General features: G+C 61.6%; 420 protein-coding genes, 13 tRNA genes, 6 pseudogenes and 2 riboswitches (2 of these 441 running past the window's edge). Of the genes and pseudogenes, 227 read left to right on the forward strand and 212 right to left on the reverse strand.

The features are described from left to right. A protein-coding gene (locus tag M1D34_RS05830; protein ID WP_153313342.1) for an adenosylcobinamide-GDP ribazoletransferase crosses the window boundary here: on the reverse strand, positions 1-440 show its 5' portion. It extends 349 nt beyond the left edge of the window; the window shows 440 of its 789 coding nt (coding positions 1-440); its start codon is at positions 438-440; its stop codon lies beyond the left edge, outside the window. Between the two features lie 139 nt (positions 441-579). Between M1D34_RS05830 and cobT the strand changes: the two genes are divergently transcribed. Together cobT and M1D34_RS05840 are read left to right on the forward strand one after the other, a co-directional pair. Then, on the forward strand, positions 580-1,596 hold the full coding sequence (cobT, locus tag M1D34_RS05835) for a nicotinate-nucleotide--dimethylbenzimidazole phosphoribosyltransferase (RefSeq protein ID WP_003535313.1): 1,017 nt from the start codon (positions 580-582) through the stop codon (positions 1,594-1,596). A 204-nt stretch (positions 1,597-1,800) separates the two neighbouring features. After that, a complete protein-coding gene (locus M1D34_RS05840; RefSeq protein ID WP_010969538.1) occupies positions 1,801-2,214 on the forward strand; it encodes a diacylglycerol kinase in 414 nt (137 codons plus the stop codon). A 28-nt stretch (positions 2,215-2,242) separates the two neighbouring features. On the opposite strand, the gene M1D34_RS05845 is transcribed toward M1D34_RS05840, so the two are convergent. Next, complete coding sequence (locus M1D34_RS05845) at positions 2,243-3,778, reverse strand: sensor histidine kinase (protein WP_127540129.1); 1,536 nt, start codon at positions 3,776-3,778, stop codon at positions 2,243-2,245. A gap of 149 nt (positions 3,779-3,927) precedes the next feature. Between M1D34_RS05845 and M1D34_RS05850 the strand changes: the two genes are divergently transcribed. From M1D34_RS05850 to M1D34_RS05860, 3 genes and pseudogenes are all read left to right on the forward strand, one after another. Beyond that, entirely contained in the window at positions 3,928-4,647 is a 720-nt protein-coding gene (locus M1D34_RS05850; protein ID WP_013844517.1) for a thermonuclease family protein, read from the forward strand. Then, positions 4,640-5,268 (forward strand): annotated as a pseudogene (locus M1D34_RS05855) (uracil-DNA glycosylase family protein). Before M1D34_RS05850 ends, M1D34_RS05855 begins: the two are co-directional and overlap by 8 nt. A gap of 64 nt (positions 5,269-5,332) precedes the next feature. Then, a complete protein-coding gene (locus M1D34_RS05860; protein ID WP_003535303.1) occupies positions 5,333-5,821 on the forward strand; it encodes an Lrp/AsnC family transcriptional regulator in 489 nt (162 codons plus the stop codon). Between the two features lie 44 nt (positions 5,822-5,865). Here the strand turns inward: M1D34_RS05860 and M1D34_RS05865 are convergent, their stop codons facing one another. From M1D34_RS05865 to M1D34_RS05875, 3 genes are all read right to left on the reverse strand, one after another. Next, entirely contained in the window at positions 5,866-6,564 is a 699-nt protein-coding gene (locus M1D34_RS05865; protein ID WP_153320639.1) for a DNA alkylation repair protein, read from the reverse strand. Next, positions 6,561-7,430 (reverse strand): NAD(P)-dependent oxidoreductase, encoded by an 870-nt coding sequence (locus M1D34_RS05870; RefSeq protein ID WP_153313340.1) that lies wholly within the window; start codon positions 7,428-7,430, stop codon positions 6,561-6,563. Before M1D34_RS05870 ends, M1D34_RS05865 begins: the two co-directional genes overlap by 4 nt. A 67-nt stretch (positions 7,431-7,497) precedes the next feature. Then, positions 7,498-8,325: a class I SAM-dependent DNA methyltransferase gene (locus tag M1D34_RS05875; RefSeq protein WP_003535118.1), complete on the reverse strand. Its 828-nt coding sequence runs from the start codon at positions 8,323-8,325 to the stop codon at positions 7,498-7,500. A gap of 244 nt (positions 8,326-8,569) precedes the next feature. On the opposite strand from M1D34_RS05875, the gene M1D34_RS05880 reads away from it, so the two are divergent. Both M1D34_RS05880 and M1D34_RS05885 read left to right on the forward strand, forming a co-directional pair. Next, on the forward strand, positions 8,570-9,295 hold the full coding sequence (locus M1D34_RS05880) for a DUF2270 domain-containing protein (protein ID WP_003535111.1): 726 nt from the start codon (positions 8,570-8,572) through the stop codon (positions 9,293-9,295). Between the two features lie 119 nt (positions 9,296-9,414). Beyond that, positions 9,415-10,119 carry an SDR family oxidoreductase gene (locus M1D34_RS05885; protein WP_498781143.1) on the forward strand — a complete coding sequence of 235 codons (705 nt, stop codon included), beginning with the start codon at positions 9,415-9,417 and terminating at the stop codon, positions 10,117-10,119. Positions 10,120-10,259: 140 nt separating this feature from the next. Here the strand turns inward: M1D34_RS05885 and M1D34_RS05890 are convergent, their stop codons facing one another. From M1D34_RS05890 to M1D34_RS05905, 4 genes are all read right to left on the reverse strand, one after another. Next, positions 10,260-10,526, reverse strand: a complete 267-nt coding sequence (locus M1D34_RS05890; protein ID WP_003535108.1) for an usg protein — start codon at positions 10,524-10,526, stop codon at positions 10,260-10,262. A gap of 171 nt (positions 10,527-10,697) precedes the next feature. Next, the gene (locus M1D34_RS05895) at positions 10,698-11,528 is read right to left on the reverse strand and encodes an ABC transporter permease (RefSeq protein ID WP_153313338.1); all 831 of its coding nucleotides are present in this window, start codon (positions 11,526-11,528) and stop codon (positions 10,698-10,700) included. Then, the gene (locus M1D34_RS05900; protein WP_003535103.1) at positions 11,525-12,328 is read right to left on the reverse strand and encodes an ABC transporter permease; all 804 of its coding nucleotides are present in this window, start codon (positions 12,326-12,328) and stop codon (positions 11,525-11,527) included. Before M1D34_RS05900 ends, M1D34_RS05895 begins: the two co-directional genes overlap by 4 nt. A 262-nt stretch (positions 12,329-12,590) precedes the next feature. Next, on the reverse strand, positions 12,591-13,373 hold the full coding sequence (locus tag M1D34_RS05905) for an ABC transporter substrate-binding protein (RefSeq protein ID WP_003535100.1): 783 nt from the start codon (positions 13,371-13,373) through the stop codon (positions 12,591-12,593). A 405-nt stretch (positions 13,374-13,778) separates the two neighbouring features. Here M1D34_RS05905 and M1D34_RS05910 point away from each other — a divergent pair, with 405 nt between their 5' ends. After that, positions 13,779-16,028 (forward strand): OmpA family protein, encoded by a 2,250-nt coding sequence (locus tag M1D34_RS05910; protein WP_498781147.1) that lies wholly within the window; start codon positions 13,779-13,781, stop codon positions 16,026-16,028. A gap of 114 nt (positions 16,029-16,142) precedes the next feature. On the opposite strand, the gene mobB is transcribed toward M1D34_RS05910, so the two are convergent. The 4 genes from mobB to moaA all read right to left on the reverse strand — a co-directional run bounded on the left by mobB (position 16,143) and on the right by moaA (position 19,532). Further along, complete coding sequence (gene mobB / locus M1D34_RS05915) at positions 16,143-16,667, reverse strand: molybdopterin-guanine dinucleotide biosynthesis protein B (protein WP_003535097.1); 525 nt, start codon at positions 16,665-16,667, stop codon at positions 16,143-16,145. Then, positions 16,664-17,320, reverse strand: coding sequence for a molybdenum cofactor guanylyltransferase MobA (gene mobA / locus M1D34_RS05920; protein ID WP_498781149.1), 657 nt, complete (start codon positions 17,318-17,320; stop codon positions 16,664-16,666). Before mobA ends, mobB begins: the two co-directional genes overlap by 4 nt. A 15-nt stretch (positions 17,321-17,335) precedes the next feature. Further along, complete coding sequence (locus M1D34_RS05925; protein WP_498781151.1) at positions 17,336-18,244, reverse strand: DMT family transporter; 909 nt, start codon at positions 18,242-18,244, stop codon at positions 17,336-17,338. 238 nt (positions 18,245-18,482) lie between these two features. Further along, positions 18,483-19,532: a GTP 3',8-cyclase MoaA gene (moaA, locus tag M1D34_RS05930; protein WP_003535091.1), complete on the reverse strand. Its 1,050-nt coding sequence runs from the start codon at positions 19,530-19,532 to the stop codon at positions 18,483-18,485. A gap of 159 nt (positions 19,533-19,691) precedes the next feature. Here moaA and M1D34_RS05935 point away from each other — a divergent pair, with 159 nt between their 5' ends. Next, positions 19,692-20,066 carry a gamma-butyrobetaine hydroxylase family protein gene (locus M1D34_RS05935; protein ID WP_013844515.1) on the forward strand — a complete coding sequence of 125 codons (375 nt, stop codon included), beginning with the start codon at positions 19,692-19,694 and terminating at the stop codon, positions 20,064-20,066. A gap of 42 nt (positions 20,067-20,108) precedes the next feature. Here M1D34_RS05935 and M1D34_RS05940 read toward each other — a convergent pair whose 3' ends face one another. Then, entirely contained in the window at positions 20,109-20,600 is a 492-nt protein-coding gene (locus M1D34_RS05940; RefSeq protein WP_498781154.1) for a MarR family winged helix-turn-helix transcriptional regulator, read from the reverse strand. A 44-nt stretch (positions 20,601-20,644) separates the two neighbouring features. On the opposite strand from M1D34_RS05940, the gene M1D34_RS05945 reads away from it, so the two are divergent. Both M1D34_RS05945 and M1D34_RS05950 read left to right on the forward strand, forming a co-directional pair. Beyond that, the gene (locus M1D34_RS05945) at positions 20,645-21,562 is read left to right on the forward strand and encodes an alpha/beta fold hydrolase (RefSeq protein ID WP_498781156.1); all 918 of its coding nucleotides are present in this window, start codon (positions 20,645-20,647) and stop codon (positions 21,560-21,562) included. 96 nt (positions 21,563-21,658) lie between these two features. Then, positions 21,659-22,267 carry a pyridoxamine 5'-phosphate oxidase family protein gene (locus M1D34_RS05950; protein ID WP_498781158.1) on the forward strand — a complete coding sequence of 203 codons (609 nt, stop codon included), beginning with the start codon at positions 21,659-21,661 and terminating at the stop codon, positions 22,265-22,267. A 46-nt stretch (positions 22,268-22,313) separates the two neighbouring features. On the opposite strand, the gene fumC is transcribed toward M1D34_RS05950, so the two are convergent. After that, entirely contained in the window at positions 22,314-23,705 is a 1,392-nt protein-coding gene (gene fumC, locus M1D34_RS05955) for a class II fumarate hydratase (protein ID WP_498781160.1), read from the reverse strand. A gap of 498 nt (positions 23,706-24,203) precedes the next feature. Between fumC and M1D34_RS05960 the strand changes: the two genes are divergently transcribed. Then, complete coding sequence (locus M1D34_RS05960) at positions 24,204-26,099, forward strand: L,D-transpeptidase family protein (protein ID WP_498781162.1); 1,896 nt, start codon at positions 24,204-24,206, stop codon at positions 26,097-26,099. 32 nt (positions 26,100-26,131) lie between these two features. Here the strand turns inward: M1D34_RS05960 and M1D34_RS05965 are convergent, their stop codons facing one another. Further along, a complete protein-coding gene (locus tag M1D34_RS05965; RefSeq protein WP_010969520.1) occupies positions 26,132-26,815 on the reverse strand; it encodes an HAD family hydrolase in 684 nt (227 codons plus the stop codon). A gap of 219 nt (positions 26,816-27,034) precedes the next feature. Here M1D34_RS05965 and rpiA point away from each other — a divergent pair, with 219 nt between their 5' ends. The 5 genes from rpiA (at position 27,035) to M1D34_RS05990 (ending at position 32,116) form a co-directional block, all read left to right on the forward strand. Then, complete coding sequence (gene rpiA / locus M1D34_RS05970) at positions 27,035-27,730, forward strand: ribose-5-phosphate isomerase RpiA (RefSeq protein ID WP_003535076.1); 696 nt, start codon at positions 27,035-27,037, stop codon at positions 27,728-27,730. Positions 27,731-27,841: 111 nt separating this feature from the next. Next, a complete protein-coding gene (locus M1D34_RS05975; RefSeq protein WP_153313521.1) occupies positions 27,842-28,384 on the forward strand; it encodes a DUF2059 domain-containing protein in 543 nt (180 codons plus the stop codon). Between the two features lie 204 nt (positions 28,385-28,588). Further along, positions 28,589-29,980: a glutathione-disulfide reductase gene (gor, locus tag M1D34_RS05980; protein WP_027989268.1), complete on the forward strand. Its 1,392-nt coding sequence runs from the start codon at positions 28,589-28,591 to the stop codon at positions 29,978-29,980. A gap of 232 nt (positions 29,981-30,212) precedes the next feature. Continuing rightward, positions 30,213-31,586, forward strand: a complete 1,374-nt coding sequence (locus M1D34_RS05985) for a class II 3-deoxy-7-phosphoheptulonate synthase (RefSeq protein WP_498781166.1) — start codon at positions 30,213-30,215, stop codon at positions 31,584-31,586. Between the two features lie 134 nt (positions 31,587-31,720). Then, positions 31,721-32,116, forward strand: coding sequence for a GFA family protein (locus M1D34_RS05990; RefSeq protein ID WP_153313522.1), 396 nt, complete (start codon positions 31,721-31,723; stop codon positions 32,114-32,116). Positions 32,117-32,137: 21 nt separating this feature from the next. On the opposite strand, the gene M1D34_RS05995 is transcribed toward M1D34_RS05990, so the two are convergent. The 4 genes from M1D34_RS05995 to M1D34_RS06010 all read right to left on the reverse strand — a co-directional run bounded on the left by M1D34_RS05995 (position 32,138) and on the right by M1D34_RS06010 (position 38,027). Beyond that, positions 32,138-33,076 (reverse strand): hypothetical protein, encoded by a 939-nt coding sequence (locus M1D34_RS05995; RefSeq protein WP_318853612.1) that lies wholly within the window; start codon positions 33,074-33,076, stop codon positions 32,138-32,140. A gap of 105 nt (positions 33,077-33,181) precedes the next feature. Beyond that, positions 33,182-34,915: a TadG family pilus assembly protein gene (locus tag M1D34_RS06000; protein ID WP_153313523.1), complete on the reverse strand. Its 1,734-nt coding sequence runs from the start codon at positions 34,913-34,915 to the stop codon at positions 33,182-33,184. A 1-nt stretch (position 34,916) separates the two neighbouring features. After that, complete coding sequence (locus M1D34_RS06005) at positions 34,917-35,339, reverse strand: TadE/TadG family type IV pilus assembly protein (protein ID WP_003535062.1); 423 nt, start codon at positions 35,337-35,339, stop codon at positions 34,917-34,919. Positions 35,340-36,107: 768 nt separating this feature from the next. Continuing rightward, positions 36,108-38,027: an LTA synthase family protein gene (locus tag M1D34_RS06010; RefSeq protein ID WP_498781169.1), complete on the reverse strand. Its 1,920-nt coding sequence runs from the start codon at positions 38,025-38,027 to the stop codon at positions 36,108-36,110. Positions 38,028-38,295: 268 nt separating this feature from the next. Here M1D34_RS06010 and M1D34_RS06015 point away from each other — a divergent pair, with 268 nt between their 5' ends. Further along, a complete protein-coding gene (locus M1D34_RS06015; protein ID WP_498781171.1) occupies positions 38,296-39,978 on the forward strand; it encodes an NAD+ synthase in 1,683 nt (560 codons plus the stop codon). Positions 39,979-39,980: 2 nt separating this feature from the next. Continuing rightward, a complete protein-coding gene (locus M1D34_RS06020; RefSeq protein WP_010969512.1) occupies positions 39,981-40,808 on the forward strand; it encodes a TolB family protein in 828 nt (275 codons plus the stop codon). Positions 40,809-40,818: 10 nt separating this feature from the next. Here the strand turns inward: M1D34_RS06020 and M1D34_RS06025 are convergent, their stop codons facing one another. Further along, positions 40,819-41,841: a LacI family DNA-binding transcriptional regulator gene (locus M1D34_RS06025; RefSeq protein WP_498781173.1), complete on the reverse strand. Its 1,023-nt coding sequence runs from the start codon at positions 41,839-41,841 to the stop codon at positions 40,819-40,821. Between the two features lie 97 nt (positions 41,842-41,938). Between M1D34_RS06025 and M1D34_RS06030 the strand changes: the two genes are divergently transcribed. The 3 genes from M1D34_RS06030 (at position 41,939) to bluB (ending at position 45,309) form a co-directional block, all read left to right on the forward strand. Further along, a complete protein-coding gene (locus M1D34_RS06030) occupies positions 41,939-43,132 on the forward strand; it encodes a phytanoyl-CoA dioxygenase family protein (protein ID WP_498781175.1) in 1,194 nt (397 codons plus the stop codon). A 370-nt stretch (positions 43,133-43,502) separates the two neighbouring features. After that, complete coding sequence (locus tag M1D34_RS06035; protein WP_127540103.1) at positions 43,503-44,324, forward strand: SDR family oxidoreductase; 822 nt, start codon at positions 43,503-43,505, stop codon at positions 44,322-44,324. A gap of 39 nt (positions 44,325-44,363) precedes the next feature. Beyond that, positions 44,364-44,577: riboswitch (cobalamin riboswitch) on the forward strand. A 45-nt stretch (positions 44,578-44,622) separates the two neighbouring features. Beyond that, positions 44,623-45,309: a 5,6-dimethylbenzimidazole synthase gene (gene bluB / locus M1D34_RS06040; protein ID WP_498781178.1), complete on the forward strand. Its 687-nt coding sequence runs from the start codon at positions 44,623-44,625 to the stop codon at positions 45,307-45,309. Between the two features lie 453 nt (positions 45,310-45,762). Here bluB and M1D34_RS06045 read toward each other — a convergent pair whose 3' ends face one another. From M1D34_RS06045 to M1D34_RS06060, 4 genes are all read right to left on the reverse strand, one after another. After that, complete coding sequence (locus tag M1D34_RS06045) at positions 45,763-46,890, reverse strand: DUF2865 domain-containing protein (protein ID WP_498781180.1); 1,128 nt, start codon at positions 46,888-46,890, stop codon at positions 45,763-45,765. Between the two features lie 167 nt (positions 46,891-47,057). Beyond that, entirely contained in the window at positions 47,058-47,702 is a 645-nt protein-coding gene (locus tag M1D34_RS06050; protein ID WP_498781182.1) for an acyl-homoserine-lactone synthase, read from the reverse strand. A 156-nt stretch (positions 47,703-47,858) separates the two neighbouring features. After that, the gene (locus M1D34_RS06055; protein WP_003534108.1) at positions 47,859-48,596 is read right to left on the reverse strand and encodes a helix-turn-helix transcriptional regulator; all 738 of its coding nucleotides are present in this window, start codon (positions 48,594-48,596) and stop codon (positions 47,859-47,861) included. Positions 48,597-48,800: 204 nt separating this feature from the next. Then, positions 48,801-51,113 (reverse strand): NADP-dependent malic enzyme, encoded by a 2,313-nt coding sequence (locus tag M1D34_RS06060; protein WP_498781185.1) that lies wholly within the window; start codon positions 51,111-51,113, stop codon positions 48,801-48,803. Between the two features lie 243 nt (positions 51,114-51,356). Between M1D34_RS06060 and M1D34_RS06065 the strand changes: the two genes are divergently transcribed. Together M1D34_RS06065 and M1D34_RS06070 are read left to right on the forward strand one after the other, a co-directional pair. Beyond that, positions 51,357-52,199, forward strand: coding sequence for a UDP-2,3-diacylglucosamine diphosphatase (locus tag M1D34_RS06065; protein ID WP_127540095.1), 843 nt, complete (start codon positions 51,357-51,359; stop codon positions 52,197-52,199). Between the two features lie 248 nt (positions 52,200-52,447). After that, on the forward strand, positions 52,448-53,671 hold the full coding sequence (locus M1D34_RS06070) for an MFS transporter (RefSeq protein ID WP_027989258.1): 1,224 nt from the start codon (positions 52,448-52,450) through the stop codon (positions 53,669-53,671). Here the strand turns inward: M1D34_RS06070 and dgcA are convergent. Further along, positions 53,623-54,606 (reverse strand): N-acetyl-D-Glu racemase DgcA, encoded by a 984-nt coding sequence (gene dgcA / locus M1D34_RS06075; protein WP_498781187.1) that lies wholly within the window; start codon positions 54,604-54,606, stop codon positions 53,623-53,625. The two genes, M1D34_RS06070 and dgcA, sit on opposite strands and share 49 nt — an antisense overlap. Before the next feature lie 185 nt (positions 54,607-54,791). Between dgcA and M1D34_RS06080 the strand changes: the two genes are divergently transcribed. The 6 genes and pseudogenes from M1D34_RS06080 (at position 54,792) to M1D34_RS06105 (ending at position 59,439) form a co-directional block, all read left to right on the forward strand. Then, positions 54,792-55,931 (forward strand): ABC transporter permease, encoded by a 1,140-nt coding sequence (locus tag M1D34_RS06080; protein ID WP_498781189.1) that lies wholly within the window; start codon positions 54,792-54,794, stop codon positions 55,929-55,931. Positions 55,932-55,942: 11 nt separating this feature from the next. Beyond that, positions 55,943-56,752, forward strand: coding sequence for an ABC transporter ATP-binding protein (locus tag M1D34_RS06085; protein WP_027989255.1), 810 nt, complete (start codon positions 55,943-55,945; stop codon positions 56,750-56,752). A 90-nt stretch (positions 56,753-56,842) separates the two neighbouring features. Further along, positions 56,843-58,213 carry an MlaD family protein gene (locus tag M1D34_RS06090; protein ID WP_498781191.1) on the forward strand — a complete coding sequence of 457 codons (1,371 nt, stop codon included), beginning with the start codon at positions 56,843-56,845 and terminating at the stop codon, positions 58,211-58,213. An 81-nt stretch (positions 58,214-58,294) separates the two neighbouring features. Beyond that, positions 58,295-58,909, forward strand: coding sequence for an ABC-type transport auxiliary lipoprotein family protein (locus tag M1D34_RS06095; protein ID WP_010969501.1), 615 nt, complete (start codon positions 58,295-58,297; stop codon positions 58,907-58,909). Between the two features lie 26 nt (positions 58,910-58,935). Next, positions 58,936-59,153 (forward strand): annotated as a pseudogene (locus M1D34_RS06100) (type II toxin-antitoxin system RelE/ParE family toxin); the annotation flags it as partial. Beyond that, entirely contained in the window at positions 59,146-59,439 is a 294-nt protein-coding gene (locus tag M1D34_RS06105; protein WP_498781194.1) for an addiction module antidote protein, read from the forward strand. The pseudogene M1D34_RS06100 and the gene M1D34_RS06105, both read left to right, overlap by 8 nt. Before the next feature lie 75 nt (positions 59,440-59,514). Here the strand turns inward: M1D34_RS06105 and M1D34_RS06110 are convergent, their stop codons facing one another. Both M1D34_RS06110 and hemF read right to left on the reverse strand, forming a co-directional pair. Then, positions 59,515-59,793, reverse strand: a complete 279-nt coding sequence (locus M1D34_RS06110; RefSeq protein WP_010969499.1) for a BON domain-containing protein — start codon at positions 59,791-59,793, stop codon at positions 59,515-59,517. 84 nt (positions 59,794-59,877) lie between these two features. Next, a complete protein-coding gene (hemF, locus tag M1D34_RS06115; protein WP_028011984.1) occupies positions 59,878-60,789 on the reverse strand; it encodes an oxygen-dependent coproporphyrinogen oxidase in 912 nt (303 codons plus the stop codon). A gap of 202 nt (positions 60,790-60,991) precedes the next feature. Here hemF and M1D34_RS06120 point away from each other — a divergent pair, with 202 nt between their 5' ends. Then, positions 60,992-61,252: a hypothetical protein gene (locus M1D34_RS06120; RefSeq protein ID WP_003534130.1), complete on the forward strand. Its 261-nt coding sequence runs from the start codon at positions 60,992-60,994 to the stop codon at positions 61,250-61,252. A gap of 140 nt (positions 61,253-61,392) precedes the next feature. Continuing rightward, positions 61,393-62,580, forward strand: coding sequence for an MFS transporter (locus M1D34_RS06125; protein ID WP_498781196.1), 1,188 nt, complete (start codon positions 61,393-61,395; stop codon positions 62,578-62,580). Here the strand turns inward: M1D34_RS06125 and soxR are convergent. Beyond that, on the reverse strand, positions 62,577-63,062 hold the full coding sequence (gene soxR, locus M1D34_RS06130) for a redox-sensitive transcriptional activator SoxR (protein ID WP_003534134.1): 486 nt from the start codon (positions 63,060-63,062) through the stop codon (positions 62,577-62,579). The two genes, M1D34_RS06125 and soxR, sit on opposite strands and share 4 nt — an antisense overlap. Positions 63,063-63,139: 77 nt before the next feature. Here soxR and M1D34_RS06135 point away from each other — a divergent pair, with 77 nt between their 5' ends. After that, a complete protein-coding gene (locus tag M1D34_RS06135) occupies positions 63,140-63,712 on the forward strand; it encodes an NADPH-dependent FMN reductase (RefSeq protein WP_498781198.1) in 573 nt (190 codons plus the stop codon). A 52-nt stretch (positions 63,713-63,764) separates the two neighbouring features. Here the strand turns inward: M1D34_RS06135 and M1D34_RS06140 are convergent, their stop codons facing one another. After that, complete coding sequence (locus M1D34_RS06140) at positions 63,765-64,226, reverse strand: tRNA (cytidine(34)-2'-O)-methyltransferase (protein WP_003534138.1); 462 nt, start codon at positions 64,224-64,226, stop codon at positions 63,765-63,767. A 475-nt stretch (positions 64,227-64,701) separates the two neighbouring features. Here M1D34_RS06140 and M1D34_RS06145 point away from each other — a divergent pair, with 475 nt between their 5' ends. The 5 genes from M1D34_RS06145 (at position 64,702) to M1D34_RS06165 (ending at position 71,633) form a co-directional block, all read left to right on the forward strand. Further along, a complete protein-coding gene (locus tag M1D34_RS06145) occupies positions 64,702-66,555 on the forward strand; it encodes an ABC transporter ATP-binding protein (RefSeq protein ID WP_318881293.1) in 1,854 nt (617 codons plus the stop codon). Between the two features lie 116 nt (positions 66,556-66,671). Next, positions 66,672-68,537, forward strand: coding sequence for an ABC transporter ATP-binding protein (locus tag M1D34_RS06150; protein ID WP_498781701.1), 1,866 nt, complete (start codon positions 66,672-66,674; stop codon positions 68,535-68,537). A gap of 314 nt (positions 68,538-68,851) precedes the next feature. Beyond that, positions 68,852-69,430, forward strand: coding sequence for a ubiquinol-cytochrome c reductase iron-sulfur subunit (petA, locus tag M1D34_RS06155; protein ID WP_003534144.1), 579 nt, complete (start codon positions 68,852-68,854; stop codon positions 69,428-69,430). Between the two features lie 14 nt (positions 69,431-69,444). Then, the gene (locus M1D34_RS06160; protein WP_003534151.1) at positions 69,445-70,725 is read left to right on the forward strand and encodes a cytochrome b; all 1,281 of its coding nucleotides are present in this window, start codon (positions 69,445-69,447) and stop codon (positions 70,723-70,725) included. Between the two features lie 32 nt (positions 70,726-70,757). Next, the gene (locus M1D34_RS06165) at positions 70,758-71,633 is read left to right on the forward strand and encodes a cytochrome c1 (RefSeq protein ID WP_003534153.1); all 876 of its coding nucleotides are present in this window, start codon (positions 70,758-70,760) and stop codon (positions 71,631-71,633) included. An 835-nt stretch (positions 71,634-72,468) separates the two neighbouring features. On the opposite strand, the gene M1D34_RS06170 is transcribed toward M1D34_RS06165, so the two are convergent. Next, positions 72,469-78,738 carry an apolipoprotein A-IV repeat region-like domain-containing protein gene (locus M1D34_RS06170; RefSeq protein WP_498781201.1) on the reverse strand — a complete coding sequence of 2,090 codons (6,270 nt, stop codon included), beginning with the start codon at positions 78,736-78,738 and terminating at the stop codon, positions 72,469-72,471. A gap of 616 nt (positions 78,739-79,354) precedes the next feature. On the opposite strand from M1D34_RS06170, the gene M1D34_RS06175 reads away from it, so the two are divergent. From M1D34_RS06175 to M1D34_RS06185, 3 genes are all read left to right on the forward strand, one after another. Next, positions 79,355-79,723, forward strand: a complete 369-nt coding sequence (locus M1D34_RS06175) for an Hpt domain-containing protein (RefSeq protein ID WP_003532977.1) — start codon at positions 79,355-79,357, stop codon at positions 79,721-79,723. A 406-nt stretch (positions 79,724-80,129) separates the two neighbouring features. Further along, positions 80,130-80,450 (forward strand): 2Fe-2S iron-sulfur cluster-binding protein, encoded by a 321-nt coding sequence (locus tag M1D34_RS06180; RefSeq protein ID WP_003532979.1) that lies wholly within the window; start codon positions 80,130-80,132, stop codon positions 80,448-80,450. Between the two features lie 127 nt (positions 80,451-80,577). Next, complete coding sequence (locus M1D34_RS06185; RefSeq protein ID WP_010969489.1) at positions 80,578-80,745, forward strand: hypothetical protein; 168 nt, start codon at positions 80,578-80,580, stop codon at positions 80,743-80,745. A 189-nt stretch (positions 80,746-80,934) separates the two neighbouring features. On the opposite strand, the gene M1D34_RS06190 is transcribed toward M1D34_RS06185, so the two are convergent. After that, positions 80,935-81,570, reverse strand: coding sequence for a DUF922 domain-containing Zn-dependent protease (locus M1D34_RS06190; protein ID WP_003532981.1), 636 nt, complete (start codon positions 81,568-81,570; stop codon positions 80,935-80,937). A gap of 196 nt (positions 81,571-81,766) precedes the next feature. Here M1D34_RS06190 and folP point away from each other — a divergent pair, with 196 nt between their 5' ends. From folP to folK, 3 genes are read left to right on the forward strand one after another with little or no spacing between them, the layout of a single operon-like run. After that, complete coding sequence (gene folP / locus M1D34_RS06195; protein ID WP_153315070.1) at positions 81,767-82,618, forward strand: dihydropteroate synthase; 852 nt, start codon at positions 81,767-81,769, stop codon at positions 82,616-82,618. A 14-nt stretch (positions 82,619-82,632) separates the two neighbouring features. Further along, positions 82,633-83,004 carry a dihydroneopterin aldolase gene (folB, locus tag M1D34_RS06200; protein WP_003532985.1) on the forward strand — a complete coding sequence of 124 codons (372 nt, stop codon included), beginning with the start codon at positions 82,633-82,635 and terminating at the stop codon, positions 83,002-83,004. Beyond that, on the forward strand, positions 82,991-83,515 hold the full coding sequence (gene folK, locus M1D34_RS06205) for a 2-amino-4-hydroxy-6-hydroxymethyldihydropteridine diphosphokinase (RefSeq protein WP_153315064.1): 525 nt from the start codon (positions 82,991-82,993) through the stop codon (positions 83,513-83,515). Before folB ends, folK begins: the two co-directional genes overlap by 14 nt. A 39-nt stretch (positions 83,516-83,554) precedes the next feature. On the opposite strand, the gene M1D34_RS06210 is transcribed toward folK, so the two are convergent. The 4 genes from M1D34_RS06210 to M1D34_RS06225 form a co-directional block, all read right to left on the reverse strand. Beyond that, positions 83,555-84,106 (reverse strand): hypothetical protein, encoded by a 552-nt coding sequence (locus M1D34_RS06210; RefSeq protein WP_498781205.1) that lies wholly within the window; start codon positions 84,104-84,106, stop codon positions 83,555-83,557. A gap of 134 nt (positions 84,107-84,240) precedes the next feature. Next, the gene (locus tag M1D34_RS06215) at positions 84,241-85,320 is read right to left on the reverse strand and encodes a YcjF family protein (RefSeq protein WP_498781207.1); all 1,080 of its coding nucleotides are present in this window, start codon (positions 85,318-85,320) and stop codon (positions 84,241-84,243) included. Continuing rightward, positions 85,317-86,816 (reverse strand): YcjX family GTP-binding protein, encoded by a 1,500-nt coding sequence (locus M1D34_RS06220; protein ID WP_498781209.1) that lies wholly within the window; start codon positions 86,814-86,816, stop codon positions 85,317-85,319. The genes M1D34_RS06215 and M1D34_RS06220 overlap by 4 nt, the downstream gene beginning before the upstream one ends. A gap of 168 nt (positions 86,817-86,984) precedes the next feature. Further along, the gene (locus M1D34_RS06225) at positions 86,985-87,521 is read right to left on the reverse strand and encodes a SixA phosphatase family protein (RefSeq protein WP_498781211.1); all 537 of its coding nucleotides are present in this window, start codon (positions 87,519-87,521) and stop codon (positions 86,985-86,987) included. Positions 87,522-87,927: 406 nt separating this feature from the next. Here M1D34_RS06225 and dksA point away from each other — a divergent pair, with 406 nt between their 5' ends. Then, positions 87,928-88,347 (forward strand): RNA polymerase-binding protein DksA, encoded by a 420-nt coding sequence (gene dksA / locus M1D34_RS06230; RefSeq protein WP_003532995.1) that lies wholly within the window; start codon positions 87,928-87,930, stop codon positions 88,345-88,347. 92 nt (positions 88,348-88,439) lie between these two features. Here the strand turns inward: dksA and M1D34_RS06235 are convergent, their stop codons facing one another. Then, positions 88,440-89,405, reverse strand: coding sequence for a flagellar biosynthetic protein FliO (locus M1D34_RS06235; RefSeq protein WP_027990910.1), 966 nt, complete (start codon positions 89,403-89,405; stop codon positions 88,440-88,442). A gap of 367 nt (positions 89,406-89,772) precedes the next feature. Here M1D34_RS06235 and cckA point away from each other — a divergent pair, with 367 nt between their 5' ends. Together cckA and M1D34_RS06245 are read left to right on the forward strand one after the other, a co-directional pair. Continuing rightward, positions 89,773-92,382: a cell cycle histidine kinase CckA gene (cckA, locus tag M1D34_RS06240; RefSeq protein WP_003532998.1), complete on the forward strand. Its 2,610-nt coding sequence runs from the start codon at positions 89,773-89,775 to the stop codon at positions 92,380-92,382. A 187-nt stretch (positions 92,383-92,569) separates the two neighbouring features. Then, on the forward strand, positions 92,570-93,733 hold the full coding sequence (locus tag M1D34_RS06245) for an IS4-like element ISRm16 family transposase (RefSeq protein ID WP_498779691.1): 1,164 nt from the start codon (positions 92,570-92,572) through the stop codon (positions 93,731-93,733). Positions 93,734-94,112: 379 nt separating this feature from the next. On the opposite strand, the gene M1D34_RS06250 is transcribed toward M1D34_RS06245, so the two are convergent. Continuing rightward, a complete protein-coding gene (locus M1D34_RS06250) occupies positions 94,113-95,045 on the reverse strand; it encodes a pseudouridine-5'-phosphate glycosidase (RefSeq protein WP_015007623.1) in 933 nt (310 codons plus the stop codon). Positions 95,046-95,183: 138 nt separating this feature from the next. Continuing rightward, complete coding sequence (locus M1D34_RS06255; protein ID WP_498781214.1) at positions 95,184-96,143, reverse strand: carbohydrate kinase family protein; 960 nt, start codon at positions 96,141-96,143, stop codon at positions 95,184-95,186. A 333-nt stretch (positions 96,144-96,476) separates the two neighbouring features. Between M1D34_RS06255 and recA the strand changes: the two genes are divergently transcribed. Then, on the forward strand, positions 96,477-97,562 hold the full coding sequence (gene recA, locus M1D34_RS06260; protein WP_003533002.1) for a recombinase RecA: 1,086 nt from the start codon (positions 96,477-96,479) through the stop codon (positions 97,560-97,562). A gap of 239 nt (positions 97,563-97,801) precedes the next feature. Then, positions 97,802-100,465, forward strand: a complete 2,664-nt coding sequence (gene alaS, locus M1D34_RS06265; RefSeq protein WP_027993273.1) for an alanine--tRNA ligase — start codon at positions 97,802-97,804, stop codon at positions 100,463-100,465. A 144-nt stretch (positions 100,466-100,609) separates the two neighbouring features. On the opposite strand, the gene M1D34_RS06270 is transcribed toward alaS, so the two are convergent. From M1D34_RS06270 to M1D34_RS06280, 3 genes are all read right to left on the reverse strand, one after another. Continuing rightward, positions 100,610-102,073, reverse strand: a complete 1,464-nt coding sequence (locus tag M1D34_RS06270) for a DUF1254 domain-containing protein (protein ID WP_318881603.1) — start codon at positions 102,071-102,073, stop codon at positions 100,610-100,612. A 55-nt stretch (positions 102,074-102,128) separates the two neighbouring features. Continuing rightward, complete coding sequence (locus tag M1D34_RS06275) at positions 102,129-103,652, reverse strand: DUF1254 domain-containing protein (RefSeq protein WP_498781217.1); 1,524 nt, start codon at positions 103,650-103,652, stop codon at positions 102,129-102,131. An 89-nt stretch (positions 103,653-103,741) separates the two neighbouring features. After that, positions 103,742-104,308, reverse strand: coding sequence for an SMI1/KNR4 family protein (locus tag M1D34_RS06280; RefSeq protein WP_498781219.1), 567 nt, complete (start codon positions 104,306-104,308; stop codon positions 103,742-103,744). 153 nt (positions 104,309-104,461) lie between these two features. On the opposite strand from M1D34_RS06280, the gene M1D34_RS06285 reads away from it, so the two are divergent. After that, positions 104,462-105,478 carry a helix-turn-helix domain-containing protein gene (locus tag M1D34_RS06285; protein WP_127517734.1) on the forward strand — a complete coding sequence of 339 codons (1,017 nt, stop codon included), beginning with the start codon at positions 104,462-104,464 and terminating at the stop codon, positions 105,476-105,478. Between the two features lie 107 nt (positions 105,479-105,585). On the opposite strand, the gene M1D34_RS06290 is transcribed toward M1D34_RS06285, so the two are convergent. Further along, a complete protein-coding gene (locus M1D34_RS06290; protein WP_010969471.1) occupies positions 105,586-106,800 on the reverse strand; it encodes an NADP-dependent isocitrate dehydrogenase in 1,215 nt (404 codons plus the stop codon). Positions 106,801-107,106: 306 nt separating this feature from the next. Between M1D34_RS06290 and M1D34_RS06295 the strand changes: the two genes are divergently transcribed. From M1D34_RS06295 to M1D34_RS06330, 8 genes are all read left to right on the forward strand, one after another. Then, the gene (locus tag M1D34_RS06295; RefSeq protein ID WP_498781222.1) at positions 107,107-109,122 is read left to right on the forward strand and encodes an FUSC family protein; all 2,016 of its coding nucleotides are present in this window, start codon (positions 107,107-107,109) and stop codon (positions 109,120-109,122) included. A gap of 50 nt (positions 109,123-109,172) precedes the next feature. Then, positions 109,173-110,003: an RNA methyltransferase gene (locus M1D34_RS06300; protein ID WP_010969469.1), complete on the forward strand. Its 831-nt coding sequence runs from the start codon at positions 109,173-109,175 to the stop codon at positions 110,001-110,003. Beyond that, positions 109,990-110,823: a glutamate racemase gene (gene murI, locus M1D34_RS06305; protein WP_498781224.1), complete on the forward strand. Its 834-nt coding sequence runs from the start codon at positions 109,990-109,992 to the stop codon at positions 110,821-110,823. Before M1D34_RS06300 ends, murI begins: the two co-directional genes overlap by 14 nt. Before the next feature lie 137 nt (positions 110,824-110,960). Beyond that, the gene (locus M1D34_RS06310; protein ID WP_498781226.1) at positions 110,961-112,475 is read left to right on the forward strand and encodes a helicase HerA domain-containing protein; all 1,515 of its coding nucleotides are present in this window, start codon (positions 110,961-110,963) and stop codon (positions 112,473-112,475) included. 250 nt (positions 112,476-112,725) lie between these two features. Beyond that, complete coding sequence (gene rpsD / locus M1D34_RS06315; RefSeq protein ID WP_003533017.1) at positions 112,726-113,343, forward strand: 30S ribosomal protein S4; 618 nt, start codon at positions 112,726-112,728, stop codon at positions 113,341-113,343. A 144-nt stretch (positions 113,344-113,487) separates the two neighbouring features. Further along, positions 113,488-114,435, forward strand: a complete 948-nt coding sequence (locus M1D34_RS06320) for a glutaminase (protein WP_498781228.1) — start codon at positions 113,488-113,490, stop codon at positions 114,433-114,435. A 663-nt stretch (positions 114,436-115,098) separates the two neighbouring features. After that, a complete protein-coding gene (gene ttcA / locus M1D34_RS06325; protein ID WP_027990653.1) occupies positions 115,099-115,983 on the forward strand; it encodes a tRNA 2-thiocytidine(32) synthetase TtcA in 885 nt (294 codons plus the stop codon). Continuing rightward, the gene (locus M1D34_RS06330; protein WP_027990654.1) at positions 115,980-116,804 is read left to right on the forward strand and encodes an inositol monophosphatase family protein; all 825 of its coding nucleotides are present in this window, start codon (positions 115,980-115,982) and stop codon (positions 116,802-116,804) included. Before ttcA ends, M1D34_RS06330 begins: the two co-directional genes overlap by 4 nt. A gap of 115 nt (positions 116,805-116,919) precedes the next feature. Here the strand turns inward: M1D34_RS06330 and M1D34_RS06335 are convergent, their stop codons facing one another. The 8 genes from M1D34_RS06335 to M1D34_RS06370 all read right to left on the reverse strand — a co-directional run bounded on the left by M1D34_RS06335 (position 116,920) and on the right by M1D34_RS06370 (position 125,737). Beyond that, positions 116,920-118,233, reverse strand: a complete 1,314-nt coding sequence (locus tag M1D34_RS06335) for a multidrug effflux MFS transporter (protein ID WP_013844494.1) — start codon at positions 118,231-118,233, stop codon at positions 116,920-116,922. A gap of 57 nt (positions 118,234-118,290) precedes the next feature. Then, complete coding sequence (locus M1D34_RS06340) at positions 118,291-119,538, reverse strand: multidrug effflux MFS transporter (RefSeq protein ID WP_498781231.1); 1,248 nt, start codon at positions 119,536-119,538, stop codon at positions 118,291-118,293. A 341-nt stretch (positions 119,539-119,879) separates the two neighbouring features. Further along, on the reverse strand, positions 119,880-120,215 hold the full coding sequence (gene grxD / locus M1D34_RS06345; protein WP_003531377.1) for a Grx4 family monothiol glutaredoxin: 336 nt from the start codon (positions 120,213-120,215) through the stop codon (positions 119,880-119,882). Between the two features lie 164 nt (positions 120,216-120,379). Beyond that, the gene (locus tag M1D34_RS06350) at positions 120,380-120,622 is read right to left on the reverse strand and encodes a hypothetical protein (protein ID WP_013844493.1); all 243 of its coding nucleotides are present in this window, start codon (positions 120,620-120,622) and stop codon (positions 120,380-120,382) included. 7 nt (positions 120,623-120,629) lie between these two features. Further along, on the reverse strand, positions 120,630-120,863 hold the full coding sequence (locus M1D34_RS06355) for a BolA/IbaG family iron-sulfur metabolism protein (RefSeq protein ID WP_003531391.1): 234 nt from the start codon (positions 120,861-120,863) through the stop codon (positions 120,630-120,632). Positions 120,864-120,988: 125 nt separating this feature from the next. Next, a complete protein-coding gene (gene purL / locus M1D34_RS06360) occupies positions 120,989-123,220 on the reverse strand; it encodes a phosphoribosylformylglycinamidine synthase subunit PurL (RefSeq protein WP_010969461.1) in 2,232 nt (743 codons plus the stop codon). A gap of 416 nt (positions 123,221-123,636) precedes the next feature. Then, on the reverse strand, positions 123,637-124,227 hold the full coding sequence (locus M1D34_RS06365; protein ID WP_127541526.1) for an acyloxyacyl hydrolase: 591 nt from the start codon (positions 124,225-124,227) through the stop codon (positions 123,637-123,639). Positions 124,228-124,318: 91 nt separating this feature from the next. Continuing rightward, positions 124,319-125,737 (reverse strand): aminotransferase-like domain-containing protein, encoded by a 1,419-nt coding sequence (locus M1D34_RS06370; RefSeq protein WP_127541525.1) that lies wholly within the window; start codon positions 125,735-125,737, stop codon positions 124,319-124,321. Between the two features lie 175 nt (positions 125,738-125,912). Here M1D34_RS06370 and M1D34_RS06375 point away from each other — a divergent pair, with 175 nt between their 5' ends. After that, complete coding sequence (locus M1D34_RS06375; RefSeq protein WP_017263638.1) at positions 125,913-126,062, forward strand: DUF1127 domain-containing protein; 150 nt, start codon at positions 125,913-125,915, stop codon at positions 126,060-126,062. Between the two features lie 101 nt (positions 126,063-126,163). Here the strand turns inward: M1D34_RS06375 and M1D34_RS06380 are convergent, their stop codons facing one another. The 4 genes from M1D34_RS06380 to purC all read right to left on the reverse strand — a co-directional run bounded on the left by M1D34_RS06380 (position 126,164) and on the right by purC (position 128,455). Next, a complete protein-coding gene (locus M1D34_RS06380) occupies positions 126,164-126,571 on the reverse strand; it encodes a hypothetical protein (protein WP_028010898.1) in 408 nt (135 codons plus the stop codon). Between the two features lie 105 nt (positions 126,572-126,676). Continuing rightward, positions 126,677-127,348, reverse strand: coding sequence for a phosphoribosylformylglycinamidine synthase subunit PurQ (gene purQ, locus M1D34_RS06385; protein WP_013844491.1), 672 nt, complete (start codon positions 127,346-127,348; stop codon positions 126,677-126,679). Positions 127,349-127,429: 81 nt separating this feature from the next. Continuing rightward, complete coding sequence (gene purS / locus M1D34_RS06390) at positions 127,430-127,672, reverse strand: phosphoribosylformylglycinamidine synthase subunit PurS (RefSeq protein ID WP_003531405.1); 243 nt, start codon at positions 127,670-127,672, stop codon at positions 127,430-127,432. Between the two features lie 18 nt (positions 127,673-127,690). Then, entirely contained in the window at positions 127,691-128,455 is a 765-nt protein-coding gene (gene purC, locus M1D34_RS06395) for a phosphoribosylaminoimidazolesuccinocarboxamide synthase (RefSeq protein WP_003531407.1), read from the reverse strand. Between the two features lie 228 nt (positions 128,456-128,683). On the opposite strand from purC, the gene M1D34_RS06400 reads away from it, so the two are divergent. Next, a complete protein-coding gene (locus tag M1D34_RS06400) occupies positions 128,684-128,998 on the forward strand; it encodes a DUF1476 domain-containing protein (protein ID WP_003531408.1) in 315 nt (104 codons plus the stop codon). A gap of 195 nt (positions 128,999-129,193) precedes the next feature. Here M1D34_RS06400 and M1D34_RS06405 read toward each other — a convergent pair whose 3' ends face one another. Further along, positions 129,194-129,748, reverse strand: a complete 555-nt coding sequence (locus M1D34_RS06405; protein ID WP_003531424.1) for an RBBP9/YdeN family alpha/beta hydrolase — start codon at positions 129,746-129,748, stop codon at positions 129,194-129,196. Positions 129,749-129,909: 161 nt separating this feature from the next. On the opposite strand from M1D34_RS06405, the gene M1D34_RS06410 reads away from it, so the two are divergent. After that, positions 129,910-130,719 carry a DUF2189 domain-containing protein gene (locus M1D34_RS06410; protein WP_498781238.1) on the forward strand — a complete coding sequence of 270 codons (810 nt, stop codon included), beginning with the start codon at positions 129,910-129,912 and terminating at the stop codon, positions 130,717-130,719. Between the two features lie 73 nt (positions 130,720-130,792). On the opposite strand, the gene M1D34_RS06415 is transcribed toward M1D34_RS06410, so the two are convergent. From M1D34_RS06415 to M1D34_RS06445, 7 genes are all read right to left on the reverse strand, one after another. After that, a complete protein-coding gene (locus M1D34_RS06415) occupies positions 130,793-131,098 on the reverse strand; it encodes a PilZ domain-containing protein (RefSeq protein ID WP_003531426.1) in 306 nt (101 codons plus the stop codon). A gap of 254 nt (positions 131,099-131,352) precedes the next feature. Continuing rightward, positions 131,353-132,660, reverse strand: coding sequence for an adenylosuccinate lyase (gene purB, locus M1D34_RS06420; protein WP_003531428.1), 1,308 nt, complete (start codon positions 132,658-132,660; stop codon positions 131,353-131,355). A 63-nt stretch (positions 132,661-132,723) separates the two neighbouring features. Continuing rightward, positions 132,724-133,281, reverse strand: a complete 558-nt coding sequence (locus M1D34_RS06425; protein ID WP_010969446.1) for a hypothetical protein — start codon at positions 133,279-133,281, stop codon at positions 132,724-132,726. After that, a complete protein-coding gene (locus tag M1D34_RS06430) occupies positions 133,281-134,018 on the reverse strand; it encodes a DUF2259 domain-containing protein (protein WP_498781241.1) in 738 nt (245 codons plus the stop codon). The genes M1D34_RS06425 and M1D34_RS06430 overlap by 1 nt, the downstream gene beginning before the upstream one ends. After that, entirely contained in the window at positions 134,015-134,695 is a 681-nt protein-coding gene (rpe, locus tag M1D34_RS06435) for a ribulose-phosphate 3-epimerase (RefSeq protein ID WP_127615068.1), read from the reverse strand. Before rpe ends, M1D34_RS06430 begins: the two co-directional genes overlap by 4 nt. A gap of 62 nt (positions 134,696-134,757) precedes the next feature. Next, the gene (locus M1D34_RS06440) at positions 134,758-135,765 is read right to left on the reverse strand and encodes a P1 family peptidase (RefSeq protein WP_498781244.1); all 1,008 of its coding nucleotides are present in this window, start codon (positions 135,763-135,765) and stop codon (positions 134,758-134,760) included. Further along, complete coding sequence (locus M1D34_RS06445) at positions 135,762-136,850, reverse strand: branched-chain amino acid ABC transporter substrate-binding protein (protein WP_498781246.1); 1,089 nt, start codon at positions 136,848-136,850, stop codon at positions 135,762-135,764. Before M1D34_RS06445 ends, M1D34_RS06440 begins: the two co-directional genes overlap by 4 nt. 159 nt (positions 136,851-137,009) lie before the next feature. Here M1D34_RS06445 and M1D34_RS06450 point away from each other — a divergent pair, with 159 nt between their 5' ends. Genes M1D34_RS06450 through M1D34_RS06480 form a run of 7 tightly spaced genes read left to right on the forward strand, consistent with a single transcriptional unit; the run spans position 137,010 to position 142,792 of the window. Then, positions 137,010-137,537 carry a flavin reductase family protein gene (locus tag M1D34_RS06450; RefSeq protein ID WP_498781248.1) on the forward strand — a complete coding sequence of 176 codons (528 nt, stop codon included), beginning with the start codon at positions 137,010-137,012 and terminating at the stop codon, positions 137,535-137,537. A gap of 24 nt (positions 137,538-137,561) precedes the next feature. Next, positions 137,562-138,491, forward strand: a complete 930-nt coding sequence (locus tag M1D34_RS06455; protein WP_003531441.1) for an AAA family ATPase — start codon at positions 137,562-137,564, stop codon at positions 138,489-138,491. Positions 138,492-138,496: 5 nt separating this feature from the next. After that, a complete protein-coding gene (locus M1D34_RS06460) occupies positions 138,497-139,759 on the forward strand; it encodes a vWA domain-containing protein (RefSeq protein WP_498781251.1) in 1,263 nt (420 codons plus the stop codon). A gap of 55 nt (positions 139,760-139,814) precedes the next feature. After that, positions 139,815-140,147 carry an XdhC family protein gene (locus M1D34_RS06465; protein ID WP_003531447.1) on the forward strand — a complete coding sequence of 111 codons (333 nt, stop codon included), beginning with the start codon at positions 139,815-139,817 and terminating at the stop codon, positions 140,145-140,147. 3 nt (positions 140,148-140,150) lie between these two features. Continuing rightward, positions 140,151-140,858 (forward strand): XdhC family protein, encoded by a 708-nt coding sequence (locus tag M1D34_RS06470; RefSeq protein ID WP_010969440.1) that lies wholly within the window; start codon positions 140,151-140,153, stop codon positions 140,856-140,858. Next, the gene (locus M1D34_RS06475) at positions 140,855-142,471 is read left to right on the forward strand and encodes an NTP transferase domain-containing protein (RefSeq protein WP_027990672.1); all 1,617 of its coding nucleotides are present in this window, start codon (positions 140,855-140,857) and stop codon (positions 142,469-142,471) included. The genes M1D34_RS06470 and M1D34_RS06475 overlap by 4 nt, the downstream gene beginning before the upstream one ends. Before the next feature lie 3 nt (positions 142,472-142,474). Beyond that, positions 142,475-142,792 (forward strand): TfoX/Sxy family protein, encoded by a 318-nt coding sequence (locus tag M1D34_RS06480; RefSeq protein ID WP_010969438.1) that lies wholly within the window; start codon positions 142,475-142,477, stop codon positions 142,790-142,792. 18 nt (positions 142,793-142,810) lie between these two features. On the opposite strand, the gene M1D34_RS06485 is transcribed toward M1D34_RS06480, so the two are convergent. The 5 genes from M1D34_RS06485 to M1D34_RS06505 all read right to left on the reverse strand — a co-directional run bounded on the left by M1D34_RS06485 (position 142,811) and on the right by M1D34_RS06505 (position 147,689). Continuing rightward, a complete protein-coding gene (locus M1D34_RS06485) occupies positions 142,811-143,218 on the reverse strand; it encodes an NUDIX hydrolase (protein ID WP_003531455.1) in 408 nt (135 codons plus the stop codon). Between the two features lie 9 nt (positions 143,219-143,227). After that, on the reverse strand, positions 143,228-144,727 hold the full coding sequence (locus M1D34_RS06490; protein WP_010969437.1) for a DEAD/DEAH box helicase: 1,500 nt from the start codon (positions 144,725-144,727) through the stop codon (positions 143,228-143,230). A 200-nt stretch (positions 144,728-144,927) separates the two neighbouring features. Beyond that, positions 144,928-146,331 (reverse strand): M23 family metallopeptidase, encoded by a 1,404-nt coding sequence (locus M1D34_RS06495; RefSeq protein WP_498781255.1) that lies wholly within the window; start codon positions 146,329-146,331, stop codon positions 144,928-144,930. Between the two features lie 45 nt (positions 146,332-146,376). Next, positions 146,377-147,204, reverse strand: coding sequence for a ferritin-like domain-containing protein (locus tag M1D34_RS06500; RefSeq protein WP_498781256.1), 828 nt, complete (start codon positions 147,202-147,204; stop codon positions 146,377-146,379). Between the two features lie 17 nt (positions 147,205-147,221). Continuing rightward, positions 147,222-147,689 carry a peroxiredoxin gene (locus tag M1D34_RS06505; protein WP_248448798.1) on the reverse strand — a complete coding sequence of 156 codons (468 nt, stop codon included), beginning with the start codon at positions 147,687-147,689 and terminating at the stop codon, positions 147,222-147,224. Positions 147,690-148,075: 386 nt separating this feature from the next. On the opposite strand from M1D34_RS06505, the gene M1D34_RS06510 reads away from it, so the two are divergent. Next, a complete protein-coding gene (locus tag M1D34_RS06510; protein WP_498781259.1) occupies positions 148,076-151,492 on the forward strand; it encodes a YhdP family protein in 3,417 nt (1,138 codons plus the stop codon). Positions 151,493-151,540: 48 nt separating this feature from the next. Here M1D34_RS06510 and tyrS read toward each other — a convergent pair whose 3' ends face one another. Next, entirely contained in the window at positions 151,541-152,794 is a 1,254-nt protein-coding gene (tyrS, locus tag M1D34_RS06515; RefSeq protein ID WP_498781261.1) for a tyrosine--tRNA ligase, read from the reverse strand. Positions 152,795-152,938: 144 nt separating this feature from the next. Here tyrS and M1D34_RS06520 point away from each other — a divergent pair, with 144 nt between their 5' ends. Both M1D34_RS06520 and M1D34_RS06525 read left to right on the forward strand, forming a co-directional pair. Next, positions 152,939-154,087, forward strand: a complete 1,149-nt coding sequence (locus M1D34_RS06520) for an anhydro-N-acetylmuramic acid kinase (protein WP_498781263.1) — start codon at positions 152,939-152,941, stop codon at positions 154,085-154,087. Between the two features lie 87 nt (positions 154,088-154,174). Next, positions 154,175-155,371 (forward strand): GGDEF domain-containing protein, encoded by a 1,197-nt coding sequence (locus M1D34_RS06525; RefSeq protein WP_498781265.1) that lies wholly within the window; start codon positions 154,175-154,177, stop codon positions 155,369-155,371. A 799-nt stretch (positions 155,372-156,170) separates the two neighbouring features. On the opposite strand, the gene M1D34_RS06530 is transcribed toward M1D34_RS06525, so the two are convergent. Next, positions 156,171-156,848 (reverse strand): alpha/beta hydrolase, encoded by a 678-nt coding sequence (locus M1D34_RS06530; RefSeq protein WP_003531477.1) that lies wholly within the window; start codon positions 156,846-156,848, stop codon positions 156,171-156,173. A gap of 218 nt (positions 156,849-157,066) precedes the next feature. On the opposite strand from M1D34_RS06530, the gene M1D34_RS06535 reads away from it, so the two are divergent. The 7 genes from M1D34_RS06535 to sufA all read left to right on the forward strand — a co-directional run bounded on the left by M1D34_RS06535 (position 157,067) and on the right by sufA (position 164,125). Next, on the forward strand, positions 157,067-158,233 hold the full coding sequence (locus tag M1D34_RS06535; RefSeq protein WP_498781267.1) for a cysteine desulfurase family protein: 1,167 nt from the start codon (positions 157,067-157,069) through the stop codon (positions 158,231-158,233). Between the two features lie 153 nt (positions 158,234-158,386). Continuing rightward, the gene (gene sufB, locus M1D34_RS06540) at positions 158,387-159,856 is read left to right on the forward strand and encodes a Fe-S cluster assembly protein SufB (protein WP_003531481.1); all 1,470 of its coding nucleotides are present in this window, start codon (positions 158,387-158,389) and stop codon (positions 159,854-159,856) included. Positions 159,857-159,933: 77 nt separating this feature from the next. After that, on the forward strand, positions 159,934-160,689 hold the full coding sequence (sufC, locus tag M1D34_RS06545) for a Fe-S cluster assembly ATPase SufC (protein WP_003531483.1): 756 nt from the start codon (positions 159,934-159,936) through the stop codon (positions 160,687-160,689). A 22-nt stretch (positions 160,690-160,711) separates the two neighbouring features. Then, complete coding sequence (gene sufD, locus M1D34_RS06550) at positions 160,712-161,989, forward strand: Fe-S cluster assembly protein SufD (RefSeq protein ID WP_127541508.1); 1,278 nt, start codon at positions 160,712-160,714, stop codon at positions 161,987-161,989. A gap of 12 nt (positions 161,990-162,001) precedes the next feature. Continuing rightward, on the forward strand, positions 162,002-163,246 hold the full coding sequence (locus M1D34_RS06555; RefSeq protein WP_498781270.1) for a cysteine desulfurase: 1,245 nt from the start codon (positions 162,002-162,004) through the stop codon (positions 163,244-163,246). A gap of 10 nt (positions 163,247-163,256) precedes the next feature. Then, positions 163,257-163,637 carry an SUF system Fe-S cluster assembly protein gene (locus M1D34_RS06560; protein ID WP_003531488.1) on the forward strand — a complete coding sequence of 127 codons (381 nt, stop codon included), beginning with the start codon at positions 163,257-163,259 and terminating at the stop codon, positions 163,635-163,637. 95 nt (positions 163,638-163,732) lie between these two features. Then, on the forward strand, positions 163,733-164,125 hold the full coding sequence (sufA, locus tag M1D34_RS06565; protein ID WP_003531489.1) for a Fe-S cluster assembly scaffold SufA: 393 nt from the start codon (positions 163,733-163,735) through the stop codon (positions 164,123-164,125). 213 nt (positions 164,126-164,338) lie between these two features. On the opposite strand, the gene sthA is transcribed toward sufA, so the two are convergent. The 5 genes from sthA to phaC all read right to left on the reverse strand — a co-directional run bounded on the left by sthA (position 164,339) and on the right by phaC (position 170,125). Continuing rightward, positions 164,339-165,742 carry a Si-specific NAD(P)(+) transhydrogenase gene (sthA, locus tag M1D34_RS06570; protein WP_003537057.1) on the reverse strand — a complete coding sequence of 468 codons (1,404 nt, stop codon included), beginning with the start codon at positions 165,740-165,742 and terminating at the stop codon, positions 164,339-164,341. A 141-nt stretch (positions 165,743-165,883) separates the two neighbouring features. Continuing rightward, entirely contained in the window at positions 165,884-166,672 is a 789-nt protein-coding gene (radC, locus tag M1D34_RS06575; RefSeq protein WP_010969427.1) for a RadC family protein, read from the reverse strand. Beyond that, entirely contained in the window at positions 166,669-167,508 is an 840-nt protein-coding gene (gene map, locus M1D34_RS06580) for a type I methionyl aminopeptidase (protein WP_498781273.1), read from the reverse strand. The genes radC and map overlap by 4 nt, the downstream gene beginning before the upstream one ends. A 28-nt stretch (positions 167,509-167,536) precedes the next feature. Further along, complete coding sequence (gene sfsA, locus M1D34_RS06585; RefSeq protein ID WP_027993260.1) at positions 167,537-168,256, reverse strand: DNA/RNA nuclease SfsA; 720 nt, start codon at positions 168,254-168,256, stop codon at positions 167,537-167,539. 33 nt (positions 168,257-168,289) lie between these two features. Beyond that, positions 168,290-170,125 carry a poly(3-hydroxyalkanoate) polymerase subunit PhaC gene (gene phaC / locus M1D34_RS06590; protein ID WP_498781276.1) on the reverse strand — a complete coding sequence of 612 codons (1,836 nt, stop codon included), beginning with the start codon at positions 170,123-170,125 and terminating at the stop codon, positions 168,290-168,292. Positions 170,126-170,336: 211 nt separating this feature from the next. Here phaC and M1D34_RS06595 point away from each other — a divergent pair, with 211 nt between their 5' ends. The 4 genes from M1D34_RS06595 (at position 170,337) to recJ (ending at position 175,319) form a co-directional block, all read left to right on the forward strand. Beyond that, positions 170,337-170,642, forward strand: a complete 306-nt coding sequence (locus M1D34_RS06595) for a hypothetical protein (RefSeq protein ID WP_003537044.1) — start codon at positions 170,337-170,339, stop codon at positions 170,640-170,642. Between the two features lie 124 nt (positions 170,643-170,766). Next, positions 170,767-171,984 (forward strand): LL-diaminopimelate aminotransferase, encoded by a 1,218-nt coding sequence (locus tag M1D34_RS06600; protein ID WP_010969423.1) that lies wholly within the window; start codon positions 170,767-170,769, stop codon positions 171,982-171,984. Positions 171,985-172,064: 80 nt separating this feature from the next. Continuing rightward, positions 172,065-173,387, forward strand: a complete 1,323-nt coding sequence (locus tag M1D34_RS06605) for a homoserine dehydrogenase (protein ID WP_013844484.1) — start codon at positions 172,065-172,067, stop codon at positions 173,385-173,387. Positions 173,388-173,516: 129 nt separating this feature from the next. Continuing rightward, positions 173,517-175,319 (forward strand): single-stranded-DNA-specific exonuclease RecJ, encoded by a 1,803-nt coding sequence (recJ, locus tag M1D34_RS06610; protein WP_498781279.1) that lies wholly within the window; start codon positions 173,517-173,519, stop codon positions 175,317-175,319. 73 nt (positions 175,320-175,392) lie between these two features. Here the strand turns inward: recJ and M1D34_RS06615 are convergent. From M1D34_RS06615 to M1D34_RS06640, 6 genes are all read right to left on the reverse strand, one after another. Beyond that, positions 175,393-175,468: transfer RNA gene (locus M1D34_RS06615), tRNA-Glu, on the reverse strand. 181 nt (positions 175,469-175,649) lie between these two features. After that, positions 175,650-175,724 (reverse strand) — tRNA-Glu (locus M1D34_RS06620). Between the two features lie 57 nt (positions 175,725-175,781). After that, positions 175,782-175,857: transfer RNA gene (locus M1D34_RS06625), tRNA-Glu, on the reverse strand. A 218-nt stretch (positions 175,858-176,075) separates the two neighbouring features. Continuing rightward, a tRNA-Glu gene (locus M1D34_RS06630) sits at positions 176,076-176,151 on the reverse strand. 160 nt (positions 176,152-176,311) lie between these two features. After that, complete coding sequence (locus M1D34_RS06635; RefSeq protein WP_498781281.1) at positions 176,312-177,631, reverse strand: D-Ala-D-Ala carboxypeptidase family metallohydrolase; 1,320 nt, start codon at positions 177,629-177,631, stop codon at positions 176,312-176,314. Positions 177,632-178,022: 391 nt separating this feature from the next. Then, the gene (locus tag M1D34_RS06640; RefSeq protein ID WP_015007580.1) at positions 178,023-178,463 is read right to left on the reverse strand and encodes a VOC family protein; all 441 of its coding nucleotides are present in this window, start codon (positions 178,461-178,463) and stop codon (positions 178,023-178,025) included. Positions 178,464-178,659: 196 nt separating this feature from the next. Between M1D34_RS06640 and M1D34_RS06645 the strand changes: the two genes are divergently transcribed. The 5 genes from M1D34_RS06645 to M1D34_RS06665 all read left to right on the forward strand — a co-directional run bounded on the left by M1D34_RS06645 (position 178,660) and on the right by M1D34_RS06665 (position 180,338). Beyond that, positions 178,660-179,238 (forward strand): cold-shock protein, encoded by a 579-nt coding sequence (locus M1D34_RS06645; RefSeq protein ID WP_003530922.1) that lies wholly within the window; start codon positions 178,660-178,662, stop codon positions 179,236-179,238. Beyond that, on the forward strand, positions 179,238-179,729 hold the full coding sequence (locus tag M1D34_RS06650; protein WP_003530923.1) for a DUF192 domain-containing protein: 492 nt from the start codon (positions 179,238-179,240) through the stop codon (positions 179,727-179,729). The genes M1D34_RS06645 and M1D34_RS06650 overlap by 1 nt, the downstream gene beginning before the upstream one ends. An 80-nt stretch (positions 179,730-179,809) precedes the next feature. Beyond that, a tRNA-Pro gene (locus M1D34_RS06655) sits at positions 179,810-179,886 on the forward strand. Positions 179,887-179,938: 52 nt separating this feature from the next. Next, a complete protein-coding gene (locus M1D34_RS06660; protein ID WP_003530925.1) occupies positions 179,939-180,244 on the forward strand; it encodes an ETC complex I subunit in 306 nt (101 codons plus the stop codon). 17 nt (positions 180,245-180,261) lie between these two features. Beyond that, positions 180,262-180,338: transfer RNA gene (locus M1D34_RS06665), tRNA-Arg, on the forward strand. Between the two features lie 328 nt (positions 180,339-180,666). Here the strand turns inward: M1D34_RS06665 and M1D34_RS06670 are convergent. From M1D34_RS06670 to M1D34_RS06690, 5 genes are all read right to left on the reverse strand, one after another. Next, positions 180,667-181,704, reverse strand: coding sequence for a calcium-binding protein (locus M1D34_RS06670; RefSeq protein WP_498781284.1), 1,038 nt, complete (start codon positions 181,702-181,704; stop codon positions 180,667-180,669). Between the two features lie 359 nt (positions 181,705-182,063). Continuing rightward, positions 182,064-182,324, reverse strand: coding sequence for a hypothetical protein (locus M1D34_RS06675; RefSeq protein ID WP_498781286.1), 261 nt, complete (start codon positions 182,322-182,324; stop codon positions 182,064-182,066). Between the two features lie 556 nt (positions 182,325-182,880). Beyond that, entirely contained in the window at positions 182,881-183,066 is a 186-nt protein-coding gene (locus M1D34_RS06680; RefSeq protein ID WP_498781288.1) for a hypothetical protein, read from the reverse strand. Between the two features lie 361 nt (positions 183,067-183,427). Then, positions 183,428-183,616 (reverse strand): hypothetical protein, encoded by a 189-nt coding sequence (locus M1D34_RS06685; protein ID WP_015445609.1) that lies wholly within the window; start codon positions 183,614-183,616, stop codon positions 183,428-183,430. A gap of 14 nt (positions 183,617-183,630) precedes the next feature. Next, entirely contained in the window at positions 183,631-184,533 is a 903-nt protein-coding gene (locus M1D34_RS06690; protein WP_003530936.1) for a LysR family transcriptional regulator, read from the reverse strand. A gap of 94 nt (positions 184,534-184,627) precedes the next feature. Between M1D34_RS06690 and M1D34_RS06695 the strand changes: the two genes are divergently transcribed. Together M1D34_RS06695 and M1D34_RS06700 are read left to right on the forward strand one after the other, a co-directional pair. After that, the gene (locus tag M1D34_RS06695) at positions 184,628-185,293 is read left to right on the forward strand and encodes a DUF924 family protein (RefSeq protein ID WP_003530938.1); all 666 of its coding nucleotides are present in this window, start codon (positions 184,628-184,630) and stop codon (positions 185,291-185,293) included. A 307-nt stretch (positions 185,294-185,600) separates the two neighbouring features. Beyond that, on the forward strand, positions 185,601-186,041 hold the full coding sequence (locus M1D34_RS06700; protein WP_010969413.1) for a YybH family protein: 441 nt from the start codon (positions 185,601-185,603) through the stop codon (positions 186,039-186,041). A 422-nt stretch (positions 186,042-186,463) separates the two neighbouring features. Here M1D34_RS06700 and M1D34_RS06705 read toward each other — a convergent pair whose 3' ends face one another. The 3 genes from M1D34_RS06705 to M1D34_RS06715 form a co-directional block, all read right to left on the reverse strand. Beyond that, positions 186,464-186,670: a hypothetical protein gene (locus M1D34_RS06705; protein WP_003530942.1), complete on the reverse strand. Its 207-nt coding sequence runs from the start codon at positions 186,668-186,670 to the stop codon at positions 186,464-186,466. A 273-nt stretch (positions 186,671-186,943) separates the two neighbouring features. After that, complete coding sequence (locus M1D34_RS06710) at positions 186,944-188,110, reverse strand: BCCT family transporter (RefSeq protein WP_127542123.1); 1,167 nt, start codon at positions 188,108-188,110, stop codon at positions 186,944-186,946. Positions 188,111-188,292: 182 nt separating this feature from the next. Continuing rightward, positions 188,293-188,775: an Lrp/AsnC family transcriptional regulator gene (locus M1D34_RS06715; protein WP_003530948.1), complete on the reverse strand. Its 483-nt coding sequence runs from the start codon at positions 188,773-188,775 to the stop codon at positions 188,293-188,295. A gap of 35 nt (positions 188,776-188,810) precedes the next feature. Here M1D34_RS06715 and M1D34_RS06720 point away from each other — a divergent pair, with 35 nt between their 5' ends. Together M1D34_RS06720 and M1D34_RS06725 are read left to right on the forward strand one after the other, a co-directional pair. Further along, the gene (locus M1D34_RS06720; protein WP_498781293.1) at positions 188,811-190,373 is read left to right on the forward strand and encodes an aminotransferase class V-fold PLP-dependent enzyme; all 1,563 of its coding nucleotides are present in this window, start codon (positions 188,811-188,813) and stop codon (positions 190,371-190,373) included. Beyond that, positions 190,360-191,235, forward strand: coding sequence for an MBL fold metallo-hydrolase (locus M1D34_RS06725; protein ID WP_498781295.1), 876 nt, complete (start codon positions 190,360-190,362; stop codon positions 191,233-191,235). Before M1D34_RS06720 ends, M1D34_RS06725 begins: the two co-directional genes overlap by 14 nt. 424 nt (positions 191,236-191,659) lie before the next feature. Here M1D34_RS06725 and M1D34_RS06730 read toward each other — a convergent pair whose 3' ends face one another. From M1D34_RS06730 to M1D34_RS06750, 5 genes are all read right to left on the reverse strand, one after another. Continuing rightward, the gene (locus M1D34_RS06730; RefSeq protein ID WP_010969408.1) at positions 191,660-192,634 is read right to left on the reverse strand and encodes a LysR substrate-binding domain-containing protein; all 975 of its coding nucleotides are present in this window, start codon (positions 192,632-192,634) and stop codon (positions 191,660-191,662) included. 85 nt (positions 192,635-192,719) lie between these two features. Further along, positions 192,720-193,607 carry an NAD(P)-dependent oxidoreductase gene (locus M1D34_RS06735; RefSeq protein ID WP_498781298.1) on the reverse strand — a complete coding sequence of 296 codons (888 nt, stop codon included), beginning with the start codon at positions 193,605-193,607 and terminating at the stop codon, positions 192,720-192,722. Positions 193,608-193,616: 9 nt separating this feature from the next. Continuing rightward, on the reverse strand, positions 193,617-194,876 hold the full coding sequence (locus M1D34_RS06740; protein WP_010969406.1) for a TRAP transporter large permease: 1,260 nt from the start codon (positions 194,874-194,876) through the stop codon (positions 193,617-193,619). After that, the gene (locus M1D34_RS06745; RefSeq protein ID WP_010969405.1) at positions 194,873-195,439 is read right to left on the reverse strand and encodes a TRAP transporter small permease; all 567 of its coding nucleotides are present in this window, start codon (positions 195,437-195,439) and stop codon (positions 194,873-194,875) included. The genes M1D34_RS06740 and M1D34_RS06745 overlap by 4 nt, the downstream gene beginning before the upstream one ends. Next, a complete protein-coding gene (locus M1D34_RS06750; RefSeq protein ID WP_027990720.1) occupies positions 195,439-196,416 on the reverse strand; it encodes a TRAP transporter substrate-binding protein in 978 nt (325 codons plus the stop codon). The genes M1D34_RS06745 and M1D34_RS06750 overlap by 1 nt, the downstream gene beginning before the upstream one ends. 305 nt (positions 196,417-196,721) lie before the next feature. On the opposite strand from M1D34_RS06750, the gene M1D34_RS06755 reads away from it, so the two are divergent. The 12 genes from M1D34_RS06755 (at position 196,722) to M1D34_RS06810 (ending at position 209,752) form a co-directional block, all read left to right on the forward strand. Next, positions 196,722-197,576: a transketolase gene (locus tag M1D34_RS06755; protein ID WP_010969403.1), complete on the forward strand. Its 855-nt coding sequence runs from the start codon at positions 196,722-196,724 to the stop codon at positions 197,574-197,576. A gap of 12 nt (positions 197,577-197,588) precedes the next feature. After that, entirely contained in the window at positions 197,589-198,635 is a 1,047-nt protein-coding gene (locus tag M1D34_RS06760; protein WP_027990719.1) for a transketolase family protein, read from the forward strand. A gap of 74 nt (positions 198,636-198,709) precedes the next feature. Beyond that, positions 198,710-199,468, forward strand: a complete 759-nt coding sequence (locus M1D34_RS06765; RefSeq protein WP_010969401.1) for an SDR family NAD(P)-dependent oxidoreductase — start codon at positions 198,710-198,712, stop codon at positions 199,466-199,468. 48 nt (positions 199,469-199,516) lie between these two features. Beyond that, positions 199,517-200,341 (forward strand): sugar phosphate isomerase/epimerase family protein, encoded by an 825-nt coding sequence (locus M1D34_RS06770; RefSeq protein ID WP_498781302.1) that lies wholly within the window; start codon positions 199,517-199,519, stop codon positions 200,339-200,341. Between the two features lie 299 nt (positions 200,342-200,640). Further along, a complete protein-coding gene (locus M1D34_RS06775) occupies positions 200,641-202,509 on the forward strand; it encodes a TRAP transporter large permease subunit (protein ID WP_498781304.1) in 1,869 nt (622 codons plus the stop codon). A gap of 47 nt (positions 202,510-202,556) precedes the next feature. Then, entirely contained in the window at positions 202,557-203,567 is a 1,011-nt protein-coding gene (locus M1D34_RS06780) for a TRAP transporter substrate-binding protein (RefSeq protein WP_010969398.1), read from the forward strand. A gap of 102 nt (positions 203,568-203,669) precedes the next feature. Continuing rightward, a complete protein-coding gene (locus tag M1D34_RS06785) occupies positions 203,670-204,473 on the forward strand; it encodes an SDR family NAD(P)-dependent oxidoreductase (protein WP_010969397.1) in 804 nt (267 codons plus the stop codon). Positions 204,474-204,476: 3 nt separating this feature from the next. Then, entirely contained in the window at positions 204,477-205,325 is an 849-nt protein-coding gene (locus M1D34_RS06790; RefSeq protein WP_003530962.1) for an IclR family transcriptional regulator, read from the forward strand. Beyond that, on the forward strand, positions 205,322-206,491 hold the full coding sequence (locus tag M1D34_RS06795; protein WP_127541777.1) for an acetyl-CoA acetyltransferase: 1,170 nt from the start codon (positions 205,322-205,324) through the stop codon (positions 206,489-206,491). Before M1D34_RS06790 ends, M1D34_RS06795 begins: the two co-directional genes overlap by 4 nt. After that, positions 206,488-208,137: an acyl-CoA synthetase gene (locus tag M1D34_RS06800; RefSeq protein WP_498781307.1), complete on the forward strand. Its 1,650-nt coding sequence runs from the start codon at positions 206,488-206,490 to the stop codon at positions 208,135-208,137. Before M1D34_RS06795 ends, M1D34_RS06800 begins: the two co-directional genes overlap by 4 nt. A gap of 8 nt (positions 208,138-208,145) precedes the next feature. After that, positions 208,146-208,898, forward strand: coding sequence for an SDR family NAD(P)-dependent oxidoreductase (locus M1D34_RS06805; RefSeq protein WP_027990713.1), 753 nt, complete (start codon positions 208,146-208,148; stop codon positions 208,896-208,898). After that, positions 208,895-209,752 (forward strand): PCC domain-containing protein, encoded by an 858-nt coding sequence (locus M1D34_RS06810; protein ID WP_027990712.1) that lies wholly within the window; start codon positions 208,895-208,897, stop codon positions 209,750-209,752. The genes M1D34_RS06805 and M1D34_RS06810 overlap by 4 nt, the downstream gene beginning before the upstream one ends. Positions 209,753-209,768: 16 nt before the next feature. Here M1D34_RS06810 and M1D34_RS06815 read toward each other — a convergent pair whose 3' ends face one another. Continuing rightward, complete coding sequence (locus M1D34_RS06815; protein ID WP_003530972.1) at positions 209,769-210,032, reverse strand: hypothetical protein; 264 nt, start codon at positions 210,030-210,032, stop codon at positions 209,769-209,771. Between the two features lie 157 nt (positions 210,033-210,189). Beyond that, positions 210,190-210,837: an outer membrane protein gene (locus M1D34_RS06820; RefSeq protein WP_003530975.1), complete on the reverse strand. Its 648-nt coding sequence runs from the start codon at positions 210,835-210,837 to the stop codon at positions 210,190-210,192. Positions 210,838-211,098: 261 nt separating this feature from the next. On the opposite strand from M1D34_RS06820, the gene M1D34_RS06825 reads away from it, so the two are divergent. Beyond that, complete coding sequence (locus M1D34_RS06825; protein WP_498781311.1) at positions 211,099-212,106, forward strand: GlxA family transcriptional regulator; 1,008 nt, start codon at positions 211,099-211,101, stop codon at positions 212,104-212,106. A gap of 69 nt (positions 212,107-212,175) precedes the next feature. On the opposite strand, the gene M1D34_RS06830 is transcribed toward M1D34_RS06825, so the two are convergent. The 3 genes from M1D34_RS06830 to M1D34_RS06840 all read right to left on the reverse strand — a co-directional run bounded on the left by M1D34_RS06830 (position 212,176) and on the right by M1D34_RS06840 (position 214,525). Further along, positions 212,176-212,481: a hypothetical protein gene (locus M1D34_RS06830; protein WP_003530979.1), complete on the reverse strand. Its 306-nt coding sequence runs from the start codon at positions 212,479-212,481 to the stop codon at positions 212,176-212,178. A 329-nt stretch (positions 212,482-212,810) separates the two neighbouring features. Then, a complete protein-coding gene (locus tag M1D34_RS06835; RefSeq protein ID WP_003530981.1) occupies positions 212,811-213,218 on the reverse strand; it encodes a DUF1236 domain-containing protein in 408 nt (135 codons plus the stop codon). Positions 213,219-214,123: 905 nt separating this feature from the next. Next, on the reverse strand, positions 214,124-214,525 hold the full coding sequence (locus M1D34_RS06840; protein ID WP_003530983.1) for a DUF1236 domain-containing protein: 402 nt from the start codon (positions 214,523-214,525) through the stop codon (positions 214,124-214,126). Between the two features lie 237 nt (positions 214,526-214,762). Between M1D34_RS06840 and M1D34_RS06845 the strand changes: the two genes are divergently transcribed. Next, positions 214,763-215,062, forward strand: a complete 300-nt coding sequence (locus M1D34_RS06845) for a hypothetical protein (protein ID WP_003530985.1) — start codon at positions 214,763-214,765, stop codon at positions 215,060-215,062. A 75-nt stretch (positions 215,063-215,137) separates the two neighbouring features. On the opposite strand, the gene M1D34_RS06850 is transcribed toward M1D34_RS06845, so the two are convergent. From M1D34_RS06850 to M1D34_RS06875, 6 genes are all read right to left on the reverse strand, one after another. Then, positions 215,138-215,377 carry a hypothetical protein gene (locus M1D34_RS06850; RefSeq protein WP_003530986.1) on the reverse strand — a complete coding sequence of 80 codons (240 nt, stop codon included), beginning with the start codon at positions 215,375-215,377 and terminating at the stop codon, positions 215,138-215,140. A gap of 470 nt (positions 215,378-215,847) precedes the next feature. Beyond that, a complete protein-coding gene (locus M1D34_RS06855) occupies positions 215,848-216,111 on the reverse strand; it encodes a hypothetical protein (protein WP_003530987.1) in 264 nt (87 codons plus the stop codon). A gap of 39 nt (positions 216,112-216,150) precedes the next feature. After that, positions 216,151-216,303, reverse strand: coding sequence for a hypothetical protein (locus tag M1D34_RS06860; RefSeq protein ID WP_498781747.1), 153 nt, complete (start codon positions 216,301-216,303; stop codon positions 216,151-216,153). A 369-nt stretch (positions 216,304-216,672) separates the two neighbouring features. Then, complete coding sequence (locus M1D34_RS06865) at positions 216,673-216,852, reverse strand: hypothetical protein (RefSeq protein ID WP_027990710.1); 180 nt, start codon at positions 216,850-216,852, stop codon at positions 216,673-216,675. 20 nt (positions 216,853-216,872) lie between these two features. Further along, entirely contained in the window at positions 216,873-217,178 is a 306-nt protein-coding gene (locus M1D34_RS06870; protein WP_498781316.1) for a hypothetical protein, read from the reverse strand. Between the two features lie 152 nt (positions 217,179-217,330). Further along, positions 217,331-217,406 (reverse strand) — tRNA-Lys (locus tag M1D34_RS06875). A 556-nt stretch (positions 217,407-217,962) separates the two neighbouring features. Between M1D34_RS06875 and M1D34_RS06880 the strand changes: the two genes are divergently transcribed. Continuing rightward, positions 217,963-218,706 carry a cytochrome c biogenesis CcdA family protein gene (locus M1D34_RS06880; RefSeq protein WP_003533210.1) on the forward strand — a complete coding sequence of 248 codons (744 nt, stop codon included), beginning with the start codon at positions 217,963-217,965 and terminating at the stop codon, positions 218,704-218,706. A 138-nt stretch (positions 218,707-218,844) separates the two neighbouring features. Next, the gene (locus tag M1D34_RS06885) at positions 218,845-219,807 is read left to right on the forward strand and encodes an AEC family transporter (RefSeq protein ID WP_003533213.1); all 963 of its coding nucleotides are present in this window, start codon (positions 218,845-218,847) and stop codon (positions 219,805-219,807) included. Here the strand turns inward: M1D34_RS06885 and M1D34_RS06890 are convergent. Then, positions 219,775-220,986: a UbiH/UbiF family hydroxylase gene (locus M1D34_RS06890; RefSeq protein ID WP_013844473.1), complete on the reverse strand. Its 1,212-nt coding sequence runs from the start codon at positions 220,984-220,986 to the stop codon at positions 219,775-219,777. The two genes, M1D34_RS06885 and M1D34_RS06890, sit on opposite strands and share 33 nt — an antisense overlap. Positions 220,987-221,329: 343 nt before the next feature. Between M1D34_RS06890 and pcsA the strand changes: the two genes are divergently transcribed. From pcsA to M1D34_RS06935, 9 genes are all read left to right on the forward strand, one after another. Further along, the gene (pcsA, locus tag M1D34_RS06895; RefSeq protein ID WP_003533217.1) at positions 221,330-222,055 is read left to right on the forward strand and encodes a phosphatidylcholine synthase; all 726 of its coding nucleotides are present in this window, start codon (positions 221,330-221,332) and stop codon (positions 222,053-222,055) included. A 52-nt stretch (positions 222,056-222,107) separates the two neighbouring features. Next, positions 222,108-223,085, forward strand: coding sequence for a quinone oxidoreductase family protein (locus M1D34_RS06900; protein WP_013844472.1), 978 nt, complete (start codon positions 222,108-222,110; stop codon positions 223,083-223,085). 146 nt (positions 223,086-223,231) lie between these two features. Next, positions 223,232-224,818 carry an ABC transporter ATP-binding protein gene (locus tag M1D34_RS06905; RefSeq protein WP_127541943.1) on the forward strand — a complete coding sequence of 529 codons (1,587 nt, stop codon included), beginning with the start codon at positions 223,232-223,234 and terminating at the stop codon, positions 224,816-224,818. Then, positions 224,808-225,902 carry an ABC transporter permease gene (locus M1D34_RS06910; RefSeq protein WP_498781321.1) on the forward strand — a complete coding sequence of 365 codons (1,095 nt, stop codon included), beginning with the start codon at positions 224,808-224,810 and terminating at the stop codon, positions 225,900-225,902. The genes M1D34_RS06905 and M1D34_RS06910 overlap by 11 nt, the downstream gene beginning before the upstream one ends. After that, positions 225,902-226,822 carry an ABC transporter permease gene (locus tag M1D34_RS06915; RefSeq protein WP_028011603.1) on the forward strand — a complete coding sequence of 307 codons (921 nt, stop codon included), beginning with the start codon at positions 225,902-225,904 and terminating at the stop codon, positions 226,820-226,822. The genes M1D34_RS06910 and M1D34_RS06915 overlap by 1 nt, the downstream gene beginning before the upstream one ends. A gap of 46 nt (positions 226,823-226,868) precedes the next feature. After that, positions 226,869-227,939, forward strand: coding sequence for a BMP family ABC transporter substrate-binding protein (locus M1D34_RS06920; RefSeq protein ID WP_003533231.1), 1,071 nt, complete (start codon positions 226,869-226,871; stop codon positions 227,937-227,939). Positions 227,940-228,111: 172 nt separating this feature from the next. Further along, positions 228,112-228,861: a FadR/GntR family transcriptional regulator gene (locus tag M1D34_RS06925; protein ID WP_498781324.1), complete on the forward strand. Its 750-nt coding sequence runs from the start codon at positions 228,112-228,114 to the stop codon at positions 228,859-228,861. Between the two features lie 132 nt (positions 228,862-228,993). Beyond that, a complete protein-coding gene (locus M1D34_RS06930) occupies positions 228,994-230,286 on the forward strand; it encodes a hemolysin family protein (protein ID WP_003533234.1) in 1,293 nt (430 codons plus the stop codon). 126 nt (positions 230,287-230,412) lie between these two features. Then, positions 230,413-230,985, forward strand: a complete 573-nt coding sequence (locus M1D34_RS06935; protein ID WP_028011606.1) for a hypothetical protein — start codon at positions 230,413-230,415, stop codon at positions 230,983-230,985. Between the two features lie 29 nt (positions 230,986-231,014). On the opposite strand, the gene M1D34_RS06940 is transcribed toward M1D34_RS06935, so the two are convergent. The 5 genes from M1D34_RS06940 to M1D34_RS06960 are packed head-to-tail and all read right to left on the reverse strand — an operon-like array spanning position 231,015 to position 236,478. Beyond that, positions 231,015-232,235, reverse strand: a complete 1,221-nt coding sequence (locus tag M1D34_RS06940) for a molybdopterin molybdotransferase MoeA (protein ID WP_498781327.1) — start codon at positions 232,233-232,235, stop codon at positions 231,015-231,017. Further along, on the reverse strand, positions 232,235-232,729 hold the full coding sequence (gene moaC, locus M1D34_RS06945) for a cyclic pyranopterin monophosphate synthase MoaC (protein WP_010969379.1): 495 nt from the start codon (positions 232,727-232,729) through the stop codon (positions 232,235-232,237). The genes M1D34_RS06940 and moaC overlap by 1 nt, the downstream gene beginning before the upstream one ends. Next, the gene (gene trpC, locus M1D34_RS06950; protein WP_127541939.1) at positions 232,729-233,544 is read right to left on the reverse strand and encodes an indole-3-glycerol phosphate synthase TrpC; all 816 of its coding nucleotides are present in this window, start codon (positions 233,542-233,544) and stop codon (positions 232,729-232,731) included. The genes moaC and trpC overlap by 1 nt, the downstream gene beginning before the upstream one ends. 9 nt (positions 233,545-233,553) lie before the next feature. Next, the gene (trpD, locus tag M1D34_RS06955) at positions 233,554-234,567 is read right to left on the reverse strand and encodes an anthranilate phosphoribosyltransferase (RefSeq protein WP_003533254.1); all 1,014 of its coding nucleotides are present in this window, start codon (positions 234,565-234,567) and stop codon (positions 233,554-233,556) included. A gap of 18 nt (positions 234,568-234,585) precedes the next feature. Beyond that, positions 234,586-236,478 (reverse strand): peptidylprolyl isomerase, encoded by a 1,893-nt coding sequence (locus M1D34_RS06960; RefSeq protein WP_127541938.1) that lies wholly within the window; start codon positions 236,476-236,478, stop codon positions 234,586-234,588. 352 nt (positions 236,479-236,830) lie between these two features. Here M1D34_RS06960 and M1D34_RS06965 point away from each other — a divergent pair, with 352 nt between their 5' ends. The 5 genes from M1D34_RS06965 to M1D34_RS06985 all read left to right on the forward strand — a co-directional run bounded on the left by M1D34_RS06965 (position 236,831) and on the right by M1D34_RS06985 (position 243,277). After that, positions 236,831-238,477 carry a Na/Pi cotransporter family protein gene (locus M1D34_RS06965; RefSeq protein ID WP_028011612.1) on the forward strand — a complete coding sequence of 549 codons (1,647 nt, stop codon included), beginning with the start codon at positions 236,831-236,833 and terminating at the stop codon, positions 238,475-238,477. Between the two features lie 154 nt (positions 238,478-238,631). Continuing rightward, positions 238,632-240,002: a bifunctional UDP-N-acetylglucosamine diphosphorylase/glucosamine-1-phosphate N-acetyltransferase GlmU gene (gene glmU, locus M1D34_RS06970; RefSeq protein WP_127541937.1), complete on the forward strand. Its 1,371-nt coding sequence runs from the start codon at positions 238,632-238,634 to the stop codon at positions 240,000-240,002. Positions 240,003-240,245: 243 nt separating this feature from the next. Beyond that, positions 240,246-242,072 (forward strand): glutamine--fructose-6-phosphate transaminase (isomerizing), encoded by a 1,827-nt coding sequence (glmS, locus tag M1D34_RS06975; RefSeq protein WP_498781331.1) that lies wholly within the window; start codon positions 240,246-240,248, stop codon positions 242,070-242,072. Beyond that, positions 242,069-242,566, forward strand: coding sequence for a GNAT family N-acetyltransferase (locus M1D34_RS06980; protein ID WP_498781333.1), 498 nt, complete (start codon positions 242,069-242,071; stop codon positions 242,564-242,566). The genes glmS and M1D34_RS06980 overlap by 4 nt, the downstream gene beginning before the upstream one ends. 18 nt (positions 242,567-242,584) lie before the next feature. Continuing rightward, the gene (locus tag M1D34_RS06985; RefSeq protein WP_003537698.1) at positions 242,585-243,277 is read left to right on the forward strand and encodes a DUF502 domain-containing protein; all 693 of its coding nucleotides are present in this window, start codon (positions 242,585-242,587) and stop codon (positions 243,275-243,277) included. A 14-nt stretch (positions 243,278-243,291) separates the two neighbouring features. Here M1D34_RS06985 and recG read toward each other — a convergent pair whose 3' ends face one another. Beyond that, positions 243,292-245,397: an ATP-dependent DNA helicase RecG gene (gene recG, locus M1D34_RS06990; RefSeq protein WP_498781335.1), complete on the reverse strand. Its 2,106-nt coding sequence runs from the start codon at positions 245,395-245,397 to the stop codon at positions 243,292-243,294. A gap of 116 nt (positions 245,398-245,513) precedes the next feature. Here recG and M1D34_RS06995 point away from each other — a divergent pair, with 116 nt between their 5' ends. Beyond that, on the forward strand, positions 245,514-245,819 hold the full coding sequence (locus M1D34_RS06995) for an FAD assembly factor SdhE (protein WP_015007549.1): 306 nt from the start codon (positions 245,514-245,516) through the stop codon (positions 245,817-245,819). 2 nt (positions 245,820-245,821) lie between these two features. After that, positions 245,822-249,337 (forward strand): transcription-repair coupling factor, encoded by a 3,516-nt coding sequence (mfd, locus tag M1D34_RS07000; RefSeq protein ID WP_498781337.1) that lies wholly within the window; start codon positions 245,822-245,824, stop codon positions 249,335-249,337. 3 nt (positions 249,338-249,340) lie between these two features. Here mfd and M1D34_RS07005 read toward each other — a convergent pair whose 3' ends face one another. From M1D34_RS07005 to M1D34_RS07020, 4 genes are all read right to left on the reverse strand, one after another. Further along, a complete protein-coding gene (locus M1D34_RS07005) occupies positions 249,341-249,607 on the reverse strand; it encodes a hypothetical protein (protein WP_498781339.1) in 267 nt (88 codons plus the stop codon). A gap of 123 nt (positions 249,608-249,730) precedes the next feature. Then, the gene (locus M1D34_RS07010; protein WP_498781340.1) at positions 249,731-249,955 is read right to left on the reverse strand and encodes a hypothetical protein; all 225 of its coding nucleotides are present in this window, start codon (positions 249,953-249,955) and stop codon (positions 249,731-249,733) included. 95 nt (positions 249,956-250,050) lie between these two features. Continuing rightward, the gene (locus M1D34_RS07015; protein WP_498781342.1) at positions 250,051-250,215 is read right to left on the reverse strand and encodes a hypothetical protein; all 165 of its coding nucleotides are present in this window, start codon (positions 250,213-250,215) and stop codon (positions 250,051-250,053) included. A gap of 72 nt (positions 250,216-250,287) precedes the next feature. Next, positions 250,288-251,217, reverse strand: a complete 930-nt coding sequence (locus tag M1D34_RS07020; RefSeq protein ID WP_153314143.1) for a LysR family transcriptional regulator — start codon at positions 251,215-251,217, stop codon at positions 250,288-250,290. 113 nt (positions 251,218-251,330) lie between these two features. On the opposite strand from M1D34_RS07020, the gene M1D34_RS07025 reads away from it, so the two are divergent. The 4 genes from M1D34_RS07025 (at position 251,331) to M1D34_RS07040 (ending at position 255,648) form a co-directional block, all read left to right on the forward strand. Further along, on the forward strand, positions 251,331-252,083 hold the full coding sequence (locus M1D34_RS07025) for a 3-oxoacyl-ACP reductase family protein (protein ID WP_498781344.1): 753 nt from the start codon (positions 251,331-251,333) through the stop codon (positions 252,081-252,083). A gap of 26 nt (positions 252,084-252,109) precedes the next feature. Further along, positions 252,110-252,709: an NADPH-dependent F420 reductase gene (locus tag M1D34_RS07030; RefSeq protein WP_498781346.1), complete on the forward strand. Its 600-nt coding sequence runs from the start codon at positions 252,110-252,112 to the stop codon at positions 252,707-252,709. Between the two features lie 300 nt (positions 252,710-253,009). Beyond that, a complete protein-coding gene (locus tag M1D34_RS07035; protein WP_046066888.1) occupies positions 253,010-254,992 on the forward strand; it encodes an alkyl/aryl-sulfatase in 1,983 nt (660 codons plus the stop codon). A gap of 92 nt (positions 254,993-255,084) precedes the next feature. Beyond that, positions 255,085-255,648, forward strand: a complete 564-nt coding sequence (locus M1D34_RS07040; RefSeq protein ID WP_041169313.1) for a hypothetical protein — start codon at positions 255,085-255,087, stop codon at positions 255,646-255,648. A 168-nt stretch (positions 255,649-255,816) separates the two neighbouring features. On the opposite strand, the gene M1D34_RS07045 is transcribed toward M1D34_RS07040, so the two are convergent. Then, positions 255,817-257,073 (reverse strand): alpha/beta hydrolase, encoded by a 1,257-nt coding sequence (locus M1D34_RS07045; RefSeq protein WP_498781349.1) that lies wholly within the window; start codon positions 257,071-257,073, stop codon positions 255,817-255,819. A gap of 98 nt (positions 257,074-257,171) precedes the next feature. Then, on the reverse strand, positions 257,172-259,550 hold the full coding sequence (locus tag M1D34_RS07050; RefSeq protein ID WP_498781351.1) for an arylsulfatase: 2,379 nt from the start codon (positions 259,548-259,550) through the stop codon (positions 257,172-257,174). 359 nt (positions 259,551-259,909) lie between these two features. On the opposite strand from M1D34_RS07050, the pseudogene M1D34_RS07055 reads away from it, so the two are divergent. Beyond that, positions 259,910-260,838, forward strand: a pseudogene (locus tag M1D34_RS07055) (AraC family transcriptional regulator). Positions 260,839-260,928: 90 nt separating this feature from the next. Here the strand turns inward: M1D34_RS07055 and M1D34_RS07060 are convergent. Beyond that, positions 260,929-261,594 (reverse strand): DsbA family oxidoreductase, encoded by a 666-nt coding sequence (locus M1D34_RS07060; protein ID WP_010969365.1) that lies wholly within the window; start codon positions 261,592-261,594, stop codon positions 260,929-260,931. 82 nt (positions 261,595-261,676) lie between these two features. Further along, positions 261,677-263,491 carry an extracellular solute-binding protein gene (locus M1D34_RS07065; protein WP_010969364.1) on the reverse strand — a complete coding sequence of 605 codons (1,815 nt, stop codon included), beginning with the start codon at positions 263,489-263,491 and terminating at the stop codon, positions 261,677-261,679. Positions 263,492-263,810: 319 nt separating this feature from the next. Between M1D34_RS07065 and M1D34_RS07070 the strand changes: the two genes are divergently transcribed. Next, on the forward strand, positions 263,811-264,440 hold the full coding sequence (locus M1D34_RS07070) for an invasion associated locus B family protein (RefSeq protein ID WP_003528049.1): 630 nt from the start codon (positions 263,811-263,813) through the stop codon (positions 264,438-264,440). 156 nt (positions 264,441-264,596) lie between these two features. Here M1D34_RS07070 and hspQ read toward each other — a convergent pair whose 3' ends face one another. The 3 genes from hspQ to M1D34_RS07085 form a co-directional block, all read right to left on the reverse strand. Beyond that, entirely contained in the window at positions 264,597-264,926 is a 330-nt protein-coding gene (gene hspQ, locus M1D34_RS07075) for a heat shock protein HspQ (RefSeq protein WP_003528052.1), read from the reverse strand. A 180-nt stretch (positions 264,927-265,106) separates the two neighbouring features. Then, a complete protein-coding gene (gene glnA, locus M1D34_RS07080; RefSeq protein ID WP_003528053.1) occupies positions 265,107-266,516 on the reverse strand; it encodes a type I glutamate--ammonia ligase in 1,410 nt (469 codons plus the stop codon). 82 nt (positions 266,517-266,598) lie between these two features. Then, on the reverse strand, positions 266,599-266,937 hold the full coding sequence (locus M1D34_RS07085; protein WP_003528058.1) for a P-II family nitrogen regulator: 339 nt from the start codon (positions 266,935-266,937) through the stop codon (positions 266,599-266,601). Positions 266,938-267,283: 346 nt separating this feature from the next. Here M1D34_RS07085 and M1D34_RS07090 point away from each other — a divergent pair, with 346 nt between their 5' ends. Continuing rightward, positions 267,284-268,768 (forward strand): NAD(P)H-hydrate dehydratase, encoded by a 1,485-nt coding sequence (locus M1D34_RS07090; RefSeq protein ID WP_498781357.1) that lies wholly within the window; start codon positions 267,284-267,286, stop codon positions 268,766-268,768. Positions 268,769-268,848: 80 nt separating this feature from the next. Here the strand turns inward: M1D34_RS07090 and gpt are convergent, their stop codons facing one another. Continuing rightward, positions 268,849-269,346 (reverse strand): xanthine phosphoribosyltransferase, encoded by a 498-nt coding sequence (gene gpt / locus M1D34_RS07095; RefSeq protein WP_015007526.1) that lies wholly within the window; start codon positions 269,344-269,346, stop codon positions 268,849-268,851. A 169-nt stretch (positions 269,347-269,515) separates the two neighbouring features. After that, positions 269,516-270,277 carry a competence/damage-inducible protein A gene (locus tag M1D34_RS07100; RefSeq protein ID WP_003528065.1) on the reverse strand — a complete coding sequence of 254 codons (762 nt, stop codon included), beginning with the start codon at positions 270,275-270,277 and terminating at the stop codon, positions 269,516-269,518. Positions 270,278-270,438: 161 nt separating this feature from the next. Between M1D34_RS07100 and wrbA the strand changes: the two genes are divergently transcribed. From wrbA to M1D34_RS07115, 3 genes are all read left to right on the forward strand, one after another. Further along, entirely contained in the window at positions 270,439-271,038 is a 600-nt protein-coding gene (wrbA, locus tag M1D34_RS07105) for an NAD(P)H:quinone oxidoreductase type IV (RefSeq protein ID WP_003528068.1), read from the forward strand. 353 nt (positions 271,039-271,391) lie between these two features. Then, positions 271,392-271,634 (forward strand): DUF2188 domain-containing protein, encoded by a 243-nt coding sequence (locus M1D34_RS07110; RefSeq protein WP_003528075.1) that lies wholly within the window; start codon positions 271,392-271,394, stop codon positions 271,632-271,634. 88 nt (positions 271,635-271,722) lie between these two features. Further along, positions 271,723-271,941 (forward strand): hypothetical protein, encoded by a 219-nt coding sequence (locus tag M1D34_RS07115; protein WP_003528078.1) that lies wholly within the window; start codon positions 271,723-271,725, stop codon positions 271,939-271,941. 43 nt (positions 271,942-271,984) lie between these two features. Here the strand turns inward: M1D34_RS07115 and M1D34_RS07120 are convergent, their stop codons facing one another. Further along, a complete protein-coding gene (locus M1D34_RS07120; protein ID WP_013844464.1) occupies positions 271,985-272,224 on the reverse strand; it encodes a hypothetical protein in 240 nt (79 codons plus the stop codon). Positions 272,225-272,432: 208 nt separating this feature from the next. Here M1D34_RS07120 and M1D34_RS07125 point away from each other — a divergent pair, with 208 nt between their 5' ends. From M1D34_RS07125 to M1D34_RS07135, 3 genes are all read left to right on the forward strand, one after another. Beyond that, entirely contained in the window at positions 272,433-272,684 is a 252-nt protein-coding gene (locus M1D34_RS07125) for a hypothetical protein (protein ID WP_010969360.1), read from the forward strand. Positions 272,685-272,889: 205 nt separating this feature from the next. Continuing rightward, the gene (locus M1D34_RS07130) at positions 272,890-273,279 is read left to right on the forward strand and encodes a YciI family protein (RefSeq protein WP_003528086.1); all 390 of its coding nucleotides are present in this window, start codon (positions 272,890-272,892) and stop codon (positions 273,277-273,279) included. A 67-nt stretch (positions 273,280-273,346) separates the two neighbouring features. Beyond that, positions 273,347-273,429, forward strand: a tRNA-Leu gene (locus tag M1D34_RS07135). A gap of 22 nt (positions 273,430-273,451) precedes the next feature. On the opposite strand, the gene M1D34_RS07140 is transcribed toward M1D34_RS07135, so the two are convergent. Together M1D34_RS07140 and M1D34_RS07145 are read right to left on the reverse strand one after the other, a co-directional pair. Beyond that, entirely contained in the window at positions 273,452-274,042 is a 591-nt protein-coding gene (locus M1D34_RS07140) for a hypothetical protein (RefSeq protein WP_003528236.1), read from the reverse strand. An 84-nt stretch (positions 274,043-274,126) separates the two neighbouring features. Beyond that, positions 274,127-275,581, reverse strand: a complete 1,455-nt coding sequence (locus M1D34_RS07145) for a TrkH family potassium uptake protein (protein ID WP_010969358.1) — start codon at positions 275,579-275,581, stop codon at positions 274,127-274,129. 160 nt (positions 275,582-275,741) lie between these two features. Here M1D34_RS07145 and ilvA point away from each other — a divergent pair, with 160 nt between their 5' ends. Both ilvA and M1D34_RS07155 read left to right on the forward strand, forming a co-directional pair. Then, the gene (ilvA, locus tag M1D34_RS07150; protein WP_015007524.1) at positions 275,742-276,989 is read left to right on the forward strand and encodes a threonine ammonia-lyase; all 1,248 of its coding nucleotides are present in this window, start codon (positions 275,742-275,744) and stop codon (positions 276,987-276,989) included. 78 nt (positions 276,990-277,067) lie between these two features. Further along, positions 277,068-277,388, forward strand: a complete 321-nt coding sequence (locus M1D34_RS07155; protein WP_003528242.1) for an HlyU family transcriptional regulator — start codon at positions 277,068-277,070, stop codon at positions 277,386-277,388. Positions 277,389-277,700: 312 nt separating this feature from the next. On the opposite strand, the gene M1D34_RS07160 is transcribed toward M1D34_RS07155, so the two are convergent. Beyond that, complete coding sequence (locus M1D34_RS07160; protein WP_498781364.1) at positions 277,701-279,674, reverse strand: bifunctional 2',3'-cyclic-nucleotide 2'-phosphodiesterase/3'-nucleotidase; 1,974 nt, start codon at positions 279,672-279,674, stop codon at positions 277,701-277,703. Positions 279,675-279,802: 128 nt separating this feature from the next. Then, positions 279,803-280,264 carry an Lrp/AsnC family transcriptional regulator gene (locus M1D34_RS07165; RefSeq protein ID WP_003528246.1) on the reverse strand — a complete coding sequence of 154 codons (462 nt, stop codon included), beginning with the start codon at positions 280,262-280,264 and terminating at the stop codon, positions 279,803-279,805. A gap of 157 nt (positions 280,265-280,421) precedes the next feature. Between M1D34_RS07165 and ald the strand changes: the two genes are divergently transcribed. Then, entirely contained in the window at positions 280,422-281,540 is a 1,119-nt protein-coding gene (gene ald, locus M1D34_RS07170; protein WP_003528258.1) for an alanine dehydrogenase, read from the forward strand. 41 nt (positions 281,541-281,581) lie between these two features. On the opposite strand, the gene M1D34_RS07175 is transcribed toward ald, so the two are convergent. The 5 genes from M1D34_RS07175 to M1D34_RS07195 form a co-directional block, all read right to left on the reverse strand. After that, entirely contained in the window at positions 281,582-282,049 is a 468-nt protein-coding gene (locus M1D34_RS07175; RefSeq protein ID WP_015007521.1) for a DUF1203 domain-containing protein, read from the reverse strand. A gap of 101 nt (positions 282,050-282,150) precedes the next feature. Next, on the reverse strand, positions 282,151-282,714 hold the full coding sequence (locus M1D34_RS07180; protein ID WP_015007520.1) for a GNAT family N-acetyltransferase: 564 nt from the start codon (positions 282,712-282,714) through the stop codon (positions 282,151-282,153). 5 nt (positions 282,715-282,719) lie between these two features. After that, a complete protein-coding gene (gene sseA, locus M1D34_RS07185; RefSeq protein ID WP_498781368.1) occupies positions 282,720-283,583 on the reverse strand; it encodes a 3-mercaptopyruvate sulfurtransferase in 864 nt (287 codons plus the stop codon). A 197-nt stretch (positions 283,584-283,780) separates the two neighbouring features. Next, a complete protein-coding gene (locus tag M1D34_RS07190) occupies positions 283,781-284,530 on the reverse strand; it encodes an alanyl-tRNA editing protein (protein ID WP_010969351.1) in 750 nt (249 codons plus the stop codon). A gap of 7 nt (positions 284,531-284,537) precedes the next feature. Next, positions 284,538-285,578: a cysteine synthase A gene (locus M1D34_RS07195; RefSeq protein ID WP_498781370.1), complete on the reverse strand. Its 1,041-nt coding sequence runs from the start codon at positions 285,576-285,578 to the stop codon at positions 284,538-284,540. Between the two features lie 314 nt (positions 285,579-285,892). Between M1D34_RS07195 and M1D34_RS07200 the strand changes: the two genes are divergently transcribed. Next, complete coding sequence (locus M1D34_RS07200) at positions 285,893-286,741, forward strand: SDR family NAD(P)-dependent oxidoreductase (RefSeq protein WP_027990290.1); 849 nt, start codon at positions 285,893-285,895, stop codon at positions 286,739-286,741. Here M1D34_RS07200 and M1D34_RS07205 read toward each other — a convergent pair. The 3 genes from M1D34_RS07205 to M1D34_RS07215 all read right to left on the reverse strand — a co-directional run bounded on the left by M1D34_RS07205 (position 286,729) and on the right by M1D34_RS07215 (position 287,548). Next, on the reverse strand, positions 286,729-287,055 hold the full coding sequence (locus tag M1D34_RS07205; RefSeq protein WP_003528293.1) for an SMR family transporter: 327 nt from the start codon (positions 287,053-287,055) through the stop codon (positions 286,729-286,731). The two genes, M1D34_RS07200 and M1D34_RS07205, sit on opposite strands and share 13 nt — an antisense overlap. Further along, complete coding sequence (locus M1D34_RS07210; RefSeq protein WP_010969347.1) at positions 287,052-287,396, reverse strand: SMR family transporter; 345 nt, start codon at positions 287,394-287,396, stop codon at positions 287,052-287,054. The genes M1D34_RS07205 and M1D34_RS07210 overlap by 4 nt, the downstream gene beginning before the upstream one ends. 77 nt (positions 287,397-287,473) lie before the next feature. After that, a tRNA-Asn gene (locus M1D34_RS07215) sits at positions 287,474-287,548 on the reverse strand. Between the two features lie 142 nt (positions 287,549-287,690). On the opposite strand from M1D34_RS07215, the gene M1D34_RS07220 reads away from it, so the two are divergent. Then, a complete protein-coding gene (locus M1D34_RS07220; protein WP_003528297.1) occupies positions 287,691-287,984 on the forward strand; it encodes a membrane protein in 294 nt (97 codons plus the stop codon). Positions 287,985-288,031: 47 nt separating this feature from the next. Here the strand turns inward: M1D34_RS07220 and M1D34_RS07225 are convergent, their stop codons facing one another. Next, entirely contained in the window at positions 288,032-288,379 is a 348-nt protein-coding gene (locus M1D34_RS07225; RefSeq protein ID WP_027993600.1) for a hypothetical protein, read from the reverse strand. Positions 288,380-288,779: 400 nt separating this feature from the next. Here M1D34_RS07225 and M1D34_RS07230 point away from each other — a divergent pair, with 400 nt between their 5' ends. Beyond that, a complete protein-coding gene (locus M1D34_RS07230; RefSeq protein WP_014526762.1) occupies positions 288,780-289,859 on the forward strand; it encodes a calcium-binding protein in 1,080 nt (359 codons plus the stop codon). Positions 289,860-289,903: 44 nt separating this feature from the next. Here the strand turns inward: M1D34_RS07230 and M1D34_RS07235 are convergent. The 7 genes and pseudogenes from M1D34_RS07235 to M1D34_RS07265 form a co-directional block, all read right to left on the reverse strand. Next, a tRNA-Cys gene (locus M1D34_RS07235) sits at positions 289,904-289,977 on the reverse strand. A gap of 220 nt (positions 289,978-290,197) precedes the next feature. Beyond that, positions 290,198-290,914: a transcriptional repressor LexA gene (lexA, locus tag M1D34_RS07240; protein ID WP_003528303.1), complete on the reverse strand. Its 717-nt coding sequence runs from the start codon at positions 290,912-290,914 to the stop codon at positions 290,198-290,200. Between the two features lie 224 nt (positions 290,915-291,138). Beyond that, positions 291,139-291,303 carry a hypothetical protein gene (locus M1D34_RS07245; protein WP_498781375.1) on the reverse strand — a complete coding sequence of 55 codons (165 nt, stop codon included), beginning with the start codon at positions 291,301-291,303 and terminating at the stop codon, positions 291,139-291,141. Positions 291,304-291,412: 109 nt separating this feature from the next. Continuing rightward, positions 291,413-291,488 (reverse strand) — tRNA-Ala (locus M1D34_RS07250). 181 nt (positions 291,489-291,669) lie between these two features. Further along, complete coding sequence (locus M1D34_RS07255; protein ID WP_498781377.1) at positions 291,670-293,202, reverse strand: DUF1254 domain-containing protein; 1,533 nt, start codon at positions 293,200-293,202, stop codon at positions 291,670-291,672. A gap of 75 nt (positions 293,203-293,277) precedes the next feature. Then, positions 293,278-294,761: pseudogene (locus M1D34_RS07260) on the reverse strand (DUF1254 domain-containing protein). 54 nt (positions 294,762-294,815) lie between these two features. After that, a complete protein-coding gene (locus M1D34_RS07265) occupies positions 294,816-295,271 on the reverse strand; it encodes a hypothetical protein (protein ID WP_498781379.1) in 456 nt (151 codons plus the stop codon). Positions 295,272-295,368: 97 nt separating this feature from the next. Between M1D34_RS07265 and M1D34_RS07270 the strand changes: the two genes are divergently transcribed. The 23 genes from M1D34_RS07270 to M1D34_RS07380 all read left to right on the forward strand — a co-directional run bounded on the left by M1D34_RS07270 (position 295,369) and on the right by M1D34_RS07380 (position 312,787). After that, positions 295,369-296,526 carry a tyrosine-type recombinase/integrase gene (locus M1D34_RS07270; protein WP_498781381.1) on the forward strand — a complete coding sequence of 386 codons (1,158 nt, stop codon included), beginning with the start codon at positions 295,369-295,371 and terminating at the stop codon, positions 296,524-296,526. A 341-nt stretch (positions 296,527-296,867) separates the two neighbouring features. Further along, positions 296,868-297,068 (forward strand): helix-turn-helix transcriptional regulator, encoded by a 201-nt coding sequence (locus tag M1D34_RS07275; RefSeq protein WP_498781383.1) that lies wholly within the window; start codon positions 296,868-296,870, stop codon positions 297,066-297,068. A gap of 525 nt (positions 297,069-297,593) precedes the next feature. Further along, complete coding sequence (locus tag M1D34_RS07280; RefSeq protein WP_318898239.1) at positions 297,594-297,875, forward strand: hypothetical protein; 282 nt, start codon at positions 297,594-297,596, stop codon at positions 297,873-297,875. Then, positions 297,847-299,805, forward strand: coding sequence for an AAA family ATPase (locus M1D34_RS07285; protein WP_498781385.1), 1,959 nt, complete (start codon positions 297,847-297,849; stop codon positions 299,803-299,805). Before M1D34_RS07280 ends, M1D34_RS07285 begins: the two co-directional genes overlap by 29 nt. 143 nt (positions 299,806-299,948) lie before the next feature. Further along, a complete protein-coding gene (locus tag M1D34_RS07290; RefSeq protein ID WP_498781387.1) occupies positions 299,949-300,254 on the forward strand; it encodes a hypothetical protein in 306 nt (101 codons plus the stop codon). Next, positions 300,251-300,706, forward strand: coding sequence for a hypothetical protein (locus M1D34_RS07295; RefSeq protein ID WP_498781389.1), 456 nt, complete (start codon positions 300,251-300,253; stop codon positions 300,704-300,706). The genes M1D34_RS07290 and M1D34_RS07295 overlap by 4 nt, the downstream gene beginning before the upstream one ends. Positions 300,707-300,709: 3 nt before the next feature. Next, complete coding sequence (locus M1D34_RS07300) at positions 300,710-301,705, forward strand: DUF6456 domain-containing protein (protein ID WP_498781391.1); 996 nt, start codon at positions 300,710-300,712, stop codon at positions 301,703-301,705. An 885-nt stretch (positions 301,706-302,590) separates the two neighbouring features. Then, entirely contained in the window at positions 302,591-302,902 is a 312-nt protein-coding gene (locus tag M1D34_RS07305) for an HNH endonuclease (RefSeq protein WP_498781393.1), read from the forward strand. A gap of 108 nt (positions 302,903-303,010) precedes the next feature. Further along, on the forward strand, positions 303,011-303,397 hold the full coding sequence (locus tag M1D34_RS07310) for a hypothetical protein (protein WP_127623822.1): 387 nt from the start codon (positions 303,011-303,013) through the stop codon (positions 303,395-303,397). 10 nt (positions 303,398-303,407) lie between these two features. Then, positions 303,408-305,285, forward strand: a complete 1,878-nt coding sequence (locus M1D34_RS07315; RefSeq protein WP_498781395.1) for a terminase large subunit — start codon at positions 303,408-303,410, stop codon at positions 305,283-305,285. A 13-nt stretch (positions 305,286-305,298) separates the two neighbouring features. Further along, on the forward strand, positions 305,299-306,546 hold the full coding sequence (locus M1D34_RS07320; protein ID WP_498781397.1) for a phage portal protein: 1,248 nt from the start codon (positions 305,299-305,301) through the stop codon (positions 306,544-306,546). Positions 306,547-306,586: 40 nt separating this feature from the next. After that, the gene (locus M1D34_RS07325) at positions 306,587-307,678 is read left to right on the forward strand and encodes a S49 family peptidase (protein WP_498781399.1); all 1,092 of its coding nucleotides are present in this window, start codon (positions 306,587-306,589) and stop codon (positions 307,676-307,678) included. Positions 307,679-307,702: 24 nt separating this feature from the next. Next, positions 307,703-308,914: a phage major capsid protein gene (locus M1D34_RS07330; protein WP_127535307.1), complete on the forward strand. Its 1,212-nt coding sequence runs from the start codon at positions 307,703-307,705 to the stop codon at positions 308,912-308,914. 52 nt (positions 308,915-308,966) lie between these two features. After that, entirely contained in the window at positions 308,967-309,137 is a 171-nt protein-coding gene (locus M1D34_RS07335; protein WP_153320779.1) for a hypothetical protein, read from the forward strand. Then, positions 309,130-309,471, forward strand: a complete 342-nt coding sequence (locus M1D34_RS07340) for a hypothetical protein (protein ID WP_127535306.1) — start codon at positions 309,130-309,132, stop codon at positions 309,469-309,471. The genes M1D34_RS07335 and M1D34_RS07340 overlap by 8 nt, the downstream gene beginning before the upstream one ends. A 3-nt stretch (positions 309,472-309,474) precedes the next feature. Beyond that, positions 309,475-309,819 carry a head-tail connector protein gene (locus tag M1D34_RS07345; protein ID WP_127623827.1) on the forward strand — a complete coding sequence of 115 codons (345 nt, stop codon included), beginning with the start codon at positions 309,475-309,477 and terminating at the stop codon, positions 309,817-309,819. A gap of 46 nt (positions 309,820-309,865) precedes the next feature. Further along, positions 309,866-310,273: a hypothetical protein gene (locus M1D34_RS07350; RefSeq protein WP_498781402.1), complete on the forward strand. Its 408-nt coding sequence runs from the start codon at positions 309,866-309,868 to the stop codon at positions 310,271-310,273. A gap of 162 nt (positions 310,274-310,435) precedes the next feature. Next, on the forward strand, positions 310,436-310,792 hold the full coding sequence (locus M1D34_RS07355; RefSeq protein ID WP_498781404.1) for a head-tail adaptor protein: 357 nt from the start codon (positions 310,436-310,438) through the stop codon (positions 310,790-310,792). Further along, entirely contained in the window at positions 310,792-311,271 is a 480-nt protein-coding gene (locus tag M1D34_RS07360; RefSeq protein ID WP_498781406.1) for an HK97 gp10 family phage protein, read from the forward strand. The genes M1D34_RS07355 and M1D34_RS07360 overlap by 1 nt, the downstream gene beginning before the upstream one ends. Continuing rightward, positions 311,271-311,684 (forward strand): DUF3168 domain-containing protein, encoded by a 414-nt coding sequence (locus tag M1D34_RS07365; protein ID WP_127644825.1) that lies wholly within the window; start codon positions 311,271-311,273, stop codon positions 311,682-311,684. The genes M1D34_RS07360 and M1D34_RS07365 overlap by 1 nt, the downstream gene beginning before the upstream one ends. A gap of 93 nt (positions 311,685-311,777) precedes the next feature. Next, positions 311,778-312,209 carry a phage tail tube protein gene (locus tag M1D34_RS07370; protein ID WP_088197099.1) on the forward strand — a complete coding sequence of 144 codons (432 nt, stop codon included), beginning with the start codon at positions 311,778-311,780 and terminating at the stop codon, positions 312,207-312,209. A 27-nt stretch (positions 312,210-312,236) separates the two neighbouring features. Beyond that, positions 312,237-312,584, forward strand: a complete 348-nt coding sequence (locus M1D34_RS07375) for a hypothetical protein (RefSeq protein ID WP_498781408.1) — start codon at positions 312,237-312,239, stop codon at positions 312,582-312,584. A 32-nt stretch (positions 312,585-312,616) separates the two neighbouring features. Then, a complete protein-coding gene (locus M1D34_RS07380) occupies positions 312,617-312,787 on the forward strand; it encodes a phage tail assembly chaperone (RefSeq protein ID WP_498781410.1) in 171 nt (56 codons plus the stop codon). Here the strand turns inward: M1D34_RS07380 and M1D34_RS07385 are convergent. Then, a complete protein-coding gene (locus M1D34_RS07385; protein WP_153503252.1) occupies positions 312,784-313,071 on the reverse strand; it encodes a hypothetical protein in 288 nt (95 codons plus the stop codon). The two genes, M1D34_RS07380 and M1D34_RS07385, sit on opposite strands and share 4 nt — an antisense overlap. Positions 313,072-313,129: 58 nt before the next feature. Between M1D34_RS07385 and M1D34_RS07390 the strand changes: the two genes are divergently transcribed. From M1D34_RS07390 to M1D34_RS07445, 12 genes are all read left to right on the forward strand, one after another. Continuing rightward, entirely contained in the window at positions 313,130-316,141 is a 3,012-nt protein-coding gene (locus M1D34_RS07390) for a phage tail length tape measure family protein (protein ID WP_498781412.1), read from the forward strand. Between the two features lie 3 nt (positions 316,142-316,144). Continuing rightward, entirely contained in the window at positions 316,145-316,873 is a 729-nt protein-coding gene (locus tag M1D34_RS07395; protein ID WP_498781414.1) for a hypothetical protein, read from the forward strand. After that, positions 316,873-317,472 carry a hypothetical protein gene (locus tag M1D34_RS07400; RefSeq protein ID WP_498781416.1) on the forward strand — a complete coding sequence of 200 codons (600 nt, stop codon included), beginning with the start codon at positions 316,873-316,875 and terminating at the stop codon, positions 317,470-317,472. The genes M1D34_RS07395 and M1D34_RS07400 overlap by 1 nt, the downstream gene beginning before the upstream one ends. Positions 317,473-317,493: 21 nt before the next feature. Continuing rightward, positions 317,494-317,916 carry a DUF6950 family protein gene (locus M1D34_RS07405; protein ID WP_498781418.1) on the forward strand — a complete coding sequence of 141 codons (423 nt, stop codon included), beginning with the start codon at positions 317,494-317,496 and terminating at the stop codon, positions 317,914-317,916. Next, a complete protein-coding gene (locus tag M1D34_RS07410) occupies positions 317,913-320,111 on the forward strand; it encodes a phage tail protein (RefSeq protein ID WP_498781420.1) in 2,199 nt (732 codons plus the stop codon). The genes M1D34_RS07405 and M1D34_RS07410 overlap by 4 nt, the downstream gene beginning before the upstream one ends. Positions 320,112-320,207: 96 nt before the next feature. After that, on the forward strand, positions 320,208-322,880 hold the full coding sequence (locus M1D34_RS07415) for a hypothetical protein (protein ID WP_498781422.1): 2,673 nt from the start codon (positions 320,208-320,210) through the stop codon (positions 322,878-322,880). A gap of 33 nt (positions 322,881-322,913) precedes the next feature. Further along, positions 322,914-323,363: a hypothetical protein gene (locus M1D34_RS07420; protein ID WP_498781424.1), complete on the forward strand. Its 450-nt coding sequence runs from the start codon at positions 322,914-322,916 to the stop codon at positions 323,361-323,363. 25 nt (positions 323,364-323,388) lie between these two features. Further along, positions 323,389-324,066 (forward strand): hypothetical protein, encoded by a 678-nt coding sequence (locus M1D34_RS07425; protein WP_498781425.1) that lies wholly within the window; start codon positions 323,389-323,391, stop codon positions 324,064-324,066. A 134-nt stretch (positions 324,067-324,200) separates the two neighbouring features. Continuing rightward, positions 324,201-325,883, forward strand: a complete 1,683-nt coding sequence (locus tag M1D34_RS07430) for a calcium-binding protein (protein WP_498781427.1) — start codon at positions 324,201-324,203, stop codon at positions 325,881-325,883. 122 nt (positions 325,884-326,005) lie between these two features. Further along, positions 326,006-326,932: a glycoside hydrolase family protein gene (locus tag M1D34_RS07435; protein ID WP_498781429.1), complete on the forward strand. Its 927-nt coding sequence runs from the start codon at positions 326,006-326,008 to the stop codon at positions 326,930-326,932. Then, positions 326,929-327,333: a hypothetical protein gene (locus M1D34_RS07440; protein WP_498781431.1), complete on the forward strand. Its 405-nt coding sequence runs from the start codon at positions 326,929-326,931 to the stop codon at positions 327,331-327,333. Before M1D34_RS07435 ends, M1D34_RS07440 begins: the two co-directional genes overlap by 4 nt. Then, positions 327,330-327,620 carry a hypothetical protein gene (locus M1D34_RS07445; RefSeq protein ID WP_498781433.1) on the forward strand — a complete coding sequence of 97 codons (291 nt, stop codon included), beginning with the start codon at positions 327,330-327,332 and terminating at the stop codon, positions 327,618-327,620. The genes M1D34_RS07440 and M1D34_RS07445 overlap by 4 nt, the downstream gene beginning before the upstream one ends. Positions 327,621-327,799: 179 nt before the next feature. Here M1D34_RS07445 and M1D34_RS07450 read toward each other — a convergent pair whose 3' ends face one another. The 6 genes from M1D34_RS07450 to M1D34_RS07475 form a co-directional block, all read right to left on the reverse strand. Continuing rightward, positions 327,800-328,207: a hypothetical protein gene (locus M1D34_RS07450; protein WP_498781435.1), complete on the reverse strand. Its 408-nt coding sequence runs from the start codon at positions 328,205-328,207 to the stop codon at positions 327,800-327,802. Between the two features lie 47 nt (positions 328,208-328,254). Next, positions 328,255-328,416: a hypothetical protein gene (locus M1D34_RS07455; protein ID WP_498781437.1), complete on the reverse strand. Its 162-nt coding sequence runs from the start codon at positions 328,414-328,416 to the stop codon at positions 328,255-328,257. A 259-nt stretch (positions 328,417-328,675) separates the two neighbouring features. Beyond that, positions 328,676-329,146, reverse strand: coding sequence for a hypothetical protein (locus M1D34_RS07460; RefSeq protein WP_498781439.1), 471 nt, complete (start codon positions 329,144-329,146; stop codon positions 328,676-328,678). Positions 329,147-330,186: 1,040 nt separating this feature from the next. Further along, the gene (locus M1D34_RS07465) at positions 330,187-330,819 is read right to left on the reverse strand and encodes an HNH endonuclease (protein ID WP_498781441.1); all 633 of its coding nucleotides are present in this window, start codon (positions 330,817-330,819) and stop codon (positions 330,187-330,189) included. Further along, complete coding sequence (locus tag M1D34_RS07470) at positions 330,820-332,037, reverse strand: AAA family ATPase (protein ID WP_498781443.1); 1,218 nt, start codon at positions 332,035-332,037, stop codon at positions 330,820-330,822. It lies immediately after the preceding gene. Positions 332,038-332,145: 108 nt separating this feature from the next. After that, the gene (locus M1D34_RS07475) at positions 332,146-332,478 is read right to left on the reverse strand and encodes a hypothetical protein (RefSeq protein WP_498781445.1); all 333 of its coding nucleotides are present in this window, start codon (positions 332,476-332,478) and stop codon (positions 332,146-332,148) included. Positions 332,479-332,650: 172 nt separating this feature from the next. Between M1D34_RS07475 and M1D34_RS07480 the strand changes: the two genes are divergently transcribed. After that, entirely contained in the window at positions 332,651-333,373 is a 723-nt protein-coding gene (locus M1D34_RS07480) for a hypothetical protein (RefSeq protein ID WP_498781447.1), read from the forward strand. 159 nt (positions 333,374-333,532) lie between these two features. Here the strand turns inward: M1D34_RS07480 and M1D34_RS07485 are convergent, their stop codons facing one another. The 3 genes from M1D34_RS07485 to M1D34_RS07495 all read right to left on the reverse strand — a co-directional run bounded on the left by M1D34_RS07485 (position 333,533) and on the right by M1D34_RS07495 (position 336,363). Then, complete coding sequence (locus M1D34_RS07485; RefSeq protein ID WP_498781703.1) at positions 333,533-333,847, reverse strand: hypothetical protein; 315 nt, start codon at positions 333,845-333,847, stop codon at positions 333,533-333,535. Continuing rightward, positions 333,847-335,853 carry a hypothetical protein gene (locus M1D34_RS07490; RefSeq protein ID WP_498781449.1) on the reverse strand — a complete coding sequence of 669 codons (2,007 nt, stop codon included), beginning with the start codon at positions 335,851-335,853 and terminating at the stop codon, positions 333,847-333,849. Before M1D34_RS07490 ends, M1D34_RS07485 begins: the two co-directional genes overlap by 1 nt. A 249-nt stretch (positions 335,854-336,102) precedes the next feature. Beyond that, positions 336,103-336,363 carry a helix-turn-helix domain-containing protein gene (locus M1D34_RS07495; protein ID WP_498781451.1) on the reverse strand — a complete coding sequence of 87 codons (261 nt, stop codon included), beginning with the start codon at positions 336,361-336,363 and terminating at the stop codon, positions 336,103-336,105. Between the two features lie 82 nt (positions 336,364-336,445). Here M1D34_RS07495 and M1D34_RS07500 point away from each other — a divergent pair, with 82 nt between their 5' ends. From M1D34_RS07500 to M1D34_RS07510, 3 genes are all read left to right on the forward strand, one after another. Then, a complete protein-coding gene (locus M1D34_RS07500) occupies positions 336,446-336,778 on the forward strand; it encodes a hypothetical protein (RefSeq protein WP_498781453.1) in 333 nt (110 codons plus the stop codon). Positions 336,779-336,862: 84 nt separating this feature from the next. After that, positions 336,863-337,132 (forward strand): HNH endonuclease, encoded by a 270-nt coding sequence (locus tag M1D34_RS07505; protein WP_498781455.1) that lies wholly within the window; start codon positions 336,863-336,865, stop codon positions 337,130-337,132. A 203-nt stretch (positions 337,133-337,335) separates the two neighbouring features. Beyond that, positions 337,336-337,632 carry a hypothetical protein gene (locus M1D34_RS07510; RefSeq protein ID WP_498781457.1) on the forward strand — a complete coding sequence of 99 codons (297 nt, stop codon included), beginning with the start codon at positions 337,336-337,338 and terminating at the stop codon, positions 337,630-337,632. A 44-nt stretch (positions 337,633-337,676) separates the two neighbouring features. Here M1D34_RS07510 and M1D34_RS07515 read toward each other — a convergent pair whose 3' ends face one another. From M1D34_RS07515 to M1D34_RS07530, 4 genes are all read right to left on the reverse strand, one after another. After that, complete coding sequence (locus M1D34_RS07515) at positions 337,677-337,865, reverse strand: hypothetical protein (RefSeq protein ID WP_498781459.1); 189 nt, start codon at positions 337,863-337,865, stop codon at positions 337,677-337,679. Positions 337,866-337,948: 83 nt separating this feature from the next. Continuing rightward, positions 337,949-338,038, reverse strand: a tRNA-Ser gene (locus tag M1D34_RS07520). A gap of 253 nt (positions 338,039-338,291) precedes the next feature. Beyond that, on the reverse strand, positions 338,292-338,552 hold the full coding sequence (locus M1D34_RS07525; RefSeq protein ID WP_003528309.1) for a hypothetical protein: 261 nt from the start codon (positions 338,550-338,552) through the stop codon (positions 338,292-338,294). Positions 338,553-338,612: 60 nt separating this feature from the next. Beyond that, a complete protein-coding gene (locus M1D34_RS07530; protein ID WP_498781462.1) occupies positions 338,613-338,828 on the reverse strand; it encodes a hypothetical protein in 216 nt (71 codons plus the stop codon). A gap of 450 nt (positions 338,829-339,278) precedes the next feature. Here M1D34_RS07530 and M1D34_RS07535 point away from each other — a divergent pair, with 450 nt between their 5' ends. From M1D34_RS07535 to M1D34_RS07550, 4 genes are read left to right on the forward strand one after another with little or no spacing between them, the layout of a single operon-like run. Then, positions 339,279-340,319, forward strand: coding sequence for a septal ring lytic transglycosylase RlpA family protein (locus tag M1D34_RS07535; protein ID WP_003528312.1), 1,041 nt, complete (start codon positions 339,279-339,281; stop codon positions 340,317-340,319). 56 nt (positions 340,320-340,375) lie between these two features. After that, complete coding sequence (locus M1D34_RS07540; RefSeq protein ID WP_010969340.1) at positions 340,376-341,530, forward strand: D-alanyl-D-alanine carboxypeptidase family protein; 1,155 nt, start codon at positions 340,376-340,378, stop codon at positions 341,528-341,530. A gap of 57 nt (positions 341,531-341,587) precedes the next feature. Continuing rightward, positions 341,588-342,292 (forward strand): dTMP kinase, encoded by a 705-nt coding sequence (gene tmk, locus M1D34_RS07545; RefSeq protein WP_003528315.1) that lies wholly within the window; start codon positions 341,588-341,590, stop codon positions 342,290-342,292. Then, positions 342,289-343,320 carry a DNA polymerase III subunit delta' gene (locus M1D34_RS07550; protein ID WP_015007511.1) on the forward strand — a complete coding sequence of 344 codons (1,032 nt, stop codon included), beginning with the start codon at positions 342,289-342,291 and terminating at the stop codon, positions 343,318-343,320. The genes tmk and M1D34_RS07550 overlap by 4 nt, the downstream gene beginning before the upstream one ends. A gap of 73 nt (positions 343,321-343,393) precedes the next feature. On the opposite strand, the gene M1D34_RS07555 is transcribed toward M1D34_RS07550, so the two are convergent. Then, positions 343,394-343,729 carry a pyrophosphohydrolase domain-containing protein gene (locus M1D34_RS07555; protein ID WP_318853737.1) on the reverse strand — a complete coding sequence of 112 codons (336 nt, stop codon included), beginning with the start codon at positions 343,727-343,729 and terminating at the stop codon, positions 343,394-343,396. A gap of 230 nt (positions 343,730-343,959) precedes the next feature. On the opposite strand from M1D34_RS07555, the gene metG reads away from it, so the two are divergent. The 4 genes from metG (at position 343,960) to M1D34_RS07575 (ending at position 348,919) form a co-directional block, all read left to right on the forward strand. Continuing rightward, on the forward strand, positions 343,960-345,510 hold the full coding sequence (gene metG, locus M1D34_RS07560; protein ID WP_498781466.1) for a methionine--tRNA ligase: 1,551 nt from the start codon (positions 343,960-343,962) through the stop codon (positions 345,508-345,510). Positions 345,511-345,524: 14 nt separating this feature from the next. Continuing rightward, positions 345,525-346,304 carry a TatD family hydrolase gene (locus tag M1D34_RS07565; RefSeq protein WP_498781468.1) on the forward strand — a complete coding sequence of 260 codons (780 nt, stop codon included), beginning with the start codon at positions 345,525-345,527 and terminating at the stop codon, positions 346,302-346,304. Position 346,305: 1 nt separating this feature from the next. Continuing rightward, entirely contained in the window at positions 346,306-347,142 is an 837-nt protein-coding gene (locus M1D34_RS07570; RefSeq protein ID WP_498781470.1) for an MBL fold metallo-hydrolase, read from the forward strand. Positions 347,143-347,545: 403 nt separating this feature from the next. After that, positions 347,546-348,919, forward strand: coding sequence for an ISNCY family transposase (locus M1D34_RS07575; protein ID WP_498781472.1), 1,374 nt, complete (start codon positions 347,546-347,548; stop codon positions 348,917-348,919). Between the two features lie 291 nt (positions 348,920-349,210). On the opposite strand, the gene M1D34_RS07580 is transcribed toward M1D34_RS07575, so the two are convergent. Beyond that, positions 349,211-349,933 carry a hypothetical protein gene (locus M1D34_RS07580; protein WP_498781474.1) on the reverse strand — a complete coding sequence of 241 codons (723 nt, stop codon included), beginning with the start codon at positions 349,931-349,933 and terminating at the stop codon, positions 349,211-349,213. 237 nt (positions 349,934-350,170) lie between these two features. On the opposite strand from M1D34_RS07580, the gene M1D34_RS07585 reads away from it, so the two are divergent. Beyond that, positions 350,171-350,563 carry a GFA family protein gene (locus M1D34_RS07585; protein ID WP_013844456.1) on the forward strand — a complete coding sequence of 131 codons (393 nt, stop codon included), beginning with the start codon at positions 350,171-350,173 and terminating at the stop codon, positions 350,561-350,563. 27 nt (positions 350,564-350,590) lie between these two features. On the opposite strand, the gene M1D34_RS07590 is transcribed toward M1D34_RS07585, so the two are convergent. Continuing rightward, complete coding sequence (locus tag M1D34_RS07590; protein WP_192925697.1) at positions 350,591-352,108, reverse strand: winged helix-turn-helix domain-containing tetratricopeptide repeat protein; 1,518 nt, start codon at positions 352,106-352,108, stop codon at positions 350,591-350,593. 126 nt (positions 352,109-352,234) lie between these two features. On the opposite strand from M1D34_RS07590, the gene M1D34_RS07595 reads away from it, so the two are divergent. Then, entirely contained in the window at positions 352,235-352,447 is a 213-nt protein-coding gene (locus tag M1D34_RS07595; RefSeq protein WP_003529627.1) for a DUF1127 domain-containing protein, read from the forward strand. An 11-nt stretch (positions 352,448-352,458) separates the two neighbouring features. Then, on the forward strand, positions 352,459-353,625 hold the full coding sequence (locus M1D34_RS07600) for an MFS transporter (RefSeq protein ID WP_013844453.1): 1,167 nt from the start codon (positions 352,459-352,461) through the stop codon (positions 353,623-353,625). On the opposite strand, the gene M1D34_RS07605 is transcribed toward M1D34_RS07600, so the two are convergent. After that, complete coding sequence (locus tag M1D34_RS07605) at positions 353,622-354,377, reverse strand: SDR family NAD(P)-dependent oxidoreductase (RefSeq protein ID WP_010969328.1); 756 nt, start codon at positions 354,375-354,377, stop codon at positions 353,622-353,624. The genes M1D34_RS07600 and M1D34_RS07605 overlap by 4 nt on opposite strands. A 168-nt stretch (positions 354,378-354,545) precedes the next feature. Between M1D34_RS07605 and M1D34_RS07610 the strand changes: the two genes are divergently transcribed. The 6 genes from M1D34_RS07610 (at position 354,546) to M1D34_RS07635 (ending at position 358,600) form a co-directional block, all read left to right on the forward strand. Then, a complete protein-coding gene (locus M1D34_RS07610; RefSeq protein ID WP_153313696.1) occupies positions 354,546-355,127 on the forward strand; it encodes a L,D-transpeptidase in 582 nt (193 codons plus the stop codon). A gap of 189 nt (positions 355,128-355,316) precedes the next feature. Beyond that, positions 355,317-355,457: a hypothetical protein gene (locus M1D34_RS07615; RefSeq protein WP_003529619.1), complete on the forward strand. Its 141-nt coding sequence runs from the start codon at positions 355,317-355,319 to the stop codon at positions 355,455-355,457. Positions 355,458-355,618: 161 nt separating this feature from the next. Then, a complete protein-coding gene (locus tag M1D34_RS07620) occupies positions 355,619-356,203 on the forward strand; it encodes a hypothetical protein (RefSeq protein ID WP_127638373.1) in 585 nt (194 codons plus the stop codon). Positions 356,204-356,336: 133 nt separating this feature from the next. Beyond that, positions 356,337-356,924: a protein-S-isoprenylcysteine O-methyltransferase gene (locus M1D34_RS07625; protein ID WP_010969325.1), complete on the forward strand. Its 588-nt coding sequence runs from the start codon at positions 356,337-356,339 to the stop codon at positions 356,922-356,924. Positions 356,925-356,933: 9 nt separating this feature from the next. Continuing rightward, entirely contained in the window at positions 356,934-357,719 is a 786-nt protein-coding gene (locus tag M1D34_RS07630) for a hypothetical protein (RefSeq protein WP_127638372.1), read from the forward strand. After that, complete coding sequence (locus M1D34_RS07635) at positions 357,716-358,600, forward strand: SDR family NAD(P)-dependent oxidoreductase (RefSeq protein ID WP_127638371.1); 885 nt, start codon at positions 357,716-357,718, stop codon at positions 358,598-358,600. Before M1D34_RS07630 ends, M1D34_RS07635 begins: the two co-directional genes overlap by 4 nt. 340 nt (positions 358,601-358,940) lie before the next feature. Here the strand turns inward: M1D34_RS07635 and M1D34_RS07640 are convergent. The 6 genes and pseudogenes from M1D34_RS07640 to coaD form a co-directional block, all read right to left on the reverse strand. After that, positions 358,941-359,763, reverse strand: a pseudogene (locus M1D34_RS07640) (transporter substrate-binding domain-containing protein). Between the two features lie 449 nt (positions 359,764-360,212). Beyond that, a complete protein-coding gene (tgt, locus tag M1D34_RS07645; protein ID WP_003529609.1) occupies positions 360,213-361,343 on the reverse strand; it encodes a tRNA guanosine(34) transglycosylase Tgt in 1,131 nt (376 codons plus the stop codon). Beyond that, positions 361,344-362,426 (reverse strand): tRNA preQ1(34) S-adenosylmethionine ribosyltransferase-isomerase QueA, encoded by a 1,083-nt coding sequence (gene queA, locus M1D34_RS07650; RefSeq protein ID WP_003529606.1) that lies wholly within the window; start codon positions 362,424-362,426, stop codon positions 361,344-361,346. 176 nt (positions 362,427-362,602) lie between these two features. Further along, positions 362,603-363,112, reverse strand: a complete 510-nt coding sequence (locus tag M1D34_RS07655) for a peptidylprolyl isomerase (protein WP_003529604.1) — start codon at positions 363,110-363,112, stop codon at positions 362,603-362,605. A gap of 25 nt (positions 363,113-363,137) precedes the next feature. Further along, positions 363,138-363,710 (reverse strand): peptidylprolyl isomerase, encoded by a 573-nt coding sequence (locus M1D34_RS07660; protein ID WP_010969321.1) that lies wholly within the window; start codon positions 363,708-363,710, stop codon positions 363,138-363,140. A gap of 25 nt (positions 363,711-363,735) precedes the next feature. Beyond that, entirely contained in the window at positions 363,736-364,227 is a 492-nt protein-coding gene (gene coaD, locus M1D34_RS07665) for a pantetheine-phosphate adenylyltransferase (protein WP_003529599.1), read from the reverse strand. 225 nt (positions 364,228-364,452) lie between these two features. On the opposite strand from coaD, the gene M1D34_RS07670 reads away from it, so the two are divergent. Beyond that, a complete protein-coding gene (locus tag M1D34_RS07670; RefSeq protein WP_498781481.1) occupies positions 364,453-364,584 on the forward strand; it encodes a hypothetical protein in 132 nt (43 codons plus the stop codon). A gap of 208 nt (positions 364,585-364,792) precedes the next feature. Continuing rightward, positions 364,793-364,915: pseudogene (locus M1D34_RS07675) on the forward strand (DNA polymerase III subunit beta); the annotation flags it as partial. Positions 364,916-364,954: 39 nt separating this feature from the next. On the opposite strand, the gene M1D34_RS07680 reads toward M1D34_RS07675, so the two are convergent. The 4 genes from M1D34_RS07680 to ypfJ form a co-directional block, all read right to left on the reverse strand. Then, positions 364,955-366,625, reverse strand: a complete 1,671-nt coding sequence (locus tag M1D34_RS07680; protein ID WP_498781482.1) for an ABC transporter ATP-binding protein — start codon at positions 366,623-366,625, stop codon at positions 364,955-364,957. 211 nt (positions 366,626-366,836) lie between these two features. Continuing rightward, positions 366,837-368,237: an MATE family efflux transporter gene (locus M1D34_RS07685; protein WP_028011730.1), complete on the reverse strand. Its 1,401-nt coding sequence runs from the start codon at positions 368,235-368,237 to the stop codon at positions 366,837-366,839. Between the two features lie 177 nt (positions 368,238-368,414). Next, entirely contained in the window at positions 368,415-369,659 is a 1,245-nt protein-coding gene (locus tag M1D34_RS07690; RefSeq protein WP_498781484.1) for a TCR/Tet family MFS transporter, read from the reverse strand. Between the two features lie 353 nt (positions 369,660-370,012). Continuing rightward, a complete protein-coding gene (gene ypfJ / locus M1D34_RS07695) occupies positions 370,013-370,948 on the reverse strand; it encodes a KPN_02809 family neutral zinc metallopeptidase (protein WP_015007502.1) in 936 nt (311 codons plus the stop codon). Between the two features lie 213 nt (positions 370,949-371,161). Here ypfJ and M1D34_RS07700 point away from each other — a divergent pair, with 213 nt between their 5' ends. From M1D34_RS07700 to M1D34_RS07710, 3 genes are all read left to right on the forward strand, one after another. Continuing rightward, on the forward strand, positions 371,162-372,205 hold the full coding sequence (locus M1D34_RS07700; protein ID WP_498781486.1) for a zinc-dependent alcohol dehydrogenase family protein: 1,044 nt from the start codon (positions 371,162-371,164) through the stop codon (positions 372,203-372,205). Positions 372,206-372,407: 202 nt separating this feature from the next. Continuing rightward, positions 372,408-375,899 carry a carbamoyl-phosphate synthase large subunit gene (gene carB, locus M1D34_RS07705; protein ID WP_498781488.1) on the forward strand — a complete coding sequence of 1,164 codons (3,492 nt, stop codon included), beginning with the start codon at positions 372,408-372,410 and terminating at the stop codon, positions 375,897-375,899. Between the two features lie 128 nt (positions 375,900-376,027). Continuing rightward, on the forward strand, positions 376,028-376,330 hold the full coding sequence (locus tag M1D34_RS07710) for a DUF6894 family protein (RefSeq protein WP_498781705.1): 303 nt from the start codon (positions 376,028-376,030) through the stop codon (positions 376,328-376,330). A gap of 3 nt (positions 376,331-376,333) precedes the next feature. Here the strand turns inward: M1D34_RS07710 and M1D34_RS07715 are convergent, their stop codons facing one another. After that, positions 376,334-377,776, reverse strand: a complete 1,443-nt coding sequence (locus tag M1D34_RS07715; protein ID WP_498781707.1) for an MFS transporter — start codon at positions 377,774-377,776, stop codon at positions 376,334-376,336. 319 nt (positions 377,777-378,095) lie between these two features. On the opposite strand from M1D34_RS07715, the gene greA reads away from it, so the two are divergent. Continuing rightward, positions 378,096-378,572: a transcription elongation factor GreA gene (gene greA / locus M1D34_RS07720; RefSeq protein WP_003529568.1), complete on the forward strand. Its 477-nt coding sequence runs from the start codon at positions 378,096-378,098 to the stop codon at positions 378,570-378,572. An 83-nt stretch (positions 378,573-378,655) separates the two neighbouring features. After that, entirely contained in the window at positions 378,656-379,711 is a 1,056-nt protein-coding gene (locus M1D34_RS07725; RefSeq protein WP_498781492.1) for a glycosyltransferase family 4 protein, read from the forward strand. 6 nt (positions 379,712-379,717) lie between these two features. Here M1D34_RS07725 and M1D34_RS07730 read toward each other — a convergent pair whose 3' ends face one another. The 4 genes from M1D34_RS07730 to M1D34_RS07745 form a co-directional block, all read right to left on the reverse strand. After that, the gene (locus tag M1D34_RS07730) at positions 379,718-380,740 is read right to left on the reverse strand and encodes a glycosyltransferase (RefSeq protein WP_003529562.1); all 1,023 of its coding nucleotides are present in this window, start codon (positions 380,738-380,740) and stop codon (positions 379,718-379,720) included. Next, positions 380,737-381,768 carry a glycosyltransferase gene (locus M1D34_RS07735; RefSeq protein ID WP_003529560.1) on the reverse strand — a complete coding sequence of 344 codons (1,032 nt, stop codon included), beginning with the start codon at positions 381,766-381,768 and terminating at the stop codon, positions 380,737-380,739. The genes M1D34_RS07730 and M1D34_RS07735 overlap by 4 nt, the downstream gene beginning before the upstream one ends. 18 nt (positions 381,769-381,786) lie before the next feature. Next, a complete protein-coding gene (locus M1D34_RS07740; RefSeq protein WP_010969309.1) occupies positions 381,787-382,599 on the reverse strand; it encodes a glycosyltransferase family 2 protein in 813 nt (270 codons plus the stop codon). A 121-nt stretch (positions 382,600-382,720) separates the two neighbouring features. Next, positions 382,721-383,191, reverse strand: coding sequence for an Lrp/AsnC family transcriptional regulator (locus tag M1D34_RS07745; RefSeq protein WP_498781495.1), 471 nt, complete (start codon positions 383,189-383,191; stop codon positions 382,721-382,723). Between the two features lie 433 nt (positions 383,192-383,624). Between M1D34_RS07745 and trxB the strand changes: the two genes are divergently transcribed. From trxB to M1D34_RS07780, 7 genes are all read left to right on the forward strand, one after another. Next, complete coding sequence (gene trxB, locus M1D34_RS07750; protein ID WP_003529556.1) at positions 383,625-384,599, forward strand: thioredoxin-disulfide reductase; 975 nt, start codon at positions 383,625-383,627, stop codon at positions 384,597-384,599. A 118-nt stretch (positions 384,600-384,717) separates the two neighbouring features. Beyond that, positions 384,718-385,614 (forward strand): LysR family transcriptional regulator VtlR, encoded by an 897-nt coding sequence (locus M1D34_RS07755; RefSeq protein WP_003529555.1) that lies wholly within the window; start codon positions 384,718-384,720, stop codon positions 385,612-385,614. A 651-nt stretch (positions 385,615-386,265) separates the two neighbouring features. Beyond that, entirely contained in the window at positions 386,266-386,556 is a 291-nt protein-coding gene (locus M1D34_RS07760; RefSeq protein WP_498781497.1) for an ArsR/SmtB family transcription factor, read from the forward strand. Between the two features lie 48 nt (positions 386,557-386,604). Continuing rightward, on the forward strand, positions 386,605-387,726 hold the full coding sequence (locus M1D34_RS07765) for an alkene reductase (RefSeq protein WP_498781499.1): 1,122 nt from the start codon (positions 386,605-386,607) through the stop codon (positions 387,724-387,726). A 72-nt stretch (positions 387,727-387,798) separates the two neighbouring features. Continuing rightward, a complete protein-coding gene (locus M1D34_RS07770; RefSeq protein WP_027993485.1) occupies positions 387,799-388,593 on the forward strand; it encodes an aminoglycoside phosphotransferase family protein in 795 nt (264 codons plus the stop codon). Between the two features lie 171 nt (positions 388,594-388,764). Next, complete coding sequence (locus tag M1D34_RS07775; protein ID WP_010969303.1) at positions 388,765-389,274, forward strand: GNAT family N-acetyltransferase; 510 nt, start codon at positions 388,765-388,767, stop codon at positions 389,272-389,274. Between the two features lie 46 nt (positions 389,275-389,320). Beyond that, the gene (locus M1D34_RS07780; RefSeq protein ID WP_498781502.1) at positions 389,321-390,334 is read left to right on the forward strand and encodes a transglycosylase SLT domain-containing protein; all 1,014 of its coding nucleotides are present in this window, start codon (positions 389,321-389,323) and stop codon (positions 390,332-390,334) included. Positions 390,335-390,679: 345 nt separating this feature from the next. Here the strand turns inward: M1D34_RS07780 and gyrA are convergent, their stop codons facing one another. Continuing rightward, entirely contained in the window at positions 390,680-393,475 is a 2,796-nt protein-coding gene (gyrA, locus tag M1D34_RS07785) for a DNA gyrase subunit A (RefSeq protein WP_027993484.1), read from the reverse strand. A gap of 285 nt (positions 393,476-393,760) precedes the next feature. On the opposite strand from gyrA, the gene M1D34_RS07790 reads away from it, so the two are divergent. Beyond that, positions 393,761-394,390: a MarC family protein gene (locus tag M1D34_RS07790; protein ID WP_010969300.1), complete on the forward strand. Its 630-nt coding sequence runs from the start codon at positions 393,761-393,763 to the stop codon at positions 394,388-394,390. A gap of 65 nt (positions 394,391-394,455) precedes the next feature. Here M1D34_RS07790 and M1D34_RS07795 read toward each other — a convergent pair whose 3' ends face one another. Next, on the reverse strand, positions 394,456-394,980 hold the full coding sequence (locus M1D34_RS07795) for a single-stranded DNA-binding protein (RefSeq protein ID WP_003529546.1): 525 nt from the start codon (positions 394,978-394,980) through the stop codon (positions 394,456-394,458). 286 nt (positions 394,981-395,266) lie between these two features. On the opposite strand from M1D34_RS07795, the gene uvrA reads away from it, so the two are divergent. The 3 genes from uvrA (at position 395,267) to M1D34_RS07810 (ending at position 403,789) form a co-directional block, all read left to right on the forward strand. Continuing rightward, the gene (gene uvrA / locus M1D34_RS07800; protein ID WP_003529545.1) at positions 395,267-398,188 is read left to right on the forward strand and encodes an excinuclease ABC subunit UvrA; all 2,922 of its coding nucleotides are present in this window, start codon (positions 395,267-395,269) and stop codon (positions 398,186-398,188) included. Positions 398,189-398,276: 88 nt separating this feature from the next. Next, complete coding sequence (locus tag M1D34_RS07805; protein WP_127541421.1) at positions 398,277-399,080, forward strand: DUF72 domain-containing protein; 804 nt, start codon at positions 398,277-398,279, stop codon at positions 399,078-399,080. Positions 399,081-399,997: 917 nt separating this feature from the next. Further along, positions 399,998-403,789, forward strand: coding sequence for a vitamin B12-dependent ribonucleotide reductase (locus M1D34_RS07810; protein ID WP_003529536.1), 3,792 nt, complete (start codon positions 399,998-400,000; stop codon positions 403,787-403,789). A gap of 151 nt (positions 403,790-403,940) precedes the next feature. Here M1D34_RS07810 and M1D34_RS07815 read toward each other — a convergent pair whose 3' ends face one another. Beyond that, a complete protein-coding gene (locus M1D34_RS07815; protein WP_498781506.1) occupies positions 403,941-404,579 on the reverse strand; it encodes a glutathione S-transferase family protein in 639 nt (212 codons plus the stop codon). Positions 404,580-404,769: 190 nt separating this feature from the next. On the opposite strand from M1D34_RS07815, the gene M1D34_RS07820 reads away from it, so the two are divergent. Both M1D34_RS07820 and M1D34_RS07825 read left to right on the forward strand, forming a co-directional pair. Beyond that, on the forward strand, positions 404,770-404,928 hold the full coding sequence (locus M1D34_RS07820; protein ID WP_010969297.1) for a hypothetical protein: 159 nt from the start codon (positions 404,770-404,772) through the stop codon (positions 404,926-404,928). A 1,498-nt stretch (positions 404,929-406,426) separates the two neighbouring features. Continuing rightward, the gene (locus M1D34_RS07825; RefSeq protein WP_003529533.1) at positions 406,427-406,798 is read left to right on the forward strand and encodes a hypothetical protein; all 372 of its coding nucleotides are present in this window, start codon (positions 406,427-406,429) and stop codon (positions 406,796-406,798) included. 29 nt (positions 406,799-406,827) lie between these two features. On the opposite strand, the gene M1D34_RS07830 is transcribed toward M1D34_RS07825, so the two are convergent. Together M1D34_RS07830 and M1D34_RS07835 are read right to left on the reverse strand one after the other, a co-directional pair. Then, complete coding sequence (locus tag M1D34_RS07830) at positions 406,828-407,808, reverse strand: DUF1775 domain-containing protein (RefSeq protein WP_010969295.1); 981 nt, start codon at positions 407,806-407,808, stop codon at positions 406,828-406,830. 92 nt (positions 407,809-407,900) lie between these two features. Beyond that, complete coding sequence (locus M1D34_RS07835; RefSeq protein WP_014526714.1) at positions 407,901-408,296, reverse strand: hypothetical protein; 396 nt, start codon at positions 408,294-408,296, stop codon at positions 407,901-407,903. Between the two features lie 156 nt (positions 408,297-408,452). Beyond that, positions 408,453-408,540, forward strand: a riboswitch (glycine riboswitch). 142 nt (positions 408,541-408,682) lie between these two features. On the opposite strand from M1D34_RS07835, the gene gcvT reads away from it, so the two are divergent. From gcvT to gcvP, 3 genes are read left to right on the forward strand one after another with little or no spacing between them, the layout of a single operon-like run. Next, a complete protein-coding gene (gene gcvT, locus M1D34_RS07840; RefSeq protein ID WP_010969294.1) occupies positions 408,683-409,822 on the forward strand; it encodes a glycine cleavage system aminomethyltransferase GcvT in 1,140 nt (379 codons plus the stop codon). Positions 409,823-409,838: 16 nt separating this feature from the next. Further along, positions 409,839-410,201 (forward strand): glycine cleavage system protein GcvH, encoded by a 363-nt coding sequence (gene gcvH / locus M1D34_RS07845; protein WP_003529528.1) that lies wholly within the window; start codon positions 409,839-409,841, stop codon positions 410,199-410,201. Next, positions 410,201-413,065, forward strand: coding sequence for an aminomethyl-transferring glycine dehydrogenase (gene gcvP, locus M1D34_RS07850; protein ID WP_028010815.1), 2,865 nt, complete (start codon positions 410,201-410,203; stop codon positions 413,063-413,065). Before gcvH ends, gcvP begins: the two co-directional genes overlap by 1 nt. A 288-nt stretch (positions 413,066-413,353) precedes the next feature. On the opposite strand, the gene tig is transcribed toward gcvP, so the two are convergent. Next, positions 413,354-414,829, reverse strand: coding sequence for a trigger factor (gene tig / locus M1D34_RS07855; protein WP_028010816.1), 1,476 nt, complete (start codon positions 414,827-414,829; stop codon positions 413,354-413,356). Positions 414,830-415,004: 175 nt separating this feature from the next. Further along, positions 415,005-415,089 (reverse strand) — tRNA-Leu (locus tag M1D34_RS07860). Positions 415,090-416,569: 1,480 nt separating this feature from the next. Here M1D34_RS07860 and M1D34_RS07865 point away from each other — a divergent pair. The 3 genes from M1D34_RS07865 to trmFO all read left to right on the forward strand — a co-directional run bounded on the left by M1D34_RS07865 (position 416,570) and on the right by trmFO (position 418,674). Continuing rightward, positions 416,570-416,713, forward strand: a complete 144-nt coding sequence (locus tag M1D34_RS07865) for a DUF1127 domain-containing protein (protein ID WP_003529522.1) — start codon at positions 416,570-416,572, stop codon at positions 416,711-416,713. Between the two features lie 306 nt (positions 416,714-417,019). After that, positions 417,020-417,163, forward strand: a complete 144-nt coding sequence (locus M1D34_RS07870) for a DUF1127 domain-containing protein (protein ID WP_003529520.1) — start codon at positions 417,020-417,022, stop codon at positions 417,161-417,163. A gap of 92 nt (positions 417,164-417,255) precedes the next feature. Beyond that, positions 417,256-418,674, forward strand: coding sequence for a methylenetetrahydrofolate--tRNA-(uracil(54)-C(5))-methyltransferase (FADH(2)-oxidizing) TrmFO (trmFO, locus tag M1D34_RS07875; protein ID WP_498781512.1), 1,419 nt, complete (start codon positions 417,256-417,258; stop codon positions 418,672-418,674). 29 nt (positions 418,675-418,703) lie between these two features. Here the strand turns inward: trmFO and M1D34_RS07880 are convergent, their stop codons facing one another. From M1D34_RS07880 to yajC, 5 genes are all read right to left on the reverse strand, one after another. Then, complete coding sequence (locus tag M1D34_RS07880; RefSeq protein ID WP_027990066.1) at positions 418,704-419,159, reverse strand: hypothetical protein; 456 nt, start codon at positions 419,157-419,159, stop codon at positions 418,704-418,706. 94 nt (positions 419,160-419,253) lie between these two features. Next, positions 419,254-420,096 carry a phytoene/squalene synthase family protein gene (locus tag M1D34_RS07885; RefSeq protein WP_127541437.1) on the reverse strand — a complete coding sequence of 281 codons (843 nt, stop codon included), beginning with the start codon at positions 420,094-420,096 and terminating at the stop codon, positions 419,254-419,256. 21 nt (positions 420,097-420,117) lie between these two features. Further along, positions 420,118-420,504, reverse strand: coding sequence for an Mth938-like domain-containing protein (locus tag M1D34_RS07890; RefSeq protein WP_003529512.1), 387 nt, complete (start codon positions 420,502-420,504; stop codon positions 420,118-420,120). A 2-nt stretch (positions 420,505-420,506) separates the two neighbouring features. After that, complete coding sequence (gene secDF / locus M1D34_RS07895; RefSeq protein ID WP_498781515.1) at positions 420,507-423,083, reverse strand: protein translocase subunit SecDF; 2,577 nt, start codon at positions 423,081-423,083, stop codon at positions 420,507-420,509. Positions 423,084-423,248: 165 nt separating this feature from the next. Further along, a complete protein-coding gene (gene yajC / locus M1D34_RS07900) occupies positions 423,249-423,581 on the reverse strand; it encodes a preprotein translocase subunit YajC (RefSeq protein ID WP_003534584.1) in 333 nt (110 codons plus the stop codon). Positions 423,582-423,920: 339 nt separating this feature from the next. Between yajC and M1D34_RS07905 the strand changes: the two genes are divergently transcribed. Then, positions 423,921-424,796, forward strand: a complete 876-nt coding sequence (locus tag M1D34_RS07905; protein ID WP_028010820.1) for an ATP-binding protein — start codon at positions 423,921-423,923, stop codon at positions 424,794-424,796. A gap of 104 nt (positions 424,797-424,900) precedes the next feature. Here M1D34_RS07905 and M1D34_RS07910 read toward each other — a convergent pair whose 3' ends face one another. From M1D34_RS07910 to M1D34_RS07980, 15 genes are all read right to left on the reverse strand, one after another. Then, positions 424,901-426,439, reverse strand: coding sequence for a LysM peptidoglycan-binding domain-containing protein (locus tag M1D34_RS07910; RefSeq protein WP_010969286.1), 1,539 nt, complete (start codon positions 426,437-426,439; stop codon positions 424,901-424,903). A gap of 164 nt (positions 426,440-426,603) precedes the next feature. Further along, positions 426,604-427,257, reverse strand: coding sequence for a biotin biosynthesis protein BioC (locus M1D34_RS07915; protein WP_498781518.1), 654 nt, complete (start codon positions 427,255-427,257; stop codon positions 426,604-426,606). Between the two features lie 171 nt (positions 427,258-427,428). Then, a complete protein-coding gene (locus tag M1D34_RS07920; RefSeq protein ID WP_014526709.1) occupies positions 427,429-428,082 on the reverse strand; it encodes a protein-L-isoaspartate(D-aspartate) O-methyltransferase in 654 nt (217 codons plus the stop codon). After that, on the reverse strand, positions 428,079-428,849 hold the full coding sequence (gene surE / locus M1D34_RS07925; protein ID WP_010969283.1) for a 5'/3'-nucleotidase SurE: 771 nt from the start codon (positions 428,847-428,849) through the stop codon (positions 428,079-428,081). The genes M1D34_RS07920 and surE overlap by 4 nt, the downstream gene beginning before the upstream one ends. 27 nt (positions 428,850-428,876) lie before the next feature. Beyond that, entirely contained in the window at positions 428,877-430,160 is a 1,284-nt protein-coding gene (gene serS, locus M1D34_RS07930) for a serine--tRNA ligase (RefSeq protein ID WP_003534571.1), read from the reverse strand. A 136-nt stretch (positions 430,161-430,296) separates the two neighbouring features. Next, on the reverse strand, positions 430,297-431,139 hold the full coding sequence (tatC, locus tag M1D34_RS07935; RefSeq protein WP_003534569.1) for a twin-arginine translocase subunit TatC: 843 nt from the start codon (positions 431,137-431,139) through the stop codon (positions 430,297-430,299). After that, positions 431,136-431,783 (reverse strand): Sec-independent protein translocase protein TatB, encoded by a 648-nt coding sequence (tatB, locus tag M1D34_RS07940; protein WP_013844334.1) that lies wholly within the window; start codon positions 431,781-431,783, stop codon positions 431,136-431,138. The genes tatC and tatB overlap by 4 nt, the downstream gene beginning before the upstream one ends. Positions 431,784-431,856: 73 nt before the next feature. Beyond that, a complete protein-coding gene (locus M1D34_RS07945) occupies positions 431,857-432,063 on the reverse strand; it encodes a twin-arginine translocase TatA/TatE family subunit (RefSeq protein WP_003534564.1) in 207 nt (68 codons plus the stop codon). 94 nt (positions 432,064-432,157) lie between these two features. Continuing rightward, on the reverse strand, positions 432,158-433,267 hold the full coding sequence (locus tag M1D34_RS07950; protein ID WP_003534562.1) for an ABC transporter ATP-binding protein: 1,110 nt from the start codon (positions 433,265-433,267) through the stop codon (positions 432,158-432,160). A gap of 64 nt (positions 433,268-433,331) precedes the next feature. Continuing rightward, complete coding sequence (gene scpB, locus M1D34_RS07955) at positions 433,332-434,051, reverse strand: SMC-Scp complex subunit ScpB (protein WP_003534560.1); 720 nt, start codon at positions 434,049-434,051, stop codon at positions 433,332-433,334. Beyond that, a complete protein-coding gene (locus M1D34_RS07960; RefSeq protein WP_014526708.1) occupies positions 434,044-434,883 on the reverse strand; it encodes a segregation and condensation protein A in 840 nt (279 codons plus the stop codon). The genes scpB and M1D34_RS07960 overlap by 8 nt, the downstream gene beginning before the upstream one ends. 72 nt (positions 434,884-434,955) lie before the next feature. Beyond that, complete coding sequence (nagZ, locus tag M1D34_RS07965; protein WP_498781523.1) at positions 434,956-435,990, reverse strand: beta-N-acetylhexosaminidase; 1,035 nt, start codon at positions 435,988-435,990, stop codon at positions 434,956-434,958. Positions 435,991-436,109: 119 nt separating this feature from the next. After that, on the reverse strand, positions 436,110-438,947 hold the full coding sequence (locus tag M1D34_RS07970; protein ID WP_498781525.1) for an SPOR domain-containing protein: 2,838 nt from the start codon (positions 438,945-438,947) through the stop codon (positions 436,110-436,112). Positions 438,948-439,010: 63 nt separating this feature from the next. Next, a complete protein-coding gene (gene argS / locus M1D34_RS07975; protein WP_010969275.1) occupies positions 439,011-440,768 on the reverse strand; it encodes an arginine--tRNA ligase in 1,758 nt (585 codons plus the stop codon). A gap of 97 nt (positions 440,769-440,865) precedes the next feature. Beyond that, positions 440,866-442,083 (reverse strand): deoxyguanosinetriphosphate triphosphohydrolase, encoded by a 1,218-nt coding sequence (locus M1D34_RS07980; protein ID WP_003534550.1) that lies wholly within the window; start codon positions 442,081-442,083, stop codon positions 440,866-440,868. A gap of 216 nt (positions 442,084-442,299) precedes the next feature. On the opposite strand from M1D34_RS07980, the gene erpA reads away from it, so the two are divergent. Further along, on the forward strand, positions 442,300-442,629 hold the full coding sequence (erpA, locus tag M1D34_RS07985; protein ID WP_003534548.1) for an iron-sulfur cluster insertion protein ErpA: 330 nt from the start codon (positions 442,300-442,302) through the stop codon (positions 442,627-442,629). Positions 442,630-442,654: 25 nt separating this feature from the next. Here the strand turns inward: erpA and M1D34_RS07990 are convergent, their stop codons facing one another. Then, positions 442,655-444,118, reverse strand: coding sequence for a phospholipase D-like domain-containing protein (locus tag M1D34_RS07990; protein ID WP_010969274.1), 1,464 nt, complete (start codon positions 444,116-444,118; stop codon positions 442,655-442,657). A 207-nt stretch (positions 444,119-444,325) separates the two neighbouring features. Here M1D34_RS07990 and xth point away from each other — a divergent pair, with 207 nt between their 5' ends. Then, the gene (gene xth, locus M1D34_RS07995; protein WP_003534544.1) at positions 444,326-445,117 is read left to right on the forward strand and encodes an exodeoxyribonuclease III; all 792 of its coding nucleotides are present in this window, start codon (positions 444,326-444,328) and stop codon (positions 445,115-445,117) included. A 60-nt stretch (positions 445,118-445,177) separates the two neighbouring features. Here xth and exoR read toward each other — a convergent pair whose 3' ends face one another. From exoR to tolC, 5 genes are all read right to left on the reverse strand, one after another. Next, positions 445,178-445,984, reverse strand: coding sequence for a two-component system ChvIG regulator ExoR (gene exoR, locus M1D34_RS08000; protein WP_003534542.1), 807 nt, complete (start codon positions 445,982-445,984; stop codon positions 445,178-445,180). 370 nt (positions 445,985-446,354) lie between these two features. After that, positions 446,355-447,590: an OmpP1/FadL family transporter gene (locus M1D34_RS08005; RefSeq protein ID WP_015241180.1), complete on the reverse strand. Its 1,236-nt coding sequence runs from the start codon at positions 447,588-447,590 to the stop codon at positions 446,355-446,357. 471 nt (positions 447,591-448,061) lie between these two features. Next, entirely contained in the window at positions 448,062-450,905 is a 2,844-nt protein-coding gene (locus tag M1D34_RS08010) for a valine--tRNA ligase (RefSeq protein ID WP_498781530.1), read from the reverse strand. Positions 450,906-451,219: 314 nt separating this feature from the next. After that, complete coding sequence (locus M1D34_RS08015; protein WP_498781532.1) at positions 451,220-451,975, reverse strand: PopZ family protein; 756 nt, start codon at positions 451,973-451,975, stop codon at positions 451,220-451,222. Positions 451,976-452,197: 222 nt separating this feature from the next. Continuing rightward, positions 452,198-452,567 carry the 3' portion of an outer membrane channel protein TolC gene (gene tolC / locus M1D34_RS08020; RefSeq protein WP_013844327.1) on the reverse strand. It continues 1,001 nt past the right edge of the window, so 370 of the gene's 1,371 nt are visible here — the last part of the coding sequence; its start codon lies beyond the right edge, outside the window; it ends in the stop codon at positions 452,198-452,200.

The raw sequence follows: 452,567 nt of genomic DNA on the forward strand, positions 1-452,567 counted from the left end.
CCACCGCCTGTCGGCGTCAGCAGCGGCAGGAAGGCGGCAAGGGCGGAGACGCGAAGGCCGAAGGAAAGGATGAGGGCAACCGCGCCATAGGTACCGATCCGACTGTCCTTCATGATCTCCAGCGCGCTTTCCCGATCGCGCCCGCCGCCGAAACCATCGGCCGTATCCCCAAGGCCGTCCTCATGCAGGGCGCCGGTGACCATCGCCTGCACCGCGACGACGAGGAAGGCGCTGAAGAGCGAGCTCGCGTGAAGCGCGCCCAGAATGAACGCTATCGCGGCGGCAGGAAGGGTGATCAGGATACCCGCAAGCGGGAAGGCGCGCACGGCGCGGCCGAGCCCGCCGTCATAGCCGCGGAAATATCGATCCGGCACGGGAATGCGGCTCAAGAAGGCAACCGACCGTGCGACGTCGTCCCAGAGCTCGCGAACATCTGCCATCTCGTCTCCCGCATCCCGAATCGCCCGGCGTTCCGCGGGATCATGCGAGACGACGGCAATTGGCGCAAATGCCGTTGCCGCGCGCGGCCTCACACTCTATGACGTGCCCCGAACGAGTTTCACATTGCAAGGATGATCCATGAGCGCCAGCGGCCTGCCGTTTGATGATTTCCGCGAACTACTGCGCAATCTGCCTGGGCCGGACACGGCGGCACTCGTTGCGGCGCGCGAGCGTGACGGGCAATTGACGAAGCCGCCCGGCGCTCTCGGGCGCCTCGAGGAAATCGCCTTCTGGCTTGCCGCCTGGACGGGACGTCCGCCGGCGGTCAACCGGCCGCTTGTCGCGATCTTCGCCGGCAATCACGGGGTGACCCGTCAGGGAGTGACGCCCTTTCCCGCTTCGGTGACGGCGCAGATGGTCGAGAACTTCGCCGCCGGCGGTGCTGCCATCAACCAGATCTGCGTAGCACACGACCTCGGCCTCAAGGTCTTCGATCTGGCGCTCGATTATCCGACCGGCGATATCACCGAGGAACCGGCTCTCTCGGAGCGTGACTGCGCCGCCACCATGGCTTTCGGCATGGAAGCGATCGCCGGAGGCACGGATCTGCTGTGCATCGGCGAGATGGGCATCGGCAACACCACGATCGCAGCCGCCATCAATCTCGGCCTCTATGGCGGCACGGCAGAGGAATGGGTCGGCCCCGGCACCGGTTCGGAAGGCGAGGTGCTCATGCGCAAGATCGCTGCTGTCGAAAAGGCCGTTGCGCTGCACCGCGACCACTTGTCCGATCCGCTCGAAGTCATGCGGCGGCTTGGCGGCCGCGAGATCGCGGCGATGGCGGGCGCAATTCTCGCCGCGCGGATGCAGAAGGTGCCCGTCATCATCGACGGCTACGTCGCGACCGCGGCCGCGGCGATCCTCAAGGCCGCCAACCCGGCGGCGCTCGACCATTGCCTGATCGGCCATGTTTCAAGCGAGCCCGGTCACATGCGGGCGATCGAGAAACTCGGCAAGACACCGCTCCTGGCTCTCGGCATGCGGCTTGGCGAAGGCACGGGTGCGGCTCTTGCAGCAGGCATCGTCAAGGCGGCGGCTGCCTGCCACAGCGGCATGGCGACCTTTGCGCAGGCCGGCGTAAGCAACAAGGAGTAGGGCACGCTCCGGCGCTTGCTGTCGATTGGCCGTCATGCGTGCTATGCTCGTGCCGTGCAGCTATTGATGCGCGGCGGCTTCTCGCATATCCGGGAAGCGCCGGGTCATCGGTTCGGGTGGCCTCGCAATGCGGCATTGGTGCCGCCTTTGATTCGCCTCAATAGGAACGTCGAAGCTGTGCCCTCTCCCAACCCGCGAGACGAAATGGACGCCAAGAACACTACCTCCCGCAACGGCACCGCCGCGCCGGTCCACAAGCATCGTGGTATCCGGCATCTTTTCGCGGCGGCCAGCTATTCCTTCGGCGGTGCGAAACGCCTGATCGGCGAGGCGGCATTCAGGCACGAACTCATCGCCTTCGCGGTCGCGATGGTCGCGTTCATGATCGTCGGCGCGAACCTGTTCCAGTACGTCGCGATGGCAATCCTGTTTCTGCTGATGATGGCCTTCGAGGCGATCAACACCGCGATCGAGGAGATCGTCGACCGCGTCTCGCCGGAGATCTCCGAAATGGGCAGGAACGCAAAGGATCTCGGCTCCTTCGCGTGCCTTTGCCTCATTCTCGCCAATGCGGCCTATGCGCTGTACGTGATATTTCTCGCTCGCTTCCTGGGCTGACCAGCAACGCGGCGGCGCATGCAGATGATCAGGCAAAGCTCCTTCGCCGTCGGGTGAGGGAAGGGACGTCCTCGACCGGGGGCAAGCTCTGCAGTACGCGACGCGGCGGCAGGATGGCGATCGCCTCGGTGCCTTCCCGGAGTTTCGAGCGCAGGATGAACTGGCCGCCATGCTTGGCGAGGATCGCCTGGACGATCGGCAGTCCGAGGCCGGTACCCTGTTCGGCGCTCTTGATGGCGATCGAACCCTGGCCGAAGGCGGAAAGGACGATCGGGATTTCCTCTTCCGGAATGCCGGGGCCGTTGTCCCTGATCGAAAGATATTGTCCGCCGCCGGCGGTCCAGCCGACCTTCACGCTGACCTCACCGCCCGACGGGGTGAACTTGACGGCATTCGAAAGAAGGTTGAGCGTCACCTGGCGCATGGCCTTCTCGTCCGCCCAGACAGACGGCATCGCCTGTTCGAACTGATGGCCGATGGTTATGTTCTTGCCGCGAGCGCGGAGCTGAACCATGCCGATGCAATCCTCGACGATCTCTGCCAGGTTTACCGCATCCTCGCTGAGCTCGTACTTGCCGGCTTCGATACGCGAAAGATCGAGAATTTCGTTGATGAGATTCAAGAGGTGCTCGCCGGAGCGATGGATGTCCAGCGTGTATTCCTTGTAGGTCGGGTTGCTGAGCGGCCCGAGTACCTCTGTCGACATGACCTCTGAGAAGCCGAGGATGGCATTGAGCGGTGTGCGCAGCTCATGCGACATCGAGGCTAGGAAACGGGACTTGGCGAGGTTCGCTTCTTCCGCGCGGCGGCGAGCCTCGTCCGACATGGACTTCGCCACCTCGAGTTCGGCGATGAGATCGTCCTTTTCGGACTGTACCGAGAGAATATGGACGTTGGCGCGGTTCATCCTGTCGGTCATGAACGCCAGGAAGACGAGCGAGAGCGCCAGAATGCCCGTGAGGCCGATATCGATCGCGTCACCGGTCCTGAGTGAGGAGAAGCCGAGCGCGGCCAGGACCGGCAGAAACGTGTAGTAGAGGGCGTTGCGCAACAGGAAAGTGCCCATGGCGGTGACCGCAAGGGCAATGAAGAGCACCGTTCCCTCGAAGAGTCCGGAAGCGATCTCGCCGCAGGACGCACAGTCCGGGAGCGTGAAGATCGCCCAGCACAGGCCGGTCAGCATCTGGCTTGCGAGGAAGCGGCGGCGCCAGACGGACACTTTTTCGGTGACGACATCCTCGCGCTTGGCCTTTCGCGCGAGAAAGATGGTGACCGCATGCGCCGAAAGCGCCAACAAGGCCCAGGCGAGAATATGCGGGTCGCCAGAGAGGTAGATGCCGCTGGCGGCGATCAGGATCACGAGGAGAGGCAGGGCCATCGCGCCGTGGAGCACGGACTCGATGTGGAGCAGGAGCATTTCCCGTTCGAAGCCGGACGGTGCCGATGTGCCGGTCTGCAGCCGCTGACGCGTCGCGCGAACGGTCTTCGAAACAGCCTTGTTTCGATGGCTCCGCGACTTGTCCACGATGATCTTGTCGGTCGATGTGCTGGCGGCGATGCTCATGCTTCTGGTCAGGATTGGGTTCAGCTTGCACTCTAGGATGCAATCCTTAAGAAGTTGCTGCCCCCATGAAGGATTCGACAACCATTGTGGCGCGATTGCGGTTTTCGAGGTCGGAACGCGGGCAGGAACAACACGAGGAGGCGCTGGGCGTGAAGTCGCAGAACCGCAGATTTCGGATTGTCGGCGGCAGCGGCGCAGGCCCGGGCTCTGCTGGAAGGCGCTTTGGCTTCGGTCGCTCCGGAGTTCCCGCGCGGCGAAAAAGGCCGTCCGGCAGCGGCGGCATGGCCGGCGGGTGGATCTTCCTGGTCCTGCTCGGTATCGGCGCCTATATAGCCGCGCAGCTGCCCGCGCCGGAACGCCCCGTGACCGGCGAGTTGAGCGGCCCGGCGTCGGCGAGCGATGGCGACAGCCTGCGGCTCGACGGGCGCCGCATACGCATCGAAGGCATCGATGCCCCGGAGATCGGTCAGATGTGCCGACGCGGGGAAACCGCGTGGGACTGCGGCGCGCAGGCGCGGCGACGGTTGGTTGCTCTCGTCGCGGGAACAACAACCGTCTGCCGGCTCCATGGCCGCGATCGCTATGGCCGGGAACTGGGTGTCTGCGCGGCTGGCGGGGCCGACCTCGGAAGAGAGATGGTCCTCTCCGGTCATGCGGTCAGCTATGGGCTCTACCGTGACGAAGAGGAAACGGCGCGAACCGGCCGGCTGGGTCTCTGGGGAGGCGATTTCGTGAGGCCGCAGGAATGGCGGCGTTCGAACGGCGGTGCGGAGGAGGCCCCGCACCGGGCGGGTGACTGGCTGGAGATCATTATCCAATGGCTTCAGGAGCATTCGAGCGCGATCATGGCGAGGATCGGCGGTGACTGAGGAGCAGCTGCAGGCGTTGCGGGCGGCGATCTCGGTCTGTCGCCGGTGCCGTGACGAGCCGGCGCGCGGCGAAGGCCACCGGCTGCCGCACGAGCCGAGGCCGGTGGCGGTGCTTTCCGCGTCGGCTCGGATTCTGATCGCCGGGCAGGCGCCCGGCCTGCGGGTCCATGAAAGCGGTCTTCCCTTCAACGATGCTTCGGGCGATCGGCTGCGGCAATGGCTGTCGGTGGACCGGGCGGCATTCTACGATCAGCGAAACTTCGCGATCGTGCCGATGGGTTTCTGTTTTCCGGGCTACGACAGACACGGCAGCGACCTGCCGCCGAGAAGCGAATGTGCGCCGCTGTGGCGGCAGAGGGCGATGGACGCGATGCCGCAGATCGAGCTGGTGCTGGCGGTCGGCCATTAGCGCAGCGCTGGCATCTCGGAACGGACTGTCCGAAATCCATGACGGAGACCGTGCGCAACTGGCAACGCTACGCGAAACGCAATTCCGGCATCTCCGTATTGCCGCTGCCGCATCCGAGCTGGCGCAATACCGGCTGGCTCCGGCGTCATCCCTGGTTCGAGGCCGAGCTGCTGCCCTTCCTGCGTGAACGGGTGCAGGCGCTGACGATCTGAAACAATTTTCTTTATTTTCATAAATCCCGCGCTATAGAGGGAAAAATATTCGAGAGGACTTTCCATGGATCGCCTAGACCGCAAGATCCTGCGGCTTTTGCAGGAAGACTCGACCTTGGCCGTAGCCGACCTCGCAAAGAAGGTCGGGCTTTCCACCACGCCTTGCTGGCGGCGCATCCAGAAGATGGAAGAGGAGGGCGTGATCCGCCGCCGTGTCGCGCTTCTCGATCCGGTGAAGGTCAACACCAAGGTCACCGTATTCGTGTCGGTGCGCACCAATTCGCATTCCATGGAGTGGCTGCGGCGGTTTTCCGAAGTCGTGGCGGATTTTCCGGAAGTGGTGGAATTCTACCGTATGAGCGGCGACGTGGATTATCTCCTGCGCGTGGTCGTTCCGGATATCGCGGCCTATGATGCCTTCTACAAGCGTCTGATCGCCAAGATCGAGATCCGCGACGTTTCCTCGGCCTTCGCCATGGAGCAGATCAAATATACGACGCAGCTGCCGCTCGATTACATGGTCATCGACCAGGCAAAATCGAGCGAGGATTAGAAGGCCGGGTGGTTATCCCCCGGTCAAGCCCGGGTAGGCGACCTTCATGCGGGAAGCCCCAGTCGCTGGCGGACCTTGCCGTTCGTCAATTCGCGCAGCGCGTCCTTGCCCGTCCATCGCGCCGTGCGGTCCGTGCTGGCCGCGAGCTTTTGCGCGAGCGCCAGGGCCGGGCCGTGGCAGGCGGGGTTGCGCTTGCCGATCTGCCTGAGTGCCCAGTTGACCGACTTCTTCACGAAGTTGCGCTCGTCGGCCGCATGAGTCTCGATCAGCGGCAGCCAGGCAAGCAGCGTCGAATCCGGCTCCTTCTTGAGATGCACGGCGGCTGTTGCGATCATCGCGAAGGCCAGGCGGCGGACGAATTCCCGCTCATCGGCGGCGAATTCAGGAATGATGACTTGCTCGAGGCGCGCTGCGACGAAGAGGTCGGCAACGGTATCGACCACTTCCCAGGAGTTGCAGGCATTCGCCCATTGCCGCGCTTCAGCGAGCGTCAGCGCCTTCGGGTCCGCGGTGAACGCTGCCAGCAGGCGTGCTTCGCGGATGCCGGAGGTCCAGAGGTCGAGGGCGCGGGCGTGGTCGGTCTTTACCAGGCGGGCGACGCGGCGAAGCTGGACGTTCGAAAGCCCCAGGGCGGTTTCGGTCGCAATGCCGAAGCGCGCCATGCCGGCGATGTTCTCGTCCGAGCCGAGGGCGCGGAGGTGTTCGATGATCTCTTCCGCCGTCGACGCCGGACCAGGCGTCATTTTTCGAGGCGGGCCAGCAGGGAAGACGTATCCCAGCGATTGCCGCCGAGCGCCTGGATGTCGCCGTAGAACTGGTCGACGAGGGCGGTCACCGGAAGCTTGGCGCCGTTGTGCCGGGCCTCGGCGAGGACGATATCCAGATCCTTGCGCATCCAGTCGACCGCGAAGCCGAAGTCATACTTGCCTTCGTTCATGGTCTTGTGGCGATTTTCCATCTGCCAGGAACCGGCCGCTCCCTTGGAGATGACCTCGATCACCTTCTCGATGTCGAGCCCTGCTTTCTTGCCGAAATGGATTCCCTCTGCGAGCCCCTGGACGAGCCCTGCGATACAGATCTGATTGATCATCTTGGTGAGTTGGCCGGCGCCGGCGGGGCCCATCAAACCGACCATCCGGGCATAGGCTTCGATGACGGGCTTGGCCTTGTCGAAGGCTCCCGCATCGCCCCCGCACATGACGGTGAGCACGCCGTTTTCCGCTCCGGCCTGTCCGCCGGAGACCGGCGCGTCGATGAAATGCGCCCCCTTCGCCGCCGCCGCCGCATAGAGCTCGCGCGCAACCGCGGCCGATGCCGTCGTGTTGTCGATGAAGACCGACCCGGGTGCCATCGTTTCGAAGGCGCCGTTCTCTCCCGTGGTTACGGAGCGGAGGTCGTCGTCGTTGCCGACGCAGGCGAAGACGAAATCCTGGTCCTTGGCCGCCTCGGCCGGCGTTGCCGCGGTCCGGCCGCCGAATGCCGCTGCCCATTGCTCCGCCTTGGCGGCGGTCCGGTTATAGACCGTGACATCGTGCCCGCCGCGGGCCTTGAGATGACCGGCCATCGGGTATCCCATTACGCCGAGACCGATGAATGCGACTTTGGCCATTTCCTTGAGACTCCGTTTGCGATGGCATGTTCCGCCCGACGATAGCCGCGGTCGCAGCAGCCTTCAATCAGGGTTTGAAGCGGGCGATCACCAATTGGCCGGCAATCGGCTCGCCTTCCTCCATGCGCACCGTGATGTCGGTGATGTCAACGATCTCGAACCCGGTCGCCGCCAGGCGTTCGCGCAGGTAGGTTTCCGAGTGGGCGAAGCGCTGGTGCGGTCCGACGGCGAAGCCTTGCCCCGCCGGAGTCTCGTCCGGCAGGCTCTCGCTCGAGAAGATCAGGAGCCCGCCCGGCACCATGTTGTCAACCGCGCCGAAGAACAGCGGCTCCAATGCGCCGATATAGGGCAGGACGTCGGTTGCGGCGATCAGGTCGAACGGTTCGTCGTCATTGTCGTCGAGAAAATCGACCGCCTCTGCAACATAGAGCGTCTCGTAGAGGTCCTTCTCATGGGCGATCTCCACCATGTTTTCCGAAAGGTCCACGCCGGTTATGTCTTCCGCCATGTCGCGCAGCGCACCTCCGGTCAGCCCGGTGCCGCAGCCAAGATCGAGGACGCGCTTGAACGGTCCGAGCCCGAGCGCCTGAATCCGCTGGCGCACGAGCAGTGGCACGCAATAGTGGAGCTGGTCGACGAGAACATTGTCGAAGACGTCGGCGTGCTGATCGAAGAGCGTTGCCACATAGGCGTCCGAAGCCTTGAGCGGCGTCTCGCCGCGGCCCATCGATGCCAGCCGAACGGCGGCACCGCCGTGGTCCTCCGGGTCGATTTCCAGAACTTCCCGATAGGCGGCGGCGGCCGCGTCGAAATGCCCGGACTTCTCCAAGGCAAGCGCGCGGTTATAGGCCTCTGCGAGGGCTTCCTCGTCGATCTTCTTGATTTTCTGCGTCATGGGCGCTTCTTACGACCCCCGGCGGCCTTTGACAATCGCCGGTCGCGGCCGTTCCTGTAAGTGGCCCCCGATTCCTGCGGAGTCATAAGATCTCGCGGCGCGAGGGAGGGTCTCCCGAGTGAGCAGAATAATGGGAACAATCGCCTGCGGCAAAGATTTTGACCAGGTCGGGGCGCGCGGCATTTAACCTTGATCGAAAAGGAGTCATCATTCCTAAAAGAATGAAAAATCCGGAGGAATGCCGATGTCTGCCGAATTGAGCCCGTTGACATTGGAAACGGAGATACCGGAGCGGCAAACGCCGCCTCTGCCGCAGACACCGCAGGAGACGATCAACGCGATCATCCACTATTATCGCGGCGAAATCGGGCGGATGGCCGGTTGGCGGGACCGCATAGACCGAACATCGAACTGGGCGATCACCGTGGTCGCAGCGATGCTTTCGGTTTCGCTCTCGACGCCGTCGTCCCATCACGGTGTCCTTCTCTTCGCCATGCTGCTCATCAGCCTGTTGCTGCTGATCGAAGCGCGGCGTTACCGTTTCTTCGACGTTTATCGTGCCCGCGTGCGCCAGATGGAACGCGGCTACTTCGCGCAGATCTTGTGCCCTGAAGGCACGCCGAGCTTCAGATGGTCGGTGTCGGTCGCCAAGAGCCTGCGCCAGCCGGCTTTCCTGATGGGCTACAGGGAGGCCCTCTGCCGGCGGTTGCAGCGCAATTATTGCTGGATGTACCTGATCCTGCTCCTGGCATGGGCACTGAAGATTTCCTCCCCGAAGATTTCGAGCACGGGAGAGCCCTTCGGCCATGTCCGTTCCTGGGCCGATGTTGCCGAGAACGCCGCTCTCGGTCCGGTGCCGGGCGTTGCCGTGGCGATTGGCGTCGCGCTCTTCTATGCGGTCGTGCTCTACGGTTCCCTCCACAGGGCGACAGGCGCCGGCGAATTGGCTCATGGCGAGGTTCATGTCTGAGACGCTGCGTGCGCCGCTGCGCCGCATTGCTGATGCCGCCTTCAGAAATTCTCATTTGATGCCGGCGCGCAGGCCTGCTTCAACTGCGCTTCTCTCGGTCATGCCAAAAGGAGCACAAGATGAGCGAACAGAAGGTGGCGATCGTCACGGCCGGCGGTTCCGGCATGGGGGCCGGGGCGGCACGGCGGATGGCGGCAGAGGGCTACAGGGTTGCAATCCTTTCTTCGTCCGGCAAGGGCGAGGCGCTCGCAAAGGAACTCGGCGGTATCGGCGTCACCGGATCGAATCAGTCGAGCGACGATCTGAAGCGGCTCGTCGATACGGCCTATGACGCCTGGGGGCGCGTGGACGCGCTGATCAATTCGGCAGGCCATGGCCCGCGGGCTCCGGTGCTCGAACTCACCGACGAGGAATGGCACCGGGGGATGGATGTCTATTTCCTCAATGTCGTGCGGCCGACCCGGCTGGTGACGCCGATCATGGTGGAGCAGAAATCCGGCAGCATCGTCAATATTTCCACCTACGCTGCCTTTGAACCCGACCCATTGTTTCCAACGTCGGGGGTCTTCCGTTCCGGGCTTGCGGCTTTCACCAAACTCTTTGCCGACCGGTATGCCGCCGACAATATCCGCATGAACAATGTTCTGCCCGGCTTTATCGACAGTCTGCCTGAAACGGAGGAACGCCGTCGGCGGATTCCGATGGGACGCTACGGCGCATCGGAGGAGGTGGCCGAGTTGATCGCGCTGCTCGCAAGCGACCGCGGAGGCTATATCACCGGCCAGAACATCCGTATCGACGGCGGCATCACCCGATCCGTCTGACCCATCCGACAACGACGTGCACCGGAACCTGGAGCAGGATGAGGAAAAGTGTGTGCGGTTTTCCGCCCGCATCCCGCTCCAATTTCTTGAATCGATCACGTTCATGTTTTTAGGTCGACCCGACCTGAAAACATCGTGATCTAGTGGACGATAAACTCTCCCTTGAGAGCCCGCCATTCGGACGCCGAGATCAACTTCCGGTGCACATAGCGTACCGAATGCAGCGGGCCGTCCAGCTTCTCCTGCCAGAATTTGAGGAAGCTGTGCATTTCCGGAAAGTCCGGCGCGATGTCGTAGTGTTGCCAGATGTATGTCTGCAGGAAAGCCGGGTGGTCGGGCATCCGATAAAGTATCTGAGCCGTCGTCAGCCCGTAACCCTTGAGCTGCAGTTCCATGTCGTTCGTCATGCGGACCTCACTTTTCACAAAGGTTGGTCTCTATGATGGAGCGCTTGATTGCTTAATCAAGCCTTAATGTAGGTGAATAAAGCGAGAAATCGCTTACAAAAACAATCGCTTGGCAGCATATGACGGCGAGTGCTGCCAAGCTACAGGAATACGGCCTGCGGCCAAACGCGTTTAGCGCTTCAGATGGCGGGTCAGGCGGGCTTCCAGCCAGCCCCAGATGTTGCGCAGCAATTCCACCATCAGCAGATAGAGGATCGCCGCCCAGATATACATCTGGTAGTCGAAGGTCCGGGAGAAAGCGCGCCGCGTCTCACCCATGAGATCGAAGACCGTGACGATCGCCACGATTGCCGAGCCCTTGATCATCAGGATGATTTCGTTGCCGTAGGGGCGCAGCGCTACGATCATCGCCTGGGGCAGAATGACCTTGAAGAAGGCTACGCGCTCCGGCAGGCCGAGCGCGGCCGCCCCCTCGCGCTGGCCGCGCGGCACGCTTTCGATGGCGCCGCGCAGGATTTCCGCCTGATAGGCGGCGGTGTTCAGAGTGAAGGTGAAGAGCGCGCAGTTCCAGGCATCGCGGAAGAACCACCACAGTCCAACGGTTTCGAGCTGCGGACGGAAGCTGCCGAGCCCGTAATAGATGAGGAAGAGCTGGGTGATGAGCGGCGTGCCGCGGAAGAAATAGACATAGGCATAGGCGACCCAGCCCCAGAGCCTGTTTTTCGACATGCGCCCGAGCGCCACGGGCAGCGAAAGGACGGCGCCCATGAGAATCGACGAGATGACGAGTGTCAGCGTTACTCCGAGGCCGGAGAGGAAACTCGGTCCGTAGCGGGAGAATTTTTCCGGGTCCCAGCCATTGACGACCGTCAGGAAGATGCCGACGCCGAGCGCCAGCCAGATGCCGAGCGCAACGCTGCCGAAAAAGCGCGAGAAGGTGTAGGGCTTCGGCGGGGAGGGCGGCGGCGCCTGCGGCGGGATCATGGTCTCGGCAATGCTCATCGGCCCGCCTCCGCGCGTTTGGTCGAGCGCTCGAGCGCCGAGAATACGACGGAGGAAATCATCGCCAGGACGAGGAAGAGAACGCAGGCGATGCCGAAGAACTCGAAGGCATGCTTGGTGACGCGCGCCGCGATCCCGGTTTGCCGGAGAATGTCCGGAAGGCCGATGACCGAGACAAGGGCGGTATCCTTGAGCAGCGCCATCCAGAGATTGCCGAGGCCGGGCAGCGCGATTCGGATGAGCTGCGGCAGGATGATGAGGCGCATCGTCTTGCCCCGGTGCAGCCCGAGCGCGTCACCGGCTTCGTACTGCCCGTGAGGAATGGCCTTGAAGGCCGAAAGCAGCACCTCGGAGCAATAGGCCGAAAAGACCACTCCGAGTGCGATCATTCCCGCTACGAAGGCATTGATCTCGACCGCTCCCTCATAGCCGACCGTCGCGAGGAACTGTTGAACCAGGATCTGCAGGCCGTAATAGACGATGAAAAGCGTGAGGAGTTCCGGCAGGCCCCGAAAAATCGTCGTATAGATGTTGCCCGCCAGTCGCAGGGACTTTTCCTCCGATTGCTTGGCGAGCGCGACGAAGAAGCCGATGACCAAGCCCACCGGAAGCGTTGCGACCGCGAGACTGGCGGTGACCAGGAAGCCATAGGCGATTTCATCGCCCCAACCCGCGTCTCCGCATGCAAGTAGCGTTCCCGAGCCGAACCAGCGAAAGATCCCCGCGGGACCGCATAGCGGATCGATGATCGCACCGATCCAGGCGAGACCGGCGGAAAGGGCGGCAAACAGTCCGCTCATGCCAATAATTCCCCGTACCGTTTTTGGCGTCTACTGCATGTTTGCTGTAATCGTAAATAACCAAACGACAAACCATGCAGCAACTTAAAGGGTTACAGCCGCCTTTGCGCACCTATAGGACGCGAGACGCTGTAGACGCTTATTTTCGAGATTCCTTGTCAAACAAAAACGGCGGAAGGGCAAGCCCGTCCGCCGTTGCATTTTTCTCATCAACCGAGATTTTCCCGGCATTAACGCCGGATACTCGCAGGAAACGCTGCGATTAGCTGCCGTAGACGTCGAAGGGGAAGTACTTTTCGTTGATTTGCTTGTACTTGCCGTTCGCGCGGATGGCCTCTATCGCCTTGTTGAGCTTTTCGCGCAGCGCATCGTCGCCCTTACGGATTGCGATGCCGGCGCCCTCGCCATTGATGACGGGATCGATGGGCAGGGTGCCGAGCAGCTTGCAGCAGGCGCCGTCTTCGGTCTTCAGCCATTCGGAGAGCACGACGACGTCGTCGATGGCTGCGTCGATGCGGCCGTTTGCGAGGTCGAGCTTGTATTCATCCGCGGTCGGATAGAGCTTCACCTCCGACTCCTTCATATGCGCTTCCGCGTAGTTGGAGTGAGTGGTCGAGCCCTGCGCGCCCAGCGCCTTGCCGGAAAGGGCCGCCGCGGTTGCCTCGGTTATCGGTGAATCCTTCGGCACCACGATTGCCGGTGGCGTGTTGTAGTATTTGTTGGTGAAATCGACCTGCTGCTTACGCTCTTCGGTAATCGACATCGACGCGACGATAGCATCGAACTTCTTGGCGATCAGCGCCGGGATGATGCCGTCCCAATCCTGCGTCACGAAGGTACATTCGGCCTTCATCTCTTCGCAAAGCGCCTTCGCGATGTCGATGTCGAAGCCGGTCAGCGTGCCGTCCGACTCGAGATTGTTGAAGGGCGGGTAGGCGCCTTCGGTACCGATCACGACCTTCTCGCCCTCTGCCATGGCAACGCCGGCCATAAGCACGAAAACGGCAGCCGATGCGGTGGCTGCAAGCCGTCTGGAAATACGCATGATGTCCTCTCTGTTGGCTCGGCATCCGGTTCTTCTTGTTTCGCGGATGCCAATTGGCGCCGGGGCTTCAAGCCGCCGGTTGCGGCGATATTCGTACGGTTTTCCTGCAAAAATCAACTGGAAAGCTTTGCTTCCCACTGTTCGACGCGAATCATGTCCTTCGATCGTCGCAGAAGTTGCGCGCGAAGATGAACGGGCCGTTCAGGACCGGTTAATGTCGGCTTCTATAGGCCTTGCAGCGGAACCGATCCGCGGCTGCAGCGTTGCGGCTACGGCATTTCGGCCGAGGCAAAAAAGGCCGGGACCGCGGATCATGGCCCTGTGACGAGGGCGTCATGGTGGGCGAGGCGATTGGAGTCGCGGTTGCACACCAGCGTCAGGACCTCCGAACAAGAGGAAGAAACAATGTCGATACGATCCAGACTTTTCGCAACAGTGGCCTTGCCCGTTCTTTCGGCGTCCCTGATGATCCAGCCGGCCTTCGCTGACAGCCTGACCGCTCCGTTCGAAGTCGCCCAGGAAGGAGAGGGCCAACCGTCGCCCGAGGAGCTGTTGCTGAAGCGGAAGCAGCGCCAGGCCGAGGAGGAATCACAGGGGCAGGCGGAAGAGCAACAGCCGCAGGCCGAGGAGCAGCAAACACCGCGCAAGAAGCGCCAGCAGCAGGCTGAAGAGCAGCCGGCAGCCGAAGAGAGTGCTCCTCAGCAGGCCGAAGAAGAGGCTCCCCGGCGCAAGAAGCGCCAGCAGCAGGCTGAAGAGCAGCCGGCAGCCGAAGAGAGCGCTCCGCAGCAGGCCGAAGAAGAGGCTCCCCGGCGCAAGAAGCGCCAGCAGCAGGCTGAAGAGCAGCCGGCAGCCGAAGAGAGCGCTCCGCAGCAGGCCGAAGAAGAGGCCCCCCGGCGCAAGAAGCGCCAGCAGCAGGCTGAAGAGCAGCCGGCAGCCGAAGAGAGCGCTCCGCAGCAGGCCGAAGAAGAGGCTCCCCGGCGCAAGAAGCGCCAGCAGCAGGCCGAAGAGCAGCAGCCCGCAGCCGAGGAGGGCGCGCCGCAGCAGGCCGAGGAACAGGAGCCTACGCGCAAGAGACGCCAGCAACAGGCGGAGGAGCAGCAGCCCGCAGCCGAGGAGGGCGCGCCGCAGCAGGCCGAGGAACAGGAGCCTACGCGTAAGAGACGCCAGCAACAGGCCGAGGAGCAGCAGCAGACGGACGAGCAGAAAGCCGCCGAGCAGCCGGGTGCCGAACCTGAGGGCGGCACGACCGCTGAGCAGCCCGCTACGGAGGCGCCGGCCGAACAGACGGGCGAGGGCGAGCAGCAGCCGGTGCCTGGCGCGGAACCACCCGCAACTGCAGAACGGCAGGGTGAGCAGCCCGCCGGCCAACCGGCTCCCGAAGTCGTCGATGAGCGCTCGACGGAAGAAAGGCAGAAGATCGCAGAGGATCCCGCAGCCTCGGATGATACCGTCGTGCTTCCCGTCGAGAGGGGCGCAGCCGTCCTCGACAGCGACAAGGACGCCGACATCGCAGGCGGCAACCAGTCGCGCGAGACCCGACGCAAGCAGCGCGAGGAACTGCGTGCCAAGCAGGAGAGCGTAGAAGTACCGACCGACGATGCGTCGGCACAGGCGGCGATCCCGGCCGAAGCCAGGGAAGAAATTCCGCAGAAGATCGAGGCTGTGCTCAGCGAAGAGGGCGAGCGCGTCGAAGAGGCTCCGACCTTTACAGTGCCGCAGACGACCAACATCATCAACAACACCGTCATAAACAACACGGTGAACAACACGACCGTCAATAACACCACCGAGAACAATGTGACGGAGGTGAGGGTTGTCGAAGAGGTCGACGATCGTGTCATCCTCGGCGTCGGCGATCGCATCTTCGTGCGCGGTGACGACCGGCCGCGTCTGCGCAGGAATTCGGAAGAGAGTTTCTACGAGACTCTTCCGCGGGGCCGCGTCCGCGAGACGATCGTCCGCCCCGGCGGCTATCGGATCGTCACCATCTACAACGAGTACGGAGACATCCTGACGCGCACGCGCGTCGATCGCGGCGGCGAGGAATATGTCATGATGTACGCGCCGGAATATGAAGAAGACCGGCCTACTATCGTCGACGTGGGTTACGATCTGCCGCCGATGCGCCTGTCGATACCGGTGGACGAATATATCGTCGACGTCGCCGAGGATCCGGACCGGGATTACTACGAGTTCCTGTCCGAACCCCCGGTCGAGCCGGTCGAACGCGTCTACACCATCGATGAGGTGCGTCACTCCGCCCGCCTGCGCGACAAGGTTCGCCGTATCGATCTCGACACCATCACCTTCGCGACGGGAAGCGCCGAGGTATCGATGTCGCAGGCGAAGACCATGCGCAGCGTCGCGGAGGCAATGAACAAGGTCCTTGAGAAGGATCCGGGTGAAACCTTCTTCATCGAGGGTCACACGGATGCCGTTGGCGCCGACCAGTCCAACCTGGTCCTCTCCGACGAGCGTGCCGAGTCCGTCGCAGTGCTCCTGACCGAGGTCTATGGCATCCCGGCCGAAAACCTCGTCACCCAGGGCTATGGCGAGCGGTTCCTCAAGATCCGCACGGATGGGCCGGAACAGGAGAACCGCCGCGTCACCATTCGCCGCGTGACACCGCTGGTGCGCCCTGTAGCGCAGCGGTAGGGGCAACGAAGCATGCGAACTGACATCGGGGCCGGGAAACCGGCCCCGATTATTTGTGCGTTCTACAGCCCGCCTGTGTGCGCTTGTCTTGGATGGATGCCGTCCACTCGACCGTCAGTCACGCAGTCCCGTGACCTTCTCGACGAAATCGGCGATCGCCTGCGTGTCGTCCAGGTCGAATACGGGGAGCCCGGTGTCCGCGACCGGGTGATCGGCAGCGATGGCCATGATATGCGGATCGCTCGGAGCGAGCGGTTCGCGATGGGCCGATTCCTCGCGGCGCGCCTCGATTTTCGGGACAGGCTCGCGCTTGTAGCCTTCGATTAGTACCAGGTCGCAGGGGGCAAGACGCGACAAGATCTCTTCGAATGTGGGCTCCGGCGCCCCACGCAATTCATGCATGATTGCGAAGCGCGTCGATGAAACGATCGTTACCTCATGCGCGCCGGCCTCGCGGTGGCGGTAGCTGTCGGCGCCGACCTTGTCGATGTCGAAGTCGTGATGCGCGTGCTTGATCGTAGAGACCATATAGCCGCGCCGGGTCATTTCGCTGACAAGACGGACCATCAGGCCGGTCTTCCCGGAATTCTTCCAGCCGGCGATTCCGAAAATCTTCGGTGGGCGCAAGGGGTCGTTCATGGTTCGCGATCCTCCAGATAGGGCAACCAGGCCTCAGCCTGCCGAAGCTCTTCGGGGGTGTTGATGTTGAAGAAAGGGTCCAGCGGTCCGGCCGCCGTCGGGATCAGGGGAAACTCTACCGCTGCCGATTCGTGCCGCGCAATGAAGGCACGGACGCGCCGCTTTTCGTCCGCATGAATCCACGCCTCAAGATCATCGGCGAGCGCGACGGGCCAGAGCGCGAAAAGCGGATGCATCTCACCGGCCGAGAAAGCGACGGCGATTTCACCCCCGGACGTGATGGCGGTCTTCAGCCGGGCGGCAAGGCTCTTGGGAAAGAGGGGCGTATCGACCGGCACGGTGAGCACATGGCTAGCCCCCGGTGACTTGCGCACAGTATGGCGCATGGCGGCCAGAATGCCGGCCAGCGGCCCGACGAATCCGGGTATCGTGTCCGGCACGACCTCGAGACCAAACGCAGAAGCAGGATCCGGATCGGCATTCAGATTGATGGCGACGCCGGCGACCTGTGGCCGGAGGCGCTCGATCACGCGCGTAAGCATGCTCCTGCCCCCGAGCAAGAGTCCTGCCTTCGGGCGCCCCATGCGCGAAGAAAGTCCGCCGGCGAGGATGACTGCCGGAGGGAATGTGGCATGGGAGGGGGCGCCTGTCATCGAGAACGTCCTCAGCTATTCCAGGGGGCCGCCGAGTGCGCGCTGCGCGACCGCCTGCCGGCCGCGCTTGCTCTCGCGATAGCAAGTATAAAGGCCGGAACCGATGATGATGGCGACGCCCGCCAGCATCCAGCGGTCCGGCGTCTCTGCGAAAAAGACGACCCCGAGGGTGACCGACCAGAGAAGGCTCATGTAGCGGAATGGCGCAATGACGGAGATCTCGCCCTCGCGCATCGCGAGTACGATCGTCTGATAGCCGAGCATCAGAAGCACGCTGGCGCCGGCGATGTGGCTGAGAGACGTCGCAGACATCGGTTGCCAGCCCCCGAGCGGGACGATGAGAGCCGCACCGACCAGCGTCGTCACGAGTGAGGTCGTCACGGTGATGTACAGCGACGGCACGTCGGTGCCGATGCGGCGGGTGCAGAGGTCGCGGGTCGCGGTGCAGAAGACGCAAGCGACGACGGTGAGGGCCGCCGCGGTGAAGCCCTCGGGACCAGGGCGCAATACGATGAGGACGCCGGCGAAGCCTACGACGATCGCCGCCCACCGCCGCCAGCCGACGGGCTCGCCGAGAAACAGCGCGGCGCCGAGCGTGACCGCCAGCGGAAGTGCCTGCATGATCGCCGAAGCGTTGGCGAGCGGGATCTGGCCGAGCGCGGAGATATAGGTCACCGATGCAAGCGCCTCCATGGCGATGCGCAGCAGTATGGCCGGCCTGAAGATCGTCCGAACCGGCCGGAAGGCGCCGAAGCGGTATGCGACTACGACCACCATCAGCGTCGTCAGCAATCCGCGCATGAACATGATCTGGCCTGTATTCATGACGCCGGTGACCGATTTTACCAGCGCATCGTTGCAGGCGAACCCGATCATTGCGAGGCACATGAAGACGATGCCGCGGAAATTGGCTGACGAGCGCATTCTCATTCCTGATAGCTTGTGGCCGAACGGCGCGAGCCTTCCCGGCGTGGCGAATCCCTACTGCATGTTCCTTAAATCCTATCCGATTAAAGGACAAAAACATCCAGCAGATCAAAGATCTGAGCGCTTCAAAACCGGTGCGATAGGAGATGTGACATAGAGCCGAGCAAGGCATTGCCGCTTGTTCCTTCGCCCCGCTTGCGGGGAGAAGGTGCCGGCAGGCGGATGAGGGGCAGGCTCACCCCCCGGTGACGCTCATGTGGCGGGCGACGGCGGGGCGGTTGTGCTCGCGGTCGATGATGAAGTCGTGGCCCTTCGGCTTGCGGCCGATCGCCTCGTCGATGACCTGCGCGAGATAGGCGTCGTCGTCGGTGGCGCGCAATGCGGCGCGCAGATCGGCGGCGTCGTTCTGGCCGAGGCACATATAGAGCGTGCCGGTGCAGGTCAGCCGGACGCGATTGCAGCTTTCGCAGAAATTGTGCGTGAGCGGCGTGATCAGGCCGAGGCGGCCGCCGGTCTCCGCGACCTCGACGTAGCGCGCCGGGCCGCCGGTGCGGTAGGGGATGTCGCTGAGCGTGAAGTCGGCCTCGAGCCGCCTGCGCATCTCCGAGAGCGGCAGGTAATGGTCGGTCCTGTCCTCGTCCACTTCGCCCATAGGCATGGTCTCGATCAGCGTCAGATCCATGCCGCGGCCATGCGCCCAGCGCATCAGTTCCGGTATCTCGGCGTCGTTGAAGTCCTTGAGGGCGACCGCATTGATCTTCACCTTCAATCCGGCTGCCAACGCCGCATCGATGCCTTCGAGCACCCTTGCCAATTCGCCCCAGCGGGTGATCTGGCGGAACTTGTCGGGGTCGAGCGTGTCGAGCGAGACATTGATCCGCCGCACGCCGCAATCGACGAGTTCGGCGGCAAATTTCGAAAGCTGCGATCCGTTGGTGGTGAGTGTCAGTTCATCCAGCCGTCCCGCTTCGATCTCCTTGCCGAGTTCGCGAATGAGGAACATGATGTTCTTACGCACCAGCGGCTCCCCGCCGGTGAGCCTCAGCTTGCGCACGCCCTTGGCAATGAAGGCGGAACAGAGGCGCTGGAGTTCCTCCAGCGTCAACAGGTCCTTCTTCGGCAGGAAGGTCATGTGTTCCGCCATGCAATAGGTGCAGCGGAAGTCGCAGCGGTCGGTGACCGAGACGCGCAGATAGGTGACCGCGCGGCCGAATGGATCGACCATCGGGGCAGTCGTGGTGTCGAGCGGTCTGGCGTCGGTCTGGTCTATAGCGGCCGTGTTCAAGTCTTTTCTCCCTGCGCATTCAATGTCGTGGTCAAAAAGGGTCGCGTCAAGGCGCATCCTGTCGCAAACTGTTTCAAATATCTGGAAAGCCGTCTGCGGACGATTTCCGACCGTTCAATTCTGCTTTACTTGAACGGGGACGAACACGGAGCAATGACGATGAGCGTATTCTGGCCCACCGAACTGCGGATATCTAGGGATCGCCACCGCCTGTCCGTTACCTTCGACGACGGCGCGGCCTTCGACCTTTCCGCGGAACTCCTGCGGGTCCTCTCGCCCTCGGCAGAGGTGCAAGGACACGGCCCCGGCCAGCGGGTGACGGTCCCGGGCAAGCGCAACGTCCAGATCATCTCGGTCCAGCCGACGGGAAATTACGCGGTGCGAATCGGTTTCGACGATTCGCACGACACCGGCATCTACACCTGGACCTATCTGCGAGAGCTCGGCGAGAAAGGCGAAGAGTTGTTCAAGGCCTATGAGCAGGAACTCGCCGACAAGGGTATGTCGCGCGACAAGCCCGAAAAGCCGCGCTGACGTCTGGCTGCGTCCGGTAACCGCCGACCGGGGAAGCCTCGTTCAGCCTCCCGCCGCCAACTCATCGTCCTTGAGCAAGGTGGCGATGATCCGCTCCATCGACTCGGCGACCTTGACGCAGTCCTCGATCGGCTCCCCGCCGTGCGAACTCTCGATGAGCGCCGTCTGAATTTCCATTGCCTCCTCGGTCAAGGTCCTTCCTGCTGAGGTCAGCGACAGACGCAACACGCGTTTGTCTCTTGCGTCGCCCCGCCTTTCGATGAGGCCGCGCTTTTCGAGCTGCGGCAGCAGCATGCTCATGTTTGAGCGGCCGACGAGCAGCTTGCGTGCAAGCTCCTGCTGGGTGATGCCGTCGAAACGGTAGAGATTGACCAGGATGTCCAGGTGCGGCGGCTTCACATCGAGATGGGTCAGCCGCCGCGTCAATGTCTGCTGCATCAGCTGACAGGCGCGGGCAACGGCGATCCAACTTCGAAAACGAGGATGATCCCAGGGAAAGTGGTGGCTTTCGATCTGTGCTTGCTGTTTGTTCATCGTTGTACAATTATGTTCATGGTTGAACATTAGAAAGCGCCACTATGCCATCCTTTGCGATCAAGGTCATCCGTCTATCGCTGAAGGCCGTTTCCGCGTTTTCGGCCGACAAGGCGGGCAAGTCCGCATTCTGGATATTCTGCCGCACCCCGAGCCGGAAGCCAAAAAACGGCAAGGAGGCGGCGCTGCTCAAAGCGGCAGTCCCGATCATGCAACGATCGCGGAAGGTCACGTTGTCCTTTGCGGGCGGCTGGGCTGCCGCTCGGCATTTCGAACGGCGGATGGGCGGCCGCGGGCCGCGGGTACTGGTCGCGCACGGCTGGGGATCTCGCAGCGACTATCTGGCAACGCTGATCGACGGGCTGCTCTCCTCGGGCGCTGAGGTGGTGGCGCTCGACTTGCCGGGACATGGAGCGTCGCCCGGGCGGACGCTGACCATGCCGCAAGCGGTGAGGGCGATCGATGTGGCGTGGCGCCATTTCGACGGATTCGATGTCGGTATAGGCCATTCCTTCGGCGGCGCGAGCCTTGCTTGCGCGGCCGGGGCAGTGCTCTGCGACGTACCGGCGCGCGTTCCCGGGAAACTGGTCCTGATCGGTGCGCCAAGCGAAATGACATGGCTCTTCAGGGGCTTCGGCCGGACGTTGGGGCTCGCGCCGAAGGCGCAGGCAGCTTTCGAGGGCATGGTGGAGCGGCTCTCCGGGCGTCGCATTGAGGGTTTCGATGCCACCCGCATCCTGGCGGCACTCCGCAAGCCGGTTCTGGTCATCCATGCCGAGGACGACAAGGAGGTCCCTGCCGATCACGCGCGCCGCTACGGCGCAGTCGGACCAAATGTAGAATTGCACTGGGCGAACGGTCTCGGGCATCGCCGCATCGTTTCCGCCGCTCCGGTCATCGAGAGGATCACGGAATTCCTCTGGGAGCGCAGGAAAGAGGCTCCCATGTCAAAAATCGCCTGATGGCGTCATCAGGCCGTCATGCTATTCCTCGAAACGGGCGCGCAGAGATCGCGATTTTCGGCGTGACAGCCGTAGCACCGTTGCAGGAGGGATGAGATGACGATTATCGGAACGGTCGAGGAGTTGCAGGCGCTCTATGGCGGAACGAGCGAGGCATCGATCGTCAAGGTAACCAGTGCACTGACGGCCGAGTATAGGGAAATGATCGAAGCGTCGCCCTTCGCAGCGCTCGCCACCGTTGGTCCTGAGGGACTCGACTGTTCGCCGCGGGGCGACGATCGATGCGTCGTCCGCATCGCGGACGACAAGACCGTGCTGATGCCCGACTGGCGCGGTAACAACCGGGTGGACTCGCTTGCCAATATCGTGCGCGATCCGAGAGTGGCGCTGCTCTTCCTCGTGCCCGGATCGAATACGACCATCCGCATCAACGGCACCGCCGTCGTCAGCGTCGACCCTGCCTTGACCGGTTCCTTCGAGGTCGATGGGAAGCATCCGCGCAGCGTCATCGTGGTCACGATCGGCGAGGTCTATTTCCAATGCGCCCGGGCCCTGATCCGTTCGCAGCTCTGGAATGCGGAGCGCTTCGCCGATGCGGCCTCGCTGCCGACGCCGGGCGCGTTGCTGAAAGCTGCCAAGGCCGATTTCGACAAGGAAAGCTACGACCGGGAATGGCCCGGCCGCGCCGCGAAGACGATGTGGTAGGCGGCCGCGGCGGCACCATGTCGAGCGGCGGCCGCATGAAGTGCGATCAGGCCGGTCCGATCATGGTTTCGGGGCGGACGACGGCGTCGAACTCCTCGTCCGTGACGTAACCGCCGCCGACGGCCTCCTCGCGAAGCGTGGTACCGTTCTTGTGGGCGGTCTTGGCGATCTTGGCCGCGTTGTCGTAGCCGATCTTCGGCGCAAGCGCAGTCACCAGCATGAGCGAACGGTCGAGCGCCGCCTTGATGTTGCCCTCCCGCGCCTCGATCCCGACGACGCAATTGTCGGTGAAGGAGATAGCCGCATCGGCGAGCAGTTGCACCGACTGCAGGAAGTTGTACGCCATCAGCGGATTGTAGACGTTGAGCTCGAAATGGCCCTGGCTGCCGGCAAAGGTCAGCGCCGCATGATTGCCGAAGACCTGGACGCAGACCTGGGTGAGCGCCTCGCACTGAGTCGGGTTGACCTTGCCCGGCATGATGGACGAGCCCGGCTCGTTTTCCGGCAGTGAAAGCTCGCCGAGGCCGGAGCGGGGGCCGGAGCCGAGGAAGCGGATGTCGTTGGCGATCTTGAAGAGCGCGGCGGCGGTGGCGTTGATTGCCCCGTGGCTGAAGACCATCGAGTCGTGGGCGGCCAGCGCTTCGAACTTGTTCGGCGCGGAAGTGAAGCCGATGCCGGTGATGGCAGCGATTTCCTCGGCGACCTTCTCGGCAAATCCGACCGGCGCATTGAGCCCGGTGCCGACCGCGGTCCCGCCCTGGGCGAGCTCGCAAAGGCCGGGGAGCGTCATCTCGATCCGTTTGATCGAGGAGGCGACCTGCGCCGCATAGCCGGAAAACTCCTGTCCCAGCGTCAGGGGCGTTGCGTCCTGCGTGTGGGTGCGGCCGATCTTGATGATGTGATCGAAAGCCTTCACCTTCTCTTCGAGCGCCTTGTGCAGGTGCTTGAGCGCCGGCAGCAGATCGTGGATCACGCGCTCCGCACAGGCGATGTGCATGGCGGTGGGATAGGTGTCGTTCGACGACTGGCTCATATTGACGTGATCGTTCGGGTGAACCGGCTTCTTCGAACCCATGACGCCGCCGAGCAGCTCGATCGCACGGTTGGAAACGACCTCGTTCGCATTCATGTTCGACTGGGTTCCGGAGCCCGTCTGCCACACGACGAGAGGGAAGTGCTCGTCAAGCTTGCCGTCGATCACCTCCTGTGCGGCCTTGACGATGGCGTCGCCGATCGCCGGGTCGAGGCGGCCGAGCGCCATGTTGGCGCGGGCAGCCGCCTGTTTGACGATGCCGAGTGCGCGCACGATTGCCAGAGGCTGCTTTTCCCAGCCGATTTTGAAATTGCCCAGCGATCGCTGCGCCTGGGCGCCCCAATAGCGGTCGCTCGCCACTTCGATGGGGCCGAACGTATCTGTTTCCGTGCGGGTCGATGTCATCGTGATACCTGCTTTCGTCATGCGGTTCATGAAGCCGAGGCGGGGAACCGGGTCCAAGGCCGATCTTACTCCCCGCTGCCGGGCATTTCTCTGCCTTGGCCATGCTGCCTTGTAAAGGGGCCGCGGGGGATCGGAACACCTACAATCGTTTGAATTGCCGCCGAGCGGCAAGCTCCGACCGGGCATCGCCGACATGGGTTTCCGGCCGGCAGCGATGTGTCCTTTCCGTCACATCCGCAATCTTCCGTTGCGCGTCTTCCTTGTGTCGCAGGGAACATCGGCACCGCGCCCGGCCGGGCAAAGTAGATGCAAATCAGATTTTTAGGCGAAGGGGCATGGCTGAAAACGGATCGCGGCGAGACGCGGGCCGCGGATTCGGGAGGCTTCGTTTCCTTTTCATTCACCATCCTTTTCTATAACTCTCGGAGCACGAGGGCGTGGCGAGAATCTGGCGGCGGCTGCATTCGGCGGCGACGCAATACGGGGACGTTTGTATCTATGAGAATCATCAAGTCGGCAGCGATTGTCACGCTCATGAGTGGCTGTGTGGTTGCAACCATGGATGTGCAGCCGGCGTCTGCAATCACCTTCATGGACTTCATCCGCGGAGGCAAGAAGCGCGACGTGCAGGAGCAGGTGCAGCCTCGGCGGCAGCTTCCGGGCGTGGACATGTTCGCGCCGCAGCGGCTTGATCAGAAGGCGGCGAAGCCACCGCGCATCACCGGCCCGCGCTATTATACCTACAAGGCGGAGCCGCTGCGCCGGATCGCGACGGATCGTCTGGTCGATCCCGTCGTCACCGGCTCGGTGCTGAACGGGGCCCTGCCGCCCATGCTGCGCTCGCCGCTTGCCGACGCGCGCCAGTTTCTTCCGGAAGTCGATGTGCGCGCCCCCGCCGAGGTCGCAAAAGCCGTCGAGAATTTCTACGGCACGCGGACGGATTTCCTGTGGATCGAGGGGACGGGCGTCAGCGGCCGTGCCAAGGCGGCGCTTGGCGTCTTGTCCGACGCTGCGAAGGTCGGTCTCGACCCGCTCGACTACGCCGTCATCGTTCCTCCGGAAGATTTCGACCGCGGCGACATGATCGCCCGCGAGAAGGATCTGGTGCGTTTCGAAATCGCGATGTCCGCGGCCGTGCTCACCTATGTCCAGGATACCGTGCGCGGCCGTATCGATCCGAACAGGATCTCCGGCTATCACGACTTCAAGCGGAAAAACGTCGATCTTCTCGGCTTTCTGGAGAAGATCGAGACAAGCAGTGATGTCGCGGCGCTTGTCGAAAGTCAGAATCCGAAAAGCGCACAATTTACCGCATTGAGGCAGGAACTCGAACGGCTTCGGACGCAGGTGGAAGCCGCGCCACGGGTGGAGATCGCACCGGGGACGTTGTTGAAGCCCGGCGAAAGCAATCCGGAACTCGCGAATGTTATCGCCGGAATCAAGTTGAAAGCTTCGGAAGCGTTGAAGACGGAGCATGCGGTCGTGCTCGCGGCCTATGAGGGGACGCCGGACTACACGCCCGAGCTGGTGCCGCTCGTCGAGGCCTTCCAGAAGGAATATGGCCTGAAGGCGGATGGCATTGTCGGGCAGGCGTCGATACGCGCCCTCACCGGCGGCGATACGACCGAAGGGAAGATAGACAAGGTCGAAATCGCGATGGAGCAGGCGCGCTGGTTGCCGGATGGGCTTGGCGACCGCTATGTCTTCATCAACCAGCCGGCCTTCACCGCGTCCTATACGGAACAGGGCACGGAGCAGTTCTCCATGCGCGTGGTCGTCGGTTCCAAGGCCAACCAGACATATTTCTTCCAGGACGAAATCCAGACGGTCGAAGTAAATCCCTATTGGGGCGTGCCGCAGTCGATCATCGTCAACGAAATGCTGCCGAAGCTTAGAAACGACCCGGGTTACCTGGACCGCATGGGTTATCAGGTGGAAGTCGGCGGCCGCGTCGTTCCTTCCACCGCGGTGAACTGGTACGGATCGACGAACTCGATCGCCGTGCGCCAGCCGCCGAGCAGCGACAATGCGCTCGGCGAACTCAAGATCCTCTTCCCCAACGCGCACGCGATCTATATGCACGACACGCCGTCGAAGAGCTTCTTCAAGCGCGACCAGCGGGCGCTAAGCCATGGCTGCGTGCGTCTTGCCGATCCCCGGCGGATGGCGGCGGCGGTTCTGGGCGTAAGTGTCGACGAGGTCGGCATGGAAATATCGGGCGGCCGCAACAAGGCGCTGCCGGTATCCGCCAAGGTCCCGGTCTATGTTTCCTACTTTACCGCCTGGCCGAACAAGGACGGAACCGTCGAGTATTTCGACGACGTCTACGAGCGCGATATGTATATGAATCGCGCTTTCGAGGCCACGCGCAAGGCGCGGAGTCTGGAAGGATGAGGAGGTGGGCCGCGTTACACGAGCGGCCCCTTTCACTTCGGCTTGCGGGAGAGCACAGTCTCGACCAGATCCGGTGTCAATTCGTCGAAGTGCCCGATGATACGATCGGGCAGCAGGCTTTCGATCGGCACGTCCGAATAGCCGAAGGGCACGACGATCGACGGAACAGAGGCATTTCGGGCGACGAGAACGTCGTTGAGACTGTCGCCGACCATGACCGCCCGTTCGGCCATCCCCCCGGCATTCGAGACCGTCGACAGCAGGTGGTCGGCATGCGGTTTGCGGACGGTGAAGGTATCGCCACCGGAGATCGCCGCAAAGCGGCCAAGTAGTCCCAACCCTTCCAAAAGACGCTTTGCCAGCATTTCCGGCTTGTTGGTGCAGACTGCGAGTTTCAGCCCCGCATCCTGCAGGCGATCGAGCGCTTCGATCAGCCCCGGATAGGGAAGGGATTCACCCGGCATCGATCCGTGATAAAAATCGACGAACTCTTTCATCTGCCAGGTCAGTTCTTCTTCGGCGATCGTTCTGCCGCGAAGCGCGAAAGTCCTCTCGATCATGGCCCGTGCGCCGTGGCCGACCAGATGCGTGAGATCCGCATAGGTCACCGGCTCGATACCGGCTTGCGTCACCGCATGGTTCAAGCTGGCGACAAGATCGGGCGCTGTGTCGACGAGCGTACCGTCGAGATCGAAGACGACTAGGGGCAGGGACACCGGCAACCTCGTTCTGCAAAACCTTGTCCGTCCGGGTAGGCGAAGTCGGCGCGGAATGCAATGGCGACCTAGGTCGTAGCGCTGCCGGAATCCGGTTCGGGCCGTGCATTTTGACTTTTGTTTGCCGCGGCGGGCGTGTAAGTGTCTCAGCGGAATTGGAGGGTGGCGGCCGAGGGCGACGCCCCCGCCTGACGTGGATCGAGAGGGAGCGAGTGGCGCATGGACGCCCGCCAGATGAAGATCAAGGCCGCCGAAGCGGCACTTGAACATGTCGAAAGCGGCATGCGGCTTGGAATAGGCACAGGCTCGACGGCTGAAGAATTCGTCCGATTGCTGGCCGAGAAAGTGGCATCCGGCTTTCAGATCTCCGGCGTTCCGACGTCCGAGCGGACTGCGCGCCTCTGCCTCGAGCTCGGTGTGCCGCTAAAGTCGCTCGACGAACTGCCGGAACTGGACCTGACGATCGACGGGGCGGACGAGGTCGACGGAAAGCTGCGCCTGATCAAGGGCGGCGGCGGCGCGTTGCTGCGCGAGAAGATCGTTGCGAGCGCCTCGACGCGGATGATCGTCATCGCCGACGAATCGAAGGTCGTGGACGTGCTAGGCGCTTTCAAGCTGCCGATCGAGATCAATCCTTTCGGCCAGGTCGCCACGAGGCTCGCGATCGAGAAGACCGCTTCGCGGCTGGGTCTGGCAGGGGAAATCGTCGTACGATCCTCCGGCGACGGAGTCTTCATGACCGATGGCGGACACCTCATTCTCGATGCATCTTTTGGCCGTATTCCTGATGCAGATGCGCTCGCGGTGGAGCTGAACGCGATCCCGGGGGTCGTTGAGCACGGGCTTTTCATAGATGTGGCGTCGATGGCGATCATTGCCGGTCCTGAGGGAGCGCGCACGCTTACGGCGTCTTGAGCCGCTTCGGCTGAGTGGCGCGGGGCGTATCGAGAGACAGATTTTGCACAGGTCAGCCAGGCGGCGGCTATCGGCCGGGCGGCACGTGCCAACACAGGAGCATGGATAAATATGAACAAATTCGCAGGTCTTGCCCGCACTTTCGCTACTGCTGCGATCCTCGTTTCGGTTTCGGTTCCGGCGGTACGGGCACAGGAGGTGACGGAAGATCAGATCAAGGCTGCGCGTGCGACGATCGCGGCGCTCGGCGTGACCAACAGCTTCGACAACATTCTGCCGAACCTCGCCGAACGCCTGAAGAACACGCTCATTCAGGCGTCGCCGAACCATCAGGAACTGATCACCGCGACCGTGGACGAGAAGGCGCTCAGCCTCGCCGGGCGGCGTTCGGATCTGGAGCGCGAAGCCGCGACCATCTACGCGAAGACCTTTACCGTCGAAGAGCTGAACGCCATCGCCGACTTCTACAACTCGACCGCGGGCAAGAAGCTTTTGAACGACGGCCCGATCGCCTCGCGTGAGATGCTGAAGGCTGCCGACATCTGGGCGGCAGGCGTTTCGCGCGACCTGACCAGCGAAGCGACGAAGTCGCTCGATGAGAAGATAGGCAATGCGCCGGCGGCAAATGCAGGCGCTGCGGCGCCCGCCCAATAAGCCCTCGGGCGAACCGGCGGTCTGGCCACCCGAAGCTGACCGCACGAGGTCGGCCGCAAGACAGGAGCCCGGAGTGATCCGGGCTTTTCTTTTTTTGCGTCGCAATACTATATCAGGGGCGAAAGGCGACTCCGTTCGCGCTTTCCAGCCCGACGTCTTCCGGCCGACGGCGTATTCGACATTTCATTTCCTGCAGGAGTTCCCATGAGCGCTTTCGACTATGACCTCTTCGTGATCGGCGGCGGTTCGGGCGGTGTGAGAAGCGGGCGGCTGGCTGCGGCGCTCGGCAAGAAGGTGGCGATCGCCGAGGAGTTCCGGTATGGCGGGACGTGCGTCATTCGCGGCTGTGTACCGAAGAAGCTCTATGTTTATGCCTCGCAGTTTGCGGAACATTTCGAAGATGCGGCGGGCTTCGGCTGGACCGTCGGCGAGAGCCGTTTCGATTGGGCCAAGCTCGTTGCCGCGAAGGAACAGGAAATCGCCCGGCTGGAGGGTCTTTACCGTAAGGGCCTGGCGAATGCCGGCGCCGAGATCCTGGATACGCGCGCCGAGCTCGCCGGTCCGAACACGGTGAAGCTGCTTGCCAGCGGCAAGACCGTCACGGCGGAGCGCATCGTTATCGCGGTCGGCGGACATCCGAGCCCGCATGACGCGCTGCCGGGCCACGAACTGTGCATCACCTCCAACGAAGCCTTCGATCTTCCGGCGCTGCCGGAATCGATCCTCATTGCCGGCGGCGGCTACATCGCCGTGGAATTCGCCAATATCTTCCACGGGCTGGGCGTGAAAACGACGCTGATCTATCGCGGAAAGGAAATTCTATCCCGCTTCGATCAGGACATGCGGCGCGGCCTGCACGCAGCCATGGAGGAAAAGGGAATCCGCATCCTCTGCGAGGACATCATCCAGTCGGTGTCGGCGGATGCGGACGGACGGCGTGTGGCGACGACGATGAAACATGGTGAGATCGTCGCCGACCAGGTGATGCTGGCGCTCGGTCGCATGCCGAACACGAATGGTCTCGGGCTTGAGGCCGCCGGCGTCAGGACCAATGAGCTCGGCGCAATCATCGTCGACGCTTTTTCGCGCACCAGCACGCCGGGGATCTACGCGCTCGGCGATGTGACCGATCGCGTGCAGCTAACCCCCGTGGCGATCCACGAGGCCATGTGCTTCATCGAGACGGAATACAAGAACAATCCGACTTCGCCGGACCACGACCTGATCGCGACCGCCGTGTTCTCGCAGCCCGAGATCGGCACGGTCGGGATCACGGAAGAGGAAGCGGCCCGGAAATTCCAGGAGATCGAGGTCTATCGCGCCGAGTTCCGGCCGATGAAAGCGACGCTCTCCGGCCGTAAGGAAAAGACGATCATGAAGCTCGTCGTCAATGCCGCTGACCGCAAGGTCGTCGGGGCGCATATTCTCGGCCATGATGCCGGCGAGATGGCGCAGCTGTTGGGGATTTCGCTGAAGGCCGGCTGCACGAAGGACGATTTCGACCGGACGATGGCGGTTCACCCGACGGCGGCGGAGGAGCTCGTCACGATGTATCAGCCGAGCTACCGCGTGAGGAACGGAGAGAGGGTCGGCTGAGCCTCTCCCGTCGGCGTCGTGGCGGTCCACGTTTTCTGGTAGGATGGCTTTCCAAGCCCCCTGTTAACGTTTATAAGCCCGCATCCGCGAAAGTAGTCCGCCCGGGCGTTGTGGCAGATCGCAGGTATCGGCAGGGCTGCCGACGCGGGCGCATGCAAATCCGGATGCCGGGCCGCATGACGGCCGCAGGGCGCGACGCGGGCCGATCCGCGTCAGACAACAGGTGATGGAAATGGCACAGACTTGGACTCCGAACAGCTGGCGGCAAAAACTCATTCAGCAGGTGCCGGACTATCCGGACCTCGCAGTGCTCGATAGCGTGGAAGCGCGTCTTGCCAAGTATCCGCCACTTGTCTTCGCCGGAGAGGCGCGCCGTCTCAAGAGCGCGCTTGCCAACGTTGCCGAGGGGCGCGGCTTCCTGTTGCAAGGGGGCGACTGCGCCGAGAGCTTCGCCGAGCATGGCGCCGATACGATCCGAGATTTCTTCCGCGCCTTCCTGCAGATGGCCGTCGTCCTGACCTTCGGTGCGCAGCAGCCGGTCGTCAAGGTGGGCCGCATTGCCGGCCAGTTCGCCAAGCCGCGCTCGTCGGGCGTCGAGAAGCAGGGCGATGTGACGCTGCCGAGCTACCGCGGCGACATCATCAACGGCATAGAGTTCACGGAGGAGGCACGCGTGCCCAATCCGGAACGTCAGGTCATGGCCTATCGCCAGTCCGCGGCCACGCTCAACCTGCTGCGCGCCTTTGCCATGGGCGGTTACGCCAATCTCGAGAACGTCCATCAGTGGATGCTCGGTTTCGTCAAGGACAGCCCTCAGGCAGAGCGCTACCGCAAGCTCGCCGACCGGATCTCCGAGACGATGGATTTCATGAAGGCGATCGGCATCACCGCTGAAAACCATCCGAGCCTGCGTGAAACGGATTTCTTCACGAGCCACGAAGCTCTGCTGCTCGGTTACGAGCAGGCGCTCACGCGCGTCGATTCCACCTCGGGCGACTGGTACGCGACGTCCGGCCACATGATCTGGATCGGCGACCGTACGCGCCAGCCCGATCACGCGCATATCGAATATTGCCGCGGCATCAAGAATCCGCTTGGCCTGAAGTGCGGCCCGTCGCTGACGGCGGACGGCCTTCTCGAACTGATCGACATCCTCAATCCCGCCAACGAGGCGGGACGTCTCACGCTGATCTGCCGCTTCGGGCACGACAAGGTCGCCGAGCATCTGCCGCGCCTCATCCGAGCCGTCGAACGGGAGGGCAAGAAGGTGGTGTGGTCCTGCGATCCGATGCATGGCAACACGATCACGCTCAACAATTACAAGACCCGGCCGTTCGAGCGGATTCTGTCCGAAGTCGAAAGCTTCTTCCAGATTCATCGCGCCGAAGGTTCGCATCCGGGCGGCATCCATATCGAGATGACCGGCAACGACGTCACGGAGTGCACCGGCGGCGCGCGTGCGCTTTCAGGTGACGACCTTGCCGATCGCTACCACACCCATTGCGATCCGCGCCTCAATGCCGACCAGGCGCTTGAGCTGGCCTTCCTGCTCGCCGAGCGAATGAAGGGCGGTCGCGACGAGAAGAAGATGGTCGTCAACGGCTGATCGGTTCGATAAAGCCATCAGTTCAATATTTCTGAACCTGCGGCGCATTCTCTGAATTTGACTTTGGCCGGGCCAGCTTGAAAGCTTGTCCGGCCTTTATGTGTTGAAGTGCATAGGTTCGAAGGGGGCAGACGATGGAGATAAACGAGGGCGGTTGCCTTTGCGGCGCTGTTCGTTTCAAGACGCGCGGAAAGCTTCGCGAACTGATCTTCTGCCATTGCTCTCAATGCCGAAAGCAAACCGGGCTCTACTACGCGGCCACCAATGTGCCCGACCGTGAAATGGAAGTGGAAGGCGTCGAGAACGTGACCTGGTACCGTTCCAGCGATGAGGCGCGACGCGGTTTCTGCCGGCATTGCGGATCGGCCCTGTTCTGGAAGGCGGATGGACTGGACTACACGTCCATTCTCGCCGGTACATTCGACGGGTCGGTGGCGCTCGAGCCCGGCTATCACATCTTTTGCGCGGACAAGGGGCACTATTACGATATCGGCGACGACCTGCCGCGCTTTGCAGGATCGCGGCCGTAGCGGGCAGAGAATGCTCGGCAGTCAAGCAGCCCAATCGGAGGCTTGATCATAGGCACTGGCCAACGCCTCGACCTTGACCGCCTGCCAGGAGACATATTCCTCGATCAGCCGTGCGCTCAGCCAGAACCGTCCGCGTCGTCCATCCTCGGATTTTCCAAGGAACCCGGCTGCGTCGGCTCTGGCGAATATCCGGCGGACGTGGGTATTCGATATCAGGTAGTGCTCGGCCAGTTTCGCCAGGCTGACCTCGACCCATACCTTGCCGTCCATTGGCGCGAATTCGGAGACGCGCGTCATGAGATCGTCGAGGATCACACCGCCCGATTCGGACCAGACAAAGATGGCGACACCCTTCGGCGGCGTCGTCCATCTGCTGTCGGAGAGGAGGCGCCGTGCCGCGAGCGGCTGGGCGCGCTCGAAAATCGATTTGTCCGCTTCGACGCGTTCGATCCTGGTGCCGCCGTCAAGGAGATCGATCGTGCTCATCTGACTTTTGAACCAGAGTCGCATCGCGGTTTCGCTGACCTCGGTCGGCTCGAGGGGACGCGCTCTCTTGGTACGTCCGCCGGATGCCGGCTGAAGCATCTTGTAAGCGACCAGTTCCGCGAGGAAAGCGGCGGCCGTGTTGCGGCTGGCGCCCCCGGTATCGCGCATGAATTTGAGCAACCGTGCGGCGGTGATGCCCGATTCCGGGTTGTTGACGTCCCGTTCGAGATGGAGCGAATAGGCCGCTTGCGTCAGCATCCACTTCTGGTGTGACGCCACCAGGCGCGCCACGCGCGGAAAGAGGTCATTGAGGGCGATCAGCGTTCGCGCGCCTGCCTGCAATATCTGCGGGAAATTAGGATTTCGCACCAAGTCGCTAACCGTCAAGCCGGTTGGCACCTGCTGCTCAGAGCTGCCCTTCTCCGCGACCCGCTGCATCTGCTGCGCGTGCCCCCACTCCTGCGCTGGGGGCACTGCATGGTCCCTTCGCCCCACATTTACCATTCACGCGTTATGCTCAATGCGCAAGGCCTGCGTTTTGTTTCACACGAAATTGAAATCTGCACGTGTGCGAGCGCTTTACTGAACAAGAACGGGCCGTTGGCATTTGACGCCGGTGACGCGCACGTCGGCCTCGCCGACGCGCACGCCGACCAGGAGCAGGAGATTGTAGAGCAATTGATCGACGGGTGCGGTCACGGCGCCGAGTGTTTGCGCCAGAGCCTGCTGCAACAAAGTCGGGCTTCCGATCGAGAGGAGACGGCCCACATTGATCTGCGCGTCGAGATTGCCGAGCAGGGTCTTGGTCGTCGATGAGAGGATATCCCTGGTCGAGACGGTCTTGATCGTCCGCGAGGAAACCTCGGCAGGGCTGAATGCCAGGCGAGAGGGTTGCAGGTTCTTGGACTCGACATGGGCGATGCCGTCGATCTTGATGAGACCGTCGAGGAGCCGCGCCCGCGTCACCCGGGCATCGGACGAAAAGCTCGACAGGACGGTGGGATCGACATCGCCGAGGGCGATCTCCGCCACGCCCGGGACCGCATCTATGATCACCGCCGCATTCTCCGGCGTTCCGCCGTAGCAGCGGATATCCGAGAGCTTTGCTTCCGCATGGGCGAGTTCGACATAGATCGGTAGCCGTATGCGGGTCCCGGCGAGAGCCGCGAGACCGTCGATGACGACTTCGACAGCGAGGCGCGTTTGTGCCGTTCTTACGGCCGCGCCGGGTGAACCCAGGCGATGGCTCGGCGTTTCCACGGGCGGTTCGCCGATCGCGAGCCTGACTTTTACCGAGGCGATGCCCGGCAAACCCGCAACGGCGTCGAGTGCGATCTGATGCTCGCCGTTGGCGATCACCGCAGCGGCGGAGACGATCTGCAATGCACTGACTTTCATCGCCCAGTCCGAGCCGGCATCGACGCTGAGGCTCTTCTTCGGGTCGATGTTGAGGATCTGCGCCAGAGTGAGTGTCTGCTTGTTCCCGACTGTCGCGAGTTCGACGGCCTTGAGCGCTGAAGTCACCGTTCCGGAGAGGCCCTGCACAAGCCGAAGCGACCCGAGCAATTGCGGCATCGTCAGCTCCGCCGTCAGCACGTCTTCGTAGGAAGCGGCCGTGAGACTGAGGCGGGTGGCGATGATCTTGAGGAATGGCTGGATATCGATGTCGGCGTCGATCAATGCCTCGTAATCCATGACCTTCAGCGCAATATTGGTGCCGAGCATCTGGCCGAGGATCGCGTTCAAGAGACCGCCGTTGAGGCTGGCAAGGCGGGAGCCGACGGAGAAGGCAGCGATCTTTGAACTCGCCGCGGTACCGATGACGCTCAAATCCGGCGGCTCGCTGAACAGCGCCGCGAGATAGATGTCGCCCTTCTTCTCAAGCGTAACCTGGACGGCGTCGGCGGGCAGGGCCCCCCTGATGAACCTTTGGCCGGCATCGATCGCCGGGTCGGGGACGTAGCGCCCGCGCACGATCGTCGCCACCCCCTTGGCGGCGGTTTCGACGTCGTTCGGCAGCAGCTTGCCGTCGACCGTCATCAGGCCCGAGGGAGTCGAGACGGCGAAGCCGAGATCGTTGCTCCGGAAGTGGGCGAGGACGGTCTCTTCGGCGGAGCTTACATTGGCGGCCGCCGCAATGGAGGCGAGGTCCGCGACAGACTGCAGCTCGCGCCGCTGAAGGGTAAGATAGCCGTAATCGATGCCGAGCCCCATCGACGCGACCACCAGCGGCATGACGAGCGCCGCCGAGACCCCAATATTGCCGGTGCGGGACTTCAGGCATCGGCGGAAGGCGGTTGTCGCTCCATGCATCTCAGATACCTCCCACGCGTATCGTCGCGTAACGCTCGATCTGCTCGCCCGGCAGGGCAAAGGTGAAAAGCTTCCAGATCGGAAGATCGCTTGCGTCGTAGGAAATGGTGACGGTGAACTGGTTGGTATTGTTGGCGTCATCGCGGACGGTGACGTTCATACGGGAGGAGTCGATGAAGGTCTGGTTCATCGTCGTGCGCCGGATGTAATCGGTGGCAAGGCGCTCCCGTTCTTCCTGCGAAAGGCCCGCAATCGCAGTCCGCGCCGCATCCGCGGCGACCTGCTGGATGGAATGTGCGGCGCTCAGATAGATCCCGTAGGCTATCAGCGTCAGCACGCACATGAAGAAAAGCGGCGCAATGATCGCGAATTCAATGGCGGCAGCACCCTTCCGACTGGCGAGCAGGCGGTTGAAAACGGACATGCAGCATCTCCGAGTATTCTGAGTATTTGTTTCCAATTGTCCCTGCAGCTTCAGGGTGCGCCACAATCGTTAATTTTCTTATACTTTTTCAACCCATTGTTTTTTCTTGTGTAATATTGCCTTTTAGGAAATCTTTATTCGCGTTTTAATTGATTCACAGGAGGTCTTGCCACATTTCATGTGGTTGAAAGCAGTCGCCGCAAGGACTTGGCCTGGCTGGATTCCTGTGACGAGCACAGGAATGAGGGAGGCGGGGAAGCACGGCCTACGAGAAGTATTCCGAAGGACCGTACCCTCTCTACCTCATCCCTGTGCTCGCCACAGGGATCCAGCAGCGCCGCGTCTGCGGCGCGGGAGAGTCTTTTCAGCCCAATGACTTGGCCTGGCTGGATTCCTGTGACGAGCACAGGAATGAGGGAGGCGGGGATGCACGGGCGTTACGGCAACCTTCGCTCGAAGGACATGCGCGCCATCTCCTTCCGCACGGCCTATGAGAAGTATTCCGAAGGACCGTATCCTCTCCACCTCATCCCTGTGCTCGTCACAGGGATCCAGCAGCGCCGCGTCTGCGGCGCGGGAGAGTCTTTCCAGCCCAATGACTTGGTCTGGCTGGATTCCTGTAACAGGCACAGGAATGAGGGGGGCGGCGGGGAAGCATGACCAATGAGAAGTATTCCGAAGGACCGCACCCTCTCTACCCCTCATCCCTGTGCTCGTCACAGGTATCCAGCGCGGAGCGCTTGTGCTTCGCCCTCCGACCGAGTCCGTTCACAAACCGGCGCTGTAAAGCTCGGCATGGGACTTGAAGAAGCGCTCGGTGCTGTAGCGCTTGCCGAACATCATATCGTGCTGCAGGAAGCGGTAGTCACGCAGCGATGCGGGGACCTTCGGCTGGCGCAGCCAGTCGGCGACGTCCTTGCCGTTCTTGCGGATCAGCATGTAACGGTCGAGGACACGGTAGTGGTCGTAGACCTTGCCCAGGAACCCCGTGTAGTAGGGATGCTCGTAGCCGGCCTGTTTCAGGATCTGGTAGGAAAGGAAGGCCGGGCTGATCGTGCCGATGTTCTTCTTCGGACCCGTCTTGTTCGACCAGACGACGAGCGGCGTTTCATGTTCGGCCTTCATCTGATCCTTCGGTCCCTTGCGCTCCGCCGTAATGCCCTTCATGTAACCGGTGCTGGAATAGACCGTGTTCAGCGGCGGGAGGTGGTCGCCGAAGAGAACGATGATCGTCTCCCGGTCGCGTTGTTTCGCCCAGTCCATCAGCATCTTGAGGCTGTCGTCGGCCTCCTTCACGCCTTGCGCATAGGTGGCGAGCACCTGGCGATCGGCTTCGGGAAGGTCGCCCTCAACCTTGATCGTGTTCTTCGCATAGCGGTTGGCCTCATACGGACCATGGCCCTGCAGGGTCACCGCGAAAAAGAAGAAGGGGTCCTCCACTTCGTCCGCCTGGCGGATGATTTCCTTCGTCAGGGACTCGTCCGACGCGAAGATGCCGCGCTTCTGCATGGCCGGCATGTTCTCTTCCGACCGGAACATGTCGAAACCGAAGGCCTTGTAGACGGCTGTGCGGTTCCAGAACCATCCCTGGAAAGGGTGAATGGCGCGCGAAACATAACCCTCGCCGCGGAAGAACGTGGCGAGCGAGGGAATCGGATTGCGGATATATTGCTGGTAGGGGATGCTGCCATAGGGCAGGAACGCGTTGGAAAAACCGGTCAGCGCTTCGAATTCGACATTGGCGGTCATGCCGCCGAACTCCGGAGAAAAGACGTTGCCGCCCTGCAGTTCACGGATGGTCGGCATGGGATCGGGCGTCAGCTTCACCTTGGGAAGACGGGTCGGATCCCAAAAGGATTCGCTCATCAGCACGATCACGTCCGGTTTGCCGCGATGGGTCGTGCCGGCGGGAAGCGGCTTTACCGGAATCCGGTCGATCGCGTCCGCCATATAGCCGGCCGGCGCGTTTACATTGGCCATCGGGAGGTTGATGGCAAAGGCAAGCGCGAAGCCGTTATGGCGGTAGTTCTCGGTCTGGTCCCACATGATCGGGATGACCCGAAGCCGGTCACGTATCCACGAGAACTGGTTGTAGTCCATGATGTTCCAGAATGCGACCAGCAGCGGCAGGGCGAATGCGATCCGCATCAGCCGCTCCCGACGTGTCAGCTTGGGAAAGTTCTGCCAGGCGAACCGCAACAGGAGAGCGCCAACGACGATGGCCGCGATCAACCCGGCGACGACGCCGACCGCGGTCCACGGCCTGTCCTTCACGAGTACGGGCATCAGTTCCATGATCTGCCGGCCGAAAAGAAAATCGGTCGGATAGAGCGGATCGGACAGGAAGACCTGCTTCTGCTGACTGATGAATGCCGGCACGACGGCGAGCGGCGCGATGAGCAGCGCGGCTTTGTGTTCGCGACCGAACAGGGCATCGACGCCAAGCATGGCGAGGAAGAACACGGCGACCGTGGTCCATGCCGGACGCATGGGATCGGCGAAATAGGCGACGGTGTCGGGCCAGGACCAGCGCACGATCACTTCGACGGTGAAGACGAGCGCTATCGCAATGAGAAGCGTGAAGAGCGCACTACGGGCGCCCGACAGGGTTCTCGTGTATCTTGCGGAAGAGCTTTCCCCGTCGGCGTAGACTTGAGAGCTGCTCACGGCGGAATCGATACGGGCCAACGGGCGTCTCCAGTTTCACAAATATTTCACTCCACCGTCATACGACTGTCATCTTGAACAGGGGATGAATGGCGGAAACGGCGCCGCCGCCGCCTGGTTCCTGTGGCCGCGCAAGAATTTCTGCACTTCGTGTAACGGTCCGAAAACACGGAGCTTTTCGGATTTTTTCCGCCGGATCTCGATTGAGTGTGGGTTTTTTCCCGCCGGATGCGGTAAGAACAACGCGAACGAAACATGCATTCGCTGACGAGAGACGACGGGCCCGCTCATGACTGCACAGAAAGCCGCTCCCTCAACGCTACGGATCGCCGTGGCACAGCTCAATCCGACGGTCGGAGACATTGCCGGCAACGTTGCAAAGGCACGCGAGGCACGGACGGCGGCGGCGCGCGAAGGCGCCGATCTGCTGCTTCTGACCGAACTCTTCATCTCCGGCTATCCGCCGGAGGACCTCGTCTTGAAGCCCGCTTTCCTGAAGGCCTGCGAACAGGCGGTGGAGAAGCTTGCGGCGGAGACGGCAGATGGCGGGCCGGGCGTCGTCATCGGCTTTCCGCGGCAGGCCGCCGGCCTCCGGCACAATTCCGTTGCGGTTCTCGACGGTGGCAGGGTCATCGCCATCCGCGACAAGGTCGACTTGCCGAACTACGGCGAGTTTGACGAAAAGCGCGTCTTCGACGCGGGTGAGATGCCGGGCCCGGTGAATTTTCGCGGCGTGCGGATCGGCATTCCGGTATGCGAGGACATATGGGGCGATCTCGGCGTCTGCGAGACCCTCGCGGAGAGTGGCGCCGAAATCCTCCTGTCGCCGAACGGCTCGCCATACTATCGCGGCAAGGTCGACGTGCGCCATCAGGTGGTGCTGCGGCAGGTGATCGAGACCGGCCTCCCGATGATCTACGCCAACCAGCTCGGCGGCCAGGACGAGCTGGTTTTCGACGGCGCGAGTTTCGCCTTCAACGCGGACAAGTCGCTGGCATTCCAGATGAGCCAGTTCGAAGAGGCGGTCGCCGTCTCCGAATGGAAAAGGGGCGCGGGCGGCTGGATCTCGGCCAACGGGCTCAAGTCGCGCATACCGGAAGGCGAAGAGGCGGATTACCGCGCCTGCATGCTGGGCTTTCGTGATTACGTCAACAAGAACGGTTTCAGGAACGTCGTTCTTGGCCTGTCCGGCGGCATCGATTCGGCGATCTGCACGGCGCTTGCGGTGGATGCGTTGGGCGAGGAGCGGGTTCGCACGGTCATGCTGCCCTACCGCTACACCTCGCGCGAATCGTTGCGGGATGCCGAGGCATGCGCCAAGGCGCTCGGCTGCCGCTACGACATCGTAGCGATCGAAGAACCGGTCGAGGGCTTCCTCAGCGCGCTCGCCGACACGTTCGAGGGAACCGAAGCGGGCATTACCGAGGAAAACCTGCAGAGCCGCACGCGCGGGACGATCCTGATGGCGATCTCCAACAAGTTCGGCTCCATGGTGGTGACGACGGGCAACAAATCCGAAATGTCGGTCGGTTACGCCACGCTTTACGGCGACATGAACGGCGGTTTCAATCCGATCAAGGATCTCTACAAGATGCAGGTTTACGCGCTGGCAAGCTGGCGAAACGGCACCGTTCCGCCGGGAGCGCTAGGCCCGTCAGGCGAAGTCATTCCGCAGAACATCATCGACAAGGCGCCGTCGGCCGAACTCCGCCCCGACCAGACGGATCAGGATTCGCTGCCGCCCTATCCCGTGCTCGACGACATTCTCGAATGCCTGGTCGAGAAGGAGATGAGCACGGAGGAGATCGTCGCCCGCGGACATGAGGAGGCAACCGTTCACCGGATCGAGCACTTGCTCTACATCGCTGAATACAAGCGCCGCCAGTCGGCGCCGGGCGTGAAGATCACCAGGAAGAATTTCGGCCGCGACCGGCGTTATCCCATCACCAACCGCTTCCGCGACAGGGGGTAATCATGCGCAGTTCGGTGGAGATCTTCGACATTGCGACCGGCGAGACGCGCGTCGTCTGGCAGACGGAGCGGCTGGTCGAGGCACCGAACTGGTCACCCGACGGAAAATTCCTCATCATCAACGGCGACGGCAGGCTTTACCGGCTTGGCTTCGACGGTTCCGATCCCACGGAGATCGACACCGGCTTTGCCCGGCACTGCAACAACGATCACGGAATCTCGCCCGACGGCAGCACGCTCGTGATCAGCGACAAGACGGAATTCGGCAGTTCGGCAATCTATCTCCTGCCGGCAGAGGGCGGCACGCCGCGGCTCGTCACACGCAACCTGCCGTCCTACTGGCACGGCTGGTCGCCCGACGGGCGCATGCTTGCCTATTGCGGGATCCGCGATCAGGTCTTCGACATCTACACGATACCGGTCGATGGCGGGGAGGAACGCCGCCTGACGCAGGGGCAGGGCCGCAATGACGGGCCGGACTGGTCTGCGGACGGGGAGTGGATCTATTTCAATTCGAGCCGTACCGGCCGCATGCAGATCTGGCGGGTTAGGCCGGACGGCAAGGATGTCCAGCGCATCACCGACAGTCCTTATGGCGACTGGTTTCCGCATCCTTCTCCGGACGGCAGACACCTGCTCGTGCTCTCCTATGACGGCGATGTCTTCGACCACCCGCGCGATCTCGACGTGCGTCTCCGCCTGATGGATCCGGACGGCGGCAATGCGCGCGTACTGCTCGAACTCTTCGGCGGGCAGGGGACGGTGAATGTCCCGAACTGGTCGCCCTCGGGCACCGCCTTTGCCTTCGTACGCTACGAACCGGAGGAATAGCCAGCGGGGGTCAGATACGCGGCAGGTTGTAAGGGGTGATTACTTCGACCGCGGAAAGATGCCGCTTTTCGGAGGCGCGCAGTGCGCCCCGGCGCTCCAGGACCGCGTGGAAAGCCATGCGGACGTCCGTTTTCAGGTCGTGGTGAAGAACGAACTGGACCAAGCCCCGACGCAGGAGATCCAGATTGTCCTCATCGAGGTCGTGAGCGACGAAGAGAACGCAGCCGCGCTGCAACTGTCCGAAGGCGTCGAGCACAGCGCGATTGCCTCCGCCGATCGAATAGGCAGCATTGATCTCCGGATGGCTGGTGATTGCCTTAAGGGCAAGAGCGCCTGTCTCCTCGTTCCTGCCATGGCCCTCGCTGATCTCGACCACGCCGATATGCGGATATTTTTCCCGCAGCACGCGGCGAAAACCGATCTCGCGTTCCTCTTCGCCGCGAAAGCGACTGCTCGATATGGTGACCAGCACAGTCGCAGGCCGGTCCGCGAAGCGCTCGCCGATCAGGTAGGCTGCGGTTTCACCGGCGGCGCGGTTGTCAGCCCCGGCATAGGCCGTTCGCGATGAATGCGGCAGATCGGTAACGAGCGTGACGACCGCAACTCCGGCATTTTCGAGCCGCGCCACGGCGGCGGCAATCTCCGGCACGTCGGGCGCCTTGAGGACTACTCCGTCGGTTCCCCGAAGCCGAATACGGTCGAGCAACTGGCTGATGTCCTGCGGCCGCATGGTCTCGGCGAAATGGAAGCGGGACCGGAAAACCGTAGGCATGAAGGTCGCGGCTTCGCTTTCGAATGCCTTGCGCACCGCTTCGGTGAAGCGTTCCGGCGCCTCCATCACCACGTCGACGGCATATCTGCGTCCCTGTACCTCAAGGCCCGCCTGCTGTCTCTCGAGTTCACGAATGGCTGCATTGACGCGCATCACCGTTTGCTGGCGCACGCCCCGCCGGCCGTTGAGGACGCGATCGACGGTCGCCGTACTGAGTCCCGCCTGGAAGGCGATGTCCTTGACAAGAAACGGATGTGCCACCGGTCCCTCCTGATGGCTTTTTGATGGATTCCTGCTCTATATCAGAAGCGGGCAAGCCGTATAGTCGCATCATCGTCATCCTTGAGGAGGAGAGCTGATGAAGACGGACAATCCCGCGGGGGCGCGTCTGGAACGCGTGTGGCTCAGTGAGGCGGCCTGCGATATCGAGGAATTTCGTGCGGCGGTCGAGCACCGTGTCAGCCTGGCGGACTATCCGTACGCGGCGGACTGCCAGAAGAACGTCCTGATTTATGACAGCGCCCGTCTTGCCGGCGATTGCGCCACGCAGGACGGCAGGCGGTCGGTGCTTGCGGAGATCTGCGAGGCGCTTGCGACCGGGCCGGGCGTGGCGGTCTTCAAGCGCGCCTTCACCGATACGCGGGTGATCGACGAAGCGAGCCGCATCTTCGACGAGATCATCGAGGAACAACACCGCACCAACAGCGGCGGCGGCGATCATTTCGCCAAGCCCGGCGCTAACGACAGAATCTGGAATTCACTCGAAAAGCACTGCCTGAAGAACCCCGAGAATTTCGCGGCCTATTACGGCAACGCCATCATCGCGCTCGTCAGCGAAGCCTGGCTCGGTCCGAACTACCAGATGACGGCGCAGGTCAACCGCGTCAATCCCGGCGGCGCGTCTCAATCGCCGCATCGCGACTATCATCTCGGCTTTCAGACCTCGGCCGTTATAGAGCAGTATCCGGCGCATGTGCACAGGCTCTCGCCGGTCCTGACGCTCCAGGGCGCGGTCGCCCATTGCGACATGCCGGTCGAAAGCGGGCCAACCCTGTTCCTGCCCTATAGCCAGACGTATCTGCCCGGATATCTCGCTTTGAAACGGCCGGAGTTCCGCACCTATTTCGAAGAGAACCACGTGCAATTGCCGCTGGAGAAGGGCGACGTCGTGTTCTTCAACCCGGCGCTTTTCCACGCCGCGGGCAGCAACCGGTCTGCCGGAATCAAGCGTGTGGCCAATCTTCTGCAGGTATCCTCCGCCTTCGGCCGGGCGATGGAAACGGTGGATCGCGAACACATGTGCGCCGTGCTCTTTCCGGCTCTGAAAGTTCTTGCGGCCGGAGGCAAGCTCACGCAGGACGAAATTGCCAATGCGGTTGCCGCGTGCGCCGAGGGGTATTCGTTCCCGACCAATCTCGATCGTGATCCGCCGGTTGGGGGGCTGGCGCCCAGGACGCAGGCACAGCTGATGCACGAAGCGCTCGCCGGCGAATGGAGTGTTGAGGCGTTTGCCGAAGCGCTGGCCGATCAGGCGGCGAAAAAGCTAAGCTAGCCGTCTTGGCTAAGGCCTTTTGAGACCTTGAGTTTGTCACGGCTACTGCGAGATGGATGATGGCGCTGGTGCTCTGGTGGGTTTGTCGGCGCGTAGGGCGGTGCGGACAAGGTTGCCGAGCACGTCGGTCAGCGTGGGGAGGACTGCAATCTCTCCTCCTCATCTCTGTGCTTGTCACAGAGATCCAGCAGCGCCGCGTCAGCGGCGCGGGAGGAGTTCTTTCAGCCCAAGGACTTGGTCTGGCTGGATCCCTGTGACGAGCACAGGGATGAGGAGATCAGACAAGTAGCGGCGGGTATCCCAAATCTCAACAGGCATTAATGCACGCTCACCAAGGCATATTCACCAACATCTCAAAGGGAGGATCAGGATGAGCACGGACCACGCCCGACTGGACGGGAAGATCGCCATTGTGACCGGGGGCACGCAGGGGCTCGGTGCCACGATTGCCGCACTCTTCGCGGAGCGCGGCGCCGCCGGCGTCGTCATTTGCGGGCGCAACGCGGCGAAGGGCGAGGCGAAAGCTGCCGAGATCGCCGCGGCGACGGGTTCGAAGGTCGTCTACGTACCGGCGGATCTCGAGCGGGTGGAGGATGCCCGTGCCGTCGTGGCGGCTTGCGACCGCGCCTTCGGCCGCGTCGATGCGCTGGTCAACGCCGCAGCGATCACCGACAGGGGTACGATCCTCGACACCAGCCCGGAACTCTTCGACCGGATGTTCGCGGTCAATGTGCGGGCGCCATTCTTCCTGATGCAGGAGGTGATAAAGGTGATGCGGCGCGAGAAGACGGAGGGCACGATCGTCAATATCGGCTCCATGTCGGCGAAGGCGGGTCAGCCCTTCATCGCAGCCTATTGTGCGTCGAAGGGGGCGCTGGAGACGCTGACCAAGAATACCGCCTATGCCGTCCTTCGCAACCGGATACGGGTCAACGGCCTCAACATCGGCTGGATGGCCTCGGAAGGCGAAGACCGGATCCAGCGCGAATATCACGATGCGCCGGCGAACTGGCTCGAAAAGGCGGCAGCGAGCCAGCCCTTCGGCAGGCTCGTCGACCCGGCCGAGGTCGCGCGTGCCTGCGCCTATCTCTCATCGGCAGAATCCGGCCTCATGACGGGTTCCGTCATCTGCTTCGATCAGTCGATCTGGGGTGCCTATGACGCCTCGCCTCATCCGGAGGCGCCGCTCTGAAGCTCCCGCTTGCTTGCCTTGCCTTTCGTGGGGACCTGTGGCCATATGCCGCCGTCAGGTGCCCGCGAAATGCGGGAGAATCGGGAAGCCGGTGCAGTTCCGGCACGTGCCCAGCGCTGTGAAGGGGACGTTCTCGCCAAAAAAAGGCTCTGAATCTTTTCAGAGCTTTGCCACTGAATATTGAAGCTATTCGGGAAGGCGGTGCGAACGGATGATCCGAAGTCAGAAGACCGGCCTGGCGAGATAGACCGGCCCCGCGCGGACGGCGGGAGGTTTCCGCATTGTTGGGGATCGAACGATGCTGCCTGACCCGAACGGCTGCCTTACGGCCGCCGGAGCTTTTTCGTCGGACGAGCGCGCCGCCGTCTATCGTGCCATTGAGACGCGTCGCGACGTGCGCGACGAGTTCCTGCCCGAACCATTGTCCGAGGAACTGATCGCCCGCCTGCTCGGTGCGGCGCACCAGGCGCCGTCAGTCGGCTTCATGCAACCCTGGAACTTCGTGCTCGTGCGCCAGGACGAGACGCGGGAGAAAGTCTGGCGGGCTTTCCAGCGCGCCAATGACGAGGCCGCAGAGATGTTTTCCGGCGAAAGGCAAGCGAAGTACCGGTCGCTGAAGCTCGAAGGCATTCGCAAGGCGCCGCTCAGCATTTGCGTGACCTGCGACCGGACGCGCGGCGGAGCGGTCGTCCTGGGCCGCACCCATAATCCGCAGATGGATCTGTACTCGACCGTTTGCGCCGTCCAGAACCTCTGGCTCGCCGCGCGGGCGGAGGGCGTGGGCGTCGGCTGGGTCAGCATTTTCCACGAGAGCGAGATCAAGGCTATCCTCGGAATCCCGGATCATGTCGAAATCGTCGCCTGGCTGTGCCTCGGTTTCGTCGACAAGCTGTATCAAGAGCCGGAACTCGCCGCGAAGGGCTGGCGACAGCGCTTGCCGCTCGAAGATCTCGTTTTCGAGGAAGGCTGGGGCTCCGTTAGATGACGATGTTATTAGGTCGGTCGACCAAAAAACTTGAACGCGATCGATTCCAAGAGGTTAGAGCGGGATGCGGCGGAAAACCGCACACACTTTTCCTCACCCCGCCCCAAGGCCTGTTGAGTTTCGGGATACCCGCCGCGGCTTGTTGATCTCCTCATCCCTGTGCTTGTCACAGGGATCCAGCCAGACCAAGTCCTTGGGCTGAAAGGACTCTTCCCGCGCCGCAGACGCGGCGCTGCTGGATCCCTGTGACAAGCACAGGGATGAGGAAGAGGAGAGATTGCAGTCCTTCGATACGTACAGCGCCGCGCGTCTTATCAGACGCGCTTTGATCTTCTGCATGTTTTTGTCCTTTGATCGGCAACGGTCAAAGGACAAGTCCAGTAGGCCGCGCAGTCGGTACTCAAGGAATTCAAGAGCATCGCCATTCTTGCAAAATGCTCGCAACGGCGTATGTCAGTTTTCCTGCAGCGGCTGGTAACGGGGCCCAAGCGGATGCTTGAGGTCGATCGCGCTCTCTTCCTGCGGAAGGAAGGTCGGACCGACGACGCGGACCTTGTTTTTGGCCGGGTCGTAGGGCCGTTCTGCTATCGGCTTGGCCGGCGCCTTCTTCTCGCTGCCAATGGTTATGACCGACGGGCTGACGACGGTGAGCTTGCCGGCGGAGCCTGCCTTTTGCCCGTTGGCATCCGTTGCGGGGTCCGGGATTCCGCAGCCACAGATGCCGGGTGAGCCGACACTGCGCGCCCGGTAGGCGAAGGCCGTTGGGAGATCGGTGTAGGGCAGGCCGGTCGTCGCCGAAACCATCTGGTCGGCTTCTTCCGTCGCGAGCACATGATAGTAGAGCTCCGTCTCCGCACCCGGGCATCGCGCGCGGCAGAGATCGGCGTCACGACCGAAGTCTGCCGGCGTGGCATGCGAGGAGATGGGAAAGAAGGCGCCATCGCATGTCCTTACGCACATGGTTCTGAGGCTGCCGGCGAAATCGTGCTCCGTGAGCGGTAGCTCGGCCCGGGGGGCGTCGAGCAGAAGCGGATAGGCATCGCTGTCCGGCGGCAGGTCGCGCAGGATGTTCCGGTGAACCTCCGTTCCCTCGGCGGCGCTCGCAAACTGGCCTTCGGCGCTTCCGGCATCCCAGCCCTCTCGGGGCGCTCCCGAGCAGCCGTTGAGTTCCATGGCAGCGAGGATGCGCCGACGAACGTCGTCGTCACCACCGCCGATCAGATGCCTACGCTGCGCCTTGAGTTGCCGTAGATTCGCCTCCATGCGCGCGATCGTGTCGTCGAGTTCGGCGCAAGCGGCCTCGTCATCGCCGCCGATGACGACGACGCTGTCGCTGCTGCATTCCATTCGGCGGCGATCGTTCTTGGCGCGGCGCAACTCGATGTTCTGGCGGGAGACCGCACCTGTGAAATCGCGCAGGCTGGCATTCGTCGTGAAACCTGTGGGAAGGCCGGCGAGGCGTGCGCCCAGCCGTTCGCAAACGCCGGACGCTGCGGCCGGGCCGGCTGCGGCCAGCGCCAGCGGTACGAGAACCGCCGCGATGCGCCGGATCTTGGATGCCACCTTCGGGGACGCGGACACGTGCTTCTTCCTGCATTGCAGCGGACCGTTGCCGATGTGTCCGCCTTACCGTCTCATCATAGGACCTTGTCGAGATGGCGCAACGGGAAGAGGGCATCTGCGTTAATTCGCAATGCCCGTGGATGGAAGCTGCGGGCCGTGCGATCTGCACGGCCCGGATTATCGGGTCAGGCGGCGCGTGCCGTTTCAAGCGACATCGGGCGATCGAGAACGGTGCCCTCGATGGAGGCCACCGCCTTCATCGTTTCGAGCAGGTTCCTGCTCACCTCCCACGCGATGGCGACCGCATGGACGGAGCCGATCCTGTGCGGATCGGCGATGCGCTCCCCAGGGCAACCCATGCGGCGGAACATTCGCTCCAGGAACACATCGGTGACCGTGACGATATGGCTGATGCCCGAGGCAAGGCTCATTTCGCCCACACCGCACATCAGTTCGGCCGCGGCGATGGTGACCTGGTTCGATGCGCGATCCTGGGAGATTTCGGGATCGATGCAGAAGCGGCTCGATTCCCACACCGACGCACTACGGATTTCCGGATTGCCCCCGAGCAGGATCGGGAACGTATCGTCCAGCATATTCGGCCCGAGCGTCGGAAGGAGCCTGAGGGAGCCACGAATCTTGCCGGTGTCCGGCGAGTACGACATGACATAGAGCGGATTGGCCTTGTCGTAGTGGTCGATTTCCCAGTCCCCTTCGGTCTTGACGTCCCATTTCAAGAAGTCGTGGAACACGCGCTTACGCAGCCGGAACATCTCGTCGATGGCCTGGGGGTGCTGGCTGCGACCGTTTCCGTTCACTATCCTGATCATTTTTTCGCTCCATGCGTGATTACGCGATGTAGCGATGCTGTCAGGCTCGGATGACACATGTAACTGTCTATAGTGACAGTTTATTTCCTCATTTTTTCCCAATAGATTTGTGGGGGAATCTGCGAGTGGCCGGTCCTGTCCCGGGCCGGCAACCCGTCAGATGGTGGGGATCAGAGCATGTCGAACAGCGTGCGCTACAGCTTGCGTGTTGGACACTACATTGAGTTTGCGGCGGGCATTGGTCATGAAGAAACGCACCGTTCGCTCGGATATGCCGAGAATCGTTGCGATCTCCCAGTAGCTCTTGCCGGCCGCCGACCACGTGAGCACCTCCGTTTCCCGCCCGGTCAGGCGGAGATCGCGCTCGTCGAGCGCCCCGGCCATCGCCGAATGTTCGAGCATGGAGGCGTGGAAGAGGTTGGCAGCCAGCTGGAAATCGCGCAGATGGCAGCGGCGGTAGGCGGACCACTCAACCGGCGACATGTTTGCACCGATTGCGAGGAGCGCCATGCGGCCCGCAGGCGAGGGGAGCGGTAAGGCCACGCCTTCGGTGGAAAGCCCGATTTCTTCGGCCGCCTCGAAGAGGGGCTCGCATTCCGGAAAGCGGCGCCGCGCTGTCGCCCATTCCACCGGCCTGACACCGCCGAGCGCAAGCTTGAGGATCGGGTCGATCCTGTAAAGCCCCCTGGCGGCGTAGATTTCGGCGGCGTAGGCGCCGAAAGTGTGATGCAGGCGGCAGATTCTCAAACCATCCGGAAGAGACTCCGCCTCCAGATACAGGAGATGCGAGATGTTGAAGGTTCGACGCATCAGGGCGAAGAAGCGCTCGGGGTCTGCGCAACCTCCATATTCCACGATATCCAGCAAATTGAGGACAGCCTGTTGATTAGCCATGCCGTAACACCGAAACTTGCCCCTATAATAAACATGGTTTACGGCGGCCGGTTTTGTCTAGTGCAATATTTCATAAACGGTGCAGTAATCCCGCTTATGCAATCATAAGTTGACTTTTTAGCCAAATATCGCTGACGCGGCTGCGTCGGTCCCGTGGAAGCGGCGTTTTTCCGCCCTCCAGTGAATGAGGAGGCGCGCCACCCCTCAGACGGGATGGCTTGATTCGACGACGGCCAGCGCTGCCATGTTAACGACGCCGCGCGAGGTGACGGACGGCGACAAAATATGCGCCGGCAGCGCCGAGCCCAGAAGGATCGGGCCGACATGCAGGCTGTCCGTCATGGTTTTGACCACGCCGAGCGTGATATTGGCCGCGTCGAGATTGGGGAAGACGAGCAGGTTCGCTTCGCCGTTCAGCGTGCTGTCCGGCATCACGCGTTGGCGCAGGACCTCGGAGATGGCGGAATCGCCGTGCATCTCTCCGTCCACCTCGAGATCGGGGGCGAGCTCGCGCACGAGCTGCAGTGCGGTGCGCATCTTGAAAGCGCTCTCGGAATCGCGCGAGCCGAAGTTCGAGTGGGAGACGAGGGCAGCACGCGGCGTGATGCCGAAGCGGCGGATTTCGTTTGCCGCCATCACTGTCGTCTGAGCGATCTCCTCCGCGCTCGGGCTGAAGCTCACATAGGTATCGGTGAAGAAGGTCGCGCCGCGTTGTGAGATCAGGAGGCTGAGCGCCGAGAAGTCGAGTACGCCCGAACGCTTGCCGATGATCTGCGATACATCGCGCAGATGCCTGCTGTAGCGTCCCTCGACCCCGCAGATCAGCGCGTCCGCCTCGCCGCGCTTGACGGCGAGCGCGCCGATGACCGTCGTATTCGTGCGCACGATCGTGCGGGCCGCCTCGGGAATGACGCCGAGCCGCCCGACCAGGGCGAAATAATCATCGACATAGTCGCGATAGCGGGGGTCGCCCTCGGGATTGACGACCTCGAAATCGACATCGGGGCGGATTCTGAGGCCGTAGCGCCGCAGGCGGGTCTCGATGATTTGCGGGCGGCCGATCAGGATCGGCTTGGCCGTGCCTTCTTCCAGCAGCACCTGGGCGGCGCGCAGCACCCGCTCATCCTCGCCCTCGGCGAAGATGACGCGGTTCTTCGCCGCGTTCTTCGCTGCAGCAAAGACCGGCTTCATGATGAAGCCGGAGCGGAAGACGAAACGGTTGAGCTTGTCGAGATAGGCGTCGAAGTCCTGGATCGGACGCGTGGCGACGCCGCTTTCGGCCGCGGCCTTTGCAACGGCCGGCGCAATGCGCAGGATCAGCCGCTGATCGAAAGGCGAAGGGATCAGATAGTCGGGGCCGAAGACCGGCGTTTCGCCGGAATAGGCGCGCGCGGCGACATCCGACGGTTCCTCGCGGGCAAGGCCGGCGATCGCGCGGACCGCCGCCATCTTCATTTCTTCGTCGATGGTGCGTGCGCCGCAATCGAGCGCGCCACGGAAGATATGCGGGAAACAGAGGACATTGTTGACCTGGTTCGGGAAGTCCGAGCGTCCGGTGCAGATCATGGCATCGGGCCGCGCGGCGCGGGCCACCTCTGGCATGATCTCCGGCGTAGGATTGGCCAGCGCCATGATCAGCGGCTTTTCGGCCATCCGGGCCAACAGTTCAGGCTTGAGGACGCCGGCGGCCGAGAGCCCCAGAAACACGTCCGCCCCACCGATGCTGTCGGCGAGCACGCGATTGTCGCTCTCCTGTGCGTAGACGGCTTTCCACTCGTCCATCAGGGCCTCGCGCCCCTTGTAGACGAGACCTTCGATGTCGTGGACCCAGATGTTTTCGCGCCTGGCGCCCAGCGTGACGAGGAGGTTGAGGCAGGCAAGCGCCGCCGCCCCGGCACCGGAGGCCACGATCTTGGCCTCGGCAATGTCCTTGCCGGCGAGTTCCAGGCCGTTCAGGACGGCGGCCGCGACGATGATCGCGGTCCCGTGCTGGTCGTCGTGGAAGACCGGTATTTCCATTTTCTCGCGCAGACGCCGCTCCACCTCGAAACATTCGGGAGCTTTGATGTCCTCGAGATTGATGCCGCCGAAGGTCGGCTCCAGCGCCGAGATGACGTCGACCATCCGATCGACCGTCGGTGCGTCGATCTCGATGTCGAAGACGTCGATCCCTGCGAACTTCTTGAAGAGAACAGCCTTACCTTCCATCACGGGTTTGGAGGCGAGGGGACCGATATTGCCGAGGCCGAGAACGGCGGTGCCGTTCGATACCACGGCGACGAGATTGGCGCGGGCGGTGAAATCGGCAGCGGTCTCGGGGTTGTCCTTGATGGCGAGGCAAGGTGCGGCGACCCCGGGCGAATAGGCGAGCGCCAGATCGCGCTGGTTCCCGAGCGGCTTGGTCGGCTGAATCTCGAGCTTGCCGGGGCGGGGATAGCGATGGAAGAAGAGTGCCTGCTGATCGATGTCTCCGCTGGCGGGAACGGCCTGGGATTTCGCTTTATCGCCCGTGTTCATGCCTTTGCATTCCTTGAATTCTTGCGTGGACCCGAGAGCGCGGTTGTGAAATCGCGTTCACGTCCGGTGCTGATAGATGTCGTGCCTTTTGGCATGAATCGCCCGGCACGTACAGTTTCGACGCGGTTCTTTCCAGCCATGGCTACTCGGCGCTCGCTGTGTGCTCCGCGTCCCATGTCATCTTCCTGAAACACGAGTCTGATTTTGACGGTCGTGAAACGGCTAAACCAGGATGAGGCTGGCATGGCGGCATCGGCACCCCAACAGGATTCCGTTCGGAAACTGCGGACGCTTTTCATTTCCGATGTTCATCTGGGCTCGAAAGCGGCCAAGACGGACTTTCTCCTGGATTTCCTGCGGCACCACGAGGCGGAGACGATCATTCTCGTCGGCGATATCGTGGACGGCTGGCGTCTCAAACGCAGCTGGTATTGGCCGCAATCCTGCAACGACGTGGTCCAGAAGCTTCTGCGCAAGGCACGAAAAGGCACGCGCATCATCTACATCCCCGGCAATCACGACGAGTTCCTCCGGGACTTTCCGGGCGTTCACTTCGGCGGTATCGAAGTGGCGCAGCGCTATCTCCACAAGGGCGCGGACGGGCGGACCTATCTCGTGCTGCACGGGGACGAGTTCGACGTGGTCGTGCGCAACGCACGCGTTCTCGCCTATCTCGGCGACTGGGCCTACGACATGGCGATCGCCATCAATATAGGCCTTGCGGCGATACGTCGTCGTCTCGACATGCCTTACTGGTCGTTTTCCTCCTGGGCCAAGCTGCAGGTCAAACATGCGGTGAACTTCATCGGCGAGTTCCAGAAAGTCGTGACCGAGGAAGCCCGTCGTCACGACGCGCAAGGCGTGATCTGCGGCCACATCCATCATGCGGTCATCGAGGACATAGACGGCATTCGGTACATAAACACGGGCGACTGGGTGGAGAGTTGCACGGCGATCGCCGAGCATCACGACGGCACGATGGAGCTCATCACCTGGCACCAGATGCGCGGCGACACCGCCGCTGGGCAGCGAGCCGGGGAGGCCGAGACGATGCCCGTCAGGCGGTTCGCACCGCAGGCCGCCTAAGTGATTCTGCGGGGTAAGGGAAAACTCCCGGAGGGGGCCGACTATCGTTCCGGTGGACAAGCACCCGCAGTGACGAGCGGGATGAGGAAAAGTGTGCGCGGTTTTCCGCCCGCATCCCGCGTCTCAACTTTTTGGAATCGATCACGTTCATGTTTTTAGGTCGACTCGACCTAAAACATCATGATCTAGCCGATGGCAAACACACGCGCGGTTGTGCTAATGGTGGCCCACAGCCATCAGGTCCTTCCATGATTCCGTCATCTGCTCCCGCATTCGTCGCGGGGCCCCCGCCGCGCCATTTCGCACTCCGCATCGCGCTTCTCTTCTCAGCGCCGCTGATCGTCAACGGTTTCGCCATGCCGTACTTTCCGGTCTGGCTGAGCAGCCTGTCGCTCAGCGACTTCGAAATCGGCATAGTGCTTGCAGTTCCGATGTTCGTCCGGGTAATCACCGCACCGCTGGCGGGCGTTCTCGCAGACCGCATCGGCGAGCGGACGATCGTCCTGATCTGGTCGGGCATCCTATCCTTCGCCGCGGCCATCGTTCTTTTCTATGCGCAGAGCTTCTGGCCGGTGCTCGTCATCTACACGCTGCAATCGGCGGTTTATTCGCCATATGTGCCGATCGTCGAGGCGATCGCCCTTTCGGGCGTGCGGCGCTGGGGCTTCGACTATGCGCAGATGCGTGTCTGGGGTTCGGTCGCCTTTATCGGGGCGACGATGCTGGGTGGCTGGCTGATCGGGATCGTCGGCGGGCAGATGGTCCTGCCCGCCATGGCGGCGGGCTTCGCGCTCACCATCCTTTTGGCGGTGGCCGCGCCGCGTGTCGGCCGTCCGCGCAGGCCATCACCGATTACCGCAATCACCGAGCCGCCGCCGCAATCGCTGCGCCAGGCGGATCTGCAACTGCTGCTGGTCGGCGTGACACTGGTCAACAGCAGCCATGCGATGCTCTTCGCCTTCTCCGCCATCTATTGGCAGCATATCGGCTACAGCGGCACCCAGATCGGCATTCTCTGGAGTGCCGGCGTCGCGGCGGAAGTGCTGATGTTCTTCCTCGCCAGGGCGATCGTCCGCCGTTTCAGCGTCTGGACGATGATCTTCTCCGGATGCCTGCTCGCGGTCGTACGCTGGCTGATCTTCCCGATGGATCTCGGCTTCTCGGGCTATTTCGTTCTGCAGTGCTTTCACGCCTTCACCTATGCGATCATGCATACGGGCATGCAGCACAAGCTGGTCGAGCGTGTCGCGGAGGAGCAGGAGGCGTCGGCGCAGGGGCTCTACTTTTTCTACACCGGCATCTTCACGGCGATCTTCACCTTTCTGTCGGGCTATTTCTATGCCTGGTTCGGCGTCGACGGCTTCTACTCCATGTCGGTGGTCGCGCTTTCGGGCTGCCTTTTCACCTTCCTCGGCTGGTATCTTCAGCCCCAGAGGCTGGCCTCCGGCGGAAAGACGAGCGAGGCCTCGTAGCGAAGGCCCGGCGAGCGGTCTTTCGAGAGCAGCAGCGGTCCGTCGAGATCCACGAAATCCGCGCCCTGCGCGACGAGCACCGCCGGCGCCATGGCGAGCGAACTGCCGACCATGCAGCCGACCATGATCTTCAGGCCGAGAGCTTCGGCCGCAGCGCGCATGCGCAGGGCCTCCGTCAGCCCGCCGGTCTTGTCGAGCTTGATGTTGACCGCATCGTAGCGGCCGACGAGCCTTTCGAGGTCCTCCGTGGCATGCACGCTTTCGTCGGCGCAGACGGGTACCGGGCGGGGCAGGGAGGCGAGTATCTCGTCGCGGCCGGCGGGCAGCGGCTGTTCGATGAGGCTGATGCCGTTCTCGGCGCAGGCGGCGAAGTGGGCGGCAATGTTGGCTTCCGTCCATCCCTCATTGGCGTCGAGAATGATGCGGCTCGCCGGCGCGCCGCTCCTGACGGCGCGAATGCGCGCCGTGTCGTCTGACGTTCCGACTTTCACCTTGAGAAGCGCCCGATGGGCGTGTTTCCCGGCCTGGGCCCTCATCTCCTCCGGCTCGGCGAGCGACAAGGTGTAGGCGGTGGTCAGAGGCGTCGGGCCAGCGATTCCGGCGAGCGCGGCAGCGGAGCTTCCGCTGCGCTTTGCCTCGAGATCCCACAGGGCGCAGTCGACCGCGTTTCGCGCGGCGCCGGCCTTCATCGCCGTCTGCAGGTCGGTGCGGGTCATGTCCTCTTCGATGAGGGGCCGCACGGTCTCGATGGCGCTCAGCACCGACTCGACCGATTCGCCGTAGCGGGCATAGGGCACGCACTCGCCCCAACCCGATAGCTCGCCGTCGGTGATGCGGCAGGTGACGACGCTTGCCGTGGTTTTCGAGCCGCGCGAAATGGTGAAAGCGCCTGCGATCGGGAAATGTTCGACGGTGGCTGTAAGAGTAATCGGCATAGGGACCCCTTGACTTCATCCGCTCCGGACCGCGAATGGCGGAGTTTCGCGAAGCTTGCGGCCCATTGTGTCATTTCTGTCGCACCAAGGGCACTGTACGACTTTGAATTCCCGCATGATTTTGTCATCAAATCGATTCTGGTTTAAGAGACTATGCGGAGAACGAACTGAAAGACCGATATCACGTGACGCGTGCCCAAACAGAGACCGCTGCCGACGTCGTCGTCGATGAGGGCGCCGCCGGAAACGGTCGGCGCTATGTGTTCAGCGGCGACTGGCGGCACGAGACGGCGGAGGCGATGGCCGCCAAGCTGAAGCGGCTTGAAAAGCCCGCGGGCGGCCAGAGCGAATTCGACTTCTCCGGCATCACCCGGATGGATACGGCGGGTGCGTGGATCATTCGCCGCTTCATGAATGGGACAGCCGACGAAGTTCGTTTCACGGGCGGCGAGCGCTACGCCGAATTGGTCCGCGCACTGCCGAAGCAACTGCGTCGGCCGGAAGAGAGTGCGACGAGAATGCCGCTTTTCCAGCGGCTGTTTACGCCCGTGGGTGAGCTGACGGTCTCCATCTGGACCGACACGGTGGCTGCCATGTTCATCCTGGGCTCTGCGGTACGCGGCGCGCAGATGAAGCTCGGGCGTCACGCCGGCGTTTCGCCTGCTGCGATCGTCCACCAGATCGACCGTATGGGCGTCATGGCGACGCCGATCATCACCCTGATGTCGTTCCTGATCGGCGCCATCATAGCGCAGCAGGGAGCGTTCCAGCTCCGCTCATTCGGCGCGGAGATTTTCGTGGTCGATCTCGTCGGCATCCTGCAATTGCGCGAGATCGGCGTGTTGCTTACCGCGATCATGATCGCCGGTCGGTCGGGCAGCGCGATTACTGCCGAGATCGGCTCCATGAAGATGCGCGAAGAGGTCGATGCGCTCAAGGTCATGGGCTTGAGTCCGGTCGGCGTTCTTGTCTTTCCGCGTCTCGTGGCGCTGACGATCGTCCTGCCGCTCCTGACGATCATCGCAAACTTCGCCGCGCTTGCCGGCGCCGCCATGGTGGCATGGGCCTATTCCGACATCACGATACCGACCTTTTTGGCGCGGTTGCAGGAAGCGGTCGATTTCTCCTCGGTCGCGGCCGGCATGATCAAGGCGCCCTTCATGGCCCTCATCATCGGCGTCGTTGCCGCAGTCGAGGGACTGAAGGTCGGAGGCAGCGCCGAGTCGCTCGGGCGGCGCGTGACCTCCTCCGTCGTCAAATCCATATTCGTCGTGATTCTGATCGACGGATTGTTCGCCATGTTCTACGCGGCAATCGATTTCTGAGGTAGGCGAACATGGTTCAGGCGGTCATCGAAAAGCAAGCGGATGCGGGGGGCAAGCGAGAGGCGGTGCTCTCCGTTCGCGATCTGACCGTCGGCTTCGGCGACCATGTCGTTCTCGACAATCTCAATCTCGAAGTGCTGCGGGGTGAAATTCTCGGCTTCGTCGGCGCCTCCGGTACCGGCAAGTCCGTACTGATGCGCACGGTCCTTCGGCTTCTGCCGAAGCGTTCCGGCACGATCGAGATTCTTGGCGCCGACTACGACAGTATGGGCGAGGCCGAGCGCATCGCACTCGATATGCGCCTCGGCGTGCTGTTCCAGCATGGCGCGCTTTTCTCCGCCCTTACGGTGCGTGAGAACATCCAGGTGCCGATGCGCGAATATCTCGATCTGCCGCAAGACCTGATGGACGAGCTCGCGCGCCTGAAAATCGAACTGGTCGGCCTCGCACCGGAGGCCGCGGAGAAATATCCGTCGGAGCTTTCCGGCGGCATGATCAAGCGCGCGGCGCTTGCACGCGCGCTTGCGCTCGATCCGGACCTCGTCTTTCTCGATGAGCCGACGTCCGGCCTCGATCCGATCGGTGCTGCGGAGTTCGACGAGTTGATCGCCAAGCTGCGGGACACGCTTGGATTGACCGTGTATATGGTGACGCACGATCTGGACAGCCTGTTCTCGGTCTGTGACCGGATCGCGGTGCTCGGCAAGAAGCGCGTTCTCGTCGAAGGCACCATCGAGGATATGCTCGCCTGCGACGAGCCCTGGGTGAAGTCGTATTTCCGGGGCAAGCGCGCAAGGGCAATCGTGCGCGAGCAGGATTGAGCCGGGAATGCGCAGGCGGGGGAGCTACGGCAAGCCTGCTCGCAGAAGTACATGAACAGGCGGCAAGGGCCGCAAAGGTAGGTAATGCCGATGGAAACTAAAGCGAATTATGCCATTGTCGGCTTCTTCACCGTCCTGGTCATCGCCGCGGCCTTCGGCTTCGTCTACTGGATGTCGCAATATGGCCGGACCGGCCAGATGGTCGAACTCGTCGTCAACATTCCCGGATCGGCCAATGGTCTGTCGGTGGGCTCACCGGTACGCTTCAACGGGATCAACGTCGGCAGCGTGCGTAATCTTGCGATCGACGCCAATGATCCTCGCTATTCGATTGCGATCACCGAAGTCTCGGCCGATGCCCCGGTCATGAAATCCACGACGGCGACGCTCGAGGTTCAGGGGCTGACGGGAGCGGCCTATATCGAGCTCAGCGGCGGGCGCAAGGGGGACGAAAATATCCTCAAGACCGCGCTGGAAAAGGGCACCCAGGCGCATATCCTTGCCGATCAGTCGAGCGTCACCAGCCTGCTGGCGACCGCGGACCAGATCCTCGACCGAGCGAATTCGGCGATCACGGATATCCAAAGCTTCGTCACCGACGTCCGTGGCCCGCTGACGTCAACCATCGGCAACGCGGAGCGCTTTTCCAAGGCGCTCGCGGACAATTCCGGTGCGATCGACCAGTTCCTGAAAAGCGTCGAACAACTGTCGGGCTCCGTCAATGCAGCATCGAAGAAGCTCGACGATACGCTTGCGAGCGCTGACAGGCTGATCAAGTCGGTCGACCCGAAGAAGATAGACAACATCGTCAGCAATGCCGAGCAGGTGAGCAACAATCTGAAGGATGCTTCGGGCGGGGTATCGGAAGCGATCGCCGGATTCCGGCGTACGGTGGAAACTTACGATCAGTTCGGCAAGAGCGCGCAGGAGACGTTGAAGCGGGTCGATACGCTGGTAGCCGCCGTCGACGCGCAGAAGGTCGGGCTGGTCGTCAACGACATCACGGCCGCGAGTGCGGACGCCCGCAAGGTCGCCGCACAGGTTTCGGACTTTGCCGAAAAGATTTCCGCCCGGCAGGATGATATCGATCAGACGATCACCGATTTCACGCAAATGTCCAACAAGCTGAATGCGGCATCGAACCGGGTCGACAGCATCCTGGTGAAGATCGACGGCTTCCTCGGCGACGCGGACGCTCCGTCGCTTTCTGCGCAGGCACGCGAAACGCTCGAGTCCTTCCGGCGGGTGGCGGAAAACCTGAATGCGCAACTGGGCCCGATCGCGGAAAATCTCAAGCGTTTCTCCAATTCGGGACTGCGGGACGTGGAGGCGCTCGTCGGCGACACGCGCCGCACGGTTCAAAGCCTGCAGAATACGATTTCCGATTTCGATAAAAATCCGCAGCGCCTTTTGTTCGGCGGCGAAACGGTTAAGCAATATGATGGCCGCGCGCGGCGGTGATTCGTTTATCGAGGGTCGCGGGCAGGTTGCGTTGAGGGCGGGGAGCTGAACGGCGCCGCGTTGTTAGGGGATATTTGGCGTATGGGTTTTCCGGGTCTGGTAGGTTTTCGTGGCGCGGCGGCGTCCCGGTCTGCGGTGGTCCTTGCATTAGCGGCGATACTGGCAGGGTGCGGCTCGCGCCAGGCGGCGAACGACACGTTCAGCCTGGCGTCCGTTCCTGCCGTGGAGCGTCCGGGGGCTACAAACCGCCAGCTTCTCGTTCCGGAACCGACGGCGCTGAAGACCCTGGGCAGCGACCAGATCGTGGTTCGCCTTTCGAGATCGGAACTGCAATATCTCGCCAGGGCCCAATGGGGAGACAGTCTGCCGCGCATGGTGCAGGACAGGCTCGTCCAGACCTTCGACAATACAGGCAGGATTCGCGTCGGCAAGCCCGGCCAAGGGCTCGCCATCGATTATCAATTGATAACCGAGCTCAGAGCCTTCGAAATATCTACCGATGGAGCGGCAACGGCGGTCGTCGAGATATTCGCCAAGATATTGGATGACCGGAACGGCACCGTCCGCAAACAGCAGGCCTTCCGCGCCGTCGTGCCCGTGCGAGGCGCCGGCAATCCCGCTTTCGTCGCCGCGCTCGATGCCGCGTTCGCCCGGGTCGCGGCCGATATCGTGGGCTGGACGCTCAGCTCCATCTGAAGGAAGTCCTCCAGGAGCTATCGCCCCTGTGCCGGCTGGCGCAAGTAAATCCCGGCGACGTCTCGCCGGTGGGAGAAGGTGTCAGTGAACTGCGCATTCATCACGGCCCTGGGTATCGGGTTTATTTCCAGAAGCGCGGGGAACTGATCATGCTGCTCTTGTGTGCTGGGGACAGGGCACACAGGATAGAGACATCGGAACGGCGAAAGAGATCGCCGCCCAATGGAGTGATATCGATGTCTGAAAAGTTTACTGAGTTTGACGTGTCAGATCTGCTCACCAGCGAAGGCGCCATTGAGGCTTTTCTGACCGAGGCAATGGAAACGGGGGATGCGCAACATATCGCTTCCGCCCTCGGTGCGGTTGCTCGCGTCAAAGGGATGACCAAGATCGCCCGCGAGACTGGCCTTGCTCGTGAACACCTGTATCGCTCGCTTAGCGAGAACGGGAATCCGACGCTCGAGACAACGCTTGCCGTGCTCAAAACCTTCGGTTTTCACCTGATGCCGAAACACGATGCGGCCGTCTGACGCTGGATGAAAGCCTGAACTGGATTTATTGTTCCTGATCTGAGATCAGCCGCTTTTCTGCAGGTGAAAGGCTGTTCAACCCCTCCCGACCTTCGCGAGTTCGATGCGATTGACCACCTCGGCGACCCCTTCGACCGATCGGGCCGCCTCTTCCGCGCGGGCGATCTCCTCTTCGGTCGCCACCGTACCTGCGAGCAGGATCGTACTGCCCGAGCCGGTCACCGTGACCTCTATGGCGTCGAGGCCGGGCGCGACCGCAAGACAATGAGCGACTCGGCGCTCGAGTTCGGCCGGATCTTCGGCAGGCAGCCTCTCGGGGTCACCGCCGAAGAATGTCCGTTTCTTGAAGACCATGCGTCGCTCCTTCTCTCCTGGAGAGGGAAACGCCGAGGCGGCGCATTTGTTCGCCGTCTCAAGGGAGGCCGAATAAGCTGCGATTCACGGCCAGCGTACGAGTGGGGGCAGGGAGGAGAGAATCGACTCCACATTGCCACCGGTCTTGAGACCGAAGATCGTGCCACGGTCGTAAAGAAGGTTGAACTCGACGTACCGGCCACGGCGCACGAGCTGCTCGTTTCGATCCTGCTCGGTCCAGGGCTTGTTGAAATTTGTCCGGACGATTCTCGGATAGACGAGTGCGAAGGCCTTGCCGACATCGCGCGTGAAGGCGAAATCCGCATCCCAGCCGCCGAGCTCCTCCGCAGAACGCAGCCAATCGTAGAAAATCCCGCCGGTGCCGCGCGGCTCGTTCCGGTGCTTCAGATAGAAATACTCGTCGCACCACTGCTTGAATTTTGCATGATCGGCGACGGGGTGCCGATTGCAGGCGATCTCCATGGCACGATGAAAGAGCACGGTATCCGGATCGGTCATGATGCGCCGGCGGTCAAGGACCGGCGTGAGGTCCGCACCGCCGCCGAACCAGTTGCTGGTGGTCACGACCATGCGCGTGTTCATGTGCACGGCGGGGACATTGGGATTGACCGGGTGGGCGATCAGCGAAATGCCCGATGCCCAGAAGCGCGGATCGTCGCTCGCGCCGGGTATCTGTTCGCGGAACTCCGGCGAGAACTCGCCGAAGACGGTGGAGGTGTGAACCCCCACTTTCTCGAAGACGCGTCCTTCCATCATGGACATGCGACCGCCGCCGCCGGCGCCTTCCTCGCGCAGCCAGTCCTTGGCGACGAACCGGCCTGCGGGACGATCCGACAGCGGACCCGTCAATTCGTCCTCTATCGCCTCGAAGGCGGCGCAGATCGTGTCGCGAAGGCTTTCGAACCAAGCCTTTGCCGCTGCCTTCTTGTCTTCGATGTCGGCCGGCAGGCCCTGTGGCAGTTGCGGTCTTTCCATGGGGATGCACTTCCGTTCGCGGATTTCCCTACTGAAAACCGCCGATTCGATGTCGCCGCCACAGTCCATATTTTCAGCTGCTTGGCAACGGTGCCACGGCGACAGCGACAGTCTACCGCAATCAAGGCCTCAGCGGAGGATCGGGACAAATGACTGGCAATAATGCGGCGCTCATCCTATCTTTTCGCCAGAGGTATGGCCCATGGCGAAGATACCCCCAGGACCGCCGCTGGACGGCTTGCGGCGCCAGATCGCCCGGCATCGCCGGGAGCATCCCACACGAAGAGACGGGCTTTTCGTGCGCGAGACGTTTCGGCTCGAGCGCGACGCCGCGCGGGCCAAGGCGCGGGAGTGGTTCGATACCTGGCCAAAGGCTGCCTATTGGACCGAAGTCGAGAGCTGGCGCCAGCTCGAAGGCGGCGAGATCGAGTTCACGATGCGCCGTCTCCCGAGCGCAGACTGATTGCGCCCAATCCCACCGCTGGCACCGACAGGCAGGAAAAATCTTCGGCGATCGATAATAGCGTGGCCAAGGTCATGGCGGCGCGCTAAACCATTTGGTGTTTCCCTCTCGCCATTGCGCGTACTCCCGAACCTGCCCCGATGCCCGTTCTCCGTTCCATCATCGTGCTCTCCATCACTCAGATCATCGCTTGGGGAGCGATGTTCATGTTCGTCTCGGTGACGGCGGCCGGAATGGCGGACGATCTTCTCCTGAGGCCCTCGGCAATCTATCTCGGCCCGACCGTCATGCTGGTCGCGATGGCCTTCTGCTCACCATTGCTTGCGCCGGTCTACGCGCGCCACGGGGCGCGGCTCGTGCTCGCTTTCGGTTCTGCAGCCGCGGCTCCGGGGCTGTGGTTGCTGGCCGGCGCCGGAGGTCCGGTTTCCTATTTTGCGGCCTGGGGCATTCTTGGTCTGGCCGGGGCCGCAGCACTCACGACTTCGGCTCAGGTGTTCCTGACAGAGATCGCGGGCGAGGGCGCGCGTCGTGCCATCGGGGCGCAGATGCTCGCCATGGCGCTCGCGCCCACGATCGCCTGGCCGGTCACGACTTTCTGCGAGGCGGCTCTCGGTTGGCGCGGCACATTCGTCCTCTATGGCGCGGTCATGCTCCTCGTCTGCGCGCCCTTGCATTTTTTCGCCTTGCCCAGACGCGAGCCGCCGAAACGCAATCCCCGGGTCCCCAATTCGAATCGATCTGCGTCGCCGGCTGCTGTTCGTCGCCAGTGGCGCGTCGTTGCCCTGATCACGGCGGCGGTCGCGCTCAACGGCTTTGTTACCTGGGGCTTTCAGCTCGTGGTGATCGATCTTTTCCGCAGCTTTGCCGTGCCCGGCTACCTGGCGGTCGGCTTCGGATCGGCCATCGGTTTCATCCAGCTCTCGGCGCGGCTTTTCGATTTCCTCGGCGGCAATCGCTGGGACGGGTTGACGACGGGCTTGGTAGCCGCGGCGATCATGCCGCCGGCACTGCTGGCGCTCGCGCTTGGCGAAGGGGCGGAATGGTCGATCATTCTCTTCCTCGTGCTCTATGGCCTTTCAAGCGGCGCCATGTCCGTCAGCCGGGCGACGATGCCGCTCGTCTTCTTTTCCTCTACGGAATATGGGGCGGTGGTGGCGCGCCTCGGCCTGCCGCTCAACCTCGCTTTCGCGGCGGCCCCGCCGTTCTTCTCCTTCCTGCTTGGCGAGGCGGGCAACAGGTGGACGCTGGCGTTCGCGCTTCTCTGCTCCCTCGGTGCATTGACCAGCATGGCTCTGCTCTCCCGTATGAGGCCTGCGAAGCCGGGTTAGCTCGCCTCATGCTCCGTCCCGTCGGCGGGATCGATGAGGCGCGGCCCCGTTCCTTCGGAGGCAAGAACGTCCCATGGATTGCGCAAGGGACAGTCGCGCATCGACAGGCAACCGCAGCCGATGCAGCCTGTGAGCTGATCGCGCAGCGCGGTCAGGTTGGCGATCCGCTCATCGAGCTGCTGCCGCCAGGTCTTCGAGAGCCGTCCCCAGTCTTCGACCGTCAGCGGCCGGTCGTCGGGGAGCACCGACAGGGCCGACTGGATCTCGGCAAGCGGGATACCCGTACGCTGGGCAACCTTGATCACGGCCACCCGCCTCAGCACGGAACGCGGGTAGCGCCGCTGATTGCCCCGGCTGCGATTGCTGCGGATGAGGCCCTTGGTCTCGTAGAAATGAAGCGTCGACACCGCGAGGCCGCTGCGTTCGGCCACTTCGCCGACCGTCAGCTCGCGCTTGATATCATTGGGCTTGTCTTTTTTCACGGTTGCTATTGACCTCAACTATAGTTGAGGTTCTATAGCATGAGCTCCCTGCAACCGACAACATGGAGCCGACACGCATGACTGAGAAGATGACCCTTGCCTTGATCTACGGCAGCGCACGGCAGGGCCGTTTCTGCGATACGGTCGCCAGCTGGCTCATTCGTGAGCTCGAGACATCCGACGTGTTCAGCCTGACGATCATCGATCCCGTCAGAATGAAAAACGTTCGCGGCGACAAATCCGCCGGTCCAGCCGAGTGGATGGAACGCAAGGTCGCCGAAGCGGACGCATTCATCGTCATCACTCCGGAATACAACCACGGCTACCCGGCGGCGCTGAAGGAGATGATCGATGCGGTCTATGAGCCCTGGCACGCAAAACCGGTCGCCTTCGTTTCCTATGGCGGCGCATCGGGCGGCATAAGGGCCGTCGAGCAATTGCGGCAAGTCTTCGGCGAACTGCATGCCGTCACCCTGCGCGACGGCATCTCCTTCGCCAAGGCCTGGTCGAAGTTCGATGCGGCGGGAAATCTCTACAAACCGGAAGAGATGCGAGCGCCGCTGTTCCTGATGATCGACCGGCTGACCTGGTGGGCGCGCACGCTGAAATACGCGCGCAAGGCGACCCCTTATAACGAGATCGCCGCATGAGCGCCGTCAGGATCGCCGGACTCCATTGCCGTTGATGGCCGCCCGTTTCGGCTCAGAAAGCACCGGTCTGCCGCAGCGCTTCCCCGGCGATCATGGCGGCTGCCATGGCGATGTTGAGCGAACGCTGGCCGGGCGCCATCGGTATGAGGATGCGCGCATCGGCCCGCTCGTGGACGTGATCGGGAACCCCGGCGCTTTCCCTGCCGAAGAGAAGGACGTCGTCCGGCCGGAAGCTGAAGCGCGTGTAGGGAGCGGCCGCCTTGGTGGAGGCGAGCACGAGGCGTCTGCCGGTGCTCGACCGCCATGTTTCGAAACGCTCCCAGCTGACGTGCCGCGTCATGGTTACCGCCGCGATATAGTCCATTCCCGCACGCTTGAGATTGCGGTCCGAAAGATCGAAACCGGCCGGCTCGATGATGTCGACCGAAAGACCGAGGCAGGCGGCGAGCCGCAGGATCGTTCCGGTATTGCCTGGAATGTCAGGCTGGTAAAGGGCGATGCGGAGGTCGTTCATGCGCTTGCCGAAAGATTGGATCGTGGGAGTGATTGTGATGACCGTCTATGCCACCGATCGGCCTCACGATCCATCGTCGGGTGTGCTCCGACGCGGTTCATTCGGGGGCGCTGCTTTTGCCGCCGCTAATTTGTGCCGTATTGGCAACAGACCACCGGCCGGTGAAAAAATGGGCAAGAAAATGCCTGCGACAATCTGGCATGGCGGCGCGAATGAGGATAAAGCTCAGTCCTCTTCAACGCGAACCGAAGGAGGCATGCATGACTGTTCTGATGTTGACGCGCCTCCCACGAGTAACACGGCCTTTCCTGGCCTGACCGGTTCCGCGCCTCTGCTTCTTTCGATCGAGCGATGCGCGCTCCGGTTTATCCGGAGGTCATGGTCCGCTCGCGGGCGTCATTTCCGGGTTGCATTTTTCAAGATAAAGAATGCGGGGCGACCCGCTTTCCTTCAAGATATCTGAAGGGGCTAGACAATGTTCGGCTGGTTTGAATCCCGCCTCGATCCTTATCCGACGGAGGAGCCGACGCTTCCGCCGAAGGGTCTCTTTGCTTTCTGCTGGCACTATACCAAGCCCGCGGCTCCGTGGCTCTTGATCATGTCGATCTGCACCATGCTGATCGCGATCGGAGAAGTGGCCCTGTTCCAGTTCCTGGGCAATGTGGTCGATTGGCTTTCCACCGCCGATCGCGAAACCTTTCTTGCGACCGAGGGCGGCAGGCTCGCCTGGATGGCAGCGCTGATCCTCATCGGCCTGCCGGGGCTGGTGGCGCTCGACTCCTTCGTCATGCATCAGGTGTTGCTCGGCAACTATCCGATGATCGCGCGTTGGCAGATGCATCGCTATCTGCTGAGGCAGAGCATGACGTTCTTCGCCAACGAATTTGCCGGGCGGGTGGCGACGAAGGTCATGCAGACGTCGCTTGCCGTCCGTGAAACGGTGATGAAGATCCTCGACGTCTTCGTCTATGTGGTGAGTTATTTTGCGACGATGTTGATTGTCGTGGCGGCCGCTGATTGGCGCCTCGTGATGCCGCTCGGGTTGTGGCTCGTCATCTATATCGTGATCGTCACCTATTTCGTTCCGCGGCTGCAGAGGATCTCCAAGGAACAGGCCGACGCGCGCTCGATGATGACCGGGCGCATCGTCGACAGCTACACCAACATAGGCACGGTCAAGCTCTTCTCCCATGCAGGGCGGGAGGAGACATACGCCCGCGCGGGCATGGACGAATTCCTGGGCACTGTTTACCGGCAGATGCGGAAGGTTACGCTCTTCCACATATTCGTCTACGCAAACAACTGTATCGCCCTTTTCTCCGTCGGCGCTCTCGGAATCTATCTGTGGCTGACGAGCGGAATCTCCATCGGCGCGATCGCCGTCGCGATCGGTCTTGCCATGCGTGTCAACGGCATGTCGCAATGGATCATGTGGGAAGTTTCGGCGCTGTTCGAGAATATCGGCACGGTCTATGACGGCATGGGCATGATGACCAAGGCGCATGACATCGTCGACAAGCCGACTGCCGTGACGCTCAAAGCCGACCAGGGTGCGATCAGCTTCGAGGACATCCGCTTTCACTACGGTAAGTCCAAGGGAGTCATAGACCGGCTGTCGCTGGATATCCGGCCCGGGGAGAAGATCGGTCTGGTCGGCCGCTCCGGCGCCGGCAAGACGACCTTGATGAACCTGCTTCTGCGCTTCTACGATCTGGAATCCGGCGCGATCCGGATCGACGGCGTGGACATCTCGACGGTCACGCAGGACAGCCTGCGTTCACAGATCGGCGTCGTGACGCAGGACACGTCGCTCCTGCATCGCTCCATTCGCGACAACATCGCCTATGGGCATCCGCAGGCAAGCGACGACGACATCATTGCCGCCGCGAAGAAAGCGAATGCCTGGGACTTCATCCAGGCGCTCGAAGACAATCTGGGCAGGCGAGGGCTCGACGCTCAGGTCGGCGAACGCGGTGTCAAGCTTTCGGGCGGCCAGCGGCAGAGGATTGCGATCGCCCGCGTTTTCCTGAAGGACGCACCGATCCTCATCCTCGACGAAGCGACCTCTGCGCTCGACTCGGAGGTAGAGGCCGCGATTCAGGAAAATCTCTTCGCGCTGATGTCCGGCAAGACGGTGATTGCCATCGCCCACCGCCTGTCCACGCTGACGGAGATGGATCGCCTGGTCATCCTCGAAGCCGGCCGGATCGTCGAGACCGGTTCTCACAGCGAACTCGTCGCCAGGCGCGGCATCTATGCCGATCTCTGGTCTCGCCAGTCCGGCGGCTTCATCGCCGACGAGGTCGAAAAGGAGGAGGCGGCGGAGTAATCCGCCGCCTCCCGCGCCTCAGCGGGCCGAGTCCAGCGGTCCGGAGTTACGCAATTGTAATGGGCGCGACAGCGAAAACGGATTGCCCGGATTTCAGAACCGCCTATATCGGAACAATGCTGCGCGCCATCGTCAAGATTTTCGAGAACTGGATTGACCCCTTTGCGCCGCGCGAGCGGTTGCAGCCGCCGCGATCGCTCTGGGGTTTTGCCTGGTTTTACGCCAGCCAGGCGAAAGGTGCTTTTTTCGCCATGGCCGTTCTCGGCGGGCTGGTGGCGATGCTGGAAGCCGGCCTGTTCTATTTCGTCGGCCGGCTTGTCGATGTGCTCGATACGATCCGGCCGGAGGACGGCTGGCACGGATTGATTTCGACCAACGGGCCGGAACTGCTCTTCATGCTGCTGACGGTCCTGGTGTTCCGCTTCGTTGCGGTGACGCTTGCCGCACTCGTGGAGGAGCAGTCGATCATCACGGGCTTCCTCAACCTGGTGCGCTGGCAATCCTATGTCCATGTCGCGCGGCAGTCGCTCGCCTTTTTTCAGAACGACTTTTCCGGGCGGATCGTTACCAAGGTCTGGACCGGCGCACAGGCGACGAGCGACCTGATCGTCTCGCTGCTGCAGGTGGTCTGGTTCATCGTCATATACACGGCTTCGACCATGGCGCTGATCGCCCAGTTGGACTGGCGGTTGGCGGCGATGGTCGCCTTCTGGATCGTGATCTTCCTGGTGCTCGCCCGCTATTTCGTCCCGCGTGTACGAAAGCATGCCCGCGATACGGCGGAGATGGCGTCGATGCTGAACGGCCGCATGGTCGATGCCTATGCGAACATCCAGACGCTGAAGCTCTTCGGCAGTGACGAGGAGAACGATCGTTACATTCGGGGGGGCTTCCACCGCTTCCAGGGAGCAGTCATCCCTTTCACACGTCTGCTCACCGGGGTGAGGGCGTCGCTCGCGCTTTTGTCCGGCATGATGATCGCGGCGATCGCGGTCTACTCGGTTCACTTGTGGCTGGCGGGCGCGGTCAGTTCCGGCGCCGTCGCGTTCACCCTTGCGCTGGTCTTGCGCCTCAACATGCTGCTCGGGCGGATGATGTCGCAATTCAATGCGATCATGCGCAATATCGGCACGATCCAGAATTCGGCCGAGCTGGTATCGCAGCCGATCGGGCTGACCGACCGGCCGGGCGCACCGGAACTGCAGGTCACCCGTCCGGAAATCCGCTTCGAACATGTGACGTTTCACTACGGCAGGGGCGGCGGGGTCATCGACGACTTTTCCCTCACCATCCGCCCGGGCGAGAAAGTCGGCATCGTCGGCCGTTCGGGTGCCGGCAAGTCGACCCTCGTCAATCTGCTGTTGCGCTTCTACGACCTCGAAGGAGGGCGAATCCTCATCGACGGACAGGACATCGCTGCCGTCCGGCAGGAATCGCTGCGCAGCCAGATCGGCATGGTCAGCCAGGACACGTCGCTCCTGCACCGATCGATCCGCGACAATATCCTCTTCGGGCGACCGGGGGCGGGCGAGGGGCAGTTGATCGAGGCGGCGCGCAAGGCGGAAGCCTATGACTTCATCGTCGATCTGCAGGATCAGCGCGGCCGTAGAGGCTTCGATGCACATGTGGGCGAGCGCGGAGTCAAGCTTTCCGGCGGCCAGCGCCAGCGTATCGCGATCGCCCGGGTCATGCTCAAGGATGCGCCGATTCTCGTGCTGGACGAGGCGACTTCGGCGCTCGATTCGGAAGTGGAAGCGGCGATCCAGTCCAATCTGGAGCGGCTGATGCAGGGCAAGACGGTGCTGGCCATCGCGCATCGGTTATCGACGATCGCGGCGCTCGACCGGCTCGTCGTCATGGACAGGGGCCGTATCGTCGAGGACGGCACGCATGCCGAACTGATCGCCAATGGTGGTCTCTACGCCGATCTCTGGTCGCGCCAGTCGGGCGGTTTCATCGCGCGCGAAGAGGCCGCGGAATAGGGCGCTCCGCGGTGCGGCTATAACCCGTCAAGTCCTTGTGCCAATTGGTCGCGCCTTTCCCCGCGACAATCTGCCCGCGGCCCCTTGTCAAGGCTGGACATAATCTGCGATCAGGCATAGAACGCGCCGGATTGATGGGGAATCTGCGTGCAGAATTTTTCCCGGATTCTGACATCCGATCCGTGGCTTGCCTCAAGGGGCCGGATGGGGTGCCAGCGTTTGACGGGGCGTGATTCCAGGCTCGGGACGGGGCAGGAAGCGCGCCGGGGGCGGATGCGGTTTCCGCAACATTTGCGTGAGAGGATGTTTTAGCCGTGAGCGAACACGAGACTTCAAGCGAGACCATGGGCGAGCCCACTCGCCGCGATTTCCTATACCTGGCTACCGGTATGGCCGGCGTCGTCGGCGCCGGCGCGGCGGCATGGCCGTTCATCGACCAAATGCGTCCGGACGCATCCACGCTGGCGCTTGCTTCGATCGAAGTCGACGTTTCGAGCTTGCAGCCGGGCATGTCGCTGACGGCGAAGTGGCGCGGCAGACCGGTCTTCATCCGCAACCGAACCGATAAGGAAGTGGAAGAGGCCAAGGCCGTCGCACTCGAAGAATTGAAGGATCCGGTGGCCCGCAACGCCAACCTTCCGGCCGATGCCGAGGCAAGCGATCTCGATCGTTCCGCCGGCGAAGGCAAGGAAAACTGGATCATCATGGTGGGTGTCTGCACCCATCTCGGTTGCGTGCCGCTCGGTCAGGCGGGCGACTTCGGCGGCTGGTTCTGTCCCTGCCACGGCTCGCACTACGACACGGCCGGCCGTATCCGCAAAGGCCCGGCACCGGAAAACCTCGCCGTGCCCACCTTCTCGTTCGTTTCCGACACAGTCATCAAGATCGGTTGAGGGGACTACTGATAATGAGTGCTGATCATTCAACCTACACGCCAACGACGGGCATCGAGAAGTGGGTTGACTCCCGTCTTCCTCTGCCCCGGCTCGTTCACGACTCGTTCGTCTCCTATCCGGTTCCGCGCAACCTGAACTATGCTTACACCTTCGGTGCGATGCTCTCGGTGATGCTGATCGTGCAGATCCTCACCGGCATCGTCCTGGCCATGCATTATGCCGCAGAAACGAGCGTCGCCTTCAATTCGGTCGAGAAGATCATGCGCGACGTCAATCACGGTTGGCTGCTGCGTTACCTGCACGCCAATGGCGCGTCGTTCTTCTTCATCGCGGTCTACCTGCATATCGCCCGCGGCCTCTATTACGGCTCCTACAAGGCGCCGCGAGAGATCCTCTGGATCCTCGGCGTAGTCATCTATCTCCTGATGATGGCGACCGGCTTCATGGGCTACGTGCTGCCCTGGGGACAGATGTCCTTCTGGGGTGCAACCGTCATCACCGGCTTCTTCTCGGCCTTCCCGCTGGTAGGCGAGTGGATCCAGCAGTTCCTGCTCGGCGGCTTCGCCGTCGACCAGCCGACGCTGAACCGCTTCTTCTCGCTGCACTACCTTCTGCCCTTCATGATCGCCGGCGTCGTCGTCCTGCACATCTGGGCGCTGCACGTTACCGGCCAGACCAACCCGACCGGGGTGGAGGTCAAGTCCAAGTCCGACACCGTGCCCTTCACGCCCTATGCGACGCTGAAGGATGCGCTCGGCGTATCGGTCTTCCTGATCGTCTATGCCTGGTTCGTCTTCTACATGCCGAACTTCCTCGGACACCCGGACAACTATATTCCGGCGGACGCGCTGAAGACCCCTGCTCATATCGTTCCGGAATGGTACTACCTGCCGTTCTACGCGATGCTGCGCGCGATCACCTTCAACGTCGGCCCGATCGACTCCAAGCTCGGCGGCGTTCTGGTGATGTTCGGCTCGATCCTGATCCTGTTCTTCCTGCCCTGGCTCGATACGTCGAAGGTCCGGTCGGCCGTCTACCGCCCGTGGTACAAGCTGTTCTTCTGGATCTTCGTTGCTGACTGCATCCTGCTCGGCTGGCTGGGTTCGCGCCCGGCGGAAGGCCTCTATGTCGTGATGTCGCAGCTCGGCACGTTGTACTACTTCGCCTTCTTCCTCGTCATCATGCCGATCCTCGGTCTGATCGAGACGCCGAAGCGCATTCCGAACTCCATCACCGAAGCGGTGCTGGAAAAACAGAATGCCAAGGCGCAGTTGAAGCCCGCACGCGCCTGACCGGAACAGCGATCGATAAGGAATCCACAACAATGAAAAAGCTTGTTACAGGCATTCTGTCACTCGCTGTCGTCGCCGGTCTCGGTTTGGGGGCGGCGTTGGCCCAGGGAGAGGAAGAGGGCGGCGAAGAGCACGCTGCCGGCGCCACGCCTCACTATCCGATCCACAAACCGGAACAGCAGGACTGGACCTTTGCCGGCCTCTTCGGCCACTACGACAAGGGGCAGCTGCAGCGCGGCCTGAAGGTCTACACCGAGGTCTGTTCGGCCTGCCACTCGATGGAGCTCGTCTCCTTCCGCACGCTCGAGGACCTCGGTTACTCCGAAGCACAGGTGAAGGCCTTCGCAGCGAACTATGAAGTCGAGGACGGTCCGAACGCGGATGGCGAGATGTTCACGCGCAAAGCCGTTCCGTCCGATCACTTCCCGCCACCCTTCCCGAACAAGGAAGCGGCGGCTGCATCGAACAACGGCGCGGCACCGCCGGACTTCTCGCTGATCGCGAAGGCACGCGGCATCGAACGCGGCTTCCCGCAATTCGTCTTCGACATGTTCTGGCCCTACCAGGAAGGCGGTCCCGACTACATCCATGCGCTTCTGACCGGCTACCAGGATCCGCCGGCGGGCGTGGAAGTGGCCGAGGGCACGCACTACAACCCGTATTTCGCCAGCGCCGCGGCACTGGCGATGGCACCGCCGATCTCCGACGACCAGGTCACCTATGACGACGGCGCCCCCCAGACCGTCGACCAGTACGCCAAGGACGTCTCCGCGTTCCTGATGTGGGCTGCCGAGCCGCACCTGGAAGATCGCAAGCGCACCGGCTTCATGGTCATGGTGTTCCTGCTCATCTTCACCGGCCTCATCTACCTGACGAAGAAGTCGGTCTACGCGAACAAGGAACATTGATCCGTTTGCTGGTCAGCAGGCGCGATTGACAGGAAGCCTCGGTTTTTACCGGGGCTTTTTTGTTGCGGGGCAGCCGATCGCTCGAGCAGTGCGTTCGCCGCCGCCCCTCATCCGCCTGCCGGCACCTTCTCCTCATTTCATGGCTACGGCATGCACATATCTCTTGCGGTCCGGTGCGGCGGATACTGCTCATGAAAGGATCCCTCGGGAACCCAACCGCCTCAACCCCGCTCGGTCGGGGTTGCCCCTCAACCGGCTGCCGCCACCTTCTCCCCGCAGGCGGGGAGAAGGGATATGCCGCGCCCGCTCGCTCCCTCGGGCGGACGGTGAATGCGGGGTTCGGTTGGCGCCGCTTGTCCCTTCTCCCCGCCTGCGGGGAGAAGGTGCCGGCAGGCGGATGAGGGGCGGGTGACCGATAATGCCAATGTCAGCGCATACGAGTTTGATCCCGAGGACCCATCCGCAAGCCTCGCCACTGCTGGAAATACAGATGCCGCCACTCCGGAGTAAGTCCGCGAGGGGCTGGACAACAAGAGATATGTGCATGCCGTAGCATCGAAATGGGGAGAAGGGACAAGCGGGGCGCCCTTCGCCCTGACCTGAATATGTGCGGAGCCTTGCCGCGAGTCCCCTTCGCCCCGCTTGCGGGGAGAAGGTGCCGGCAGGCGGATGAGGGGCTGGAGCAGTCCACCTCATCCTCTTTAGATCACGATGATTTTAGGTTGCAGGATGCGGGTCAAAGACCGCACACACCTTTCCTCATCCGCGCTAACCCAATAAAAAACGGCCCCGTCTTGCGACGAGGCCGTTCCCGAGAGACCGATTGCGGTCCGTGTCAGCTGAAGCGCCCTGCCGCGTGGGCAAGCATGGTGTAGACCTTGCCGGTATCGGACGTCAGATAGGTCTGCGTGATGCGCTTATCCGGATCGTTGCGCGCCACATCGGCGAGCAGCTTCTCGAAATCGGCGATATAGCGGTCGACGGCGGTGCGGAACTCCGGCTCGCGATCGTATTTGCGCTTGATCTCGTCGAAGGTCTGCTGCCCCTTCAGCGTATAGAGCCGGCGGGTGAAGACGTCCCGTTCGCCGCGCTGATAGCGCCGCCAAAGCTCGACGGAAGCGTCGTGGTCGATCGCGCGCGCAATGTCCACCGAGAGCGAATTCAGCGACTCGACCACATGGCGGGGGTTGCGGCTGTCCCCGGCCTTTGCGACCGGCTGGCTTTCCGCCGACCGCGGCCGTGCTGCTGCGGGCTCTTCCTCGCGGGACGCGGCGCGCAGGAGATCGCGCATCCAGCCGCCGCCTTCTTCGGCGCGTTCCTCCGTTGCCGGCGGCCGGGCAGGCTGCAGCGGACGGGTGGCCTGCTCTATGCCCAGGCTTCCGCGCAGAGCGGCATTCGGGGCCGGCTGAGGTGCGGCAGGCTGCGGCGCGACGACTTGCGGTGCGGCGGCTTGTGGTGCGACGACGCGGGCGACCGGGGCAGCGGGGGCTTCCTGCTGGCGAACCGGCTGGGCGACTTCGAGCTGCGAGGACGACTTGCCGATGATCTCGGACAATTCCTGCAGCGCCTTGATCTGCTCGCCGACGGCGCGCCGCATCAGCGCGGCATTTTCCTTGGCCTCTTCCGGAAGGTCGAAAGCACCGCGCTTCAATTCTTCGCGGGTCATGTCGAGTTCCTTGCGGATTTCGCCGGCGGAACGACGGATGTCGTCGGTTGCGCCGTTGAAACGGCCGATCGCATCTTCGATCGCCTGGCGGACTGCTTCGCGCAGCTGCGCCGCGACGCCGTCGGACTTCTTGCCGCTCTCCGCCAGCATGCGCTCGACGTCGGAAACCGAGGCACCGATAGTGCCGCGCAGCCGCGACGCCGCGTCCTTGGCACGCTCTTCCACGGAGGCGAACGCTCCTTCGAGCGCCTGGCCGGCTTCCTCGCCGGTCTTTGCCATGACCTGACGCAGGGCCTCGGACGCGCTGAGTGCACGTCCCTCCACCTGCGAAAGCGTCTTGTTTGCGTCGGCGAAGGACGATTCGACGCCGGAGCGCAGCCTGTCGGCGATCTGGCGTGAGCGTTCTTCGGCCTGCGAGAAGACCCCTTCGACCGAAGCGGCAGCTTCATCGCTCGCCTTCACAAGCGTATCGCGCAGGGCTTCGGCAGCCTCGGTTGCCCGCTGTTCGGTGTTCGACAGCAGTCGGCCCACATCGGAGAAGGAGGATTGGATGCCACTGCGCAGATTGCCGGCAACCTGGCCGGAGCGTTCCTCGGCGCGCTGGAACGCGCCGTCGACGAAGCCCTCGAGTGCCCGCATGGTCCGCTCGATCTCCTCCGAACGCTGGACGAGGCCGACAGACAGCGTCCGGAGAGCGTCCTGGCGCTCTTCGAGCGTGCTGACCAGGTTCGACTGGGCGGCGGCGAGGAGGTCGGAAGCCTGTCCGAGAACCTTCGAATGGTCCTCGAAGCGGCCGACGATGCCGCCGATCTGCGACAATGTCGAGGAGGAAATGTCCGACAGCTTGTCGACTTTGCCTTCGATCAGGCGGGTCGAGGTGGAAAGCATGTCGGAGGCTTGCCGCGCGGTCTCCGAGACCTTTGCGGCGGTCGCCTCGAGCCGCTGGTCCATATCTCCGAGATTGCCGCTCGCCTGGTCGATGACCGTGGCGATCGCCGAATTGCTTGACGCAAGCTGGTCGATCAGGCCCATGGCCGTCGATTGCAGCCGGTTCTCGACCATCTTCATCGCCTTGGCGGTCTCTTCCGCACGCAACGAGATGGCGTCGAGCGTCTCGCCGGTCCGTTCGGTGATGGCGTTGATGAGCGCGGCGTTTTCGGCACGCAGGCGGTCGGCGCTTTCCTGGGTGAGGGAAGCGATGCGCTCGGCCGCCTCCTTGCCGGTAGCGGCATATTGTTCGATAACCGGGCGAGCCTGCTCGTCGAGAAGACGCGACAATTCCATCGAGCGCCCGGCGAGCATCGAGTTGAGTTCGCGGGTGCTTTCGTCGAGCGTGCTGCGGATGGACTGACCGCGCGCATCGAGCGCTTTCTCCGCCTCGGTCAGGCTCTGCTGAATGCTCTTGGCATGGGTCGCGATCTGGCTGTTGGTCGAGGCCAGTCGGGCGGTCGCCGTGTCCGCGGCCTCCGCGACCGAGCGGGCGAGATCGGCGTGGCGTGCGGCCGTGGCCGATGCGGTTTGTTCGATCGACGATGCAAATTCGGCGTTGCTCGCCGCGAGCGCGCCGGCGAAATCCGCGCCCGCCTTGGACAGGAGCCCGGCCGAGCGGGCGGCTTCCGCGTCGATCTCCTGGGTGGCGTCGCTGACGGCACCACGCAGGCTGGTGACGAGCGCGGCGGCTTTCCCCTCGATCGTGCGGTTTACGTTGTCGAGGCCGATATTGAGGGCCCGATCCATCGTGCCGAGCCGCTCCTCGATCCGGCCGGTGCCGGCTTCGATGGCAGTCGATATGCGCGTTGCCGCTGCCTCGCTGATCCGGTCGATCTCGCCTGCGCGCTCACCGAGACTGTCGGCGATCCGCTGGCCGGCATTGTCGACGATGGCATTGACGCTGCCGACGCTGTCGCGGATGCGCTCTTCGAGGGAGCCGAGGCTCGTTTCGATACGGGTGCCGGTATCACCGAGAATGGCGTCGACGTCACCGACGCTGCCGCGGATGCGCTCTTCGAGCGAACCGAGGCTCGTTTCGATGCGGGAGCCGGTTTCGCCGAGAATGGCGTCGACGTCGCCGACGCTGCCGCGGATGCGTTCTTCGAGCGAACCGAGGCTTGTCTCGATGCGAGCGCCGGTTTCGTCGAGGCGGCTATTGACGCCGCTGATCGAAATGTCGACGCGGTTGGTGAGCGTGTCGGCCGCCAGACTGATCTGATCGGCTGTTTCGGCCAGGCGTTCGGCAATCTCGCCCGTCGTCGAGCGCATGCGGGAGTCGAGCGCCTCGGCGCTGCGATCGATCGCTCCGGCGATCGATGCCTGGCGCTCCTCGAGCGACATTTCGAGCATGCTGGCGCTGGTCGCCAGAGTGGTGGCCATCGCTATCGACTGGTCGGACAGCAACTCTTCGAGCCGCTCGCGTCCCTGGCCAACCGACAGGTTGATGGTGTTGATCCGATCGTCAAGTGTCGTGCGCAATTGCTCATGGGTCGTCGCCAGCGTGTCGCGCAGTTGCGCGGCCTTGCCGGAGAGCGTCCGATCGATCTCGGTCGCCTTGTCGGCAAGCGACGCGGTTGCTTCCGACGTGCGGGCGGCGAGCGCCTCGGTGCTGCGCTCGATCGCTCCGGCAATCGAGGCCTGGCGCTCTTCCAACGACATTTCAAGCATGCTGGCGCTGGTCGCCAGCGTCGTCGCCATCGCCATCGACTGATCCGAGAGCAGCTCTTCCAGCTGCTCGCGGCCCTGGCCGACGGCAAGGTTGATCGCGGTGATCCGGTCGTCGAGCGTCGAGCGGATCTGGTCGTGCGTCGTCGTCAGCGTATCGCGCAGGTGTGAGGCCCTGCCGGTGAGCGTCTGTTCGATCTCGGCCGCTTTTCCTGCAAGCGAAGCCGTTGCTTCCGACGTGCGGGCGGTAAGCGCCTCCGCAATCTCGGCGCTGGTGCCGGCCAGCGTCTCGGAAATCTTTCCGACGCGGCTGCTCAGGTCCTCGGCGATGCGGGCGCTGGTATCGGTGAGCGTATCGGCGATCAGGCTGACGCGACCGCCCAGGTTTTCGGCGACTTCGGAGACGCTCTGCGAAAGCTTGTTCTCGATCTCGCCGACGCGGTCGGTCATGGTCTCGGCGACCGCCATAGCGCGGAAAGTCAGGCTGTCTGCGACGTCCTCTGCATGACGGCTGAGCGAGTCAGCCATTTCGCTGGCGCGGGCCGACATGGTGGAGTTGATCTGCGTCGCGCGTTCGGCGAGCACGCCGTCGAGCGCTGCGGTCTGGGTGGACAGCGCGTCGGTAATCGTCTGGCCGCGCTCTGAGAGGACGCGCTCCAGCCGGTCTGCGGTGCCGCCGACGGCGCTTTCAATGACGCTTGCTCCGGAGGTGAGGGCGGTCGACAGTGCAGCCGTACGCTCCGAAAGCGTGTTGTCGAGGCGATGCTGGCTCGCGGCGATCGCGCTCGTGATCTCGTCGGTGGAGCCGGTAAGGGTCTGCTCGATGCGGGCATGAGCAGACTGCAGGCCCTCGATGAAGGCGGACGTACGGGAGTCGAGTCCGTCCGTCAGGCTTCGTTCGCTCGTCGTCAGCGCGTTGGCAAGCGCATCGGCGCGCTGGCCGAAGCCGTTTTCGATGCGCTCCTGCGCTTCGGTCAGGGCGCCCATCAGCGAACCGGTCTTGTCCGAAAGTACGCTCTCGATGCGGTTGTGCGCGTTGCCGATAAGGCTGCTGAGCTCGGAGGTGCGGCTGCCGATCGTCTCCTCGATGAAGTCCTGCGTCGCGCCGAGCGCCGTTGCCAGGGTGAGCGACTGATCGGAAAGCGCCGAATTGATCTTGTCCACACTGCTGTCAAGGGCGCCGCCGATGGCCTCCGAGCCGCCGGAAACGGTCTCGTTGATCCGGTGGAGGCTTTCCATGAGCTTTGTGTCGAGCTGGCTCGCCCGCTTGTCGAAGGCGCTTGCAAATTCGTGGAAGCGTTCGTCGAAGGCGCTTGCCAATTGGCCGACCGTCGTCTGCAGCTTTTCCTCGAAAAAGCCGCCGCGCAGATCGAGATCCATGATGGCGTCGTCGGCGCTCGACTTGAGGCTCTGGCGGAAGCTCGCTCCCTTTTCGTCAAGGGCCGAGTTGAGCGAGGAAAGCACGTCGTCGAGGCCGCCGGAAATCGCCTGCTGGCCTATCCTGAGGCTCTCATTGAGATCGCGCGTCCGGGCGATCAGCGTCTCGTTGAGCTGACGGGCGCGTTCGTTCAGGGCGGCGTTGAGCTTCTCGGTATTGGCGTCGAGCGTCGAGGCACGGGTTTCGAATTGGCTGAGCAACTGCTCGCCACGCTGCGTCAGGTTATCGCTGAGTGCATCGAGACGCGCGTCGAATTCGTTGCTGAGCGCCACTCCGGCGGTCGTCAGGCCCGAAAGCAACGCGTCGGTCCGGGTGGTCAGCATGGTGCTCAGATTTTCGAGCGCATGGTCCGATTTGTCGGTAAGTGCCGCGGCCCGGGTATCGATGAGCGAAGCGAAGGCCTCGCCGGAGACGGCGATGCGCGACGCAATGTCCTCGCTTGCCGTTTCGAGGTCGTCCTTCAGCTTGGTATGCGCGCCAGCGATCGCCGTGCGGATCCGATCCGAATGGCCGATGATCGCTTCGCGTTCGAGACCAAGCTCCTGGACGAGCGTGCGGACACGCAGTTCGTTTTCGCTGTAGCTGCGCTCGAGTGCGCTGACTTCCGAATGCACGAGCGCTTCGAGCTCGGTTGCCCGGGCGATGGTGCGCTCTATGCCCTCGTTCATCGCCGAGACTTCGCGGCGCACGGCCTGGCCGACCGTCATGACGCGGTCGGCGGCATTGGTTTCCGGCTCGGCGAGGCGCATCGCAACCTCGGCCATCGAACGCGCGGCGCTGCGCAGTTCCTGAGCACGCGCGATCATGATCGCGAAGGAGAAGAAGAGCATGACGGGCAGGGCGATGCCGAGCAGGATGCCGATTGCTCCAGGCATGGCCGCGAGATCGCCGAGAGAGCGGATCTGCCAGATCCCGGGCGCATAAAGAAGGTGAGCGACGCCAAGCCCGGCAACCGTCCAGACCAGTGAAATGATTGCAGCGACCCGGATTGCCGCGCGGCTCGAGCGAACCTCCAGCGAACGCAGCATGGCGGCTGGAGATTTGCGCGTGTCGTCGTTGGCGGGCGCCAGGGGAGGCTGCTTCGGCGCCATCTCGCTCGCAAAACTGCGCGGTGCTTCCGCGCCGCGCGCGGACTTCGGAGCTTCCTGTTGCGCTCGTGCGGCGCGGGCCTCACCGGATCCGGCGGCCTGCCGGGCGGTCTCGGACACATTTTCCGGCACCGGCTCGTCCAGGGAAGTCTCGTCGTTCAAGGCCGACTTCAGGTCGTCAAAGTCGATCTTCAGGGCAGCTTCCAGCGCCTGGAATGCCTTTTCGTCGATCGACTCGTTGGTCTTCTTCGTCGCCATACGGATACGCCTCACTACTATTGCCCGATGATGGCCGTCTTCCTGTGCCGCCAGGTGCCCAGCAGAACATCCGAACCAGGGCGGTGACCGCAAGGTCCAAGCTTCGCAATGAAGCCATAGATCGACTGATCACCCATTACATCGCCTCGATGGATAGCCGCAGCCTATGCCCTGCGACACCTTGTGACGCAGCTTATCCACCGGAACAGTTGCCATTTTCATATACGGACCCGTTCCTAATCGTATCGTAGTGACACATTAGCCGGGCTCTTACAATTATGAGCGTTCCCCATTCATTAAAATCCTAATGATTTCTTAACGGAAACACGGTCTCCGGACCCGAAAAGCCAAGGGAATCAGCCGGTTTAATGGCCGTTAACCATTTCCTCAATTTTTCTGCCTCCATTGCGCCGCGTTTTAGGTCAATGGCAGTGCCGCGCACCGATAATCCTGTTTGAAAACGGTGCGATTGTTTAGAGCGTTATGAGGAAAAGTGTGTGCGGTTTTCCGCCCGCGTCCCGCTCTAATTTCTTGGTGACGATCACGTTCATGTTTTTAGGTCGACCCGACCCAAAACATCGTGATCTAGGCGAAATCGATTGTAGGAAACGAGCCCATGGCGGCACTCAAGATAGCCTTCGAGGTACCGGACACCCCCGCAAATTCCATTCCCTCCAGCAAGAATCCCATCGACCTTGCGCATCTCTACAAGCAGACGATGGGGGATACGGCGCTCGAGATCGAGGTTTTGAAGCTCTTCGCCCGTCAGGCACGCCAGGCGATGGCCGAGATGGCGGAGCGTGACGCAGAGGCCTGCAGCCAGGAGGCCCACCGTCTGAAGGGGGCGGCTCTCGCGGTCGGTGCGGTCGCAGTCGCCGAGGCTGCAGCCGCCATCGAGAAATGTCCAGCCGACGCTGCACTGCAGAGTGCTCTCGGCGCTGCCGTTCTCGAGGCAGAGCTCTTCGTCCTGAAACTCTGCCGTTGACCCTGAAGCGCGTCCTGATCGGGCGCAGAGGGGATGAGGAAAAGTGTGGGCGGTTTCCGCCCGCATCCCGCGCCTCAACTTCTTGGAATCGATCACGTTCATGTCTTCAGGTCGACCCGACCTGAAAACATCGTGATCTGGTCGCTGCTGCGGCTTGTCGCTATTGTGCATGTCGTTGTCCCAAAACCGCTGCGCACTTTTGGGCCGGATGCCTTAAAACCTATCATCAAACGCGATCTGCCCAACCGCCGCGGCAATTTGAGGCTGTGCGGATGGGCCGCATCGTGTTGACTGGCCGGTTGATTTGTTGGAAGAACGTGCCCTGAATTCAAAGCCGGGGCACCGCCTAGTCCTGACAAGCCCTGTGCCAGCCGGCCGGCCCCTTCAATTCGTTCCGGAAAGAGAAATGACAAAACTTACGATCGTAGCCTTTGACGGCGCGCGCCACGAACTCGATGTCGAGAACGGCTCCACGGTCATGGAGAATGCGGTTCGCAATTCGGTCCCAGGGATCGAAGCGGAATGCGGCGGGGCCTGCGCCTGCGCGACCTGTCATGTCTATGTCGACGACGCCTGGGCGGCCCAGGTCGGCACGCCCGAAGCGATGGAAGAGGATATGCTGGACTTCGCCTACGACGTGCGTCCGACCTCGCGTCTCTCCTGTCAGATCAAGATGAGCGAAGCTCTGGATGGGCTCGTCGTTCATGTTCCCGAGCGCCAGGCCTGACCGGCTCGAAGGGCCATCGTCGCAAAAAAAAGCCTCGCCGGTCAATCGACAAGCGAGGCTAGGAGGGCGCATCGCATGCAGATGAGGGAGGGAACATCTGCCGCACCAGGACACGCCAGGAGAACCTGTGCTGCCTCATCGCCCGGATAATGCTGCATTAGCCGAAGACGACGAAGCCAAACTCACGCCGGTTGCCACTAAAACGCGAGATCTCGGTATCGATCCGCAATCCAATGTCAACTTCATCGAGCAGTTGAACTTCGGTTCCTCCGCCCGTTGCATGATTTTAATATAGCTGAGTCGGCTGCTGCTCGCTATCGTTAGATTCCGCCAGTAAAATACTGTGGGTTTCTGGCGTTTTCTTCTGAAGCTGAATTTATATCCTACCGTTTCTTTGGGGTATTCCGATCCAAAGAGCAAACACGGTCCCGCGTATCGCGCGGCGGCGATGCACGGCCTGCCTCACGTCATCAGCAGGTCTTGATCAGCGGGTCTTGGCGTTCTTCTTCAGGCTTTCGAGGCGGTATTGCAGCAACCGGATCATCCGCCGGTCGAAATTCGCCGCCTCGGTGCGGTCGAAGCGCGCCTGGTCCTTGTCGTGCCGCTCGACTTCCTCGGCGCTCACTTCCGCTACCCGGGCCTGCATGCGCTCGCAACTGTCCTCGGCTTTCAATGAAAGCAGCGCCTTTTCCATCTGGCGCGCGTGAATGCGCGCGATCTCTGCATGGCGTTCCTCGTGGCGCTTGATGTCGCTCGCCAGCGTGTCCCAGACCAAGGCCAGATCGCGACCCGCCTGTCGACGATACTTCCAGCGCGGCAGAATGATGCGCGTGTTGAGCGTGACTTTGGCCGAGCCCACCGCGCAGCGGTCGTCGCGACTGACATAGGTGACCGTGCCGCCGAACTTGATCCGGGTGGCGCCAGGATGCCGCGTTCCGGTGCTCTTCATCATGGGGCCGGACGCCGAAAGCGCCTTGTCAAGTTCTGCGGCCGTGCGCCCGCCGATCGAGAAGTAGGAGATTCTCTTGCTGATCAGTGTTTCGCCCGAGGCATTGCCAAACGGGACGCCGACGAGCAATGCGACCAGGGCTGCACGCAGCGGGATATGTAGTCGGGACATGGAAGCGCGTTCTCGCCGGTTGAACTTCATTGAAGCTTGGGGCATAGCCAAAGCCAGCGCAACACAAATCGGCCCCAACCGACGTCGACAAGCTTGCATGGTATGTGAGGAAGACGTCATAACGTGTTGCTTTCGAAAAATATATTTGCACCATGACGGGCGGTTAATTCGAGCCGTTCAGCTGCGGACCGGAACAATGACATACGATCCATTTCAGCCTTCTCGCTGGCATTTGGCGCATGGACGCGATCTCGAACTGGGCCCGCGTGGCGTTTTGATGGCGATCATCAATGTTACACCGGATTCATTTTCCGACGGCGGGCGCTTCGCTGATCCTGACGCTGCTGTCAGAGCCGCGCTGCGCGCACTGGAGGCGGGCGCGGAAATCCTGGATATTGGCGGCGAATCCACGCGCCCGGACGCCAAACCGGTCAGCGCCGACGAGGAACAGGCCCGCATCCTGCCCGTTATCACGGCGATCGCGCGGCAGTCCCAGGCCGTCATTTCGGTCGATACTTACCGCGCGGAAACCGCCCGTTTGGCGGTTGACGCCGGCGCCCACATCGTCAACGACGTGCACGGGCTCCAGCGCGAGCGGGCGATCGCGACCGTGGCGGCCGAGACGGGGGCCGGGCTCTGCATCATGCATACCGGACGCGACCGGGAGAAACTGAGCGATGTGATCGAGGATCAGTTCCATTTCCTGGAGCGATCCCTGCAGATCGCCGCCGCCGCCGGCGTAGCGCGGGAACGGATCGTGCTCGATCCGGGCTTCGGATTCGCGAAGGACACGAACGAGAACCTCGAACTGATGGCGCGCTTCCGGGCGTTGCATGAGTTTCGACGTCCGCTTCTCGTCGGAACGTCGCGCAAGCGCTTCGTCGGCGCGGTGACCGGCCGGGAGGCGGGAGGCCGCGACGTCGGTACCGCCGCGACGACGGCGCTCCTCAGAACTGCCGGCGCTGCGATTTTTCGGGTACATGATGTCGCAATCAACAGGGATGCGTTAGCGGTGGCCGATGCTATGCTGGCCGCAAAGAACAGCTGACGGGACATGAAGCCATGACTGCGACCTACACGATCACACTGAAGAACTGCGCGTTCTTTGCCCGCCATGGCGTGCTCGACGAAGAGGAGTTCCTCGGGCAGCGTTTCTTCGTCGATGCGGAACTCGTGGTCGATCAGGGGACGGCGCTTGCCGAGGACTGCATCGACGACACCGTGCATTACGGCATCGCCTTCGCCGAGATCGAGAGGATCGTCACTGGACGCCGGCGTTACCTGATCGAAGCGCTGGCGCTTGAGGTCGCCAAGACGCTTTGCGCCCGTTTTCGCCAGATTCGCAAAGCGAAAGTCTCCATCCGCAAGCCGAACGCGCCGGTTCCGGGCATTCTGGACTACGTGGAAGTCACGGTCGAGCATGTCGCCGAATAGGAGCTGGCGGCACGCGATACTCGGTCTCGGCGGCAATCTCGGCGATCCGCGCCGGTCGATGGCAGAAGCCCTGCGGGCGCTCGACGCGCGGTCCGATTGCCGGGTCGTCGCGGTGTCGCGGCTCTACCGCACGCCGCCATGGGGCAAGACGGATCAGGATTGGTTCTTCAACGCCTGTGCGGAAGTCGAAACGACGCTGGATCCGGAGGCATTGCTTGCGGCCTGTCTCGATATCGAACGGGCCATGAAGCGCGTGAGAATGGAGCGCTGGGGTCCCCGAACCATCGACATCGATCTCCTGACCTTCGGTGACCTCAACAGGGCGAGCGCGACGCTCACGCTGCCTCATCCGCGCATGACCGAACGGGGCTTCGTGCTGAAGCCGCTCGCCGACTTCGCGGCAGACCTTGCCGTCGAAGGACGGACAGTCATTGAATGGCTGGGCCGGGCGGATGTGACGGGCATCGAAGTGGCCGACGAAAACGTCGAATGGTGGCGCGCGGAGGAATAGGCAGAGAGGCCGTGATCGCGTATCTGTCGGGAAGGGTGGCTACTCGATCGAACCGACGGCGATATCGTCCATCTGCCGGTTGAGGCTCACGCCGATGACCGGGACCATGGTGTCCTCGACCTTCACCGAGATCGTGATGTTCATGGTTTCTTCGCCCTGCAGGCGCGCGATCATCGCACCATTAAGCTTTTTGCGGTTGATCCCGACGACCACCTTGTCCTTGGCAACGCTGCCGGACACGACATCGAGACCCTTGCCCTCGGCTCCGTCCAGGAACTTTCCAGTGTAGCTGTTGCCCTTCCGAACGATCGTCGCCGACATCGGCTGCTTGAACACCCCGACGCGGCAGAAACCGTCCAGTTTCAGGCCGGCTTCATTTCCGGGGGCCGCTTCACCGGTGAGATCGCAGGTAAACTTCGTGCCCTTGTACTTGCCGGCAACGAGTTCGCCCGGGCCTTTCCATTGCCCGGCAATCCTGTCGAAGAACGCCTTGTCGCGGGCGCCGGAGAACGCGGGTGTCGCAAGGCCCGCGGCGGCGACAAGCGCGATAACGGCAACGCCGCGAACAATCGGAGAAGGGCGCGAGAGCATGAGCAGTCCTTGATGGATCAAGCTGGAAACTGACGCCTACATTGCCGTGAAAATGGTTAACGGATGGTTTCATTCCGGCTTCCATGCCGCCTTATCTTGCGAAGAGAGCAGGGCGCCGGCGATGTGATCGACGATCAGCCGGCTGAGCCCTCGGACCGTGCGGTGCCCGGCGCCAGGTCGCCCAGAAAGTCGCCGATGCTGGGGCGCTTCAGCGCGCGAAACGGCATCGGCCTGCAGAGATCCATCGCCGCGATCCCGATGCGCGCCGTCATCAGCCCGTTGATCACGCCCTCGCCGAGGCGCGCGGACAGCTTGGATGCCAGGCCGTGGCCGAGGATCTGCTGGATCAGGCTGTCGCCGACGGCGATCGAGCCGGTGACGGCGAGATGTGCGATGACGTCGCGCATCAGGCGCAGCAGGCCGAGCGTACCCGGGCGGCCGCCATAGAGTTCGGCCATGGCGCGGATCATCCGCGCGGATTCGTAGATCACGTAGCCGAGGTCCACGAGAGCGCGGGGACTGACGGCAGTCACGATCGACACCCGCTTCGCGGCGCCAAGAATGATCCGCCGCGCCTCGCGGTCGAGAGGCGCCAGCAATTCACGTTCCGTCAGTTCGATGAGATGGGGTGCATCGATGATGTCGCCCTCGGTCTCCGCCAAGCGGGCGCGGCCCTTGGCCGTCCGGGGATTGCCGGCGAGCAGGTGAACGAGCCTTGCGGTCGCAGCGCGCGCGGCTTGCGTCTTTCCGGATGCGGCGGCCGCGGCGAGATCGGCCTTCAGCGTCTGGACGGCGGTCAGCTGCATCATGCCGAAGACTTCGCGCGCGACCACGATCAGGAAAGCGATGACGCCGATCGCCACGACTGCGACGGCTCCATAGCCAAGCCAGTCGGCGCGCGAAAAGAGATCGCGCACGAGCCGGTCGATCCAAAGCCCGAGCGCAAGCGAAACGAGGATGCCGAACGCCCCCGCGGCGATCTTGCCGAAGGAGAGCCGGCGCCGACGCGGCATTGCTTCCGGCAGGTTGAGCGATTCGACAGCCGCGGTGGTCCCGATGAACGGGTCCTCGGCATCGGGCGTCATGACGACCTTTTCGCTAAAACTTCCCGGTGCGCGCCGCGGCCTCTGTTCCATCCCGCGTTCGGTGGCCTCCTCGGCTTCCACGGAAAAGGCGGCCGGCCTGCGTCGACGGTCGTTGAAATCATCACTCATGCCAGGCGATCTCCGAGCAGGAACTGCATGGCCCTGTCGAGCCGGATATGCGGCACGGAGAGTTTCAATCCGCCGCGCGTCTGTTCGAGGTGCGGCGGTCGGAAGCGGACGAAATTCAGTTCCGGCATCGCTTGCTCTGGAGCGGAGGCGGATAGGGCGGATGCGGAGACGCGGTCGACGGCTTCAAAAAGAAGTTCAGGATCTTCCGGTAAGTCTCCTGGAAATATCGCTGTTTTCTTTTCGCCGTCGAATATCTCGCCATTGATCTTCTCACCGGCGATCGGCGTTCCGACGATCACGGGCAAACGATGGCCATCGTGGTCCACGGTTGCCTCGCGCGTTGCTCTGACAGATGCGAGCGCCATGACCTCAAGGCCCGCGCCGCTCATTCCTATTCGCTCGGTCGCCCGGCCGACGAGGCGAGCCGTGATGCGTTCGAGCCGGTCGTGACTTTCGTGGTGCAGGTGATCGGCCTTGGTGGCGGCGATCAGTACGCGGTCGATCTTGCGCGTAACGAACGAGGTCAGCCAGGAATTGACGCCGGGCCGGAAGCAGGCAAGCACGTCTGCCAGAGCCTGTTCCAGATCCTTCAGCGCCTCCGTGCCGCGGTTGACCGCCTGGAGCGCGTCGACAAGCACGATCTGGCGGTCGAGGCGGGCGAAATGTTCGCGGAAGAACGGTTTTACGACATGCGTCTTGTAGGCTTCGTAGCGTCGCTCCATCATCGCCCAGAGCGAACCCTTTGGGGCGCGGCCGGGCGGCAGGTCGGGGAGCGGCGAGAAGGTCAGCGCCGGCGAGCCTTCCAGATCGCCCGGCATGAGGAACCGGCCAGGCGGCAGGGTCGAGAGGGACCGGTCGTCCTCCTTGCAGGCCTTGAGATAGGCGGTGAAACTCTCGGCAAGCCGGCGGGCGCTGCCTTCGTCGGCCGGCGTCGAAGCTCCGAGCGCGGCGGCAAGTCCCAACCATTCGCTCGACAGTTCGGCGCGCATGCCGGTGCGCGCGCGTTGAACCGTTGCGTCGCTGAACTGCCGGAAGTCCTGGCTGAGCAGCGGCAGATCGAGCAGCCATTCGCCGGGGTAATCGACGATGTCGATCGACAGCCGCCCGGGAGAGAGCAGGCGGCTCCAGCCGCTGGCGCTTTCGTAATCGAGCGTGATCCGCAGCTGCGATATGGCCCTGGTTGAATCCGGCCAGGACCGATCCCGAACCAGCGCCGCAATGTGATCCTCATATTGAAAGCGCGGCACCGCGTCGTCGGGCTGCGGTTCGAGCCGGATCTTGGACACACGGCCCGAGCGGACCGGTTCGAAAACCGGCAGCCGCCCTCCGTTCAGCAGGTTGTGGACGAGCGACGAGATGAATACGGTTTTGCCGGCCCGCGAAAGGCCGGTGACGCCGAGCCTGACGGACGGGGTGACGAGACCCGCTGCGCGGTCGGCGAGATTGTCCAGGGCGATCAGCGCGTCGTCTTTGAAGCTGGTGAGAATGGGCGCCAAATTCTTTCGTCCCTTCGGGAATGATGAGCGGTACGGTTGATTTGCCGATATCCCAACCGGGGCGCGGGCATCCGCGTAGCGTCTGGAGCGATATAGGAAATGTTTCCGTCAGCGCAACAACGCGAAGCGAATTCGCCGTTTCCGCAGGCGGAAGCGGCTGGCAAGGCCTCATCCTTTCTCGGCTTCTTCAGGGGCGGGAACGAGGAACTTCGAAAGTGTCGCGGTCCATGCTGTTCCGGCTTTCGGCCGCGCCGCAAAATCGATCACCGCCATTCCGGCCGGCGGATATCCGTCAGCGAGTGCCGCAGCTGCCCGTTCTTCACCCAGAGTTCGTCGAAAGAGCTCCTCCATCATCGGATTGTGCCCGATGATCATCAGCGAGGGTCGGCTCGCATGTGCCTCGACAAGGTCGGCATAGACGGTTGTGGGTCCGGTAAAGAGTGTGTCGAGGTAACGAATGTCGATATCTTCGCCAAATGCGCGGTATAGCGGTTCGGCCGTCTGCCGGCAGCGGACGGCTGTCGAGCAAAGGATCAGGTCCGGCCTGATGCGATGGTCGGCTGCGGATTGTGCCGTCAGTTCCGCCTCCGCAAAGCCGACATCGTCGAGTGCGCGATCGAAGTCGCTCTGGCCGGGCAGAGCCCAGCCCGATCGGGCATGGCGAAGAAGCAGAAGCTGGAAGGCCGGGACGACGCTGTCTTGCATGTATTCACCCGGTGTTGGAAATCCCCAGGATGGAGGCGTCCGTCGTGCCGACGGCTCGAAACGCCTTGCGGATGCTCCGTTGTCCCGCCGGTCGGCGTAAAGATCAAGCCGCGCTTCGCGGTTTTTTGATCCGGCGGGCCCATTGAACCGACGCCCGTCGCGCACCAAATGTCGCAATCCGAAACGCCGCCTTGCTCGCCCATGGAACGTCAAACGGCTGGCGCCGTCAGCGGTGAGCGGTGTTTCGGCGTTTAAGACTATGCGTGTAATTGTGATGAAATATTAGCCGGTTAGCCTGCGATGCGGGCAGTGTTAAAATGCAGTTAAGCACTGATTACAAGGCTTGAATCAGAGCTTCCATAGGTCTATACACCGCCGCAATGAGATGTTCTTCAGGAGAATCGCGTTGAGTGAGAAGATCGATCTTAGTACCTATGTCCTGTCGGAGGACGAGGATTTTATGAATGCGAACCACCGGGCATACTTTCGTGCGAAGCTGAATGCCTGGAGAAACGACATCCTTCGCGAGGCCCGCGAGACACTGGATCACCTGGCGGAGGAGAGCGCCAATCATCCTGATCTTGCGGACCGCGCATCATCCGAAACGGACCGGGCGATCGAATTGCGTGCTCGGGACCGTCAGCGGAAGTTGATTGCCAAGATCGATGCCGCGTTGCAGCGGCTCGATGAAGGTACCTACGGATACTGCGAGGAAACCGGGGAGCCGATCGGACTGAAGCGCCTGGACGCCCGACCGATCGCAACTCTCTCGATCGAGGCGCAGGAACGTCACGAGCGTCGCGAGAAGGTCTACCGGGACGAATAAGTCCGGGGACATCGTTGGGACTATCGAAAACGGCGCGGTTCGACCGCGCCGTTTTCATTTGTGCATCGATGCGTTGTTCCGGGATGTACGAATTACAGTTTGCGGCTCACGGAGATATCGGCGAGCATCCTTTCCATCTCCTCTTCGATCGTCGGCTCCTTGCGGGTGTCCTGCGAGGGCGATCCGAGTACCGGTTCCTGGCGACCGGCGGGCCTGATCTCCGGACGCGGCGGCCCCGAAGGTGTGAAGCGTTGGAGATCGCCGCTGATTTCCGCATCGAGCATGCGCTCGAATTCTGCGGCTGCTTCCGGCGCGGCGGGCCGAGGCGGGAGAGATTGGCCCGGCATGCCCTTTACCGGTTCGATCGCCGTAAGCGGGACGGGGCGCTCGTCGCGAGCCGCGGGCTCCACCGGAAGCGGGCGGTCACGCACCGCGCCGAAATCGGTATGCGACGGCTCGATGGCGGATACGGGCGGAATGTGAGGTGCAGGTAGAGGCCTGGAGACCTGCTGCGGCTGCGACGAGCCGAGTGCGGGGGCCTGCTGCTGATCCGGGACCACGCGCACTGGAGGCTCCGGGCGCGCGGCGACCCGCGGCGGCTCGCTCGGGCGCGCCGGTTGCCGCACGGGTTCGGCCGCAGCTTCCGTCGGGAGAGGGGGCTCGGGCGGGACAGGGGAAGGAACAGGCCGGGGCCGGACTTCCGCAATCGGGGCGCGGGTCGTCTTTTCTTCCGGCTCCGCCTGAAGCGTGGCCGGAACCGGGTTTTCTCCCTCGGGCGCGATGCGGCTTTCGATCACGATGTCCGTCGGGCCGCCGATCATGATCAGGTGTTCGACGTCGTCGCGGCGGACGAGCACCAGGCGCCGACGCGTGTCGACTGCGGCGGCATCGAGCACCGCAAGCCGCGGCTGTCTGTTCTTGCCGCCGCGGACGAAGGGAGAGGAGGGCTTGTTGCGCATGAGCCGAAGCACGGCCACGAGGCACAAGAGACCGATCGCAACCGCTCCGGCCGCGATCATGAACCGGCTGGCGTTGTCCCCGAGGATTGTTTCCATCATAGGCTGAACTCCTTACTGCCGCTTCGCATGGCAACATTTGACGGCTTTTTTCGGGCTTGGACAAGCTTCGGCCCGACATTCCCTGTGAATTGACCGCAGCGCTTCCGCAGAGACGCTTTTTGCTGTTATCTCTGATTGTTAAAGATGATTCCAGGTCGATGCGCGAAAGCGCGGAGGGCGGCCATCGATTTCGCGACGATGCCTTCGGACCCGGCCACCGCATGGTTCCTCAAACCGGAAACGGATTGGGGATAAATCATGCGGCAATTCAAAGTATTGCAGCGGCCCTTGTGCATCCACGGGGATGTACGGCACTGCAAGCGCTCGGGATCGCGTTCGATGCGACCCGGCAGCAGGTGAGGACCCGATGACGAAATTGCGGCAGGCAGGTGACTACCAGATGCCGGTCGTTGACCGGGGCGTTCGTCCGGGAACCATCCTCAGGATCATCCTGCTTGCGATCGTCCTCACCGCGTCGGCCGCCGCTTTCGTCGTCTTCAAGGACCAGCTCGAAAACGAGATCGTGCTCGGCATTCTCGGCGTGCTGGCCATGGTGGGCATATTCTTCCTCGTTTCTTCCGTCATCGGCTTTATCGAGGTGATGCCGCAATCGCGGCCGGACGAACTGGCGCGCGCCTTCCTCGACGCGCATGAAGACGGGACGATCGTGACCGACCGCAAGGGGCGCATCATCTATGCCAACGCCGCCTATGGTGCCCTGACCGGCACCAAGAGCGCGGCAGGCATTCAGTCGCTCGAAACGATCCTGTCGCGCAACCGCGAGGCGACGGAAGCGATCTATCGCCTGACCAACGGTCTGCATGAGGGCAAGCAGGGTCACGAGGAGTTCCGGCTGCTGAAACCTCTGGCAAACGGCAAGGTGGCTGGCTCCGGCGCCCATTGGTATCGGCTGAAGGCGCGGGTGTTGCCGCTCGAGGATGCGGGCAGCAATCCGCTCTACCTGTGGCAGATCGCGGATATTACCGCCGAGCGCGACGAGCAGGAGCGCTTCTTCAAGGAGCTGCAGAACGCGATCGACTATCTCGACCACGCACCCGCGGGCTTCTTCTCCGCCGGGCGAAAGGGCGAGATCTTCTATATCAACGCGACGCTCGCCGACTGGCTCGGAATCGACCTGACCAAGTTCCAGCCCGGCTCCGTCAGCATTGCCGATCTGGTCGCGGGCGAGGGGCTGGCGCTCGTACAATCGGTACAGGCAGAGCCCGGCCTCAAGAAGACCAAGATCCTGGACCTCGATCTCAGAAAGGCCAACGGCCAGAGCCTGCCGGTACGCTTGATTCATCGCGTTTCCTCGGCGCGGGACGGTGCGCCAGGCGAAAGCCGGACGATCGTGATGTCCCGGGAAGGCGACGATGGCGATCAGTCGGCGTCGAATGCCGCGATGCGGTTCACCCGCTTCTTCAACAACACGCCCATGGCAATCGCCTCGGTGGATGGAAACGGCCGCATTCTCAGAACCAACGCTCCGTTCATGAAGCTCTTCGCCGGGCTCGTTTCGCAGGACGAGGTCGAGCGCGGGGCGCTGATCGACGCTGTCGTGCATCAGTCCGAAAGAGGGCGTCTGCAGGAGTCGCTGGCTGCCGCGAAGGACCGGCAGAGCGATATCGCACCGATCGACGCGCTTCATCCCAAGGATGAGGGGCGTCACTTCCGCTTCTATGTCAATGCAGTCATCGACCAGAGCGATCAGGCGCCCGAGGAGGCTGCGATCATCTACGCCCTGGAGATCACCGAGCAGAAGGCGCTCGAAAACCAGATGGCGCAGACGCAGAAGATGAATGCCGTCGGAACGCTCGCCGGCGGCATCGCCCATGATTTCAACAATGTCCTGACGGCCATCCTGCTTTCCGCCGACCATCTCCTGCTGTCGGCGCGGCCGGCGGATGCGACCTTTGCGGATCTGATGGAGATCAAGCGTAACGCCAACCGGGCAGCCGTGCTCGTGCGGCAACTGCTCGCCTTCTCGCGCAAGCAGACGATGCGTCCGACGGTGCTCAATCTCACCGACGTCATCGGCGATCTCAGGATGCTCGTCGACCGGATGACCGGCACCAACGTCAAGGTCGAGGTGGACTACGGCCGCGATCTCTGGCCGGTCAAGACGGACCTCGGCCAGTTCGAACAGGTGCTCCTGAACCTCGCCGTCAATGCCCGCGACGCCATGCCTGCCGGCGGGATCATCACGCTTAGGACACGCAATCTGCCGGCGAGCGAAGTGGCGGCGCTTGGACGGCGCGAACTGCCCGAGGAAGACTTCGTCATGGTCGAGGTGTCCGACCAGGGTACCGGCATTCCGCCGGAAATCATGGACAAGATTTTCGAGCCCTTCTTCACCACGAAGGATGTCGGCAAGGGCACCGGGCTCGGACTGTCGATGGTTTACGGCATCGTGAAGCAGTCCGGTGGCTATATCTATCCCGAGTCGGAGATCGGCAGCGGGACGACCTTCCGCATCCTGCTGCCGCGCCATGTCGACATTCCCGAAACGCAGGATGAGGACGCGTCCGCAGCGCAATCCGCGGCGCCGGCGAGGAGCGAACCGGTTGCGGTGCCCATGCCTCGGGCCGAGCCTGCCGATCTTACCGGAGATTCCGCGGTCGTGCTGCTGGTCGAGGACGAGGAAGCGGTCAGGCGCGGCGGCAAGCGCATGCTGGAGACGCGCGGCTATACGGTTCACGAAGCGGGATCGGGTATCGAAGCGCTGGAGATCATGGACGAACTCGACGGCGCCGTGGATATCGTCGTGTCCGACGTCGTGATGCCGGAAATGGACGGGCCGACGCTGCTGCGCGAGCTGCGCAAGACGTATCCGGACCTGAAGTTCATCTTCGTATCCGGCTATGCCGAAGATGCTTTTGCGCGAAATCTGCCGGCCGACGCGAAGTTCGGCTTCCTGCCGAAGCCCTTCTCGCTGAAGCAACTTGCGGTCGCCGTGCGCGAGATGCTCGACAGCTGACGAGGCTTCTCCTCTGAACTATGCGGCGCGAATGCCCCTCATCCGCCTGCCGGTCCCTTCTCCCCGCAGGCGCAGGGCTGTCCGGGGAAAGTTCCGGGTGAATCGAAATGTCGCAGGCGCATGCCCCGTCAGACGGCGTTTTTCCGTCTATTTTCTGGTTGTCGAGACTCAGAAAAGGAGACGGAGCATGCGGTTCACCCCTAGCATTTTCGCCCAGCTGCTGAAAGCGATTGATCGCCGCAGCTTTCAGGCGATTGTGGATCGTCATGCCGGGGATGCCTACGACAAGTGCTTTACCAGCTGGGATCATCTGGTGGCACTGATCTATGCCCAGTTGAGCGCCACGACCAGCCTGCGCGGGTTGGAGGCGAGCTTCAACGCCAACAGTCAGCATCATTACCATCTCGGCAGTGGCCGGCTGATGCGCTCGACGCTGTCGGACGCCAACCGCCGCCGCCCGGTCGCCGTCTTCGCCGAGACCTTCGCGCTTCTGGCCGGTCAGCTCGACCGGCAGACGCGCCGGGAGGGCACCAAGATGCTGCGGCTGATCGATTCGACCCCGATCCCGCTGGGTAAGCTGTACGATTGGGCCAAGTCGAACGGCCGCATCCGCGGCATGAAGCTGCATGTCGTCTATGATCCCAAGGCCGATTGTCCAGGCATCCTCGACATCACCGACGCCAACGTCAACGACGCCCAGATCGGCCGCACGATCACCATCGAAAAGGGCGCAACCTATGTCTTCGACAAGGGCTACTGCCATTACGGCTGGTGGACGGCGATCGCCGAAGCCGGCGCCAGTTTCGTCACCCGGCCGAAGACCAACATGGGACTGGCTTTGGTCGCTGAACGCCCCGTTGAGCAACCTCAAGGCGATGGCTTCCTGGTCCTCGAAGACAGCCAGGTCAGCCTCGCCAGCAAGGGCGATTCCAAGCTGCCGATCGGCTTGCGCCGGGTAATCGTCAAGCGCCAGGACGGCGATACGATCACGCTTCTGACCAACGACCTCGAGCGCTCCGCCGTCGAGATCGGCCAGCTCTATAAGGATCGCTGGCAGATCGAGCTTCTGTTCCGCTGGATCAAACAGCACCTCAAGATCCGCAAGTTCCTCGGCAACAACGACAACGCCATCCGCCTGCAGATCTTCGCGGCGATGATCGCCTATGCACTGTTGCGCATCGCCGCCCGCCTCGCCCGCGTCCCTCTACCGATCCTGCGCTTCACCGACCTCGTCACCCAGTGCCTGTTCCAGCGCAAAAGCATCGCCGAAATCCACAAGCCGCCGCAGGTCAATCCAAGCCGACCAAAACCCCGGACCATCCCAAACCAAATGGTCTTCCACTATGCATGAATTTTCCCCGGACAGCCCTGCCGCAGGCGGGGAGAAGGGACAAGCGGCGCCAACCGAACCCCGCATTCACCGCCCGCCGAGGGAGCGAAGCGGGCGCGGCATATCCCTTCTCCCCGCCTGCGGGGAGAAGGTGGCGGCAGCCGGTTGAGGGGCAATCCCGACCGAGCGGGGTTGAGCCGGTTGGGTTCGCGAGGGATCCCTTTCATGAGCAGTATCCGCCGCACCGGCGCGCAAGAGATATGTGCATGCCGTAGATTTTCGATGGGGAGAAGGGGACAAGCGGCGGCGCAGCGGATCCCCTTCGCCCCGCCTGCGGGGAGAAGGTGCCGGCAGGCGGATGAGGGGTGGGCCGAAAGGCCCAATTTGCCTTACCGTTGCGTCAATCGTTAGCAGCGAGAGCGACGGCGATCCCGGCGGCAAGGCGTGCATTGTTCTCGACCAGCGCGATATTGGTTTCGAGGCTGCGCCCGTCCGTCAAACGGAAGAGGTTGTCGAGCAGATACGGGGTGACCGCCTTGCCGGAAATCCCCTCGCTCGCCGCATTGTCCAGCGCGCGGGTGATGTAGATCTCCATCTCCTCGCGCGGGATTTCGCTTTCTTCCGGCACCGGATTGGCGACAAGCATTCCGCCGTCGATTCCGAGCAGCTCGCGCGTCCGCTGGAAACTGGCGATCGCCGCCGGGCTGTTCAGCATCAGCGGGCTCTTGAGGCCGGATTCACGCGACCAGAAGGCGGGGAAGTTCTCGCTGTCATAGGTCACGACAGGGACACCGCGCGTTTCGAGCACTTCGAGCGTCTTGGGAATGTCCAGAATGGCCTTGGCGCCGGCGCAGACGACGATGACGCCGGTACGTGCGAGTTCGTCGAGATCCGCCGATATGTCGAAGCTCTGTTCCGCCCCGCGGTGAACGCCGCCGATGCCGCCGGTCGCGAAAACCCGGATGCCGGCGCGGGCGGCGGCGATCATCGTTGCGGCAACGGTCGTGGCGCCGGTGCGGCGTTCGGCGATCGCAAAGGCCAGATCGGCGCGCGACAGTTTCATGGCGCCCTGCGTCTTCGACAAAGCCTCCAGTTTGGCATCGTCCAGACCGATATGCAGGACCCCGTGGATCACGGCGATGGTTGCGGGCACGGCACCCTGTTCACGGATGATCGCCTCGACGCTGCGGGCCATGTCGAGGTTGCCGGGATAGGGCATGCCATGCGTGATGATCGTGGATTCCAGCGCGACGATCGGCGCACCTCGTTGCTTGGCGGCTGCGACTTCATCTGAATATTCCATCGGCAGGGACGGGGAGGAGGGTTTGGTCATGATCGTTTCCTTGATTGATGACATCCTCGACGGCAAAATTGCTCGGGGATGCCTGATCGATTCCGGTGCCTGGAGCAGAGGATGCGGAAGTACCGCTCGCATTCCGTGCCGCGCGGCTCCCAATTCAGCCGCCAAATCTCATGACAGCATTTCCGTTTCCGGCACAAGCTGCAGAACCTGCTCCAGCATGTCCTGCGACATCTCGTCGGAAGCCGCGAATGGCGAATGCAGCGTTATGACGGCGGCCGCCATGCCGAAGCGAAGGCAGGCGGAAAGGTCCGCACCTGCAAGCCGGGCGGCGAGAAAGCCCGAGGCGAGCGCGTCGCCGGCGCCGGTGACGTCGGCAAGTGCTGAAAGAGCCGGCGGCGTAGCGAGGCAGGCCCCCTCAAGATCAAAGGCGACCGCGGCCCGGCCTCCGCGCGTCACGACACCGCCGGAAAGACCGGCGGAGCGCAGCAGCAACGGCCATTCCTCGGCGGTCGCGGCCTCGGTTCCGGTAAGCGCGCGCGCTTCCGCCTCGTTCATGAACAGGAAATCGAGCCCGTCGAGGCAGTCGCGGTAGCGGACCACCTTTGCAGGCGAAACGGCGATACCGGCACGTAGCGGGCAGAACTTCGCAGCGGTGCCGATGAGGGCCGCCAAGGTCTCCTGCGGCAGATTGGCGTCCATCAGCACGAGTTCGCTCGCAGCCAAGATCTCGCGCGTCGCCCGCTGCTGCAGCCGGCGCGGCGTAAACAGAGTATAGAGGTCCATGTCCGCGAGCGCGATGACGAGGTTGCCGTCGTTTTCGAGGATTGCCGTATAGCTCGGCGTCTTGCGATCGAGAAAGGTGAAGGGGCGATCGATCACACCGGCAGCTTCCGCAGCGGCCGCCACCGTGTCGCCGGCGGGATCGCCGCCCCGCGGGCTGATCATCGTCACGCGGTGGCCGAGGCGCGCGAGATTTCTCGCGGCATTGAAGCCGCCGCCCCCGGCTTCCTCGAACCAAGCGCCCGGATTGCTCGCGCCCGGTGCCGTCGCGCCGCTGATCCGGCCGCGCCTGTCGATATGAGCGCCGCCGAAAACGGCAATGTTCTGCGACTTCACCTGTGCTTGCATCTGGTCCTCGATGAAGGGCGGAGAAAAGGTGGCGAAGTCTCTCTTCCGCCGGCATTCCGATCTATCGTTTCGGACTACCTTTTAGGGCTTTGTCCGGATTTGATCCATCGTGAATCACGAGCGAATCGGGGCGGCGCGTGAAAGCCGGCATGCGTTGACGCGCTGCCTGTGGATACAGTGGATGAAAGGCGTGAACAAGAATCGAACGTGATGAAATATGGCAAGCGTTTTCAATCACTTGACGTGCCATTGCCAAGTTGGAACAAAACATGTACAAAAAGGCTTGCGGCGGCTTCATTGCCTCGATAGCTCCAATAACCTAAAGGTGGACCAATGGCACAAAATTCTTTGCGGCTCGTAGAGGACAAATCGGTGGACAAAAGCAAGGCACTTGAAGCGGCTCTTTCCCAGATCGAACGTTCGTTCGGCAAGGGATCGATCATGAAGCTCGGAGCGAAGGACAGCGTAGTTGAGATCGAAACCGTCTCCACCGGTTCGCTCGGCCTCGATATCGCGCTCGGCATCGGCGGCCTGCCGAAGGGCCGCATCGTCGAGATCTATGGTCCGGAAAGCTCGGGCAAGACGACGCTGGCGCTGCAGACCATTGCCGAGGCACAGAAGAAGGGCGGCATCTGCGGCTTCGTCGATGCCGAGCATGCACTCGATCCGGTCTATGCACGAAAGCTCGGGGTCGATCTCGAAAATCTCCTGATTTCGCAGCCTGATACGGGCGAGCAGGCGCTGGAAATCACCGATACGCTGGTCCGTTCGGGTGCGATCGACATTCTCGTCATCGATTCGGTGGCCGCACTCGTGCCGCGCGCCGAAATCGAGGGCGAGATGGGCGACAGTCTGCCGGGCATGCAGGCGCGCCTCATGAGCCAGGCGCTGCGCAAGCTTACGGCATCGATCTCCAAGTCGAACTGCATGGTGATCTTCATCAACCAGATCCGCATGAAGATCGGCGTGATGTTCGGCTCGCCGGAAACGACGACGGGCGGCAATGCGCTCAAGTTCTACGCTTCGGTGCGCCTCGACATTCGCCGCATCGGTTCGGTCAAGGAGCGCGAGGAAGTGGTCGGCAACCAGACCCGCGTCAAGGTCGTCAAGAACAAGATGGCACCGCCCTTCAAGCAGGTCGAGTTCGACATCATGTATGGCGAAGGCGTTTCGAAGACGGGCGAATTGATCGATCTCGGCGTCAAGGCGGGCATCGTCGAGAAATCGGGCGCCTGGTTCTCCTATAACAGCCAGCGGCTCGGCCAGGGACGGGAAAACGCCAAGCTCTTCCTGCGGGAGAATCCCGAACTGTTGCGCGAAATCGAAACGGCTCTGCGGCAGAATGCCGGTCTCATCGCCGACCGGTTCCTAGAGAATGGCGGGCCGGAAAGCGACGGCGACGAAGCCGCCGATATGTAATCGGCTGCAGCCGTCTCGTTGAAGCATGCAAAACCGGCCGTCGCCACCCGCGGCCGGTTTTTTGCTGCCCGCTGGACAGCATGATATGCGGACGATAAAAGCCTGTGGTTCCGACGGCTCGGCCGGCGGAAAGCGTGACTTGATTGAACGCGACGCGCTTTATGCGCGGGGGTGAAGAGTGCGGCTGGCAGCCTGGAGAGATCGGGCTGCCGCCGGAGTGTACACAGATAGGACGCAAGATGAGCGGCGTGAATGAAATCCGGTCGATGTTCCTCGACTATTTCCGCAAGAACGGTCACGAGATCGTGTCGTCCAGCCCCCTCGTGCCGCGCAATGACCCGACATTGATGTTCACCAATGCGGGCATGGTGCAGTTCAAGAATGTGTTCACCGGCCTCGAGCAGCGACCCTATTCGACCGCGGCGACGGCGCAGAAATGCGTGCGCGCCGGCGGCAAGCATAACGACCTCGACAATGTCGGCTACACCGCCCGGCACCACACCTTCTTCGAGATGCTCGGCAATTTCTCCTTCGGCGACTATTTCAAGGAGCGCGCGATCGAGCTTGCCTGGAACCTGATCACGAAGGAATACGGGCTCGATGCCAAGCGTCTGCTCGTCACGGTGTACCATACCGACGACGAAGCCTTCGGCCTCTGGAAGAAGATCGCCGGCCTGAGCGACGACCGCATCATCCGCATTGCGACGAGCGACAACTTCTGGGCCATGGGAGATACCGGTCCATGCGGTCCGTGCTCGGAAATATTCTACGATCACGGCGACCATATCTGGGGCGGACCTCCCGGCTCGGCCGAGGAAGACGGCGATCGCTTCATCGAGATCTGGAACCTCGTCTTCATGCAGTACGAGCAGATCACCAAGGAAGAGCGCGTCGACCTGCCGCGGCCCTCGATCGACACGGGCATGGGGCTGGAGCGCGTCGCCGCCGTGCTCCAGGGCCAGCACGACAATTATGACATCGACCTTTTCCGCGCCTTGATCGCTGCTTCCGAAGAGGCGACCGGCGTCAAGGCAGAAGGGGACCGGCGCGCGAGCCATCGCGTGATCGCCGACCATCTGCGTTCCTCGGCCTTCCTGATCGCCGACGGGGTTCTACCGTCGAACGAAGGCCGCGGTTACGTGCTGCGCCGAATCATGCGCCGCGCCATGCGCCACGCACAGCTGCTCGGCGCGCGGGATCCGCTGATGTGGAAGCTCCTGCCGGCGCTCGTGGGCCAGATGGGCCGGGCCTATCCGGAACTCGTCCGCGCCGAAGCGCTGATCTCGGAAACGCTGAAGCTGGAGGAAACGCGCTTCCGCAAGACCCTGGAGCGCGGCCTCAACCTTCTGGCGGAGGCTTCGGCCGATCTTTCCGAAGGCGACCAGTTCAACGGCGAGACGGCCTTCAAGCTCTACGACACCTATGGTTTCCCGCTCGACCTCACCCAGGACGCGCTGCGCGCCAAGGGCATTGGGGTCGATACGGACGCATTTACGGCGGCCATGCAACGGCAGAAGGCCGAGGCCCGCGCCAATTGGGCCGGTTCCGGCGAAGCCGCGACCGAGACCATCTGGTTCGAGCTCAGGGATAAACACGGCGCGACCGACTTCCTCGGCTACGACACCGAGTCGGCCGAAGGGGTCATCCTGGCAATCGTCAAGGACGGTGCCGTCGTCGAGTCCGCTGCCAAGGGCGAGAACGTACAACTGGTTTTGAACCAGACGCCCTTCTACGGCGAATCCGGCGGCCAGGTGGGCGACACCGGCGTTATCACCACCGAGACCGGCAAGCTTACGGTGACCGACACGCAGAAGCGTGGCGAAGGGCTCTTCGTCCACTACTGCACCGTGGAAGAAGGCAGCCTGAAGGCCGGCGAAGCGGCCGCCTTGACGGTCGACCATGCACGCCGTGCGCGCCTGCGCGCCAACCATTCCGCGACGCACCTGCTGCACGAGGCGCTGCGCGAGGTCCTCGGCACCCATGTTGCCCAGAAGGGCTCGCTCGTGGCGCCTGAGCGCTTGCGCTTCGACGTCTCGCATCCGAAGCCGATGACGGCCGAGGAGCTGAAGATCGTCGAGGAAATGGCAAACGAGATCATCGTCCAGAATACGCCGGTCGTCACACGGCTGATGAGCGTCGACGATGCGATCGCCGAGGGCGCCATGGCGCTCTTCGGCGAGAAGTACGGCGACGAGGTGCGGGTCGTGTCCATGGGGCAGGGCCTTCGCGGCTCCAAGGCCGGCAAGCCCTATTCGGTCGAGCTCTGCGGCGGCACGCATGTGTCCGCCACGGGCGATATCGGCCTCGTCCGCGTTGTCTCGGAGAGCGCGGTCGGAGCGGGTGTCCGCCGGGTGGAAGCGCTGACCGGTGAGGCGGCGCGCGCCTATCTCGGCGAACAGGACGAACGGGTGAAGACACTCGCCGCCGCACTCAAGGTCCAGCCTGCGGATGTTTTAGGTCGGGTCGAGGCTCTCCTGGACGAGCGGCGCAAACTGGAGCGGGAGCTTACAGAGGCGAAGAAGAAGCTCGCGCTTGCGGGCGATGGCCAGAACGGTTCCGGGGATGCCGCCCGCGACATCGGCGGCGTCCGTTTCCTCGGCAGGGTGGTATCCGGGGTCGAGCCGAAGGATCTGAAGAGCCTTGCGGACGACGGCAAGAAGTCGCTCGGTTCGGGCGTCGTCGCCTTCGTCGGCGTCAGCGGCGACGGCAAGGCAAGCGCCGTCGTGGCCGTCACCGACGACCTCACCTCGAAGGTCAGCGCCGTCGATCTGGTGCGCGTCGCTTCGGCGGCACTTGGCGGCAAGGGCGGTGGCGGACGCCCCGACATGGCCCAGGCGGGCGGCCCGGACGGCGGACGTGCAGCAGAAGCGATCGAGGCTGTTGCGGGCGCGCTCGCCGGTTAAGCCGGGGGCGCGCTGAACTTCCGGAGGGCGCTGCGGCGCCCTTTTTCATGGCACCCGTTCGGTCCGGATGGTGTCCAGCGCCTGCCGCGCTGGACCTGGGTGGTCACCGAGCCAGAGTCGCCGACCACTCAGGTCACCATCGAACTATTTGACCTTCTCGATATCCGGCAACGACCAGGATTTATCGAAGAAGGGCTCGGTCGGTCCGTAGAACCGGAAATACGCGAACCATCCCTTGTCGGCATTTGTCTGCACCCAGTTCGCCTCGTGACCTTTCGGTGCAGTGGGACCGAAATATACGTCAATCGATCCATCTTCGTTTTTCACTATGTCTTCTTTTCGCGACGAGATGTCCGGCCGTCCCTGTTCGGTGACTGGCATCTGCCGGGTCGACTCGTCGTAGGCCGTCACAGACCAGAAGCCCTTGGCCGGCGGATCGGCAGGGACATGAAGCCGATAGTTGTTCTCGCCCGAGAGCCATGCGCCGTCTGCATCCTTGTAGGAGGCTATGTACCGCTGGCCGACGCCCGGAGTTTGGGTGAGCATTGCCTTGGAGATCACGACCGCTTCGTAGAACCAGGCAGCACGCTCATCGAGCTGGTCATAGGTGTTGGCCTTCTGGTCGGTCGCAACCACAAGCGCATGTTTCCAGTTCGTGCCCTCCCAGAAGGGCGGTTCGACGCGCTTGTCTGTCGTATTTGCCTTGGCCATGGCTTCGCCGACGATCGCGCCGTCCTGAAGAATCTTCTTCTGGCGTTCGTCGGGTTGATAGGGTTTCCCTTTTTCAATGCCGAGGAACTTCAACTGCGCCATCATGAAGCGATCACGCTCTTCGACGGGTTCTCGTTGAATGACCTCGTTCAGGCTGTCCCAATAGGCCATTCCATGGGGCGGCATTTGGGTCCACTTGACGTCTCCCGCAGCGCGCACGGGCATCGGCTCGCCAGTTCCGTCAAGCGTCCAAGTGTAGGTCTTGATCTGCGGGATGAGTTCGGCAATTGCCTTTTCCTTGTCGGCATCGAGCAGGCGGAACCCCGCCAGCACGTCCCGGCTCGTGGATTGGATGACAAAGTATCCCTCGGCCTCCACCGGGCCGTATCCGGGCGGGAGGATCAGATACTTTCCGCCCTTGCCCATATCCGGGCCGACCACGCCTAGATCGGCCATGACGCGCTGCCACTGGTCAAGCACCATGCCTGCAATCAGCCCCGGCGGTACAACCACGACCATCGGCCCGGATTCTTTGAGATCGATGAACGTCGCGATGTAAGGCGTGGTGTAGTTCGGCGTCAAAATGCCAAGCTTCTCGGCAAAATCGAGATAGGAAAGCATTTCACCGTTCTTGGCCTTGAAGACGTTGAAATGGGCCTTTCGCCATTCGTTGAGGCCGACGGCAGGAATGCCCCACAGGTAAGCTTGCGACGCTCGCTGGAAATCCATTTCGTCGTAAAGCTTGGCCACGGTTTCCTTCGAGGGGTAGCCGCTCTCGAATGTCAGTTTGCCGATGCGGGTATCGAGTTCGTCGGGCGTTTCCTGAGCATGAGCGCCAATGCCTGCCACGCTATAAAGCAGGGCGGCAGTCAGGGTCGTGCGGGCAAATCTTCTCATTGCAGCCTCCATCGAGGGTTCGGGATTCACGGGTGCGCTTGTCGGGGTCGATGACCTATTCAACCTTTTCCACGTCCCCGGGCTTCCAGGTGCCATCGATCGCCGCTTCGGCCGGAGCATAGAGGCGAAGGATCGCGAAGAAGCCTCGCCCCGGCACCGTTGCCAGCCAGTTGCCCTCCTTGCCCGCCGGTGCTTTCGGACCAATGTAGATGTCGGTACTGCCATCTTCGTTCTGCGCCGGCTTGTTGAGTTTGCCGAGCGAGGGGAAAGGCTGGCCGTTATCGAGGCCGGATGCGTTTTCCGCCTCGTAAAGCGTCACGGACCAGAAGAGTTCTGCCGGAATGTCCTTCGGCAGATTGACCTTGTAGCTGTGCTCGCCATCGAGCGGATCGCCGTCAGCGTCCTCGAAAGCGATCATGTAGAACGCGCCCTTGCCGGGTGTCATCGACACCATGCCGGGGCTGATCGAGTAGTAGTCGGTAAAGAACCAGGCGCGGGCGTCCAGTTCCCTGTAGTTTCCGTTGCTTACAAGGAAGCTCAGGTCGATTCCTGCATTCGGCCAGCGCCCGCTCAGATTGTTGATGGGATTGAGCCAGCGCCGATCCTCGTAAACCCGGAAATCCGCGCCGCCGATACCCTTTTCAAAGCCGGTCACGCGGCTCATCTTGTAGCCGGTCTTGGCGGCAGCATCGAGGATCGCGCGCGTTTTCTCGTCCGGCGAGAATGGCTGGTTGGCGGCAATGCCGATACTTTTCAGCATGCCCAGCCAGTCGGGATCCGCCAGAACAGCCCCCTCTGCATCCAGGAGATTCTTGATGTGTTCGAAGGCGCTCACATCGGCGCGGGGAAGCATATTGAGTGAACGGCCCGATGCGTCCGGAAACTCCATCGGTTTCGCCGTCTGCTCTTGCCCGAGCGGATAGATTTTCGATTTTTTCATCACCTCGACGGCCGGCTCGATATTGTCCAGCGACTGGTAGAACGATCGAAGGAAAATGAAGACGCTGTTCGTCCCCGAGCGGTAGACATAATAGCCTTCGGGCACGTCGCCCTTGTATCCTGGCGGAAGCAGCAGGAACTTGCCGCCTTTGCCGCCATCGGGCCCCGGCAGACCGACGTCGCCTGCAAATTTGCCGCTGTCTTCCGGGATGGGTCGTTGCCAGAAATCGAGCAGAATTCCCTGCAGTTTCTCCGGCGATTCAAAAACCAGCGGCCCGGTTTTCGACAGGTCCGCAAAGGCCATGCCGTAGATGAGGTCCGAGTTCGGCGTGGTGACGTGGGTCTTTGCGTCCAGACGTTTGGTCCAGATCGGCATGACGTTGTAGCCGGTGCCGAAAGCCTCCTCCGCGCCGACCTTCATGCCGAGCGTGTTGATGAGCGGCAATGCCCAAAGATAGGTCTGCGTGGCCCGCTGAAACAACAACTCGTCTTTCAGCGTCTGAGCCGTTTCCGAAGTGGGCCGATTTTTTTCGAACGGCAGATTGGCGATACTGTCGAAACGCGACTGATCTGCGAAGGCGGCGCTCAACGGCGCAAGCGACAGGCCGATGGCAGTGGTCAAAGCAAATAGGTGTTTCATCTCGATGGCTCCTTACTTGGTCTTCACGATGCCTCCTCCGGGCTGGAACCCCGGATACGGGAAACATCGACGTCGCGGCTGCACTCGTTTCAATCACTTAACCCGTCGTACCCGTCGTCCAACGCCCATCGCCCGGTGCTGACCCCATTCGCAATCCGCGAAAGGAGCTCGGCGATGCTTTGAGCAACCACAGGGCGATCGGCTTCGTCATAAAGAAACCAGATGATCTGGCCGTATCCGTTGGTAAGTTCGGGACGAAGATCGATACAGTAGTGATCGCCGCGCGGGCTGCCGAAGAGCGGAAGCCAGTTTGGAGACCAAACCACGGTACCTAGAAATTGCCGGCGGTCGCCGCAGGCGGGATAAACCCCGCCCCCGTATCGCAGGCAAAGGTCTTCCCAGGCAATGAGGACAAGATCGAGCGGCAACCACCGTTGATTGAGGTATAGGGCGGGGCTGCCTGCGGGCTGTCCATCATGGGCGGCGTACAAGCGTCGGATATCCGGAGGTAACCTTCTCCCGAATTTGGCCTCGACCCGCTGGATGGTCCCGCAATCCGCGCCGGGTCTCACGAAGGGCAAGCGATCGGGGTGGTGGCGGGCAACCCAGGTATCGATGCGTTTCAGTGCAAGCACGGGTTCAAGCTGGTTCGGCATGGGGTCTCCATGGAGGCGCTAAACTCTAGGTCTTGCCCATCCATTGAATTTCGCGTCGAAGGATATGCGCGCTCCCACTATCCTCAAGACCACGTCCGTGCCAAAAATTGGCTGAGCGTGCCAATCTTGAAGAAACTGTAGGACGAATTTCCTATGAGTGGTTCGGCTATCGAGAGCACCCATTTCTCCTGCCGGGATTTCGATGTCTGGCGGGAGAGCATCAATGTCGTCTTCGACGTCGAGCGGCGTTCGCAAGACGGCAACAGGCCGTTCACGGCGAGCGTCGAGGCTTTCCAGTTGGGCGACATGGTCGTAACTGATGCGGTTCTCGGTGCGCAACGCTACGTGAGATCGTCCGCACGCGTGCGGCGGGACGGCATGGATCACTTTGTCCTCAATCTTTATAGGACGGGTGGCTGGAGAGCTGAAACGGCAAGAGGCGAGTTTGAAGGAAGAGCGGGTCAGGTGTCCGTGCTCGACCTTTCCTGTGAACTGATCAGCGATGAACCGGACTGTCACCTCGTTGCAATGTTCCTGCCGAGGTCGCTGATAGAAGACCGGCTTCCCAATCTGGGAGGCCTCCACGGTTCGGCTCCAACTGGCCCCTACGCCATGCTCCTGGCCGAATATCTGGACATGCTGGCACGGCGATTGCCGTTCTTGCACTCTGGAGACGAGACGGCTCTGGCAGGAGCCGCATGCCAAATGCTTGCGGCCTGCCTGGCTCCGTCACTTGCCAATGTCGAAGCGGCGCGCCCCGGTCTTGAACTGGTGCTGCTACGTCGCGCGAAGCGCTATATCGAAGGTCATCTAAATTCCAGCGCGCTGAACATCGATGCGATCTGCAATATCGTCGGCGTGTCCCGCAGAACGCTTTTCAGATTGTTCGAACAGGAAGGAGGCGTGCTTCACTACATCCAGGGCCGTCGGCTGGAGCGAATCAGAGCCGTTCTGTCGGACCCCAACGAAACGCGTCGCATTTCCGACATTGCTGCGGAGTTTGGATTTTTGCGTGGCGATCACTTTGCACGGGCATTCAAGCACCAGTATGGGGAGACCGCGCGGGAGATAAGAGAGCACCAGAATTTGGACGATCGTCGCGACACCTCGCCGGTGCAGCAGAGCCGACGTCAAGGGTTTGACGACTGGATACGGCGGCTTCCGTCGTAGCGCGCAAGGTGAGAACGACGGTTACGATGGAACGCCGCCGGCTCCCACGACAAAAAGAAACCCGGCGCCAGGCCGGGTTTCCAAAATCTGGCGATAGATCACGCTGATTACGCCGCCATTGCCTTCCTGAGGTTCTCGTCGATCTTGTCGAGGAAACCGGTGGTCGACAGCCAGGGCTGGTCGGGACCGATGAGAAGTGCCAGATCCTTGGTCATGAAGCCGGACTCGACCGTATCCACGCAGACGCGCTCCAGGGTCTCGGAGAACTTCGCGAGTTCGGCGTTGCCGTCGAGCTTGGCGCGGTGGGCGAGGCCGCGGGTCCAGGCGAAGATCGATGCGATCGAGTTGGTCGAGGTTTCCTCGCCCTTCTGATGCTGGCGGTAGTGGCGCGTCACCGTGCCGTGGGCGGCTTCCGCCTCGACCGTCTTGCCGTCCGGCGTCATCAGCACCGAGGTCATCAGGCCGAGCGAGCCGAAGCCCTGCGCGACGATGTCGGACTGCACGTCGCCGTCGTAGTTCTTGCAGGCCCAGACATAGCCGCCGGACCACTTCAGCGCCGAGGCGACCATGTCGTCGATAAGGCGGTGTTCGTACCAGAGCTTCTCGGCCTTGAACTGGGCGGCGAATTCCTCGTCGAACACCTTCTGGAAGATGTCTTTGAAGCGGCCGTCATAGGCCTTCAGGATCGTGTTCTTGGTCGAGAGATAGACCGGAACCTTGCGCTGCAGGCCGTAGTTGAACGAGGCGCGCGCGAATTCGGTGATCGATTCGTCCAGGTTGTACATGGCGAGTGCCACGCCGGCGCCCGGCGCGTCGTAAACGTCATGCTCGATCGTCTGGCCGTCTTCGCCGACGAATTTGATCGAGAGCTTGCCCTTGCCCGGGAACTTGAAATCGGTCGCGCGGTACTGGTCGCCGAAGGCGTGGCGGCCGACGATGATCGGCTTGGTCCAGCCGGGGACTAGGCGCGGCACGTTCTTGCAGATGATCGGCTCGCGGAAGATGACGCCGCCGAGGATGTTGCGGATCGTGCCGTTCGGCGACTTCCACATCTTCTTCAGCTTGAACTCCTCGACGCGACCCTCGTCCGGCGTGATCGTGGCGCATTTTACGCCGACGCCGTGCTTCTTGATGGCGTTTGCGGCGTCGATCGTCACCTGGTCGTCAGTTGCATCACGGTTTTCGACGCCCAGGTCGTAATATTCGAGATCGAGGTCGAGATAAGGGTGGATCAGCTTGTCCTTGATGAACTGCCAGATGATGCGGGTCATCTCGTCGCCGTCGAGTTCGACGACCGGATTGGCGACCTTGATCTTTGCCATTGATATGCCTCGTAGCTTGCGGAACACCGCGCGCGGCATTCCGACGGTGGGAGAAATCCAGAGCCCTATAGCACTGTGAGCCAGCAAGGCAAAGCATGCTTGGCCGAAACTTTGGGCCAAGGCGGCGGGCTCGGAATCGGCTCGTTGCGCCCGGTCTGCAGACCGGGAGCCGCTCACCTCACAGCTTTGAAAAGACCGCGGGAAAGGCTATTCAGAGATCGAGCGGCGGCATGCTTCAACTGTTTTGTGCGTGTCGTCATCCCGGAAACGCTGCACGCTGCGGGCGTGGGGACAGGCGGAGGCGCCATGACGTTCAGGCTTCGCTTGCGGGACTGGCTGCTGGCCAATGATCCGGCCTTTTCCCGGCTGCGGCAGGCGTCCCGCATAACGGCGACCGTGGTGATCTCGGTCGCTCTGCTGATCGCCTTCCATTTCATCGCCACCCCGCTGCCGCCGGCCGCCTACGGACTTGCGATTACCCTTTCGATCGAAGGCGGTCTGGCGGTTCGCGACCGGACGGCATCGGAACAACTGGTCACGCGCATTCTGGCGGTCGTCACCGGCGTTGCGATGGTCACGCTCGCCTCGGCGCTGGAGGGTTACCGGCACGTTTCCGATCTCGTTTTTCTCGTAGTCATCTTCGTGGCAGTCTATGGCCGCGTCTTCGGCCAGCGCTGGTTCGCCATCGGCATGTTCGCCTTCATGTCCTATTTCACCGGAGCCTATCTGCGCCCCTCGCTGGAACAGTTGCCGGCGCTCGTTCTCGGCGCCGGGATTTCAGCGGCTATCGCGCATCTGGTGCGGACCGTCCTTCTCCCGGACGACCGCTACCGCGATCTCCTGCGGGCGATCGCGAGCGTCCAGCAGAGGGTGGATGAAATCCTTCATGGGATAGCGGCGGCTGCGCGCAGGCCCATTCTCAGGGCTGCCGATCGCGGCAAGCTGCATGCGCTGGAAGAGAGATTGAAGGAAGCCGTGTTGATGGCGGAGAGCTTCATTGCGACGGACACCCGCCGCCCGGCGCCGGAACCCGGGGACGTGTCTGCGGACCTCGCCATCGGGCTCTTCGACATTCATCTTGCGGCCGAGAGTGTGATCGTGCTCAGCCTTCAAGCAATGCCACCTGCGGCTGTTGTCGACGCGGTGCTGGCGCATGATGCGGACGAGATGGAACGGGGAATGCAGTCGCTGGGCGAGGCGAACGTCAAACAGCTCGAAGCTGCCAGGGCTCTGTTTTGGCTTCATACGGTTCGAGATCGCCTCAACCGCAGTCTGGCCGACCTGGAGGCGGCGGACCTCGATGAACCGCCTCCGGCGCCATCTCCAGAGCCACCGGCGGCAACGGCTCGCTTTTCCCTCGCCGATCCGGCTTTACGAAGCGCGATCCAGATTACCCTCGCCTCGGGCATCGCAATGGTGTTCGGCCTGATGCTTTCACGCGAGCGCTGGTTCTGGGCGGTTCTCGCTGCCTTCCTCGTCTTCACCAATACGCGCTCCCGCGGCGACACCGCAGTGAAGGCCCTGCAACGGTCGGCCGGCACACTGGCGGGCATCGTCGTCGGACTTGCGGCGGCAAGCGCGATCGGCGGGACCGTCTATATAGTCCTGCCACTGGGTGCGGCCTGCATCTTTCTTGCCTTCTATTTCCTTCCGGTCTCCTACGCGACCATGACTTTCTTCGTCTCGGTCGTCCTCTCTCTCGCCTACAGCCTCCTCGGCGTTTTGACGCCGCAGCTTCTGGAACTGCGTCTCGAGGAGACGCTCGTCGGCTCCGTCGCCGGCGCGGCGGTGGCTTTCGTCGTGTTTCCGACGAAGACCCGCACGACGCTCGATGCGGCGATCAGAAACTGGTGCGACAAGCTCTCCGAGTTGCTGGAGGAGGCAAGGAGGGGGACGTCCGGCCTTGATCTCGTCAGCCGGTCGCAGGCGCTCGACCGCGCCTACAGGGAACTGGCCGCTGCCGCCAAACCGCTCGGCGTTTCCTGGCAGCTCGTCACCCGCCCGGGGCACGTGCGCCAGACGCTGGCGGTGTTCATGGGCTGTACCTATTGGGCGCGCATAGTCGCGCGTAAGATGTCGCAAGACCCGGAAAGCCCGAACGACTTCGCGGCGCAGATCGAGGAAAATCTGAAGCTCGCAAGCAAGGTGCGCGAAACCGGAGCGGACTATTTCTATCGGTCCCGCAGCGTCGCTGCGCCGGTCGAGCGTCATCTGCCGGTATCGCGCGACGATGCCGGCCTTGGACTGGAGATGGTTGCCGTTTCGCTCGAGCGCCTTCATTCGCCGCGCGTTCGGCCCGCCGGGGAGGAGCGCGGGCTTTAAATCCGCGTCCATATATGCGAGGGAAGCGCCGAACAGAAGGCACACAGGCGATGGCAGGCACCAACAGCGAGCGCGAACTTTTGACGGAAGGTCCGGCGATCATTCTCGCCTTTCCCCAGCTCGGCGAGAATATCGGCATGGTGGCGCGCGCCATGGCGAATTTTGGCCTGTCCGAACTGCGCCTCGTCAGCCCCCGCGACGGCTGGCCGAGCGAGAAGGCACGCTCCGCCGCCAGCCGTGCCGATCACGTCATCGACGGCGCCAAGCTTTACGAAACGCTCGAAGAGGCGCTCGCCGATCTCAATTTCGTCTACGCGACCACCGCGCGCGACCGCGACGGCTTCAAACCCGTGCGCTCGCCGATCGTCGCCGCCCGGGAACTCCGCCACCGGTTCAAGGAGGGTGAGAAGGTCGGCATCATTTTCGGCCGCGAGCGTACCGGACTGACCAATGCCGAGGTCGCGCTTGCCGACGAGATCGTGACGTTCCCGGTCAATCCCGCCTTCGCTTCGCTGAACCTCGCCCAGGCAGTGCTGCTCATGTCCTATGAGTGGCTGAAGACCGGCATGACCTCCGAGGACGAGACGTCTTTCCAGGCGAGCCAGCAGCGTCCGGCGACGAAGGAGCAGTTGCATGGGCTCTGCGAGCATCTGGAAGAGGCGCTCGACGCGCGCAACTATTTCCGTTCCGCCGACAAAAAGCCGAAATTGGTCGAGAATCTGCGCGCGGTTCTGACCAGGCCATCCTTTACCGAATCGGAAATCCAGGTGCTGCGCGGCGTCATTTCATCGCTCGACCGTTTCACGCGGGAAAATCCGCGTGGCTCCGCCGCACCGCCCGGGCACAGCAGAAAAGAACAGGGCGGCGGTGACAAAGACTGAGCTGAAGCCCATCCTGGTCTTCGACAGCGGGATCGGTGGCCTGACGGTGCTGCGCGAGGCGCGCGTGCTGATGCCGGAGCGGCATTTCATCTATGTCGCAGACGATGCCGGTTTTCCCTATGGCGGCTGGGAGGAGGGCGCTCTGAAGGAGCGGGTGATCGCTCTTTTCGGTCGGCTGCTTGCCGAGCTTGATCCGGAAATCTGCATCATCGCCTGCAACACGGCCTTTACGCTCGTCGGCGCGGATCTGCGCGCCGCCTATCCGCAGATGACCTTCGTCGGCACTGTCCCGGCCATCAAGCCTGCGGCCGAGCGCACCCGTTCGGGTCTCGTTTCGGTGCTTGCGACGCCGGGTACCGTGAAGCGCGCCTACACCCGCGATCTCATCCAGTCCTTCGCCTCGCAATGTCACGTCAGGCTCGTCGGCTCGGAGAACCTCGCGCGCATGGCGGAAGCCTATATTCGCGGCGACGCATTGGCCGATGAGGCGGTCCTCGCCGAGATTGCGCCTTGCTTCGTGGAGGCGGAGGGAAAGAGAACCGATATCGTCGTGCTGGCCTGCACGCACTATCCTTTCATGGCCAATGTTTTCCGCCGGCTGGCGCCCTGGCCGGTGGACTGGCTGGATCCGGCCGAAGCGATCGCAAGGAGGGCGCGCTCCCTGGTGCCGCTGCCGAACGGGTTCGAACCATTGAACGGCGAGGATCCGGCGATCTTCACGTCAGGCGGGCCCGATTTCGCGACTCGCCGGCTGATGCAGGGCTTCGGGCTGAGAGACATGGCGGATGCCGCATCTGCGGACCGGCGCGAACGGATCTAGATCGGCTGCCGGGCCGCCCGATTATTCCCTGTGGGTTTCGATATTCGGCGGCGCTTGGGGGCACGATCCATGCTAGGTGTTGCCCGTTTTGGCGGTCCAGGCGTGGCTGCGAATCAATCCGCGAAGATGAGGTAATGATGAAAGTCGGCATCGACATGGGAACGACGTCCGAAGGGACTTCGGCCTCGCTCGATATCGAAGAGCTTCTGGCGACACGTCTTCTGGTGCAGGGCAATTCCGGCTCCGGCAAGTCGCATCTGCTCCGCCGTCTGCTGGAACAGTCCGCACCCTGGGTGCAGCAGTGCATCATCGATCCGGAAGGCGATTTCGTCACGCTCGCCGACAAGTTCGGCCATGTGGTGATCGAGGGGGAGCGTACCGATGCGGAGCTCATCGGCATCGCCACCCGCATCCGTCAGCACCGCGTTTCCTGCGTGCTTTCTCTCGAAGGGCTGGATGTCGAGCAGCAGATGCGCAGCGCCGGCGTGTTTCTGAACGCGATGTTCGATGCGGACCGGGAATATTGGTATCCCGTTCTGGTGGTCGTCGACGAGGCGCAGATGTTCGCGCCGTCGGTCGGCGGCGACGTTTCGGAGGAAATACGCAAGGTTTCGCTCGGCGCAATGACCAATCTCATGTGCCGCGGCCGCAAGCGCGGCCTTGCCGGCGTCATCGCCACGCAGCGCCTCGCCAAGCTCGCCAAGAACGTGGCGGCAGAGGCCTCGAACTTCCTGATGGGACGCACCTTCCTCGACATCGACATGCTGCGCGCCGCCGATCTGCTCGGCATGGACCGGCGCACGGCCGAGATGTTTCGCGACCTCAAGCGCGGCTCCTTCGTGGCGCTCGGTCCCGCGCTTTCCCGTCGCCCGTTGAGGGTGACGATCGGTTCGGTCGAGACCTCGGCACGGTCGATGAGCCCGAAGCTGATGCCGCTGCCCGAAGCGCCGCAGGACGTGGCAGATCTGATCTTCACGCCCGACCCGGAGGAATTCACCCGCCCGGTCGTCCGCCGAACCGCGCCGCAGCCGCGCCCCGCGAGCGATATTCTCGCGGAGCTGTCGCGGCCAAGGCCCGAGCCCGCAGCGCCCGCGGAGGCCAAGCCGGCGCAACCGGAAATCTCGGCGGAGGAGAGGGAGGCGCTGATCGGCAGCCTCTTTGCCGAAATCGTCGCAAATCCGGAAGCCGCGTTCAGGCCCGATGCGGAGCTCTACCAGGATTTTCTCGTTCGCTGCCGCATTCGCCGCGTCCCCGGACCGGCACTCTCCTTGAGCGCATTCCGCCGCAAGATGGCCGTCGCCCGGTCGGGAATCGATGCCGAGACGGCGGCAAGCGAGGATTGGGCCTCGGCGCTTGGATTGGCCGACCGGGTGACGGAAGACCTGCAGGCGGTTTTCCTGATGCTGGCACAGGCGGCCCTGCGCGGGCTGCCGTGCCCATCGGACGCCATGATCGCCCGTGCCTACGGAACGCATTCGGCCCGTCGCGCACGGCGATTGCTCGGTTATTTCGAAGAGCAGGGGCTCGTCGTGGTGCATGCGGATTTCTCCGGCAAGCGCATCGTCGCTTTCCCCGATCTCGGCAAGGAAACGGCGCCCGGCGACGCCAATGCTCCGGACACGGGAGATTCAGCGCGCGCGGCCGCCGAGTGAGATTGCATTCGGAAGTAGGCTGAATTTGCCATTGTTCCTGTCATATTCCGTTGACAATTCGCCGCCCAGTGCTTAAAGACCCGCTCAACGCCGGGCAGTGATGCCCGGTGTTTCATTTGACATGTCCCGTGGTTTCTCCGGCAGCGATCGTGAGAGGCCTGTCAGAACCCCTAAAATGGGTTCAGAGGAGGGCGTGTTTCCTTGATCCGGTTTGGCGACAAGCCGGTGTAACACCTTGAAAGGAAATACGATGAGCAAGCGCGAATCGTCCAAGTACAAAATTGACCGCCGTATGGGCGAAAACATCTGGGGTCGCCCGAAGTCCCCGGTGAACCGTCGCGAATATGGCCCGGGCCAGCACGGTCAGCGCCGCAAGTCCAAGCTTTCCGACTTCGGCGTGCAGCTGCGCGCCAAGCAGAAGCTGAAGGGCTACTACGGCGATATCCGTGAAAAGCAGTTCCGTGCGATCTTCGCCGAAGCATCGCGCCGCAAGGGCGACACCCCGGAGAACCTGGTCGGCCTGCTCGAGTCGCGCCTCGACGCGATCGTCTACCGCGCCAAGTTCGTCCCGACCGTTTTCGCCGCGCGCCAGTTCGTCAACCATGGCCACGTCAAGGTCAACGGCGTTCGCGTCAACATCGGTTCCTACCGCTGCAAGCCGGGCGACGTCATCGAAGTCAAGGAAAAGTCCAAGCAGCTCGTTACGGTTCTCGAAGCCGTACAGCTCGCCGAGCGCGACGTTCCTGATTACATCGAAGCCGATCACAACAAGATGGTCGCGACCTTCGTTCGCGTTCCCGCTCTCTCCGACGTGCCGTACCCGGTCGTCATGGAGCCGCACCTGGTCGTCGAATTCTATTCGCGTTAATCGGGCTTCGCCTGAAAGAAATTGGAAAACCGCCCGGAAACGGGCGGTTTTTTTGTACGAAGTTGCCGGACGAATCCCATAAGCTGGAGGGGGCGCAGGAATGACTGTCCTGGCCGAGACCGCTTCCGAAGTGAGAAGTGCCGTATGCGCGAGCCGAAACCGCAAGAAGACCTCCAGGCGATCATCGACGACATCTATCGGGAACTGACGCCGCGCCTCGGCGAAGGGAAGGTCGCGGACTATATCCCTCAGCTCGCACGCGTCGATGCCCGTCACTTCGGCATGGCGATCGTCACGACGGGTGGCGAGGTCTATCGCGTCGGCGATGCGGAGATGCCGTTCTCCGTTCAGAGCATCTCCAAGGTGTTCACGCTCACGCTGGCGCTGGGCAAGCACGGCGAAAACATATGGAACCGGGTGGGGCGAGAGCCTTCGGGCTCGGCCTTCAATTCGATCGTCCAGCTCGAGCATGAGGGTGGCAAGCCGCGCAACCCCTTCATCAATGCCGGCGCGATCAGGATAAGCGACCTCATTCTCGCCGGCCACACGCCGAAGGAACTGATCGGCGAGATCGTTCGCTTCGTCCGTTACCTCGCGGATGACGAGAACATCGTGATCGACCACGAAGTCGCACGCTCGGAGACAGCGACCGGATACCGCAACATCGCGCTTGCGAATTTCATGCGGTCCTTCGGCCGGCTCGATCATCCGGTCGAGCACGTGCTTGGCGTCTATTTCCATCATTGCGCGCTCGCCATGACCTGCAGCCAGCTCGCCAAGGCCGGACTGTTTCTAGCCGCCGGCGGCACCAACCCGCTGACCGGACATTCGGTCGTGTCGCGCCAGCGCGCGCGGCGCATCAATGCGCTTATGCTTACCTGCGGCCATTATGACGGCTCCGGCGATTTTGCCTACCGCGTCGGTCTGCCGGGGAAGAGCGGCGTCGGCGGCGGCATCATGGCGGTGGCGCCGGGCAAGGCATCCATTGCCGTCTGGTCGCCGGGACTCAACGACTACGGCAATTCGCTGCTGGGGTCGCTGGCGCTGGAGATGCTGGCTGCGCGTACGGGATGGTCGGTGTTCGGGCCGTAAGCACGCGGAATGCAGCCGCCCCTCATCCCGCTGCCGCGACCTTCTCCCCGCAGGCGGGGAGAAGGGGACTCGCGGCACCACCTTCGCCACCATGACCATGACCGCCTGCGAACCATCGGGCACGTTCCCTCTCCCCGGCGCGCGCTACGGCATGCACATATCTCTTGTTGTCCAGCCCTTCGCGGACTTACTCCGGAGTGGCGGCATCTGTATTTCCAGCAGTGGCGAGGCTTGCGGATGGGTCCTTGGGATCAAACCCGTAGGCGCTAACATTGGCATTAGCGGTCACCCGCCCCTCATCCGCCTGCCGGCACCTTCTCCCCGCAGGCGGGGAGAAGGGACAAGCGGGCGCGGCATATCCTTTCTCCCCGCCTGCGGGGAGAAGGTGGCGGCAGCCGGTTGAGGGGCAATCCCGACCGAGCGGGGTTGAGGCGGTTGGGTTCCCGAGGGATCCCCTTCATGAGCAGTATCCGCCGCACCGGCGCGCAAGAGATATGTGCATGCCGTAGCCGGCGCGCGGGGAGAGGGTTAGGGTGAGGGGCAAACTGGTTGAGGCCAAGGCTCGCACGCCCGTTTTTTCTTGATCTTCCCGGCCGGACGGGGCAAGTGCTGCTTCAGAAAACAGAGCGCAACCTGCGCTCTGCACAATCCGAGATTGCCGCCATGGAACTCGCACAATCCTCCCCGGACGAGACAGACAGCGTCATTGTCGATGACGCCGCCTTCGAAGGTGCGGCCCATCCGCTTTTTTCGCGCATGCCGTCCTCCGTCTCCTTCAACAAGCTGCGCAAGCGCCTGCTCAGACAGGTGCGCCAGGCGCTCGATGATTTCGGCATGCTCAAGGGCTCCAGGCGCTGGCTTGTCGGGGTGTCGGGTGGAAAGGACAGCTACAGCCTGCTGGCGCTGCTCATGGATCTGCAGTGGCGGGGTCTGCTTCCCGTCGAACTCGTCGCCTGCAATCTGGATCAGGGGCAGCCGAACTTTCCGAAGCATGTCCTGCCCGACTATCTCCGGTCGATCGGCGTCAAGCACCGCATCGAATACCGCGACACCTATTCGATCGTGAAGGAGAAGGTGCCGGCGGGCGCGACCTATTGTTCGCTCTGTTCGCGGCTTCGGCGCGGCAATCTTTATCGCATCGCCCGGGAGGAGGGCTGCGACGCATTGGTGCTTGGCCACCATCGGGAGGACATCCTCGAGACCTTCTTCATGAACTTTTTCCATGGCGGGCGCCTGGCGTCGATGCCGGCGAAGCTTCTCAACGATGAGGGCGATCTGACGGTCTTGCGGCCGCTTGCCTATGCTGCGGAAGACGATCTTGCGAAATTCGCCGCGGCCATGGAGTTCCCGATCATTCCCTGCGACCTCTGTGGTTCGCAGGACGGGCTCGAGCGCAACGCGATGAAGGCGATGCTTGCGGATATCGAGCGGCGCATGCCGGGCCGCAAGGACACGATGCTGCGCGCGCTCGGACACGTGAACGCCTCGCATCTGCTCGACCCGAAGCTTTTCGACTTTCAATCCCTCTCTCCGGAGCCCAAAGAATGAGCCATTCCGTCGACATCGCCGCACTTGCCAATCTGCTGCAGGAAGCGGCGGTAAAGGAAATCCTTCCGCGCTTTCGCAATCTCGGCTCCGGCGATGTGCGGATGAAGTCGGAAGCGATCGACCTGGTGACGGAAGGCGACGAGGCCGCCGAGAGGCTGATCAAGGCGAAGATCGACGCGATTGCGCCGGGGGCCGTGTTCATCGGCGAGGAATCCGTCGCCGCCGATCCGGCGCTCCTCGACAAGCTCGCCGGTGCCGATCTCGCGATCGTCGTCGATCCGATCGACGGCACCTTCAATTTCGCGGCCGGCCTGCCGCTCTTCGGTGTGATGGCGAGCGTCGTCGCCGGGGGAGAGACCGTCGCCGGGATCATCTACGATCCGCTCGGCAACGACTGGGTCATCGCCGAGCGGGGCTCCGGCGCGTGGATGTGCCGGCCCGACGGCACGCAGGAGAGACTGTCGGTCACTGCCGGGGTCACCGTCGAAAACATGGTGGGCGTCGCATCGGCCGGGTTCTACGCGCAGGCCGAGCGCCGCATCGTCATGGGCAATATGGCGAAGGTCCGCATGGCCACGAGCTATCGCTGCGCGGCGCATGAATACCGCATCTTCGCCGGCGGTCATCTGCACTTCCTGATGTATCAGAAGCTCATGCCGTGGGACCACCTTGCCGGCACCCTGATCGCCGAGGAAGCCGGCGCCTATGCGGCCCGTTTCGACGGCTCACGTTATCTGCCCGCGCATACGAATGGCGGGCTGCTTCTGGCGACCGACAGGGATAGCTGGGAGGAGTTGCGGCGGGAGGTCTTCACCGTCTGATCGGAAAAGACCACCCTTTACATGACAGAGGCCGCCCGGTCTTTCCGGGCGGCCTCTGTCATTAGACCCAATGCAATCCGGACGGAAAACCGTTCACATTTTTCCTGGAAGCGCTCTAAAGGTGTCCGCCGCCGTGTTCGTGCGTCGCATCGCTGTCGCCCGGATGGGTGAACAGCTTTCCATTCTCCGCCCAGAGCGTCGCCAGGATGGTCAGCAGGCCGAATAAGGCGTAGCCGCCGAAGAGCGGCTGCAGCGTGCCGTCGAAGAGCTGGCCGACGGCACCGCCGATCAGCGCACCGCCGGTGGTGGAGACGAAACCCGTGACGGCGGTTGCCGTACCCGCCAGATGTCCCATCGGCTCGAGGCTGATGGCGGTGAAGTTGGTGGCGATAACGGCGAAGAACATCAGCAATAGCGAAAACAGGAGATAGCTGATGGCGAAGGCCGGAGTGCCTGCGAGCGACAGGACGTAACCGATCGCAGCAAAGAGGGTGAAGAGGATCATGGCGGCATGCGAGATGCGGCGCATGCCGAAACTGCGTACGAAATAGCCGTTGGCGAAGTTCGCGACCGCTATCCCGCCGGCAGTGCCCGCAAAGGCGATCGGCATCCAGTCGCTGAGGTTGTAGACCTCGCCGAAGACCTGCTGAACGCTGACCACATAGGCGCAAATGACGGCGGTAAACAGGGTCATTCCGATCATGTAGCCGCAGGTGATGCGGTTCGTGAGCACCGTGCGGAATCCGGAAAGGACCGCGCCCACCGATAGCGGCAGACGTTCCTCCTTCGGCAGGGACTCCTTCATCCGTGTCAGCGCCCAGACAAACAGGGCGGCGCCGACGACGCCGATCAGGATGAAGATCCAGTGCCAGTCGGCATAGGCGATCACCACCTGGCCAAGTGTCGGCGCGACGATCGGCACGATCATGAAGACGATCATGACGTAGGACATGACGCGCGCCATGTCGCGGCCGCCGAAACAGTCGCGGACGATCGCCATGGTCGTGATGCGCACTGCGGCACCGCCGATCCCCTGGATGAAGCGGAGCAGGAGCAGCGTCTCGATGCTTTCGACCCAGGAGGCGGCGAACATCGACAGGCTGAAGAGCGCAAGGCCGCCAAGGAGAACGGACCGGCGCCCGAAGGCGTCCGAGAGGCTCCCGAAGAATATCTGGGAGAGGCCGAAGCCCAGGAAGAAGACGCCGATCACGAGTTGCGTATCGTTGGCGTTGGCGACGTCGAGCGTCTGGCCGATGCTTGGCAGAGCCGGCAGCATGCTGTCGATCGCGAGCGCAATGCTCGCGGTCATGACCGCAATGGTGACGATGAATTCGACAAGGCCCATTCCGAGGCGCGCGGCGCCCGAGGCCTGATCGGCGTGGCCCGATGATTGTTCACCGAGCGAAGATTGTTGGGAAACGGAAGTCATGTTGAAAATATCCAAAATGGACTGGGAGGAAAAATCGGTGTGCTGGAGCCAATCCGGTTAGCCGGCCGGATTGTGCGGTTTGAAGAGCTTGCCGCCCTCTGCGATCAGCACGCAGACAAGCGCGACGACGGCGACCGTGAAGAAGCCGACAGCAAGGGGCGTGACGCTGTTATTGAAGGCCTGGCCGATGAAGGCGCCGATGATTCCGCCGCCGATCGTCTGCGTGAAGCCGAGAACGGAAGAGGCGGTGCCGGCCACGTGGCCGAGCGGCTCCATCGCCATGGCGTTGAAGTTGGCGGCGATCAGCCCGAACTGGAACATGGTGGCGGCATGAAGGAGCATGAAAAGCGGCAAAGGCAGCGGCCCGATCAATGAAGCCGACATCCAGATGAAACTCGCCAGCGTGAAGCCGAGAAGTGCTGCATACGACAATGCCCGCATCCCGAACGTCCGGACGAGTCGCGAATTGGTGAAGGAGGCGACCGCCATCATGCCGGCGAAAGCGGCGAAGACGGCCGGAAACCAGACGCCAAGACCATAGATGCCGACGAGAATCTGTTGCGCCGAGTTGATGAAACCGAAGAGAGCGCCGAGGAGGGCCGACGTCGCGAGCGTATAGAACAGCGCCAGCCGGTTCGTCAGCACGATGCGGAAGCCCGCAAGTATGGACGAGGCCGTGAAGGGGCGCCGGTTGGCGGGAGCCAAAGTCTCCCGAAGGCGCAGGGCGACCGGAAGCGCTACGGCAACCGCGAACAGAGCGATCACGACGAAGATCATGTGCCACTCGGAAAAGAGCATGATCAATTGTCCGATGCTCGGTGCGATGACCGGGACGATCATGAACACCATCATCACCAGCGACATGATCTCGGCCATCTGCCGCCCGCCATAGACATCGCGCACGATGGAAACGGTGATGACACGGGTTGCAGCCGCGCCTATGCCCTGCACAAGCCGAAGGAACAGGAGTGCCCCGAAGGTCGGTACGAACACGATCGCAAGAGCGCTGACGCCGTAAAGTGCCAGCCCGCCCAACAACGGTGCCCTTCGCCCGAAGCGATCGGACAGCGGGCCGAAGAAGAGCTGCGCGAACCCCATGCCGAGCAGGTAGGCGGTTATGACGTATTGCCGATGGTTCTCATCCGCCACGCCGAGGCTCGCGCCGATTTCCTGCAGCCCCGGCAGCATGATGTCGATCGAGATCGCGTTGATGGACATCAGCATGGCCATCAATGCAATGAACTGGACTTTCGTCAGTCCGGAGATGGTGGCGGCTTGGTCTATGGGCCTTGTCATTTCATACATCCTGCCGGCTGCAGCTTTCCTGCAGCCGGTTCTTCGCCACGCCGAGCCAGTGCGTGGCACGTTTCGCAATGATTTGGATCTGCTGAATAAACTCAGTCTTTTGTTGTGTCGGATCGAAAAGGACGCAGTACTTGCCGGTGGAAATCGGAGCAGGCCGCACGCCGGACAGGGCTGCATGCGAGACCGCGCGCCCGCTCGTCCATGGCGATTCATGATTGGCGTGAATTTCGCCGCCCGCTCATGAAGCGTATTGAAAATTAGATGCGCGGCATATTGCTTCGGAATCAAAAAAGGCGGTTACCCGCCTTTTCCGATCATCGCGAAGATGCGGTTCGGAAGTGTCAGGCGGCGCCCTTGACGGAGATACCCTGTCCCTGAAGAAGCGACTGCAACTCGCCAGCCTGGAACATTTCCCGCACGATGTCGCAACCGCCGACGAATTCGCCCTTCACATAAAGCTGCGGAATGGTCGGCCAGTTGGAATAATCCTTGATGCCCTGGCGCAGATCGGCATCGGCGAGCACGTTGATGCCCTTATAGTCGACGCCGACGTAATCCAGGATCTGCACCACCTGGCCGGAGAAACCACACTGCGGAAACTGCGGCGTTCCCTTCATGAAAAGAACGACGTCGTTGCTCTTGACCTCGTTATCGATGAAATCGTTGATTCCGCTCATCTCGTCTTCCTTCCTGCGCCGGTTTCAAGGACCGGATATCGATTGGGGTCTAGATAGCACGCATGGACGTGGTTTTCACCACCCAATCGCAAAATTATTGATGGTCCCTCAAAGTTCGGCTTCCGCACCACTCTCGGGGCGGGATGAGGCTTAGAACACGTGATCTAGGCCGAGCGGCGGCGCAGTTTGCTTCGGGAAGCCGCGGTCCGGCGACGGCTCACCTGCTTCTTTGCCGGTTTACGGAAGGCCGCCTCGACGATGTCAGCCAGTATGCCGCCTGACTTGGCTTTCCTGCTTCGCCGTTTCGCCCGCTTGGCCGCGGTTCCGGTCGCTCTGGTTTTCTTGAGGATCTCTTTCAACGCGCTGTCAACGACCCCGCTTACGAGCTCCTTGATCAGGTCGGCCATTTCCGTCTTACTCCGGCGCGCTGGTTTGAAGGGCAAGTGCATGGAGTATGCCGCCCATGTTGCCCTTCAAGGCATTGTAGACCATCTGGTGCTGCTGCACGCGCGTCTTGCCACGAAACGCTTCGGCCACGACTTCGGCGGCATAGTGGTCGCCGTCACCGGCCAGATCACGAATCGTGACCTTTGCGCCGGGAATCCCGGCCTTGATCATGTCTTCGATATCGCCTGGTGCCATGGGCATGATACGCCAACTCCCTTGTTATTCTTGCGGCGCGGCCGCATTGCCGCCGCCCGCTATGAGCTCAAGGGAAACACGATTCAGGGGCCGAAGGCAAATGCTGTTTCGGCCGCCTGCCGGCCGGCGGGTCAATTGTCCGGTGCGAGATCGCCGCCCATGTAATTGGGGAACCACGCTTCATGTGCGGAACGCAATTCATCGACGGATACGGGCCTGGCGTCTCCGAGCTGCACCGCATTCCCGCCTGTCCTGCCGATCACCGGCAGCGCAACGCCGGCGGCTTTTGCACGTGCGGCCACCGTCTCGGCCGAACCCTCGGCCACGGTTACGACATAGCGGCCCTGGTCTTCGCCGTAGAAGACCGGGATCGGGTCGTGTTCCGCAGGTGCATCGATCGTCGCGCCGATGCCGGAAGCGATGGCCATCTCGGCGACGGCGAGCGCAAGTCCGCCCGAGGAACAATCGTGCACGGCCGTAACCAGGCCGTCCTCGATCAAGCCGCGAACGAAATCGCCGACCTTGCGTTCATGGCCGAGGTCGACATGCGGCGCCGGACCGTCGGTGCGGCCGTGTATATCGCGCATGTAGACCGACTGGCCGATATGCGTTCCCCAGCTCTCCGGAGCGCCGGCGAGCAGGATGGTTTCGTTCGCCGCCGCAAAGCGAATCCGCGCCATCTTCGACCAGTCGCGGACGAGGCCGACGCCTCCGATGGTGGGGGTCGGCAGGATCGCCTGGCCGTTGGTCTCATTGTAGAGCGAGACGTTGCCGGAGACGATCGGGAAGTCGAGTGCCTGGCAGGCTTCGCCGATGCCTTTGATCGCATGGACGAGCTGGCTCATGATCTCCGGCCGTTCGGGATTGCCGAAGTTCAAATTATCGGTCGCGGCGAGCGGCAGCGCGCCGGTCGCAGTCAGGTTTCGCCAGCACTCGGCGACCGCCTGCTTGCCGCCCTCGAACGGATCGGCTTCGACATAGCGCGGCGTAACGTCCGAAGAAAAGGCAAGTGCCTTCGTCTCATGGCCCTCGACGCGGATCACGCCGGCGTCGCCGCCCGGCAGCTGCAGCGAATTGCCCTGGATCAGCGTGTCATATTGCTCATAGACCCAGCGGCGCGAGGAATTGTTGGCGGAGCCGACGAGCTTCAGAAGCGCATCGGAAACATCAGCCTGCGGGACGTCGTTGGTGGCGAGCGGCGAGGGTGCCCTTGCCGGCGTCCAGGGGCGGTCGTATTCCGGCGCCTCGTCGCCGAGCTCCTTGATCGGCAGGTTCGCCACTTCTTCGCCCTGGTGCAGGATGCGGAAACGCAGATCGTCGGTGGTCTTGCCCACGATCGCGAAATCGAGGCCCCATTTGACGAAGATCGCCTTGGCTTCCTCTTCCTTTTCCGGGCGCAGCACCATCAGCATGCGCTCCTGGCTTTCGGAAAGCATCATCTCGTAAGCCGTCATGCGCTCTTCGCGCACCGGCACCTTGTCGAGATCGAGTTCGATGCCGAGATCGCCCTTGGCGCCCATTTCGACGGCCGAGCAGGTGAGGCCGGCAGCGCCCATGTCCTGGATCGCAATGACCGCGCCGGTCTGCATCAGCTCCAGGCAGGCTTCGAGCAGGCATTTCTCGGTGAAGGGGTCGCCGACCTGAACGGTCGGGCGCTTCTCCTCGATCGACTCGTCGAACTCGGCCGATGCCATCGTCGCACCGCCCACACCGTCGCGTCCGGTCTTGGCGCCGAGATACACGACCGGGAGGCCGACGCCTTCCGCCTTCGAGTAGAAGATCGCGTCGGTCTTGGCGAGCCCCGCCGCGAAGGCATTGACGAGGATGTTGCCATTGTAGCGCGCGTCGAACTCGACTTCGCCGCCGACCGTCGGCACGCCGAAGGAATTGCCGTAGCCGCCGACGCCTGCAACGACGCCCGAGACGAGGTGGCGGGTCTTCGGGTGATCCGGCGAACCGAACCGCAGCGCGTTCATCGCCGCTACCGGACGCGCACCCATCGTGAAGACATCACGCAGAATGCCGCCGACGCCCGTTGCCGCTCCCTGGTAGGGTTCGATGTAGGAGGGATGGTTGTGGCTCTCCATCTTGAAGACGACGCAGTCACCGTCGTCGATGTCGACAACGCCGGCGTTCTCGCCAGGGCCCTGGATGACGCGCGGCCCCTTGGTCGGAAGCGTGCGCAGCCATTTCTTCGAGGATTTGTAGGAGCAATGCTCGTTCCACATCGCCGAGAAGATGCCAAGCTCCGTAAAGGTCGGCTCGCGCCCGATCAGGTTCAGGATGCGTTCGTATTCGTCGGGCTTGAGCCCGTGCGAGGCGATCAGGTCCGGGGTGATTGGGCGGGTGTTGGAAATCGTCATCGTCGACCGTCAAATCCTTCGGGCGGCGCGCAGCCCTCGCTTCAAGGGAAGGCGCGTGCGTACCGCAACGTAACAGGGGCGCTTTGCGGCTTCTTTAGCCTATGCTGCGGCGCGGCGCGACAGAAAAATACGGCCGATCAACAGGGCGGCAGCCCGGATTTCAGCCAGGCGGACCGGGGATCTAGATCACGATGTTTTCAGGTCGGGTCGACCTGAGTTTATGACGGCTGCTGCGAGATGGATGATGGCGTTGGTGCTCTGGTGGGTTTATCGGCGCGTAGGGCGGTGCGGACAAGGTTGCCGAGCGCGTCGGTCAGCGCGGGGAGGACTGCAATCTCTCCTCCTCATCTCTGTGACGAGCACAGGGATGAGGAAATCAAACAAGTAGCGGCGGGTATCCCAAATCTCAACAGGCCTTAGAACGTGTAGCCCAGCATCAGCCCCGCACGCGTGAGCCCGTCGTTCGGGCCGTCGCAGAGGTTGGCATTGGACGCATGCTCGACCGTGGCCGAGAGATTCCAGTGGTCGTCGAACCGGTAGCCCGCGGCCGCATATTCGCGAAACAGCAGCCGGCAGCCGAGTTTCGGTCCGTCCGATCCATCGTCATTGAGATCGCCGTCATGCACCGTGGCACCGGCGCCCAGCTCGATGAAGAAACGCTCGGTGATGTCGGCATCCCAACTCAAGCCGGCGTAGATCTCGCTCGCGCCGCTCGACGAGGTCGCGACGGAGGCGCCGGCATGGATCCGCGGCCGCAGGATTTTTTCGGCAAGACCGTTTGCGCTGCCGGCGCCGAGTGGATCGAAGAACACTGTAACGGAAGGGAAGACCCCGTCTTCCTGATTTGAGCCGTCGCCGATCGAGGTCGTGGCGCCGAACCGCAATTCATCGAAGACACTTTCTGCTGCACCGGCCTGGGAATTACCGATGAGTGCGCTCGAAAGTGTCAGGGCTGCTGCAATGAATATAAACGGTCCCCGACCTGCAAACGAGCGGAAATCTCTCATGCTCAAACCTTCCAGTGCGAATCAATCTGTGCGGGATCAGAAGCAAGAGTAGATTGCCGAGGCTTGCGCGAAAGTCACCTTTAAAAACTAATCAATCGAAACTGTCGTATCCGGCCCGCCCGCTGTCGAGAAGCCGGCGCAGTATTTCGAAGCCTCTTCGCACCTCGGATCGTTCGGTGGGCGAGGAGAAACCGACGCGGATACGGTGAAAAACCCGGTCGGAGCGTCCGGCCTTGAATTCATCCTCATCGTCGATGAGCACGCCCTCCTGCAGGGCGGCCTGCTTGAAGGTTCCGGAAAGCCAGGGCTCGGGCAGCTTCAGCCAGAAAAACGGGATTTTCGGATGCGAGTTGAAATCGAAGCCCGTAAAGATCTCGCGCGCCAGAGCTTCGCGTGCGCCGATTTCCTCGACGCCACGATTGCGCAATACCGACGCCGATCCGGAGAGGACCAGACGGGCGCAAAGTTCCGCGAGAATGAAAGGCAGGCCGCCGCTCACCATCTTGTGGGCGACGCGGATGCGCTGGCTGAAATGCGGCGGGCAGGCGACCCAGCCGCCGCGTACGCCGGCAGCAACGGACTTCGAAAGACCGCCGACGAGGAAGGTCCGCTCGGGCGCCAGTTCCATCAGCAACGGGAGCGGGTCTCCGGTCATGGAACCGTAGAGATTGTCCTCGACCAGCCAGACGCCGTATTTGCGCGCGATCTCTGCGATTGCCTGGCGCCGGTCGAGCGGCATGACCGCGACCGTGGGGTTCTGCGCGCCCGGCATCAGAAAGGCGAGTTTCGGGTGCTGCTGGGCACAGACACGCTCGAAATCTTCCGGCCGCATCCCGAACTCGTCACTTTCCACCAGCGCGATCCGCCGGCCAATGAGGCCGGCGCTGCGGCTGATCTGGGAATAGGTCAACGTCTCGAAGGCGATGCGGTCGCCAGGGGAGGTGACGGCCGAGATCACCGCGACGACGGCGGCATGAGCCCCAAGCGTCGGAACGACCGTTTCCGGTCCCGGCCGGAAATTGCCGCGTGCCAGCCATTGAGACCCGGCCTCGAACCAATGATCCGGAAAGTTGCGGGCATAGCTCGCAATGTCCCCGTGATGCTCGCGGCTGATATCTCCAAGCAATTGCGCCAGAATGTCGCCCTGTCCGATATCAGGAGCGGCGGTGCTGTCGAAGCGGAGCTTGCCGGCCGGGGCTATGAGCGGGCGTGTCCCTGAAAGCGACGTCGTCAGCGGATCCGACTGCTCCGGCGGCCGGCTTTCCGGATGATCGAGAACGTAGGTGCCGCGGCCGACCTCGCCGCTGACGAGACCACGTTCGCGGACAATGCCGTAGGCACGCCCGATCGTGCCGATCGTCACGCCGACATCGAAAGCGAGATTGCGCTGGGGCGGCAGCTTCGTACCCGCGGGCAGGGTGCCGTTGCCGATCGCCTCTTCGATCTGGTCGGCAATGCGCGCGTAAAGCGGCCCGTGACCTTGTTCAATGTCGGGAAGCCAAGTTGTCATAGTGACAATTCTCTATATTGCGCGACATTCTGTGTCAATTATCTCTAAGGCAGCAGATGCAATGCGAGCAATGGTGATGACAATGGGTGCAATTGATGCAATTCGGCCCTCGGAGCGAAATCCGCGGCCACCGGCCCGCTTCGGCATTGATTCACGATGTGGCGCGGGAAACGTGTTGTCGCGGCTTTGGCAGCTTTATTGCGCGCTCGCGTCCAAAAGGCGCAGCCGGCTGGCGCTCGACGAACTGAGCACGCATCTGCTCGACGATATAGGCGTGAGCGAAAAGGAGGCGCGGCGCGAGTCGGCCGTCCCTTTCTGGCGGTAGGGTGTCCGGCAAATGTTTCCTCCCTCACCCCTGAGAGACACGGGAATGAGGGCAATGAGAGCGTCGCCACGCGGAAGGTGGCGTTGCCGAAGATGGTCGGATCAGCTGCAGCCTTTGCCGCCGGCGGCCCAGCGGCGCACATCCGCGGCGATGCGCGTCCCTACGGGCTCGCTCATCAACGGGCCGAAGGCCTGCAGGCGGGCGGGTTGACCCTCGGCCTCGACCACGGCAAGCGGGCGCGATTCCGGTGATTTGCGCGGGACAATCAGGATGCGCGGGCGTCCGGAGAAGGAGTTGAGTTCGGGGGCGAGGCGATAGGCTTTGAACGCCGCATCACCCGACTTGAACCAGCAGCCGCTCGCGCCGAGAGCGACGCGCTCCATCGTCGGCAGCGCCGCGGAATTTGCGGCCGGTGCGGCGGGACGCCCCGACTGGCAAGCGGCGACAAGCGTCAGGCTTGACGCAACGCAGGCGAGCGCAAGGGAACGTCCGTTAAAAATGGATGACATAGGAGGTCTCGCGGAACTGGTGGGGAATGCCGCCTTCCAGCGGCGACCGGAGCAATTTCAGAAAGTACGAAGCGGTTTTCCACCCGTATTGCTACATGACAAAGCTTAAGCAGCAATTACGTCCAGCGCGGAGGCGAAGAGTCCTCGGCCGTCCGCGCCGCCGTGAGCGGACTCGATCAGGTTTTCCGGGTGCGGCATCATGCCGAGCACATTGCCCTTCGCGTTCAGGACGCCGGCAATGTCGTTGACGGAGCCGTTCGGATTGGTTCCTTCGGCATAGCGGAACACGACCTGGCCATTGCCTTCGATTGCCTTCAACGTTTCAGCATCGGCGAAATAGTTGCCGTCATGGTGGGCGACGGGGCTGCGGATCACCTGACCCTTGGCGTAGGCGCGGGTGAAAGCGGTGTCGGCGTTGACGACTTCGAGCTTCACCTCGCGGCAGACGAACTTCAGCGAGGCGTTGCGCATCAGCGCGCCTGGCAGGAGGCCCGCCTCGACGAGGATCTGGAAACCGTTGCAGACGCCGAGTACGCGCACGCCTTGCTCTGCCTTGGCCTTGATCGCCTGCATCACCGGCATGCGTGCAGCGATCGCGCCGCAGCGCAGGTAGTCGCCATAGGAGAAGCCGCCGGGAATGACGATCAGGTCCACATCCGGGATTTCGGTCTCCGTCTGCCAGACGGTGACCGGCGCCTTGCCGGAAATCTTCGTCAGCGCCGCGATCATGTCGCGGTCGCGATTGAGACCAGGAAGCTGAACGACGGCGGACTTCATGACGTACCTATCTTGCCTTTGCCCCCGGCATATAAGGATTTCCGGGGCTGTTTCAACGCAGTGCAATGGCCGCCCCCGCCGTCAGGCGAGGGAGATGCTGTAGTTTTCGATAACGGTGTTGGCGAGCAGCTTTTCGCACATGGCCTTGAGGTCGGCTTCCGCCTTGGCCTTGTCGGCGGTTTCGAGCTGAAGATCGAAGACCTTGCCCTGCCGCACCTGGCCGATGCCGTCAAAGCCGAGGGCGCCGAGCGCGCCTTCGATCGCTTTGCCCTGCGGGTCGAGAACACCGTTCTTCAGCGTCACGGTTACGCGTGCCTTGATCACTTTTGCTTATCCCCGAGATTACTTGACCAGCACCGGACCCGAACCGCGCGGCGGCTCGTTTTCATTGATGATGCCGAGGCGGCGGGCCACTTCCTGATAGGCTTCGACAAGTCCGCCCATATCGCGGCGGAACCGGTCCTTGTCCATCTTTTCCTTCGTCTCGATGTCCCAGAGACGGCAGCTGTCGGGGGAAATCTCGTCGGCCAGGACGATGCGCATCATGTCGCCCTCATAGAGGCGGCCGCATTCGACCTTGAAGTCGACGAGCTGGATGCCGACGCCGAGGAAGAGGCCGGAAAGGAAATCGTTGATGCGGATGGCGAGCGCCATGATGTCGTCGAGTTCCTGCGGGCTCGCCCAGCCGAAAGCCGTGATGTGCTCTTCGGAGACCATCGGGTCGTCGAGGGCGTCGGCCTTGTAATAGAATTCGATGATCGAGCGCGGCAGTACGGTGCCTTCCTCGATGCCGAGGCGCTTGGCAAGAGATCCGGCAGCAACATTGCGCACGACGATCTCGAGCGGAATGATTTCCACTTCCTTGATCAACTGCTCGCGCATGTTGAGGCGGCGGATGAAATGGGTCGGAATGCCGATCTTGTTCAGATGGGTGAAGATGTACTCGGAAATCCGGTTGTTGAGCACGCCCTTGCCGTCGATGACGTCATGTTTCTTCTTGTTGAAGGCGGTGGCGTCGTCCTTGAAGAACTGGATCAGCGTGCCCGGTTCCGGACCCTCGTAAAGGATCTTGGCCTTGCCCTCGTAGATACGGCGGCGACGATTCATGGATCTGTCTCTGTGGTTGTTGGCGCTCTTGGGAGGCGCATTGGGAATTTTCTCAGCGGGTCCATATCCGAAAAGAAGACAATTAACAATCGGCGTGTCTTTCCATCCCCGGATTAGATTAGGCTATCATGAAAGTCGCCGAAGGCGAAAAGGCGCATTGCACTTTCGAGAGCCTTTTGGTTTATGCGATGGTGCTTCGGGCAGTATGTTTTTGAGGGAGATCGATTGATGACCACGATGCAGGATCGCGAGAAGGCTTTCGAGGCGAAGTTCGCACTGGACGAGGAGTTGAGGTTCAAGGCGACCGCACGCCGCAACAAACTGCTTGGCCTTTGGGCCGCCGGTCTGCTCGCCAAGTCGGACCCGGAAGCCTATGCGAGCGAAATCGTCGCCGCGGACTTCGAAGAGGCCGGGCACGAGGACGTCGTGCGCAAGATCAAGACCGATTTCGATGCGGCCGGCGTTGCCATATCCGAAGACGACATTCGCGTCCGCATGATTGAGTTGCTCTCGGAAGCGGTCGCACAGCTACAGAAAAACTGAACCGATACCGTGAGGCCGTAGCCCTTCATCTCCCCATTTTTGATGAGAGAAGGGGCAAGCGGCCCGCCTTTCGAGTCAAATGGCAAAGGAGCGCCGAGCCTGCCGCGAGTCCCCCTTCGCCCCGCTTGCGGGGAGAAGGTGCCGGCAGGCGGATGAGGGGCATTTTGGAGGACCGGCGTCCAGTCTGGAAGCGCCTTACGCCCGCAGGCGGCTCAGGAACTGGGCGAAGACCATCGAGCCTTCCGGCCAGGGGCCGTGGCCGGACTCCGTGTTGATGTGGCCGGCGTCGCCGGCATCGACGAGCAGCGATCCCCAGGCGTTGGCGATGTCGCCGGCGTGCTCGTAAGAGCCGAAGGAATCGTTGCGGCTGGCCACCATGACCGACGGGAAGGGCAGGGGATCGCGCGGATAGGGGCCGAAGGTCATCAGGTGTTTCGGCCGGATCTTCGGATTGGCGACGTCCGGCGGAGCAACCAGGAATGCGCCGGCAATCTGCCGCGTGCAGTGAGGCAGTGCGTGGATCGCCGTGGCAACGCCGAGCGAATGCGCGACGATGACGACAGGCTTCTCAGCGGCGTTGACCTCCTCGATCATGCGCGCCACCCAATCCTCCCGCACCGGCTTCGACCATTCTGCCTGCTCGACGCGGCGCGCGGTCGACAGTTTGCGCTCCCATCGGGTCTGCCAATGGTTCGGGCCCGAGTTGGTGTAGCCGGGAACGATGAGGATGTGCGTTTCGGAAACCTTCATGATCGTCGCGATTTGAAGTCGAAAAAGGCCGAAGTCAAGGCGGAGGCGACAGAGGCCGCATTTTCTGTATAATCGCACTCACAGCCGCGGTTCGACAGCGGCCCATCTTTTACCGCTGTCGCGGGGCCGTGGCTGCTCTGGTTCGTTGAGGAGTGTGAGCCATGACAACCTTCCATGTTCTGTCGGGGGCAGATCCGACCGTCACGCATCCCGGCATACGAAAGATTGGCATTGCGGATGTGTTCGACGCGTTGCGTCTCGGGCTGGATGACTTCCGGGAAAAGCCGTCGCATTATGTTTTTCTGTGCCTCATATATCCAATCGCCGGCGTCGTGCTGATGACGTGGAGTGCGGGAGCGAACATGCTGCCGCTGCTCTATCCGCTCGCTTCCGGCTTTGCCCTCATCGGGCCTGTTGCCGCCATCGCCCTCTACGAGGTCAGCAGGCGTCGCGAACTCGGCATGGACGCGCGATGGCCGCATGCAATGCGGCTGCATCGCCATCCGGCAATCCCGTCGATCCTCGCGGTTGCCGCTGTCCTCTTCGTGATCTTCGTCGTCTGGCTGCTCGTCGCCCAGGGTCTTTATGTAACCATGTTCGGTCCGACGCCTCCGGCTTCTATCTCGGAGTTCTGGACCAGTGTGACGACCACCGAGCAGGGGTGGAACCTCATCCTCGTCGGCAATCTCGTCGGATTCGTCTTTGCCGTCGTCGTGCTGTCGATCAGCGTCGTGACCTTCCCGCTGCTGCTCGATCGCGACGTCGGTGCGCTGACGGCGATGGAAACCTCCGTCAGAGCGACGCTCGCCAACCCGGTGCCGGTGGCCCTGTGGGGTTTGATCATCGCAGCCGGACTGGTGATCGGCTCCATCCCGATCTTCGTCGGTCTTGCCGTCATCATGCCGATCTTCGGCCACTCCACGTGGCATCTCTACCGCAAGCTGGTGGAACCTGTCGGGGCGGCGCGATAGCGTCTCTCGAGCGGGGCGTTGGACGGCAGCAGCCCTCAACGCCCCGTGCCTCGATCCGGTCCTCCACTCAAGGTCAGCGAAAGAACTTGTAATAGGACGAGATCTGGGCCGCCGTGTTCGAGGACAGGTTCAGCTTGATGCCGATCCTGTCACCGCGAGCCCAGCGCACCATGCCGGAGAGAAAGCCGAGCTCCTCGCTCCGGATCGTCACCTCCTGGCCTGTCCGTGCGCCGATATCGAAGAGCAGCCTGAAGCAGATGCCTTCGTCGGAAAGATCCACCACAATCCCGTTGGTCGAACCCGTCTTGCAGGTGACGGTTCCGGTTATCTTGGTCTCTTCGCGCGAAGAGGCACGCTGAACACTGTCCTTGTAAACCATGGTTTCCTCGAAACCTGATTGAGACAGCTGCAATCTTCACATGGAGCACCTAAAGGAACGCTAAAGACTTCGCCCGCATTTGAGCGAAGGACGTCAAATGCGGGCCATGGAAGGACGCGCGCCAACCAGGGATCGGCGGTTTCTGTTCTACAGCGCCACGCGTCTTATCAGACGCGCAAAGGTCGCTGTAGCACTTTGATCTGCTGCATGTTTTTGTCCTTTAATCGTATACGATTAAAGGAAACATGCAGTAGCTAGACGGAACCGAAAACCCGCCGGAAGATCGTGTCGACATGCTTGGTATGGTAGCCGAGGTCGAATTTCTCCCGAATGTCCTCTTCGGAAAGAGCCGCACGGACTTCCGTGTCGGCGAGCAGTTCTTCGAGGAAGTCCTTGCCCTGTTCCCAGACCTTCATGGCGTTGCGTTGTACGAGGCGGTAGGCGTCCTCGCGCGACACTCCGGCCTGGGTGAGGGCGAGAAGGACACGCTGCGAATGAACAAGCCCGCGGAACTTGTTCATATTCTTCAGCATGTTGTCCGGGTAGACGAGAAGCTTGTCGATGACGCCGGTCAGGCGGGCGAGCGCGAAATCGAGCGTAACCGTCGCATCCGGACCGATCATCCGCTCGACCGACGAGTGCGAGATATCGCGTTCGTGCCACAGCGCGACGTTTTCCATGGCCGGAACGACGAAGGCGCGGACCATTCGGGAGAGGCCGGTCAGGTTTTCCGTCAGGACCGGATTGCGCTTGTGCGGCATGGCGGAAGAGCCCTTCTGGCCCGGAGAGAAATATTCCTCCGCTTCCAGAACCTCGGTGCGCTGCAAATGCCGGATCTCGGTCGCAAGGCGCTCGATCGAGGAGGCGACGACGCCGAGTGTGGCGAAATACATCGCGTGGCGATCGCGCGGGATCACTTGGGTCGAGACGGGTTCAGGCTTGAGGCCGAGCGCCTTTGCCACGTGTTCCTCGACGCGCGGATCGATGTTGGCGAAGGTGCCGACCGCTCCGGAAATGGCACAGGTCGCAATCTCCTCGCGGGCAGCGAGAAGGCGTTGCTTGCAGCGGTCGAACTCCGCATAGGCGAGCGCGAGCTTGACGCCGAAGGTCGTCGGCTCGGCGTGGATGCCGTGCGAACGACCGATGGTCACCGTGTCCTTGTGCTCGAAGGCACGCCGCTTCAGCGCTTCGAGCAGCTTATCGAGATCGGCAAGCAGGAGATCGGTGGCGCGGACGAGCTGAATGTTGAAGCAGGTGTCCAGCACGTCGGAAGAGGTCATGCCCTGATGGATGAAGCGGCTGTCGGGGCCGACGAATTCCGCAAGATGGGTGAGGAAGGCGATGACATCGTGCTTGGTGACGGCTTCGATCTCATCGATGCGGGCGACGTCGAAGGTTGCCGCGCCGCCCTTTTCCCATATGGTCTTTGCAGCTTCCTTGGGGATCACGCCGATCTCGGCCAAGGCGTCGCAGGCATGCGCCTCGATCTCGAACCAGATGCGGAACTTGGTTTCCGGCGACCAGATGGCCACCATTTCCGGCCGGGAGTAACGGGAGATCATGGGCTTCAAGCTTTCGTCGAGAGTGGAGGATGGCTGTGCCTCTATCAAAGATGGCGGTGAAGCTCAACGCCGTTGCCGCGCGTCCGATCGCGCGAGCAGCAGACTCGTTGCTACGAGCGCGACTGCACCGAGGGGTAGGTAAAGGCGAACGCCGAGGACCAGAAACTGGTAGAAGGCGGCAAGCGACGTGAACGCGAACTGGAACAGCCAGGTGCGTGTTCCGGTCATCGCATGCCACTGCGCATAGAAAGTGCGGTAGTCGAGCGCGAACAGGAATGCTGTCGTTCCGATCGTGCCTGCGGCGAGGCACAGGAAAAAGGCCGAAAACCGTGTCTCGGCCGGTCGGTTCTGCGACAAGCAGCGGGCGGCAAACAGAGAAAGCGGCCATGCGACGATGCCGCCCCATGCGTAAAGCCCGAGAATGCTTTTCAGGTGGAACGTGACGTTATTTTCGCGGAACCAAAGTGCAAGCCACGCCGAGAGAGCCATCGCGAAGCCCCAGCAGAGCGCGCCGAGGATCGCTTCCCGCAGGCTCGGAACCGAATGCGCGAGACGGTAGCGCTTCGGCCGGTCCGGGTCTGCGATGAGCACCTTTGCCCGGACCGCGGCCTTCCCCTCCATCAACCGGGAATCCGCACCGGTACCGCGATCCAGCGGCCGTCGGTGGTGCCCTCGAAGCCGAGCGACTCGACCAGGATCATCACTGCATGGACCTCGGAGCCGTCGGCCTTGACATGGGTCACGACGCCGCCGATGCGGTAGCCTGTCGGGCAACGGCGGCTCAAGGGAATGCGCTGATCGTCTTCGAGTATGTCCGATGCGGGCTTCCCGGCCTTTTCGGTCATCGTCAGACGGAAGCCTTTGACCTCTTTCAGAAAGCCCTCGCAGATCCCTTCCGGTTCGAAGACCTTCTCTTCGAGCTTCAGCGCATAGACCTTGCGGAAGGATGCATCGGCGGGAAATGAGGAATAGGTCAGTGTGCGCGGCTCTGCATCGAGCTCGGTCACGGGATTATAGGCGGCGAGCACTCCCGGCGTGTCGTGGAGACGATAGGCATCGATGAGCGGCGCAGAGCGCCTGTGGGCTTCACCGCGCGCCCTGTGCAGATCGGCTCCGTCCTCCTCCGCAACGGCGCGCACGGGAGCGCCGGGCAGGAAGCCGTCGGTATTCGTGTCGAGAACGTAGATCGTCGAATAGGGAAAGCCGGAGCCGTCCTGGATACCATATTCCTCGAAGGCGAAGACATCGCCGTCCGACGAAAAGCCGATCGGTTGGAAGGCGGCGTAGTCGCCGGCCGCAGCACCCGATGCGGCAAGCATCGCCAGAATGATGCCCGCAGTCGCTGCGCGCGCCGTCATCCGCGTGCCTTTTGCGCCTGCGTGCGGAGCACTTCGATGGCGCTGCGATACGCATCGACGGAATCGCCCTTGAAGATGGCGGATCCGGCGACCAGCACATTGGCGCCCGCTTTCGCCGCGACGCCGGCCGTATCGGGCGCGATACCGCCATCCACCTCGATCTCGATCGGGCGGCTGCCGATCATTGCCTTGATCCGCCGGATCTTCTCCTCAGTCGCGCCGATGAACTTCTGGCCGCCGAAGCCGGGATTGACCGTCATCACGAGAATGAGATCGACGGTGTCGAGGACATATTCGATTGCGCTTTCCGGCGTCGCCGGATTGATCGAGACGCCGGCCTTTTTTCCGAGCGACTTCACCGTCTGCAGCGACCGGTGCAGATGCGGGCCTGCTTCGGCATGGACGGTTATGATGTCGCATCCGGCCTTCGCAAAGGCTTCGAGGAAGGGATCGGCCGGCGCGATCATCAGGTGGCAGTCGAAGGTCGCCCGGGTGTGCGGGCGCAGCGACTTGATCACGTCGGGTCCGAAGGTGATGTTCGGTACGAAATGTCCGTCCATGACATCGAGATGGATCCAGTCGGCGCCGGCCTCGGCGACGTCGCGAACCTCCTGGCCGAGTTTGGAGAAGTCGGCCGCCAGGATCGACGGGGCAATGCGAATGGGGTGGGTCATCATCGTGCTCCGGCTCTTTCCCGCGCCATAGCATTCTCGGGCCTCCCGAACAACCGGCGCGAAGATCAGGAGCGTGAGGACCAGGCAGGCATCAGATCGTCTCCGGCATCTCGTGCGTCGTATACGCCGCGCGCGATCGCACGGGCCATGGTGGCGGCTGCCGCGGCGCTGAGATCGATGAAATCCTGAAGCAGTGGCGCCTTTCCGCTCGTGCCCGTCGAAAGCGCAAAGACCAGATCGCCGTCAAGCGGCGTATGAGAGGGCCACAGGGCACGCGAAAAGCCGTCATGGGCCGCTATCGCCAGACGCTTAGCCTCCGCCTTGGTGAGCAGCGCATCGGTGGCGATGACCGCGATGGTCGTGTTCGTCGCCGACGCTTGCCGCTCCCGAAACTTGAAGCGAGGGGTAGCGGCGTCCTGCGGCCAGGGCGTGGGCTGGCCCAGCCCGCCGAACTCATCGTCCATCTCGAAGGGTGCTGCCCAGAAATGACGTGTGTCGCCGACGGTCGCCGAGCCGACGGCATTCACTGCCACGAGCGCGCCGACGGTGATCCCGTTGGACAGCACCGTCGACGCGGAGCCGAGACCGCCCTTGAAGGTCGCAGTAAGCGCGCCCGTGCCTGCGCCGGCGCTGCCGGTCCCGAAATCTGCCGATACCGCACGCGCCGCTTGGTAGCCGAGATCGCGATACGGAGCGTAGCGTCCCCAATCCTTGTCGCCGCCATTTGCCAGATCGAAGAGGATCGCCGCGGGCACGATCGGCACACGATGCGGGCCGACGGCGAACCCGCGCCCCATCTCGCGCAGCGCCGCCTGAACGCCCGACGCGGCATCGAGGCCGAAGGCCGAGCCACCGGAGAGCACGATCGCGTCGACCGCCTGGACCGTATTGTGGGGAGCGAGCAGGTCGGTCTCGCGCGTGCCGGGAGCGCCGCCCAGAACCTGGACGGCAGCCGTCGCCGGCGGATCGCAGAGCACGGCCGTAACCCCGGATTTCAGCCTGATATCCTCGGCATTGCCGACCAGCAATCCGGGCACGTCCGTGATGAGATTTCTGGCCCCTTTCCGCATCATTCCGTACTGCCCGTAGCGGCTGCATCGACGAAACGCCCGTCCTGCCATCGCATCAGCCTGTAAGGGGTTTCGGCCAGCTCGTGCGCACTATTGAACCCGATCGGGCCGAGCACTGTGGGATAGGGTCCTTTCGTCAGGGCGTCGGCAAGCGAGCTGCCGTCTTTTGCCGCCTGGTCCTTTGCCTGCTCGAGGAGCGACACTGCGGCAAAGGCGGGGAGAACATATCCCTCGGGCTCGACCTTGGCGGCGCGCATGGCCTTTGCCACCGCCGCAGCCTCCGACGATCGTGCGGGGTCGGGGATCGTCATGGCAAGGACGCCGTTCTCAAGCGGGACGTCGAGATCGGCAGCGTTCAGCGTGTCGCCGCCAAAAAGGGTTATCGGCACGTTTTCCGCTGTCGCGTCACGCGCGATGACCGCCGTATCGTTGCGGTCGCCTCCGGTGAAGACATGCGTTGCACCGCTCTTCGCCAGTCGCCGCACGAGGCTCACCTGCTGTTCCTGCGAGGGGCGGTAGGTGTCGGTGAAAACCGGTGTTATGCCGATCTCGGCCAACCCGTTGCGCACGCTCTCGACAAGCTCGCGGCTGTGGATCGTCCCGTCGTCGATCAGAGCGAGCGGCCGGCCTTTCCAGTTCGCGACGATGGCATCGGTGATCGCCGCCGCTTCGGCCTTGCCGCTTGGGGCCAGGCGATAGAACGGCCACTCTTTCTTGAGTGCGTCCTCCATGAGGATGTCGGAACGGACGCTGACTGTGATCGCCGGAATGCCGGCTTCGGCGAGCGCCGGCAGTGCGGCTTCAAGGCTCTCGGTGCACAGAAAACCGATTGCCGCTTCCGCGCCGCTTGCAAGCAGGGCTTTCGTCAGCGCCTGGCCGCCGGCAGGATCGCAGTTTTCGTTGATCGGGATCACCTGGCTTCCGCGGTCGCCGGCCTGGAATGCTGCCCCGGCAGAAATCTGCCTTCCGAGAGAGGCGAAAGCCCCTTCCTCTGGAGCCACGACCGCGACCTTCACGCCGGCAGCGAAAGCAGGACCGGTCAGCGCAAGCGCAGCGACGAAGAGGCTGGTGACGAGTGATTTAGGCATGTTTTTTCCCGCTATCGACCGCCATGTTTTAAGGATGTGGCCGCGCCCGTCAAAGGAAAAGATCGAGGCATAACGAGGCTTTGTCGCCGCATCGATTGCAAGCGCCGCTGATCCGCAAGATTCTCGCGCCGCCGGGTTTCATATTTTCCGCGAGAGTCTATGTATGTGCGAGATATCGTTCCGGAGCGAGATGTGTTGGAGAAGACCCGGCTGGACCCGATAACCTACCGTGATGCGATGAGCCGCATGTCGTCGCATGTGCAGCTGATCACGGCGGCCGATGGCAAGGATCGGCGCGGCGTGACGATCACCGCGTCCTGCTCGGTATCCGACGATCCGCCGACCGTGCTCGCTTGCCTCAACGCAGCCAACCGGCGCAACGACATCTTTTCGCGTGGCGGCAGCTTCGCGCTCAACCTGCTTGGCGCCCAGCATCACGCCCTGGCTCACGCCTTTTCGGGCCGCGACCAGCTCGACATGGAACGGCGTTTTGCCCTGGGCCGGTGGACGCAGCGCACGACCGGTGCGCCCATCCTCGTCGAGGCGATCGCTGCCTTCGATTGCCGCCTGATCGAAGTCAAGGAAGTGGCCACACATCTCATCCTTATCGGCGAAGTCGTGGACGTACAGCTCGGCCCGAAGCAGCCACCGCTCATTTATGTGGACCGCGGATATCACACGCTATAGGTTTTCGTCCACGCGGGAGGAAGCATGGCGAGACAGGTGACAGGAAAGCTGCCCCAGTCCATCGACGAGACGAGGGCGATGCTGGAGGCGCAGGATTATCTCGCCGGAACCGCGCTTGCGACCGTTCTCTTCCTGGCCCTCAGGATGAAGCGCCCGCTATTCCTCGAAGGCGAGGCCGGGGTCGGCAAGACCGAGATCGCCAAGGTACTGGCGCGCGCCCTCGACCGCCCCCTTATCCGGCTTCAGTGCTACGAGGGTCTTGATGTCGCCTCGGCCGTCTATGAATGGAACTATCCGGCTCAAATGCTGGAAATCCGCCTGTCGGAAGCGGCGGGCACCGTCGACCGCCAGAGAGTGGAAAGCGACATCTTCTCCGAGCGGTTCCTCATAAGACGGCCGGTGCTGCAGGCGATATCGACGACTGCCGGGAGGGCGCCGGTGTTCCTGATCGACGAGCTCGACCGCACCGACGAAGCCTTCGAAGCCTTTCTCCTGGAGGTGCTTTCCGATTTCCAGGTCACAATCCCCGAACTCGGGACGATCAAGGCCGACGAGCCGCCGATCGTCATCATCACCACCAACCGGACCCGCGAAATCCACGATGCCTTGAAGAGACGCTGTCTCTATCACTGGGTCGACTACCCCAAGGCGGCGCAGGAACTGGAGATCATCCGCCGCAAGGTTCCGGGCTGCAACGCGGCGCTTTCACGCGAGATCGTTGCCTATGTTCAGAGGTTGAGGGCGCTCGACCTCTTCAAGAATCCCGGCGTCGCGGAAACGATCGACTGGGCCACGGCGCTCACCGAGCTCGACGCGCTGGCGCTCGATCCCGAAACGGTGGCCGACACGCTCGGTACGCTTCTCAAATATCAGGACGACATCGCCCGGATCGAAGGTGCCGAAGGCCGCCGCCTGCTTGCCGAGGTGAAAGCCGAATTGCTGGCGCAGGACTGAGCAGGATGACCGGCGGAGCCCATTCGGATGAAGGAAGGCTTGCCGACAACATCGTCTTCTTCGCCCGTGCCCTGAGGCGGGCGGGACTGCGGATCGGTCCGGCCGCCATCGCCGATGCCATCGGTGCCGTAAAGCTGATCGGCATCGGCTCCCGTGGCGAATTCTATGCAGCGCTCCAATGCATCTTCGTCAAGCGTCATGAAGACCAGGCCGTATTCGACGAGGCGTTCCGGCTCTTCTGGCGTTCGCCGGATCTGGTGAACAAGATGATCGCGCTCATGTCGCCCATTGCCATGCCCCGCTCCGGGGAGGATCGGCGTCGGCGCGCCGGCGAAGAACGCGTTCGTGATGCGCTTCTTGCCGGCCGGGACGGCGCGCAGCAGCCGAGCGAAGCGCCGGAGGTGGAGGTCGATGCACGCTACACCGTCTCGGGCCGGGGACTCTTCCGCAAGGCGGATTTCGGCCAGATGACGACCGCGGAGATCGCCGAGGCACGAAAGGCATTGTCCGCGATCCTGCTGCCGCTCGACCGGGTACGAACGCGCCGCTATCGACGGTCCCATCGCCCGGTGCGGATCGATCCGCGCTCCACCATGCGCGATGCCATGCGGTTTGGCGGGGACTTCATCCTGCCGCGCTTTCGCGAGCCGCGGCTCGTCCATCCGCCATTGGTCGTGCTTGCGGACATTTCCGGATCGATGAGCAAGTATACCCGGATATTCCTGCATTTTCTGCACGCGCTGACCGAACAGCGCCATCGCGTCCATACTTTCCTTTTCGGGACGCGGTTGACGAATGTCACGAGGCAGATGCGCAACCGTGACCCCGACGAGGCGCTGGATGACTGCATCGCGGCGGTCAAGGACTGGTCGGGCGGCACGCGTATCGGAGAGACGCTGCACGATTTCAACCGCCGCTGGTCGCGGCGGGTGCTCGGGCAGGGGGCCGTCGTCCTCTTGATGACCGATGGGCTCGAGCGCGACGATACGGCCGAACTGGAGACCGAGATCGATCGTCTGCATCGTTCCTGCCGGCGTCTCGTCTGGCTCAACCCGTTGCTGCGTTTCGACGGTTTCGAGGCCCGCGCCCGAGGAGTGAGGGCCATGCTTCCGCATGTCGACGAGTTCCGCCCGATCCACAATCTCGAATCCGTCGCCGATCTGGTGAAATCGCTGTCCGGCCGCGGAGCTCGCGGTGCCGATCCGCGGCGTTTCCTGAACCATGGACCGCTTGCCGTTGACCGTGCGCCGGCGAATGCGTCACAGTGATGTGACTTGATCCGAAGCAGGATCATTGCCTGAGTGCAGTTTTCGGAGTTGCAGCATGCAGAACGAGCCGAACGTCCTCGATCCTTTGGCTGTCGCCCAGACCTGGCATGGGCAAGGGCGTTCCGTGGCCCTTGCGACCGTGATCGAAACCTGGGGCTCGGCGCCACGCCCCGTCGGCAGCCACCTGGTGATCGACGGGGAAGGTAACTTCCAGGGCTCCGTTTCCGGCGGCTGCGTCGAGGGCGCGGTCATCGCGGAGGCTGCCGACGTGATTGCGTCCGGTACCCCGCGGGTTCTCGAATTCGGCGTCGCCGACGAGACTGCGTGGCGCGTCGGGCTTTCCTGCGGTGGCCGGATCCGCGTCTATGTCGAACGAATTGACGGCTGAACGATGGAACTGAGCACACTGCAGATACTCAATGACGCCCGCGCGTCACGCCGCGCCGCCGTCGTCGTCAGCGATCTTTCGGACGGCAGCAGTCAGGCTTTTGTCGAAGGCGATCGCATTCCCCCTGAATGGGCCGCGCCCGTCTCCGAAGTGCTGCACTCGGGCCGGCCCCGCCTTCTGAACCTCGAGGAAAGAGCGCTTTTCTTCAACGTTCATCTGCCGCCCCCTCGTATCGTCGCGATCGGAGCGGTTCACATTTCGCAGGCATTGGCGCGTCTGGCGCCGGTCGCAGGTTTCGACATGGCGGTCATCGACCCGCGCACCGCCTTTGCAACGGCCGAGCGTTTCCATGGCGTCGAGCTTATTGCCGACTGGCCGGAAGACGTTCTGCCCGCTCGACCGCTCGATCGCTATACGGCACTCGCCGCCCTCACGCACGATCCGAAGATCGATGACTATCCGATCAGCGCGGCACTGGAGGCGGGATGCTTCTATGTCGGCGCGCTTGGCAGCCGCAAGACCCATGCGGCTCGGACCGAACGCCTGCAGACGCAAGGAGTGCCGGGAGAGGCGATCACGCGTATCAAGGCCCCGATCGGCCTCGATATAGGTGCCGCGAGCCCGGCGGAGATTGCGGTTGCCGTGTTGGCAGAGATCATCGGGGCGCTGCGGCGTCGCGACGTGAACCTGCCGGCGGAGGGGGCCAAGTGAGGTTCGGGCCCGTACCGCTTGCCGAGGCCGAAGGCGCTCTCCTGGGCCATTCGGTAAAGATCGGCACGATGAAGCTGTCAAAGGGGGATCGCCTGAGCGCCGACGATGTCGCGGCGCTTGCCGAAGCGGATGTCACGGAGGTCATTGTCGCGCGGCTCGAGCCGGACGACCTGCCGGAGGACGAAGCCGCAGCGCGCATAGCTGCGGCGATCGCTCCGGATCACCTGCGGTTCTCGCGGGCCACGACCGGCCGGGTCAACGTCTATGCTACCGCTGCCGGCCTTTTCGTTGCCAATCGCGCCGTCGTCGATCGGCTGAACCGTATAGATCCGGCGATCACGCTCGCCTGCCTTGCCGATCATGTTGCCGTCGACGCCGGCGACATGGTGGCGACGATCAAGATCATCCCTCTTGCCGTGCCGCAAGCGCTCGTGGAGCGAGCGCAGGCACTGCTTCGGGCGGATCGGGCCTTCGAGGTCAAGCCGTTCACGCCGCGGCGCGCGGCCCTGGTGGCGACTGAGCTGCCTTCGTTGAAGAGCCAGGTTATGGACAAGACGCGCGCCGTCCTCACCGCAAGGCTCCTGCAATCGGGCAGCCGCCTCGATAGCGAGCAACGCGTGGCTCATACTACCGAAGCGGTCGCCGCCGCGATCTCGGACGCTGCCGATTCGCACGACCTGATCATCGTCTTCGGCGCTTCGGCCGTGGCCGATCCGGACGATGTGATCCCTGCCGCCATCCGGCGCGCGGGCGGCGTCGTAGAACACGTCGGAATGCCGGTCGATCCGGGCAACCTGCTCGTCCTCGGGCGATTAGGGGAAATCCCGGTCCTCGGTGCTCCCGGATGTGCACGAAGCCCGAGGGAAAACGGTTTCGACTGGATTCTCGACCGGTTGATCGCGGGCGAGTGGCCGAGCAAAGCCGACATTACCGGGCTCGGCGTCGGCGGGTTGCTCAAGGAAATACCGACGCGTCCGCAGCCGCGGGAAGGGAGCGCCGGCAAGCGGCCGGGTCCCGTCGGGATCGTGGTGCTCGCAGCCGGCCAGGCGAGCCGGATGGGGCCGGATGGCCGTCACAAGCTGCTTGCGGAGTTCGAAGGCATGCCGCTCGTGCGCCGGTCGGTGGAGACCGCCATCGCGGCGGCTCCGGGCAGAGTGATCGTGGTAACCGGCCACCGTGAAGCGGAGATCCGGGCGGCACTCGCGGGGCTGCAGACCACATTCGTCTCGAACCCCGATTACCGGAGCGGCATGGCCTCTTCGCTGGTTGCCGGTCTCTCCGCCCTGGATGCCGGCGCCGGCGGGATGCTCGTCATGCTTGCCGACATGCCGGGCATTACTTCGGCACACCTGGCAAAGTTGATCGCTGCCTTCGAAGCCGAATCCGGCCGTGCTGTGGTGCGTGCCGTCGCTGGCGGTCAGCGCGGCAATCCGGTCATTCTGCCGAAGGAGACTTTCCATGCCGTCCGGCAGCTCGTCGGCGACGTCGGGGCGAGACACATTGTCGAGCGCTGCGGCTTGCCGGTGATCGACGTCGAACTCGGTGCTGCGGCGCGTCTTGATCTCGACACGCCGGAGGCGATAGTGGCTGCCGGCGGGCTATTGAGGGATTGAGCGATGGACAATGCGGCAATCGAGGAGATCTTCGAAACACTCGGCCCGATCAAGATTCGCCGCATGTTCGGCGGCAAGGGCATCTATTTCGACGGCATCATTCTTGCGTTGGAAGTGAACGGCGAAATTCTTCTGAAGGGGGATGCCGAATCGGCGCCGGCGCTCGAGGAAGCAGGCGCCCGGCAGTGGGCCTATGAAGGCAAGGGCAAGCCGGTGAAAATGCCCTATTGGAGCATCCCTGAGCCGGCCTGGGACGATCCGGATGAAATGGCGCGCTGGGTTAGACTTGCCTACGAGGCCGCGCTCAGGTCCAAAAAGTAGAGATGATCGTCCCGGGTTTCAGGCGAGCGCCCGCACCGCATCTGCCGCAAAGCGGGATAGAGGCTGGGGCAGGGCGGTCAGGTCGAACCAGCGGATGTCGGAGAGCTTGTCCGGCTCGGTGAGACGCGGCTCGCCGGAAAAATTCTCCGTCACATAGATCAGCGAGATCCAATGTTGCCGATCGGCTTCGATCATCTGCTCGCTGACGCATAAAAAGCGGGTCGAATGGATGGAAAGGCCGCTTTCCTCCTCCGCCTCGCGTCGGGCCGCATCCTGCGCGAGTTCCATATGATCGACTTTGCCGCCGACGATGCTCCAGTGGCCGGCTTCCGGCGCCTTCAGGCGTCGGCAAAGGAGGATCTTTCCATCCCGCAGGATTGCCAGACCGCAGCCGAGACCGGGGAAATCGATACCGGGCAGTGCCATGAGCGAGAATCAGGCCTTGCCGACGATCAGCATGAAGGCCGGAATGTCGTCGCCGAAACCAACCGGCGTCGGGCCGTCGTCATGATCGCGGCGGTTGCGCTGGCGACGGTCGCGATTGTCGTCATTGGCTGCATTTTGCGCGCGGCCGGGACGGTCGCTGCGGCCGTTATGACGATCCTTGCTGTCGGCATTGCGTTCGATCTTCACCGCGTCGACCCTTTCCGGGACTGTTTCGAGTTCTTCTGTATTATTGCCTGAGGCTGTGACAGGTTTGCGATCGGCGTGAACCTTGCCGGGACGCTCCCTCTTCCGGTCCTTGCGCCCGTCGCTGCCGCGGTCGCGACGGCTGTCGTGGCTCTCCATCGGCTCGGGAAGCTCCGAAAGGTCGCCGTTGAACCATTCGACCTTCTGGCCGATCAGCTTCTCGATGGCATCGGAAAACTTCGTCTCGCGCTTTGTGACGATCGTGAAAGCGGCGCCGGAACGCCCAGCACGGCCGGTTCGGCCGATGCGGTGGACATAGTCTTCAGCGTGGATCGGCACGTCGAAATTGAAGACATGGCTGACGTCGGGAATGTCGAGTCCTCGCGCCGCGACGTCGGAGGCGACCAGCAGCTTGATGTTGCCGTCCTTGAAGTTGGCAAGCATGGCCATGCGTGAACGCTGATCCATGTCGCCGTGCAGCGCGCCGACCGAAAAGCCATGGCGATCGAGCGAGCGGAAGAGCTCGGCGACATCCTTCTTGCGATTGCAGAAGATGATCGCGTTCTTCAGGTCCTCCTGGGACCGAATGAGTTCACGAAGCACGGCGCGCTTCTCGTAATCCTTGCCGTGTGCGGCGACAAAACGCTGCGTAACGGTTATAGCCGTCGAGGACCGGCGTGCCACCTCGAGCCGCTCCGGATTCTGCAGGAAGCGATCCGCAAGCTTCTGGATTTCGGGCGGCATCGTCGCGGAGAAGAACAAGGTCTGCCGCGTGAAGGGAATGAGCTTCGCGATGCGCTCGATGTCGGGAATGAAGCCCATGTCGAGCATGCGGTCGGCCTCGTCGATAACGAGGATCTCGACCCCCGTCATCAGGAGCTTGCCGCGCTCGCAATGGTCGAGCAGGCGGCCGGGCGTGCAGATCAGCACATCGGCGCCGCGCTCGAGCTTGCGGTCCTGCTCGTCGAAGGAAACGCCACCGATCAGAAGCGCGATGTTGAGCTTATGATTCTTGCCGTATTTGTCGAAGTTCTCGGCAACCTGCGCAGCGAGTTCGCGCGTCGGCTCGAGGATCAGCGTACGCGGCATGCGTGCGCGTGCGCGTCCCTTTTCCAGAAGGGTCAGCATCGGCAACACGAAGGATGCGGTCTTGCCGGTTCCGGTCTGGGCGATGCCGAGAATGTCGCGGCGCTGAAGCGCCGGCGGGATGGCACCAACCTGGATCGGTGTCGGTATCGTGTAGCCCGCATCGGTAACTGCGGAGAGAACTTTCTGGCTCAGGCCAAGGTCAGCGAAATTGGTCAAAGGGGAAACTGTTTCCGTTCCGGTTCTGATGAACTCTGATCGATCGTTGGAAAATGCAGCAGCATGTGGCGGCGCTCATACGACCAAAGGCGCCGAAAGTCAAGAAATCCAGCACGTTGAAACACTGGAAGTTGAATCCGCCCGATTCTCATGCTTTTCGCGTCAGGCGCGGGGAGAGGTAGCTGCCCGCAGGCCCATTGTCAATCGAGATAGCCGGCGAGCTCCGTTCCGGCCCTCAGGAAGCGCGCCGGATCGACGGCGTGCCCGTTCAGGCGAACCTCGTAATGAAGATGCGGACCCGTCGACCGTCCGGTGCTTCCCGACTTGGCAATGACCGCGTCTGCCTTCACCACATCGCCGACATTGACCAGGATGGCGGACAGATGTGCATAGCGGGTCGAGACGCCGTTGCCGTGATCGATCTCGATCATGTTTCCATAGCCGCCCGCAGGACCCGCGGCCGTGACGGTGCCACCCGCGGTCGCGCGGACTCGCGTGCCGGTCGGTGCGCGAAAGTCCGTTCCGGCGTGCAGCGCCGGACGGCCGAGAAATGGATCCAGCCGATTTCCGAAGCCGCTGGAGACATCGGCTGCCGGCGCCGGGCTGGCGAGAGGAAGTCTTTTTGCTGCGTCACGGGTCTGCTCGAGCTCCAGGAGAGCGCTGTCGAGTCCGACCAGCGATCGATCGAACACGTCTCCGTCCTGCGGTTCGACGAAGGGGCCGCCGATTCCGGCTTCCGCGGCCGTATCCGCGTCGAGCGCTTCCCCGGCTTCCGGGAGCGTGAAGCCGGTATCTTCCACGATCGCCCTGATCGTCGCGGACGTCCTTAGTGCGCTGTCCGTCATCTGCCGGAGATGCGCCATCTGTTCGCGCTCCACGCCCTTGAGCGAAAGCGTGACGTTGGAAAAAACCCGGTCGGCCCGGTCGGAAGCGCTTTCGCCACCCACATTCGCGGAGGAGACGGGTGCATAGCCGAGTACGGCGGGGCGGGGAGGCCGGTCGTCATCCTTGCCGGCAATGCCCATGATCGTCTCGATGGCCTTGACGCCGCCCCGAGCTTCTGCGCGCCCGTCATAGGCCAGCGGTTCCGTCGCAGGAAAAGTGTCTTGCTGCCCGGTATGATTCAAGTCCGCACCGTCTTCCGGGAGTGCGCCGAACCGGCCGCTTCTCGAGGTCAGTGCCAGCTGCCGCTGCAGAAGCTTCTCGACCTTCTGCTCGACAACCTGCTGATCCAGCAATTGCCGGCTCGTGACACGGTCCACCTGCGCTCGCAGTGCAGTGATCCGGTCCTCGTATTCATGCTGCATGCGCGCCTGCCGTGCGATCGTTCCGCCGATCAGGTCGTCGCGAAGCACCAGATATGTGGTTGCGGCAAGATATCCTGTGCCGAACATGCCGACGAAACAGATGGCCAGGGTCGCCATCCATGGGCGGACCGTCATGTGCCGGACCCTGTCGCCGCTCGCCAGGATCAGGACGTGACTTTGCCTGCGCTTCCCGAAGGCGTTTACCGAACCAACAGACACCACACCACCCCCGCCGATGCGCCCCAGTTTGCGCGTCCGGAGGCGCGCTGCGCTGTAGTTCGCGTTGCTCGACGGCAATTACACTTTGTTAGGGTTAATAAAGCGTGTGCGCGAGGCGTTTTCTCAGATGTTGGTGGAGGCGGTCATCGATCGGTAGAAAGAGGGGGTCAATCCCGCCTCCGCCCGGGCAATGTCGTTGAACGGAGGTTTCAGCGGTCCGCGGAAATTCGCCCGCACGAGCGTTTGAAAGGTTGCGGCGGGGTCCTTCTTCTGCCGGGCGCAGAGAAAGCGGAACCATTTCGCTCCGACCGCGACGTGGCCCTTCTCGTCCTCGTAGATGACGTCGAGGACGGCAGCGCTCTCATCGTCGCCGGTCTCCCGCATCTTTGCGCGCAATGCCGGAGTCACATCAAGTCCACGGGCCTCGAGAATCAGCGGAACCACGGCCAGGCGGGCGGTCAGGTCGTTGCGCGTGTCGTGCGCCGCCTGCCAGAGGCCGTCATGGGCGGGAAGATCGCCATAGTCGGCGCCGAGGTCGTTCAGCCTTTGCCGTACCATGCGAAAATGCTTGGCCTCTTCGAAGGCAACCTGCATCCAACCGTCAAAGAAGGAATTCGGCACCGGCTCGGATGCAAAGCGTGCGACGATGTCGAGGGCCAGATCTACGGCGTTCAGTTCGATGTGGGCGATAGCGTGCAGCAGAGCGATCCGCCCTTTCAGCGAGCCGAGCGAGCGCCGCTTGACCTGCGTCGGTGGCGTCAGAACGGGCTTGGCCGGCCGGCCGGGCCGCTCGGGCACGGTGCGGTCCAAAGGCGAGCGCAAGGACAGCGTTCGCGCCTGCCAGCGCCGCGCCGCCTTCTGCGCGACCTCTGTCTTGACGGCAAGATCGGCGGCACGGATCGCTTCGACGGCCGCCCCGCGCAGGCTATGGAATTGCAGAAGTCGCGTCATGGTCTTGCCGTATCTGCTCAAAGCGTCTTTGCGGCGGCCAGAACCTCGTCGGCGTGGCCGGGGACTTTGACCTTTTCCCAGACGCGGCTGATCACGCCCTGCCGGTCGATCAGGAAGGTGGTCCGCTCGACCCCCATGTATTTACGGCCGTACATGCTCTTCTCGACCCAGACACCGTAGGCGTTTGCCGCGGCCTTGTCCTCGTCCGCGCCAAGGGTGACCGTGAGGCCGTGTTTTTTTGTGAAACGATCGTGGCTCTTGGCCGAATCGGGCGATATGCCGACGAGCGCAATCCCGGCTTCCTGGAATTCCTTCGCCAGAGCCGAGAAGGAAATAGCCTCCTCGGTGCAGGCTTTCGTATCGTCCTTCGGGTAGAAGAACAGAACTATCGGCTTTCCGCGCAGCGCAGCGAGCGAGATCGAACCGCCGCCATCACGAGGAAGTTCGAACTCCGGGGCGACATCGCCTTGTCCCAATCCTGCCATGATCAAACCTTTCTTACGTCACGTTTTGTGGGCATTCCGCGGTTAATGCATGTCCCCAAAATCGTGCATCGTCTTCGGGATCGAATGCAACGCGCTTGAGGGCATATCGGAGATCGCCGAAGCCCGTCCAGCAGAGTTGTGATAGATTTGACAGGTGCCGGACGGCTTCGTAGCTACTGTATGATCCTTTAACTCGGATTCGAGCGGAGGTGAAATCGTGCAGGCTCAATGCCATAAGCAATCTTGCGCAAAGGGGAAATGGCGAGTCTTCTCGCTCCCGCGAGAGGCGAAGCATGGTGATTTGGTGAGACGAGTATCGATCTAAATGGGGCGAATGAAAGATCCGGCCATCGCTTGCGTCGCGGCGGCCCGATGGGAAACATGCAATGGGGCAATCAGGTCGGACGCTCGTGCCGATGACTGAAATCCGCGGCGAAAAAGTCGACTTTCGCAGGGAAGACATCGTCGCGCTGCATGCGTTGCCCTCGGCTCAAGCGCATGATCCGGTCATTGTGCACACGCCGCGTCCGGGCGGTGCTTGGCGCTTATGCGCACGGCTTTTCCTGTGCTGCTCGCTCCTCGTCTTCATCGCCGTTGCTTCGCTCGTCGCCATCATAGAAAGCGGGATCGTCGACGGACCGTTGAACGCCCGGGCACGTACGGCACTCAATGCGGCGCTGGGTCAGGGATACAGCGCCGATGTGGAAAGCACGGTCATCCGCTTGACAGGCGGCGGCGCTCTTGCGCTCAAGGCGCGCGGCGTCACGCTGAAGGAGAGTGGCTCGGGCCGGCACCTCGCCAGGCTGGGTGCGATCTCGATCGCGCTCGATCCGTTCGCCCTGGCGACCGGCCGCATCGACGTCTCGAGGCTCGAAGCGGAAGGCGGCGAACTCGACACCGGCCTATTGCCGCGCGGCGAGCCGATCGATCTCACCGCCATCCGCATCGCCGATGTGGGCAACGCGCTTGAAGAGCTGTTCGCGCAGGGCGACCGGATGTCACGGTTGACCGCCGGGCGAGCGACGCAGACCGTCGTGCTCTCGAATTTCAGCCTGAAAGTCAGCGGCGTCCGGGGGCGCGTTGTTCCCGTCGAAATCAAGACGCTGGAGTTCAGCCACGATCCGGACAGTTCGATGCGCGTTGACGGCACGATCGCAGTCGATGGGACAGAATCGCTGCTGACGGCAAAGGCCCTCGGCAACAATGGGCGCATTGCCGCCTTCGAGGCTCGCCTCGACGCGCTCTCGCTCTCGCCGTTCCTCTATCACGGCAAATCGGCCAAGGAGGAGGCCTTCGGCATCGAGGCCGCCGCCGATGTGACGCTCAACGCGGCTCGCGCGACGGACGGCAAGAAGCCGGCACTCACGGCAACCGTCAAGACTTCCAAGGGCGCCTTCCACGCCGGCGGACTCGTCTCGACTCTCAATTCCTCTGACCTCAACCTCTCTTACGATTTCGAGCGGGCCTCTGTCGAAATTTTGTCGTCGATGGTCAGGATCGGCCGTTCGAGCTTCCCCTTTACCGGTGCCCTGATCGACCTCGACAAGGTCGCCGGCGCGGACCGGAAGGGCTTTGCGGTCGACCTCCTGCTCAAGAACGCCAGTTCCGATCCCGAGGACCTGCAGGAGCGCCCGCTTGCCTTCGATGCCAAGGCGAGCGGCCGTTTCGAGTCGGACAGCCACCGGCTGATTTTCGATCAGCTGGCAATATCGAGCCCGCTCGGTTCCATGGCGGGGTCCCTCTCGGTCGCTTTCGGCAAGACATCGCCGCGAATCAGTTTCGCCGCACTCAGCGACAGGATGCATTCCAGGGTGGTCAAGCAGTTGTGGCCGTGGTGGCTTGCGAAGGGTGCTCGCCGTTGGGCCCTCGCCAACCTCTACGGCGGCACGGTCACCGATGCCCGCATAGAGGTCTCCATCCCTGAAGGGCGCATCGCCAGCAGCGGCGGTGAGTTGCGGCTGAACGAGCGGGAACTAAACATCAATTTCGCCATCGACGATACGCGCATCAACATCGCGGGAGAGATTCCGCCGTTGCGCGACACGGCCGGGCATTTCAGCCTCAGCGGCGAACGGATGTCCGTCGCGGTCAAGAAGGGTGCCGCGTTTTTCCCCTCCGGCCACTCCGTCGCCTTGAACGGCGGCGATTTCGTCATTGCCGACGTCTATAGCAAGCCGCTCATGGCGGAGATGAAGATCGAGGTCGCGGGCCAGGCGGATGCGATAGCGGAGCTCGTCCGCTACAAGCCGATCCAGGCGCTTCAGAAGACGCCCTTCACTCCGGAGGATTTCACCGGCCCGATGAAGGCGCTGGTCGGTGCGCGATTTGGGCTCATAGCCGACCAGAAGCCGCCACCACCGCTGTGGCAGGTGGAAATGCAGCTCGAGAACGTCACGATAAAGCGGCCGATCGCCGGACGTTCGATCGCCAATCTCGACGGTACGATGCGGATCGACAATGAACGTGCCGTACTTCAGGCGAACGCCCTGATCGACGGCGCGAAGATGCGCATCGCGCTCACCGAGCCGGTGGATGCCTCCGCCGATGTTAAGAGAACGCGGGAAATCTCCGGAACGCTCGATGAGGCGGCGCGTGCGAAAATCGCTCCGGCCCTATCCGGTATGGTCAGCGGGCCCGTCGGCATCGACGTATCGCTTGCGGAAGATGGCAGCCAGTCGGTGAAGGCCGATCTCGGCAAAGCCGTCCTCTCGCTGCCCTGGATCGGCTGGAGCAAGGGATCCGGCATCGCCGCAGAGGCGCATTTCACCATTCGGGCTACCGGCGGCATTACGGAAATAAACGACTTTCATCTCACCGGCGAAGGCTTTGGCGGCAATGGCGAATTGCGCGTCGATGAGTCCGGCCTCGTATCGGCCCGCCTGAGGGGCGTGCGCCTGGCCAGCGGCGACGACTTCGCCGTTACGGTGGATCGCAGCAGGGGCGGCTATTCGATAGACCTCACAGGCACGGCAGCGGATATCCGACCGGCGCTCGCCCGGGTGAAGGGTGGGGCCGCTGCTAAGGATGGCGGCAATGTGAAGATCAATGCGCGGCTCGATCGGGTCACCGGTTTCAACGGTGAGGTTCTCTCGAATGTGAACCTCGCCTATACGAGCCGTGGTCAGCAGATCGACGATGTCGACCTTTCTGCGGTAACGGCAAGCGGTCAGGCCGTCGTCGCCAGATTGGTGAAGGCCGGAGCGGATAATACGCTGGAACTGACAACGAGCGATGCCGGGGCCTTTGCACGCTTCATCGACATCTACCGCAATATGCGCGGCGGTCTCCTCAATCTGCGTCTGCGTGATCGGGGCGCCAATTCCTGGCGCGGAACCGTGGACATCCGCAAGTTCTCGCTCGTCGGCGAACAAAGGCTGCAATCGATGGTCTCGACGCCGGCGGGGCAGGACGGGCGTAGCCTCAATCAGGCGGTTCGGCGCGATATCGATGTGAGTACGGCTCAGTTCGAGCGTGGTTTCGCGCAACTCCTGCTGGATCAGGGCGCGATCCGCGTCGGCAGCGGGGTCGTCCGCGGCGTCGACGTCGGCGCGACGTTCCAGGGTACCGTCCGCGACTCCAATGGCCGCATGGACATGACGGGAACGTTCATGCCGGCCTATGGACTGAACCGCCTCTTCGGCGAGCTGCCGCTGATCGGCGTCCTGCTCGGAAACGGCCGCGACCGCGGTCTGCTCGGCATCACGTTCAAACTCACCGGTCCGTTCAGCCAGCCGAATCTGACGATCAACCCGCTGTCGATCATAGCGCCGGGCGTCTTCCGCAACATTTTCGAGTTTCAATGAAAAGGCCGGCGCTGCGGCCGGCCTCTGGTTACCGAATGTCTCGCCCGCTCATACTGGCCGAACGAGCAGGTGCTTCTTCTTGCCGAGCGAGAGCTTGATGACGCCGTCGCCGGTCACGTCGCCGTTTCCAATGACGCGTCGTTCGTCGCTGACCTGATCGTCATTGATCCGGACCGCGCCGCCCTGAACATGGCGGCGCGCCTCGCCGTTCGAAGCGGCAAGGCCGGCGCGGACCAGAAGCGTCAGCAGGCCAAGCCCCGATTCGAGTTCGGGAGCCGGGACCTCGACCGAGGGCAGGTTCTCGGCAAGCGCACCTTCCTCGAAGGTCTTGCGCGCCGTTTCGGCGGCCTGTTCCGCCGCCGCCCGCCCGTGCAGCATGGCGGTGACCTCGGTTGCCAGAACCTTCTTGACCTCGTTGATCTCGGAACCGCCGAGCTTCGACAGCCGGTCGATTTCAGCCATCGGCAGGGTGGTGTAGAGCTTGAGGAAGCGTGCGACGTCGGCGTCCTCGGTGTTTCGCCAGTACTGCCAGAACTCGTAGGGACCGAGCATATCCGGATTGAGCCAGACGGCGCCGCTCAAGGATTTGCCCATCTTCGCGCCGGAGGCGGTGGTCAGCAGCGGCGAGGTGAGGGCGTAGAGCTGCGGCGTTCCCATCCGGTGGCCGAGATCGATGCCATTGACGATGTTGCCCCACTGATCCGAACCGCCCATCTGGAGCCGGCATCCGGTACGCTCGTAGAGCTCGACGAAATCGTAGGCCTGCAGGATCATGTAGTTGAATTCGAGGAAGGACAGCGACTGCTCGCGCTCGAGCCGCATCTTCACGCTGTCGAACGACAGCATGCGGTTCACCGAGAAGTGGCGGCCGACGTCGCGGAGGAATTCGAGATAGTTGATGCCGAGCAGCCAGTCGGCATTGTTGATCATCAGCGCGTCCTTGGGGCCGTCGCCGTATCTCAGGTAGTTCGAAAAGACCGTCTTGATGCTCGCTATGTTGGCGGCGATCGTTTCGGGCGTCATCAGTTGCCGCGCCTCGTCCTTGAATGACGGATCGCCGACCATGCCCGTGCCGCCGCCCATCAGCGAAATGGGTCGGTGTCCGGTCGCCTGCAGCCAGTGCAGCATCATGATCTGAATGAGCCCGCCGGCGTGCAGGCTCGCAGCCGTGGGGTCGAAGCCGATATAGGCAGTCACGGTTTCCGTACGGAACAGCTGGTCGAGGCCGGCATCATCCGATGTCTGATGGATGAAACCGCGTTCGCTGAGAGTATGAAGGAAATCGGACTTGAACTCGGACATAACCTGTCTCTTTCGGCTGGGTAGAACGTGTGCGCCGGGCCTTTATCATTGTTTCTTCGAAAGTGCACGTTTTTGCTTGCCGGGTGTTTTGCTATGAACGCAGATGCGGGTCGGAGGCGGCGCGCGTTCGGCGGAGGATAATGCATGGGCAGAGTATTGACGGCGATCGGACTGATGAGCGGCACGAGCATGGACGGCATAGATATCGCAGTCGTGCGAACGGACGGCGACAGCATCGTCGATCGCGGCCCGTCTGCCGGATATGCCTATGATCCGCAGTTCCGGAAGCGTCTGAAACAGGGCCTCGAAGACGCCCGGTCGATTCTCAAACGAGAAGAGCGGCCGGGTACCCTCGCAGACATCGAGCGCGACCTGACGCTGCGGCACGCACTCGCGGTTCGGATGTTTCTCCAGGAAAACAATATTTTGCCGGATAATGTTGATGTAATAGGTTTTCACGGACAAACCGTCCTGCATCGCCCTGATCAAGCGTTGACGGTACAGCTTGGCGATGGCGAGCTGCTGGCGCGGGAAACCGGAATCGACGTGGTCTACGATATGCGGGCCAATGACATGGCCCATGGAGGCCAGGGCGCACCCCTCATTCCCGCCTATCACGCCGCCCTGGCGCGCGGTCTTTCCAAAGTCGGGGAGATCGCCACCCCCGTCGTCTTCGTCAATATCGGCGGCATTTCCAATCTCACCTACATAGGCGCAGGCGAAGAAATCGTCGCCTATGACAGCGGACCCGGCAATACGCTGATCGATCAATGGGTGGAGGCTCACGCCGGTATTCCCTACGACCAGGGCGGCATGATCGCGAGCGAGGGCGGCGTCCTGCGGGAACTCGCCGACCGTTATCTTTCTCACCCGTTCTTCAGCGCCGAGAAACGCCGCTCGCTCGACCGTAACGATTTCGCGCCGCCGGCGGCAGGCGATGCCAGCCTCGAGGATGGGGCGCGTACCCTCGCTCATGTAACGGCCGCCGGCATCGTCCGGTCCGCGCGCCATCTTCCGGCAAATCCGGCAGCCTACATTGTCTGCGGCGGCGGCCGCCTGAATTCCGTAATCATGAGCGACCTTCGCACGCTTGCGGAAGCGGAGGGCGCGCGCGTGCTTGCCGCAGAAGCGCTGGATCTGAACGGCGATTCGATGGAGGCCGAGGCCTGGGCCTATCTCGCCGTGAGATCGCGATACGGCCTGCCTTTGACCTATCCTGGAACGACGGGCGTCAGCTGTCCGGTAAGCGGGGGTAGGCTCGCGGCAAAACACGCACAAGCCGAGTCGGCTTAATGAATTCTTCGCGCGCCTTCGCTAACCTAAGCCACGACAGCGGAGAGCCGTGGGCTCGTTGACCGCGGAAGGACTTTCGGAACTTCGATGGGTGGTGCACTTTCACTTCTGGCGGTGAATTTCGTCATTGCCCAGATATTCGCGGCGGCTTTTCTCGTCATCGCCGCGAAACGCCGTCCGGGGCGGCCGGCAGCCTGGTGCGCCGCTGGATTTGCCATAGCTTCTCTGGCTGCGATTTGTGAAGCCGTTCTGCCGTTTACGCCTGTACCCAAGTTGTTCGCCGTCGGGGCTTTCGCAAGTGTCCTTGCCGGCTTTTGTCTTCTGCGTTTCGGCCTCGGGCTCTTTTATGGCGTACCGTCAAAGCCGGGGGCGCTTGCCGTTTTCTTCGCCGCTTCGGTAATCCTCGATCTGTTTATCTACTATCTTCCGCGCGGAACGTTGCAGCACGCCTTCTTCTACCAGGCGCCGTTCTTCCTCATCCAGGCCTGGACCGCAGCCGCGGTTATCCGTTCCCGGCGCCGCTCCTACGCGGACTGGATCCTAATTGGCTTCCTCGCGATGAATGCGCTCCATTTCCTCGTCAAGATCTATGCGGCCGTCGCCGCGGGGGCGGGCACCACGGCTTCGGACTATCTTCAGAGCCCCTTCGCCTTGATTTCGCAGGCGTTCGGCGCCGCGCTGATCGTCGGGACCGGCGTCGCGATGTTGGGCGTCATGGTCAAGGACATCGTCGACAAGGCACGCGCCAGCTCCGAGACCGACGCCCTTTCGGGTCTCCTGAACCGGCGCGGCTTCATCGAGCGCGTCGCCCCTTTGCTGCCGACCCGCAACGCCGAGGGTCCGGGCGCGCTGATCCTTACGGATCTCGACCGGTTCAAGGGCGTCAACGACACCTATGGCCACCACACGGGCGACGAGGTAATCCGCCAGTTCGCGCGTGTGCTTCTCGAACTCATGCCCAGCCGTGCTGCGGCGGCACGCCTCGGCGGCGAGGAGTTTGCGGTGTTTCTTCCTGGCGTGGGCCTGAGCGATGCGCGTGTCGTTGCTCAGGGAATGCGTGCCGCCACCGCCTCAACGCCTATCCCCGGGCTCCCGGAGACGGCGACGATCACCGCAAGCTTCGGTGTGGCGGCGATCGAACCGGGAGAGCCGCTGGAAACGGCGCTACAGAGGGCGGATAAGGCGCTGTACGCTGCCAAAGCCGCGGGGCGCAATCGTGTCGAATCCGCAGAGCCGTCCGCGCTTGTCGTGACCCCCGCTGTTTCCCAGTGGATCAGGCATTAGATCGCCACTGCTTACGACGAAGCTTCGCCTAGGGGAAAACGAAAGACTAAGGCCTGTTCTTGTCACAGGAATCCAGCCAGACCAAGTCCTTGGGCTGAAAGAACGCTTCCCGCGCCGCAGACGCGGGCGCTGCTGGATCCCTGTGACGAGCACAGGGATGAGGGTAGAGAGGGTGCGGCCCCTTGGCGTGTTTCCCTCAACCGTGAAAATAGCGAGGCGACACGGCAGGTCCCGGTCACGCCCGTGTACAGCGTCCCGCTTCGCTTCGATGCGAGAATGTAGACGTGACCTTTCATTGCGTGACAGGTTGACCATTCCCTCGCATATTAGCAAGCTTAAGTTGTGATAGCCGCACATCCCCGATCCTTCATTCCTGTGCTTGTCACAGGAATCCAGCCAGCCCAAGTCCTTGGGCTGAAAGAACGCTCCCCGCGCCGCAGACGCGGCGCTGCTGGATCCCTGTGACGAGCACAGGGATGAGGATGAGAGAGATTGTATGCCGCCGAAAAATTTCCTACAGCGCCGCGCGTCTTATGAGACGCGCAAAGGTCGCTGCAGCACTTTGAGTTGCTGCATGTTTTTGCCATTGATCGGCTACGATCAACGGAAACAGCACGCTCGGTACTCAAGGAATTCAAGCGCATTGCCATGCGTGCCGACAAAACCGACCCGAGCTTCAACGCCATTATCCATCTCGCAGCCTAAACTCAAAATGAATCTCAACAGGCACTAGACGCACGGCAAGCGACAGCCCGGGAAACGTGCAGGATTCCCGGGCTGCCTCATGGAATGGCGCCGTTCAGCGAATGCGCTTCGCTGCCGGCTCAGGTACCAGTTCGCCGTTGAGCCGGCGGTCGAGATAGTCTTCGCATTCGGCCATGAGGGTTTCGACCTGGCCATTGAAGAAGTGGTTGGCACCCGGTACCGTCTTATGAGTGATCAGTATGCCCTTTTGCGCCTTGAGCTTCTCGACGAGCCCATTGACGTCCTTCTCCGGCGCGACCTTGTCGGAATCGCCGTTGATGATCAGGCCGGAGGAGGGGCAGGGTGCCAGGAAGGAGAAGTCGTAGATGTTCGGCTGCGGTGCCACTGCCATGAAGCCCTCGATTTCCGGACGCCGCATCAGCAGCTGCATGCCGATCCAGGCGCCGAACGAGTAGCCGGCGACCCAGCAGCTCTTGGAATCCGGGTGCAGGCTCTGCACCCAGTCGAGCGCGGACGCCGCGTCGGAAAGCTCGCCGGCACCATGGTCGAATTCGCCCTGGCTGCGCCCGATGCCCCGGAAATTGAAACGCAAGGTGGTAAAGCCGCGCTTCTGAAACATGTAGAAGAGCTGGTATACGATCTGGTTGTTCATCGTGCCGCCGAACTGCGGGTGCGGATGCAGGATGATCGCAATCGGTGCGCTCTTCTGCTTCGAAGGCTGGTAGCGGCCCTCGAGGCGACCGGCCGGTCCGTTGAAGATGATTTCGGGCATTGGCTCTCCGGGAGTGCTTTGGTTCAATTCCGTCGTTCTTGGTGCCGATCTGTCTTGACTAAACCAGTCAGCTTTTCTAGAACCTACTTTAGAACCGTTCAAAACTTTGGTGCGGGCGTCCGCATGAGCTTCGTCTCTTAAGGCAAGCGGCGCGGAAAATTCAAGGAAAATGCAACGGGCCGCTCGAAGCGGTCGCAGCAGGCCTAGCGAAGGAATCGATGTCGGGATCGCGCATCTACATGGACTGGAATGCCACGGCGCCGCTTCTGCCGGAAGCGCGCGAGGCGCTCCTGTTCGCGCTCGATCAACTCGGCAATCCCTCTTCGGTCCACGGCGAAGGGCGTGCAGTGCGCGCCCTTGTCGAGAGCGCTCGACGCGATGTTGCCACTCTCTGCGGCGCGCCACCCGCAGCGGTCGTCTTTACCAGCGGCGCGACGGAAGCGGCGAACCTGGTGCTCACGTCCGAGTTCCGCATGGGGCGCACGCCGCTGAAGGCAGGCAAGCTCTATGTTTCGGCCATCGAGCATCCGGCAGTGCGCGAGGGCGGGCGTTTCGCGCGCGAGGATGTTTGCGAGATAGCGGTGACAAACGCCGGGATCGTCGACTGCGCAGCGCTCGAAGATCTGCTTCGGGCCCATGACCGTGAGACCGGTCTGCCGATGGTGGCCGTGATGCTTGCCAATAATGAAACGGGCATCATTCAGCCGGTCGCCGAGGTTGCGGCGATCGTGCGGGCACATGGCGGCATCCTGGTCGTCGATGCGGTTCAGGCTGCCGGCCGGCTGCCGCTTTCGATCTCATCGCTAGGTGCGGACTTTCTGATCCTGTCGTCGCACAAGATCGGCGGCCCGAAGGGAGCGGGCGCACTCGTCGCCCGCGGCGAGATCATGATGCCTTCTCCGCTGATCCGCGGCGGCGGACAGGAAAAGGGACACCGTTCGGGGACCGAGAATGCGACGGCGCTTGCGGGCTTTGCGGCTGCGGCCCGAGCCGCGGCCGGGGATATCGACGGGCGCATGGCCGCCATAGCCGCGCTGCGCGACGGCCTCGAGGCGGAAATGCAGTCCTGCGCCCCCGATGTGGTGATCCACGGGCGCGACCAGTCCCGCCTGGCAAATACATGCTTCTTCACGCTTCCGGGGCTGAAGGCCGAGACCGGACAGATCGCTTTCGATCTCGAGGGCGTCGCCTTGTCGGCAGGCTCGGCCTGCTCGTCCGGGAAGGTCGGGCAAAGCCATGTTCTGACCGCCATGGGCTATGATCCGCGCCAGGGTGCGCTGAGGATTTCGATCGGTGAGGCGACCACGCAAGCGGAAATCGAGCGTTGCGCGGCGGTATTCGCGAAAGTGGCGGCGCGGCGACGCGCGGCCGGACAGGCGGCGTGAGCGGAGAGCATTGAATGAAATTGCGGAAAAGCAATTTTCCGCTTGGCAAATGGGGTGAAAAACGCCTTTTAGCCATTACATAAGCGGTGCGCGAATACTTGCATCGTATTGACAAGCTGCCGGACCTTGGATCCGGCGAGATTGGAGAACGACATGCCTGCCGTGCAGGAAACCATTGATCAGGTCCGCCAGATCGACGTGGACCAGTATAAATACGGCTTCGAGACGACGATCGAGATGGACCTTGCTCCGAAGGGGCTGTCCGAGGATATTATCCGCCTGATCTCGTCCAAGAAGAACGAACCGGAATGGATGCTCGAATGGCGCCTCGAGGCTTATCGCCGCTGGCAGACCATGGAGGAGCCGACCTGGGCGCGCGTCCGCTATCCGAAGATCGACTTCAACGACATCCATTATTACGCGGCGCCGAAGGGCACGACCGGGCCGAAATCGCTCGACGAGGTCGACCCGGAGCTGCTCAAGGTCTATGAGAAGCTCGGCATTCCGCTGAAGGAACAGGAGATTCTCGCCGGCGTCGAGAAGTCGAAGATCGCCGTCGATGCGGTGTTCGATTCGGTCTCCGTCGTCACCACCTTCAAGGAAGAGCTGAAGAAGGCCGGTGTCATCTTCATGTCGATCTCCGAGGCGATGCGGGAGCATCCGGACCTCGTGCGGAAGTATCTCGGTACGGTCGTACCGCAGTCGGACAACTTCTATGCGACGCTGAACTCCGCGGTCTTCACCGACGGCTCCTTCGTCTATGTGCCGAAGGGCGTTCGGTGCCCGATGGAGCTTTCGACCTATTTCCGCATCAACGAGAAGAACACGGGCCAGTTCGAGCGTACGCTCATCATCGCCGACGAAGGCGCCTATGTCTCCTATCTCGAAGGCTGCACGGCGCCGCAACGCGACGAGAACCAGCTTCATGCGGCAGTGGTCGAACTGATTGCGCTCGACGATGCCGAGATCAAGTATTCGACGGTGCAGAACTGGTATCCGGGCGACAAGCAGGGCAAGGGCGGCATCTATAACTTCGTGACCAAGCGTGGCGATTGCCGCGGCAAGAACTCGAAGATCTCCTGGACCCAGGTCGAGACCGGATCGGCCATCACCTGGAAGTATCCGTCCTGCATCCTGCGCGGCGACGGTTCGCGCGGCGAATTCTACTCGATCGCCGTTTCCAATGGTCACCAGCAGATCGACTCGGGCACGAAGATGATCCACCTCGGCAAGAACACGTCGAGCCGCATCATCTCCAAGGGCATTGCGGCCGGTGTTTCGGAAAACACCTATCGCGGTCAGGTCTCGGCGCACCGCAAGGCCGAGAACGCCCGCAACTTCACGCAGTGCGATTCGCTTCTGATCGGCGACCGGTGCGGTGCGCACACGGTGCCCTATATCGAGGCGAAGAATTCGACTGCGCAGTTCGAGCACGAGGCGACGACGTCCAAGATTTCCGAGGACCAGCTTTTCTACTGCCTGCAGCGCGGCATTCCGGAAGAGGCGGCGATCGCTCTGATCGTCAACGGCTTCGTCAAGGAAGTCATCCAGGAACTGCCGATGGAATTCGCCGTCGAGGCGCAGAAGCTGATCGGCATCTCGCTCGAAGGCTCCGTGGGCTAGGGCCCGTCCGAATACCGAACCGGCGCACGGAATTCGTGCGCGATAGAAGATTTCGTTTCCCAAGAGGACGAACAAACATGCTTGAAATCAAGAACCTGCACGCACGCATCGCCGAGGACGGCACCGAGATCATCCGCGGCCTGAACCTGACGGTGAAGGCTGGCGAAGTCGCGGCCATCATGGGGCCGAACGGCTCCGGCAAATCGACGCTCTCCTACATCCTGTCCGGGCGCGAAGATTATGAAGTGACCGAGGGCGACATTCTTTACAACGGCGAAAGCATCCTGGAGCTCGACGCATCGGAGCGAGCTGCGAAGGGCATCTTCCTCGCCTTCCAGTATCCGGTCGAAATTCCGGGCGTCGCCACCATGCAGTTCCTGAAGGTGGCGATGAACGAACAGCGCAAGTACCGCGGCGAAGAGGAATTGACGACGCCGGAATTCATGCGCCGCGTCAAGGAAGCTGCCGCCGAACTGAAGATCGCGCCCGAAATGCTGCGTCGTCCGCTCAATGTCGGCTTCTCGGGCGGCGAGAAGAAGCGCGCGGAAATCCTGCAGATGGCTCTGCTCGAGCCGAAGCTCTGCGTTCTCGACGAAACCGACTCGGGCCTCGACATCGACGCGCTGAAGATCGTTGCCGATGGCGTCAACGCGCTGCGCTCGCCCGATCGCGCGGTCGTCGTCATCACGCACTACCAGCGCCTGCTCAACTACATCGTTCCGGACACTGTCCACGTCCTCTACAAGGGCCAGGTCATCAAGTCCGGCGACAAGACGCTGGCGCACGAACTCGAGGCCAACGGCTACGCGGATATCATCGAGGCGGCAGCCTGACGCCTGTCGAAGGAGTGTTCGAATGAATATGCAACAGGCCATCAAGATGACGGCGGCCGAAACGGCGCTCGTCGATGCCTATACGGCGCAGATCGGTGATCTGCCGGGCGACGGGGCCGTGCTGTCGCTTCGCGACACGCTGGTTCACGAGTTGAAGACGGCCGGTCTGCCGACGCGCCGCGTCGAAGCCTGGCACTATACCGACCTGCGCACGCTGCTGCGAGCGGTGCCGGCGGCCGATCCGACCGCCTTCGCCGATCGCGTAGAGCCGGTCGTTCCGGGCTCGTCTGTTCTGTCCGTGCGCAACGGCCAGGCGGATATCAAGAGCGTTCCCGAGCATTTGACGGCGCGCTCCTATACCGAGAGCCTGCTCGATGGTTCGGCGGTAGCCGGGCTCTCCGTCCTCGGCTCGGACGATGCGATCGGCCGGATCAATGGCGGCCTCGTGCGCGGCGGACTGGAAATCACCGTCGCCGCCGGCGCTGAGATCGAAGCTCCGATCGAAATCCAGGTGGTTCAGAGTCATGGTCAGGCGCATACGCGCTTTCCGGTTTCCTTCGGCGCCGGCGCGAAAGCGACCGTGATCGAGCGCCATCTGTCGACGAATGCCGAGCCGAGCTTCGTTTCCTCGGTAAGCGACGTGACGCTCGCCGACGGCGCCGACGTGATCTGGATCATCCTGCAGCAGCAGGGTCCGGCCGATACGCATCTCGGCCAGATCCGCTTCGATCTCGGCAAGGACGCGAAACTGCACCTCTTCGTCATCAATGCCGGCGGTAAGCTGGTCCGTCAGGAGCTGCATGGCCGTGCGAGCGGCGAGGGCTCCGACCTCACCCTGCGCGGGATCAACCTGCTCGGCGGCGACAGCCACACGGATCTGACGTTCACGCTGAGCCATGACGTGCCGCACACGACATCGAGCGAGATCATCCGCAACGTCGTCTTCGATCGGGCGAAGGGCGTGTTCCAGGGTAAGATCCTGGTCGCGCAGGACGCACAGAAGACCGACGCGAAAATGTCGTGCAACACGCTGCTCCTGTCCGACGACGCCGACTTCTCCGCGAAGCCGGAACTCGAAATCTTTGCAGATGACGTGCAGTGCGGTCACGGTGCAACGGTCATCGATATCGATCACACGCAGCTCTTCTACCTTCTCGCTCGCGGCATTCCGGAAAACAAGGCGCGTGCGATGCTCGTCAATGCCTTCGTCGCCGAGATCGTCGAGGAATTGGAAGACGACGAGGCGCTGGTCGAGGCGCTGGAAGATATAGTCGCGGCCTGGCTCGAAAAGCACGCCTGATTGGATAAAGACATGGAACATCCTGCGCCGCCGGTAGCGGCATACGACGTCGAAGCGGTCAGGAAGGATTTCCCGATCCTATCACGGACGGTCTATGGCAAGCCGCTCGTCTATCTGGACAACGGCGCGTCGGCGCAGAAGCCGCAACTCGTCATAGACGCCGTTGCCCATGCCTATTCCAACGAATACGCCAACGTCCATCGCGGCCTGCATTTCCTGTCGAATGCCGCGACGGAGGCCTATGAACAGGCGCGCGAAAAGGTTCGCCGTTTCCTGAATGCCCCGTCGGTCGACAACATCATCTTCACCAAGTCCTCGACCGAGGCGATCAACACGGTCGCCTACGGCTATGGAATGCCGAAACTCGGCGAGGGGGACGAGATCGTCATCTCGATCATGGAGCATCACTCCAACATCGTTCCCTGGCACTTTATTCGTGAGCGGCAGGGCGCGAAGCTGGTCTGGGCGCCGGTCGACGACGACGGCGCATTCCACATCGAGGACTTCGTCAAGTGCCTGACGGAGCGGACGAAGCTGATCGCCATCACGCACATGTCGAACGCGCTGGGCACGGTGGTTCCGGTCAAGGAGATCTGCCGCATTGCCCGCGAGCGCGGCATTCCGGTGCTTGTCGACGGCAGCCAGGGTGCGGTGCATATGCCCGTCGACGTCCAGGACATCGATTGCGACTGGTATGTGATGACCGGTCACAAGCTCTACGGTCCTTCCGGCATCGGCGTGCTCTATGGCAAGACCGAACGGCTGAAGGAAATGCGCCCCTTCATGGGTGGCGGCGAGATGATCGAGGAAGTGACCGAGGACCGCGTCACCTACAACGATCCTCCGCATCGCTTCGAGGCCGGCACGCCGCCGATCGTCCAGGCGATCGGGCTCGGCTATGCGCTCGACTACATGGAGAAGGTCGGCCGCGAGGCGATCAGGGCACACGAGGCGAGCCTGACGGCCTATGCCCGCGAACGCCTGTCTTCGGTCAATTCGCTGAGGGTCTTCGGCGACGCGCCCGGCAAGGGGAGTATCTTTTCCTTCGAGATCGCCGGCATACACGCCCATGACGTATCGATGGTCATCGACCGTGCCGGCATTGCGGTGCGCGCCGGAACGCATTGTGCGCAGCCGCTCTTGAAACGGTTCGGCGTCACCTCCACATGCCGGGCGTCCTTCGGTCTTTACAATACCCGGGCCGAGGTCGATGCGTTGGCGGACGCGCTGGAACACGCACGCAAGTTTTTCGCTTAGGGAGACGGACATGGGTCTCGAGCAAACACAAGAAAAAGTCGACGTCCGCGAAGGCATCGTTCATTCGGCCATTCCGCCGGAGGAACTGGCGCGCCTCAGCGACGACATCATCGCGGCGCTCAAAACCGTCTATGACCCGGAAATACCGGCGGACATCTTCGAACTCGGTCTCATCTACAAGATCGATATCGAAGACGACCGGATGGTGAAGATCGACATGACGCTGACCGCACCTGGCTGCCCCGTGGCCGGTGAGATGCCGGGCTGGGTCGAAAATGCCGTCGGCACCGTCGAGGGCGTTTCGGGCGTCGAAGTGTCGATGACCTTCGATCCGCCGTGGACGCCTGACCGGATGTCGGAAGAGGCGCAGGTTGCGCTCGGCTGGTATTGAGCACCTGCCGATATTGATCCGTTGGCAAGCGGGCATTACATTCAGTCTGGAAAGCGCCGGGCCTTTAACCCGGCGATACGAAGGAGATGGAGCCTATGGGCTTTGCCGTAATGAGCCTGACCGATGCCGCCGCCAGCCGGGTCCGGTCGATCGTGGAAAATGCCGGAGGCGAGGCCAAGGGCATCCGTATCAGCATCAAGAAGGGCGGTTGCGCCGGCATGGAATATGCCGTCGATCTCGTGAGCGAACCCAATTCGAAGGACGACCTGATCGAGCACCAGGGTGCGAAGGTCTGGGTGGCCCCCGAGGCCGTGCTTTACCTTCTGGGCACGCAGATGGATTTCGAGACCACCACGCTACGCTCGGGCTTCACCTTCAACAACCCTAATCAAACTTCGGCCTGCGGCTGCGGCGAGTCGGTGGAACTGAAGCCGGCGGATCTCGCAGCACTTGCCGAGCGCGGCGACGCGGTGGTCCGCGCCAGCTGATTTCGTAGCCGCTGCGTTTCGAATCGCCCCTCATCCGGCCTGCCGGCCACCTTCTCCCCGTTTTGACGGGGAGAAGGGACAAGCCGCGAGCGCTCGCCCCACATCAAATCGGAGCAAGACAGCAGCCGCGATTCCCCTTCGCCCCGCTTGCGGGGAGAAGGTGCCGGCAGGCGGATGAGGGGCGAGTCTTCGTCTAGGTGTCTAGTCCCGCCGTCACTCCGCCTTGATCTCTCCCATGCGGTTCCAAGCGTCCAAGCCGGCAATCTTGTATGCCTCGGCGAGGGTCGGGTAGTTGAAGGTGTTCTCGACGAAATATTCGACGGTGCCCTTCAGGTTCAGGACGGCCTGGCCGATATGGACGAGTTCGGTCGCACCTTCGCCGATGATATGGACGCCGAGCAGCCGCCGCGTCCTGAGCGAGAAGATCATCTTCAAGAGTCCCGAATCCAGGCCCATGATGTGCCCGCGCGAAGTCTCGCGGAATCGGGCGATGCCGCATTCGTAGGGAATCCCGCGCTCTTTGACCTCTTCCTCGGACAGGCCGCAGGTGGATATTTCCGGCACGGCATAGATGCCGTAGGGGAAATATTTCTGCGGCTCCTTGGCGATTGCGCCGACCGCAACGCGGGCTGCGACGCGGCCCTGTTCCATCGAGGTCGAGGCGAGGCTCGGAAAGCCGACGACATCGCCGGCGGCGTAGATATTCGGAACCGTCGTCTGGAACGTTTCCGGATTGACCTTCAGCCGACCGCGGGCATCGGCCTCGAGACCTGCCGCGGGAAGGTTGAGCGCATCCGTCGCGCCCATCCGGCCGGCGGCGAAAAGCACCATTTCCGTCGTGATCTTGCGGCCGTTGTCGAGGGTAAGCAGCACCTTGCCATTGTCGAGCCGCTCCACTTTCTCCGCCTTTTGGCCCAGGTTGAGTTTCATCGCGCGGTCGCGCAACTGATAGGTGAAGTCCTCGACGATCTCCCGGTCGATGAAATCGAGCATGGTGGTCTTCGGGTCGATGACCGTCACCTGGATGTCGAGGGCGCTGAAGATGGTGGCGTATTCAATGCCGATGACGCCGGCGCCGATCACCACAAGCGAGCGGGGCAGTTCACGGATGTCGAGCAGTTCGTCGCTGTCGACGACCGTCCTGCCGTCGAAAGGCATGTAGTCGGGCCGAAAGGGCTTCGTTCCCACGGCAAGCAGGATGCTGGTGCCGGAAACGAGCATGCTCTCGTCGTCGTCTTTGGAGATCTCGAGCGTCGTCGGCCCGACGAAGCTCGCCCTGCCACGGATGTGCTGTACGCGGTTTCGGGCGAACTGGTGCTCGAGCACCTCCACCTCGTGGTTGAGCGTGATGATGAGACGACGGCGCAGATCTTCGGCGCTGATTTCCTGCTTGACCCGGTAGGAGCGGCCGTAGAAGCCGCGCTCGCGCCAGCCGGTGAGGTTGAGCGCCGTTTCACGCAGCGTTTTCGACGGAATGGTGCCGGTGTGGACGGAAACGCCACCGACCCGTTTTCCCTGTTCGATGACGAGCACCTTCTTGCCAAGCTTCGCGGCCTGGATGGCTCCCCTGCGCCCGGCCGGACCACTGCCGACGACGATGAGATCGTACTGGTTCATGAACGCTTCCCCTGCTCGCGTGAGAATCGTTGTGCGATGCGGCATCTTTCGCGCAGGCACAGCTATATCGTCAATCGCACCGTTTGATGACGTGCAATGCCGTAGCGCCCTGTTCTGGATGCGTCTGCTGCATATTTTCCATCAGAACAATCGAAGCCCTTTGAGGCTGACATGGCCGTCCTTGCCGATGATGACGTGATCGTGAAGCGCAATGCCGAGCGGCTTGGCGGCCTCGGCGATGAGCTTGGTCATGTCGATGTCCGCGCGTGACGGCGTCGGGTCGCCGGAGGGATGGTTGTGCACTAAAATCAAGGCGGTAGCGGAAAGCTCCAAGGCGCGCTTGACCACCTCGCGAGGATATACGGGCGTGTGGTCGATCGTTCCTTGCTGCTGCACCTCGTCGGCGATCAGCGTGTTGCGCTTGTCGAGGAAAAGGATGCGGAACTGCTCCTTCGTCTCATGCGCCATCGCTGCGTGGCAATAGTCGATCACGGCGCTCCAGGAGGACAGAACCTGCTTGTTGCGCAATTCGCTCCTGAGCATGCGGTGGCTGGCGGTGGCGACGAGCTTGAGATCGAGCGCAACGGACTCTCCGACGCCTTTGACTTCCTGAAGGAGGTGCAGGGGAGCGCCGAAGACGGCCGCAAGCGTGCCGAAGCGGTCGAGCAGCGCCTTGGCGATCGGCTTGGTGTCGCGGCGGGGGATGAGGCGGAAGAGGATGAGCTCGAGGATTTCGTAATCCGCCAGCGCCGCATCCCCGTGTTCGCGGTAGCGGGCTCTCAGGCGATCCCGATGGCCGTGATAGTGCGTATCGGTTGCCGGCGCCGGCGCGGTTGCGGGGCTGTTGCGGGTCCGCTTCTCAGGGAAAAACCCGCGTTCGTCCGCGGCGTCGAAAAGCTCGTCGGGTTCGCCGGGCGGGATCTTCGTCACGCGTCGCCCGCGACGTGAATGCCGGGCTTGAAGAGACCGGTCGGTGAGAGCGTGAATATTTCACAGCCGTCCGCCGTGACGCCCACCGTGTGCTCGTATTGGGCCGACAGGGATCGATCGCGTGTAACCGCCGTCCAGCCGTCCGAGAGGACCTTCACATGCGGGCGGCCAAGATTGATCATCGGTTCGATCGTGAAGATCATGCCTTCCTTGAGCTCCGGCCCGTCATTGGCGCTGCCATAGTGAAGGATGTTGGGCGCGTCGTGAAAGAGCCGGCCGACGCCGTGACCGCAGAAGTCGCGAACCACCGAACAACGCTCGGCTTCCGCATAGGCCTGTATCGCCTCGCCGATTGCCCCCGTGCGCGCGCCGGGGCGAACCGCCGCTATGCCGCGCATCAGGCATTCATGCGTCACGTCCAGCAGGCGCTCGGCGGCACGCTTTATCTCTCCGACGGGATACATCCGGCTTGAATCACCGTGCCAGCCATCGACCACATAGGTCACGTCGATATTGACGATGTCCCCTTCGCGCAGCGGCTTGTCGTTGGGGATGCCGTGACAGACCACGTGATTGATCGAGGTGCAGGAAGATTTCGTGTAGCCGCGATAATTGAGGGTTGCAGGGAGCGCGCCGTGGTCCATGCCGAACTCGAAGACGAAGCGGTCGATCTCGTCCGTCGTCACGCCCGGGCTCACGCGCGCCACGAGCTCGTCCAGGCAGCGTGCCGTCACCTGACAGGCCTTGCGCATGCCTTCAAATCCCTCCGGCCCGTAAAGTCGAATGACACCGGTGTTCTTGTAGGGAGCCGCGTCGGCCTCGATGTAAGTTACCATTCCAGACTTCCGTTGTTTCAGGCGATTTTCATAAAACAGCAGGGACCGGTTCGTCCACTACGATCGGTCCTGCCGCCACGATTTGCGCCGGCGATACCGCGCACTTGACCGCATAGGCCTCGACCCCGCGGGCGCTCGCCCTTTCGAAAGCGCGAGCATAAACCGGGTCGAGCTCGCGGCATATGCGGAAGCGACTGCAATCGCCTCTCTGGACAAGATAGAGCATGATCGCGCGGTGTCCCGCCTCGACCATATCGCCCAGTTCCTCGAGATGTTTCGCGCCGCGTTGTGTCGGGCTGTCCGGGAATTCGGCGAGACCGCGGACGCGGCTGAAATGGACGTTCTTCACCTCGACATAGGCGAGGCCCTTTTCCGCATCGCTGAGCAGAATGTCGATCCTCGAATTGCGGCCGTATCTCTGCTCGCGCCGGAGCGTGCCGTAGGTGTGGAGATTGCCCACCTGTCCGGCCATGATCGCCTCTTCGGCGATCCGGTTCGGCAATCCGGTGTTGATGCCGACCAGCGTGCCGTCCGCCTCGACGATCTCCAGCATGTGGCGATACTTGCGTGTCGGGCTGTCGTGTTCCGAGAGCCAGACCGGCGAGCCCGGTGTGGTCAGGCCACGCATCGAGCCGGTATTCGGGCATGAACCGGTGATTGCCGTTCCATCGGCCAGAATAGCGTCGAACAGGAAGCGCTTGTAACGCTGCACAAGCGTCGCAGGGACGAGCGGGCGAGGGAAATTCAAGGGGATTGAACTCTCTGCGGTCAGTCGTTGCGGTCAGGCGCGCACGCGCACGTAGGAGCCGGGCGCTTCCTCGATGGAATTGAGCGGACCTCCGGCCTTCCGCGCCGGAACCCTGCGTTTGTCGAGCCGTTCGACCCAACCCTGCCAATGCGGCCACCAGGACCCGGCCGTCTCCTTCGCTTTACCCATCCAGGTCTCGATGTCGCCCTTCGGCGCCCCTCCCGTCCAGTATTGATACTTGCTTCGGGCCGGAGGGTTGACGACACCGGCGATGTGCCCGGAGCCGGAGAGCACGAAGGTCACCTTGCCGCCGAAGCTGCTGCTGCCGAGGAACACGGATTTCGCCGGTGCGATGTGATCCTCCTTCGTAGCGAGATTGTAGATGGGAATCTTGACGTCGCCGAGGGATACGCGGCGGCCGGCAAGCATCATCTCTCCCCTGGAGAGCCTGTTTTCCAGATAGCAGTTGCGCAGATAGAAAGAGTGGTTGGCCGCGGGCATCCGAGTCGAATCGGAGTTCCAGTAAAGCAGGTCGAAGGGCAGGGGGGCCTGGCCCTTGAGGTAGTTGTTGACGAAATAGGGCCAGATCAGTTCCGAAGCCCGGAGCATATTGAAGGCCGACGCCATCTTCGAGCCTTCGAGGTAGCCGGTGGCGCTCATATTCGCCTCGAGGTGGCGGATCTGGTCGTCGTCCACGAATACCTTGAGATCGCCCGCATGGGTGAAGTCGACCTGCGTGGTGAAGAGCGTCGCGGAGCGAATGCGTTCGTCGCCTTCGGCGGCATGAAGCGCCAGGGTGGCGGCGAGCAGCGTCCCGCCGACGCAATAGCCGATGGAATTGACTTCGCGCTCGCCGGTTGCCTGCTCGATGATATCAAGCGCGAAACCTATGCCTTCGCGTGCATAGGCTTCCCAATCCTTGGAGGCATGGCGTTCGTCCGGGTTTACCCAGGAGATGACGAAGACCGTATGCCCCTGGTCGACAGCCCATTTGATGAAGGACTTCTCCGGATTGAGGTCCAGCACGTAGAATTTGTTGATCCAGGGCGGGCAGATGAGCAACGGCCGCTTCAGCACGGTCTCGGTGCTCGCCTCGTATTGCAGCACCTGGCAGACATCGTTCTGGGCGATCACCTTGCCTGGAGTGATCGCGATGTTCTCTCCGATGGCGAACTTGCTGGTGTCCGTCTGGCGGAGCCGAAGCTCGCCGCGCCCGGCGGCTATGTCTTCCGCCAGCATCTGCATGCCTTTCACGAGATTGGCGCCGCTCGACGCCACGGTCTCGCGATAGAGCTGCGGATTCGTCGTGATGAAGTTGGTCGGGGAAAGAGCGCTGGCAATCTGGCGAACGTAGAAGGCCGCCTTGTGGCGGGTATGATCGTCAAGGCCCTCGGCGTCCTTCACCATGCGCTCCGCCCAGTCGGAGGTGACGAAGTAGGCCTGGCGGATGAAATCGAAAAACGGGTACTTCACCCAGTCTTCGTCGGCGAAGCGCTTGTCGTTGTGCTGAAGGTTGGCCGGGTCCTCCACGGCGTCGCCTGCCATGCGCTGGAGTGTCCGCGACCACATATCGAAGAAGCTGCCGAGAAGATGGGTCTGGGCTTCGAGTGTCCGCCGGGGGTCGGAGAGCCAGTATTCCGAGACCTTGGAGAGGGTCTTGACCATGTCGGAGACCGGCTCGGCGAAACTATCCGTCTTCTCGCCCGCTTCGCGGGGGGCGAGCCATGCGGAAGCGGCTTTTCCGAGCTGCTCTGCCGCGCGAGCCATGTTGATGGCCAGGCTTTCGGGATCCTTGACGATGTAAGGCTCGACCGATTTCGGGTCGAAGCCGGCAAAGCCCGTAGCGCCCTCAGCCTTCTCTGCTGTCACCCGGCGTCCTCCACAGCATCTTGTTTGTTTTGTATTTTTACATTCTGCCCGAAAATGATTACAAGGGCTACTGCATGTTCCCTTGATCGTAGCCGGTCGAAGGACAAAAACATGCAGCAGATCAAAGTGCTACGGCGACCTTTGCGCGTCCCAGGAGACGCGCGGCGCTGTAGCGCATCGTCGCGCCGCAGAAACAGAGGTCATCGCCAGCATGCTTGCCGTCGGAAAACAGCGTTCGCTTTCTTGGATGTCCGCACTGATTCTCGCAGGCGTGCTCGCGGGCTGCAACTCGACGGCGGACCTTGCCACCTATCCCTCTGTTTACGGTCAGAAGCCCGCCGCCATGCAGCAGATGACCAGTGAGGAGGCGCTGAACATGCAGGGCCAGCTGACCGCACTTGCCGGACAGCGCCGGTCCGGCGCGATCTCCGAAGCCGAGTATCAGCGTCGCCTTAAGGAATTGCAGCTTCTGGCCGAGCAGCACGGTGCCGACACGCTGAAACAGATCGAGAATTAGCGCTTGCCTTTCTCGTGATTTGGCCGCAAAGCGTTGAATGGCCGCGATGGCGGCTGTTCACCCCGCGCATGTCGAGCGAAGAGCCCAAGGGCTGGCAAAGACGCGCGCCAAATGAGGTCTGGAGATGGAAGAGTTTCATAAAGTCCGGCGTTTGCCGCCCTACGTTTTCGAACAGGTCAACCGTTTGAAAGCTAGCGCGCGAGCGGCCGGTGCTGACATCATCGACCTCGGCATGGGCAATCCGGATCTTCCGACCCCGCAGTCTATCGTGGACAAGCTGTGCGAAGTCGTCCAGGACCCGCGGACGCATCGTTATTCGTCATCGAAGGGCATTCCCGGGCTGCGCCGTGCGCAGGCCGCCTATTATGCACGCCGCTTCGGCGTCAAGCTCAATCCCGAGACGCAGGTCGTCGCGACCCTCGGCTCCAAGGAAGGCTTCGCCAACATGGCGCAGGCCATCACCGCACCCGGCGACGTGGTCCTTTGCCCGAATCCGACCTATCCGATCCACGCCTTCGGATTCCTGATGGCAGGCGGTGTCATCCGCTCGATTTCGGTCGAGCCGGACGAGAGCTTTTTCCCGCCGCTCGAACGTGCGGTCCGGCACTCGATCCCGAAGCCGCTGGCGCTGATCCTCAATTACCCGTCCAATCCGACGGCGCAGGTCGCCACGCTCGATTTCTACAAGGATGTCATCGCCTTTGCGAAGAAGCACGACATCATCGTGCTGTCGGATCTCGCCTATTCGGAGATCTACTTCGACGACGCACCGCCGCCTTCGGTTCTGGAAGTGCCGGGTGCGACCGATGTGACCGTCGAATTCACGTCGATGTCGAAGACCTTCTCCATGCCCGGCTGGCGCATGGGCTTCGCCGTCGGCAACGAACGACTGATCGCGGCGCTGACGCGCGTGAAGTCCTATCTGGACTACGGCGCATTCACCCCGATCCAGGTGGCGGCGACGCAGGCACTGAACGGTGACGGCAGCGACATCGCCGAGGTGCGCGCCATCTACAAGCGGCGCCGCGACGTCATGGTGGAAAGCTTCGGCAAGGCCGGTTTCGAGGTGCCGCCGCCGCCGGCGACGATGTTCGCCTGGGCGAAGATCCCCGAGAAGTTCCGCCATCTCGGCTCGCTGGAATTCTCCAAGCTTCTCGTCGAGAAAGCGGATGTCGCCGTTGCTCCGGGTATCGGCTTCGGCGAGCAGGGGGACGACTATGTTCGTCTCGCGCTGGTGGAGAACGAACACCGCATCCGCCAGGCCGCGCGCAATATCAAGCGCTTCCTTTCTTCGGCGGACGAGACGATGCACAACGTCATCTCGCTCAACGCACATCGGTAAGGAGCCGGGCTGTGCCCGTTTCCGCACCCAATTTGCCCCGCCCGGTCTGGCGGGGCGCCTCTACGTGTTAGGAACTTGCTATGGCAGATGCCCTCAAAATCGGCATTGCGGGCTTGGGGACCGTCGGTGCCTCGCTCGTGCGGATTCTCCAGGATCGTCATGAGACGATGGCGACCACATGCGGCAGGGCGATCGAAATTACGGCCGTAGCGGCAAGGGACCGGTCGAAAGATCGGGGAGTGAAGCTTACGGGAATTGCCTGGTTCGAGGACGCTGTTTCGCTGGCGTCGGAAGCAGACATCGACGTCTTTGTCGAACTGATGGGCGGTGCCGGAGATCCGGCCTATTCCTGCGTGAAGGCGGCGCTCACGCGCGGCGTTCATGTGGTGACCGCCAATAAGGCACTTCTGGCAGCACATGGTATTGAACTGGCGGAAATTGCCGAGCAGCATGGCGCGCTTCTGAATTACGAAGCTGCGGTCGCCGGCGGCATTCCCGTCATCAAGGCGCTTCGCGAGTCGATGACCGGCAACACGATCTCGCGCGTCTACGGGATCATGAACGGCACGTGCAACTACATCCTGACGAAAATGGAGAAGGAGGGGCTCTCCTTCGAGGAGTGCCTCAAGGAGGCTCAGCGTCTCGGCTATGCCGAGGCCGATCCGGCCTTCGACATCGAGGGCAACGACACCGCGCACAAGCTCTCGATCCTGACGAGCCTTGCCTTCGGCACCGCGATTGCTGCCGACGACATCTATCTCGAGGGCATCACCAACATCTCGATCGAAGATATTCAGGCGGCTTCCGACCTCGGTTACCGCATCAAGCTTCTCGGAGTGGCCCAGCGAACCGATAGCGGCATAGAGCAGCGCGTCCATCCGACCATGGTACCCCACGACACCGTCATCGCGCAGGTCGACGGGGTGACAAATGCGGTTGCGATCGAATCCGACATTCTTGGCGAGCTCCTGATGGTGGGCCCGGGCGCCGGCGGGGACGCGACCGCATCGGCCGTGCTTGGCGATATCGCCGACATTGCCAAGAGCCGGCCCGGCGCGCAGCACGTGCCGGCATTCGGCCGTCCGGCGAAGGCGCTGCTGCCCTATAAGCGCGCCCGGATGCAGAGCCATGAGGGCGGCTACTTCATCCGGTTGAAAGTGGTCGACCGCACCGGCGTCTTCGCCAATGTGGCGAAGCACATGGCGGAGAACGACATCTCGCTGGAATCCATCATGCAGCATTCCAAGCACTATGCCGACCCGGCCGAGCCGAAGACGATCATCCTCGTCACGCATGCGACATCAGAGGCTTCCGTGCGCAAGGCGATCGTCTCGATCAAGGGGGAGGGATATCTCGTCGGCGAGCCGCAGGTCATCCGGATCGAGCGTCCGAAGGCCTGGTGACCGCGCGTCCCCATCAAATCTGTTGAGAAGCCGCTTCGACTCGCGACTTGCAGGCCGAACTGCGCCCCCGCCGGTTTTTCAGTGCCGAAATCTTCGTTAAGAACGGAGGGACTTCGGGCGGGTAGACAGATGGACGTTTTGGCGGATCCGATCCAGCGGGCATTTCTCGGCGTTGAACGCTCGGTCAGCGGTCAGCGCTGGGTGTCGCGCCTCGATCAGGCGGGCCAGAACCGTGCGCTGGCCATCAGTCAGGTCCACGGCTATTCCGAACTCATCGCCCGCGTGCTTGCCGGACGCGGCGTCGGACTGGACGACGCGGCGGCATTCCTCGAGCCCACGTTGCGCGCACTGATGCCCGATCCCGACACCCTGACCGACGGCCGCAAGGCGGCCGAGCGACTCGCGGATGCTATTCGTCGCCGCGAGAAGGTGGTGATCTTCGGGGACTACGATGTCGATGGTGCGGCCTCATCCGCGCTCATGGCGCGTTTCCTGCGGCATTTCGATATCACGGCCGAGATCTATATTCCCGACCGCATCTTCGAGGGCTACGGACCGAACCCGCAGGCGATCGATCAATTGATCGATCGGGGCTCCGAACTGATCGTCACGGTCGACTGCGGCTCGACGAGCCATGAAGCGCTGGCGGTGGCGGCTGAGCGCAGGACCGATGTCGTGGTCATCGACCACCATCAGGTCGGCTCAGTGCTGCCGCCGTGTCACGCCCTGGTGAATCCGAACCGGGAGGACGATCTGTCGGGGCAGGGGCATCTCTGCGCCGCGGGCGTCGTCTATCTGGTACTCGTCAATACATTGCGCGTGCTCCGCCTCAGGGGCGACCCGCGCGCGGCATCCTTCGACCTTCTGTCGCTGCTCGATCTGGTGGCGCTTGCGACCGTCTGCGACGTGGTGCCGCTCAAGGGTCTCAACCGGGCCTATGTCGTCAAGGGACTGCTTGCGGCGCGGCACATGGGCAATGCGGGCCTTGCCGCACTCTTGCGCAAGGCGGCGATCGGCGGACCCGTGACCCCCTATCATCTCGGCTTCCTGCTTGGCCCGCGGATCAATGCCGGCGGGCGTATCGGCGACGCTGCGCTCGGCAGCCGTCTGCTGACCCTCGACGATGCCGCGGCGGCGGAAGCCATCGCCAGCCAGCTCGATGAACTCAATCGCGATCGCCAGGCGATGGAGGCGGCGATGCTTGCGGAGGCGGAAGCCGAGGTGCTGGCGGAATACGGAACGGGCGAGGGCGCGTCGGTGATCGTCACAGCCAGGCAGAACTGGCACCCCGGCATCGTCGGTCTCATTGCGGCGCGCATTAAGGAGAAATTCCGCCGGCCGGCCTTTGCAATTGCGTTCGATCCGAACGGCCGTGGAACCGGATCCGGCCGTTCGATCAACGGTTTCGACATGGGGCGGCTCGTCCGTGCGGCCGTCGACAACGGCCTGCTGGTCAAAGGCGGTGGGCACGCAATGGCTGCCGGGCTGACGGTCGAGCGCGGTAAGCTCGGCCAGCTTCGGCAATTCTTCGAAGAGCGCGCCGAAACTGCCATTCGCGATCTCGTCGCCGTCCAAACGCTGAAGGTCGATGGCGCGCTGGCCGCCGCCGGGGCGACGCTCGACCTCGTCGACCTTCTCGACCAGGCGGGCCCCTATGGCTCCGGCCATCCGCAACCGCTCTTTGCCTTCCCGCAACATCGGCTGCGGGATAGCCGCCAAGTCGGGGCCAACCACGTGAAGGTGACGCTCGAGGGGCAGGACGGCAGCCGCATGGAAGGCATCGCCTTCCGCGCGATGGAGACGCCGCTCGGCGATTTCCTGCTCGGCAACCGCGGCGCCACCGTTCATGTTGCGGGTTCCGTGTCAGCGGATCTGTGGCAGGGGACACGCAAGGTTCAACTGCGTGTGACGGACGCGGCGAAGGCTAACTGAGGCGTGATCCGACGCGGCGGTTCCCAGCCGAATCAGCCTCTTATGAAATTCTCTTAAAGACTTTGAAGAGGAATGGCACGCCCAACGGGAATCGAACCCGTGTTTCCGCCGTGAAAGGGCGGCGTCCTAGACCGCTAGACGATGGGCGCCTGCTGCAGCGTTTTGTGCTCCGAAAGGCGCACGCGCTGTAAGACAAGGCGGCTTATAGAGAGCGCTTCGGATTCTCGCAAGAGACCGCGAGCGGTAAATTTCGATTTTCCTTGGAAAAAGATCGGGAGCAAACGCAGGCGCTATTCGGAAGCGAAATGGTGCGCTTTCAGGGTAAGAAATTGGTACGCCCAACGGGACTCGAACCCGTGTTACCGCCGTGAGAGGGCGGCGTCCTAACCGCTAGACGATGGGCGCCTGCTGGTGACGATCAGCACCATACTATGAAAAACATGAAATGGAAAAGAGGTGGAATGGCACGCCCAACGGGAATCGAACCCGTGTTTCCGCCGTGAAAGGGCGGCGTCCTAGACCGCTAGACGATGGGCGCCTGCTGCAGCAACCTTTGTACCTCTGAAAAGGCGCAAGCCGCTGTAAGACAAGGCGGCTTATAGAGAGGGCATCGGGTTCATGCAAGTGATGAGAGGCGATTATTTTGTTTTTTCGGCAAGAGATTCGCGCAGGTCACCTCGTTCCTATGGGTGACGGAAAGCATAGGCGTCTCATTCGCGCGCAAGGCGAAGTATCCACAAGTATAAGAGGGGAAAGTGGCACGCCCAACGGGAATCGAACCCGTGTTTCCGCCGTGAAAGGGCGGCGTCCTAGACCGCTAGACGATGGGCGCCTGCTGCAGCAACCTTTGTGCCTCCGATAAGACGCAAGTCGCTGTAAGACGAGGCGGCTTATAGAGAGGGCTTCGGATTCCCGCAAGTGGCAGTTTTCATTTTTTCTCGGAAAAATCGCCTCTGATCACGACGGGCCTGGTTTAAAGTAGTGATCGCCGATCAGCCTTTGCGACGGCGACAGCGCCAGTTCCAGTCGCGCTGGGGGCCGATGTCGATATGGACGGAGTTGGTATGGCAGTAGGTGCCGACGCCGCCGCGGCCGGGAACGTTGCGCAGGAAATTCGCGAGCTCCCATTTGCTGACGCCCGCCACCTGGATATCCGCCGCCTCGCAGCGTGTGTGGAGAGACTGGCGCTTGCGGTTGACCTTGATGGCGCGCAGGCCCGAGGTGACCATGACTTTGCGGCCGTAGTGACCCTCCACCGTCTTCAGGATGTCGAGAAGCGCCGGTTTGAAACAGCCTGTTTCCACCTTCTCCGTTTGCAGGATGAGGCCGCTCGGCGTGAGTCGGGCAAGGCCGGAGAGGTTCGCCACTTCCACGGGCGCGTCGTCCTCGTCAGCCTCGTGCGCTTCGTGTTCCATGCTGAAAAGCGGGTTCATATTGACGCCGGGCAGTGAGGTATAGGCGAGGGAAGCCACCTGCGGCTGTCCGGCATTGCTTGCGGTAATCGTCTTCTTTTCGTCTGCCGGCACAGCGCGTGTCGCGTCGGACCGCGGCTTTTCCCTGCGTTTCGGCGCAAACAGGCTTGCGAGGGTCCAGGTCTTCTTCGTCTCTTGAGTCTCTTTCTCGCCTTGTGTGGGGCCCGCCGGTTGGGTGGCATCCGCCGGCGTCCCCGAGGCGACTTCGACCGGCTGCAGGGCGGCCGCCGTCGCGCCTGACAATGCGGCCTGCGCGCTCAAAGGCAACGGAACGGCCGCGGGCGTATCGCTTTCGCCGGTGGCTGCCGGAGTTGCAGCAGAAATCGCTTCGTTTGCCGCTGGAACGTCGCCTGCCGCGCCCTGTTGCGGTTGAATAACCGGTTGGGCCTCGGATTGCCCGTTGCTGAAGAGGCTATTGGCCTTGGCATTCATAGTCGGTAATGCGCCGGCCGGCGGCGTTGCCGTCGGCTGGCTGCTTGGGTCCGGCTGCGCTGCCCCGGACGGGCCTGCTGGCGATTGCCCGTAGATGCTCGATGATGTCGCGCGCAGCGCAGTGCCCTGCATGGCCAGGCCGGGCTGCATGGCGGCGCTGCTTTGGCCCGGTGCGCCGTCGGACGCCTGCGCCGTCGTGCCGGCACCAGGCGCAGCCTCTTGCCCGTCTTGCATCGTCTCCTGGGATGCCGCCGGCGCTGCTTCCGCCACCTGTTGGGATTTGAGCTGGCCGATTGTCTCGTTGTCGGCGACGGCCGACACACAGCCGGCCAGTGCCAGCAGCGATACGGATAGTGCCGCGGCGCGTCCGATCGTCAGGAGCCTGTATCCTGGTTCCAGATGTTGCAACGCCTTTTCCCCGCTCTCCGTGCATGCGGGTGGCCCTGCACCGCGCACACAACACGTCCCGGTTCCGAATACTGTCCGGAACGGCACAACAATTTCACGCGGAGGGCGCTAGGCTCCCCACGGGAAAGGTCAGGCAAGTATAGGGCTATCCCCGCAAGTGACGACGAAGCAGAGCCCCGTTTCAACGTCTGCGCGGCAAGTTAATGAACGCCGCGTGTTTTGTAAACCTGCACCAACCTATTTCAGCTTCGCAAAATATAAGCGAAGGCCCGGCAATAGCCGGGCCTGAAGATCATCCGCTGTTCTATTGATCCTCTTGCTCCGGCCAGTGCCGCGCCGCTCGGCAGAGCCGGCGACGGCTGACGATTAGCCGGTGGCAGTTGTGCGAGGCTTACCAGACCCCCGTATTGGCCATCGAAGCCCAGGGTTCCTGGGCCGCCAGGTGTTCGCCTTTCTGCAGGATCTCGATCGAGATGCCGTCCGGCGAGCGGACGAAGGCCATGTGGCCGTCGCGCGGCGGACGATTGATCGTCACGCCGTTGTCCATCAGATGCTTGCAGAATGCGTAGATATCGTCGACCTCGTAGGCGAGGTGGCCGAAGTTCCGCCCGCCGGTATATTCCTCGGGATCCCAATTATAGGTGAGTTCCAGGCAGGGCGCGGCTTCATCCTTGGCGCGGTCGACATCGCCGGGGGCAGCGAGAAAGACGAGCGTGAAGCGGCCTTTCTCGTTCTCGTACCGGCGAATCTCTTGGAGCCCGAAAAGCTTGCAATAGAAATGAAGAGCCTGGTCGAGGTCTTTGACGCGAACCATTGTATGCAGATACCGCATTGGAGAATGTCCCTGTTTCGTGGAAGATGGCGTATAGTGAGGCGACGGCAAGCCAGACGCAAGGCTGCGTGCCTATAAACGTCTCAGGCCAAAATATGTCGAGGGGCTTGCACACGCGCAGCGGGACGATGTTATTCTGGCCCATAAGAATCAGTTAACCGTATCGAAGTGTTGCGCGTAACGAGGGGCTGCGAGAATGGCTGACAGGACATCTTCGAAAGACGTCATCCATAATGGCGAATTTGGCAACGACGCCCTTGATCTCATCGAAATTACCGGCGTTATCAAGTGGTTCGACGTTGCCAAGGGTTTCGGCTTCATCGTTCCGGACAACGGCATGCAGGACGTTTTGCTGCATGTGACTTGCCTCCGGCGCGACGGATATCAGACCGTTCTGGAAGGTGCCCGGGTCGTCGCTCTCATTCAGAAGCGGGATCGTGGCTACCAGGCCTTCCGCATACTCTCGATGGACCAATCGACGGCCGTTCACCCCTCCCAGCTGCCACCGGTCAGAACACATGTTCAAGTCACCCCGACGAGCGGCCTCGAGCGCGTGCTCGTGAAGTGGTTCAACCGAACCAAGGGATTCGGCTTCCTGACGCGCGGGGAGGGCACCGAAGACATTTTCGTGCATATGGAAACGCTGCGCCGCTTCGGCCTGACGGAGCTGAGGCCCGGCCAGGTGGTGCTCTGCCGTTTCGGGGACGGAGAGAAGGGTCTGATGGCTGCGGAGATTCATCCCGACGGACCGACGCCGACCACGCGGTCGCACTGATGTCCGGAGTCGTCGGCATAGCTGCAAGAAGCGCCCTGACGGCGCTTTTTTTGTTGTTACTGCTCGTTGCCTCAGCCATGGCCGAGGTTTCCTTTGCGAAGGAGCGGGTGCGGCTGATAACGGCGAGCGGACGCACGCATGATCTGACGGTGGAGCTCGCGGTCGACCCGAGTCAGCGCGAGCAGGGGCTGATGTATCGCCGGCAGATGGCGCCGGATCACGGCATGCTGTTCGATTTCGGCGAGACGCGGCCGGTGATGATGTGGATGAAGAACACCTATCTGCCGCTCGACATGCTTTTCATCGCAAGTGACGGCACGATCCGCACCATCCACGAGAACGCGGTTCCGCATTCCGAAGCGATTATCGATTCCAGGGAACCCGTGGCCTATGTGCTCGAGCTTAACGCCGGAACCGTGAAGCGGCTCGGCGTCAGCCCCGGGGACAGGCTCGAAGGCGCGGGACTTCCGGCGACGAAGCGGGCGAACTGAAGCATCCGCCGGCTCCGCGCCAGCCGCGAAATTTGCTGTTGCAGCAGCAGGGCGAAGCGTGTATCTCCGCCTTCGTGGTGCGGAGTGTAGCGCAGTCTGGTAGCGCATCTGGTTTGGGACCAGAGGGTCGGGAGTTCGAATCTCTCCACTCCGACCATCCAATCACGTGAAAACATTGATCTCTTGGTCAACGGGAGCCGTTCGAAACAATGTCCGCGAAGATCTATCGTCCCGCAAAGACAGCAATGCAGTCCGGCAAGGCCAAGACGCATCTGTGGGTGCTGGAGTTCGATCAGGAGAGACCGCGCACGATCGACCCGATCATGGGCTATACGAGTTCCGCCGACACGCGGCAGCAGGTTCGCCTGACCTTCGAAAGTGCTGAGCAGGCGATCGCCTATGCCGAGCGCAACGGCATCGAGTATCGGGTGATCGCGCCCAAGGATGCGGCTCGCAAGAATGTTTCCTATTCGGACAATTTCCGTTTCAACCGGATGCAGCCCTGGACCCATTGAGGCTCACGTGCTGAGACGGCCCCTTAGCTCAGCTGGATAGAGCACCTGCCTTCTAAGCAGGTTGTCGCAGGTTCGAGTCCTGCAGGGGTCGCCAACCACCATCTAAGTTATTGATCTTATTTTAAGGTGCGACCTACATTCTGTTCGCTAGGCGTTCCGAAGCCGCCTTTGCGAGGCGCTTCTTATCGGCTTCCTTCGTGTAGATCTCGGCCATTGCGAGCGGTGGATGTCCAACCTTCGGGGGTCGGTTCATTCGGGCGGGTCTTTTTATTGCCTATAGGGCAGACACTCCCTCCCAAACAGTAGGGCGAAACATGGCTCGGACCCGCGATCAGATCGCGGGTCTAGCTGCGGCCATGTTTACGAAAGTACCGCCTATGAACCTGCTGTTGACTGCTCGAGGCTGATAGACTTGATCGCAGTTAAAGGAAGAAATCGTCGACCCTGAGGCTCGTGGCGCCGTTCACCCTCACCTGGAAATCAGCGTAGCCATCGCCATTGACGTCGCCCGAGATGATTCCGGCGCGGAAGTTGAGCTCTCCAGCCTCGCCCGAGAAGGCATTCCCGCCGATATAGGTGAAGCTCTGGTTTCCGCTCCAGGTCGTGTCCGCATCGATTGTGGAAAAATCGATGACGTCGAATTCCGACCGATGGAAATCGGTGATCACATCGCGCCGGCTGCCTACGGCCGATTCGCTGATTGAGTTGAAATCGAAACTGTCGGTGCCGGTTCCGCCGACCAGGTAGTCGAAGCCGGTGCCGCCGCGCAGGATGTCGGCGCCGGAACCACCATAAAGGTCGTCGTCGCCGCTGCCGCCGTCGAGAACATCATTACCGCCGAGGCCCTCGATAATGTCGTGGCCGCCGAGCCCGCGCAGGGTGTTGGCTACGGCGCTGCCGGTAATATCATCATGGCCGTAATTCGTGCCGGTGGCGTTTTCAATGCTAATGAGGTCCTCACGCCGACCGCTGCCGGTGGTCGCATAGTTATAGCCGAGGTCGATCGTCACGCCCTTGCCGCGCTCCGCGCTCCAATCATCCTGGAACTGGTAGCTGATAGTGTCGGTGCCCGTGCCGCCGTTGAAGTAGTTGTTGAAGCCGACTGAGAAGAAGGTGTCGTTACCGCTTTCGCCGTAATAATCGCTCGCATAGCCTTCGATCTCGAAACGGTCATTGCCGCTGCCGCCATAGACAATGTCGTAGGAGCTGGTATCGCGTGCGCGAATGTCGGCGACATAGACGTCGTTGCCGCCACCAAGGTAGATGTCGTTGCCTCCTTCGTAGGAGTTCACCACGAGATCGTTGCCGTAGCCCGCATCGACGAAATTGTATCCGCCGTAGCTGTCAGTCCGGTTCAGGTAGATGTCGTCGTCGCCATCGTAGGCGTAGATCTCGATCGCGATATAGCCGTTCTGCTTGATGATGTCGGCGTAGTTCGTTCCGTAGATGCGCGTAGCCATTGCTCGACCTTTCGGCAAAACCATTGAAATCTCAGGCTGATCATCGATCAGCATAGCTGAATGGCCGGTGAACTGATTGCGGCGCTTTCGTGATTTTATCGCCGATAGGGCAGGCAGTTCCTCCCAAACGGTAAGGTGGCAAAATTGCCTGGAATACTCTTCCCGTCGCCCCCGACACTCGGGGCGAGGCTGGACTGAAACGTTCCGTAAGCAGGAGCGTTTCTTCGCTAGGGGCGCACCAAAGGAGGAATGCGATGCGTCCTTCCGAACGCGTCAAGGTTATAGAATGGGTCGCAGCTTTCGCCGCAGTCGCTTATATCGCCGCGCTTCTTGTGGCGGTGCTGCCTTGAGGGCGTCTTTCAAGCAAGCCCCGACAATTGCCGCTGCTTGCGAATGTAAGCGATTGCGGCTGCTTCAAGGCTTTTGCACTCCGTTTCGGACCTGAGCAGGGCCCCTTCGTCTTTCGGGGCTGAGCAGCGAAGGAGGTCGCGCCGCAAACACGCATGCTCGTAAGCCTCGCAGAGCTCCCGAAATGCCGGGCTTTGCATCATCCACGCGCTGCCGCGGAGATCTGGGGCTGCCAAAAACAGCCGTGCCATTCCTGCCTTTTGCACATCCATGTCGGCGCTCGCAAACCTCGTCGAGCTAACCGTTGCAACAGATACTGTTAGGAAAGGTTCCACGCGGCACCTCTGTAGCTTCGCCGGCTTTGATTAGGTCGATGCCTCCCATAGGAAGACCGCCAACGCGGTTCCAAGGACAGTCATGACGGCCAGCTTTAAAGCTTTCATTCTGCGTGTTCTTTTGCCGCTCCAGTCGTAATCCATCGTGGTCACCGTGCCAGCGAGGTTGGCCGCCTCGGCGGCGGCAGGCCTCTGACCGCCTTCGTGTCAGCCCCAGGACGAGGCCAGCTGCCAGAAGCGCCCGACCTCTAACCGCCTCCTCCCCGTGCGAGACGGCTGAAAGAACCTAGCGCCTCACGCCTGCTGAGGGCCATTAGCCCATCCGTCGTAATCCCACACCTCATGGTCGTAATCAGGAGATACCAATGAGCGCCATCACCGCTCAGCAGGTTCGCTCTGCCGCAAAGGGCGAAGTGCGCTGGGCGTGACTTTGCGCATGTCGTCAAGCGCGGCCTGGCGATACTGCTTCGGGGAGGTTGACGCCGCGTCCGGCTTATCGAAGTGACAGCCACCTTCTGCCGAGATATTCCAGCGCCTTCAGGCGTCCGGGATCGGCATCGCGGATGACGCCAACCGACTTCCGTCGCTTCGCAATCGTTTTCTTTCCAGTTTCTAGTCCCGTATTCTCTTCGGATGATGCACTTTGCTCCGGCAAGGCGTGGTCGTCTCTGTTTTGCATCAATCAATTCCCCAATGCGCTGTAGTTGGTGGAGCCTCAGAGCTGCGGAGAAGGGACGATCTTTACAGCTCTGAGGCCATCACTCACCCAAGCGGCTGGGTCGCCGCTCGAGGGTGACAACTCCAATATGCGTGAAAGGTTTCGCTCGGCGGCGTGCCTCAGACCTTTGTCATTGATCAACCAGACAAAGGTCCGATACTGCCTCTTGAACCCGCTTTCGCCCTCACTATCTCCATAGCAGAAGCGACGTTCGAAGCGGTTCCCTTGGATGGAACGGGGCGAATGGGCCCAGCTAGATGATGACAACGTCGTAATCGGAGCTGCAGCGGATCCGGCCAATCCAACTGCAGCTCTGTTTGCGTCAGGCCATCTCGCGATCTTGAGGAGCGGGGCTGCCGCCGTCGTCGTCCCCGCCGTCATCGTCAGGCCACCAGCCCTTCCAATCGTCTCCCGGCGCTTCCTTCGCTTGACGTCCGTCCAGACGGGCGATGAGCATCTTCACCAGCTCGTGTTCCGAATCTCTCTGGATCATCGATCGTGTAGCAGGCATTGCGAAACTGCACGTCAGTGGGTTCGCCCAAGCACATCGAGGAGCCAAACGAGGCCGCCGTCCATGAGCGCTGCCTTCGGAGCCACCGCCTGAATGGTGGGCGCGCCGAGATCCAGCGGCAGCTTTGCAGTAGCGACTGCGAAACGCTCCGCATGCATCTCGACGAACCGTTTCGGCAGGACGCAGACGAGCTGCGTCTTGGTGAGGAGATCGAGCGCCAGCATGAAATTCGGCACGGCCAAGGCCACGCGACGGGAAAGGCCACGGCTTTCGAGCAACTCGTCGACGATGCCCGATGGGTCGCCTCTCGGCGCGACGAGCAGGTGCTGCATGCGGCAGTAGTTCTCGAGCGTCGGGTTTTTCAGGAAGGGATGACGGCTCTGCGCGGCGATCACGAAGTCGTCCTCGTACAGCCGTTGGGCGGCGAATCGGGCCGGCAGCTCGTAAAAAGGTGCGATCGCCACATCGATCAGCCGCCCGTCGAGATCGGAAAGCGCCGTCTCCATCTGCATGTGCCGGACGACGAGATCGATGCCCGGCGCAGTGCGGGCGATCTCGTCGAGCAACGGCGGCAGGAAAACCGAAAAGCCGTCGGCCGTGCCGATCGTGAAGCGGCGGCGGGAGCGCGCCGGATCGAAGGGTTCGGCGGTGGAGATGACAGTTCTCACTCGCGCGAGGACATCGCGGATCGGCGCCTCCAGTTCCTTTGCCCGCTCGGTCGGCACCACACCCTTCGGCGTCTTTAGGAATAGCGGATCGTTGAGCAGGCGCCGCAAGCGGCCGAGACCGTGGCTGACGGCGGACGCGGAGAGGTTCAGCCTTTCCGCGGCGCGACCGACATTCCTCTCGTCGAATACCGTTTCGAAGAGCACCAGCAGGTTGAGGTCGGCGCGAGAGAGATCGATTTCGTTCAGCATAATGGTGAAATCATATCAGTTCATTCAGCATCGGCAAAGGCGTAGTCCTTCGGCGTGGCGAGGCCTTGCGGTCTCCAACCAAGCGGAGGAACAAATGAGCGATTTCATCGGCTACATCGAAGCCCTGGCGCTGCGCAACTCGCAGCCTGCAGAGGAGCAAAGCCGCGCGCCAGCACTTGCTGATCGGGCCTTCAACATGCGGCTGCGCGAGGCGCTTGCGGGGAGCGACGAGGCAGCGGCCATCATTCGCTTCTGGCGCGAAGCGGGGCCGACGCGGTGGTTCGCCAAGGAGGCCGAATTCGACCGCGCCTTTCGCGAGCGCTTCCTCACAAGCCATAAGGCGGCGGCACGCGGTGAGCTCCTGGACTGGACGGTTTCGCCGGAGAAGACTCTGGCACTCATTCTTCTTCTTGATCAATTCCCCCGCAACGCTTTTCGCGGCACGCCACGCATGTACGAGACCGACGCACTGGCGCTCGGCGTTGCACGGGCGGCGATCAACGCGGGTTACGATCTCAAGGGACCGGCCGACCTGAAGCTCTTCTTCTATCTTCCCTTCGCCCACTCGGAAAGGCTCGCCGATCAGGAACAATCGGTCGAGCTTGCGCGCCGCCTCGGCGAGCCGAGCCTTTCGCACGCCAAAGGCCACCGCGACATCATCCGCCGCTTCGGCCGCTTCCCGCACCGGAACTGGATACTCGCAAGAGCAATGACGGAGGATGAGCAGCGGTTCCTGGACGAGGGCGGGTTTGCGGGCTGAGGTATAGGTGCCGTGACGGACTTGTGGAGGATCCATAAATCCAGGCGAGCATGGAAAGGAAGTGCAGGGCCATGCGCGACGGGTGCCTCCGGATACCTCCCGGAGGACTGCAATCTCACTCACCCTCATCCCTGTGACGAGCACAGGGATGAGGAGATCAAACAAGCGGCGGCGGGTATCTCAACACGCCCAATCATCAGAACACTGCTACTGCTACCCGAATGGGTGGGTTAACTCCCCGGCAATCGGAGCGTATGCTTTGTAAGACGGCATCTTTCCATGCCGCCATCCTTTTGGGGAGGATGCCATGGCCAGACTTCTGACTGCCATGTTCGCCGTGTTCGGTATTTGCCTCTTCTCGCTCGCCTCTGCCAGGGCCGACCCGGGCGACGACGTAAAGGCCGCCTACTCGGCGTGGGACGCAGCATTCAACAATGCGGACGCAAAAGCCATCGCGGCGTTCTACACGGACGACGCTATTTTCTTGCCTGCCACCCATGACGTGATCAAGGGACCTGCCGGGGTTGAGAAATTCTTTGGCGGGATCTTCGGCATGGGCGTGACAGGCCACAAGCTTGAATTGATCGAGGCGCAAGGCGAGGGCAACCTGCTGATCGGCACAGCGAAATGGTCGGCCAAGGGCAAAGACGCCAAAGGTGCCGATCAGCCATGGGCTGGAGTGGCAACCCATGTCTTTGAGAAACAGGCAGACGGCAGCCTGAAACTCAGAGTGCACACGTTCAACTGAGATCCACGCGTCCCGCGAAGCCAAGTGCGACAGTGTACTATCTTGCAAATGGCCTTCGGCTTCTTTGGAGCCGCCGACAGCCATGACGGGTTCGGACGGCTGGGGCGATGATCGACCCGGTGGGCGGCGCCTCCGGTTCTCGCTCGACCGCAAGTATGCTCATCACGATAGAGATGAGCACGAGTATGAGCACCAGAAAGGCGAGTCCCGCTTTATCCATCCCCCATCATGGCAAGGTGAATGCGAGCAAACCGGGGCAAACATCGACGAAGAAGGTCACCGACGCCTGTCACGGTTAATTTTATCTGAATCAACCTGCTCCTGCCGCAACCGGGCATCTCGACGCCGGACGGCACACAGTTTTCCCGCGAATGCTCCGGACGGCTGCGATCCGTTCCGGCCGATCGTTTGCCACGCCCGCGTCAGGAATGCAGCGTCAGTTTTTTCAGTATCTCGATCCTTCGCTCGCCCGATTGATAGATCGAGATCAATCTTGCGGCCAGCGCCTCCGCCTGGTCGCCGCAGTTGGGTACCTGACGCTCTTCCAGCAGTTGCTCGAACACACGGCCGAGTAAATCGATTTCGCCGGGATGAAAGGCTTGGGGAGAGTAGTTCCGGGATGCCGACACAGCGCGCAACTCCTCGGCTTGGGGCGAAAGCGCTATGATCTCCCGGCCATCGGCGCCCGTGCCACATGCCGATGATCGTGAAGCCTACGCTCATTTGCGCAATTGGCGACGCCTCGGCGGTTGCAAAGGATATCGACAAGGCCGAGCCGCGCAAATTCAGCCCCTAGATCACGTCGGGTCGACCTCAAAACATGAACGTGATCGATTCCAAAAAGTTGAGACGCGGGATGCGGGCGGAAAACCGCACACACTTTTCCTCATCCCGCTCTGGCCTTAAGCTGCGGCGCACCGCGCCTCGGTCACTGCCGCCCGAACATGGACGTGGTGGCGCAGAATGAGCACATAGATCGCCGCGTAAATGCCGATCACGATCACGCCCACCCATTCGATCCTGAACGGCGTGAACTGGTAGGCCATGACCAGGCCGAGCTGAAGAAGGAAGTGCAGCGGATAGTATGCTCTCGCTCCGAGCCGCGACTTCGTCCAGCCGAGATTGAGGCCGTAGAGACGGATCAGGGAGTCGAGCGAATTCACGACGAAGATGATGCCGACCGTGACCATGAACCAGTTCAGCCAAGCCGGGATAACGATCTGCTGCTGGAAATAGATGTAAAGCACCGCGAACCACACCGCCAAGGGGATCGAAGGCAGGAGGATCATGGCGACCGCCAGCCGCCATGTCCTCAGCCCTCCGACGAACATGGAAACGAACTGACCGATCATGATGCTCCAGGAGAACCACCAGAAAAGGTAGAACTCGTGATATTCCGTGATCGGGCTGACGAAGCGGTGCAGATTGGCAAAATAGTCCGACAGCAGGCCCATATTCGACGCAAGGCCGCTGATGCCTATATCGCTGTAATAATAGGCGGCTGCCAAAAGCGCCACGACAGCCAGGGTCACGAACATCCATGTCGAGGTGACGGCCAGCCATTTCATGAAGCTGACGTTGCTGCTGGAATAGACGGACGCCGCGATGACGGCGACGACGATAGCCCAGCGCGCCGGCATCGAGATTCCCTCGATATAGCTCGGCAATGCCGTGAGGAAGAGATAGCAGGTGAATGCGCATGTCGCGATGACCGTGAGATTGTAGACCCATTTGACGAGGGCGATCTCGAAGATTCTGAGCCGAGGCTCGAGCACCACGAAGTAGAAGGCCGAGAGGAAGTACATCATCCAGACCAATGGTCCCCACATGCCGAACTCGATTGCGAGGGGATTAGTGAAGCCGTAGGCGCTATCAGCCGCATAGGCCGGAAACTCGGTCAAGGGGAGCATGACCAGGCCCATATCCAGTCCAGCCGTGAACAGCAGCGCCACGAAGGTGTATATGCCGACAGGAGTTTGCCCGCGACAGTGGACATTGCCCCAGCGGACGATGACGAAGATGGCGCTGAGAAGAACCGCCGCATAGGCGGTGCTGATGATATAGCTCACGGCAGATCTCCCCCTCTTGTCGTCCCGCCGCATCCGATCGGACGGGAGCGGCATGAGGCCACAAGCATGCCGATTTCAAACGTCCATGAGCGACGCGGCGCTAATCGTGAACGACGCGCACCGCGGCCGTTTCGAGCCGCAAGCGATCGACAATGGCCATGAGAGTGCGCAATTCGAGAGGCTCACCGGAGACGCGTCAAATCCACAGGGCGGTTGTCAATGATCGCTTCCATCGAAAAGAAGCCCGTCACGGTGGCGAGGTCGAAATTTGTGATGAGCTTCTGATAAAAGGCGTCATAGCCGGACATGCCCCTGGTGACGACTTTGATCAGGTAGTCCCATTCCCCGCCGATGCGGTAAAAATCAATGACTTCTGGAAGTTTCTCGACATGCGCCCTGAAGCCGTCGCTCCACTCCTTGGAGTGGTGACGGGTGCGAATCATCACGAACACGATGAGATCGAGGCCCAACGCGCCGATATCTATATCGCTATGGGACCCGCGGATCATTCCGATCGAGTGAAGCCGCTGGAGACGGCGCCAGCAGGCATTTTGCGACAACCCTACCTTCTCGGCCAGTTCGCGCTGCGAGAGGTTCGAATCCTTCTGCAGCGCCGCCAGAATCTTCAGATCGAATCCATCGACTTTAGCTTGAGATTCGATCATGTGACACAAAATCCGGGATGAACTGCAGAAAATAGGTGAACATTTCGACGGTGCGGCAGAATACAATCGATGTCAACATCCAAGCCTCGGAGGTGATCGTGCAAGCTGTCCGCTATGAGCCAAAAGACAACGTCACGCCTCTTGAGCGGTTTCGCCGAGGGCTGGACCGCAGCGGTGTTATAGAATTCCTGCGGGATGATCTCGTCGGGGCCACTTCGCAGATCGAGGGGCCCTACGGCACCAGGAACCTGGTCTATGCCGACTATGTTGCATCCGGCCGGGCGCTTCTAACGGTTGAACGCTTCATCCTGGAAGACGTTCTGCCATTTTACGCCAACAGCCATACCGAGGCTTCCTACTGCGGCGGTTTCATGACCCGCATGCGGCGGGAGGCGCGGGCGTTGATCGCCGAATGCTGCGGAGCGGATGAGAGACATGCGGTCATCTTTACCGGATCCGGCGCGACTTCAGGGCTGAACCGCCTCGTCAAACTGTTCGGCGTCACCGAAGCGATCGCGGCAGGGAAGACCGTACGGGTCATCATTGGTCCGTACGAGCACCACTCCAACATACTTCCCTGGCGCGAAAGCGGGGCGGAAATCGTAGAGCTGACCGAGTCGCCCATGGGCGGGCCGGACCTTTTCCTTCTGGATCAGGCACTGCGAACCGGATCTCCCGACCTGACCATCTGTACATTGTCCGCGGCCTCGAACATTACGGGAATCACCAGCGACGTCGCGGCGATTACCGACTTGGTGAAATCGGCCGGGGCCAAGATGATCTGGGATTATGCAGGGGCCGGTCCCTATGTACCGATTTCGATGTCGCCGAGCGGCTCTGCGGAGATCGACGCCATCGTTCTCTCGCCACACAAGTTCATTGGCGGCCCGGGCGCTTCCGGCATTTTGATCGTCCGGCGCGGCGGCTTGGCAACGAACAAGCCCTCCTGGCCGGGTGGGGGGACGGTGAAATTCGTCTCGCCGGAGACGCATGACTACAGCGACAGCCTCGAAGCCCGCGAAGAGGCTGGGACACCGAACGTCGTCGGCGACATCCGGGCGGCCCTCGCCTTTGTCGTCAAGCACGCAATCGGGTTGGAGGAAATGGCGCGGCGCAATCGCCAACTTACCGTTCGTGCCTTTTCCGCGTGGAAGGATGTCCGACAATTGGAGATACTTGGACTTCCTGCGCTGGACCGGCTACCGATTTTTTCCTTCCGCATCCGCAACGGCAAGGGGGGATATATGCACCAGCAACTCGTTACTCGCATGCTGAGCGACCGGTTCGGCATTCAGGCCCGTGGCGGTTGCGCCTGCGCCGGGCCCTATGTTCACAGGCTGCTGTCGATCGATGCGCAGCAGTCGGAGCAGATGCGCCAAGCCATTCTCGCCGGCGACGAAATAAAAAAGCCGGGCTTCACCCGGCTGAATTTCAGCGTTCTGCTCTCGGACGAAAAGGTGAAATTCATCCTCGATTCCGTCGCGAAACTGGCTGCCGACGCTCCGGCGTTCGAACCGGATTACGACTTCGATCCGGCACGTGCGATCTTCTTCCCTCGTGTAGCGGCCGAGAACGGAGGGGCACATGCACAGGCCTGATGTAGCTGCCTTTTACGACGCGGCCACGGGCAGCATTCAGTATGTCGTGGCCGACCCGGAAACGGGAAAATGCGCGATCATCGATCCGGTGCTCGACTTCGATCAGAAGTCGGGTTCTACCGCGACGACGAACGCCGACGCCATCCTCGATCATGTGGCCAAGCAGGGTTTGAGTGTCGAATGGATACTGGACACCCATCCGCATGCGGATCATTTCTCGGCGGCACGCTACCTCAGGGATCGAACGGGGGCGCCGACGGCCATCGGCGAGCACGTGAAAGGCGTGCAGCAGATCTGGAAACAGATCTACAATTGGCCGGATTTCGTGTGTGACGGTTCGCAGTGGGATCGGCTGTTTCGCCACGGCGATATCTTCAATATCGGGAATCTCGCAGTCCGCGTACTGCACTCGCCGGGGCATACACTCGCGTCGATCAGCTACATCGTCGGCGATGCGGCCTTCATTCACGACACGTTGTTCATGCCTGACAGCGGTTCCGCCCGGGCCGACTTTCCCGGCGGCAGCGCCGAGAGCCTGTGGAACTCGATTCAGGCCATTCTTGCCCTTCCGGGCGAGACCCGCCTCTTCACCGGACATGACTATCGGCCAGGCGGCCGTGACGCTCTGTGGGAAAGTACGGTGGCGGAACAGAAAGCCGATAATAAGCATGTCGCCGGAAAAACGCAGACCGATTTCGTCAGCCTGCGGGAGGCGCGCGACAAGACCTTACCGATGCCCAAGCTTATCCTCCATGCCCTGCAGGTAAACATTCGCGGCGGAGAACTGCCTGCCGCCGAGGACAATGGCCGCCGCTACCTCAAGATACCGCTGGACGCCTTTTCCGGTGCCGTCTGGGAATGACGAGGGCAGGGACGATCTTCGTCCGTATGGATCCCATGGATCATTAGAGGGGGCACGTATTGTCCCCGCATCGCCGGGGAGCGTTCGCCCCTCATCCGGCTGCCGCCACCTTCTCCCCGCAGGCGGGGAGAAGGGACAAGCGGCGCCAACTGAACCCCGCATTCACCGTCCGCCCGAGGGAGCGAGCGGGCACGGCATATCCCTTCTCCCCGCCTGCGGGGAGAAGGTGGCGGCAGCCGGTTGAGGGGCAACCGAGACCGAGGGGGGTTGAGGCGGTTGGGTTCCCGAGGGATCCCTTTCATGAGCAGTATCCGCCGCACCGGCGCGCAAGAGATATGTGCATGCCGTAGCATCGAAAATGGAGAAGGTGCCGGCAGGCGGATGAGGGGCGGCTCCAATCCAATGCTGTCCATTGGCCTCTGAGTTAGCGGAGACCGGGTTCGCCGTCCTTGGCGAGACGCAGCCGGCAGCCGAGCTTTTCGAGAAGGGCGCGTGCCGATTGGTCGAACTTCGTTCCTTCCATCCGGATCCAATCGGTAAACAGGCGGACCGGGCGGCGGTTGATGTGCCGGCTCGGACAGACGATCCAGTAGGCGGGAAATTCGACGACCTCGAACGCGGTGGACAGCGGCACAAGGCTGCCGCGCTCCAGTTCCTCTTGCGCCAGCGTTGCCGAATCCAGCACGATCCCGGCGCCGTCGCGCGCAAGCTGGATCGCCATCGAGGAACGATCGAAGCGTAACGGGGCCTGCTCCGTCGGCGGGTCGATGTTATGGACGACAAGCCAGACGTCCCATTGGTAAAGCGCCTTCACCGAATGGATGAGCCGCGCCTGGGCAAACTGCAGCACCGGATCGTCGCTGACCGAACGCAGCCGGTCGCGATAGTCGGGGCTGCACATCGGCAGGACGAAATCGCTGATGATGCACTCGGTACGCAGCCCCTCCCAGGCGCCGGAACCGTAACGCAAGTCGAGGTCGATCACTTCGGTCTCGAAATCGGAAAAATCCGGCGTTGCATCGACACGGACGCCCCAGTCGGGATTGGCGTCAAGGAAGCTCTTGAGGCGCGGTGTAAGCCAGCGGACCGCGAAACTGGGGCTGGAGCGCATCGTCAGCTGACGGCTGTTGCGCTGGCGCAGAACTGCCGAGCGGGCGTCGCGGATCATCCGGAAAGCACTCGTCGTCGTCTGGAAAAGCAGCTCGCCGTCGATCGTCAGGCTGAGCCGCCGGTCCTTTCGGCGGAACAGCCGTACGCCCCATTGTTCTTCCAGCTGCTTCAACTGCTGGCTGACGGCCGCTGCAGAGACCCCCAGTTCGGCCGCGGCAAGGGAGACTCGTCCCGTACGGGCGACCGCCTCGAAATAGGCGAGCGAATTGAGGTTGGGATTGATCGGCAAGCTTGCCTCCGGGGCGGAGTTCCGCCGCGCTGACGGAAGGATGATGCGCAGCCATCCGTCAATTGCTGCACGCGCGCCGTTTATGTCAAGTGATGCCGTTCAGGCGTCGATAGGCGGCAATCACCTGGCTGTCGTCCTCCAGGCCATTCCCGCTGCCGCTTTCGGCCAGGAACATCTGATGGGCGGCCGCCGCAAGCGGGAGCGCCATGCTGACCGACCGCCCTGTTGCCAGTGCGATGCCGAGATCCTTGACGAAAATATCAACGGCACTGGTTACGGGCGGCGTTTTCGTGATCATGCGAGGTCCACGGTCCTTCAGCATCCAGCTTGAGGCAGCGGAGTTGGAGACGATTTCGAGCAGGGTCGCGGCGTCGACACCTGCCTTTTCGCCGAGCGCCAGGGCCTCAGCCGCGGTGGCGAGGTGCACGCCGCAGAGAAGTTGGTTGATCGCCTTGACGACGGCGCCCTGGCCTTGCTCCGGTCCGCAATGGAAGACCTTGTCGCCCATCGCCCGAAGCACAGGCACAACCGCGTGGTACGCCTCTTCGGGAGCCCCCACCATGATGGTGAGCGCGCCCGCCTTTGCCCCGACCACGCCGCCGGAGACCGGGCAATCGACGAGGACCCTGCCGCTCGCTTCCACTTCGTCAGCCAGTCGCTTGACCTCATCGGGCGGGCAGGTTGCCATGAGGCAGATATGAGCACCTTGGGGCAGAGAGGAAAGAGCGCCGGATTCGAGGAGCACCGAACGCGCCTGTTCCGCATTCACGACCATCAGCACGAGAACGTCTGCTCCCGAGCAGGCTTCTGCGGGGTTTGCAGACCTGATCCCGCCAGTAGCAGCGAGTGTCTCCATAGCCGCGGCCCGGACGTCGAAGCCGCGCACCGTATGACCCGCCCTGATCAGATTCTCGGCCATTGGCAGTCCCATGGAGCCGAGGCCTACGAATGCAACTCTCTTCTTATCATTCATGATCGGTCCTCAGTAGATCGTCAGAGCGGGAACATATGACATCAGCACCAGGACGGCTGCTGCAACGATGTAGAAGGGCCACAACTCCTTGACCACCGCCCCGATCGGCACGCGGGCGATCACGGCGCCAATGAAAAGCGTGGTTCCGATCGGCGGCGTAAACAGTCCGATCGAAAGATTGATGCAGATCATCACGCCGAGCTGGATTGGGTCCATGCCGATTGCATGACCGATGGCGACGAAGGTGGGCCCGAGCAGCAGGATTGCCGCGGGCAGGTCGAGAAACATCCCCACCACCAGCATGATGAGATTCATCATGAGGATGATCAGGATGGCGCTTCCGAGCGTTTCCAGTGCCCAGTTGGCCACGATGGTGGGCACACGCTCGGTAATGAGGACGTGGCCGACGAGGCTCGATGCGGCGATGACCAGCATGACGACGCCGGTGGTGATCACGGTTCCGACCAGGGCTGCGTAGATCCGCTCCCAGGTCAGGTCCCGATAGAGCAGCAGGCTCACCAGCAGCGCATAGAAGACGGCGATCACGCTGACTTCGGTCGGCGTTGCGATCCCCGCCCGCAGCAACAGGATGATGAAGAACGGCATGGCCAGTGCCGGCAGTGCCGACAGCATAGATCGGCCGAAGGACTTCAACTGCCCGGCATCCGTCAGGCGGGGGAAGTTCCGAATGCGCCCGGACAGGTAGCAAACGATCATCATCCCGCCGGCGAGCATCAATCCCGGCAGGACTGCAGCCGAAAACAGCGATGCGATCGAGGAATTTGCCACCGTCGAAAAGAGGATCAGGGGAATGGACGGCGGGATCAGGCCGGCGATGGTCGAGGAAGAGGCGGTAACGGCCGCCGCAAAGCCTGCCGGATACCCCTCTTTCTTCTGCCAGGGGATCAGCATCGATCCGAGCGCGGAGGCTTCGGCGACTGCCGAGCCGGAGACACCGCCGAAGATCGTGGATCCGACGACCGTGACCTGACCCATTCCGCCGTGGAACCGCCCGACGAGTGCTGCCGCGAACTGCACGAGTTTCTGGCCAAGCGTGCCTGACATCATGAGTGAGCCGGACAGGATGAAAAAGGGTATCGCGAGCAGCGGAAAGCTCTGGGTCGGCTGGAACAGCTTCACCACCGCCAGCACGGTTGGCGTTCCGCCCTGCCATAGGATCGCTGCGCCCGCAGCGATGATCAGCGCGTAACCGACTGGAACCGAGATGGCCAGCAATGCGGCGAAGAGGCCGGTCATGATCGCGGTCATGTCATATGCTCCGTTTCCGGTTTATCCAGCGTCCTCGGGTCGTCGCAAAATGCGACGCGTATGAGGTTGACCAGGGAGGCGAGCGCGATGCCGCCGAAGCCGAACAGCAAGGAACTATAAGCCCAGGCCTGCCCCAGTCCGGTCATCGGAAAGACCTGCGCCCTGGTGATCGAGATCACCTGAAGCGACAGGTAACCGAGATAGGCAAAGGCCACGGCGACCAGGAGATGGATCAGCATCAGCAGGATGCGCAGCTGCTCGGTGGTGAGCAGGCTTCGGAATGCTTCGGCGGCGATATGAGATCCCCGATGCGCGCCGAGTACGATGCCTCCCATGATGAGCCATGGGAACAGCAGGTTCGGCACTTCGTTGGGCCAACCGAGGCTCGCATGGGTGAGATAGCGCACGACGACCTCGGTCATGAGGGCGAGGAAGATTGCGACTATCGAGGCGACGGCAACGACGATCGCGGCCATGTCCAGAACGAGGCCGACCCGATTGGCGATGCGCAAGGCGGGCAGGTCCGCACTTGCGCCGCTATTGCGGACGTTGTCCATCGCCATCACTGGACGGCCGCTGCTTTGGCGGCCCCGACGAGTTCGTCGACGAGGTCGGGATACTGTGCCCGCCATTTGTCATAGACCGACTGCGTCGCCTGGACGAACGGCGCCGGGTCGACGTCGTTGATCTTCACGCCGGCGGCTTCCAGCTCGCCGCGCAGGCGGGTGGTCTGTTCGCCGACCATCTGCCGGTTCAGTTGACCGGCTTCCCGGGCGGCGTCGCGGATGATCTGCTGATCTTCCGGCGGCAGCGCGTCGAACACGATCTTCGAGGCCAGGAACGGCGTCGATTCATATTTGTGGTTGGTCATGGAGATATAGGGCTGCACCTCGTGCAGCTTGGACGAGTGTATGTTGATCAGCGGGTTTTCCTGTCCGTCGACGACACCCTGCTGCAATGCGATGTAGAGCTCCGAGAAGGCCATCGGCGTCGGCGAGGCGCCGAGCGCGGTGAAGATGTCGACGGTCATCTGATCCGGCGGTGTGCGGATCTTCATTCCGGCGAGATCCGACGGCGCTGTGATCTGCCTCTTCGAGTTGGAGGTTTCGCGAATGCCGTTGTTCCACCAGGCAAGCACGACCAGGCCCTGCTGTTCGGCGGCGGCGGCGATCTTGTCGCCGACGGGTCCGTCCATCACGGCCTCGGCCTGTTTCAGATCCTGGAACAGGAACGGCAGGCCAAGGAGCGCGATTTCCGGCACCACGGCCGATGTCGTGCCCTGGGAGTTGGCGGAGAAGGCAATGGTGCCGAGCCGCATGTTGGTAATCGTCTCGGCGTCGTCGCCGAACTGAGCGCTGCCGCCGACGTCGATCTTGAGACGTCCTTCCGATTTCTGTTCGACGAGCTCGGCGAATTTCAGCGATGCAACGTCCTTGGGGTTGCCCGCGGCGGCATTGTGCGAAAGCTGATAGGTCTGGGCGCCGGCGGGGCCTGCGCAAAGCGACAGCACGGCAGCGGTCAGCAGATGACGAAGGTTCATTTTTTCTCCTCCCTGAGAATTTTCTGTCCCGATCGGCGAAGAGAATCGTCCGCTGCTGCACGAAGCCGGCCCTGTGCTCGACATCCCTGGGAAATCGTTCAGAGGCAACTCGCTTTAGCGGCGCACTGCATGCAGTTGAGCGTCCTCCTCGCTCCGCCTGGGCTTGACCATCGCCGATCTTCGCTGGGGCGTCACCTAAGTTTTGCTTAACAACTTGTTCGATCTGCTTAATTGCCGGCGGCCCCTGCCGCGTTCAGTAATTACAGCGCGGACGTCTTTTGCGCCGACAGGTGAGGGGAGGAACCATGACCAGCCAAAGCCCGGCAGTTCAGCTGTCGAACACGAGCCTTGCGCGTCGCGCCTGGGAAATCCGGCGCAAGGCCGTTCGGATGGGCGAGGTTCAGGGACAAGGATATGTGGGCCAGGCGCTCGGCATCGCCGATGTCCTCGCGGTTTCGTATTTTCATGCGTTGACCTATCGAAGGCAGGACCCGGAATGGGAGGGGCGCGACCGATTTCTACTGTCGATCGGACACTATGCCATTGCGCTTTACGCGGCGCTTATCGAAGCGGGAATCCTTCCTGAACAGGAACTCGAGACCTATGGCACAGATGACAGCCGTCTGCCGATGTCCGGCATGGCAGCCTATACGCCGGGAATGGAAATCACCGGCGGTTCGCTGGGCCAGGGACTTGGCATCGGCGTCGGCATGGCGCTCGGGTTGAAGGCCAAGAAAAATCCGGCCTTCGTCTATAACCTGATGTCGGATGGAGAACTGGGCGAAGGCTCGACCTGGGAAGCGGCGATGTCGGCCGCTCATCACAAACTCGGCAATCTGATCTGCCTCGTCGACTTCAATGACCAGCAGGCGGACGGCAAGTCGACCGAGATGCTATGTTCGGAGCCGCTCGGCGCAAAGTGGGCCGCCTTCGGCTGGCATGTTCAACGGGTCGACGGCAATGACATTCCCGCCCTCGTAGCCGCCTTCGATGCGGCACGTGCGCTCGAAGAGGCCATGCCTCGCGTGATCATCTGCGACACCTTGATGTGCAAGGGCGTGCCGTTCCTCGAACAACGCGAGGTGACGCATTTCGTCCGGGTCGACGCAGACGAATGGCAGAAGGCGCTGGCCGCCCTCGACGCGAACCGGCCGGATTGAGGAGAACAGACCATGAGCGTCAACCGCAACTACGACCCGCACCGCAAATGGGAACCGCGCCCGCCGCCGAAGAGCGGCGAGGGAGGGCGCACCTCCGCGATGATCGCCTCGCTGGCGGCGGAGGGCTATGAGACGGTTTCTGCCCCGTTCGGCCATGCCCTGGTCGCGGAAGCTCGCCGCAATGATCGGATCGTGGGCCTCACGGCCGATCTCGCGAAATACACCGACCTGCATGTCTTCGCGGAGGCCTTCCCGGAGCGATTCTACCAGATGGGCATGGCCGAACAGGTGATGATCTCGGCGGCGGCCGGGCTGGCGCGCGAGGGGTTCATGCCTTTTGCCACCACCTATGCGGTCTTCGCCTCGCGCCGGGCCTATGACTTCATCGCCATGGCGATTGCGGAGGAGTATCTGCCCGTCAAGATCGTCTGCGCCCTGCCGGGCCTGACCACCGGCTATGGGCCGAGCCATCAGGCAACCGAGGATATGGCGATCTTCCGCGGCCTGCCCAACCTGACGATCGTCGATCCATGCGATGCCATCGACGTGGCCGAGGCGATACCCGCCATCGCAGCCCATGAGGGTCCCGTCTATATGCGGCTCTTGCGCGGCAAGGTGCCGTCGGTGATCCGCCGGCATTGCCCGGATTACAAGTTCGAGCTGGGCAAGGCGAAGCTTCTGCGCGACGGCACCGATGCGCTGATCATCGCTTCGGGCTTCATGACGATGCGGGCGCTCGATGCGGCGGTCGAACTCGGCGAGCAGGGTATCTCGGCTGCGGTCCTCCATTGCCCGACGATCAAGCCGCTCGATACCGGGACGATCCTTGCCGAGGCTCGGCGGGCGGGCCGGCTGGTCGTTACTGCGGAGAACCACACATGCGTTGGCGGACTGGGCGAGGCCGTGGCGGCGACGCTCCTTTCGAACGGCGCGACGCCGGCATTCCGAATGATCAGTCTGCCGGACCAGTTCCTGGATGCCGGAGCGCTGCCGACGCTTCATGAGCGCTACGGAATCTCGACCAAGTCGATGGTGCAGAAAATCCGCAGCTGGCTTTGACGCGCCGTTTCGACGCATTAACCCCTTCGCTCCGGCGATCTGCGCCGGACCTTCCGGAAAACAGGAGAATTTCAATGGGAACCGCTCTACTCGAGGGGAATTTTGCCGTGATCACCGGTGCTGCATCCAGGCGCGGCCTGGGCAAGGCCACCGCCAGGCTTTTCGCCGAACATGGCGCCACGGTCGCCATTCTCGACCTTGACGAGGCCGATGCCAGGGAGGCGGCCGCCAGCCTCGGTCCCCGGCATGTCGGCATGGCATGTAATGTGACCGACCTCGCGAGCGTTCGCACCGTCATGGATGCCTTGGTTTCGCAATGGGGCCGGATCGACATCCTCGTGAACAATGCGGGGATCACCCAGCCGCTGAAGATCATGGAGATCGCGCCGGAGAACTACGATGCCGTGCTCGACGTGAACCTGCGCGGCACGCTTTACTGCAGCCAGGCGGTGATCCCTCATATGCGTTCGCGCAAACAGGGCAAGATCGTCAACCTTTCCTCGGTCTCGGCGCAGCGCGGCGGCGGTATATTCGGCGGTCCACACTATTCCGCCGCCAAGGCGGGCGTCCTCGGGCTGACGAAAGCGATGGCCCGCGAGTTGGCACCCGACAATGTGAGGGTCAACGCGATCTGCCCCGGTTTCATCGCGACCGACATCACGGGCGGCCTGCTGACGCCGGAGAAACTGGAGGAAATCAAGGCGGGTATTCCCATGGGGCGCCCGGGCACCGCGGATGATGTGGCCGGTTGCGCGCTCTTCCTCGCCTCTGACCTTTCGGCTTACGTCACCGGCTCGGAAGTCGACGTGAACGGCGGCTCGCTGATCCATTGATCGGGAAGCGGCGCCTCGGCAGGCACCTTTCAAACTTTGGAGGAGCCCATGAAGCTCGGACTGGGGAGTTATGCCTTCCGCTGGTCGATAGGCATCAAGGATCTGCAGCCTGTCCGGCCGATGACCGCGATGGAGGTGCTGGAGATCGCCAACGCTCACGGCCTGAGCGTGGTCCAGTATGCCGACAATCTGCCGCTCGACCGCCTGACGCCCGCCCAGCAACTGGCGCTCAGGGAGCGCGCCGACAGCTACGGTATGGCGCTGGAGCTTGGTACGCAGAGCTTCGACGCGGAGGAACTCGGCCGCTATATCCCGATCGGCGAGCGGATCGGTTCCGGGATCCTGCGCGTCGCGCTTGATGCCGCCGATGCGCAGATTCCCGTGCACGAACTGGCTGCCCAGATCCGGGAGATACTCCCGGACGGGAAACGGTCAGGCCTGCGCTTCGCCATCGAGAACCACTTCAACTATCCCTCTCCGCGAATGGTGGAGCTGCTGGAGGCTGTTGCGGACGAATCACTCGGGGTCTGCCTGGACGTGGCAAATTCGATCTGTGCCGGCGAGTGGCCCATGACGACGATCCGGATGCTGGCGCCCTACACGATCAACCTGCATCTGAAGGACTACCGGATTACCCCCGATCCCTATGGCGTCGGCTTCCGTATCCATGGCACGCCGCTTGGCGAGGGCCGGGCGGAGATCGAGGAAATCCTCGCGTGCCTGTCGCATTGCCCGGACGACATGAGTTGCATTCTCGAGCACTGGCTGCCGCAGACGGAGGACATGGAGGCAACCCGCAGGCTGGAGCACGAGTGGCTCGGTCGGACCGTTGCGGCCGCAAGGCGATTGATGCCCGATGCCGATAGGGCCTAGGCTCGACGATGAGACCAGGCTGACGCCGGGTTCATATTATGGACCCTTTTCAACAAGGAATACGGAGTAATGTCAATGGTTTGAATGAACGTGTTGATTGATGTTTTCCTTTCACCTACAAAATGGACCTGATCGAAAGTCGCTGTGGAGGGCGGCGGACGATCTGGAATGTCGATCCGATGCCGCCATTGGTTTCGGTCGACACCTCTGGGGAGGAGCTTTGACGCCGTTCAATCCGCCGTGATGCGCACGACTTGCGCGCGCAACGCGATCGGACGGTTCAAAAGGGAGGAAGGCCGATGACCACCACGACGGAGGGCGTTTCCGAATTCGCCGTGCTCGCAGAGACGATGGAGGCCCGGCCGGGTTCGCGGCTGATGCGCCCCGTCGAAGCGCTATCCGCCGTTCTCCTTGTGGCGATTATCGCCATGCTGCTCTCCGGCGTGGCTTTTCGCTATGGCCTGTCGAGACCGATCGTCTGGATCGATGAAGCGGCGTCGATCGCCTTCCTGTGGCTTGCCATGCTCGGTTCGGCCATCGCGATCGACCGTTGCGAGCATCTGCGTCTGACAATCCTTCTCAATGCTCTCGGCGAAAGGGCGCGGCAGTTCACCGAAACGCTCGGCATGGTCGCCATCATGGCGTTCCTTCTCGTCCTGCTGCCGGCAGCCTACACCTATGCCGCCGGCGAAATGGACATCACTTCGTCGGCATTGAACATCCCGGCGGGTTATCGCGCCGCGGCCATTGCAGTCGGCATGGTCCTCATGGTGCTGCTGGCCGTCGCTCAATTGCTCAGAACCGCCAAGCCGCTCGACGTGGTGGTTTCAGTGGCGTTCGTGCTCGCGGTTGCTTTGGTGCTCTGGTTGCTGACGCCTGCGCTCAGCTCGTTCGGCAACGGCAACATTCTGATCTTTCTCGTCGGCGGTGCCGCCGTCTGCCTCGCGATGGGCGTTCCGATCGCCTTCTGCTTCGGCATTGCGACGCTTCTGTTTCTCGCCTTCACGACATCGATGCCGCTGGTGGTCATGATCGGCCGCATGGATGAGGGCATGTCCAGCCTCATTCTGCTTTCGGTCCCGGTCTTCGTGCTTCTCGGCTGCATTCTGGACGCGACCGGGATGGGCAAGGCGATCGTCGATTTCCTTGCCTCCATGCTCGGCCACGTCAAGGCCGGCATGTCCTACGTTCTGTTGGGCTCGCTCTTTCTCGTGTCCGGAATTTCCGGGTCGAAAGTCTCGGACATGGCAACGGTTGCCCCGGCGCTGTTTCCGGAAATGAAGCGCCGTGGTCACAAGCCGAAGGAGATGATAGCGCTCCTGGCGACCGGGGCCGCCATGGCCGACACCGTACCGCCGAGCATCGTGCTGATCGTTCTCGGCTCGGTGGCCGGCGTGTCGATCGCGGCGCTGTTCACCAGCGGTTTTGCCATCGCACTCGTGCTGCTGGTCGCGCTTGCCGCGCTTGCACGCATCAAGGCAGCCCGCGAAAATGTCGACGGCGTCGTGCGCCCGTCGCTGAAACGCATCGGCGGCACGGCGCTGATCGCGGCGCCGGCCCTGGTGCTGCCGTTCATCATCCGCAGCGCCGTCGCGAGCGGTGCGGCGACCGCGACCGAGGTCTCGACCATCGCGGTCGTCTACGCCTTCATCATCGGCACTGTCCTTTATGGCGGCATCGGCATGCGGCGAACCTACAGGATGCTGGTCGAGACCGCCGCGATGAGCGGTGCGATCCTCCTGATCCTCGGTACCGCCGCGGCGATGGCCTGGGCGCTCACCCAGACCGGATTCGCCTTCGAGCTCACCGACATGATGAGCGGCCTGCCGGGTGGATGGTTCACCTTCATGCTGGTCTCGATCGCCCTGTTCATGCTGCTCGGCTGCGTGCTCGAAGGCCTCCCTGCGATCGTGCTCCTGGCGCCGATCATGTTTCCGATCGCGCGTGCGATGGGGATCCATGACGTCCACTATTCCATGGTCATCGTCACCGCGATGAACGTCGGACTGATGGCACCGCCGATCGGCATCGGCTTCTACATCGCCTGCAAGATCGGCAACGTTTCGCCCGACGAGGCCATGGGAGCGATCTGGCCCTATATCGGAGCGATGGTGCTCGGCCTCTTGCTGATCGCCGCCGTGCCCTGGTTCTCGCTCGCATTGCTGTGAGCCCGCCACCCACATTCATCATCGACGATCAGGAGGAGAACAGAGCGATGAAAATGACCCGTAGGACGATGCTGCTCGGCACCGGAGCAGTGGCGCTTGGGGCTTCGATCCGCACCAAGGCCCATGCAGCGGACTTCACCTATAAGCTGGCAAACAACCTGCCGGTCACCCATCCGCTGAACATTCGCCTGAAGGAAGCCGCCGACAAGATCCTGGAGGAGACGGGCGGCCGCCTGAAGATCAACATCTTCCCGAGCAGCCAACTCGGCAACGACACCGAAACGCTTTCGCAGCTTCGCAACGGCGCAACCGAGTTCTTCTCGCTTTCACCGCTGATCCTTTCGACCCTGGTGCCCAACGCCGCGATCAGCGGCATCGGCTTTGCCTTCCCCGACTACGACACCGTCTGGAAGGCAATGGACGGCGAGCTCGGCGCCTATGCGCGCGGCGAGATCGAGAAGAAGGGTCTCGTGCCCATGGAGAAGATCTGGGACAACGGCTTTCGCCAGATCACCAGTTCGAACAAGCCGATCAACACGCCGGAGGACCTCAAGGGGTTCAAGATCCGCGTTCCGCCGAGCCCGCTCTGGCAATCCATGTTCACCGCCTTCGGCGCTGCACCGACCACGATCAATTTCGCGGAAGTCTACACGGCGCTCAGCACCGGCACCGTCGACGGCCAGGAAAACCCGCTGGCCATCGCCTCGACCGCCAAACTCTATGAGGTGCAGAAGCATTGCGCCATGACCAACCATATGTGGGACGGGTTCTGGATGCTGGCGAACAAGCAGGCCTGGGAAACCCTGCCGGAAGACATAAGGGAGATTGCCGCCAAGCATCTCAACGAGTCGGCCATCGCCCAGCGCACCGATACCGCCAAGGTGAACGACACGGTGCGCGAGCAGCTCACCCAGAGCGGCATGACGTTCACCGACCCGGACAAGGCAGCCTTCCGCGAGACGTTGCGGTCGGCGGGTTTCTACGCCGAGTGGAAGGGCAAGTTCGGCGACGAGGCCTGGGCCATTCTCGAGAAGGCCGTAGGCACCAGCCTCGGCTGACCACCTGAGCATGACGAGGCGGGCGGCCGTTCACCCGGCCGTTCGCCGACCGATGCAGCGACGCGGCGCGTACGAGCGTGTGGCGCCTTCCGAGGTTTCGAAGTGGCAGACCGTCTCAAGGGAAAATCGGCAATCGTCTTCGGCGCAGGTTCCTCAGGCCCCGGCTGGGGCAACGGCAAGGCTGCCGCCGTGCTTTATGCGCGTGAGGGCGCCAGGGTCGCCTGTGTCGACGTCGACATGGAGGCGGCCGAGGAAACGGCGGCAATCATCGCGTCGGAAGGTGGGCAAGCCGTAGCCATCGCTGCAGACGTCACCGCTCTCGCATCTGTCGAGGCGGCCGTCGCGGCCGCACGGCAGGCATTCGGCATCATTTCCATTCTGCACAACAATGTGGGCGTCACGCATATGGGCGGACCGGTCGAGTTGTCGGAAGCGCAGTTCCAACAATCCGTGGATCTCAATCTCGGCTCGGTGTTCCGCACCGCCAAGGCTGTCATCCCGCACATGATCGAAGCCGGCGGTGGCGCCGTCGTCAACATCTCGTCGCTCGCCGGCATCCGGTGGACCGGCTATCCCTATTTCGCCTATTACGCGACAAAAGCGGCGGTCAACCAGGCGACGGTCGCGATCGCGGCTCAATATGCGCCGCACGGGATCCGCGCGAACTGTGTCGTCCCCGGCTTGATCGACACGCCTCTGATCTACAAGCAGATCTCCTCGCAATACGCCTCTGCCGAGGAAATGGTGGCAGCCCGCAACGCGGCGCTTCCGGGCGGGCGCATGGGTGATGCCTGGGATGTCGCCAATGCAGCGCTTTTCCTTGCCTCCGACGAAGCGAAATTCATTACCGGCGTTTGTCTGCCGGTCGATGGCGGCCAGAGCTGCACGATCATGGGGGTACACTGAAACATGGGCGACCCGGCCGACAGGGACATGACCGGTTCGCAGAGCGTCGATCGTGCGGCGAAGCTCCTGTCGCTGGTTGGCCGGCAGTTGGACGGCATGTCCCTGAGCGCCGTCGTCGAGAAGAGCGGTCTCAACAAACCTACGGTTCGCCGCCTCCTGCTCGCCCTGATCAGGGCCGGTCTCCTGGAGCAGGACGACCGCGACCGGCGCTACTATATCGGCGAAGAAGCCTATGTGCTCGGAACCCTCGCATCGACCCGGCACGGGCTCCTGCGCCTCGCGACGGAAAGCCTGCATCGCCTGGCGCAGAAGACCAGCGACTCCTGTTTTCTCTCCGTGCGCCGCGGAGCGTCGTCGGTCTGTCTCCACCGCGAGGAGGGGAGCTTTCCGATCCGCACCCACGCGCTCCAGGCGGGCTTCGTGCATCCGCTGGGCGTCGGCGCCGGCTCTCTGGCCATGCTGGCCGCCTTGCCGGACGAGGAGGTTTCGTCCGTGCTGGAGCAGAATGCCGCCGTGCTCGAGGAGCAGTTTCCGATGCTTGCGCCGGACGAGCTGCGCCGGCGCGTCGAACTCACCCGCGCTCAGGGCCATGCGGTCAATCCCGGCCTTATCCTCACCAACTCCTGGGGTGTGGGCGTCGCAATCCGCTATCCCGACGGCGGCGTCGCCGGGGCCATCAGCATTGCCGCCATCGACAGCCGCATGCAGGAGCCGCGGCAGAGCGAGCTGGCAGCTCTTCTCAGGCAGGAAGCGTCACGCATCGAAAGCAAGCTCGCCGAGCAGTTCCGCGACCGCGGGACGCGACACATAGCCTCCATTGCAAGACCTCTCAAAAGGAGATTGTCCAGATGACCAAGGCGCAGATCGTAGGCTGGGCCCACTCCCAGTTCGGCAAGACCGACCACGCGGACACAGAGGCGCTGATGGCCGCGGTTGCGGCGCCGGCACTTGCCCATGCCGGTCTTGCCGCCTCGGATGTCGACGGCATCTTTGTCGGAGTCATGAATGGCGGCTTCTCCAAGCAGGAGTTTCAGGGCGCACTTGTCGGCATGACCGACGAGGCGCTCGCTCATGTCCCGTCCGTGCGCCTCGAAAACGCCTGCGCGACGGGCTCGGCGGCGATCTATACCGCGATGGATTTCATCGAGGCCGGCCGCGGCCGCATTGCGCTCGTCATCGGTGCCGAAAAAATGACCGCCGTTCCGACGGCAGAGGTCGGCGACATCCTTCTGGGCGGCAGCTACAGGAAAGAGGAGGCCGACGTCGAAGGCGGTTTTGCGGGCGTCTTCGGCCGCATTGCACAGCATTACTTCCAGCGTTACGGCGATCGTTCCGAGGAACTTGCTATGATCGCGGCCAAGAACCACGCGAACGGCGTAGCCAACCCTTACGCGCATATGCGCAGGGATTTCGGTTTTGCGTTCTGCAACACCGTTTCCGAGAAGAATCCGATCGTCGCGGCTCCCTTGCGCCGCACCGACTGCTCGCTCGTATCGGACGGGGCGGCAGCCCTCGTGCTCGCCGACGCGGACACGGCTGCGACGCTGCAGCGGGCAATCGCCTTCCGGGCCCGCAGCCACGTCAACGACGTGTTTGCGCTCAGCCGCCGGGACATGCTGGAATTCGACGGGCCACGGCGGGCATGGAAAGCGGCCCTTTCCATGGCCGGCGCCACGCTGGACGATCTCTCCTTCGTCGAGACGCATGACTGCTTCACCATAGCCGAGATGATCGAATACGAGGCGATGGGCCTGACCGCACCCGGCGAAGGCTACCGTGCGATCCGCGACGGCACCACCACCAGGAGCGGAAGCTTGCCGGTCAATCCCTCCGGCGGCTTGAAATCGAAGGGTCATCCGATCGGTGCGACGGGGGTCTCGATGCATGTCATCTCCGCCATGCAGCTTATGGGGGAGGCGGGCGAGATGCAGATCCCCGGCGCCGGTCTCGCCGGCATCTTCAACATGGGCGGCGCTGCCGTCGCAAACTATGTCTCCATCCTGGAACGGGCGAAATGACGAACAACGAACCCAAGGGCGGCGTCACCCCTGTTTCGACGCGGGTCATGAACCTTGCCAATGTCCTTTCGCAGGCAGCGAGACGCAATCCGGACGAAATCGCCCTCGTTCACGGGGACCGCCGGTGGCGCTGGAGCGAGGTGGAGGCGCGGGTCGACGCCATGGCATACGCGCTCGTCCATGAGTTCGGCGTGCGTAAGGGAGATCGGATTCTCGTCCACTCCGCCAACTGCAACCAGATGTTCGAGTCCATGTTCGCGGCTTTCAGAGCAGGTGCGGTCTGGGTTCCCACGAATTTCCGGCAACTGCCGGAGGAGGTTGCCTATCTTGCCGAATCGAGCGGTGCCAGGCTGGTGATATTCCAGGCCGCCTTCGAGGCTCATGCCGAAGCATGTCGGGCGGCGGGCGAGCAGATCGGATCATGCATCCCGATCGGCTCGTCACGGGTCGGCGAAGACTATGACGCGATCGTTGCGCGCAATCTTGGAAGGTCGGTTTCGCCTGTTGCCGTCGATCGCGATGATCCATGCTGGTATTTCTATACGTCCGGTACCACCGGCCGACCCAAGGCTGCCGTGCTGACGCACGGGCAAATGGCCTTCGTCATCAACAACCATATCGGCGATCTCTTTCCGGCTACGACCCATCGCGACCGGTCGATCGTCGTTGCGCCGCTGTCGCACGGCGCCGGGATCCATCAGCTGTGCCAGGTCGCAAGGGGCGCAACCACCATCCTCTTGCCATCCGAGAAGCTCGACATACCGCAGTTCTGGGCCCTAGTCGAAAAATGGAGGGTCAACAACCTCTTCGCCGTACCGACTATCGTAAAGCTGCTCATCGAGGACCCGTCGGTCGATCGATACGACCACTCGTCGCTGCGCTATGTCATCTATGCCGGCGCACCGATGTACCGTGCCGACCAGAAAAAGGCGCTGGAAAAGCTCGGCGCCGTGCTGGTGCAGTATTTCGGTCTCGGCGAAGTGACGGGAGCGATCACCGTCCTGCCGCCCGCCTTCCACAGCTCGGAGGACGGCCCGGATGCGCGTATCGGCACATGCGGCTTCGAACGGACGGGCATGCAGCTGCAGATCCAGGACGAAGACGGCAACGAAGTCCCGGCGGGCGCAACCGGCGAGATCTGCGTGATCGGCCCGGCGGTGTTTGCCGGCTATTACCGGAACCCGGAGGCCAACGCGAAAGCGTTCCGCAACGGCTGGTTTCGTACAGGCGACCTTGGCCATGTCGATGCGCAGGGCTTCCTCTACATCACCGGCCGCGCCTCCGATATGTTCATCTCCGGCGGGTCCAACGTCTATCCGCGCGAGATCGAGGAAAAGCTCTTGATGCATCCGGATATCAGCGAGGCGGCGATCGTCGGCGTTCCCGATCCGGTCTGGGGAGAGGTCGGCATCGCGGTTTGCGTCGCACGTGGCGGTGCGACGGTCGGCGCGGCGGCTCTGAGGGAATGGCTGGACGGGAAGATTGCCCGCTACAAGCTTCCGAAGAAGATCGTTTTCTGGTCCGAAATGCCAAAATCGGCCTATGGCAAGATCACCAAGAAATTGATCCGCGAGGAACTCGAACGGCGTGGCGAACTGGATATCGGTTCCGCTGGCATCGGAGAGCGCAGGAGTGCTGCCCCGTGAGCGATGGAATGAAATCCGTGCTCATCACGGGAGGCGCATCCGGTATCGGCCTCGAAATAGCGAGGCTTCTGCACGAGCGCGGCTGGAGGGTCTACCTGATGGATCGCAATGCCGATGCGCTGGCGGACGCATGCCGCGCGATCCCGATCGATCCCGCCCAGGCAATCGCCTGCAGCGTGACGGATGAAAAGGAGGTCGAATCGGCCATCGCGACGGCCGCGGCGGCGGGCGCACCGCTGCGGGCGGTCATCAATTCGGCCGGCATCGCGATGGACAGGCCTGCCGTCGAGACCAGCGTCGACGATTTCCGCCGCATTCTGGACGTCAATCTGACCGGCACGTTCATCGTCTGCCGCGAGGCGGCGCGTCATTGGCTGGCGACGGCCACCCCCGGTGCAATCGTCAACATCTCCTCCGTATCGGGCCTTGTCGGCAACAAGGGACGCGCCGCCTATGGCGCCTCCAAAGGCGCGGTCAACCTGCTCACTTACATTCTCGCGACCGAGCTCGGACAGGATGGAATTCGCGTCAACGCCATCGCTCCCGGTGCAATCGACACGCCTTTGTCGCGCGCCGTCCATACGGATGACGTGCGTGCGCAATGGCACGAGCGCATCCCCCAGCGCCGCTACGGTTCGTCGCGGGAAATCGCGGCCAGTGCGGCGTTCCTGATCTCGGAGGAGGCGAGCTATATCAACGGCCAGGTCCTGGCGGTCGATGGAGGGTTCGTCAACGCCGGTCTGGCTTTGAAAGGACGATGATGCGGAGTCTCCGCCAACCTGGTGCACCGTTCACGCCAAGGGTAATCTCTCTCGGGTGCCAGGCCGAAAAGGCGCGATTGACCTTCAAACCGGGCCGGAGCGTGCTCGAAGCCGTCCATGAGGCGCTCGCGGAAAAAGGCTGCGACAGCGCGATGATAGAGGTCAGGGGCGGTGCGTTTGCGCCGCTTGCCTATGTCACACCGACTCTCTCGGATGACGGCATTCATGCCGCCTGGTACAGCGACATACATGCGCCTGATGGCCTCGCACCCATCGAAGATCTGGTCATGACGTTCGGCCGGCGCGACGGGGAGCCGTTCCTGCACGGCCATGGTGTCTGGCGGCACGAGGACGGGTTGCGCGCAGCCGGGCACGTAATGCCGAAGGACTCGCAATTCGCCGAACCGGTGGAGGCGGAAGTCTGGATCATGTCGGGCGCCATCATGGACCAACTGGAGGACAGCGAGACCCGGTTCCGTCTGTTCACGCCTGTGCCTCATACCGCCGCACCGGCCATCACGACGCGGCGCGCCGTTCTCTGCCGTTTGAAACCGAACGAACCGATCCATCCGGCGATCGAGCGCACCGCAGCCGAGCACGGCATCGAGCGGGCGACTTTGCACGGCATCGGCAGTCTCGTCGGCTGCACTTTCGCCGACGGCCAGGTCATGGAATCGGCCGCTTCGGAATTGCTTATTCGCAAGGGGACGCTTTCACCCGATCGAAGCGGACAGGCTAAAGCGAAACTCGATATCGCGATCGTCGATACGGAATGCACCATATTCGAGGGTGAGATAGCCTACGGCGTTGATGCCGTTTGCATAACGTTCGAGGTGCTGATCGTCGAAGAGTGACGGTCGATGGCAAGCCTCACTCCTTCTTCGCTGTGTTTCGCCGCTCGAGCAATTGCTGGAAAATATCGGCTTGCCGGTCTGCCGCCGAGCGTATGGCGGCAAGGTGGTCGAGCATCGCGCCGAAGGCGACGAGGAGAAGGCCGCCGGCAACCGCCGGAAAGGCCCAGGGGAGGACAGCGACAAGGCTTTTCACGTCGGGAGAGGGGACCAGTGTCATCGCCAGCAAAACCAGCGTTCCGATGACGATCGCACCGCCCAAGAACTCCAGAAATCTTCCCATCCTTCCTCCCCGTAGTGTTTCGACGTGCTGCGGTTACATCCCGTCCCGCTTCCGCAACCCGTCTCCTGATGCCTGCTGCTTTCTCATGTCGGAGCCGATATGGCCTTCAGAAAAAACCCGGCGATTGCCGGGTCCTTGATCGAAACTCCTGCGGCGATCAGAACTTCACGCCGACGCCGACGGTAAACTGGTGTTGGTCGAGGTCGACGTTGACGCCGCCCACATCCTTGTCTCCGAAATCGTTGTAACGATATTCTGCGCGTCCGAAGACGCTGTCGGTGAAGCCGTAGTCGACGCCTCCGCCGATAGTCCAGCCGTTGAAGGTTTCCTTTTCCTTGGGCGCGCCGGCGACATCGACGAAGCCGCGCGTTACTGCCCAACCGCCGGTGGCGTAAATCAGCGTCCGGTCGTTTACGGTGTAGCCGAGGCGGGCGCGCACGGATCCGGAAACATCCGTCCCGGCTTCGGTGTCGGACCCGAAGACGGTGACGGTCTCATCGTTCCAGTTGTAGCTGACATCGCCCTCGACGCCGACGACCCAGTCGCCATGCTGATAGTTGTAGCCGGCGAAGGCGCCGAAGAGGCCGCCGCTGAATTTTTCGGAGGCGCTGCCGCCCGGAACGCTGAGGTCGCTGTTCAACCAGCCGCCTCCGCCCTGCAAGCCGAGATAACCGCCCGTCCATACGAAGCTGGATATCGTCTCGACCGTCGGCGCCGGCTCCGGTGCCTGTGCCAAATCGGCTGCATGGGCCGCTCCCCCGAGCAGCGAAGCCCCGAAGACTGCAACAAGCACATTTCTGATCATCACAGATGCCTCCTGTTGTTGCGGCAGAGATTAGCAACATATCGGGTGCGAGTCTGCGAAAAACAACGCCTTCGAACCGCCCGTTCCGAGGGAAAGAAAGAGGGCCGGCGGTTGTTCCGGCCGGCCCTTCCGAAAGTAGCGGAAAAGGGGAACATCATCTCCGAGCGGGCCTGCAAATGCCCGCAAAAGAGATCGATTGCCGGTCGATAATGCCCTAACGCACGTTTGGGATTTGACATATCGCGCATAAAATTTGACGTTATGCGCATGATTGCGAACCGTTCTGCACAATCGTCGATTGAAGTCGTGGTGGTCGTCCTGCCCGAATCATCGATCATGTCCTTTGCCTCGGTCCTCGATCCGATGCGCGCGGCAAATCGAGTGGCCGGGCACGAGGTCTTCCGCTGGCGGCTGCTGTCTGCCGACGGCCAGGCGGTGATGCTGACCTGCGGTGTGCCGATTGCCGTGGACGGAAGTTTCACCCTGCCTGTCGTGGGAGATCTTCTCCTCATCATCGGCGGGTTCAATCTTCACAGGCACGCCGGCAAGCGGTTTCTCGCGACCCTGCAGGAATGTGCACGACATTTCGACATCGTCGCAGGCGTCGAATCCGGGTGCTGGCTGCTCGGCCGTTCGGGGCTCATCAATGGCCGCAAGGCTACCGCCCATTGGGAGGAGCTCGAAGATTTCAGTCAGGCTTTTCCGGAACTGGAGGTGATCGGCGACCGTTTCGTGATCGACGGTAAATACTGGACCTCAGGCGGCGCGTCGCCGACCTTCGACATGATGCTGCATCTCGTCGCCGAGAGGCTGGGGCCTGCATTGGCGCTGGATGTTGCGAGCATTTTCGTCTACGACCAGATGCACGGCCCGACGGATGTCCAGCCTTTCGTTTCGCTCGGCCGTATCGAGGCACGCGACCCGGAGCTTGCCGCGGCCATCAGGCTCATGGAGCGCACGCTCGAGCGTCCGATGACCGTCGCGGCGCTGGCGCGCCGGCTTTCCGTCTCCCAGCGCAAGCTCGAAACGCTCTTCGCCAAAGGCCTCTCGACGAGCCCCGGTGCCTATTACCTGCGCCTCAGGCTGCAGGTCGCCCACCGCCTCGTGCGTGATACCGGAATTCCGATGCGTGACATCGCCCTGCGTTGCGGATTCGACAGTCTCTCGGCCTTTTCGCGCGCCTATCGGCGCGAATACCGGACGAGCGCTTTGAAAATGCGCAGCGCACGTGGCGCAGGCGTTACACCGGACGCGTCAGACAAGGGGTAATTGCGCTGCGCTTACGATGACCTGCAACAAGCGGGAGCAACGTGCCGTAGCGACTTGCGCTTCAAACGGTTACCTTCGTGCGTGTCCGGCCGACCCGGCGCAGGCCTCTTCGAATTCCTTGACCGTCTCCGGCTCGTTGTCCTCCGGCAGCACGGCATCAGCCATGTCGGCGCGGTCCGCCGAAGCGGCTGCATCGCCTTCATAGACATAGGACTGGATGTAGTAGGCCAGCTCGCCCTTCCATACATTCCTGCCGTCTATCTGCCGGCAGGCCACGGCAGTTTCGAAATCGGACTGGAGATCATCGACCGTAGCGGTGGCCGAGACGAGACTCGAAGGCGCCGCGAGTGAGGCAATCAACAAGGCGGTAAACATGGTGGCAGCCCTCCGGAAGCGAACCTAGGGGGAAACGGCGGGATGGTTCCTTGGTTCCCCTCGATAGAGGGCGATTCCGACTTGGAAGGAAGCGGCAATTTTACATGAATGAGTTTTTGCTGAAAAGCGATGTGTATGTGCCACACCATCGGGAAATGCGCGGAAACGAAGGGCGTGAGCATTTCCGCGATTCGAAGAAGCGCGGAAATGCTCTGGACCACGATGATCTCAGGTCGGGTCGACCAAGATCATGAACATGATCTATAAGGTTGAGCGGGATGAGGTCGGAAAAGCGCATAGACTTTTTCCGCACCCCGCTCCAATGCCTCTTACTGAACGACCTGGACGACCGTGTAGGTTCTTGGGTCGACGATCACGCGTTGGTTGTTCACCACGGCGAACGCGTAGGAGGGATTCTCAGGAACAGGCGTCAGAGCCACGGTCCGCGGCAGCGGACGACCGACGGCGATCCGCTCCTGCAGCACGACGGTGTCGGCGGGAACCGGCTGCTGTCGCACATAGGTTACGACCTGCTGCGGCGGAGGAGCGATAACCGCGCCGGCGACGAGCCCGACCGCGCCGCCGATGGCAGCGCCCACGGGACCGCCAACGATAGCGCCGGTAACGGCTCCACCCGCGGCACCCGTCACCGCACCCTGGTTCGTGTCGTTTGCAATAGCGGGCGCGGCAAAGATGCCCGTTGCGATCGCAGTAACAATGAAGATCTTGGCGTTCATCTGTCGTACTCCCTTGATATACGATGGAAGAACGATGTATCTCGTGATTTGTTCCTGTTTTTACTGTAGGACTATCAATCGGATACAGTAACGTTACGTTACCTGAGTGAAATATACCGTGGCGGCAGGCGAGTTGCCGGCGCGACCCAGCGGTTCGGCGAAGCCCCAGAGCGGCGCTGCCCGAAGGGACTACTGGGACGCCGCTCCGGGGCCACTCGCGGGGTCCGCCGTCCAGCGGCGGCTGGCTTCGGACCTCGCGATCTCTCTGCAACAATCGCCGATGGCTTTGCTGCAGCCTTCCATGCGAACAATATCGCAGCCGGCAGCGCAGCGTATCGGACCTTTGGCCAGCCAAGAGCCTTATGACACCGGGACCAAAGTCCGGCAGATTAGTGATATGTCCGCGTCAACTCCCGCATCCGCCGCAAACGGGCATGCATCAAAGCCGCGGCGGGACGTGGAGCTATGGCGATAAAAAAGCCCCGCTCGATGGCGGGGCAGGCACGCATCCGCTTGGCAAACGAAATGCGGGGAAAGATGTAGCTCCAACGGAACTACGACGCGGACGCTATCTCTGAGCCGAACTGGTGGGAAGGTCTGAATCCCGGTTTCCGGTACGCCGCAGCGAATAAATCCACGGCGTCCGTGAGGGAAGCTGCGGAAAAGCCGGGTCGGCTTGGCCGCGACGATGAGCGGATCGTCTCGATTCAGCTCAAGCCGAAGAACGACAAGATGGCTATCACGATCACGACGAGGCCGACGAGGTAGATAATCTGGTTCATCGCTCAACTCCTTTCATCACGGGTGAACGGACACGCCGCGGGTAAGTTCCAGGCCGGCGGTAAACGCGGGCCGGCCTGGCGCCCTATGCGAAGCGTGGGGTGGCCGTTCTGACCACCGTGAGGTCAGTTGATGACCTGAACGACTGTGCGCGACTTCGGCTCCACAATGAGACGCTGCTCATTGACCACCGCGTATGCATAGGTGGGATTATCCGGGACCGGAGTCAGCATAACAGTTTCGGGAACGGGCTTGCCGACCGCAATCGGCTGCTGAACGACCACCGATGGCGGTGCCGGCTGCTGCTGAACATACGTGACCACTTCGGGAGGAGGCGGCGTGAGTGCGCCGCCGAGCGTGGCGCCTACCACGGCGCCGACCCCGGCCCCGATCGGGCCGCCGATAATGGCGCCGGTTGCGGCGCCGCCGACCATGCCGGTTGCCGCATTGGTACCATCGGCTTGCTGCGCGACAGCACCGCTGGCGATGAGCGCGACAGTCGCGGTAATAAATACGAGCTTCTTCATAGCATTTCCTCTCGTTGAACTCGTCACTCAACGGGGAAATAAGCAAGCGGTTCCACTCTTTGGACTTTAGTCCGACTCAATGTCAGACGATTGCCCGATCAAGCGTGCGAACTTCGAGGATATATTTCGTTGATAGTCGATTTTCCTTGGATACGCGCCGTTTCGAGGGCGTTGCGTTGTTCATCAGCGGTTCAGGCATGATGGCTCAAGCTGATAGGCAGCGAGAAGGAGTAGACCATGAAAAAGCTCTTATCCGCCCTCACAGCCGTAGTCTTGGCTGCGTCTTTTTCCCTTCCGGTGAGCGCTGCACCGATATTCGTGCCTATGCCGGAACAAGTGAAGACCGACGCCGTCGAGCAGGTCAATCACCGGCGCCATCGCCATTGGCGCGCGGAGCGCCACTGGAACAGACGGTACGCTTCGCGGTCCTGCCGCTACTACGGCAGGTGCTATCCCCGCCATTACAGGCACTACAGCTATCGTGACTATCACCGCTACCACCGGCGCCCGGGCGTGACGATCTATTTCAACTTCTAGCGACGGTTCACACGGGCGCCAGTCCTTCCTCGAAGCGCTATTCGGGGAGGGATTTCTTTTTGCGGCGGATGGATGTCACCGGTGCCAACGCGCACCACGAGCATTCCTGCGGAACTTTGCCAGCGATCGTCTGAGTTTCGTCATGTTCCGGGCGACTTGCTCTATCGTGATCAAGTGCTTTTCGTTCGCCAACACGATGGCGGTCCCACATCTCCTGCAGGGGAGTTCGTCGTTCGCCTTCACCCAAGCGACAGGCCTGCTGGTCTCATGGCCGCATTCGGGGCAGGGGATGCCGATCTCTTCATTATCGAACATGGCAGCACTCCGGTTGAGTGCGAATTGCAGCACAACCTATTTCGAGGCGCAATGCTTACTCTCTGACTAAAATGGGCTACAAACGGACGTCGCGACCGCATCCTTATGGGCATGAGGGAGAGCGGACGATTCCGTGTCGGGTGCCTCGAATTGGTTGCCCGAGCTGTACCATCGGCCACGAAAAAGCCCCGCACAATGGCGGGGCAAGCCCTCATCCAGTTGCCTTCATTGGATTCGGGGACGCAGCCAGAATGCAGCTGCGCAGAGACGCTATCTGCGGTTTCATCAGCGAGAAAGGTCTGATTCCGCGATTCCGGTACGCCTCTTCAAAAATACATGGGCAGGTAAAGCGCTTTTGCACATTTACATCAAGCGCGATTTTCCGTGTCCTGATCACATCAGCGGCATTGCGGGCGGAACGAGCCTGCCGTCGTGAAGGCGACGGGGCAAATCGGCGCAGATCAGCAGCGTCAATGGACGGTGCGGATCGACTGATCGAGAAAGCTGCGTATTCCGTCGCGATGGACGGTCGCCAGAAATTCCTGGAAAGCATCGCGGTCGGTAGCGAACTGATCATCCCAGACGGTCGAATATCCCTCTTGATCGACGACCTCGAGCGTCCAGTCTGCGTTGCTGCCGGCCGGGCGGTATATGCCGATAGTGACCATGATGTCGTCGTCGACGAATTCGCCGGAGAACTCGGAAAACTCGTACTGCTGTTCGTTTTCGGTCATCGATCTCTTATAGCATGCGAGAGTGCCGAGGGGCAGCCTTCATGACGTCACCCCTGTATGTACGCAGGTATATTTGTTCGGGTCCCAGGTGCCGTCCTGACAGGGGACATCGGCAAATCCGGATACGAGCAGGAACAACAGCAGCACTGCGATCAGAATGGCCGCCAGGGCGAGCAGTCTCATGGCGCGCACGTTACGCTTCAATATCGCTTACTCCAGACCACGTGTTGATGCGAGTGATTTGCTCAATTTTGGTTGTGCAGGGCGATTTGATTTATTGCTTTTTATACGAAGCCCGCAGCACGGATGTAGTGCTACCAAGGCATAAAGACTAACTCGAATCGGCGGACTGGCATAACGGCGTCAAACGGAGCCGCGTTTACGGACCCGCGCTCACCAACTTAGACGTGGCTCCTGTCCAAGCGCCATGCTGATCTTTTCAGCGTTCAACCGAAGGCAAATGGCAGCCACACGAGCACAAAGGCGGAGATGATGATCACTGCCACCGCAATCAATTCACCTCTTCGTCCCATCATCTACGGCCATTCGGAAATTATGTCGCTAACTTGGGGCAAACAGCAGAACCACAGCGATAACGATCAACAGCGGCCCCATCCAGCGAAAGTGCCTTGTGAGTTGAACGAGCCACGGCATTTGAGTGTTCGTCTGAACGAAGCCAAAGCCTGACGCTGTCATCCAGAGACCGGCGCCAAACATGATTATTTGATCGATATTGGCCATTCGTCGCAGGTTCGAACGTGTTACTTGGTCGGCTTCACAAGCGAGATGACCCGCGGCTTAGACGGCGCGTCCAGCCATTCGATCCACGTGTCCCGTTCCTCGATCGTGTCGAAAAACCGCCAGAGCTTGTATTCTTCTTCGGTGGTGTCCAGCATCTCGCCGACGGTCACGAGTTCCAGGGGCAATGTCACCTCGTTGCCGTCGAACCGAACGAAATAGAGTCCCTCGGCAGCAAGACGGATCACTTGACCAGTGGAGTAACTCCCATCGGGGGCGTCCATCGTGAAGTACATGCCGGTCAAGGTCTCGAAAATTTTGCTGTTCATCGGTTTCACATGCCAGTTCAAGAAGTGGGAATCAGAGATTCGCCCAGGCCGCCGGCAAACGCAAGAGATCACTATGATAGGTGAGGGCCGGCAGGCACCGCGCTGACTGGGAGGCAATAGAGCGCGGGAGTATGGCGTCGGCAAGGGCGCAGTGGTGAGCGCGCAGGGATTCGAACCCTGGACCTACTGATTAAAAGTCAGTTGCTCTACCGGCTGAGCTACGCGCTCCCATACCGGGCCTTGAGGCCCGGCGGAGTGGCCGGACATATGCACGCACGCTTTGCGCCGGTCAACCCAAAAATTGCATTAAGGCCTGAGTTTATAACGGCTGCTGCGAGATGGGTAATGGCGTTGAAGCTCCGGTCGGTTTTGTTGGTACGCCTGGCGCGATGCACTTGAATTCCTTGAGTACCGACTGCCTGGCCTAGGAAAGCTTTCGGAGGACTGCAATGTCTCCTCACCCTCATCTCTGTGCTTGTCACAGAGATCCAGCAGCGCCGCGTCTGCGGGCGCTGGAAGAGTTCTTTCAGACCAAGGACTTGGTCTGGCTGGATCCCTGTGACGAGCACAGGGATGAGGAAATCAAACAAGTCGCGGCGGGTATCCCGTATCTCAAGAGGCCTAGACCATGGTTATGGATTCGAAGCGAGCGGCTGCGGGTCGGACCGCTCGTCTTCGGCGCGGCTATGGCTCCGTGCGTCAAAATGATCGCCAAAAGGTGATTGGTTTCGCTCCATACATGCGGGTAAGAAGGCGGCAAGTCGAGTGCCGGAGTTCTGATACCTTGTCGATTGCAGATATTTCCATCTGGACCGCCGTTCTTGCAGGTGCTCTGTCCTTTCTCTCGCCCTGCGTCCTGCCCCTGGTGCCGCCTTACCTGTGTTACATGGCCGGCGTTTCCGTCGATCAGTTCCGGGACGGAAATGCCGTGGCAACCGCAAGCACGCGCAGGGCCGTGCTGCCGGCGGCGTTGTTCTTCACGCTCGGCTTTGCGACGGTCTTCGTGGCGCTCGGAGCAGGCGCCTCTTCGATCGGTCTTTTGCTCAGGCAGCATCTCGATCTTCTTTCGCGCATCGGCGGGATCATCATCATCATAATGGGGCTGCATTTCCTCGGGGTCTTCCGGATCGGACTGCTTGCCCGCGAGGCACGTTTCCAGGGCGGCAAGCCGGCGACCCTGTCGGGAGCCTATGTCATGGGCCTTGCCTTCGCCTTCGGCTGGACACCGTGCATCGGTCCGGTACTGGGCACCATCCTGGGTGTTGCCGCCGCGCGCGATACGGTCGCCGACGGCGCTGCTCTGCTGGCGATCTATTCGCTCGGACTCGCAGTACCGTTCTGGATCGCGGCGGGCTTTTCCAGTGCCTTCATGCGTTTTCTTTCGCGTTTCCGCCGCCATCTGGGGCTCATCGAAAAGCTGATGGGCGCTCTGCTCGTCGCCGCCGGCCTTGCTTTCCTCTTCGGTTTCGTCAGTTCCGTCGCGATCTGGTTCCAGCAGACCTTCCCAATTCTCTCCCAAATCGGCTAAGCACGCCCTGGCTACAGCTTCCGGACGGGAACGTTACCCACTTTTCCGGGAAGCGCTGAGTCTTTGAACAACGCACTTCCGGACGGAAAACCGCCACGCATTTTTCCTGGAAGCGCTTCTGCAGCGGCGAGGGAGATCATGGCGGAAATCACGGGTCTGGTGCTGCCGTTCTTCGGTCTCATCTTTCTCGGCTACCTGACGGCGCGCCTCGTCGACCATCCGGGCGAGGCGATGGGCTGGCTGAACACGTTCATCGTCTACCTGGCGCTGCCGGCGCTCTTCTTCAAGCTGGTATCGCGCACGCCGGTGGAAGAGCTTACCCGTGCCGATTTCATCCTGACCAGCGTGGGCACGACCTATGTCGTCTTTGCGCTGATCTTCGCCATAGGGCTGTTCCTGCGCCGCAATACGGTTGCCGAGGCGACGATGCAGGGCTTCGCCGGTGCTTATGGCAATATCGGCTACATGGGCCCCGGTCTGGCGCTGCTGGCCCTCGGGGAGACGGCGGCCGTTCCGGTAGCGCTGATCTTCTGCTTCGAGAATGCAGCGCATTTCACCGTCGCTCCGGCGATGATGGCGGCTGCGGGCGGCAGCAAGCAGAAGCCGGCAGTCGTCGCACTCGGCATTGCGCGCCGAATAGCGTTTCATCCATTCATCCTGTCGACCTTTGCCGGCGTCGCCGCGGCTTTTCTCTCTTTCGAACCCCCGCTGCCGCTGCAGCGGCTTATCGACTATCTGGCGCAAGCGGCGGCGCCTTGCGCCCTTTTTGCGATGGGGGTCACGCTTGCGCTGCGCCCGCTCAAGCGTATTCCTGCAGAGATCGGCTACATCGTTCCGGCGAAGCTCGTGCTTCATCCGGTGCTCATGTACCTGGCGCTCAGCCTTGGCGGTGCCTACGATCCCATCTGGGTACAGACGGCCGTGCTGCTCGCCTCCTTGCCGACCGCAACCAATGTCTTCGTGATCGGCCAGCAATACGGCGTCTGGCAGGAGCGGGCATCGGCGACGATCCTCATTACGACGTTGCTTTCGGTCGCGACGGTGACCGGCCTGCTTTATCTGATACGCTCAGGCGCTCTTCCGGCGGATCTGTTCCCGTAAACCCTCCTTGAACGCCTGCAGCGCGCTGCCGGGATGTATTCCCTCGCGCATCAAAAGTCCGCGCAACGGCCCCGCAGAGGAGAGGAGATGCAGGCCGGCCGCACGCAGGGCCTGCACCGGCAGGAAATTGGAGAGCAGCGAACGGTTGAGCAGGTCGACGCTCGCCGTTCGGCTGAGAATGTCGGCGCGCCGCCGGCCATCGAAGCGGTCGCCTGTGTCTGCCGGCAGGCGGCTGCCGGTTGGCCGGCCGATGAGATCGACAAGGGTCATGATGTCGCGAAGACTGAGGTTCAGCCCTTGGGCCCCGATTGGTGGAAAGGCATGGGCGGCTTCGCCGACGAGCAGGGTGCGGCCCTTGCCGAAACGACGGGCGGAAAGGCCGGAAAGCGGAAATGATTGCGGCATTCCCTCCGTCGTGACTTTGCCGAGAATCGACTGCATTCGGTCCTCGATGGTGCGCGAGAGGACGTCCGGTGCAAGCGTCAGCGTCTCCTCGGCGTCCCGGGGCTTGCGAACCCAGACCAGGCTCGAGCGGTTGCCGGGAAGAGGCACCTGCGTGAACGGACCGCCCTCGGTATGGAACTCGGTCGAAACGTCCTGGTGCGGCAGTTCGTGGCTGAAATTCAGGACGATAGCGGCCTGCGGATAGGACCAAGTGCGAACGCCGATCCCGGCGGCCTCGCGCACCGCCGAGCGTCGCCCGTCTGCGCCGACCACCAGGTCGGCAGTAATCGAGCGGTCATCGCCAAGACCGATCCGAACCTCTGCGCCGTCGATGTCGAATCTCGTTGCCGCGGCGGTCGCACGCTCGAGCGTCGGCAGTCCCGCTTCGTGCCGTTCCAGAATCTCGAGGAAGGGCGCGTTCGGAATGTTGTAGCCGAAAGCATCGAGGCCTACTTCGGAGGCGCGGAAATTGACCGGAGGCGCCCGAAAAAGCCGCGAGGTCCCGTCGAGGATGCGAATGGCGACGAGCGGCGCAGTCAGCGGCTCGACCTCACCCCAAAGATCGAGCTTCTTCAGATATTCGATCGACTGGTCCATGAGCGCGGTGGTGCGGCCGTCGGCGATGGCAGGCCGCGGGCCGACGAGCGCCACGCGGTGACCTTCGCGGGCAAGAGCGATCGCCGCCAGAGAGCCGGCAAGCCCCGCGCCGATAATTGCGATGTCATAGTGATCCATGGCCGACAGGACCTCCCATGCGGTTGCCCGCTTTCGTCTCGATATCACAGCCTGAAGTGCCCGCATTCATCCCAAGCCCTTCAGCGTGTTGCTTTGTGCCCGCATCTTCGGGCGACATGCATTAGTTCTAGTCGCTTAGCCCATTGAAATAAATGGGCAGATTCAGCGCAGGGGCACGCGCCGCATGTCCACAGGACAATGCCGCCCCAAGGCGACGAACGTTTGGAATTTGCTGGCGATGCTCGGCAAACGGTGCATATTACGGCCAAAGCGGTGCCGGTGCTGAAATAGCGGCTGACCGGCGGCGCAGAGGGACGGGACAAGGGACAGGGCGGCTTCGCACATGAAGTTCTTCAATTACAGACGCGTTCCTTACGCGGAAATACGCGCCTTTTCCGTGCATATCCTCACAGCGTCCGGATCGTTCCTGGCCTTTCTCGGTGTCGTCGCTGCGGCAGAGCACCGCTTCGTCGACATGTTCTGGTGGCTCGGTCTGGCCTTGCTCGTCGACGGCATCGACGGGCCGATCGCCCGCAAGGTCCAGGTCAAGGAGGTGCTGCCCAACTGGTCCGGCGATACGCTCGACAACGTCATCGACTACGTGACCTATGTGTTGCTGCCGGCCTTCGCGCTCTACCAGAGCGGCATGATCGGCGAACCCTGGTCGTTCGTGGCCGCCGGCGCGATCGTGGTTTCCAGCGCTATCTACTATGCGGACATGGGAATGAAGACGGACGAGTATTTCTTTTCCGGATTTCCTGTCGTCTGGAATATGGTCGTCTTCACCCTTTTTGTGATCCAGGCGAGCGAAGTCACTGCATCGATTGTCGTTTTCCTATCGGTGATATTGACGTTCCTGCCGATCAACTTCCTGCATCCGGTGCGTGTGAAAAGGCTGAGGCCGCTCAATCTCGGCATCTTTCTCGTCTGGTCGGTGCTCGGAATGTATGCGTTGCTCCTGCATTTCGAGACCCCGCCCTGGGTAGTGGTGGGCGTCGTGGCAACCGGGCTTTACCTCTACGTCATCGGTTTCATACTGCAGATCTTCCCGAAACTCGGGCGTGCCTGAGCGCGATCGGTAGGCTCGGCGCGAAATCATTGCAATCGGTTAGGAGTTGGACATGGCACAGGCGATCGTCGTTCGCGAACTTGGCGGACCGGAAGTTCTGAAGATGGAGGGCGTTACGCTGGCGGCGCCCGGACCCGGCGAAGTGCAGATCCGGCAGGTGGCGATCGGCCTCAATTTCATCGACGTCTACTTTCGTACCGGCCTTTACAAGTCGGCGACCGGGCTTCCCTTCATTCCGGGCAAGGAAGGCGCCGGAGTAGTGACTGCAGTGGGTGACGGGGTGAGCATGTTCTCGGTCGGCGACCGCGTCGCCTACGCATCCGCTGATGGCGCCTATGCCAGCGAGCGCAACGTAGACGCCTCGCAACTCTTGAAGGTGCCGGAGGGAATCAGCCTGGAGACGGCGGCTGCGATGATGCTCAAGGGCATGACCGCGCAATACCTTCTCAACCAGACCTTCAAGGTAGGCCCGGAGACAACCTTGCTCTTTCACGCCGCCGCCGGCGGCGTCGGGCTCATTGCGGGGCAGTGGGCCAAGGCACTTGGTGCGACGGTGATCGGAACGGCCGGATCGCAGGAGAAGATCGATCTGGCTCTTGCCCATGGCTACGACCACGTCATCAACTACCGCACGGACAATTTCGTCGAGCGCGTCAAGGACTTGACCGGAGGGCGCGGCGTCGACGTCGTCTATGATTCCGTTGGGCGCGACACCTATCCGGCCTCGCTCGACTGCCTGAAGCCGCGCGGCCTCTGGGCCAGCTTCGGCAATTCCTCCGGGCCGGTGGATGCTTTCAACATCGGCATCCTGGCGCAGAAGGGTGCGCTCTATGCGACGCGCCCGACGCTCTTCACTTACGTCGCGACCCGGCCGGCCCTGGAGGCATGTGCAAATTCCCTGTTTGATGTTGTGCAAAGCAACAAAGTGCGTATCAATATCAACCAGACCTATCCGCTCGCCGAAGCCGGTCGGGCGCATACGGATCTCGAAACAAGAAAAACAAGTGGAACGACATTGCTGATTCCCTGACCGAAGCCTTACGGCGCCGGCGTCTTATCGGACGCGAAGGTCGCTGTAGTCTTCACGTTGCTGCAGGTTCCTGTCGATTGATCGGGTACGATCAAAGGAAACGTGCAGTAAGGCGGGCGGGGATCGAAGAGGGGAAAGAGGGCAGCGTGCCTGAAAAGGGACAAACCGCGAGCGGCCCGCTGCTGGCCGTTCGCAACCTTACGAAATTGTTCGGCTCGTTCGCGGCCTGCAATGCAATCGATCTGCAGATAGAACCCGGAGAAATCCACGCGCTGCTCGGCGAGAACGGCGCGGGAAAGTCGACGCTGGTGAAGATGCTGTTCGGCGTGCTCGCGCCGAGCGCCGGCGAGATCATGTGGCAGGGAGCGAATGTCCGCATCGCCAGCCCGAGCGACGCCCGCCGGCTCGGCATCGGCATGGTCTTCCAGCATTTCTCCCTGTTCGAGGCCCTGACGGTCGCCGAGAACATCGCCCTTTCCATGGACCGGGCCGTTTCGCTCGCCCGCGTCGCCGAGGAGGCGTCACGGCTGTCGCGCATCTATGGCCTGCCGCTCGATCCGAAGGCACATGTCGCCGATCTCTCCGTCGGCGAAAGGCAGCGGATCGAAATCGTCCGGGCTCTCCTGCAGAACCCGCAGCTCATCATTCTCGACGAACCGACTTCGGTGCTGACACCCCAGGAGGCGGACCGCCTTTTCGAGACGCTGCAGAAACTGCGATCGGAGGGGCGTTCCGTCCTTTATATCAGCCATCGTCTCGAGGAAGTGCAGCGCATCTGCGACCGCGCGACGGTGCTGAGACACGGCAAGGTAACCGGCGCCTGCGATCCGCGCGCGGAAACGCCCGCCTCTCTGGCAAGAATGATGGTCGGCAGCGATGTCGCGGTCGTCACACCGGAGGGCACGAGCACCAGAGGCGACGTGCAATTGGAGGCGCGGCATCTTACGGTCGCGGCGCGCACGCCCTTTGCGGTCTCGCTGAAGGACATCTGCCTGAAGGTCAGGGCGGGCGAGGTACTGGCGATCGCGGGAGTGGCCGGCAACGGGCAGAGCGAGCTTTTCGACGCGCTTTCGGGCGAATATCCGTTGGCCGACGACGATGCCATCCAGATCCGCCAGCGGCCGGTCGGGACCAGGAACATCAATGCGCGCCGTCTGATGGGCGCCGGATTCGTGCCGGAGGAGCGCCATGGGCACGCCGCGGTCTCGGCGCTGTCGCTCTCCGACAACCTTGTGCTCGCGCGCAGCCAATCGGATCGCCGGGCTTTCCTCGGCGGCGGCGCATTGAAGATCATCCGCCACGGCGCCGTCCAGGCGGCCACGAAGCGGATAGCCGAGGCGATGGACGTGCGCAAGAGCGGCGAGGACCCGCCGGCCGGTTCGCTGTCGGGCGGCAATCTGCAGAAATTCATCGTCGGACGGGAGCTCGACCGGCAGCCGGCCGTGCTCGTCGTCAACCAGCCGACCTGGGGCGTGGACGCCGGAGCGGCGAGCCGCATACGCCAGGCCCTCGTGGATCTCGCAAAGGCCGGTTCCGCTGTGCTGGTGATCAGCCAGGATCTCGATGAGATATTCGAGGTGGCGACGGAGATCGCAGTGATCAGCGACGGGCGTCTCTCCGATCCCTATCCTGCCCGCGAACTTTCGCGCGAAAAGATCGGCCTCCTGATGGGCGGCATGCATGGCCAGGCGCAAGGCCAGGCCGAAGGCGAGGGAGCGGCGCATGCGCATTGAACTCGAAAAGCGCGCGAAGGCCTCGACGCTGTTTTCCATCCTTTCGCCGTTCATCGCATTTGCGCTGACCATCGTCTTCGGCGGCGTGATGTTCGCACTTCTCGGCAAGAATCCGGTAACCGCGCTCTACAGTTTTTTCGTGGAGCCGCTGAGCGAGGTCTGGTCGCTGCACGAACTCGCGATCAAGGCGGCGCCGCTGATCCTGATCGGCGTCGGGCTCTCCGTCTGCTTCCGCTCCAACAACTGGAACATCGGCGCAGAGGGTCAGTTCATCATGGGCGCAATCGCCGGCTCGGCCCTGCCGGTACTTTTCTACGATTGGCAGTCGCCGTTGATATTGCCGCTGATGATGCTTCTCGGCATGCTTGGCGGAGCGCTCTTCGCGGCGATACCGGCCTTCCTGAAGGCGCATATGAATACGAACGAGATATTGACGAACCTGATGCTGGTCTATGTGGCCCAGCTCTTTCTCGACTGGCTCGTGCGTGGCCCTTGGCGCAACCCGCAGGGCATGAACTTCCCGGAAACGCGAACGTTCAGCGCGGATGCGATCCTTCCCGAAATGCTCGCCTCGGGGCGTACGCATTGGGGTTTTGCCTTCGCGATCATCGCGGCGGTGCTGGTGTGGTTCATGATGCGCTATACGTTGAAGGGCTTCGAAATCACCGTTCTCGGCCAGTCCGAGCGGGCAGGGCGCTTTGCCGGCTTTTCCTCGCGCAGGATGATCTGGTTCTCGATGCTGTTTTCCGGCGCGCTGGCGGGGCTCGCCGGCATTTCGGAAGTGAGCGGCGCCATGCAGCAGCTGCGTCCGGTGATCTCGCCCGGTTACGGATTCACCGCTATCATCGTCGCGTTCCTCGGCCGGCTCAATCCGCTCGGAATCGTGGCCGCCGGTCTCGTCCTGGCGTTGACTTATCTCGGCGGCGAGGCCGCGCAGCTTTCGATCGGCGTATCCGAAAAGGTGACGCGCGTCTTCCAGGGGCTGCTGCTGTTCTTCGTGCTGTCGTGCGACGCGCTCATTCACTATCGCATCCGGCTGGTGTGGGACCGCTTCGCAGCGGTCAGGACGGAGGAGGCGCACTGATGGGCATAGTCGAAGCAATCCTCTTCAGTGTCATCACGGCTGCGACGCCGCTGGTCCTCGCCGCCCTGGGCGAGCTCGTCGCCGAGCGGTCCGGCGTGCTCAACCTCGGCGTCGAAGGCATGATGATCATGGGAGCTGTCTGCGCCTTCGCGGCGACGCAGCTCAGCGGCTCGCCCTATGTCGGAATTCTTGCCGGAATCGCTGCCGGGGCCGTGTTTTCGCTGCTGTTCGGCTTCCTGACGCTGACGCTTGTTGCCAACCAGGTAGCGACCGGCCTGGCGCTGACTCTCCTCGGGCTCGGCGTTTCCGGGATGCTCGGAGAGAGTTTCCTCGGCATGCAGGGGATCAAGCTGCAGCCGATCGCGATCCCGCTCCTGTCGAAGATACCCGTCGTCGGACCGCTTTTGTTTCGGCAGGACGCCATATTCTATGCGTCGGTCGCGATCGTGGTGGGCGTCCATCTGTTTCTGTTCAGGAGCCGTGCGGGATTGAAGTTGCGGGCGGTGGGCGACAGCCACGCCTCGGCCCACGCCCTCGGCGTGAACGTCATTCGCACCCGCTACCTGGCCGTTCTGTTCGGCGGCGCCTGCGCCGGACTTGCCGGCGCGCAACTGTCGCTCGTCTACACGCCTCAATGGGTGGAGAACATGTCGGCCGGCCGGGGCTGGATCGCGCTGGCATTGGTGGTTTTCGCCTCGTGGCGGCCCTGGCGAGTCGTCGCCGGAGGATATCTCTTCGGAGCCGTATCGATCAGTCAGCTTCATGCCCAGGCCTTCGGCATCGGCATTCCCTCGCAGTTCCTGACTGCGCTTCCCTATCTCGCGACGATTGTCGTACTCATTCTCATATCGCATAACCGGCGCATGACCCTGATCAACACGCCGGCATCGCTCGGCAAGCCCTTTGTGCCGGACCGGTGAAGAACAACAGCCAGACGGACATTTCTCAAACCGACAGAGGTCAAAAATGAAAAAACTACTCGTCGCCCTCGCAACCACCGTCGCCGTGCTCGGCATCGCGCCGGCCGCAAGCGCTCAGGAAAAGGCAAAGATCTGCTTCATCTATGTCGGCTCGAAGACAGACGGCGGCTGGACCCAGGCCCACGACATCGGCCGCCAGGAGCTAGAAAAGGAACTCGCCGACAAGATCGAAACGCAGTTCCTGGAAAACGTGCCGGAAGGTCCGGACGCCGAACGCGCGATCGAGCGCCTGGCGCGTTCCGGCTGCGGCCTGATCTTCACCACCTCCTTCGGCTTCATGGATGCAACGATCAAGATCGCGGGCAAATTCCCGGATGTGAAGTTCGAGCACGCGACCGGCTACAAGACCGCGCCGAACGTCGCCACCTATAACAGCCGTTTTTACGAAGGCCGTTACATCCAGGGCCAGATCGCCGCGAAAATGTCCGAAAAGGGCGTTGCCGGCTATATCGCCTCCTTCCCGATTCCCGAGGTGGTGATGGGCATCAACGCCTTCGTCATCGGTGCCCGGGCGGTCAATCCGGATTTCAAGATCAAGGTCGTATGGGCGAACACCTGGTTCGATCCGGGCAAGGAAGCGGACGCCGCCAAGGCGCTCATCGATCAGGGTGTCGATATCATCACGCAGCATACCGACACGACCGCGCCGATGCAGGTCGCCGCCGAGCGCGGCATCAAGGCCTTCGGTCAGGCATCCGACATGATTGCCGCCGGCCCGCAGACGCAATTGACTGCGATCGTCGATACCTGGGGCGCCTATTACGTGAAGCGCACCAAGGCCTTCCTCGATGGAACGTGGTCGACGACTTCGAGCTGGGATGGTCTGAAGGACGGCATCCTGACCATGGCGCCCTACACCAACATGCCTGATGACGTGAAGGCGATGGCGGAAGCGACGGAGGCGAAAATCAAATCCGGCGAGCTGAAGCCGTTTACCGGTCCGCTCAACAAGCAGGACGGCAGCCCGTGGCTGAAAGAGGGCGAAACTGCCGACGACGCGACGCTGCTCGGCATGAACTTCTATGTCGAAGGCGTCGACGACAAGCTGCCGCAATAGTCGAACGTCCGAAACACGGCAACCCCGCGCCTCGCGCGCGGGGTTTTCTATAGTCCGACCCGGCCTACCTGCAGCTCTCTGCAGGCCTTTCAGGAATCGTCTATTCGATCTAGTGTTGATCGTCGCCGGCAAGAATCACGCTGACGATGAGGAGTTTCCTGGGGAGGATTGGTTGAAGAGCGTGCTTGAGACCGTGATATCCGGCACGCCGAAGCGGACGAGCCATGCACAGGTCGTGGATCAGCTCGGCAAGGCGATCGTTTCGGGCGAGTTCCCGGTCGGCAGCATTCTCCCCGGAGATCCTGAATTGGCGCTGCGTTTCCGCGTCTCGCGGACGGTACTGCGCGAAGCGATGAAGACGCTTGCCGCCAAGGGCATGATCGTACCGCGCGCCCGGATCGGCACACGCGTCACGCCCCGCAAGGAGTGGAACCTCTTCGACAGCGACATTCTCACCTGGCACTTCGCCTGCGGCGTCGACGAGGATTTTCTCTATCATCTGAGCGAGGTGCGGCTGGCCTTCGAGACGCATGCCGCGGCACTGGCGGCAACAAACGCATCGGACGCGGAAATCGCGGGGATGATGCGGCTCGCCGTCGCCATGGGCGAAGCGAATCACACCCCCGAGAGTCTCGCCGTAGCGGACCTCAAGTTTCATCTCTCCGTCATCGAAGCGTCCGGCAATCCCTTTCTGCGTACCGTCGGCGGCTTGATCGAGGCAGCCCTTGTGGGCGTCTTCAAGCTCAGTTCGCCGACCGCCGAGAAAGGCGGTATCGACGAGGTTGCGCGCAACCATATCCGCATCGTCGAGGCGATCGGCAAAAGGGACGAGGCGGCTGCACGCCTGGCGATGGAGCACGTGATCAAGGTGGGGCGTGCGCGTATCCGTCAGGCGCTGAGCGGAGGCAAGGCGAAGGCTTGACCGGAACCTCGTCGCGCACCTTAGCTCCTGCCGTGAAATCCTGCAGGTGACCTTGCCCGAACTTGCGGCTTAGCCTATCTGGGATGGGGGCAGTCGCGAGGCCGCCCCTTTTTCAACGGTGAACCGGAGACTATGTTCGAGCTTCTTGTCATTTTCCTTCTGCTTTTGATCAACGCTTTCTTCGCGTTGTCGGAAATGGCAATCGTCTCGGCAAGCAAACCGCTGCTTCGTCAGATGGTGAAGCAGGGCAACCGGCGCGCGGAGGCCGCGCTCAAGCTCGCCGAGGACCCGGGCAAGTTCCTGTCGACGGTACAGGTCGGCATCACCCTTGTCGGCATCCTCGCGGGCGCCTATGGCGGCGCGACGATCGCTGCCAAGATTGCGCCGTTCCTGAACGACATCGGCTGGATCAGCCCTTACGGCGACACGATCGCGGTCGCACTGGTCGTCACGCTGATTACATTTCTGTCGGTGGTCATCGGCGAGCTCATCCCCAAGCAGCTGGCGCTTAGAAATCCGGAAGGGCTGGCCATGTTCGTCGCCGGTCCGATGGCGCTGCTTTCGCGTATCGTGGCGCCGGTCGTCTATATTTTCGAAACGGCGGCCTCTATCGCGATGCGGCTCATGGGCATGAGGCCGGAAGATTCCGATCGGGTCACCGAAGAGGAAGTGCAGGCCATCATGGCGGAAGGCGTCGAAAGCGGCGCCATCGAGAAGAGCGAGCACGAGATGCTGCGGCGAATCATCCGCCTCGGCGACCGCAACGTCAAATCGATCATGACACACCGCACAGAGGTCAGTTTCATCGACGTTCACGACAGCCTGGAGACGATCGGGCAGAAGATCCGGCAGTTCGGCCACTCGCGATATCCGGTGATCGACGGCCCATCGGGTGATGTCATCGGCGCGGTCCTTGCCAAGGAGATATTGAATGTTGCGCCGGCCGCGCCTTTCAACATCCGCGATTATGTCCGCGAAATTCTTACCCTGCCGGAGACGGCCTCCTGTCTGAAGGCGCTCGAAGCCTTCAAGTCGTCCAGTATCAATATGGCGATGATCGTCGACGAGTACGGGAGCACGGAGGGGATCATCACCACCGCCGACATCCTTGAGGCCATCGTCGGCGTCATCCCTTCGAATTATGATAATTCCGAGCACGCCCTCATTCGCCAGCGCGACGATGGCAGCTATCTCGTAGACGGACGGACGCCGATCGATGAAATCCACCTCCAGATCGGCATCGATGGAATCGACGCGGACGGCGATTTCGAAACCATTGCCGGCTTCCTGGTGCAGCAGTTGCGCAAGACTCCGGAGGAGGGCGACACCGCCCAGGCGCACGGCTATCGCTTCGAGGTGATCGACATGGACGGCCGACGCATCGACAAGATCCTCGTCAGCCGGGCCGGTGAGGCACTCTCATGACGCGGGTTTCCGCGACATTCCGCCTCTCAACTCATCAGAATCGATCACATTCATGATTTCAGGCCGATCCGACCTAAAATCACCGTGATCCGCCTGGAAGTAGTCCAGGATGGATGCGCGCAGGCGATGCAGATGGCAGCGAAGGCGGAGAATCGTAACGGACGCGGGAGACTCTGGAGGAGAGCGGCGTGGGGCGCGGCCGCAGCGCTTATGCTGCTGCCCTTGCTGGCGATGCAAGTCACGGAGGAAGTGGCCTGGGATGTCGCCGATTTCGCTATCTTCGCAGCCATGCTGATCTCCGCAGGCGGCGTCTACGAGTTGTCAGCGAGGTTCTCGGCCAGCAGCGCATACCGCGCCGCCATCGGCCTTGCGCTCGCGACAGCATTCCTCCTGACGTGGGTGAATCTCGCCGTCGGCATCGTCGGGACCGAGGATGACCCCGCCAATCTCCTCTATGGCGGCGTGCTGGCGGTCGGCATCATCAGCGCCGTCATTGCGCGGTTCCGGCCGGCCGGAATGGCACGTGCTTTCTTCGCAACGGCGCTCGCGCAGGCGCTGGTCGCCGCGGTCGCGGTGGCCGCAGGAATGGGTTACCCGGCAAGTCCGCCGCTGGAGATCCTTGCCGTCAATGCCTTGTTCGCAATGCTCTGGCTCGCATCGGCTTCGTTGTTTCGGAAAGCGGCGCGGGAAGATCGCTGATCGTTTTCATCCGCCACCGCGACGTCAAGTCAGGCGGGCTCTCTGAGCCTGAAAACGCTGCATGCCTCTCCGCTCGCGGCTTCGGGAGCCCCCGGTCGCCGCACGATCAGCCCGTCGGACTGCGCGAAAATGCTGACCATGGACGAATCCTGGCGCGGGAAGGGATGTGCTACGAGCGTACCGTCCGCCTCGAGCGTGAGGCGGGCACGTATATAATCCTGGCGCCGGTCATTGGCCGGCAGCGTTGCGGCGAGCCGTGCATCGACCAGTCTCGAACGGGGCGGCAGATGCGCAAGCTTGCGCGTCAGAGGTTCGAGGAAGAGCAGGGCGCAGACGAGGCTCGAAACGGGGTTTCCCGGAAGGCCGAGCACCGTGACGCCGTCGAGATCGCCGACCATCAGCGGTTTTCCCGGTCGCATGGCGATGCGCCAGAAATCAAGCGTCATGCCGCAGCCGAGAAGCGTCGACTGGACGAGATCGTGATCGCCGACCGAGGCTCCTCCGAGGGTGACGAGCACGTCCACCTGGGCTGCCTGCGCCTTGGCGACGGCGCCGGCGATCGCCGTCCGATCGTCGCCGACGATGCCGAGATCAACAACTTCGGCCCCATTGTCGCGGGCAACCGCAGCGATCCCGAAACTGTTCGAAGCGATGATCTGGTCGGGGCCAAGGAAACTTCCCGGCGGCAACAATTCGTCGCCCGTGGCGATGATTGCGATTTTCGGTCGCGCGAAAACCGGCAGGTCCCGATGATTCATGCCGGCCGCGAGCGTCAGGCGGCCGGCGTCGAGTGCGCTGCCGGCGGAAAGCGCGACGTCACCCGCCAGGAAATCCTGGCCCGCCAAACGGATGTGGCGGCCCTTTGCCGGCGCAAACAGGGTGCGGATGCGGCCGTCCGGCAGTTTTTCCGTGTCTTCCTGAATGATGACGGTATCGGCGCCTGCAGGTACCGGCGCGCCGGTGAAGATGCGTACGGCCTCCCCGCCCTTCACGCCGCCGCGAAAACGGCGTCCTGCGGCGGACTCGCCGACAACGGAGAGCTCCGCTCCGACTTCGGCGATATCCTCGTGGCGGACGGCATAACCATCCATCGCGGAATTGTCGAATGGTGGGTGGGTCAGCTTGGCCGCTACGTTCTCGGCAAGCACCCGTCCGAGGCATTCATGCAGCGCAAGGCGCTCCGTCCGTCGCAGCGGATTGGCCTTGGCCAAAATTCTCTGTAGTGCTTCCTCGACCGAAAGAAGCGACATCAGCGCATCTCTCCCGCGCGGTGATAGTCGCCGGAGCGCCCACCCGACTTGCTGACCAGCCGCACGCCGCCGATTTCCATTTCCCGGTCAGCGGCCTTGGCCATGTCGTATATCGTCAGGCAGGCGACGCTGACGGCAGTCAACGCCTCCATCTCGACACCCGTCCGTCCGGTCAGCTTCGCCATTGCCTCGACGCGCAAACCGGGAAGGGCGTCATCCGGCGTGATATCGACGGACACTTTCGTCAGCATCAAGGGATGGCAGAGCGGAATGAGGCTGGATGTCTGCTTGGCGGCCATGATGCCTGCGAGCCGTGCGGTCGCGATAACGTCGCCCTTCTTGGCATTGCCTTGGCGAATCAGAGCCAGCGTCTCCGGCTTCATCCTGACGAAGCCCTCCGCGACAGCGACACGGACCGTCTCGGCCTTGTCGCCGACATCGACCATGCTGGCTTCGCCGGCGCTGTCGATATGGGTGAGGGCCGGCCCGCTCATCACTCTGCCGCCATGATGCTTGCCGAGCCGGTCAGCAGCGCACGCGTCGCCGCCTCTACGTCGTCCTTCCTCATCAGGCTTTCACCTACCAGGAAGGTGGTAATCCCGCTCTTCTCTAGGCGCCGGCAGTCTTCGTGCGTGAATACGCCGCTTTCGCCGACCAGGAGACGGTCTGCGGAAACCATTGCCGCGAGCCTTTCGGAGACGGCGAGATCGACCTCGAACGTCCTGAGATTGCGGTTGTTGATCCCGACGAGCGGAGATGACAGGCGAAGTGCTCGTTCCATCTCTTCCGCGTCGTGTACTTCGACGAGGACATCCATGCCGAGTGCAAATGCGGCTTCTTCCAGCCGGCGCGCATCATTGTCGCCAAGCGAGGCCATGATCAGCAGAATGCAATCGGCGCCCCAGGCGCGCGCTTCGAAAACCTGATAGGTGTCGAACATGAAGTCCTTGCGCAGAGCCGGGAGCGGGCAGGCCTCGCGTGCCTTCGTCAGGAACTCCGGCGCGCCCTGGAAGCTCGGCGCGTCGGTAAGGACGGAGAGGCAGGCAGCGCCGCCCGCGGCATAGGCCTTCGCCAGTCCCGGAGGATCGAAATCCGGGCGGATCAAACCCTTCGAGGGGCTCGCCTTCTTGATTTCGGCGATCAACCCGAACTCGCCTTTGTCCCTCCGGGCCGCAAGCGCGGCGTGGAAACCGCGCGGCGCCGACTGATCGGCGGCCCGTGCTTTCAACTCTTCGAGCGGAACGCGCGCTTTGGCGGCGGCGATCTCCTCTCGCTTATAGGCTTCGATGCGGCGCAGGATATCCGTCATGTCTTCTCCTCAAGCCGCGTTCGAGACGGTGATCAACCGCTGCAAGGCGACCTTGGCGCCGCCGCTCGAAAGCGATTGCCGGGCCAGCGCCATGCCTTCGGACAGGTCGCCGGCGCGCCCTGCTATCATCAACGAAGCGGCGGCATTCGCAAGGGAAATGTCCCGGTAGGCGTTTTCCGCACCGTCGAGAACGGCCTGCAACGCAGCGGCATTATGGGCTCCGTCTCCGCCCTTCAAGGCATCGAGCGACACCCGTTCGAGGCCGAAATCGGCCGGCGTCAGCTCGAAGTTGGTGATCGTGCCGTCCTTGAGCGCGGCCACTTTGGTCACGCCGGTCGTGGTAATCTCGTCGAGCCCTTCGCCATGCACGACCCAGACGCTTTCCGAACCCAGATCGCGGAGCACTTCCGCGAGCGGGTCGACCCATTGCGGCGCGTAGACACCGACGAGCTGCTGCCTGACGCCGGCAGGGTTGGCGAGGGGGCCGAGCAGATTGAAGATGGTCCTCGTTCCGAGTTCCACCCGCGTCGGACCGACGTGGCGCATGGCCGAATGGTGCTGCTGGGCGAACATGAAGCCGAGACCGGCCTCGGCAATGCAGCGCGAGATCACCGCAGGCCCGATATCGAGATTGACCCCGAGGCACGAGAGCGCATCGGCCGTTCCGGACTTCGAGCTGAGCGCACGGTTGCCATGCTTGGCGACCGGTACACCGGCACCCGCGACAATCAGCGCGGCCAGCGTCGAAATGTTGTAGGTACCGGCACCGTCGCCGCCGGTGCCGACGATGTCGATCGCACCGTCGGGCGCTTCAACGGGCAACATGCGTGCGCGCATCGCGCCGACCGCACCCACGATCTCGTCGACCGTTTCGCCGCGCACCCGAAGCGCCATCAGAAAACCGCCGATCTGCGATGGCGTGGCGGCTCCGGACATGATGATCTCGAAGGCCGCGCGCGCATCTTCGCGACTCAGTGCCTCGCGCGCTGCGACCTTGGCGACGAACGGCTTCAAATCACTCATGAGTTCGCTTCTCCGTCGTCACCGTTGCGCCAGTGCCGTTTCGGCAAGCGACTGGTTGATCGAAACGCCATAGGCAGTTTGCAATGTGGAGACCATCTGATCCAGGATGTCGTCACCGCTCGCGCGCGCAATCGCTTCGATTTGGCTGCTGTCGTTGTCGAGGGCGTCGGCAGGCGCTTTCTCTTCGACCGCCGTAACCTGCATGAGCACCTGGCCGTCGCCGCCGATCCCCGGGGCGTTGGCGACGTGGCCGTTCGGACCGCCGAAGGCCGCGATCACCGCGGCAGGGCTCAGGGTCGCATCGTTGGTCGCGCGGGTCAGCCCGGTCTTGGTCTCGACGACAAGGCCAAGTTCGCTTGCGATATCGGCGAGCTTGGCGCCCTTTTCGATACGTTCCTTGAGTTCCTTGGCCTTGGCGGCCAGTGCCGCGCGCTGCTGTTCCGCGGTCCAGTCGGCGGCCACTTCGTCGCGAACTTCGTCAAGCGTGCGGTCCCGGGCCGGAATGATCTCCTCGACGTCGAACCATGCGGAGCCGTCCCGCCCGATATTGACGGCAAGCGTATCCGTTCCGACATCGGCCTTGAAGACTTCCTGGAGAAGGGCGCGCGGTTCCGGAAGATCCTTCACGTCGTCGCCGTTTTGATCCTTGCCGGAAGCGTCGACGGCGTCGACCGTGACGAGCTTGAGCTTCAGCTGTTCGGCGATCTCCTTGACGGACACGCCGCCGGCGCGTTCGTCTTCGATCTTGTCATGAAGACCGACGAGCTGCTCGCGCGCGGCGTCGAGGGCGATTTCCTTGCGCAATTCTTCCTTGACTTCGTCAAAGCTGCGAACGGCATCGGGCCGGATGTTGGTTACGCGCAGGATGACCGGGCCGAATGCACCTTCGACGACGGGCGTGGTGCCGCCATCCTGGGCAACGGCAAAGGCTGCGTCGGCAATCTTTGCGTCTGGCATGCGCTCCTTGGTGAAGTCGCCGAGGAGTACATCTGCCGACGTCTTGCCCTCGGCCTTGACCAGATCGTCGAAGGAGGTGCCGGCGGCAAGCTTGGCGGCCGCGGCGTCGGCGGCCTCGCGCGACGGGAAGGTGAGCTGCTCGACCGTTCTGGTTGCCGGCGTGCGGTAGCTCTCCTTGCGCTTCTCATAATCGGCGCGAAGCTCTTCCTCGGTCACGGCGTCCGGTGCGGCCAGGTCCTCGGGCTCCAGCTTGATGTAGCTGATCTTGCGGTATTCCGGAGCGCGATAGTTCGCCTTGCGGCTTTCGAACCAAGGCGCGAGCACGTCGTCGCCCGGCGTTTTGACCGCGTCGATATTTGCGTTGGAGAGCAGAAGATAGTCGATCGTGCGCGTCTCGTGGCGGTACTTGCCAATGGCGTCGACGAGTACCTTGGGCGCCGTGTAACCGTCCGTGAGCGCATCGACGATCTGCGATCGAACCGCGACCTGGCTGCGGTTGTTGATGTAATCCTGCTCGGTCAGCCCGGCATTGCGCAGCACGCTCGAAAATGTCAGACGGTCGAACTGCCCGTTGGCGCCGTGGAAGGCCGGGTCTTCGCCGATCAGCCGCGCAAGCCTGTCTTCCGAAAGACCGAGATTCATGTCGGTAGCGAGCTGGTCGAGTGCAGCACCCGCGACGAGCTGGGCGTAGACCTGGTTCTCGACCCCGAAGGCTTGGGCCTGCTGGCGCGACAAAGGCGTACCGAGCTGGCGCGAGAGCAGGGCGACCTGCCGTTCGTAAGCCAGGCGAAAGTCGCTCGCCGACACCTTGACGTCGCCGACGGTGACCACCGCGTTGGGCGTGTTTGGCACCATCAATGTCTGACCGCCCCACACCATGAATGAGAGGATGAGAAGGGCCAGCAGGCCTTTGACGACCCGCGTCTGGGCAGCGTTTCTCAGGGAGTCGAGCATGGGGGCAGAAAACCTCGTTGGGATGCGCTGGCATTACGCCGAATGAATTCGTTCCTTAGAACAAACCAGAGAGGAATTGAAGGCCGGTTCGTCGCAAATTGCGGCCGGCGGAGTTGAACTTGCCAACCCGTCGCCATGGCCGCGCGCCTCAGGGCTCCCGGGGCATTCAAGAGTAAAGGCTGCGAAAGGCGCTAACGACGAAGGCAATGTCGGAATTTGTTAGCCGGCAACTTAATGCGAGCTGCAAATTAAGCGTTGGAAGCGCGTCCCGCTGTGGCAAACTGATGGGAATCGTTTCTTCGATACTCGACCGGGACTTTCGATCCGCCGGCCATTACGGGAAATCACCTCCATGCAGTCCACGATCGTGATGGTCAATCTCTTCGGTGCAGTGGCGCTGCTGCTCTTCGGCCTTTCGCTGGTCAAGGACGGGGTGACGCGTGCCTTCGGCGCGCGGCTGCGGGCAGCTCTTGCGCGCGGAACGAACGGTCCCTTCCGGGCTTTTGTGACGGGGCTCGTCGCAACGCTCGGGCTCCAGAGTTCGACGGCCACGGCACTCATGACGGCCTCTTTCGTCGAGAAGGGGCTGATCCGCTCGCAGATGGCGCAGATCGTGCTGCTGGGCGCCAATGTAGGCACCGCGATGACGGCCTGGATCGTCGCACTCGGCATCGGGTGGCTCTCACCGCTGCTCATCCTCGCAGGCGTGGCCACGCACCGTCTGAGCCGGTCGAGCGCGCGCCAGGGCGCCGGCTATGCGCTCGTGGGCATCGGTCTGATGCTTTTGTCGCTCGAGCTGCTCGGCACGGCGACCGAGCCGATGCGCCAATCCCAGGCTCTGGGAGCATTTCTCGGAATGCTCGACAACGCCTTGCCCGTGGCGATGATCATTGCGGCCGGTCTTGCCTTTGCGTCATCGTCCAGCCTCGCCGTCGTCATGCTGGTGCTGTCGCTCTCATCGGCGGGCGTGCTTTCTCCCGTATTGACGGTCGCTCTCGTGCTCGGTGCCAATCTCGGTGGCGCAATCCCGCCGGTCATCACCACGCTCGGCTCGCCGCCCGCCGCCCGCCGGGTCACGCTGGGCAACCTCGTGGTGCGCGGCATCGGCTGTCTCATCGCCCTTCCGGCGGTTGGCGCCAGCGCCGACTTCCTGCAGAGCCTGCCGCTGCCGCGCCAGAACCTGCCCGTCGACGTGCACCTGCTTTTCAATCTGCTCCTGGCGATGGTTGCCTGGCCGTTCGCGGGGTTGCTCGCCCGCACCATGAACCGCTTCTTCCCCGACGACGAAGCGGCGGAGACCGGGCCGCGCTACCTCGATGAGGCGGCGCTCGATACACCGGTCATGGCCCTTTCCGGAGCCACGCGAGAGGTCCTGAGGGTGGGCGACCTGATCGAGGTCATGCTGATGCGGGCCTCCGAAGCGTTCAGCAAGAATGACGTCAACGAACTGGGCGACATCGAGAACATCGAACGGCAGGTCGACCTCCTGCAGCAGGAGGTGAAAATCTTCCTTTCGCGGCTGGGGCGCGATGGCCTGAACGAGGAGGACGGGCGCCGCTCGATCGTGATCATCGACTATGCCATCAATCTCGAGCACATGGGCGACATCATCGAAAAAGGTCTCTGTGAACAGATCGCCAAGAAGGTGAGGGGCGGCTTGCGGTTCTCGGAGGATGGCTATCAGGAGCTGAAGGGCCTTTTCAACCTCACCATCGACAATCTGCGCATCGCACAGACCATCTTCGTCACGCGCAATGCCGACCTGGCGCGCCATCTCATCGAGGTCAAGGTGGACGTGCGGCATATGGAGAAACGCTCCGCGGAGCGCCACCTGGAGCGATTGCGCGATGGCCTTCTGGAAAGCCTGCAAACCAGTTCGCTGCACCTCGATATGCTGCGGGACCTGAAGCGCATCAACGCGCACATCGCCTCCGTCGCCTATCCCATTCTGGAGGAGAGCGGCCTGCTCACCGAAAGCCGCCTGCGGCCGCCGGGCTGATATCATACGGTTTGAACCTGATTAACGCGACGTGATTGTGCGAATTATGGTTCTCGCAATATGTTGCTGATAGGAACGCGCAAAAGCGCGCGGGCAGAGGCGCGAGACGCCGCGTCGGAGAAATGTCCCGAGAGGGTATCAAGGAGATCAGAGTATGGAACGGACTTGCCTGGCGATCATCCTGGCAGCTGGCGAGAGCACGCGGATGAAATCGGCCATGTCGAAGGTGCTGCATCCGGTCGCGGGGCGGCCGATGATCGCCCATGTCGTCGACGCCCTGGCGAGTGCATCGATCTCGGATGTGGCGCTGGTCGTCGGGCGCGATGCGGACGCCGTATCTGCCGCCGCGGCAACCGACGAAGTGGCCGTCACCTCCTTTCTGCAGAAGGAGCGACTTGGCACCGCCCACGCGGTGCTTGCTGCCCGCGAAGCGATCGCGAAAGGCTATGACGACGTTCTCGTTGTTTTCGGAGACACGCCGCTTATCACCGCCGCACCTCTGAAGGCAGCGCGCGACGGTCTTGCGGCCGGAAACGACGTCGTGGTGATCGGCTTCCAGGCGGCGGATCCGACCGGGTACGGGCGTCTCATCGTGAAGGATGGAGCGCTGGTCGCCATCCGTGAACACCGGGACGCCTCCGACGAGGAGCGCCGCATCACCTATTGCAATGGCGGGCTGATGGCGATCGACGGCCGCAAGGCGCTCGATCTCCTGGACCGGATCGGCAACGCCAATGCGAAAGGCGAATACTACCTGACCGATCTCGTCGAGATCGCGCGCTCCCTCGATGGCCGTGCAATCGCTGTCGAAGCGCCCGAGGAGGAACTTACCGGCTGCAACACCCGCGCCGAGCTTGCCTATATCGAGCGCCTCTGGCAGCAGCGCCGTCGTCACGAACTGATGCTGGCGGGCGTGTCGATGATCGCACCCGAGACCGTCTTCCTCTCATGGGACACCGCACTTGCCCAGGACGTTCTCCTGGAGCCGAACGTCGTCTTCGGGCCCGCCGTGCGGGTGGAAAGCGGTGCGGTCATCCACGCCTTCTCCCATCTGGAAGGCGCTCACGTCCGTGCCGGCGCTACGGTCGGACCTTTCGCGCGCCTGCGCCCGGGTGCCGACCTCGGAGCGAAGTCGAAGGTCGGCAATTTCTGCGAGGTGAAGAACGCGGAGATCGGTGCCGGAGCAAAGGTCAATCACCTCACCTATATCGGCGACGCCGTTGTCGGCGCCGGATCCAATATCGGGGCTGGAACCATTACCTGCAACTATGATGGCGTGAACAAGCATGTCACCCGCATCGGCGCGAACGCCTTCGTCGGGTCCAATTCGTCGCTCGTCGCTCCGGTTTCGATCGGCGACGGGGCGCTCGTGGCGTCCGGAAGTGTGATCACGGAAGACGTACCGGCGGATGCGGTCGCTTTCGGCCGTGCGCGCCAGGACGTGAAGCCCGGCAGGGCGCCGATATTGCGCGAGCGCTACGAGGCGGAAAAGGCAGCCAGGAAGCGGGCCAAGGCTGCGGAGTAGATGCATTAAATATTGAAACTGAAAGTGAAATCGAAACGGATTGCGTCGCGGCGCAATTTCGCTACCAAGGCTTTCAACAGGCACCTGCGGCGCCGCGCGTTTGTCGGACGCGCAATGGTCGCTGCAGCATTTTAGATTTGCTGCATATTCCTGTCCTCGAGCCGGTACGATTCGGGGAAACATGCAGTGGTCGTTACATTTGAGCTGATACGCCGCAGGGCGTGAAGAGACGCGGAGAGGGATATGTGCGGGATTGTTGGCATCGTGGGGAATCAGCCGGTATCGGAGCGGCTGGTCGAAGCATTGAAGCGCCTGGAGTATCGCGGCTATGATTCGGCCGGCGTCGCGACGATCGACGCGGGAACGCTGCAGCGCCGGCGGGCCGAGGGCAAGCTGGTCAACCTCGAGAGCAGGTTGAGAGAGGAGCCTCTGGCCGGCACCATCGGCATCGCCCACACGCGCTGGGCAACCCATGGAGCACCCACGGAACGCAACGCCCACCCGCATTTCACTGAAGGCGTCGCCGTGGTTCACAACGGCATCATCGAGAATTTCGCCGAGCTCAAGGACGAGTTGGCGGCAGGAGGAGCGGAATTCCAGACGGAGACGGACACCGAGGTCGTCGCGCATCTTCTGGCGAAATACCGGCGCGATGGACTGGGGCGGCGCGAGGCGATGCATGCCATGCTGAAGCGCGTCAAGGGCGCCTACGCACTGGCCGTTCTCTTCGAGGACGATCCGTCGACCATCATGGCGGCACGCAACGGGCCGCCGCTGGCGATCGGCCACGGCAACGGCGAGATGTTCCTGGGTTCGGACGCGATCGCGCTTGCTCCCTTCACCAATGAAATCACCTATCTCATCGATGGTGACTGGGCCGTCATCGGCAAGACCGGCGTCCATATCTTCGATTTCGACGGCAATGTCGTCGAACGTCCGCGCCAGATTTCGACGGCTGCTGCCTTTCTGGTGGACAAGGGCAACCATCGCCATTTCATGGAGAAGGAGATCTATGAGCAGCCGGAGGTCATCGCCCATGCTCTCGGGCATTATGTGAATTTCATAGAAAACCGTGTCGTTCCGATTTCCGACGCCATCGATTTCGGCAAAGTCCCGAGCCTGGCGATCTCTGCCTGCGGCACAGCTTATCTCGCCGGCCTGATCGGCAAATATTGGTTCGAGCGCTATGCCCGCCTGCCGGTCGAAATCGACGTTGCGTCCGAATTCCGCTACCGCGAGATACCGCTGTCGCCGCAGTCGGCGGCTCTTTTCATCTCGCAGTCGGGCGAGACCGCCGACACACTGGCCTCGCTGAGATATTGCAAGGAGCACGGCCTCAAGATCGGCGCGGTGGTCAATGCCCGCGAGTCGACCATCGCACGGGAATCCGATGCGGTCTTTCCGATTCTTGCGGGCCCTGAGATCGGCGTCGCCTCGACTAAAGCATTCACCTGCCAGCTTGCCGTCTTGGCCGCACTTGCGGTCGGGGCGGGCAAGGCCCGCGGAACGATCAGCGACGAAGAGGAGCAAGCGCTCGTAAAGAGCCTTGCCGAAATGCCGCGCATCATGGGCCAGGTGCTGAACAGCATCCAGCCGAAGATCGAGAGTCTGTCGCGCGAACTGTCCAAATGCCACGACGTCCTTTATCTCGGCCGCGGCACCAGTTTCCCGCTGGCAATGGAAGGGGCGCTGAAGCTCAAGGAGATTTCGTATATCCACGCCGAAGGTTACGCCGCGGGCGAACTGAAGCACGGACCGATCGCCCTGATCGACGAAAACATGCCCGTCATCGTCATCGCGCCGCATGACCGCTTCTTCGACAAGACGGTATCGAACATGCAGGAGGTGGCCGCACGCGGCGGCCGTATCATCCTGATAACCGACGAGAAAGGTGCAGCCGCGTCGAAGCTCGATACGATGCACACGATCGTGCTGCCGGAGGTCGACGAGATCATCGCGCCGATGATCTTCTCATTGCCGGTCCAGCTTCTCGCCTACCATACCGCCGTCTTCATGGGGACCGACGTGGACCAGCCGCGCAACCTCGCCAAATCGGTGACGGTCGAATGATCATCCGACCGGAAACTGCGGCCGATGCCGATGCGATCCGGCAGATTACCGAGGCGGCTTTCGCCGGCCAACCCTATAGCGACCAGACGGAGGCCCGGATCATCGACCGGCTGCGCTCCGAGGACGCGATGACGCTGTCCCTCGTTGCCGAGGAAGAGGGTGAGTTGATCGGCCACATCGCTTTTTCGCCTGTCACGATCACCCCGTTCGCGGTCGGCTGGTACGGGCTCGGTCCCGTGTCGGTGCGGCCGGACCGGCAAGGACGCGGCACGGGGAGCGCACTTGTGCGCCGCGGGCTCGACATGCTGCGCAAGGCAGGGGCTTCAGGCTGCGTCCTGGCGGGCAATCCGGCCTTCTATGAGAGATTCGGGTTCCGCAACGAGCCTGCTCTTGTTTTTCCGGGTTGTGCGCCGCAATATTTCATGGCTTTACCCTTGTCGGGAGGGCTGGTTTCCGGCACCGTCACTTATCATCCCGCCTTCGGAGCGGACTGACGGATCGATGGCAACGGCATGACGGAAAGTTCCAAAAGCGGCATCATCGCGGCCCGGCTGCGCAACTACTTTCTTACCGGGCTTATCATCTGCGCGCCCCTGGCGATTACGGTGTGGCTGGTCCGCTCCTTCATCGAGTGGGCCGACGGTTGGGTGAAACCGTACCTGCCGAGCTTCTATAACCCCGATAATTATCTGCCGATCGCGATCCCGGGTTTCGGGCTGCTCGTCGCCGTGGTGGTCATCACCCTGGTCGGTTTCCTGACCGCGAACCTCGTCGGACGCTCGATCATCAATTTCGGCGAGTCGCTCCTCAACCGGACGCCGCTCGTCCGCTCCATCTACAAGTCGCTGAAGCAGATCTTCCAGACCGTGCTGCAGGACCAGTCGTCCTCTTTCAAGAGGGCAGGGCTGATCGAATATCCAAGTCCGGGGCTGTGGTCGCTGGTCTTTATCGCCACGGACGTGAAGGGCGAGATTGCTGCCAGGTTCGACGAGCGCGGCATGGACATGGTGACGGTCTTCCTGCCTCCGACACCGATCCCCACCGCCGGCTTCCTGCTCTTCGTGCCCCGCGACAAGATCATTCCCCTGCAGATGAGCGCCGAGGATGCTGCGAAGCTGCTGATTTCCGGAGGCCTCGTCGCGCCGGATTACAACCCGCTGGCCAATGCGCCCCCGCGTGCGATCAAACAGCAGGAGAGCGTTTGAGGTCCCGGGGATGATCAGCCGGCCCGCAGGAACCGGATCGCCTCGTCGCGCCGGAAGAGGTAGAGCAGCGTCCTGAGCGCCTGGCCGCGTTCCGACGTCAGTTCCGGATCCCTGTCTATGACATAGGCGGCATCCTTGCGCGCCATCTCCAGGAGGTCGCCATGCGCCTCGAGGCTTGCGATGAGGAAACCCGGCGTGCCGGACTGCCGCGTACCGAGAAGCTCGCCTTCGCCGCGCAGCTTCAGATCCTCCTCGGCGATCAGGAACCCGTCTTCGCTTTCACGCAGGACCGAAAGACGCGCGCGCCCTGCTTCGCTGAGTGGGCTCTTGTACAAAAGGATGCAGGTCGAGGCTTCGTCGCCGCGCCCCACGCGGCCGCGTAGCTGGTGCAGTTGCGCAAGGCCGAAGCGTTCGGCGTGCTCGATGACCATGATCGTGGCATCCGGCACGTCGACGCCGACCTCGACGACCGTCGTGGCCACGAGCAAACGGATTTCACCGTTCTTGAAGGCGAGCATGACGGCGTCTTTTTCCGGTCCTGCCATGCGCCCGTGCACCAGGCCGACATCCTTGCCGAACCGTCGAGCAAGGCTCTGATAGCGCTCATCGGCGGACATGGCGTCGGTCTCCTCGGATTCCTCGACGAGCGGGCAGATCCAATAGGCCTTCTTGCCCTGCCGGAGCGCTGCGTCGAGCCTCTCCACGATCTCGTCCGTCCGTTCGTTCGGAATCGTGACGGTCTGGATCGGTTTGCGCCCCGCCGGCTTCTCCGTGAGCTTCGACACGTCCATGTCGCCGAAGGCGGCGAGCACGAGTGTTCTCGGAATCGGCGTCGCGGTCATCACGAGCATGTGCGGCGAGATACCCTTGGCCGTCAGCCGCAGCCTCTGATGCACGCCGAAACGATGCTGCTCGTCGACCACGGCGAGGACGAGTTGGCGATAGATCACAGCGTCCTGGAAGAGTGCGTGCGTGCCGATGACCAGCTGCGTCTCGCCGGAGGCAATGCGTTCCAGTATCGCGTCCCGTTCCTTGCCCTTCGTCCTGCCGGTCAGGATATCGATCGTGATGCCCGCCGGCGCGGCCATCCTCGAAAGCGTGGCGTGGTGCTGCCGCGCGAGAATTTCCGTCGGCGCCATCAGCACAGCCTGGCCGCCGGATTCCACCGCCGCCAGCATCGCCATCAAGGCCACGGCCGTCTTGCCGGAGCCGACGTCCCCCTGCAGCAGCCGCAGCATGCGGTCGGCTCCGGACATGTCGGCAAGGATCTCGTCGACGGCCGCCGACTGGCTGTTCGTCAAGGAGAAGGGCAGGGCTGCGATCACCGGACCGCTCAACCGGCCGGTCGGATGAATCGGCGTACCGGCGACCTTGCGCAATCGCTGGCGAACGAGGGAGAGCGAAAGCTGCCCCGCCAGGAACTCGTCATAGGCGATCCGGCGGCGCGCCGGCGCCTGCGCATCGATATCGGTTTCGTCCCGCGGTTCGTGCAGGCGCTGGAAGCTTTCTTTGGCGCTCTTGAAGCCCTGTTGGCGCAGAAGTGCCTCATCCAGCCACTCCGGCAGGTCCGGGACGCGTGCCACTGCCGCCTCGATCGACTTGCGAAGGGGCCTCGAGGTCAGGCCTGCCGTCAGCCCGTAGACGGGCTCGACAAGCGGCATGTTCTCCGATTCGGCCGCACGGACCATGTAGTCCGGGTGGACCATGGAAGCCCGCCCGTTGAACCAGTCCACCTTGCCGCTGACGATCACCGTCTCATCGATGGGCAGCGCCTTCTCGAGCCAGTTGCCCCTGACGCGGAAGAAGGTGAGCGCCAGTTCGCCGGTCTCGTCGTGGAGAAAGACGCGATAGGGCACGTTCGATCTGCCACTGGGAGCCGGCTGGTGCCGGTCTACCCGGCCCGTGATGGTAACGATCGCACCGTTTGGAGCATGGGCAATGCCGGGCTGGCGGCGACGATCGATCAGCGAATGAGGGATATGGAACAGGAGATCGACGACGCGGCAGTCTTCAACCGTCTCGCGCCCGAGCAGGCGCGCGTAAAGTTCGCCGGTCTTCGGGCCGATGCCGGGCAATGTGTCGAGGGGCGAAAACAGCGGATCGAGCAGGGCAGGGCGCATAGCAATGAAATTGCGACGATAATTCCGGCTTTGGCAAGGCTGACAACCTGCTTTCCAGCGTTTATAGAGCCCATGATCTCGATCCGCAGAGCGGCGGAGAGCAGGAAGGACATCCCATGACCGGCATTTCGCGCACGAGCGCCGATCTCGACCCGCGTCGGCGCAGGATTCTCTTCCGCGCGTGGCACCGCGGCATTCGGGAGATGGACCTGATCCTCGGCCAGTTCGCCGAGGCGGAGCTCGCCACCTTGTCCGAAGCGGAGCTCGACGAACTCGAAGCGATCATGGCGGAGGAGGACAACGACCTCGTCCGCTGGATCACCGGAGAAAAACCGCTGCCCGAGCGTTATGCGACGGAACTCTTCTTCCGCATCGCTGCCTATCGCCCGGATTTCGACCCGGTTCGCCACGAAACGAAGTAGACATGACGATGATACCTGGCTTCGACCCTAGGAAGATTCTTGCGGCGACGCGGGAAATTACGATCGGCCCGGTGCCCACGGGTGCCGAGGCGCTCGTTCTCGCCGAACTGGCCCGGGCCGGGGCCCCCGTCGCCTATATCCTCTCCGATGGCCAGAAGGTCGCTGACCTCGAACAGGTGCTCGGTTTCGTCGCTCCCGATATCCCGGTCCTGACGCTGCCGGGTTGGGACTGCCTGCCTTACGACCGGGTCTCGCCGAGCGCCGACACCTCGGCGCGCAGGCTTGCCGCGCTGAGCGCGTTGATCGCCCACCGCAGGAAACCGCATCCGGCGATCGTGCTCGTCACCATCAATGCAGCGCTGCAAAGGATCTCGCCGCAGGATGTGATCGAAAGCCTCGCCTTCACGGCACGGCCCGGCAACCAGATCCGCATGGACGACCTTGCCGCCCGGCTGGAGCGAAACGGCTTCGAGCGGGTCCCGACCGTGCGCGAGATGGGCGAATTCGCCGTACGGGGAGGCATCCTCGATGTCTATGTACCCGGCAGCGGCGAGCCTTTGCGCCTCGACTTCTTCGGCGACACGCTCGAGGCGATCCGCTCCTTCGATCCCGCAAGCCAGCGCACGATCGGGCAGGTCCGGTCCCTCGACCTCAATCCGATGAGCGAGGTATCCCTGACGCCCGAGACGATCAGCCACTTCCGAAAGCAGTATCTTTCTCTCTTCGGAGCGGCGACGCGCGACGATGCGCTTTATCAGGCCGTGTCGGAGGGACGGCGCTATGCCGGCATGGAGCATTGGCTGCCGCTTTTCTACGATCGGCTCGAAACGGTCTTCGACTATCTCGACGGCTTTCGCATAGTCACCGACCATCTGGCGCGCGAGGCCGCGGCAGAGCGCTCGAAGCTCGTTCTCGACTATTACGACGCCCGCCTCGCTTCGGCTTCGCCGGGCAAGTCTCAGGTCACCCAGGGCACGCCCTACAAGCCCGTGCCGCCGGACATGCTCTATCTCACTGCGAAAGGCTTCGGCGAAGCCCTGAATGATCGCAATGCGGTGCGCCTTTCGCCCTTTACCGAACACGAGGGCGAAGCCCGCCAGGTCGTGAACATCGAAGCGCGTCAGGGCCTGCGTTGGGCCAAACCGGCGGGCGAGGCCGACAACGACGGCACGCGCACCAATGTTTTCGATCAGGCCGTGAAGCATATCGCCGAGAAGCGGGCAAAAGGCGCCAAGGTCATCGTGTCCGGCTGGACGGAAGGCTCGCTCGACCGGCTGCTTCAGGTTCTGGCCGAGCATGGTCTCGCCAATATCCGTCCGGTCAAGGCGCTCTCGGATATCGGTTCGCTCAAGCCGGGGGAGGCCGCATCCGCGGTCCTCAGCCTCGAAGCGGGATTTGAGACCGGCGACCTCGTCGTCATCGGCGAGCAGGACATTCTCGGCGACCGTCTGGTTCGCCGCTCCAAGCGGCGCAAGCGCGGCGCGGATTTCATCGCCGAAGTGACCGGCCTCGACGAGGGCAGTTATGTCGTACACGCCGAGCACGGTATCGGGCGCTTCGTCGGCCTCAGGACGATCGAGGCCGCCGGCGCACCGCATGACTGCCTCGAGCTCGTCTATGCGGACGATGCCAAGCTGTTCCTGCCGGTGGAAAATATCGAGCTTCTGTCGCGCTACGGCTCGGAAGGAACCGATGCTGTCCTCGACAAGCTCGGCGGCGTCGCCTGGCAGGCGCGCAAGGCCAAACTCAAGAAACGGCTGCTCGACATGGCCGGCGGCCTCATCCGCATCGCTGCCGAAAGACATACGCGCCATGCGCCGGTCCTTGCGGCGCAGGACGGGGTCTATGACGAGTTCGCCGCCCGCTTCCCCTATGACGAGACCGAGGACCAATTGAACTCGATCGATGCCGTCCGCGACGATCTCGGCCGCGGCCGGCCCATGGACCGCCTCGTGTGCGGCGATGTCGGCTTCGGCAAGACGGAGGTGGCGCTGCGTGCCGCCTTCATCGCGGCGATGAACGGCGTGCAGGTCGCCGTGGTGGTGCCGACGACCCTGCTTGCGCGGCAGCACTTCAAGACCTTCTCCGATCGTTTCCGCGGCTTGCCGATACGGATACAGCAGGCCTCACGGCTGGTCGGCTCGAAGGATCTGGCGCTCACGAAGAAAGAGGTCGCCGAAGGCAAGACGGACATCGTAGTGGGCACGCACGCGCTGCTCGGCTCGTCGATCAAATTCGCCAATCTCGGCCTGCTCATCATCGATGAGGAGCAGCATTTCGGTGTCAAGCACAAGGAACGCCTGAAAGAGCTGAAGACGGATGTGCACGTCCTCACGCTCTCGGCGACGCCCATTCCGCGGACGCTGCAGCTTGCCCTCACCGGAGTGCGCGAACTGTCGCTGATCACGACGCCGCCGGTCGACCGCATGGCGGTGCGAACCTTCATTTCGCCCTTCGATGCTTTGGTGATCCGAGAGACGCTGATGCGCGAGCACTACCGCGGCGGCCAGAGCTTCTATGTCTGTCCGCGCGTGAGCGATCTTCCGGAAATCCATGATTTCCTTAAATCCGACGTGCCGGAACTGAAGGTTGCCGTGGCGCACGGGCAAATGCCGGCGACCGAGCTCGAAGATATCATGAACGCCTTCTACGAGGGGCGCTACGATGTGCTCCTCTCGACGACGATCGTAGAGTCCGGTCTCGACGTGCCGACCGCCAACACCCTGATCGTGCATCGTGCCGATATGTTCGGCCTCGCCCAGCTCTATCAGCTGCGCGGTCGGGTAGGGCGCTCCAAGGTCCGCGCCTTCGCGCTCTTCACCCTTCCCGTCAACAAGACGTTGACCGGGCCGGCGGAACGGCGCCTCAAGGTTCTCCAGTCGCTTGATACGCTTGGAGCCGGGTTCCAGCTCGCCAGCCACGACCTCGACATCCGCGGAGCCGGCAACCTGCTCGGCGAGGAGCAGTCCGGTCACATCAAGGAGGTCGGCTTCGAGCTCTACCAGCAGATGCTGGAGGAGGCGGTCGCCGAGCTCAAGGGCGAGGAGGAGATCCACGATACCGGCTGGTCGCCGCAGATATCGGTCGGAACCCCGGTGATGATCCCGGAAGAGTATGTGCCGGACCTCAATCTGCGGCTCGGCCTTTATCGGCGCCTGGGCGAACTGACCGACCTCAAGGAGATCGACGGCTTCGGTGCGGAGCTGATCGACCGTTTCGGGCCGCTGCCGACGGAGGTGCAGCACCTCCTGAAGATCGTCTACGTCAAGTCGCTCTGCCGCACGGCGAATGTCGAAAAGCTCGATGCGGGGCCGAAGGGCGTCGTGGTCCAGTTCCGCAACAAGGAATTTCCCAATCCCGCGGCGCTCGTGGGCTACATCGCGAAACAGGGAACAGTCGCCAAGATCCGCCCGGACCAGAGCATTTTCTTCCAGCGCGAGCTCGCAACTCCGGAAAAACGCCTTTCCGGCGCCGCGATGGTGATGACGCAGCTTGCAGCCCTCGCAAAGGCCAGTTGAGATTCATCTTGAGTTTCTGGCGGCAGCTGCGAGATCGATGATGGCGTTGAAGCTCTGGCCGGTTTTGTCGGCGCGGAGGGCGGTGCGGACAAGGTTGCCGAGCGCGTCGGTCAGAGCGGGGGAGGACTGCAATCTCTCCTTCTCAACTCTGTGCTTGTCACAGAGATGAGAGCAGCGCCGCGTCCGTGGCGCGGGGAAGAGTTCTTCCAGCCCAATGACTTGGGCTGGCTGGATTCCTGTGACGAGCACAGGAATGAGGAGATCAAACAAGTCGCGGCGGTATCCCGAATTTCAACAGAATCCGCGGCGTGCTGCTGCGTCAGATCGCGATCACCAACTTCATAAACCCGTTCTGACCGGCGACACCGTGCCGGACCATTCTCGAAGTCTCGTTCACCCTTCGTCGGCAGCGGGCCAATTGTTGGACGGTTCTTCGATGACCTGCTCGCTGATGTCGTCGGCGGGATCAGGGTCTCGTTCGTAGGCGAGCTGAAGCTGTGCAATCTCGTCAAGAATGGCGGCGTAGACATCCCGTTGGCGCGCGCCGGCAACGACAGCGGCGTCGACCAGTTTTTCCAGTTCGAGGCGCAGCTCGGCGCGCCAATCATTCATCGTCATTGACCTTCCTCCTCAGGACCATCCATGACGTTGTAGTCGCCAGCGAGGATCACCGGAACACCGAATTCCAGCCGCTCCGCCCGTATCCGGCGCTTTCAAGGTAAGTTCGGCGGCGCGATGAAATGGAAATACGCCCATACCAGAAACAAACCCGCTATCACCGCGAGCCAGATGAGTGCTTTCCGTTGCATCGGGCCGACCGACCTTGGCTCCGGCTTCGGTTTCGGTCGCTCGAACTTGGTAATGTTGTCGTCGCTCATGTGATCCCGTTGGTTTGGCGGTGAACATAGCAGGTCCACCTTCTTGTCTCAGCCGATCTGAAACGCCTACCCCTAATCAAGGCTTCCCGCAAAGCGCTCGGACCATCTTTGTCGCTGGAAGGCCTCGACGACGAAGTCCACGAAGACCCTTGTCTTGGATGGCAGCAGCGTCCTGCTCGCATAGTAAATGGAGATCGGGCCTGCGTCCGCGTACCAGTTGGGTACAAGCCGGACGAGTTCGCCGCGCTCCAGATACGGCAGCGCGTCAGGCTTGGCGATCATCGTGACTCCGAGTCCAAGAAGGGCCGCCTTGCACATCGCCGCTGGGTCGTTGACCACCACTTTCCCATTGAAGACGACCGCCTGCTCCTCGCCGGATGCATTTCGCATCTGCCAATGCCGAATACGTCCCGTGCGCGGCGACCGCATGACGATGCCGTCCAGCACTTCCATGCTTCCAGGCTCGTGCGGCGGCACCTTTCCTTCCATGTAGGAGGGCGAAGCCACTGCGATGATGTGAGCCGGCGCGAGCGTTCGCGCGATGACACCGGGTGTCAGCTCGAAGCCACCCCCGATTGCCGCGTCGTACCCTTCGGCAATGAGATCGACCTGCCTGTTCTCGAACATCCACTCGGGCCGGATGAGGGGATAGCGCTCTGCAAACTCGGGCAGCAGCGGCAGGATGTAGCCGATCCCGAATGTCGGACTCATGCTCACCTTCAGCGCGCCCGACGGCGCGGGCTGCTCCGCCGAAGCTTCGGCGATGGCGCTCTGCAGCGCGGCCAGGTTGTCCCGTATTGCATGGAGGAACCGCTCGCCCGCCTCGGTCAATGTCAGGCTCCGGGTGCTCCGCTGGAAAAGTCGTACCCCCAGATTGTTTTCGAGGACCGCGACGTTACGGCTTACGGCAGCGGGCGTCATGGAGAGTCGCCGCGCAGCGGCAGAGAAGCCGCCGAGTTCCGCGCTGCGGACGAAGGATTCCAGGTTTGACAGGGTTTCCATGGTTTCATCTTCAACGGACGCTTGAAATTCAATAAAGCCATTGACGACTAATCACAAGATAATCCGCGAGCGATATTCACTCCATCGAAACACGAAACCTTGGAGTTATCGCAATGACAAAGGTGAACGAAAGACTCTCTGGAAAGACGGCACTGGTCACAGGCGGGTCGCGCTCCATCGGTGCGGCCATCGCAAAGCGGCTCGCTGCCGATGGAGCCGCAGTCGCCATCACTTACAGCGCGTCTCCGGACAAGGCAGCCGCGGTCGTGAAGGAAATTGAAGACGTCGGCGGTCGAGCGATCGCTATCCATGCCGACTCCGGAAACCCGGATTCCGTCCGGGCCGCGGTGGCCAAAACCCAGGAGGCATTCGGCTCGCTTGATATCCTCGTCAACAATGCGGGCATCGCGCTCGGCGGTCCCATCGAGGAGATCAAGTTCGAGGACTACGAACGCATGATCGCAGTCAACGTGACCGGTGTCTTCGTCGGAACCCAGGAAGCCGCCCGTCGCATGAAATCAGGCGGTCGCATTATTCATATCGGCTCTTCCATGGTCCGTTACGCCGCCTTCCCGACTGCCTCTCTCTATACGTTGACGAAGGGAGCGGTTGCGGGGTTCAATCGCAGCCTCGTGCGGGACCTCGGTCCTAAGGGTATCACCGTGAACACCGTGCATCCGGGCCCGACCGACACCGACATGAACCCCGATGGCGGGCCTGTCTCGAAGATCGTCGGTCCCGGCATGGCCATCGGCCGTTACGGCAAGGACTACGAGGTCGCGAGCGTCGTCGCCTACCTCGCCAGCCCCGAGGCCGCCTTCGTCACCGGTGCGGACATCGTCGCGGATGGCGGCTTCACCGCCTGATCGTCAAAACCAATTGGAGTTTACCAATGTCCATCGGCATCATTGGAGCCGGCGAGATCGGCTCCGCCTTCGCCCGCGCGCTTGCCCGCAACGGCATCGCTGCAACAATTTCCAACAGTCGCGGCCCTGATACGCTTCAGGACCTTGCCAGAGAGCTGACGCCCCATATCAAGGCAGGCACCCTCGAAGAGGCGGCAAATGCCGATCTTGTGCTGGTGGCAGTTCCGTGGTCGAAACTACCCGAGGCACTGGTGGGGCTTCCCGATTGGGGCGGCCGCATCGTGATCGACGCCAACAACCCGATCGAGAAACCACTCTTCAAACCCGCCGATTTGAATGGCCGCCTTTCGACGGAAATCTTCGCAAGTCTTGTTCCAGGTGCTCGTGTGGTGAAGGCCTTCAACCATCTCCAGCCGCACCTTGTTTCAGGCGATCCGCGCGCGGAGGGCGGCAGCCGTGTCCTCTTCTACTCGGGAGACGACGCAAGATCGAAGGCCGAAGTAGGTGCCCTGATCTCCAAGCTCGGCTTCGCCGGCATCGATCTTGGCCCGATCTCGATCGGCGGAAAGCTCGTCCAGTTCCCCGGCGGGCCGCTGCCAGCGCTCAACCTCGTGAAATTCGGATGAACACGCTGAGGCGCAACTCCACATGCTCGAGTAAATGATTCGAATGGTTGTGTGCGCGCCGAGACAGCGCGGCCGATAATACCCTCGGCAACGGCACACAGGTCACGCACAAACGTTCGAACCGTTCCCATCGAACGGCCACGCTCAAGACCCCTTCGAGCGAAAATTGCCCCAAGGTCCAATACCCGCTGCACCGCCGCTCCGCTAGATTCAAGCTCGAAGGTGCCCCAACGCGGAGTTGCCGACAAAGAAATCTCAGCGGCCACGAGCATCACCTGAACAGACACAGGGAGTATTGAGATGCATATCGGAGGATATTTATCCAGCCTTTCACTTATCGCTATCGTCGCCGCCGGGACAATTCCCGCCTATGCGCAGGACGCGGCGACCCAAAAGGACGCGACGGAAGCAACGCGCGCCGCAAACGACGCCCTGCTCACCCAATTGCCGTTTGACGACACATCCGACTTTGATGATGCCAAGCGAGGCCTCATTGCTCCCTTGCCGACCGAAATGATTCAAGGTCAGGGTGGCAACGCGATCTGGAACCCGCAGCAGTACAGCTTCATAACCGAGGGAGCCGAAGCTCCCGCGACCGTGAATCCCAGCCTTTGGCGGCAATCGCAACTCATCAATATCAGCGGTCTGTTCGAGGTCACGGAGGGACTTTACCAGGTTCGCAACTTCGACCTTTCAAACATGACCATCATCGAGGGCACCGAGGGGATCACCATCGTCGATCCGCTCGTCTCGTCCGAAACGGCAAAGGCCGCTCTCGACTTGTACCGAAAACATCGGGGCAACAAGCCTGTAAAGGCGGTCATCTACACGCACAGCCACGTCGATCATTATGGCGGCGTACGCGGCATCGTGGATGAGGCGGACGTCACCTCGGGCGCTGTCAAGATTTACGCTCCCGAAGGATTCCTGGAGGCAGCCGTCGCCGAAAACGTGATGGCGGGCACGGCGATGAGCCGCCGCGCAAGCTACATGTACGGCAATTTGCTCAAGGCCGATCCGAAGGGGCAGGTCGGTGCTGGTCTCGGCACGACCACGTCCGCCGGAACCGTGACGCTGATCCCGCCAACCAACATTGTCACGGAAACGGGTCAGAAGGAGACCATCGACGGGCTGACCTATGAATTCCTGATGGCACCCGGTTCGGAAGCGCCCTCGGAGATGCTCTGGTACATCGAGGAAAAGAAGGCCATCCAGACTTCCGAGGATGCCACGCACACGCTGCACAACACCTATTCCCTGCGCGGTGCGAAGATACGCGAGCCGCTGCCGTGGTCGAAGTACCTGAATCAGGCGCTGACGATGTGGGGCGACGAAGCGGAGATCATCTTCGCGCAGCACCACTGGCCGACGTGGGGCAACGACAACGTCAAGGAACTGCTCTCCAAGCAGCGTGACCTCTACCGCTACATCAACGATCAGACCCTGCATATGGTGAACCAGGGCATGACGATGCGGGAGATCGCCGAGGCATTCAAACTGCCCGACAGCCTTGCCAAGTTCTGGGCAAACCGCGGTTATTACGGCTCGGTCTATCACGACGTGGCGGCAACCTATGTGCTCTATCTCGGCTGGTTCGACGGCAATCCGTCGACATTGCACGAGTTGCCGCCGGCGGAGGCCAGCAAGAAGTATGTCGAGTTCATGGGCGGCGCGGACGCAGTGCTGGAGAAAGCGAGGAAGTCCTATGAACAGGGCGAGTATCGCTGGGTGGCACAGGTCGCGAACCATGTCGTGTTCGCCGATCCCAATAACCAGGACGCCAAAAACCTGACAGCCGACGCCTTGGAGCAGTTGGGCTACCAAGCCGAGTCCGGGCCCTGGCGCAACTTCTATCTCACGGGTGCCAAGGAACTGCGCGACGGCGTGACCGAGCTACCGACACCGAACACTGCGAGCCCGGACACCGTGCGCGCGATGTCGCTCGATCTGTTCTTCGACTACCTCGGTGTGCGGCTAAACAGCGAGAAGGCCGGCGACACCAAACTGACGCTCAATTTCGATTTCGGCGAGGAGGACGGAAAATACCTGCTCCAACTCGAGAACGGGGTGCTCAACAACACGGCGGGCCAGCAGGCGGACAATGCCGATGCCACGATCACCCTCACGCGCGACAGCTTGAACGGAATCGTCCTCGGCGAGACGACGCTGGAGAAGGCGATCGCTGACGGTAGCATCAAGGTGACCGGGGACAACGCCAAGCTCGGGCAACTTGTATCCATGCTCGACAACTTCGAGTTCTGGTTCAACATCGTAACACCCTGACGCAAACAAAGTTCTCCTCGTGCCGCCGAGTAGGGTACGAGGAGAACAGCGCGTACGTGGGTACGGTTTCGCCAAGATACGGAAGTGGTCCGATGCAATTAACCATTGTGCTTCTGAGCATCATGTTGACCGTGAACGCGCATGCGGCATTGGCCTGCGGCTATCATTCTTCCCTGGACAGCTCCACCTTTAACGTCGCTCACCCGGGATCGGTGGCCGTGGCGTCAGCCATTTATCACGCGGGAGAGCGCGGCATTCTGGATGACCGGATCACGACTGCGCGTTCCGCTACACTCTTTGGGCAGGGGTATCGAGAAGCTGTAGAACAGCTGAGACGGCTAGAGCGAGGCGTCGCTAATCGTACGGCCGATTTGGGCGACACAGGAAGCCGTCGCTTTGCAGTTTTGTTCGTACGATCACGCCTCTGGACTGACTTCACCGCGCAACCGGGTCGGACGAAAGTAAACATTCATGTCGATGGCCCGGTTCAGGGCGAGCCCATTGTTCTTACCGACGAGAGCGTGCTGAGGGCGCTGTTTTCAAGACAATTGACTTTTGATGTTGCGGTCAATCAAGGTCTGCTTCAGGTTTTACAGGACCACGACGGCAAGATTCATACGCTCCTTCAGGCGGCTTTTGACGGCGGTTCTCTTTGAATACGCCCTGATGGCTCGCGCCGGCCGTGCTCGACGATGTCGTTGGTTATGCTGACATTGGAGTAGTCGACGCATCGATAAGGGGGCGAAGGCGGCGCTGCCGGGCTAGGGGTTGCAGTGCACGGACCTTGCCAGGCTCTCCTCCCTGCACGCAATGTCGGCCGTGTTTCATCTCGTTGCGCCGGATGGCTCGGCGAGTGCCTCGACGTGATGGACGTAATTCCGCCGCGTGTTCTGATCGACAATGGCAGCGGGAGCGGCAACGACCAGTCCCGCCGCTGTTCCGACGGTATGGGCGGCCCCGGCGGTCGCAGCGACGATATGGTCGCCGAGTCCCAGGCGACTGTCGGTCAAGGTCTGGCCGCTGGACAGGCGGCTGCCGATCAGTCGTACGATTTCCGGCGACTCCGCAAACTTGGTGTGATGCAGATTGTCGCCTGCCTTGATTTTGGTGAGGTCGACGACGGTGATCCCATTCGCCGCCAACTCCTCCTTGTAGGGCGACTGCTCCGGATCGATCGCTCCCAACCGGGAGACATTTCCCCAGACGCGGCGGGAAACGGCGAGTGCACGGTCGTCGCGCGAGACGAAGAGTGTAAAGCGCGGCTGTTGCTTGCCCATGTCGGCGATCTGCGATCCGAAGACGTCGACGTCGACGTCCGGCGCCGCCAACATGACATTCCTGAACTTCGCCGGCAGGCCGTCGTTGCGAATGGCCATCTGGCGCAGGGACTCGAGCGCCAGCCAATTGCCCATCGAATGTGCCAGGATCGACACTTCCTTGACCTCGGGATCACGCGCCAGATACTGGAAAAGGCGTTCTACTGCATTGCGGGTGTAATTGGTGCTTTCGCGATCGTAGCCATAGGCCAGCAGGCTCCCGCGCGACGGCCACGTCGCGAGCACCGGAACGCTGCGCGCGCCCGAGTCGTGGATGATCTGCGCGAAGCGGAAGACCGCATCCTCGAAGTGGTTGTTGAACCCATGGATGAAGACGAGGACGCTGCCGTCCGGGCTCTTGCGCACATGCGTGTTCAACCATTTCTCCGCCGCACCGCGATCGACTTCCACCGCCTTCAGTGTTGCGAAATCCGTCTCGGGATTGGGTGGAAGCTTGCTCGGCCAAGCGACTTCACCGGCCTTGCGAACGGTATCGGGCGGAATCGACACCGTCATTTCCGCAAATGTCGGGCTGAGCGCACGCTCGCCGCTGAACATCTCGCCCGGTTTTTCCGCCCGGCTTCGGGTGGTCGTGACCAGCATCTCGACTTGGGCGGCTGACGGATTGGCCGCTACCGGCTCGAGGACCCCTGTCGGGCGGCCCGCACATCCGTAGAGCAGCACAAAACTCCAGGCGGCGCACGCCAAAAGCGGCCGTATTGGTGGTACGCCGGCTTTGGCGTTCCGGGCGAGGTGCCGCTTCAATCCAATCACTCCTGTTGAATGCCGTGTGTACGCCGGCGGAAAGAGGAGCGGCGAACTGGGAGTTCGCCGCTCCTCCGAGCGCCCGGCGAGACCGATGCTTACTTCAGATATTCGACTTTCAGGCTTTCGATCTTGCCGTTGAAAGCAAACGGCTTGCGGTCGAAATACGCAAGGGCGACTGGAGAATAACTGTCTTTGCCCACGTCGAAGGCGTCGTTGGCGGTAAAGGCAAGTGGAGCGGAACGCGGCACGTGTCCTTTGGTCACCTCTTTGCCATCGATGCGGATAACGACGTCTAGCGGTGCAGCGTGATCGCTGCTGGCCTTACGTGTTTCGACCTCGATGTTGACCTTGCCGCTCGGCAACGGATCGGAGGATTCGAGACGCGTCCGCTCTATCTCGAACAGGTTGTACTCGTAGGTGAGCTTGCCGTTCTCGACCCACAAAGCGACACCGCCCGAAAAAGCCCCCAGAGCATACAACACGCCTTCGGAGTCCGGCCGCAGTTCCGCCTCGATGGTCACAAGGTTGCTGCGGGCTCCGACTTTCGGTGCCGTGAACTCGGGAACACCGACCACATCTTGGGTGAATTGGAACTCGGTCGCGGGATTGGACGGCGCATCTTCAGGATGGAAGACGGCAGACCACAATCCTCCCCCGACCGGGAACACCTTATTGGCTTCGGCCTGCACGCCAAAAGCCTTCTTCAGCGCCTCGACCTTTTCCGGATGATCGGCCGCGACGTTCTTTGCCTGGGAGTAGTCCTGGCTGAGATCATGGAGTTCCCATAGGTCATTATCCGGCGACCATTTGAAGATGGCGGGATCGAGGCCGGCCTTCCATGGTATCCGGGGTCCGAAGACGGATGCGATCCACTCGTCCTGATAGATGGCACGGCTGCCCATGATCTCGAAGTACTGCTCCTTCTTTTGGCCCGACGCCTCGGGAGAGTCGAAGGTGTAGGTCATGCTGACACCATCGAGGGGATCCTGGCTGATGCCGTCCACGAGCTTCGGCGGCTGGATGTCCAGGACGTCGTAGATCGTGGGTACGATGTCGTTGAGATGATGGAACTGGGAGCGCGGGGTCTGGTCCGGTTTGATTTTACCTGGCCAGGAGACCACGAGCGGCGTTCGCGTGCCGCCGAAATGGGCCGCGACCAGTTTGGTCGACCGGTGCGGCGTGGAACCGGCCCATGCCCAACCCGCATGATACATGTTATCGGCCTTGGGTGATCCGAGTACGTCCATCCCGCCCAACTCGTTCATCGCACGAATGTGGTCCTTGATCTCGGTGCGGATGCCGTTCTGCGCCAGAAGTTCGCTGATGGTGCCATTCTGGCCCTCCGCGCTGGACCCGTTGTCGCCCCAGACATAGAAGATCAGGGTGTTGTCGCGAATTCCAAGTTCGTCGAGGGCCTCGAGCAGGCGCCCGGCCTGAACGTCCGCATGCTCCGTATAGCCGGCAAAGACTTCCATGAGCCGGCGCTGGAACGGCTTCTCGTCTTCCGGAATATCCTCCCATCCTGACAGCGTATCCGGACGGGGCGTCAGTTGCGTGTTCTGCGGTATCCATCCGAGTTGTTTTTGGCGGGCATAGATGCGTTCTCGCATGGCATCCCAGCCGTCATCGAATTTGCCTTTGTACTTGTCCGCCCAGTCCTTGAAGATGTGATGCGGACCATGCGCGGCGCCGGGCGCCCAGTACATGAAGAAGGGCCGGTCCGGCGTCAGCGCGTGCACCTGCTTCATCCATGTGACCGCCTTGTCGGTCATGTCCTCGGTGAAGTGGTAGCCTTCCTTCCCGTGAGACGGGTCGACGCGAACGGTGTTCTCGACCACTGCGGGCTCCCACTGCGAGGACTCTCCAGCAAGGAAACCATAGAAATAATCGAACCCGATACCTTCGCCCGCGGGCCAGTCCGTATACGGCCCGACGGCTGTCGTTTCATTGGCCGGGGTGTTGTGCCATTTGCCGAATGCTGCGGTCGCGTAGCCATAATAGCCAAGGACTTTCGCGACGGTGGCGGAGGTGCGTGGTATCCTGCCGGTGTATCCGTCCCAGTCGTTTGCCAATTCGGCGATCTGGCCGTTCCCGACCCGATGGTGATTGCGCCCGGTCAGCAATGCCGCCCGCGAGGGAGAACACATGGCCGCATTGTGGAAGCGATTGTAGGACAGTCCGTCTTGCGCAAGCCGGCTCAATGTCGGCGTTTCGATCACTCCGCCGAAGGTGTCCGGCAAGGCCGGACCAACGTCGTCGAGCATGATGACGACGATGTTCGGAGCATTCGCGGGGAGATGCGGCTGCGCGGGCAACGGACTGTAAGTGGACTGAGCTATTGTCGGGCCGGCCTTGCTCCCTGAGGGCTTCGGCGGAAAAGGCAGCGATTCCTGAGCCGTTGCGGGCGCTCCCAAAAGCAGGATTGCCGTGCTTAGCGCCAACAAGCGTATTCTCGCGAGCTTAGGTGACTTCATGCGACCCTCCTGGTGCCGACAACGCATCTGAACCCTGCGTGATATGTCGACGTTTCTATCGGGTCGGCATGCCGCACACCGGCGTGCCGACGGACCCAGCCGCCGGCGCAAACACCGGCCGCCGTGAGTTCACGACGCGTAATGTCCATTCTTCCCTCCAGCAAAAGATTAGTCCAACGCGATGTACTGAATTGGCGAATGTAAACGGCCACGCTCCGCCCGTCGTATATTGCTGGCGAGCCTTCCCAAACGGTTGCATACTGCTATAGTGCTCAACTTATTTCTTGCCTTTTCATGCCAAGTTTGCTGCTCGGATGTCACATTCTGCACCCTCCATCAGGGTTAGGGCCTTCCTGCCGATGGCGCCCTACCTCGCCAAGCACGATGTTTCGGCCATAGAGTTCTGTGCGCGCCTCGGCATCTCACCGAACGTGTTCCGGAACGCCGACGGCTGGCTTCCGCGCGCCCAATGCTTCCACATGGCCAACGAAGTGGCTGCCCTCCTGGGAGATCCATTCGCGGGTGCGCATGTCGGGCGCTTGACCGAACTGCATGATCTCGGCCCATGGGGCCAGTCGCTTCTGGCAGCGGAGAGCGTGGCTGAAGCATGCGTGCTCGCGGTAGCGAACGTGTCGTCGATCCATCAGGGATCGGATATACGCTTCGTGGTGGAGGGCGGAACCGCTCGCATCATCTTCCGTTTCGTCGATCGTTTCGAGTTCGATCCCCGGCAATTCATCCTGGGCAGCCTCGCTGTCCTGCGGAAGGTGCCGCTTCTGGCGGGTGAACCCGCTGCAATAAGGGTTCGGTTGACGGCTTCGAGGACGCATGGAAGCACGGCACTGGAGGAGTGTTTCGGTCCCAAGATAGAAACAGGGTGCGACTACGATGCGATCGAGTTCGATCGAGATTTGCTCGATCTTTCTCTGAAAACCCCTGGAAATCGGCCATCGAACGTCACAGAGTCACTGGCCTCGACGATAGAGGCGGCAAAGATGCTCACGAAAGGCTGTCCGATGGTCATAAGCTTGGACTACAGACCGTAGCGAAAAGCCTCGGCATGTCGGTTCGCACACTGCAGCGGCGGCTGAAGTTTTGCGGCGTCGATTTTGAAGAGTTACTCGACGACACGCGCCGCAACGAGGCAATCCGGCTGATCTGTGAAGGTGTTCATAGCATGACCGACATTGCCTTAAGGCTGGGCTACAGTGATTCCGCGCATTTCACCCGCGCTTTCAAACGCTGGACGGGAGTAGCGCCATCCCGCTTCCGGACCGACCGGATATGACCGGCGGTGGTTATCCCCGCGGAAAGAAGCTTTTCACCCGATGCAGTGAAACGCCGTCGTTCCAGGCGGCATTTGCTCTGCTGTCGGGCGTCAGTGAGCCGGATGCTCGGCCTTCATCTGCGCGATCTCGCGCAAAGCGCTGGTCAGCACTTCGACCGATTGCGCCCCCATGACCGCATACTGCTGCTCGATGATGAAGCAGGGAACGCCGGTCACGCCGATTTCCCGGGCCATGTCGATTTCCTGCCTTACGGCGTCCTTGTCGGCGTCTGAAGCAAGGAGAGCCGCGATCACCGGCCTTTCGAGGCCGGCCTGTTCGGCGATGTCGAGGAGTACGGCTTGGTCGCCGAGGTTGCGACCCTCCTCGAAGTTCGCCTTGAACAGCAGGCTCACCACCGCGTCCTGCGCCGCTTCGCCGCCGGTCGCGGCCCAGCGGATCAGCCGGTGCGCATCGAGCGTATTCGGGCTGACCTTGACGGCATCGAAATCGAAGGCGATGCCGTCTTCCACACCGAGGCCTTCGAGCGTCCGGTGCGCCTCGTCGACCGCGGCCTGTCCGCCGAGCTTGGCCGCCAGGTGCTCTTTATGGTCGATGCCTTCCGGCGGCAGATCGGGATTGAGCTGGTAGGGACGCCATTGGATAGCGACGTTGATCTCGCCGGCGACATTGGCGATCGCCTGGTCGAGGCGATTCTTGCCGAGATAGCACCAGGGGCATACGACGTCCGAGACGATATCGATATTGACGGTTTCCATGGTGCCGGCCTTTCGGTTTACCAAAACTGCGACATAGGCCGGCCGGAAACATCTTTCAATGCGTTAGCGAACGGATGCCAGCTTACTGAACGCGCTCGTCCCACCAACTCGGCAACTGATAACCGTAAAGCGGTACCGTCGTCGGCCGGCCGATATGCTTCCAGCGGGCAATCCATTGCGCGTCGAGATGGTAAAGCGGAACCAGATAGGAATTGTTGACGAGGAGCCGGTCGTGCGCGCGAACGGCGGCGGTGAAGTCCTCGGGGTTGCGCGCCTGCAGGATGTTGTTGATCAGCTTGTCGACGTCCTTGTCGGCGACGCCTGCGAAGTTGTCGCTGCCTTGCCTGTCCCGAGTTTGCGAACTCCAGCGGTTGATCTGCTCGAGACCGGGAGAGAGCGACGAGGGGAAGGACTTGATGATGACGTCGTAATCGAAGGACTGGCTGCGCAACTGATATTGTGAATCGTCGACGGTCCGAACCCGCGCTGCGATGCCGAGCGGCGCGAGAAAGCGCTGATAGGCAAGCGCAACCTTCTCCTGGCCGGCATTCTGGCTCATGATCTCGAAGGCCAGCGGCGTCCCCTTGGCGTCGACCATCTTGCCGTCCTTGATGGAGTAGCCCGCTTCGCGAAGAAGGGTCACCGCTTCCCGGAGCACATTGCGATCGCGGCCCGAGCCGTCCGTCACGGGGAGTCGATAGCTTCCGTCGAGGATCGCCGGATTGATGCGCTCCCTCACGTCGCCCATGAGGTCCAGTTCACGATTGTCGGCTGCCACGCCGAGGAAGGAAAGCGACGAATTCTGCCAATAACTCTGCGTACGCGTATAGGCGCCGTCGAAGAGATTCTTGTTGACCCATTCGAAGTCGAAAACGAGAGCGAGCCCCTGCCTGAGCTTGATGTTGTCGAACATCGGTCTGCGCGTATTGAAGACGAAGCCGAGCATGCCGGACGGTGTCTTCGGCTTGAACGTTTCCTTGATCACATTGCCGCTGCGAACGGCGGGAAAATCGTAGGCCCGGGCCCATTTCGTCGCGCTGCCTTCGGCGTAGATGTCCACCACACCCTTCTTGAAGGCTTCAAAAAGGGTGTTCTCCTGCAGGAAATATTCGACGGAGATCTCATCGTAATTGTCGAGGCCCACCTTCGAGGGCAGATCCTTGGCCCAATAGTCGGGGTTTCGGCGATAGACGATCCGCTCGCCAGGCCTGACTTCCGCGACCCGGTAGGGGCCGGAGCCGAGCGGCGGCTCCAGACTCGTCCGATCGAACGTCTCGACGTTGATCGCATGCTTCGGCAGCACGGGCGAAAGCCCCAGCAGAAGCGGAATCTCGCGATCGGCCTCCTCGGTGAAGGTGAAGCGCACGCTACGTTCCCCGACCTTCTCCATCTTCGCAACCTTCGAGAGGCGGTTGCTGAAAGGCGCACGCCCTTTGTCGCGCAACAATTCGAAGGTGAAGATCACGTCTTCGGCGGTCACCGGCCGGCCATCGGCCCAGCGCGCCTTGGGATTGAGGTTGAACTGGATGAAGGTGCGGTCATCGTCCCATTCGACGGTTTCGGCGAGCAGGCCGTACATCGTGAAGGGCTCGTCCTGTGAGCGCTGCATGAGGGATTCATAGACCAGGTTGCCAAAGCCAGGGTCCCACATGCCGCGCGCGGTCGTGCGCATGCTCTTCAAGATGAACGGATTGAGGCTGTCGAACGTACCGACGACCCCGTAGGCGATCTTCCCGCCCTTCTTCACCTGCGGATTGACGTAAGGGAAGTGCTTGAAATCGGCAGGCAAGGCGGGGTCGCCATGCATGGCGATCGCATGCACGGGCGCGGCCAGAGCACCAGTGGCAAAACTGCTGGCTGCCAGGAGCATCACCAGGCCGGAAACAACTGCGCGCAACTTCACCTCCCGTGGGGATTCAACAGGCCGATTCCGCGCAAGGTATCAATGCGGGAGCGCATTTCCAACCGGCGCCGGGTCGGGAAAAGAACAAAGCAGGCTCCTGCCACATCCCGCACCGGTTCGAAAGGGCCGCTCAAAGCAAATGATTGCACAAAATCGCAACAAACACTGGATAAACCGCACAAGCCAATGTAACAGGTGTTTCCGGAATCGGGGCCATTCAAATGCCTCATTTGGCCAACAGGACAACGGCGGCTGACGATACTCACTCTGCGGAACTCTGTTCCGTGACCGGATTTCAGGAGACGGAATCACAATGATCTTCAAGTCGAACTTCACCACACGCGCGGGATTGGCAGCGCTGGCGCTTTCTTTCGCAGCAGCCGGTGCGCCGAGCGTCGCATCCGCGCAGCAGGCGGGAGGCAAGCCGCCGCAGGGTTGGTTCAAGGTCTGCACCAAGCAGGAAGACAACGATGTCTGCATCGTCCAGAACCTGCTCACCGCCAATAACGGCCAGCTTGTGACGGCCGTCGGCCTCATTACCGTCTCCGGCAAGGTCAATCGCAAGGTCATGCAGGTTTCCGTACCGTCCGCGCGCATGATCCCGCCCGGCGTTCAGATGCAGATCGACGGTGGCAAGGGCGTCAAGCTCGACTACGCGATCTGCATGCCGGACAAGTGCGTTGCCGAAGCGCCGCTCTCCGACGCGCTTATTGCGCAGCTGAAGAAGGGCAACGAGGTCGTCTTCACCTCGGTCAATTTCCAGCGCGCTCCGAACCCAATCAAGATGTCGCTCGAAGGCTTCACCGGCGTATTCGACGGCGAGCCGATCGAGCAGTCCCAGCTTGAAGAGCGTCAGCGCCTCCTGCAGGAAGAGATGCAGAAGAAGGCAGAAGATGCCCGCAAGAAGCTGGAAGAGGCGCAAAAGGCTGCCAAGCAGCAGTAATCATTAGCTTCTCTGAGTAAAGAAAGACGCCCGGATCAACGATCCGGGCGTCTTTTTGTACCTGCATCCGCCGACAATTGCGGCGACTCCACGTTTTCAGCCCGGCGCCTGAGCGGACGCGGCAGCTATCCGCACGCACCCTTTCCTCATCCCGCTCTAATGCTGATAAGTGGCCTTGGGCTTGTAGTGTCCGGCGTCGGCCTTTTCGAACAGAGCGTCCACCTGGGGATGGCGGATCGGCCTGTCGCTGTCATCGGAAACGAGGTTCTGTTCCGAAACATAGGCGACGTATTCGCTTTCGTCGTTCTCCGCAAACAGGTGATAGAAGGGCTGGTCCTTTTCGGGCCGGATCTCCTGCGGAATCGCATTCCACCATTCCTCGGTGTTCGCATATTCCGGGTCGACGTCGAAGACGACGCCGCGGAACGGGAACATCCGATGGCGAACCACCTGTCCGATCTCAAACTTGGCGTTTCTTTGTTTCATGACGCAACACATCCTTTCAGACAGTTATCTGGGTTGTCGCATATGGAACATCAAGAGGCGCGCGCCTCCGGGGGCGAGCCTTCCATCGGCGTCGAACTGAAAAGGCGGGTTTCGGATGAAACCCGCCTTCCTCGTTTCATCTTGCATGGACAGAACCTGTGAGGGCCGTCCGCTCCGCCATCAGACGGAATAGTACATGTCGAACTCGACCGGGTGCGGCGTCATTTCGAAGCGCATGACTTCCTGCATCTTCAGTTCGATGAAGGAGTCGATCTGGTCGTCGTCGAAAACGCCGCCGGCGGTCAGGAACTTACGGTCCTTGTCGAGGCTTTCGAGCGCTTCGCGCAGGCTGCCGCAGACGGTCGGGATCTTCTTCAGTTCCTTCGGCGGCAGGTCGTAGAGGTCCTTGTCCATGGCCTTGCCGGGGTGGAGCTTGTTCTTGATGCCGTCGAGACCGGCCATCAGCATCGCGGCGAAGGCGAGGTAGGGGTTCGCCGTCGGATCGGGGAAGCGGACTTCGACGCGCTTCGCCTTCGGATTGGTGCCGAAGGGGATGCGGCAGGAAGCCGAGCGGTTGCGGGCCGAATAGGCGAGCAGGACCGGTGCTTCATAACCCGGGACGAGGCGCTTGTAGGAGTTCGTCGACGGGTTGGTGAAGGCATTCAGCGCCTTGGCATGCTTGATGATGCCACCGATGAAGTAGAGGCAGGATTCGGAAAGCCCGGCATACTCGTCGCCGGCAAAGGTCGGCTTGCCGTCCTTCCAGATCGACAGATGCACGTGCATGCCCGAGCCGTTGTCGCCGAAGATCGGCTTCGGCATGAAGGTCGCGGTCTTGCCATAGGCATTGGCGACCTGGTGCACGACATACTTGTAGATCTGCATCTTGTCGGCATTGCGCACGAGGGCATCGAACTTGACGCCCAGCTCGTGCTGCGCCGCTGCCACTTCGTGGTGATGCTTTTCAACCGTCACGCCCATTTCGGACAGCACGGTCAGCATTTCGGAGCGCATGTCCTGGCTGCTGTCAACCGGCGGAACCGGGAAATAGCCGCCCTTGACACGGGGGCGGTGACCGAGGTTGCCGGTCTCGTAGTCCGTGTCGTCGTTGGAGGGCAGTTCGGAGCTGTCGAGCTTGAAACCGGTGTTGTACGGATCGGCCTTGTACTTGACGTCGTCGAAGACGAAGAATTCCGCTTCCGGACCTACGAAGACCGTGTCGCCGATGCCGGAGGCCTTGAGGTAGGCTTCTGCCTTCTTGGCCGTGCCGCGCGGGTCGCGGTTATAGGCTTCGCCCGAAACCGGATCGAGAATGTCGCAGAAGATGACCATCGTGGACTGGGCGAAGAACGGGTCCATATGCGCCGTTTCCGGATCGGGCATCAGCACCATGTCGGATTCGTTGATAGCCTTCCAGCCGCCGATCGAGGAACCGTCGAACATGACGCCGTCGGCGAACATGTCTTCGTCGACGCAGACGACATCCATCGTCACGTGCTGCAGCTTGCCCTTGGGGTCGGTAAAGCGCAGGTCTACGAACTTGACGTCGTTTTCCTTGATCTGCTTCAGAACTTCATTCGCAGTCGTCATTTGTTGCAATTCCCTGTGTGATGACGAGGATTGGAAAGACGGGGCCGGACGGCCCCCGGATAGGTGAGATCGCCAGACGCGATCAGATGGCGTCGAGGCCGGTTTCGCCGGTACGGATGCGGATCACTTCTTCCACATTGGATACGAAAATCTTGCCATCGCCGATGCGGCCGGTTTGCGCGGCGTTGCGGATGGCTTCGATCACGGCCTCCGCATTTTCATCCGCCAGCACCACTTCGACCTTCACCTTCGGCAGGAAGTCGACGACGTATTCTGCGCCGCGGTAGAGCTCCGTATGTCCCTTCTGCCGCCCGAAGCCCTTGGCTTCCGTGACGGTGATCCCCTGCAGGCCGACCTCCTGAAGGGCTTCCTTCACTTCGTCGAGCTTGAAAGGCTTAATGATCGCTTCGATCTTTTTCATGAGAAAATGTCTCTCCGCTTCTCCCTTTAAAGCAGGTTCTGCCCGCTTGGCCTCACACTATGCACGTAGCGTGCCACTTTTGTAGAGGAATGACGCGCAGATTGCGAAATTTCCAGTGGTAACGCGATAGGTGCCGATGGGGCAGTGGCTTCTGCAATGGCATTCTGCCTATTTTTTATGAGGTTTTGAGTGTTCGGCGCCGGCGCGCGACGGAGGATCGCTGCGTTTCGTGCTCGAAGCATGTTATTTGAGCACTTATAGTGTGCAAATGCACATTTCTTAGTCACGTCGCTTTCCGTCAACGCTGCTCTTGTCTTGCGCTTTCGGTCGGGATTAGATCGCTTCCATGCTTCAAGCGCTTTCGAATGTCCTCGTGACCCCGGCGGAAATGACAGCGGTCGACAAGGATGCCGCGCGTTCGGGGATCGATAGCTTCTCGCTCATGCGTTCGGCGGGAACGGCCGTATCGGCCGCCGCCTTGCGGCTTTACCCGGAAGCATTGCGCTTTGTGGTGCTTTGCGGCCCGGGCAACAACGGCGGCGATGGCTATATCGCCGCTGCCGCGCTCGCCGATACCGGCGCAAGCGTCGCCGTCTTTGCGCTCGGCGACGCGGCGATGCTGAAGGGCGACGCCGCGCGGGCGCGCGATGCCTTTGCGCTTGTACCGCGACCCCTCGACGCCTACGGGCCGCAATCGGGTGATGTCGTCATCGACGCACTTTTCGGGGCAGGGCTTGCGCGCGATGTGCCGGACGAGGCGAGAACAGTCATCGAGCAAGTGAATGCGAGCGGAGTACCGGTCCTCGCCGTGGACCTGCCATCCGGCATAGACGGGCGGACGGGCGAAATCCGGGGCTTGAGTTTCGTTGCGGCCCACACGGTGACGTTCATGGCGGCCAAACCCGGCCATCTGCTGATGCCGGGTCGCGCCCGCTGCGGCACGCTCGAAATCTTCGATATCGGCATTCCGGCAAGGCTCGTTGCGGATAGAGCCGGCGATCTTCACGTCAACACACCCGCGATGTGGGAGCAACACCTCGGCGCGCTCGATCCCGCGACCCACAAATACAAACGCGGCCATCTCGCCGTGCTTTGCGGCGGACCGGTTTCCACCGGGGCCGCGCGGCTGTCGGCGGCGGCGGGCCTGCGCGCCGGCGCGGGGCTGGTGACGCTTGCCTCTCCGGCGGAAGCGCTCGCCGTCAATGCGGCGCACCTCACCGCCGTCATGCTCAAGGAAATCAACAACGCTGCCGGCCTTGCCGCCTGGCTCAAGGACAGACGCCTGAATGCCTTCGTTCTCGGACCCGGCTTCGGCGTCGGCAAAAAGGCGCGGGATTTCGTGCTCATGCTCTGCGGCCGCGCACTGGTGCTCGATGCCGACGGGATAAGTTCGTTCCGAGAGGGCAGGGAGCAACTCTTCGACAGGATCGCGGCAGAGGGCGATGAGGTGGTGATGACGCCGCACGAAGGGGAGTTCGCCCGGCTCTTTCCGGATATCGCCGAGGATGCGGCGCTGTCCAAGATCGAAAAGGCTCAGGCCGCAGCAAGGCTCAGCCATGCCGTGATCGTCTATAAGGGGCCGGATACGGTCGTTGCCGCGCCGTCCGGCCGGGCCGCCGTCAATGTCAACGCGCCGCCCTGGCTCGCGACGGCAGGTTCGGGCGACGTACTTGCGGGGATCATCGGCGCCCACCTGGCACAGGGCATGCCTGCTTTCGAGGCGGCAGCGTCCGCGGTCTGGCGCCACGGCGAGGCCGGTGTCGTGGCCGGCCGCACGGCAACGGCCGAGAGCCTTGTCGAGAGCATAGCGCCGCTTCGAGGGAATGCTTAGAACGCCGAGCGTTCTGTCAGGAGAGCACTTCCAGCAAAGTGTTGGGGTGTTTCACTTTGTCAATGAAACAGTGAAACACGCTAGCCGCGCGTGCCCTTGGCAATCGGTTCCTGGTAGGTGAAACCGAGGTCCCAGGGGAAGTAGATCCAGGTATCCTGGCTGACTTCGGTCACGAAAGTGTCGACGAGGGGGCGACCCTTCGGCTTTGCGTAAACCGCAGCGAAATGCGCCTTCGGCAGCATCGCGCGAACCTCGGCGGCAGTCTTGCCGGTGTCGGTCAGATCGTCGACGATGAGAACGCCTTCGCCCCCATCCTTTGCGATCTCAGGCGAGATGCTCTTGAGCACCTTCATCTGGCCCTGCGTGTCGTAGTCGTGATAGGATGCGATGCAGACCGTTTCGATCATCCGGATGTTGAGTTCCCGGCTGACGATAGCGGCCGGAACAAGGCCGCCGCGCGTGATGCAGACCATCGCGCGCCATTCCTGCCCGTTGTCGGCCAGCCGCCAGGCCAGGGCGCGGGCGTCACGGTGGAACTGATCCCAGGATACAGGAAAGGCTTTCTCGGGAAGAGACATGGCGGACTCCGGCTTCTTTGCGCTGTCGGCGATAAGCGTTGCTGCAGTTCGACGGCCACGCCGCCGACACTAGTTCATGCCTGATGCAATAGCGGCAATGAAGCCGAAAGTGCAAGAGCCAGTCCAGCCGCGAGCACCGCGATCTGCAATGATTTCGCCGACGCGGAGTTCAGGGCTGGTGTTTCTCGCGTGATCGGCCGATCGCCTCGATCATCGCGATCACCTCGGTTTCGGCGGCGCCAAGTACCGCGGCATCGCGTGCCCGGATCACGATATCCGTCGAGAAGCTCTTGCCGTCGAATTTCGGATAGGAGCCGATGCTCGTTTCGGGATGGTTCTTCTGCACCTCGGTCAGCGGCGCTCCGATGTCGCCCTCGCCATAGGGGGAGCGAACCGTACGGGAAAGGACGGGCGTGCCGGTCTCAAGGCTCGGGAGCAGCGCGTCGAGCATCGCCTGGAACACCTGGGGCACGCCGGCCATGACATAGACGTTCTCGATGGCGAAGCCGGGTGCGGTCGATACCGGATTGGGAATGTGGGTCGCGCCTTCAGGCATGCGGGCCATCCGCTTGCGCGCCTCGGTGAACTCCATGCCGCGGCGCTCGTACATCGCGGCAAGCAGCTCCATTGCCTTCGGCTCGTGAATGCACTCGACCCCGAAGGCCTTCGAAATCGCATCGGCAGTGATGTCGTCATGGGTCGGACCGATGCCGCCGGAAGTAAACACGTGGCGGTAGCGGCTGCGCAGGGCATTAAGCGCCTCCACGATCGCGTCCTGGTCGTCGGCGACGATGCGCACCTCGCGCAGATCGATGCCGACCATCGTGAGCATATCGGCGAGGTGGCCGATGTTCTTGTCCTTGGTCCGGCCGGAGAGAAGCTCGTCGCCGATGGCGAGCATGGCGGCGGTGACGATCGTGGGGCTGGTCATTGGCGCTCCAGGCGTATTCGGATCGCGAACGCGATCTCGTCAGTGTTGAAAAAAGCTGAACAGTCTGTCGACCATCCCTGCACTGGCAGTGGTATGCGTTTTGATAAATCCTGCCGGCCGCGGCGATCAAGCGGAATTGCCGGACAACAAGGAGTATCGTTTTGGCTAGAGTACTGGTTCTTTACTATTCGGCCTATGGGCATATCGAGACGATGGCCCATGCGGTCGCGGAAGGTGCAAGATCGGCCGGTGCCGAAGTAGCCGTCAAGCGCGTTCCGGAACTCGTGCCGGAGGACGTGGCGAAAGCTTCGCATTTCAAGCTCGACCAGCCGGCACCGGTCGCGACCGTCGAGGAACTGGCGGATTACGATGCAATCATCTTCGGCGCGGGCACCCGCTACGGGACCGTCGCTTCGCAATTGCGTAACTTTATCGACCAGACCGGCGGCCTCTGGGCAAAAGGGAAGCTCGTCGGCAAGGTGGGCTCCGCCTTCACCTCGTCGGCGACCCAGCACGGCGGCCAGGAATCAACGATTCTCGGCCTCATTCCCACGATGATGCATCACGGCATGGTCGTCGTCGGACTTCCCTATGCCTTCCAGGGTCAGATGGGCGTTGAGGAAGTCAAGGGCGGATCGCCCTATGGCGCCTCGACGATCACCGGCGGTGACGGTTCGCGCCAGCCCTCCGCGGTCGAACTCGAAGCCGCCCGCTTTCAGGGTGCGCATGTCGCGCGGATTGCCGCAAAGCTCGCGGACTGACGACCTTCAACCTTCGTGCGCGGCTCCCGATCGAGCCGCGCCCTTTTTTGCGGGCGATTCGGATCACAGTCCGCCCCTCGGCCAGGTCGCGGAATATCGGCCCGCAAGCCTTCGCAAATGTGGCCCAATGGGGCAATTTTGTGTTAACATCGCCGCATTCGGCATCAGAAATGCCCGACGGCGACGTGCTTTTTTAGCAGGCAAGGTCGCTACAGCACTTTGAATGGCTGCGTGTTTTTCTCAGACCGGCTCCGATTCAGGGAAGCATGCGGCAGCAAGGAGGAACTAAAGGGCCCGCGCGGCGCGGCCCGTCGAGGGCAGGGACTGCCCTTGAACATCCATGGGAGTGAAGGATGGTGCAGATCACTTATTTCATCGTTCCACACGATGGAGGCTGGGCCTACAAGGCAGCCGATGCATATTCAGAGCCCTTTCCCAGTCGCGAGATGGCGCTGGCGGCCGCCAAAGCTGCAGCAGCCGAACAGCAGGTCGGCGGCGACGACGAGGAGATCAGCTTCCAGGATGAGAAGGGAAACTGGCATTTCGAACATGCCGACGGCGGAGATCGACCGGAAGCAACCGTAGAGGATGGCTGACGATGCTGCGTTGGAGGGCAATTGACGCGAAGCCGTTGTCCTTGGTTATGCGACCCGCGCAGGCGGCGACCGAAAATGGAGAATTTCCATGCATTACAATGTTCAGATCTTTACCTGGACTGCACGCCTGGGCGTTCACCAGGTCGGATCGGTCATCGAAATAGACGCGCCGAATCCCAAGGCGGCGGCGATTTCGCTGCTGGGATTGCGGCTTGACGAGACCGGCGAGTCGTCAAAGCTGGCCGTCAGGGTGTGGAGAGGAGAGGACGCCACGCGAGCCGACTGCGACTGTTTCTACTATCATTGAGCCGGTCATTGCCGGCGCCCTCGTCGCACAGCCGGGCCTGTGTTCAGGCCAGTTTCTTTTGTGCATTGGCCTGACTGACGAAGGCTTGTCCCGCTCGCAGAAGAAGTCCCTCATCTCTCGTGCCGGACTGATATTCCCGGATCAGCATCCTCCCGAACCGCCGAGCCTGCGCGCTCTCGCGCGGCCATCTATGTTCGCGGCACAGCTTGTCGAACACGCGCTGCAGCGTGTCCAGGTCTTCGGGAAGCAAGGCTATGCCGCCGAACGCTTGCAGTGAACGCACGCCCCACCCTCCGTAATCATCATCAAGGATGCCCTTGAGCCCTGCATTATCTTGCCATTGACATGCCGCGATTGAACCCCTGGCGAATCAGGGGTTGCAAAATTTCTTGGGCAGATGCCATTCCCCGATCCTCGAACGGGCCGGCAGGGCCATGAGGAACCTTCAGAAATGTCCGGGGTTGATCTGGCGAGACCGAAAGGAGCGAGCCATGAGCAATCCCAAATATGACGATCTGACGGACCAGCCGATGCCGTCTCCCACATGGAAACCGGAACCGAAAGAAATGGACATGGAGCCACAGCCGCTCCCGGATCAGGCGGCGGAATCCGGCACCGACGAGCCGCCGGCCAGAAGTGGCCAAACCACAAAGAAAGAGAAACCGGCCGAAGGCGCAGGATCGGACAATCCGACCCATCACACCGGCCGCGTTCCTCCAAAGGTGACCGATGGCGAGCTTTGATCGCGTCGAGCGGCTGACCCAACTTCAGGCGCGCGATTGGTGCGCGCCCCGTTAGAAGCCGGGCTTGCCCGCGCGCTGCAGAAACGATCTAATCGCTTCGATTCATGAGGTGCGGTTCCTCGGAATCGTTTCGCATCCGCGTGACTGTTTCATGCATGTCGTTGTGCCTGACCCGGGCACCGTATGGGGTTTTGGAGAGGGATCCATGTTCTACGCGATATTGGCCTATCACGAGGAAGAGGTGGTCGAATCCTGGACCAGGGAGGCAGATGCCAAGCTGATGGACGATCTGCTGCAGGTCAATGATCGCCTCGTCCGGGAAAAGCGATTGGGGCCGGCCGCACGGCTTGGCTCGACCAGGGATGCCGTGACGTTGCGGGGCGATGGTGCCGGCATGATCATCGACGGTCCCTTTGCCGAGACCAAGGAGCAGTTGCTCGGCCTCTACGTGGTCGACTGCCCGAACCTTGAAGCCGCCGTCGAGACGGCGCGCGAATTGCGCCGGGTCAACCCGACCGCCGTATACGAGATCCGACCGATTTCGCTCTACCTGCCCGGTGCGGCGCTTTCGGCGCCCGACGCGGGTCCGGCTTGACGTGAGGCAGGGCGGCGGCAAAACATCCCCTTGACTGAATCGCCTATGTGCCTGATTTAAGCTGCGGGCGGACGTGGCGAAACTGGTAGACGCAAGGGACTTAAAATCCCTCGGGAAACCGTACGGGTTCGATTCCCGTCGTCCGCACCAAAGCTGCAAGATCGGCATTCCCTCAAGGGCCGGAGATCTCGAATGGTTGATCGACGCTTGCGCTCCTGCCGCTGTTGGTGTCGTTGAAGCGGTAGCGCAGCACATAATTCCCTGATGGTGCCCCGGCGACGTCGATCCTCAGCGTCGCATAGATTTCCTGGTTGCGCTGATAGCCCTTGAAGGTGAAATCGCCGAACGCCTTCTGGCTGGCGAGGACCTCTCCCTTCGGATTCAGGATGTCGAAGTCGACCGTGAAGCGTGTCTCGAGCTTACCCTCGTCGCTTGCCTCCTTCCAGGTAAGCCCCACGGGCTCGACATAGGATATGAGCGTTTCGCCGGCTTCGAATACCGGATCGGGCCGGGGCTCGTACATTGCAAAGCCGGCCGGTGCTGCTGTGACGAAGACCGCCTTGCCGATGGCGAAGGGAAGGGTCTGCGAAAAGTCGCTCATGGCCTTGCGCAAGGTTTCCTGGGCGCCGGCGGCATCGCCGGAGCTCGCCTGCTGTTCGGCCTTCGCCGCAGCGTCGGCAAGCGGACCCGCCTCTGCCTGCGTGTCGGCGAGGATGACGGTGGCGTTCGTGAGTGCCGCCAGCAGGAGCAGGTATCTCGGCATCGCGCTTTCCAAATGCCCGATCGCTCTGAGCTTTCGGCATTTGGCACACCAAGTCAAGGCAAGGCTGCAGCCGAGCGGCGGCTGTTACTGCTTCCAGAAGATCGGAGTGAGCACGACGAGGACGGTCAGGACCTCCAGACGCCCGAGCAGCATCATCAGCGACAGCAGATAGAGCTCGGGATCCTGGAGTGTCGAGAAATTGCCCGCAGGGCCGATAAGGCTGCCGAGGCCGGGGCCGACATTGGAGAGACACGTGATGACGGCCGACACGGCCGTGACGAGATCATAGCCGAGGGCACCCATGACCAGGCTGCCGAAGACCCAGAGCAGGATATAGGTGATGAAGAACAGCAGAATGGCGCGCTGCACATCCGCGTCGACCGTATTCTTCCCGTACCGGACCGCGTAGATCGCATTCGGGTAGACGAGCTTGTTCAGGGCAGACCGGATGGCGTTGAAGAGCACGACGAACCGATAGGCCTTCATGCCGCCCGCCGTCGAGCCTGAACAACCGCCGATGAACGTGCATATGAACGCGACCATGACCACGAACGGTCCCCAAAGGCTGTAATCTTCGCTCGCATAGCCCGTGGTCGACAATATCGACGTGATGTTGAAGAAGGCATAGGTAAGCGCGAGGTGGAACTCGACGCCGTTGGCGAGCCGGTGATAGGCCGCGACCGCAACCGAGAATGCGGTGAGATAGCCCAGAAATACGATGATCTGAGGATCGCGAAGGGCGTCCAGGCGCCCGCGCACGACGAGCACGATCAAGATGGAGAAGGGCAGGCTGCAGACCGTCATGAAGAACGTGCTGGCCCAGAGCAGGGGAATGCTGGAAAAGTAGCCGAATGACGCGTCGTGCGTAGAAAAGCCGCCCGTCGCGACGGTCGTCATCGCGTGGTTGATCGCGTCGAACCTGTTCATCCCGAGCATGGCATAGCTGATCGCGCACAGCAGAGTGATCGACACGTACACGACGAGGAAGGCGCGGCCGAAGCTCGCGAGCCGGGCAAAGGGTTTGTCGCTGGTGTCGGAGGATTCCATCTTGAAGAAGGACATTCCGCCGACACGCAGATAGGGGATGATGAACAGGCCGAGAACGACGATGCCGATGCCGCCGAACCAGCTCAGGAGCGACCGCCAGAGCAAGAGGCCGGGCGGCGCGTCATCGAGCCCGACGATTACGGTCGAGCCGGTCGTCGTTACCGCCGAGACGGACTCGAACAGGGCCTGGGCAAAATCCAGCTTTACCGAGGAAAGCCAGAGTGGAATGGCGCCGACGATCGAAAACACGATCCACAGGACATTCACAACCAGGAAGCCGAATTTCTTCGAGAAGGGCGGGGGGCCTGCGCGGGTCGCCATGAACGTCGTCGACGAGATTGCGCCCGACATGAAGGCGGTCACGGCGAAGACCTGCCAGTCCGGGTGACCATAATAGAGATCGACCAGGGCCGGAATCAGCATCGCGCCGGAGAGATAGAGCCCCAGGATCGCCGCGAGATGGACAGCATGCCGGATCAGATTCGCGTTCAAGCTCTTGATTTCCTGCAAGCGGTTTGTCGGTGGGCCGGCGATCGCACGAAGCGGCCGCGATAGTGCCGTGCGTGACCGATTCGTGTCAAATCGATGGTCTCCGGCGCGGCAATGTGCAATAGCGACTGCCATCGGCAAACTCAACGGGTGAAGTCACGTGATGAAGCAGGATGTTGAAAAAGCGGCAGCGGCGATGCGCGAGATCTTTCCGCCGACGCCGCTTCAGCTCAACGAGCACCTGAGCGCGCGCTATGGGGCGACCGTCTTCCTGAAGCGCGAGGACCTTTCGCCGGTGCGCTCCTACAAGATCCGCGGCGCCTTCAATTTCTTCCGCAAGTCGCTCGGCTCCGGAGCGGCCGGGAAGACCTTCGTTTGCGCTTCCGCGGGCAATCACGCTCAGGGCTTTGCTTTCGTCTGCCGCCACTTCGGCGTTCCCGGAGTCGTCTTCATGCCCGTGACGACGCCCCAGCAGAAGATCGACAAGACGCGCATGTTCGGGGCCGAATTCATCACGATCCGCCTCGTCGGCGATATTTTCGATCAATGCTACAAGGCGGCGCGCGAGCATGTGGAAGCGATCGGCGGCGTCATGGTGCCGCCCTTCGACCATGACGATATCATCGAAGGCCAGGCCACGGTTGCAGCGGAGATAGCCGAACAATTGCCGGCCGGCCTCGTTGCCGATCTCGTCGTCCTGCCCGTCGGCGGCGGCGGCTTGGCCGCGGGCGTGACCGGGTATTTGGGCGACAGCCTCTCGGCCGACCGTTTTCTGTTCTGTGAACCGGAGGGGGCGCCGAGCTTCAGGCGCAGCCTGGAACTCGGCGGCGTCGTCACGCTCGACCAGGTGGACAATTTCGTCGATGGCGCGGCGGTCGCACGGATCGGCGACCTGAACTTTGCTGCGCTCCGGAGATTTTCGCCGGAACAGGTGATGCTGCTGCCTGAGAATGCGATCTGCCTGACGATCACCGAAATGCTGAATGTCGAGGGCGTGGTTCTCGAACCCGCCGGCGCACTTGCAATCACCGCACTGGAAGCGCTTGGCCGCGATACTCTCGAAGGCAAGATCGTCGTAGCGGTCGTTTCCGGAGGCAATTTCGACTTCGAGCGCCTGCCGGACGTGAAGGAGCGGGCCATGCGTCATGCGGGGCTCAAGAAATACTTCATCCTGCGCATGGCGCAGCGTCCGGGAGCGCTTCGCGATTTCCTCGGTCTCCTGGGAGAGGAGGACGATATCGCCCGGTTCGAATATCTGAAAAAGTCGGCTCGAAACTTCGGCTCCGTGCTCATCGGTATCGAAACGAAACACGCGGAGAATTTTCCCGTTCTCAAACAGCGTTTCGATGCGGCGGGTCTTCGCTACCAGGACATCACCGAGAACGAGATGCTGGCCAACTTCGTCATTTGACAAGGCCGGCAAGTGGCCGGCGCCGGGCTCACCAATTTTAGCTTTGACAGGGCCGGCGAGCACGGCTAACTGTGAGGCATGGCATCGTTTTTCTCGAAATTATTCGGTCGCTCCAGCGGCTCTGAAACGCAGGCACAGCCTGCGGCAGGCAAGACCGAGAACTATGCGGATTGCGTGATCCGGGCGACGCCTCAGCGCGAGGGATCGCAGTACCGGCTTGCCGGCAGCATCGAAAAGTCGATGCCGGACGGTGCAACGAAAGTGCGCAGCTTCATCCGGGCAGATCTCTTCACCTCCGAGCAGGACGCGATCGACTCGGCGATGCGCAAGGGGCGCCAGATCATCGACGAGCAGCGCGCGGCCCTCTTTTCCGACGACGCTCAGTCGCGGCCTGTCTGACGTCCGGCGACGGTAATCGCCAGTCCAAACAATATCCTACGGGTGATTCCTCATATTCCGCCCTAAGGCCCGCTTGATCTCCTCATTCCTGTGCTCGTCACAGGAATCCAGCCAGACCAAGTCCTTGGGCTGAAAGAACGCTTCCCGCGCCGCAGACGCGGCGCTGCTGGATCTCTGTGACAAGCACAGAGATGAGGGCGAGGAAGAACGCCATCATTCATCTCGCAGCAGCCGTCATAAGCTCCAGATGAATCTCAACAGGCCCTTGGGGCGTGAGGAAAAGTATGTTCGGTTTTCCGCCCGCATCCCGCGTCAGAGCTTGATTCTGAACCGGGCGAAACCGTCGCTGCCGTCGCCGGCATTCTCGATTTTCACCGCCTTGACCTCTGCCAGAAACTGCCGCGCCCTCGGGCCGCTATCGAAGAGCACGCTCGTGTCCTTCTGCGGCGCGAAGGTCCAGTTCGCGTCAGCCGAGGGGTTGATCGTTCCCTGTTCGACGATGTAGCGCACGATGACGTCGCGGTTGGTGTCCGGCGCGACGAAGACGACCTTGTCGCCGGCAATGCCCGGAAAATTGCCGCCGCCGCCGGCGCGGTAGTTGTTGGTCGCTACGACAAATCTCTGCTTGGGATCTATCGGCCTGCCATCGAATTTCAGATCACGGATGCGGCTGGCCTCCGGGTTCGCCACGTTGCCGTCCTTGTCGTATTTCGCAGGCTGCGAAAGATCGATCTGGTAGGTGACCCCGTCGATCACGTCGAAATTATAGGAAGGGAAGTCGCCATTGATCAGGCTTGCATCGACCGATCCCGGTGCAATCCGGTTGAAGATGCCGGCGGACATTTCGAGCCAGTTGCGCACCTCTTCGCCGGTGATGACGACCGCCTGCACCGTATTCGGATAGAGGTAGAGATCGGCGACATTCTTGATGGCGATATCGCCCGCTGGAACATCCGTATAGTACTCGGCGCCGCCGCGCCCGCCGGCCTTGAAAGGGGCTGCGGCGGACAGGACCGGCAGGTCGCTGTGCTCGGTGTCCTTGAGCATTTCGCGGATATACCACGTCTGGGCCTGGCTCACGATCTGCACCGACGGATCGTCCGCAACGAGCGCGAAATAGGAGTATAGCGGTGCCGAAGTTTTGCCGACGGGGGTGCGCACATAGGCAAGCGTCGCTTCGTGGTCCTTCTGCGCGGCTGCGAGCACTTCCGGCTTGTCACCGACCTCGGCGATTACCTTCTTTTCTTCCCGGCGAAAGATCGGCCGCGCCTCGCTTGTCGAACCGATCACACGCCACTGGCCGCCGTCGCGTTCGAGCAGCAGATCGATGAGGCCGAGATGGGATCCCCAGAAGCCGCCCATGACGCCGGGCTTTCCCGAAATCAACCCTTTGGCATTGTCGACGCCCGGAGTTCCGTCGAACTTGGGTCCCGGAAAGTCGAGGTGGCTGTGGCCGGTGACGATTGCGTCGATACCCTCGATTGCCGCCAGGGGTACGGACGCGTTTTCGAGATTTTCGGCATAGGCCTGCTGCCCTATGCCGGAATGTGAGAGGGCGATGACGATGTCGGCGCCTTCCTCGCGCATCTGCGGCACCCAGGCTTCCGCGGCTTTGACGATGTCGCGCGCATTCGCCTTGCCTTCGAGGTTCTTGGCGTCCCAGGTCATGATCTGCGGCGGTACGAACCCGATGAGGCCGATGCGGATGGGGTGTTCCTGACCGGCGCCGTCCTTCACTTTTCGATCGAGGATTACGTAGGGCTTGAGGAAAAGCTCGTCCTGGCGCGGGGCGGCGGCCATGGCGCCTTTGGTCAGGTTGGCGCAGACGATCGGAAAGTTTGCGCCGTTGATCACATTGAACATGAAATCCAGGCCGTAGTTGAACTCGTGATTGCCGAGCGTGCCGCAGTCGTAGCCGAGCACGTTCATCGCGGCGATGACCGGATGCATGTCGCCTTCCTTCATGCCGCGCTTGTAGGCGATGTAATCGCCCATCGGATTGCCCTGAAGAAAATCGCCATTGTCGACGAGGACCGCGTTCGTCGCCTCGGCGCGGATGGCGTCGACGATCGAAGCGGTGCGCGCTAGGCCAAGCGTGTCGTTCGGCTTGTCGGCATAGTAATCGTAGGGAAAGACATGGACGTGCAGGTCCGTGGTTTCCATGATCCTGAGATGCGCCTGGTTGGCAGCCGCGCGGGTCGAGAAGGGATGCAGCACGACAAATGCCGACGTGGCGGCAAGACCGCCGATGAGGGTCCGGCGCGAAATGGGATGCAAAGCAGTCATCGGTGATCTCCCCTCGAAAGCGCGTTCGATGCGTTCAGACAAGCGCGACTATGGCGGAATGGCCCGGCCACGCAAAGCGGCTGATTTTTGCAGACGGGATTGCCGCCGCGTCTCGCTGCATCACGGTCTCAGATGCCGACATTGGGGCGATCGATGACCTCGCGAAGCGAAAAACTCGAATTGATCTTTACGACGTGCGGCAACGCCGAGAGCCAGTCGCGATGGATTCGCTCATAATCCTCCAGATCCTTCGCTGCCACGCGCAGGATGTAATCGTATTCCCCGGACATCAGGTAACACACGAGCACATTGGGGCAGAGCTTCACGGCGGCTTCGAACTCCGCAAGGGTCTTGGCGAACTGCCCGGAGAGCGAAATATGCACGATGACCATGATCCTGTAGTCGAGCGCCTTGTGGGCGATGCGCGCATGGTAACCGGCGATCGTCCCGGACTTTTCGAGAATATCGACCCGCCGCGAACAGGCCGACGGGGAGAGGCCGACCCTCCCGGCGAGGTCCGCGTTCGAAATTCGGCCATCCTGCTGCAGAATGCGCAGAATCGAACGATCGATAGCATCCAAGCCAGTCATTCGCATCTTCTTTCGAGCAGTGGCAATTTTGTGCAATAATCACCGAAATCAATGCATGGATGAGCACTTCTTTGCAAGGACATTCTGGATGCCATCTGCTTTGCTGGACCCCTCATCAACGCGGCGGAAAGCCCATAAATAGGAGAGGAACGCAAAGATGCGTGTCGGTTGCCCGAAGGAAATCAAAAACCATGAATACCGTGTCGGCCTTACGCCCGGATCAGTACGGGAATATGTAGCCCACGGCCACGAGGTCGTCGTGGAAACCAAGGCCGGGGCAGGGATCGGGGCCGATGACGACTCCTATCGCGCAGCCGGTGCAAGGATCGTACCGACAGCCAGAGAAGTCTTCGAAAAAGCGGACATGATCGTCAAGGTCAAGGAGCCGCAACCGTCCGAATGGGCGCAACTGCGCGAAGGCCAGATTCTCTACACCTATCTTCACCTCGCACCGGACCCGGAACAGACCCAGGGACTTCTCAAGTCCGGCGTCACGGCGGTCGCGTATGAGACCGTGACGGATGAGCGCGGCGGACTGCCGCTGCTTGCGCCGATGTCCGAGGTCGCGGGACGGCTTGCGATCCAGGCTGGCGCTACCTCGCTCCAGAAGGCAAATGGCGGCCGCGGAATCCTGCTCGGCGGGGTACCGGGGGTTCTTCCGGCCAAGGTCGCGATCATCGGTGGCGGCGTCGTCGGCCTGCATGCAGCCAAGATGGCTGCGGGTCTCGGGGCCGATGTTTCTATCCTGGACCGGTCGCTGCCGCGTCTGCGCCAACTCGACGATATCTTCAACGGCCGTGTCCATACGCGCTACTCGACGATCGATGCCTTGGAAGAGGAGGTCTTCTCCGCCGACATGGTGATCGGAGCGGTACTCATTCCCGGCGCTGCTGCGCCGAAGCTCGTCACACGCGAAATGCTGTCCGCCATGAAAAAAGGCGCCGTCATTGTCGATGTCGCGATCGACCAGGGCGGCTGCTTCGAGACGTCGCATGCGACGACGCACTCCGAACCTACCTATGAGGTCGAAGGCATCGTGCATTACTGCGTTGCGAACATGCCGGGGGCGGTGCCGATCACGTCGGCGCACGCGCTCAACAATGCGACACTCCAATACGGACTGCAGCTCGCCGACCGCGGCCTCAAGGCGATTGCCGAAGACCGGCATCTGCGCGCCGGGCTCAATGTCCACCGAGGCCGCGTCACCAATGCCGCCGTGGCCGAAGCGCTCGGCTACGACGCCCACGCTCCCGAGGCCGTCCTCCACGTCGCCTGACGCGCTGAACCGCCCGGCGCCATCATGCGCCGGGCTCCCGCTCAGGCCGCCTCGATGCGGCACTGGTAGCAGTTGTATTTTCCCGAGCGAACATGCACGAAGGCGACGTCCGGCCGTGCCAGCAATTCCATGGCCCGCTGCTCGAGGTACTCGGCATCAACGGCCCCGCCCGTGCCGTAGACGATGCGCTCATCTCCCCCGTAGCCGCGCAGAAGATAGCTCTTGCTGGATGCGAGTATCGGCGGCATGGCGTCACCGTCGTGAATGGCGCAATTTTCAGCGTGGATGAAGATCGGTCCCGTTTCGGCATAGGCCTGAACCGACGAAAACGGCCGGTAGGCGAGAACGAGATAAGGCTGGCCCTCATCGACATTGCGAAGGCAGTGCCGGCACGGCACGCCGTCGCCGTCCGAAATGCGCCGTTCGGGCTGGTCGCCATAGGCGTCCGGCCCGCCTTGCCTTAGCCGCTCCGCCTCTTCGACGGGCATTGCAACGTAGTTGAGTTTCATGGCGCTTCTCCCGATTGACTGAATTCAGGAGAAAGATGCGCACTTGTGTCTGGGAACGACACCCGATACTTGCCGAGCTTAGATCCGACATCCGAAAGCGTTCAGAGCTTCTTCGCGAAGGTGAGAAGTTCCTCGTCGCTCAGCGGCTCGACCACCGTCTCGCGCGTCGCGACCGGAGAAAAGCCGAACTGCTGGTAAAGCTGCAGCGCCCGGGGATGATCGAGATTGTTCGTCGTGACCGTAACCTTGCGCGGGTTCATGGCCCAGGCCGCAAACAAGGTCTGCAGCAAGAACCACTTGCCGAGTCCCAGGCCGAGCGCGTGCTCCATGAGCCCGAAATGGGTGAGGTCGATGACGTCATCGTCCAGTTGCTGGAATTCGAAGAAACCGGCCGGCGCACCGTCCACGTAAAGCACCATGACCGTCGTTCGCTTGTCGTGGAGAATAGCCGACAGATCGTCGTCGCTCATGCGCAGGCGCTCCGCCCAGTGCCAGCGCTTTCCGACACGCAGATAGAGAAAGCGGTAGTAGGCAAGCGGAATGTCCGAGACGCGCAGGATCGCCGTGTGGATGTTGATCGGCATCGGCAGGCTTTGCTTCGGCGGCGATGTCATCTCGAGTTCGGTCACGTGCGCCGTGATCGCGGCAGGCTTCGACCTTGGCATGGCTCTCACTCTTTACCAATTGCAACCGGGGTATCCGGCCGGCTACCCCATTCCGACCAGGAGCCATCATAAAGCGTATTGTCCTTATGTCCCAAGGATTGAAGCGCAAGCGTGATGATGGCGGCGGTTATGCCGGAGCCGCAGCTCGTGACGACCGGCTTCGTCAGGTCGATGCCGGCATCCTCAAAAGTTCGGCGCAGCGCATCGAGATCCTTGAACCTGCCCTTGTCGGAGAATACGCCCGAGGGCAGGCTCCTTGCACCTGGCATATGGCCCGACCGCATGCCCGCCCGCGGCTCCGGTTCCTCGCCGGCGAAGCGCCCGGCGCTGCGCGCATCGGCAATCTGAGAGAGCCGATGCTCGACCACATCCCTCATGCGCTCGAACGAGGTGACCGCGTTCGGGTTGAAGACTGCGTTGAAAGCCTGCGGGCTGGGTTTCGCAACCTCGGTCGTCGTTGGCCGGCCGTCCGCTTTCCAGCCGTCCATCCCGCCATCGAGAACGAAGACGTTCTCGGCGCCCATGATTCGGAACATCCACCAGACCCTCGGGGCGGTGAAGATCCCCGGGCCATCGTAGACGACGATCGTGTCGTTCTCGCTGATTCCCATTGCGCCCACGGCCTCGGAGAATGCCTCGGGAGAGGGCAGGGTGTGCGGCAGCGCGCTCGTCCGATCGGCGATCGCGTCCTGGTCGAAGAAGACCGTCCCGGGAATGTGCGCGGCGGCGTATTCGGCTTTCGCGTCGCGGTTCTGCGCCGGCAGATACCAGGCGGCATCGATTATCTTGACCGACGGATCATCGAGGCGCTGTTCAAGCCAATCCGCAGAAACGACAAAGCGGCTCTTGTTTTCGTTCTCACCATTCATCGTCGTCACTCCACTGGCTTGCTGATGTAAAAGAACAGTTCGCTGCCCGCGCTAAGGCCTGTTGAGATTCAGGATACCCGCCGCGACTTGTTTGATTCCCTCATCCCTGTGCTTGTCACAGGGATGACGGGAGGAGAGATTGCTGTCCTCCGGCACGGTTCCTAGGCCGCGCAACCGGCACTGAATCCCAACGGGCGCTAGACCGCAACCCCGTCTTCGGGCGTCGCGAAGCGTATACGGAAGCGCCTGTTTTCCTTGCCCTTCTTCTCGATCTTGGCAATGTGGATCGCACCCACTTCCTGCGTCTCGGAAACATGCGTTCCGCCGCAGGGCTGGCTGTCGATCGATGAATTCTCGCCGATGCAGACGAGACTGACCCGGCCAAGGCCCATCGGCGGGCGGACATTCTTCGACTTGACGATGCCCGGATTGGCGGCCAGCTCCTCGTCGGTGATCCACTGCACGTAGACCGGATGGTTCTCTTCGACGAGTTTCATCAGCCCTGCCGTGACCTCGTCCTTGTCGATCGTTTCGCTCATGTCGAAGTCCACGCGGCTTTCCTCCTCTCCCACGGCTGCGCCGGTGATCGGGAAGGGGCAGACGACCGACAGCAGATGGCAGGCCGTGTGCATGCGCATCAGCCGGTAGCGGCGCGGCCAGTCGATGTGCAGCACCAGCTTCTCGCCGACCGCCGGCACGGGCGCGCCATCGGCGGACATGTGAACGATGACGTCCTTGTTCGCGCCATGCCGTGTTTCGACGATGTCGATGCGGCTGCCGTCTTCGCGCTCGAGGAAACCCGTGTCACCCGGCTGCCCGCCGGATGTCGCATAAAAGCAGGTCTGATCGAGCTCGATGCCGCCGCCTTCCAGGATTGCCGTCACGCGTGCTTCGCAGGTCGAGAGGTAAAAATCGTCTCGAAAGAGGGCGGTGACGGTTCCGGTCATGGCAATCCTATCCAGCGGGTTCGTATGGCACTGCTATGTTCGAAGTGGTCTTCAGCCAGTCCGGAACCGGCAGCCCCTTGGAGGTCAGGAAGTCCGGATTGAAGAGCTTCGACTGATAGCGGTTACCATAGTCGCAGAGGATCGTCACGATCGTGTGTCCCGGCCCGAGGTCCCGGGCAAGCCGCACGGCGCCGGCGATGTTGATGCCGGTCGAGCCGCCGACGCAAATGCCTTCCTTTTCGATGAGATCGAAGACGTAGGGCACCGCTTCCGCATCCGGAATCTGGTAGGCGAAGTCCGGCGTGAAGTCTTCGAGGTTGGCGGTGATTCGGCCCTGACCGATGCCTTCGGTGATCGAGCTGCCGCTCGACTTGAGTTCGCCATGGGCATAAAAATTGTAGAGTGCGGCCCCCTCAGGGTCGGCGATGCCGATCTTGATCGCCGCATTGCGGGCGCGCAATCCTTCCGCCACGCCGGCAAGCGTGCCGCCGGAGCCGACGGCGCAGATGAAGCCGTCGACCTTGCCGTCGGTGTCGAGCCAGATTTCAGGCGCGGTCGTCTCGACATGCGCTTGCCGGTTGGCGACATTGTCGAACTGGTTCGCCCAGATGGCGCCGTTCGGCTCGGTTTCGGCGAGTTGGGCCGCCAACCGGCCGGAGATCTTCACGTAGTTGTTGGGATTCCTGTAAGGCACAGCCGGAACTTCGACCAGTTCGGCCCCAAGCAGGCGCAGCGCGTCCTTCTTTTCCTGGCTCTGGGTTTCGGGAATGACGATGACGGTGCGGTATCCAAGTGCGCTGCCGACAACGGCAAGGCCGATCCCCGTATTGCCGGCCGTACCTTCGACAATCACGCCGCCCGGCCGCAACTGGCCGGCCTTTTCGGCCTGGCGGATGATCCAGAGCGCTGCCCGGTCCTTTACGGACTGCCCGGGATTGAGGAACTCCGCTTTGCCGAGAATGTTGCAGCCGGTCGCTTCGGACACGGCCTTGAGCCGGATCAGCGGCGTATTGCCGATTGCTTCGAGCACGGACGGAAGAACAGGCATATTGAAAACCTCGCGCTGGACGGAACGGATGCCGGCATTAGCCAAGCACTAACCTCGGTCGACGGCAAGCCGATGAACATTTGGTTTCATGGGCAGGATCGCCGAAATATTGGCGTGTTTTCGGCTCAGTCTGTCCTACAGGCAAGGAATAGCGTTTCGCAGCTTTCCTGTCCCGGGCAAAAAACGTCTCTGCCGTCAATCGACGGGCGGGAAGCGGAGATTGCGGGGCAGGCGCTTGCCGTCCGGAGAGGTATAGGGACCGACCGCTTATGCGGCGGCCCCGGTGAGAACCCCCGTCGACGAGCGAGGAAAAGATGACAGCTGTATTCACCGCCCGCCCCGAACATGGATTGGCATGGATCACCGGTGCAAGTTCCGGCATCGGTCGCGCCGTGGCGCTTCGATTGGCCGAGGAAGGCTATTCCGTGGTCGTCACGGCGCGAAGTCACGAGAAGCTGGTAGACCTTCAGCACCAGGCGGCCGGACCGGGGCGGATGATCGTTCTCGATGGAGACGTCACCGATCCGAAGGACATGGAGCGGCTGCTGGCCAAAATCGAATACGAGCACGGGCAGGTGGCACTCGCCGTCCTCAACGCCGGCGTCGCCCTCCCGGTCCGTGGCGACGACCTGCGTCGGGAGCCCTTCGACAGGAGCTTCGCCGTCAATCTCAACGGCGTCGTCAACTGTCTCGTACCGCTTGTCGAGCATATGAAGACCAAGGGGCATGGACAGATCGCGATCATGTCGTCGGTGGCCGGCTATGGCGGCTTGCCGATGAGCGCCGCCTACGGTGCGAGCAAGGCGGCGCTCATCAACATGGCGGAGAGCCTGAAATTCGACCTCGATCGCATCGGCATCCGCTTGCAAGTCATCTGTCCCGGATTCGTGGATACGCAGGCTGCACCGAAAGGCGGTTTCCCGAGACCCGCGCTGGTGAGCACGCAGGAGGCGGCAGACCGGATATGCGCCGGCCTGAAGTCTTCGCGTTTCGAGATCACCTTCCCCAAACGATTTACGTACCTGGTCAAATTGCTGCGTATCCTGCCCTATGGGCTTTATTTCGCGCTTCTCGACCGGCTGGTACCGGGAAGGGCAGCCGTGGCTGCGGTTCCAAAGAACAAGCGCTCAGGCTCCGACGGACAGCCGCGTCAGGCGGTATGAAGCACCAGCACCGCGCCGAAAATCAGTGACAGTCCAAGCCAGCCGACCGGTTTCAGCCTCTGGCCGAAGAAAAGGCGGCCGCAGATGGCCGTACCGAAGATTCCGGTTGCGCCGAGAAGGGCATAGGCGACCGCCAGGTCCATATCCTTGATCGCTTCCGCCAGCAGCGCGAACGCCGCAAGCACCAAGACGATCGAAAGGGCACCCCAGCCGCGGCGGGCAAAGCCGTTCGACTTCGTCGAGGCGAGATTCGCCGCCACATCGAGCACGCCGGCGGCGATCGCGAATGCGAAGGAGAGACCCGACGCGCTCATGCGGCGGCTTCCTCCGCATCGCTCCTGCCGGCATTGAGGAGAAGTATTCCCGCAACAGCCATCGCGAGGCCCAGCATCTCGCGGCCGGAGAGCGCATGGCCGAAAACGAAAACAGAGACGAGCGTTATCACGGCGACGCCGGATCCTTCCCAGACGGCATAGGCGACGCCAACCGGAATGGTCTTCACCGCTCGTGCCAGGAAGACGTAGGAGAGCGCGATCGAGGCATACATGACCACATGCCCCCAATAGGAGCCGGAGCCGGATGCCGCCTTCATCACGGTCAGGCCGACGACCTCGGTCGCGATCGCGAGGACCAGGAAAAGCCATGCAAGACGCATGAGGAAACCTACGAGAAATCAGCCCGACAAAATGAAAAGAGCCATTCGGGCTTTGCCGCGAATGGCTCTTTCGAAACTGGCTCCCCGGGCCGGATTCGAACCGGCGACCTATCGATTAACAGTCGAGTGCTCTACCGCTGAGCTACCAGGGATCATCTGCGCCGCAGAAGTGAGGCTGCTAATACAAATGCTTTTCCGATTTGCCAAGCGGTTTTTCAAAAAAAATGACGGTAGGCGGTTGCCGCCCTGTGGAGAAGGCACCAACTGTGGGGTCATTGGTACGAAAGAAGAGTGATGGCGACCGAAGGCAAGAAGAAGCATTTTGGCATCGATCCCAAGACGCGTGAGATCGTGCTTGGCAAATGGCGGATGAGCCTGCCCAATTCGCCGGCATTGCGCGTCCTCATCGGCGTTCTGCTCGTCTTCGGCGGTGTGCTCGGTTTTCTACCGATCTTGGGCTTCTGGATGGTTCCTCTGGGCCTGCTCGTGCTTTCGCACGACATTCCCTCGATGCGCCGACGGCGGCGCAAGCTGGCCGTATGGTGGGCCCGATGGCGGAGCAAGCCGAACTCGTCCGGCAAGTCCTGAGAGGTGGACCTCGCGAAGAGTCCACCAGCATGCGGATGCAGCGCATGTTAGTCGTCGGAATTGCCCGGCTTTCGACGCCGTTTGGGCAGGAGGGCGACAATGACGCAGGCGAGGACCAAAGCGACCGGCCAGAAGTCGGTCGCCTGATCCCAACTCCACCTCCACATTTCATAACCCTCTAGGTGAGGCGGCGGCAGCTTTGCGCTGATCTCGAAATCACGTTTTTCGCGGCCGTGAAAGTGTCCGATGGCGAAGGCGAGGCCGATGATCAGCGCCAACCTTCTCGGTGCAATCACCATGAACAGCAGGGCGACGACTGCTGCAATACAGACGCCCTCGGCCACATGCCCGAGCCAATCGAAGTGGCGCTGAATGTAGCCCCAAGGAATATCCATCACATCGCGCTGCGAGTGCCGCCCTCCCGATGAGGCCGGCCGACGGGACGCTATAGCACAACCGCCGATCACGAGACCACATGGTCCTCCGGGTATCTCTCTTCGTGGACGTCGTCCGGAGCGTGGGCAACCTCTTCCGTCTTTCAGCATCCGGACGCGGAACTTCACCGGAAAGTACAACCTGTAGTTAATCCGAAGTGGTCAATGGACAGGAACATCGCGTTCGGCAACATTAGAGCACTTTCAGGAAAAGTGTGGACGGTTTTCCGTGCGGAAGGGCGTATTTTCAAAGCGTTAGCCCGCTCGTCACTCCGACGAGGCCGGACGAGATCGACGCCCCCAAGGCCGTCCGGGTCCCCAAGACGAGCATCACCTGCTTTGCAGCACTGTGGAGAGAAAAATGGCGCATCTGATCGGTGGCATCGCCCCTTGGCTCGGGCTCGACAACCACATCTTCGGCACGAACGATCCGGACATTGTCTTCGGAGACCCATTCACGACCGACAATAGCCTGGGAGTCTTCGAAATCGGCGGCTTCCTGTCTTCGGGGCAGGGTGGCCGCGACAGCCTTGACGGGCACGGAGGCGACGACACGCTCTTCGGCGACGCTTGGGCGATCTCCGATCAGGGGCGTGGTGGCGACGACCAGCTCGACGGCGGCGCCGGCGACGACACGCTGTACGGCGATGCCTTCTCGATCGATGTGAGTGACTCCGCGATCGTCGCCGGAGGGAACGATCGTCTCTCGGGCGGCAAAGGCAACGATACACTCTACGGCGATGGCTACAATTGCCTCAGAGGACGTGGTGGCGACGACTGGCTCGACGGCGGCGCCGGAGACGATATTCTCTCGGGCGACGCTTTCTCCCTCGGCGATTTTTTCGTTGGCGGGAACGATCGGCTCCAGGGCGGAGAGGGCCATGACAAACTCTACGGAGATGGCCTCGACCAGGGCGTCGTGGAATCCGGCATCGGCGGCGACGACCACCTCTATGGTGGTTCTGGCAACGACTTTCTTGTTGGAGATGTTCTTTTCTCACGTGGCGGCAGTGGCGGCAACGACCTGCTCGACGGAGGCAAAGGCGACGATGTCCTGTATGGCGATGCAGAGGTCGGCGTGGACACCGCGGGTGGGGACGACCTCTTGATTGGCGGCGCCGGTAACGATCAGCTCTGGGGCGATGGCCGACTTACCGCAGCCTTCGCGGTCGAGACCGGTGCCGATCAGTTCCTGTTTGCGCGGAACAGTGGGCGGGATGAGATCTTCGACTTCGAATTGGACAAGGACATCATCCAAATCGCCGGCTATGGCTACGACGACTTCGCCGATTTTCTGTCCAACATCGGCGACGATGCTGACGGGAACGCTGTCCTGCAGCTGAATGGCACGGTCGATCAGGTCACTCTGATCGGCATCCACGCTGCCGACCTCAGCGCTGCCAACTTCGTCTTTGCGAATGCGGATTTCGCCCTCGTCTGACGAGGGGAAGTTTGTCGGTAACAAAGCTGATCAGGTGTGGCTTTTGGAGGCCTCGGCCGGAATTGAACCGGCGTACAAGGATTTGCAGTCCTCTGCGTCACCACTCCGCCACGAGGCCTCTACGATTTGCGTTTTCAAATCGTGGCGCGGATTTAGAATGATTGACCGCAATCCGCAAGAGGGTACATTTGGAATAGGGACTTTTTTATTCTGTATAAATGTGTCTTCCGTTCTATGACCGGGCGTGGTCATAGCGTCCCAAGGCGCAATACTCCCACGTCAGCGCTTTGAAATTGCGTACTTTCGTAGGAAGCGGCTGCGCACCTGGTCAGGAAGCTCTAATGATAGCGCCGGATGAGGCCGACGAGCCTGCCTTGGATCTTGACCCGGTCCGGACCGAATATGCGTGTTTCGTAAGCCGGATTGGCGGCCTCCAGCGCAATAGAGGCGCCCTTGCGACGGAATCGCTTCAGGGTTGCTTCCTCGTCGTCGATCAGCGCGACGACGATATCCCCGGGGCTGGCGGTGCTTCCGTTCCGGATGATCACCGTATCGCCATCGAGGATGCCGGCCTCGATCATCGAATCGCCCTTGATCTCGAGAGCGTAGTGCTCGCCGCTGCCGATCATTTCAACCGGTACGGATATATCGTGCATATTGTTCTGGATTGCCGAAATCGGCACACCGGCGGCAATGCGGCCCATGACCGGAACGGCGACCGATGCGGCCTCGGCCGGCGGCGCCGGTTTCGGTGCGGGGGGCGGCGCAGCAGGCTTGCCCAGACTGCCTTCGATCACGCTCGGCGAAAAGCCGCGGCGGACCTGCGAAGCGCCCGCATAGGCCTCCGGCAGCTTGATGACTTCGAGGGCCCGGGCGCGATTAGGTAGCCGGCGAATGAACCCACGCTCTTCGAGTGCGGTGATCAAACGGTGGATGCCCGATTTGGACGCAAGGTCCAAGGCGTCCTTCATCTCGTCGAAGGACGGCGGGACCCCGGATTCCTTCATTCGTTCGTGAATGAACAGAAGCAATTCCTGTTGCTTGCGGGTCAGCATGGCGTCACTCCAGAATCGCGAAACAAATCAAGAACAGAACCTATCTGTTCCATATGTGTTCCGCAAGTGCCTAAAATTCCGTGAATTTCGCTTGCTGTTGAATGCCGATCCGCCCCGCGATCCGGCGTGTCGATGGCGATCGCTCGGAATTCGGGGCAGGGGCCGATACGCTCTCGCATGTTTTGGGCTTACGGCGGGCGGCGCAGTCGGTCGCCTATGCAATGCTAATAGGCAAGGCGCAGTCCGCCCGGCGTAAGAACGTCGAATTCAGGCTCGGGATAAGGCCCGTACCACTGGGTGTAGGTCGTGTTGGTCGAGCCTGTGCTGGCGCACCCCGAAAGGGCGAAGAGGGAAAAAATTACGGCTGCCACGAAAGATTTAACAGGCATGTTTTTCTCCACTCGCGGGAGTTGCCCAGACCTCGAACGGGTCAGACTAAAACTTTCTCTCAAATCAGCTTTTTTGGCAAGCAGCGAGCCGGCAGGGAGGACTGGTGGATGGTGGAGCCGAAGGGAGTCGAACCCTCGACCTCCGCAGTGCGATTGCGGCGCTCTCCCAACTGAGCTACGACCCCACTGGTCAACGATTGTATAAGAGTTTTCGGCCGACCGCGCCAGTGCATTCCACTTGCCGAATGCATCGCAATACAAAGATGAGACTGACAACTGCAAGCCGCGTCGGTGCCCGCCGGCCGGCAGATAGGGCGGAGTGCAAGATCACGAACACACAACGCCACTATCGGCTTTCAGCACTGGCTATTGAGCGATCGCGGGCGGCTGCCAAGAGCCATCGAGAATTGCCTCTTTGCCCCAATAGGCGCGGATGTAGAGCGAGAACTTCCCGTCCGGCGCGGGCAGCCAGTTGTTTTCCTTGTCGCCCCCAGGCGACTTCGCGCCTGCGTAGAGGGTAAGCGAACCGTCGGAGTTGCGCTTTAGGTTCTTGTTCTTGGTGCCGAGTGAGTAGCGTTTGAGGTCGTTCGCGTGGAAGAGATGCTTGTCGTTGTACAGGGTCAATGACCAGAAGCCGTTGACCGGCGGCTCCTGCCCGGCCGGGAAGGTGATTGCATAGCTGCCGCTGCCGCTGAGTTCTCCGCCCGCGCCGTCGTGGTCGGTGTAGAAATATTGCGTCTCGTTCGGCCGGTTGTCGAACATGTTCGATTTTGCCGTTCCGGTCCGGTTGAAATAGTCGACGCCGAACTGCGCATTGTTGGTCGAACGGTTCCATCCGTTCCCGGCCGGACGTCCGTTGTGCTTCCACTGGAAGAACGGCTGGATGACCTTGTCTTCGGTCTCGACCGCGGTCGCAACCAGCACCTTTTTCAGTTCGGGGTCCTTGGACGCTGCATCGAGCAGCAGGCGGAATTGGCCGTAGAGAGCCTCCTCGCCCGGCAACGGATCGACAGTGTCGAGAACCTCGCCGAACTGATCGAAGAACTTATCCGGAACCACCCATTTGGTTTCCTCGCCAGACGATGCCGGTCCGGGAATGTCCGGGACCTTGGCCCATTCGATCGTCTTCATCTCTCCGTCGAAATCCTTCAGCGGATAAGCGACGACCTGGTTGATGACCTCTTGAATCGCTTTCCTGTCCTCGGGCGTGTCGTCCTGGAAGACCCTGGGAATGGCGTTGGCGAGCGAGGTAGGGGAGCGCAAAACATCTGTGATCCCGTCCGGTTTCAGGCCGCTCCACCTCGGACCGGCGAGCAGGTAGAATCCGGGCTTCGAGCCATATGGTTTGCCTAGATGACCGAACTGGTCGGTGCGTGCGTCGTACAAAGCATAGACCCAGAAACGGTCGCCGAAATCCGGCACCTGAATCACGACCGGCTCTTCATCAAGCGCGAAGAAGCCCAAGCCGTAGACGACATCCTGGTTCGGGCACGTGACGAAAGTTTCCGACGGCTCAATGTAGTCGTTGAGCATCGCGATCTGGCCCCGCGGTGCGGCGGGCAGGACGCCGTTGAGGTGGCCCGGTTCCGGTGCCTGAGTGATCGCCGCCCTGCGGTTGATCATGTTAACCATCGGCCAGCCCCAGACGTAGGCCATCTGCGCAACCGTTCTTGCATAGTCGGGAGACATCACGATACCCGTGGCGGGTTGCGTAACAGTTGCGGATGCGGCGTGCTGCTGTGCCTGCGCCGCATTGGCCGTGACGGCGACCGAGGCCGCCGTCACGGCGGCGGGAACCGCCGCTCCAGCGCTCACCGCTGCCAGCGATGCCGCACCCATGCCGCCCTTCATCAAGTCGCGCCGGGTGATGTCGAGTTGATCATTGAAACTCGTTTTCATAGCATATTCCTCTGTTGAATCGCTCCGGTTGGGCACTTGGACATGGGCGCGTTTCGTTGGGGACGCGCCCCGACCTCACTCCACCCTGACCACATCATCCGGCTTCCAGGTCTGATCGAAGAACTCGACGCCGGTTCCGTAGAGACGCAGCGCTATCAGGAAATTCCGGCCGCCGACGGTCTGGATCCAGTTCGAGTCCTGCGCGTCGGCAGGTTTTTCCGGTCCGAACCACAGGTCCACCGAGCCGTCCTGGTTCGTCGCGACCTTGTTGAAGCCGTTGATGGACGGCATCAGCTGCGGCGCTTCCACCATCGTGCCGTCGGTGATGTTGTAGGCGGTAACTGCCCAGAACAGGGCAGCCGGCGGATTGGGTGGCAAATGCAGCCTGTAGGTGCTGGTGCCGCTGAGGAACTCGCCCGCGGCATCTCGGTATGCAACCGGGTATTTGGAACCTGCCCCTAGCGTCCGCATGACCATTGCCGGAGCCGATGAATAGGCAACCTGGAAATAGCCAGCCCGCTGGTCGACATCGAGATAACTGTCCTGGAGCCATTCGGACGTGCCGCTGGCCCAGACATTTTCATACTGCCTGTCGGTGTAGTAGCGATTGCGTCCGTCCGGTCGGCCGAGCTGGCGCTGCGCCAAGATCATCTTGGGCGCTGTCTCGACCGCCTTTTTCAAGAGTTCCTGCTGCTTCCCGGTCGGCTCGAAGGGCCCTTGATGATGCCGATCGATGCCAGCACACCGCGCAGTTCGGAATCGATCGCCGAGACCGGCTCGTGGTCGACGAACTCCTTCAACTTGGTCCAGTAGGCGTTATCGACCGGATACATCATGTTGATGCGCTTGCCGCTGCCGTTAGGAAACTGCATCGGCTTGACGTCTTTCTCGGGCGTCCAAAGCGGATAGACGCGCGTCTGCTCCGCGAGCGCCACGGCGGGCTTGGGGTCCGGACCGTTTTCGCCCTTCACCATGATCGTCCGGAAGAACAGAAAGACATTGTAGGTCTTCGCTTTGAACGCGAAGTAGCCCTGCGGAACCTCGCCGTCATAATCAGGCGGCAGCAGGAGGTAGAGGCCGCCGCGCGCGCGATCCGGTCCAATCAGTCCGACATCCGTGATCGTACGCTGGAAGAAATCGGTAAACATGCCGATGACGTTGGGTGGCGCGGCGACGACGAGCGGGCCGGTTTCCTTCAGGTCGAGATAGCTCATCGAGTAGATTACGTCGGCGTTCGGTGTCGGCACCCACGTGCGCGAGTCCATCCGGTCCTTCCAGATTGGCAGGATGTTGTAGCCTTTACCGAATGTCGCCTCCGAACCGTCGCGCATACCGATCACGTTCAGCGCCTGAAGCATGGTTATGTAGGCATGGATCGCGCGTTGATAGTAGAGTTCGTCGCGCAGCGACTCCGCTTCCTCCTGCGGAAGCCAGTTGCCGTTGCCGATCTGCGTCACAAGCGGTGGTGCGGCCTGATCCTGCGCATTGACAGAGGAGGTGACGACCGTCGCCGAACAAAGCATTGCAGCGACGATCAAGTTCGCACGTTTTCTGGTCATGATTTCAACCTCGGTCGACTCCGGAAGACGCCACTGGGACGGATCAACCAAAGACTAGTACGAGCGCGAACCGTCTGGCAGTTGGACCATGGGGCAATGCGGCAGCTGGTTCGCATAGCGCGAGGGCGGGTAGCCGCCGAGAAATCCGCTTCCGTAGACGCCAGTCGCTTGTGATTGCCGCGCGGAAGACGTGGGGCGGTGTAAAGTTGATCGACTCCGCCACTGCATAGCGGCACCCCCATTCGGGGATTTTTTGTCTGAGCCGAAAACTCCAATGTGCGAATTCAAGTGCGTGGATGGAAACAGCAACTGCTGAATGACGTCGCCCAGCTTCAGCGCCCGATGGCGGGCAATGCTGAGGTGTTTGCAGGCATAGCGAACATTGAAGGCGGATAGGGCGGAGCTTTTGAACGACAGTCCGGCACGCCCGCCAACAATGCCACGTCGGCGAGTGAGCGTCACGTTGATGGCGGACAGGGTGTCCGCTGTTCCGCCGTTTTCTTGGAACATTCGGCCTGTATCCTGCTGTTGTTTCTCATAAATTCCGTATGTTCCGTTTGTCCGTTATGATAACCGTTGCAGAAATATGGGTTAGGCGGAGACTTTTATGGCGCGTAATAAGCTCTCAGAGACGAAAATAAAATCGCTGGCCAAGCCCGGTATCTACGGCGACGGCGAGGGCCTTTATCTGCGGGTCCAAAAGGGCGGCAGCAAGAACTGGGTGTTCATCTTTCGACGCGGAGACAAACGCAATGAGGTCGGGCTAGGCGGCTACGGGCAGGGCACTGCACCCGTCTCGCTGTCGCTTGCGCGAGAGAAGGCGGAAGCTATTCGGCAACAGCTTGCTCGAGGCGAGGATCCCCGGGCAGATCGCATCTCGACCAAACCCAAGACGTTTGCAGACTGCATGGAGGCATTGATCGAGACGAAGGAAAAGGAGTGGACGAACGACAAGCACGCGGACCAATGGCGAATGACCCTACGGGAGTACGCAAAGCCGCTGCACGACATGCCTGTGGCGGACATCGTCATGGGCGACGTCAAGGACTGCCTTCTGCCGCATTGGCACGAGAGGCCAGAGACGGCTGACAGGCTGCGGTCGCGGATCCAGGCTGTGATTGACTATGCAATCGCGCACGAGTGGCGAACTGCGGGGAACCCAGCGCGCTGGAAGGGGTTGCTCGACAAGGTTATGCCGCGCCGCCAGAAACTCCAGCGCGGGCACCATGCAGCGCTCGCATACGCGCAAGCTCCGCAGTTAATCGCAAAGCTAAAAGAATCATCTGGTACGGCAGCGAGGGCAGTCGAATTCCTGACTCTGACGACCACCCGCACACGTGAGGGTAGGGAGGCGCTATTTACGGAGGTGGATGTCGAGGCGAAGACTTGGACGGTGCCAGCCGAGCGAATGAAAGCTGGAAAGGAGCATGTCGTCCCGCTTTGCGATCGCGCGTTGGCGATCGTCGAAATCATGCGGCAGCAAGCGACTGGCCCGTATATCTTCGGCGGCGAGAGGCCGGTGTCCAGTACGGCGATGACGAAGGCCTTGCGGCTGGCCTCCCCAGACAAAGCCGCAACACTCCATGGCCTGCGGAGCATGTTTCGAGACTGGGCAGGCGACTGCACAGACTATCCACGCGAGATTGCTGAGGCCGCACTTGCCCACTCTGTTGGAAACGAAGTCGAGCAAGCTTATCGTCGAGGCTCGGCGCTGGAGAAGCGCAGGTCTCTGATGTACGACTGGGCGACATACCTCGGTTGTTGACGAGCGCTGTAAACAAAATCGGTCAAGTTCTTTATTTCGCGTATTTTTCAGTCGAACACTTGGACTTTTCGGCTGTTTACAGTTATATGTACTGCATCAGGACGTTGTGGTGGCGTTCTTGATGCGCGGGGTGGTGCCCGCACAAAGTGCCGGTCAAATCCGGCTTGGTCCTTCGGGGCCAACATCGCGGCCAAGGCCGCCGGCAAAAGCGCGTCCGTGTCGCGTGGCGTCTTAGACGTCGATCAACGTCAACCCGGCGTTCCGCCGGTCACCGAACCTTCTCAATCAAACCGATCGCAACGACGCTTGGAATCCGTTCCGCGTCGAGAAGAGGAGACACCATGGTCGCTGCAAATGACAATTATGCGCTTATCTCGCTCAAGGACACCTGTTTCCTTACGAGCATGTCGAAGACGATGATTCATCGCCTTCGATCCGAAGGCCGCTTTCCGGCCGCCGTGCCCTTGGGTGAGAAGCGAATCGCGTTCGTGCGCACGGAAGTGCACGATTGGATTAGCGGCCGGATCGCTGCCCGCGCCTAATCGCTAACGATCGCCGGCCGACGCCGGTTATTTCCCCAGCAACACACCACAATTATCAACCATTGCCGACCGGCCGCGCGCCGGCGAGGAGGATTTTTGCGTATTTCTACCGCAACAAAGGGGCCATCCCTGACCGAAGTTCTCGCATTTACAATCATTGAATCAGCGGAGGATGTCGCCCGAGTCGAACGCGCGGCCGCAAACCGCATGGCGTCTGTCCGCGGATGGGTGGGATGGCGTGTCGTGACAGTTGATGTCGAGAACGATGCTGATGAGCTCGTTCGTTTAAAGGTCTATGCCGAGCCTGTTGGTGCAGGATATCGCCCCGACGCGGTGACTTATGAGTTTCTCGTTGACGAGAGGGGCACCCGGCGGTCTGCGCGCTTGGACGCGTTCTTTTGTGCCTGCGGCATCCGCGAACGCGTCGAGGACACTCGCGAGATAGAGGGCAGGTACTTCGCTACGCGAAATCGTGGGCGAGCGGCATCCGACTTCGGTCGGCTCGGTCTGGCGATAGGTTGATCCATGCGAATCCTCGACATCAAACCTGCCGCCAATCCGGGCGGCGGGCAGGTGAGGCTCATTGCAAGCTTTGACCTGCAACTGACTGACGACGTTGCATTCTATGGTATGCGCCTTTGCCGCACACCGGATGGTCGGCATGTCACCTACGCCCCCACGGCCTTGGGCGGCAGACGGTCCGCCACGTTCGCCCGCCCGCTTGCTGAAGCAATTACTGCCGCAGCCCTTCAATCATACACGGAGCGCGACACCGCCAATGCAGACCAGACCCGCCGTTCAGCTTAACCCCCGAGCGATTGCTGCCGCGCTTGGCGGCACAGCCCGCGGCAACCAGATCTCCGCCCCCGCACCAGGCCATTCAAAGCGCGATCGCTCGCTCCGCGTCCTTCTCGACCCTGCTGCCCCCGAGGGCTTCATCGTTCATCCGCTTGCAGGTGAGGATCCGATCGAGATGCGAGACTACGTGCGCACCAGGGCCGGTTTGCCCGACTGGGAGCCGGAGCGCGCGGAAAGACCGCAGCCGACGGCGCACCTGCGCTTGGTCAAGAAAGCCGAGCCACCGAAGGCGTTCTCGGATTGGCACCTGACTTCCCGCGGGTTCAGCCACGTTGCCACTTACGACTACACGAGCGCTGACGGCGAGGTACTGTTTGAGGTTCTTCGGTACGAGCATCCAACCCAGCCAAAATCCTTCTTGCAACGTCGACCAGATGGAGACGGCGGTTATTTCTCTGGTCGCGGGGAGCCAGTGCTTTATCGGCAGCACGAACTCGCCTCAAACACCGACGATCCAATTTTCGTAGTCGAGGGCGAAAAGGACGCCGATCGCCTGGCGGCCTTTGGGTATCTGGCGACAACGGTTCCAAATGGATCGTGGCCAGACGACTTGTCTGTTTTGATCGGGCGCGAAGTCTTTGTGCTCGCAGACAACGACACGGCCGGGGACAAAAAGGCCAAAGCGGCGATAGGAAAGATGCAGGGCCTCGCAACGGTCGCGCGCATTGATCTCCCAGGCTTGCAGCCGAAGGGCGATGTAAGCGACTGGCTGGATGCAGGTCACACCTCGGAAGAGCTCAAGAATTTGTGTCTCGCATCGGTTCCGGTCGCGGCAAACGATAACACCCCGGAAGTCGTTTCGGACGACAACCTCTTGCCTTTTGTCTTTCCAAGCAAGTGGCAAGGCGAGGCCGTCCCACCACGGAAGTGGCTGATTGACAGGCTTGTCCCGATGCGCACGGTTACGCTTCTTTCGGGTGACGGTGGCTTAGGGAAGAGTCTGCTCGCCCTGCAGACTTCTGTCGCGACAGTACTTGGCGCGAAGGTTGCGGGTCTCGAGCCTGCTAAGGGGAAAGTGCTGTACGTCGGTGCCGAGGACGAAGTCGATGAATTCCATCGACGAATTGACGATGTTTTGGCGGAGCACAGTGCAAGTTACGAGGATCTCGGAAAGGACTTTTTGCTTCTGCCCCTAGCCGATCGTGACGCAACACTTGCTGTGCCGGAAAAATCAGGTCGGATGACCCCGACGCCATTGTTTGAGAGGCTTCAGGAGAGAATTGCAGACTTTGGGCCGACGCTGATAGTTCTCGACACGAGCGCCGACCTGTACGGCGGCAACGAAATCGACCGGACGCAGGTTCGGCAGTTCGTCGCGATGCTGCGATCCATTGCCATCGCGCATGACTGCGCGATTATTCTCCTCAGCCATCCAAGCGTGGCAGGCATGCAGAGCGGTAGCGGCACGTCCGGCAGCACGGCATGGAACAACAGCGTGCGTGCCCGTCTGTATCTCACTGCTGAAACAGGGGACAGCGCTGACCCCGACGGTCGCGTACTTACGAATATGAAAAGCAATTATGGCGCCAAGGGTGATGCAATCAAACTGCGATGGGATCAAGGCGTCTTTGTACTCAACGACGGGAGCCGTCCCAATCCGGCGAAACGGATAATCGAGCGAAAGGCAGAAGATGTGTTTTTGGCGCTTCTTTCGAAATTTAATCGCCAGGGAATCAACGTCAGCCATGTCAGCGGTACGAACTATGCCCCGGCCAAAATGGCGTCGCATCCGGACAGTGACGGTGTTGGAAAGAAGGCCCTCGCATTAGCAATGGCCCGATTGCTAGACGCGGAAACAATCAAGATCGTTGAAGAAGGCCCACCATCGAAACCAAGAAAGAGGCTGATCATTTCTGCCGAAGATTATGGGGCGAAATAGTTCCACCAGAGCTTCCACCGGCCTTCCACCACCTTCCACCAGACTACCTACCACCACCCCCTATAACCCCGGTGGGCGGTGGAACCCGCCGACCACCCGCTGGAAGCTGGTGGAACGGGATCACCGCCAAGAAGGAGAATCAAATGACCGCAGCAGCATTCATCGAAAAGCACAATCTAACAGCAGCGTCTGAAGACGTGAGGCGCGTCAAAGCCCAACTTTCGTCGTTCTTTACGGCCGTCGAGAATATCGAACGTCCCGGTAATTATTACATCCAACTTTATCATGGCGATTCCATCCGCGCAGAACTCGCCAAGCGTTCGGACTTGTGGGGAGGCTTCGGCGCTTCCATGGCAATGGCGGAGATGCCGGTAACCTGGCCGACAAAGTACCGGGCGAGCGTCGCCTACCATCTCGCGCCACTGCTCGACGATGTGGTGAACTCGTGAACATTTCGTCGTTCCTGATGCGGAATCCTCGCCAAAAAGGTGAGGATCTCCGCGACTTCGTCCTCCGCGTCGTTCTTGAAAGTCTCCAAGAGAAGAACGAAAGCGTGAGAGCTGAGCTCGTCGACGAAGCGCTCTCGTTCTACCGAGGTAGGATAATCGATAACGTTGAGGAGGCCGCCGAAGCGAAAGCCGGATCGGAACTGCGTCGAGCCGAAGCAGAACTGAGTGAACTGCAAACAAAGCACCAGGCACTGCAAGCTACACACCAACGCCTCGTCGCCTCCTATCCCACGTCAGTTTCCGTGCGTGAGGCAGAAGAAGCCAGGTTGGCCACGGCAAGGGTCATGAGGGCAAAGGCAGCGGCGATCGCAGAAGGCCCCCATGGCATCCCCAGCAATATCTCCGAAGCAATCGACAAACTTCCAGATCCGAAACCGAAGTGGAGCAAGTAAGCCGTGACAGCTACTGATTTCATCAACGAAAAATTTGCGTCCGCTGAGTTCGAGGCGACCGTCAACGACCGGTTGGCAGACGGTGATCCCACGGTGCCCATCGAGCCGCTGCGCTTGCTTGCCAACCTGGCTGCATCAGGAGCCCTCACGGCGGACGAACGCGATGCAGGCGAGATACTGCACCGTCTAGCAATTGCAGGCCGGTCACCGCTTCAAGGTCCCGCTACGGTCAATTGGCGAGACAAGGACGGGAAGTGGTCGACAGTAAGCAAGCCGCGCCTAGCTCTGCGCCAGATGATGGACCAGGCAATGCAGTCCATCAGAACTCCGAAGCGCGAGCGGGCGGTGCGGATGGCACTTGTGACGGAGCGCCCGAGAGCGAACCTCGACGCCACGCATCAACTCACCGCCGGCGTTGGCGATGTTGCCCGCGCATGGTGGGGCGTTAAGGCCAAAGCCACCGCCCTGTCTGGGAATGTGAAGGTGGCAAGGGTCTCATTGGGCGAGCATGATGCCACGACCGAGCGGCTGGTCGCCGCCAACGATAACTTCGAAACCGTGGATGGCGTGCGCCGGCTCTTTGACACGGCATTCGACGTCATGGCCAAGCGTAGGCAGCTCGACGAGGATCCCGAGGTGAACGAGCTCCTGTTTACGGCCGGCCGTTTGTACCAGCAGGATCACCACGCAGCTGGATTTGAGCCGCTCGGCGCGATCGACTACTCACGGCCGATGGTCGATGGATCTGGTGGCCAAGCCGTGTCCGAGAGGTCTTCGATCGCCAAGGATCGATTCCGCGCGGCGAGACGGGCAATTGGATCCCGCTATGGCGCGGTCGTCGATGCCGTTGTGCTCGAGGGGAAAACGCTGCTTGAAGCGGGCAGGGCGCATTGTGGCTACACTGGCAAAGATACGGCAACGGCCGCAGCTAAGGAACGGCTGAATGCCGGCTTGCGCATCCTGGCCCAGATCTATGGCCTCACTCGCCTAGCAGCGTGAGCATCTCCGGATATCGCCGGACGCATTTGCTATACTTATATTCAAGATCAGAAATTTAACCCGGCCACAGAGCCGGGTTTTCTTTTTCGGTGCGCAGCCTAATTGCGACCGAGCCCGCGTCAGCGATGAACGCGGGATAAATTACGGAGCGAGCTATCATCAAGCATTCCGCAAGCTGACCATTATCGCTATCACACAGCCGACAATCCAAACCCAAGCTGTCGTGGACCACTCCATGACATTCGTGGTCGTGGTCTCCCTCACGACGTCGGCCGCGCTGAGTTTTAATTGTTCCCACCTGTTGGTGGCCCAAGCGACGAGATCGTTGAGCATCAGACGTCCTCCGGTATTCGCCAACGTCGCACGATCAATATGAGCCGTCAATTTCCCATTGCCTGGCGCTGCCTCCTCTCGGCGACGGGCGATCATGCGGCCGGCTCCCTTCGGGTTGAGCTGGCCGCTTCTTGCTCTACGAAGTCGGTGAGGGCGTTAAGCGAGCGAGCCGCTCATTTTCGCGACAGACGGCAATAGTTTTAGCTTCAGCGTAGTCTGCTTGTCGCAATATCCAGTTGCTCACGCAAGTATGACTCATTCCTTTCGCGCACCGTATGATGTGTCGTAGGGCCTTTGGAGGACCCGGCATCTTTTTTCCGCGCAACTCCGCGTACGCGCAGTTCAGAAGAAATTGGCGTCGAATTTCTTCGGTCCTTTCCGGAGTGAAGCGCTCCAGCCTCGTACCATTGACGCTCGCCTCAGAGAATCTTCGCTCCCCAGAGTTGAAGTCGATATCCTTGAGCACCGGCCTGCTGTGATTGAGTTTCGACATGTGCACCCCCTCTACGCATGTTGTTTGGAAGATGGCTCCTTGTCCATGGGGGAATTTCGATGACCGACCATCGTACCGAAGAAGCAGCGCGATATAGGCGCTTGTATAAGCTGGCAATCTGGCGAGGCAAGAACGGCCTAAGGGAGCGGCAGTTGATGCGCCAGCCGCTATGCGAGCGATGCTTGCTCGCAGAAATTGTTGAAGTCGCTACGGTTGTGAACCATCGGGTCCCGCACAGAGGCGATTGGGATTTATTTATCGACCCCAACAATCACCAAAGTCTCTGCAAACCCCATCACGACAGCGATGCTCAGTTGGAAGACCACGGCAAGACGGTGATCTCATTTGATGCGAACGGCTGGCCCCTCTGACCGGGGTGCCGACAAAAGTCGCAAGTCTTTCGCCTTCGGTACCGGCGGCACCCAAGAACGCACGCATCTGCAATTCAGATTATGACCCTATTTTGAGGATTTCCCCAAATGGCAAAGCCGAGAAATCCCCTCGGCAAGGCTAGGATCGAGGGGCGAGACAAAGTCAACGCTGGCCGCTTCAAGGACCGCGCCGAACCTAAGGCGAACGGCCCTCTTGGTACTCCACCGAAGTGGATCGCCGACACAGATCAGTGCAAGGCAAGGGCCGCATGGCTGCTTTTCCAGAACGAACTGCCGTGGCTGAACCAGTCGCATAGGACACTCGTCGGCATGGCTTCGAATATTCAGGGTCGCATCATGGCTGGCCAGGAGGTTGGCGTTCAGGCCATGAACCTCTTGCGGCAGATGCTTGGACAGATGGGCGCGACTCCTGCGGACGCCACAAAAGTGACGGTGCCGAATGAAGAGGACGACGAGGAAGACGGCCTCGACTAAGTGGCCGACTGTGGCTGACGACGAAACTCCGGCACTGGATAGGGTTAATGCATATGCGCACGCTGTTCTTGACGGCTCTATTGTGGCTGGGCCTCACGTACGCAACTCCTGCCGCCGGCACCTCGACGATTTGGCAAACGCGGCCGATCGCGGCCTTCATTGGGATGATTCCGCCGCTCGCCGCTTATTCAACTTCTTCGAGCGCAAGCTTCGCCTCTCTGAGGGGCAGTTCGATAATCAGCCGTTCGTTCTGCAGCCCATGCAGGAGTTCATTCTAGGCTCCATTTTCGGATGGAAGCGAGCCGACGGCACTCGGCGTTTTCGTCGCGCATACATCGAGGCGGGTAAAGGCTGCGGCAAGTCGCCACTAGTTGGCGGTATCGGCTTGTACGGCCTAGTCTACGACAACGAACCTGGCGCACAGATTTACGCGGCGGCAGCGACGAAGGAGCAGGCATCGATTCTGTTCCGAGACGCCGTCAAAATGATGCGGCAGTCTCCGGACCTTTCGAAGAAGATTAAGCCGAGCGGAGGCTTTGAGAGGGAATACAACCTTGCCCATCTAAAGACCTCATCGTTCTTTCGACCGATGTCGAAGGAAGCCGGTAAGACGGGCTCGGGGTTGCGTCCGCATTTTGCACTCTGCGACGAGGTGCACGAGCACCCTGGACCCGAGATCATGCGCATGCTGGAGGCGGGCTTTAAGTTCCGACGCCAGCCGCTGTTGATGATGATCACGAACAGCGGCAGCGATAGGCTTTCGGTCTGCTGGCGCGAGCACGAGATGGCCTGTGCTGTTGCAGCGGGGACGCAAACGCCAGACGAAGAGTATGCCTACGTCGGAGAGACGTGGCCTGGCTCGGATGAGCTATTCTCGTATGTTTGCGCCCTGGACAAGGGCGATGACCCGCTGGAGGACGACTCCTGCTGGGCCAAGACGAACCCGCTTTTGGGCGTAACGGTCAGTAAGGAGTACATCGCGTCTCAGGTGGCATTCGCTAAGAATTTTCCCAGCGATGCTCCCGGTATTTTGCGCCTGTATTTCTGCGTTTGGACCGATGCGCATTCGTCTTGGATGCCGAGAAAGACTGTCGAGTCGGTGATGTCTGATTTCGACATCGAGGAGCACGAAGGAAAGCCGGCGTTCCTAGGAGTCGACCTTTCGTCCCATAAGGACATGACTTGCGTCGCCTATGTCGTGCCGACAGGGCACAAGGAAATGACGAGGCCAGACGGAAGCACGTTCCTTGCGCCAACATTTGACGCATGGGTTGACAGCTTTACGCCGGCAGACACGCTCAAGGAGCGGGCCGACAAGGACAAGGCGCCTTACCTCCAGTGGGTGGCCGATAAGCATCTGATTGCAATACCCGGCGAGCGAATCCGCTACGACTATGTGGCGTATAGCGTCCTCCAGTCGTCCAAGAGCCTAGATATCAAGGCCATTGCGTACGATCAGTATGCTTATGCCGAATTCATGGAGGAGTGCGGCAAACTCGGCCTCGATCTGGTGCACCGAAACCATCCGCAGGGCGGCTTGCGGCGCAGCAATCCAGATGAGGCTCTTGTCGAGCAGGCGCAGGCGGAAGGGCTTCCGGAACCCGGTGGGCTTTGGATGCCCGGATCAATCCGCGAGGCCGAGTCGCTTATCGTGGACGGCAGAATCAGGCTGAGAAGCAACCCGCTTCTCATGACTGCGATGATGGCGGCTACTTTCAGCAAGCCTGACGCGCTTCAAAACAAATACCTCGTCAAGTCTCTCGCGCATCGACGGATAGATTCCGCCGTGGCCCTGTGCATGGCGGTTGGAGCTGCGGTCGACGGTGCAGCCGCACCGGATGCGAACCTCGACGACTTCGTCAACAACATGATCACCGTTACTTGGTGAGTAAGGAGTGGCCATGGGCCTGTTGCAGTGGATAGGAAAGCCGTTCGGCCTCCTATCTGGCCCTTGGCGGGCGTATTATGGAACGGAGACCACCAGCGGCGAAACGGTGACCTACGACAAGGCCATGCAGCTCGACGCTGTGTGGGCCTGCGTCAACCTGATTGCCAACTCCATCAAGACGCTGCCGTGTCTGGTATACAAAGACGACGGCGTCACCGTTGATCGCGAGAGCCAACTCTATGAGCTCTTGCACGACATGCCGAACTTCGACGATACGGCCGCAGATTTCTGGGCCATGGTGGCGATGTGTCTATGCCTAGACGGCAATTTCTTCGCCGAGAAGAAGATGCGCGGCAGTTCCTTGTCCTCGCTTATTCCGTTCGACCCGCTTTGCGTTGAAGTTTGCAGGGACGAGCGCAACGCACGCTACTACGAGGTGACAGAGCGAGTTAACGGCCGAAGCAAGGGCGGCAAGCGCAAGATTTCTGCGGAGAATATGCTGCATATCCGCGGCGCCCTAATGCCTGGTTGCGATCGTGGGCTTTCGCCGATCAGCGTCGAGAGAAACGTGATCGGCAATGCGCTTTCCGGCGAGAAGACGGCCGGCAAGATGTTCAAGAACGGCCTGCTGTCGTCTCTGCTTGTCAGTTCCGACCAGATTTTGAAGACAGATCAGCGGAAGCAGATATCGGATACGCTGACGCAGTTCGCCGGAGCCGATAAGGCGGGCGGTGTGACCGTTCTTGAGGCTGGGTTTAAGCCTTACCCGCTGAGCATCAATCCCAAAGATGCGCAGATGCTGGAGAGCAGGCAGTACAGCGTCGAGCAGATTTGCCGCATCTTCGGTGTTCCGCCAGTGATGATTGGGCACGCCGCCAACGGCACGACGACTTGGGGGAGCGGGATTGAGCAGTTGATCCTGCAGTTCACCAAAACATGCCTCGTTCCGATGCTTCGCAGCATCGAGTCGTCCATTTACCGTGACCTTCTGACACCGCAGACGCGCAAAACTACCGTAGTAAAATTCTCGATCGAAGGCCTTCTCAGAGGTGACAGCGGGGCGAGGGCAGATTTCCTGTCCAAGATGGTCACCAACGGCATCTACACGCCAAACGAAGCCAGATCCTACGAAAACAAGGCTCCAGTTGATGGCGGAGAAGCCGCGATAGTCAACGGCACGATGACGCCGCTCAATAAGTTGGGTGAGTCGACGGAAAGTGCGCCGAACTCGCAAGAACAGCCGCTAAAACGCGCTGCATAGGGAACAAATCATGAAGTTTGAGCACGTTTTGACGGCTTTCATGGCCGAGCCATGGGCTATTCAGCGCGAAAAACTTGCCGTTTTGGCAGACGTTCTGGTCGCCAGGGCGGAAGGCGAGAAGCTGTTCTCGACCGAGTTCGCGGCGGCTGTATCCGACGCAAGAGCCAAGGAAATTGCCGAAATCGACGGCAATGTTGCTGTCATTCCGGTTTATGGCGTCCTGGCGAACAAGATGGATGCCTTTTCCGCGATGTCAGGCGGCACGTCTTACGCAGGTATCCGCCGCTCCCTGCATTCCGCCCTGTCCAATGAAGATGTCAAGGCGGTCATCTTGGACGTTGACAGTCCTGGCGGGTCTGTCCCTGGAACGGAAGAATTGGCCACCGAAATTCGTCGCGTTCGCGGGGGCGACAAGCCCATCGTCGCGCAGGTGAACAGCCTTGCGGCGAGCGCGGCATACTGGATCGCGTCTGCGGCAGACGAAATCGTCGTTACGCCTTCCGGTCGCGCGGGATCCATCGGGGTTTATACGGCCCATGATGATGTTTCCGCTGCGCTGGAGAAGCGCGGCGTCAAGCGCACGTACATTTCAGCCGGAAAGTTCAAGGTCGAGGGTAACGAGACCGAGCCGCTTGGCAAGGAGACGCTGGAGCACATTCAGGACGGCGTAAACCGGTCGTACAGCCGCTTTATTTCCGCTGTTGCGGAGGGGCGAGGCACCACCGTCGGCAAGGTCGAAGATGGCTTCGGGCAGGGTAGGGTGTTTTACGCCGAGGCCCTGATGGACCGCGGCATGGTCGACGGCATCGCGACGCTGGAAGAAACGCTGGAGCGCTTCGGCGCCGAGACGCAGCCGGCATACGTGCGGCGTGTAAAGGCGCAAAATCAGTCTCGTGCCGAATCCGCCGAAGTATTGGTCGCCAAGATGCGATCAGGCGAGATCGTAACAGTTCGCGAGTTCGAAAACGGCATCAGGGGACTGATGGGTTTGACGGGCTCTGAGGCAGAGCGGGCCGCTCGGCTCTACCTCAAGAAGGATCAGGGGGAACCTGATGTCGATGCGGATGCTGCCGCTTTGGCAGCGGTCGAAAGGCTTCTGACCGAAGCGCGTTCATTCACAATTACACGGTAAATCCCCAACAATCAGGAGGACTTCATGTCCGATAATGCACTTGCCGAGAAGATCGGCGAGCTTGGCCAGTCTTTGGCCTCCATTAAGGAGCAGGTAGGCAACCTCGGCTCTGACTTCACCGAAAAGCTGAAAGCAACCGGCGAAGTTTCTGCGGAACTTAAGGGTAAGGTCGACAAGGCTCTTTCTGAGCTCGGCGAGACCGTCACCCGCGTTCGCGAACTCGAGAAGGCTGCAGACCGCGTCAGCGAAAGTGGCGATCCTTTGGCTCGTGGAATTGGCGACCACATTGTCGAAAACGCCTCCTTTGAAAATGGCCGTCTCAGCCTGAACGAGCGTGGTCGCTTCCGCGTCAGTATGGAACGTGCCGACATCACGTCCGCAAACACCACGGTTGGAGCTGGCCGTTCCGCCGGCACATCGCTTGTGCCTGGGGCTCGTGTTCCCGGCATCGTCACGCCTCCGAATCGTCAGTTCACGATCCGCGACCTCATCGCGCCGGGACGCACTTCCTCGTCCAGCGTTGAATACGTCAAGGAAACTGGCTTCACCAACTCCGCCGCTCCGGTTGCAGAAACTACGCAGAAGCCGAAGTCGGATCTAACCTTCAACCTGCTCAGCACCCAGGTTCGCACAATTGCCCACATCTTCAAGGCTTCTCGCCAGATCCTCGACGATGCGCCGGCGCTTGCGTCCTACATCAATGCGCGCGGCACCTATGGCCTGAAATTCGTTGAGGAGAACCAGCTTCTCAACGGCGACGGCACTGGCCAGAACCTTCACGGCATCCTGCCGCAGGCAACCGCGTTCGCCCCGGCGTTTACTCCGGCCGAAGAGACGGCGATCGATCGCCTGCGCCTCGCTGTTCTGCAGGTTATCCTCGCGGAATACCCGGCCAGCGGCTTTGTCCTTCATCCGACGGATTGGGCGAAGATCGAACTGACCAAGGATCTTGGCGGTAACTACATCGTCGGCAACGCTATGTCTCCGATGGGGCCGACGCTCTGGGGCCTCCCCGTCTCCCAGACCCAGGCGGTAACGGCCGGCAAGTTCCTGACCGGCGCCTTCAACCTCGGTGCGCAGATCTTCGACCGCATGGACGTCGAAGTGCTGCTTTCGAGCGAGAACGTGGACGACTTCGAAAAGAACATGTTCACGATCCGCATCGAAGAGCGCCTTGCTCTGGCCGTTTATCGTCCGGAAGCGTTCGTCACTGGCGACGTAAACCCGGCGCCGTAACGAGACTGATGGGGCGGCTTAACGGCCGCCCCTATCACTCACTGGATTAGACATGAAGATAAGAGCACTCAAGGCGCTTGTTGGCGACTATGGACGCCTGAACGAGGGCGATGAAATCGATCTGCCAAAGCATATCGCGAGCCAGCTCCTTGCATACGGCTATGTTGAGCTAGTGACCGAGCCGGAACCGATAGTGCGCAGAAAGGGAAAGAAAAATGGTTAGTGCATCTGCCCGCAAGAGGCGGTTCGCGAGCTACCTTGGCGCGGGCGTGGTCGTCGGGATCGGCGCTCCATCAAATAGCGTCCTTCCAGCCATTTCAGGCACCGCCCAGGTCGGCCAGACGTTGACGTCGACGACTGGCACGTGGTCAGGATCGCCAACCTTCACTAGGCAATGGAACGCAGACGGCGCGGCTATCGTCGGCGCCACGGCGGCAACCTACGTTCCGGTTGTCGGCGATGTCGGGAAGGTCATCACGGTAACCGTAACTGCCACCAATGACAGCGGCTCTGTTTCGGCAACCAGCGCGCCCACGGCCGCAGTCATTGCGGCTTAATTCATGGCGCTCGTTGATCTAGCCACCGCAAAGCGGCACCTTCGCGTGCTGCACAGCGATGATGACGCCGAGATCGAGCTTTACACTTCGGCCGCGGAAGACATCGTCGTTGAGTATCTGGATAGGGTCGTTTTGCCGGAGGGTGAGACGCTCCCCGCAGATGACGACACCGCCATGCACGTCAAGCCGTCTATCGTTGCGGCTATTCTACTCATGCTCGGTGACCTTTACGAGAACCGCGAGGCAGACAGAGAGCAAAAATCCGATGCGGTAATGCCGCCATCGGTTCGGGCGCTCCTGGCTCCTTGGCGCGTCTGGCGCTTGGTTCCGGAAGAGACAACCGCCTGACCCACCAATATTTTGACGCGGCGCTTAAGGCCGGAAGGAAACACACATGGTTGACATAGTTGTAACGCCCGGATCGGTAGTGGCGGGAACGAACTCCACACGCGACATTGGCACTGCCGGCGAGACGATTACCGCTGGGCAGCCGATTTACCTCGACGCAACCACGAATAAGTGGATGAAGTCGGACAACAACGACACTGGCACACGTACCGTTCACGGCATTTCGCTGAATGGCGCGTCGCTGAACCAGCCCGTGTCGATCCACAAGTCTGGTGACATCACGATCGGCGCAACGGTGGTCGCGGGCACCGATTACTGGCTCAGCGGGACCGCTGGCGGAATCTGCCCCCGCGCAGACCTTGTGGCCGGAATGGACACGATCCAGATCGGCATTGCGAAGAGCGCGGCCGTGCTTTCGGTCGACATCCAAGATCCTGGCGTGACGCTCGCCTAATGGCTTGGGTGAGGTTCAGCGCCAACTTCAATTGGGTACAGCCCGGCTTCACCATCGCCTACAAAGCCGGAATGGCGCTCAACGTCACAAGGGCCTGCGCCGACGAGGCCATCAGCAAGGGCGCCGCAGTAAAGATTGCGGCGCCTCGTAAGGAGAACACGGATGGCCAAGAAACAAAGCGCCGGCCGCATGCATCAAAGGCTGCACTTTCAAAAACGTCAAATCGTTGATGATTCTTACGGCAATGAGGTGGCGGGGCCGTTCGAAACAGTCTTCACCGCGGCCGCCGAACTGATTCCGCTGCGAGGTGGTGAACCTGTGCAGGCGGCCAGGCTGGTTGGCGTGCAGCCCTACACGGTTCGAATTCGCAGTTGCGCTGCTGCGCGTGAGGTGACCCCCTCATGGCGCATTGTGGACGCTCGCAACGCGTCGCGCGTCATGAATATCAGGACCGTCACCAACCCAGACCAGAAAAACGCGTGGCTCGACCTGCTGGTTGATGATGGGGTGGCGACGTAATGGCGCTCAAGGCGAAGGTTTTGGGCCGCTTGGCTCTTACGCGAAGGCTGAATGAGTTGGCGCCCGCTGTCGAGAAGTACGCAGCGGAGGCAAAGCTCGAGATCGCGAAGGAAGCCGCCACTCGGATTGCCGCTAAGGCGCCACGCGGCGCAACTGGCGACTATGCAGCCAGTATTCAAGGCGCAAAACTGGTCGACAACCCAGACAAGCGGCAGGTCGGCGTGACACAGACGAAAGACAAGGACGCTGCCGGCATCTTTGCCAAGTTCATTTGGCGCTTTTTGGAGTTCGGGACTGCTCCGCACAATGTCGCCCCCGGTGGCGGCAACATCAGTTTTAGCGGCGAAGCGCACATGCATCCCGGCACAGCGGCGCAACCGCACGTCTTTCATACATGGCGAGCCTATCGCAAGGCGGCGCGACGCAAGCTGTTGGCAGCCGTCAACAAGGGCGTGCGGGAAGCACAGGGTAGCCGCTGATGGCCAGTCCAGAATTGGAGCTCCAGGGCGCTATTGTTGCGCGCCTAAAGGCTGACGTCGGCCTGATGGCGCTGGTCAACGGCGTTTACGATCAACCACCCGATACGGCATTCGCCACACCAAAAGAATCGTATGTCACGATCGGCGAAGCGCAGTTTCTACGCGACGACGCAACATGCGTGAACGGCGGCGAAGTCTACCTGACGCTTCACGCATGGTCGCGGAAAGTTGGATACCCAGTAGCAAAGCAGATAGCCGACGCAGTCGCGGAAAGCCTGCATCTGGCGCCGCTCACGCTCGCAACTAATCGCCTGATCTCAATCATGCACCGTCAGACGCGGGTCTTCCGCGATACGGATGGGCTGACTAGTCACGCCGTCATCGACTTCGTGGCCAACGTCGAAAAGCCCTAGCGGCAAACACGCAGCACACTGCGCTGCGGCCAGCAATCATCACACCACCATCCCGGCCATGTGCCGGGTTTTTCATATGAAGGAACCTAACACATGGCAACTGGACAGCAGCTTGGCCGCTCTCTTTTGATCAAGATCGGCGATGGCAACACGCCGGAAGTTTTCAGCAACCTCTGCGGCCTCAAGACGCGCAGTTTCAACATGTCGGCAAACGAGGTCGACACGACCATTCCGAGCTGCACGAATCCCGGCGGCCCCGTGCAGAAGACCAGCCGTCCCGGCATTTCGAACCGCACGTTCAGCGGCTCCGGCGCATTCGTCGCTGGCGCGGCCATGAGCGCGTTTATGGGCTACGTCCGCGGCTCCACGGCTTTCAATGCGCAGGTCGTCGTTCCTGGCGACGGAACTTACGAAGGAAGCTGGATGGTCACGGATTTCGAATTCTCTGGCGATGTCGAGCCGAACATGGAGTTCAACGCGACCTTCGTTGCTGCCGATGAACTGACGTTCACGGCTGAGGTGTAATCCATGGCTGAAGAGGAGAAGAAGTCGATGAAGCCGTTCCCGCTTGAGGTAAATGGTGCGCGCGGCGAAGCTTCGCTCAAGATTGACGACGTCGAACTCGTCGTTGCTGCGACGATGTCTGGCTTGGCCAAGGTATCCACGCGGCTGGAGTGCAAGTCGTTCCAGGAGCTGTTCATGCGCCTCTCTGGCGTTGAAGCGGCTGCCGTTCTTGCCGGAATTGAGCTTCTGACGATCAAGGGCGATCGACTCGCAGCGATCCAGAAATTGAAACTGAAGCACTTCAAGGACTGTGCTGAGGCATTCAACACTGCTCTTGCGCATCACTTCGATGGTGACGAGGGAAACGCCGAAGCCGTCGACGAGACGGCCAACTAGAGCAAGGTGAGCCGTTCCCCTGGCGTGAGTGGATGCGCATAGCGCTCGGTGGTCTTGGCTGGCGTCCCGTTGATTTTTGGGACGCCACGCTGACCGAGTTTTTCGAAGCAATCCACGGACGTAACGAGGCCAACGGCGTCGACGAGGGACCGAATCCGCCGTCGAAGGGCGAGATGGACGCTCTGCTGGCGAAATATGGTTAGATAAAACCGAGCGCCCTACAGTTGCGGAGTGTCTGAGCCGCAAAATTTTTGTTGCTGAATGTGTCCGGCTTTTCTCGAATGACGGAGCACATCGCGCGAACTTTTTCCGGCTCACTCTCGCCAGCGCTAGCAAGCATGAACAGTTCATTTCGAACGCGTTTCATCAGTTCCGTTTTCGCCGACCGCTCGCGATAGTCGGAATACTCTCCCCAAGCGTACCAGCCACCACCTGCGATCACTACAACGCAGGCGCTGGCTACAAGCGTCTTCAGCCATCCATCCATTTGCCACCCCCTCGGCCCGCCACCACGCGGGCTTTTCTATTTCTAGGATATTCGCCTGATGGTTGAAAAGACAGATGATCTTGTAATTTCCATCAGCACTGACCTAGCTACGGTCAAAAGGAGCCTGAAGCGGCTCGAGGCAGACATATCCTCGACCACAGGCAAGGTCGAAAAGCAGTTCAACGATCTTGGTCGCGGTATCGACAATACCATGTCGTCTGCGCTGCAAAAGCGCATAGACGGCATGGTCGGGATCGGCACGCGAGGCGCCAAGGAGTGGAGCGGCGCTCTTGCCGACCAGGGCAAGGAACTTGAGCGCCTTCGCGCTCGTTACTCGCCGCTGTTCGCAACAATCAACAATTACAAGTCAGCCGTTGCCGACATTAAGCGGGCTCACGCCCTCGGCGCCATCTCTGCGAATGAAATGACAGCGGCCATCCAGCGCGAGCGGCAAGCCGCGTTGGCGTCTACTGCTGCGATCAAGGGCAGGAACGCGGCCTTGGCGGCTTCGCCTTCAGGTGGCCGGGGAGGGATGGGTGCTGGCGCATTCAACACCTCCAATTTGGCGGCGCAGGGTTTCGACATTGCGGCCACGGCTGCATTTATGCCTTGGCAAACGGTCGCCTTGCAGCAGGGTCCGCAAGTCGCGCAGGTCTTCAACGACATAAGAGCGAGCGGACAGCGTATCGGTCCAGCGGTCGCTGGCGCGTTCATGCAACTCGTCAATCCCATCTCGCTGGTGACGATTGGCACAATCGCCGCAGGCGCTGCTGCTATCCAGTACTTCAGTTCGCTCGAATTGGGAGGCGCCAAGTCAGAGGAAACTCTGAAAAAGGAAGCTGAGCTCGTACAGGCGGTTGTCGCCAAGTGGGGTGACGCGCTCCCCGCGCTGAAGGCGTACAACGACGAGCGGCAAAGGCTTACAGACGCCAAGGATCTGCAGGCCGCCGCCGAAATCGGCGCCGATGCGCAGTGGGAGGAACTTCGCAAGACTCTTGGCGACGTAGATTCTGAGATCGGCGACATTGTTACGCGTCTGTCGCAGATGGGCGAAGACACCGACAAGATTACGAGCCTTCAGCGAGCGTTCAACGAACTCACTGCTGGCATTGAAGACGGCAACGCCACGTCGGATATGGCCAAAAAGGTTCAGCAGGAACTGGCCGCGGTCATCAAGGACAATGCGACGCCGGAGCTGCAGAAATACCTTGAGATTTTCGACAGGCTCGTGCCGGCAATCGACAAGGCGGCCGCGAGCGCTTCGAAATTCAAGTCTGAGGCTGCGCAGGCAGCCAGCGCCTCTCGCGGCTTCCGCATCAACAGCCCTGAGCAAGACGCCTACTTCGAGTATCTTGACGAGCAGCGCCGTAAGGCGAACGAAAACCCGACCGTCATCAACCCAGATGGTAGGCGCGTAGCTGTTCCGATACCTGGCACAAAGCCGATTCAACTCGGCGATGAACCGGCAGACACCAAAAAAGCAGAAACGGCCGCGCAGCGTGCTGCGAACGCCTATCGCGACCTGGTCAAGAGCGCCGACGACCGTATCGCCCAGTTGCAACTCGAGACAGAGCTAACGGGTGAATACGGCGTCCAGACCGATGCCGCACGCTTCCGGCTCGAGCTACTGCAGCAGGCGGAAGACAAGGGTCGGTCGCTCAGTGCCGAGCAGCGCGCCGAGATTGAGAAGAAGGTCGAGCTATACAGCAAGTATTCGCAAGCCTTGGCCCAGGCCAAGCTGCATCAGGACTTGCTGGACGACTCCGCCTTTGCCGGACTTTCTAAGCAAGAGCAGGCAGTCAAGCTGCGGCTGCGGTCCTACGGACTTGATGAGGATCTTGGCGGCAACAATGCCGCGATGATCCGCAACAGGTTCCAGCAGGAGGAACTTTCCGACCTAACGCAGTCATTCCTATCGGAATTCAGCAGCGGCATTCTCACTGGCGGCAAAAGCATCGGCGAATCCTTCGCTGATGCGGTTAAGAACGCCGCAGCCAATGCCATGCAGAAGTCGCTGGATAGCTTGTTTGAGCAAATCGGCGGCGCTCTTGCTTCGGCTCTCCTTGGCGGTGGCGGCAAGAGTGGTGGCGTAGCTGCCGTAGCTTCTTCTGCTGCGAATACGTTCGCGGCCCCTGTAGGGGCTGTGACGCGGAGTGCATTGCCTGCGGTTGGCAACATCGGCATGTACGCCAAGGCCATCCAGGCAATTGAGAGCGGCGGCAACTACGGCGCACTTGGCCCGGTTACCCGCAATGGCGACCGAGCGTACGGCGCATATCAGGTCATGGGCAACAATATCGCCCCTTGGTCTGAGGCCGCCCTCGGAAGGCGACTATCGGCAAGTGAGTTTCTTGGCGACAAGTCGGCACAGGACGCGATATTCAATCACCGATTCGGTGGCTACGCGCAGAAGTACGGCGCGTCTGGCGCTGCTCAGGCTTGGTTCGGTGGCCCAGGCTCCGTCGGAAAAGGCGGCATGGGCGCGGACATTCTGGGAACGACCGGCAACTCTTACGTTGCCAAGTTCAACACCCATATTGCCAAAATGGGAGAAACCGCCGCGGGCGCCGTTAACGGGCTTGGCGGCTTCAATTCCGGCTTGGCAGCGATCACCCAGAATATGGGAGCCGCCGGCGGTTTTGGCGGGCTAGCAGGCGGGTTCAACTGGTCATCTCTGTTCAGCCCATCATTTAAACCGACGACGACGCTAGGCAACTTTCTGCATGGCATTCCTGGCTTTGCGGCGGGAACCAATTTCGCTCCAGGCGGGCTGGCAATAGTCGGCGAAAAAGGCCCTGAGTTGGTCAACCTCCCACGCGGATCAAGTGTGACGCCGAACCATCGGCTGAATGCACCTCGCGCGCCTCGCCTTAACGGTCGCGGCATGGCCGCCAACAGCAACGCGCAGCCTGGAATCCTGCAGGTGCAGATCAGCGGGGCCAGCGGCGACGAGCACATCCGCACGCTAGTCAAGCAGGGCGTCGGCGAAGGACTCAGCCAGTACGACGAAAATCAGCGCCGTGGCGGCTTCGGCACCATGCAGAGCAGGTACACTAGCCAGAAGGGCTGATCGATGGCGGTCTACATAAACCAGCCGACACTGGAAGCGAACTTTTTGGCTCCGGTGAAGACGATTTACGACGTCACCGGATCCTCGATCGATGGTGGTCGTAACGGCGTTGGCGAGGGGCAGACGATTGAAATGAGCGGTGGCGGTATCGTCACCGCGACTTACGAAGACTGCAAGATCAAAAACCCCGAGCATTATGAATACGTGAATTGGCTTGGGGCACGCCTTAACGGCGGGTTTCGCTTTATCAACGTGCCGATCATTACCGATTGGTTCGGGCCTTTCCCGACGGTCAACCGACTGCCCGCACCTATTGTCAGCGGCATCACGCACTCCGACGGCTCGTACTTCTCCGACGGCGCAGGCTATAGCCAGGCAACGGTTTACGGCGAGATCACCGAAGCGGCGGCACTGAACGCAGGCGTCATCAAGATGCGCGTCCACGGCCTCAATAGGCCGCTGCGATGGTCCGATTGGTTTTCGATCTATCACACGACGAAGGGCTGGCGCGCTTACCGTTATTGGCAGGTGATCAGCAAGACTTCGGAAGAAAATCCGATCTACACACTGGCGATCGCGCCGCCATTACGCGAGGCAGTCGCCGCCGGCACACGAGTCGAGTTCGCGCGCCCGCGGTTCGTCGCAAAGTTCAAGTCTGAATTCACGCTGCCGTCTGTGGTCGAGGCGTTCTTCGTCACGCAGCAGTCGATACAGTTCGTTGAGGCGTTTTGATGGGCTGGGTTCCGGACAACGTCATAGGTGAACTGCGCGGCAGCCATCAGCTTGGGATATTCCTTCGCATCGGCACGACACCGTCGCTGCATATGTGGTTCGGGATCAACGATATTCCGGCCAACTTCGACAGCATCGATCCGACGGGAACGGTCTACTTGGGCGGCGGCAAGCTTGTCGGCGTGCCTACGCTCGAGGTGCTGGTGAATGGCACGGCCGATAGCGTGGAGTTCACGCTTTCCGGTATCGACCCCACGTCCGCCGCAAGGATGATCGACAGCCTGCCTGCCGTGCGTGGTGCGACAGTGCAGATGGGCATAACGACGCTGGACCAATACTACCAGCCGATGAGCAACGTCATTCCGATTTGGACGGGCACCGCTTCGCATGTGTCGGAATCGTCGCCAGCCACGCCTAGCGGGCAAACTGTGACGCTATCCCTGTCTCTGGCTGTTGTTGCCGGCGAGGCCACGCGTTCGCGCGGAGCGCGCTCTGTTTGGTCTACCCCGCACCAAAAGGCGATCTCGCCAACTGACAAGTTCTGCGACGGCGTCAGCAGACTAGCCAGGGGCGTCCAGCCGGTCTGGCCAAACTTCTAGGTCGCAGCGCCCGAGGTATTCATGACACTGCACGATTTTTTGGCCCTGCCACACCGTTTTCGGTGGGGCGGGATGGGCGGTGACGACTGCACGACGTTCTGCGGCACATGGCTGCAGGAGAGCGTGGGGGTCGACCCGGCAGAGGAGTACCGCGGCACCTACAGCACGGCAAAGGGCGCCCACGACATCCTGACGAGGGCAGGGGGCGTTGTTGCGTTCGCCGCAGCTGCATTGGAGCCGGTGGGCTTCAAGCGCGTCCAGCACCCGCAAGACGGCGACGTTGGCGTTGTCAAAGCGCCGGCGGGGCTGGACGGCGAAACCAAGGAAATCTGCGCAATTCGTTTCGGACCACTTTGGGCACTGCTGTCGCCCTCCGGCGTCATCGCCAAGAAACTTGACCACGTTGCAGCCTGGCGCGCGCCGGATGGAGATCTGAACGTATGAGTTTCCATTACCGCATGATGCTGCAGCGCTATGGGCTGGGCTGCACGACGTCGCTCTACAGCGAAGTTCTGTTCGATCCGATCTTCACGCCGATCTTCACGGCTGTGTTGGGCACCGGCGGCTTCGCGATTGGCGCCACGACTATCAGTTACGCGTCAATCGCTTCCGCGATCGCAACGACGGCCATCTCGATCGGCTTACAGGCGGCTCTGGCGCAGTCTCCGAAGCCGCCAAAGCCGGAGGACGGCCGGGCGCCGCTCAACCAGGCAATACCGTACCGCATCTATGCCGTCGGCCGCACACGACTAGCCGGCGCTCGGATGATGTGGGAAGCCGTAGGGTCTAACCTCTATTCAGTGCAGGCTATCGCTGGCCACCGGATTAAGTCGTTCAACCGCTTCTACCTGAACGACGACGAGGTGACGGTTGTTGACAACGTCGTAACGCCACTGACGACGGGCGGGAGATACGGCGCAGGCTCCGCTAACGTCAGGCTATACACGCGCCTCGGCGCAACACCGGAAACGCCCTACGCGGAGCTTGTCTCGGCACTTGGCGCTGACGGCATCTGGACCAATGCCCATCGGGGCGACGGTCAAGCTTCACTGGCAATGCGGGCGCACAATGCGGATGCGCAGGACCAGCAGACGGCATTTCCGTACGGGGCGCCGTCGCCATCGGTAGAGATCGATGGCGCCTATTGCTGGGACTTCCGAGATCCAGCGCAGAGTCCGACGAATCCGAACACTTGGACGTGGACCCGCAACTCAGCGGTCATCTGTGCCTGGCATCTCTGCTTCAACGAATTCGGTTTCGGTCTCGATTACACGAAGGCGCTGCTTCCAGTCATCGATCTGTGGAAAGAAGAGGCTGACGTTTGCGACGAGCTGGTGCCGCTGAAAGGCGGCGGCACAGAACCGCGCTACGAGTGCAACGGCTGGGACACGACAGAGAACGGCCCGAAGTCGGGGCTGAACGCGATTCTCTCGACCTGCGACGGCCACTTGGTCGCGCGTGGAGATGGCGCCCGCATCTTGACGGTCGGCAAGTTCCGCGAAAGCAGAACGGCAACGCTGACCGATGCCGACATTGTCGGGCATCAGATCCAGTACGACGTGCTTTTCGAGGACGAGTGCAATCGGCTTGTGCCGAAGTTCACTTATCCGGCCACGAATTACACGAGCTGCGACACAGACTTTTTCGAGGACACAGCCGCGCAGCTAAGCGCAGGCCGCGTTCTGACGCAGGAAGGCAGCTATGAATGGTGCCATCAGTGGCGGCAGGCCAGGCGTCTCGGCAAGCGTGATTGGCATCGGCTTCGCCAGAAGGTCAAAGGCAGCCTCGATATTCGCCTTTCCGGTATTAATGCTGTTTACGCGCGCTGGGTCAGACTGGAGACACCGAAACGGCTCCCACGGTTGAACGACAAGCTTATTGAGAACCGTCGATCTGTGCTGGCTCTTACCAAGGGCGGGTTCTCGATGGATTTCGTTGAGCAGCCTGACGGCATCGACGATTGGGATCCAACAACAGAAGAGGGGCAGCAGCCTCCAGTCCCTCCGGCCGTGAATGCTTCGAACATTCCGACGCCGGTCATCAATCTTATCCAGGCGAAGGCGAGCAACAACTCGGTTTACATCCGCGTCGTTGTCATCGACCCGGCTGACGATAGCTTCATCCCGGTAGTCCGCTACCGTGTAGCCGACATCGGCGCCGGGACGCCAGGTGCCTGGATTGAGCAGGCTTTTCCGAGGCCCAACCCGTCTGGCGGATACATCAATCTGAACACGAACACGGTTCCCGTAGATCAGGAGCTCGAGGTGCAGGTCGCATTCAAGGCGGCCAACGGAAAGTACTCAAACTGGTCGGTTACGGAAGAAGTGACGTCGACAGCTGATCCGACTCCGCCTGGTGTCGTTACCTCGCCGAGCGCAACTGGCGGCGTAGGTACAGCAACGTTCAACTGGACCGCTCCGAATAGCAGCAACTACGCTGGCGCGAAGATCTACTGGAACACGGTCGATAACTTCGGCACGGCGAGCTACGCGGGACCGCCAGAATATGGCGCGTCATCGAGCGCTGATTCGACCTCCAGGTCATTCGCCGCAGGCACCTATTACGGCTGGATAGTATCCATCAACCACTCCGGCATTGAAGGCACGGCCGCTGCGACTGGCACGTTCACAGTGACCTAACGCCGACTGCCGGCCTTTGCGGCGCCTACGCCACACCACAGCATCAACTTTCAAGCCCTGGCTAGCGCCGGGGCTTTTTCTTTGCAGGAGTCCTACGTGGCATTCTCTCCGAACGCTGAAACAGTTTACGCAGATGGGCCGTTCGGGTCTCCGCTGCAGCCGTCAAAGCCCGAAATCCGCTCGCTCCTGGCTCAATATGAGGCGGCGATTGATGCGTACTCCTCGGGGGCTGGGTCCATCGCCAAGCCGACGCGCGCGCTTTTGTTCGCCGATCTGGCGCACACCGCCGACAAGACGGCATGGGTTTATGCTGATCCTACTGTTGCCTTCAACGGCATCTACCGCAAGTCTGGCGCCTCTGGCGCAGGTTCTTGGACGCTGATCCTGCCGCTGCCTTTTAGTTTTATCGTCGCGAGCGACGTAGGCGCTGGCACTCCGAACGCCATTCAGGCGACGACGAGCATTCCGGTATCATCCAGCGCGCTGGTCTGGATGAACGTCTTCGAGGCGAACACTGCTTCGCCCGTTTCCGTCTCCTTCAACGGCGGCTCCGCGCTCACGATCGAGACGAACAGCGGAAATAACGTCTCTGCTGGCGGCCTGACCGCTGGCATGATTGTGCTCGGCATCGTTTCGGGCAGCACTTTCCGGCTTGTAAGCGACCAGGCTAGCGCCGCAATCGTTGCTGCAGCTGAGGCTGCCGCCGATCGCGCTGAAGCAGCATCTCTCTACGTCACCGGCATCGGTACGTTGGCGACGGCAGAAGCCGAGACTTTCTCGTCTGCCGTTCGCTTCCTTCAGCTCCTCGGTCGTAACACATACGGCGATGGGGGCGCCTTCAAGGCGGTTGAGATCACCGAAGACGGCAGTCCGCTTGGTCCAGGTCAGTTCAAGACCAACGTCAATCTGAAACGCTGGGAAAATGCGGAAGATGTCATCACGCCCGCGATGTTCTCTGACTTCGGTGAGATGCTGACCTTCACCAAGGCGCAGATGCGGATTCCTGCGGGCAACTACGAGTTCGACGGATTCATCACGGTACGTGACAACGCCGTTATGCGCGCCGAGGAGGGTGCGACGTTTATCCCGACATTCGAGCCGACGGGGACAGACCGCGCCAACCCGCTCATAGACTTCGGCAACGGCGCTGACGTCAACTATCTCAAGCTGCAGCTCGACGCGGGCATCAACACGATCCGCAAGGGTTTCCGTTTCGGCGACTACAGCCAAATAGGATACGTCGAGTGCACGTCTTCCGACCTCAACAACAATCGCACCGAGGCGGGTTCGACCGATCTGATCTCAGGTGCCGTGCTGATCGACGGCGATCATGTCCGTATCGGAATGATCAACCTTGCTCGTTTCGATGCCGGATGGACAGTAATCGACAGCACTGACGTCATCATCGGCAAGATCCGGAATCTTGAGACGGTACGCGGCGGTTACATCCACGGCACTCGGGATTTGCATATCTTGGCGGGCTATACGACCGGGCCGACCAATCCGAACGAACCTAATAGCTTTGTGAATGGTCGCGGTATCATGACGCCAGGTGCGAACAGCCTGCTGCTGGCCGGGTGCTCAGATAGTTCGTTCTCGAATTGGCAGGCGTTCGACACGCTCGAGCACGCCATTCGGGTCGGCCAGGTTTCCTCTGGAACGACTGTTCCCAACCATCGGCTCACTTTCAGCAACCTGCGGCTCTACCGCCCCTATGGCTGCGGCTTCAAGTGCGATGACGCCGACGATTTCAACATTAAGCGGATCGGCGTTCACGGCGTCTATACGGAGGACGTTGGCCACGACAATTGGTTCGGCAATCCTGGCTACCAGAACTGGTCCAGCGGCAGCGTAAACAACCCTGCCTCCGACAATGACGGGAACAAGGTAGCGCTGGCCTTTCGCAATTCGCAATACGTTACGTTCTCAGATTTTTCGAACAAGACGAACGCTTACGCCGCAAGCGGCTACTTTGGTCTTTGGATCGAGCGGTCCGGCTTTGTCCAAGGCTCCAACATCGACACCGAAAAGTCGCGTCGCCATGGCGTCGTCATCCAATCTGGAGGCGCACGAGTGCCGGAGCGCATCGAACTGAGGGGCGTGGCAAGCCGCGAGAATACCGACAGTGGCGTCCTTCTCGATGCAACCCCAAGCGATGTAAGCTGGCGTGGTGTCCAGGTCCTCGACATCGATAGCCAGAATAACGGCGGCTACGGCGTCGAAGTCACCTCCAGGCTGGATGGTGGCACTCCCTATGCGACGCTTGCCTCTCGTATCGAGGGGTTTGTCCGCGGTAACACGGCCGGCCAAGTGTCGATCAATGCCAATGTCGCCGCCGACGCAGACTTCGTGAACGCGATCAAAGAGCGCGGCACCTTCACACCAACGGCCGCATTCGCGTCGGTCGGAACCTCGACGTGGGCTTATTCGACCCAGAGCGGCCGCTACTGGGTGGAGGGTGATCGCTGTTTCGTCGAGATCAGCATTGCCATGACGCCGACTATCGGAACCGGCTCCGGTAATCTTCGCATTGCGGGCCTGCCTTACGCATCTGTTGGTGGCATCAACAACATCAACATCATTGAAACCGACGCGGACTTCTCATCCTGGAACAGCCGCGTCGAGCTGGTACCGTCAGTGCAGACCGGGCAAACGTATATTGAGATACGCGGGCTCGCAGCCGCCGCCGGAACGGCACCGATCACCGCCAGTAACATGACGACGGGAGCGGAGCATGTTCTCAAGATGGCGGGTTGGTATAGGGTTTAAGGCTGGCAGCCCTTTTGCTCTCAGGCGCAGTCGATGGCCGCGCTCTACACCTACGACGCCATCCATGCGAATAATGGCTCTTGTGGGAAGATCGTCGCATCCGGTGGTGGCTCGTGGGCGCGCTTAGCTTCCGCGCGTGGGGGCACAATCTCCAACGTATGCGACGGCACAATTCGCCTCATAAACCGTACGGGCGGCACGCTCTCGATTCGGGTGAGCTTTCCAAGGGAAATCATTAAGGAGCGGCATGGCGACATCGCTGTGCCGCTTTTTGCGACATTGTGGAAACGGACCAGGTTACTTGCTCGAATCTCAAAACTGCTCAACAACTTCTTGGTTGAATTGCAAGAGGTTGGAGTGGATGGGCAAGCTGAAGATTCCAGTCAGGCCAAAATGCATTTTTTGCGAACAGCCAAACAAGGTCAGCTACGAGCACCTTTTCCCGAGGTGGCTGAAAAAGGAGTTTCCAAACAGCCGCGGTGACACATGGATAAAATCGAACTGGCGGTTGCCCAACGATATCGCGGACAACACCATCATCGATTTTTCCGACAAGACGAAGCCCGGATCGACATTGGATTTCAAGATCCGAGGCGTATGCGTCCCATGCAACAACAGTTGGATGAGCAAGATCGAAGAGGAGTGCAAGCCAATCATTCGATCTCTGATGAGCGGTGAGGCTTTGAAGGTTAGCTGTGCGGCACAAGAAAAACTCGCGCAGTGGGCCGTACTCAAGACCATGGTGTACGACGCGAGCAGCTATGAAATTGGCCTTGCGATCTCACAGGCAGATCGTAACGAATTTCTAGAGAGTAGAATTCTTCCAGCAACTTGGAGAATACGCATTGCTTGGTCTGCTGATCCAGAAGTTGGTAAGTGCACTTCCAACAAGGTTTTCTGCTGGCATGAAGAGATGGATGGACCATCAGTAGAAGCACATGACGTTCGACCACCGAACACAATCGTCACTCAACTGATCCTCGGCAACCTCACGGTTATCGTTATTGCTAGCGAATCCAAGATGGTCCAGGAGCTTTACCTTCCGCTCCACCTGCGCGCGGTCATTAGGCAGATTCACCCTTCAGATGGCTACGACTTCACTTGGCCGCCGATTCGGCGGCTGACTAATAACGAATCGGAAGGGCTCGTTAACTGGTCCCGCAACGTGCGGTTTCTTGGGGATTAGCGCGAACTTTCTCCTGGACTTTTCATCGCAGCCGGACTTCTCGGGTGTATAGCCGTTCTCCTAAATTCCCGGTTGATCAACGTACGAAAAATCCCTAACGCTAGGTGCATACTTTTGCACTTTTGGAGGGTAACGTGGCGACGCTTTCAGTTTCTGCAGATTATGGCCTAGATATGAGCGAGTTCGATTTCAGCTCGCTTTTTTATGCCTATTCCTACACCCGCACATCGACAACATTTACAGCGGATTACGGCGGCTGGGCCGACCAGTTCCGCGGCAGTGGTTTCAGATACGACAGCGGCGGGGTGCCGGTGGCGGGCACGGTGACGAGCTATGCCATCCTCTATTACGGCAGCCGCATGGCCGAAGTTTCGGGGATTTCAATTGCCGCTACAAGGATCGTCGACGCCGCAAAAACGAGTTGGACCTACGATGACGAGGCGATCATCCAGGATGCGCTGCGCGGCAATGACGTGATCAAGGGTGGTGATTCGACCAATTTTCTTTGGGGATATGCCGGCCACGACGTGATGTCCGGTGGCCAATCGTGGGATCAGCTCCACGGCGGTGAAGGAAACGATACGCTCCATGGCGGAGCAGGCTACGATGATTTGTGGGGCGACAATGGAAACGACACGCTCTACGGTGGTACCTACGACGACAGCCTTTATGGGGGCGACGGCAATGACATTCTGAACGGCGGTGAGGGGCAGGATGACCTCAACGGCGGTGCTGGAACCGACACGGCTTCCTATGCAGGTGCGACCGAGGGCGTCTTTACGAGCCTGATTCACGGCGGCACCAGTCAATTCGATGACGCGTACATGGACCGCTATACATTCATCGAAAATCTCACCGGATCGAGCTTTGCCGACCAACTTTATGGCGATACAGGAAATAACGTTCTCAGCGGCGAAAAGGGTGATGATCGACTCTTCGGTGATTATGGGAATGACACGCTTGTAGGTGGCGCTGGTGCAGATTGGCTCGATGGCGGCCGCGGAGCCGACACAGCATCCTATGCAACTGCTTCGGCAGGTGTTGTCGCAAGCCTGGTGAATCCGAGATCCAACACCAATGATGCGGCGGGCGACACTTACGACCTGATCGAGAATATTCTCGGATCTCGGTACGTAGACGTCCTCATCGGAAACCATGTCGACAATGTTCTCAACGGCGGTGATGGGAACGACAACCTGGTTGGGGGCGCCGGAGCCGACAAGCTCTATGGCGGCAACGGCAAAGATAGCGCCTCGTATGCAACGGCAACTGCCGGTGTGGTGGTCAACCTCGGCAACACCAGCGTCAATGTCGGTGAAGCCAAGGGCGACGTCTATTCGTCGATCGAGGACCTGATCGGATCGAACTATGCGGATCAGTTGCACGGCAGCACCGTGGCCAACAGCCTTATTGGCGGAGGTGGAAACGACCTGCTCTCCGGCAACAGGGGCAATGACTGGATCTATGGCGGTGCGGGCGCCGATCGTCTTTACGGCGGCGCGCACGCCGACAGGTTCGTCTTCAAAGCGCTCTCCGAGTCGGCCGGGGCAACGTTCGATACCATATTCGATTTCCTGCCTACCGAGCAGGACAGGATCGATCTTTCGGCGATCGACGCGAACTCAGTGGCATCAGGCAATCAGACGTTCTCCTTCGTCGGAACGGCGGCTTTCAAGGGCGTTGCCGGCGAACTCCGGTACGAGAAGCAGGCGTCCGACACGTTCATCTACGCGGATGTAAACGGCGATAAGGTTGCGGATCTCAAGATTCACTTGGACGACGCTGTTACGCTGACAAAGGACTATTTTATTCTCTAACTGCGTCCACAGCGACTGCACAATTACCCCGCTTCGGCGGGTTTTTTTATGGTCGTAGGGCGAGCACATGCTTCCCCAACAGAGCTCGCCCCACCACGTACCTTCCCACCATAGGACTCCAAATGACCATCACGACCACGTCACCACGTGGGCGCGCCTTTATGCGTGGCCACGAAGGCAACCCGCTGACTTGTTATCTGGATCCGGTTGGCGTTCCGACAATCGGCATTGGCTTCACCATGCGATCTGCTGCGGTGCGCCGTGCATTGGCGAAGCTGGGCATTACGAAGCTCGTGCCAGGCAAGACGAAGATCACGGCCGCACAGTCAGACGACATTTTCGCCGAGGTATTGGCGGAAGAATTCGAGCCGGCCGTCGTTGCGTCGTCCCCGAAGAATCGCAGCCAGCACCAGATGGACGCCGCAGTAAGCGCAACCTACAACCTCGGGACCGGCGCGATGGAGTGGACGTGGGCCGACCTTTGGCGCGCTGGCGACATAAAAGGTGCTGCAGCCTACCTCGGCGGCCACTACAACACCGCCGACGGCAAGAAGTTGCCGGGTCTTGTACGGCGCCGGAAGGAAGAGGCTGAACTGTTCCTGAACGGCCGCTATGCGTCTGTTGGCGGCGCGGTGAAAGAAGCCACGCCGAAGCCACCCCGCAAGCCTGACGCTGCCGTCAAGGAAGCGCAGGAAATTCTCACCAGCAAGGGCTTCAATCCTGGCGCCATCGACGGCTGGATGGGGGAGAAGACGCGCGAGGCTGTAATTGCCTACCAAAAGGCGCATCCGCACCTCGTCGCCGACGGCATTCTCGGACCGGCTACCCTGTCGCAGCTAAGGCGCGACGCCAAGGCGCTGAAGGACGCTGCCACCAAGGGCGCGGGCTCTGCAGTCGGCTCGGGCGCGCTCGCATTCGCTGCTGGCTTGCCGTGGGGCTGGATTGCGGCGGGTGTTGCGGTACTGGCCATGGGATACGTCGCTTACCGCTATCGGGACGTTCTCGAGCGCCGCTGGAATACTTGGCGCGGCAAGGAGGTGAAGGTGTGATCGCCCTGTTTTCATTCCTAATCAAAATCGGCCTCAGCGGAGTGGTCGAGCGCGGCATCAAGTTGATGGAGCGGCGCGCCGAACTCGAGGTCGACAAAGAGAAGCTGCGCACCGAGCTCACCGCGGAATACATGCGCCAGGTCGTCGAAGAGACCCGCATCATGGCGGATCTCAACAAGGCGAAATTCGCCTTTCCGTGGTTCTGGATGTTCGCCGCGCTTTTCGTCCTGCCGCTTGGCTTCTGGTGGTCTGCGGTCATCCTCGATTCTGTGTTTGGCTTTTCGTGGAATGTGGCGGACTTGCCGACGCGCGAGATGAAAGACGCGGCGGGCAGCATGATCGAGTGGCTATTCTACGTCGGCGGCGGCGTTGCTGGCGTGAAGGCGGTGCTGAAAAGATGACGGGCGCTGAGATCATGTACGCGGTTGGCTTTTTCGTCGGGCTGTTCGGCACGATCTTCGGCGTATGGAAGTACGTTGACGGGAAGATCGGCGCGGTTCGGGATGACCTCGCCTTGCACAAATTACACATCGCCGAGCACTACGTTTCTAAGCAGGGCCTACGCGAGACGACCGAGCAGATCATGGCGGCGATTGGCGGCGTGAAGGATGCCGTCGACAATATGACGCTGCGTGTCGATCGCATTGTTGAGAACCAGCCGCAGAGGCGGACGACGAGGGCAGGGTAGGGATTTGTTGACGCTAGAGCGATTAGAAAGAACCATCCGCTGTGGCCAACTGCGCCTGTTGCGGCCTCCCGGAGCCGTCCCCCTTGTCCCTGCCGACCTACAGTTTCAGAAGCCACCGTCTCCTGCCGATTCGTCGGTGGACACCTTTCTAATGCAACTTGCAAAATGGGGTGTCCGTCCTAGGCGGCGTTAAGAGGCTTCCAATCCTTTTTGTGTTTTCGACAAAACTGCTTAATGCACTCAAACGTGTGAGGCTTGTGGATCGCTCTAACAGTGCATTCCAGCAGTTTATCGTTCCTCTCGACAGAAGCGAGAATGTCTTTGATGAACTCGGTTGCGATTTTGCCGGTGTGCCCTCCAAGCTGGCTATCGAGGTAGAGAGAGCAAGAGAATTCGATCTCATTAAGTAGCCCGCAAGTCGCCTCGTATAGCCCTTGCTCGCTGTCATGGGCGGCGACTTCGTCAATACGGAGCTTTATGTTTGAGAAGATTGTTGCGGCGGCGGTTGCCGAAGCATTTATTCGCGCTTGGCGTACCTGATAGGCAGCATACGGCAAGGCGACGATAGCGGCCACGCTGGCCGCCATGCTGAGCGCATCAGACCACGTCCACGGGGCTGTCGGTTCAGCCACGGTTATGCGGAGTCTTTGTCTTTGTTGCCGCCTGAGCTTGGCTTGGGATTTCCAGCCGAAGTGAGTTTGTCGTCAAGATAACTCGTCGAAAGGGATTTGATCCTCTCTTCGTTGATCTGAGGCAGATCTTTGTGCTTGATTGTTTTGTCTTCGGTCTTCGACATGGTAGCCCCCTCGCTGATGGCCAAATGTAGTTCGTTCATCGACCGATTTGCAAGATGCTGAGATCACCAGAGATTACTCCCAAATCGACAGCGCAGCGCCGCCTCTATGATGTCCAATGCGGTCTGCCAAAAGCGTTTTGTCGCTCAGGATATCGCCCGAATAGAGGCCGAACAGCTAAGGGGCGCTTTTCCAGAGAGGCGGCCGGCGCTCACGTTTTTCGGACAACCGCCCTCTATTGACGATGTGACGACCAACTTGCTACCGACCCCTCACCCTGACTTGGATCAGCCCAGAGTTATCGCCGTAGTTGCTGTCATTTACAGCAACCCAAATCTCGCTGCCAGAAGGGCCTTCGAGGGCAAAGCTCTCGACTCCTCCAATATAGCGCCTGCCCATGCCAAAAATAAGCGAATTCAACGGGTATGCTGGGAAGGCCCCGCCCCTTCCGCCACCTGGATTGGGGGTCGTGATCGGTGTCGCGCCGCTTGCTGGTTGCCAATTAATGACGAGGGATTTAAAGAAAACTACCGTCGAATAGGGAATGTTAGCCCCGTTGATGGAGATGATATTCACCGCGCGAGGATCGCAAGTCCAAATGTTTCCGCCAGAGACGTCAGGTTCTATGCGCTTAACAATAGGAGCCGAAGGCGGTTTGAGGTTGTAAATTGTAGCATCAAGCTCGGCGGCTGAAAGCTGCTCAGAGTTGGTCCAATCTTCATCGTCGGTCATCTTGCTACTCCTTTCGTCCAGGGCGTTTCCGCGGAGCAGCCCCGACTTCCGTGCTGCTCCGCGGCTTTACTCACTGCATTAAGGGCAGTTTCCAGACCATGCTTGGATACGGGTGGCGTTCGGGCAATTTGCTCCGATCGGCGCCCCATGTTGCCAACACACCCATCCATCGTTCGTGCCGACGAACAGACGATCCGACCCAAGCGGCTGAATTGTGCGATTCGTCGTACCGGCGTTGTCAAAACGCCAACTCATGTAGAGGGTCTGTGTGCTTGAGTGGTTCCAGGAGCAAGCCCAACGCTTATCGCCCGTAAGCACCTGCGCCGGTGCTTTCTGCGGAGATTCCAAACTGCTGGTGTCTTCGACATATGGCTTGGAGGCATCCATTGCCCATTGCGCTGTTGCGGGAGTGCTCACTCCGAGCGAAGCGACTGCCAATAAAACTGAAAGACTTAGTTGTTTCATGATCTTACTCCCCCGATTGATGGCATAGACCGAGCGGCCGCAAACAGGCCACCGGTCTGCGATGCAAATTCAAATTTACGATGAACACGCACGTCTCGCTCGCAGGCGGATCGCGTCGCGAGGATACACATTAAAGTAGCACGCTTATAAAATGCATATTTAGGATACATTAAAATACAGGTATCTCAAGTAGAAACTTATGAATCACTCAATCTGGGTGAGGCTTGACATACGGCCCGGTCCGGTGGGGCCCTGCGCCCCAGTTCATCGTCATGGCAACTGGCGGGCATTAGCCGGGATAGCAACTCAAAGCGTGGCGCGCCTTCGCGAGGGGATGACGTCGGTTCGCCAATGTACCTGGACTATGCTCTCGACATGCTGCCGCTCGTCGCGACGCGCAGCCGGACTCGTGTTTACGCCCGTCGTAGCAGGGAAACTGGCGGCGAGGGTGGCTTGATGTCCTTAAAACTCGAATTGTACTCGTCGCGCAAACGCGAGTTCATCGACTAACCCGCTCTTGCCTATTCCAAGTCGGTAGCAATGAACGGGAGATGCGGTTGTGAAGTCATGCGCTCTTATATGCCGTATGTTGCGCATACTGCTTGTACCATCCCGGAGAATTCAGCCTTTGCGGATTTCATATCGTCAATTCTGAGCTTCATTAGCTCCTGTATGAGTGGATCGGCCTCTTTCAGTCGAGCGACTACGTTATTCAGGGCGTCAAGATGCTCCACCTTTCGCGCGACGAGTTGTGTCCGCGAGGTATCATTGAGATTTAGTATCTTGACCGTAGTTTCAGCCACTACATCGCTGGGCGACCAGCACACGATCGGGCCGTGATGTACGACTCGGGCCTCTACGCCTCCGAGATAAGGGTCGAGGAATGGCTTTACCACGTCATAGTAGGCGCTCTTTCTTCGGTTGCACTCAGTGCATGCGATCGTCAGATTTTCCCACTCGAAATGTTTGGTGCGGTCCAATGAGCTTGGTACCTTGTGTTCGACGTCCCCGGGTGTGTTGTGCCCAATTTTGCTTTCGCAATATACGCATTTGTCGGACGTTTCAGTTTTGAGGGCGGCTTTGATGTCCGGGTGCCGGTAGCGATATTTTTTTGTTTTATTGGCCGGATCGGCTGCATATTCGGCGGTCCATGTGACCTTGTTAGTGAGGAGAACCGCAGGCTCCTCTGCCTTGACGATGCTTCTCATTTAACGCTCGCGCTTATACTCAACTATTGCGTCAGAAATCCCGAGCTTCTTTAGTTTTTGCATAATGTGTCTTGCCCTTTTTTCTGGAGGCATTTTGCTTGCGCGCTCTATAACTTTCTCAATTTCTCCTTCCACCCACAAAGGAAGGTTCGAGCTGACATCAAGAATTTCTCTGAGCACCTCGTTCGGCGTGCCTGATATATCCTTGAGGTCCAACTCCTCAGAAATAATCCGCTGACCTTCACTTCTCGTAAGGGCGACTACATTTGCTTCGGGGAAGCTTGACACTATAAACGGGCTATGGGTTGCCGTTATAATGCGGCACTTGGGAAAGGCCTTTGCCAGCTTTGGCAAGAAGGTTCGCTGCATCGACGGGTGCAAATGATTTTCAGGCTCATCAATCGTGATTGAAAAGCTCGATTTGTCGTGGCCAAACATATAGATCTGCCAAGCGATGCTGAATATCGCACTTATCCCCCCCGACATCGCATCAAGCGCGAAAGTACCAGAATCTGTGACGAGCACTACTTCTGGCATTCGAATTTCTATTCGGCGAAAACCAAGGCTGCTCGGGAGCACTTCTCGTAATACGGCTTGGAACCCCTTGAAGACGCGCTTCATTTCCGGATTTGGAGTGACGTGCGAGTTACCCTCGCCGAGGAGGGCGAGGGAGATGAGAGACTGCTTCTGTATCCGACCAGCGTTATCTGCTCGGCCACCCCCGTATGCCTGAGTTAGCAGTTGTTGGAATTGTTGGTATTGTTGCGCCGACGTAATCGGCTCTGTCGGAATGTTGCTGACATTACTGTAAGTCGTTATTCCCCTGTGCGACGGGATGTGCATGCCATCCACAGTGTTCATTGCGCTGTAATCTGGCATATACTGAATGCTTGTCAGCGTATTTGTAAAGAGCTCACAAATTTGTCCATCGTCGTAGGAAATTGAACCGATACTGACGCGGCCGTTAGCGACATTTTCGAAATCGCTGCTCAGGTCGTCATAAATATCGGACCAGAGGCGCTTTGCTGTTTTCTTTCCAATGTATGGTGTCGAGACGAACTGCAGGTTCCAACCAAAATGACGGCTCAGCAGATTTAGAATCGTTGTTTTTCCGCAGCCGTTCTGTCCGGTAAGCACCGTGATCTGCTTGCTTAAATCGATATCCACATGCTCAAACTGTCGCCAATTATTGACCGTCAATCTTGAGAAGTTGGCCATTATTCTTGTTTGCTCGCTTCGCTAAATTGCCGACGAGGTATCATCCCGCCATCTGATTGCCATCGCGAGCGTACCCACGTATGGCATAATTGTCATTATGTCGTGCCGCTACTGACACCCCTTCGCCTTGATCGAAGACTCGATCGCATTGACCTTGCCCTTCGACACGGCGACTTGCCCTTCCTTGTCTCCGCCGAAGGTGCTTGACGCAGGTACGCCGACCAGGAATACGCCGATCGCGTCGCCTGTAGCCGCCTGGTTCTGTTGCTTTGAAACAGCGGCAAGATTGGCCTGCTCCTTCATCAGCTCTTGCGCCAGACCCTGACAGCTTTGGTTGCTGTACGCTGCCATAGGGATGTCGACCGGCACGATTGCGTCAGGACGTTTTGCGCAGGAAGCCACAGCCAGCGCGGACGCCAGCACGATCAGACGGATTTTCATGTAATGCCCCTCAAAGAAGAAATTTAGCCCACGCGCAACTAAGCATGGTCAGCGGCGGCAGGGAAGGGCGGGGGTGCGGAACTCCACAGATGGTTGCAAATTCCATACGCGGCATCGCATATTCGGAATCCATGGGAATCCTTTGGAATCGATCTTCGCAAGGAACATTATGTTGCTGAACTGGAAGCCGTGGGTCGCGGTGTGTGTGTCGACGTGGTCGTTGCTTGCGTTCGTCGCCTGGCATTACGAAAGCACATGCGGCGTGTTTTTGAGTGGAGCTTGCTTCGGTCAATATTGGGATGCTCTCCGATGGTTAGTGTTGCTCAAGTGGGTCCATCCTTACCAAACGCTAATCGGCGGAGCTGCCGCAGTGGCAGCCGGCACCTTTGTTCTAGTTGCTGCGAAGCAAACAGCTGAGCACGCGAAAGATATAGAGAACGCTAATAGACGTCAGAACGCTATTGTTGCCTGCTCCATCATTGCCGATGAGTTTCGAGATGCAAAGATTCACATGAGTGACTTTGGACTAGGATATGCGAGCTATATTCGCCCAAAGTATTCTTTCGTCCACTCGTCGACATACATGCCTTCGTTACATTCGATCGATCCAATGCTTGGTTCGGTCGTTTCTGCGGCTAGGCGGGATATTGAAGAACACTTTGCGACAAACGCGATGTCCCCCTCCTTCAAGGCAAACGATGTCGCCTCTGCAAAATGCCTTGCCATCTGGCATCTACTCATTTCTGTGTCCGACAGACTTTCTCCTGACGGGACCTTCGATCTGCGCGCCGGGATAAAAATTCCGGCCGGCGAGTTAAGTCGTCTGCTCGAAACGCTGAAAGTAAGGCCCAAGGAACTCACAGGGCTCTACTACTTGTTCGAATGGCAAGCGTGACGCCCTACGCCATCGGATCTACCGTCGGGCATTCAAACCAGAATTCAAATAGCGGCCTCTAAAGGAGATATCCGCGCGTGACCTTAAAGCCGCCGCGGCCGGTATTCGAGAGGTGCTGCGCGGCTGCCTCCTTGCGGCCGATGAGGCGAGGGGACGTGGTCACGGCGCAGGATCTCCCCATTTGCTTTTGCGCTTCCTGTTGCGATCCCTCTTCCACAAGCCCAACCTCTCCTCGCCGTCTGGAGCGGCCGCTGCAAAACCGGCAGTGATACCGAAATACCCTTCGTAGAATCTCCGCACCAGCGGCACTGGTCGACCGTCGTGCAACGGATCGATTCGTGGGAAGCCCTTCCTTTCAAGCTGCGGGATGACTGTCTTCACCCACATCGACGCGCGATCCTTGCCAACGATTGCGACGGCCAGTTGCTGGTCGGTGGCGAAGAGCGGCAGCTGCGAGAGAGGATCGATAGTCATCAAGCCGCCCTCCACACTTCGTTTAGAATCCGCGCCGCCAGTGCAGCCTTATCCTCCGGCAAAAAACGGCCGTAGTGGTTGCGGATCATTTCTGGCGTGTCTTGAATTGCGTAACTAGCCTGTTCGTATGAACCAGTTTTCTTCAAGATGTGCGTCGCCAGCACGTCCCGCACGTTGTGCGGGCCATGAGGAAGCAGGCCTTTGATCGCGCCCCGGCCTGTATAGGGGTTGTAGATGCCGTACCGCTGAATCGTCAGCCGCCAAGCCTCGTAGATGGCGATTTGGTCGTAAGCTGCGTCCTTAGTGTTGACCTTTGTCGTCTTGACGAAGAACGTGCCGGGATCTGCGATGTCGCCTAAGAGGGCGGCCCTGTGACGATCCACGTAGGCATCGATGTACTTGTAGAGATCCAAAAGGTCGGGAAGTACGAGTCGAAACGGTTTCTGACCGAAGAACGACGAACTCGCGTTCTTGAACGCATTTGCCGGAATCAACACCTCCCACCCTCGGTCGCGATCGCTCCATCGCAGCTCGCCGCGCCTTAAATCCTCGAGCCGGCGCTCTGACGTCGGGAACTGGCCGCGAGGGCACACAAGCAACTGACGCAGGTTCTTCTGGCGAAGACCGAGGTGCAAACCAAGCCGCAGCAGCAGAAATGATCGCACAGCCTCAGCGGCCGCTCGCGGGTAGCGTCTCTCATCAGGCATCCGAGCGACGATCTCGTCGGTGATTTTCCGGTATTCGGAGAGTGGGCTATCCGTCTCAAGCACACACATGATCGGTTCAAAAGGGTCGCGATGCACGCGCGCGACGCGCTGAATCTCCTTGGAACGGCTTGTCAGATGACGGTAGAAGGTATCGCAGAAACCATCCCAGTCATTCGATGCCGCAGCGATCTCGCTTTCGGAGATAAGGCCGGGGATGGGGCGCACGCGTGCGAGCAACTCCGGGTGCTGCCGAAGCCATCCGGTTTCGCGCCGCGTTAGAGCGAGCGCGACCGCCAGCATGTTGACCTCCCAGATCGTGTAGAACCCGCGCCGGCGTTCGCGCCAGCGCAGATACCAATCCCAAACCCCAGGGAATGCGAGAAGGCCGAAAGTCAGTCGCGTGAAGGGGAGACCGTAGCCTTGCACGCCTTCGATAGGCGCCGCAGACAGTGCGCCAAACATAAGCCCAAGGTGCTCGATCTTTTGCGCCGCCGTTTCGTCTCCCCATATGCCGTTGCGCTGGAAGCCGAGGTCGGTGAGCGTCGATGTTTTAAACCGAACAAGATCTTCCATCTCCGCCGCCAGGGTCGCCGGCGCATCCAAACTACCGGACAGGAGGTCAGGATCGTCGATGTCGGGATCCTCGTCCTCGGCTTCCCAAACCGGCGATGAGGATCGTCCCGTTAGAGCAGGAAACCTGATCGCATAGCGCTGTTTGCTCGCCGCAGCTTGGAACCGGCGGTATTCGGTCGTGCCGCTGATGATGACCCGTCGCACCCATTCAATGATTTCTTCTCGCTTCTCAAATGGAAGTGAGTTGAAATCATCGGGCAGATGCCACGCCAGCCGCCGGCGTTCGGCATCTCCAATGTCGTCACCCACAATATGCCCTCTTGCTGCACGCGCTGTCGGGGGTAGCTTGTTCTTGAAATAGCTTGCGGGAAGTCGATACCGGCGCTCTATGCGCCCGAGTATCTCCAAGCTCTGGACGCTTCTCGGCGGCTTTTCGCCGTTGAACCAAACCACTATCGTTTTTCGGTTGAATGCTTCGCCGGGACGGACGATGGAGCGATGCAAGTGCCAGCATGTGTCGCCGTGTCGCCGCATATGCAGTTGCAGTGCTTCGGCGAACGTTGGAGGGTCTTCCCACTCATCGAAGAGAGGGTCAGGGAATTCCACGATCGGCCGCGGTTTCTGACCGCGCTTCTGTCGGGCGTCTGCGGATTCGGTTAGAGCTTCGGCATGCGCCTGTGCCGCTGAGCGGTTTGGCGTGGTTTCCCGGATAGTCTGTTTTGTCACGGTGGAGCGTCTCTCGCGATTCGTGGAGGCGCGGTGATTGAGCTATCTGACTCTACTGGTCAATAGGCGAAAATCGATATTTTTGACAAATTTGTAAAATAATATCAACAACTTGGCGGGTCCTGTCGGGTCGCGAATTAATGAGCCGCGGGTTCGGCAGCTTCGATAAGAACAGGGACTTGTCGCTCGATGAAACTTGCTAGAGAGTTCGGAATGTTCAAGTTTCTTTTTTAGGCATCCGTGAGTTCCTCACGATTGACGATCGCGCAGACGGACGCCTGGGCCGCCTGAAGTCGTTTCGCCGTCAGAGAGGAAGATGACATCCCTCTCCAATGCTGCCCGCAACGCGTCCAAAGTCGATTGCTTCGCGTCCGCTCCGTTCTCAATGCGGGTGATCGTATTCGCTGTTACCCCTGCCAACTCGGCAAGTTCGCGAACCCCCAAGCCGACCGCGGCGCGCGCCATTTTCAATTGAATAGGCTTCATGTTTGGTACCCTGTACAAATGCATGTTGACACTGCACCAGAATCGGCTATTGTGTCGGTACAGTGTACAAACACACTGCTACAAAAGCAACAACGAGGAGCCAACCATGACCGCGAAGATTGCAAGATTAAGACCCGTTCCGACGATCGCCTTTGAACCCGAAGAGGGCATGAGATTAAGACGCCAGTCCGCTGAGACTGGCCGCGAACAGGTGCAGGGCGCTGATGACAGCAGCCCGCACCGCCCTTGGTCGCAGGATGCCTACGATCTCCAGATGCAGGCGAAGGTCGCCGTTACCCTGGTCGGAGAGCTATTCAGCAACCTGCACACCTTGGAAGACATCCTGGATTTCAAGCTGCTGGAACAGTCGGGCATCGAGGAACTGGCGTTTCAGATCCATCAGATCCAAAAGGCCACGGAGCGACTGCAGCCCGCCTAAGTTTCAGGCGTGCCGACCTGCGGCAGCCGAGACCAAGACTCGGCGCCGCCGATCCATGAAAACGCCGACCAAATGGAGGCAGCGATGGACACCCGCGCTGTACGGTATTTCAGGTGGCTTCTGTTCTGGCAGCAGCAAGGGCGCTGCTGCTACTGCGGAGAGCACGTCGTGTTGACGTACCGACCATACGACGCTGCCCGGCCGTACGCAGCCACACTCGAACACCTGCATCGCCGCGCTGACGGCGGCACGGGCCATCCGTCCAACCTGGCTATGGCGTGCAGGCGATGCAACCACAGCCGCGGCGATCGCGACTGGCTTTTTTACGCGTCCTGGCGGCGCAACGAATTTTAAACGAATACCCGAGCGCAGAATGCCACCACCAGCCGCACGGCTGCCGGCTCACCACCGGACCAACGCGCTCACGGCGACGGCCTACGCTGGCGCCAGCCCCTCGCTCTTCGCGGGCGAGGGGCTTTTTCTGTGATGCGGACAATCATTCATCGGCGGTTCAGGCTCCAAGGTCCAATTTCGTTGGCACCGAGGAGGATACCTTCATGAGCAAGTTCATATCCGCTCTCACAGGCGTAGTTCTTGCTACGTCTTTCGCCTTGCCGGTGACGGCTGCGCCCATCTACGCGCCTCAGCCGGCGCAAGTGCAGACGGGTTCTGTAGAGCAGGTCAACCATCGACGCAATTGGCGAGACAACCACTGGAACAGGCGACACGCTTGGCGTTCGTGCCGTTACTACGGCAGGTGTTACCCCCGCCATGACTATGGCCGGGACTACGGCTACAGCGGCGATTACCGCTACGACCGTCGACCAAGCGTCAATATCTATTTGAATTTTTAGCGGCGGCCGGAGCCGGATTTGCGAGTGCAGCGCTCCAGCAGCCCTCAATGCACCGGCCCACTTCGCCGCTTGATATAAAGCAGGTTCAGCAGGTCGACTAGATCGTCGGCCTGCTCCATTTCCAAGCCGACCTGCTCCACGTCATTTACGCGCGCCGGCAAGCCCGTGAAGATATCGAACACCGTCCACGTGCCGTCGTCTTCCTGGCGGAGATTATAGCGATTCTCTGACACGGTTGGTTGCCTCAGTACCGTTAGGTAAACGGTTATGATAGCCGTCTTTATAATCTAGAAAATACAACAAAAACAACGAGGTATGGCGGACAGGGTGGGATTCGAACCCACGGTACGGTTTCCCGTACGCTGGTTTTCAAGACCAGAGCCTTAAACCACTCGGCCACCTGTCCATGCCGGTGCCATACGCGATTCTTCGCGGCTGACATTTTTGGTTTTTGCGCACGCCAAAATGCGGTGAGTTTCGTGAAATTCGTTTCCGAGTTCTCGATAGACCGGCGATCGCTACCGGGCTTGCTGCCCATTCACCAACGGCTGGCTTTTTAGCAGCTTTGATCGCAGCGTCAACTTGCTCCGGAGCATTTGCGTGCATTCCAGGCGTGCCGCGCCGGCAGAGAATCGGGTGCTGTCGTGGATCCCTGATGATCATTGTATGCGACGGTTGAGAATTATCCTGAGGCGGGGGCTGGTCCGGTCGCGGCCGGATTGTTCATCCAGTCGTTCCTCCGGCGCAAATGGCGGCCAGTCGAAGTCTTCGTCAAGCGCGTCTCTGGCCTGCAGCCCATCGAGGCGATGGAGCAGGGCGATGATCATCTCGCGGTCGCTGATGCCGCTGCCGGGCGCCAAATAGGCGAACAGGTCCCTGCGACAATCCTCTATGAGCATTCTCATCTTCTCGGTGTTCATGAGCGTCCTTCCGAGGGTGCACTTGGCCGCATACGCCCATGACACGGTTGTGGGCCATCGTCACGGGCGCTGTCCGGTGTCAGGCGCTGCAGTCAGACTTCCGTCGCCTGCCCGGGGGACGTCGTACGCCGCGACGTTCCGACTTCTGCCCTCCAGAAGCGCCGCTCCGGCAAGCAGATAAACGGCAATCGCCAGCACCGACAGGAGCATTACGCCCAAGGGCAGGCCGGTTGCCGCCCGTCGCTCCGGCGGCCCATAATCGTCTCTATCGTACATTGCGATATCCTCTCGGACGCCGGGCGGAACACGGGCAGCACGCCAACCGGTAACGGAGCCTCAGAGTTGCACCGACGGGAAGCTTCGGCCAGCTCTGAGGCCGCCGCACCCCGCGGCTGACGAGCCGTGCGGGTGCTTATTACGATATGTGTCGGCAGGGATACCCGGCAACGGGTTTAGGACCTTTGGCAGGCTCTCTCGGACTATGGTCCAGCGGCTCATTTACGTTCCGTAAACCATAGCGAGCGTTTTTTGGCGCCCCTTCGTCCTCCGGTTCGCAATTTCGCCTTGTTGTTGTCATGATTGTTCGACTGTTCCGTTTCGGGACGGCGAAATTCTCGCGGGGGGAATTACTGCACGATTGCGCCGATCCTTGCGCGTCCGGTCGGAAGCGTGAGCGCTGCAGGAGCGGAATTCGGGTGTGGCTTTGCGAATGATCTTGTGGGACAGATGACATCCAATAACGGTGCGGCATATCTTGTGAGGGGGCTCCGTCTCGCAGCGGTTCCGTTGCTTTGCGCGGTGCTTGCGGCCTGCGGATCGACATCGAGCGTCAAGAAGACCAAGTCGCGGAGCAAGGAATACTTCGCGGAGTCCGTCTATGGCGTCAAAGCCAGTCCCAGGGTCGCTACCGGAAACAACATCCCGAAGGGCGGCGGCCGCTACCAGGTAGGCAAGCCCTATCAGGTCAAGGGCAGGTGGTATCAGCCGAAGGAGGATTTCGGCTACAACAAGAGCGGGATGGCCTCCTGGTACGGGTCGGCCTTCCATGGCCGTCTGACGGCAAATGGCGAGGTCTACGACAAGCATCACCTTTCGGCCGCTCACCCGACCTTTCCGCTGCCGAGCTATGCGCGCGTGACCAACCTGGAGAACGGCACGTCTGTCATCGTGCGTGTCAACGATCGCGGCCCCTATGAATACGGCCGGATCATCGACGTCTCTTCGAAGACCGCCGACCTGCTGGACATCAAGCGCAAGGGCAGCGCCAATGTCCGCGTTCAATATGTCGGTCGTGCGCCGCTCGAAGGCAATGACATGCCCTACCTCATGGCTTCGTACGTCAGGAAGGGCGACCGTGGCCCGAGCGTGATGCCGGAAGGGCAGATCGCCTCAGGCGTGATGGTGGCTTCCAACGAGCCGCTGCGCGACATGGTTCCGAATCTCCGCGCCGTCCCGGTTCCGAATAAATCGATGCTCGATGCCGGCGTGCCGGTGAACGCGCTCGCCAAACCGGCGCAGGCCCCGGCGGCAACAAGCGCCTTCGGCGAATTCGTCGTTCTGCCGCAGATAGGGCCCATGCCGACGTCGCGCCCGCAATTGATCCCGCTGCCGGACGGCAGCATGGCCTATGCCGCGGCATATGTCGAAGTCCGCGTCAGCGACAAGCCTTCGCCCTTCGAGGCGATCATGGTCGATCGCAATCCGCTGACACCCGATTCCATCCTCGCCTATGCGAAGCGCCAGCACCGAAACGCCGACTCGCGCTGATGCCGGTTGAAGAGGGCTTTTCGCGCTGATATGCCCATGAAGAACCGGAGTTTCTCATGCGCATGAAGTGGCTTGCGGTCGTAGGTTTCCTCGCGGCCGTCGTTTCGGGGCAAGCGGTCGCCCAGACGCCCGCCTTCGACACCAAAGCGAAGCAGATATATCTCGTCGATGCCGAAACGGGCACGGTGCTCTTTTCACGCGACGAGGATGCACCCGTCCCGCCTGCCTCGCTCGCCAAGCTCATGGCGATGGAGGTGGTTTTCGAGGCCCTGGATAAGGGCGAACTGACGCCCGAGACGAGTTTCGAGGTTTCTGAACACGCGTGGCGTACAGGCGGGGCCCCCTCCGGCACGTCAACGATGTTCGCCGCGATCAAATCCAGGATCCGCGTTGCGGACCTCATCCAGGGCGCAACGGTGCAACTCGCGAACGACGCATGCATTGTCCTAGCTGAGGGAATGGCTGGCAGCGAGGCTGCTTTCGCCGAACTGATGACCAAGCGGGCACGCGATCTCGGGCTGCCGGTCGCCACCTTCAAGAATGCCACGGGGCTGCCGCATCCCGAAAACAAGGTCACGATGCGCGAACTCGTCGCCCTTACGCGGCACCTATACGAGGCGCACCCGGATTATTACCGGCTCTATTCGCAGCCGGAATTCGAGTGGAACAAGATCCTTCAGCGCAACAAGAACCCTCTAATCGCCGCGAATGTCGGCGTCGATGGGTTGGCGACCGGCTTTGCGGAGGGTTTCGGCTTCTCGCTCGCCGTCTCGATGCAACGCGGCGACCGCCGCGTCTATCTCGCGATGGGGGGCCTCGAGAGTGAAAAGGAGAGAATCGAGGAGAGCCGCAGGGTCCTGGATTGGGCGATGACCGCTTTCGAGAAACGGCGCATCTTCGCCGATGGTGAAACCATCGGAGAGGCGAGCGTCTACGGCGGTGCGGATTCCCGAGTGGCGCTCGTGGCGGGCAGCCCGGTCGACGTTCTGCTGCCGGTCAAAAATCCTGAACGGCTGACGGCACGCATCGTCTACAAATGGCCGCTCAACGCACCCGTCGCTGCCGGTCAGCAGGTCGGCGTCGTCAAGCTCTGGAACGGGGACAAGCTGCTGCGGGAAGTTCCCGTGAAGACGGCGAGGGCGGTCGAGCCCGGGACGCTCACGAGCCGGGCGATCGACGCGCTGCAGGAACTGCTGTTCTTCTGGCTGTGACAAATGCGCGTCGCGACGGTTCCTTCCGCCGGACCGATCGGCTAAACAGGGACGATAATGCACGCCGATCCGGGAATTGAAGTGTCGCTGGCCAAGGGTTTTTTCATAACATTCGAGGGGGGAGAGGGGGCCGGAAAGTCGACCCAGATGCGCCTTCTTGCGGAAGCGCTGAGCGCGCGCGGCTACCGCGTGCTCACCACGCGCGAGCCGGGAGGCTCCGTGGGCGCCGAAGCCGTTCGCCACGTGCTTCTTTCCGGCGCGGCCGAGTCCTTCGGAGTCCGCATGGAGGCGATCCTCTTTGCGGCCGCACGCAGCGATCATGTCGAGGAGGTGATCCGGCCGGCGCTTGAGCAGGGAACGATCGTCCTTTGCGATCGGTTCATGGATTCCTCGCGTGTCTATCAGGGCGTGACGGGCAATCTGGAACCGGCTTTCGTCGAGACCCTGGAACGCGTTGCGGTGAACGGTGTCATTCCCGACTGCACCATCATCTTCGACCTTCCCGCTTCGGTCGGGCTGGAGCGCGCCCGCCGCCGCGCCGCAAACGACAGTCCCGACCGATTTGAAAAGGAACAGCTGGAGACGCATGAAAAGCGGCGCGAAGCCTTTCTCGATATTGCTGCGGCCGATCCGGAGCGTTGCCGCGTCGTCGATGCCAACCGTCCGCCGACCGCGATCGCTGCCGAAGTATTGAGTCTCGTCGAGGCGCTATTGCCCCTCGAGGGCAAGCCGCAACCCTCCAATGCGGAAGCGACGTCATGACCGCGGAGCAGCCAGGTGTGCTGGAGGGGGCGCTTGCTCCCGCGACGAACAGCAAGCTCTTCGGTCATCAGGAGGCGGAAGCCTTTCTCGCGCAGAGCTACAGGTCCGGAAAGGGGCATCACGCGGTCCTGATCGAAGGGCCGGAAGGGATCGGCAAGGCAACTCTCGCCTTTCGCTTCGCCAATCATATTCTGAGCCATCCGGATCCGGCAGACGCCCCCGAAAGGCTTGCCGACCCTGATCCAGCCTCGATGGTCACGAGACAGCTTGCTTCGGGCGCATCGCACAACCTCCTGCATCTCGCGCGCCCAGTGGACGAAAAGACGGGCAGGGCGAAGGGCGCGATCACGGTCGACGAGGTTCGCCGCGCCGGCAAGTTCTTCGGCCAGACGTCGGGCACCGGAAACTGGCGCATCGTCATCATCGATCCGGCCGACGATCTCAACCGCAACGCCGCCAATGCCATTTTGAAGATGTTGGAGGAGCCGCCGCGCCGTTCGCTGTTCCTGGTGCTCACCCATGCGCCGGGAAAACTCCTGCCGACCATCCGTTCGCGTTGCCTGCCTTTGCGGCTGAAGCCTCTGGATACACAAGCCCTGCGCCAGGCACTTGCGCATCTCGGGCTCGATCTCGCCGGTCCTGACGCCGAACGGGTCCTCGCCGCGGCGAGCGGCAGCGTTTCGGAGGCGCTGAAGCTGATCAACTATGGCGGACTGGAGATCGCCGGGGCTTTCGACGACATCCTGGCAGGGCAGGGACCGGCCGCCCGCAAGAACATGCACAAGCTCGCTGACGTTCTTTCGGGAAAGGACAGCGAGACGATTTTCGATTTCTTCTCGTCGCTGCTGTCGGGACGCATCATGCAGCTGGCGCGCGAAGCGGCGATCGCGGGCGACGTGGGCAGGGCCGAACGGTTCGCGAGACTCTCCAGCATCGTTGGCGAACGCATGGCGGTGAGCAATGCCTACAACCTCGATCGCAAGCAGACCATCCTTTCCTTGCTCGACGATCTCAAAGAGGCTCTATAGGCAATAGGGAATGAGGAAAAGTGTGCGCGGTTTTCCGCGCATCCCGCGCCTCGACTTAATGAAACGATCACGTTCATGATTTTAGGTCGGTCCGGGCCTGGTCATCACGACTAGGCGCGAATTTCCATTTTCGCTCTATCGCCGCAGCGAGATCGATGTCGTTGTGGTGGGCGAAGAGCAGGACATGACCCAGAATATCTGCCGTTTCGTCGGCAAGCGACTGCTGCAGCGTGTCCGGCGGGGCCTCCCGATTGCGCCCGCGGCCGGTTGCATTGTTCCATGCCTGCGTCAGTTCCCCCACCTCTTCCTGCAGTTTCAAGATATACCAATCCGGGTCACGTCTGATCGCATGCCTGGCCGCATAGATCGCGGACGCTTCCTCGAATTTTCGTTTGAGTTCGCCGAGCACGCACGCCTCCCTGAAGCACTTCCAGGACACGGTCTTCCGTCCCGGAAGGGCGTAGTGTGAAATGATCTAGTTGTTTTTGTTTTGTTCCCGTTTTCCGCTCCTGTCAACCGGGACCGATTCCCGGCGAGGTCACGCGACGGAGGGCTTTTTCTTGCCCCGGCAGTTTCCTACCTGAAGCCTATGCGCTAATAGCACCCTTAGTTCCGATCCCGAGGATATCGAAGCCCGCTATGAGAGATACGTCCCCGTTCTACATCACCACCGCGATTTCCTATCCGAACGGCAAGCCGCATATCGGTCATGCCTATGAACTGATCGCGACGGATGCAATGGCACGCTTCCAGCGGCTCGACGGGCGCGAGGTCTTCTTCCTGACCGGGACGGACGAACATGGACAGAAGATGCAGCAGACGGCGAAGAAGGAAGGAATTTCGCCGCAGGAGCTTGCCGCCCGCAATTCGGCCGAGTTCCAGAACATGGCGCGGCTGCTCAACGCCTCCAACGACGATTTCATCCGCACGACCGAACAGCGCCACCACGAGGCATCGCAGGCGATCTGGATCCGCATGGGCGAGGCGGGCGACCTCTACAAGGATTCCTACGCCGGGTGGTATTCCGTTCGAGACGAGGCTTACTACCAGGAGAACGAGACGGAGCTGCGCGGCGACGGCGTACGTTACGGACCGCAGGGAACGCCCGTGGAATGGGTGGAGGAAGAGAGCTATTTCTTCCGGCTCTCCGCCTACCAGGACAAGCTCCTGAAGCACTACGAGGAAAATCCCGACTTCATCGGCCCGGCGGAACGGCGCAACGAGGTCATCTCCTTCGTCAAGTCGGGCCTGAAGGACCTCTCCGTCTCGCGCACCACATTCGACTGGGGGATCAAAGTTCCGAACGATCCCTCCCATGTCATGTATGTATGGGTCGACGCGCTCACCAACTACGTCACGGCCACCGGCTGTCTGACCGACCCGACGGGTCCGCGGGCGAAGTTCTGGCCGGCGAACATCCACGTCATCGGCAAGGACATCATCCGTTTCCACGCCGTCTATTGGCCGGCATTCCTGATGTCGGCCGGCCTTCCGCTCCCCAAGCGCGTCTTCGCTCACGGCTTCCTGCTCAACAAGGGCGAGAAGATGTCGAAGTCGCTCGGCAACGTGGTCGATCCGTTCAATCTGGTCGAGCACTTCGGTCTCGATCAGATCCGCTATTTCTTCCTTCGCGAAGTCTCGTTCGGCCAGGACGGCAGCTACAGTGAGGAGGGGATCGCGACCCGCATCAATTCCGACCTCGCCAACGGCATCGGCAATCTCGCCAGCCGTTCCCTGTCGATGATCGTCAAGAATTGCGACGGCCAGATGCCGCTCTGTGGTCCGCTGACGGACGAGGACAACGCGATGCTCGCCGCCGCCGACTCGCTGATCGGCACCGCACGCGAAGAAATGGGCAAACAGCTCATCCATCGCGCACTTGCGGCGATCATCGCTGTCGTGTCCGAGACTGACCGCTACTTCGCAGGCCAGGAACCCTGGGCGCTGAAGAAGAGCGATCCGAGCCGCATGGCAACGGTGCTCTACGTCACGGCGGAGGTCGTTCGCCAAGTCGCGATCCTTCTGCAGCCCTTCATGCCGGAATCGGCGGGAAAACTCCTGGATCTCGTCGCCGTCCCGACCGACCGCCGCGATTTTGCGCATCTCGGCGAAGCCGGGCGCCTCGTCTCCGGAACGCCGCTCGAAGCACCCAAGCCGGTCTTCCCGCGCTACGTCGCGCCGGAAGCCTGAGTGAAGACGAAACCATGTTGATCGACACCCATTGCCACCTGGATTTTCCGGATTTCGAGGCCGAGCGCGACGCCATCATCGAGCGCGCGCGCGAGGCCGGCGTGGGGCAGATGGTGACGATTTCGACCCGGGTGAAACGATTTGACACGATCCTCGCGATCGCCGAGAGATATCCGAACGTCTTCTGTTCCGTCGGCACGCATCCGCATAATGCCGATGAGGAACTGGACGTGACGGCCGACGATCTCGTTCGGCTCTCCGCCCATCCCAAGGTCGTCGCGATCGGCGAGGCGGGGCTCGATTATTTTTACGACAACGCGCCGCGCGACGCGCAGGCGGAGGGCCTGAGGCGGCATATCGCGGCAGCGCGAACAACCGGACTGCCGCTCGTCATCCATAGCAGGTCGGCCGACGACGATATGGCTGCCATTCTAACCAAGGAATCGGGGAAGGGCGCATTCCCCTTCCTTCTCCATTGCTTCTCGTCCGGCCCGGACCTCGCCCGGATCGGCGTCGAGCTCGGCGGCTATGTGTCCTTTTCGGGGATCCTGACTTTCCCTAAATCCGAGGAACTGAGGGACATCGCCATGACGGTCCCGCGCGATCGGATGATCGTCGAGACGGACGCGCCCTATTTGGCGCCGAAGCCGTTCCGAGGCAAGCGCAACGAACCGGCCTACGTGGCGCACACGGCCGAGGTGCTGGCGCAAGCCATCGGGGTCTCCAGGGAGGAGATTGCCGAAATCACGACCGAAAACGCCTTCAGGATCTTCTCGAAGATGCCGAGGCTTTGAAATGGCGTTTCGGCGGGCCTTCACCGTTCTGGGCTGCGGCTCGTCGCCGGGCGTGCCGCGCATCACCGGTGATTGGGGCGCCTGCGATCCGTCGAACCCCCGCAACCGTCGCATGCGGGCGGCCCTGCTCGTAGAACAGTTTGCGCCGGACGGCGGCAAGACGACCGTCGTGATCGACACCGGCCCGGATTTCCGCGCCCAGATGATCGCGGCGAATGTACGCCACATCGATGCCGTGCTCTACACCCATGCCCATGCGGACCATCTGCACGGGATCGACGATCTGCGCGGTTTCGTCATCGAAAATCGCAGGCGCGTGCCGATCTGGGCCGATGCGTTCACGATGGCCCGTATTCGCGACGGCTTCCGCTATTGTCTGGAGTCGCCGCCAGGCAGCGGCTATCCGCCGATCGTCGAGCCCTATGTGATTCCCGACGACCTGCCGCCGTTGACCATCCATGGAGCCGGCGGGCCGATCTCGTTCGAGCCGCTGATGCAGTTTCACGGCAACGTCCATTCGCTCGGCTTCCGCATCGGCGATTTTGCCTATTGCAGCGACGTCAGCGACTTTCCGGTGGAAACGGTCTCGAAGCTCGGCGGGCTCGATCTGCTCGTCATCGACACGCTGCAGTACAAGTTTCACCCGAGTCACTTGTCCCTGGTGCAGTCGCTCGTGTGGATCAACCGTCTGCAGCCGAAGCGCGCCGTACTCACGCATATGCATGTGCCGATGGATTACGAAACCGTATGCGGCGAGACGCCGGATCACGTCGAGCCGGCTTACGACATGATGCGCCTGGAGTTCGATATCGACCGGCCGACGGTGGATGACGCATAAAGTCTCATATCAGCGATTTTCTCTAAGGCACTGATCCGATGCGGCTTACATCGGCTCTAAGTCATGTCGAGATTCATCTTATGACGCCGGTTGCTGCGAGATGGATGATGACGTTTCTCCTCGTCCTCATCTCTGTGCTTGTCACAGAGATGAGAGCAGCGCCGCGTCTGCGGTGCGGGAAGAGTTCTTTCAGCCCAAGGACTTGGTCTGGCTGGATCCCTGTGACAAGCACAAGGGATGAGGAGATCAAACAAGCCGCGGCGGGTATCCCGAATCTCGACAGGCCTTAGTTCCATAATCTATCTTATGCGACGAAAATATGTAGCCGCAAAGTTAAACTGTCCTGTTTCTGCAAAGTTGGAATGTCACTCTCCCCGGGTTTTGATGACCTGGGAGATTGCGGATGGGATTGATTGCGATGAGCGAGCGTGATCTGCAGCGGATTGAGGTTTTGTCGAAAGTGATCGCCGGGCGCATGACGTTGGTTTCGGCGGCGCATGTGCTTGAGCTGAGCACCCGCCAGGTTCGCCGATTGCTGAAGCGGATTGAGACGAGCGGCGCGGCGTCGATCCGGCACAAGGCGATTGGCCGGCCATCGAACAATCGGATCAGCGACGGTGTTCGGGATTATGCAGTGACGCTCGTTCGCGAACGCTATGCGGACTTTGGTCCGAGCTTGGCAGCAGAGAAGCTTGCTGAACGCGATGGGTTGCGGGTATCGCGCGAGACGCTGCGCAGCTGGATGGCGAATGCCGGACTTTGGTTGTCGCGCAAGCAGCGACGGACGTTCCATCAGCCACGATTGCGACGCGAGGCCTATGGCGAGCTGGTGCAGATCGACGGGTCGGAGCATCGCTGGTTTGAGGATCGCGGGCCGCCGTGCTCGCTTTTGGTGTTCGTCGATGATGCGACGGGCAAGTTGATGCAGTTGCGGTTTGTGCGCTCGGAAAGCGCGTTCACTTACTTCGAAGCGCTGGCGCTGTACCTTAGGCATCATGGGGCACCTGTCGCCTTTTACTCCGACAAGCATTCGGTGTTTCGGGTGGCGAAGAAGGATGCCAAGGGTGGCCAGAGCATGACTCAGTTCGGGCGTGCACTTTGCGAGCTAAACATCGAGATTCTTTGCGCAAATTCCAGTCAGGCCAAAGGTCGCGTAGAGCGGATGAACCGGACGCTGCAGGATCGCCTGGTCAAGGAATTAAGGCTGGCGGGTATCGACGACATGGAGGCTGGCAATGCATTTCTGCCTGGCTTCATAGAGCACTACAACGCGCGGTTTGCGATCGTCCCTGCCCGACCCGATGATCTGCATCGGCCAATGAATCTGGCGCCCGATCGGCTCAACGAGATCCTGTGCAAACGCGAGCAGCGCTATGTCGGATCGCAGCTGACGTTTTCGTTCGAGCGCCAGCGGATCATGCTTGAGGAGACCGAGGTGACGCGCGGTTTGGCTGGTCGCTATGTCGAGACCTATGCCTATGCGGATGGTCGATTGGACGTGCGGTGGAAAGGCCATTGCCTGCCCTACCGGGTGTTCGATAAGAACCAGCGGGTGACGCATGCGGCGATCACCGAGAACAAGCGGCTGGGTGATGTCCTGGCCTACATCAAGGAACGTCAGGAGCAGCAGACGAAGCCGGCCGTGAAGACGAACAGCGAGAAGATTGGCTACAAACCGCGTGGCCGCAAGCCGGGTAAGCGGACGGATTTCACGAACGATCCAGCGGTCATTGCCCGACGGCGACAAGCGCTCTCTGAGCTCGATGCGGCGGAATGATCCGCCATCGCAAGGTCTCAAAGCTAAAGCCGAAGGGTGCCCTTCACCCGCCCCCTCCCTTCCCTTGCAACCCGATCCAGCCGGTCCGGTCGGGGGCTTGCCTCAGTGCCAGTGGGGATGTCGCGTGTCGCATTTCTAAATGGTTGGTGACGCACTCAAAGTGACATTTCAACTTTGCCCAACGGCGGACATTTCAACCTTGCCGCCACAAAATATGTAGCCGGGTACATTCTATTTCCAAGTGCGACATGCCAATAAAAACAATGAGCCTTGAGGATTTTTGCATGTGTCTCAAGAGACGGTAATCTCGGCTTGGGTGTCGGATTCCAACTCTAAACAGGCCCCCCATAGAGGTGTTTTGTAATAGGTACCGTCCTGCAGAAATCTTAGCCCTTCGCGCTCTTCCCGCAGCAATCCCAGCCAGCACAGGGGCCGCATGATGTCGTGGCGGAACTCCGCTCTGACCATTGAAGCTTGCGTCACTGAGTACGACTCGCTCGGGTATAACTCGTTCACCAGGTCATCCAGCGAACAGCCCTTTCTCGCCTTGATATTGATAAGATTGAGAAAGACGTGCCACCACCGCATCCGCTCCCGCACATCGTCCTGTGCCTGCCCGTAGTCGATATAGGCATAAAGATAGTCTGTCGCGATCTGATCGAAGAAGGTGTGGGGTCTTGCGAGAAAGTCCCGACCGCGTTTGGTGGGAAGCAGTCGGTCTTTGTTTCGCCGCACAAGCCTCAGGTGCTTGAGCATGTCGCGGACCACCCAAAGCGGCGGCATATCAGCTTCGTTCAGAACCTTGCTGATGCTGTACAGATCCTCCGACGTGTAGTCGGGCCAATCGAAGTGAACGGCGGCCCAGTGCACGAACTTGCGGTTCATCGCACCAGACGCAGTCAGGCCGATGCCTCCTTCGGTGTCGGCATAGGATACGGCCATGACCATGCCGCGAACCAGTGGTGACATGGCCACTACATCGACGTCGGCAACGAGCTCAATTTCTGGAAGCATTGCGCGCTCCTGGCGTATCCGGTGGTATGAATTCATCCGGAACCATCTCCCAAGAGCGAGGTGATTGAAACTCCAAAATGCTAAGCATTGGATGGCCCCTCACCCGACCCACCTGACCTTGCAAGCCGGACCAGCCCGTCACATTCTACATGGGCCAGATAGAACTGCGACAAGCCGCGTCGCTCGTGGCGCTGGTCAACGTCAACGCTGGACCGCTTGATTCGAAGGAGACGCAGTATGGATCGATTCCCAGGCGGTTGCCTGTGCGGCAACGTGCGATTTGTGGCGACGGGACGACCATACCGGGTAGGCCTCTGCCATTGTCTCGACTGCCGCAAGCATCACGGGGCCCTTTTCCATGCGTCCGCCATTTTCCCTGAGAACTCTGTGACGATCGATGGCGAGACGCGCGATTACGCCGGTCGGCATTTCTGCCCCCGCTGCGGCTCGACCGTCTTCGCACGCAGCGGAGACGAAATCGAAGTGAACCTCGGATCCTTGGACGCCCCTGATCAATTGATGCCGACCTACGAAAGCTGGACCGTCCGCCGCGAATCCTGGCTGCCGCAGTTTCCCCTCAAGAGACGATACGAGCGGGACCGTGACGAAACGAGTCGCTTCGAGGAATAGGCCGCACGAACGAACGATCGATTCGCGTCACTCCGGAAGGCCCGCCTTACGGTAGCCGTCGACAAAATGCGCAAGCGTCGCAGCGTCGCGGAACGGCTCCGTATCCGCCCAGTGGCGGGTTGTAAAATGCGGGTTGCCGACGAGGAACAGTTCGACCTCCGCGCGCGCCTCGTCGAGCCGGCCCAGTTGGGCAAGGCTTGCCGCCAGGAAACGTCGCGAGCTGGTGCGATAAGTCTCGTCCCGGCGCAGTGTCTCGACGGCGGCTTCGTATTCGCCGGCGGCATATTGCGCCTGGCCGAGCGTCAGATAGTACCAGCTTGCCGGAAACGGGTTCAGCCGGAACGCCTTGCGGATGTGCTCAAGGCCCTCCTCCACCCGCCCGGCCAGGACCGCGATGTCGGATAACGTCGCCCAGGTATCGGCCTCGTTCGGATCGAGCTCGATCGCCTTGGCGAATTCCGCATCCGCCTCGGCGAAGCTGCGCTCATAGGCAAGCAGGTTGGCCAGCACCCAGCGGCAACCGGCATCGTTGGGATCGATCGCCACGGCTTTGCGCGCCAGCTCCAAGGCAACGCTACGGTTGGGTTCGACCGGTTCGCCCCAATGCACCCATCTCATCCAGTGGTTCATGGCGAGCCAGCGATAGGCCTCGGCGTATTCCGGATCGAGCGAAACCGCGCGCGTGAGCATCAGATGCGCTTCCCGCGCCGTCTGAGGCGAATCATCGATCAGCTTGCGCGCCCGCACGCAGAGATCGTAGGCCTCGAGATTCTTGGGGCGGTTGCGCGGCGGCTGTGGGCGCAGCCGGCCGAGCAACGCCTCCACGATCTTGCCGGTGACCTCGTCCTGAACGGCAAAGATATCTTCGAGGCTGCGATCGAAGCGTTCCGCCCATAGATGATTGCCACTCACCGCATCGACCAGCTGTGCGTTGATGCGCACGCGCCCCGCGGCGCGTCGTGCGCTACCCTCCAGCAGATAACGCACGCCGAGGTCCTCAGCGATCTCGCGCACGTCCCTCGCCTTTCCTTTAAAGGCAAAGGCCGAGTTTCGCGCGATGACGAACAGGCCGGAGATCCTGGACAGGTCGGTGATCAGGTCTTCGGTCAACCCGTCCGCGAAGGATTCCTGCTCCGGATCGCTGCTGAAATTAACGAAAGGCAACACGGCTATCGATGGTTCGTTGGGCAGCGGCAGTGGACTTCGCTTCGCGCCACCGGCCTTTTCGACAGGCCCCGTGAAGCGGTAGCCGACCCGCGGAATCGTGGCGATCCATTCGCCGCCGTCGGGGGGCGCACCAAGCATCTTCCGCAGTTGCGCGATCTGGACGGTGAGGTTGCCTTCCTCCACCGCCCTGCCCGGCCACGCCGCATCCATCAGCTCGGCTTTTCCCAGGATCTCACCAGGCCGCCCGACGAGCGCCTCAAGCAGCTTCAGCCCGCGATAACCGACGGCAACGGGCTCATCGTTCCGAACGAGCGTTCCCGCACCCGGATCAAGGACGAACGGACCAAAGACGAAGCGCGATCCCTGCATAGGGCGCATCTATAGTCCGTTTGGGAATTTTTGAGAACTTTTTGGAAGAGCTTAATTACCACGCTGTCCGCATCGCGCAGAATTCATCCTCTTTCGGGTCGAGGGCTCTGCCCCTCAAACCGTGTGGAGGTTACCATGAACGATATCCCCTCCGTTGTGACGGAAACGCCGCGTCGGCCCTACCGCCCCGCCACAATTCGAAGCATTATCGCGACCTGGGACGAGCGGAAGCGCTTTCGCTGCGAACTTGAGCAAAAGTTGAAGGACGATCCCCATTTGATCAGCGATATCGGTCTGACGAAGCTTGAGGCCGAGGCGGAGATCGCCAAGCCCTTCTGGCAAGTATAAGGCGAGTCTGGATGACGGCTGAAAGCACGACATTATCGCGACAGGACCAGATCCCGTGGGCCGCTATGGCCGGCATCATCGCGACCGTCACGGTGTTCGCCGTGGCACAGGGGCTGACCTATCCCCTGCTCAGCTTCATTCTGGAGCGGCAGGGGACGACGCCTGGCCTGATCGGCTTGTCGGCGGCGATGACCCCGCTGGGTTTCATCGTATCCGCCCTCTTCATTCCGGCACTGGCGCGGCGCGTGGGCGGGGCGCGGCTTGCGATCTTGTGTTCGGGCCTGGCCGCGCTCACGCTGATCGCGATCGGCTGGACGCAGGAGGTCTGGGCCTGGATGCCGCTGCGTTTCCTGCTCGGGTTCTTCGCCAATCCGCTGTACGTGATCAGCGAGACCTGGCTGCTCTCGATCACGCCCGCGCGGCGGAGGGGCCGAATCATGGGCCTCTATTCGTCGATCGTCTCGGGCGGCTTCGCCATCGGCCCGCTCTCGCTCGGTCTGGTCGGCACGCAAGGCTGGCCGCCCTTCATGGTCGGCATCGTGGCCTTCCTTCTCTGCGGTCTGATCGTGCTTGCGGTCGTGCCGCACCTGCCGAAGATGCCACATGAAGGCGAGGCGACATCGGTCGGCGGCTTTTTCGCACTGGCGCCGCTCCTCTTGTTCGCGGTTTTCGCCGCAGCCGCCTTGGAGCAGACCCTGCTTTCCCTGTTCGCGGTCTATGGCGCGGCGCTTGGCAGCACAGAAGGGCGTATCGCCTCGCTCATCACCTGTTTCATCGCAGGCAACGCCGTGCTGCAGATATTGCTGGGACGGGTGGCCGAACGATTCGGGTCGCTGCGGACCATGATGCTCTGCGCCTTGGCTTCACTGGGTGGCTGCCTGCTGCTGCCGGCGATCTTCGAATCATGGCTCATCTGGCCGCTCTTTTTCGTCTGGGGCGGGGCCTCGTTCGGCATCTACACCATGTCGCTGATCCAACTCGGCGAGCGATTCACGGGTCAATCCTTGATCGCCGGCAACGCGGCCTTCGCCTTCGTATGGGGCATCGGCGGCATCGTGGGCTCGCCCGCGACAGGACTGGCGATGCAACTGATCGGACATCAGGGGCTGCCATTGTCCCTTGGCCTGCTTTGCTTTGTGCTGGCGGTGTTTCTAATCCCGCAGCTCAACAGGCCTTAATGCGCCGTAAAAGCTCCGTCGACCGGATGATAGCTGCCGGTGATGAAGCTCGCCTGTTCCGACAGCAGGAAACAGACGAGAGCCGCGACTTCCTCCGGTTTTCCCCGCCGGCCGAGCGGCTGCAGCGCTTCCAGGCGTCGTGTCTTCGCCAATTCCGAATGTCCCGACAGAAGCGGCGTTTCGATCCAGCCGGGGCCGACCGCGTTGATGCGAATCCCCATTCTTGCATATTCGATCCCGGCCGCCTTGGTGAGCCCCACCACCCCGTGCTTGGCGGCGGTGTAGGCGGACGCGGTAGGCAATGCAACCGCACCGAGAATCGAGGACATGTTGACGATGGCGCCGCCGCCCTTTCCGAGCATGGCGGCGATCTCGTATTTCATGCAGTAGAAGACGCCGTTCAGGTTGACTTCGATCAGCCTGCGCCAATCTTCGAGCGGGTAGTCCGCGGTCGCTTGGCGCGGGCCCTCTATGCCTGCATTGTTGACCGCAAGATGCAATCCGCCGCATTCCCGCACGGTGAAGGCGACCATTTGCTCTACCGCCCCCGCGTCGGTGACGTCGACGGTGAAGTCTCGCGCCCTGCCCCCGGCAGAGCGAATCTCGGCCGCGACGCTGCGCGCCGCATCGGCGTCGCGGTCGGCGACTATCACTTCCGCACCCTCGCCGCCAAGTTGCCTGGAGACGGCGGCGCCGATGCCGGAACCCGCGCCGGTCACGATTGCGATTTTTCCTTCCAGGCCGAGTTTCATCGTGCCGCTCCTTGTCTCCGCTGCTTCCCCGAACCAGTCGATCAGACGCCGGTTCCGGTCGCAAGAGGTTTCATCCTTGCGGTCGTATCCGTTGCAAGGCTTGGCCGACACGCGCTTGGGTGTTAAACACGAAATCGTAGGGACTCACAATTTACTCAGCAGGTGAGAATGGAGAAGGATCGCATTACGCGCCGGGTACTCGTGCTGGGTAGCCTGGCTCTCTTCGCCTCTGGCTGCAGTTCGTTGCGCTCGGCGGACAGCCCGCAATCAGCCAGGACCCGTATAGACCCACGATACCGCAGGCAGGAGGTCGCCTATTATGGCGGCGAATCGCCTGGAACGATCGTCGTCAATACGGAAGAACGTTACCTCTATTATGTTCAGGGAGGCGGTTCGGCGATTCGCTACGGGATCGGCGTAGGCGAGGAAGGCCGCACCCTCAAAGGCCGGGCGAAAATCGGCCGCAAGGCGGAGTGGCCCTCCTGGACGCCGACTGCAAACATGATTCGCCGCAAGCCGCATCTGGCGCAATATGCCGGCGGAGTGAGCGGAGGGCTGCATAACCCGCTTGGGGCCGCCGCGCTCTATCTCTATCAGGGCGGAAACGACACCATGTTCCGGCTGCACGGGACGAATGAGCCCTGGACGATCGGCCAGGCCGTATCGAGCGGTTGCATTCGTTTGACGAACGACGACATCGTCGATCTCTACAGCCGCACCCCGGTGGGTGCGACCGTGCTGATCATTTGATGGCGTTTTCCGTTACATTTCGGTATAAATGACTAAGCCCCGTGTGTTCCGACGCGGTTGATAACCCGGTAACCATAAAGCGGTTATCAACTGTGTCCTTTCTGCACTAGGCCCCGGCGCAAATCGCCACTATTACTTGAAGTGTTGCCTTCGATAACCCATTCCGACTATTGAGGAAAGGACTACTTGATGAGCCGAATTCTAGTTGTGATGATTGCGTTGCTTTCTGTTGCCGGCCTCACCGCGTGTGATACGATCGGCAAGGGTAAGGGTAAGGCCCCGCCGCCTGCTGCCGTCGATACGGTAGAACCGGCGCCGGTATACAAGTAACAGTGACTTTGCGCCGTGGGAGAGCTCAACGACCGCCCTCCCACGGCGCGTTATTCAGGCTAGACCGGCTGTGAGACTGACGGCATAGTACGCGTCAAGAACTCCAGAGAGCCGGCCCGAGGTCTGGATTGTCAGACTCGGAAGACAATCTAAGTGGTGTGATGACGCTTGCACGAGGCCGCATATCCCTTGTGATCTTGGTCGCACTGGCAGCAGCTGCATGCCAGACACAAGACAAAAATCCCGAACCCCGCTACGTTTCCAGCAGCCTGAAAGGGCCGGCGAAACTCGAATCTCAAGCGAGAGAGCAGGGATATTTCATCGAATTTCGCTCCCGCTACGCGCTGAGCTATGGCCACACCTACGTTATCTACGGGCGCACGAACAAGTCTGGTGCGGTCGTTCAGCGCCAGGTTGCCGGCCTTGCACCGGCTACGCTTGATCCGACACCGTATGTCCTTGGCCATTTCGTGCCCGTTCCGGCTGAAACCGGCGCGAGCGACGGTGACCTTGAGGAAGAATACCGCTCGGCAAGCTGGCGCGTCATGCTGACGCAGGCGGAATACAACAAGGTTGCGGCTTTCATCGACAAACTGAAAGCCAAGTCGAAGTTCTGGCACGCGTCGCTCTACAACTGCAACGCCTTCGTGGCCGAAATCGCCCGCTCCATGGGCTATAAGACACCCGGCATCTGGCTTAGGCCGCAGGAATTCATTACAAGGCTTCGGGAGATGAACGGAGGTTGAGAGGCGACGGGCACAGAGCTCGCGATCCAACCGTCACCGTTCGAAATAGAATCACGCTGCGAAGCATCGGCTGAAGAAGGTTCCCGCCCGATCGTTGACGCCAGGCGCAGGCTAAGGACTTGGGGAACTAGACATGTCGGTATCCTCCATCGGCGAGATCGCCTGGGTGCTCGGAATCGTTGCCTGGTACTTCATTCGCCGCCCTTATGAACGCCGCGCGAAGCGCGTGCGTGTCGTCAGCCACCGCCGCTCAACCTCCGAAAAGCTGGGCCTGGCGGCGGCCCTGCTTGGCCTCGCGATCATTCCCGCTTTTTATGTCGCTACCGGGATCCCGGAGGGGGCCGACCACCCTGCCCGGCTCTGGGCCGTCGTGCTCGGTGCCGTGATTTTCTGTCTGGCCATGTGGGTCTTTCGCAGAACCCACAAGGAACTCGGTCGCAACTGGTCGATCACGCTCGAGATTCGCGACAAGCACGAACTGATTCGCCGCGGTCCTTACGCCCTGGTCCGCCATCCCATGTATACTTCGTTCCTGCTGATGGGCGTAGGCCAGGCGTTTCTTTTGCCGAACTGGGTCGCAGGGCTGGCGGGTCTTGCCGGTTTCGCGGTCCTCTTTCTTCTGAGAGTGGACAAGGAGGAACGCATGATGATGGAAATGTTCGGCTCCGAGTATCGCGACTACATGGCGGACACCAAGCGGATCATTCCTTACATTTACTAGAGGTGCATGATGCGAGGCCGAGCCCTCAAGCTTTCAGCGTCTCGGCGCCTGGTCGGGGATCTCATGCGATTTTCGATGAAGGTGCCGCGGGTGAGCGTGCAGCGGCGGATGAATCTCGGGCCGTTGCTCGAGGCCAGAACATCGCTTGAAAGCAGGCCATCCTGGACGGCGCTCTTCCTAAAAGGATACGGCCTTCTCGCTCAGGAGACGCCCGAGTTGCGGCGCGCTTACGTCAAATTTCCCAGACCGCAGCTATACGAATATCCGGGAAGCATCGCTTCCATCGCGCATGAAAGGGAGCACGAGGGCGAACGAATCGTGCTGCTGACGACGATCAAGAATCCGGAGCGCCGTCCGATCGCGGAGCTGGGGTCCTTGATGCAGACGGCGCGAACCAGTCCCGTGCTGGAGGTCAAGGAATTCCGGCGCGCCCTGAAGATCGCCCGCCTCCCCGGTCCGATCAGATGGCTTCTCATGTGGCTCGGATTGAACATCGGCCGGCAAAGGGCGCGCCGTTTCGGTACATTTCAGCTGTCGGTCTATTCGGGCCTCGGCGCGGAATCGCTCAACCCCCTCACGCCGTTAACCTCGCTTCTCAATTACGGCCCGATCGACAACGATGGCTCGGTCACCGTGCGCATCCACTATGACCACCGGGTCATGGATGGCGCCAACGTCGCGCGTGCCCTCGAGCGGTTCGAGAGGATATTGAACGGCGAAGTCACCGCGGAGCTGGAAGGGCTTGCATCCGGGCGCGACGTAACCGCTGCGGCAGGTTCCGGAGCGGCGCGATGAGGCCGGGCGATCAACTTCGTCCCGCTGTCGTCGTCGTCGGTGCCTCCCGGGGAATCGGCAAGGCAATCGCCGAAGTGGCCGCGAGGGATGGTGCACCGGTCGTACTGGTGGCGCGTTCGGAAGTGGCGCTGGCGGCGGCCGCCGACGATATCCGGAACGCCGGAGGCGAGGCGTTCACGGTCCCGCTGGATTTCCTGGCTGATGATGCGGCGCTCGGTCTCGAGGACTTCCTGTCCGCAAACGGCCTGTTCTGCGACGTACTCGTCAACAGCGCCGGTTATGGATTGCGCGGCGGCGCGACGGTCCTGCCGCTCGATGAACAGCTCGGCCTCGTCGACCTCAACATCCGCGCCCTTACCGAACTCACCTTGCGCCTCCTGCCGGGCATGGTCGCGCGCCGTCGCGGCGGCGTCATCAATCTCGGTTCGGTCGCGAGCTTCACGCCGGGTCCGTATATGGCGCTCTACTATGCCAGCAAGGGCTTCGTCCGCTCCTTTTCGGAAGCGCTGCACCAGGAACTGCGTCACACGGGCGTGACCGTCACTTGCGTGGCGCCGGGCCCGGTCTCGACGGAATTTCTGGCAACCTCAGGCGCCAATCGCGTGGCACTGTTCAAGATCTTGCCCAAGCTTGAGGCGGGCTATGTCGCTGAAAAGGCGTGGCGCGGCTTTAAAACAGGCCGCCGCCTCGTCATACCCGGCCTCTCGGCCAAGCTGACGATCCTGTTGGCGGCGCTGGTGCCCTCCGCGATCATGCTGCCCCTAATCGGCCGATTGCAGCGCAGGAGCAAGGATCCGTGCCCCTGCGGCTCCGGCAAAAGTTTCACGTCGTGCTGCGGTGCCCGCGGAAATTCGCTCGAAACCACCACGCAAAGTCGGTAGAGAAGCATTCGCGGAATAGGAGCGGCCACGAAACATCGCCCTCTCCGATGACGTCGAGTCGTTATGGTCTCTGAATATAGACATTAAAAAGTTTCAATATCTTATTGATATTCAATCTCAATCTTCGATAATCCCCTCTAGCTAAGTCCAGGGAGGAAGCACGTCCCGGCAGGAAAACTGCTACGGCGATCAGCTGATTTCCAGATCCGAGACGTCCCATGGACGACGAGCGGCCTTTCCTTGACACGGGGAAGAACAAAGGCACCGGTTCCAGAAAGACCGAATGCTCTGTCTCCGCCTCACGGATTAGGCGTCTCCGAAGCCACTCTTCGCAGCGTTATCAGTCCTTGCTGTAGTCAGCGCCGTACCATTTGGTCGTCAGTTTTCCAAGCGTGCCGTCAGCCTTCATCGCTTTGATGATTTCGCCGATCCTAGCGGTCCATTCCGAGTCGCCCTTATCGGCAATGACGACCGCAGGCGACCGAAAGGGATACACGCCCTCGAGGATACGAACGGGATAGCCGTTTCTGACTGCATTCTGGGCGGTCTGCTCGGGGGCGATGACAGCGTCCAATCGAACCCCGTTTCCAAGACGCAGGTCATCGAAGGGCATCATTGAATCCGGAAACGTGCGCACTTCGCCCGGTTCGAGATTGTATTGGACCGGCGGCAAGCCCGGCGCATCGATCTCCAGGCGACGGTTGATGAAGTCCTCGGATGCCGTACCTGTTTCGACGCCGATAATCTTACCATCCAGATCCTCTTCCGATTGAATGCTGCTCTCGGCATGAACGACGTAGACATAAGGGCTGTAAATAATAGATTCCGGCGAAATCGATGACCTCTGCCCGCGCCTTGGTTGGAGCAACGGAACCGACCCCGAGGTCGAAACGTCCCTGCCAGTGGCCTCCCGTCATGGTTGCCCATTCCGGGGTTTCGAAACGTACATTCGCGCCCAACCGTTTGCCGATTTCATTGGCGACATCGATGTCAAAGCCGACAAGGACGTTGTTCTCATCGAGAAAACCCTGCGGAGGCCAGCCGACATTGGTGGCGACGACCATCTCTTTTCTTTCAATGACGCGATCAAGCGTTGAGCCTGCCATTGCCGAACTGCAGAATATAAACAGCGATACCGATGCTATAGCTAACACTCTTTTCATGTTGTCTCCTACCCCCCGTTGAACGGTCAACAATGCCCCGGACGTTTTTTGCTGGGATAGTTCTACAAGCGGACGACCTCCGCAAACCTATTTATTAGAATTCTGCTATCGGAATTTCCGATTCCGACTTCCAGAATAGTGCGATAAACTCAGATTGCTGAAATGAAACCATCGCCGCCGGCAAGCTCATTTCGTTTCCGTCGGTGGAGGTCGTCGGCGACGACGTGGCTCAGGAGGCGCATAACTTTCGGGCGCGCAGATTGCCGTTACCGGCTCAACGGCGTGGTCGTGGTTGAGGCGGCGACAGCCGTGGCCTCTATCCTTCGGCAGAACGTTGTGTGCAATCGTCGCTCGACTGCGCGGCGTCGGACGGACATTCCTATGAATGTTAAAGGGATGGAGCATTCCCGCGAACCCGAAAAAGAATGGGAATGCTCTGGCCGTGAAGCTCACACCGGTGGCAGATCGCCGCGTTGCCAGCCTTCCATGGTCTCCGCCATGAAATCGGTATAGCGTCCTTCTTCGATAGCCTTGCGGATGCCGGCCATCAGCTCCTGATAATAGGCCAGATTGTTCCAGCTGAGCAGCATGCCGCCGAGCGATTCGTTTGAACGAATCAGGTGGTGCAGATAGGCGCGCGAATAGTCGCGAGTCGCCGGACAGGAAGACTGTTCGTCGAGCGGGCGCGTGTCTTCCGCGTGTCGGGCGTTGCGCAGATTGATGCGGCCGTAGCGCGTGAAGGCGAGGCCATGGCGTCCGGAGCGGGTCGGCATGACGCAGTCGAACATGTCGATCCCATGCGCGACGGACTTCAGGATATCGTCCGGCGTCCCGACGCCCATCAGATAGCGCGGCTTGTCGGCCGGCAGGACGGGGCAGGTCACGTCCAGCATGCCGAGCATGACCTCCTGCGGCTCACCGACGGCGAGACCCCCGACGGCATAGCCCTTGAGGTCGAGATCCCTGAGTGCCAGGGCCGAGCGTTCGCGCAGTCTGGGAATGTCGCCGCCCTGTACGATCCCGAACATCGCCTTGCCAGGCTGATCGCCGAAGGCGACCTTGCAGCGCTCCGCCCAGCGCAGCGACATTTCCATCGCACGTTCGATTTCGTCGGGTTCCGCCGGCAGCGCCACGCACTCGTCGAGCTGCATCTGAATGTCGCTGCCGAGCAGGCCCTGGATCTCGATCGAGCGTTCCGGCGACATGTGATAGAGCGCGCCATCGACATGGCTCTTGAAGGTCACGCCCTGTTCGTTGAGCTTGCGCAAGCTCGACAGCGACATGACCTGGAAGCCGCCGCTGTCGGTCAGGATCGGACGTTCCCAGCGGATGAACTTGTGCAGCCCGCCAAGCCTGGCGACCCGTTCGGCGCCCGGGCGCAGCATCAGGTGATAGGTATTGCCCAGAATGATATCGGCGCCCAGATCGCGCACCTGGTCGAGATACATCGCCTTGACCGTGCCGACGGTACCGACCGGCATGAAGGCAGGCGTACGGATCGTCCCGCGGGGGGTCACGACTTCGCCGCGGCGCGCATTGCCGTCAGCCGCAAGCAGTTTGAATTGGAACGTCTCGGTCATTTAATCTTTCCGGAAGAGCAGGCTCGAATCGCCGTAGGAATAGAAGCGGTAACCCGTTGCGATCGCGTGGGCATAGGCCGCGTGCATCGTTTCGAGCCCCGCAAACGCCGAGACCAGCATGAACAGGGTCGATTTCGGCAGGTGGAAATTGGTCATCAGCATATCGACTGCGCGAAAGCGATAGCCCGGCGTGATGAAAATCCCGGTTGCGCCCGACCAAGGACGGATGTTCCCGTCTTCGGCGGCTGCGCTCTCGATCAGCCGAAGCGATGTCGTGCCGACACAGACGATGCGGCCGCCGCGTTCGCGCACGGCATTGAGCTTCGCAGCGGTCACCGGGTCGACGTGGCCGATTTCCTCGTGCATCACGTGGTCGGCGGTATCGTCTGCCTTGACCGGGAGGAAGGTTCCCGCACCTACATGCAGCGTGACGAAATACCGTTCGATCCCGCCTTCGTCGAGTTTGGCGAAAAGGCGGTCGGTGAAATGCAGCCCTGCAGTCGGCGCGGCTACCGCCCCCTCCTCGCGCGCATAGACGGTCTGGTAGTCGGTCCGGTCCTGCTCGTCGTCGGCACGCTTGGATGCGATGTAAGGCGGCAAGGGAATGTGTCCGACGGCCATGATCGCCTCATCGAGCGAGGGGCCAGAGAGATCGAAGCGAAGCGTCACCTCGCCGGCATCGCCTTTTTCCTCGACCACGGCCTCCAGCGAACCGAGCAGGCAGGCATTGCCGCCATGTCCGAAGCTGATCCGGTCCCCGGGCTTCAATCGGCGGGCCGGGCGGGCGAAAGCTTTCCAGCGACTGGGTGCAACCCGCATATGCAGCGTCAGCGACACGGGCGTGCTTATATCCTCACCCCGGTAGCGAACGCCTTCGAGCTGCGCCGGTATGACCTTGGTGTCGTTGAAGACCAGCGCATCTCCCGGCCGCAGGAACGACGGCAGATCGAGGACGCCGCGATCTTCGAGAACCGGTGCGCCGTCGGGGCGAACGACGAGCATGCGGGCGCTATCGCGCGGGCTTGCGGGCCTCAGCGCAATGGAATTTTCCGGCAGGTCGAAATCGAACAGGTCTACGCGCATCTATGGTATCAATTAAAAGCAAACCCGCCCCGGCGGCTCGCGCGATCGGGGCGGGCAGGTCAGTGCGCTACAGCGCCGCGCGTCTGACAAGACGCGCAAAGGCCGTAGCACTTCGAACCGCTGCATGTTCCGTCCTTGGATCGGGGACGATCCAAGGAAACATGCAGTAGCCCAGATCAGGCGTCGGCGGCAACCCGCATCGAAACGATGGTATCCGGATCGCGGACCGGTTCGCCGCGCTTGATGTTGTCGATATTCTCCATTCCTTCGACGACCTGGCCCCAGACAGAATACTGCTTGTTGAGCCAGGGAGCATCGGTGAAGCAGATGAAGAACTGGGAATTGGCCGAGTTCGGCATCTGGCTGCGCGCCATGGAGCACGTTCCGCGCACGTGTGAAACATCGGAGAATTCGGCTTTCAGGTCCGGCTTGGAGGAGCCGCCCATGCCCGCACGGGACGGGTTAAACTGCTCGCCGCCGGTCTTGCCGTATTGCACGTCGCCGGTCTGGGCCATGAAATCCTCGATCACGCGGTGAAAGACCACCCCGTCATAGGCGCCTTCACGCGTCAGCTCCTTGATGCGGGCGACATGGCCCGGAGCCACATCCGGCCGCAGCTCGATCACCACCCTGCCCTTTGTGGTTTCCATGATGATCGTGTTTTCCGGATCCTTGATCTCGGCCATGATTCTTCTCCTTCTGTTTTCAGTCTTACCTGCCGACCTTAACGCTGATCATGCGGTCTGGATCGGCGACGGCACCATTATTGGCGTCATCGCCGAGCTTAATCTTGTCGACATTCTCCATGCCTTCGACGACCTTGCCGACGACCGTGTATTGGCCGTTGAGGAAGTCACCGGGCGCGAGCATGATGAAGAACTGCGAGTTGGCGCTGTCGGGATCCTGCGCGCGGGCCATTCCGACGGTGCCGCGCTCGAAGGGAACGTCGGAGAACTCGGCCGGAAGGTTGGGCTTGGACGAGCCGCCGGTTCCGGCGCGGTCGCCCTGGAAACCGTCCTTCATGTCGCCGAATTCGACGTCGCCGGTCTGGGCCATGAAGCCCTTGATGACACGATGAAAGGCGACATTGTCATATTCGCCTGCCGCGGCCAGTTCCTTGATCTGCTGGACGTGCTTCGGGGCGATATCCGGGCGCAACTCGATGACGACGGGGCCGTCCTCGAGCTGAACCGTCAGGATATTTTCGCCGGACTGCGCCAGCGCACCTCCCGTGAAGGCGGCGAGCGCCAAGGCTCCGGCAACAGCGAATTGGAGAATCTTCATTGGGACTCCTTGCGTGATGTAAAGCTTATTTGCGCTTCGCCTGCAGCGCCTGGTGAACCGCCCCAGGGACGAAAGCGCTGACGTCACCGCCCATAGCCGCGATCTGCCGAACCAATGTGGCCGTAATGGGCCGGGAGGCAGTACCTGCCGGCAGGAACAGGGTCTGAATGTCAGGGGCCATCTGCCGGTTCATGCCCGCCATCTGCATCTCGTAGTCGAGGTCCGTTCCATCGCGGAGCCCCCGGACCAGCAGCCTTGCGCCGTGCTCGCGGGCGGCATCCACCACCAGGTTGTCGAAAGAGACGACGGATATGTCGGCTGCCCTCTCCGGCAACGTCTCCTCAAGCGCGGCCCGGATGAGATCCGCCCTTTCGTCGAAGGAGAAAAGCGGTGCCTTGCCGGGATGAACGCCAATCGCGACGATGACTTTGGCTGCGACGTTCAATGCCTGCACGAGTACATCGAGATGCCCGTTGGTGATCGGATCGAAGGAGCCGGGATAGAAAGCCGTGGTCATCGCGCCTGTTTCCGTTTGGTGAAGCCTTTTGTCACGGACGGCCGCGGACCGCAAGGGTTGTACGATCCTTGCGCCCTGTTCCCCGGGAAACAGCGGCGGCAAAAGGCTGAATGCTAGATGAATGCAACGTTCAAGAGGGTTTCACACTGCAAGCCGTAACGTGAACCCAAGTTAACGGGAACTTTTTTGAGTACATGCCGTTTAAACCGACGAAAGGAGACGGCCATGGGACTTGCTCTATTTTCGATGGCGATGTTCTTCGCGATGGTCGTTGCGACGATCCATGGGCTGCGAGACGAGGACCGTGACCGCGCGACCGTACTGTTGCCGCTGGCCGATAGACGCAGGCGGAAATGACGAGTTCGAGTGTCGTCGCTTGCCACAGCTGAAACCAATGCCTCCAGGAAACTTCTCGCCGGAAGTTTCACAAGCGATCCCATTCTTCCCCTGATGCGATCGCTTCTACAAGCCGGACGGTCTCCCCTGCCCGTCCGGCTTTTTCTTTGCGCAGCTGCATATAGAACAGCACCGTGTGCCCAATCCGTCAGAGGATCAAGGTGCCGCCATGAACAGGAACGACGCAATCAGAAAGCTCCAGCAACACGCCGATGCCGTTCAGAGCATGGGCGCGACTGCCTTGTATCTTTTCGGTTCGACGGCTCGCGATGAGGCCTGTGCGCCGAGCGATGCGACTGGTTGATATGTTCATGTGCAGCCAAGCCGGCCCTTACCCCGTCTCCGCCTTGGCCGTTAAGCGGACGATCTGATCACCGGGACGAATGGACGATACGCGGTGGGTCACGGCCAGGATGGTGAGATCATCCGCCAGATCGCGAAGCCCGTCCATGATCTGCCGCTCGGTGTCATCGTCCAATGCCGAGCTCGCCTCGTCCAGAATGAGGATAGCAGGCTCGCCATAAAGCGCCCTCGCTATCGCGACGCGCTGACGCTCCCCGCCCGATAGTTTCAGTCCCCGCTCGCCCACCACTGTTTCGAAGCCCTCGGGCATAGCCTCGATGCGCGAGAGGATCGAAGCCTGCATCGCCGCCTTGTGTAATCGATGCAGATCGAACGGACGGCCCAGCACGATGTTGACCGCCAGCGTGTCGTTGAGGAGGGCCACATCCTGCGGTACTACGCCGACATGTGCGAACCAGTCATCGCTCGTAATTCGGGCAAGGTCGGTTTCGTCCGCCAGGATACGGCCGTCTATAGGTTCCAGTCCCTTCAGCAGCAGCCGCAGAACGGTGGACTTGCCGGAGCCCGTCTCGCCGACCAGAAAGGTTGGTGTTCCGCGGCGGACGGCAAAAGAAAGGCCCGAGATGCCGCGTCCATTCGGGTAGCGGAAAGTCACGTCTTGAAAGACGAGCGAGCCTTGCGAAGGATGATAGGGGACAGGGTCGGCGGGCTCCGCCACTTCCGGGGCGATCCACATAGCCGCTAGCGGGCGAAACCGTGCCGCCGCCTCAACCATCTCCTTGATTGCCATGCCGACGAGGTGGAAGGGTTCATTGAGTTGGAGCAGGAGCGTGTTGAACAGCACGATATCACCGATCGACAGGAGACCGGCCTGGTAACGCGGCACGAGGATCAGGAATGTCACGGCGAGCTGAAGCGCGGCCACGACGCCAAGGACGCCGGAAAAGGCACTGCTCGCGAGTGCGTAGCGCCGCCAATTTTCGAAGGCCTCGGCCGCGCCCCGGTAGAACCGCCCCGCCATCCATCTCTCACCTCGTGTCTGGCGGAGAGTGTCGATGACGGCGACCGCGTTACCGACGAGGCTGGCGTTCTCTTGACTGCGTTCCATCGCCGCGTCGAGGAACGGTTTGACGCGCCCTATCCGTACATAGTCCAGAGCAATAACGATGACTCCGTAACCAAGGACGATCAACGCGAGTTCCCAACTCACCAGATGTCCAAGAAGGGCGGCGCTGAGAGCAATTTGTACGACACCGGGCAGGAGACCGCCGATCCCGAGCTGCGTGATGATGTTGAGTGTCTGCTCGCCCTCCTGCCCCGCCGTGCCAATCGCGGCTGGGTTGTGGTCGAGAAAGAACGCATGCGTTTTGCGGAGCAGGCGAGAGAAGAATGCCAGGTTGGCGATGAAGCAAAGCCGCACGGCGCATAGGAATATCAGGAAGCGGGACGCTTGGCCGAATGCTGCCGCAGCACCGAACAGGAGGGCATAGATTAGAAGAATTTGTAGGCCCTCACCCGCACCGCGTCCAAGCGTGAGGTCGTCGATGGCGCGAGAGAAGAGGTAGGGCGCAGCAACGGAAGCCACGGCGCCGACCAATGTGGCGGCTATGACAAGCACGGTGATACCGCGAGCGTCCCGCCAGTAATCGAGCAGAAGCGAGCGCAGGATCGGCATTATTGCTGGGTACGCTTCCGTCATGAACGGCTCCTGCTGCCTGAGGGCTGAATTACCTCTAGTTGCAATAGGTGAGCCAATTGTCAACTTTACAGCGCGCATGTGATCCGCTTCATCGGCGCCACAAGGTCAAGGACGATCCGTCGATACGAGAACGCTGACCAGGCCCGCGGGATCGACATCTACGATGTCGCCGCCTGAGGAGGAGGCCATCATTCCTGCCTTTCGCTAGCCCCTACGCGGCCGGCGCCGCGCTCACCCTACGGAGCAGACGGAAGAAGCGCCAATTGAGCAGCAAGGCCGCAGACGCGAGCCCCAGGACAAAACCGAACCAGACGCCGACGCCGCCGAAACCCAGCGGAAAGGCAAAAGCCCAGGCGCAGAAGAAGCCGATCGGCCAATAGGCTATCATCGCCAGGATCATAGGTATGGTCGTGTCCTTGAGGCCGCGCAGCATGCCGGCGGCAATGGCCTGGAGGCCGTCGACGAGCTGGAAGGCGCCCGCGATGACGATCAGCGGTCCTGCAAAGGCGAGAACCTCGGCTGCATCGGGCCGCCTCGTATCGAGGTAGAGGCCCGCAAGCTCATGCGGGAACAGGGCGAAGATGGTGCTGCCGACGGCAGCAAAGCCGACGCCGAGCGTCAGCACGGCAATTGCGGCACGCTTCACGCCTACCATGTCGCCGCTGCCATAGGCCAATCCAATGCGCACCGTTCCGGCCTGCGCCAGGCCGAGCGGGATCATGAAGGCAATCGATGCGAACTGGAGTGCTATGCCATGGGCAGCCAGTTCGATGGTTCCGATCGTGCCCATGAGCAGCGAAGCCACGGTAAACAGGCTGACTTCCGCGAGAATCGTCACCGAGATCGGAATGCCGAGATAGACCACCTCTCCGAAAGCCGGCCAATCCGGCCGCCAGAAGCGGACGAACAGCTCGAAGCGATGCAGTTCCGGTTGCCGGCGGATATAGCCGATCGTCAGGGCCGCACCGAGCAGCGCCACGCCGAGAGCGGCGACGGCCGCGCCGAAGATGCCCAGCTCCGGAAAACCGAAATGGCCGAAAATAAGGACATAGCAAAGCGCGGCGTTCAGAACCAATGTCACGAGCGTCACGTAGAGGATCACCCCTGCCCGCTCGAGCCCGCTCAAAAATGCCCTGAGGACCATGAAAATGAGGCTGGGGAAGATCGCCCACTGGGCGATATGCAGATATTCTCCGGCGAGCGCAGCGACCTCGGGTTTCTGGCCGGCAAAGAGCAGGATCGGCTCGGCCATCCAGAGGACCGGCGCAGTCAGCACGCCGTAAAGCAGCACCACCCACATGCCCATTCGTACCGAGCGCCGCACGGAGACCTGATCGCCCCGGCCCTGCGCCTGAGCGACCATGGGAACCACCGCATTGGCAAATCCGCTGCCGAAGATGAAGATCGTGAAGAAGACCTGCGTCGCGAGGATGATTGCCGCCAGCTGAGTGGCACCCAGCTGGCCGACCATGAGCACGTCCGTCGTATTGATCGCCAATTGGGCGAGCTGGGCGCCGATGAACGGCACGCCAAGATAGAGGCTCGCGCGAAAATGCGTGGGCCATGAATTGTCGCTCTGCGCAAGCACGAGGTCTTTGGTCGCGGTCAGCATGAGGAATCCTGGCTCTGCACCGGCAATGGGCAAAGGGAAAAATGAAGAAGAGAGAACGAATTAGAGCACCACCAGGGCTTGCGCCAGCGGTAAAGGCCGAACTGCTCAATTTTTCATCGATTGATCAAGAAAATTGATCAATCTGCAGGCATGGAAGCAACGGACCGCCAAGCCTCGTCACGCTCGCACGGCACCGCGGACGGCGCCTCGGCCGGCGCCGACCTTGGCAAGGAAGATCACCAGCGCGGCGACGATCAAGCAGCCTGCCAGGGCATAGGGAGCGCCGGCAAAGCTATAGGCGGCTGCAGGGTCGGTGAAAAAGGCGAAAATCTGCGTGAACATCAGAGGTCCGAGGATCGTCGTAATGCTCGATATGCTGGTGAGCGCACCTTGCAGCTCGCCCTGTGCCGACGGCGGGACATGGACGGAGGCTATGCTGCGGAGCGGTGGATCGGCTAGGCTTTCGAGCGCGGTCGCGACGATCACCGCGTAGACCATCCACCCCTCCCAGGCGGCCGCATAGCCCGCCATCCCGAGGGCCGTGAAGGTGAGCCCGAGTGCCGCCGTTCGCCTTTCTCCCAGTGCCGGCACGACACGCGGGAGCACCAGCGCCATCACGATTGCGCCGCCCACGCCGAAGATCCCCAGCGAAAGCCCGATCTGCCCTTCGCTCCACCCGTAGCGATAGGAGCCGACGAAGGACCAGACGGCCGGGTAGACGGCGTGAGCCAGCCAGTAGAGGAAGAAGACGAGGCCTACCCAGCCGATGCCCGGGTAATGGCGCATCTGCTTGAGCGCGCCGAGCGGGTTTGCCCGGTGCCATTCGAAGCGCCGCCGGTTGGCCGGGGCGAGCGTCTCGGGCAGGAGAAAGACCCCCATGATGAAATTGAGGAATGAAAGCGCTGCCGCACCATAAAAGGGCACTCTCGGGCCCAATTCGCCGAGGAAACCTCCGATGACCGGGCCGAGCGCAAAACCGGTGCCGAAGGCAATGCCGATCAGCCCGAAGTTCTTGGCGCGGTTCTCATCGTCGCTGACATCGGCAATGTAGGCGGATGCCGTGCCGAAGCTCGCGCCGCTGATGCCGGCAAGGCTGCGCCCGATGAAGAGCATCCAATAGCTGGTCGCAAGCGCGCAGATCAGGTTGTCGAGCGCAAAGGTCAGCACGGACGCAAGCAGGACCGGCCGACGCCCGAATCGATCGCTCAGATTCCCGATAAGCGGTGCGAAGAGAAACTGCATCGCCGAGTAGACGAGCAACAGCCATCCACCGTCGACCGCGGCCTCGCCGATATCCGCGCCGGTCAGTTCCTCGAGATAGGCCGGCAACACCGGCACGATGATTGCGATGCCCATGATGTCGAGGAAGAGAATGAGGAAGACGAGGAACAGACCGCGTCTCACGAATTTCTTGTCGAGCATGAAGCTCTCTCCCCGCTTTCCGCCGGAGCGGAGACAGAACGTGAACGACGTTACCAGAATAGGTGTAACGGCTTGCCTGGTCCGAAACAATACGTGAACATGTCAAAGTTTCTGATCATACCGATCGGTTGTACTTATAGCTCGCATTCGCCTCCGCGTGCATCATTTGCCTCGCCGCTCCGACTTCAGGAAGTCCACGAAGGCGCGCAAAGGGCGCCAGGAGGTGCCGGCGACCCGCATGGTAGAGGAATGGTCCGGGAAAGCCGCTTCGGAAGCACAGCTCATGCACATGGACAGTGAGCGGCGGAAATGACGGAGAACCGCAGGACGGGCTGCCCGGTCCGGCGATGTGATCAGACAGCGCCGGAGAAGGTGTCGCAATCCGACATCTTGCCACTGTCGAAGCCCCGCTGGAACCACCGCATCCGCTGCTCCGACGTGCCGTGATTGAAACTTTCCGGGACGACATAGCCCTGCATGCGCTTCTGCAATGTGTCGTCGCCGATCTGGGTCGCAGCGTTTAGCGCCTCCTCCAGATCGCCTCGTTCCAGGAGCCCCTTCTGCTCGGTGTATTTGCCCCAGATCCCGGCGAAGCAGTCCGCCTGCAGCTCGACCCGGACCGACATCTGGTTCGCCTCGGCCTCGCTCATGCGCTGCCGCATCTCATTGAATTTGGGCAATACGCCGATCAGGTTCTGGACGTGATGACCGACCTCATGCGCAAGCACATAGGCCTGGGCGAAATCGCCGGAAGCTTCGAATTTCTGGGCCAGCTCGTCGAAGAAACTCATATCGAGATAGACCTTGCGGTCGCCGGGGCAATAGAAGGGACCCGAGGCGGAAGAGGCAAAGCCGCAGGCCGAACGGACCGAGCCGTTGAACAGCACCAGCCTCGGTTCCTCATATTGCTCGCCGCTCGCCTGGAAGATGCCGTTCCAGGTGTCTTCCGTTTCGGCAAGAACCGTGGCCATGAAGGCCTTCATCTCTTCTTCCTCGGCCGTGCCCTGCGGCGCCCCCGACCCGTCGCTCTGCTCGAAGCCCGGCATGTTCGCCGGACCGCCGCCTTCGAGCACCTGAAGCATGTCGATGCCCATTGCCTTCAGGACGAAATAGAGAATCACGAGGAAGATGAGCGTGCCAAAGCTCATGCCCCCGCCGGCGCGACGCATTCCGCCGCCGCCACCGGGCAGGCGGAATCCACCGCCACGACCGAAAGGGCCGCCTCCCCGGGGGCCGGCCCCGCGCTGATCCTCGATGTTTCCGGACTGGCGGCGGCCCTTCCATTCCATGATCTGTCCTCCAGAAGGCGTCGCCTCTACTTTAGCGCGCTGAGTGATTTTATAAGCCGGGGCGGCGATCCTTGTAAAACGCAATCGCCGCCACCCGGTTGCATCCGGCGCATCGTTTTGTCGAGCGGAGCTGCCGGCCTAAAGGGCAAGGCGGCAGGATTGACGCTCGCGCCGTGTTCGGCTCCAATGGAAAACAGGCGGCGGGAGGAACAGATGAAGGCAGTGCGTCTGGAGTCGGTCGGCAATATCTCCGTTCGGAACGTTGGGATTCCTGAGCCCGGGCCTGACGATCTGCTCGTCAAAGTGGAAGCCTGCGGCATCTGCGGGACCGATCGTCATCTCCTTCATGGAGAATTTCCGTCGACGCCGCCGGTCACGCTCGGCCACGAATTCTGCGGTATCGTTGTCGAGGCCGGGAGCGCCGTTCGAGATATCGCACCGGGTGCGAGGATCACCGGAGATCCCAACATCTCCTGCGGCTGCTGCCCGCAGTGCCAGGCGGGCCGGGTCAATCTCTGCCGGAACCTGCGCGCGATCGGCATCCATCGCGACGGCGGCTTCGCCGAATACGTCCTGGTGCCGCGGAAGCAGGCCTTCGAAATTCCGCTTACTCTCGATCCCGTGCACGGCGCTTTCTGCGAGCCTCTCGCCTGCTGCCTGCACGGTGTCGATCTTTCGGGAATCAAAGCGGGGTCGACGGTGGCGATCCTGGGCGGCGGCGTGATCGGCCTGCTGACGGTGCAACTCGCAAGGCTCGCCGGCGCCACGACGGTCATTCTCTCGACGCGCCAGGCAACGAAGCGTCGCCTGGCCGAGGAAGTCGGCGCCACCGCAACGGTCGACCCGTCGGCCGGCGACGTGGTCGAGGCGATCGCGGGTCCGGCGGGTCTCGTCCCCGGAGGTGTCGATGTCGTCATCGAGTGCGCCGGAGTCGCGGAAACGGTGAAGCAGTCGACGCGCCTCGCCAAGGCGGGCGGTACGGTCGTGATCCTCGGCGTGCTGCCGCAAGGAGAAAAGGTCGAAATCGAACCGTTCGACATTCTCTTCCGCGAGCTCCGCGTGCTTGGTTCCTTTATCAATCCCTTCGTCCACCGCCGCGCGGCCGACCTGGTTGCGACAGGCGCGATCGAGATCGACCGGTTGATTTCACGGCGCATATCGCTCGATGAAGCACCTGATGTCATTTCAAATCCCGCCGCTGCCGGCGAGGTGAAGGTATTGGTGATCCCGTCCGCCGAGCGGGTGGCGCAGCAGTAGTGTTTCTATCGGAGAACCGTAGGTTCGAGAGGCGGAACAAATATCTTTGCTTTCTTGTCGATTCCCGAATTTTCGGGGTTCCGCTGGCGAAAACATTTGCCTATAAGCCGCTTCTAGCCTGAAAAGACCATCAATGCGCGACCCGGCCGGTGACCTCCCAACCTGGCCGGTTTTTCGCGCAGCTAGAAACGGATGATTGCCCATGCCGAAGCGCCAAGACATCAAATCGATCCTCATCATCGGCGCGGGGCCGATCGTCATCGGTCAGGCATGCGAATTCGACTACTCCGGCACCCAGGCGTGCAAGGCGTTGAAGGAGGAAGGCTACCGCGTCATCCTGGTCAACTCCAATCCGGCGACGATCATGACCGATCCGGGTCTGGCGGACGCGACCTATGTCGAACCGATCACGCCAGAGGTCGTCGCCAAGATCATCGCCAAGGAACGCCCCGACGCGCTGCTGCCGACCATGGGCGGACAGACGGCGCTCAACACGGCCCTGTCGCTGCGCCGCATGGGCGTGCTCGACCGCTACAATGTCGAGATGATCGGTGCGAAGCCCGAGGCGATCGACAAGGCGGAAGACCGCGCCCTGTTCCGCGAGGCAATGGCGCATATCGGCCTCGAGACGCCCAAGTCGCGTCTGGCGAACGCCACGGACATCAAGGACCACGACCGCAAGTCGCACGAGGCGGAGCGCTCAGCGCTCAAGGCGAAGCTTTCCGGTGACGAACTCGACAAGGCGCTGGACGAACTCGAAAACCAGTGGAACCTCGGCGAAGGCGATCGCAAGCAGCGCTATGTGAACCACGCCATGGCGATCGCCGCACAGGCGCTCGACGATGTCGGCCTCCCCGCGATCATCCGGCCGTCCTTCACGCTTGGCGGCACCGGGGGCGGCATCGCCTATAACCGTTCGGAGTTCTTCGAGATCGTCGGCAGCGGTCTCGACGCGTCGCCGACGACGGAAGTCCTGATCGAGGAATCGGTCCTCGGCTGGAAGGAATATGAGATGGAGGTCGTCCGCGACAAGGCGGACAACTGCATCATCATCTGCTCGATCGAGAACATCGATCCGATGGGCGTCCACACGGGCGATTCGATCACCGTTGCGCCGGCACTGACCTTGACCGACAAGGAATATCAGATCATGCGCAACGCCTCGATCGCGGTGCTGCGCGAGATCGGCGTCGAAACGGGCGGCTCGAACGTCCAGTTCGCCGTCAATCCCGAGAATGGCCGCCTCGTCGTCATCGAGATGAACCCGCGCGTCTCGCGCTCCTCCGCACTCGCATCGAAGGCCACCGGCTTCCCGATTGCCAAGATCGCCGCCAAGCTCGCAGTCGGCTATACGCTCGACGAACTCGAAAACGATATCACCGGCGGCGCCACGCCGGCATCCTTCGAGCCTTCGATCGACTACGTCGTCACCAAGATCCCGCGCTTCGCCTTCGAGAAATTCCCGGGAGCCGAGCCGACGCTCACGACCGCAATGAAGTCGGTGGGCGAAGTCATGGCGATCGGCCGGACCTTCGCCGAATCGCTGCAGAAGGCGCTGCGCGGCCTCGAGACCGGACTGACCGGACTTGACGAGATCGAGGTGCCTGATTTCGACGACAATGGCGACGGCCGCAATGCCATCCGCGCCGCGCTCGGCACGCCGACGCCGGACCGCCTGCGCATGGTCGCACAGGCGCTGCGTCTCGGCATGAGCGAAGCCGAAGTGCATGAAGCCTGCAAGATCGACCCCTGGTTCATTGCCCAGTTCAAGGCGATCGTCGACATGGAGGCGCGCATCAGCGAGCACGGCCTGCCCGCCGACGCCGAGAACCTGCGCATGCTGAAGGCAATGGGCTTCTCCGACGCCCGGCTTGCCACGCTCACCGGCAAGCGTCCGAAAGAGGTGGCCGAGCTCCGCAACGCACTGAACGTGCGCCCCGTCTACAAGCGCATCGACACCTGCGCGGCCGAGTTCGCATCGCCGACCGCTTACATGTATTCGACCTATGAGACGCCTTTCGTCGGTGCCGCCCGGTCGGAGGCGCAGGTTTCCGACCGGAAAAAGGTCGTCATCCTCGGCGGCGGCCCGAACCGGATCGGCCAAGGCATCGAATTCGACTACTGCTGCTGCCATGCCGCCTTCGCACTGAAGGACGCCGGCTACGAAGCGATCATGATCAACTGCAACCCGGAGACGGTTTCGACCGACTACGACACCTCCGACCGGCTCTATTTCGAGCCCCTGACGGCAGAGGATGTGATCGAGATCCTGCGTGCCGAACAGGAAAACGGCACGTTGCATGGCGTCATTGTCCAGTTCGGCGGCCAGACTCCGCTGAAGCTTGCCGAAGCGCTGGAAAAGAACGGCATCCCGATCCTCGGCACCGCGCCGGACGCGATCGATCTCGCCGAGGACCGTGATCGCTTCCAGAAGCTCCTGATGAAGCTCGATCTCAACCAGCCGAACAACGGCATTGCCTACTCCGTCGAGCAGGCCCGCCTCGTTGCCGGCGAAATCGGCTTCCCGCTGGTCGTGCGCCCGTCCTATGTTCTCGGCGGCCGCGCCATGCAGATCATCCATTCGGAAAGCATGCTGCAGAGCTATTTGCTCGACACCGTTCCGGGGCTGGTTCCTGAAGATATCAAGCAGCGCTATCCGAACGACAAGACCGGCCAGATCAACACCTTGCTCGGCAAGAACCCGCTCCTCTTCGACAGCTACCTGACGAATGCGATCGAAGTGGACGTCGATTGCCTTTGTGACGGCAAGGATGTCTTCGTTTCGGGCATCATGGAGCATATCGAGGAGGCCGGCATCCACTCGGGCGACTCCGCCTGCTCGCTGCCGGTGCATTCGCTCGGCACGGACATGGTCGACGAACTGGAGCGTCAGACGGGGGCGCTCGCCAGAGCGCTGAATGTCGGCGGCCTGATGAATGTGCAGTTCGCCATCAAGGACGGCACCATCTATGTGCTCGAAGTAAACCCGCGCGCCTCACGCACCGTTCCCTTCGTCGCCAAGACGATCGGCGCGCCGATCGCCAAGATCGCCGCCCGCGTCATGGCCGGCGAAATGCTCGACGAGGCGATCGCCGCCTATGGCAAGAAGCCGGATCCGCGCAACCTGAAACATATCGCCGTCAAGGAGGCCGTCTTCCCCTTCGCCCGCTTCCCGGGCGTCGATACGCTGCTCGGGCCGGAAATGCGTTCGACCGGCGAGGTCATCGGGCTCGACACCGATTATGCGCTGGCCTTTGCCAAGTCGCAGCTCGGCGCCGGCGTCGACCTGCCGCGCGACGGAACGGTCTTCGTCTCGGTTCGCGACGAGGATAAGGAACGGGTGCTGCCCGCGATCCGCATTCTCTCCGACATCGGCTTCAAGGTCATGGCGACCGGCGGCACGGCGCGCTTCCTCGGCGAGCAGGGCATCGTTGCAACCAAGATCAACAAGGTCCTGGAAGGACGGCCCCATGTCGAGGACGCCATCCGCAACCGGCAGGTCCAGCTCGTGATCAACACGACCGACGGCAACAAGGCGATCTCCGACTCGAAGTCGCTTCGCCGCGCGACGCTGATGCAGAAGGTGCCCTACTACACCACGATGGCCGGTGCCGAGGCCGCGGCACTCGCCATCAAGGCACTGAAGGCGGGCAACCTCGAAGTGCGTCCGCTGCAGAGCTACTTCGAAACCTGACCATTGCGGATTTACGCTTGTGAACGCAGCCTGAATGTCCGATTCAGGCTGCGTTCCATTGCGGCATGGTTCCATGTCCAACATGCGGAAACGGATCACCCGTGAACGCGCATGGTTGGGGCAACGACATGCAGCTATATTTCTTCGATCTCCATTGGGACGACGATTGTTTCACCGATGACGAGGGTATCCTTCACTTCGATGAGGGATCGGCGCTCTATTACGCCCAGCGTATCGCCGACAGGATCGGCCGCGACGCCGATTATGGTTCCCTGAAGGTCAGGATACGCTCGCAGACAGGCGCGCTCCTCGCAACCGTCACGCCCACGCTGGGCCGCGTCGCCGAACAGGATGCCCTGCTCGGCCGCCGCCGCCCCGGCCTTTTCCCGCATCCGTTCAAAGCCGGCCTTGCGCCGTCCGCGGCTCGGTGAACGCTACTGGATGGTTGCCCTGCCTTCGCATCGCGCCAGCCGCAGGGTCCTGATCCCGAAGACGAGCGACGCGGCGGCGAGAACGCAGCCGAGTGCGAAAACACCCAGCATTGCGGCCGAAATCACCCGGGCGCTGACACCTTCGTCGAATCCTCCGGCGTTGGCGACCGCTCCGAAAACGGCCGCGCCGATCGCGTAGCCGGCTGATTGCAGCGTCGGCAGCAGCGCCGAGGTCTTGTCGCGTTCCTCAATGGACGAGACGTTCATCAGCAGCTGGCTCAGCGTTCCCCAGCAAAGGCCGAATCCGGCTCCGACAGCGCTCTGGCTGACGAAGACAAGGCCGTATTCGCCGGAGGCGACGGCGAGCGTCAATCCGCCGAGGCCGAGGCAAAGGAACAGCGGCCCGGTCCAGACCAGCCGCACGCGCGTCTCGTGGGAGCGCAGGCTCGCGACGATGATCGCCGTCAGGCTCCAGGATATGGCCATCAAGGCGTTTGAAAAGCCCGCGGCGGTCGGGCCGAAGCCCCAAAGATGTTGCAGCGCGTAGACGAGATAGACGGAACCCGAGGCTTGTGCCAGAGGCATCAGCAGCACGACCCAAAGCCCTGTTCCGAGCGGGCGATCGAACGAAAACGCGCCGAATGGAAGGATGGACTGCGGCGATCGGCGGTCGAAGTGAACGGTCGCGACGAAGACCGCAAGTGCCGCCGCCAGCAGCGCCGACATGCTGTAGCCGTCGACAGCCGTATTCGAGAGCGAGATCAGCATTATGCCGAAGCCGAACGCCACCAGCCGCAGCAAGGGTACCGATCCGGCCGCCCTTGGACTTTGCTTTGGTTGACGAAGGATCGCGACGACGAGCGCTATGAAGATTGCGGCTGCCGGTATGTTGACGAAGAAGGCGGCGCGCCAAGACCAATATTCCGTGAGCAGGCCGGATATGAGCGGCCCGCCGAAGGCGGCGGCAGCCCATACGATCGCTTCTGCGCCGAAGATCTTGGGCACCAGCCGCTGCGGAAAGAGCTCCGGTATCAGTGCGTAGCACAGGGCGGCAATGATACCCTCCCCAAATCCCTGGAGCACCCTCCCGGCCAGAACCTGCGGCATGCTGCTCGCCATCGTCGCGATGGCCGTCCCCGTTGCGAAGACGAGCGCGGCAACGATCAGCGTGTTGCGCGCGCCGAACCGGACCTTCAGGCTCGCCGCCAAGGCGCCACCGACGATGGCGAAAACGAGGTAAAGCGTGAAGGCCCAGGACAACAGGGCGGCTCCGCCAAACTCCGCGACGGCCGTCGGCAGTGCCGTCGAGACGAAGAACTCGTTGAAGGCAAAAAGCGCGACGCCCAGGCACAGCGTCACGGTTGCCGCGAGGTGGCGCGGGCGCAGGAGCTCGCTCCAGCTCCCCTCCTCCAGGTCGACCTCCGTCTGCGGCGCCGGATCGGCCACTTGTGATTCCTCTTCGACTAAACTCATGATTCGGCCCCGTGTAATTGGTATGGAGCCGGCACTGATACGACCTCAATCGCGGTTGAGGTAAAGAGGCTTTACTGCAGAATTGCACCTTTACCCCAACCCGCCGGAGGCCGCGGATCGATATGAAGTGCCGCGCGAGGATCGCGAAAAATCTGGCTTTCGGACTTCCGATTCTGTTATAAGATCGGTTCGGTTTGTTAGGACGGTTCCGGTGCTTGCGCTCCGGAGGCCGTTTTCTTTTGCGCTGGCGCCGCCGAAAGGCGGCGCCGCGTGCTTGATGAAGGATGATGAAATGGTCGACAAGGTGCCCATGACCCAGGGTGGATTCGTCAATCTGCAGGAGGAGCTGCGCTGGCGCCAGCAGGAAGAACGGCCGCGCATCATCGAAGCGATCGCCGAGGCCCGCGCCCATGGCGACTTGTCGGAGAACGCCGAATATCATGCGGCAAAGGAAGCGCAGAGCCATAACGAGGGAAGAATTTCCGAACTCGAAGACCTGATCGCGCGCGCCGAAGTCATCGATCTTTCGAAAATGTCCGGATCGAAGATCAAGTTCGGCGCAAGGGTGAAGCTCGTCGACGAGGATACGGAAGAAGAAAAGACCTATCAGATCGTCGGCGATCAGGAGGCCGACGTCAAACAGGGACGCATTTCCATCTCCTCTCCGATCGCCCGCGCGCTGATCGGCAAGGAAGTCGGCGATTCGATCGAAGTCAATGCACCCGGCGGATCCAAGGCGTATGAGATTCTCGCCGTTCAATGGGGCTGACCTGCCTTTCGGGGCGCGCGCGCGGTCCCGCGCCGCCCCTCCTCCCTTGAATTGATTGTCGCAGGCGCAAGGAGAGCGCACAGGTGGTCGATATCCGCGACGTCGAAGTGATCGCGCCCAATTTCAAGCAGCGTCTGTCCGGCGTTACCTCGACAATCATCCAGCTGGTGCCTGTGCAGCGTGCCCTTGGACAGAAGATCGCGGTTCTCGGACCAGGCCTTCCCAAGAACCTTCCGTCGGTTCGCTTTCGCGATCTCATTCATCTCTGGAAGAGGCCCGAGGGCCGGTCCTGCCGCGTTTGGCACGCGCGTCGAAACGTCGAAATGCTCCCGGCGATCCTTCTGCGCGACCTGCTGCGCATGAAGATCCGGATCGTCTTTACCTCCGCTTCGCAACGCCGGCATACCGGATGGAGCAAGTTCCTCATCCGCCGGATGGACGCGGTTATCGCCACCAGCGGCAGGACGGCCGCCTATCTCGATGTACCGAACACCGTCATCCTGCATGGGATCGACACCAAGCGCTTTCAGCCACCCTTCGACAAGACGGGGGCGAAGAAGGCGCTCGGCCTCGATCCCGCGAAGAAATTCGTCGGATGCTTCGGGCGCGTACGCCATCAGAAAGGGACCGACCTCTTCGTCGACAGCATGATCGCCCTTCTGCCCTGCCGCCCGGACTGGGGTGCGATCGTTGCCGGGCGAGCCACCGGCCCTCACCTCGCCTTCGAGTCGGAACTGAAGGAGCGCGTCGCCAAGGCCGGGCTCGCCGACCGTATCCTGTTCGTAGGCGAACACACGAATATTCCCGACTGGTACCGCGCTCTCGATCTCTTCGTCGCCCCGCAACGCTGGGAAGGCTTCGGCCTGACGCCGCTCGAAGCAATGGCGACCGGGGTCCCCGTCGTGGCAACCGATGTCGGCGCGTTTTCGGAACTGGTAACCGGCGGCTCCGAGGAGACGGGCCTCATCATTGCGGCCGACGATCTCAAGGCGATGGTCGATGCGGCAGCCGCCTTCATGGACGACCGGCCGCGGCTTGCCGCCGCAAGCGCCAATGGTCTGGCACGGACCTCCAAAAACTTCGCCATCGAGCAGGAAGCCCGCGCGATCGCAGCGGTTTACGAAAGCCTGATGCGTTGATCTTGGCTACGGCTTCGAGGCAAACAGCTGCAGATAGGCGTCAGTGATCGCTTCTCTGGAAAACTGCCCGACAAGCGTCTCGTGTCCGCGCTCGGCCAGGCGCGTTCTTAGGGAATTGTCGGCCACGATCTGCTCGATGGCGCGGGCGAAACCCTCGGCATCGCCGATATCGACCATCAGACCGTTTTCGCCGTCGCGCATGAACCATTGCGGCCCTTCGGAACGGGTCGATACGACCGGCGTACCCTGGGCCCAGGACTCGAGGATGACGTTGCCGAGCGGCTCGTGGCTGGACGACATCACAAAGACATCGGCCGCAGCCAGGAAAGGTCTCGTGTCGTCCTGCCAGCCGGCAAAGCGAACGCGGCCGGAAACGCCGAGGTCCGTCGCGAGTTTGTGCAGATTGTCACGCTCCTCTCCATCGCCAAGCAGCCAAAGATAGACCCCCGGCAGTCTGGCGACCGCTTCGATCAGCGTATGAAACCCTTTCCGCTCGACGAAGCGGCCCATGGACATCACGACGGGCGCATCGGCGGGCGTATCGAGCTTTGCGCGGTCAACCGCCACGACACGCCCGGTCCCGGTGAAATTGGAGATGACCCTTATCTCCCGTTTCCAGCCCAGGTCGCTGACGCGCTCGGCAATGCCCGGCGTGTTGCACACGATGCAGTCGGTGTTTCTGAAATAGCTCAGGCGGGTCGGATAATCGCCAAGGCGCGAGATCTTGAATGCGCCTTTGTAGTTCGGCATCAGTTCGCTTGCCCGGGGCGCCCAAGCCATCAGGACATCCGGCTTCTCGCGCCGGGCCATGTGCTTCACCTTCAACGGGAGCAGGATTCGATCGAGCGAGAGGTTGCGAAAATGGCTTTCCCGGATCTTCGCGGCGCCTTCGATGTCTCGCCGCCAGCCGCGCCCGGGGCGGATGATCGCCGTCTGCTCGACGCCGCGTTCCGCAAGCGCATTGACCAGGTGTACGAAGAAGCGCTCGGCGCCGCCGTCCTTGCCGAAGTGAAAGTGAGTGACTTTCATCGCTTTGCGACACCTCTGTCGAACAGGTCGAGATAAGCGTCGGTGATCGCTTTTTCGGAGAAGCGCGTGCGCAAGGTTTCGCTGCCGCCGGCGCTCAGCCTCTCGCGAAGCGCCGGATCGTCGCGCAGCCGGCGAATGGCCTCCGCAAGACCCACGTCATCGCCGCAATCGACCATGAGAGCGTCGCTCTCATGCGTCATCACCCAGGATGGCCCCTCAGCGCGAGAGGCTATCGTGGGCTTTCCGGCGCCCCAGCCTTCGAAGCAGACATTGCCGAGAGGCTCGTGCGACGAGTTGATGACGAAGGCGTCGCCGGCGGACAGAAAACCATAGGCGTTCGTCTGCCATCCGGTGAAGCGTACGCGATCACGAAGCCCGAGTTCGCCGGTCAGCTGCTCGAGCTGCTCTCGTTCCGGGCCATCTCCGACAAGCCAGAGATAGGTGTTCTCCACCTCCTTCACGGCGCGGATGAGCCCTGCGAAACCCTTACGCTTGACGAAGCGGCCCATGCCGACCACGACGAAGGCGTCCGCCGGCGTCTGCAGGTCGGCCCGCGCTACGGGCGGTGCAGGCCTTGCGCGGGTGAAGTTCGCAATCACCTCGATGTCGCGCTTCCAGCCAAGCTCACGAACCTTGGCGGCCATATCCGGTGTGATGCAGACGAGCGTCTCGACATTGGTATAGTAGCCGAGATGTTCGGGATAATCCCCCAGCCGGGAGATGCGAAATGCCTTGGCATGAGCCGGCATGAAGCGGCTCGCCCGCAACTGCCAGGCCATTATGACGTCCGGTTCGAACTCGCGAAGGACCCGGTTCATCCGCCATTTCAGGAGGAAGCGAGAAAGCGAAATGCGCCGAAAAACCCCTTCATAGATCGTAGCACCGTTCTCCAGGTCCTTGCGCCAGCTGCGGCCCGGTCGGATCAGTGCCCGTTGTTCGACGCCCCTCTCGTGCAGCGCATTGACGAGATTGACGAAGAACCGCTCCGCACCGCCCTCCGTGCCGAAGTGAATATGCATGACCTTCATGCCGAACCCCTTGATCGATCAGTGCGAAAGCGCATCATCCACATTCGGGCGCGCCTTCAGAGCGTGCCGCTGGTAGATCTTCGCCGCCGTCAGGAAGGCATAGACCGCCCCGGTCATGGCCTCGATGAAGCCCGACAGGCCGCAGCGCCAGAGACCGTTGCGGAAATAGAGCCTGAGAAAATAGATCGGCGGGGTGAAGATGAGCTTGTAAAAGCGCGGCCGTTTTCCGGACTCGACCTGCTGGTCCGCCTTCAGCGTCGAATATTTGTTTTCCTTCAGAATCTGCTCGTCCATGACCAGCGGGCGGAAATGAAGGAGACTGCCGGTCCGGGCATTGCCGACATTTCCCTCGGGCACGATGCCTTCATGGACTTTCTGACTGAGGTCGTAACGTCCCTTGCCGCGCCGGATCAGCCGCAAGTTCCGGCGCTCGCGGACGTTTTCTGGGGTATAGCCATAGCCGATCAGATAGGGGCGACGCGCCACCCGCCAGCCGACGATCTCGTCCGATGCTGCGAGCAGTTCAGGCAGCAGTTCTCGCAGCGCCTTGTCCAATCTCTCGTCCGCGTCGATGTTGAAGCACCAGGGCTGGCTGCATTGCTCGAGCGCAAACTGCTTCTGCCCGGCATAGCCGCGCCACGGCTCGTACATGAAACGGATGGGCCAGCCCGCGTCGATATAGGATTGCACCAAAGCGGCGGTGCCGTCCGTCGACCCGGAATCGACGATCACGATTTCCGCGCAGCGCTCGAGACTCTCGATGCACTTGCCGAGATAGGCCTCCTCATTCAAGCAGATGATGAAGGCTGAAAGGGGAAGCTTGGGGATCATATGGCCGTCCCGCGTCGCCGGAAGCGGCAGGGCTCCCTCGCTCTCGTCGTGGAAATTGTTCAATTCATTCGGTCCGCGAGGCGTTTGGTTGCGATGCGCGGCGGCCGGGCCGCCCTGCACATCAGATTTCTACCTGACATGCGTCCTTCACTTGACGGATCGTCAGCATCGTCCGCACCGTGTCGACATTCTCGGTGGCGGTCAGTTCTTCAATAACAAAATCCTGAAAGCTCGCAAGGTTTTCGGCCACGCACTGCAGCAGAAAGTCCGATTCCCCGGACACCATCCAGGCCTCGCGAACAAGCGGCCACGAGGTGGTGCGGGCGGCAAACGCTTTGAGATTGGCGTCGGACTGGTGCTTGAGGCCGACCATGCAGAAGGCGACGAGGTCGTATCCCAACGCGGACGCATTCAGAAGCGCACGATAGCCTCTGATGACGCCGGCCTCCTCGAGCTTGCGCACGCGGCGCAGGCACGGAGGAGCCGAGATCCCCACTCTCTCGGCCAATTCAACATTCGTGATCCGGCCGTCGTCCTGCAGTTCGCGCAGTATCTTCATATCGATGGCATCGAGCTCGACGCGTACGACCATTGCCCAAATCCCCAATCCTGTCGGCCTTGCGGGGAAGGCCTTATTTTATCCGCCGATCAACTGCACGACAGGCCGAAACCGCAGCGCCGATCCGTCCGCACCAAGAGCCGCCCGGCGGCGGCCTTCACGGCGCTTTCTCCGTGCTTGGGTAGCACGTAACCGAATGCCGATACGAGAGCGCTTGCAGTTGCATGCACAAAAACCTTGTGCGCACGGGCCCTGGAGCGTCTTATGACGGTACTGCGGGTCAAAACCGATGCAAATATGCCCGATCTGGTGTCAAAACGACGCTGACCACGCAACCACTTGTGTGTATCAGAGCGCGCGCCCTTGAAAGTGCGCGCCGTGAATACCTAAAGTAAGGCAATATTTGCATTATCGGATTGCACCGGAGGACGCTCCCGGCTCTCTCCGGCGGACGAAGGACAAAAGCATGACTGCGCGCCACACGAAAGTGCTGATTATCGGTTCCGGACCTGCCGGTTATACCGCTGCCATCTATACCGCGCGGGCCATGCTTTCGCCGGTCCTCATCGCCGGCATGGAACAGGGCGGCCAGCTGATGATCACCACGGATGTGGAGAATTATCCGGGCTATGCCGATCCGGTCCAGGGACCCTGGATGATGGAGCAGATGCTGAATCAGGCGATCCACGTCGGCACGGAAATCGTCAACGACCTCGTAACCGATGTCGACCTGTCCGTCCGCCCCTTCCGGATCAAGACGGATAGCGGCACGGATTGGACGGCGGACGCTTTGATCATCGCCACCGGCGCCAAAGCGAAATGGCTCGGCATCGAAACCGAGCCGACCTTCATGGGATTTGGCGTTTCCGCCTGTGCTACCTGCGACGGGTTCTTTTACCGCAACAAGGAAGTCATCGTCGTCGGCGGCGGCAACTCCGCCGTGGAGGAAGCGCTTTATCTCTCCAATCTGGCGAAGACCGTCACCGTCGTTCACCGCCGGGATGCTTTTCGTGCTGAAAAGATCCTGCAAGAGCGCCTTTTCGCAAAGCCGAACGTCAAGGTGATCTGGGACCACGAGGTTCTGGAATATCTCGGGACGCCTGCAAAGCCGCCGATGCCGGCCTCGGTCAACGGCGTGAAGCTTCGCAACACCAAGACCGGGGAAACATCCGACATGGCAATCGACGGTGTTTTCGTCGCGATCGGTCATGCGCCTGCGGTCGAACTCTTCAAGGGCAAACTTCGCCAGAAGCCGAACGGGTATCTCTGGACTGCGCCGGATTCCACCGCGACCGACGTCCCGGGCGTCTTCGCCGCCGGCGACGTGACCGACGACATCTATCGCCAGGCGGTTACCGCCGCCGGCATGGGTTGCATGGCTGCGCTCGAAGCGGAGAAATACCTTGCGGGTCATATGCCCGTCGCAATTGCAGCCGAATAGAAGCTGCTAAACAGGGCGCGCGCCGGGATCGGGGGCGCGGCTCTGAGTGGGAACATGCATCGGTCGTCTCCGGAGAAAAGTGGCAAGCTTCTCCGGCTGAGCCTTTATGGGGGATTCTATGTCGCTGGACTGGGACAAACTGCGCATTTTCCATGCGGCGGCCGAGGCTGGCTCGTTCACGCACGCGGCAGACAAACTCCACCTTTCGCAGTCGGCGATCAGCCGGCAGGTCAGTTCGCTCGAGCAGGACGTCGGCATCAAGCTCTTTCATCGGCACGCCCGCGGCTTGATCCTGACCGAACAGGGCGAAATGCTCTATCGCACGGCGCACGACGTGCTGATGAAGCTCGAAAGCGTCAAGGCCCAGCTTAGCGAGACGACGGACAAGCCGAGCGGCAAGTTGCGGATCACGACCACTGTCGGCCTCGGCCAGGGGTGGCTGACCGACAAGATCCAGGAATTCATGTCCTTGTATCCGGAAATCCAGGTACAGCTCATCCTCGACAACGAGGAACTGGACGTGAACATGCGTCATGCGGACTGCGCCATCAGGCTGCGGCAGCCGCAACAGTCGGATCTGATCCAGCGCAAGCTCTTCACGGTGCACATGCATGTCTATGCCGCGCCGTCCTACATCAACAAATATGGCGAGCCGCAGTCGCTTGACGATCTCGACAATCACCGGATCATCACCTTCGGCGAGCCCGCCCCCAACTATCTGCTCGACGTGAACTGGCTGGAGATTGCCGGACGCGATTCCGACAATCCGCGCATATCGCATCTGCAGATCAACAGCCAGACATCGATCAAGCGCGCCTGCCTGCTCGGCATCGGCATCGCCATGCTTCCGGACTATATCGTCGGTCGCGATCCCGGCCTCATTCAACTGCCGATAAGCGCCGATATCCCCTCTTTCGATACCTATTTCTGCTATCCGGACGAACTGAAGAACGCAGCGAAGCTGAAAGTCTTCCGCGATTACATCGTCGCTAAAGCGAGAAACTGGAACTTCTGACGGTCCGTTCAATTGCCCGATTTGTGAGCAATTGCCAAAATCTTGCGTAAGTCTTTGTTATTCCTCGACTGTTTTCAAGGGAAAGCGACGCTCTTCGCAGACCGAATCCTTGTGCGCTGCAAAAATGAGCAGCGATGCGCAAACGGCATGGCTGTCATGCATATTAAATGATTGCCGATAGCCCAAAAAAGCAGCATACCACACTCAGCTGATGCATCTTTGGTGGCTTCTCCTCCCAGTGCCACCGCAGCAGCTGTTCCCCTCTGGAGGTTTTAATTACCTTCACAACTACAAGGGCCCAAGTTTTTCTTGTGGCCCTCTTTTTTTGCCTGGCGGAGCCCTACAGCCCTCAGTTGCGAAAATCTTGGGAACGGCTATTGAAAGCGGCTACGGCCCTACCCATATCTTTTTCAGCTGGTGCATCTAGCGGCTTTCTCCTCCCCAGCCGCTGCAGCAGCTGTTCCCCTCTGGAGGTTTGAAACCTTCACAACTGAAAGGGCCCAAGTTTCTTGTGGCCCTCTTTTTTTGTCCGCATTTTGCCCGGCGTTTATGGCCACTTCCTTTGTAGCCCACAGCATTCACGACGTTGTGACTTCCCATATCGAATTTTAGCGATATATATATCGAGAAAACTGAATACGCCGAAATACGATGGATAGAGACGAAATTCTGAAAGCACTGGCGCATCCGACGCGCATGGAGATCCTGACCTGGCTGAAGGAGCCGCAGGCGCATTTCTCCGGCCAGGAGCATCCGCTCGACATGGGCGTCTGCGCAGGGCAGTTCGAAAGATGCGGCCTTTCGCAGTCGACGGTTTCATCTCATCTCGCCGTGCTGCAGCGCGCCGGTCTGGTGACGACCCGCCGCGTCGGCCAATGGGTCTTCTACCGGCGCAATGAGGAGACCATCGCAGCGTTTCTGAAGTCCATCGGCGATCTCTGATAACCCCCACTTCCTCCCAAGTCTCAACCGCAATGGAAAGGACAATCCATGGCCTCTCTCTTCGACCCGATCACGATCGGCGATATCAGCCTCAGCAACCGCGTGGTGATGGCACCTCTGACCCGGAACCGTTCACCCCAGACAGTGCCCAATGATCTTAACGTCGCCTATTACGAGCAGCGCGCATCCGCCGGCCTGCTGATCACCGAAGGGACGGCAATAAGCCACCAGGGCCAGGGCTATGCCGACGTGCCGGGGCTTTACAAACCGGAGGCCCTCGCCGGCTGGCGCAAGGTCACGGAATCGGTCCACAAAGCCGGTGGCAAGATCGTCGTGCAGATGTGGCATGTCGGGCGGATATCCCACGACTCGCTCCAGCCGCAGGGCGGCAAACCGGTCGCCCCTTCGGCTATCCGCGCCAAATCGAAGACCTACCTCGTCAACCCCGATGGGACGGGCAGCTTTGCCGAAACCTCCGAACCGAGAGCGCTCGAACCGGCGGAGATCGCCGGCATCGTCGAGGATTACCGCAAGGCCTCTCGGGCCGCGATCGAAGCCGGATTCGACGGCGTCGAGATCCATGCTGCCAACGGCTATCTGATCGACCAGTTCCTGCGCTCCGGCTCCAATGAACGCACGGACGCCTATGGCGGCTCGATCGAGAACCGCGCCCGCTTTCTCGTCGAGGTGGTCGATGCCGTTACCAAGGAGATCGGCGCTGGCCGGGTCGGGATCCGCATCTCTCCCGTGACCCCCGCCAACGACGCCTTCGATCCGGACCCGCAGCCGCTCTTCACCTATGTCGTCGAAGGCCTCGCCCGATATCCGCTCGCCTATGTGCACGTCATCGAAGGCGCCACCGGCGGAGCGCGTGACCACCAGCAGGGCGATCGCCCCTTCGACTACACAAGCCTCCGTGCCGCCTACGCAGCGGCCGGCGGCAGGGCGGCCTGGATGACGAACAACGGATACGATCGCGGTCTGGCGCTGAAGACGGTCGAGAGCGGCGAAGCCGATCTGGTTGCTTTCGGCAAACCCTTCATCGCCAATCCGGATCTCGTTCGTCGTTTGAGAGACAACGTGGCCCTGAATGCACCGGACCAGGCGACCTTCTATGGCGGTGGCGCCAAGGGTTATACGGATTATCCGTCGCTCGAAAACGTCGCCTGAAATCGATAAGGAGGAAGGAGCCCCGCCCAATGCGCGGGGCTCCTTCCGCAGCGAATCGATTATGCTGCCCCGATGTTCACGTCTTTCATCGATGAATGGTCTCTCGAGCCCGCGGGCGACCCGATCCTCACGAGGACGAGCCGGCTGCTGCCCGTTCGCTGGCGCGGCCTGCCGGCGATGCTCAAGGTGGCAGACGAGCCGGAAGAAAGGTCTGGCGGGCAGTTGATGCGATGGTGGGACGGTCACGGCGCCGCCCAGGTTTACGCCGCAACCGATAGCGCCATCCTCCTCGAACGGTCGGAGAGCCGCCGTTCGCTTTTTCATATGGCGATGACCGGCAGCGACGACGACGCCACCCGGATCGCCTGCCGCGCCGTTGCCATGCTGCATGCACCACGCCCCTCCCCGCCGGCGGGTCTCGCACCGCTCGAGCGCTGGTTCCAGGCGCTGGCCCCCGCAGCCCGCCTCCATGGCGGTATTCTCAGGACCTGCGCAGACGCTGCCCAACATCTCCTATCCACGCCCGATGTCCCGGTCGTCCTGCATGGAGACATTCACCACGGCAACATTCTCGACTTCGATGCCCGGGGCTGGCTGGCCATAGATCCCAAGGGCCTCTGTGGCGACCGCGGTTTCGATTACGCCAATCTCTTCTGCAATCCGGAGCTTCCCGTCGTAACCGCTCCGGGGCGCCTAACCAGACAGCTTGCAATCGTCGCCCATGAGGCGCGGCTGGAGCCGAAGAGGCTCCTGCAGTGGATCATCGCCTATGCCGGCCTGTCGGCGGCCTGGTTCCTTGGCGACGGAGAAAGCCCGGAAAGCACTTTAGCAGTGGCCGCGATTGCCGACGCGGAGCTGAGGGGTTAGAGCGGGATGAGGAAAAGTGTGTGCGGTTTTCCGCCCGCATCCCGCTCTCACTTTTTGGAATCGATCACGTTCATGTTTTTAGGTCGACCCGACCTAAAGACATCGTGATCTGGTGGACAAAAAGAGATTCGGCTGTTGAGCTGAAAAGTCCGCTGGACCCGGAGGAAGAGTATGGAGATCAGAGACGCCGCCGAAACCGATCTTCCGGCGATATGCGCGATCTACAATGACGCTGTGGCGAACACGACGGCGATCTGGAACGAGACCCTTGTCGACGTCGCCAATCGGAAGACCTGGTTGAAAGCACGCAATGCTGCCGGCTTCCCGGTGCTTGCCGCCCTTTCCCTTGACGGCGAGGTCGTCGGCTACGCCTCCTTTGGCGAGTGGCGCGCCTTCGACGGATACCGGCACACGGTCGAGCACTCGGTCTATGTGCGGGCGGACCAGCGCGGCGGCGGCATAGGCCGGGCGCTGATGCTCGAGCTCATCGATCGGGCCGAAGCACTTGGCAAGCACGTGATGATCGCGGGGATCGAGTCGGGAAACCTGCCGTCGATCCGTCTCCATGAGCAACTCGGTTTTCGCGAGACCGGCCATATGAAGGAGGTCGGCACGAAATTCGGCCGCTGGCTCGACCTCACCTTCATGCAACTGATCCTGCGCACCGGTTCTCCCGACTGAAAGCTTTGCAGCCCGATTTCTCGTCCGCAACGAAGATGCTATCTATATGCACTCGTTGGTCGCCGAGGGCCGCATGGTCGAGTACGAAAAGGCAGGCACAAGCCGCATCCGGAGCACCCTGAAAGGACATCTGGCACGCGTCGCCGCGGCCGTATTGTCCGTGGTCATGTGTTTTGTCTCCGCTCATTCCGGGACCGCGGAGGCACGCACCGACGCGCCGGCTCCGCCGCGGAAATGCCTCTACTCGGGGGTGTCCACAGAAAACCCCTTCCTCCGTCTCTGCATCACCCCCGACAATTTCGCCCGGGACGTCTGCGGCATCATCGAACATTATGCCAAGGCGAACGACCTGCCCGCCGCTTTCTTCGCCCGTCTGATCTGGCGCGAAAGCCTTTTCCAGCCGGACGCCATCAGCCCGAAGGGCGCAGAAGGAATTGCCCAGTTCATGCCCGCGACGGCAAAGCTGCGCGGCCTGTCGGACAGCTTCAACGCGGTGGCGGCGCTGGGCAAATCCGCCGAGTATCTGAGCGAGCTCAAGTCCCGTTACGGCAATCTCGGTTTTGCGGCGGCGGCCTACAATGCCGGCGAAGCAGGCCTGGAGCGCTTCCTGGAAAAAGACCGCTTACCCTATGAAACGCGGGATTACGTGCTGGCGATCACCGCCTATTCCGTCGAAGACTGGCGCGACAATCCACCGAAGTCGCTCAACATCGAACTCGACAAGGACAAAAGCTTCCTCGATGGCTGCGTCGCGCTCGCCAATACGCGGCGCTTGCGCGAGCTGGTTATCGCCGATGAAGCCGTCTGGGCGCCCTGGGGCGTTCAGCTTTCGGCCCACTATCAGAAATCCATGGCGCAGCGGCTGTTCCTGAATGCCGTGAAAAGATTGCCCGCTCCGATCAACAGCGAAAAGGCGGTTCTGGTGCGGGAGCGCAATGCCAGCTTCGGATCCAGGCGCCGCTACGCTGCCCGCATCGGCCGGCAGACGCGCGCCGAGGCCGATCAGCTTTGCGCCGCCATACGAAAAAGCGGCGGCGCCTGCGTCGTTTTCAAGAATTGACGGCGCCTTTCGGCGGTACCACGATGGAACGAGGATGTGCTTGATCTGCTTATCCCTGTGCTCGTCACAGGGATCCAGCCAAGCCAAGTCCTTGGGCCGAAAGATCATTTCCCCGCGCCGCAGACGCGACGCTGCCCTCATCTCTGTGACAAGCACAGAGATGAGGGCGAGGAGAGATTGCAGTCCCGGATACGTTTCCTAGTAGGCCGCGCAGTGTAGGCCGCGCAGTCGGCACTCGAAGAACTCAAGCCCAACCCCGAGCGCATCTTCTGAAGGTGACCTTTGCACATATGATAAGACCCGCCGCTGGATAGCGGCGGGCCTGAAATCGTTCCTGCGCTTCGATCACTCGTCCGGTGTCGACGTGGTGTCCGGCGGCGACTCCGGTTCGGCCATGACGCCTTCGGCACCTACGGCTTCGATCTCCTCGTCGCCATCTGGCTCGGTGATCCGCTCGACCGAAACGACCTTCTCGTCCTTGGCGGTGGAGAAAATGGTCACGCCCTTGGTGGCGCGGCTCGCCAGGCGAATGCCTTCCACCGGCACCCGGATGAGCTGGCCTCCATCGGAAACGAGCATGATCTGGTCGTTGTGCTCGATCGGGAAGGCGGCGACGAGTTCGCCGATTTCCGCCGTCTTCGAGGTATCGGTGGCGCGAATGCCCTTGCCGCCGCGGCCTGAAGTACGGAAGTCGTAGGACGAGGAACGCTTGCCGAAGCCTTTCACCGAGACCGTCAGGATGAATTGCTCGCGCGCCTTCAGTTCCTCGTAGCGCTCGTTGGTGAGTTCGCCGCCATTGGTGACCTCCTCGCCGACAAGCACGATTTCCTCTTCTTCACCGGTCAAGGCGCGACGCTCCGCGGCCGATCGCTTCAGATAGGCGGCACGCTCCCACGGCTCGGCTTCGACGTGAGCGACGATGGCCATCGAGATGATCCGGTCGCCGTCGCCGAGCGAAATGCCGCGAACGCCGATCGAGTTGCGGCCCGCGAAGACGCGGACATCGGCGACAGGGAAGCGGATGCACTGGCCGAGCGCCGTCGTGAGCACCACGTCGTCGAACTCGGTGCAGGTGTCGACCGAGAGGATCTCGTCGCCCTCCTCCTCGAGCTTCATCGCGATCTTGCCGTTGCGGTTGACCTGGACGAAGTCGGAGAGCTTGTTGCGACGGACCGTGCCGCGGGTCGTCGAGAACATGACGTCGAGGTTTTCCCAGGTCGTCTCGTCCTCGGGCAGCGGCATGATCGTGGTGATGCGCTCGCCGGGTTCCAGCGGCAGCATGTTGATCAGCGCCTTGCCGCGCGACTGCGGCGTCCCGATCGGAAGCCGCCAGACCTTCTCCTTGTAGACGATGCCGCGGGAGGAGAAGAACAGAACCGGCGTGTGCGTATTGGCGACGAACAGCCTGGTAACGAAATCCTCGTCGCGGGTGGCCATGCCCGAGCGACCCTTGCCGCCGCGGCGCTGCGCCCGATAGGTCGTCAGCGGCACACGCTTGATGTAGCCCAGATGGGACACGGTCACCACCATGTCCTCCTGCGCGATCAGGTCCTCGTCGTCCATGTCCGGACCGCCTTCGGCGATCTCGGTGCGGCGCGGCGTGCCGAACTCGTCTCGGACTGCGGTAAGCTCGTTCTTGACGATCTGCATGATGCGGAGCCGGGACGACAGGATGTCGAGGTAATCCTTGATCTCCTCGCCGATCTTGTTGAGTTCGTCGCCGATCTCGTCGCGGCCGAGCGCGGTCAGGCGCTGCAGGCGCAGGTCGAGGATCGCGCGGGCCTGTTCTTCGGACAAGTTATAGGTAGCGTCGTCGTTGATCCGGTGGCGCGGGTCGTCGATCAGCCGGATGAGCGCATCGACGTCGTGCGCCGGCCAGCGGCGCTCCATCAGCTGTTCGCGCGCGGTCTGCGGATCCGGCGCCTGGCGGATGAGCTTGATCACCTCGTCGATATTCGCGACGGCAATCGCGAGACCGACCAGCACATGCGCCCGCTCGCGCGCCTTGCGCAGCAGGTATTTCGTGCGCCGGCTGACGACGTCCTCGCGGAAGGAGACGAAGGCGCGCAGCATGTCGAGCAGCGTCATCTGCTCCGGCTTGCCGCCGTTCAGCGCCACCATGTTGCAGCCGAAAGAGGTCTGCAGGGGCGTGTAGCGGTAAAGCTGGTTGAGGATGACTTCGGCGTTGGCGTCGCGCTTCAGTTCGATGACGACGCGATAGCCCTGGCGGTCGGATTCGTCGCGAAGATCGGAGATGCCCTCGATCCGCTTCTCGCGGACGAGCTCGGCCATCTTCTCGATCATCGTCGCCTTGTTCACCTGATAGGGGATCTCGGTAATGATGATCTGCTCGCGATCGCCGCGCATCGGCTCGATATGGGCACGCCCGCGCATGATGACGGAGCCGCGGCCGGTCTCGTAGGCCTGACGGATGCCCGAACGGCCGAGGATCAGCGCCCCGGTCGGAAAATCCGGTCCCGGAATGATCTGCATCAGCTCCGGCAGCTCGATCGCGGGATTGTCGATCAGGGCGATACAGCCGTCGATCACCTCTACGAGGTTATGCGGCGGGATATTGGTCGCCATGCCGACGGCGATGCCACCGGCGCCGTTGACGAGCAGGTTCGGGAACTTTGCCGGGACGACGACGGGCTCGTGCAAGGTGCCGTCGTAGTTGTCGCGGAAATCGACCGTGTCCTTGTCGAGATCGTCCAGCAGCGAATGCGCCGCCTTCTGCAGCCGGCACTCGGTATAACGCTCCGCCGCCGGCGGATCGCCGTCCACGGAGCCGAAGTTGCCCTGACCGTCGATCAGCGGCAGCCGCAGAGACCAGTCCTGCGCCATGCGTGCGAGCGCATCGTAAATCGCCGTGTTGCCGTGCGGATGGTATTTACCCATCACGTCACCGGTGACGCGGGCGCATTTTACGTATTTCTTGTTCCAGTCGATGCCGAGCTCGCTCATCCCGTAGAGGATGCGGCGGTGAACGGGTTTGAGACCGTCGCGCACATCGGGAAGCGCACGCGACACGATCACGCTCATGGCGTAATCGAGATACGACCGCTGCATTTCCTCGATGATGGAAATCGGCTCGATGCCTGGCGGATTTTTTCCGCCGCCGGGGGTGCTTTGCTCAGTCAATGGTGATCACGATCTTTGTTCAGAATCAGTCGGTTTTTTATAGCCGAATGCGGCTCGGAGCGCCAATTTTCGGCCGGTGTTTTGAACAGTCTTTTGCCGCAGGAACAGGCTTTTCTAGGGCAAGGAAAGGAGCTCGCAAGGAAAGCTGCGCGCCTCGGGGATGGCGCTGGTTTAAGCCATTGCGTTGCGCTTGGCTACCCGCTCTTTCCAAGCTCGCATCGCTTGCCTAACAATGCGGGCCACACCACCGGGAATAGCCGGGGTAAAATCCGGAAGGGGACACGGATGTTCGACGTCGATCTCTTGATCAATGCGCTGACGACGCTGCTCGTCACGCTTGATCCGCCCGGCCTTGCGCCGATCTTCCTGAGCCTGACCGTCGGCTTGAGCCGGCAGCAGCGCTTCCAGGTCGCGACCCGCGGCTCGCTCATCGCTTTTTTCATCCTCGCCGCCTTTGCGCTTTTCGGCGACGGCATCCTCGGTCTGCTCGGCATCTCGATCGGCGCCTTCCGGATCGCCGGCGGCATGCTGCTCTTCTGGATCGCCTTCGAGATGATTTTCGAGAAACGCCAGGAGCGAAAGGAGAAGGCCGGGGAAACGGCGATCACGAAGGACCACCTCCACAATATCGCGGTCTTCCCTCTCGCACTGCCCCTGATTGCCGGGCCGGGAGCGATCTCGGCAACCATCCTTCTCGGCAGCTCATTTCCCTCGGCACTGGAGCGGGTGCAGCTCATCGTCGTCATCGCCGCATCGATGGCGATACTGTTCCTGGCGCTGGTGATCGCCGAGCGTATCGACCGGTTCCTGGGCGTCACCGGCCGGGCGATCCTCACCCGCCTCCTCGGCGTCATCCTTGCCGCACTCGCCGTTCAATTCGTCGTGGACGGCGTGCGTTCGGCGTTTCAGGTCTGAACGCACAACGAGAACGGCCCGCAACGAAGCGGGCCGGATGGTCTCGGACTGGCTGGCGCAGTCGATCAGAACGGAATGTCGTCGTCGAGATCGCGCGAGAAGTTGCCGCCCTGGTTCGGCTGGTTCGATTGACCGCCGGACCGGGCGCCGCCCGAGGAGGGCCGCGACTGATCGTATTCCTCGTAGCCGCCACCGCCGTAGTCGCTGCCGCCGCGACCTGCGCCGCCGCCCTCGCCTCCGCGGCCGTCGAGCATCGTCAGGGTCGAGTTGAAGCCCTGAAGGACGACTTCGGTCGAATAGCGGTCATTGCCGGTCTGATCCTGCCACTTGCGCGTCTGCAGCTGGCCTTCGATGTAGAGCTTGGCGCCTTTCTTCACATATTGTTCGACGACCTTGCAGAGGCCTTCGTTGAAGACGACGACCGTGTGCCACTCCGTCTTCTCGCGGCGCTCGCCCGAATTGCGGTCGCGCCAGGTCTCGGACGTGGCAATTCTGAGGTTGGCGATCGGCCGGCCGTCCTGCGTGCGCCGGATTTCCGGGTCGGCCCCGACGTTTCCGATCAAGATCACCTTGTTGACGCTACCAGCCATATCGCTTTTCCCGTTTTTGCCGCCGGACCGCTCGGCCGGCTCTCCAATGTCTCATGAGCGAACACCTTAACGGCCCGCCGCCGCCGATACGCCCCGTATCGCGCATAATCCACAGCTGATTTGGCGTGGATATGGCAGAGTTTGTTCTTTTTTTGTTCTAATATTCCTCTATGATCCTGTCAACCGAATCGCAATTGAGCCGCCTCTTTTGCCGATTGCGCCTCGACATGGGCGCGGCCGTCATTACATAGGGGGCTTTCAACCGACATACAAAGCTGGCCTTCCGATGAGCGAACTCAAGACCATCTCCATTCGCGGCGCTCGCGAGCACAATCTCAAGGGCATCGACCTTGATCTGCCGCGCAACAAGCTGATCGTGATGACCGGCCTTTCGGGCTCCGGGAAATCGTCGCTCGCCTTCGACACGATCTACGCCGAGGGCCAGCGGCGCTATGTCGAGAGCCTCTCGGCCTATGCGCGCCAGTTCCTGGAAATGATGCAGAAGCCCGACGTCGATCAGATCGACGGGCTCTCGCCGGCGATCTCGATCGAGCAGAAGACCACGTCGCGCAACCCGCGTTCGACCGTCGGAACCGTTACCGAGATCTACGACTATCTGCGCCTGCTCTTCGCGCGCGTCGGCGTGCCCTATTCTCCCGCCACAGGCCTGCCGATCGAAAGCCAGACCGTCAGCCAGATGGTCGACCGGGTGCTGGAGTTCGGCGAGGGGACGCGCCTCTACATGCTGGCCCCGCTCGTGCGCGGGCGCAAGGGCGAGTACAGGAAAGAGCTCGCCGAGTTGATGAAGAAGGGCTTCCAGCGCGTAAAGGTAGACGGGCAATTTTACGAGATTGCCGACGTGCCGGCGCTCGACAAGAAGTACAAGCACGACATCGACGTGGTCGTCGACCGTGTCGTGGTGCGGCCCGATATCGGAACCCGTCTCGCCGACAGTATCGAAACCTGTCTTACGCTCGCCGACGGCTTGGCGATCGCCGAATTCGCCGACCGCCCCCTGCCTCCGGAAGAGACCTCCGCCGGCGGCTCGGCCAACAAGTCGCTGAACGAAACGCATGAGCGGGTGCTGTTTTCCGAGAAGTTCGCCTGTCCCGTCTCGGGTTTCACCATTCCCGAGATCGAACCGCGGCTTTTCTCCTTTAACAATCCCTTCGGAGCCTGCACGACCTGCGACGGGCTGGGCAGCCAGCAGAAGATCGACGAGGCGCTGATCGTTCCGGAGCCGAACCGCACCCTCAGGGACGGCGCCATTGCACCCTGGGCGAAATCCACGTCGCCCTACTACAACCAGACGCTCGAGGCCCTCGGCACGGTTTTCGGCTTCAAGCTCGGCAGCCGCTGGAGCGAGCTTTCCGAGGAAGCACAGGAAGCTATTCTCCACGGAACGAAGGACAAGATCACCTTCCACTATCAGGACGGCGCCCGATCCTACAACACGACGAAGACGTTCGAGGGCATCGTGCCGAATCTCGAACGCCGCTGGAAGGAGACCGACAGCGCCTGGGCGCGCGAGGAGATCGAGCGCTATATGTCGGCGGCCCCCTGCCCCGCCTGTGCCGGTTACCGGCTGAAACCGGAAGCGCTTGCCGTCAAGATCCACGCGCTGCATATCGGCGAGGTCTCCGAAATGTCGATCCGCGCCGCACGCGACTGGTTCGAGGTCCTGCCCGAGCATCTCAGCACGAAGCAGAACGAGATCGCCGTGCGCATCCTCAAGGAGATCCGCGAGCGCCTGCGCTTCCTGAACGACGTCGGCCTCGAGTATCTGAGCCTCTCGCGCAATTCCGGCACGCTTTCGGGCGGCGAAAGCCAGCGCATCCGGCTCGCGTCGCAGATCGGCTCAGGGCTGACGGGCGTTCTCTATGTTCTCGACGAGCCCTCGATCGGCCTGCACCAGCGCGACAATGCCCGCCTCCTGGATACGCTGCGGCATCTGCGCGATATCGGCAACACGGTCATCGTGGTGGAGCATGACGAGGATGCGATCCTGACGGCCGATTATGTCGTCGACATCGGCCCGGCGGCCGGCATTCACGGTGGCGAGGTCATTGCGGAAGGGACCCCTTCCGATATCATGTCCAATCCGAAGTCGTTGACGGGGAAATATCTCTCCGGCGAGCTTTCCGTTGCCGTGCCCGGCGAACGGCGCAAACCGAAGAAGAAAAAGGAAGTCACCGTCGTCGGCGCGCGTGCCAACAATCTGAAGAACGTGACCGCGTCGATCCCGCTCGGTGTCTTCACCGCCGTCACCGGCGTATCGGGCGGGGGCAAGTCCACCTTCCTGATCGAGACGCTCTACAAGGCTGCCGCCCGCCGCGTCATGGGCGCGCGCGAAAATCCGGCCGAACACGACCGCATCGACGGCTTCGAGCATATCGACAAGGTGATCGACATCGACCAGTCGCCGATCGGGCGCACGCCGCGCTCCAACCCGGCGACCTATACCGGAGCCTTCACGCCCATTCGCGACTGGTTTGCCGGGTTGCCGGAAGCAAAGGCGCGCGGCTACCAGCCGGGCCGCTTCTCCTTCAACGTCAAGGGCGGCCGCTGCGAGGCCTGCCAGGGCGACGGCGTCATCAAGATCGAGATGCACTTCCTGCCGGATGTCTACGTCACCTGCGACGTCTGTCACGGCAAGCGCTACAATCGCGAGACGCTGGACGTTCACTTCAAGGGCAAGTCGATCGCCGATGTGCTCGACATGACGGTGGAGGAAGGCGTCGAGTTCTTCGCGGCCGTTCCGGCGGTGCGCGACAAGCTGGTGACACTGAACCAGGTGGGCCTCGGCTATATCAAGATCGGCCAGCAGGCGAACACACTTTCAGGCGGCGAGGCCCAGCGCGTCAAGCTCGCCAAGGAGCTGTCGAAACGCTCAACCGGGCGCACGCTCTATATTCTGGACGAGCCGACAACCGGCTTGCATTTCCACGACGTAGCCAAGCTTCTTGAAGTTCTGCATGAGCTCGTCAATCAGGGTAATTCCGTGGTGGTCATCGAGCACAATCTCGAAGTCATCAAGACGGCCGACTGGATCATCGACTTCGGCCCGGAAGGCGGCGACGGCGGTGGCGAGGTCATTGCGCAAGGGACGCCGGAAGAGGTCGTGAAGGAGCCGCGCTCCTATACCGGCCAGTTCCTGAAGGAGCTTCTGGAGCGCCGGCCGGTGAAGAAGGTGGTTGCGGCGGAGTGATGCGTGGCCTCCTGAAGCGGGTGGCGTCTCTGATTCGCCCCGGCTACAGCGGTTTTGCGTGTCTGAGTGAGCATCGAGGAGGAAGAGGATGGCAAATTCGGGACAGATCCGTGTCGGCATCGGCGGATGGAACTTCGAACCCTGGGAAGGCACCTTCTATCCGGACGATCTTCCGAAAAAGCGGCAGCTCGAATTCGCCGGCAAGGAATTGCGGACGATCGAGGTCAACGGCACCTATTACAGCTCACAGAAGCCGGCGACTTTTGCCAAGTGGGCGGCGGAGGTTCCCGACGGCTTCATTTTTTCGCTGAAGGCCAGCCGCTTCGTGACAAATCGCAGGGTCCTGTCCGAAGCCGGTGAATCCATGGAGCGGTTCCTGACGCAGGGGCTGACGGAACTCGGCGACCGCCTCGGTCCCATTCTCTGGCAGTTCGCGCCGACCAAGAAATTCGATGCGGAGGATTTCGAGGGATTCCTGAAGCTCCTGCCGGAAAAGCAGGACGGCCTGAAGCTCCGCCACGTGGTCGAAGTCCGCAACCCCAGCTTCAAGGTTCCGGACTTCGTCAAGCTCATTGAAAAATACAAGGTTGCCGTCGTTCTCGCCGAGCATGCGGACTACCCGATGATCGCCGATGTCACGGGTGATTTCGTCTATGCACGGCTGCAGAAGGGCAGCGACGAGGTGAAGACCTGCTATCCGCCGAAAGATCTCGATCGCTGGGCCGAGCGGCTGAAGACCTTTGCCGCCGGCGGTGAGCCGGACGACCTGGAGAAAGCTGCGCCGGAACGCCAGCCCGAGACGGCACCCCGCGACGTCTTTGCCTTCTTCATCACCTCAGGCAAGGTCAACGCTCCCAACGGCGCTAGGGAACTGCAGAAACGCGTGGGCTAAGGCCTGTTGAGATTCGGGATTCCCGCCGCGGCTTGTTTGATTACCTCATCCCTGTGCTCGTCACAGGGATCCAGCCAGACCAAGTCCTTGGGCTGAAAGAACGCTTTCCGCGCCGCAGACGCGGCGCTGCTGGATCTCTGTGACAAGCACAGAGATGAGGCAGGAGAGATTGCAGTCCTCCGATACGTTTCCTGAACCTAGGCGCCCCGCAACTAAAATCGTTAACGTGATCGATTCTAATGAGTTAAGACGCGGGGTGCGGGCGCCAGGGGAGTCCCAACGTCGCCCCTCGACTTGATACTGCTGGTACCGCCGAATCACCAAAACGGGCCGCATCACACACCCACCTGATTCGCAATCGCGAGTAGCGCTAGGCCGCGTCTTGTACCCGCTTTTTCATCCATAAAAATTTGAATTTGGGCCTGCCGCTAGCTCATCTTCGCAGGCAAGCGGTGGAAGTCCCTGTTTTTCAACGGATTGATCGATGTCCCCGTTTTCCACAGTCGACCCACACAAGATATAGCGCTCAAACTTCCGTCACAAACCACCCCTTGACGCCCCGAGGCGATTCACGGTTAATGGATTTCACGTTGCGACGGCGGCGGACCGGGAAGTTCAGAGGCCGGTTCACACCCCCAAATCGTCGGTTCCGACATGCGGCCCGGGCGGATGACCCCGAGCGGCTGCAGTGGCGGAATTTTGCGCGAAATTTGGGTCGCTCAAGCGGCATTTCGAGCTGGCGTAAAGAGCCTGTTAATACTATATTTAGTGTTTGCAGCCAGCATCATCACAAGATACAGGATTACCCAGGAGCTGGGTTTCCTCACATCGACAGAAATTTTCAGGCTGGCTGCGAGATCCATCGCGGCCGGGCGAGGTTAACTGCGCTTTAGCGCATGGCAACAAAGGACGGGACAATGAAGATCGAGCGTCGTTTCACGAAGGCAGGGCAATCCGCCTATGCCGAGATTGAGTTCCGCAAGGCGACGAGTGAGATCAAGAACCCGGACGGGTCCGTGGTCTTCCGCCTTGCGGATATCGACGTGCCGGCGCAGTTCTCGCAGGTCGCCGCCGATATTCTCGCCCAGAAATATTTCCGCAAGGCCGGTGTGCCGGCAAAGCTGAAGCGTGTCGAGGAAAACGACGTGCCGTCCTTCCTCTGGCGCTCGGTTCCGGACAACGACGCGCTGAAGGCGCTGCCGAAGGAAGAGCAGTACGGCTCCGAAACCGATGCCCGCCAGGTTTTCGATCGCCTGGCCGGCACCTGGGCCTATTGGGGCTGGAAGGGCGGCTATTTCGACACGGAAGAGGACGCCAGCGCCTTTCGCGACGAGCTCGCCTACATGCTCGCCACCCAGCGCGTTGCTCCGAACTCGCCGCAATGGTTCAACACCGGCCTCCACTGGGCCTATGGCATCGACGGCCCCGGCCAGGGCCATTTCTACGTCGATCCCTTCACCGGCAAGCTGACGAAGTCGAAGTCCGCTTACGAACACCCGCAGCCGCACGCCTGCTTCATTCAGTCGGTCGCGGACGACCTCGTCAACGAGGGCGGCATCATGGATCTCTGGGTGCGTGAGGCGCGCCTCTTCAAATACGGCTCCGGCACCGGCTCCAACTTCTCGCATCTGCGCGCCGAAGGCGAAAGGCTCTCGGGCGGCGGCAAGTCCTCCGGGCTCATGAGCTTCCTGAAGATCGGCGACCGCGCCGCGGGCGCCATCAAGTCGGGCGGCACGACGCGCCGCGCCGCCAAGATGGTCGTCGTCGACATCGACCATCCCGACATCGAGGAATACATCAACTGGAAGGTCAAGGAAGAGCAGAAGGTCGCCGCCCTCGTCACCGGCTCCAAGATCGTCGCCAAGCACCTGAAGGCGATCATGAAGGCCTGCATCAATTGCGACGGCAGCGACGATGCCTGCTTCGATCCCAAGCAGAACCCGGCGCTGAAGCGCGAGATCCGTGCCGCCAAGCAGGCGCTGGTTCCGGAAAACTATGTCAAGCGCGTCATCCAGTTCGCGCGGCAGGGCTATAAGGACATCCAATTCAAGACCTATGACACGGATTGGGATTCGGAGGCCTATCTCACGGTTTCCGGCCAGAACTCCAACAACTCGGTCTCGATCAAGGACGACTTCCTGCGCGCCGTGGAGGCGGATGGCGATTGGCACCTGACCGCCCGCAAGGACGGCCGCGTCATGAAGACCCTGAAGGCGCGCGACCTCTGGGAGTCGATCTCCCACGCCGCCTGGGCCTCGGCCGATCCCGGCCTGCACTTCAACACGACGATGAACGACTGGCACACCTGCCCGGCTGCAGGCCCGATCCGCGCCTCCAACCCGTGCTCGGAATACATGTTCCTGGACGACACGGCCTGCAATCTCGCCTCGCTCAACCTGATGCAGTTCAAGGATGCCGCGACCAAGCGGATCAATATCGGCGACTACGAGCATGCCGTCCGTCTCTGGACCGTCGTTCTCGAAGTCTCTGTGATGATGGCGCAGTTCCCGTCCCGCGAGATCGCCGAGCTCTCCTACGAATACCGCACGCTCGGCCTCGGCTATGCGAATATCGGCGGCCTGCTGATGTCGTCAGGCATTCCCTATGACTCCCCCGAGGGCCGCGCCATCGCCGGCGCGCTGACCGCGATCATGACCGGCGTCGCCTATGCCACCTCTGCCGAGATCTCCGCAAAGCTCGGCCCCTTCCCCGGCTTTGCGCCGAACCGCGACAACATGCTGCGCGTCATGCGCAATCACCGCCGCGCGGCTCACGGCGAGACCGCCGGCTATGAGGGCCTGTCCGTCAACCCGGTCGCGCTCGTCCACGGCGATTGCCCGGACCAGGACCTGATCGCCCATGCCAAGGGCGCCTGGGACAAGGCGGTCGAGCTGGGCGAGAAGCACGGCTACCGCAACGCCCAGGCCACCGTGATCGCGCCGACCGGTACGATCGGGCTCGTCATGGATTGCGACACGACCGGCATCGAGCCCGATTTCGCCCTGGTGAAATTCAAGAAGCTCGCCGGCGGCGGCTATTTCAAGATCATCAACCGCGCGGTTCCCGAGGCGTTGCGCACGCTCGGCTACTCGGAAAGCCAGATCGCCGAGATGGAGGCATATGCCGTCGGCCACGGTAACCTCAACCAGGCCCCGGCCATCAATCCCACGACGCTCAAGGCCAAGGGCTTCACCGACGAGAAGATCGAAGCCGTCAATGCGGCGCTTAAGGCTGCCTTCGACATCAAGTTCGTCTTCAACCAGTGGACGCTCGGCGCCGACTTCCTGAAGGAGACGCTGAAGGTCAGCGATGAGCAGCTCGCCTCGATGGACTTCAACCTGCTCGAGCATCTGGGCTTCTCCAGGAAGGACATCGAAGCCGCCAACATCCATGTCTGCGGCGCGATGACGCTCGAAGGGGCACCGTTCCTGAAAGCAGAGCACCTGCCGGTCTTCGATTGCGCCAATCCCTGCGGCAAGATCGGCAAGCGCTATCTCTCGGTCGAAAGCCATATCCGCATGATGGCGGCAGCCCAGCCCTTCATTTCTGGCGCAATCTCCAAGACGATCAACATGCCGAACGAGGCGACCGTCGAGGATTGCAAGAACGCCTACATGCTCTCCTGGAAGCTCGCGCTGAAGGCGAATGCGCTCTACCGTGACGGTTCCAAGCTCTCGCAGCCGCTGAACGCCTCGCTGATCGAGGACGAGGAAGACGAGGACGCGATCGAGGAGCTGATGCAGGCGCCGGCAGCCGCCCAGGCGGTCGCCGTCACCGAGAAGATCATCGAGCGCGTCATCGAGAAGGTGGTGCGCGCCCGCGAGAAACTGCCAAACCGCCGCCAGGGCTATACCCAGAAGGCGATCGTCGGCGGCCACAAGGTGTATCTGCGCACCGGCGAATTCGGCGATGGACGGCTCGGCGAGATCTTCATCGACATGCACAAGGAAGGTGCGGCCTTCCGGGCGATGATGAACAACTTCGCCATCGCCATCTCGCTCGGCCTGCAATATGGCGTGCCGCTCGAGGAATATGTGGAGGCCTTCACCTTCACCAAGTTCGAGCCGGCCGGCATGGTCCAGGGCAACGACGCGATCAAGAACGCGACGTCGATCCTCGACTATGTCTTCCGCGAGCTTGCCGTTTCCTATCTCGGCCGCCACGACCTTGCTCACGTCGACACCTCCGACTTCAGCAATACCGCGCTCGGCCGCGGCATTCAGGAAGGCAAGACCAACCTCGTCTCCACCGGCTGGACCCGCGGCTACAAGCCGTCCATCGTCGGCGGCACCGGCGAGCGCTCCGAACCGAAGGGTGCGTCGACGGCCGCCCCGGCCCGCGCCTCGGCCGGCGCTTCCGTAACCTCGATCTCCGGCAATGCCGTGCGCAAGCTGGAGCCGGCAATCGCCGCCGCCACTTCCGAAGTCGTCGCCTTCAAGCGCGATTACGAGGAACGAGCCGTCGAACTCGCCGAGGAGATTGCCGAAGAGGCGGAACAGGAGGTGACTGCCCTCTTTTCCGACAAGGCCGCGGCAGAGGCCGCTGCGGCGAAGTCCGAGGCAAAGAAAGTCGAAGCCGAACGCCGCGCCCGCTCGATCATGCAGGGCTATACCGGCAACATGTGCTCCGAGTGCCAGAACTTCACGATGGTCAGGAATGGCACGTGCGAGAAGTGCGACACATGCGGCGCCACGAGCGGGTGCAGCTGAGACAGCGGCAGAAGTTGTAGTAGTCAGCCATTGGTTACGACGCACAGCCACTGAAATGACGCAGTAATCGATATGGCCGCCTCCCTGGAAGCGGCCATATCTATGTTCTGCACAGGGATATCCGCGGGCTTCACGGAAGAGGAAACTCAGGCTATGCGGGCCGCGTCTCCATCATCGAGCGCCTCACCGACATCCGCGCCCACCACGCCGCCAGCATCTCGTGCTCCCGGAGCATTTCCTGCCCTTCCGGCGCCCTGAGGAAGTAGTCGAATATCGGGGCGGCATAGAGGTCGGCGAGCGACATGGTCTCGCCTGCGAGCCATGGCGCCGTTCCCATAATTTCGGAAATCGCCTTGAGGCAGGTCCTTGCTTTCGGCAGCGCAGCGGCGATTGCGTTCTCGTCAGCGGCCGCGCCGCTCGCCGGCTTTGAGAAGCGTTCCACGTAGACTCCCCAGACCAGAGTGGGATAGGCGTAGTTGTCGGCGATACTCATCAGCTGGTTGCAGCGGGCGCGCTCCCGCGGATCGAGAGGTTGAAGCCTCCTCCCGTCGAACACGTCATCGACGTAGCGCGTTATCGCGCCGGTCTCGTAAAGCCTGAAGCCCTCATATTCGAAGGCAGGGATGCGACCGAAGGGATGCCGCTCCAGATAGTCCTGTGGCGGGCCATCGCTCGCGAAGATGTCTACGGGGACGAGTTCGTAGTCCGTTCCCTTCTCGGCCAGCGCCAGCCGCACGATCCGCACGTAAACGCTGTACTCCGCTCCGAACAGGCGCGGCCTTCCGGTCATTGCAGCCCTCCCCGTTGCCTGAAGATTTCGACCTGATGATGTAGCACCACTTCCAGGCATCAATGTGCGGAAGCGGCAGCCGGCTGTCACTCCGAAAGGAAAAAGCAAAAGAGTCAATGTGAAAGCGATGGACGGGCGGCTCAGGATACCGCAATTTATGCGCGTCTGACGAAGCAGAATCGGAGAGTTCATGCCCCTCAAATATCTGACCGCCCTATTGGCGCTTGCCGTCCTGTCGGGGTGCACCAGCACCGGCGGAAACAACACGACCTATGCTCAGTGGTACGGGCCGAATCCCGTTCCCAATTTCAGCGCCGCGAGCCCCGGTGGTGTTCGCGTAGGCTATTAAGCACCCGGACCGGCCAAGGACGCTCGCGGAATTGCGCAGCGGCCGATGTTCTTCAAGGTGTGGGTGAACCGGTTCCCTGACGGAGGCGGCGCAGTCGCAGCGCCTCCGTTTTTGCCGTGCGAGCCGGCGCCGCCGTTTGGCTCGCAATGGAATTGGCCGCGCAGAGGTGACACTCACCTCGGGAGGTGACACTCACCTCGGGAGGTGACACTCACCTCGGAGGCGGCGATCACCTTGGAGGTGACGATCACCTCGGAGGTGACGATCACCTCGGCGGGACGAGACCTTGATAGTAATCCCCGTCACCGCCGACCACCCGGTCCCCGGTGTGCGAGCACGCCGCCAGCGTGGCGAGTGCGAGCAACAACACGATCTTGCGCATAGGCCCCCGTACCTTTTCTAACAGTTTGACGGCCATTGATATTCTGCCATTCGCGCAGGATCAATTCCCAACCGCGCAATCTACACGGTCCTGCGGCAGCGCTTCTTACACCATCCGGGCTCCTACATCGGTCCCGAGAAATCGGAACCGATTGTCGGAGGCGCGATGCCGCATGCAACGTCTCATCAGCGCTTCGGGGGTATCAAGCCGGGATAGTATTGCCCGTCCCCTCCATAATACCGTTCGGCGCTGGGCGTCGCCGTTTGTGAGCACGCGCTGAGAACGAAGACCGCCACCAACATTCCGATTGCCCGCATAGAGTATGTCCTTTCGCATATAGATTTCCGCAACCGGGTCGCGCCGACGCGCTGCATCGGCTCTCCGTTGCACCTGCAATTGTATATGCGATTCAACCGACGATGAACACGATTCCGTGATCTCTACCATCAAGTGCAGCTCCCGTATTCCCCCAACCGGCCCACTTGGGTGTCGAACCGGTCAGGTACCGCAAGCCGGTCGCTATGATGGCTGCGCCCGGAGTGAGCGTTGCCGCAGCGGTGCCGACCGCCAGGACGTCACGGGCACGGTGCGCGGGCGCCTCTCGTGAGGCATGCAGCGACAGCCCTCTTGCGATGCGACGGAAGCGGGTTCGTGCGCCGCATTTGGGGCTTCGATTGATGCGTGTCGTTCTTAAAGCCGCTATAGACCTGAGCGACATGCTTCAGAGAGGCGTCGGGGGTACGACGCCGCTATAGTATTGGCCTTCTCCCGTATAGTACCGTTCGGCGCTGGGCCTTCCTGTTTGCGAGCACGCGCTGAGAGCAAAGATCGCCAACAACAATACGATCGCGCGCATAGACTTACGTCCTTTCGTGAGTGAACTTCTTCAATATGACTTTTATGAACTAGATTTTTTCCGGCGCAGAAGCCGCGCCGGTTCTCGGTTACGGCTGCGATTGTACATGCCGTTCAACCGACGGTACACAAAATTGCGCAATGTTCAGCCCCGCAGCCCTCGAATCGTTACGATTTTCCTAAAATCCGATCACCCGATTTCACCTGCTCGCAAGCGCAGTCTGGCACAGGAAAGGATTATCATGCCCGAGGACTGACAGGATGACCCAGGTCGTTACCATCTCCGCGACGACGGCGGCCTATGCGGCGGATGCATTGAAGCCGCCCACGCGCTTGCGTGGCGATGGACCTGCCGACGAGGCAATCACACTGCTTTGCGCGCGCGGCCAAGAGCAGGCGCCGGTCCCGAAGGTCAGAAGCGCGCTGCCGCTGCACCTCATGCTGATCGCTGCAGAGCGCCGTCTGCCGCAACAGACGCAGGCCGAAACGCTGCGCCGCTATCTCGAAAACGCCGAGAACGAGGACGAGGACGGGGGCGGAGGCGATCGCCGGCGGGAAGACAAGCCTGCCGGCGATGAACAGGAACTGGACGAAATCACCGAAATGCTCGACCGGCTCGTTCAGGGATCCTGAGCCGGTCGACGCGCTTTCCTGTCAGTGTTCTATTGATGGCTGTGGCCGGAGTGAGCGTTGCCCGCGGCGGTGCCGACCGGCAGGACATAGTCGACCTCCCCCGCCTTCTCGAAGGTGAGCGTCACGGGCACGGCATCGCCTTCGGCAAAGGGCTTCTTCACCTCCATGAACATGAGATGCAGGCCGCCGCTCTTCAGCTCGACGGTTCCGCCGGCGGGAACGGCAATGCCGTCCTCGAGCTTGCGCATTTTCATGACGTCGTTCTCCATCGTCATTTCATGGAGTTCGACCCGGCCCGCGGCCGGGCTCTCGACGGCAAGCAGCCGGTCGTCGGCACTGCCGCCGTTCCTGACCACGAATCCGCCGCCGCCGACCTTGGCGCCGGGCAGCATGGCCTTCACGGCTCCGCCCGAGATCTCGAGATCGCCGAGCCTCACCGTTTTGGGCGCGGACTGATGATGCCCGCCGTGACCGGAATGCTCGTCGCCCGCCGCCATGGTGACGGTGATCGTCGGCGCCGGATGCTCGAGGGAATGGGCGTCCTCGCCCTCCGCCGCCACCTGATCCCAGACCACCTTGCCGTCGGCGCCGCAAAGCTGCGTCGTCGGAAAGGCAAGCACGGTCTCCTTGTCGAAGCCCGCGAGTTTTCCGCGCACGACGAAGGTGTCGTAATGTTCGTCGGGAAGGTTGCCGCCTTTCCAGCGAATTTCCAAGGGACCGGAGGAAACCTTGGTGCCGTGATCGTCATAGGTTTTCCGGTAGTCGCCCTTGATGATCTCCAGCTCCCAGCCGGGCTTAGGCTGGGGCTTGGCAAAGACGAATCCCTCCGGCAGCTGCACCCGCACTTCGGTCGTCGCCTTGCCGTCGCAGCCATGCGGCACCTGAAGCGTGGCGTTGACGGTCGTTTCGGCCGGCGCGCTGCCCGTCTCGAATGTCGCATGCGCATGGGCGAGCCCTGTGGCGGCGAATGTGAGGCCGGTGGCAAGCAAGGAAAGTCTGATCGTGTTCATGTCGTAATCTCCGAACCACGTGCCGGAACGCGGCCTTCGTGGGTCAATGCCGCATAGCGGCGCAAGAAATTCTGGGTTGGATTCGAGGAGATTTACGGCTGGGCCGGCGGGCCGCGCGGTGGCGGCAGCAGGCGCAGGGGCAGAAGCACCGCCTCGGCGGCGACGATCGGCGTTCCGGCAGTCCAGTCGCCGTTTTCGGCCGGCAGGCTTTCATCGGGCGCCGCCGGCAGGAGCACGGAGGCGGCGAGCCGGCAGGCTTCGCAAACGGGAGCAGATGACGACGACTTGCCGTGGCCGGCGTCATGATCGACGCCGCCCGTGCCGAAGCAGATATCGGCGAAGGTGCCGTCGGGGAGAAGATATTCGCCGGAAATCGCCGGGCCGGCCGCTTTCGCAAGGGCTGGCTTATGGGCGAAGGACAGGAATAGGAGTGCGAAGGCTGCGAGCAGCCGCATCGCAATTCCCCATTTCCGCTCGCGCCCTGTCATGGCCACCTCTCTTCGGTCTTCCCTATCCGCTGCCCAAAGAAATTGCAAAGGCCGATTTTGCCGCACTTGTCGCGGAGGATGAAGTCAGGGCGACAAAAATATGTTTGGTCGCGACATAGGCCCTTGCCAAAATCCGGCCTTCGCCGTTATCTGGATTCGACCTCGTTGGGAGAAACCGGTTCGATCCGGTGCCGAAGGAGCAACCGCCCCGGAAACTCTCAGGCCAAAGGACCAGCAAGGTGCCGGTAGGACTCTGGAGAGAAGCGTTCGCGCTCGCCGAAGGGATAACAATCTCAGGCAAAGGGACAGAGGGGGCTCGAATTTGTCGGCGCATGACGCCGGTATTGTGAGCCGGCGCGAAAACGCGCCAGACCTGGAGGCCGGACTTGGAAGACGTTTCCACCTTGAAACACACGCCTTTGCACGCGCTGCACCTTTCGCTCGGTGCACGCATGGTGCCCTTCGCCGGTTACGACATGCCGGTCCAATACCCGGAAGGCGTATTGAAGGAGCACCTGCATACCCGCGCCGCCGCCGGCCTCTTCGACGTGTCCCACATGGGACAGATCGTCGTGCGGCCGAAATCGGGAAAAATCGAGGACGCGGCGCTGGCGCTGGAAAAGCTCGTGCCGGCGGATGTTCTCGGCCTCGCGGAAGGCCGACAGCGCTACGGCCTCTTCACCAATGCCGCAGGCGGCATTCTCGACGACCTGATGATCGTCAATCGCGGCGATCATCTCTTCCTCGTCGTCAACGCGGCCTGCAAGGATGCCGATCTTGCGCATCTCAAGGACGGTCTCGGCAGCGTCTGCGACGTGACCATGCTGACCGACCGTGCCCTGATCGCCCTTCAGGGACCCCGGGCCGGAGCGGTCCTCTGCGAACTCTGGGCGGACGTCTCGTCGATGCGCTTCATGGATGTCACCGAAGCCGACCTTCACGATGTGAGCTGCATCATCTCCCGCTCCGGCTACACCGGCGAGGATGGCTTCGAGATATCCATTCCCGCGGAAGCGGCTGTGGATGTGACGCAGCGCCTGCTCGAACATCCCGACGTTCTGCCCATCGGGCTCGGCGCGCGCGACTCGCTCCGCCTCGAAGCGGGGCTTTGTCTCTATGGCAACGATATCGACACGAATACGAGCCCCATCGAAGCAGGCCTCGAATGGGCGATCCAGAAAAGCCGCCGCGCCGGCGGTGAGCGCGCCGGCGGCTTTCCGGGCGCCGGCCGGATACTGGCCGAGCTAACCGACGGAGTTTCCAGGCGGCGTGTCGGCCTGAGGCCCGAAGGCCGGGCGCCGGTCCGCGGCAATGCCAATCTCTTCGCCGATGAGGAGGGCAGGACGGCGGCAGGAACCGTCACCTCCGGCGGCTTCGGTCCAAGCGTGGATGGACCGGTCGCCATGGGCTATGTCGACGCCGAGCACGCCGAAGTCGGCACCAGACTGTTCGCAGAGGTGCGCGGCAAATACCTGCCCATCGCCGTCACTGCCCTGCCCTTCATCAAACAAACCTACAAACGCTGATCAGGAGAACCTGCGTATGCTGAAATTCACCGAGGAACACGAATGGCTGAAGATCGATGGCGACGTCGCGACCGTCGGCATCACGGAGCATGCCGCTGGCCAGCTCGGCGATCTTGTCTTCGTGGAACTGCCGGAAGCGGGTGCCAGCTTCTCCAAGGGCGACTCGGCCGCGACCGTCGAGTCCGTCAAGGCGGCTTCGGACGTCTATTGTCCGCTTGATGGAGAAATCGTCGAGGTCAATCAGGCGATCGTCGACGATCCGTCGCTCGTCAACAGCGATCCGCAAGGCGCGGCCTGGTTCTTCAAGCTGAAGCTCGCCGATCCGGACGCTGCCAATGCGCTCCTGGACGAAGCGGCCTACAAGGAGTTCGTCGCCTGATGAGCATGCCCAAGGATTTTACCTTCACCGATTACAAGCCTTACGACTTCGCCAATCGACGTCACATCGGTCCTTCGCCGGCCGAGATGGACGAGATGCTGAAGGTCGTCGGCTATCCGAGCCTCGACGCGCTCATCGATGATACCGTGCCGCCGTCGATCCGCCAGCGGACGCCGCTTGCCTGGGGCGCGCCGATGACCGAGCGCGAGGCACTCGACAAGCTGCGCGAGACGGCGAACCGCAACCGGAAGCTCGTCTCCCTGATCGGTCAGGGCTACTACGGGACCATCACCCCGCCGGTCATCCAGCGCAATATCCTCGAGAATCCGGCCTGGTACACCGCCTATACGCCCTATCAGCCGGAAATCAGCCAGGGGCGGCTGGAAGCCCTGCTCAACTACCAGACCATGGTTTGCGATTTGACCGGACTGGACGTCGCGAACGCCTCGTTGCTCGACGAGGCGACGGCGGCAGCCGAAGCCATGGCCATTGCGGAGCGCGTCGCAAAGTCCAAGGCGAAGGCGTTTTTCATCGATGAGAACTGCCATCCCCAGACGATTGCGCTCCTGAAGACCCGGGCGGAGCCGCTCGGCTGGCAGATCGTCGTCGGCGATCCGTTCGAGGATCTGGACGCTGCCGGCGTCTTCGGCGCGATTTTCCAGTACCCCGGTACCTACGGCCATGTCCGCGACTTCTCGGGCCTGATCGCCAAGCTCCATGAGCAGGGGGCAATCGCCGCCGTCGCGGCCGATCCGCTGGCGCTGGCGCTTCTGAAGTCTCCCGGTGAAATGGGCGCCGACATCGCGATCGGTTCGACCCAGCGCTTCGGCGTTCCGGTCGGCTACGGCGGACCGCACGCCGCCTATATGGCGGTCAAGGATGCCTATAAGCGCTCCATGCCCGGCCGCCTCGTGGGCGTGTCGGTCGATGCGCGGGGCAACCGCGCCTACCGGCTGTCGCTCCAGACCCGTGAACAGCATATCCGGCGCGAAAAGGCGACATCGAACATCTGTACCGCGCAGGTGCTGCTTGCCGTCATGGCCTCCATGTATGCGGTCTTCCACGGTCCGGACGGAATAAAGGCGATCGCCCAGAGCGTGCACCAGAAGACGGTCCGGCTTGCCATGGGATTGGAAAAGCTCGGCTATACCGTCGAGCCGGATGTCTTCTTCGATACGATCACCGTCGAAGTCGGCAAGCTGCAAGGCATCATCCTCAAAGCCGCCGTGGCCGAGGAGGTAAACCTTCGCAAGATCGGCACGACCAGGATCGGCATCAGTCTCGACGAGCGTTCGAGGCCTGTCACGCTCGAGGCCGTCTGGCGCGCCTTCGGCGGCGACTTCAAGGTCGAGGAGTTCGAGCCGGACTACCGCCTGCCGCAGGAACTGCTGCGCACCAGCGCCTATCTCACCCATCCGATCTTCCATATGAACCGCGCCGAGAGCGAGATGACGCGTTACATGCGCCGCCTCGCCGATCGCGATCTTGCGCTCGACCGCGCGATGATCCCGCTCGGCTCCTGCACGATGAAGCTCAACGCGACCGCGGAGATGCTGCCGATCACCTGGCCGGAATTTTCGGAAATCCATCCCTTCGTGCCGGCCGACCAGGCACTCGGCTATCAGCATCTCATCGAAGACCTGTCGCAAAAGCTCTGCGCGATCACCGGCTACGATGCGATCTCGATGCAGCCGAACTCGGGTGCCCAGGGTGAATATGCCGGTCTGCTCGCGATCCGCGCCTACCATATCGCCAACGGCAACGAGCATCGCGACGTCTGCCTGATACCGACCTCGGCGCACGGCACCAACCCGGCCTCGGCGCAGATGGCCGGCATGAAGGTGGTGGTCGTCAAGGTGAGCGACGCCGGCGAGATCGATATGGACGATTTCCGCGCCAAAGCGGAGCAGTATGCGGACACCCTCTCCTGCTGCATGATCACCTATCCCTCGACGCACGGCGTGTTCGAGGAGAACGTCCGCGAAGTCTGCGAGGTCGTGCATAAGCACGGTGGCCAGGTCTATCTGGACGGCGCCAACATGAATGCGATGGTTGGCCTTTCCCGCCCTGGCGACATCGGCTCGGATGTCAGCCATTTGAACCTGCACAAGACCTTCTGCATTCCGCATGGCGGCGGCGGTCCCGGCATGGGCCCGATCGGCGTCAAGTCGCATCTCGCCCCCTTCCTTCCGGGACACCCGCAGACCGACGGGCACGAGGGCGCCGTATCCGCCGCACCGTTCGGGTCGGCCTCGATCCTGCCGATCTCCTGGAGCTACTGCCTGATGATGGGCGGCGAAGGCCTGACGCAAGCGACCAAGGTGGCGATCCTCAACGCCAATTACGTCGCCGCCCGGCTGAAGGGTGCCTATGACGTGCTCTACAAGTCGGCGAAAGGCCGGGTCGCGCATGAATGCATCATCGATACCCGTCCGCTCGCCGAAAGCGCCGGCGTCACGGTCGATGACGTCGCCAAGCGCCTGATCGACTGCGGCTTCCATGCACCGACGATGAGCTGGCCGGTCGCGGGCACACTGATGATCGAACCCACGGAATCGGAAACGAAGGCCGAGCTCGACCGCTTCTGCGACGCCATGCTGGCAATCCGCGAAGAGGCCCGCGCCATCGAGGACGGCCGGATGGACAAGGTCAACAATCCGCTGAAGAACGCGCCGCATACGGTCGAGGACCTCGTCGGCGACTGGGACCGGCCCTATTCGCGCGAGCAGGCCTGCTTCCCACCGGGCGCCTTCCGCGTGGACAAATACTGGTCGCCGGTCAACCGTGTCGACAATGTCTATGGCGACCGCAATCTCGTCTGCACCTGCCCGCCGATCGAGAGCTACGCGGAAGCGGCGGAATGATGACGTGATCCGATCGGGCGCGGTTCAAGCGCCGCGCCTGCCTGCCACGTCCTGAAAGCAAAAAGCCCGGCTACTAAGCCGGGTTTTTCGTTGGCCTACTGCATGTTTCCTTTAATCGTATCCGATTAAAGGACAAAAACATGCAGCAGATCAAAGTGCTACAGCGCCGCGCGTCTGATAAGACGCGCGGCGCTGTAGACACTTCCAGGAGAAGTGCGGAGCAGCTTTCCCTCTGCAGAAAAGAAAAAGCCGCCCGGAGGCGGCCTCTTCGTGTCCTGAGAGATGCGATTACTCGGCGCTCTCGTCCGCAGCCTTCTTCTTGGCCGGGGCCTTCTTCTTCGGCGCGGCGGCTTCTTCGCCCTCGCCGGCTTCGGCCTTGGCGGCTGCCTTCTTCTTGGAGGCCGTTTTCTTGGCCGGCTTTTCGTCGGCTTCGTCGTCAGCCGTCAGCTCTTCCTTCGAGACCTTCTTGTCGGTCACCGAAACCTCGGTGAGCAGGTGGTCGACAACCTTCTCTTCGAAAAGCGGTGCTCGCAGCGAGGCGGCAGCACCGGGCGTGTTGCGGAAATATTCGAGGATTTCCTTTTCCTGGCCGGGGAACTGGCGCAGCTGCTCGAACAGCGAACGCTGCATCTCGTCATCGCTGACCTGAACGCCGGCCTTTTCGCCGATCTCGGAGAGAACCAGACCGAGGCGGACGCGACGCTCGGCGAGCTTGCGATATTCGGCTCGCGCTTCCTCTTCCGTCGTGTCTTCATCGGCGAAGGTCTTGCCGGCCTGCTGCAGGTCGGTGTTGATCTGGCGCCAGATGTTCTCGAACTCGGCATCGACGAGGCGCTCGGGCGTATCGAACTGATAGAGTTCGTCGAGCTGGTCGAGAAGCTGGCGCTTGACCTTCTGGCGGGTGATCGAGCCGAACTGGCTTTCGATCTGGCCGCGGACGATTTCCTTCAGCTTGTCGACGGATTCGAGGCCGAGCTTCGTTGCCAGCTCGTCGTTGATCTCGATCGGGGCAGCGGCAGCGACGTCCTTGACGGTGATGTCGAAGGTCGCTTCCTTGCCGGCAAGGTTGGCTGCCGGATAATCGGCCGGGAACGTGACCGTGATGGTCTTTTCATCGCCGGCCTTTACGCCGACAAGCTGCTCCTCGAAGCCCGGGATGAAGCGGTTGGACCCGAGCACGAGCTCAGCATCTTCGTCCTTGCCGCCGTCGAAGGCTTCGCCGTCGACCTTGCCGAGATAGTCGACCGTGACGCGGTCGCCATTGGCAGCCTTGCCCTTCTTCGATTCATAGGTGCGGGCGCTCTCGGCGATGCGCTGGATCTGCTCGTTGACTTCATCCTCGCTGACGTCGACGACCTCACGGGTGACCTTGATGCCGCTTGCATCCTTGAGTTCGATCGGCGGAATGATTTCGTAGGCGACCGTGAATTCGAAATCGGCTTGGGCGTTCAGGATCTTGTCGGCTTCCGCCTCGTCCTCGGTCATCGCGATTTCGGGCTGGGTTGCCGACTTCTCGCCGCGGCTCGTGAGGATTTCCGTCGGCTTTTCACGAACGATCTCGTTGACGAGATCGGCCATGATCGACTTGCCGTAAACCTTCTTCAGGTGCGCAACCGGCACCTTGCCGGGACGGAAGCCGTTGATGCGGACACGATCCTTCACCTCGACGAGGCGCTCGTTCATCCGAGCCTGCATTTCGTCGGCCGGGATAACGACCTTGAGTTCGCGCTTCAGCCCTTGAGCGAGCGTTTCGATAACCTGCATGTTAAAACCTTCACTTCACGTTGACAGTGCTCTTCCCTTGAAAGGCTAGGCGAGCACGTGAGCCGATCCATTTGCCGGGAGTGGCTTTACGCAATTCCGACCGCTTTGCAAGCAAAATGGCGCCTTGCCGGCCCTCCTCAGCGCCGAATACCGACGCGTGACTGCTATATCGTCCTGGTGCGGGTAGAGAGACTTGAACTCCCACGCCTTGCGGCACCAGAACCTAAATCTGGCGTGTCTACCAATTTCACCATACCCGCGTTCAGACGATCGCACCGCCCAATCGCATTCCTCACAAGATTTCATCAGCGGAATGCCGCGGATATTCTTGGGCCATGCGAAAGGTTCAGGGCTCCCGAGCGCGGCGTCTCTATAACACTCGTTTTCAACGGATCAAAGGGAAAATGCTCGCGCCCGTTGCCCGCTCGCAGCCCGCGCTTCGAACGGCAAGCTTGAGGCTCCTTAGCAGAGGATGCCGGCAGAAACGTGATGCCGCGCGTCCCGACGCATAACAGCCACTGGATCCGCGCCATCCATTGTCGGGACGGCGGACGGCCATCCGCGTTGCGCAATCCGCATATCTTCCATGTGGACATTGCACTGCACAAATCGATTTGAGGCCACTATATTCCAATCATCGAGGCGCCGTGGTGATAGCCGGACGGGCGCCGGCGGGAATGATCGCCCGCGGCGGGAAGTCCCGCAAAGATCCGGGCTTAAGCTCGACAGAATTCGAAGCAGCGCACTCCTCCTCCCATCGCCGCTTCGATGGATTGGCAACACTCCTCCTCCCGGTTGCCAATCGCCTTTATGACGCCCGCCGGTCCTCCTCCCCCGACGGGCGTCATTTTCCCTCAGATATCCCGGCGCATTTTGTATAACGATCCACTTGCCCATTATTTCGGCATTCTGTGATCATTCGGCGCCTGAGCCATGCATCACTTGCATAGGTGCCATTCGCGGCAGCCCCTGGTAAAATCCGGGGGTTCGGCCTATATTCCAATCATCGATCGGGCAGCGCACTCCTCCTCCCAGCGCGCCCGATACGGATTGGCGACACTCCTCCTCCCGGTTGCCAATCAGATCAAGCAACGCCCGCTGGACCTCCTCCCCCAGCGGGCGTTGTTTATTTCTGCCTCCCCCCATCGCAGTGAAACCGAGAACCACACTACGGCGCGGCGCGTTCTAAGGTCTGTTAAGATTCGGGATACCCGGGGCGGCTTGTTTGATTCCCTCATCCCTGTGCTCGTCACAGGGATCCAGCCAGACCAAGTCCTTGGGCTGAAACAACGCTTCCCGCGCCGCAGACGCGGCGCTGCTGGATCTCTGTGACAAGCACAGAGATGAGGAGAGGAGAGATTGCAGACCTCCGATACGTTGTTTCCTGGGCCATGCAGTCGGCAATCTTGTCCGCACCGCCCTGAACGCCGACAAACCCACGAGAGCCTCAACGCCATCATCTATCTCGCAGCAGCCGTCATAAACTCCAGATGAAATCTCAACAGGCCCTAAAAGACCGCCACGGTCCTTGGAACGGTCTGGAAATGCGCAGGAAGCCCGCATCGGCACCAAAAGGTTAAGCCGCGGTTAACGCCGTTGAAAAGCTTTGCACGTCGCGCATGGGTGCGATGCAGCATTATCTCTGTAATCCCGGCTCAAACCGATTATATTCCGGTTCATAAGATGATGGCCAGCAAGAGAGATAGAGCGCTGGCGAACGACCTAGAAAGGAATAGGATCATGAACCTCGCACGTTCTTTCAACAACTGGCGCAAGTATCGTCAGACCTGCAACGAACTCGGCCGCATGAGCGACCGTGAGCTGACTGATCTCGGCATCGGCCGCGCAGACATCCCCTACGTTGCCCGTCAGGCAATCAAGTAAGCATCAAAGCTTTCGCCAGATTATGGCCTTTCAAACGCCTTCCGGCTCCGCCGGTGGGCGTTTTTTTATTCTGCTGGGCCGTTCTGATCTCGTGCAGTAGTCCCTGAGAAAGCAACTTAACCGATACTTGATCGATGGCGCATTTTCGAGCCGGGCGAAATGCATGCTCACGAAATGATCGATGCACTGCACAAATGCATAGCAGATGCATCTACTTTGCACTCCATCTCCCAGTTAGACAAGCGTATAAGAACCTCAACGACGCAGACAATCACTGTCGCGAGCGATCTTCTTGAGGAAACGACCATGAACCCGATTCGCATTGCAAAAAGCTGGATCAACTACCGCCGTACCGTTGCCGAGCTGGGCAGCCTTTCCAACCACGCTCTGAACGATATCGGCATTACCCGCTACGACATCCGCAACATCGCGGCTCGCTCCTTCCGCTAATCGGATCGAGTATTGCTTGGCTTGAAGACGGCGCCCTCGGGCGCCGTTTTCGTTTCTTGGAAGCGACGGATGCCTGTGGTAGGAAGCCGCCCATGAACAAAACGACGTCCTCCCATTCGCCCATCCACGTCATCGGCGGCGGCCTCGCCGGGTCGGAAGCCGCCTGGCAGATCGCCGAAGCGGGCGTGCCGGTCATCCTGCATGAAATGCGCGGCGTGCGTGGCACCGATGCGCACAAGACCGAGAGCCTCGCCGAACTCGTCTGCTCAAATTCTTTCCGCTCCGACGATGCGACCAGCAATGCCGTCGGCGTGCTCCATGCGGAGATGCGTCTTGCGGGCTCGCTCATCATGCGATGCGCCGATCTCAACCAGGTGCCTGCAGGCGGTGCGCTCGCGGTCGACCGCGAAGGCTTTGCCGAGGCCGTCAGCGCAGCGATCGCAGACCATCCGCTGATCACGGTTCTTCGGGAAGAGATCCGGGGCCTGCCGCCGAGGGATTGGGATCTCGCCATCATTGCGACGGGCCCGCTGACAGCACCGGACCTCGCCGAGGCGATCCGCGCGGAGACCGGCGCCGATGCCCTCGCCTTCTTCGACGCCATCGCACCGATCGTCCATGCCGACACGATCGACATGGATATCTGCTGGCACCAATCGCGCTACGACAAGGTCGGCCCGGGCGGCACGGGCAAGGATTATATCAACTGCCCGCTCACACAGGAGCAGTATGACGCCTTCGTCGATGCGCTCATTGCCGGCGACAAGGCCGGCTTCAAGGAATGGGAAGGCACGCCCTATTTCGACGGCTGCCTTCCGATCGAAGTGATGGCAGAGCGCGGCCGAGAGACCCTGCGTCACGGGCCGATGAAGCCGATGGGCCTCACCAACGCCCATAATCCCTTGGTCAAGCCCTATGCCGTGGTTCAGCTTAGGCAGGACAACGCGCTCGGCACGCTCTACAACATGGTAGGCTTCCAGACGAAACTGAAATACGGCGCGCAAGGCGAAGTCTTCCGGATGATTCCGGGGCTCCAGAATGCCGAGTTTGCGAGGCTCGGCGGCCTGCACCGCAACACCTATATCAACTCACCGACGCTCCTCGATCATTCGCTGACGCTCAAGTCACGTCCGGGACTGCGCTTTGCCGGTCAGATAACCGGCTGCGAGGGCTACGTGGAAAGCGCGAGCATCGGCCTCCTGGCGGGCCGCTTCGCCGCGGCGGAACGCAAAGGCGCGTCTCCCGTGCTACCGCCGGTGACCACGGCCTTCGGTGCTCTCCTCGATCACATCACCGGCGGCCACATCGTCTCCGACGACGAACCGGGCAAGCGCTCGTTCCAGCCGATGAATATCAATTTCGGGCTGTTTCCGCCGCTCGAGCCGGGCGCCCTGACAAGGCCGGAGGGTGCCAAACGCTTCCGGGGCAAGGAGAAGGCGCTCGCCAAGAAGCAGGCGATGGCATCGCGCGCGCTGAGCGATTGCGCAAGCTGGCTCGACCAAGCCGTCTGACGAGAGATGACAACTCCGGTTTCAACCGGTCAATCCAGACCCTGCGCCGCGTCACCCGCTACTTCCAACTCCGATTTCGGACTGAAAGTGCCGAGCAGCCAGAGCGAAACCTCGGCTGCCTCGGCGGCCGTCCGAAACTCGAAAGCATTGTCCAGATAGGCGAAATCCGGGAAGTGGACGATTAGTCCCCGCCCACTCTCGGACGTGTTGACCCGCACCTTGCCGGGCTGAATGACGTGGCAGACATAATGCGTGCCGTGCGATTGTATGAACCCGGCCTTGCCATCGTGCAGCCGCAGGAAGATCGCCGTTCTGTCGACGGTCGAATGCAGCGCCCGGATCGCTTCCTCGGGGAATGCCCGGCCGAATTCCACGATCGCCGACCCGGCATCCGGATTGTCGGCATCGCGCTCTGCACGTGCGTTCATCCGAATATAGAACAGGCAGACGGCGGCGATCGCCACCAGGAGCAGTAACCAAAGCATTGCGTGGGTCCCTTGATAGCGACGGGATTCCGATTGAGGAGGGTCATATCCCGCGAGACTTGCGCCAGCGTGACGGCCGGGCGGCTAGCGAACGCTAAAACTCCCGGCGCCGGCTCGCCCGCCACATCCGCCATTGCCGCTGCCATTGCGGCGGCTGCAGTGGCTGACGAAGGATTCGTGCTCCGGCGGCCTCCGCGCGATCGAACACCGGTTCGGCGAGGGCAACGGGAATGAACGCCGAGAAATTCCGGCCCGAGATCGCGCCTGCGCCTTCACGTGCCTTGGCGAGATGATCGCGGCCGAGGCCGCAGAAGGCGCGAACGGCCCTTTCGATCGCACTCTCGTCGGTCCCGGCAAGAAGCGTTTCCCTGTCGAGGCCCGTTGCGCTCAAAAGCTCGGCAGGAAGATAGACCTGGCCACGCCCGACATGAACCGGGAGAAGCAGTAGGAGACCGGCAACCGTCTGAGCAACCCCGGCATGGCCGGCTGCGTCTGCAGACCTCGCTGCGTTGTCGGGGTCCAGGATGAGAGATGAAAGCTGAATGAGTGCCGATGCGGTTTCGCCGGCATAACCCTCCAGCGCCGCCCTGTCCTGCATCGGGTCGTCGTAAAGATCGAAAATGCGTGCATCGATCATGTCTTGAAGGACGCGAACCGGAAGGTGATGCTCGCGAATGCAACGCAGGAGCGCTTCGGCCAGCGGATGCCCCGCGCCGTCGGACTGCTCGTTTTCGAGAGTGTCACGCCACCATTGCAGCCGGATCTCGCCCGGGAGCGGCTCCTTGACCATGTCGCGGACACGGGCGATTTCCGCGTAAAAGGCATAGAGCGCCGCGAGCGAGTGGCGCTTCTCTGCCGGAGAAAGCAGACAGGCCAGGTAGCGATCGCGGTCGGTGTCCCGCAAGGTTGCGAGAATCTGATCATCGGACTGTTGCACGCCGAGCTTCCTTCGAACGCCTCACACCGCGATCAATGCCGCGGCGACGGCGCGCGATTCCGCCAGCATCACGTTATAGGTCCGCACCGCCGCCCCGGTGCTCATCGGATCGGACGAGATGTTGGCGGCCCTGAGCGCTTCCTTCAGGTCTCCCGGCAAGGGACGGATTTCCCGGCCGGTGCCGACGAGCAGCACCTCGACGTCACGCGCCTCATCGAAGATGCGCTGGAATTTCGCGACCGCGAGCACGTCGCCTTCGGCAACGTCCCAGGCGTATATGCCGGAAGGCAGCATCAGAACCGACCCGCGATGCGACATATCGGCGAAGCGGAAGCCGCCATTGCCGTAGGCGTCGACAGGTGCGCGTCCTGGAAAGTGCGCTTCGCGCATTTCGATCCCTTTTGCCATGATCACACCGCACCCTTTGCTTCCGTCTCCGACGACGCATCCGGCTCCGCCGGGTCCTGCGTGCCTCCAAGACGATTGTTTCGGCGATTGAAGAGGATAAGCAGCGGTCCCGCGACATAGATCGAGGACACGGTGCCCACAAGCACACCGAATATGAGTGTCGCGCTGAAGGATTGGACGAGACCACTGCCTCCGAACAGATACAGCGCAACGAGAGCAAGGAGTGTCGTCACGGCGGTCAGGACGGTCCGCGACAGGGTCTGGTTGATCGACGTGTCGATCAGGACAGAGAGCGGCATCCTTCGATAGCGCACCAGATTCTCCCGGACTCGATCATAAATCACCATGGTGTCGCTCAGCGAGTAGCACACGATCGTCAGCAGCGCTGCGATGCTGGCGAGATTGAATTCGATGCCGGTCAGAACGAGGAACCCGAGCGTCAGCAGCACATCGTGCAACGTCGCGACGATGGCTCCGACGGCAAATCGCCGGCCGAACCGAAGCCACACGTAAAGCAGAACGGCCAGCACGGCTGCGGCAACGGCGAGCGACCCTGCCCGCGTCAACTCTCCGGAAACACCGGGGCCAACCACCTCGACACGCCGGAAGACATATTGATCCTCAAGTTCGGAGCGAACCAGCCCGACGGCCGTCTGCTCGGCATTGTCGCCGGCTTCCTGCGACGGGATACGGACGAGAACGTCTCGCGCCGATCCAAGTTCCTCGACTTGAACGTCTCCGAGGTTCAATTCGTCGAGACGGGCACGGATGTCGGCACCATCGGCGACGCCGGTCCGTGCTCTCAATTCGATGACGGAGCCGCCCCTGAAATCTGCTCCCATGTTGAGCCCGAGGCTCGTCAGGAGAACCAGCGAAGCAAGCGACAATGCCGTCATAAGAATAAAGACCGGATTGCGGATCGCCATGAAACGGAAATCCGCCCGGCTGAAAAATCCGGTCCGAATGCCGCGCGGCAGACGCTGCGGCAGCCGGCGGCGAAACCATCCGCGAATAAGGCGGCGTGTCAGGCTGTGCGCCGTCAGAATGGTGGTGACACTGCCGATGGCAAGCGTAACCGCAAAACCTCGAATAGCGCCCGACCCAAGATAGAGGAGGATGGCGCCGGCAATGAATATCGTCAGGTTCGCGTCGACGATGCTCCTCAAGACGCGCTCGAATCCCTCGTCCAGCGCCCTTCGCAAGGGTTTGCCGCTGGTGCGCGCTTCTTCCCTGAGCCGCTCGTAGATGAGAACGTTCGAGTCGACCGCAATTCCGATCGTCAGGATGATCCCGGCAATTCCGGGCAATGTCAGCGTGGCGCCCGTGACGGACAGGACCGCGATGATCAGCACGACGTTGACGATGACGGCAATGACGGCCACGACACCGAAGAAGCCGTAGAAGCCGATCATACAGGCTGCGACGGCAATGGCCGCGATCAGGCCCGCCGTGAGGCCGCTTGCCACCGCGTCGGCTCCGTCCTCGGGACCGACGGTACGCTCCTCGATGACGGTCAGTGAAACGGGAAGCGGGCCGGCCCGCATCAGGGCGGCAAGATCGTTCGCCCCGTCCTCCGAGAGATTTCCGGAAATCCGGACGGTATCACCGGAAAGCGCGCCATCCAGAACGGACGTCGAGATAACCTGTCCGTCGAGCACGATCGCGAACTGCTTCCGCGGATCCGACTGCAGGAACGGCGCGACCCGCGCGGCAGCCCCGGCTGCAATCCTTGCATTGACGACAGGTTCGCTCGTTGCCGGATCGAAGCCCGGCTGTGCCTCGACGAAGTCCGGCGCCGCAGCAAAAGCGCGTCTCTCGACGAGGTAGGGTATCGGCGGATCGTCCAGCGAATAGAGGACCTCGGACCCCGCATGCGGCCTCGTATCGACGGCCTGTTGTGCTGGCATCGAGGAATCCAGCCACTTCAGGGCGACATCTCCTCGCTGCCCGAGGAGATCCTTCAATCTTTGCGGCTCGTCCAGACCGGGGACCTGCACGCTCAGCCGGTCACCGCCGCGACGCTCTATGATCGGCACGACCGCGATGACTTCGCCGACACGCCGGCGTACGACCTCGATGGACTGGGCGACGGCATCTGAGACCCTCAGATCTATGCCCTCGTCCGTCAGGCGAAGCCGAAGCGTGTCGCTGGTCGCGCTTTCCTCGTAGACCAGTTCCTGGATGGAATTCCCGAAAAGGCCGCCCTGTCGAACGGGGGCGACCAACGCCTTCAGCGCGTCACGCGCCGCTGGTGCTTTCGTTGCATCGCGGAGACGAAACTGCAGACCCTGCCCGCTTCCGGACAGCCCCGTATAGCGGATATCCGCCTGTCTCAGCGCATCGGCGATCGTGTCGATGGTTGATTGCAGGCGCTCCGCGACGATGTCTTCGCGGCTGACCTTGAGGACGATATGGGAACCGCCCCTGAGATCGAGCCCGAGCAGCACCTGCCGATGCGGCAGCCAGGTCGGCCAGTCCGCAAGCTGCTCTCTGGAAAGGAGATTCGGCAGTGCGAAGGCGAGGCCCGCAAGGACGACCATCCAGATGAGAATGTTCTTGAACGGCGACAACCTGGGCATATTTCGAAATGCTCCATCCGCCGGTCTCTGCCGGTCGCGGCCCTTGCCCTAACCACGGTGATTTTGGCCTCGCGTCGCTCCAAAATCAAACCGTGATCGATGCCGATTGAAGGCGCGGTATGCGGGCGAAAACCGCGCACGCTTCTTCAAGTACCCGCGCCGGGGTTACTCCTTGACGGGCTCGCCCTTCACGCGAACCTCGGAGACGCCGCTGCGCACGACGCGGACCTTGATGCCCTCGGCGATCTCCACTTCGAGCTCCGTATCGTCGACGACCTTGGTCACCTTGCCGACAATGCCGCCGCCGGTGACGACCTGGTCGCCGCGCCGGATGTTCTTCAGGAGCTCTTCGCGGCGCTTCATCTGCGCACGCTGCGGCCGGATGATCAGGAAATACATCACCACGAAGATCAGCAGGAAAGGCAGGATGGACATCAGAATATCGGCGCCGCCGCCCCCAGGGGCCGCCGTCTGCGCGAAAGCTTCGGTAATAAACATCGATCACTCCTTGAGTTCAAATTGCGCGCTTGCCCCCGCGGCAAACCTGCCGGAATATAGGCAAGCCGTCCCGTAACACAAATCGTCGGTACACTTCCCCGTTTCTCCTGCCTCTGGCACAAATTCCGCAGCAGGAGAACCCCCTGGTTGCAGGCTGCCGGTCTTTTCCAGCGCAAACCGCCGTGCTACCGAGAAAAACGCCGCCGGCGGCAGCTTCAACGGATTCGACCGGAGGACGAACGTCGCGGCGATTCAAGGATTTGGGTGGGCTGACGCACGCCCGTTATCGCGCGGGTCGGCCGCCCATGTTCGAAATTCAGCCTGCCGGAGACACATGAAATGCCCGAAAGCAAGATCGACGTCCTGCTCACCGAAATACAGAAGCTTTCGGCCGCGATGGAGCGCATCGCCGGACCGGCATATGCCGTCAACAATTGGCATGAGGCGGAGTGTTTCGTCTGGGCACCGGCCACGCGCCACCTGCAGCCCGTCCCGAGGCCGAATCGCATCGACCTCGCGCTCATCGCCGGCGTCGACCATGTCCGCGACATTCTCTTCGACAACACGCTCCGCTTCGCCGAAGGCTATCCGGCGAACAACGTGCTCCTGTGGGGCGCCCGCGGCATGGGCAAATCGTCACTGGTCAAGGCGGTCCACGCAAAGGTCGCCCACGACACCGGCAGCGCAATCAAGCTTGTCGAAGTACACCGGGAGGATATCGCCACCCTGCCCGTGCTGATGGAAATCCTGAAGGCGGCGCCGATGCCCGTGATCGTCTTCTGCGATGATCTCTCCTTCGATCACGACGATACCTCCTACAAGTCGCTGAAGGCGGTTCTCGACGGCGGCGTCGAGGGGCGCCCGGCAAACGTTCTGCTCTATGCGACGTCCAACCGCAGACACCTGCTTCCCCGCAACATGATGGAAAACGAACAATCCACCGCCATTAACCCCTCGGAGGCCGTCGAGGAAAAAGTGTCGCTATCCGACCGCTTCGGGCTATGGCTGGGTTTCTACAAGTGCAGCCAGGACGACTATCTGGCGATGGTCGACGGGTATGCGCAGTACTTCAAATTGCCTCTCGAGCCCGAAGCGCTGCATGCCGAGGCTCTTGAATGGGCGACGACGCGAGGATCGAGGTCCGGCCGCGTCGCCTGGCAATTCATTCAGGATCTGGCCGGTCGTCTGCGCAGACAGCTCGACACTCCTGCGTAATAGCACCTGCCGCCAGGTGGCGTGATCGCACAAGCGCCGCGCGTCTTGCCAGACACGCGGCGCTTTCGATTTGCCTACCAGCCGGACACAGCCGGTGCCATGGCTTATTCCAGATAGGTCGCAGGGTTGACCGGGGTCGCATTCTTGCGCACCTCGAAGTGAACTTGTGGCCGGGTCGCTCTGCCTGTCATGCCGGAGGATGCGAGCGTCTGGCCGCGCTGGACTTTCTGACCGCGTTGGACCTTGAGTTCGGCAGCGTTGCCGTAAACCGTCACCGTACCGTCGTCGTGGCGCACCAGAACGGCATTGCCGAGTTCTTTCAGGCTGCTGCCCGAGTAGATCACGACGCCGTTCTCGGCTGCCTTGATGGGGGTCCCCTCCGGCACCGAGATGTTGATGCCATCGTTTCGGTTGCCGTCGACATTGGCGCCATAGGCCGCGACGACCGCGCCACGGACCGGCCAACGGTACTTTCCGATGCCGGTCGATTTCGGAAGATCCTCGTTACCATCCGACCGGATGGCAACCTCCGACACGCTTTCCTTGGCGGCAGGCGCCTTGGTTTCAGTCAGCTTGCCCTGCTCCGTCGAAGCCGCCTGGGCCTCGTTCTTCTTGGCCGAAACAGAAGCCGTGACCACCGCATCGGTCGCCGGTGTTTTCGCCGAGGCACTCGGGATGTTGAGTTTTTGCCCGATGCGGATGGCTTCTGTCGAAAGCCCGTTTGCCTGCTTCAGGGCAGCGACCGAAACGCCGTTCGCCTTCGCGATACGGTTGAGCGAGTCGCCCGGCTTGACCGTATAGGCACCATTTCCACCGCCCTCGCCGGCGCTGTTGAGCTTGCCCGCCGCGACATCGCTGCGGCTTTCGCTCTTTTCACGCGATTGGGACTGGCCGGGGAGGATCGCCACCTCGCGCTGATCGGTCGGCAGCGGAGACGGACGCTTCTTGCCGCCCTCCACGTCGGCGATCGAACCCGATGCAGCCGCTTTCGCGGCGCTGCCTGCGGTACCGAATGTCGGAATAACGAGGCGTTGGCCCGGCTCTACCTGGCTTGCCGATTTCAGGCCATTCGCCTTCAGTATCTCCTTCTCGGGGACGCCGAACCGTCTGGCGAGGACCGTAACCGTGTCGCCTTGACGGACCATGATCGTCGGCGCGTTGGAGGCGCTCCAGCCCCCCTTGCCCGACATATCCTTGGCAGCCCCCGCCAGCGGCTCCGCCTTCGGGAGGGCCGCAGCCTGCGATTCGAGGGAAGCGGTCTGAACCTGCGGCTGCCGGGATGCGGCCGACGGCTCATCGAGGCTCGTTCGCTGAACGCTCATCGGCGTCGATGCGACACGGGCGCTGGATACCGGCGCGGCCGCCGTATTGTAGCCTCCGTTGCCGTCGCCGGAGGGATAGGATTGACCGAGCGCTGCGCTGTTCCCGTAGGAGGGCGCCGCACCGCCGCTCGCGACATCGCCTCGCGGTACCGTACTCGAGCCCTGCGGGATCGAACCCGTCATTATGTCGTCGGACCGCGAAAAGAGCCCGCCGAAGCGGCTGGCGTCAGAACTGCAACCGGTCGCTACACCCGCAAGCAGGATCGCCGCACAGAGACGGATCACGGACTTGCCTGCCTGGGGAGATACAAATTTACGCATGACGCTTTACCCACTCCGAACGCAACTCGCTGTAGAATGATTAAAGCGCATTAGAGTTACCGCCCGGTTAAAGGCGGCACCATTTTGGCGAAATGCTAACCATAGCCGCGCCGAAGGGGGCGTTTTCCGGTCATATATGCGCTGCTGGACCCGGAGACGGATCGTTATAGCAGCTCGGAATAAAGCCGTTCGATTTCGGTCATCGGTCTCGGCTCGGGCGCATCTACCTCGTAGCTGATGTTGGACGCATCCCAGGCGAAAAAGGCGCGTTCTGCCGGCGACATCGTGATTGTGGTCGGCGAAGGGGCAATCTTGTCTTCCTCGAGAAAGACGCTGACCAGGTTCTCGAATTCGGCATCCATGTCGAGGCCGCTGTCGGCATCATAATCGAGCGACCGCAGGCCCGCGACCGCCGCTTCGCGCGTCCCGAAATAGCGCAGGCTGTTCTGATCCTCCGGGCGAAGGCCGTCATAATAGTCGATGAAGGCCCGGTAATATGCCCTGTAGTCACCGGTTTCGGCGAGCCTGCCGAACGCCTGGTGTTCGCGTGCCGCTAGTTGCGGCGAAAGACGATTGTTCCACTCGTCCTTCGTGAGAGGCGGCAATTTCTCAGGCGTTCTTTTGGCCCGGCCGAGATAGAGCAGCGCGTCGGCGGAAAGCGAAATGCGCGGTGTCGGATCGACGAAGCCCGTAGGCGGAACCGGCACCCCGCTCTCGCCCTTGTCTGCGGCACCGGTCGGGTCAGCCGAACGCCCGGCAAGATTGCCCAAGCCGTCGCCTGACGCAGCGGCAGCGTTCAACCTGTTCTCGATCTGCATATGCCGTCTCCGTCTATCGCACGACGACCGCGATGCGGAGCAAATGCACACTACGCGCCATGTTCATGCTGTCCCGGCCTGGATCACGATGATTTCAGGTCGGGTACCTAAAGCGGGAAGCTTGCACGGGGCTGGAGCGGGTTAAAATTGTCTTAACGCACTCATCCCGCCCTAAAGGAACGACGCTACCTGTGGGACGATCGGGAGGTAAGGCGCGTCGAACAGATCTTCCCGGTCGAAGCGGCTACCGGTACGGTTGACGCGAACGATGCGGCAATGCGTTTCGCTCATCATGATCGGCACCAGCAGGGTGCCGCCCGAAACGAGATGATCGGAGAACGTCCGGGGAAGGCTGTTGAATGCGGCGGTAATGAGAATCCGGTCGAAGGTGCCCTCGCCCGGCACTCCTGCGCTGCCATCGGCCTGGCGGACGACGACGTTGCGCAGGCCCGCCTTCTCCAGGTTTTTCTGCGCCGATGCGACGAGTGTCTGATACCTGTCGATCGTCAGCACGCGCTCGGCGATCCGCCCCATCACGGCCGCGGTAAAGCCGCTGCCGGTTCCGACCTCGAGTATGCGCTGGCCAGGCTTGAGATTGAGACAGTGCAGGAGCCGGACGGCCATGTCGCAGCCCTCCATGAAGGAACCGCACTCGAGCGGAATGAGCCGTTTGGAGTAGACCTCGTCCTGGTATTGCGGCGGAGCGAAGAGCGTCCGCGGCGTCTGCTCCACAGCCTTCAGCAGCTCATGATTGACGATGCCGCCCGAGCGAAGCCGCAGCGCCATCGCTGCAAACCCCTCCTGCTGCGAAATTCGTCCGTTCAAGCGACACTTCCTTCCCGCAATGCCTGCGCGATGCGTTCCTGAGCGGCATGATCGGTCATGTCCAGTTTAAGCGGGGTTACCGAAATCCTGTTGTCGCGGAGAGCCCTGATGTCGGTGCCTGAACGGAAATCGCCGGCACGCTCGCCGAAACGGAGCCAGAAATAGGGAAAGCCGCGTCCGTCCGTGCGCTCGTCGATGCTGAGACCGAATTCGAGCTTGCCCTGCGATGTGACTTCAACGCCCGCAACGGCATCGACGGCGCAGTTCGGAAAGTTCAGGTTGATGAGCGTTCCGTCCGGCAAGTCGACACCCATCAATGTGCGGATGAGCGCCGGTGCGTGCGTCTCGGCTACATCCCAGGGAACGTCGCGGCCGACGGCATGTTGATAGGCCTGGCTGAGCGCGATCGAACGAATGCCCTGCAGCGTTCCCTCGATGGCGCCGGCCACCGTTCCGGAATAAGTGACATCGTCAGCAAGATTGGCGCCGACATTGACGCCGGAAAGGACGAGGTCGGGCTTGCGATCAAGGATCTTCTTGACCGCCATGATCACGCAATCGGTCGGCGTGCCCCGGAGCGCGAACCGCCGTTCGGAAACCGGGCGCAGACGCAGCGGCTCCGAAAGCGTCAGAGAATGAGCAAGCCCGCTCTGGTCCACTTCCGGCGCCACCACCCAAACGTCGTCCGATATCGTCCGGGCGATCCGTTCCAGCACGGAGAGGCCCTCGGCGTGAATGCCATCGTCATTCGTCAGCAGGATGCGCATTGCCGGTCTTCTTCCGCTTCTTCGTGCTTAGGCCGATTTCTCGATCCGCCGCAGGCCGCCCATATAGGGCACAAGGACGTCCGGCACCGTGATCGAGCCGTCATCATTCAGGTAATTCTCGATCACGGCAATCAGCGCCCGGCCGAGGGCGACGCCGGATCCGTTGAGCGTGTGGACGAACTTCGTCCCCTTCTCTTCTTTCCCGCGGTAACGTGCGTTCATCCGGCGGGCCTGGAAATCGCCGCAGACGGAGCAGGAGGAAATTTCGCGATAGGCGTCCTGGCCCGGCAGCCAGACCTCGAGATCATAGGTCTTGCGCGCGCCGAACCCCATATCGCCGGTGCAGAGCGTCATGACGCGGTAGTGCAGGCCGAGGCGCTTCAGCACCTCCTCGGCACAAGCGGTCATCCGCTCGTGCTCGTCGATCGAACTTTCGGCGTCGGTGATCGACACCAGTTCGACCTTGTTGAACTGATGCTGGCGCAACATGCCGCGGGTGTCACGACCTGCGGAACCGGCCTCGGAGCGGAAGCACGGGGTCAGCGCAGTGAAGCGCAACGGTAGTTTTTCACCGTCGAGAATCTGCTCCCGCACCATGTTCGTCAGCGGCACTTCCGCGGTCGGGATCAGCCAGCGCCCGTCGGTCGTACGGAAGAGATCGTCGGAGAATTTCGGCAACTGTCCGGTGCCGTACATCGCATCGTCGCGGACGAGCAAAGGAGGCTGAACCTCGATGTAGCCATGCTCCCCGGTGTGCAGATCGAGCATGAACTGGCCGAGTGCCCGCTCGAGGCGCGCAAGCTGGCCCTTCAGGATGGTGAAGCGCGAGCCGGCAATCCGGGCCGCTCCTTCGAAGTCCATCAGTCCCAGCGCCTCGCCAATCTCGAAATGCTCGAGAGGCTTGTGGTTCCAGCCGGGCTTGGCGCCGACGACTCGGGTCACGACATTCGCGCTTTCGTCCGCACCGACGGGCACGTCGGCGAGCGGCGTGTTGGGGATGCGCGACAGCGCATCCGAGAGCTCGGCCTCGATCCGGCGGCTTTCCTCTTCGGCCGCCGGCAACGCATTCTTGAGGTCGGCGACTTCGGCCTTGAGCCTGTCGGCCAGCTCGCTGTTCTTCTGGGCCATCGCCGCGCCGATCTCCTTCGACGCAGCATTGCGCCGCGACTGCATGTCCTGCAACGACTGGAGGACTGCGCGGCGGCGTTCGTCAAGTGCGATCAGGGACGCCGACAATGGCTCCGCACCCCGTTTCGCCAGGGCTTCATCGAGCGCGTCTGCATTCTCACGGATCCATTTGATATCGAGCATAGTCGTTCCACGCGTTGGTTGCTGCATGACATCGGAGCCGTTGACGACGAAATCCTGCAGCGATTCAGAATGCCACAGCGCCCCTCGCGCGTCCGAAGAGCGCGGGCGCTGCAGTAACGGCGCAAGAACTCCGCGGTCAGCCCTTGGCGGGGTCAGCCGTCTCGGACGAACTTTCCTGCTCGGAGGCAGCCTCGCGCTCGAGGGCCTCGGCAGCCCTTCGCCTTTCGACGATTCGCGCCGTGTAGATTGAAATTTCGTAGAGAAGGATGGCTGGCAGCGCAAGGCCGATCTGGGAAACCGGATCCGGCGGCGTCAGAACCGCTGCGACCACGAAGGCGATCACGATCGCGTATTTGCGCTTTTCGGCGAGCCCCTGGGAGGTGACGAAGCCGACACGCGCGAGGAGCGTCGTAATGACCGGCAACTGGAACACCAGACCGAAGGCGAAGACCAGAGACATGATGAGGCTGAGATATTCGGACACCTTCGGCAGGAGCTGGATGGCGACCTGCCCTTCGCCGCCGCCCTGTTCCATGGCGAGGAAGAACCACATGACCATCGGCGTGAAGAAGAAATAGACCAGCGCGCCGCCAAGCAGGAACAGGAGTGGCGAAGCGACGAGGAACGGCAGGAAGGCAGCGCGTTCGTTCTTGTAAAGGCCGGGTGCAACGAACCTGTAGACCTGCGACGCGATGACCGGAAATGCGATCACCAGCGCACCGAACATCGCGACTTTGATCTGCGTGAAGAAGAACTCCTGCGGCGCCGTGTAGATGAGCTCGACGTTGCGGTGGCTGAGCCCGGCCCAGCTCACGGCCCACTTGAACGGCAGAACAAGGAGGTTGAACAGCTGCTTGGCAAAATAGAAGCAGACGAGGAACGCCACGAAGAATGCGCCCACCGCCCACATCAACCGCGTGCGCAGTTCGATCAGATGCTCGATAAGCGGCTGCGGCCGGTCCTCGATATCGCGGCTCATGCATCACCTTTCTTGCGCGAAGCCGCGCGCGTCTTCGACTTGTTCGCAGCCGGCGCTTCGCCCGGCGCCTTGCGCGCCGGCGACTTCTTCGGCGCCGTTTCGCCCGCGGCCTTCTTCGTGACGGAAGTGCCTGGCTTCTTCGACTGCGCTCTGGGCTTGGGCGCAGGTTTCGGTTCGCTCGCCTTCGGCACGTCGGCGGCACGGTCCATCTGCCTCGATGCCGAGCTCACCGCTGCCGCCGCCACCTTTTCCGTGGCTTTTGCCGCCGTTTCGCCGACGGCGTCGGTATGGACCGGTTCGACCAGTGGTTCGGGCGTTGCGGAGGCTGGCGGTCTGTCGGGCGTGGTCGCCTTTTGCAGATCGGATTTGATCTCGTTTCCGAGCTGCCGCAGCGGGTTCATCGCATCCCGCAATGCCGCGGTCGGATTGAGACTTTGCGCATCGCTGATCGTCTTGCGCACGTCGTCGAGATCGGCTTCGCGCAGCGCCTCGTCGAACTGCCGCCGAAAATCGGACGCCATTCCGCGCATCTTGGACGTCATCCGTCCAAACGCGCGCAGCATCGGCGGCAGGTCCTTCGGACCGACGACGATGATCAAGACGATTGCGATAACAACAAGCTCGGTCCAGCCGATATCAAGCATCCGACGCGCCCTAAAAACCCGTGATGCGGGCTACCGGGTGCCTGTCGCACCCAGCCCCGTCAGCTTCCGACCGTCAGCGGACTTCGTCAGATTTGTGGTCGACGGTCTTGCCGTCGATCGATTTGTCGGCCGAAGCGACCTCGTCGTCGCCCATGCCCTTCTTGAAGTTCTTGATGCCTTTGGCAACGTCGCCCATCAACTCGGGGATCTTGCCGCGGCCGAACAGCAGCAGAACCACCGCCAGAACGATCAGCCAATGCCAGATACTAAAGGAACCCATCCACTTACTCCCTCGAGACCCTAAACAGATTAGAGCCCAGCACGTTGTCATTTTTCAGGCGCACCCCTCAGGGGACGCCTCCTCTTGGCGGACCCTAAGGTGTTGATGCGTCTTTTTCAAACACCAATATGTCGCGCTCGTTAACGGAAAGCGTGACGTCACGCAATCCTTGCGGCAGCAAATCGGCGCGGATGCGGGCGCGAACCGTGCGTTCGGACTGCGGCACGGCGAGTTCCAAAAGCTCCACGACGCCCAGGAAGCGCCGGGACACGATGCGCGCCGGAATTTCTCCACCGGTCTCGTCGAGCCGGATGCCGGAAAGACGCACGGCTACGCTCAGTGGCTGCCCCTCCGTATATTGCCCGGTTGCCACAACCCCCAGCGGCGTTTCGACATGACCGTCCCGCACGCGCGCATCGAAGACGTTTATTTCGGAGAAGAAGCCGGCAGTGAAGAGATCGCAGGGCCGGCGATAGAGCTCGTCCGCCGTGCCGACCTGCACCAGGCGGCCGTCCTTCAGGAGGGCGATCCGGTCAGCCATACGCATCGCCTCCTCGGCGTCGTGCGTTACGACGATGGCGGTCGCGCGCGTCTCGCGCAGTATGGCCAGCGTGTCGGCGCGGATAGAATCCTTCAGGCGGGAATCGAGGCCGGAAAAAGGCTCGTCCATCAGCAGCACCGCCGGCCGCGGCGCAAGTGCACGGGCAAGCGCCACGCGCTGCTGCTCGCCGCCGGAGAGCACATGCGGATACCGCTCGGCATAATGCAGAAGGCCGACCCGCTCCAGCGCGGCATCGGCCTGCAGCAATGCCTTCTTCTTCGGCAATTCGGTCAAGCCGAAACAGACGTTCTCACGGATGGTCATATGAGGGAAAAGGGCGAAGTCCTGGAACATCAGGCCGACGCCGCGTTGCTCGGGCGGAACGAAGATGGAAGGGCCGGATATTTCCTGTCCATTCAGCAGAAGGCGCCCGCCCGTCTGCTTCTCGATGCCCGCGGCGATGCGCAACAGCGTTGTCTTGCCGGAGCCGGACGGTCCGAGCAGGCAGAGCACTTCGCCGGCTTCGGCCTTGAGCGTTACGCCCTTGATCGTATCCTTGGAATGGTAACGATGGCTGATGTTCTCGAATGCCAGGTTCGCTGCGAACGACACACCCGAGCGCCTCGTCATCGTGACGGCGCCGTTACGCGCATCTGAAACCATGCTTGCATTCCTCGACCCGAAGATCCCGCTCTATACCTAAAGCCGATATCCATACTCAGGATTTTTAATCGTCTTCTTCAGGCTTCGGTGTCAAGAGGCCCAGTTCTTCGAGGTCCATCTGGGTGATGGGATCCTCGTTTTCGGCAAACTCATCGTCGCCGATCGGAACCGGAATGTTCAGATTGGAAGGGACACGCCCGGACAGCAGGCCGGCCCCCTTCAGTTCCTCGATGCCGGGAAGATCGCGGATCTCTTCGAGGCCGAAATGATCGAGGAAGTCTCTCGTCGTGCCGAACGTCACCGGACGCCCGGGCGTGCGCCTGCGACCGCGGAACCGCACCCATCCTGCCTCCATGAGCACGTCGAGGGTACCCTTCGAAGTCTGGACGCCGCGGATATCCTCGATCTCTGCCCGTGTCACCGGCTGGTGATAGGCGATGATCGCCAGCACCTCCAGCGCCGCGCGCGACAGTTTGCGGACCTCCTGCTCGTCCGTATTGACGACGAAGGACAGATCCGCGGCAGTGCGGAAGGCCCAATGGTCGGCGACCTGAACAAGGTTGACGCCGCTGCCCGCATAACGGTTCTTGAGCCGCGCCATCACGCTTCCGACGTCCACACCGCGCGGCAGGCGCCCGGCGATATAGGCTTCTGAAACCGGTTGGGCGGAGGCAAATACGAGGGCCTCGGCGATCCGCTCGGCTTCCTGCTCGAGCCTCGGATCGAAAGAAAATTCTTCCTCGTAATCCTCGTCACCGGGCAGGAATTTCTGGGCTTCAGCCACGCGCCGCCTCCATCTCCGCCAAGGTTGCCGCATCGAACGGATTTGGCCCGCGCCGCAGATAGATCGGCGTGAAGGCCCCTTCCTGACGGATTTCCAACCGCCCTTCGCGCACCATTTCGAGTGACGCCGCAAAGGAGCTCGCAATCGCCGTCGCGCGCTCCTTCGGGCTTGTCATGTAGCGGATCAGGAAATGGTCGAGCGCCGTCCAGTCGTCAAGGCTGCCGACCATTCTCGCCAGGATCAAACGCGCATCGCCGAGCGACCAGACATGCCGCTTCTCGATCGTCACCTGGGTTATCGCCTGACGCTGCCTGAGCGTCGCATAAGCTGTCAGCAGGTCGTAGAGCGAGGCGTCATAATCGGACTTCCTCTCCGTGACGATGTGCTCGGGCGCACCGCGCACGAAGATGTCCCGGCCGAGGCGGTTCCTGTTCACGAGTTTCATCGCGGCGTCGCGCATCGCCTCCAGACGTTTCAGGCGGAATGCAAGCGCCGAGGCCATCTCCTCGCCCGATGGGCCTTCATCCTTTGCCGGCTGAGGGATGAGCAGGCGCGACTTGAGATAGGCAAGCCACGCCGCCATGACGAGATAGTCGGCTGCAAGCTCGATACGGATAGACCGTGCCCGCTCGACGAAGGCGATATATTGTTCCGCGAGCGCCAGCACCGAAATGCGGGAAAGATCGACGCGCTGGCTGCGCGCAAGGTGCAGCAGGAGGTCCAGCGGACCTTCGAAGCCGGCGATGTCGACGACGAGCTCGTCCTCGTGCAATCCGCGACGGGCAGACTCGTCCTGCCACAAAGGCTCCATCGGCGCCTTCGCGGAAGGCATTTCCTGCCTTTCGTCCGATTTGCTCACGACCCTGCCCTTTCAGCAACGGACCCGCCCGCCAGGCTCAAGAGCCTAGGCGAGCGCAAACATTGCGTTGAACTCCGCGCGCAGTGCAGCTTCGACTGCGTCGTCCGGTTCCCGGAAAGCGGCCTCGGCAGCCCTCGCCCGGCGGAGCCTCTCCCCGGAGAGAACCGGAACGACATCTGCCACGGCCTTCATTTCTTCCATAATGCCGTGACAATGCAAGACGAGATCAAGACCGGCGGCGATTATTCCGCCGGCACGTGCCGTCATGTCGCCGGCAAGCGCATTCATGGAGACGTCATCGGACATCAGCAGACCGTCGAAGCCGATGTGGCCCCGGATGATCTCGCGCACGACTTTCGCAGAGGTCGTCGCCGGGTTGTCCGGATCGATAGCAGTGAAGACCATGTGCGCCGACATTGCCATCGCCTCGTCCTTCATTGCCGCGAAGGGCAGAAAATCGCTGCTCTTCAACTCATCGAGACCGGCGCTGACGACCGGCAGGTTGTGATGCGAGTCGACGAAGGTCCGGCCGTGACCGGGCATGTGCTTCATCACCGGCAACATGCCGCCCGCCTTCAAACCTTCGCTCATCGCGCGACCGATCGCGGTTACCGTCGCCGGGTCATGCCCGTAGGCACGATTGCCGATCACGTCATGGCTGCCGGGTACCGGCACATCGAGTACCGGCAGGCAATCGACCGTAATGCCGAAGCGCATCAGGTCGAAGGCATGCAGGCGCCCCATGAGCCATGCGGCACGCAGGCCGAGTTCCCTGTCCCGCCGATAGATTTCGCCGATCGCCGCGCCGTTCGGATATTGCTGCACGAGCGGCGGGCGTATGCGCTGAACGCGACCGCCCTCCTGATCGATCAATACCGGCGCCCGGGGGCTGCCGATGCTCTCACGCAGGCTCGCCACCAGGTCGCGGATCTGCTCTTCCTCGCCGATATTGCGTCCGAAGAGAATGAAGCCCCATGGGCGCTCGCCCGCAAAGAAGTCGCGTTCTTCCTGCGTCAGCTTAAGGCCCTTGCAGCCGGATATGAATGCTTTTGATTCGCTCATGCGAAAAGCATACTGCATGTTTCCCGGAGCGGGAAAAGTGTGTGCGGTTTCCGCCCACTCCCGCTCCAGCCCTTTGCACAACGAAAACGGGCGCGGCATCCCTGCCGCGCCCGTTTTCGTTTCGGACTTTGCCGTGTTTATTTCGTTACCAGGCAGCTTCCGCCGGCGCTTTTGTAGCGAGAGCAAAGCGAATTGGCCTCCTCGCGCGAACCGACGGGGATCCTGACCCGGAAATACGTGCCCTTGCCGGCGATCTCTGCCTTGCGGATGTCCACCCCGCGACCGCCGATCACGCTCGCGAACTTCGAGGAGAGATTGTTGTAGCTCTTCTGCGCCTCGGCCTCCGAAGGCAGAGAGGCAATCTGGATCACGTAGCTGCCGGCGGGAACCGAAGCCGTCGCCAGCGGTGCGGCTGCCGTTTCGGTTGCCGGCTGGCCTTCCGCGGGGACCGCGGCGGGAGCAGCCGCCTGCGGCTGAGCGGCCGGGCGTGCCTGCGGCAGCGCGGTCGTCTTTACGCTTCGAACGGAGGTGACTCCTTCGGACGCCGCAGCGAGCTGATCCGGCGGCGCGGCAGCGGTTGCTTCGGCTTGTGAACCGGCGGCAACCGCTTCACCGGACGCACGGGCCGGGATCGGCGCCGCACCGCCGGCTGCTACCGCCGCGCTTTCCGGTTGCGGAGCCGGTTCCTCCCGAGGGACAAGCGTACCGTCCGGCTTGACGATCATGGTGCGGACCTTGCGCGGTGCAACGGCGGGAACCGCTTCCTCTTCATCAGTCGCATTGCCGGCATCAGCCCCCGGCAGCAAGCGGGCGACCTCGTCGTCGTCGGCGGGCGAAGCACCCGGCAACATCTCGACGTCTCCACGTCCCTCGAGCGGCAAAGTCTCCGGCGTCAGCGTCCGCTGCACCACGTCCATCGGCTCCTCCGTCGAGGAGACCAGGCTCTGCTGGAGCGGCGCCTTGCCCGAGACGCCGGCAACGCGGTCGTAAACCGCCTTGTCCTGGTTCGGCACAGTCTTGCCGCCCTTCTCCTCGGGTACGACCTTCACCGGCGCCTTGTCCGCCAGGATGATCTTCGGACCATCGCCGGAAAGCACCGCGTTGCTGCCGCCCATCCAAGCGTAGACGGCGGCGCCGCCGACGATGATGATCCCGGCAACGCTGGCGGCCAGCAACATCGAGCGCTGAGACCGCCGGCCATAACCCTCTTCACGATATTCCTCGGCCCGAGCATGGGGCATCGCCGTCATGCGCTCGGCTTCCTGCGTTGCGCTCCGGCGCTCCGCCATCGAGCGCTGGAAGTCTTCCTCCATCGCCTTCTCGAACTCGTCGAAATCATCGGCCGGTGCGAGTGCAGGACCCGCCTTGTCCGCCGATACAGACACGGGCTCGAGGTCTGCGCCGTTCTTGGCAGCAGGCGTCGGCGCGCTGAACAGCTGCGCCATCTCGGCGTCGATATCCAGATCGTAATCGGCCGGATAAGCCGCTGCTTTTTCCTCGGCCTCGACCGGAGGGAGCTGTGGAACGTCCAGTTCGCCGATCGGTGCGACGCCGCTTTCGGTCTCGCCGATCATCGCCGGGTCGAAAGGCAAGGCTACGTCGGCGGATGGCTTTTCGGGCTCCACCGGCACAGACATGTCCCGCGCTGATACCGGCGCTTGATGGACGAATGTCTCCGGCTCGCGTGGCGCGGCCATAGCCTGCAGATACGGCTGCGCAGGCGTTTCCACGAGCGCCGGGTGCGCTACGGCGGCTTGCGTAGCGACAACGCTCGCCGGCGCCTCGGCAACCGGGCTGTCCGCAAGATCGAGGTCGAGCGCTATGTCGGCCAATTCGAGTTCGAAGTCCTCGATGTCGAAGCTCGGCTCGACTTCCGCTTCCGGCATCCTGTTTTCGGGGATCTGGGGCGCTGCTTCCGCACGCGTCTCGGGCGCACGTTCAGGCGACACGCTCTGCGCGACGACCGCCGGGCTTGTGGCAGCCGCGCTTGCGACAGCCGTCTCGACGGTCGGTGTGGCAAAAGCCCGTTGCTGCGAAACGCCGCCTGACGACGCTACCGGAGTCGCGCGGCTGAACGTCGGAGTAAAGGGATAGTTGTTCTTCTTCACCGCCGCCGGAGCGGGCCGATCCTGAGTTTCGGCCACGGCCGGCGCAGCGGCTTCTGCGGCGGCAGGCACCGGAAAACGCTCGACATCGGTCAGGAGCCGGTCGGCGTCAGTGGAAGCTGACGGTTGCGACGGCATTTCCGGGGGTGCGACGGCAATGTCCGCCAGCTCGTCGCTCTCGACCGCACCGGCGAGATCGCCGGCCATGTCGACATAGACGGGCTCCGCAAGCCCGGCCTGCTCGGCGAGTTTGCCGGCTACGGCCAGCTTGGCGGAAAGCGGCTCCTGCCAGTCGGAAAAGATAGGAACATCGCTTACGTCGGCAGGTACGGAACCCGGCTGGGCAGCGTCGGTCGCATCCGGCGACGCATCGTAGCCAAGCGACAATTCGAGCTCGCGCTCCAGGTCCACGGCCGGTTCGTCATGCGGCGCCGCGACCGCAGCCAAATCGTCGTTCGACGTCCATTCCACCGGGGTCTCGATCGAAGGCAACGCGGCGGCCTCGGCGACCTCCTCGGGGGCCGGAGCAACATCGGCGACGACTGCATTCTGAGCAGCCTGCTCGTCGAAGACAGAGTGCGGGCCATCGGTCGGCACTGCGGCAGACGGATGTTCGACAAGGCCGCTATCGGGCCGAACAGGCGCCGCATGGGGCGTATCGTAGCTATCGAAGGCGCGGAGGAGCTCCTCCTCGAGATCGAAGGCCGGCTCGCGCCGCATCGCCTCCTGATGGCGCTGAAGTTCCTGCAGTTGCTGAACGGCTGGCCGAGCATCGTAACCGACAATGCGGGCAAGTTCGCTCAACGGATCATCATCGGCCAATGGTTCGAATTCTGCCGGCCCGCTTCGTGCGAATTGTTTGTCTGCCATACTCTCCACTCACAACTGCCTGCGTTGAATTGCCAGTGCATTGTGGGGAATTGGTGACACGACTTACCGCATCTCATCCGGTGCAGAAGTGCCTGTGATCGACAGGCCTGACTTCAATACCGAGGCGACAGCATGCACCAGCCCGAGTCTGGCAATGCTTAATTCTCTATTCTTATCGTTAACAAAACGTAATTCCGGGTTTTCCTTACCTTTGTTCCAGTGTCCGTGGAAGACCGCGGCAAGATCATACAGGTAAAAAGCGATCCGGTGAGGCTCGTGCGAGAGTGCTGCCGCCTCCACCACACGGGGATATTCTGCAAGCTTGGCGACGAGCTGCATTTCGGTGGGATCGACGATCGCGCCGGCCGCGGCCGCGAAATCGACTGAGGACAGATCAAGATCCGGGAATGCTTCCGCAGCCTGGCGGAAAACGGAACGGCAGCGCGCATGGGCGTATTGAACGTAGAAGACCGGGTTGTCCTTCGACTGTTCCGTCACCTTTGCGAAGTCGAAGTCGAGCGGCTCGGAGCTCTTGCGGTAGAGCATCATGAACCGCACGGGATCGCGCCCGACTTCGTCGACGACGTCGCGCAGCGTCACGAAATCGCCCGAGCGCTTGGACATCTTCACGGGCTCGCCGTTGCGATAGAGCTTCACGAGCTGGCAGAGCAGCACCGTCAGCTTCGCCGTTCCGCCGGAGATCGCGCGCGCAAGGGCTTCCAGCCGCTTCACGTAGCCGCCATGGTCGGCGCCGAGGACATAGATCATCTCGTGGAAACCACGATCGAACTTGTCCTTGAAGTAAGCAACATCGGCCGCGAAGTAAGTATAGCTGCCATCGGACTTGATCAGCGGGCGATCGATGTCGTCGCCGACCTCGGTCGAGCGGAAGAGCGTCTGCTCCCTGTCTTCCCAGTCTTCCGGCAGCTGCCCCTTCGGCGGCGGCAGCGTGCCCTTGTAGACGTGACCCTTGAAGGTCAAATCGTTGATGGCCGTGCGGATCCGCGCTGCACCGTTGTCGTGCAGGGCCCGCTCGGAAAAGAACACGTCATGGTTGACGTTGAGTGCCGCCAGATCCTCACGGATCATCGCCATCATCGCGTCGATGACGCGCTCCTTGACGAGCGGCACCCATTTGTCCTCCGGCATGATCCTGAGGCTCGTGCCGTACTCGTCCGCGAGTGCCTCGCCCACCGGCACGAGATAGTCACCGGGGTAGAGTCCCGCCGGGATTTCGGCGATATCCTCGCCGAGCGCCTGACGGTAGCGCAGGAATGCCGAGCGGGCGAGCACCTCGATCTGCGAACCCGCGTCGTTGATGTAGTATTCCTTGGTCACGTCATAGCCCGCAAAGGCCAGCAGGTTGGCGAGCGCGTCACCGACGACCGCGCCGCGGCAATGGCCGACATGCATCGGACCCGTCGGATTGGCCGAGACATATTCCACGTTGATCTTGCGGCCGGCGCCGAACGTGCTGCGTCCGTAATCGACGCCGGCACGGGTGATGGCTGCCAGAAGCTTCTGCCAATAGGAAACCGACAGGCGGACATTGATGAAACCGGGACCGGCAACGGAGACGCCGGCAACCTCCGGATCCTGCCCGAGCTTGTCGACGATAAGGTCCGCAAGCGCCCGCGGGTTCATGCCCAGGGGCTTGGCGAGCACCATTGCGGCATTGGTCGCCACATCGCCGTGACTTGCATCACGCGGCGGCTCTACATTGATGCGCCCGAAATCCAGCTCGGATCGCTTTTCACGAATAATCTCAATCGATTCCAGAATTCTGTTAATTCTTGCTTCGAAGTCTGTGAAAAGGTTCATCTAATCCGTCCGCTTTTTCCAGCCACACTGGAGAATGGCGCAAATTCAAAGGAGGCCGGGTCCATCGAGAACCTGCAGCCTCCACGCGGGGGCGTCACTAGCGCAAATCGGGCGTATGGTCAAACAAGCGCCTATGCACGCTTATCGCGAAAGTATCGGTCATACCGGCGAGATAATCCCCGACGTGACGCGCCCGGGCCGGCTCCGCCATACCGGCGATCTGGTCGATCCAGTAATGCTCCTTCATCAGCGACGGATCGTCCATGAAGGCCCGGTAGAGGTCCGTTACGATCGATGCCGCTCCCTGCCGTACCCGCATCACCTCCGGATGCCGATAGATGCGCGTCATCAGCAAATTCTTGATCTGGCGGTCCGTCTCGCTCATCTCATCCGAGAAGGTGGCCATGACCCTGCCCGCGCATCGCACGTCTTTCGCGCTTTCCGGCCGGACTTCACCAAGCCTTTTCTGCGCCACGGCGATGACGTCCTCCACCATGGCGGTGATCTGCCGCCGCATGATCTCATGCGTGAACCGGCTGCTTTCAAGGCCCGGATATCGGTCGTGGACCTCGCGCATCAACCGGGCGAGAAACGGTATCTCTTCCAGCATTTCGAAAGTGAGATAGCCGGCACGCAGACCGTCGTCGATATCGTGGGTATTATAGGCGATATCGTCGGCAATTGCCGCCACCTGCGCCTCGAGGCTCGCAAAGCTCGCAAGCTCGAGGTCGTGAAGCGCGCAGTAATCGAGAATCGGCTGCGGAACCGGGCCGCGGAGGCCCTGCCCGTCGGCCGTCATCAGCGGGCCGTTGTGTTTGACGAGCCCTTCGAGACTCTCCCAGGTGAGATTGAGGCCGTCGAACTCCGCATAGCGCCGTTCCAGCTTGGTGACGATGCGCAGCGACTGGGCGTTGTGATCGAAGCCGCCATAGGGCTCCAGCACCTCGTGCAGTGCGTCCTCGCCGGTGTGCCCGAACGGCGTATGGCCGAAATCGTGGACGAGCGCCACACCCTCGGCGAGATCCTCGTCCAGTTTCAGCGCCCTGGCGAGAGCGCGAGCGATCTGAGCGACTTCGATCGTATGCGTGAGCCGCGTGCGGTAGTGGTCTCCGTCGGCGGCAATGAAGACCTGCGTCTTGTGCTTCAGCCGCCGGAAGGCCGTGGTATGAACGATGCGGTCGCGGTCGCGCTGGAAATCGGAACGGGTCGGGCTCGATGCCTCGGGATAAAGTCTGCCACGGGAAGCCCAGGGGTTCGATGCATAAGCTGCGTGTTCACCGTAACCGAAACCAAGGGCCTGCCTGTCGACTGTCATTTCACACCTGCGCGCGTCATCCCATTGACGGGACATTCAAGCCTTCATACCTATAGAAAGCGCTACAGGAAAGCGACGCCGGCCGGCGACTCCGTCCCCTCGGGGCGGAACAGCGGCTTGCGGCAAGCCTGAAGATCGCCTGTCATGGCATGCGATTATAGCGTCAGAGCGAAGGCGAATCTCTCCGGTTCTTGACCCCGGCAGGAGGCAAATAAGATGCAGGAAACAGTTACGCTTTCGGATGCGGCGGCCAGACGCATTGCCGCCATTCTCCAGGCGGAGAAGGACAAGAGCGCGATGCGCGTCTCCGTCGAAGGCGGCGGGTGCTCGGGCTTCTCCTACAAGTTCGATTTGGTGGACGCGGCAAATGCCGACGATCTCATCCTCGAAAAGGACAACGCCAAGGTCCTGATCGACAGCCTGTCGCTGGTCTATATGGGCGGCTCGGAGATCGATTTCGTCGACAACCTCCTCGGGCAGTCCTTCCAGATCAACAATCCGAACGCCGTCGCAAGCTGCGGATGCGGAACAAGCTTTTCGATCTGACGCCTCGCGCTGTATAACGCCACAGCTAAAGGTAGGGCGATCCGAGCCAGAGCAATCGGTTTGCCAGACGGTTTACGAGCGGCTGCGCGCGGAGCCCTGCAAGGGTCACTTCATCCGCGGCCGCGCGTATGGCACAGACCTTTTCGCCGATTGCGCGTGCGAAGGCTTCGTCGAGTATTTCGAGGTCGAACTCGAAATTGAGGCGCAGGGAGCGGGGATCGAGATTGGTCGAACCGACATAGGCCCAGCGATCGTCGATGACCATCAGCTTGGAATGGTTGAAGGCGCCCTTTGCCCGCCAGACGCGGCAATGACCTTTCAGCACCTGGTCGAACTGTGCCGTCATCGCGCGGTCGACGAGTGTCAGATTGTTGACAGAGGGCACGACGATGTCGACTTCGACGCCCTTCCTCGCCGCCGTCACGAGCGCGCTGACCAATTCCTTGTCGGGCAGGAAATAAGGCGACATCAACCGGATATGTTTTCGCGCCATCGAAAAGGCGCCCATAAGCATCTTGTGATTTGTCTCGTTGGTATTGTCAGGACCTGAGGGAACGGCCCGCATCAGCACCGATCGCCCGTCCGGCTCCGCCGGAAGGTCGGCGAGCCGCCAGCCGTCGCCTGTCAGTACCTCCTTGCTCGAAAACTGCCAGTCTTCCGCGGCAACCTGAAAGATATCGGCGACAACGGGTCCGGTCACGCGGAAATGCGTGTCGAAAGAAGCAGCCTTGCCTGCGATTTCAGCGGCAAAGCCCGCGCGGATGTTCATGCCGCCGGCGAAAGCGACCGCGCCGTCGACAACCATGATCTTGCGGTGTGTCCTGAGATTGGCATAGGGCAGCCTCAGGCCCATGATGATATTGCCGTTGAAGACGGCGGTCGGCACGCCTCCTTCCTTCAGATAGCCCACAATGGACGGCACGGAATAGCGCGCACCCACGGCGTCGATCAGGACGCGCACGGCGACGCCGCGTTTCACTGCGGCGATCAGGGCATCGGCGAAACGCATGCCGATGGGATCGCGGTCGAAAATATAGCTCTCGATGAGAATGCTGCGACGGGCGGAGGAGATCTCGTCGAGCATCGCCGCATAGACCGCGTCGCCCCCCTCGAGCATGGTGATGTGGTTTCCCGCCGACATCGTGAAGCGCGCAACGCGGTCTCCAAGCATCTTCATTGCCGCGAAACGCTGTCCGAAACGGGCCACCACCTGATCATGCGTGACATCGAAGCGCCCGAAAGGGTCCCGCTCGGTCGAGCGCAGCAGCGAGCGCTGCAAGCCGATAGACGAGCGGCGCATCCGATTGATGCCGGCAACCGCGTAGATGACCGCACCGATGACCGGTGAGAGCAGCACAACCCCGACCCAGCCGGCGGCCGCCCGCACATCGTCTTTCGTCATCGCCGCATGGATGATTGCCGGGACGCCGAGGACGACCGAAAGCAGCGCCAGAAAATGCGGCCAGTAACTCTCTATGAACACGATCATGCGCGGGACTATAGACGGACGCGGTGCGGAATCAATTCGGCTACTTAAGGGTGAAATCTAGCGCGGGGAAGAAGCGGAAGATGCGCCGGAACGGCGGCCGCCTGATCCGGACCCATGTGGCGGATCCCGGATTTGTCAAAAGAATTTCCAGCGGCTAGAACGAACCGACCGAACGGACTCAAATCTCGTGAGATGCAAGGCTGCCCAATGAAGATTGCCACATGGAACATCAATGGCGTCAAAGCGCGTCTCGACGGCCTCGTTGGCTGGCTCAGGGAATCGAACCCCGACATCGCCTGTCTGCAGGAGATCAAATCCGTCGACGAAACATTTCCGAGAGGCGAGATCGAGGCGCTCGGCTACCATGTGGAGACGCATGGACAGAAAGGCTTCAATGGCGTCGCCCTGCTCTCCAAGGTGAGACCGGACGAGATCAATCGCGGATTGCCGGGAGACCCCGCCGACGAACAGTCGCGCTTCATCGAAGGCGTGTTCTCCGTCAATGGCGGAGCCCTTCGGGTCTGCTGCCTCTATCTGCCCAACGGAAATCCGGTAGAGACGGAAAAATACCCCTACAAGCTCGCATGGATGCGGCGCCTGGCCGCCTTTGCGGAACAGAGGCTCGTCCTCGAGGAACCGCTCATCCTGGCCGGCGACTACAACGTCATTCCGGAGGCGCACGACTGCTGGGACGTAAAGGTCTGGCGGAACGACGCTCTCTACCTGCCGGAGACACGTGCCGCCTTTCGGCGGCTGCGCAACCTTGGCTTCACCGACGCGGTGCGCGCGACCTCCGACGAGGCGCCGCTCTATTCATTCTGGGATTATCAGGCCGGCTGCTGGCAGAAGAATTTCGGCATCCGCATCGATCACCTGATGCTGTCGCCGGAGGCGGCAGACAAGCTCGTGTCGACCTCTATCGAAAAGCACGTCCGGGCCTGGGAAAAGCCGTCCGACCATGTGCCGGTAACGGCTGAATTCGCGTTCGAGACAGCCTGAGGCGAGCCGACCTTCCCTGCCCTAAGGTCGCCATCCTCGGGTCAGGCCGCACACGGGACCTCAATCGTCGTCGTTCTGCAGATGCATGTTCTGGGACATCGTTATCGCTACCCGGCGGTCGTCTTCGGTGGCGAGCGAGAACGCCTGTTCCTGCATGGCCTGGAGCCAGGGCCGGTCCTTGGGGGAACATTGGCCGAGCGCCGCCGTCATGTATGCGAGGCCGCGAGCGGTCTGACCTTCCTGGAAAATGACGTTGCCGAAAACGCCCATGGCGCCGGCATGACCATTCTTGCGCGCCCGGTTCAGCCATTTCTTGGCCTGCTGGACATTGACGCTTCCGCCCTCGCCCGAAAGCAGCATGCGCGCGAGCTGAAATTGCGCTTCCGCCACGCCGAAAGTGGAGGCCGCCTGGAAATACAACTGCCTGGCCTGCGACAGATCGGACCTTACCGGGGTATCGGGAATGCCGCGCCGGTAGTAGCCGGCAAGCGAAATCAATGCATTGACGAAGTAGCCGGTGTCTTCCGAGCCGGGCTCGACGCCCTGTTGTGCGATTTCGCTGTAGATCTTGAAGGCTTCGAGATCGTTCTCCGCGACCCCATCGCCATAGGCGTACATATTGGCGAGCGCCCAGCGAGAGCCCGTGTGCCCCTTTTCGGCCGCATACCGGTAGGCCTCTACCGCTTCGTCTTTCCGGCCGCTCTTATAGGCGGAAAAACCGAACTTGAAGAGCGCGAAGGGGCCTGACTCCTTGGTCACGCCGGCTCCGGGATCGAAAGCCCGTGCTGGCCCGGCCGCGGTTGCGCCAACCGCCAGCGACATGCCAAGCACCGCAACCCTAAGCGACTTCAATTCACCCGCGCGCATAACAATCAGTTTCTTTCGTTCGAGCCGGCCACGCCGACCCCATCACCGTCGCGAAGATGCTGTACGCACTGGCTCCTGCGCCCACCGGTGCTCCGGCTGCGTGCCTGAGGCCAATTGCTACGGAATATCATGACGGCACACAAACTCACTTCACCTCAACGCGGGCATGGAACTCGACTAGCCTTCGTCCCTATATCGCTGCTCTCATTTTGTGGCGGGAAATGGACATAATCGATCCGGCCCGGATAGTAGCAAACCGTAGCAGGAAATGTGTTGCTGAATCGTCACATTCACAACCGCTTATAAGCGTGGTTACCAGATACAAAAAAGGCCCGGGGAGACCGGGCCTTTTGGAGTAATTGCGGAAAGGTCAGAACCTGACCTTCAGAGAGGTTGAGATCGCCCCGACGAAGTCATTGCCGAAGTCGTAGGAGACGTCGTCGCCGATCACCCGCCCCTTGTAGGTGACCTCGCCAGAACTGCCGCTCGTCAGGATACCGACGCTCCCTGCGAGACGGATCTCGACATGCTCCGTAGGCGTATAGGAGACGCCGGTACCAAGCAGCCAAGTGTCGGTCTGCGTGCCGTAGCCGTGGCTCGTACCGCGATCCCAGGTTAGACTGACGGCCCCGCTCCACTGATCAGTAAACTTGTGACCGATACCACCTGTAACGGTCCAGCCGTCGCGATAAAGGAGGTCAAGACTAGTGGGAAACTTAAAGGGTCCGGGTTCATTCGGAACAAAGTCCAACACCTGCAATTGGCTCCAGTCTGTCCACTTGACCGAGCCGAACGCGAGCCACCCGGGAGCAATACCAGATTGGACCTTCAGTTCCAGCGAATCCGGCATGGATGCTGAGCCGTGCACATCGTATTTTGTTAGCCCAAGGCCACGCAGATCAATGAACCCAGCAAGGTTGTCGAGATCGACGGCACTGTTGTACACAAGGCTCGCCCGCATTGCATACTCTGGAATTTCGTAGGCTACACCCGCGCGCCAACCCCAACCGCTGTCTTCAAGCTCGAGCCTTCCAACGCCCAGAGGAGACGCAGGACCAAAGTCCTGAACAAGGCGCTCCTTAAAGCCGCTCACTTCCTGATAGAACACGCCGCCGATAATGCGTACGACGCCGGGGCCCGCCTCCCATTTGTAAGAGCACGTCGCCGCGTAGTTGTCGCTCTCGACCTTGGTTTCGATATTGTTGTTCGCGCCGGCCCAGTTTTTGCCTGGGTTAGTGTGGGCGCCCCAAGGCTGCGAGTAGTCCGCCATACAGTCAATACTGTCACCCAAGGCAGCCTTCATTCCGATGCGGGGCGCCCAATAGCCTTCCGTGTCGTCTACAGAGTTGGGACGGTAGTTCAGATTGCCTCCGCCAAAAGACGGGGCAAGTGGATCGGTGTTCGCAGGATTCGTATCCCGAACATTCTTCAACTCACGCTGCGGATTGACATAGGTCGCCGTCGCTTCTGCCGCATAGTCCGACGGGTCGAACAAAAGATCGATATTATAGCCGCTGCGTTCGAGCCCTCCCGCCTGCGCAGCCGAGGCCACGAGCATTCCGGCAACCGCAGCCAGAACACCCTGCTTCAATCCAATTCGAGCCATCAAGCTCCTCCCCTGCATTCCAAATCATGCGGCCACCCAGCTCGATGCCGCGCTTGAGGGAAGTATCCTCACGATTGCGTGAAATGGCAAACTGCAAACCCCGGGAAAGGCCCGGCGGGCACGGTCACCGGATTTACGTAAGAATTCCCATTTCTCGCCACAATTCGAACTCCAGTAGAATTTCATTTCCTTTAAGGCCAGGATTTCGATCACCCGGAGGAACTAATTTCTATTTATGGCGGCGTGTGTGACGCTTGAACAACAACATGGCTTTTTACGCGAAACCCTTGCGGAGCACTATTGAAACGCCGGCACGTAAAACCTAGGCGTGCATTGTCGGCGGCCCCCACCTCCCATTACCTCGCGCAGTGACCAAGCATCCGATTCGCGGCACGGGCGAGAAACTAGAAAATCCGCGGCATTGCTGCCGCGGATTCCATTTCACCGCGAACCTGCCTGGGCGATGAAGCTTCAGCCCGCTTCCGAAACGCGGGACAAAGCAACGCCGAGCGATTCTCTTTGCAGGTCGAGTTCGACCAGCCGCTCGCGCTCGGCCTCGACCAGTTCGGGCTTGGCATTGGCGACGAATTTTTCGTTGGCGAGCTTGCCGAGGATCCGCTCCCGCTCGACGTCGACCTTTGCGATGGCCTTTTCCAGGCGCAACTTTTCGGCCGCGAGATCGATGAGACTGCCGAGCGGAAGGCAAGCCGTCGCTTCGCCGACCACGATCTGAGCGCTGCCGCGGGGCGCCACTGACGCGTGCTCGATGTTCTCCACCCTCGCCAGACGCTTGATCGCGGAGGCGTGCCTGTCGAGCCGCTCGCTCGTCAGCGCCTTCGCCCCGACGATGACCAGTGGTGCCATCGCCGCCGGAGGGACGTTCATTTCGGCGCGAACCGAACGAATGCCGGAGACGAGGTCGATCAGCCAGTTGATTTCGTCCGCGGCCGCGTCATCCGCATAGAAGGCGGCAGGCCATTCGGCATGACAAAGGAGCGTCGTACGCTCTCGCCCGGGACCGGTCGTCTTTTCCCAAAGCTCTTCCGTCATGAAGGGCATGAACGGATGCAGCAGCTTATAGATCTCATCCAGGACATAGGCCGTGCAGGCCTGGGACTCGCGCTTGGCCGCCTCGTCGTCGCCGTTGAAGACAGGTTTCAGGAGTTCGAGATACCAGTCGCAGAACTGGTTCCAGACGAAGCGGTAAAGGGCTCCCGCCGCTTCGTTGAAGCGGTAATCCTCGATCGCCTCGCTCACGTCACGAATGGTGCGCGACAGTTCCGTCAGGATCCAGCGGTTGATCGTCAGCGACGCGGCCTCGGGGATGAAGCCTTCGCTGCTTATTGCCCCGTTCATCTCGGCAAAGCGGGTCGCATTCCACAGCTTGGTTCCGAAGTTGCGGTAGCCTGCTATCCGGGCCGGGTCGAGCTTCACGTCGCGCCCCTGAGCCGCCATGATCGCCAGCGTGAAGCGCAATGCGTCGGCGCCGTATTCGTCTATCAGCTCCAGCGGATCGATGACGTTGCCCTTGGACTTCGACATCTTCTGCCCGTTCTTGTCACGGACGAGCGCATGGACATAAACCGTATGGAACGGCTCGACTGGCGTGCCGTCCGCATCCTTCATGAAATGAAGGCCCATCATCATCATCCGGGCGACCCAGAAGAAGATGATGTCGAAACCGGTTACCAGCACATCGGTCTGATAGTATTTGTCGAGCTCGGGCGTCTCCTTCGGCCAACCGAGCGTCGAGAAGGGCCAGAGCGCCGAGGAGAACCAGGTGTCGAGGACGTCCTCGTCGCGTGTCAGGATCTCACCCGGCTTGAAGTTTTCGAGCAGGTCTTCGACATAGGCCTTCATCGGTCCTTCATGGGCGATGTAGTGCTGGATCGCGGCATGCAGCGCTTCCTCCTCGTTTCGCTCAACGAAGATCTGCCCGTCGGGACCGTACCAGGCGGGAATCTGATGGCCCCACCAGAGCTGGCGGGAAATGCACCAGGGCTGAATGTTCTCCATCCACTCGAAATAGGTCTTTTCCCAGTTCCTCGGGACGAAGTTCGTCCTGCCTTCCTTGACCGCCGCAATCGCCGGCTTCGCCAAAGTCTTGGCGTCGACATACCATTGCTCGGTCAGGCGCGGCTCGATCGGCACGCCGCCGCGGTCGCCATGGGGCACCATGTGCTTGTGGGGCTCGATATGATCCACGAGGCCGGCCTCTTCGAGCATCTCGACGATCAGCTTGCGGGCTTCGAAGCGATCCTTGCCTTCCAGCCGGTCCCAGGCGCCATGGAGCGCCGCCGGATGGTCGAGACCTTCGAGGAAATCCTCATTGTTCTTGATCGTTATCCGGCCGTCTGCCGTGAGAACGTTGACCTGCCTCAGTCCTTGGCGCTTGCCGACGTCGAAATCGTTGAAGTCATGGGCAGGCGTCATCTTTACCGCGCCGGTGCCGGTCGTCGGGTCCGGATACTCGTCGGCGACGATCGGGATGCGGCGCCCGACGATCGGCAGGATGACATGCTTGCCGACGATGCCTTTGTAGCGGACGTCATCCGGGTGCACGGCAACGCCGGTGTCGCCGAGCATGGTTTCCGGACGCGTGGTCGCGACGACGAGATAGTCGCGGGTCTCCCATTCCGCCGCATTGCCGTCCTCATCGAAGGCGACAGGATGCTGATAGGTCACGCCCTCTTCGAGCGGGTAGCGCAGATGCCAGAGATGGCCGTTGACCTCGACCGGCTCGACCTCGATGTCGGAAATCGCTGTCTGCAGCTTCGGGTCCCAGTTGACCAGACGGGTGTCGCGATAGATCAGGCCCTCCTTGTAGAGGCTGACGAAGACCTCGATGACCGCCTCGGACAGGCCCTCGTCCATCGTGAAGCGCTCGCGCGACCAGTCGCAGGAGGCGCCGAGCCGCTTCAATTGATTGAAGATCAGGCCCCCGGACTCGGCCTTCCACTCCCAGACCCTCTCTATGAAGGCCTCGCGGCCCATGTCGCGGCGGCTCGGAAGCTGACGTTCCATGAGCTGGCGCTCGACGACCATCTGGGTCGCGATACCCGCATGATCCATACCCGGCTGCCAGAGCACATCCTTGCCGCGCATGCGCTCGAAGCGGACCATGATGTCCTGCAGCGTGTTGTTCAGCGCATGACCCATGTGCAGCGAACCCGTCACGTTCGGCGGCGGGATCACGATCGTGAAGGTCTCCGCGTCCGGCTTCGCGTTGACACCGGCGCGGAAGGCATCCGCTTCGTCCCAGGCCTTGGCGATCTTCGGTTCTACCGCTGCGGAATCGTAGGTTTTATCAAGCATTCTTTGGCCGATTTCTGGAGATTGATGTCAGCGTTTGTAAACCGGAAGGCCCGGGGCAAGTCAACCTGAACGGGGAAAAAGCCGCAGCCATCGTGCATGCGGCTTCCATCTTAGAGCACTTCCAGGAAAAGTGTGTAACGGTTTTCCGTTCGGAAGTGCGCAGGTTCAAAGACTTAGAGCACTTCCAGGAAAAGTGTGTAACGGTTTTCCGCCCGGAAGTGCGCAGGTCAAAATCGCTTTCGGGAAAAGTGCGCAGCGATTTTCCCGGGATTGCCACGACGGCAGAAGCAATTCCTGCCTGTCTGCCGTTTACGTCAGCGCCGGGGCCCGCGCGCAACGCGCTCGATCTCTTCGCGCACCAGTCTTTCGACCAATGTCGGCAAGTTGTCGTCCAGCCATTCCTGCAACATCGGACGCAGCATCGCCTCGGCGATCTCGTCGAACGAACGCCGGGGTCCGTTCTCGACGGCATGTGCCAACTCGTCGAAGGCGCGCGCGACCTGACGGCTGACAGCCGGGGAAACGATCGTTCCAGGCGTGCTTTCCGGCGCCGTCGCCTCGTCCGAGGCCATCGCATGCGCGGCCGCCGACACATCCCCGGCCACGGGAGCCGACTCGGCGTTCGCGGCCGCACTCGTCGGAATGGCCGACGAGGGGAAAGCAGCGATGCGGGACATCATCGCCGGGCTATCCGCTGGCGACCGCGCCTCCTCGGCTCCTGCTTGATCCCTCGGAACCGTATGCACCGCCTGCCGCTCCGTAGCTGCCCTCACCCTTGCCGCGACATCGGCAAGCGAAAGCGGCGCAGACGGCGATACCGGCGCGTTGGTACGGGTGTCGACTGCGGATGGTGACGTCCTGACCGAGGAAAACTGGTCCTCGACGGATCCGAACGCATCCGCTTCGATCTCCGAATCTATCGACAGTTCGATATCGTCGCCGCCATCGTCCTCGAACGTCTGCCGCGCGGAGGTTCCGGCCGGACCAGGCTCGTTACTCTCTATGATCTTGCGAATGGATGCCAGAATCTCATCCATCGAAGGTTCACGTGCGACGTTGAGCTGCGCCATTTCAATCCCCGTTTGCTGCGGACGAACACGGAAAAAAGCCCTCCGTGTGCCGATTCGAACAAACCTTAAGTGAGTTCGCCGACGAAACAAACGCCGCGAATCAGCTCGGTAAATTCTTGCACAGATTTGTTTTTTTCGGCAGGGGCAATGGCACTTGCGCTCTAACACAAAACGCCGCGGCCAGGGCACGCGGCGTTCTGTGTCGAATTGGCTGAGGGCCGCTTAGCGCCCGTCGACGGTGCGCAGGCCGAACCACTTGTCCTTGACGGCCTCGTAATGTTCCTCGGCCCGATACTCGGCCACCTGCAGGCCCTGGCTCCTGACGGTCAGGTGGCCCATTGCGGCGAGCAAGGCGTAGCTTGCAACCACGGCGTCGCGCTGCGCTCCGGCCAACGACTCCTGCGCGTCCAGAACGTCCTGCTGCGAAATGAGAACGTCGAGGGTGGTGCGCTGACCGACCTTGCGTTCCTCCACAACGCCTTCGAGCGCCAGATTGGCGGCGGCGATCTGCGACCGGCTGGCCTTGATTCTGGCGAGTGCGGATTCGAGCTGCGCGTGGGCCGAGACGACCGTCTGCTGCACCGAGGCCCGC

Source organism: Ensifer sp. D2-11 (assembly GCF_054161295.1).

What these genes read in the sequence shown, in the direction of transcription:
- M1D34_RS07730 (WP_003529562.1), bottom strand. Translation starts at nt 380,740, where the DNA reads ATGAAAGTCACTCACTTTCACTTCGGCAAGGACGGCGGCGCCGAGCGC.
- M1D34_RS07345 (WP_127623827.1), top strand. Translation starts at nt 309,475, where the DNA reads ATGGCGCTCGTTGATCTAGCCACCGCAAAGCGGCACCTTCGCGTGCTG.
- M1D34_RS08015 (WP_498781532.1), bottom strand. Translation starts at nt 451,975, where the DNA reads ATGGCGCAGCTCAACGTCGCACGTGAACCTTCGATGGATGAGATTCTG.
- M1D34_RS06180 (WP_003532979.1), top strand. Translation starts at nt 80,130, where the DNA reads ATGACAAAACTTACGATCGTAGCCTTTGACGGCGCGCGCCACGAACTC.
- M1D34_RS07360 (WP_498781406.1), top strand. Translation starts at nt 310,792, where the DNA reads ATGGCGCTCAAGGCGAAGGTTTTGGGCCGCTTGGCTCTTACGCGAAGG.
- M1D34_RS06725 (WP_498781295.1), top strand. Translation starts at nt 190,360, where the DNA reads ATGCACAGGCCTGATGTAGCTGCCTTTTACGACGCGGCCACGGGCAGC.
- M1D34_RS06480 (WP_010969438.1), top strand. Translation starts at nt 142,475, where the DNA reads ATGGACAATGCGGCAATCGAGGAGATCTTCGAAACACTCGGCCCGATC.
- M1D34_RS07335 (WP_153320779.1), top strand. Translation starts at nt 308,967, where the DNA reads ATGAAGATAAGAGCACTCAAGGCGCTTGTTGGCGACTATGGACGCCTG.
- M1D34_RS07210 (WP_010969347.1), bottom strand. Translation starts at nt 287,396, where the DNA reads ATGCGTCTTGCATGGCTTTTCCTGGTCCTCGCGATCGCGACCGAGGTC.
- M1D34_RS07945 (WP_003534564.1), bottom strand. Translation starts at nt 432,063, where the DNA reads ATGGGTTCCTTTAGTATCTGGCATTGGCTGATCGTTCTGGCGGTGGTT.
- M1D34_RS06410 (WP_498781238.1), top strand. Translation starts at nt 129,910, where the DNA reads ATGACAACCTTCCATGTTCTGTCGGGGGCAGATCCGACCGTCACGCAT.
- M1D34_RS07445 (WP_498781433.1), top strand. Translation starts at nt 327,330, where the DNA reads ATGACGGGCGCTGAGATCATGTACGCGGTTGGCTTTTTCGTCGGGCTG.
- M1D34_RS06765 (WP_010969401.1), top strand. Translation starts at nt 198,710, where the DNA reads ATGGGAACCGCTCTACTCGAGGGGAATTTTGCCGTGATCACCGGTGCT.
- folB (WP_003532985.1), top strand. Translation starts at nt 82,633, where the DNA reads ATGACTGCGACCTACACGATCACACTGAAGAACTGCGCGTTCTTTGCC.
- M1D34_RS07305 (WP_498781393.1), top strand. Translation starts at nt 302,591, where the DNA reads ATGACCGACCATCGTACCGAAGAAGCAGCGCGATATAGGCGCTTGTAT.
- M1D34_RS07470 (WP_498781443.1), bottom strand. Translation starts at nt 332,037, where the DNA reads ATGGCCAACTTCTCAAGATTGACGGTCAATAATTGGCGACAGTTTGAG.
- M1D34_RS07680 (WP_498781482.1), bottom strand. Translation starts at nt 366,625, where the DNA reads ATGACGGAAGCGTACCCAGCAATAATGCCGATCCTGCGCTCGCTTCTG.
- M1D34_RS06675 (WP_498781286.1), bottom strand. Translation starts at nt 182,324, where the DNA reads ATGGATGTGCAAAAGGCAGGAATGGCACGGCTGTTTTTGGCAGCCCCA.
- M1D34_RS06095 (WP_010969501.1), top strand. Translation starts at nt 58,295, where the DNA reads ATGGGTTTTCCGGGTCTGGTAGGTTTTCGTGGCGCGGCGGCGTCCCGG.
- M1D34_RS07160 (WP_498781364.1), bottom strand. Translation starts at nt 279,674, where the DNA reads ATGACTGCTTTGCATCCCATTTCGCGCCGGACCCTCATCGGCGGTCTT.
- M1D34_RS07990 (WP_010969274.1), bottom strand. Translation starts at nt 444,118, where the DNA reads ATGATCGTGTTCATAGAGAGTTACTGGCCGCATTTTCTGGCGCTGCTT.
- recA (WP_003533002.1), top strand. Translation starts at nt 96,477, where the DNA reads ATGGCACAAAATTCTTTGCGGCTCGTAGAGGACAAATCGGTGGACAAA.
- M1D34_RS07890 (WP_003529512.1), bottom strand. Translation starts at nt 420,504, where the DNA reads ATGGCAAAAGGGATCGAAATGCGCGAAGCGCACTTTCCAGGACGCGCA.
- M1D34_RS06690 (WP_003530936.1), bottom strand. Translation starts at nt 184,533, where the DNA reads ATGCTGAACGAAATCGATCTCTCTCGCGCCGACCTCAACCTGCTGGTG.
- M1D34_RS06890 (WP_013844473.1), bottom strand. Translation starts at nt 220,986, where the DNA reads ATGGATCACTATGACATCGCAATTATCGGCGCGGGGCTTGCCGGCTCT.
- M1D34_RS06735 (WP_498781298.1), bottom strand. Translation starts at nt 193,607, where the DNA reads ATGAATGATAAGAAGAGAGTTGCATTCGTAGGCCTCGGCTCCATGGGA.
- M1D34_RS07460 (WP_498781439.1), bottom strand. Translation starts at nt 329,146, where the DNA reads ATGACCGACGATGAAGATTGGACCAACTCTGAGCAGCTTTCAGCCGCC.
- queA (WP_003529606.1), bottom strand. Translation starts at nt 362,426, where the DNA reads ATGCGCGTAGACCTGTTCGATTTCGACCTGCCGGAAAATTCCATTGCG.
- M1D34_RS06165 (WP_003534153.1), top strand. Translation starts at nt 70,758, where the DNA reads ATGAAAAAGCTTGTTACAGGCATTCTGTCACTCGCTGTCGTCGCCGGT.
- M1D34_RS07760 (WP_498781497.1), top strand. Translation starts at nt 386,266, where the DNA reads ATGGATAGAGACGAAATTCTGAAAGCACTGGCGCATCCGACGCGCATG.
- M1D34_RS05845 (WP_127540129.1), bottom strand. Translation starts at nt 3,778, where the DNA reads ATGAGCATCGCCGCCAGCACATCGACCGACAAGATCATCGTGGACAAG.
- M1D34_RS05870 (WP_153313340.1), bottom strand. Translation starts at nt 7,430, where the DNA reads ATGGCCAAAGTCGCATTCATCGGTCTCGGCGTAATGGGATACCCGATG.
- M1D34_RS08005 (WP_015241180.1), bottom strand. Translation starts at nt 447,590, where the DNA reads ATGGCTCGAATTGGATTGAAGCAGGGTGTTCTGGCTGCGGTTGCCGGA.
- ttcA (WP_027990653.1), top strand. Translation starts at nt 115,099, where the DNA reads ATGGAACTCGCACAATCCTCCCCGGACGAGACAGACAGCGTCATTGTC.
- exoR (WP_003534542.1), bottom strand. Translation starts at nt 445,984, where the DNA reads ATGCGCGCGGGTGAATTGAAGTCGCTTAGGGTTGCGGTGCTTGGCATG.
- sthA (WP_003537057.1), bottom strand. Translation starts at nt 165,742, where the DNA reads ATGAACCAGTACGATCTCATCGTCGTCGGCAGTGGTCCGGCCGGGCGC.
- M1D34_RS06695 (WP_003530938.1), top strand. Translation starts at nt 184,628, where the DNA reads ATGAGCGATTTCATCGGCTACATCGAAGCCCTGGCGCTGCGCAACTCG.
- M1D34_RS07195 (WP_498781370.1), bottom strand. Translation starts at nt 285,578, where the DNA reads ATGCCTGTTCTTCCGTCCGTGCTCGAAGCAATCGGCAATACGCCGCTG.
- M1D34_RS06370 (WP_127541525.1), bottom strand. Translation starts at nt 125,737, where the DNA reads ATGACAACTTGGCTTCCCGACATTGAACAAGGTCACGGGCCGCTTTAC.
- M1D34_RS06455 (WP_003531441.1), top strand. Translation starts at nt 137,562, where the DNA reads ATGGCGAGACAGGTGACAGGAAAGCTGCCCCAGTCCATCGACGAGACG.
- metG (WP_498781466.1), top strand. Translation starts at nt 343,960, where the DNA reads ATGAGAGATACGTCCCCGTTCTACATCACCACCGCGATTTCCTATCCG.
- M1D34_RS07765 (WP_498781499.1), top strand. Translation starts at nt 386,605, where the DNA reads ATGGCCTCTCTCTTCGACCCGATCACGATCGGCGATATCAGCCTCAGC.
- M1D34_RS07100 (WP_003528065.1), bottom strand. Translation starts at nt 270,277, where the DNA reads ATGACCAGCCCCACGATCGTCACCGCCGCCATGCTCGCCATCGGCGAC.
- trmFO (WP_498781512.1), top strand. Translation starts at nt 417,256, where the DNA reads ATGAACAAAACGACGTCCTCCCATTCGCCCATCCACGTCATCGGCGGC.
- M1D34_RS07400 (WP_498781416.1), top strand. Translation starts at nt 316,873, where the DNA reads ATGGGCTGGGTTCCGGACAACGTCATAGGTGAACTGCGCGGCAGCCAT.
- M1D34_RS06935 (WP_028011606.1), top strand. Translation starts at nt 230,413, where the DNA reads ATGCAGATGGCAGCGAAGGCGGAGAATCGTAACGGACGCGGGAGACTC.
- M1D34_RS06505 (WP_248448798.1), bottom strand. Translation starts at nt 147,689, where the DNA reads ATGGCAGGATTGGGACAAGGCGATGTCGCCCCGGAGTTCGAACTTCCT.
- uvrA (WP_003529545.1), top strand. Translation starts at nt 395,267, where the DNA reads ATGAGCGAACTCAAGACCATCTCCATTCGCGGCGCTCGCGAGCACAAT.
- M1D34_RS07830 (WP_010969295.1), bottom strand. Translation starts at nt 407,808, where the DNA reads ATGAACACGATCAGACTTTCCTTGCTTGCCACCGGCCTCACATTCGCC.
- M1D34_RS06660 (WP_003530925.1), top strand. Translation starts at nt 179,939, where the DNA reads ATGTCCGCGAAGATCTATCGTCCCGCAAAGACAGCAATGCAGTCCGGC.
- M1D34_RS06525 (WP_498781265.1), top strand. Translation starts at nt 154,175, where the DNA reads ATGGGTGGTGCACTTTCACTTCTGGCGGTGAATTTCGTCATTGCCCAG.
- M1D34_RS07485 (WP_498781703.1), bottom strand. Translation starts at nt 333,847, where the DNA reads ATGACTATCGATCCTCTCTCGCAGCTGCCGCTCTTCGCCACCGACCAG.
- recJ (WP_498781279.1), top strand. Translation starts at nt 173,517, where the DNA reads ATGGACGTTTTGGCGGATCCGATCCAGCGGGCATTTCTCGGCGTTGAA.
- M1D34_RS07085 (WP_003528058.1), bottom strand. Translation starts at nt 266,937, where the DNA reads ATGAAAAAGATCGAAGCGATCATTAAGCCTTTCAAGCTCGACGAAGTG.
- sufB (WP_003531481.1), top strand. Translation starts at nt 158,387, where the DNA reads ATGCCTGCCGTGCAGGAAACCATTGATCAGGTCCGCCAGATCGACGTG.
- M1D34_RS06915 (WP_028011603.1), top strand. Translation starts at nt 225,902, where the DNA reads ATGGGCATAGTCGAAGCAATCCTCTTCAGTGTCATCACGGCTGCGACG.
- M1D34_RS07355 (WP_498781404.1), top strand. Translation starts at nt 310,436, where the DNA reads ATGGCCAAGAAACAAAGCGCCGGCCGCATGCATCAAAGGCTGCACTTT.
- M1D34_RS06845 (WP_003530985.1), top strand. Translation starts at nt 214,763, where the DNA reads ATGAAAAAGCTCTTATCCGCCCTCACAGCCGTAGTCTTGGCTGCGTCT.
- lexA (WP_003528303.1), bottom strand. Translation starts at nt 290,914, where the DNA reads ATGCTGACCCGCAAGCAACAGGAATTGCTTCTGTTCATTCACGAACGA.
- M1D34_RS06965 (WP_028011612.1), top strand. Translation starts at nt 236,831, where the DNA reads ATGCAGTCCACGATCGTGATGGTCAATCTCTTCGGTGCAGTGGCGCTG.
- trpC (WP_127541939.1), bottom strand. Translation starts at nt 233,544, where the DNA reads ATGACGGATATCCTGCGCCGCATCGAAGCCTATAAGCGAGAGGAGATC.
- M1D34_RS07960 (WP_014526708.1), bottom strand. Translation starts at nt 434,883, where the DNA reads ATGCCTTCCGCGAAGGCGCCGATGGAGCCTTTGTGGCAGGACGAGTCT.
- M1D34_RS05950 (WP_498781158.1), top strand. Translation starts at nt 21,659, where the DNA reads ATGACGATTATCGGAACGGTCGAGGAGTTGCAGGCGCTCTATGGCGGA.
- sseA (WP_498781368.1), bottom strand. Translation starts at nt 283,583, where the DNA reads ATGAATGGTGAGAACGAAAACAAGAGCCGCTTTGTCGTTTCTGCGGAT.
- M1D34_RS05935 (WP_013844515.1), top strand. Translation starts at nt 19,692, where the DNA reads ATGAGCGTATTCTGGCCCACCGAACTGCGGATATCTAGGGATCGCCAC.
- xth (WP_003534544.1), top strand. Translation starts at nt 444,326, where the DNA reads ATGAAGATTGCCACATGGAACATCAATGGCGTCAAAGCGCGTCTCGAC.
- M1D34_RS05900 (WP_003535103.1), bottom strand. Translation starts at nt 12,328, where the DNA reads ATGAGCGGACTGTTTGCCGCCCTTTCCGCCGGTCTCGCCTGGATCGGT.
- M1D34_RS05860 (WP_003535303.1), top strand. Translation starts at nt 5,333, where the DNA reads ATGGATCGCCTAGACCGCAAGATCCTGCGGCTTTTGCAGGAAGACTCG.
- M1D34_RS07735 (WP_003529560.1), bottom strand. Translation starts at nt 381,768, where the DNA reads ATGAAGGTCATGCATATTCACTTCGGCACGGAGGGCGGTGCGGAGCGG.
- M1D34_RS07330 (WP_127535307.1), top strand. Translation starts at nt 307,703, where the DNA reads ATGTCCGATAATGCACTTGCCGAGAAGATCGGCGAGCTTGGCCAGTCT.
- tgt (WP_003529609.1), bottom strand. Translation starts at nt 361,343, where the DNA reads ATGACCGAGACGTTCCAATTCAAACTGCTTGCGGCTGACGGCAATGCG.
- M1D34_RS07405 (WP_498781418.1), top strand. Translation starts at nt 317,494, where the DNA reads ATGACACTGCACGATTTTTTGGCCCTGCCACACCGTTTTCGGTGGGGC.
- M1D34_RS06555 (WP_498781270.1), top strand. Translation starts at nt 162,002, where the DNA reads ATGGAACATCCTGCGCCGCCGGTAGCGGCATACGACGTCGAAGCGGTC.
- M1D34_RS06175 (WP_003532977.1), top strand. Translation starts at nt 79,355, where the DNA reads ATGGCGGCACTCAAGATAGCCTTCGAGGTACCGGACACCCCCGCAAAT.
- alaS (WP_027993273.1), top strand. Translation starts at nt 97,802, where the DNA reads ATGAGCGGCGTGAATGAAATCCGGTCGATGTTCCTCGACTATTTCCGC.
- M1D34_RS06300 (WP_010969469.1), top strand. Translation starts at nt 109,173, where the DNA reads ATGGCAGGCACCAACAGCGAGCGCGAACTTTTGACGGAAGGTCCGGCG.
- M1D34_RS06085 (WP_027989255.1), top strand. Translation starts at nt 55,943, where the DNA reads ATGGTTCAGGCGGTCATCGAAAAGCAAGCGGATGCGGGGGGCAAGCGA.
- tmk (WP_003528315.1), top strand. Translation starts at nt 341,588, where the DNA reads ATGCACGCCGATCCGGGAATTGAAGTGTCGCTGGCCAAGGGTTTTTTC.
- sufA (WP_003531489.1), top strand. Translation starts at nt 163,733, where the DNA reads ATGGGCTTTGCCGTAATGAGCCTGACCGATGCCGCCGCCAGCCGGGTC.
- M1D34_RS07810 (WP_003529536.1), top strand. Translation starts at nt 399,998, where the DNA reads ATGAAGATCGAGCGTCGTTTCACGAAGGCAGGGCAATCCGCCTATGCC.
- M1D34_RS06035 (WP_127540103.1), top strand. Translation starts at nt 43,503, where the DNA reads ATGAGCACGGACCACGCCCGACTGGACGGGAAGATCGCCATTGTGACC.
- M1D34_RS07565 (WP_498781468.1), top strand. Translation starts at nt 345,525, where the DNA reads ATGTTGATCGACACCCATTGCCACCTGGATTTTCCGGATTTCGAGGCC.
- M1D34_RS07570 (WP_498781470.1), top strand. Translation starts at nt 346,306, where the DNA reads ATGGCGTTTCGGCGGGCCTTCACCGTTCTGGGCTGCGGCTCGTCGCCG.
- folK (WP_153315064.1), top strand. Translation starts at nt 82,991, where the DNA reads ATGTCGCCGAATAGGAGCTGGCGGCACGCGATACTCGGTCTCGGCGGC.
- M1D34_RS06810 (WP_027990712.1), top strand. Translation starts at nt 208,895, where the DNA reads ATGATGCGGAGTCTCCGCCAACCTGGTGCACCGTTCACGCCAAGGGTA.
- M1D34_RS07455 (WP_498781437.1), bottom strand. Translation starts at nt 328,416, where the DNA reads ATGTCGAAGACCGAAGACAAAACAATCAAGCACAAAGATCTGCCTCAG.
- M1D34_RS05925 (WP_498781151.1), bottom strand. Translation starts at nt 18,244, where the DNA reads ATGCGCTCGTCAGCCAATTTCCGCGGCATCGTCTTCATGTGCCTCGCA.
- M1D34_RS06090 (WP_498781191.1), top strand. Translation starts at nt 56,843, where the DNA reads ATGGAAACTAAAGCGAATTATGCCATTGTCGGCTTCTTCACCGTCCTG.
- M1D34_RS07350 (WP_498781402.1), top strand. Translation starts at nt 309,866, where the DNA reads ATGGTTGACATAGTTGTAACGCCCGGATCGGTAGTGGCGGGAACGAAC.
- M1D34_RS06275 (WP_498781217.1), bottom strand. Translation starts at nt 103,652, where the DNA reads ATGAAACACCTATTTGCTTTGACCACTGCCATCGGCCTGTCGCTTGCG.
- M1D34_RS06225 (WP_498781211.1), bottom strand. Translation starts at nt 87,521, where the DNA reads ATGCAAGACAGCGTCGTCCCGGCCTTCCAGCTTCTGCTTCTTCGCCAT.
- M1D34_RS07590 (WP_192925697.1), bottom strand. Translation starts at nt 352,108, where the DNA reads ATGCGCCCTATGCAGGGATCGCGCTTCGTCTTTGGTCCGTTCGTCCTT.
- M1D34_RS07805 (WP_127541421.1), top strand. Translation starts at nt 398,277, where the DNA reads ATGGCAAATTCGGGACAGATCCGTGTCGGCATCGGCGGATGGAACTTC.
- M1D34_RS06795 (WP_127541777.1), top strand. Translation starts at nt 205,322, where the DNA reads ATGACCAAGGCGCAGATCGTAGGCTGGGCCCACTCCCAGTTCGGCAAG.
- M1D34_RS06380 (WP_028010898.1), bottom strand. Translation starts at nt 126,571, where the DNA reads ATGTCATCCATTTTTAACGGACGTTCCCTTGCGCTCGCCTGCGTTGCG.
- M1D34_RS07025 (WP_498781344.1), top strand. Translation starts at nt 251,331, where the DNA reads ATGACAAAGGTGAACGAAAGACTCTCTGGAAAGACGGCACTGGTCACA.
- erpA (WP_003534548.1), top strand. Translation starts at nt 442,300, where the DNA reads ATGCAGGAAACAGTTACGCTTTCGGATGCGGCGGCCAGACGCATTGCC.
- M1D34_RS07585 (WP_013844456.1), top strand. Translation starts at nt 350,171, where the DNA reads ATGGATCGATTCCCAGGCGGTTGCCTGTGCGGCAACGTGCGATTTGTG.
- M1D34_RS07090 (WP_498781357.1), top strand. Translation starts at nt 267,284, where the DNA reads ATGCTTCAAGCGCTTTCGAATGTCCTCGTGACCCCGGCGGAAATGACA.
- M1D34_RS07915 (WP_498781518.1), bottom strand. Translation starts at nt 427,257, where the DNA reads ATGCAGATCGAGAACAGGTTGAACGCTGCCGCTGCGTCAGGCGACGGC.
- pcsA (WP_003533217.1), top strand. Translation starts at nt 221,330, where the DNA reads ATGAAGTTCTTCAATTACAGACGCGTTCCTTACGCGGAAATACGCGCC.
- M1D34_RS06750 (WP_027990720.1), bottom strand. Translation starts at nt 196,416, where the DNA reads ATGAACCTTCGTCATCTGCTGACCGCTGCCGTGCTGTCGCTTTGCGCA.
- M1D34_RS07690 (WP_498781484.1), bottom strand. Translation starts at nt 369,659, where the DNA reads ATGCTCGACAAGAAATTCGTGAGACGCGGTCTGTTCCTCGTCTTCCTC.
- M1D34_RS06295 (WP_498781222.1), top strand. Translation starts at nt 107,107, where the DNA reads ATGACGTTCAGGCTTCGCTTGCGGGACTGGCTGCTGGCCAATGATCCG.
- M1D34_RS06365 (WP_127541526.1), bottom strand. Translation starts at nt 124,227, where the DNA reads ATGAGAGATTTCCGCTCGTTTGCAGGTCGGGGACCGTTTATATTCATT.
- hemF (WP_028011984.1), bottom strand. Translation starts at nt 60,789, where the DNA reads ATGGAAAGACCGCAACTGCCACAGGGCCTGCCGGCCGACATCGAAGAC.
- M1D34_RS07600 (WP_013844453.1), top strand. Translation starts at nt 352,459, where the DNA reads ATGACGGCTGAAAGCACGACATTATCGCGACAGGACCAGATCCCGTGG.
- M1D34_RS07200 (WP_027990290.1), top strand. Translation starts at nt 285,893, where the DNA reads ATGACAGCTGTATTCACCGCCCGCCCCGAACATGGATTGGCATGGATC.
- M1D34_RS07230 (WP_014526762.1), top strand. Translation starts at nt 288,780, where the DNA reads ATGGCGCATCTGATCGGTGGCATCGCCCCTTGGCTCGGGCTCGACAAC.
- M1D34_RS06235 (WP_027990910.1), bottom strand. Translation starts at nt 89,405, where the DNA reads ATGATGGAAACAATCCTCGGGGACAACGCCAGCCGGTTCATGATCGCG.
- fumC (WP_498781160.1), bottom strand. Translation starts at nt 23,705, where the DNA reads ATGACATCGACCCGCACGGAAACAGATACGTTCGGCCCCATCGAAGTG.
- M1D34_RS06050 (WP_498781182.1), bottom strand. Translation starts at nt 47,702, where the DNA reads ATGATCAGGATAGTGAACGGAAACGGTCGCAGCCAGCACCCCCAGGCC.
- recG (WP_498781335.1), bottom strand. Translation starts at nt 245,397, where the DNA reads ATGCGCCCTGCCCTGCTCGATCCGCTGTTTTCGCCCCTCGACACATTG.
- M1D34_RS05960 (WP_498781162.1), top strand. Translation starts at nt 24,204, where the DNA reads ATGAGAATCATCAAGTCGGCAGCGATTGTCACGCTCATGAGTGGCTGT.
- M1D34_RS06440 (WP_498781244.1), bottom strand. Translation starts at nt 135,765, where the DNA reads ATGATGCGGAAAGGGGCCAGAAATCTCATCACGGACGTGCCCGGATTG.
- ald (WP_003528258.1), top strand. Translation starts at nt 280,422, where the DNA reads ATGCGTGTCGGTTGCCCGAAGGAAATCAAAAACCATGAATACCGTGTC.
- M1D34_RS06135 (WP_498781198.1), top strand. Translation starts at nt 63,140, where the DNA reads ATGACTGAGAAGATGACCCTTGCCTTGATCTACGGCAGCGCACGGCAG.
- M1D34_RS05880 (WP_003535111.1), top strand. Translation starts at nt 8,570, where the DNA reads ATGTCTGCCGAATTGAGCCCGTTGACATTGGAAACGGAGATACCGGAG.
- M1D34_RS07980 (WP_003534550.1), bottom strand. Translation starts at nt 442,083, where the DNA reads ATGACAGTCGACAGGCAGGCCCTTGGTTTCGGTTACGGTGAACACGCA.
- M1D34_RS06535 (WP_498781267.1), top strand. Translation starts at nt 157,067, where the DNA reads ATGTCGGGATCGCGCATCTACATGGACTGGAATGCCACGGCGCCGCTT.
- M1D34_RS06985 (WP_003537698.1), top strand. Translation starts at nt 242,585, where the DNA reads ATGACGGAAAGTTCCAAAAGCGGCATCATCGCGGCCCGGCTGCGCAAC.
- M1D34_RS07280 (WP_318898239.1), top strand. Translation starts at nt 297,594, where the DNA reads ATGCGAATCCTCGACATCAAACCTGCCGCCAATCCGGGCGGCGGGCAG.
- M1D34_RS06600 (WP_010969423.1), top strand. Translation starts at nt 170,767, where the DNA reads ATGGAAGAGTTTCATAAAGTCCGGCGTTTGCCGCCCTACGTTTTCGAA.
- M1D34_RS07365 (WP_127644825.1), top strand. Translation starts at nt 311,271, where the DNA reads ATGGCCAGTCCAGAATTGGAGCTCCAGGGCGCTATTGTTGCGCGCCTA.
- greA (WP_003529568.1), top strand. Translation starts at nt 378,096, where the DNA reads ATGGTCGACAAGGTGCCCATGACCCAGGGTGGATTCGTCAATCTGCAG.
- gpt (WP_015007526.1), bottom strand. Translation starts at nt 269,346, where the DNA reads ATGTCTCTTCCCGAGAAAGCCTTTCCTGTATCCTGGGATCAGTTCCAC.
- M1D34_RS06995 (WP_015007549.1), top strand. Translation starts at nt 245,514, where the DNA reads ATGACCGGCATTTCGCGCACGAGCGCCGATCTCGACCCGCGTCGGCGC.
- M1D34_RS06595 (WP_003537044.1), top strand. Translation starts at nt 170,337, where the DNA reads ATGCTTGCCGTCGGAAAACAGCGTTCGCTTTCTTGGATGTCCGCACTG.
- M1D34_RS06670 (WP_498781284.1), bottom strand. Translation starts at nt 181,704, where the DNA reads ATGGCTACGCGCATCTACGGAACGAACTACGCCGACATCATCAAGCAG.
- M1D34_RS06470 (WP_010969440.1), top strand. Translation starts at nt 140,151, where the DNA reads ATGGAACTGAGCACACTGCAGATACTCAATGACGCCCGCGCGTCACGC.
- M1D34_RS07340 (WP_127535306.1), top strand. Translation starts at nt 309,130, where the DNA reads ATGGTTAGTGCATCTGCCCGCAAGAGGCGGTTCGCGAGCTACCTTGGC.
- M1D34_RS06210 (WP_498781205.1), bottom strand. Translation starts at nt 84,106, where the DNA reads ATGCTCTCGCGCCCTTCTCCGATTGTTCGCGGCGTTGCCGTTATCGCG.
- M1D34_RS06815 (WP_003530972.1), bottom strand. Translation starts at nt 210,032, where the DNA reads ATGGGAAGATTTCTGGAGTTCTTGGGCGGTGCGATCGTCATCGGAACG.
- M1D34_RS07375 (WP_498781408.1), top strand. Translation starts at nt 312,237, where the DNA reads ATGAAGCCGTTCCCGCTTGAGGTAAATGGTGCGCGCGGCGAAGCTTCG.
- M1D34_RS06840 (WP_003530983.1), bottom strand. Translation starts at nt 214,525, where the DNA reads ATGAAGAAGCTCGTATTTATTACCGCGACTGTCGCGCTCATCGCCAGC.
- M1D34_RS07015 (WP_498781342.1), bottom strand. Translation starts at nt 250,215, where the DNA reads ATGAGCGACGACAACATTACCAAGTTCGAGCGACCGAAACCGAAGCCG.
- M1D34_RS06320 (WP_498781228.1), top strand. Translation starts at nt 113,488, where the DNA reads ATGCGCGAGCCGAAACCGCAAGAAGACCTCCAGGCGATCATCGACGAC.
- sufD (WP_127541508.1), top strand. Translation starts at nt 160,712, where the DNA reads ATGAATATGCAACAGGCCATCAAGATGACGGCGGCCGAAACGGCGCTC.
- M1D34_RS07580 (WP_498781474.1), bottom strand. Translation starts at nt 349,933, where the DNA reads ATGCTTCCAGAAATTGAGCTCGTTGCCGACGTCGATGTAGTGGCCATG.
- M1D34_RS06340 (WP_498781231.1), bottom strand. Translation starts at nt 119,538, where the DNA reads ATGTATGAAATGACAAGGCCCATAGACCAAGCCGCCACCATCTCCGGA.
- hspQ (WP_003528052.1), bottom strand. Translation starts at nt 264,926, where the DNA reads ATGAAACAAAGAAACGCCAAGTTTGAGATCGGACAGGTGGTTCGCCAT.
- M1D34_RS07450 (WP_498781435.1), bottom strand. Translation starts at nt 328,207, where the DNA reads ATGGCGGCCAGCGTGGCCGCTATCGTCGCCTTGCCGTATGCTGCCTAT.
- M1D34_RS07635 (WP_127638371.1), top strand. Translation starts at nt 357,716, where the DNA reads ATGAGGCCGGGCGATCAACTTCGTCCCGCTGTCGTCGTCGTCGGTGCC.
- M1D34_RS07595 (WP_003529627.1), top strand. Translation starts at nt 352,235, where the DNA reads ATGAACGATATCCCCTCCGTTGTGACGGAAACGCCGCGTCGGCCCTAC.
- M1D34_RS07245 (WP_498781375.1), bottom strand. Translation starts at nt 291,303, where the DNA reads ATGCCTGTTAAATCTTTCGTGGCAGCCGTAATTTTTTCCCTCTTCGCC.
- rpsD (WP_003533017.1), top strand. Translation starts at nt 112,726, where the DNA reads ATGAGCAAGCGCGAATCGTCCAAGTACAAAATTGACCGCCGTATGGGC.
- M1D34_RS07370 (WP_088197099.1), top strand. Translation starts at nt 311,778, where the DNA reads ATGGCAACTGGACAGCAGCTTGGCCGCTCTCTTTTGATCAAGATCGGC.
- M1D34_RS06400 (WP_003531408.1), top strand. Translation starts at nt 128,684, where the DNA reads ATGACCACGATGCAGGATCGCGAGAAGGCTTTCGAGGCGAAGTTCGCA.
- M1D34_RS07220 (WP_003528297.1), top strand. Translation starts at nt 287,691, where the DNA reads ATGGCGACCGAAGGCAAGAAGAAGCATTTTGGCATCGATCCCAAGACG.
- M1D34_RS06280 (WP_498781219.1), bottom strand. Translation starts at nt 104,308, where the DNA reads ATGCCGAACCAGCTTGAACCCGTGCTTGCACTGAAACGCATCGATACC.
- M1D34_RS07670 (WP_498781481.1), top strand. Translation starts at nt 364,453, where the DNA reads ATGGGACTTGCTCTATTTTCGATGGCGATGTTCTTCGCGATGGTCGTT.
- M1D34_RS07880 (WP_027990066.1), bottom strand. Translation starts at nt 419,159, where the DNA reads ATGCTTTGGTTACTGCTCCTGGTGGCGATCGCCGCCGTCTGCCTGTTC.
- M1D34_RS06870 (WP_498781316.1), bottom strand. Translation starts at nt 217,178, where the DNA reads ATGAACAGCAAAATTTTCGAGACCTTGACCGGCATGTACTTCACGATG.
- M1D34_RS07290 (WP_498781387.1), top strand. Translation starts at nt 299,949, where the DNA reads ATGACCGCAGCAGCATTCATCGAAAAGCACAATCTAACAGCAGCGTCT.
- M1D34_RS07060 (WP_010969365.1), bottom strand. Translation starts at nt 261,594, where the DNA reads ATGGAAACCGTCAATATCGATATCGTCTCGGACGTCGTATGCCCCTGG.
- M1D34_RS06940 (WP_498781327.1), bottom strand. Translation starts at nt 232,235, where the DNA reads ATGTCGCTTCTTTCGGTCGAGGAAGCACTACAGAGAATTTTGGCCAAG.
- carB (WP_498781488.1), top strand. Translation starts at nt 372,408, where the DNA reads ATGCCGAAGCGCCAAGACATCAAATCGATCCTCATCATCGGCGCGGGG.
- M1D34_RS07050 (WP_498781351.1), bottom strand. Translation starts at nt 259,550, where the DNA reads ATGAAGTCACCTAAGCTCGCGAGAATACGCTTGTTGGCGCTAAGCACG.
- M1D34_RS07435 (WP_498781429.1), top strand. Translation starts at nt 326,006, where the DNA reads ATGACCATCACGACCACGTCACCACGTGGGCGCGCCTTTATGCGTGGC.
- M1D34_RS05910 (WP_498781147.1), top strand. Translation starts at nt 13,779, where the DNA reads ATGTCGATACGATCCAGACTTTTCGCAACAGTGGCCTTGCCCGTTCTT.
- cobT (WP_003535313.1), top strand. Translation starts at nt 580, where the DNA reads ATGAGCGCCAGCGGCCTGCCGTTTGATGATTTCCGCGAACTACTGCGC.
- argS (WP_010969275.1), bottom strand. Translation starts at nt 440,768, where the DNA reads ATGAACCTTTTCACAGACTTCGAAGCAAGAATTAACAGAATTCTGGAA.
- M1D34_RS07140 (WP_003528236.1), bottom strand. Translation starts at nt 274,042, where the DNA reads ATGCCGAGATACCTGCTCCTGCTGGCGGCACTCACGAACGCCACCGTC.
- moaC (WP_010969379.1), bottom strand. Translation starts at nt 232,729, where the DNA reads ATGAGCGGGCCGGCCCTCACCCATATCGACAGCGCCGGCGAAGCCAGC.
- M1D34_RS07685 (WP_028011730.1), bottom strand. Translation starts at nt 368,237, where the DNA reads ATGCTGACCGCGACCAAAGACCTCGTGCTTGCGCAGAGCGACAATTCA.
- M1D34_RS07740 (WP_010969309.1), bottom strand. Translation starts at nt 382,599, where the DNA reads ATGATCCCCAAGCTTCCCCTTTCAGCCTTCATCATCTGCTTGAATGAG.
- M1D34_RS06855 (WP_003530987.1), bottom strand. Translation starts at nt 216,111, where the DNA reads ATGACCGAAAACGAACAGCAGTACGAGTTTTCCGAGTTCTCCGGCGAA.
- M1D34_RS07030 (WP_498781346.1), top strand. Translation starts at nt 252,110, where the DNA reads ATGTCCATCGGCATCATTGGAGCCGGCGAGATCGGCTCCGCCTTCGCC.
- M1D34_RS06500 (WP_498781256.1), bottom strand. Translation starts at nt 147,204, where the DNA reads ATGACGCGACTTCTGCAATTCCATAGCCTGCGCGGGGCGGCCGTCGAA.
- M1D34_RS06215 (WP_498781207.1), bottom strand. Translation starts at nt 85,320, where the DNA reads ATGAGTGATGATTTCAACGACCGTCGACGCAGGCCGGCCGCCTTTTCC.
- M1D34_RS07035 (WP_046066888.1), top strand. Translation starts at nt 253,010, where the DNA reads ATGCATATCGGAGGATATTTATCCAGCCTTTCACTTATCGCTATCGTC.
- M1D34_RS07390 (WP_498781412.1), top strand. Translation starts at nt 313,130, where the DNA reads ATGGTTGAAAAGACAGATGATCTTGTAATTTCCATCAGCACTGACCTA.
- M1D34_RS07780 (WP_498781502.1), top strand. Translation starts at nt 389,321, where the DNA reads ATGCACTCGTTGGTCGCCGAGGGCCGCATGGTCGAGTACGAAAAGGCA.
- M1D34_RS07275 (WP_498781383.1), top strand. Translation starts at nt 296,868, where the DNA reads ATGGTCGCTGCAAATGACAATTATGCGCTTATCTCGCTCAAGGACACC.
- M1D34_RS06680 (WP_498781288.1), bottom strand. Translation starts at nt 183,066, where the DNA reads ATGCAAAACAGAGACGACCACGCCTTGCCGGAGCAAAGTGCATCATCC.
- M1D34_RS06460 (WP_498781251.1), top strand. Translation starts at nt 138,497, where the DNA reads ATGACCGGCGGAGCCCATTCGGATGAAGGAAGGCTTGCCGACAACATC.
- folP (WP_153315070.1), top strand. Translation starts at nt 81,767, where the DNA reads ATGACATACGATCCATTTCAGCCTTCTCGCTGGCATTTGGCGCATGGA.
- gor (WP_027989268.1), top strand. Translation starts at nt 28,589, where the DNA reads ATGAGCGCTTTCGACTATGACCTCTTCGTGATCGGCGGCGGTTCGGGC.
- coaD (WP_003529599.1), bottom strand. Translation starts at nt 364,227, where the DNA reads ATGACCACGGCTTTCTATCCCGGCTCCTTCGATCCGATCACCAACGGG.
- bluB (WP_498781178.1), top strand. Translation starts at nt 44,623, where the DNA reads ATGCTGCCTGACCCGAACGGCTGCCTTACGGCCGCCGGAGCTTTTTCG.
- M1D34_RS06485 (WP_003531455.1), bottom strand. Translation starts at nt 143,218, where the DNA reads ATGGCACTGCCCGGTATCGATTTCCCCGGTCTCGGCTGCGGTCTGGCA.
- M1D34_RS05840 (WP_010969538.1), top strand. Translation starts at nt 1,801, where the DNA reads ATGGACGCCAAGAACACTACCTCCCGCAACGGCACCGCCGCGCCGGTC.
- M1D34_RS07770 (WP_027993485.1), top strand. Translation starts at nt 387,799, where the DNA reads ATGTTCACGTCTTTCATCGATGAATGGTCTCTCGAGCCCGCGGGCGAC.
- M1D34_RS05865 (WP_153320639.1), bottom strand. Translation starts at nt 6,564, where the DNA reads ATGACGCCTGGTCCGGCGTCGACGGCGGAAGAGATCATCGAACACCTC.
- M1D34_RS05875 (WP_003535118.1), bottom strand. Translation starts at nt 8,325, where the DNA reads ATGACGCAGAAAATCAAGAAGATCGACGAGGAAGCCCTCGCAGAGGCC.
- M1D34_RS07510 (WP_498781457.1), top strand. Translation starts at nt 337,336, where the DNA reads ATGAGCAAGTTCATATCCGCTCTCACAGGCGTAGTTCTTGCTACGTCT.
- tatC (WP_003534569.1), bottom strand. Translation starts at nt 431,139, where the DNA reads ATGAGCCGCGATATCGAGGACCGGCCGCAGCCGCTTATCGAGCATCTG.
- M1D34_RS07620 (WP_127638373.1), top strand. Translation starts at nt 355,619, where the DNA reads ATGACGCTTGCACGAGGCCGCATATCCCTTGTGATCTTGGTCGCACTG.
- M1D34_RS06125 (WP_498781196.1), top strand. Translation starts at nt 61,393, where the DNA reads ATGCCCGTTCTCCGTTCCATCATCGTGCTCTCCATCACTCAGATCATC.
- M1D34_RS07790 (WP_010969300.1), top strand. Translation starts at nt 393,761, where the DNA reads ATGTTCGACGTCGATCTCTTGATCAATGCGCTGACGACGCTGCTCGTC.
- M1D34_RS06465 (WP_003531447.1), top strand. Translation starts at nt 139,815, where the DNA reads ATGCAGAACGAGCCGAACGTCCTCGATCCTTTGGCTGTCGCCCAGACC.
- grxD (WP_003531377.1), bottom strand. Translation starts at nt 120,215, where the DNA reads ATGAGCGGAATCAACGATTTCATCGATAACGAGGTCAAGAGCAACGAC.
- M1D34_RS06910 (WP_498781321.1), top strand. Translation starts at nt 224,808, where the DNA reads ATGCGCATTGAACTCGAAAAGCGCGCGAAGGCCTCGACGCTGTTTTCC.
- M1D34_RS06060 (WP_498781185.1), bottom strand. Translation starts at nt 51,113, where the DNA reads ATGAACACGGGCGATAAAGCGAAATCCCAGGCCGTTCCCGCCAGCGGA.
- M1D34_RS05885 (WP_498781143.1), top strand. Translation starts at nt 9,415, where the DNA reads ATGAGCGAACAGAAGGTGGCGATCGTCACGGCCGGCGGTTCCGGCATG.
- M1D34_RS07905 (WP_028010820.1), top strand. Translation starts at nt 423,921, where the DNA reads ATGCCCGAAAGCAAGATCGACGTCCTGCTCACCGAAATACAGAAGCTT.
- M1D34_RS07540 (WP_010969340.1), top strand. Translation starts at nt 340,376, where the DNA reads ATGCGCATGAAGTGGCTTGCGGTCGTAGGTTTCCTCGCGGCCGTCGTT.
- M1D34_RS07475 (WP_498781445.1), bottom strand. Translation starts at nt 332,478, where the DNA reads ATGAAAATCCGTCTGATCGTGCTGGCGTCCGCGCTGGCTGTGGCTTCC.
- M1D34_RS07285 (WP_498781385.1), top strand. Translation starts at nt 297,847, where the DNA reads ATGCAGACCAGACCCGCCGTTCAGCTTAACCCCCGAGCGATTGCTGCC.
- M1D34_RS05975 (WP_153313521.1), top strand. Translation starts at nt 27,842, where the DNA reads ATGAACAAATTCGCAGGTCTTGCCCGCACTTTCGCTACTGCTGCGATC.
- M1D34_RS06430 (WP_498781241.1), bottom strand. Translation starts at nt 134,018, where the DNA reads ATGACGGCGCGCGCAGCGACTGCGGGCATCATTCTGGCGATGCTTGCC.
- M1D34_RS06820 (WP_003530975.1), bottom strand. Translation starts at nt 210,837, where the DNA reads ATGATCAGAAATGTGCTTGTTGCAGTCTTCGGGGCTTCGCTGCTCGGG.
- serS (WP_003534571.1), bottom strand. Translation starts at nt 430,160, where the DNA reads ATGCTCGATATCAAATGGATCCGTGAGAATGCAGACGCGCTCGATGAA.
- M1D34_RS06140 (WP_003534138.1), bottom strand. Translation starts at nt 64,226, where the DNA reads ATGAACGACCTCCGCATCGCCCTTTACCAGCCTGACATTCCAGGCAAT.
- M1D34_RS07265 (WP_498781379.1), bottom strand. Translation starts at nt 295,271, where the DNA reads ATGTTCCAAGAAAACGGCGGAACAGCGGACACCCTGTCCGCCATCAAC.
- M1D34_RS07550 (WP_015007511.1), top strand. Translation starts at nt 342,289, where the DNA reads ATGACCGCGGAGCAGCCAGGTGTGCTGGAGGGGGCGCTTGCTCCCGCG.
- M1D34_RS07225 (WP_027993600.1), bottom strand. Translation starts at nt 288,379, where the DNA reads ATGGATATTCCTTGGGGCTACATTCAGCGCCACTTCGATTGGCTCGGG.
- M1D34_RS07420 (WP_498781424.1), top strand. Translation starts at nt 322,914, where the DNA reads ATGGCCGCGCTCTACACCTACGACGCCATCCATGCGAATAATGGCTCT.
- M1D34_RS06650 (WP_003530923.1), top strand. Translation starts at nt 179,238, where the DNA reads ATGTCCGGAGTCGTCGGCATAGCTGCAAGAAGCGCCCTGACGGCGCTT.
- M1D34_RS05895 (WP_153313338.1), bottom strand. Translation starts at nt 11,528, where the DNA reads ATGAGCATTGCCGAGACCATGATCCCGCCGCAGGCGCCGCCGCCCTCC.
- mfd (WP_498781337.1), top strand. Translation starts at nt 245,822, where the DNA reads ATGACGATGATACCTGGCTTCGACCCTAGGAAGATTCTTGCGGCGACG.
- map (WP_498781273.1), bottom strand. Translation starts at nt 167,508, where the DNA reads ATGGTAACTTACATCGAGGCCGACGCGGCTCCCTACAAGAACACCGGT.
- M1D34_RS07625 (WP_010969325.1), top strand. Translation starts at nt 356,337, where the DNA reads ATGTCGGTATCCTCCATCGGCGAGATCGCCTGGGTGCTCGGAATCGTT.
- M1D34_RS05945 (WP_498781156.1), top strand. Translation starts at nt 20,645, where the DNA reads ATGCCATCCTTTGCGATCAAGGTCATCCGTCTATCGCTGAAGGCCGTT.
- M1D34_RS06745 (WP_010969405.1), bottom strand. Translation starts at nt 195,439, where the DNA reads ATGGCGATGGACAACGTCCGCAATAGCGGCGCAAGTGCGGACCTGCCC.
- M1D34_RS07535 (WP_003528312.1), top strand. Translation starts at nt 339,279, where the DNA reads ATGACATCCAATAACGGTGCGGCATATCTTGTGAGGGGGCTCCGTCTC.
- M1D34_RS06425 (WP_010969446.1), bottom strand. Translation starts at nt 133,281, where the DNA reads ATGGAGGGGAAGGCCGCGGTCCGGGCAAAGGTGCTCATCGCAGACCCG.
- M1D34_RS06900 (WP_013844472.1), top strand. Translation starts at nt 222,108, where the DNA reads ATGGCACAGGCGATCGTCGTTCGCGAACTTGGCGGACCGGAAGTTCTG.
- M1D34_RS06980 (WP_498781333.1), top strand. Translation starts at nt 242,069, where the DNA reads ATGATCATCCGACCGGAAACTGCGGCCGATGCCGATGCGATCCGGCAG.
- M1D34_RS06355 (WP_003531391.1), bottom strand. Translation starts at nt 120,863, where the DNA reads ATGCCCATGGCACCAGGCGATATCGAAGACATGATCAAGGCCGGGATT.
- M1D34_RS06405 (WP_003531424.1), bottom strand. Translation starts at nt 129,748, where the DNA reads ATGAAGGTTTCCGAAACGCACATCCTCATCGTTCCCGGCTACACCAAC.
- M1D34_RS06070 (WP_027989258.1), top strand. Translation starts at nt 52,448, where the DNA reads ATGATTCCGTCATCTGCTCCCGCATTCGTCGCGGGGCCCCCGCCGCGC.
- M1D34_RS06605 (WP_013844484.1), top strand. Translation starts at nt 172,065, where the DNA reads ATGGCAGATGCCCTCAAAATCGGCATTGCGGGCTTGGGGACCGTCGGT.
- M1D34_RS07820 (WP_010969297.1), top strand. Translation starts at nt 404,770, where the DNA reads ATGCCCCTCAAATATCTGACCGCCCTATTGGCGCTTGCCGTCCTGTCG.
- M1D34_RS07175 (WP_015007521.1), bottom strand. Translation starts at nt 282,049, where the DNA reads ATGAAACTCAACTACGTTGCAATGCCCGTCGAAGAGGCGGAGCGGCTA.
- M1D34_RS06105 (WP_498781194.1), top strand. Translation starts at nt 59,146, where the DNA reads ATGTCTGAAAAGTTTACTGAGTTTGACGTGTCAGATCTGCTCACCAGC.
- M1D34_RS06245 (WP_498779691.1), top strand. Translation starts at nt 92,570, where the DNA reads ATGCGGTTCACCCCTAGCATTTTCGCCCAGCTGCTGAAAGCGATTGAT.
- M1D34_RS07795 (WP_003529546.1), bottom strand. Translation starts at nt 394,980, where the DNA reads ATGGCTGGTAGCGTCAACAAGGTGATCTTGATCGGAAACGTCGGGGCC.
- sufC (WP_003531483.1), top strand. Translation starts at nt 159,934, where the DNA reads ATGCTTGAAATCAAGAACCTGCACGCACGCATCGCCGAGGACGGCACC.
- M1D34_RS07700 (WP_498781486.1), top strand. Translation starts at nt 371,162, where the DNA reads ATGAAGGCAGTGCGTCTGGAGTCGGTCGGCAATATCTCCGTTCGGAAC.
- M1D34_RS06755 (WP_010969403.1), top strand. Translation starts at nt 196,722, where the DNA reads ATGACCAGCCAAAGCCCGGCAGTTCAGCTGTCGAACACGAGCCTTGCG.
- glnA (WP_003528053.1), bottom strand. Translation starts at nt 266,516, where the DNA reads ATGACGACTGCGAATGAAGTTCTGAAGCAGATCAAGGAAAACGACGTC.
- M1D34_RS07255 (WP_498781377.1), bottom strand. Translation starts at nt 293,202, where the DNA reads ATGAAAACGAGTTTCAATGATCAACTCGACATCACCCGGCGCGACTTG.
- M1D34_RS06685 (WP_015445609.1), bottom strand. Translation starts at nt 183,616, where the DNA reads ATGCCTGCTACACGATCGATGATCCAGAGAGATTCGGAACACGAGCTG.
- M1D34_RS06645 (WP_003530922.1), top strand. Translation starts at nt 178,660, where the DNA reads ATGGCTGACAGGACATCTTCGAAAGACGTCATCCATAATGGCGAATTT.
- M1D34_RS06285 (WP_127517734.1), top strand. Translation starts at nt 104,462, where the DNA reads ATGAGTGGTTCGGCTATCGAGAGCACCCATTTCTCCTGCCGGGATTTC.
- M1D34_RS06020 (WP_010969512.1), top strand. Translation starts at nt 39,981, where the DNA reads ATGCGCAGTTCGGTGGAGATCTTCGACATTGCGACCGGCGAGACGCGC.
- M1D34_RS06150 (WP_498781701.1), top strand. Translation starts at nt 66,672, where the DNA reads ATGCTGCGCGCCATCGTCAAGATTTTCGAGAACTGGATTGACCCCTTT.
- M1D34_RS07180 (WP_015007520.1), bottom strand. Translation starts at nt 282,714, where the DNA reads ATGCCAAGGTCGAAGCCTGCCGCGATCACGGCGCACGTGACCGAACTC.
- M1D34_RS06310 (WP_498781226.1), top strand. Translation starts at nt 110,961, where the DNA reads ATGAAAGTCGGCATCGACATGGGAACGACGTCCGAAGGGACTTCGGCC.
- M1D34_RS07825 (WP_003529533.1), top strand. Translation starts at nt 406,427, where the DNA reads ATGACCCAGGTCGTTACCATCTCCGCGACGACGGCGGCCTATGCGGCG.
- M1D34_RS06000 (WP_153313523.1), bottom strand. Translation starts at nt 34,915, where the DNA reads ATGCATGGAGCGACAACCGCCTTCCGCCGATGCCTGAAGTCCCGCACC.
- M1D34_RS07950 (WP_003534562.1), bottom strand. Translation starts at nt 433,267, where the DNA reads ATGGTTTCAGATGCGCGTAACGGCGCCGTCACGATGACGAGGCGCTCG.
- M1D34_RS06830 (WP_003530979.1), bottom strand. Translation starts at nt 212,481, where the DNA reads ATGTTTACCGCCTTGTTGATTGCCTCACTCGCGGCGCCTTCGAGTCTC.
- M1D34_RS07410 (WP_498781420.1), top strand. Translation starts at nt 317,913, where the DNA reads ATGAGTTTCCATTACCGCATGATGCTGCAGCGCTATGGGCTGGGCTGC.
- purQ (WP_013844491.1), bottom strand. Translation starts at nt 127,348, where the DNA reads ATGAAGTCCGCCGTCGTTCAGCTTCCTGGTCTCAATCGCGACCGCGAC.
- M1D34_RS06510 (WP_498781259.1), top strand. Translation starts at nt 148,076, where the DNA reads ATGGGGCAATCAGGTCGGACGCTCGTGCCGATGACTGAAATCCGCGGC.
- trpD (WP_003533254.1), bottom strand. Translation starts at nt 234,567, where the DNA reads ATGAGTGATTTGAAGCCGTTCGTCGCCAAGGTCGCAGCGCGCGAGGCA.
- M1D34_RS08010 (WP_498781530.1), bottom strand. Translation starts at nt 450,905, where the DNA reads ATGCTTGATAAAACCTACGATTCCGCAGCGGTAGAACCGAAGATCGCC.
- tatB (WP_013844334.1), bottom strand. Translation starts at nt 431,783, where the DNA reads ATGCTTGATATCGGCTGGACCGAGCTTGTTGTTATCGCAATCGTCTTG.
- M1D34_RS07155 (WP_003528242.1), top strand. Translation starts at nt 277,068, where the DNA reads ATGGCATCGTTTTTCTCGAAATTATTCGGTCGCTCCAGCGGCTCTGAA.
- M1D34_RS06030 (WP_498781175.1), top strand. Translation starts at nt 41,939, where the DNA reads ATGAAGACGGACAATCCCGCGGGGGCGCGTCTGGAACGCGTGTGGCTC.
- M1D34_RS06805 (WP_027990713.1), top strand. Translation starts at nt 208,146, where the DNA reads ATGAAATCCGTGCTCATCACGGGAGGCGCATCCGGTATCGGCCTCGAA.
- M1D34_RS06825 (WP_498781311.1), top strand. Translation starts at nt 211,099, where the DNA reads ATGCGCATGATTGCGAACCGTTCTGCACAATCGTCGATTGAAGTCGTG.
- M1D34_RS07655 (WP_003529604.1), bottom strand. Translation starts at nt 363,112, where the DNA reads ATGGCCGAGATCAAGGATCCGGAAAACACGATCATCATGGAAACCACA.
- tyrS (WP_498781261.1), bottom strand. Translation starts at nt 152,794, where the DNA reads ATGTCCGAGTTCAAGTCCGATTTCCTTCATACTCTCAGCGAACGCGGT.
- M1D34_RS06015 (WP_498781171.1), top strand. Translation starts at nt 38,296, where the DNA reads ATGACTGCACAGAAAGCCGCTCCCTCAACGCTACGGATCGCCGTGGCA.
- M1D34_RS07870 (WP_003529520.1), top strand. Translation starts at nt 417,020, where the DNA reads ATGAACCCGATTCGCATTGCAAAAAGCTGGATCAACTACCGCCGTACC.
- M1D34_RS06450 (WP_498781248.1), top strand. Translation starts at nt 137,010, where the DNA reads ATGTATGTGCGAGATATCGTTCCGGAGCGAGATGTGTTGGAGAAGACC.
- M1D34_RS06775 (WP_498781304.1), top strand. Translation starts at nt 200,641, where the DNA reads ATGACCACCACGACGGAGGGCGTTTCCGAATTCGCCGTGCTCGCAGAG.
- M1D34_RS07630 (WP_127638372.1), top strand. Translation starts at nt 356,934, where the DNA reads ATGCGAGGCCGAGCCCTCAAGCTTTCAGCGTCTCGGCGCCTGGTCGGG.
- M1D34_RS07465 (WP_498781441.1), bottom strand. Translation starts at nt 330,819, where the DNA reads ATGAGAAGCATCGTCAAGGCAGAGGAGCCTGCGGTTCTCCTCACTAAC.
- M1D34_RS07775 (WP_010969303.1), top strand. Translation starts at nt 388,765, where the DNA reads ATGGAGATCAGAGACGCCGCCGAAACCGATCTTCCGGCGATATGCGCG.
- M1D34_RS06335 (WP_013844494.1), bottom strand. Translation starts at nt 118,233, where the DNA reads ATGACTTCCGTTTCCCAACAATCTTCGCTCGGTGAACAATCATCGGGC.
- M1D34_RS06920 (WP_003533231.1), top strand. Translation starts at nt 226,869, where the DNA reads ATGAAAAAACTACTCGTCGCCCTCGCAACCACCGTCGCCGTGCTCGGC.
- yajC (WP_003534584.1), bottom strand. Translation starts at nt 423,581, where the DNA reads ATGTTTATTACCGAAGCTTTCGCGCAGACGGCGGCCCCTGGGGGCGGC.
- purC (WP_003531407.1), bottom strand. Translation starts at nt 128,455, where the DNA reads ATGAATCGTCGCCGCCGTATCTACGAGGGCAAGGCCAAGATCCTTTAC.
- mobB (WP_003535097.1), bottom strand. Translation starts at nt 16,667, where the DNA reads ATGAACGACCCCTTGCGCCCACCGAAGATTTTCGGAATCGCCGGCTGG.
- M1D34_RS06145 (WP_318881293.1), top strand. Translation starts at nt 64,702, where the DNA reads ATGTTCGGCTGGTTTGAATCCCGCCTCGATCCTTATCCGACGGAGGAG.
- trxB (WP_003529556.1), top strand. Translation starts at nt 383,625, where the DNA reads ATGACTGCGCGCCACACGAAAGTGCTGATTATCGGTTCCGGACCTGCC.
- M1D34_RS06255 (WP_498781214.1), bottom strand. Translation starts at nt 96,143, where the DNA reads ATGCAAGCACAGGTGAAGTCGCAGAACATTGCCGTTTTCGGCGGCGCT.
- M1D34_RS07575 (WP_498781472.1), top strand. Translation starts at nt 347,546, where the DNA reads ATGGGATTGATTGCGATGAGCGAGCGTGATCTGCAGCGGATTGAGGTT.
- M1D34_RS07320 (WP_498781397.1), top strand. Translation starts at nt 305,299, where the DNA reads ATGGGCCTGTTGCAGTGGATAGGAAAGCCGTTCGGCCTCCTATCTGGC.
- M1D34_RS07530 (WP_498781462.1), bottom strand. Translation starts at nt 338,828, where the DNA reads ATGTACGATAGAGACGATTATGGGCCGCCGGAGCGACGGGCGGCAACC.
- M1D34_RS07755 (WP_003529555.1), top strand. Translation starts at nt 384,718, where the DNA reads ATGTCGCTGGACTGGGACAAACTGCGCATTTTCCATGCGGCGGCCGAG.
- M1D34_RS05985 (WP_498781166.1), top strand. Translation starts at nt 30,213, where the DNA reads ATGGCACAGACTTGGACTCCGAACAGCTGGCGGCAAAAACTCATTCAG.
- M1D34_RS07815 (WP_498781506.1), bottom strand. Translation starts at nt 404,579, where the DNA reads ATGACCGGAAGGCCGCGCCTGTTCGGAGCGGAGTACAGCGTTTACGTG.
- M1D34_RS06005 (WP_003535062.1), bottom strand. Translation starts at nt 35,339, where the DNA reads ATGTCCGTTTTCAACCGCCTGCTCGCCAGTCGGAAGGGTGCTGCCGCC.
- M1D34_RS06770 (WP_498781302.1), top strand. Translation starts at nt 199,517, where the DNA reads ATGAAGCTCGGACTGGGGAGTTATGCCTTCCGCTGGTCGATAGGCATC.
- M1D34_RS06700 (WP_010969413.1), top strand. Translation starts at nt 185,601, where the DNA reads ATGGCCAGACTTCTGACTGCCATGTTCGCCGTGTTCGGTATTTGCCTC.
- gcvH (WP_003529528.1), top strand. Translation starts at nt 409,839, where the DNA reads ATGCTGAAATTCACCGAGGAACACGAATGGCTGAAGATCGATGGCGAC.
- M1D34_RS05940 (WP_498781154.1), bottom strand. Translation starts at nt 20,600, where the DNA reads ATGAACAAACAGCAAGCACAGATCGAAAGCCACCACTTTCCCTGGGAT.
- M1D34_RS06780 (WP_010969398.1), top strand. Translation starts at nt 202,557, where the DNA reads ATGAAAATGACCCGTAGGACGATGCTGCTCGGCACCGGAGCAGTGGCG.
- nagZ (WP_498781523.1), bottom strand. Translation starts at nt 435,990, where the DNA reads ATGCAGTATGCTTTTCGCATGAGCGAATCAAAAGCATTCATATCCGGC.
- surE (WP_010969283.1), bottom strand. Translation starts at nt 428,849, where the DNA reads ATGCGCATCCTGCTGACGAATGACGATGGCATTCACGCCGAGGGCCTC.
- M1D34_RS07070 (WP_003528049.1), top strand. Translation starts at nt 263,811, where the DNA reads ATGATCTTCAAGTCGAACTTCACCACACGCGCGGGATTGGCAGCGCTG.
- M1D34_RS06850 (WP_003530986.1), bottom strand. Translation starts at nt 215,377, where the DNA reads ATGTTCGATAATGAAGAGATCGGCATCCCCTGCCCCGAATGCGGCCAT.
- M1D34_RS07605 (WP_010969328.1), bottom strand. Translation starts at nt 354,377, where the DNA reads ATGAAACTCGGCCTGGAAGGAAAAATCGCAATCGTGACCGGCGCGGGT.
- M1D34_RS06055 (WP_003534108.1), bottom strand. Translation starts at nt 48,596, where the DNA reads ATGGCTAATCAACAGGCTGTCCTCAATTTGCTGGATATCGTGGAATAT.
- secDF (WP_498781515.1), bottom strand. Translation starts at nt 423,083, where the DNA reads ATGCCCAGGTTGTCGCCGTTCAAGAACATTCTCATCTGGATGGTCGTC.
- M1D34_RS05990 (WP_153313522.1), top strand. Translation starts at nt 31,721, where the DNA reads ATGGAGATAAACGAGGGCGGTTGCCTTTGCGGCGCTGTTCGTTTCAAG.
- cckA (WP_003532998.1), top strand. Translation starts at nt 89,773, where the DNA reads ATGACGAAATTGCGGCAGGCAGGTGACTACCAGATGCCGGTCGTTGAC.
- M1D34_RS07865 (WP_003529522.1), top strand. Translation starts at nt 416,570, where the DNA reads ATGAACCTCGCACGTTCTTTCAACAACTGGCGCAAGTATCGTCAGACC.
- M1D34_RS06415 (WP_003531426.1), bottom strand. Translation starts at nt 131,098, where the DNA reads ATGGTTTACAAGGACAGTGTTCAGCGTGCCTCTTCGCGCGAAGAGACC.
- M1D34_RS07710 (WP_498781705.1), top strand. Translation starts at nt 376,028, where the DNA reads ATGCAGCTATATTTCTTCGATCTCCATTGGGACGACGATTGTTTCACC.
- M1D34_RS05905 (WP_003535100.1), bottom strand. Translation starts at nt 13,373, where the DNA reads ATGCGTATTTCCAGACGGCTTGCAGCCACCGCATCGGCTGCCGTTTTC.
- M1D34_RS06445 (WP_498781246.1), bottom strand. Translation starts at nt 136,850, where the DNA reads ATGCCTAAATCACTCGTCACCAGCCTCTTCGTCGCTGCGCTTGCGCTG.
- M1D34_RS06190 (WP_003532981.1), bottom strand. Translation starts at nt 81,570, where the DNA reads ATGTCCCGACTACATATCCCGCTGCGTGCAGCCCTGGTCGCATTGCTC.
- dgcA (WP_498781187.1), bottom strand. Translation starts at nt 54,606, where the DNA reads ATGCCGATTACTCTTACAGCCACCGTCGAACATTTCCCGATCGCAGGC.
- M1D34_RS06120 (WP_003534130.1), top strand. Translation starts at nt 60,992, where the DNA reads ATGGCGAAGATACCCCCAGGACCGCCGCTGGACGGCTTGCGGCGCCAG.
- M1D34_RS07380 (WP_498781410.1), top strand. Translation starts at nt 312,617, where the DNA reads ATGCGCATAGCGCTCGGTGGTCTTGGCTGGCGTCCCGTTGATTTTTGG.
- M1D34_RS05890 (WP_003535108.1), bottom strand. Translation starts at nt 10,526, where the DNA reads ATGACGAACGACATGGAACTGCAGCTCAAGGGTTACGGGCTGACGACG.
- M1D34_RS06800 (WP_498781307.1), top strand. Translation starts at nt 206,488, where the DNA reads ATGACGAACAACGAACCCAAGGGCGGCGTCACCCCTGTTTCGACGCGG.
- M1D34_RS07110 (WP_003528075.1), top strand. Translation starts at nt 271,392, where the DNA reads ATGGTGCAGATCACTTATTTCATCGTTCCACACGATGGAGGCTGGGCC.
- M1D34_RS07020 (WP_153314143.1), bottom strand. Translation starts at nt 251,217, where the DNA reads ATGGAAACCCTGTCAAACCTGGAATCCTTCGTCCGCAGCGCGGAACTC.
- M1D34_RS07910 (WP_010969286.1), bottom strand. Translation starts at nt 426,439, where the DNA reads ATGCGTAAATTTGTATCTCCCCAGGCAGGCAAGTCCGTGATCCGTCTC.
- M1D34_RS07270 (WP_498781381.1), top strand. Translation starts at nt 295,369, where the DNA reads ATGGCGCGTAATAAGCTCTCAGAGACGAAAATAAAATCGCTGGCCAAG.
- M1D34_RS06640 (WP_015007580.1), bottom strand. Translation starts at nt 178,463, where the DNA reads ATGCGGTATCTGCATACAATGGTTCGCGTCAAAGACCTCGACCAGGCT.
- M1D34_RS06560 (WP_003531488.1), top strand. Translation starts at nt 163,257, where the DNA reads ATGGGTCTCGAGCAAACACAAGAAAAAGTCGACGTCCGCGAAGGCATC.
- M1D34_RS07495 (WP_498781451.1), bottom strand. Translation starts at nt 336,363, where the DNA reads ATGCATTTGTACAGGGTACCAAACATGAAGCCTATTCAATTGAAAATG.
- M1D34_RS07660 (WP_010969321.1), bottom strand. Translation starts at nt 363,710, where the DNA reads ATGAAGATTCTCCAATTCGCTGTTGCCGGAGCCTTGGCGCTCGCCGCC.
- M1D34_RS07500 (WP_498781453.1), top strand. Translation starts at nt 336,446, where the DNA reads ATGACCGCGAAGATTGCAAGATTAAGACCCGTTCCGACGATCGCCTTT.
- M1D34_RS07325 (WP_498781399.1), top strand. Translation starts at nt 306,587, where the DNA reads ATGGCCGAGCCATGGGCTATTCAGCGCGAAAAACTTGCCGTTTTGGCA.
- purB (WP_003531428.1), bottom strand. Translation starts at nt 132,660, where the DNA reads ATGATCTCCCGTTACTCCCGGCCGGAAATGGTGGCCATCTGGTCGCCG.
- M1D34_RS07615 (WP_003529619.1), top strand. Translation starts at nt 355,317, where the DNA reads ATGAGCCGAATTCTAGTTGTGATGATTGCGTTGCTTTCTGTTGCCGGC.
- M1D34_RS06760 (WP_027990719.1), top strand. Translation starts at nt 197,589, where the DNA reads ATGAGCGTCAACCGCAACTACGACCCGCACCGCAAATGGGAACCGCGC.
- M1D34_RS07525 (WP_003528309.1), bottom strand. Translation starts at nt 338,552, where the DNA reads ATGAACACCGAGAAGATGAGAATGCTCATAGAGGATTGTCGCAGGGAC.
- M1D34_RS07835 (WP_014526714.1), bottom strand. Translation starts at nt 408,296, where the DNA reads ATGACAGGGCGCGAGCGGAAATGGGGAATTGCGATGCGGCTGCTCGCA.
- M1D34_RS06930 (WP_003533234.1), top strand. Translation starts at nt 228,994, where the DNA reads ATGTTCGAGCTTCTTGTCATTTTCCTTCTGCTTTTGATCAACGCTTTC.
- M1D34_RS07745 (WP_498781495.1), bottom strand. Translation starts at nt 383,191, where the DNA reads ATGGTCGTACGCGTCGAGCTCGATGCCATCGATATGAAGATACTGCGC.
- M1D34_RS06110 (WP_010969499.1), bottom strand. Translation starts at nt 59,793, where the DNA reads ATGGTCTTCAAGAAACGGACATTCTTCGGCGGTGACCCCGAGAGGCTG.
- mobA (WP_498781149.1), bottom strand. Translation starts at nt 17,320, where the DNA reads ATGACAGGCGCCCCCTCCCATGCCACATTCCCTCCGGCAGTCATCCTC.
- M1D34_RS06350 (WP_013844493.1), bottom strand. Translation starts at nt 120,622, where the DNA reads ATGGCCGACCTGATCAAGGAGCTCGTAAGCGGGGTCGTTGACAGCGCG.
- M1D34_RS07165 (WP_003528246.1), bottom strand. Translation starts at nt 280,264, where the DNA reads ATGACTGGCTTGGATGCTATCGATCGTTCGATTCTGCGCATTCTGCAG.
- M1D34_RS06835 (WP_003530981.1), bottom strand. Translation starts at nt 213,218, where the DNA reads ATGAACGCCAAGATCTTCATTGTTACTGCGATCGCAACGGGCATCTTT.
- glmU (WP_127541937.1), top strand. Translation starts at nt 238,632, where the DNA reads ATGGAACGGACTTGCCTGGCGATCATCCTGGCAGCTGGCGAGAGCACG.
- M1D34_RS06065 (WP_127540095.1), top strand. Translation starts at nt 51,357, where the DNA reads ATGGCGGCATCGGCACCCCAACAGGATTCCGTTCGGAAACTGCGGACG.
- glmS (WP_498781331.1), top strand. Translation starts at nt 240,246, where the DNA reads ATGTGCGGGATTGTTGGCATCGTGGGGAATCAGCCGGTATCGGAGCGG.
- M1D34_RS06530 (WP_003531477.1), bottom strand. Translation starts at nt 156,848, where the DNA reads ATGCCCGAAATCATCTTCAACGGACCGGCCGGTCGCCTCGAGGGCCGC.
- M1D34_RS07385 (WP_153503252.1), bottom strand. Translation starts at nt 313,071, where the DNA reads ATGGATGGATGGCTGAAGACGCTTGTAGCCAGCGCCTGCGTTGTAGTG.
- rpe (WP_127615068.1), bottom strand. Translation starts at nt 134,695, where the DNA reads ATGATGACCCACCCCATTCGCATTGCCCCGTCGATCCTGGCGGCCGAC.
- M1D34_RS07395 (WP_498781414.1), top strand. Translation starts at nt 316,145, where the DNA reads ATGGCGGTCTACATAAACCAGCCGACACTGGAAGCGAACTTTTTGGCT.
- M1D34_RS07130 (WP_003528086.1), top strand. Translation starts at nt 272,890, where the DNA reads ATGTTCTACGCGATATTGGCCTATCACGAGGAAGAGGTGGTCGAATCC.
- M1D34_RS06170 (WP_498781201.1), bottom strand. Translation starts at nt 78,738, where the DNA reads ATGGCGACGAAGAAGACCAACGAGTCGATCGACGAAAAGGCATTCCAG.
- M1D34_RS07040 (WP_041169313.1), top strand. Translation starts at nt 255,085, where the DNA reads ATGCAATTAACCATTGTGCTTCTGAGCATCATGTTGACCGTGAACGCG.
- M1D34_RS06160 (WP_003534151.1), top strand. Translation starts at nt 69,445, where the DNA reads ATGAGTGCTGATCATTCAACCTACACGCCAACGACGGGCATCGAGAAG.
- M1D34_RS06250 (WP_015007623.1), bottom strand. Translation starts at nt 95,045, where the DNA reads ATGACCAAACCCTCCTCCCCGTCCCTGCCGATGGAATATTCAGATGAA.
- ypfJ (WP_015007502.1), bottom strand. Translation starts at nt 370,948, where the DNA reads ATGGAATGGAAGGGCCGCCGCCAGTCCGGAAACATCGAGGATCAGCGC.
- rpiA (WP_003535076.1), top strand. Translation starts at nt 27,035, where the DNA reads ATGGACGCCCGCCAGATGAAGATCAAGGCCGCCGAAGCGGCACTTGAA.
- M1D34_RS06865 (WP_027990710.1), bottom strand. Translation starts at nt 216,852, where the DNA reads ATGGCCAATATCGATCAAATAATCATGTTTGGCGCCGGTCTCTGGATG.
- M1D34_RS06790 (WP_003530962.1), top strand. Translation starts at nt 204,477, where the DNA reads ATGGGCGACCCGGCCGACAGGGACATGACCGGTTCGCAGAGCGTCGAT.
- M1D34_RS07115 (WP_003528078.1), top strand. Translation starts at nt 271,723, where the DNA reads ATGCATTACAATGTTCAGATCTTTACCTGGACTGCACGCCTGGGCGTT.
- M1D34_RS07970 (WP_498781525.1), bottom strand. Translation starts at nt 438,947, where the DNA reads ATGGCAGACAAACAATTCGCACGAAGCGGGCCGGCAGAATTCGAACCA.
- M1D34_RS07190 (WP_010969351.1), bottom strand. Translation starts at nt 284,530, where the DNA reads ATGACCGGAACCGTCACCGCCCTCTTTCGAGACGATTTTTACCTCTCG.
- M1D34_RS06740 (WP_010969406.1), bottom strand. Translation starts at nt 194,876, where the DNA reads ATGACCGCGATCATGACCGGCCTCTTCGCCGCATTGCTGGCCATCTCG.
- M1D34_RS06330 (WP_027990654.1), top strand. Translation starts at nt 115,980, where the DNA reads ATGAGCCATTCCGTCGACATCGCCGCACTTGCCAATCTGCTGCAGGAA.
- ilvA (WP_015007524.1), top strand. Translation starts at nt 275,742, where the DNA reads ATGAAGCAGGATGTTGAAAAAGCGGCAGCGGCGATGCGCGAGATCTTT.
- gcvP (WP_028010815.1), top strand. Translation starts at nt 410,201, where the DNA reads ATGAGCATGCCCAAGGATTTTACCTTCACCGATTACAAGCCTTACGAC.
- M1D34_RS07205 (WP_003528293.1), bottom strand. Translation starts at nt 287,055, where the DNA reads ATGAGCGCGTCGGGTCTCTCCTTCGCATTCGCGATCGCCGCCGGCGTG.
- M1D34_RS07125 (WP_010969360.1), top strand. Translation starts at nt 272,433, where the DNA reads ATGAGCAATCCCAAATATGACGATCTGACGGACCAGCCGATGCCGTCT.
- M1D34_RS06520 (WP_498781263.1), top strand. Translation starts at nt 152,939, where the DNA reads ATGGGCAGAGTATTGACGGCGATCGGACTGATGAGCGGCACGAGCATG.
- M1D34_RS07010 (WP_498781340.1), bottom strand. Translation starts at nt 249,955, where the DNA reads ATGACGATGAATGATTGGCGCGCCGAGCTGCGCCTCGAACTGGAAAAA.
- M1D34_RS07310 (WP_127623822.1), top strand. Translation starts at nt 303,011, where the DNA reads ATGGCAAAGCCGAGAAATCCCCTCGGCAAGGCTAGGATCGAGGGGCGA.
- M1D34_RS06885 (WP_003533213.1), top strand. Translation starts at nt 218,845, where the DNA reads ATGGCGGAAATCACGGGTCTGGTGCTGCCGTTCTTCGGTCTCATCTTT.
- M1D34_RS06715 (WP_003530948.1), bottom strand. Translation starts at nt 188,775, where the DNA reads ATGATCGAATCTCAAGCTAAAGTCGATGGATTCGATCTGAAGATTCTG.
- purL (WP_010969461.1), bottom strand. Translation starts at nt 123,220, where the DNA reads ATGACGATTTCCAACACCCGCCCAATCACCCCGGACCTGATCGCCTCG.
- M1D34_RS06960 (WP_127541938.1), bottom strand. Translation starts at nt 236,478, where the DNA reads ATGCTCGACTCCCTGAGAAACGCTGCCCAGACGCGGGTCGTCAAAGGC.
- M1D34_RS07505 (WP_498781455.1), top strand. Translation starts at nt 336,863, where the DNA reads ATGGACACCCGCGCTGTACGGTATTTCAGGTGGCTTCTGTTCTGGCAG.
- M1D34_RS06290 (WP_010969471.1), bottom strand. Translation starts at nt 106,800, where the DNA reads ATGGCAAAGATCAAGGTCGCCAATCCGGTCGTCGAACTCGACGGCGAC.
- M1D34_RS06270 (WP_318881603.1), bottom strand. Translation starts at nt 102,073, where the DNA reads ATGAGAAGATTTGCCCGCACGACCCTGACTGCCGCCCTGCTTTATAGC.
- tig (WP_028010816.1), bottom strand. Translation starts at nt 414,829, where the DNA reads ATGCAGGTTATCGAAACGCTCGCTCAAGGGCTGAAGCGCGAACTCAAG.
- M1D34_RS07610 (WP_153313696.1), top strand. Translation starts at nt 354,546, where the DNA reads ATGGAGAAGGATCGCATTACGCGCCGGGTACTCGTGCTGGGTAGCCTG.